At 70.6% G+C, this 440,886-nt stretch carries 411 protein-coding genes, 7 tRNA genes, 3 pseudogenes and 2 riboswitches (1 of these 423 running past the window's edge); of the genes and pseudogenes, 230 read left to right on the top strand and 191 right to left on the bottom strand.

Annotated elements, in window-relative coordinates:
- The 4 genes from HRF36_RS09540 to HRF36_RS09555 all read right to left on the bottom strand — a co-directional run.
- A protein-coding gene (locus HRF36_RS09540) for a hypothetical protein (RefSeq protein ID WP_123355311.1) crosses the window boundary here: on the bottom strand, nucleotides 1-116 show its 5' portion. The gene continues 103 nt to the left of window position 1, outside the view; 116 of the gene's 219 nt are visible here — the first part of the coding sequence; it begins with the start codon at nucleotides 114-116; its stop codon lies off the left edge, out of view.
- A gap of 142 nt (nucleotides 117-258) precedes the next feature.
- Nucleotides 259-1,662 (bottom strand): hypothetical protein, encoded by a 1,404-nt coding sequence (locus tag HRF36_RS09545; RefSeq protein ID WP_173209216.1) that lies wholly within the window; start codon nucleotides 1,660-1,662, stop codon nucleotides 259-261.
- A 97-nt stretch (nucleotides 1,663-1,759) separates the two neighbouring features.
- Nucleotides 1,760-2,590 (bottom strand): mycothiol synthase, encoded by an 831-nt coding sequence (gene mshD, locus HRF36_RS09550; RefSeq protein WP_173209218.1) that lies wholly within the window; start codon nucleotides 2,588-2,590, stop codon nucleotides 1,760-1,762.
- 13 nt (nucleotides 2,591-2,603) lie between these two features.
- Nucleotides 2,604-3,284 (bottom strand): winged helix-turn-helix domain-containing protein, encoded by a 681-nt coding sequence (locus HRF36_RS09555; protein ID WP_043597237.1) that lies wholly within the window; start codon nucleotides 3,282-3,284, stop codon nucleotides 2,604-2,606.
- A gap of 113 nt (nucleotides 3,285-3,397) precedes the next feature.
- On the opposite strand from HRF36_RS09555, the gene HRF36_RS09560 reads away from it, so the two are divergent.
- The 4 genes from HRF36_RS09560 (at nucleotide 3,398) to HRF36_RS09575 (ending at nucleotide 6,861) form a co-directional block, all read left to right on the top strand.
- Nucleotides 3,398-3,688 (top strand): hypothetical protein, encoded by a 291-nt coding sequence (locus HRF36_RS09560; RefSeq protein ID WP_173209220.1) that lies wholly within the window; start codon nucleotides 3,398-3,400, stop codon nucleotides 3,686-3,688.
- A 178-nt stretch (nucleotides 3,689-3,866) separates the two neighbouring features.
- Complete coding sequence (locus HRF36_RS09565) at nucleotides 3,867-4,490, top strand: FABP family protein (protein WP_173209222.1); 624 nt, start codon at nucleotides 3,867-3,869, stop codon at nucleotides 4,488-4,490.
- Nucleotides 4,483-5,712, top strand: coding sequence for a folate-binding protein YgfZ (locus tag HRF36_RS09570; RefSeq protein ID WP_173209224.1), 1,230 nt, complete (start codon nucleotides 4,483-4,485; stop codon nucleotides 5,710-5,712). Before HRF36_RS09565 ends, HRF36_RS09570 begins: the two co-directional genes overlap by 8 nt.
- 33 nt (nucleotides 5,713-5,745) lie before the next feature.
- Nucleotides 5,746-6,861 carry an FUSC family protein gene (locus HRF36_RS09575; protein WP_173209226.1) on the top strand — a complete coding sequence of 372 codons (1,116 nt, stop codon included), beginning with the start codon at nucleotides 5,746-5,748 and terminating at the stop codon, nucleotides 6,859-6,861.
- A gap of 60 nt (nucleotides 6,862-6,921) precedes the next feature.
- Here HRF36_RS09575 and HRF36_RS09580 read toward each other — a convergent pair whose 3' ends face one another.
- The gene (locus tag HRF36_RS09580; RefSeq protein WP_173209228.1) at nucleotides 6,922-7,698 is read right to left on the bottom strand and encodes a class I SAM-dependent methyltransferase; all 777 of its coding nucleotides are present in this window, start codon (nucleotides 7,696-7,698) and stop codon (nucleotides 6,922-6,924) included.
- 41 nt (nucleotides 7,699-7,739) lie between these two features.
- On the opposite strand from HRF36_RS09580, the gene HRF36_RS09585 reads away from it, so the two are divergent.
- Nucleotides 7,740-8,492, top strand: coding sequence for a phosphoglyceromutase (locus HRF36_RS09585; RefSeq protein WP_173209229.1), 753 nt, complete (start codon nucleotides 7,740-7,742; stop codon nucleotides 8,490-8,492).
- A 96-nt stretch (nucleotides 8,493-8,588) separates the two neighbouring features.
- Here HRF36_RS09585 and HRF36_RS09590 read toward each other — a convergent pair whose 3' ends face one another.
- Both HRF36_RS09590 and phoU read right to left on the bottom strand, forming a co-directional pair.
- Nucleotides 8,589-9,122: an ATP-binding protein gene (locus HRF36_RS09590; RefSeq protein WP_173209231.1), complete on the bottom strand. Its 534-nt coding sequence runs from the start codon at nucleotides 9,120-9,122 to the stop codon at nucleotides 8,589-8,591.
- Between the two features lie 95 nt (nucleotides 9,123-9,217).
- A complete protein-coding gene (gene phoU / locus HRF36_RS09595; RefSeq protein ID WP_123519038.1) occupies nucleotides 9,218-9,871 on the bottom strand; it encodes a phosphate signaling complex protein PhoU in 654 nt (217 codons plus the stop codon).
- A 239-nt stretch (nucleotides 9,872-10,110) separates the two neighbouring features.
- On the opposite strand from phoU, the gene HRF36_RS09600 reads away from it, so the two are divergent.
- Together HRF36_RS09600 and HRF36_RS09605 are read left to right on the top strand one after the other, a co-directional pair.
- Entirely contained in the window at nucleotides 10,111-11,313 is a 1,203-nt protein-coding gene (locus HRF36_RS09600) for a cell wall metabolism sensor histidine kinase WalK (RefSeq protein WP_173209233.1), read from the top strand.
- Between the two features lie 13 nt (nucleotides 11,314-11,326).
- Nucleotides 11,327-12,007, top strand: coding sequence for a response regulator transcription factor (locus HRF36_RS09605; protein ID WP_173209235.1), 681 nt, complete (start codon nucleotides 11,327-11,329; stop codon nucleotides 12,005-12,007).
- A gap of 121 nt (nucleotides 12,008-12,128) precedes the next feature.
- Here the strand turns inward: HRF36_RS09605 and HRF36_RS09610 are convergent, their stop codons facing one another.
- A complete protein-coding gene (locus tag HRF36_RS09610; protein ID WP_173209237.1) occupies nucleotides 12,129-12,725 on the bottom strand; it encodes a DNA modification methylase in 597 nt (198 codons plus the stop codon).
- A 136-nt stretch (nucleotides 12,726-12,861) separates the two neighbouring features.
- Here HRF36_RS09610 and HRF36_RS09615 point away from each other — a divergent pair, with 136 nt between their 5' ends.
- Genes HRF36_RS09615 through rlmB form a run of 4 tightly spaced genes read left to right on the top strand, consistent with a single transcriptional unit; the run spans nucleotide 12,862 to nucleotide 17,096 of the window.
- Entirely contained in the window at nucleotides 12,862-13,344 is a 483-nt protein-coding gene (locus tag HRF36_RS09615) for a CarD family transcriptional regulator (RefSeq protein WP_043597211.1), read from the top strand.
- Entirely contained in the window at nucleotides 13,334-14,638 is a 1,305-nt protein-coding gene (ispD, locus tag HRF36_RS09620; RefSeq protein WP_173209239.1) for a 2-C-methyl-D-erythritol 4-phosphate cytidylyltransferase, read from the top strand. The genes HRF36_RS09615 and ispD overlap by 11 nt, the downstream gene beginning before the upstream one ends.
- Nucleotides 14,635-16,053, top strand: a complete 1,419-nt coding sequence (gene cysS / locus HRF36_RS09625) for a cysteine--tRNA ligase (protein ID WP_173209241.1) — start codon at nucleotides 14,635-14,637, stop codon at nucleotides 16,051-16,053. The genes ispD and cysS overlap by 4 nt, the downstream gene beginning before the upstream one ends.
- Nucleotides 16,050-17,096, top strand: a complete 1,047-nt coding sequence (rlmB, locus tag HRF36_RS09630; RefSeq protein ID WP_173209243.1) for a 23S rRNA (guanosine(2251)-2'-O)-methyltransferase RlmB — start codon at nucleotides 16,050-16,052, stop codon at nucleotides 17,094-17,096. The genes cysS and rlmB overlap by 4 nt, the downstream gene beginning before the upstream one ends.
- A gap of 304 nt (nucleotides 17,097-17,400) precedes the next feature.
- Here the strand turns inward: rlmB and HRF36_RS09635 are convergent, their stop codons facing one another.
- Together HRF36_RS09635 and HRF36_RS09640 are read right to left on the bottom strand one after the other, a co-directional pair.
- Nucleotides 17,401-18,702, bottom strand: coding sequence for a DUF4032 domain-containing protein (locus tag HRF36_RS09635; RefSeq protein WP_173209245.1), 1,302 nt, complete (start codon nucleotides 18,700-18,702; stop codon nucleotides 17,401-17,403).
- A 142-nt stretch (nucleotides 18,703-18,844) separates the two neighbouring features.
- A complete protein-coding gene (locus HRF36_RS09640; protein WP_173209247.1) occupies nucleotides 18,845-19,945 on the bottom strand; it encodes an ABC transporter ATP-binding protein in 1,101 nt (366 codons plus the stop codon).
- A 273-nt stretch (nucleotides 19,946-20,218) separates the two neighbouring features.
- Here HRF36_RS09640 and HRF36_RS09645 point away from each other — a divergent pair, with 273 nt between their 5' ends.
- Complete coding sequence (locus HRF36_RS09645) at nucleotides 20,219-21,181, top strand: thioredoxin domain-containing protein (protein WP_173209249.1); 963 nt, start codon at nucleotides 20,219-20,221, stop codon at nucleotides 21,179-21,181.
- On the opposite strand, the gene HRF36_RS09650 is transcribed toward HRF36_RS09645, so the two are convergent.
- Complete coding sequence (locus HRF36_RS09650) at nucleotides 21,178-21,729, bottom strand: metallophosphoesterase (RefSeq protein WP_173209251.1); 552 nt, start codon at nucleotides 21,727-21,729, stop codon at nucleotides 21,178-21,180. The genes HRF36_RS09645 and HRF36_RS09650 overlap by 4 nt on opposite strands.
- A gap of 194 nt (nucleotides 21,730-21,923) precedes the next feature.
- On the opposite strand from HRF36_RS09650, the gene HRF36_RS09655 reads away from it, so the two are divergent.
- The 3 genes from HRF36_RS09655 (at nucleotide 21,924) to HRF36_RS09665 (ending at nucleotide 25,777) form a co-directional block, all read left to right on the top strand.
- Complete coding sequence (locus HRF36_RS09655) at nucleotides 21,924-23,057, top strand: AI-2E family transporter (protein ID WP_173209253.1); 1,134 nt, start codon at nucleotides 21,924-21,926, stop codon at nucleotides 23,055-23,057.
- Nucleotides 23,058-23,352: 295 nt separating this feature from the next.
- A complete protein-coding gene (locus tag HRF36_RS09660; RefSeq protein ID WP_173209255.1) occupies nucleotides 23,353-25,248 on the top strand; it encodes an MDR family MFS transporter in 1,896 nt (631 codons plus the stop codon).
- Nucleotides 25,229-25,777 (top strand): MarR family winged helix-turn-helix transcriptional regulator, encoded by a 549-nt coding sequence (locus tag HRF36_RS09665; RefSeq protein ID WP_173209257.1) that lies wholly within the window; start codon nucleotides 25,229-25,231, stop codon nucleotides 25,775-25,777. The genes HRF36_RS09660 and HRF36_RS09665 overlap by 20 nt, the downstream gene beginning before the upstream one ends.
- A 99-nt stretch (nucleotides 25,778-25,876) precedes the next feature.
- On the opposite strand, the gene HRF36_RS09670 is transcribed toward HRF36_RS09665, so the two are convergent.
- Both HRF36_RS09670 and HRF36_RS09675 read right to left on the bottom strand, forming a co-directional pair.
- Nucleotides 25,877-26,920 (bottom strand): NAD(P)-dependent alcohol dehydrogenase, encoded by a 1,044-nt coding sequence (locus tag HRF36_RS09670; RefSeq protein WP_173209259.1) that lies wholly within the window; start codon nucleotides 26,918-26,920, stop codon nucleotides 25,877-25,879.
- Between the two features lie 157 nt (nucleotides 26,921-27,077).
- Nucleotides 27,078-28,019: an ROK family protein gene (locus HRF36_RS09675; protein ID WP_173209261.1), complete on the bottom strand. Its 942-nt coding sequence runs from the start codon at nucleotides 28,017-28,019 to the stop codon at nucleotides 27,078-27,080.
- Between the two features lie 81 nt (nucleotides 28,020-28,100).
- Here HRF36_RS09675 and HRF36_RS09680 point away from each other — a divergent pair, with 81 nt between their 5' ends.
- Nucleotides 28,101-29,009 (top strand): carbohydrate kinase family protein, encoded by a 909-nt coding sequence (locus HRF36_RS09680; RefSeq protein WP_173209263.1) that lies wholly within the window; start codon nucleotides 28,101-28,103, stop codon nucleotides 29,007-29,009.
- A 132-nt stretch (nucleotides 29,010-29,141) separates the two neighbouring features.
- Here HRF36_RS09680 and HRF36_RS09685 read toward each other — a convergent pair whose 3' ends face one another.
- From HRF36_RS09685 to HRF36_RS09695, 3 genes are all read right to left on the bottom strand, one after another.
- On the bottom strand, nucleotides 29,142-30,149 hold the full coding sequence (locus tag HRF36_RS09685; protein ID WP_173209265.1) for an NADP-dependent oxidoreductase: 1,008 nt from the start codon (nucleotides 30,147-30,149) through the stop codon (nucleotides 29,142-29,144).
- A 152-nt stretch (nucleotides 30,150-30,301) separates the two neighbouring features.
- The gene (locus HRF36_RS09690; RefSeq protein ID WP_173209267.1) at nucleotides 30,302-31,204 is read right to left on the bottom strand and encodes a neutral zinc metallopeptidase; all 903 of its coding nucleotides are present in this window, start codon (nucleotides 31,202-31,204) and stop codon (nucleotides 30,302-30,304) included.
- 27 nt (nucleotides 31,205-31,231) lie between these two features.
- Nucleotides 31,232-31,669 (bottom strand): DUF5997 family protein, encoded by a 438-nt coding sequence (locus HRF36_RS09695; RefSeq protein WP_043597192.1) that lies wholly within the window; start codon nucleotides 31,667-31,669, stop codon nucleotides 31,232-31,234.
- Nucleotides 31,670-31,702: 33 nt separating this feature from the next.
- Here HRF36_RS09695 and HRF36_RS09700 point away from each other — a divergent pair, with 33 nt between their 5' ends.
- The 5 genes from HRF36_RS09700 to HRF36_RS09720 all read left to right on the top strand — a co-directional run bounded on the left by HRF36_RS09700 (nucleotide 31,703) and on the right by HRF36_RS09720 (nucleotide 34,229).
- Nucleotides 31,703-32,428, top strand: coding sequence for a LysR substrate-binding domain-containing protein (locus HRF36_RS09700; RefSeq protein WP_173209269.1), 726 nt, complete (start codon nucleotides 31,703-31,705; stop codon nucleotides 32,426-32,428).
- Nucleotides 32,429-32,482: 54 nt separating this feature from the next.
- Nucleotides 32,483-33,247: an SDR family oxidoreductase gene (locus HRF36_RS09705; RefSeq protein ID WP_173209271.1), complete on the top strand. Its 765-nt coding sequence runs from the start codon at nucleotides 32,483-32,485 to the stop codon at nucleotides 33,245-33,247.
- Between the two features lie 52 nt (nucleotides 33,248-33,299).
- On the top strand, nucleotides 33,300-33,614 hold the full coding sequence (locus HRF36_RS09710; RefSeq protein WP_173209273.1) for a YdeI/OmpD-associated family protein: 315 nt from the start codon (nucleotides 33,300-33,302) through the stop codon (nucleotides 33,612-33,614).
- Between the two features lie 119 nt (nucleotides 33,615-33,733).
- Complete coding sequence (locus HRF36_RS09715; protein WP_173209274.1) at nucleotides 33,734-33,943, top strand: DUF2945 domain-containing protein; 210 nt, start codon at nucleotides 33,734-33,736, stop codon at nucleotides 33,941-33,943.
- Nucleotides 33,944-33,992: 49 nt separating this feature from the next.
- Nucleotides 33,993-34,229 (top strand): hypothetical protein, encoded by a 237-nt coding sequence (locus HRF36_RS09720; protein WP_173209276.1) that lies wholly within the window; start codon nucleotides 33,993-33,995, stop codon nucleotides 34,227-34,229.
- Here HRF36_RS09720 and HRF36_RS09725 read toward each other — a convergent pair.
- Nucleotides 34,222-35,469: an MFS transporter gene (locus tag HRF36_RS09725; RefSeq protein WP_173209278.1), complete on the bottom strand. Its 1,248-nt coding sequence runs from the start codon at nucleotides 35,467-35,469 to the stop codon at nucleotides 34,222-34,224. The genes HRF36_RS09720 and HRF36_RS09725 overlap by 8 nt on opposite strands.
- An 87-nt stretch (nucleotides 35,470-35,556) precedes the next feature.
- On the opposite strand from HRF36_RS09725, the gene HRF36_RS09730 reads away from it, so the two are divergent.
- Nucleotides 35,557-36,249 (top strand): TetR/AcrR family transcriptional regulator, encoded by a 693-nt coding sequence (locus tag HRF36_RS09730; protein WP_173209280.1) that lies wholly within the window; start codon nucleotides 35,557-35,559, stop codon nucleotides 36,247-36,249.
- Between the two features lie 36 nt (nucleotides 36,250-36,285).
- On the opposite strand, the gene HRF36_RS09735 is transcribed toward HRF36_RS09730, so the two are convergent.
- The 3 genes from HRF36_RS09735 to HRF36_RS09745 all read right to left on the bottom strand — a co-directional run bounded on the left by HRF36_RS09735 (nucleotide 36,286) and on the right by HRF36_RS09745 (nucleotide 39,688).
- Nucleotides 36,286-37,605 (bottom strand): MFS transporter, encoded by a 1,320-nt coding sequence (locus HRF36_RS09735; RefSeq protein ID WP_173209282.1) that lies wholly within the window; start codon nucleotides 37,603-37,605, stop codon nucleotides 36,286-36,288.
- A gap of 182 nt (nucleotides 37,606-37,787) precedes the next feature.
- Nucleotides 37,788-38,579, bottom strand: a complete 792-nt coding sequence (locus HRF36_RS09740) for an ABC transporter permease (protein WP_371740140.1) — start codon at nucleotides 38,577-38,579, stop codon at nucleotides 37,788-37,790.
- Between the two features lie 59 nt (nucleotides 38,580-38,638).
- Nucleotides 38,639-39,688, bottom strand: coding sequence for an ATP-binding cassette domain-containing protein (locus tag HRF36_RS09745; RefSeq protein WP_173209286.1), 1,050 nt, complete (start codon nucleotides 39,686-39,688; stop codon nucleotides 38,639-38,641).
- A 207-nt stretch (nucleotides 39,689-39,895) separates the two neighbouring features.
- Here HRF36_RS09745 and HRF36_RS09750 point away from each other — a divergent pair, with 207 nt between their 5' ends.
- Entirely contained in the window at nucleotides 39,896-43,396 is a 3,501-nt protein-coding gene (locus tag HRF36_RS09750; protein ID WP_173209288.1) for a bifunctional proline dehydrogenase/L-glutamate gamma-semialdehyde dehydrogenase, read from the top strand.
- 78 nt (nucleotides 43,397-43,474) lie between these two features.
- Here HRF36_RS09750 and HRF36_RS09755 read toward each other — a convergent pair whose 3' ends face one another.
- The 4 genes from HRF36_RS09755 to HRF36_RS09770 all read right to left on the bottom strand — a co-directional run bounded on the left by HRF36_RS09755 (nucleotide 43,475) and on the right by HRF36_RS09770 (nucleotide 48,677).
- A complete protein-coding gene (locus HRF36_RS09755; RefSeq protein ID WP_173209290.1) occupies nucleotides 43,475-44,458 on the bottom strand; it encodes an NAD-dependent epimerase/dehydratase family protein in 984 nt (327 codons plus the stop codon).
- Entirely contained in the window at nucleotides 44,455-47,193 is a 2,739-nt protein-coding gene (locus HRF36_RS09760; RefSeq protein ID WP_371740104.1) for an alpha/beta fold hydrolase, read from the bottom strand. The genes HRF36_RS09755 and HRF36_RS09760 overlap by 4 nt, the downstream gene beginning before the upstream one ends.
- Nucleotides 47,190-48,212, bottom strand: a complete 1,023-nt coding sequence (locus HRF36_RS09765; protein ID WP_254281171.1) for a 3-oxoacyl-ACP synthase III — start codon at nucleotides 48,210-48,212, stop codon at nucleotides 47,190-47,192. Before HRF36_RS09765 ends, HRF36_RS09760 begins: the two co-directional genes overlap by 4 nt.
- A gap of 183 nt (nucleotides 48,213-48,395) precedes the next feature.
- Nucleotides 48,396-48,677 (bottom strand): hypothetical protein, encoded by a 282-nt coding sequence (locus tag HRF36_RS09770; protein WP_173209293.1) that lies wholly within the window; start codon nucleotides 48,675-48,677, stop codon nucleotides 48,396-48,398.
- 64 nt (nucleotides 48,678-48,741) lie between these two features.
- On the opposite strand from HRF36_RS09770, the gene HRF36_RS09775 reads away from it, so the two are divergent.
- On the top strand, nucleotides 48,742-48,987 hold the full coding sequence (locus HRF36_RS09775) for a hypothetical protein (protein ID WP_173209295.1): 246 nt from the start codon (nucleotides 48,742-48,744) through the stop codon (nucleotides 48,985-48,987).
- A gap of 30 nt (nucleotides 48,988-49,017) precedes the next feature.
- Here the strand turns inward: HRF36_RS09775 and HRF36_RS16090 are convergent, their stop codons facing one another.
- The gene (locus HRF36_RS16090) at nucleotides 49,018-50,145 is read right to left on the bottom strand and encodes an FUSC family protein (protein WP_173209297.1); all 1,128 of its coding nucleotides are present in this window, start codon (nucleotides 50,143-50,145) and stop codon (nucleotides 49,018-49,020) included.
- Between the two features lie 54 nt (nucleotides 50,146-50,199).
- Here HRF36_RS16090 and HRF36_RS09785 point away from each other — a divergent pair, with 54 nt between their 5' ends.
- Complete coding sequence (locus HRF36_RS09785; RefSeq protein WP_173209299.1) at nucleotides 50,200-50,697, top strand: MarR family winged helix-turn-helix transcriptional regulator; 498 nt, start codon at nucleotides 50,200-50,202, stop codon at nucleotides 50,695-50,697.
- Between the two features lie 35 nt (nucleotides 50,698-50,732).
- Here HRF36_RS09785 and HRF36_RS09790 read toward each other — a convergent pair.
- Nucleotides 50,733-50,805, bottom strand: a tRNA-Thr gene (locus HRF36_RS09790).
- Nucleotides 50,806-50,952: 147 nt separating this feature from the next.
- On the opposite strand from HRF36_RS09790, the gene HRF36_RS09795 reads away from it, so the two are divergent.
- Nucleotides 50,953-51,135: a hypothetical protein gene (locus tag HRF36_RS09795; protein WP_173209301.1), complete on the top strand. Its 183-nt coding sequence runs from the start codon at nucleotides 50,953-50,955 to the stop codon at nucleotides 51,133-51,135.
- Nucleotides 51,136-51,169: 34 nt separating this feature from the next.
- On the opposite strand, the gene HRF36_RS09800 is transcribed toward HRF36_RS09795, so the two are convergent.
- Both HRF36_RS09800 and msrB read right to left on the bottom strand, forming a co-directional pair.
- Entirely contained in the window at nucleotides 51,170-51,721 is a 552-nt protein-coding gene (locus HRF36_RS09800; RefSeq protein WP_173209303.1) for a nitroreductase family protein, read from the bottom strand.
- Entirely contained in the window at nucleotides 51,721-52,122 is a 402-nt protein-coding gene (gene msrB, locus HRF36_RS09805) for a peptide-methionine (R)-S-oxide reductase MsrB (RefSeq protein WP_173209305.1), read from the bottom strand. Before msrB ends, HRF36_RS09800 begins: the two co-directional genes overlap by 1 nt.
- A gap of 92 nt (nucleotides 52,123-52,214) precedes the next feature.
- On the opposite strand from msrB, the gene HRF36_RS09810 reads away from it, so the two are divergent.
- From HRF36_RS09810 to groL, 5 genes are all read left to right on the top strand, one after another.
- A complete protein-coding gene (locus tag HRF36_RS09810; RefSeq protein ID WP_173209307.1) occupies nucleotides 52,215-53,195 on the top strand; it encodes a DUF2332 domain-containing protein in 981 nt (326 codons plus the stop codon).
- 137 nt (nucleotides 53,196-53,332) lie between these two features.
- Nucleotides 53,333-53,620, top strand: a complete 288-nt coding sequence (locus tag HRF36_RS09815) for a DUF3263 domain-containing protein (RefSeq protein WP_217271104.1) — start codon at nucleotides 53,333-53,335, stop codon at nucleotides 53,618-53,620.
- A 17-nt stretch (nucleotides 53,621-53,637) separates the two neighbouring features.
- Nucleotides 53,638-54,216, top strand: coding sequence for a LytR C-terminal domain-containing protein (locus HRF36_RS09820; protein WP_173209311.1), 579 nt, complete (start codon nucleotides 53,638-53,640; stop codon nucleotides 54,214-54,216).
- Between the two features lie 263 nt (nucleotides 54,217-54,479).
- Entirely contained in the window at nucleotides 54,480-54,683 is a 204-nt protein-coding gene (locus HRF36_RS09825) for a cold-shock protein (RefSeq protein WP_054146828.1), read from the top strand.
- A 199-nt stretch (nucleotides 54,684-54,882) separates the two neighbouring features.
- The gene (groL, locus tag HRF36_RS09830; RefSeq protein WP_043593524.1) at nucleotides 54,883-56,502 is read left to right on the top strand and encodes a chaperonin GroEL; all 1,620 of its coding nucleotides are present in this window, start codon (nucleotides 54,883-54,885) and stop codon (nucleotides 56,500-56,502) included.
- Nucleotides 56,503-56,739: 237 nt separating this feature from the next.
- On the opposite strand, the gene HRF36_RS09835 is transcribed toward groL, so the two are convergent.
- The 6 genes from HRF36_RS09835 to HRF36_RS09860 form a co-directional block, all read right to left on the bottom strand.
- On the bottom strand, nucleotides 56,740-58,500 hold the full coding sequence (locus HRF36_RS09835) for a cell wall metabolism sensor histidine kinase WalK (protein WP_173209313.1): 1,761 nt from the start codon (nucleotides 58,498-58,500) through the stop codon (nucleotides 56,740-56,742).
- 111 nt (nucleotides 58,501-58,611) lie between these two features.
- The gene (locus HRF36_RS09840) at nucleotides 58,612-59,304 is read right to left on the bottom strand and encodes a response regulator transcription factor (protein ID WP_054146826.1); all 693 of its coding nucleotides are present in this window, start codon (nucleotides 59,302-59,304) and stop codon (nucleotides 58,612-58,614) included.
- Between the two features lie 104 nt (nucleotides 59,305-59,408).
- The gene (locus tag HRF36_RS09845) at nucleotides 59,409-59,972 is read right to left on the bottom strand and encodes a hypothetical protein (RefSeq protein WP_173209315.1); all 564 of its coding nucleotides are present in this window, start codon (nucleotides 59,970-59,972) and stop codon (nucleotides 59,409-59,411) included.
- A complete protein-coding gene (locus tag HRF36_RS09850; RefSeq protein WP_173209317.1) occupies nucleotides 59,969-61,603 on the bottom strand; it encodes a DNA repair helicase XPB in 1,635 nt (544 codons plus the stop codon). Before HRF36_RS09850 ends, HRF36_RS09845 begins: the two co-directional genes overlap by 4 nt.
- A gap of 97 nt (nucleotides 61,604-61,700) precedes the next feature.
- Nucleotides 61,701-63,560, bottom strand: coding sequence for a helicase-associated domain-containing protein (locus tag HRF36_RS09855; RefSeq protein ID WP_173209319.1), 1,860 nt, complete (start codon nucleotides 63,558-63,560; stop codon nucleotides 61,701-61,703).
- A gap of 39 nt (nucleotides 63,561-63,599) precedes the next feature.
- A complete protein-coding gene (locus HRF36_RS09860; RefSeq protein ID WP_173209321.1) occupies nucleotides 63,600-63,878 on the bottom strand; it encodes a hypothetical protein in 279 nt (92 codons plus the stop codon).
- A 91-nt stretch (nucleotides 63,879-63,969) separates the two neighbouring features.
- Here HRF36_RS09860 and HRF36_RS09865 point away from each other — a divergent pair, with 91 nt between their 5' ends.
- A complete protein-coding gene (locus HRF36_RS09865; RefSeq protein WP_043593516.1) occupies nucleotides 63,970-64,347 on the top strand; it encodes a cold-shock protein in 378 nt (125 codons plus the stop codon).
- Entirely contained in the window at nucleotides 64,340-64,966 is a 627-nt protein-coding gene (locus tag HRF36_RS09870; RefSeq protein ID WP_173209322.1) for a DUF3027 domain-containing protein, read from the top strand. The genes HRF36_RS09865 and HRF36_RS09870 overlap by 8 nt, the downstream gene beginning before the upstream one ends.
- 97 nt (nucleotides 64,967-65,063) lie before the next feature.
- On the opposite strand, the gene serC is transcribed toward HRF36_RS09870, so the two are convergent.
- Nucleotides 65,064-66,176: a phosphoserine transaminase gene (serC, locus tag HRF36_RS09875; RefSeq protein WP_173209324.1), complete on the bottom strand. Its 1,113-nt coding sequence runs from the start codon at nucleotides 66,174-66,176 to the stop codon at nucleotides 65,064-65,066.
- A gap of 88 nt (nucleotides 66,177-66,264) precedes the next feature.
- Between serC and HRF36_RS09880 the strand changes: the two genes are divergently transcribed.
- The 6 genes from HRF36_RS09880 (at nucleotide 66,265) to HRF36_RS09905 (ending at nucleotide 70,071) form a co-directional block, all read left to right on the top strand.
- Nucleotides 66,265-66,957, top strand: a complete 693-nt coding sequence (locus tag HRF36_RS09880; RefSeq protein WP_173209326.1) for a metal-dependent transcriptional regulator — start codon at nucleotides 66,265-66,267, stop codon at nucleotides 66,955-66,957.
- Nucleotides 66,958-67,273: 316 nt separating this feature from the next.
- Nucleotides 67,274-68,116, top strand: coding sequence for a C40 family peptidase (locus HRF36_RS16095; RefSeq protein ID WP_173209327.1), 843 nt, complete (start codon nucleotides 67,274-67,276; stop codon nucleotides 68,114-68,116).
- A 304-nt stretch (nucleotides 68,117-68,420) separates the two neighbouring features.
- Nucleotides 68,421-68,915: an HNH endonuclease gene (locus HRF36_RS09890; RefSeq protein ID WP_173209329.1), complete on the top strand. Its 495-nt coding sequence runs from the start codon at nucleotides 68,421-68,423 to the stop codon at nucleotides 68,913-68,915.
- Nucleotides 68,916-69,049: 134 nt separating this feature from the next.
- Nucleotides 69,050-69,124 (top strand) — tRNA-Arg (locus tag HRF36_RS09895).
- 506 nt (nucleotides 69,125-69,630) lie between these two features.
- The gene (locus tag HRF36_RS09900) at nucleotides 69,631-69,882 is read left to right on the top strand and encodes a hypothetical protein (protein WP_173209331.1); all 252 of its coding nucleotides are present in this window, start codon (nucleotides 69,631-69,633) and stop codon (nucleotides 69,880-69,882) included.
- A gap of 9 nt (nucleotides 69,883-69,891) precedes the next feature.
- A complete protein-coding gene (locus HRF36_RS09905; protein ID WP_173209333.1) occupies nucleotides 69,892-70,071 on the top strand; it encodes a hypothetical protein in 180 nt (59 codons plus the stop codon).
- Nucleotides 70,072-70,601: 530 nt separating this feature from the next.
- Here HRF36_RS09905 and HRF36_RS09910 read toward each other — a convergent pair.
- Nucleotides 70,602-71,231 (bottom strand): TetR family transcriptional regulator, encoded by a 630-nt coding sequence (locus HRF36_RS09910; RefSeq protein WP_173209336.1) that lies wholly within the window; start codon nucleotides 71,229-71,231, stop codon nucleotides 70,602-70,604.
- A 79-nt stretch (nucleotides 71,232-71,310) separates the two neighbouring features.
- Here HRF36_RS09910 and HRF36_RS09915 point away from each other — a divergent pair, with 79 nt between their 5' ends.
- Nucleotides 71,311-72,072, top strand: a complete 762-nt coding sequence (locus HRF36_RS09915) for an SDR family NAD(P)-dependent oxidoreductase (protein WP_173209338.1) — start codon at nucleotides 71,311-71,313, stop codon at nucleotides 72,070-72,072.
- Between the two features lie 84 nt (nucleotides 72,073-72,156).
- Here the strand turns inward: HRF36_RS09915 and HRF36_RS09920 are convergent.
- Together HRF36_RS09920 and HRF36_RS09925 are read right to left on the bottom strand one after the other, a co-directional pair.
- A pseudogene (locus HRF36_RS09920) lies at nucleotides 72,157-72,632 on the bottom strand (ribose-5-phosphate isomerase).
- A 26-nt stretch (nucleotides 72,633-72,658) separates the two neighbouring features.
- Nucleotides 72,659-72,934: pseudogene (locus tag HRF36_RS09925) on the bottom strand (class II fructose-bisphosphate aldolase); the annotation flags it as partial.
- Between the two features lie 9 nt (nucleotides 72,935-72,943).
- Here HRF36_RS09925 and HRF36_RS09930 point away from each other — a divergent pair.
- A complete protein-coding gene (locus HRF36_RS09930; RefSeq protein WP_173209340.1) occupies nucleotides 72,944-73,120 on the top strand; it encodes a hypothetical protein in 177 nt (58 codons plus the stop codon).
- Nucleotides 73,121-73,249: 129 nt separating this feature from the next.
- On the opposite strand, the gene HRF36_RS09935 is transcribed toward HRF36_RS09930, so the two are convergent.
- From HRF36_RS09935 to HRF36_RS09960, 6 genes are all read right to left on the bottom strand, one after another.
- Nucleotides 73,250-73,762 carry a hypothetical protein gene (locus tag HRF36_RS09935; protein ID WP_173209342.1) on the bottom strand — a complete coding sequence of 171 codons (513 nt, stop codon included), beginning with the start codon at nucleotides 73,760-73,762 and terminating at the stop codon, nucleotides 73,250-73,252.
- 134 nt (nucleotides 73,763-73,896) lie between these two features.
- Nucleotides 73,897-74,166, bottom strand: coding sequence for a hypothetical protein (locus tag HRF36_RS09940; protein ID WP_173209344.1), 270 nt, complete (start codon nucleotides 74,164-74,166; stop codon nucleotides 73,897-73,899).
- 124 nt (nucleotides 74,167-74,290) lie between these two features.
- Entirely contained in the window at nucleotides 74,291-74,818 is a 528-nt protein-coding gene (locus HRF36_RS09945) for a hypothetical protein (protein ID WP_173209346.1), read from the bottom strand.
- A 49-nt stretch (nucleotides 74,819-74,867) separates the two neighbouring features.
- The gene (locus HRF36_RS09950) at nucleotides 74,868-75,023 is read right to left on the bottom strand and encodes a hypothetical protein (RefSeq protein ID WP_173209348.1); all 156 of its coding nucleotides are present in this window, start codon (nucleotides 75,021-75,023) and stop codon (nucleotides 74,868-74,870) included.
- A 47-nt stretch (nucleotides 75,024-75,070) separates the two neighbouring features.
- Complete coding sequence (locus HRF36_RS09955) at nucleotides 75,071-75,217, bottom strand: hypothetical protein (RefSeq protein WP_173209350.1); 147 nt, start codon at nucleotides 75,215-75,217, stop codon at nucleotides 75,071-75,073.
- A gap of 237 nt (nucleotides 75,218-75,454) precedes the next feature.
- Nucleotides 75,455-76,168, bottom strand: coding sequence for a hypothetical protein (locus tag HRF36_RS09960; RefSeq protein ID WP_217271105.1), 714 nt, complete (start codon nucleotides 76,166-76,168; stop codon nucleotides 75,455-75,457).
- A gap of 658 nt (nucleotides 76,169-76,826) precedes the next feature.
- Here HRF36_RS09960 and HRF36_RS09965 point away from each other — a divergent pair.
- The 7 genes from HRF36_RS09965 (at nucleotide 76,827) to HRF36_RS09995 (ending at nucleotide 83,477) form a co-directional block, all read left to right on the top strand.
- Nucleotides 76,827-77,183: a hypothetical protein gene (locus HRF36_RS09965; RefSeq protein WP_173209354.1), complete on the top strand. Its 357-nt coding sequence runs from the start codon at nucleotides 76,827-76,829 to the stop codon at nucleotides 77,181-77,183.
- 152 nt (nucleotides 77,184-77,335) lie between these two features.
- Complete coding sequence (locus tag HRF36_RS09970; protein WP_173209356.1) at nucleotides 77,336-77,833, top strand: helix-turn-helix transcriptional regulator; 498 nt, start codon at nucleotides 77,336-77,338, stop codon at nucleotides 77,831-77,833.
- 172 nt (nucleotides 77,834-78,005) lie between these two features.
- On the top strand, nucleotides 78,006-78,602 hold the full coding sequence (locus HRF36_RS09975) for a TetR/AcrR family transcriptional regulator (protein WP_173209358.1): 597 nt from the start codon (nucleotides 78,006-78,008) through the stop codon (nucleotides 78,600-78,602).
- 81 nt (nucleotides 78,603-78,683) lie between these two features.
- Complete coding sequence (locus tag HRF36_RS09980; RefSeq protein ID WP_173209360.1) at nucleotides 78,684-79,466, top strand: SDR family oxidoreductase; 783 nt, start codon at nucleotides 78,684-78,686, stop codon at nucleotides 79,464-79,466.
- A 28-nt stretch (nucleotides 79,467-79,494) separates the two neighbouring features.
- On the top strand, nucleotides 79,495-80,262 hold the full coding sequence (locus HRF36_RS09985) for an SDR family NAD(P)-dependent oxidoreductase (RefSeq protein WP_173209362.1): 768 nt from the start codon (nucleotides 79,495-79,497) through the stop codon (nucleotides 80,260-80,262).
- A 744-nt stretch (nucleotides 80,263-81,006) separates the two neighbouring features.
- Nucleotides 81,007-82,473: an Nramp family divalent metal transporter gene (locus tag HRF36_RS09990; protein ID WP_217271106.1), complete on the top strand. Its 1,467-nt coding sequence runs from the start codon at nucleotides 81,007-81,009 to the stop codon at nucleotides 82,471-82,473.
- Nucleotides 82,470-83,477: a phosphoglycerate dehydrogenase gene (locus HRF36_RS09995; RefSeq protein ID WP_217271107.1), complete on the top strand. Its 1,008-nt coding sequence runs from the start codon at nucleotides 82,470-82,472 to the stop codon at nucleotides 83,475-83,477. The genes HRF36_RS09990 and HRF36_RS09995 overlap by 4 nt, the downstream gene beginning before the upstream one ends.
- 12 nt (nucleotides 83,478-83,489) lie before the next feature.
- Here the strand turns inward: HRF36_RS09995 and HRF36_RS10000 are convergent, their stop codons facing one another.
- Nucleotides 83,490-84,512: a LacI family DNA-binding transcriptional regulator gene (locus tag HRF36_RS10000; protein WP_173209364.1), complete on the bottom strand. Its 1,023-nt coding sequence runs from the start codon at nucleotides 84,510-84,512 to the stop codon at nucleotides 83,490-83,492.
- A gap of 271 nt (nucleotides 84,513-84,783) precedes the next feature.
- On the opposite strand from HRF36_RS10000, the gene HRF36_RS10005 reads away from it, so the two are divergent.
- The 3 genes from HRF36_RS10005 (at nucleotide 84,784) to HRF36_RS10015 (ending at nucleotide 88,097) form a co-directional block, all read left to right on the top strand.
- The gene (locus tag HRF36_RS10005; RefSeq protein WP_173209366.1) at nucleotides 84,784-85,716 is read left to right on the top strand and encodes a carbohydrate ABC transporter permease; all 933 of its coding nucleotides are present in this window, start codon (nucleotides 84,784-84,786) and stop codon (nucleotides 85,714-85,716) included.
- Between the two features lie 89 nt (nucleotides 85,717-85,805).
- Nucleotides 85,806-86,639, top strand: coding sequence for a carbohydrate ABC transporter permease (locus HRF36_RS10010; protein WP_043596471.1), 834 nt, complete (start codon nucleotides 85,806-85,808; stop codon nucleotides 86,637-86,639).
- 129 nt (nucleotides 86,640-86,768) lie between these two features.
- Complete coding sequence (locus HRF36_RS10015) at nucleotides 86,769-88,097, top strand: ABC transporter substrate-binding protein (RefSeq protein WP_173209368.1); 1,329 nt, start codon at nucleotides 86,769-86,771, stop codon at nucleotides 88,095-88,097.
- Nucleotides 88,098-88,172: 75 nt separating this feature from the next.
- On the opposite strand, the gene HRF36_RS10020 is transcribed toward HRF36_RS10015, so the two are convergent.
- From HRF36_RS10020 to HRF36_RS10045, 6 genes are all read right to left on the bottom strand, one after another.
- Nucleotides 88,173-88,670, bottom strand: coding sequence for a GNAT family N-acetyltransferase (locus HRF36_RS10020; protein WP_217271108.1), 498 nt, complete (start codon nucleotides 88,668-88,670; stop codon nucleotides 88,173-88,175).
- A gap of 277 nt (nucleotides 88,671-88,947) precedes the next feature.
- A complete protein-coding gene (locus HRF36_RS10025; RefSeq protein WP_173209372.1) occupies nucleotides 88,948-90,021 on the bottom strand; it encodes a hypothetical protein in 1,074 nt (357 codons plus the stop codon).
- Entirely contained in the window at nucleotides 90,018-90,620 is a 603-nt protein-coding gene (locus tag HRF36_RS10030) for an ABC transporter ATP-binding protein (protein WP_173209374.1), read from the bottom strand. Before HRF36_RS10030 ends, HRF36_RS10025 begins: the two co-directional genes overlap by 4 nt.
- Nucleotides 90,611-91,666: a peptidoglycan-binding protein gene (locus HRF36_RS10035; RefSeq protein ID WP_173209376.1), complete on the bottom strand. Its 1,056-nt coding sequence runs from the start codon at nucleotides 91,664-91,666 to the stop codon at nucleotides 90,611-90,613. The genes HRF36_RS10030 and HRF36_RS10035 overlap by 10 nt, the downstream gene beginning before the upstream one ends.
- Nucleotides 91,663-92,271 (bottom strand): hypothetical protein, encoded by a 609-nt coding sequence (locus HRF36_RS10040; protein ID WP_217271109.1) that lies wholly within the window; start codon nucleotides 92,269-92,271, stop codon nucleotides 91,663-91,665. Before HRF36_RS10040 ends, HRF36_RS10035 begins: the two co-directional genes overlap by 4 nt.
- Nucleotides 92,268-92,546 (bottom strand): hypothetical protein, encoded by a 279-nt coding sequence (locus HRF36_RS10045; protein WP_173209380.1) that lies wholly within the window; start codon nucleotides 92,544-92,546, stop codon nucleotides 92,268-92,270. The genes HRF36_RS10040 and HRF36_RS10045 overlap by 4 nt, the downstream gene beginning before the upstream one ends.
- 268 nt (nucleotides 92,547-92,814) lie before the next feature.
- Here HRF36_RS10045 and HRF36_RS10050 point away from each other — a divergent pair, with 268 nt between their 5' ends.
- Nucleotides 92,815-95,025, top strand: coding sequence for an NADP-dependent isocitrate dehydrogenase (locus HRF36_RS10050; RefSeq protein WP_173209382.1), 2,211 nt, complete (start codon nucleotides 92,815-92,817; stop codon nucleotides 95,023-95,025).
- Between the two features lie 167 nt (nucleotides 95,026-95,192).
- Nucleotides 95,193-95,972, top strand: a complete 780-nt coding sequence (locus HRF36_RS10055; protein ID WP_173209384.1) for a CPBP family intramembrane glutamic endopeptidase — start codon at nucleotides 95,193-95,195, stop codon at nucleotides 95,970-95,972.
- A gap of 38 nt (nucleotides 95,973-96,010) precedes the next feature.
- On the opposite strand, the gene HRF36_RS10060 is transcribed toward HRF36_RS10055, so the two are convergent.
- A complete protein-coding gene (locus tag HRF36_RS10060; RefSeq protein WP_173209386.1) occupies nucleotides 96,011-96,964 on the bottom strand; it encodes a LysR family transcriptional regulator ArgP in 954 nt (317 codons plus the stop codon).
- A gap of 69 nt (nucleotides 96,965-97,033) precedes the next feature.
- Between HRF36_RS10060 and HRF36_RS10065 the strand changes: the two genes are divergently transcribed.
- Entirely contained in the window at nucleotides 97,034-97,678 is a 645-nt protein-coding gene (locus HRF36_RS10065) for a LysE/ArgO family amino acid transporter (RefSeq protein ID WP_173209388.1), read from the top strand.
- Between the two features lie 34 nt (nucleotides 97,679-97,712).
- Here the strand turns inward: HRF36_RS10065 and HRF36_RS10070 are convergent, their stop codons facing one another.
- The 5 genes from HRF36_RS10070 to HRF36_RS10090 form a co-directional block, all read right to left on the bottom strand.
- Nucleotides 97,713-99,170 carry a CDP-alcohol phosphatidyltransferase family protein gene (locus HRF36_RS10070; RefSeq protein WP_173209390.1) on the bottom strand — a complete coding sequence of 486 codons (1,458 nt, stop codon included), beginning with the start codon at nucleotides 99,168-99,170 and terminating at the stop codon, nucleotides 97,713-97,715.
- Nucleotides 99,171-99,280: 110 nt separating this feature from the next.
- The gene (locus HRF36_RS10075; RefSeq protein ID WP_173209392.1) at nucleotides 99,281-99,937 is read right to left on the bottom strand and encodes a Pr6Pr family membrane protein; all 657 of its coding nucleotides are present in this window, start codon (nucleotides 99,935-99,937) and stop codon (nucleotides 99,281-99,283) included.
- Between the two features lie 143 nt (nucleotides 99,938-100,080).
- Entirely contained in the window at nucleotides 100,081-100,527 is a 447-nt protein-coding gene (locus HRF36_RS16315) for a Rho termination factor N-terminal domain-containing protein (protein ID WP_173209394.1), read from the bottom strand.
- A gap of 70 nt (nucleotides 100,528-100,597) precedes the next feature.
- Nucleotides 100,598-101,227 carry a class F sortase gene (locus tag HRF36_RS10085; RefSeq protein ID WP_371740106.1) on the bottom strand — a complete coding sequence of 210 codons (630 nt, stop codon included), beginning with the start codon at nucleotides 101,225-101,227 and terminating at the stop codon, nucleotides 100,598-100,600.
- A gap of 1 nt (nucleotide 101,228) precedes the next feature.
- Nucleotides 101,229-101,948 carry a CHRD domain-containing protein gene (locus tag HRF36_RS10090; RefSeq protein ID WP_173209396.1) on the bottom strand — a complete coding sequence of 240 codons (720 nt, stop codon included), beginning with the start codon at nucleotides 101,946-101,948 and terminating at the stop codon, nucleotides 101,229-101,231.
- 292 nt (nucleotides 101,949-102,240) lie between these two features.
- Here HRF36_RS10090 and HRF36_RS10095 point away from each other — a divergent pair, with 292 nt between their 5' ends.
- Nucleotides 102,241-102,750: an RNA polymerase sigma factor gene (locus HRF36_RS10095; protein ID WP_173210035.1), complete on the top strand. Its 510-nt coding sequence runs from the start codon at nucleotides 102,241-102,243 to the stop codon at nucleotides 102,748-102,750.
- A complete protein-coding gene (locus tag HRF36_RS10100) occupies nucleotides 102,743-103,522 on the top strand; it encodes a hypothetical protein (RefSeq protein ID WP_173209398.1) in 780 nt (259 codons plus the stop codon). Before HRF36_RS10095 ends, HRF36_RS10100 begins: the two co-directional genes overlap by 8 nt.
- Before the next feature lie 31 nt (nucleotides 103,523-103,553).
- Here HRF36_RS10100 and HRF36_RS10105 read toward each other — a convergent pair whose 3' ends face one another.
- Entirely contained in the window at nucleotides 103,554-104,591 is a 1,038-nt protein-coding gene (locus HRF36_RS10105; protein ID WP_173209400.1) for a Gfo/Idh/MocA family protein, read from the bottom strand.
- Between the two features lie 136 nt (nucleotides 104,592-104,727).
- Between HRF36_RS10105 and HRF36_RS10110 the strand changes: the two genes are divergently transcribed.
- The gene (locus tag HRF36_RS10110; protein WP_173209402.1) at nucleotides 104,728-104,961 is read left to right on the top strand and encodes a PLDc N-terminal domain-containing protein; all 234 of its coding nucleotides are present in this window, start codon (nucleotides 104,728-104,730) and stop codon (nucleotides 104,959-104,961) included.
- 76 nt (nucleotides 104,962-105,037) lie between these two features.
- Nucleotides 105,038-105,637: a GIY-YIG nuclease family protein gene (locus HRF36_RS10115; protein ID WP_254281173.1), complete on the top strand. Its 600-nt coding sequence runs from the start codon at nucleotides 105,038-105,040 to the stop codon at nucleotides 105,635-105,637.
- Nucleotides 105,638-105,774: 137 nt separating this feature from the next.
- Here HRF36_RS10115 and HRF36_RS10120 read toward each other — a convergent pair whose 3' ends face one another.
- Complete coding sequence (locus tag HRF36_RS10120; protein ID WP_173209403.1) at nucleotides 105,775-106,911, bottom strand: hypothetical protein; 1,137 nt, start codon at nucleotides 106,909-106,911, stop codon at nucleotides 105,775-105,777.
- Nucleotides 106,912-107,006: 95 nt separating this feature from the next.
- Between HRF36_RS10120 and HRF36_RS10125 the strand changes: the two genes are divergently transcribed.
- Nucleotides 107,007-109,451: an excinuclease ABC subunit UvrA gene (locus tag HRF36_RS10125; protein ID WP_173209405.1), complete on the top strand. Its 2,445-nt coding sequence runs from the start codon at nucleotides 107,007-107,009 to the stop codon at nucleotides 109,449-109,451.
- A gap of 74 nt (nucleotides 109,452-109,525) precedes the next feature.
- Here the strand turns inward: HRF36_RS10125 and HRF36_RS10130 are convergent, their stop codons facing one another.
- The 6 genes from HRF36_RS10130 to HRF36_RS10155 all read right to left on the bottom strand — a co-directional run bounded on the left by HRF36_RS10130 (nucleotide 109,526) and on the right by HRF36_RS10155 (nucleotide 117,745).
- Nucleotides 109,526-110,425 (bottom strand): SDR family oxidoreductase, encoded by a 900-nt coding sequence (locus HRF36_RS10130; protein ID WP_173209407.1) that lies wholly within the window; start codon nucleotides 110,423-110,425, stop codon nucleotides 109,526-109,528.
- Nucleotides 110,426-110,633: 208 nt separating this feature from the next.
- Entirely contained in the window at nucleotides 110,634-110,927 is a 294-nt protein-coding gene (locus tag HRF36_RS10135; RefSeq protein WP_173209409.1) for a DUF4190 domain-containing protein, read from the bottom strand.
- 140 nt (nucleotides 110,928-111,067) lie between these two features.
- Nucleotides 111,068-111,454 (bottom strand): iron chaperone, encoded by a 387-nt coding sequence (locus tag HRF36_RS10140; RefSeq protein WP_173209411.1) that lies wholly within the window; start codon nucleotides 111,452-111,454, stop codon nucleotides 111,068-111,070.
- A gap of 85 nt (nucleotides 111,455-111,539) precedes the next feature.
- Complete coding sequence (locus HRF36_RS10145) at nucleotides 111,540-111,761, bottom strand: hypothetical protein (protein ID WP_173209413.1); 222 nt, start codon at nucleotides 111,759-111,761, stop codon at nucleotides 111,540-111,542.
- On the bottom strand, nucleotides 111,758-112,021 hold the full coding sequence (locus HRF36_RS10150) for a hypothetical protein (RefSeq protein ID WP_173209415.1): 264 nt from the start codon (nucleotides 112,019-112,021) through the stop codon (nucleotides 111,758-111,760). The genes HRF36_RS10145 and HRF36_RS10150 overlap by 4 nt, the downstream gene beginning before the upstream one ends.
- A gap of 285 nt (nucleotides 112,022-112,306) precedes the next feature.
- On the bottom strand, nucleotides 112,307-117,745 hold the full coding sequence (locus HRF36_RS10155) for an S-layer family protein (RefSeq protein ID WP_173209417.1): 5,439 nt from the start codon (nucleotides 117,743-117,745) through the stop codon (nucleotides 112,307-112,309).
- A gap of 240 nt (nucleotides 117,746-117,985) precedes the next feature.
- Here HRF36_RS10155 and HRF36_RS10160 point away from each other — a divergent pair, with 240 nt between their 5' ends.
- Nucleotides 117,986-119,455, top strand: a complete 1,470-nt coding sequence (locus HRF36_RS10160; RefSeq protein ID WP_173209419.1) for an amino acid permease — start codon at nucleotides 117,986-117,988, stop codon at nucleotides 119,453-119,455.
- A gap of 45 nt (nucleotides 119,456-119,500) precedes the next feature.
- Here the strand turns inward: HRF36_RS10160 and HRF36_RS10165 are convergent, their stop codons facing one another.
- The gene (locus HRF36_RS10165) at nucleotides 119,501-120,943 is read right to left on the bottom strand and encodes an MFS transporter (protein WP_173209421.1); all 1,443 of its coding nucleotides are present in this window, start codon (nucleotides 120,941-120,943) and stop codon (nucleotides 119,501-119,503) included.
- A 336-nt stretch (nucleotides 120,944-121,279) separates the two neighbouring features.
- On the opposite strand from HRF36_RS10165, the gene HRF36_RS10170 reads away from it, so the two are divergent.
- On the top strand, nucleotides 121,280-121,528 hold the full coding sequence (locus tag HRF36_RS10170; RefSeq protein ID WP_173209424.1) for a glutaredoxin domain-containing protein: 249 nt from the start codon (nucleotides 121,280-121,282) through the stop codon (nucleotides 121,526-121,528).
- Here HRF36_RS10170 and HRF36_RS10175 read toward each other — a convergent pair.
- The gene (locus tag HRF36_RS10175; RefSeq protein WP_173209426.1) at nucleotides 121,525-121,962 is read right to left on the bottom strand and encodes a DUF6314 family protein; all 438 of its coding nucleotides are present in this window, start codon (nucleotides 121,960-121,962) and stop codon (nucleotides 121,525-121,527) included. The two genes, HRF36_RS10170 and HRF36_RS10175, sit on opposite strands and share 4 nt — an antisense overlap.
- On the bottom strand, nucleotides 121,952-123,433 hold the full coding sequence (locus tag HRF36_RS10180; RefSeq protein ID WP_173209428.1) for a helix-turn-helix transcriptional regulator: 1,482 nt from the start codon (nucleotides 123,431-123,433) through the stop codon (nucleotides 121,952-121,954). Before HRF36_RS10180 ends, HRF36_RS10175 begins: the two co-directional genes overlap by 11 nt.
- A gap of 88 nt (nucleotides 123,434-123,521) precedes the next feature.
- Here HRF36_RS10180 and HRF36_RS10185 point away from each other — a divergent pair, with 88 nt between their 5' ends.
- Nucleotides 123,522-125,246 carry a glyceraldehyde-3-phosphate dehydrogenase gene (locus tag HRF36_RS10185; RefSeq protein WP_173209430.1) on the top strand — a complete coding sequence of 575 codons (1,725 nt, stop codon included), beginning with the start codon at nucleotides 123,522-123,524 and terminating at the stop codon, nucleotides 125,244-125,246.
- Nucleotides 125,243-127,180, top strand: a complete 1,938-nt coding sequence (locus HRF36_RS10190) for a phosphoenolpyruvate carboxykinase (GTP) (RefSeq protein ID WP_173209431.1) — start codon at nucleotides 125,243-125,245, stop codon at nucleotides 127,178-127,180. The genes HRF36_RS10185 and HRF36_RS10190 overlap by 4 nt, the downstream gene beginning before the upstream one ends.
- Before the next feature lie 86 nt (nucleotides 127,181-127,266).
- On the opposite strand, the gene HRF36_RS10195 is transcribed toward HRF36_RS10190, so the two are convergent.
- Nucleotides 127,267-128,307, bottom strand: coding sequence for a TerC family protein (locus HRF36_RS10195; protein WP_173209433.1), 1,041 nt, complete (start codon nucleotides 128,305-128,307; stop codon nucleotides 127,267-127,269).
- 223 nt (nucleotides 128,308-128,530) lie between these two features.
- Nucleotides 128,531-129,562, bottom strand: a complete 1,032-nt coding sequence (locus tag HRF36_RS10200; protein WP_173209435.1) for an ornithine cyclodeaminase — start codon at nucleotides 129,560-129,562, stop codon at nucleotides 128,531-128,533.
- Between the two features lie 149 nt (nucleotides 129,563-129,711).
- Here HRF36_RS10200 and HRF36_RS10205 point away from each other — a divergent pair, with 149 nt between their 5' ends.
- A complete protein-coding gene (locus HRF36_RS10205; RefSeq protein WP_173209437.1) occupies nucleotides 129,712-130,143 on the top strand; it encodes an Lrp/AsnC family transcriptional regulator in 432 nt (143 codons plus the stop codon).
- A 277-nt stretch (nucleotides 130,144-130,420) separates the two neighbouring features.
- Here the strand turns inward: HRF36_RS10205 and HRF36_RS10210 are convergent, their stop codons facing one another.
- Nucleotides 130,421-131,389 (bottom strand): epimerase, encoded by a 969-nt coding sequence (locus HRF36_RS10210; RefSeq protein WP_173209439.1) that lies wholly within the window; start codon nucleotides 131,387-131,389, stop codon nucleotides 130,421-130,423.
- 161 nt (nucleotides 131,390-131,550) lie between these two features.
- Between HRF36_RS10210 and HRF36_RS10215 the strand changes: the two genes are divergently transcribed.
- A complete protein-coding gene (locus HRF36_RS10215) occupies nucleotides 131,551-132,393 on the top strand; it encodes a sulfurtransferase (protein WP_173209441.1) in 843 nt (280 codons plus the stop codon).
- Nucleotides 132,394-132,412: 19 nt separating this feature from the next.
- Here the strand turns inward: HRF36_RS10215 and HRF36_RS10220 are convergent, their stop codons facing one another.
- Together HRF36_RS10220 and HRF36_RS10225 are read right to left on the bottom strand one after the other, a co-directional pair.
- Complete coding sequence (locus tag HRF36_RS10220; protein WP_173209443.1) at nucleotides 132,413-132,619, bottom strand: DUF1508 domain-containing protein; 207 nt, start codon at nucleotides 132,617-132,619, stop codon at nucleotides 132,413-132,415.
- 311 nt (nucleotides 132,620-132,930) lie between these two features.
- The gene (locus HRF36_RS10225; protein ID WP_173209445.1) at nucleotides 132,931-133,332 is read right to left on the bottom strand and encodes a hypothetical protein; all 402 of its coding nucleotides are present in this window, start codon (nucleotides 133,330-133,332) and stop codon (nucleotides 132,931-132,933) included.
- A 274-nt stretch (nucleotides 133,333-133,606) separates the two neighbouring features.
- On the opposite strand from HRF36_RS10225, the gene HRF36_RS10230 reads away from it, so the two are divergent.
- Both HRF36_RS10230 and HRF36_RS10235 read left to right on the top strand, forming a co-directional pair.
- Complete coding sequence (locus tag HRF36_RS10230; RefSeq protein ID WP_173209447.1) at nucleotides 133,607-137,374, top strand: ATP-binding protein; 3,768 nt, start codon at nucleotides 133,607-133,609, stop codon at nucleotides 137,372-137,374.
- A 14-nt stretch (nucleotides 137,375-137,388) separates the two neighbouring features.
- Nucleotides 137,389-137,586 carry a hypothetical protein gene (locus HRF36_RS10235; protein WP_173209449.1) on the top strand — a complete coding sequence of 66 codons (198 nt, stop codon included), beginning with the start codon at nucleotides 137,389-137,391 and terminating at the stop codon, nucleotides 137,584-137,586.
- 119 nt (nucleotides 137,587-137,705) lie between these two features.
- On the opposite strand, the gene mscL is transcribed toward HRF36_RS10235, so the two are convergent.
- The 3 genes from mscL to HRF36_RS10250 form a co-directional block, all read right to left on the bottom strand.
- Nucleotides 137,706-138,200, bottom strand: a complete 495-nt coding sequence (gene mscL, locus HRF36_RS10240) for a large conductance mechanosensitive channel protein MscL (RefSeq protein WP_173209451.1) — start codon at nucleotides 138,198-138,200, stop codon at nucleotides 137,706-137,708.
- A 94-nt stretch (nucleotides 138,201-138,294) separates the two neighbouring features.
- Nucleotides 138,295-138,714, bottom strand: a complete 420-nt coding sequence (locus HRF36_RS10245; RefSeq protein ID WP_173209453.1) for an FmdB family zinc ribbon protein — start codon at nucleotides 138,712-138,714, stop codon at nucleotides 138,295-138,297.
- Between the two features lie 26 nt (nucleotides 138,715-138,740).
- Nucleotides 138,741-139,319, bottom strand: coding sequence for a 5-formyltetrahydrofolate cyclo-ligase (locus tag HRF36_RS10250; RefSeq protein ID WP_173209455.1), 579 nt, complete (start codon nucleotides 139,317-139,319; stop codon nucleotides 138,741-138,743).
- A 66-nt stretch (nucleotides 139,320-139,385) separates the two neighbouring features.
- Between HRF36_RS10250 and galU the strand changes: the two genes are divergently transcribed.
- The 7 genes from galU (at nucleotide 139,386) to HRF36_RS10285 (ending at nucleotide 145,405) form a co-directional block, all read left to right on the top strand.
- Nucleotides 139,386-140,282: a UTP--glucose-1-phosphate uridylyltransferase GalU gene (gene galU / locus HRF36_RS10255; RefSeq protein ID WP_123519131.1), complete on the top strand. Its 897-nt coding sequence runs from the start codon at nucleotides 139,386-139,388 to the stop codon at nucleotides 140,280-140,282.
- A 16-nt stretch (nucleotides 140,283-140,298) separates the two neighbouring features.
- On the top strand, nucleotides 140,299-140,946 hold the full coding sequence (locus HRF36_RS10260) for a GNAT family N-acetyltransferase (RefSeq protein WP_173209456.1): 648 nt from the start codon (nucleotides 140,299-140,301) through the stop codon (nucleotides 140,944-140,946).
- 144 nt (nucleotides 140,947-141,090) lie between these two features.
- Nucleotides 141,091-142,137, top strand: a complete 1,047-nt coding sequence (locus HRF36_RS10265; RefSeq protein ID WP_173209459.1) for a hypothetical protein — start codon at nucleotides 141,091-141,093, stop codon at nucleotides 142,135-142,137.
- A gap of 66 nt (nucleotides 142,138-142,203) precedes the next feature.
- Nucleotides 142,204-142,279 (top strand) — tRNA-Ala (locus tag HRF36_RS10270).
- A gap of 122 nt (nucleotides 142,280-142,401) precedes the next feature.
- Nucleotides 142,402-142,605: a hypothetical protein gene (locus HRF36_RS10275; protein ID WP_173209461.1), complete on the top strand. Its 204-nt coding sequence runs from the start codon at nucleotides 142,402-142,404 to the stop codon at nucleotides 142,603-142,605.
- Between the two features lie 128 nt (nucleotides 142,606-142,733).
- Nucleotides 142,734-143,693, top strand: coding sequence for a DUF4190 domain-containing protein (locus HRF36_RS10280; RefSeq protein WP_173209463.1), 960 nt, complete (start codon nucleotides 142,734-142,736; stop codon nucleotides 143,691-143,693).
- A 113-nt stretch (nucleotides 143,694-143,806) separates the two neighbouring features.
- Nucleotides 143,807-145,405, top strand: coding sequence for a methyltransferase (locus tag HRF36_RS10285; RefSeq protein WP_173209465.1), 1,599 nt, complete (start codon nucleotides 143,807-143,809; stop codon nucleotides 145,403-145,405).
- Between the two features lie 11 nt (nucleotides 145,406-145,416).
- Here the strand turns inward: HRF36_RS10285 and HRF36_RS10290 are convergent, their stop codons facing one another.
- Nucleotides 145,417-146,007 carry a TetR/AcrR family transcriptional regulator gene (locus tag HRF36_RS10290; RefSeq protein WP_173209467.1) on the bottom strand — a complete coding sequence of 197 codons (591 nt, stop codon included), beginning with the start codon at nucleotides 146,005-146,007 and terminating at the stop codon, nucleotides 145,417-145,419.
- Between the two features lie 114 nt (nucleotides 146,008-146,121).
- Complete coding sequence (locus HRF36_RS10295) at nucleotides 146,122-147,024, bottom strand: NAD(P)-dependent oxidoreductase (RefSeq protein WP_123519136.1); 903 nt, start codon at nucleotides 147,022-147,024, stop codon at nucleotides 146,122-146,124.
- 238 nt (nucleotides 147,025-147,262) lie between these two features.
- Between HRF36_RS10295 and HRF36_RS10300 the strand changes: the two genes are divergently transcribed.
- Complete coding sequence (locus HRF36_RS10300) at nucleotides 147,263-147,445, top strand: hypothetical protein (protein ID WP_173209470.1); 183 nt, start codon at nucleotides 147,263-147,265, stop codon at nucleotides 147,443-147,445.
- A gap of 12 nt (nucleotides 147,446-147,457) precedes the next feature.
- On the opposite strand, the gene HRF36_RS10305 is transcribed toward HRF36_RS10300, so the two are convergent.
- Nucleotides 147,458-147,955: a flavin reductase family protein gene (locus HRF36_RS10305; RefSeq protein WP_173209472.1), complete on the bottom strand. Its 498-nt coding sequence runs from the start codon at nucleotides 147,953-147,955 to the stop codon at nucleotides 147,458-147,460.
- Between the two features lie 491 nt (nucleotides 147,956-148,446).
- Here HRF36_RS10305 and HRF36_RS10310 point away from each other — a divergent pair, with 491 nt between their 5' ends.
- Entirely contained in the window at nucleotides 148,447-151,017 is a 2,571-nt protein-coding gene (locus tag HRF36_RS10310) for an RNA helicase (RefSeq protein WP_173209474.1), read from the top strand.
- 69 nt (nucleotides 151,018-151,086) lie between these two features.
- Entirely contained in the window at nucleotides 151,087-151,848 is a 762-nt protein-coding gene (locus tag HRF36_RS10315) for an SDR family NAD(P)-dependent oxidoreductase (RefSeq protein ID WP_123519140.1), read from the top strand.
- A gap of 17 nt (nucleotides 151,849-151,865) precedes the next feature.
- Here the strand turns inward: HRF36_RS10315 and HRF36_RS10320 are convergent, their stop codons facing one another.
- From HRF36_RS10320 to HRF36_RS10330, 3 genes are all read right to left on the bottom strand, one after another.
- Nucleotides 151,866-152,399, bottom strand: a complete 534-nt coding sequence (locus HRF36_RS10320) for a ribonuclease H (RefSeq protein ID WP_173209476.1) — start codon at nucleotides 152,397-152,399, stop codon at nucleotides 151,866-151,868.
- Between the two features lie 135 nt (nucleotides 152,400-152,534).
- Entirely contained in the window at nucleotides 152,535-153,365 is an 831-nt protein-coding gene (locus HRF36_RS10325; RefSeq protein ID WP_173209478.1) for an aldo/keto reductase, read from the bottom strand.
- Nucleotides 153,366-153,471: 106 nt separating this feature from the next.
- Nucleotides 153,472-154,680, bottom strand: coding sequence for an MFS transporter (locus HRF36_RS10330; protein ID WP_173209480.1), 1,209 nt, complete (start codon nucleotides 154,678-154,680; stop codon nucleotides 153,472-153,474).
- A 316-nt stretch (nucleotides 154,681-154,996) separates the two neighbouring features.
- On the opposite strand from HRF36_RS10330, the gene nrdH reads away from it, so the two are divergent.
- The 4 genes from nrdH (at nucleotide 154,997) to nrdF (ending at nucleotide 158,970) form a co-directional block, all read left to right on the top strand.
- On the top strand, nucleotides 154,997-155,230 hold the full coding sequence (gene nrdH, locus HRF36_RS10335; RefSeq protein ID WP_043596549.1) for a glutaredoxin-like protein NrdH: 234 nt from the start codon (nucleotides 154,997-154,999) through the stop codon (nucleotides 155,228-155,230).
- Between the two features lie 81 nt (nucleotides 155,231-155,311).
- Complete coding sequence (gene nrdI, locus HRF36_RS10340; protein ID WP_173209482.1) at nucleotides 155,312-155,731, top strand: class Ib ribonucleoside-diphosphate reductase assembly flavoprotein NrdI; 420 nt, start codon at nucleotides 155,312-155,314, stop codon at nucleotides 155,729-155,731.
- Between the two features lie 32 nt (nucleotides 155,732-155,763).
- Nucleotides 155,764-157,869, top strand: a complete 2,106-nt coding sequence (gene nrdE / locus HRF36_RS10345; protein WP_173210039.1) for a class 1b ribonucleoside-diphosphate reductase subunit alpha — start codon at nucleotides 155,764-155,766, stop codon at nucleotides 157,867-157,869.
- A gap of 99 nt (nucleotides 157,870-157,968) precedes the next feature.
- A complete protein-coding gene (nrdF, locus tag HRF36_RS10350) occupies nucleotides 157,969-158,970 on the top strand; it encodes a class 1b ribonucleoside-diphosphate reductase subunit beta (RefSeq protein WP_254281174.1) in 1,002 nt (333 codons plus the stop codon).
- A gap of 127 nt (nucleotides 158,971-159,097) precedes the next feature.
- Here nrdF and HRF36_RS10355 read toward each other — a convergent pair whose 3' ends face one another.
- The 4 genes from HRF36_RS10355 to HRF36_RS10370 form a co-directional block, all read right to left on the bottom strand.
- Nucleotides 159,098-160,957 (bottom strand): beta-galactosidase family protein, encoded by a 1,860-nt coding sequence (locus tag HRF36_RS10355; RefSeq protein WP_173209484.1) that lies wholly within the window; start codon nucleotides 160,955-160,957, stop codon nucleotides 159,098-159,100.
- 55 nt (nucleotides 160,958-161,012) lie between these two features.
- Nucleotides 161,013-162,275 carry a kynureninase gene (locus tag HRF36_RS10360; protein WP_173209486.1) on the bottom strand — a complete coding sequence of 421 codons (1,263 nt, stop codon included), beginning with the start codon at nucleotides 162,273-162,275 and terminating at the stop codon, nucleotides 161,013-161,015.
- Nucleotides 162,272-163,378, bottom strand: coding sequence for an amidohydrolase (locus HRF36_RS10365; protein ID WP_173209488.1), 1,107 nt, complete (start codon nucleotides 163,376-163,378; stop codon nucleotides 162,272-162,274). The genes HRF36_RS10360 and HRF36_RS10365 overlap by 4 nt, the downstream gene beginning before the upstream one ends.
- A gap of 106 nt (nucleotides 163,379-163,484) precedes the next feature.
- On the bottom strand, nucleotides 163,485-164,279 hold the full coding sequence (locus tag HRF36_RS10370; protein ID WP_371740108.1) for a class I SAM-dependent methyltransferase: 795 nt from the start codon (nucleotides 164,277-164,279) through the stop codon (nucleotides 163,485-163,487).
- A gap of 72 nt (nucleotides 164,280-164,351) precedes the next feature.
- On the opposite strand from HRF36_RS10370, the gene msuE reads away from it, so the two are divergent.
- Together msuE and HRF36_RS10380 are read left to right on the top strand one after the other, a co-directional pair.
- A complete protein-coding gene (gene msuE, locus HRF36_RS10375; RefSeq protein WP_173209492.1) occupies nucleotides 164,352-165,068 on the top strand; it encodes an FMN reductase in 717 nt (238 codons plus the stop codon).
- A gap of 57 nt (nucleotides 165,069-165,125) precedes the next feature.
- Nucleotides 165,126-165,530: a hypothetical protein gene (locus HRF36_RS10380; RefSeq protein WP_173209494.1), complete on the top strand. Its 405-nt coding sequence runs from the start codon at nucleotides 165,126-165,128 to the stop codon at nucleotides 165,528-165,530.
- Between the two features lie 88 nt (nucleotides 165,531-165,618).
- On the opposite strand, the gene HRF36_RS10385 is transcribed toward HRF36_RS10380, so the two are convergent.
- From HRF36_RS10385 to hrpA, 6 genes are all read right to left on the bottom strand, one after another.
- Nucleotides 165,619-167,154, bottom strand: coding sequence for an alpha-N-arabinofuranosidase (locus HRF36_RS10385; RefSeq protein WP_173209496.1), 1,536 nt, complete (start codon nucleotides 167,152-167,154; stop codon nucleotides 165,619-165,621).
- 85 nt (nucleotides 167,155-167,239) lie between these two features.
- Nucleotides 167,240-168,151, bottom strand: a complete 912-nt coding sequence (locus tag HRF36_RS10390) for a carbohydrate ABC transporter permease (protein ID WP_173209499.1) — start codon at nucleotides 168,149-168,151, stop codon at nucleotides 167,240-167,242.
- Complete coding sequence (locus HRF36_RS10395) at nucleotides 168,148-169,122, bottom strand: carbohydrate ABC transporter permease (RefSeq protein WP_173209501.1); 975 nt, start codon at nucleotides 169,120-169,122, stop codon at nucleotides 168,148-168,150. Before HRF36_RS10395 ends, HRF36_RS10390 begins: the two co-directional genes overlap by 4 nt.
- Nucleotides 169,123-169,234: 112 nt before the next feature.
- Complete coding sequence (locus HRF36_RS10400) at nucleotides 169,235-170,620, bottom strand: extracellular solute-binding protein (RefSeq protein WP_173209503.1); 1,386 nt, start codon at nucleotides 170,618-170,620, stop codon at nucleotides 169,235-169,237.
- A gap of 88 nt (nucleotides 170,621-170,708) precedes the next feature.
- Nucleotides 170,709-171,743 (bottom strand): LacI family DNA-binding transcriptional regulator, encoded by a 1,035-nt coding sequence (locus HRF36_RS10405; RefSeq protein WP_173209505.1) that lies wholly within the window; start codon nucleotides 171,741-171,743, stop codon nucleotides 170,709-170,711.
- Nucleotides 171,744-171,769: 26 nt separating this feature from the next.
- Nucleotides 171,770-175,657 carry an ATP-dependent RNA helicase HrpA gene (hrpA, locus tag HRF36_RS10410; protein ID WP_173209507.1) on the bottom strand — a complete coding sequence of 1,296 codons (3,888 nt, stop codon included), beginning with the start codon at nucleotides 175,655-175,657 and terminating at the stop codon, nucleotides 171,770-171,772.
- Between the two features lie 544 nt (nucleotides 175,658-176,201).
- Here hrpA and HRF36_RS10415 point away from each other — a divergent pair.
- The 6 genes from HRF36_RS10415 (at nucleotide 176,202) to HRF36_RS10440 (ending at nucleotide 183,881) form a co-directional block, all read left to right on the top strand.
- Nucleotides 176,202-176,702, top strand: coding sequence for an ArsR family transcriptional regulator (locus HRF36_RS10415; protein ID WP_173209509.1), 501 nt, complete (start codon nucleotides 176,202-176,204; stop codon nucleotides 176,700-176,702).
- A 92-nt stretch (nucleotides 176,703-176,794) separates the two neighbouring features.
- Entirely contained in the window at nucleotides 176,795-178,402 is a 1,608-nt protein-coding gene (locus HRF36_RS10420; RefSeq protein ID WP_173209511.1) for a long-chain fatty acid--CoA ligase, read from the top strand.
- Between the two features lie 127 nt (nucleotides 178,403-178,529).
- A complete protein-coding gene (locus HRF36_RS10425; protein WP_173209513.1) occupies nucleotides 178,530-179,648 on the top strand; it encodes a cell wall-binding repeat-containing protein in 1,119 nt (372 codons plus the stop codon).
- Between the two features lie 25 nt (nucleotides 179,649-179,673).
- Entirely contained in the window at nucleotides 179,674-180,591 is a 918-nt protein-coding gene (locus tag HRF36_RS10430; protein WP_173209515.1) for a DMT family transporter, read from the top strand.
- An 84-nt stretch (nucleotides 180,592-180,675) separates the two neighbouring features.
- A complete protein-coding gene (locus HRF36_RS10435) occupies nucleotides 180,676-181,860 on the top strand; it encodes a bifunctional 2-methylcitrate synthase/citrate synthase (RefSeq protein ID WP_173209517.1) in 1,185 nt (394 codons plus the stop codon).
- Between the two features lie 17 nt (nucleotides 181,861-181,877).
- Nucleotides 181,878-183,881: a thioredoxin domain-containing protein gene (locus HRF36_RS10440; RefSeq protein ID WP_173209519.1), complete on the top strand. Its 2,004-nt coding sequence runs from the start codon at nucleotides 181,878-181,880 to the stop codon at nucleotides 183,879-183,881.
- A 66-nt stretch (nucleotides 183,882-183,947) separates the two neighbouring features.
- On the opposite strand, the gene HRF36_RS10445 is transcribed toward HRF36_RS10440, so the two are convergent.
- The 4 genes from HRF36_RS10445 to HRF36_RS10460 all read right to left on the bottom strand — a co-directional run bounded on the left by HRF36_RS10445 (nucleotide 183,948) and on the right by HRF36_RS10460 (nucleotide 188,571).
- On the bottom strand, nucleotides 183,948-184,850 hold the full coding sequence (locus tag HRF36_RS10445) for a sulfurtransferase (protein WP_173209521.1): 903 nt from the start codon (nucleotides 184,848-184,850) through the stop codon (nucleotides 183,948-183,950).
- Between the two features lie 106 nt (nucleotides 184,851-184,956).
- Nucleotides 184,957-185,523, bottom strand: a complete 567-nt coding sequence (locus HRF36_RS10450; RefSeq protein ID WP_173209523.1) for a CoA-binding protein — start codon at nucleotides 185,521-185,523, stop codon at nucleotides 184,957-184,959.
- A gap of 6 nt (nucleotides 185,524-185,529) precedes the next feature.
- Nucleotides 185,530-186,822: an O-acetylhomoserine aminocarboxypropyltransferase/cysteine synthase family protein gene (locus tag HRF36_RS10455; protein ID WP_173209525.1), complete on the bottom strand. Its 1,293-nt coding sequence runs from the start codon at nucleotides 186,820-186,822 to the stop codon at nucleotides 185,530-185,532.
- An 81-nt stretch (nucleotides 186,823-186,903) separates the two neighbouring features.
- Nucleotides 186,904-188,571: a dolichyl-phosphate-mannose--protein mannosyltransferase gene (locus tag HRF36_RS10460; protein ID WP_173209527.1), complete on the bottom strand. Its 1,668-nt coding sequence runs from the start codon at nucleotides 188,569-188,571 to the stop codon at nucleotides 186,904-186,906.
- A 46-nt stretch (nucleotides 188,572-188,617) separates the two neighbouring features.
- On the opposite strand from HRF36_RS10460, the gene rsmI reads away from it, so the two are divergent.
- The 7 genes from rsmI to HRF36_RS10495 all read left to right on the top strand — a co-directional run bounded on the left by rsmI (nucleotide 188,618) and on the right by HRF36_RS10495 (nucleotide 195,594).
- A complete protein-coding gene (rsmI, locus tag HRF36_RS10465) occupies nucleotides 188,618-189,445 on the top strand; it encodes a 16S rRNA (cytidine(1402)-2'-O)-methyltransferase (protein ID WP_173209530.1) in 828 nt (275 codons plus the stop codon).
- A gap of 93 nt (nucleotides 189,446-189,538) precedes the next feature.
- Nucleotides 189,539-190,531 carry an NADP-dependent oxidoreductase gene (locus HRF36_RS10470; RefSeq protein WP_173209532.1) on the top strand — a complete coding sequence of 331 codons (993 nt, stop codon included), beginning with the start codon at nucleotides 189,539-189,541 and terminating at the stop codon, nucleotides 190,529-190,531.
- A gap of 96 nt (nucleotides 190,532-190,627) precedes the next feature.
- Nucleotides 190,628-192,196, top strand: a complete 1,569-nt coding sequence (gene metG, locus HRF36_RS10475; RefSeq protein ID WP_173209534.1) for a methionine--tRNA ligase — start codon at nucleotides 190,628-190,630, stop codon at nucleotides 192,194-192,196.
- Nucleotides 192,193-193,140, top strand: coding sequence for a TatD family hydrolase (locus tag HRF36_RS10480; protein WP_173209536.1), 948 nt, complete (start codon nucleotides 192,193-192,195; stop codon nucleotides 193,138-193,140). Before metG ends, HRF36_RS10480 begins: the two co-directional genes overlap by 4 nt.
- On the top strand, nucleotides 193,140-194,042 hold the full coding sequence (gene rsmA, locus HRF36_RS10485) for a 16S rRNA (adenine(1518)-N(6)/adenine(1519)-N(6))-dimethyltransferase RsmA (protein WP_173209538.1): 903 nt from the start codon (nucleotides 193,140-193,142) through the stop codon (nucleotides 194,040-194,042). The genes HRF36_RS10480 and rsmA overlap by 1 nt, the downstream gene beginning before the upstream one ends.
- Nucleotides 194,043-194,045: 3 nt before the next feature.
- A complete protein-coding gene (locus tag HRF36_RS10490) occupies nucleotides 194,046-194,642 on the top strand; it encodes a hypothetical protein (RefSeq protein ID WP_173209540.1) in 597 nt (198 codons plus the stop codon).
- A 13-nt stretch (nucleotides 194,643-194,655) separates the two neighbouring features.
- Entirely contained in the window at nucleotides 194,656-195,594 is a 939-nt protein-coding gene (locus HRF36_RS10495) for a 4-(cytidine 5'-diphospho)-2-C-methyl-D-erythritol kinase (RefSeq protein WP_173209542.1), read from the top strand.
- A gap of 30 nt (nucleotides 195,595-195,624) precedes the next feature.
- On the opposite strand, the gene HRF36_RS10500 is transcribed toward HRF36_RS10495, so the two are convergent.
- A complete protein-coding gene (locus tag HRF36_RS10500; RefSeq protein ID WP_173209544.1) occupies nucleotides 195,625-197,292 on the bottom strand; it encodes a glycosyltransferase family 39 protein in 1,668 nt (555 codons plus the stop codon).
- On the opposite strand from HRF36_RS10500, the gene HRF36_RS10505 reads away from it, so the two are divergent.
- On the top strand, nucleotides 197,291-198,574 hold the full coding sequence (locus HRF36_RS10505; RefSeq protein ID WP_173209546.1) for a ThiF family adenylyltransferase: 1,284 nt from the start codon (nucleotides 197,291-197,293) through the stop codon (nucleotides 198,572-198,574). The two genes, HRF36_RS10500 and HRF36_RS10505, sit on opposite strands and share 2 nt — an antisense overlap.
- Nucleotides 198,575-198,585: 11 nt before the next feature.
- Here the strand turns inward: HRF36_RS10505 and HRF36_RS10510 are convergent, their stop codons facing one another.
- Nucleotides 198,586-198,903, bottom strand: coding sequence for a MoaD/ThiS family protein (locus tag HRF36_RS10510; RefSeq protein ID WP_173209548.1), 318 nt, complete (start codon nucleotides 198,901-198,903; stop codon nucleotides 198,586-198,588).
- Nucleotide 198,904: 1 nt separating this feature from the next.
- A complete protein-coding gene (moaA, locus tag HRF36_RS10515) occupies nucleotides 198,905-199,999 on the bottom strand; it encodes a GTP 3',8-cyclase MoaA (protein WP_173209550.1) in 1,095 nt (364 codons plus the stop codon).
- Nucleotides 200,000-200,157: 158 nt separating this feature from the next.
- Between moaA and HRF36_RS10520 the strand changes: the two genes are divergently transcribed.
- Genes HRF36_RS10520 through HRF36_RS10535 form a run of 4 tightly spaced genes read left to right on the top strand, consistent with a single transcriptional unit; the run spans nucleotide 200,158 to nucleotide 203,236 of the window.
- Complete coding sequence (locus tag HRF36_RS10520) at nucleotides 200,158-200,562, top strand: molybdopterin-binding protein (protein WP_173209552.1); 405 nt, start codon at nucleotides 200,158-200,160, stop codon at nucleotides 200,560-200,562.
- Between the two features lie 3 nt (nucleotides 200,563-200,565).
- Nucleotides 200,566-201,381, top strand: coding sequence for a molybdate ABC transporter substrate-binding protein (gene modA, locus HRF36_RS10525; RefSeq protein ID WP_173209553.1), 816 nt, complete (start codon nucleotides 200,566-200,568; stop codon nucleotides 201,379-201,381).
- Nucleotides 201,378-202,178, top strand: coding sequence for an ABC transporter permease (locus HRF36_RS10530; protein ID WP_371740109.1), 801 nt, complete (start codon nucleotides 201,378-201,380; stop codon nucleotides 202,176-202,178). Before modA ends, HRF36_RS10530 begins: the two co-directional genes overlap by 4 nt.
- Entirely contained in the window at nucleotides 202,175-203,236 is a 1,062-nt protein-coding gene (locus tag HRF36_RS10535) for an ABC transporter ATP-binding protein (protein ID WP_173209555.1), read from the top strand. The genes HRF36_RS10530 and HRF36_RS10535 overlap by 4 nt, the downstream gene beginning before the upstream one ends.
- Here HRF36_RS10535 and HRF36_RS16320 read toward each other — a convergent pair.
- Nucleotides 203,224-204,693, bottom strand: coding sequence for a glycosyltransferase 87 family protein (locus HRF36_RS16320; RefSeq protein ID WP_173209557.1), 1,470 nt, complete (start codon nucleotides 204,691-204,693; stop codon nucleotides 203,224-203,226). The genes HRF36_RS10535 and HRF36_RS16320 overlap by 13 nt on opposite strands.
- A gap of 85 nt (nucleotides 204,694-204,778) precedes the next feature.
- On the opposite strand from HRF36_RS16320, the gene HRF36_RS10545 reads away from it, so the two are divergent.
- Nucleotides 204,779-206,137, top strand: a complete 1,359-nt coding sequence (locus HRF36_RS10545) for a molybdopterin-dependent oxidoreductase (protein ID WP_173209559.1) — start codon at nucleotides 204,779-204,781, stop codon at nucleotides 206,135-206,137.
- Nucleotides 206,134-206,640: a hypothetical protein gene (locus HRF36_RS10550; RefSeq protein WP_173209561.1), complete on the top strand. Its 507-nt coding sequence runs from the start codon at nucleotides 206,134-206,136 to the stop codon at nucleotides 206,638-206,640. The genes HRF36_RS10545 and HRF36_RS10550 overlap by 4 nt, the downstream gene beginning before the upstream one ends.
- Here HRF36_RS10550 and HRF36_RS10555 read toward each other — a convergent pair.
- The 5 genes from HRF36_RS10555 to HRF36_RS10575 all read right to left on the bottom strand — a co-directional run bounded on the left by HRF36_RS10555 (nucleotide 206,589) and on the right by HRF36_RS10575 (nucleotide 210,775).
- Nucleotides 206,589-207,293: a methyltransferase domain-containing protein gene (locus HRF36_RS10555; protein ID WP_173209563.1), complete on the bottom strand. Its 705-nt coding sequence runs from the start codon at nucleotides 207,291-207,293 to the stop codon at nucleotides 206,589-206,591. The genes HRF36_RS10550 and HRF36_RS10555 overlap by 52 nt on opposite strands.
- A complete protein-coding gene (locus HRF36_RS10560; RefSeq protein WP_173209565.1) occupies nucleotides 207,290-207,970 on the bottom strand; it encodes a DUF2064 domain-containing protein in 681 nt (226 codons plus the stop codon). Before HRF36_RS10560 ends, HRF36_RS10555 begins: the two co-directional genes overlap by 4 nt.
- Complete coding sequence (locus HRF36_RS10565; protein WP_173209567.1) at nucleotides 207,967-208,635, bottom strand: glycosyltransferase family 2 protein; 669 nt, start codon at nucleotides 208,633-208,635, stop codon at nucleotides 207,967-207,969. The genes HRF36_RS10560 and HRF36_RS10565 overlap by 4 nt, the downstream gene beginning before the upstream one ends.
- A gap of 107 nt (nucleotides 208,636-208,742) precedes the next feature.
- Nucleotides 208,743-209,798: an NAD(P)-dependent oxidoreductase gene (locus HRF36_RS10570; protein WP_173210044.1), complete on the bottom strand. Its 1,056-nt coding sequence runs from the start codon at nucleotides 209,796-209,798 to the stop codon at nucleotides 208,743-208,745.
- A gap of 62 nt (nucleotides 209,799-209,860) precedes the next feature.
- Nucleotides 209,861-210,775, bottom strand: coding sequence for an MTAP family purine nucleoside phosphorylase (locus HRF36_RS10575; protein ID WP_173209569.1), 915 nt, complete (start codon nucleotides 210,773-210,775; stop codon nucleotides 209,861-209,863).
- A gap of 38 nt (nucleotides 210,776-210,813) precedes the next feature.
- Here HRF36_RS10575 and glp point away from each other — a divergent pair, with 38 nt between their 5' ends.
- The 6 genes and pseudogenes from glp to HRF36_RS10600 all read left to right on the top strand — a co-directional run bounded on the left by glp (nucleotide 210,814) and on the right by HRF36_RS10600 (nucleotide 215,480).
- The gene (gene glp, locus HRF36_RS10580) at nucleotides 210,814-212,091 is read left to right on the top strand and encodes a gephyrin-like molybdotransferase Glp (protein ID WP_173209571.1); all 1,278 of its coding nucleotides are present in this window, start codon (nucleotides 210,814-210,816) and stop codon (nucleotides 212,089-212,091) included.
- Complete coding sequence (moaC, locus tag HRF36_RS10585) at nucleotides 212,088-212,561, top strand: cyclic pyranopterin monophosphate synthase MoaC (RefSeq protein WP_173209573.1); 474 nt, start codon at nucleotides 212,088-212,090, stop codon at nucleotides 212,559-212,561. The genes glp and moaC overlap by 4 nt, the downstream gene beginning before the upstream one ends.
- Complete coding sequence (locus HRF36_RS10590; RefSeq protein ID WP_173209575.1) at nucleotides 212,558-213,091, top strand: molybdenum cofactor biosynthesis protein B; 534 nt, start codon at nucleotides 212,558-212,560, stop codon at nucleotides 213,089-213,091. The genes moaC and HRF36_RS10590 overlap by 4 nt, the downstream gene beginning before the upstream one ends.
- Nucleotides 213,088-213,609 carry a molybdenum cofactor biosynthesis protein MoaE gene (locus HRF36_RS10595; protein ID WP_173209577.1) on the top strand — a complete coding sequence of 174 codons (522 nt, stop codon included), beginning with the start codon at nucleotides 213,088-213,090 and terminating at the stop codon, nucleotides 213,607-213,609. Before HRF36_RS10590 ends, HRF36_RS10595 begins: the two co-directional genes overlap by 4 nt.
- Before the next feature lie 122 nt (nucleotides 213,610-213,731).
- Nucleotides 213,732-214,134 (top strand): annotated as a pseudogene (locus HRF36_RS16325) (ATP-binding cassette domain-containing protein); the annotation flags it as partial.
- 11 nt (nucleotides 214,135-214,145) lie between these two features.
- The gene (locus tag HRF36_RS10600) at nucleotides 214,146-215,480 is read left to right on the top strand and encodes an ABC-F family ATP-binding cassette domain-containing protein (protein ID WP_371740141.1); all 1,335 of its coding nucleotides are present in this window, start codon (nucleotides 214,146-214,148) and stop codon (nucleotides 215,478-215,480) included.
- 43 nt (nucleotides 215,481-215,523) lie between these two features.
- Here HRF36_RS10600 and HRF36_RS10605 read toward each other — a convergent pair whose 3' ends face one another.
- Nucleotides 215,524-216,018, bottom strand: a complete 495-nt coding sequence (locus HRF36_RS10605; RefSeq protein WP_173209581.1) for a MarR family winged helix-turn-helix transcriptional regulator — start codon at nucleotides 216,016-216,018, stop codon at nucleotides 215,524-215,526.
- Between the two features lie 127 nt (nucleotides 216,019-216,145).
- Here HRF36_RS10605 and HRF36_RS10610 point away from each other — a divergent pair.
- From HRF36_RS10610 to HRF36_RS10625, 4 genes are all read left to right on the top strand, one after another.
- A tRNA-Gln gene (locus tag HRF36_RS10610) sits at nucleotides 216,146-216,217 on the top strand.
- A gap of 92 nt (nucleotides 216,218-216,309) precedes the next feature.
- Nucleotides 216,310-216,798, top strand: a complete 489-nt coding sequence (locus HRF36_RS10615) for a DUF4126 family protein (RefSeq protein ID WP_173209583.1) — start codon at nucleotides 216,310-216,312, stop codon at nucleotides 216,796-216,798.
- A gap of 126 nt (nucleotides 216,799-216,924) precedes the next feature.
- Nucleotides 216,925-218,358: a bifunctional UDP-N-acetylglucosamine diphosphorylase/glucosamine-1-phosphate N-acetyltransferase GlmU gene (glmU, locus tag HRF36_RS10620; RefSeq protein ID WP_173209586.1), complete on the top strand. Its 1,434-nt coding sequence runs from the start codon at nucleotides 216,925-216,927 to the stop codon at nucleotides 218,356-218,358.
- Nucleotides 218,359-218,399: 41 nt separating this feature from the next.
- The gene (locus HRF36_RS10625) at nucleotides 218,400-219,377 is read left to right on the top strand and encodes a ribose-phosphate diphosphokinase (RefSeq protein ID WP_173209588.1); all 978 of its coding nucleotides are present in this window, start codon (nucleotides 218,400-218,402) and stop codon (nucleotides 219,375-219,377) included.
- A 409-nt stretch (nucleotides 219,378-219,786) separates the two neighbouring features.
- Here the strand turns inward: HRF36_RS10625 and gndA are convergent, their stop codons facing one another.
- Nucleotides 219,787-221,190: an NADP-dependent phosphogluconate dehydrogenase gene (gndA, locus tag HRF36_RS10630; protein ID WP_254281279.1), complete on the bottom strand. Its 1,404-nt coding sequence runs from the start codon at nucleotides 221,188-221,190 to the stop codon at nucleotides 219,787-219,789.
- A 199-nt stretch (nucleotides 221,191-221,389) separates the two neighbouring features.
- Here gndA and HRF36_RS10635 point away from each other — a divergent pair, with 199 nt between their 5' ends.
- The 13 genes from HRF36_RS10635 (at nucleotide 221,390) to HRF36_RS10695 (ending at nucleotide 236,037) form a co-directional block, all read left to right on the top strand.
- Nucleotides 221,390-221,923, top strand: coding sequence for a gluconokinase (locus HRF36_RS10635; RefSeq protein WP_371740110.1), 534 nt, complete (start codon nucleotides 221,390-221,392; stop codon nucleotides 221,921-221,923).
- Between the two features lie 275 nt (nucleotides 221,924-222,198).
- Nucleotides 222,199-222,834, top strand: a complete 636-nt coding sequence (locus HRF36_RS10640) for a 50S ribosomal protein L25/general stress protein Ctc (RefSeq protein ID WP_173209592.1) — start codon at nucleotides 222,199-222,201, stop codon at nucleotides 222,832-222,834.
- Nucleotides 222,835-222,893: 59 nt separating this feature from the next.
- Complete coding sequence (gene pth, locus HRF36_RS10645) at nucleotides 222,894-223,484, top strand: aminoacyl-tRNA hydrolase (protein ID WP_173209594.1); 591 nt, start codon at nucleotides 222,894-222,896, stop codon at nucleotides 223,482-223,484.
- A gap of 97 nt (nucleotides 223,485-223,581) precedes the next feature.
- On the top strand, nucleotides 223,582-227,193 hold the full coding sequence (mfd, locus tag HRF36_RS10650; RefSeq protein ID WP_173210048.1) for a transcription-repair coupling factor: 3,612 nt from the start codon (nucleotides 223,582-223,584) through the stop codon (nucleotides 227,191-227,193).
- A 2-nt stretch (nucleotides 227,194-227,195) separates the two neighbouring features.
- Nucleotides 227,196-227,999: a MazG family protein gene (locus tag HRF36_RS10655; RefSeq protein ID WP_173209596.1), complete on the top strand. Its 804-nt coding sequence runs from the start codon at nucleotides 227,196-227,198 to the stop codon at nucleotides 227,997-227,999.
- A 307-nt stretch (nucleotides 228,000-228,306) separates the two neighbouring features.
- Nucleotides 228,307-228,888 carry a TetR/AcrR family transcriptional regulator gene (locus HRF36_RS10660; RefSeq protein ID WP_173209598.1) on the top strand — a complete coding sequence of 194 codons (582 nt, stop codon included), beginning with the start codon at nucleotides 228,307-228,309 and terminating at the stop codon, nucleotides 228,886-228,888.
- A gap of 322 nt (nucleotides 228,889-229,210) precedes the next feature.
- A complete protein-coding gene (gene hisS, locus HRF36_RS10665; RefSeq protein WP_173209600.1) occupies nucleotides 229,211-230,452 on the top strand; it encodes a histidine--tRNA ligase in 1,242 nt (413 codons plus the stop codon).
- Between the two features lie 102 nt (nucleotides 230,453-230,554).
- Nucleotides 230,555-231,835, top strand: coding sequence for a phosphopyruvate hydratase (gene eno, locus HRF36_RS10670; RefSeq protein WP_173209602.1), 1,281 nt, complete (start codon nucleotides 230,555-230,557; stop codon nucleotides 231,833-231,835).
- Nucleotides 231,836-231,920: 85 nt separating this feature from the next.
- A complete protein-coding gene (locus tag HRF36_RS10675; RefSeq protein ID WP_173209603.1) occupies nucleotides 231,921-232,478 on the top strand; it encodes a septum formation initiator family protein in 558 nt (185 codons plus the stop codon).
- Nucleotides 232,475-233,032 carry a DUF501 domain-containing protein gene (locus tag HRF36_RS10680; protein ID WP_173209605.1) on the top strand — a complete coding sequence of 186 codons (558 nt, stop codon included), beginning with the start codon at nucleotides 232,475-232,477 and terminating at the stop codon, nucleotides 233,030-233,032. The genes HRF36_RS10675 and HRF36_RS10680 overlap by 4 nt, the downstream gene beginning before the upstream one ends.
- A 5-nt stretch (nucleotides 233,033-233,037) precedes the next feature.
- A complete protein-coding gene (locus HRF36_RS10685; protein ID WP_371740111.1) occupies nucleotides 233,038-234,285 on the top strand; it encodes a S8 family serine peptidase in 1,248 nt (415 codons plus the stop codon).
- A 39-nt stretch (nucleotides 234,286-234,324) separates the two neighbouring features.
- Nucleotides 234,325-235,884 carry an FAD-dependent oxidoreductase gene (locus HRF36_RS10690; protein WP_173209607.1) on the top strand — a complete coding sequence of 520 codons (1,560 nt, stop codon included), beginning with the start codon at nucleotides 234,325-234,327 and terminating at the stop codon, nucleotides 235,882-235,884.
- A 79-nt stretch (nucleotides 235,885-235,963) separates the two neighbouring features.
- A tRNA-Leu gene (locus HRF36_RS10695) sits at nucleotides 235,964-236,037 on the top strand.
- 456 nt (nucleotides 236,038-236,493) lie between these two features.
- Here HRF36_RS10695 and HRF36_RS10700 read toward each other — a convergent pair.
- The gene (locus HRF36_RS10700; RefSeq protein ID WP_173209610.1) at nucleotides 236,494-238,623 is read right to left on the bottom strand and encodes a hypothetical protein; all 2,130 of its coding nucleotides are present in this window, start codon (nucleotides 238,621-238,623) and stop codon (nucleotides 236,494-236,496) included.
- Between the two features lie 328 nt (nucleotides 238,624-238,951).
- On the opposite strand from HRF36_RS10700, the gene HRF36_RS10705 reads away from it, so the two are divergent.
- Nucleotides 238,952-239,533 (top strand): LemA family protein, encoded by a 582-nt coding sequence (locus tag HRF36_RS10705; protein ID WP_173209612.1) that lies wholly within the window; start codon nucleotides 238,952-238,954, stop codon nucleotides 239,531-239,533.
- 24 nt (nucleotides 239,534-239,557) lie between these two features.
- Nucleotides 239,558-240,466 (top strand): M48 family metalloprotease, encoded by a 909-nt coding sequence (locus HRF36_RS10710; protein ID WP_173209614.1) that lies wholly within the window; start codon nucleotides 239,558-239,560, stop codon nucleotides 240,464-240,466.
- Here HRF36_RS10710 and HRF36_RS10715 read toward each other — a convergent pair.
- The gene (locus HRF36_RS10715; RefSeq protein ID WP_173209616.1) at nucleotides 240,463-241,707 is read right to left on the bottom strand and encodes a DNA glycosylase AlkZ-like family protein; all 1,245 of its coding nucleotides are present in this window, start codon (nucleotides 241,705-241,707) and stop codon (nucleotides 240,463-240,465) included. The genes HRF36_RS10710 and HRF36_RS10715 overlap by 4 nt on opposite strands.
- A gap of 130 nt (nucleotides 241,708-241,837) precedes the next feature.
- On the opposite strand from HRF36_RS10715, the gene HRF36_RS10720 reads away from it, so the two are divergent.
- Complete coding sequence (locus HRF36_RS10720; RefSeq protein WP_173209618.1) at nucleotides 241,838-243,019, top strand: AI-2E family transporter; 1,182 nt, start codon at nucleotides 241,838-241,840, stop codon at nucleotides 243,017-243,019.
- Nucleotides 243,012-244,250 (top strand): threonine ammonia-lyase, encoded by a 1,239-nt coding sequence (gene ilvA / locus HRF36_RS10725; protein ID WP_173209620.1) that lies wholly within the window; start codon nucleotides 243,012-243,014, stop codon nucleotides 244,248-244,250. The genes HRF36_RS10720 and ilvA overlap by 8 nt, the downstream gene beginning before the upstream one ends.
- A 268-nt stretch (nucleotides 244,251-244,518) precedes the next feature.
- On the opposite strand, the gene greA is transcribed toward ilvA, so the two are convergent.
- On the bottom strand, nucleotides 244,519-245,010 hold the full coding sequence (greA, locus tag HRF36_RS10730) for a transcription elongation factor GreA (protein WP_056048805.1): 492 nt from the start codon (nucleotides 245,008-245,010) through the stop codon (nucleotides 244,519-244,521).
- 141 nt (nucleotides 245,011-245,151) lie between these two features.
- Nucleotides 245,152-245,574, bottom strand: a complete 423-nt coding sequence (locus HRF36_RS10735; RefSeq protein ID WP_173209622.1) for a DUF4307 domain-containing protein — start codon at nucleotides 245,572-245,574, stop codon at nucleotides 245,152-245,154.
- 69 nt (nucleotides 245,575-245,643) lie between these two features.
- On the opposite strand from HRF36_RS10735, the gene mca reads away from it, so the two are divergent.
- Nucleotides 245,644-246,534, top strand: coding sequence for a mycothiol conjugate amidase Mca (mca, locus tag HRF36_RS10740; RefSeq protein ID WP_173209624.1), 891 nt, complete (start codon nucleotides 245,644-245,646; stop codon nucleotides 246,532-246,534).
- On the top strand, nucleotides 246,531-246,923 hold the full coding sequence (locus tag HRF36_RS10745; protein WP_173209626.1) for a hypothetical protein: 393 nt from the start codon (nucleotides 246,531-246,533) through the stop codon (nucleotides 246,921-246,923). Before mca ends, HRF36_RS10745 begins: the two co-directional genes overlap by 4 nt.
- Nucleotides 246,924-246,981: 58 nt before the next feature.
- On the opposite strand, the gene HRF36_RS10750 is transcribed toward HRF36_RS10745, so the two are convergent.
- On the bottom strand, nucleotides 246,982-247,722 hold the full coding sequence (locus tag HRF36_RS10750; protein WP_173209628.1) for a hemolysin III family protein: 741 nt from the start codon (nucleotides 247,720-247,722) through the stop codon (nucleotides 246,982-246,984).
- An 85-nt stretch (nucleotides 247,723-247,807) separates the two neighbouring features.
- On the opposite strand from HRF36_RS10750, the gene HRF36_RS10755 reads away from it, so the two are divergent.
- From HRF36_RS10755 to HRF36_RS10775, 5 genes are all read left to right on the top strand, one after another.
- Nucleotides 247,808-248,596 (top strand): isoprenyl transferase, encoded by a 789-nt coding sequence (locus HRF36_RS10755; RefSeq protein ID WP_371740112.1) that lies wholly within the window; start codon nucleotides 247,808-247,810, stop codon nucleotides 248,594-248,596.
- Nucleotides 248,597-248,820: 224 nt separating this feature from the next.
- On the top strand, nucleotides 248,821-249,948 hold the full coding sequence (locus HRF36_RS10760; RefSeq protein WP_173209632.1) for an aminotransferase class V-fold PLP-dependent enzyme: 1,128 nt from the start codon (nucleotides 248,821-248,823) through the stop codon (nucleotides 249,946-249,948).
- Nucleotides 249,949-250,211: 263 nt separating this feature from the next.
- On the top strand, nucleotides 250,212-251,555 hold the full coding sequence (locus HRF36_RS10765) for a PhoH family protein (RefSeq protein WP_371740142.1): 1,344 nt from the start codon (nucleotides 250,212-250,214) through the stop codon (nucleotides 251,553-251,555).
- A 980-nt stretch (nucleotides 251,556-252,535) separates the two neighbouring features.
- Nucleotides 252,536-253,117, top strand: coding sequence for a hypothetical protein (locus HRF36_RS10770; protein ID WP_173209636.1), 582 nt, complete (start codon nucleotides 252,536-252,538; stop codon nucleotides 253,115-253,117).
- Nucleotides 253,118-253,251: 134 nt separating this feature from the next.
- Nucleotides 253,252-253,836, top strand: coding sequence for a prepilin peptidase (locus HRF36_RS10775; RefSeq protein ID WP_173209638.1), 585 nt, complete (start codon nucleotides 253,252-253,254; stop codon nucleotides 253,834-253,836).
- A 254-nt stretch (nucleotides 253,837-254,090) separates the two neighbouring features.
- On the opposite strand, the gene HRF36_RS10780 is transcribed toward HRF36_RS10775, so the two are convergent.
- The 5 genes from HRF36_RS10780 to xseA all read right to left on the bottom strand — a co-directional run bounded on the left by HRF36_RS10780 (nucleotide 254,091) and on the right by xseA (nucleotide 258,435).
- Nucleotides 254,091-255,491: a class II fumarate hydratase gene (locus HRF36_RS10780; RefSeq protein WP_371740113.1), complete on the bottom strand. Its 1,401-nt coding sequence runs from the start codon at nucleotides 255,489-255,491 to the stop codon at nucleotides 254,091-254,093.
- An 85-nt stretch (nucleotides 255,492-255,576) separates the two neighbouring features.
- Nucleotides 255,577-256,167 carry a carbonic anhydrase gene (locus HRF36_RS10785; protein WP_173210054.1) on the bottom strand — a complete coding sequence of 197 codons (591 nt, stop codon included), beginning with the start codon at nucleotides 256,165-256,167 and terminating at the stop codon, nucleotides 255,577-255,579.
- A 58-nt stretch (nucleotides 256,168-256,225) separates the two neighbouring features.
- The gene (locus HRF36_RS10790) at nucleotides 256,226-256,909 is read right to left on the bottom strand and encodes a DUF4245 domain-containing protein (RefSeq protein WP_173209640.1); all 684 of its coding nucleotides are present in this window, start codon (nucleotides 256,907-256,909) and stop codon (nucleotides 256,226-256,228) included.
- Nucleotides 256,906-257,136: an exodeoxyribonuclease VII small subunit gene (locus HRF36_RS10795; RefSeq protein ID WP_123519220.1), complete on the bottom strand. Its 231-nt coding sequence runs from the start codon at nucleotides 257,134-257,136 to the stop codon at nucleotides 256,906-256,908. The genes HRF36_RS10790 and HRF36_RS10795 overlap by 4 nt, the downstream gene beginning before the upstream one ends.
- 9 nt (nucleotides 257,137-257,145) lie before the next feature.
- A complete protein-coding gene (gene xseA / locus HRF36_RS10800; protein WP_173209642.1) occupies nucleotides 257,146-258,435 on the bottom strand; it encodes an exodeoxyribonuclease VII large subunit in 1,290 nt (429 codons plus the stop codon).
- A gap of 116 nt (nucleotides 258,436-258,551) precedes the next feature.
- Here xseA and HRF36_RS10805 point away from each other — a divergent pair, with 116 nt between their 5' ends.
- Nucleotides 258,552-259,625: a 4-hydroxy-3-methylbut-2-enyl diphosphate reductase gene (locus HRF36_RS10805; RefSeq protein ID WP_173209644.1), complete on the top strand. Its 1,074-nt coding sequence runs from the start codon at nucleotides 258,552-258,554 to the stop codon at nucleotides 259,623-259,625.
- Complete coding sequence (locus HRF36_RS10810; protein WP_173209646.1) at nucleotides 259,622-260,206, top strand: DUF6264 family protein; 585 nt, start codon at nucleotides 259,622-259,624, stop codon at nucleotides 260,204-260,206. Before HRF36_RS10805 ends, HRF36_RS10810 begins: the two co-directional genes overlap by 4 nt.
- A 76-nt stretch (nucleotides 260,207-260,282) precedes the next feature.
- Here HRF36_RS10810 and fbaA read toward each other — a convergent pair whose 3' ends face one another.
- On the bottom strand, nucleotides 260,283-261,311 hold the full coding sequence (gene fbaA / locus HRF36_RS10815) for a class II fructose-bisphosphate aldolase (protein ID WP_173209648.1): 1,029 nt from the start codon (nucleotides 261,309-261,311) through the stop codon (nucleotides 260,283-260,285).
- A gap of 111 nt (nucleotides 261,312-261,422) precedes the next feature.
- On the opposite strand from fbaA, the gene glpX reads away from it, so the two are divergent.
- Nucleotides 261,423-262,421, top strand: coding sequence for a class II fructose-bisphosphatase (gene glpX, locus HRF36_RS10820; RefSeq protein WP_173209650.1), 999 nt, complete (start codon nucleotides 261,423-261,425; stop codon nucleotides 262,419-262,421).
- A gap of 82 nt (nucleotides 262,422-262,503) precedes the next feature.
- On the opposite strand, the gene HRF36_RS10825 is transcribed toward glpX, so the two are convergent.
- Complete coding sequence (locus tag HRF36_RS10825) at nucleotides 262,504-263,772, bottom strand: DNA recombination protein RmuC (protein WP_173209652.1); 1,269 nt, start codon at nucleotides 263,770-263,772, stop codon at nucleotides 262,504-262,506.
- Between the two features lie 54 nt (nucleotides 263,773-263,826).
- Nucleotides 263,827-264,456 carry an exonuclease domain-containing protein gene (locus tag HRF36_RS10830; RefSeq protein ID WP_173209654.1) on the bottom strand — a complete coding sequence of 210 codons (630 nt, stop codon included), beginning with the start codon at nucleotides 264,454-264,456 and terminating at the stop codon, nucleotides 263,827-263,829.
- Between the two features lie 119 nt (nucleotides 264,457-264,575).
- Between HRF36_RS10830 and ychF the strand changes: the two genes are divergently transcribed.
- The gene (ychF, locus tag HRF36_RS10835) at nucleotides 264,576-265,649 is read left to right on the top strand and encodes a redox-regulated ATPase YchF (RefSeq protein WP_173209656.1); all 1,074 of its coding nucleotides are present in this window, start codon (nucleotides 264,576-264,578) and stop codon (nucleotides 265,647-265,649) included.
- 159 nt (nucleotides 265,650-265,808) lie between these two features.
- Entirely contained in the window at nucleotides 265,809-266,660 is an 852-nt protein-coding gene (locus HRF36_RS10840) for a murein hydrolase activator EnvC (RefSeq protein ID WP_173209659.1), read from the top strand.
- 429 nt (nucleotides 266,661-267,089) lie between these two features.
- Here the strand turns inward: HRF36_RS10840 and HRF36_RS15525 are convergent, their stop codons facing one another.
- The 5 genes from HRF36_RS15525 to HRF36_RS10860 form a co-directional block, all read right to left on the bottom strand.
- The gene (locus tag HRF36_RS15525; protein WP_217271113.1) at nucleotides 267,090-268,241 is read right to left on the bottom strand and encodes a M20 family metallopeptidase; all 1,152 of its coding nucleotides are present in this window, start codon (nucleotides 268,239-268,241) and stop codon (nucleotides 267,090-267,092) included.
- A complete protein-coding gene (locus HRF36_RS15530; RefSeq protein ID WP_217271114.1) occupies nucleotides 268,238-269,275 on the bottom strand; it encodes a ketopantoate reductase family protein in 1,038 nt (345 codons plus the stop codon). The genes HRF36_RS15525 and HRF36_RS15530 overlap by 4 nt, the downstream gene beginning before the upstream one ends.
- 15 nt (nucleotides 269,276-269,290) lie before the next feature.
- Complete coding sequence (locus tag HRF36_RS10850; RefSeq protein WP_173209661.1) at nucleotides 269,291-270,088, bottom strand: SDR family NAD(P)-dependent oxidoreductase; 798 nt, start codon at nucleotides 270,086-270,088, stop codon at nucleotides 269,291-269,293.
- Nucleotides 270,088-271,401 carry an MFS transporter gene (locus HRF36_RS10855; protein ID WP_173209663.1) on the bottom strand — a complete coding sequence of 438 codons (1,314 nt, stop codon included), beginning with the start codon at nucleotides 271,399-271,401 and terminating at the stop codon, nucleotides 270,088-270,090. The genes HRF36_RS10850 and HRF36_RS10855 overlap by 1 nt, the downstream gene beginning before the upstream one ends.
- Before the next feature lie 69 nt (nucleotides 271,402-271,470).
- A complete protein-coding gene (locus tag HRF36_RS10860) occupies nucleotides 271,471-272,370 on the bottom strand; it encodes a polysaccharide deacetylase (RefSeq protein WP_173209665.1) in 900 nt (299 codons plus the stop codon).
- Nucleotides 272,371-272,553: 183 nt separating this feature from the next.
- On the opposite strand from HRF36_RS10860, the gene HRF36_RS10865 reads away from it, so the two are divergent.
- Both HRF36_RS10865 and HRF36_RS10870 read left to right on the top strand, forming a co-directional pair.
- A complete protein-coding gene (locus HRF36_RS10865) occupies nucleotides 272,554-273,594 on the top strand; it encodes an Lrp/AsnC family transcriptional regulator (protein WP_173209667.1) in 1,041 nt (346 codons plus the stop codon).
- Between the two features lie 24 nt (nucleotides 273,595-273,618).
- Nucleotides 273,619-274,782: a N(5)-(carboxyethyl)ornithine synthase gene (locus HRF36_RS10870; protein ID WP_173209669.1), complete on the top strand. Its 1,164-nt coding sequence runs from the start codon at nucleotides 273,619-273,621 to the stop codon at nucleotides 274,780-274,782.
- Between the two features lie 103 nt (nucleotides 274,783-274,885).
- On the opposite strand, the gene HRF36_RS10875 is transcribed toward HRF36_RS10870, so the two are convergent.
- A complete protein-coding gene (locus tag HRF36_RS10875; RefSeq protein ID WP_173209671.1) occupies nucleotides 274,886-275,434 on the bottom strand; it encodes a TetR/AcrR family transcriptional regulator in 549 nt (182 codons plus the stop codon).
- A gap of 53 nt (nucleotides 275,435-275,487) precedes the next feature.
- Here HRF36_RS10875 and HRF36_RS15875 point away from each other — a divergent pair, with 53 nt between their 5' ends.
- The 4 genes from HRF36_RS15875 (at nucleotide 275,488) to HRF36_RS10890 (ending at nucleotide 279,504) form a co-directional block, all read left to right on the top strand.
- Complete coding sequence (locus HRF36_RS15875) at nucleotides 275,488-275,853, top strand: MBL fold metallo-hydrolase (protein WP_254281177.1); 366 nt, start codon at nucleotides 275,488-275,490, stop codon at nucleotides 275,851-275,853.
- Entirely contained in the window at nucleotides 275,850-276,200 is a 351-nt protein-coding gene (locus HRF36_RS15880) for an MBL fold metallo-hydrolase (protein ID WP_371740114.1), read from the top strand. The genes HRF36_RS15875 and HRF36_RS15880 overlap by 4 nt, the downstream gene beginning before the upstream one ends.
- Nucleotides 276,201-276,448: 248 nt before the next feature.
- Nucleotides 276,449-277,438, top strand: coding sequence for a hypothetical protein (locus HRF36_RS10885; protein WP_173209673.1), 990 nt, complete (start codon nucleotides 276,449-276,451; stop codon nucleotides 277,436-277,438).
- Entirely contained in the window at nucleotides 277,435-279,504 is a 2,070-nt protein-coding gene (locus HRF36_RS10890; RefSeq protein ID WP_173209675.1) for a hypothetical protein, read from the top strand. The genes HRF36_RS10885 and HRF36_RS10890 overlap by 4 nt, the downstream gene beginning before the upstream one ends.
- Nucleotides 279,505-279,605: 101 nt before the next feature.
- Here HRF36_RS10890 and HRF36_RS10895 read toward each other — a convergent pair whose 3' ends face one another.
- The 7 genes from HRF36_RS10895 to HRF36_RS10925 form a co-directional block, all read right to left on the bottom strand.
- A complete protein-coding gene (locus HRF36_RS10895) occupies nucleotides 279,606-281,918 on the bottom strand; it encodes an FdhF/YdeP family oxidoreductase (RefSeq protein WP_173209677.1) in 2,313 nt (770 codons plus the stop codon).
- Nucleotides 281,915-282,889 carry a formate dehydrogenase accessory sulfurtransferase FdhD gene (fdhD, locus tag HRF36_RS10900; protein ID WP_173209679.1) on the bottom strand — a complete coding sequence of 325 codons (975 nt, stop codon included), beginning with the start codon at nucleotides 282,887-282,889 and terminating at the stop codon, nucleotides 281,915-281,917. Before fdhD ends, HRF36_RS10895 begins: the two co-directional genes overlap by 4 nt.
- A gap of 53 nt (nucleotides 282,890-282,942) precedes the next feature.
- Nucleotides 282,943-284,115: a molybdopterin molybdotransferase MoeA gene (locus HRF36_RS10905; RefSeq protein ID WP_173209681.1), complete on the bottom strand. Its 1,173-nt coding sequence runs from the start codon at nucleotides 284,113-284,115 to the stop codon at nucleotides 282,943-282,945.
- Complete coding sequence (locus tag HRF36_RS10910; protein WP_043596044.1) at nucleotides 284,112-284,369, bottom strand: DUF6457 domain-containing protein; 258 nt, start codon at nucleotides 284,367-284,369, stop codon at nucleotides 284,112-284,114. Before HRF36_RS10910 ends, HRF36_RS10905 begins: the two co-directional genes overlap by 4 nt.
- A 9-nt stretch (nucleotides 284,370-284,378) precedes the next feature.
- A complete protein-coding gene (locus HRF36_RS10915; RefSeq protein ID WP_217271115.1) occupies nucleotides 284,379-284,981 on the bottom strand; it encodes an NTP transferase domain-containing protein in 603 nt (200 codons plus the stop codon).
- 11 nt (nucleotides 284,982-284,992) lie between these two features.
- Entirely contained in the window at nucleotides 284,993-285,367 is a 375-nt protein-coding gene (locus HRF36_RS10920; protein ID WP_173209686.1) for a DUF4180 domain-containing protein, read from the bottom strand.
- A gap of 72 nt (nucleotides 285,368-285,439) precedes the next feature.
- A complete protein-coding gene (locus tag HRF36_RS10925; RefSeq protein ID WP_371740115.1) occupies nucleotides 285,440-286,546 on the bottom strand; it encodes a bifunctional methionine sulfoxide reductase B/A protein in 1,107 nt (368 codons plus the stop codon).
- Between HRF36_RS10925 and HRF36_RS10930 the strand changes: the two genes are divergently transcribed.
- The gene (locus HRF36_RS10930; protein ID WP_173209690.1) at nucleotides 286,545-288,161 is read left to right on the top strand and encodes an ABC-F family ATP-binding cassette domain-containing protein; all 1,617 of its coding nucleotides are present in this window, start codon (nucleotides 286,545-286,547) and stop codon (nucleotides 288,159-288,161) included. The genes HRF36_RS10925 and HRF36_RS10930 overlap by 2 nt on opposite strands.
- Before the next feature lie 47 nt (nucleotides 288,162-288,208).
- Here HRF36_RS10930 and HRF36_RS10935 read toward each other — a convergent pair whose 3' ends face one another.
- The 3 genes from HRF36_RS10935 to HRF36_RS10945 form a co-directional block, all read right to left on the bottom strand.
- Nucleotides 288,209-289,135: a glycerophosphodiester phosphodiesterase family protein gene (locus tag HRF36_RS10935; RefSeq protein WP_173209692.1), complete on the bottom strand. Its 927-nt coding sequence runs from the start codon at nucleotides 289,133-289,135 to the stop codon at nucleotides 288,209-288,211.
- A gap of 71 nt (nucleotides 289,136-289,206) precedes the next feature.
- Nucleotides 289,207-290,868 (bottom strand): glycosyl hydrolase 53 family protein, encoded by a 1,662-nt coding sequence (locus HRF36_RS10940; RefSeq protein WP_173209695.1) that lies wholly within the window; start codon nucleotides 290,866-290,868, stop codon nucleotides 289,207-289,209.
- 59 nt (nucleotides 290,869-290,927) lie between these two features.
- Nucleotides 290,928-292,967: a beta-galactosidase gene (locus tag HRF36_RS10945; RefSeq protein ID WP_173209696.1), complete on the bottom strand. Its 2,040-nt coding sequence runs from the start codon at nucleotides 292,965-292,967 to the stop codon at nucleotides 290,928-290,930.
- A gap of 195 nt (nucleotides 292,968-293,162) precedes the next feature.
- Between HRF36_RS10945 and HRF36_RS10950 the strand changes: the two genes are divergently transcribed.
- From HRF36_RS10950 to HRF36_RS10970, 5 genes are all read left to right on the top strand, one after another.
- Nucleotides 293,163-294,470 (top strand): ABC transporter substrate-binding protein, encoded by a 1,308-nt coding sequence (locus HRF36_RS10950; protein WP_173209698.1) that lies wholly within the window; start codon nucleotides 293,163-293,165, stop codon nucleotides 294,468-294,470.
- An 81-nt stretch (nucleotides 294,471-294,551) separates the two neighbouring features.
- Nucleotides 294,552-295,562, top strand: coding sequence for a carbohydrate ABC transporter permease (locus tag HRF36_RS10955; protein ID WP_173209700.1), 1,011 nt, complete (start codon nucleotides 294,552-294,554; stop codon nucleotides 295,560-295,562).
- A gap of 2 nt (nucleotides 295,563-295,564) precedes the next feature.
- Nucleotides 295,565-296,521, top strand: coding sequence for a carbohydrate ABC transporter permease (locus tag HRF36_RS10960; protein ID WP_173209703.1), 957 nt, complete (start codon nucleotides 295,565-295,567; stop codon nucleotides 296,519-296,521).
- A 79-nt stretch (nucleotides 296,522-296,600) separates the two neighbouring features.
- Nucleotides 296,601-297,614 carry a LacI family DNA-binding transcriptional regulator gene (locus HRF36_RS10965; protein WP_173209705.1) on the top strand — a complete coding sequence of 338 codons (1,014 nt, stop codon included), beginning with the start codon at nucleotides 296,601-296,603 and terminating at the stop codon, nucleotides 297,612-297,614.
- Between the two features lie 69 nt (nucleotides 297,615-297,683).
- Complete coding sequence (locus tag HRF36_RS10970; RefSeq protein ID WP_173209707.1) at nucleotides 297,684-298,370, top strand: SDR family oxidoreductase; 687 nt, start codon at nucleotides 297,684-297,686, stop codon at nucleotides 298,368-298,370.
- A 20-nt stretch (nucleotides 298,371-298,390) separates the two neighbouring features.
- On the opposite strand, the gene HRF36_RS10975 is transcribed toward HRF36_RS10970, so the two are convergent.
- The 7 genes from HRF36_RS10975 to HRF36_RS11005 form a co-directional block, all read right to left on the bottom strand.
- Complete coding sequence (locus tag HRF36_RS10975; protein ID WP_217271116.1) at nucleotides 298,391-298,897, bottom strand: MarR family winged helix-turn-helix transcriptional regulator; 507 nt, start codon at nucleotides 298,895-298,897, stop codon at nucleotides 298,391-298,393.
- Nucleotides 298,898-298,978: 81 nt separating this feature from the next.
- Entirely contained in the window at nucleotides 298,979-300,559 is a 1,581-nt protein-coding gene (locus tag HRF36_RS10980; RefSeq protein ID WP_217271117.1) for a hypothetical protein, read from the bottom strand.
- 44 nt (nucleotides 300,560-300,603) lie between these two features.
- Nucleotides 300,604-301,473, bottom strand: a complete 870-nt coding sequence (locus tag HRF36_RS10985; RefSeq protein WP_173209709.1) for an ABC transporter permease — start codon at nucleotides 301,471-301,473, stop codon at nucleotides 300,604-300,606.
- Entirely contained in the window at nucleotides 301,460-302,482 is a 1,023-nt protein-coding gene (locus HRF36_RS10990) for an ATP-binding cassette domain-containing protein (protein ID WP_173209711.1), read from the bottom strand. Before HRF36_RS10990 ends, HRF36_RS10985 begins: the two co-directional genes overlap by 14 nt.
- A gap of 10 nt (nucleotides 302,483-302,492) precedes the next feature.
- Entirely contained in the window at nucleotides 302,493-303,587 is a 1,095-nt protein-coding gene (locus HRF36_RS10995) for a sigma-E factor regulatory protein RseB domain-containing protein (protein WP_173209713.1), read from the bottom strand.
- Nucleotides 303,588-303,709: 122 nt separating this feature from the next.
- Complete coding sequence (locus HRF36_RS11000) at nucleotides 303,710-304,021, bottom strand: antibiotic biosynthesis monooxygenase (RefSeq protein WP_173209715.1); 312 nt, start codon at nucleotides 304,019-304,021, stop codon at nucleotides 303,710-303,712.
- Nucleotides 304,022-304,089: 68 nt separating this feature from the next.
- The gene (locus HRF36_RS11005; RefSeq protein ID WP_123519248.1) at nucleotides 304,090-304,572 is read right to left on the bottom strand and encodes an FBP domain-containing protein; all 483 of its coding nucleotides are present in this window, start codon (nucleotides 304,570-304,572) and stop codon (nucleotides 304,090-304,092) included.
- Between the two features lie 62 nt (nucleotides 304,573-304,634).
- Here HRF36_RS11005 and HRF36_RS11010 point away from each other — a divergent pair, with 62 nt between their 5' ends.
- Nucleotides 304,635-305,441, top strand: coding sequence for a putative protein N(5)-glutamine methyltransferase (locus HRF36_RS11010; RefSeq protein WP_173210058.1), 807 nt, complete (start codon nucleotides 304,635-304,637; stop codon nucleotides 305,439-305,441).
- Between the two features lie 48 nt (nucleotides 305,442-305,489).
- Here HRF36_RS11010 and HRF36_RS11015 read toward each other — a convergent pair whose 3' ends face one another.
- Nucleotides 305,490-305,981 (bottom strand): hypothetical protein, encoded by a 492-nt coding sequence (locus tag HRF36_RS11015; RefSeq protein WP_173209717.1) that lies wholly within the window; start codon nucleotides 305,979-305,981, stop codon nucleotides 305,490-305,492.
- Nucleotides 305,982-306,097: 116 nt separating this feature from the next.
- Here HRF36_RS11015 and HRF36_RS11020 point away from each other — a divergent pair, with 116 nt between their 5' ends.
- The 4 genes from HRF36_RS11020 (at nucleotide 306,098) to gcvP (ending at nucleotide 311,620) form a co-directional block, all read left to right on the top strand.
- Nucleotides 306,098-306,550, top strand: coding sequence for an SseB family protein (locus HRF36_RS11020; RefSeq protein ID WP_173209719.1), 453 nt, complete (start codon nucleotides 306,098-306,100; stop codon nucleotides 306,548-306,550).
- A gap of 146 nt (nucleotides 306,551-306,696) precedes the next feature.
- Nucleotides 306,697-306,800, top strand: a riboswitch (glycine riboswitch).
- A 1-nt stretch (nucleotide 306,801) separates the two neighbouring features.
- A riboswitch (glycine riboswitch) is annotated at nucleotides 306,802-306,913 on the top strand.
- Nucleotides 306,914-307,169: 256 nt separating this feature from the next.
- Complete coding sequence (gene gcvT / locus HRF36_RS11025; protein WP_371740143.1) at nucleotides 307,170-308,291, top strand: glycine cleavage system aminomethyltransferase GcvT; 1,122 nt, start codon at nucleotides 307,170-307,172, stop codon at nucleotides 308,289-308,291.
- Nucleotides 308,292-308,318: 27 nt separating this feature from the next.
- Complete coding sequence (gcvH, locus tag HRF36_RS11030; RefSeq protein WP_043595477.1) at nucleotides 308,319-308,696, top strand: glycine cleavage system protein GcvH; 378 nt, start codon at nucleotides 308,319-308,321, stop codon at nucleotides 308,694-308,696.
- 104 nt (nucleotides 308,697-308,800) lie between these two features.
- Nucleotides 308,801-311,620 carry an aminomethyl-transferring glycine dehydrogenase gene (gene gcvP, locus HRF36_RS11035; RefSeq protein ID WP_254281289.1) on the top strand — a complete coding sequence of 940 codons (2,820 nt, stop codon included), beginning with the start codon at nucleotides 308,801-308,803 and terminating at the stop codon, nucleotides 311,618-311,620.
- A gap of 270 nt (nucleotides 311,621-311,890) precedes the next feature.
- Here gcvP and HRF36_RS11040 read toward each other — a convergent pair whose 3' ends face one another.
- Entirely contained in the window at nucleotides 311,891-312,718 is an 828-nt protein-coding gene (locus tag HRF36_RS11040; protein ID WP_371740116.1) for a CPBP family intramembrane glutamic endopeptidase, read from the bottom strand.
- Nucleotides 312,719-313,007: 289 nt separating this feature from the next.
- Here HRF36_RS11040 and HRF36_RS11045 point away from each other — a divergent pair, with 289 nt between their 5' ends.
- From HRF36_RS11045 to HRF36_RS11070, 6 genes are all read left to right on the top strand, one after another.
- The gene (locus HRF36_RS11045; protein ID WP_173209725.1) at nucleotides 313,008-314,630 is read left to right on the top strand and encodes an ABC transporter substrate-binding protein; all 1,623 of its coding nucleotides are present in this window, start codon (nucleotides 313,008-313,010) and stop codon (nucleotides 314,628-314,630) included.
- Nucleotides 314,631-314,779: 149 nt separating this feature from the next.
- Nucleotides 314,780-315,709: an ABC transporter permease gene (locus HRF36_RS11050; protein WP_173209727.1), complete on the top strand. Its 930-nt coding sequence runs from the start codon at nucleotides 314,780-314,782 to the stop codon at nucleotides 315,707-315,709.
- Complete coding sequence (locus HRF36_RS11055) at nucleotides 315,699-316,652, top strand: ABC transporter permease (RefSeq protein WP_173209729.1); 954 nt, start codon at nucleotides 315,699-315,701, stop codon at nucleotides 316,650-316,652. The genes HRF36_RS11050 and HRF36_RS11055 overlap by 11 nt, the downstream gene beginning before the upstream one ends.
- A complete protein-coding gene (locus HRF36_RS11060; RefSeq protein ID WP_173209731.1) occupies nucleotides 316,649-318,406 on the top strand; it encodes an ABC transporter ATP-binding protein in 1,758 nt (585 codons plus the stop codon). Before HRF36_RS11055 ends, HRF36_RS11060 begins: the two co-directional genes overlap by 4 nt.
- Before the next feature lie 146 nt (nucleotides 318,407-318,552).
- Nucleotides 318,553-320,463, top strand: coding sequence for a translational GTPase TypA (gene typA / locus HRF36_RS11065; RefSeq protein WP_173209733.1), 1,911 nt, complete (start codon nucleotides 318,553-318,555; stop codon nucleotides 320,461-320,463).
- 121 nt (nucleotides 320,464-320,584) lie between these two features.
- On the top strand, nucleotides 320,585-321,100 hold the full coding sequence (locus HRF36_RS11070; protein WP_173209735.1) for a hypothetical protein: 516 nt from the start codon (nucleotides 320,585-320,587) through the stop codon (nucleotides 321,098-321,100).
- Nucleotides 321,101-321,164: 64 nt separating this feature from the next.
- On the opposite strand, the gene efeB is transcribed toward HRF36_RS11070, so the two are convergent.
- Genes efeB through efeU form a run of 3 tightly spaced genes read right to left on the bottom strand, consistent with a single transcriptional unit; the run spans nucleotide 321,165 to nucleotide 324,543 of the window.
- On the bottom strand, nucleotides 321,165-322,454 hold the full coding sequence (efeB, locus tag HRF36_RS11075; RefSeq protein WP_173210062.1) for an iron uptake transporter deferrochelatase/peroxidase subunit: 1,290 nt from the start codon (nucleotides 322,452-322,454) through the stop codon (nucleotides 321,165-321,167).
- Nucleotides 322,451-323,647, bottom strand: a complete 1,197-nt coding sequence (efeO, locus tag HRF36_RS11080; RefSeq protein WP_173209737.1) for an iron uptake system protein EfeO — start codon at nucleotides 323,645-323,647, stop codon at nucleotides 322,451-322,453. Before efeO ends, efeB begins: the two co-directional genes overlap by 4 nt.
- A complete protein-coding gene (gene efeU, locus HRF36_RS11085; protein ID WP_173209739.1) occupies nucleotides 323,644-324,543 on the bottom strand; it encodes an iron uptake transporter permease EfeU in 900 nt (299 codons plus the stop codon). The genes efeO and efeU overlap by 4 nt, the downstream gene beginning before the upstream one ends.
- A gap of 180 nt (nucleotides 324,544-324,723) precedes the next feature.
- Between efeU and HRF36_RS11090 the strand changes: the two genes are divergently transcribed.
- The 4 genes from HRF36_RS11090 to HRF36_RS11105 are packed head-to-tail and all read left to right on the top strand — an operon-like array spanning nucleotide 324,724 to nucleotide 328,816.
- Complete coding sequence (locus HRF36_RS11090; RefSeq protein WP_173209741.1) at nucleotides 324,724-326,070, top strand: PIG-L family deacetylase; 1,347 nt, start codon at nucleotides 324,724-324,726, stop codon at nucleotides 326,068-326,070.
- Nucleotides 326,067-326,393, top strand: a complete 327-nt coding sequence (gene fdxA / locus HRF36_RS11095) for a ferredoxin (RefSeq protein WP_043595461.1) — start codon at nucleotides 326,067-326,069, stop codon at nucleotides 326,391-326,393. Before HRF36_RS11090 ends, fdxA begins: the two co-directional genes overlap by 4 nt.
- Before the next feature lie 10 nt (nucleotides 326,394-326,403).
- Complete coding sequence (gene dapC, locus HRF36_RS11100; RefSeq protein ID WP_173209743.1) at nucleotides 326,404-327,504, top strand: succinyldiaminopimelate transaminase; 1,101 nt, start codon at nucleotides 326,404-326,406, stop codon at nucleotides 327,502-327,504.
- Between the two features lie 16 nt (nucleotides 327,505-327,520).
- Nucleotides 327,521-328,816, top strand: coding sequence for a citrate synthase (locus tag HRF36_RS11105; protein ID WP_173209745.1), 1,296 nt, complete (start codon nucleotides 327,521-327,523; stop codon nucleotides 328,814-328,816).
- A 106-nt stretch (nucleotides 328,817-328,922) separates the two neighbouring features.
- On the opposite strand, the gene HRF36_RS11110 is transcribed toward HRF36_RS11105, so the two are convergent.
- Together HRF36_RS11110 and dapD are read right to left on the bottom strand one after the other, a co-directional pair.
- Nucleotides 328,923-330,308 (bottom strand): hypothetical protein, encoded by a 1,386-nt coding sequence (locus HRF36_RS11110; protein WP_173209747.1) that lies wholly within the window; start codon nucleotides 330,306-330,308, stop codon nucleotides 328,923-328,925.
- Nucleotides 330,309-330,317: 9 nt separating this feature from the next.
- Nucleotides 330,318-331,292, bottom strand: coding sequence for a 2,3,4,5-tetrahydropyridine-2,6-dicarboxylate N-succinyltransferase (dapD, locus tag HRF36_RS11115; RefSeq protein WP_173209749.1), 975 nt, complete (start codon nucleotides 331,290-331,292; stop codon nucleotides 330,318-330,320).
- Nucleotides 331,293-331,368: 76 nt separating this feature from the next.
- Between dapD and dapE the strand changes: the two genes are divergently transcribed.
- From dapE to HRF36_RS11130, 3 genes are all read left to right on the top strand, one after another.
- Complete coding sequence (gene dapE / locus HRF36_RS11120) at nucleotides 331,369-332,442, top strand: succinyl-diaminopimelate desuccinylase (protein WP_173209751.1); 1,074 nt, start codon at nucleotides 331,369-331,371, stop codon at nucleotides 332,440-332,442.
- A complete protein-coding gene (locus HRF36_RS11125; protein ID WP_371740117.1) occupies nucleotides 332,427-333,698 on the top strand; it encodes a hypothetical protein in 1,272 nt (423 codons plus the stop codon). The genes dapE and HRF36_RS11125 overlap by 16 nt, the downstream gene beginning before the upstream one ends.
- A gap of 83 nt (nucleotides 333,699-333,781) precedes the next feature.
- A complete protein-coding gene (locus HRF36_RS11130; RefSeq protein WP_071256769.1) occupies nucleotides 333,782-333,952 on the top strand; it encodes a DUF3117 domain-containing protein in 171 nt (56 codons plus the stop codon).
- Nucleotides 333,953-334,048: 96 nt separating this feature from the next.
- On the opposite strand, the gene HRF36_RS11135 is transcribed toward HRF36_RS11130, so the two are convergent.
- Nucleotides 334,049-334,675 (bottom strand): class I SAM-dependent methyltransferase, encoded by a 627-nt coding sequence (locus HRF36_RS11135; protein WP_173209754.1) that lies wholly within the window; start codon nucleotides 334,673-334,675, stop codon nucleotides 334,049-334,051.
- 69 nt (nucleotides 334,676-334,744) lie between these two features.
- On the opposite strand from HRF36_RS11135, the gene HRF36_RS11140 reads away from it, so the two are divergent.
- The gene (locus HRF36_RS11140; protein WP_173210066.1) at nucleotides 334,745-335,152 is read left to right on the top strand and encodes a Sec-independent protein translocase TatB; all 408 of its coding nucleotides are present in this window, start codon (nucleotides 334,745-334,747) and stop codon (nucleotides 335,150-335,152) included.
- A 67-nt stretch (nucleotides 335,153-335,219) separates the two neighbouring features.
- On the opposite strand, the gene HRF36_RS11145 is transcribed toward HRF36_RS11140, so the two are convergent.
- The gene (locus tag HRF36_RS11145; RefSeq protein ID WP_173209756.1) at nucleotides 335,220-336,134 is read right to left on the bottom strand and encodes a LysR family transcriptional regulator; all 915 of its coding nucleotides are present in this window, start codon (nucleotides 336,132-336,134) and stop codon (nucleotides 335,220-335,222) included.
- A 188-nt stretch (nucleotides 336,135-336,322) separates the two neighbouring features.
- On the opposite strand from HRF36_RS11145, the gene HRF36_RS16110 reads away from it, so the two are divergent.
- A complete protein-coding gene (locus HRF36_RS16110) occupies nucleotides 336,323-336,445 on the top strand; it encodes a hypothetical protein (RefSeq protein WP_255350805.1) in 123 nt (40 codons plus the stop codon).
- Between the two features lie 173 nt (nucleotides 336,446-336,618).
- On the opposite strand, the gene HRF36_RS11150 is transcribed toward HRF36_RS16110, so the two are convergent.
- Genes HRF36_RS11150 through HRF36_RS11160 form a run of 3 tightly spaced genes read right to left on the bottom strand, consistent with a single transcriptional unit; the run spans nucleotide 336,619 to nucleotide 339,674 of the window.
- Nucleotides 336,619-337,791, bottom strand: a complete 1,173-nt coding sequence (locus tag HRF36_RS11150; protein WP_371740118.1) for an Mrp/NBP35 family ATP-binding protein — start codon at nucleotides 337,789-337,791, stop codon at nucleotides 336,619-336,621.
- Nucleotides 337,784-338,365, bottom strand: a complete 582-nt coding sequence (locus HRF36_RS11155; protein ID WP_173209758.1) for a DUF1003 domain-containing protein — start codon at nucleotides 338,363-338,365, stop codon at nucleotides 337,784-337,786. Before HRF36_RS11155 ends, HRF36_RS11150 begins: the two co-directional genes overlap by 8 nt.
- Nucleotides 338,352-339,674: a magnesium transporter MgtE N-terminal domain-containing protein gene (locus HRF36_RS11160; protein WP_173209760.1), complete on the bottom strand. Its 1,323-nt coding sequence runs from the start codon at nucleotides 339,672-339,674 to the stop codon at nucleotides 338,352-338,354. The genes HRF36_RS11155 and HRF36_RS11160 overlap by 14 nt, the downstream gene beginning before the upstream one ends.
- A gap of 71 nt (nucleotides 339,675-339,745) precedes the next feature.
- Here HRF36_RS11160 and HRF36_RS11165 point away from each other — a divergent pair, with 71 nt between their 5' ends.
- From HRF36_RS11165 to HRF36_RS11180, 4 genes are all read left to right on the top strand, one after another.
- A complete protein-coding gene (locus HRF36_RS11165; RefSeq protein ID WP_173209762.1) occupies nucleotides 339,746-340,246 on the top strand; it encodes a general stress protein in 501 nt (166 codons plus the stop codon).
- A 17-nt stretch (nucleotides 340,247-340,263) separates the two neighbouring features.
- Entirely contained in the window at nucleotides 340,264-340,902 is a 639-nt protein-coding gene (locus tag HRF36_RS11170) for a hypothetical protein (protein WP_173209764.1), read from the top strand.
- A gap of 118 nt (nucleotides 340,903-341,020) precedes the next feature.
- On the top strand, nucleotides 341,021-341,848 hold the full coding sequence (locus HRF36_RS11175) for a YcnI family protein (protein ID WP_173209766.1): 828 nt from the start codon (nucleotides 341,021-341,023) through the stop codon (nucleotides 341,846-341,848).
- Nucleotides 341,845-342,624, top strand: a complete 780-nt coding sequence (locus HRF36_RS11180) for a copper resistance protein CopC (RefSeq protein ID WP_371740119.1) — start codon at nucleotides 341,845-341,847, stop codon at nucleotides 342,622-342,624. The genes HRF36_RS11175 and HRF36_RS11180 overlap by 4 nt, the downstream gene beginning before the upstream one ends.
- A 77-nt stretch (nucleotides 342,625-342,701) precedes the next feature.
- Here HRF36_RS11180 and HRF36_RS11185 read toward each other — a convergent pair whose 3' ends face one another.
- Complete coding sequence (locus tag HRF36_RS11185) at nucleotides 342,702-344,207, bottom strand: aminopeptidase P family protein (RefSeq protein WP_173209768.1); 1,506 nt, start codon at nucleotides 344,205-344,207, stop codon at nucleotides 342,702-342,704.
- Nucleotides 344,208-344,254: 47 nt separating this feature from the next.
- Nucleotides 344,255-345,286 carry an endonuclease/exonuclease/phosphatase family protein gene (locus tag HRF36_RS11190; RefSeq protein WP_173209770.1) on the bottom strand — a complete coding sequence of 344 codons (1,032 nt, stop codon included), beginning with the start codon at nucleotides 345,284-345,286 and terminating at the stop codon, nucleotides 344,255-344,257.
- A gap of 82 nt (nucleotides 345,287-345,368) precedes the next feature.
- Here HRF36_RS11190 and HRF36_RS11195 point away from each other — a divergent pair, with 82 nt between their 5' ends.
- On the top strand, nucleotides 345,369-346,223 hold the full coding sequence (locus HRF36_RS11195; protein ID WP_173209772.1) for a PHP domain-containing protein: 855 nt from the start codon (nucleotides 345,369-345,371) through the stop codon (nucleotides 346,221-346,223).
- Between the two features lie 98 nt (nucleotides 346,224-346,321).
- Here the strand turns inward: HRF36_RS11195 and HRF36_RS11200 are convergent, their stop codons facing one another.
- On the bottom strand, nucleotides 346,322-347,767 hold the full coding sequence (locus HRF36_RS11200; RefSeq protein ID WP_173209774.1) for a DEAD/DEAH box helicase: 1,446 nt from the start codon (nucleotides 347,765-347,767) through the stop codon (nucleotides 346,322-346,324).
- 84 nt (nucleotides 347,768-347,851) lie between these two features.
- Here HRF36_RS11200 and HRF36_RS11205 point away from each other — a divergent pair, with 84 nt between their 5' ends.
- A complete protein-coding gene (locus HRF36_RS11205; protein WP_371740120.1) occupies nucleotides 347,852-348,571 on the top strand; it encodes a ferritin-like fold-containing protein in 720 nt (239 codons plus the stop codon).
- 58 nt (nucleotides 348,572-348,629) lie between these two features.
- On the opposite strand, the gene HRF36_RS11210 is transcribed toward HRF36_RS11205, so the two are convergent.
- Both HRF36_RS11210 and HRF36_RS11215 read right to left on the bottom strand, forming a co-directional pair.
- Nucleotides 348,630-348,926 (bottom strand): hypothetical protein, encoded by a 297-nt coding sequence (locus HRF36_RS11210; RefSeq protein WP_173209777.1) that lies wholly within the window; start codon nucleotides 348,924-348,926, stop codon nucleotides 348,630-348,632.
- Between the two features lie 2 nt (nucleotides 348,927-348,928).
- Complete coding sequence (locus HRF36_RS11215; protein ID WP_043595511.1) at nucleotides 348,929-349,153, bottom strand: DUF3107 domain-containing protein; 225 nt, start codon at nucleotides 349,151-349,153, stop codon at nucleotides 348,929-348,931.
- A 141-nt stretch (nucleotides 349,154-349,294) separates the two neighbouring features.
- On the opposite strand from HRF36_RS11215, the gene HRF36_RS11220 reads away from it, so the two are divergent.
- Nucleotides 349,295-352,501, top strand: coding sequence for a UrvD/REP family ATP-dependent DNA helicase (locus tag HRF36_RS11220; protein ID WP_173209779.1), 3,207 nt, complete (start codon nucleotides 349,295-349,297; stop codon nucleotides 352,499-352,501).
- Nucleotides 352,498-355,821, top strand: coding sequence for a UvrD-helicase domain-containing protein (locus tag HRF36_RS11225; protein ID WP_371740121.1), 3,324 nt, complete (start codon nucleotides 352,498-352,500; stop codon nucleotides 355,819-355,821). Before HRF36_RS11220 ends, HRF36_RS11225 begins: the two co-directional genes overlap by 4 nt.
- Here the strand turns inward: HRF36_RS11225 and HRF36_RS11230 are convergent.
- Entirely contained in the window at nucleotides 355,812-356,813 is a 1,002-nt protein-coding gene (locus HRF36_RS11230) for a phosphotransferase (RefSeq protein ID WP_173209780.1), read from the bottom strand. The genes HRF36_RS11225 and HRF36_RS11230 overlap by 10 nt on opposite strands.
- A 74-nt stretch (nucleotides 356,814-356,887) precedes the next feature.
- On the opposite strand from HRF36_RS11230, the gene nudC reads away from it, so the two are divergent.
- Both nudC and HRF36_RS11240 read left to right on the top strand, forming a co-directional pair.
- On the top strand, nucleotides 356,888-357,820 hold the full coding sequence (gene nudC, locus HRF36_RS11235) for an NAD(+) diphosphatase (RefSeq protein ID WP_173209782.1): 933 nt from the start codon (nucleotides 356,888-356,890) through the stop codon (nucleotides 357,818-357,820).
- On the top strand, nucleotides 357,817-359,529 hold the full coding sequence (locus HRF36_RS11240; RefSeq protein ID WP_173209784.1) for an ATP-dependent helicase: 1,713 nt from the start codon (nucleotides 357,817-357,819) through the stop codon (nucleotides 359,527-359,529). The genes nudC and HRF36_RS11240 overlap by 4 nt, the downstream gene beginning before the upstream one ends.
- A gap of 815 nt (nucleotides 359,530-360,344) precedes the next feature.
- Here the strand turns inward: HRF36_RS11240 and HRF36_RS11245 are convergent.
- Nucleotides 360,345-361,739 (bottom strand): zinc-dependent metalloprotease, encoded by a 1,395-nt coding sequence (locus HRF36_RS11245; protein ID WP_173209786.1) that lies wholly within the window; start codon nucleotides 361,737-361,739, stop codon nucleotides 360,345-360,347.
- Here HRF36_RS11245 and HRF36_RS11250 point away from each other — a divergent pair.
- The 5 genes from HRF36_RS11250 to HRF36_RS11270 all read left to right on the top strand — a co-directional run bounded on the left by HRF36_RS11250 (nucleotide 361,738) and on the right by HRF36_RS11270 (nucleotide 368,329).
- A complete protein-coding gene (locus HRF36_RS11250) occupies nucleotides 361,738-362,973 on the top strand; it encodes a PDZ domain-containing protein (protein WP_173209788.1) in 1,236 nt (411 codons plus the stop codon). The two genes, HRF36_RS11245 and HRF36_RS11250, sit on opposite strands and share 2 nt — an antisense overlap.
- 100 nt (nucleotides 362,974-363,073) lie before the next feature.
- Entirely contained in the window at nucleotides 363,074-366,019 is a 2,946-nt protein-coding gene (locus HRF36_RS11255; protein ID WP_173209790.1) for a UPF0182 family protein, read from the top strand.
- Between the two features lie 139 nt (nucleotides 366,020-366,158).
- Nucleotides 366,159-366,232 (top strand) — tRNA-Met (locus HRF36_RS11260).
- A gap of 139 nt (nucleotides 366,233-366,371) precedes the next feature.
- The gene (locus tag HRF36_RS11265; RefSeq protein WP_173209792.1) at nucleotides 366,372-367,466 is read left to right on the top strand and encodes a glycerate kinase; all 1,095 of its coding nucleotides are present in this window, start codon (nucleotides 366,372-366,374) and stop codon (nucleotides 367,464-367,466) included.
- Nucleotides 367,463-368,329 (top strand): carbon-nitrogen hydrolase family protein, encoded by an 867-nt coding sequence (locus HRF36_RS11270; RefSeq protein ID WP_173209794.1) that lies wholly within the window; start codon nucleotides 367,463-367,465, stop codon nucleotides 368,327-368,329. Before HRF36_RS11265 ends, HRF36_RS11270 begins: the two co-directional genes overlap by 4 nt.
- Here HRF36_RS11270 and HRF36_RS11275 read toward each other — a convergent pair.
- Nucleotides 368,315-369,514, bottom strand: coding sequence for an aminotransferase class I/II-fold pyridoxal phosphate-dependent enzyme (locus HRF36_RS11275; protein WP_173209796.1), 1,200 nt, complete (start codon nucleotides 369,512-369,514; stop codon nucleotides 368,315-368,317). The genes HRF36_RS11270 and HRF36_RS11275 overlap by 15 nt on opposite strands.
- Nucleotides 369,515-369,658: 144 nt before the next feature.
- Between HRF36_RS11275 and HRF36_RS15535 the strand changes: the two genes are divergently transcribed.
- The 6 genes from HRF36_RS15535 to HRF36_RS11305 all read left to right on the top strand — a co-directional run bounded on the left by HRF36_RS15535 (nucleotide 369,659) and on the right by HRF36_RS11305 (nucleotide 376,071).
- Nucleotides 369,659-371,428 (top strand): S1C family serine protease, encoded by a 1,770-nt coding sequence (locus HRF36_RS15535; protein WP_217271119.1) that lies wholly within the window; start codon nucleotides 369,659-369,661, stop codon nucleotides 371,426-371,428.
- Between the two features lie 149 nt (nucleotides 371,429-371,577).
- Complete coding sequence (locus HRF36_RS11285; protein WP_173209798.1) at nucleotides 371,578-372,621, top strand: glycosyltransferase family 2 protein; 1,044 nt, start codon at nucleotides 371,578-371,580, stop codon at nucleotides 372,619-372,621.
- A gap of 6 nt (nucleotides 372,622-372,627) precedes the next feature.
- Nucleotides 372,628-373,434 (top strand): CDP-alcohol phosphatidyltransferase family protein, encoded by an 807-nt coding sequence (locus HRF36_RS11290; RefSeq protein ID WP_173209800.1) that lies wholly within the window; start codon nucleotides 372,628-372,630, stop codon nucleotides 373,432-373,434.
- Between the two features lie 8 nt (nucleotides 373,435-373,442).
- Nucleotides 373,443-374,318, top strand: a complete 876-nt coding sequence (locus HRF36_RS11295) for a glycosyltransferase family 2 protein (protein ID WP_371740123.1) — start codon at nucleotides 373,443-373,445, stop codon at nucleotides 374,316-374,318.
- A 54-nt stretch (nucleotides 374,319-374,372) separates the two neighbouring features.
- The gene (locus HRF36_RS11300) at nucleotides 374,373-375,668 is read left to right on the top strand and encodes a CDP-glycerol glycerophosphotransferase family protein (RefSeq protein WP_173209802.1); all 1,296 of its coding nucleotides are present in this window, start codon (nucleotides 374,373-374,375) and stop codon (nucleotides 375,666-375,668) included.
- 97 nt (nucleotides 375,669-375,765) lie between these two features.
- On the top strand, nucleotides 375,766-376,071 hold the full coding sequence (locus HRF36_RS11305) for a helix-turn-helix domain-containing protein (protein WP_173209804.1): 306 nt from the start codon (nucleotides 375,766-375,768) through the stop codon (nucleotides 376,069-376,071).
- A 38-nt stretch (nucleotides 376,072-376,109) separates the two neighbouring features.
- On the opposite strand, the gene HRF36_RS11310 is transcribed toward HRF36_RS11305, so the two are convergent.
- From HRF36_RS11310 to HRF36_RS11330, 5 genes are all read right to left on the bottom strand, one after another.
- On the bottom strand, nucleotides 376,110-376,391 hold the full coding sequence (locus HRF36_RS11310) for a hypothetical protein (protein WP_173209806.1): 282 nt from the start codon (nucleotides 376,389-376,391) through the stop codon (nucleotides 376,110-376,112).
- Nucleotides 376,392-376,528: 137 nt separating this feature from the next.
- Entirely contained in the window at nucleotides 376,529-377,332 is an 804-nt protein-coding gene (locus HRF36_RS11315; RefSeq protein ID WP_371740124.1) for a hypothetical protein, read from the bottom strand.
- 9 nt (nucleotides 377,333-377,341) lie between these two features.
- A complete protein-coding gene (locus tag HRF36_RS11320) occupies nucleotides 377,342-378,103 on the bottom strand; it encodes an ABC transporter ATP-binding protein (protein ID WP_173209807.1) in 762 nt (253 codons plus the stop codon).
- Nucleotides 378,103-378,900 carry an ABC transporter permease gene (locus HRF36_RS11325; RefSeq protein WP_173209809.1) on the bottom strand — a complete coding sequence of 266 codons (798 nt, stop codon included), beginning with the start codon at nucleotides 378,898-378,900 and terminating at the stop codon, nucleotides 378,103-378,105. The genes HRF36_RS11320 and HRF36_RS11325 overlap by 1 nt, the downstream gene beginning before the upstream one ends.
- Before the next feature lie 61 nt (nucleotides 378,901-378,961).
- On the bottom strand, nucleotides 378,962-379,675 hold the full coding sequence (locus HRF36_RS11330; RefSeq protein WP_173209811.1) for a phosphocholine cytidylyltransferase family protein: 714 nt from the start codon (nucleotides 379,673-379,675) through the stop codon (nucleotides 378,962-378,964).
- A gap of 264 nt (nucleotides 379,676-379,939) precedes the next feature.
- Between HRF36_RS11330 and HRF36_RS15885 the strand changes: the two genes are divergently transcribed.
- The 3 genes from HRF36_RS15885 to HRF36_RS11345 are packed head-to-tail and all read left to right on the top strand — an operon-like array spanning nucleotide 379,940 to nucleotide 383,188.
- Nucleotides 379,940-381,361, top strand: coding sequence for an ABC transporter ATP-binding protein (locus tag HRF36_RS15885; protein WP_254281178.1), 1,422 nt, complete (start codon nucleotides 379,940-379,942; stop codon nucleotides 381,359-381,361).
- Nucleotides 381,337-382,902, top strand: coding sequence for an ABC transporter permease (locus HRF36_RS11340; protein WP_173209813.1), 1,566 nt, complete (start codon nucleotides 381,337-381,339; stop codon nucleotides 382,900-382,902). The genes HRF36_RS15885 and HRF36_RS11340 overlap by 25 nt, the downstream gene beginning before the upstream one ends.
- Nucleotides 382,903-382,927: 25 nt before the next feature.
- Nucleotides 382,928-383,188, top strand: a complete 261-nt coding sequence (locus tag HRF36_RS11345; RefSeq protein WP_123519293.1) for a DUF3039 domain-containing protein — start codon at nucleotides 382,928-382,930, stop codon at nucleotides 383,186-383,188.
- Nucleotides 383,189-383,201: 13 nt separating this feature from the next.
- Here the strand turns inward: HRF36_RS11345 and HRF36_RS11350 are convergent, their stop codons facing one another.
- Nucleotides 383,202-384,452, bottom strand: a complete 1,251-nt coding sequence (locus tag HRF36_RS11350; protein WP_217271252.1) for a nicotinate phosphoribosyltransferase — start codon at nucleotides 384,450-384,452, stop codon at nucleotides 383,202-383,204.
- Between the two features lie 105 nt (nucleotides 384,453-384,557).
- On the opposite strand from HRF36_RS11350, the gene murI reads away from it, so the two are divergent.
- The 3 genes from murI to HRF36_RS11365 all read left to right on the top strand — a co-directional run bounded on the left by murI (nucleotide 384,558) and on the right by HRF36_RS11365 (nucleotide 386,854).
- The gene (gene murI / locus HRF36_RS11355; protein WP_173209817.1) at nucleotides 384,558-385,412 is read left to right on the top strand and encodes a glutamate racemase; all 855 of its coding nucleotides are present in this window, start codon (nucleotides 384,558-384,560) and stop codon (nucleotides 385,410-385,412) included.
- A 72-nt stretch (nucleotides 385,413-385,484) separates the two neighbouring features.
- Nucleotides 385,485-386,231 (top strand): ribonuclease PH, encoded by a 747-nt coding sequence (rph, locus tag HRF36_RS11360; RefSeq protein ID WP_173209819.1) that lies wholly within the window; start codon nucleotides 385,485-385,487, stop codon nucleotides 386,229-386,231.
- Nucleotides 386,228-386,854 carry a non-canonical purine NTP pyrophosphatase gene (locus tag HRF36_RS11365; RefSeq protein ID WP_173209821.1) on the top strand — a complete coding sequence of 209 codons (627 nt, stop codon included), beginning with the start codon at nucleotides 386,228-386,230 and terminating at the stop codon, nucleotides 386,852-386,854. Before rph ends, HRF36_RS11365 begins: the two co-directional genes overlap by 4 nt.
- 46 nt (nucleotides 386,855-386,900) lie before the next feature.
- Here HRF36_RS11365 and HRF36_RS11370 read toward each other — a convergent pair whose 3' ends face one another.
- The 3 genes from HRF36_RS11370 to HRF36_RS11380 form a co-directional block, all read right to left on the bottom strand.
- The gene (locus tag HRF36_RS11370) at nucleotides 386,901-387,608 is read right to left on the bottom strand and encodes a DedA family protein (protein WP_173209823.1); all 708 of its coding nucleotides are present in this window, start codon (nucleotides 387,606-387,608) and stop codon (nucleotides 386,901-386,903) included.
- Nucleotides 387,609-387,698: 90 nt separating this feature from the next.
- Nucleotides 387,699-387,780, bottom strand: a tRNA-Leu gene (locus tag HRF36_RS11375).
- Between the two features lie 56 nt (nucleotides 387,781-387,836).
- A complete protein-coding gene (locus tag HRF36_RS11380; protein WP_173209825.1) occupies nucleotides 387,837-389,087 on the bottom strand; it encodes an MFS transporter in 1,251 nt (416 codons plus the stop codon).
- Between the two features lie 39 nt (nucleotides 389,088-389,126).
- Between HRF36_RS11380 and mnmA the strand changes: the two genes are divergently transcribed.
- The 10 genes from mnmA to HRF36_RS11430 all read left to right on the top strand — a co-directional run bounded on the left by mnmA (nucleotide 389,127) and on the right by HRF36_RS11430 (nucleotide 400,720).
- A complete protein-coding gene (mnmA, locus tag HRF36_RS11385; RefSeq protein ID WP_173209827.1) occupies nucleotides 389,127-390,257 on the top strand; it encodes a tRNA 2-thiouridine(34) synthase MnmA in 1,131 nt (376 codons plus the stop codon).
- Between the two features lie 11 nt (nucleotides 390,258-390,268).
- Entirely contained in the window at nucleotides 390,269-392,611 is a 2,343-nt protein-coding gene (gene ligA, locus HRF36_RS11390) for an NAD-dependent DNA ligase LigA (protein WP_173209829.1), read from the top strand.
- A 105-nt stretch (nucleotides 392,612-392,716) separates the two neighbouring features.
- On the top strand, nucleotides 392,717-394,174 hold the full coding sequence (locus HRF36_RS11395) for an alpha/beta hydrolase (RefSeq protein WP_173209831.1): 1,458 nt from the start codon (nucleotides 392,717-392,719) through the stop codon (nucleotides 394,172-394,174).
- 105 nt (nucleotides 394,175-394,279) lie between these two features.
- Nucleotides 394,280-394,579: an Asp-tRNA(Asn)/Glu-tRNA(Gln) amidotransferase subunit GatC gene (gene gatC, locus HRF36_RS11400; protein ID WP_043594160.1), complete on the top strand. Its 300-nt coding sequence runs from the start codon at nucleotides 394,280-394,282 to the stop codon at nucleotides 394,577-394,579.
- Nucleotides 394,580-394,581: 2 nt separating this feature from the next.
- Nucleotides 394,582-396,132 carry an Asp-tRNA(Asn)/Glu-tRNA(Gln) amidotransferase subunit GatA gene (gene gatA, locus HRF36_RS11405; RefSeq protein ID WP_173209833.1) on the top strand — a complete coding sequence of 517 codons (1,551 nt, stop codon included), beginning with the start codon at nucleotides 394,582-394,584 and terminating at the stop codon, nucleotides 396,130-396,132.
- Entirely contained in the window at nucleotides 396,132-397,631 is a 1,500-nt protein-coding gene (gene gatB / locus HRF36_RS11410) for an Asp-tRNA(Asn)/Glu-tRNA(Gln) amidotransferase subunit GatB (RefSeq protein ID WP_173209835.1), read from the top strand. Before gatA ends, gatB begins: the two co-directional genes overlap by 1 nt.
- 37 nt (nucleotides 397,632-397,668) lie before the next feature.
- Nucleotides 397,669-398,466, top strand: a complete 798-nt coding sequence (locus HRF36_RS11415; protein ID WP_173209837.1) for a hypothetical protein — start codon at nucleotides 397,669-397,671, stop codon at nucleotides 398,464-398,466.
- Nucleotides 398,459-399,295, top strand: coding sequence for a DUF3097 domain-containing protein (locus tag HRF36_RS11420; RefSeq protein WP_371740125.1), 837 nt, complete (start codon nucleotides 398,459-398,461; stop codon nucleotides 399,293-399,295). Before HRF36_RS11415 ends, HRF36_RS11420 begins: the two co-directional genes overlap by 8 nt.
- Before the next feature lie 101 nt (nucleotides 399,296-399,396).
- The gene (locus HRF36_RS11425) at nucleotides 399,397-400,251 is read left to right on the top strand and encodes a spermidine/putrescine ABC transporter substrate-binding protein (protein WP_173209838.1); all 855 of its coding nucleotides are present in this window, start codon (nucleotides 399,397-399,399) and stop codon (nucleotides 400,249-400,251) included.
- Between the two features lie 52 nt (nucleotides 400,252-400,303).
- Complete coding sequence (locus tag HRF36_RS11430; RefSeq protein ID WP_173209840.1) at nucleotides 400,304-400,720, top strand: DUF3054 domain-containing protein; 417 nt, start codon at nucleotides 400,304-400,306, stop codon at nucleotides 400,718-400,720.
- A 25-nt stretch (nucleotides 400,721-400,745) separates the two neighbouring features.
- Here HRF36_RS11430 and HRF36_RS11435 read toward each other — a convergent pair whose 3' ends face one another.
- On the bottom strand, nucleotides 400,746-401,072 hold the full coding sequence (locus tag HRF36_RS11435; protein ID WP_173209842.1) for an ATP-dependent DNA ligase: 327 nt from the start codon (nucleotides 401,070-401,072) through the stop codon (nucleotides 400,746-400,748).
- Between the two features lie 189 nt (nucleotides 401,073-401,261).
- Between HRF36_RS11435 and HRF36_RS11440 the strand changes: the two genes are divergently transcribed.
- The 5 genes from HRF36_RS11440 (at nucleotide 401,262) to HRF36_RS11460 (ending at nucleotide 405,964) form a co-directional block, all read left to right on the top strand.
- Nucleotides 401,262-401,978 (top strand): DedA family protein, encoded by a 717-nt coding sequence (locus tag HRF36_RS11440; protein ID WP_173209844.1) that lies wholly within the window; start codon nucleotides 401,262-401,264, stop codon nucleotides 401,976-401,978.
- Between the two features lie 88 nt (nucleotides 401,979-402,066).
- A complete protein-coding gene (locus HRF36_RS11445) occupies nucleotides 402,067-402,897 on the top strand; it encodes a hypothetical protein (RefSeq protein WP_371740126.1) in 831 nt (276 codons plus the stop codon).
- Nucleotides 402,898-402,985: 88 nt separating this feature from the next.
- Nucleotides 402,986-403,996 carry an SDR family oxidoreductase gene (locus HRF36_RS11450; RefSeq protein WP_173209846.1) on the top strand — a complete coding sequence of 337 codons (1,011 nt, stop codon included), beginning with the start codon at nucleotides 402,986-402,988 and terminating at the stop codon, nucleotides 403,994-403,996.
- Nucleotides 403,993-405,456, top strand: coding sequence for an NAD(P)/FAD-dependent oxidoreductase (locus HRF36_RS11455; protein ID WP_173209848.1), 1,464 nt, complete (start codon nucleotides 403,993-403,995; stop codon nucleotides 405,454-405,456). Before HRF36_RS11450 ends, HRF36_RS11455 begins: the two co-directional genes overlap by 4 nt.
- A gap of 52 nt (nucleotides 405,457-405,508) precedes the next feature.
- Nucleotides 405,509-405,964, top strand: a complete 456-nt coding sequence (locus tag HRF36_RS11460) for an SRPBCC family protein (RefSeq protein WP_173209850.1) — start codon at nucleotides 405,509-405,511, stop codon at nucleotides 405,962-405,964.
- A gap of 91 nt (nucleotides 405,965-406,055) precedes the next feature.
- On the opposite strand, the gene HRF36_RS11465 is transcribed toward HRF36_RS11460, so the two are convergent.
- On the bottom strand, nucleotides 406,056-407,738 hold the full coding sequence (locus HRF36_RS11465; RefSeq protein WP_173209852.1) for a long-chain-fatty-acid--CoA ligase: 1,683 nt from the start codon (nucleotides 407,736-407,738) through the stop codon (nucleotides 406,056-406,058).
- Nucleotides 407,739-407,861: 123 nt separating this feature from the next.
- Here HRF36_RS11465 and HRF36_RS11470 point away from each other — a divergent pair, with 123 nt between their 5' ends.
- Nucleotides 407,862-408,680: an SDR family oxidoreductase gene (locus tag HRF36_RS11470; RefSeq protein WP_371740127.1), complete on the top strand. Its 819-nt coding sequence runs from the start codon at nucleotides 407,862-407,864 to the stop codon at nucleotides 408,678-408,680.
- Nucleotides 408,681-408,780: 100 nt separating this feature from the next.
- Here HRF36_RS11470 and HRF36_RS11475 read toward each other — a convergent pair whose 3' ends face one another.
- The 6 genes from HRF36_RS11475 to HRF36_RS11500 form a co-directional block, all read right to left on the bottom strand.
- A complete protein-coding gene (locus HRF36_RS11475) occupies nucleotides 408,781-409,842 on the bottom strand; it encodes a hypothetical protein (protein WP_173209854.1) in 1,062 nt (353 codons plus the stop codon).
- Nucleotides 409,839-410,546: an ABC transporter ATP-binding protein gene (locus tag HRF36_RS11480; RefSeq protein ID WP_371740128.1), complete on the bottom strand. Its 708-nt coding sequence runs from the start codon at nucleotides 410,544-410,546 to the stop codon at nucleotides 409,839-409,841. Before HRF36_RS11480 ends, HRF36_RS11475 begins: the two co-directional genes overlap by 4 nt.
- Nucleotides 410,515-411,558, bottom strand: coding sequence for a peptidoglycan-binding protein (locus HRF36_RS11485; RefSeq protein WP_173209856.1), 1,044 nt, complete (start codon nucleotides 411,556-411,558; stop codon nucleotides 410,515-410,517). Before HRF36_RS11485 ends, HRF36_RS11480 begins: the two co-directional genes overlap by 32 nt.
- A complete protein-coding gene (locus HRF36_RS11490; RefSeq protein ID WP_173209858.1) occupies nucleotides 411,555-412,178 on the bottom strand; it encodes a hypothetical protein in 624 nt (207 codons plus the stop codon). The genes HRF36_RS11485 and HRF36_RS11490 overlap by 4 nt, the downstream gene beginning before the upstream one ends.
- 230 nt (nucleotides 412,179-412,408) lie before the next feature.
- Complete coding sequence (locus HRF36_RS11495; RefSeq protein ID WP_173209860.1) at nucleotides 412,409-413,038, bottom strand: hypothetical protein; 630 nt, start codon at nucleotides 413,036-413,038, stop codon at nucleotides 412,409-412,411.
- Between the two features lie 71 nt (nucleotides 413,039-413,109).
- Complete coding sequence (locus HRF36_RS11500) at nucleotides 413,110-413,397, bottom strand: hypothetical protein (protein WP_173209861.1); 288 nt, start codon at nucleotides 413,395-413,397, stop codon at nucleotides 413,110-413,112.
- A 169-nt stretch (nucleotides 413,398-413,566) separates the two neighbouring features.
- On the opposite strand from HRF36_RS11500, the gene HRF36_RS11505 reads away from it, so the two are divergent.
- Both HRF36_RS11505 and lepB read left to right on the top strand, forming a co-directional pair.
- Nucleotides 413,567-414,484, top strand: a complete 918-nt coding sequence (locus HRF36_RS11505; protein ID WP_173209862.1) for an oxygenase MpaB family protein — start codon at nucleotides 413,567-413,569, stop codon at nucleotides 414,482-414,484.
- A gap of 86 nt (nucleotides 414,485-414,570) precedes the next feature.
- Complete coding sequence (gene lepB, locus HRF36_RS11510; protein ID WP_371740129.1) at nucleotides 414,571-415,212, top strand: signal peptidase I; 642 nt, start codon at nucleotides 414,571-414,573, stop codon at nucleotides 415,210-415,212.
- A gap of 27 nt (nucleotides 415,213-415,239) precedes the next feature.
- On the opposite strand, the gene HRF36_RS11515 is transcribed toward lepB, so the two are convergent.
- Both HRF36_RS11515 and HRF36_RS11520 read right to left on the bottom strand, forming a co-directional pair.
- Nucleotides 415,240-416,934 (bottom strand): long-chain-fatty-acid--CoA ligase, encoded by a 1,695-nt coding sequence (locus HRF36_RS11515; RefSeq protein ID WP_173209864.1) that lies wholly within the window; start codon nucleotides 416,932-416,934, stop codon nucleotides 415,240-415,242.
- Between the two features lie 106 nt (nucleotides 416,935-417,040).
- Nucleotides 417,041-417,598: a TIGR03086 family metal-binding protein gene (locus HRF36_RS11520; protein WP_173209866.1), complete on the bottom strand. Its 558-nt coding sequence runs from the start codon at nucleotides 417,596-417,598 to the stop codon at nucleotides 417,041-417,043.
- Between the two features lie 111 nt (nucleotides 417,599-417,709).
- On the opposite strand from HRF36_RS11520, the gene HRF36_RS11525 reads away from it, so the two are divergent.
- Together HRF36_RS11525 and yidC are read left to right on the top strand one after the other, a co-directional pair.
- Nucleotides 417,710-418,006, top strand: coding sequence for a DUF6412 domain-containing protein (locus HRF36_RS11525; protein ID WP_173209868.1), 297 nt, complete (start codon nucleotides 417,710-417,712; stop codon nucleotides 418,004-418,006).
- A gap of 76 nt (nucleotides 418,007-418,082) precedes the next feature.
- Nucleotides 418,083-418,838, top strand: coding sequence for a membrane protein insertase YidC (yidC, locus tag HRF36_RS11530; RefSeq protein WP_173209870.1), 756 nt, complete (start codon nucleotides 418,083-418,085; stop codon nucleotides 418,836-418,838).
- A gap of 54 nt (nucleotides 418,839-418,892) precedes the next feature.
- Here yidC and HRF36_RS11535 read toward each other — a convergent pair whose 3' ends face one another.
- Together HRF36_RS11535 and HRF36_RS11540 are read right to left on the bottom strand one after the other, a co-directional pair.
- Complete coding sequence (locus HRF36_RS11535; RefSeq protein WP_054144994.1) at nucleotides 418,893-419,444, bottom strand: YceI family protein; 552 nt, start codon at nucleotides 419,442-419,444, stop codon at nucleotides 418,893-418,895.
- 162 nt (nucleotides 419,445-419,606) lie between these two features.
- Entirely contained in the window at nucleotides 419,607-420,611 is a 1,005-nt protein-coding gene (locus tag HRF36_RS11540; RefSeq protein ID WP_173209872.1) for an aldo/keto reductase family protein, read from the bottom strand.
- A gap of 182 nt (nucleotides 420,612-420,793) precedes the next feature.
- Between HRF36_RS11540 and HRF36_RS11545 the strand changes: the two genes are divergently transcribed.
- The 8 genes from HRF36_RS11545 (at nucleotide 420,794) to HRF36_RS11580 (ending at nucleotide 430,277) form a co-directional block, all read left to right on the top strand.
- On the top strand, nucleotides 420,794-422,236 hold the full coding sequence (locus tag HRF36_RS11545) for a glycosyltransferase (RefSeq protein ID WP_173209874.1): 1,443 nt from the start codon (nucleotides 420,794-420,796) through the stop codon (nucleotides 422,234-422,236).
- An 85-nt stretch (nucleotides 422,237-422,321) separates the two neighbouring features.
- On the top strand, nucleotides 422,322-422,933 hold the full coding sequence (locus HRF36_RS11550) for a GtrA family protein (protein WP_173209876.1): 612 nt from the start codon (nucleotides 422,322-422,324) through the stop codon (nucleotides 422,931-422,933).
- 15 nt (nucleotides 422,934-422,948) lie between these two features.
- Nucleotides 422,949-424,439 (top strand): glycosyltransferase, encoded by a 1,491-nt coding sequence (locus HRF36_RS11555; RefSeq protein ID WP_371740130.1) that lies wholly within the window; start codon nucleotides 422,949-422,951, stop codon nucleotides 424,437-424,439.
- Nucleotides 424,436-426,442, top strand: coding sequence for a glycosyltransferase family 39 protein (locus HRF36_RS11560; RefSeq protein WP_173209878.1), 2,007 nt, complete (start codon nucleotides 424,436-424,438; stop codon nucleotides 426,440-426,442). The genes HRF36_RS11555 and HRF36_RS11560 overlap by 4 nt, the downstream gene beginning before the upstream one ends.
- Before the next feature lie 97 nt (nucleotides 426,443-426,539).
- Entirely contained in the window at nucleotides 426,540-427,409 is an 870-nt protein-coding gene (locus tag HRF36_RS11565) for a DUF4397 domain-containing protein (RefSeq protein ID WP_173209880.1), read from the top strand.
- Between the two features lie 124 nt (nucleotides 427,410-427,533).
- On the top strand, nucleotides 427,534-428,709 hold the full coding sequence (locus HRF36_RS11570; protein WP_173209882.1) for a glycosyl hydrolase family 8: 1,176 nt from the start codon (nucleotides 427,534-427,536) through the stop codon (nucleotides 428,707-428,709).
- Nucleotides 428,706-429,383, top strand: a complete 678-nt coding sequence (locus HRF36_RS11575; RefSeq protein ID WP_173209884.1) for a class F sortase — start codon at nucleotides 428,706-428,708, stop codon at nucleotides 429,381-429,383. Before HRF36_RS11570 ends, HRF36_RS11575 begins: the two co-directional genes overlap by 4 nt.
- 87 nt (nucleotides 429,384-429,470) lie before the next feature.
- The gene (locus HRF36_RS11580; RefSeq protein WP_371740131.1) at nucleotides 429,471-430,277 is read left to right on the top strand and encodes a polyprenol monophosphomannose synthase; all 807 of its coding nucleotides are present in this window, start codon (nucleotides 429,471-429,473) and stop codon (nucleotides 430,275-430,277) included.
- Nucleotides 430,278-430,356: 79 nt separating this feature from the next.
- On the opposite strand, the gene treZ is transcribed toward HRF36_RS11580, so the two are convergent.
- The 4 genes from treZ to HRF36_RS11600 form a co-directional block, all read right to left on the bottom strand.
- Complete coding sequence (gene treZ, locus HRF36_RS11585; RefSeq protein WP_173209886.1) at nucleotides 430,357-432,129, bottom strand: malto-oligosyltrehalose trehalohydrolase; 1,773 nt, start codon at nucleotides 432,127-432,129, stop codon at nucleotides 430,357-430,359.
- 124 nt (nucleotides 432,130-432,253) lie between these two features.
- A complete protein-coding gene (treY, locus tag HRF36_RS11590; RefSeq protein ID WP_173210096.1) occupies nucleotides 432,254-434,629 on the bottom strand; it encodes a malto-oligosyltrehalose synthase in 2,376 nt (791 codons plus the stop codon).
- Nucleotides 434,630-434,646: 17 nt separating this feature from the next.
- The gene (gene glgX / locus HRF36_RS11595) at nucleotides 434,647-436,845 is read right to left on the bottom strand and encodes a glycogen debranching protein GlgX (protein WP_173209888.1); all 2,199 of its coding nucleotides are present in this window, start codon (nucleotides 436,843-436,845) and stop codon (nucleotides 434,647-434,649) included.
- 144 nt (nucleotides 436,846-436,989) lie between these two features.
- Complete coding sequence (locus HRF36_RS11600; RefSeq protein ID WP_173209890.1) at nucleotides 436,990-438,603, bottom strand: S8 family serine peptidase; 1,614 nt, start codon at nucleotides 438,601-438,603, stop codon at nucleotides 436,990-436,992.
- Nucleotides 438,604-438,895: 292 nt separating this feature from the next.
- On the opposite strand from HRF36_RS11600, the gene HRF36_RS11605 reads away from it, so the two are divergent.
- A complete protein-coding gene (locus HRF36_RS11605; protein WP_173209892.1) occupies nucleotides 438,896-439,855 on the top strand; it encodes an NAD-dependent epimerase/dehydratase family protein in 960 nt (319 codons plus the stop codon).
- A 7-nt stretch (nucleotides 439,856-439,862) separates the two neighbouring features.
- Here the strand turns inward: HRF36_RS11605 and HRF36_RS15890 are convergent, their stop codons facing one another.
- The 3 genes from HRF36_RS15890 to HRF36_RS11615 all read right to left on the bottom strand — a co-directional run bounded on the left by HRF36_RS15890 (nucleotide 439,863) and on the right by HRF36_RS11615 (nucleotide 440,658).
- Nucleotides 439,863-440,102 (bottom strand): hypothetical protein, encoded by a 240-nt coding sequence (locus HRF36_RS15890; RefSeq protein WP_254281180.1) that lies wholly within the window; start codon nucleotides 440,100-440,102, stop codon nucleotides 439,863-439,865.
- A complete protein-coding gene (locus tag HRF36_RS15895; protein WP_254281181.1) occupies nucleotides 440,102-440,248 on the bottom strand; it encodes a MerR family DNA-binding transcriptional regulator in 147 nt (48 codons plus the stop codon). Before HRF36_RS15895 ends, HRF36_RS15890 begins: the two co-directional genes overlap by 1 nt.
- Before the next feature lie 149 nt (nucleotides 440,249-440,397).
- Entirely contained in the window at nucleotides 440,398-440,658 is a 261-nt protein-coding gene (locus HRF36_RS11615; protein ID WP_173209894.1) for a hypothetical protein, read from the bottom strand.
- Nucleotides 440,659-440,886: the final 228 nt, after the last annotated feature.

Here is a 440,886-nt window from a genome sequence, read left to right on the forward strand (position 1 = left end):
TCCTTGCCCTGTGAGGCGAGCCAGGCCACGAGGGCGATGACGATCGAGGCGAAACCGCCCCAGTAGGCGTGCTTGCTCTGGAGGCCGAGATCGGAAAGGAACTTGACGGGGTTCATGATGTTCTCCTGACGATGGTGTGCGTGCCGTACGCGGTGCCTCAATCCACTCCCTGGTGCTGTGAGCCCGGTGGCAGGCGGACGGGTCCTGCAGGAGTAAGCCCTGACAGGCCATTCCTGTACCCCGGCTGTACCCCTCGCGTCACGTGAGGGGTGTGGCGACGCTGGACGTGAAGGTGGCGCCGTCACCGGTCACGTCGCTGATCAGGCCCCCCACCCGTACGGGCACCGGCGCGAGGGAACCGTAGGTGCCGCGGTTGCCGGCCGCGTCGACTCCCTCGGCGGTGAACGAGGCCGAGCCGGGAGTCGTCGTGCTGACCGTCCAACCGCCGTCCTGCCAGTCGCCGACGGTGAACTGAGGCGCGGACTCGAGGGTCCACTTCTGCCCGGTCAACGTGTACCGGCCCGACTCCGTGTCGTACAGCCCGAAGCTGCAGCCCACGGGACGCAGATCGGTCGAGGCGACGCAGCCCGCGACCCAGGCGTCGACGGCCGCGTTCGCCGCCGTGACGCCCGACGGTGTGAGCGTGGTGGTGACCAGGGTCGGTGGGGCGGCCGTCTCGACGCCTTCGACGACCGCCGTGGCGGACGTGGCCGTGTACGAGTCGTTCTCGGTGGCGAGGGCCACCTCGTAGCTGCCGGGGAAGGCCTTGAGCTCCACCGAGCCGTCGGATCCCCGCGTCACGGGCGTGCCGTCGACGGCGACCTCGGCCGATGCCGGGCCGGCGACCTGCACCGCGACGGTGCCGAGGTCGACGGGCTGCAGCGCCCATCGGTCGAAGAACAACAGGTCTCGGCCGTCCCGCACGAGGGTGAACTTCTGCGCGTGGGTCGAGCCGTCGGACCGGTGCACGACGGCTTCGACCTGCGCGTCGTCGTCGTCGGTCGCGACGGAACCGACCCGGAAGCCGTCGACCCGGTCGTCGGCCGCGGCGTAGGCCTCGTCGGTCAACAACACGTCGCCGTCGCTCGCCTCGGTGCCGTCGAGGGCCATCGCACGTTCCACCTCGCCGGCTCGGACGGCGCCGAGGTAGTCCTGGACGGTCGCCTCGGGCCGGTGGGAAGCGCTCATCGTGGCGAAGGTCACAGCGCCCGCCACGACCAGCACGAGCAGCAGGGCCGATCCGCCGATGACACCGACCAGCAGCCGTCGCCGTCGCGCGGCCTGCTCGGGCGTCCTCGGTGCCGGGGGTGTCGGAGCCTGGGCGTAGGCGAACTGTTCGGTCGGCCCTCCGTAGGTCGGCTGCCCGTGGGCTGCCTGCCCGTACCCGGCGTGACCGTAGGCCTCCTGCCCGTGTCCGGCCGGCGGCTGACCGTAGGCGCCCTGCCCCTGTTCGGCCGGCGGCTGACCGTAGGTGCCCGCGGACTGCTCGGCGTACCCCGCGGGGTGGTGCCCGTACGGCAGCCCGGGGTAGGGGAATGCCCCAGGGGCCACCGGCGGCTCGTACTGCTGCCCGTCGTGCCGCTGCCCCTCGTGCCGCTGCCCCTCGTCCCCTGGCCCGTCGTGCCCCTGGTCGTCGCCGTCCGGTCTGGTCTGATCGGTCATGTCGCCCCCTCGATCGCTGTCATCCTATCGGCAGGATATCAGTGGACCGGATCAGCGAGCGCCCCCCGATCGAGAAAGGATCGTGGGTGGGTGGGACTCAGCGCGAGAGCGTGTACTGCACGTCGACCGCGTGGTCCGTGAACCCCCGGGCGGCGTAGAGCCGCAGGGCGGCCGTGTTGTCGCCTTCGACGTAGAGCGCCGCGGTGCGGGCCCCCCGCTCGGCGAGGCGGGCGAACCCGGCGTCGACCACCGCGCCTCCGAGGCCCTCGCCCTGGTGGTCGGGCGAGACGCCGACCGCATAGAACTCGCCGGGCTGGCCCTCGTCGAGCTTCAACCAGCAGAACGCCAGCAGTTCGTCGTCGCGCCAGAGCAGGACGAAGTCGTCGGCGTCGAACCACGGCTCGGCCCGCCGGGCGTCGAGGTCGGACTGGGCGAGGGAGCCCTGCTCGGGGTGGTCGGCGAACGCCCGGGAGTTGAGATCGAGCCAGGCCCGGTCGTCGACTCCCGGTCGGAAGGAGGCGACCCGGTCGCCGTCACGGAGGCGGGGCGCGCGGGGCTCGGTTGCCACGGGCGCGCGCTGTTGCAGCAGGCGCCGCGTCTCGACGAGGCCGAAGCGCGCGGCGAGCACACGAGAGCCCGGGTGGTCGCCGTGGGCCCAGAGCAGCAGCGGCCCCCGGGTCTCGTCGACGAGACGTTGCACCAGCTCGGCACCGCGACCCTGGCGGCGGTCGTCGGGGTGCACGACCAGTTCGGCCTCACCGTCGCGCAGCACCGCCGCGGCGTGCGGGTCGCCGACGACGGTCGCCACGCCCGACCGGACGTCGACCAGGGACTGGTCGGAGAACGGCGGGCTGCCGTCCGCCTCGGTCGCCGCGCGCGCGAGCACCGGAACGAAGGAGGCGCCGGTCGAGTCGGTCGAGCCCGTCACCGCGGCACCGTGCTCACGAGACCACGGCCTGGGCGTCGTCGTCGTACACGTTGAAGCGGTAACCCACGTTGCGCACCGTGCCGATCAACGACTCGAGGTCGCCGAGCTTGGCCCGGAGGCGCCTGACGTGCACGTCGACCGTGCGGGTCCCGCCGAAGTAGTCGTAGCCCCAGACCTCGCTGAGCAGCTGCTCGCGGGTGAAGACGCGGGACGGGTGCGTGGCGAAGAAGCGGAGCAACTCGAACTCTTTGAAGGTGAGGTCGAGGGGACGGCCGTGCACCTTGGCCGAGTAGCTGGCCTCGTCGATGACGACACCCGAGGCGTGGATCTTCGAGCCGTTCTGCGACTGGGCGAGACGCCCGGTCACCAGGCGGATGCGGGCGTCGATCTCGGCGGGACCGGCGGTCTCGAGGATGACGTCGTCCACGCCCCACTCGCTGTTGACGGCGGTCAGTCCGCCCTCGGTGAGCACGAGGACGAGGGGCACCGTGACGCCGGTGGTGCGCAGGATCTTGCAGAGCGACTTGGCGCTGGCGAGGTCGGCGCGGGCGTCGACGAAGATCAGGTCGCTCGACGGAGCGTTCACCAGTTGCGCTGGTTCGGCCGGGATCTGCCGGGTACGGTGGCTGAGCAGAGCGAGCGACGGCAGGACGTCGGGGCCGCCCGCGGAGGTCAGTACCAAGAGCTGCGCCACACGACCTCCAGTGAATGTACTGTCGAGCAGTCTAAAACATGAGACCCCGCCACTCCGACCATCCGATGCTAGGGCAGGTCGGTAGAACGGCGGACACGAACGAGGGACGAACGGTGCAGACAGGCGAACGAGACGTCGACGCGACGACGGCACGGCTCAAGCCGATCACCGTCGTCCCCGTCTGGGTGGCCACGCTCGTGGTCGCGGTGCTGATCGGTCTGCGCTCGCCCGCCTCCGAGTACTGGGACCACGTCGTCCTGGCGCTCGGCGGAGCGATCGTGCTGACCTTCGTGTTGCAGCTGGCCACCAGCCAGAAGGACGGCCTCGTCTCACGCACCATGCTGAGCACCTGCGGCAGCCTGGTCATCCTCGCCGTGGTGACGGGCGTCGTCGCGCTCGTCTGAACGGTCGCCCAGAGGTGCTGGGCACGCCGGTGGTCGCCGGGTAGGCTCGACACCATGGATTCCCTGCTCGCACTCGAGGTGTTCTACATCGGGCTCCTCGGCCTCGCCACCCTCGCCATCGGCTTCGTCTCGGTCGTCGTCCTGCTCAAGTTGTTCAAGGGTCAGCGCTGACCGCTCCATGATCGACATCCCCACCGACCTGCCGTCCGAGCTCGTCCCCCTCTCGTGGCTGATCGGCGTCTGGCAGGGCACCGGCGTCGTCGACTACAAGATCGGCGAGGGCGATCCCGACGCCGAACCCGGCGTCGAGCGGCGCACCCACGAGTTCGGGCAGCGCATCAGCTTCAGCCACGACGGTCTGCCCTTCTTGAACTACAGCTCGTTCACGTGGCTGCTCGACGACGAGCACACGCCCTTGACGAGCGAGACCGGCTACTGGCGCCTCGATCGACCGGCCGAGCCGGGCGACCGCGGTCCGGGCATGCTTCCGGGCGTCGGCGTCCAGCCCTTCACCTCGGCCCGTGCGGTCGAGATCTTGCGCACTCCCGACGACGGCTTCGGCCTCGAGGTGCAGATCGCCCACCCGACCGGCGTCAACGAGCTCTATCTGGGTCGGGTCAAGGGTCCGCGCATCGACCTCGCCACCGACGCCGTCGTCCGGTCCAGCAACGCGAAAGAGTATTCGGCGGCCACCCGCATGTACGGCCTCGTCGAGGGCAAGTTGTTCTGGGCGTGGGACATCGCCGCGCTCGGCCAAGAGCTGCGCTCGCACGCGTCGGGACAGCTGGCACGCGTTGACTGACGCCGGCGATCCGCCCCTCGAGACCACGAGCCCCGTCGTCTCGCCGCTCTCGTCGCGCGATGGCTTCGTCGACGACGGTTCAGGAGTCGCCGCCCACTACGGCAATCCACTCGGCGAGCAGCGCCTCCTCGCCCGGGGGGCGGCGATCGTCGACCTCTCCGACCGCGGGGTGCTGACCGTCACGGGGCCCGACCGGCTGAGCTGGCTGAACTCGTTGACGAGCCAGGCGCTCGGCGGGCTCGCGCCGGGTGTCTCGACCGAGACCCTGCTGCTCGACGCCAACGGCCGTCTCGAGCACGCCGCCCGCGTCCTCGACGACGGCGAGACGACCTGGCTGCTGGTCGACCGCCACGAGGTCGAACCGCTCGGCACCTGGCTCGACCGGATGCGCTTCATGCTCCGCGTCGAGGTCGCCGATCGCACGAGCGAGGTGGCGACGATCGGTTCGATGCACGACCTGCTCGGCGGTGCCGAGGACGTCGCCGCGACCGTCCCGGTCCTGACCTCGAACGAGACCGCACTGGTCTGGGTCGACCCCTGGCACGAGGTGACCGCGGGCGGCTACAGCTACGCCGACTCCGATGGTCATCCGGGCCACGACTGGACGTACCGCGAGAGTCTCGTCCGGCGCTCCGACCTCGACGCGCTCGCGGCCCTGCCGACCGATCGGCTCGCCGTGGCAGGCACCCTCGCCCTCGAGGCCCTGCGCATCGAGGCCTGGCGTCCCCGCCTCTCGACCGAGGTCGACGACCGCACCATCCCGCACGAGCTCGACTGGATGCGCAGCGCGGTGCACCTCACCAAGGGCTGCTACCGCGGTCAAGAGACGGTCGCCAAGGTCCACAACATCGGTCACCCCCCTCGCCGGCTGGTCATGCTGCACCTCGACGGCAGCGAGGGCGTGCTGCCCGAGCGTGGTGCCGAGGTCGTCCTGGCCCCCGCCCCCACCGACTCCGACTCCGACACGGCAGGAGGCGCGGTGCCCGACTCCGGCGCCACCGCGCCCAAGTCGGTCGGTCACGTCACGAGCGTGGCCCTTCATCACGAGCTCGGCCCGGTCGCCCTCGCGGTGGTCAAGCGCAGCACCGACGAGGCCGCTCCGCTCGCGGTCCTCGCCGACGGCCTGACGATCGCCGCCGCTCAAGAGATCGTCGTGCCCGCCTCGGCCGGTGCCGCCGCGGGCGTTCCCCGGCTGCCGCGCCTCGGCGCCGTCCGCCGCTGACGGCCCGGTGAGGCAGCGCACGCGGGCCCGGTCGTGACCGGGCCGACGCGCGAAGGCGGGCTGCGGCGTGGCTGGCACCGCGCCTCCTCGGCGTTCGACCTGCGCGACGCGACGGCGCGGACCATCGCCTCCGGCCCGGCCGTCGTCCAGATCGTGCTCGCCGTCGTGGGCGCGTACGCGATCACGCATTACGGTCTCGGGCACGCGATCCCCCTGCTGGCCGTGACCATCACGATCTCGTCGCTCGGCCTGGCACGCGACGCCCGCCCGCGACGCGTGCTCGAGAACGCGGTGGGCGTCCTGATCGGCATCGCGCTCAGCGAGGTGTTGCTGATGGTGGTCGGCAAGGGGTTGTGGCAGATCGCCCTCGTCCTCTTCGTCACGCTGTCGGTCGCCCGGTTCTTCTCGCCGAGCAGCGCCTTCGCCGCCGCGGCCGCGACCCAGTCCATGCTCGTCATGTTGCTGCCGGACCCCGACGGCGGGGCGTTCGTCCGCAGCATCGACGGCGCCGTCGGGGGAGCCGTGGCGTTGCTCGTCACCGCGATCGTGCCCCGAGATCCGGTCGGGCTGGCCCGGCACGACGCCCGACGCTTGTTCGACGAGGTCGACCGGGCCTTCGCGTCACTCGTCAGCGCCCTCCGAACCGACGACGCCCCGCGGGCCGATGACGCGCTCGAGCGCCTGCGGTCGACCCAACCGGTGCTCGACGACTGGTCGTCCACCCTCGAATCGGCCCAGTCGATCGCCCGCCTGTCGCCGTTCCTGCGGTCCCGGTTGCCCGATCTCGTGCAGCAGGCGGCGGTGCGGCGGTACGTCGACCTCGCCGTGCGCAACCTGCGCGTCGTCGCGAGGCGGCTCGACACCCAGCTCGGGGACGGTGTCGACCGGTCGGCACTGGCCGACCTGCTCGACTCGACCGCGCGGGCCGTGGCCGTGCTCGGCAGGTCGGTGCACGACGTCGAGCAGAGGCCGGTCGCGCGCGAGGCGCTCTCGGCCGTCGCCCGTCGCCTCGACCCGACGGTGGTGCTCCCCGGTGCGCCCGTGACCGAGGCGATGGTCGTGCTGATGATGCGCCCGCTGCTCGTCGACCTGCTGATGGCCACCGGCCTGGACCACGACGACGCCAGGGCCCGACTCGCCCGCGTCTGACTTCCGGCACGCCGGCGGCCCGCAGCTCGACAGGTCGTCGCCCCGATGCGACGGCGCGGCTCAGTCGCGCGGCGCGACGGCGGCCCAGGGCAGCGAGAGCTCGCCGAGCCGCCAGCGCGTCCGACCGCCCTGCACGGGCCAGCCGGCCTCGCGCAGTCCCCGCACCGTCGCGAGCCAGCGCTGCACGGGCCCGTAGACCGACAGCGGTGCGGCGACCGCCCAATGGCGATCGAGGTCGACGATCAGATCGTGCACGCGCTCACCCGGCACGTTGCGGTGGATGAGGGCCTTGGGCAGCCGCTCGGCCACGACCGACGGCAGCTCGAGACCGGCGAGTCGCAGCGAGATCGTGAACGTCGTGGGCCCCTCGGGCGTCACGTCGACCCAGCTCGCGACGCGTCCCACCTCGTTGCAGGTGCCCTCGACGAGGACGCCGCCGGGCTGCAGGCGCGCCGTCATCAGTGCCCAGGCCTCGGCGACCCGGGACTCGTCGTACTGTCGCAGCACGTTGAACGCCCGGATCACCGCCGGTCGCCGGTCGCCGTCGAGCGGCACCTCGAAGCCGCCCCGCCGGAAGCTCACGCCGGGACGTGCCGAGAGGCTCGCCAGCCGGACGCGCTCGGGCTCGATCTCGATGCCCACGACCTCGACGTCGTCGCGCACCTTCAGGAGGCGCTGGTGAAGTTCGAGGGGAGTCGTCGCGCTCGCCCCGTACCCCAGGTCGACGACCAGCGGATCGTCCGCGCGCCGGAACGACGGGTGGGCGGCGATCCAGCGATCGACGCGCCGCAGACGGTTGGTTCCGGTCGTGCCGCGCGTGACGGAACCGATGGGCATGCGCCAAGTCTGCCATCGGGCCGTCGCGATACGCTGGCGGCATGACTTCGACCCTGATCCTCCTGCGTCACGGCAACAGCGAATGGAACGCGAAGAACCTCTTCACCGGATGGGTCGACGTGCGGCTCACCGAGCAGGGGCGCCGAGAGGCCAAGCGTGCCGGCGAGCTGCTGCGCGAGGCCGACCTGCTGCCCGACATCCTCTACACGTCGCGCCTCACCCGGGCCATCCAGACCGCCGACATCGCCCTCGAAGAGGCCGACCGCCTCTGGGTCGACGTCAAGCGCTCGTGGCGTCTGAACGAGCGGCACTACGGCGCGCTGCAGGGCAAGGACAAGGCCCAGACGCTCGAGCAGTACGGCCCCGAGCAATTCCAGACCTGGCGTCGCTCGTTCGACGTGCCGCCGCCCCCGCTCGACGACGACAGCGAGTTCTCGCAGGCGCACGACAAGCGCTACGCCGAGCTGGGCGTCGACGCGCCCCGCACCGAGTCGCTCGCCCTCGTGATCGAGCGCATGCTGCCGTACTGGCACAGCGACATCACCGAGAGCCTGGCCGCCGGCGACGTCACCCTCGTGGTCGCCCACGGCAACTCGCTGCGTGCGCTGGTCAAGCACCTCGACGGCATCAGCGACGACGAGATCGCCGAGCTGAACATCCCCACGGGTATCCCGCTCGTCTACGAACTCGACGACGATTTCGCGCCGACCGGTCCGGCCCGCTACCTCGACCCCGAGGCCGCCGCCGCCGGCGCCGCGGCCGTCGCGAACCAGGGCAAGCGCGCCGGAGCCTAGGCGACGCGAAGCGTTGCGCGACGCCCGACTCGGGCGTCGCCGTGAGGAGTACGAAACCCACACCCGGCGCCGAGCGGGGTGTGGGTTTCGTCGTCCTCAGACGAACTTCGCGCTGATCTGCATGACGAGGTCGTCCATGTCGACGGGCGCGCTCGTGTCGACGCGGATCACGGGCCAGTCACCGAGCGGCTCGGCTGCTCCGGCCCACGTCGGCCAGGCGGCTCGGGCCGATTCGACGGTGCCGTGCGCCGGGTGCCGGCCGCCGGCCGCGAGCCGGTCGACCACGCGCTGCAGGGCCACCTCGGGGTCCACGTCGCACCACACCTCGACCGTGCGCGGTGATCCCGCGCGCTCGACGCCGGCTCGGGCGAACTCGAGGTCGCGCTCCCGGTGCCAGAACGCGTCGACGACCACGCCCGCCTCGACCTCGCCCGCCATCGCCCAGACGGAGTCCATCGCGATGCCCCCGAGGGCCTGCGGATCGATCATCGGCCCGGCCAGGTCGACCAGCGCCTCCTTGACGGGGTCCTTCGCGAGCAGCGGGCATCCGAGCACCCCCGCGAGCGTGGCCGAGAGGGTGGTCTTGCCCGATCCGGGCAGACCGTTGACGAGGATCGCGACTGAAGCCATGCCACCATCCTCGCGGACGGCGGAGGGCCCGACCGAACGCAGGAGGCGCGGTGCCCGTCGAACGGACACCGCGCCTCCTGCAGGACCTCGGGCGATCAGACCTCGGGTGCCACCCAGTCGCCGGTGGCGAGGTACTGGACCTTCTTCGCGATCGAGACCGCGTGGTCGGCGAAGCGCTCGTGGTAGCGCGACGCGAGGGTGGAGTCGACCGTGTCGACGGCCGCGCCCTTCCAGGTCTCGCCGAGCACCTTGTCGAAGACGCTGAGGTGCAGTTCGTCGATGCGGTCGTCGTCGTTGCGGATCTCTTCGGCCAGGCGGACGTCTTCGGTGGTCAGCAGCTCGGTGAGTTTCTTGGCGATGGCGACGTCGAGCTCGCCGAGCTCCTTGAAGGTCGGCCGAAGCGACTTCGGCACGACCTTCTCGGGGAACCGGTAGCGGGCCAGCTGGGCGATGTGCTCGGCCATGTCGCCCATGCGCTCGAGCGAGGCGCTGATGCGCAGCGCGCTGACCACGATGCGCAGGTCGCGGGCGACCGGGTTCTGGCGGGCCAGGATGTCGATGGCCAGCTCGTCGAGCGCGATGGCGCGCTCGTCGATCTTGTCGTCGTCGGCGATGACCTGCTCGGCCAACGAGACGTTCGACTCGTTGAAGGCCGTGGTCGCGTTCGCGATCGAGACGGCGACGAGGCCGGCGATCTCGACGAGACGCTCCTGCACCTCCAGGAGTTCCTGCTGGAATACCTCGCGCATGTCGTGTTCGACCCTCTCGTCGTGGGGGCTCGGTGGCCCTGGGAGCACGGTGGCTGTGAGCGACGTGCGGGACGCACGTTCGGCTCGTGACGTGGGGGCAGAGTCGCCCGCACAGTCCCGACGATGCTCTCCGGTGAAGGTTAACGACCGGTGATCGCCGCCTGAACTCTGACCAAAGTACAGCGGATGCGGCGGCCTCCCGTTCATCGACCTGCTGGGGTGTCACTACTCTGAGCAGCATGGAATCCGCCTGGCTGGTGCCGTTGTCGCTGGCCTTCGGGGTCGTCGTCGGCGCCGCGATCGTGGTGGTCGTCGTCTCGGCCCATCGACGAGCCGTGCGTGCCGCGGCGCTCGTCGACATCGCCCTGCCCGACGGCATCGACGCCGTGCTCGACGCGCTCGAGTCCGCCGGCCTCGTGGTCGACCCGTCGGGCAACGTGCTCAAGGCCTCGGTCGCCGCGCGCCAGCTCGGCCTGGTCTCGGCGCAGCAGCACCTCGTGCACCCCGAACTCGAGACGATCGTCAACGACGTGCGTCGACACGGCGACCCCGTCGTCGAGGAGCTCACGCTGCCGCGGCTCCCCGGCAGCGAGGCCACCATCGCGGTGCACGTGAGGGCCGCGGCGCTCGGCGGCCGGTTCGTGCTGCTGCTGGCCGAGGACCGCACCGAGGGGCGCCGGCTCGACGACATGCGTCGCGACTTCGTCGCCAACATCAGCCACGAGCTCAAGACGCCGATCGGTGCCGTCGGCCTGCTCGCCGAGGCCCTCGAGTCCGCGTCGGCCGACCCCGAGCAGGTGCGGCACTTCGCCGCCCGCCTCACCCGTGAGGCCGGCCGGCTCGGTCGCCTCACCCAGGACATCATCGAGCTGTCCCGCCTGCAGGCGACCGACGCACTCGAGACGAGCGACTCGGTCGACGTCCGCGACGTGGTCGACACGGCGGTGGACCGCAACCGCGTGGGCGCCGAGGCGCGGGGCATCGACCTCGTCGTCCGGGGCGGCAAGCACGCGCACGTGATCGGCGACCAGACCATGCTGGTCACGGCCGTGGACAACCTCGTCGCGAACGCGATCAACTATTCGCCCGACGGGTCACGCGTGGGCATCGGTGCCACGGTCGATCAGTCCGGCGTCGTCGAGATCGCCGTGACCGACCAGGGCTACGGCATCCCCGACGACGAACTCGACCGTGTCTTCGAGCGGTTCTACCGCGTCGACCCCGCGCGGTCGCGTCGCACGGGTGGCACGGGTCTCGGGCTCGCGATCGTCAAGCACGTGGTGCAGAACCACGGTGGCGACGTCCGTGTCTGGTCGCAGGTCGGCAAGGGCTCGACCTTCACCCTGCGCCTGCCGGCGGCGGACGTCGAACCCTCCACCCGATCCATCCCGACCACGGCCGCCTCGGCGCCGGAGCACCAAGAGCACCAGGAGACACGATGACCAAGGAGACCCGATGACCCACATCTTGATCGTCGAGGACGAAGAGTCCCTCAGCGAACCGCTCGCCTTCATCCTCCAGCGTGAGGGCTACCAGGTGACGGTGGCCGAGGACGGCCCCGGCGCCGTCGCCGCCTTCGACAAGACCGGCGCCGACCTCGTGCTGCTCGACCTCATGCTGCCGGGCATCCCGGGCACCGAGGTCTGCCGGGTGATCCGGACCAAGTCGCAGGTGCCGATCGTCATGCTCACCGCGAAGGACAGCGAGGTCGACATCGTGGTCGGTCTCGAGCTGGGCGCCGACGACTACGTCACCAAGCCCTACTCGACCCGCGAGCTGCTCGCCCGCATCCGTGCCGTGATGCGCCGCCGCGTCGACCCCGACGACCTGTCCGACTCGATGCTCGAGGCGGGCGAGATCCGCATGGACGTCGAGCGTCACGTCGTCTCGGTCCGCGGCACCGACGTCGCCATGCCCCTGAAAGAGTTCGAGTTGCTCGAGCTGCTCATGCGGAACGCCGGCCGGGTGCTCACGCGCGGCCAGCTGATCGACCGGGTCTGGGGCTCGGACTACTTCGGAGACACCAAGACTCTCGACGTCCACATCAAGCGCATCCGCTCGAAGATCGAGGCCGTCCCGTCCGAGCCGAAGGCGCTCGTCACGGTGCGTGGTCTGGGGTACCGCATCGAGGCCTGAGCGCCTGCGGCACGCCGCGCCCGACCGTCTCGAGAGTCGAGGAGGCGCGGCGCGCGTCGGACACGAGAGGCCCGGCACCGCACACGGCGGGCCGGGCCTCTCGGCTGATGCAGGAGGCGCGCTAGGGCGTCGGCGACGAGGACGGTGCCTGCTGAGTCGCCTCGGGCAGCGGCGTCGACGAGGGCGTCGCCTCGGAGGGCGCGGTGGGGGAGGGCAGCAGGGTGGCGTACTCGGCCAGAGCACCCGTGAGGACGGGCACGACGAAGGACTTGCCGGTCTCGGTGCCGTACTGGACAAAGATCGTGACGAGGGCGCCCGGATCGGAGTCGAGCGACTCCATGAGGAACTGGTCCTGACCGGGCTCGGTGCCCAGCGAGACCTGCGACGAGCCGTCGACCTCGACGGTCTGGGTCTCTTTGCCCGAGGTGGTGGGGTACTCGAACGAGACCTCGGCGGCCTCGTCGCTCGTGTTGAGCACGACCATGCTGAGGCTGGCGGTGCCGCCGTCGCCCTCGGTGGCGGTCAGGGCGATCGCGTTGCGGACCTGGATGTCGCCCACGTTCACGCTCGTGCCGTCGCTCGCGTCGTACTGTTTGGTCGTGGCCTGCGGGCTGATGAAATTGCACCCGGCGGCGGTCAGGACGACCGCGGCACCGACGGCTGCGGCCGAGACGAGTCGCGTCGTCAATCCACGCGACTTCAGGGTTGGGGCTCGCACAGGTGTCCTCCAGGATCAGCGTCACGACAAACGTACGTGGACCAGCTTATCCGCGCCCGCTGGGGTCGGTTCCTTAGGGCAGCCTTACCAACGACTGCTTATGGTATCCTGGGTGTCGCAGAATGGAGCCTGATTCATGCAGTTCGAGGTCGGCGAGACCGTCGTATACCCGCATCACGGGGCAGCGACAATTTCAGAAGTCAAGAAGCGGATCATCAAGGGCGAAGAGAAGCTGTACCTCAAGCTTCGCGTCACCCAGGGTGATCTGACCATCGAAGTACCCGCAGACAACGTCGACCTGGTCGGCGTGCGAGACGTCATCGGCAAAGAGGGGCTGGACCGCGTCTTCGACGTGCTCCGTGCCCCCTTCACCGAAGAGCCGACCAACTGGTCGCGCCGCTACAAGGCGAACCTCGAGAAGCTCGCCAGCGGTGACGTCATCAAGGTGTCCGAGGTCGTCCGCGACCTCTGGCGCCGCGACCAAGACCGTGGCCTCTCGGCCGGCGAGAAGCGAATGCTCGCCAAGGCTCGTCAGATCCTGATCAGCGAGCTCGCGCTCGCCGAGAAGACCGACGAAGAGAAGGCGTCGAGCGTCCTCGACGAGGTCCTTGCGTCCTAGCACTCCCGACGACCGTTCGGTCGACGACGGTGGGGTCCACACCCCGTCCGGCGCCGGTCGGGCGGTCGTCGTCGTTGCGGCAGGCAGCGGCACGCGCCTCGCGCTCGGCAGGCCCAAGGCCTTCGTCGAGGTCGCCGGGCGCAGCATCCTCGAGCGGTCCCTCGACGCCGTTTTCGCCTCGGTCGTGCCGACACAGGTCGTCGTCGTCGTGCCCGAAGCTCTCGTCGACGAGTCCCGCGTCCTCGTCGACGCCGTCGCCGGGCCGGCTCGGGGTTACGCCTCCGTCCTCGCGGGCGGTGCCACGCGTCAACAATCCGTCGCGGTCGGTCTGACCGCCCTCGGCCCGGAGGTCGAGACCGTGCTGGTCCACGACTGCGCCCGACCGTTCACCCCCACCGCCCAGTTCGACCTGGTCGCGGGCGAGGTCGAGGCGACCGGCGACGGTGTCGTCCCGGGGCTGCCGGTGACCGACACGATCAAGCGCGTGGACGCCGGCGTCGTCGTCGACACGGTCGACCGCAGCGAACTCGTGGCCATGCAGACGCCGCAGGGGTTCCCCCGGGCGGCCCTCGACCTCGCCTACGCGGACGCCTCCGTCGAGCACACCGACGATGCCGCGTTGTTCGCCGCGGCCGGCCACCGCGTCCGCGTCGTGGCGGGTGATCCCGTGGCCTTCAAGATCACGACGCCGTGGGACTTGCGACGGGCCGAGACGATCGTCGCCGAGAGCGAGGCGACCGGGCCGGGTCGCGACCGCGCCCGCCGGCCGCGCCCGAGCCTCCTGACCGGGGTCGGCACCGACGTCCACGCGGTCGACGAGACCCAGCCCATGCACCTCGGGCTGCTGCACTTCCCCGGCGAGGCGGGCCTCGCGGGGCACAGCGACGGCGACGCGGTCGCGCACGCCATCGTCGATGCGTTGCTCTCGGCCGCAGGCCTCGGCGACATCGGCTCGAGCTTCGGCACCGACGACCCCCGTTTCGCCGGGGCGTCCGGCGACGTCTTCCTCACGGCGACCCTCGAGCTGCTCGCGGCGACGGGCGCCACGCCCGTCAACGTCGCCGTCCAGGTGGTCGGCAACCGGCCCCGGCTGTCGTCCCGTCGCGTCGAGATGCAAGACGGGTTGACCCGCGTGGTCGGGGCCCCGGTCAGCGTCTCGGCCACGACGACCGACGGGCTGGGGTTCACCGGCCGGGGCGAGGGCGTGGCCGTGATCGCGACGGCGCTCGTCACGCGCGACGACCCCTCCGCCGGCGGCACCTCGGAAGCCACGTCAAATAGGCTGACCACGTGACCATCAGGCTCTACGACTCCCGTCAGCAGGCGCTCGTCGACTTCGTCCCGCTCGTTCCCGGCCAGGTCGGGCTGTACCTCTGCGGGCCCACCGTGCAGTCCTCGCCCCACATCGGGCACCTGCGCTCGGCCCTCGTCTACGACCTCTGGCGCCGGTGGTTCACCTACCGTGGACTCGAGGTCACGCTCGTCCGCAACGTCACCGACATCGACGACAAGATCCTCGCGCTGGCGGCCGACACGACCGAAGAATGGTGGGCGCGGGCCTACCGCTACGAGCTCGAGTTCACCGCCGGCTACCACGCCCTCGGCATCCTGCCGCCGACCTACGAGCCCCGGGCGACCGCGAGCGTCAGCGAGATGCAGCAGATCATCACGACGCTGATCGAGAAGGGGCACGCCTACGTCGCCCCCGACGCGTCGGGTGACGTCTACTTCGACACCGCCGGCTGGCCGACCTACGGTGCCCTGACCAACCAGTCGACCGACGACATGGCGCCCGCCACCGACGCCGACCCCCGGGGCAAGCGCGACCCCCGCGACTTCGCCCTGTGGAAGGGCCACAAGGCCGATGAGCCCGAGTCCGCCTCGTGGGCCTCGCCCTGGGGCGAAGGGCGTCCGGGCTGGCACATCGAATGCTCGGCGATGTCGGCGCGATACCTCGGCGAGGCGTTCGACATCCACGGCGGCGGGCTCGACCTGCGGTTCCCGCACCACGAGAACGAGCTGGCGCAGTCGACCGCGGCCGGCATGGGGTTCGCGTCGTACTGGATGCACAACGGTCTCGTCGCCGTCGAGGGCCAGAAGATGTCGAAGTCCCTCGGCAACTCGATCTTCGCCGCCGACTTCCTGGCGCAGGCCCGACCCGTCGTCGTGCGCTACTTCTTCAGCGCCGCCCACTACCGCTCGACCATCGACTACCACGAGGGCGCCCTGCTCGAGGCCGAGGCCGCTCTGGACCGCATCGAGACGTTCCTCGAGCGGGCACGGCGACGCCTCGCCGACACCCGCTTCGCCGGGGTCGGTGCGCGGGTCGTGCCCGACGACTTCGCCGAGGCGATGGACGACGACCTCAACGTCCCGCAGGCCGTCGCCGTCCTGCACGACACCGTGCGCGCCGGCAACGTCGCCCTCGACGACGGTGACCTCGACACCGCCGCCCACGCCTGGCAGCACGTCGCGGCCATGGTGGCCGTGCTCGGCATCGACCCGTCGGCGCCCGAGTGGCGCACCGGCGACGAAGGCGACGCGCACCGCGCGCTCGGCACGTTGGTCGACGTACTCTTGGCCGAACGCCAGCAAGCCCGGGCCGATCGCGACTTCTCGCGGGCCGACGAGATCAGAGGCGTCCTGACGGGCGCCGGCATCACCATCGAAGACACCCCCAGCGGGTCGCATTGGAGCCTCGAACAGTGAAGAACACCAGCGGAGCACGCAAGGGCCGTCCCGGCAGCAGTGCCGTGCGTCAGGGCAGCAAGGGCAAACAGGTCGGCAGCGGCGGGCAGGGTCGCCAGGCGCTCGAGGGCAAGAAGCCCACTCCCGCCGCAGAAGACCGCCCGTACCACCCCGCGGGCAAGGCCAAGGCGGCCCGTGAGCGGCTCGAGGCGGCGCGTGGTCGTGGCGGGTCCGGCCCCCGGGCCGGGTCGCCGATCGCCGGCCGCGGTGGGCCGGACGCACCCCGCCGCCGCCCGAAGTCGGCCGACGACCACGAGATGGTCACCGGTCGCAACTCGGTGGTCGAGGCCCTGCGGACGCGCATCCCGGCGACGACCCTCTACATCGCCGCGCGCATCGAGATGGACGAGCGCACCAAAGAGATCCTGCAGCTCGCCACCCGTCGGGGCCTGCCGATCCTCGAGGTCATGCGTCCCGAGCTCGACCGCATCACCGGCCACGACTCGGTGCACCAGGGCGTCGCGCTCAAGGTGCCGCCGTACGAGTACGCGCACCCCGTCGACATGCTCGAGGCCGCGATCAAACGCCAGCAGAAGCCGCTCTTCGTGGCCCTCGACGGCATCACCGACCCGCGCAACCTCGGGGCGATCATCCGGTCCGTCGCCGCGTTCGGCGGGCAGGGCGTCATCGTCCCGCAGCGTCGGTCGGTGGGCCTGACGGCATCGGCCTGGAAGACCTCGGCCGGTGCCGCGGCGCGCATCCCGGTCGCCATGGCTTCGAACCTGACGCAGACCCTCAAGTCGTTCAAAGAGCAGGGCGTGTTCGTCGTGGGCCTCGACGGTGACGGCGACGTCATGCTGCCCGGTCTCGAACTCGCCGACCGCCCGATCGTCGTCGTCGTCGGCAGCGAGGGCAAGGGACTGTCGCGCATCGTCGCCGAGACCTGCGACGCCATCGTGTCGGTGCCGATCACCGGTGCCGTCGAGTCGCTCAACGCCGGCATCGCCGCATCGGTCACGCTCTACGAGATCTCGAAGCTGCGCGCCGAGCGCAAGAAGAAGTAGGTCACGGCCCCTCGCGAGGGCGGACGTCGAGGAGGCGCGGGTCGGCTAATTGCCGACCCGCGCCTCCTGTGCGTCCTGCGTCGTGCGTCGTGCGCGGCTCGCGGCGCGCGAGGCAGGGCGGCCTCGCCCAGGGCGTGATCCGATACGTACCGGATCACCGATGAACCCGGGTTCGAACCACGAACCCAGAACGAACGGGGTTCATGGTTCGAAACCGGGTTCTCGGGTGGTGAGGGGGCGGAGCCGGGCCCGCGGAGGGTGGCGCGGCGATCGGCGGCGGGGCGGCGCGGTGCCGGACCTGCGGTCAGACCTTGCTGCGCCAATCCTCGTCGGCGTCGGCCTCGTCGGCCTCGAGCAGGGCGGCCTCGGGCAGCGTGATCGACTCCGTCGCCGGCTCGATCACCATCTGCTCGTCGCGGCGGTGGCGCAGCACGTCGTTGATGTACGAGGTCAGCGCCTCGGCGATGGGCACGTCGCGGTTCTCGGCCTGCGACTGGTACCAGCGGTGTTCGAGCAGCTGGTGGAACACCTCGGCCGGTTCGAGCCGGCCCCGCAGGTCGCGGGGGATCGAGCGCACGACCGGCTCGAAGACCCGCGAGGCCCACTCGTGGGCGATCATCTCTTCGTCGACGTCGGATTGATCGGTGCGCATGCGGTAGGCATCGAGGTCGTTGAGCAGGCGTCGGGCCTGGTTCTCCTCGACGTCGAGTCCGGTCAGGCGCAGCAGGCGGCGTGAGTGGTGGCCCGCGTCGACGACCTTGGGCTGGATCTTGACCTGGCTGCCGCCTTCGGCCGTCTTGATCGCGAGCTCTTCGATGTCGAAGCCGAGGTCGTTGAGACGTTCGACACGGTCGGTGATGCGCCAGCGCTCCGAGCTGTCGAAGGTCTCGGCACCGGTCAGCTCCGTCCAGAGGCTGCGGTACTTCGCGACGATGCCGTTGCTGACGTCGACGGCGTCCAGGTTGTCGTCGAGGCGGCCGCCGGCCTCGAGGTCGAGCAGTTCTCCGGCGATGTTGACGCGGGCGACCTCGAGGTCGTTCTCGCGTTGCCCGTTCGAGAGGCCGCCGGGGTAGAGCTTGCCCGTCTCGGCGTCGACCAGGTACGCGGCGAAAGCACCGGCGTCTCGCCGGAAGAGCGTGTTCGAGAGCGAGACGTCGCCCCAGTAGAACCCGATGATGTGCAGACGGACGAGCAACAGGGCCAGGGCGTCGACCAGGCGTCGGGCGGTGTCGGGGCGCAGCGTCTGCGAGTAGAGAGCACGGTAGGGAAGCGAGAACTTGAGGTGCCGGGTGACGAGCACCGGGTTGAGCGGTGACCCGTCGGCGTCGAGGCGGTTCGTGATGACGGCCAGGGGGTCCACGCACGGGATGTCCATGCGTTGCAGCGTCCGGAGCATCTCGTACTCGCCCCGGGCCATCTCGCCCGACGTCTCTTTGATGGCGATGACGAAGCCACTGAGGTGTGCGAAGCGGACGAGGTGCCGCGAGATGCCCTTCGGCAGCGTCGCGATCGCCTCGTCGGGCCACTCGTCGAGCGGCAGCGACCAGGGCAGGTCGAGCAGGGCGGGGTCGGCGGTGGCCGAGGTGATGTTCAGGGAGTCGGGCATGACGGCCTCTCGTGCGGTGGTGCGCCGCCTGAGGCGAGGCGGCGGGGGAGGTCAGGAGGCGCGGGGCCGGAACGCGGGACGGCCCGCCGGGTCGATCGGAGGAGTGCTCCGAGCGGACTCGACGGGCCGACCCGAGGGGGTGCTACGCGCTGACGACGGCCTTGTCGCCGAGGCGCTCGCCGCTCTCGGTGTCGAAGACGTGCACGTGGTGCGCCTGCGGGGTGACGTAGATCGTCTCGCCCAGCTTGGGGTGGTTGCGGCCGTCGACGCGGACGACGACGTCGACACGGTTGCCGTCGACCTCGGTGTGACCGTAGAGGTAGCCGTCGGCGCCGAGCTCTTCGACGACGTCGACGGTGACCGCGAGGCCCTCGCCGGTCGTGTTGACCACGACGTCCTCGGGGCGCACACCCACGGTGACGCTCTTGCCGTTGGCCTGGCCGACGGTGTCGCGGTCGACCGCGGTCACGGCGGTGCCGAACTGGATGCCGCCGTCGACGACGTCGGCGGGCAGCAGGTTCATGGCGGGCGAGCCGATGAAGCCGGCGACGAAGACGTTCTGCGGCTTCTCGTACAGGTCACGCGGCGTGCCGACCTGCTGCAGGACGCCGTCCTTCAGCACGGCGATGCGGTCACCCATGGTGAGGGCCTCGGTCTGGTCGTGCGTGACGTAGACCGTGGTGACGCCGAGGCGACGCTGCAGCGAGGCGATCTGCGTACGGGTCTGCACGCGCAGCTTGGCGTCGAGGTTGGACAGCGGCTCGTCCATGAGGAACACCTGGGGCTGACGCACGATGGCGCGGCCCATGGCGACGCGCTGACGCTGACCACCGGAGAGGGCCTTGGGCTTACGCGAGAGGTAGGGCTCGAGGTCGAGCAGCTTGGCTGCTTCGAGCACGCGGGTGGCGCGTTCTTCTTTGCCGATGCCGGCGATCTTCAGGGCGAAGCCCATGTTCTCGGCGACCGTCATGTGCGGGTAGAGCGCGTAGTTCTGGAACACCATCGCGATGTCGCGGTCCTTCGGCGGGACGTCGGTGACGTTGCGGTCGCCGATGTAGATGTCACCCGAGTTGACCTCTTCGAGACCCGCGAGCATGCGCAGGGTGGTCGACTTGCCGCAACCCGAGGGACCGACGAGCACGAGGAACTCGCCGTCGGCGACCTCGAGGTCGATGCCGTCGACCGCGGCGCGCGTGGAGCCGGGGTAGAGACGAGTTGCCTTGCTGAACGTGACTGACGCCATGATCTTCTCCTTCACCGGCAGGTACGTGCCGGACGATCCGTTGTGAATGGACGGTGATCAACCTGAGAGGTCCGCGGTGACCACCATCGCTCAGCATGCCATGAAAATCCCTCGGATCGCCACGGGCACCCCCCTTCTCCACCCCCTCACCGCCCGCGCCTGCGGACTTCTGCCAGGCTCGGCTCGTACCATGTTCGATGGCCACGACTCGTGGCGACCGTCCCCCCCACCCGCTCGACGCGACCATGCGAGGCCGTCGCGCACCGGAGCCCCATGACTGACCTGAACCCCGACGACCCGTCGTTGACCAAGAACCAGCGGCGTGCGGCGGCCCGCCAGAAGGCGCAGCTCGCCCGCCAGAAGCAGAAGCGGCGCCAGCGCGCCGGCAAGTGGGCGCTGCAGGGCGGCCTCGCCCTCGTGGTGATCGCCATCGTCGTCGGCGTCGTCCTGGTCATCACGAACAGCATCCGTCCGGCCGGTCCCGGTCCCGCCAACATGGCCAGCGACGGCATCAAGATCGGCCAGGGGTTCGAGGCCGTGCCGACCGGGGCCCTCGGTCCCGACGACGAGCCGACGGCGGCCGCCACCACGGCGTCGAGCGACACGGTCGACATCGTCGTCTACCTCGACTACCTCTGCCCGCTCTGCGGCGAGTTCGAGCAGGCCAACAACGACTACATCAGTGGGCTCGTCGAGTCGGGGGCGGCGACGGTCGAGTACCACCCGGTGGCCATCCTGACGAACCAGTCCCTCGGCACCAAGTACAGCAACCGGGCGGCCAACGCGGCGGCCTGCGTGGCGAACTACTCGCCGAACTCGTTCTTCGACTTCAACACCGCGATGTTCGAGCAACAACCCGAAGAGGGCACGCGCGGACTGGACGACTCGCAGCTCGCCGACATCGCGACCGGTGTCGACGGGGTGACCGGCGCGAGCGAGATCACGAAGTGCATCGAGGACGACGAGTTCGGTTCGTGGGTGACGGCGTCCACGCAGCGGGCCATCGACGGTCCCCTGCCCAACAGTGGCCTCGACGCGCTCACGGGCACCCCGACGGTGCTCGTCAACGGGCAGCAGTACGACGGCAGCCGCCCGTTCACCGTGCAAGAGTTCCGGAGCTTCGTCGTCACGGCAGCCGGCAACAGCTACACCGAGTCGGGTACGGCCAGCCCGTCGCCGACCCCGACCGAGTCAGCTCCGGCCGAGTCGGCTCCGGCCGAGACACCCGCCGGCTAGGTCGTCCGGCGGGGGTGGGGCAGCACCCCCGTACGGTCACGGGCGGCCACGGGCAACTCGTGGAGCACGACGTCGCGCACCTCGCCCGCGTCGAGCGTCAGCGTGAGGTAGGTGGCGTGCGGCTGGCGCCGCCGGTCCGTGGGCGATCCCGGGTTGAGGAGTCGTAGGCCCGCAGGCGTCGTCGTGTCCCACGGGATGTGGCTGTGCCCGAAGAGCAGCAGGTCCGTCTCGGGGAAGAGGCGGTCCATGCGTCGCTCGCGCGCCTCCTTGGCCCCGGTCTCGTGGACGACCGCGAGACGTACCCCCTCGACGGTTGTGCGGGCCACCTCGGGCAGCCGGGCGCGCAGCCCGTCCCCGTCGTTGTTGCCCCAGACCCCGACGAGGAGGCGCGCGCGGGCCTCGAACTCGTCGAGCAGGGGTTCGCCGGTCCAGTCGCCCGCGTGGACGACCAGGTCGGCGCGCTCGACCGCGCCCCACACGACCCCCGGTACGGCCTTGGCCTTCTGCGGGACGTGGGTGTCGGACACGACGAGGACGGAGGTCGGCATGCCTCCCACGGTAGGCGCGCGCCGCGCGACCGGGGCACCGATCCGGCCCGATATTCTCGTGACGGGGTTGGCTGTCCCTGTCGGGTCGATCACCCCCGACGAGCCAGCGCGGCCCGACGGCATCCGGCCGCGCTCGGCCGCGCCCCGCCAGGCCCCCCTTCGACCCCCGCACCACCAGAAACGAGGACGACACCGTGGGACTCTTCCGTAGCCAAGAATCCGAGGTGGCCCGCGAGGACGCCGCCGTCCGGCACTCCCTCTGGGCCGATGCTTTCGGCACACTCGCGACGCGTGCCGTGCAGATCATCGCCGTGCTGATCGTCGCCATCGGCGTCATCTACGTGTTCCTCAGCCTGAGCCTCGTCACCCTGCCGGTGCTGCTCGCGCTGATCTTCGCGTCGGCCATGCTGCCGGTCGTGGCGTTCCTTCGCCGCCACAAGGTGCCCTCGGTGCTCGCGACCCTGATCTGCCTCTTCGCGGTCCTGATCATCCTGGGCCTCGTCGCCTGGCTGATCGTCTGGGCCGTCGAGAACCAGGCCAGCTCGTTGGTCGACTCGGCCACCTCGGGCTTCAACAAGCTGCAGGACTGGATCACGACGCTGCCGTTCTCGATCAGCGACCAGCAGATCGAGGACGTCCGCAACGCCGCGGTCGACTTCGTCACGAGCTCGCAGTTCGGCTCGGGTGCCCTCGCCGGGGCCTCGGCCGTCGGCAGCTTCGCCACCGGACTCGTCCTGATGATCGTCGTGCTGTTCTTCTTCCTGAAGGACGGCCCGGCCATCTGGGAGTTCCTGCTGCGCCCCTTCAAGGGCGAGAACTACGCCCGAGCCCGCCGCATCGGCGACAAGACGGTCACCACGCTCGGTGGCTACGTCCGCGGCACCGCGACGGTCGCCGCCGTCGACGCCATCGGCATCGGCGTCGGCCTCTGGATCGTCGGGGTCCCGCTCGCGCTCCCGCTCGCCGTCATCGTCTTCCTGACCGCGTTCATCCCGCTCGTGGGTGCGACCGCGGCGGGAATCCTGGCCGCCCTCGTCGCCCTCGTCGCGCTCGGCCCGGTCCAGGCGCTGATCGTCATCGGAATCGTGGTTCTCGTCAACCAGCTCGAGGGCAACTTCCTGCAGCCGGTGCTGATGGGTCGCACGTTGCAGTTGCACGGTCTCGTGATCCTCGTCGCCCTGACCGCCGGCACGATCCTCGGCGGTGTCGTCGGCGCGGTCATCGCGGTGCCGCTCATGGCCGTGGCGTGGGGCATCACCCAGGTCTGGAACGGCGACCACGAGCCGGCCGAGATGTTCCGGCAGAAGCGACCCGAAGAGGTCCGCTAGCGCCCACGGGCGAGACGAAGGGCCTTCAGGAGGCGCGGTGCGAGGACCTCTCGCACCGCGCCTCCTGCATGTCCGCGGCCCGAGAGCGCGGAGCCGAAAAAACATGCAGTACGTGCAGAGAAATGGTTGCTTTTCGTCAACGAAAGCGTATGGTTGACGTTCGGCAACCAACGGACACGGCCAACGGCGTTCGGTCCCTCACCATCTCGAACCACCGGAGCGCACCTTGTCGCAGACCACGACCGCCGCGGGCACGAAGCCTGCGGCACCCCACGAACCGGGCGAGGCGCCCGGCATGAGCCACCGCGAAGTCCTCACGGCCCTGTCGGGTCTGCTGATGGGCATGCTCGTGGCGATCCTCTCGTCGACCGTCGTGTCGACCTCGCTGCCGCGCATCGTGAGCGACCTCAACGGCAGCCAGACCTCGTACACCTGGGTCATCACCGCGACCCTGCTGGCCACGACGGTCAGCACCCCGCTCTGGGGCAAGTTCAGCGACCTGACGAACCGCAAGGTGCTGCTGCAGGTGGCGCTCGTGCTGTTCGTGCTCGCCTCGGTCGCCGCCGGTTTCTCGCAGAACACCGCCACGCTGATCACCTTCCGCGTCTTCCAGGGCCTCGGTGCCGGTGGCCTCACCGCCCTCGTGCAGGTCGTCATGAGCGACATCATCAGCCCGCGTGAGCGCGGCCGGTACATGGGCTACCTCGGCGCTGTGATGAGCGTCGGCACCATCGGCGGCCCGCTGCTCGGCGGCGTCCTCACCGACTCGATCGGCTGGCGCTGGAACTTCTTCGTCGGCGTGCCCGTCGGCGTCGCGGCGCTCATCGTCATCCAGCGCACGCTGCACCTGCCCCCCAAGCCCAAGAAGGCCGTCGTCGTCGACTACTGGGGCGCCGGGCTGATCGCCGGTGGCGTCTCGCTGCTGCTCGTCTGGGTGTCGCTCGGCGGAAAGCAGTTCGAGTGGGCCTCGACCACCAGCTGGCTGATGGGCGTCGGCGCGGCCGTGCTGCTCGCGCTGGCCGTCGTCGTGGAGTTCCGCTCGAAGGAGCCGATCATCCCCCTCACGTTGTTCAAGAACCGCACCTTCACCTTCGCGGTGATCGCCTCGCTCAGCGTCGGCGTCGCGATGTTCGGCACCAGCGTGTTCCTCGGTCAGTACATGCAGCTGGCCCGCGGCCAGTCGCCGACCATGGCGGGCATCCTGACCCTGCCGATGGTGCTCGGGCTGCTCATCTCGTCGATGGTGGCCGGCGCGCTCATCTCGAAGTACGGCAAGTGGAAGCCCTACATGATCGTCGGGTCGATCCTGCTCGCCGCGGGGCTCTTCCTCATGTCGACCATCGAGTACGACACGAACTTCGCCATCGTCTCGGTCTTCATGGCCATGATGGGTCTCGGCATCGGCATGGTGATGCAGAACCTCGTACTCGTCGTGCAGAACTCGGTCGACGTCAGCGTCGTGGGTGCGGCCTCGTCGAGCGTCGCGTTCTTCCGCAGCCTCGGCGGCACCATCGGCGTCTCGGTCATGGGCGCCGTGCTCGGCACCAAGGTCTCCGGCTACATCACCGACGGCCTGACCGACGCGGGTGTCGACCCCAGCGCTCTCGGCAGCGGCGGCTCGACGAGCATCCCCGACCTCAGCACCGTGCCCGGCCCGATCCGGACCATCATCGAGTCGGCCTACGGGCAGGGCGTCGCCGACGTGTTCCTCATCGCGGCCCCGCTCGCGCTGATCACCATCGTGTTCGTCTGCCTGCTGCCGAACGTCGAGCTCGGCACCAAGACCGGCATCCAGCGGGCAGCGGCGACGACGGACGGTCCTGCGGCCGGTTCGGCGGCGGCGACGACCTCCGAGGACAGCGAAGGAGGCGCGGCTCCCGTCGACGCGAACGCCTCGTCCCCGGCCGCCAAGGGAGCCGCCGCGACCGCCGGCCTGGCACCTGCGGTGTCCAGCGCTCCGGCGACGCGGTCCACGCCGGCCCCGGTCTCGCCCATCGACGAGGGTGGGGACGTCGCCGACCTGCAGCACCGTCACCACAGCCACACGACGACTCCCACCGGTACCATCGACACGATCATCGCGACGGGCGCCGCCGAGGTGGCGGGTCACCCGGTGCCCGCCGACGAACTGGCCGAGAGCCCGGTGTTCTCGTCCCTGGTCGAGGAGAAAGATGTCGCAGCCGACCGTTGACGGCCAGCCCGAGGGTGCGGTGCTCGACGTGCCGCGCCCCGCGGGGGGCGACGCTTCCGACCAGGCCGCACCGCGCCTCCCGGGCGCCGACGACGACGGTCGCGAGGGGCTGATGGCCGGGGTCGTCGACGAGATCGGCTCGATGATGGTCGAGGCGAAACGGACGATCGCCGCGGCGGCGTCGCGCTTCGACCCGGACGTCCCCCCGACGGCGTTCTACGTGCTGCGGTACGTGATGAAGCACCAGCCGTGCAGCGCCGGCGACATCGTGAAGGCGATGGCGATGGACAAGAGCGCGGTCAGCCGGCAGGTCACCCTGCTGCGCGAGGCCGGTTTCGTCGACATGGTGCCCGATGCCGCCGACGGACGCGTCATGACGCTCCACAGCACCGAACGTGCCGAGAGCCGCATGCTCGAGGTCCGGCACGAGAACCGCGCCGTGTTCCGGACGCACGTCGAGGGCTGGACCGACGACGAGCTCGCCGAGTTCGCGGGCTGGCTGCGCCGGTTCAACACCCCCACCGGGTAGACCCGGAGCCCTCTTGCGTCCGGCTCGTCCGGTCCACCGCGAACGGACGAAGGCCCCCACCCGGGACGGGAGGGGGCCTTCGCGCGTTCGGGGCAGGTGCTAGATCGTCGCGGTGTCGATCACGAAGCGGTAGCGGACCTTGCTGGCGACGACGCGCTCGTAGGCCTCGTCGACCTCGTCGGCGCCGATCGTCTCGATCTCGGCACCGATGTGGTGCTCGGCGCAGAAGTCCAGCATCTCTTGCGTCTCGGGGATACCGCCGATGTTCGAGCCGGCCAGGCTGCGACGGCCGCCGATCAGCGACCCGGCGCTGAACGACTGCGGGTTCTCGGGCAGGCCGACGAACACCATGGTGCCGTTGAGGCGCAGCGTGCGGGCGTACGCGTCGATGTCCATGTCGGCCGAGATCGTGTTGATGATCAGGTCGAACGAGTTCTTGAGCTTTCCGAAGGTCTCGGGGTCGCTCGAGGCGTAGTAGTGGTCGGCACCGAGCTTCAGGCCGTCCTCTTGCTTGGAGAGGGTCTGGCTGATGACCGTGACCTCGGCACCCAGGGCGTGGGCGATCTTGACGGCCATGTGGCCGAGCCCACCCATGCCGACGACGGCGACCTTCTTGCCGGGACCGGCGCCCCAGTGCTTCAGGGGCGAGTAGGTGGTGATGCCGGCGCAGAGCAGCGGGGCGGCCTCGTCGAGCGCGATGCCCTCGGGGATCGACAGCACGTAATTCTCGTCGGCGACGATCTGCTTGGCGTAGCCGCCGTAGGTGGGCTCACCCGAGTACTGGCGGCCGTTGTAGGTCGCGACGTTTCCCTTGACGCAGAACTGCTGCTCGCCCGCGAGGCAGTTCTCGCACTCGCGGCAGCTGTCGACGAAGCAGCCGATGCCGACGCGGTCGCCGACCTTGTGCTTGGTGACGTCGGAGCCGACCTCGGTGACGATGCCGGCGATCTCGTGGCCGGGAACCATCGGGAAGATGGCCTTGCCCCACTCTTCGCGGGCCTGGTGGATGTCGCTGTGGCAGATGCCGGCGAACGCGATGTCGATCTGGACGTCGTTCAGACCGACGTCACGCAGCTCGACGGTGGAGTGCTCGAAGGGAGCGCCGGCGGACGGCGTGAGCAGGACGGGGACGGTGGTGGGCATGAGATGACCTCTCTGCGGATGGTGGTGCGCGCCTCGAGGGCGCGCCGAATACCGACGACGTTGTGGGATGCAACCCAGCCTAGGCCGGGTCGCTGGCATCCGTTCCCAGCGAAGCGGCAGGCGCCCGAGGGGCGGCGTCGACCGCAGGAGGCGCGGCTCAGCCGAGCAGCTCGGCGCGCCAGACGAGGGCGGCGGCACCGACCAGGGGGCTCTCGTCGCTCAAGCCGGAGCGGACGACGCGGACGCGCCGGGCGTAGTCGTTGACCGGTGCCTCGGCGACCGTCGCCCGGACCAGGTCGAGGTAGTCGTCGCTGACGCGCGAGAACCCGCCGCCGATCGCGACGACGTCGAGGTCGAGGAGGGTGGTGACCGACGAGACGGCCTCGCCGACGGCGTTGGCCGAGCGGCGGACGGCCGCGACGGCGATCTCGTCGCCCGCGACGTAGCCGGCGGCGAGGTCTTCACCGCGCTCGCCCGGCCAGCCCTGGGCGCGCGCCCAGGCGACGACGTTCGGGCCCGAGGCGATGACCTCGAGGGTGGCGGCCCAGGCGCTCTCGCCCGCGGGGCGGTCGGCGATCTGGATCTGGCCGATGTGGCCGGCGTTGCCGGTGCCGCCCGAGAGCAGCCGGCCGTTGACGATCAGGCCACCGCCGACGCCGGTCGAGACGGTGATCGCCAGGGCGTTCTCGGCGCCCCGGGTCGCACCCACCCAGTGCTCGGCGAGGGCGAGGCTGACGCCGTCGAGCCGCAGGGTGACGGGAGCGGCGTCGGGCAGGGTCGAGGCCGCGAGGGCCGCGACCTGCTCGCGCAGCGGATAGCCGCGCCAGGCCTGCAGGTTGATCGGCGACACCGTGCCGTGCACGAGGTCGACCGGCCCGGCGCTGCCGATGCCCGCCCCGACGAGTGCGTCACCGTCCGGCAGGGCGTCGAGGGCGTGCGCGACCACCGCGCGGACCGCCTCGGCGAGTTCGTCGGACGTCGACCCGGCGCCGGTCGGGCGTCGGTCGCGACTGCCCTCGAGCAATGATCCGTCGGAGGCGACCAGCGCCGCCTCGACCTTCGTTCCGCCCACGTCGACGGCCAATGCGTAATCGGTCACGTCGGCCAGCGTAGCGGGGGAGCGCGACCCGACCGTGTGCCGGAATAGGGTGGCTGCGGCACGCTGACGAAAGGCACCCCCATGGACACCACCGACGGTAGGGTCGCCGTTCTCGGCGACGCCCTCATCGACGAGATCCGCACGGACGAGGGCTCGACCGACCACGTCGGCGGGGCCGGCCTCAACGTCGCCGTCGGGCTCAGTCGCCTCGGCGTGCCCACCACCCTGCTCGCGTCGATCGGTGACGACGCCGACGGGGAGTCGATCCGGGCCTTCCTCACCGAGCACGACGTCGAGCTCGTCGCGACGATCAACCCGCTCGGCACGGGTCGCGCGGTCTCGCTGCGGGTCGCCGGCGAGCCGACCTACGTCTTCACCGACGCCGCCGTCGCCCGCGGTCTCGACTTCTCGCCCGAGCAGCTCGCGGTGCTCGAGTCCGCGCCCCTGGTCGCCGTCAGCTCGTACCCGTTCGACGACGCCGCCCTCACCGACCGCCTGCTGCGGGTCATCGGCAGCGACCCCGTGCGACTCGTCGTCGACCCGAATCCCCGGCCCGGGTTCCTGCCCGGCGGGGCCGCGCAGATCGCCGACTTCGCGGCCGGCTTCGAGCGGGCGGCGGCCTCGACCCTGCTCGTCAAGGTCGGCGACGACGACGCCGAACTCGTCGCCGGACGATCGCTCGCCGACTGGCAGGAGGCGCTGCTCGCGGCGGGCACCGGGGGAGTCCTCGCCACGCGCGGCTCGGCCGGGGCGAGCCTGGTGCTGGCGACGTCGGACGTGGCACTGCAGCGCGGCATCTCGTCGGCCGAGGGCGAGGTCGTCGACACGATGGGCGCCGGCGACGCGACCTTCGCGTCGATCGTCGCCTCGCTGCTCTCCGAGCGGCGCGAGCCCGGCCCGGTCGACTGGTCGGCGGCACTCGACCGGGCGATGGACGTCGCGGCGGCGACGGTCAGGGCTCCGGGGGCGCTGCTGCGGCTGCCCCGCTGACGCCGGCGGGGTTCACCGGCCCGCGCCTCCTGCGTCCTGCCCTGCCGAGAACGCCGCCGAATGGACAGGACACCGCGGAGTGCGGCGGCGTCCTGTCCACTCGGCGGTGTGTCCGCGAGCCGTCGGCGGGGCTCAGCCGAGCGACTCGGCGACCGCCCGCGCCTTGGCCGAGAGGTACCAGTGCGACCGCGCGCCGGTCTCGACCGGCTGCATGCCCACGACGACCTTGCCGCGCGAGTGCTGCTCGGCGAGGTCCTCGAACGCCTGGGCGATGTAGTCGAACGGGTAGAAGCCCGAGACGAGCACGCGGAGCTTGTTCTCGGCGATGAGCTTCGCGAGGGCCGACAGGATCATCGCGGGTTCGGTGTCGTCGCGTTCGGCGCCGATGAAGCGGATCTCGCGTTCGAGGCGGTCCTCGCTCGAGCTGAACCGCGCGGGCAGCACACCGAGGTCGGCGCTGAGCGCCGGGTTGTCACCGCCGAAGTTGTCGATGAACGCCGTCACGTGGCGATCGGTTCCGGCGGCCTTGTCGATGCGCTCGCGCAGGCCGTCGCCGTAGTCCACGGGCACGACACCGATCGAGCGCAGGTAGTCGTGGTTGCCCGGGCTGCAGGTGCCGATCACCTTGGCGCCGAGCTGCAGGGCGAGCTGGCACTCGATGTGTCCCACGCCGCCCGCGGCGGCCGTGATGACCACGACGTCGTCGGGCCCGAGGTGCAGGCCGCGGACCGTGTCGTACGCCGTGGCCCCGGCGAGGTACAACCCCCCGGCGACCTCCCACGGGACGTGCTGCGGCTTCGGCACCACGGCGCTCGCCGGGACCGCGATGTAGGTGGCGTGCGCGCCACCACCGACCGCGTGGCCGATCACTTCGGCGCCGACCGAGAAGTTGCGCACGGCGGCGCCCCGCTTCTTGACGATGCCCGCGAAGCAGGACCCCTCGCGGGCCGGGAAGTCGAGCGGCAGCCGGTCGACGAAGTCGCCCTGCCGGATGAAGTTCTCGATGTGGTTGAGACCGGCACAGATCACCTCGACGACGATCTCGTCGTCCGCGGGTGTCGGCAGCGGCTGCTCGACGAAGTGCAGTTGGGCGACGTCCCCGTACCCGTCGAACTCGATGGCCTTGCCCGGTCGTGCCATGACGTACCTCCACTGCGGTCGTCGCGACGACGCCGATGCCGTCGCGAGGGTGACTGCATCTTGCGCCCCCCACGTCACGACCGACCGCAGGGCTCGCTTCGAGTTGCCTGGACGTGCGGGACCGGGTCAGGAGGCGCGGGTCGGCCTCGCGGTCAGAGCTGGTCGGTGGGCACCGAGAACGTGTCGCAGGCCGTCGCGCCCTGGCTGCGTCCGGTCTCGAACCACTTCTGACGCTGCTCGGCCGAGCCGTGCGTCCAGGTGTCGGGGTCGACCTGGCCACCGCCCGCGGACTGGATGCGGTCGTCGCCCACGGCGGCCGCCGCGTCGAGCGCGTCGGCGACCTGCTGCTCGGTGACCGGTTCGAGGAACGTGGTGCCGTCGGCGTCGGCGATCGTCGACGCCGAACCGATCCACGCGCCGGCGTAGCAGTCGGCCTGCACCTCGAGCCGGATCGTGTCGGATCCCGGCCCGGTGTCGCTGCGGTCGGCGCGGTCGAAGGCGCCGGTCAGCTGCTGGACGTGGTGACCCCACTCGTGGCCCACGACGTACATCTGGGCGAGGGGGCCGCCGCTGGCCCCGAACTGAGACCGCAACTGCTCGAAGAAGTCGGTGTCGACGAAGAGGGCCTCGTCGGGCGGGCAGTAGAACGGCCCGGTGGCGCTCGTCGCCCCACCGCACCCGGTGTCTGTCGACCCGCTGAAGAGGAAGAAGTCAGGGGTGCGGTAGTCGGTGACGCCCAGGGCCGGGGCCTCGGTGCCCCAGTACGTGTCGAGCGACGTCGCGGCGCCCACCATGCGGCAGTCGATGCTCTCGTTGGCCTGGGCACCCGTCGTGCACTCGGACGAGAGGTCGCTGCCGTCGAGGGGCTGCGCGGCCCCCGAGCCCGTTCCTCCGCCGAGCAGCCCCGACACGTCGACCCCGGTGGCCTGGCTGATGAGGAAGACGGCGATCAGGCCGACGATGCCGATGCCGCCGCCGGCGACACCCACCGTGCGGCCGCGGCCGCGTCGCTTGACCCTGCTGCCGTCGAGGCGCGCGTCGTCGTTGAAGGACATGTCGCCGACGGTAGCGCAGGGCGGGCGTCAGTGCCCTTCGGCGGCTTCTTTCGCCTCGCGCTCTTTGCGGAGGACCTCGCGGCCGGCGTTGCGCTCTTTCACACGGAGCTCTTCTTCGCGGACGTCGGCGTGGATGCCACGCTCGGTGCGCAGCCAGTCGGGCATCTCGTCGAGCAGGGCGTGGATCTCGTCGGTGGTCATGACGTCGTCGACGCCGGCACGGGCGAGGCCGGAGGTCGAGATGCCGAGCTTCTGGGCGACGACGGGCCGCGGGTGCGGGCCGGTGCGACGCAGCTCCGACAGCCACTCGGGCGGGTTCGTGCTGAGCTCGGCGAAGGCCTCGCGCGTGACGGGGGCGGCCTGGAACTCGGCGGGTGTGGCCGGCAGGTACACGCCGAGCTTCTTGGCGGCCGTGAAGGGCTTGAGGGTCTGCGGCTGCTTGCCGGACGGCGCGTCGGAGGTCATCTGCCCAGGGTACCGGCCCGATACCCTCGAGCCATGACGACCGAGCCGACCCGCGCCCCCTTCCGTATCGGGGTCGTGCCCGGCGTGACCCTGTCGAAGTGGTCGAGGCTCTGGGAGGAACGACGCCCCGAGACCCCGCTGGCCTTCGTGCCGCTCGCCGACGCCGACGCGGTGCCCGCTCTCGACGACGACCGGGGCGACGGCCGGGTCGACATGGTCCTGGCCCGCCTGCCGATCGAGGTCAGGGGTTTGTCGGTCATCCGGCTCTACGACGAGCGGGCCGTCGTCGTCGTGCCGAAGGACCACGCCGTCGCCTCTGCCGGCGCCGAGGACGAGGTGGACGCGGTCGTGTTCGCCGACGAACACCGGAACGACCTCGACCCGTCGCTCTCGACGGCCGACGCCGTCGCGGTCGTCGCGACCGGTGCGGGCGTCGCGGTCATGCCGCAGTCCCTCGCCCGCTTGCACGCCCGGAAAGAAGTCACCTACCGCTACGTCGCCGACCTGCCACCGACCACGATCGCGCTCGTCTGGCCCGAGGGCGAGCTCACCGACGACCTCGACGACTTCATCGGCGTCGTCCGGGGCCGCACGGCCCACAGCTCACGATCGAGGAGGCGCGACGAACCCGAGCAGGCGGCCACCGGCCGCAAGGGGGCGGCCCCCGACCCGCGCGGCGCCAAGCCCCAGCGCACGCCCCCGAAGGGCCGGGGACCGCAGCGCGGCACGGGCCGCAGCCGACCGCGCCGCGGGCGCTGATCCCTCTCGCGCCGACCGGTCTGACAAGCTGAGCGGGTGACGAAGGAGACCCGCATGTCGAAGAAGATCTGTCTGCTCACCGGCGCCGGCCGCGTGAACTCGATCGCGAACGGAATCGCCCACGAGCTCGCCGCCGACGGGTGGGACCTCGCCCTCACCACCTGGGACGGTTACGACGCCTCGATGCCCTGGGGTCTGAAGGCCGTCGACGTGGGGTCGCTCGTCGCCGACCTCGAGGCCGCGGGCGCGCGCGTGGTCGTGTACCCGGCGGATCTGGCGGACCCGGGGACTCCCGCGCGCCTCCTCGGAGCGGTAAACGACGACCTCGGACCGGCGACGGCGCTCGTGCTCTCGCACTCCCACAGCGTCGACTCGTCGATCCTCGACACCACGCTCGAGAGCTGGGACGCTCACTACGCCGTCAACGTGCGGGCGGCGTGGCTCGCGATCAAGGCGTTCGCCGAGCAGCTCCCCCCGGTCGACCGGCTCGACGACGGGGCCCGCGTCGTCGCCCTCACCAGCGACCACGTCGTGCACAACCTGCCGTACGGGTCGAGCAAGGGCGCCCTGGACCGGCTCGTCATCGCGGCGGCGCGCGAGCTCGGGCACCTGGGTGTCTCGTCGAACGCCCTGAACCCCGGCCCGATCGACACGGGGTGGATGGACGACGAGATCCGGGCCAGCGGCACCGAGCGGCAACCGACCGGCCGGCTCGGCGAGCCGATCGACATCGCCCGCGTCGTGCGGTTCCTGCTGTCGCGTGAGGGGCGCTGGATCTCGGGGCAGCTGATCAAGGCCGACGGCGGCTTCTCGGTCTGAGCACGACCGCCGTGCGGTGGTGCCGCGGGCGTCGACTGGCTAACCTCCGGTCATGACCGAACCCGTGACCTTCCGCACCGTGATCGCCGAGGCACGGACGAACGCGACGGGCATCGTCGTCCCGCCCGAGGTCGTGGACGCCTTGGCATCGGGCAAGAAGCCTGCGGTTCTCGTCACGGTCGAGGGGTACACGTACCGCGGCACGGTCGCGAGCATGGGTGGGCGGTACCTCGTCCCGGCCCGCGCTTCCTACGAGGCCCTGTCGTACAGCCGGCAACGCGCGCTGGTCGAGCCGATCGGGGCGGCGAAGACGCCCGAGACACGTGCCCGACGGCTCGCCGCCGTGCTCGCCTCCCTCACCGGCTGAGCGAGCGGGCCCTGTACCCCTCGACGCTGGGTGAGGCGTCGGCGCGGGCGGCGTAGCGTCCACGCCACCACCGCGCGGCACGGACGCCGACGGACGGATCGACACACCAAGGAGGCGCGATGTCGTTCAGCAAGGGAGACCACGTCACCTGGAACACCCCCCAGGGCGAGACCCACGGCACGGTTGTGGAGAAACGCGTGAAGGAGTTCCAGCTCGACGGGCAGAAGTTCAAGGCCTCGGAGGACGAGCCCTACTTCGTCGTCGAGAGCGACAAGAGCGGGGCGAAAGCCGCCCACAAGGGGTCGTCACTGAGCCCGAAGAAGAAGTAGCAGCAGCCGCACCCCACCCACCACCGCCCCACCCCACGAGGAGAAGACCATGGCCGACCTGAACGACGTGCGCTGGAACGACGAGGCCCGCGACAAGATCTTGACCGACGCCGACAAGGTGCTGCGCGACGCCGTCCGTGACGCCGCTGCCGCCCACTCGGGAGAGTCGTGGGAGGAGTCTTTCAAGGCGATCAACGACGCCGTCAAGGACCGCTTCATCGACTACGAGCCCGGTCCGGACGTCCGCAAGTACGCCGAAGCGATCGAGCGCGGCGACTTCAGCTGAGACGTGCCCCCTGGCCGGCGTCGACCCGTCGCACCCGTGAGCTGAGCGCCACGGCCACCGCGACGGCGACCACGAGGCCGGCCAGGGCGGCGAGGGTCGCCGGGGTGCCGATCAGTTCGGTGAGCGGCCCGACGACGACCTCGCCGACCGGCACGCCGGCCAGCGAGGCCAGAGTCAGACACGAGAAGACGCGACCCAGGTAGACCCCCGGCACCTGCCGCTGCACGACGACGTCCAGCGGCACCGTGAAGACCTCGAGTCCGACGCTCGCCGCGAAGAGGCCGAGGCTGATCCAGAAGAACCAGTGCAGCGGGTCGAACACCACCGGGTCGGTGCCGTAGGCGAACGACAACAGCACGAGCGGCAGGGCGAGCGCGGTCGCTCCGAGGCAGGCGGCCCAGAGGCGGAGTCGTCCTCGGAGCGCGCCGGCCCAGAAGGCGCCGACGATCAGACCGAGGGTCTGCACGGCACCCGCGAAGCCCCAGAGCAGACGACCGAACGACTGGTCCGCCACGAGCGGTCCGACCACCTGCACCCCGCCGGCGAAGGCGAACTGGAACGTGAACGCCAGGGCGGCGGTCGCGACGAGCCACCGGGTGCGCCAGACGAAGCCGAGCCCGCTGCCGAGGTCGCTGAGCACCGACGTCCCTCCCGAGGCACGGGCCCCGTCGCGGGGCAATCCGACGAACACCACGGCAGCGATCGCGAAGACGGCCGCCCCGACGGCCAGGGCCGGCCCGGAACCCGCAGTCGCCACCACGGCACCGCCCACGGCCGTGCCGATCACCAGCCCGACGTTCATGCCGACCCGGCTGAGCACCGTCGCGTCCCGCAGCAGGTCGTCGGGCACGGTCTCGCGCAGCAGGGCGCTCGTCGCGGGTCCGAAGAAGGCGGCTGCGGCACCGTTCACGACACCGACCGCCGCGAGGGTGGGCAAGGTCTCGGTCTGCGTCAGCATCAGAGCAGCCGCCACGACGAGCGACGCCGCCGACAGCCACGACGAGGCGATCGCGACCGTGCGCTTCGAGAAGCGGTCCGCCAGGGCCCCGCCCACGAGGACCAGGGCGATGTTGGGCACCGACCGGGCGACGACGACGAGCCCGAGGTCGACGGCGTCGGCACCCAGGTCGATGGCCGCGAAGACGATGGCCAGAGGCGCGAAGCCGTTGCCCACCCACGAGAACAGGCGCCCGACCCAGAGGGCCCGGAAGGCAGGCGTTCTCAGCAGCGACCACGGCACCGCTGAACTCTATGCCGACGCACCGGGTCCGGACCCCTCGTCCTGAGTCGTCGTCATCCCGGTCGGCGACGACCTAGGCTGACCCCGATGGACGCCCCCGAGCCCGACACGACCCGCGCCGACGTCACCGACGTCACGCCGGTCGGCACGGTGCGCGAGCCCGGACGGTACCGCAAGGGCATCGCCAAGCGCGAGGCGATCCTCGACGCGGCCCTGCCGGTGTTCGGCACGGTCGGGTTCCACGGTGCCACCCTGCGCGAGATCGCCCGGCGATGCGGTGTCTCGCACCAGTCGCTCATGCACTACTTCCCGACGAAGGACGAGCTGCTGATGGCCGTGCTGCGCCGCCGCGACGAGCGGCTGCGACGGCACTTCGACGACGACGGAGGCATGCGGGTCGACGAGCTGGTCGCGCTCGCCGAGTACAACGTCGACGTGCCGGTGGTCATCTCGCTGTTCATCACGGCCTCGGCCGAGGCCACCTCACCCGACCACCCGGCGCATGACTACTACGCCGACTACTACGAGCGCATCGTCTCGTCGACCTCCGCCTACCTCGGACTCGCCCAGGCTCGCGGGTGGTTGCGCGACGGGTACACCGCCGAATCGGCCGCCCGTGTCGTGCTCGCCGTGCAGGACGGCCTCCAGCTGCAGTGGTTGTACGAACGCGACGCCGTCGACGTCCCGGCCCTGATGCGCCTCGTGATCGAAAGCGTCCTCACGGTGCCGACGGGCGAACTCGACGCCGCCGTGCGCGAGGCGGCCGGGCACGCGGGCTGACCGCGCCTCCTGTCGTGCCTCGGGTGCCGGGCCGTGTCATCGGACCGATCTGATGAATTGGTTGATCACGGCACCGACGATGCTGACGATCGCGCCGCCGATGAACAGTGCCGAATAGTTGTCGCCGCTCGCGCCGATCGCGAGGAGGAGCGGCGCGACGGCGGGGACCAGGGTCTGGGGCAGCACGTTCGCCAGGTGCAGCAGGCCCATGTCTTTGCCGACCGTCGCTCGGGACGGCAGGACCTCGGCGATGACGGCCTGGTCGACGGCCAGGTAGACCCCGTTGGCGAGGCCGGCGATCGCGATCGCGACGACGAACATGGCGAAGTCGTCCGCCAGGGCCGCGAGGACATGCGACAGGGCGACGATGGTGGCGCTGATCAGGACGAAGATCTTTCGCCGCTGGAGGTGGTCGGAGATCCGCCCGACGACGATGCTGGTCGCGACGGTGCAGACGGTGAGCGTCAGGGTCACCTGGAGGACGGCGGTCCCGATGTCCGCTCGCGTGTACCCGAACCGGTCGATGAGGAAGAACACCTGGTAGCTGGCCAGCGTGACGTTGCCGAAGGTGACCATGAAGCGGGACACCCACGCGAGGGTGAAGTCAGGCGCCTGTCGTGGGTTCCTCCAGAACCCCTTGACGAAGGTCAACAGGTGGAACGGCGGCACCTCGACGCGCGTCTGCGTCCGGTCGCCGAGGACGAAGAGCAGGATCACGATGCTGACCACGACGAACGCGCCGGGCACCAGGATCGCCATCGTCACGTCCGGCAGGAACACGTGCACGAGGTAGGCCCCACTCACGGTGGCCAGGCTCTGGGTGATGCCGACCCAGCCCGAGACGCGACCGAGCTGGCGCCGAGGTACCTGGTCCGGGATCACCGGGTTCAGTCCGGCCAGGAGCACGTTGAACGTCAGTTGCGTCAGGCTCCATGCCAGCACGAGGAGCGGCACGGTGTCGGCGCCCGACAGCAGGAACAAGCTCAGGACGCCGGTGACCATCCCGCCGAGGAGCCACGGGCGACGCATGCCGAAACGGCCGACGGTGCGGTCGCTGAGCGCCCCGAAGACGTACTGCGCGATCAACGCGATGAAGGAGCCCACGCCGAGAACGAGCGACAGGGTGGCGGCCTTACCGTCCGGGTCGATCTGATCGACCTTGAGAGCGAGCGTGATCTGCGTCGCCGGCAGGAGGGCGAACCACGTGCCGAAGAACGCGAAGACGAGCGAGGCCTGTAACCGGAACCCGGTCGGAGGGAGCGTGTCCAGGCTGCCTGCGACCGGCCTCCCGCTCGAGACGACGGGGGCGGCCTGCCGCTCGGACGGCTGCGATGTCGCGCGATCGGCGGGTGCCATCTCTTCGGTGACCTCTCTCGTCGGTGCACGACGGAACGTGTGGAGCCGACGGCGTCCTGCTCCCTGCCACGCCGCCGGAACCGCCCGGCCCGGTCCTCGTCTCGAAGACAGAGCGCGCCGGGAGTCAGTGGACCAAGCCTGGCACGGGTGGACCCGTCTGTGCGCACCGACGCCGGTGCCCGCTACTTCGCGCTGATGCGCTGGAACTTTCGGATGCAGAGCGGCACGAAGACCACGAGCATCACGGCGATGCCGAGCAGGACGGTGGCGTAGGGGTGCTGCATCGTCCAGATGTCGGGCACCGGGGTGGCGCCCAGGTTGCCGAACGAGGTGCGGGCCGCCTGGACGAGGGACGACACCGGGTTCCACTCGGCGAAGACCCGCAGCACGGTCGGCAGGGTGTCGCTCGGCACGAAGGCGTTCGAGACGAACGTCAACGGGAACAGGATCATGAACGAGGCGTTGTTGATGGTCTCGGGCGTCTTGACGCTCATGCCGAGCAGCGCCATCACCCAGCTGAACGAGTAGCTGAACAGCAGCAGCAGGGCGACCCCACCGACGAACGAGGCCGCCGAGGCGTTGACGCGCCAGCCGACGGCGAGGCCGGTGAGCATCATGATGACCATCGAGATCGTGTTCAGCGCCAGGTCGCTGTTCGTCCGACCGATCAGCACGGCCGACGGGCTCATCGGCAGAGTGCGGAACCGGTCGATGATCCCCTCTTTCAGGTCTTGGGCCATCGCGGCGCCCGAGAACGTCGAGCCGAAGACCACGGTCTGCGCGAAGATGCCCGCCATGAGGAACTGCGTGTAGTCGGTGCCCTGGACGGCGATGGCGCCGCCGTAGACCTGGCTGAACAGCAGCACGAACATGATCGGCTGCAGCACGGCGAAGATCAGCATGTCGGGTGAGCGCTTCACCTTGATCAGGTTGCGCTTGGTCACGGTCCAACCGTCCGAGGCCCAGGTGCCGATGCCCGTGTCGGTCGACGGGACGAGCGTCTGCGCAAGGGCGGAGGTGGTTCCGGTGGTGGTCACGCCCGTGCCTCTCTCTTCTTGGCACCGCGCCGACCACGACCCCGACCGCCGGCCGGGTCGTCCTCGGGGGAGTCGGGGTCGTCTCCCGCCTCGTCGTCCGCCGCACGGTGGCCGGTGAGCTGCAGGAACACGTCGTCGAGGGTGGGGCGTCGCATGCCGGCGTCGTGCAGCTCGATGCCGGCCGCGCCGAGGTCGGCGAGCGTCCGCTGCAGAGCGGTCGGGCCGTCGGTGACCGCGACTTCGAGCTGACGGCCGTCGGCCCCGACGGCCGGCTCGGAGTCGCCGTGCCGCCGGAGCACCTCGACCGCCTGGCCGGCCCGCGCCTCGTCGACGAGGGCGACGACGAGGCGGTGACCGCCGACCTGCGCCTTGAGCTGGTCGGCCGTGCCCTCGGCGATGACGGCCCCGCCGTCGATGACCGAGATGTCGTCGGCCAGCCGGTCCGCCTCTTCGAGGTACTGCGTGGTCAGCAGCACGGTCGTGCCGCCGTCGACGAGCCCGGTGATGATGTCCCACAGGGCGATGCGGCTGCGCGGGTCGAGGCCCGTCGTCGGTTCGTCGAGGAACAGCACGCGCGGGTTCGTCACGAGGGCCCCGGCGAGGTCGATCCGTCGTCGCATGCCGCCCGAGAAGCCCTTGACCGGGCGGTCGCCCGCGGCGGCCAGGTCGAAGACGTCGATCAGCTCTCGGGCGCGGTCCCGGCTGACGCGGCTGCCCAGGTGGTACAGCCGCCCGATCATGTCGAGGTTCTCGAAGCCGGTGAGGTTCTCGTCGACGGCGGCGTACTGCCCCGAGACCCCGATCGAGCGGCGCACCGCCTGGGCGTCCGCGACGACGTCGAGCCCGGCGATCGTGGCCACGCCGGCGTCGGGCCGTTCGAGCGTGGTGAGCATCTTCACCCCGGTCGTCTTGCCGGCGCCGTTCGGGCCCAGCAGGGCCTTGACCGTGCCCTCGGGCACCGTGAGGTCGAGACCGGTCAACGCACGGACCGGCCCCGACTTCGACCGGTAGGTCTTGGTCAGGCCACGTGCTTCGATCATCGCCATGCGTGCTCCCGTGGTGTGGGTGGCCCGCCAACGCGCAGACGGGTCGGTCTCAGCGGGCGCTCCGCGCCGCCTGGACGCGCCCAAGGTAGCGCTGTCCGGCCCCGGCCGCCAGTGCCGATCGACACCCTGTCGACGAGGAGGCGCGGCGCACGTTACGGTCTCGTGTCAAACCTTGCCAGGTGGCAAGTTCCGCCCTACATTCATCCCATGACCACCATCGACGAGACGGCGGGGCCGTCCACCGCTGAACAGCTCCTGCCCGTCGGCATCGGCGACGACGCCGTCGCCCTGGCCCGCCGCTGGGCGCACGAGGCGTCCGGCGCACCGAGCACGGGGTCGGCCCACCTGCTCGCCCAGGTGCTGAAGGACGAGTCGGGCCTCGCCTTCACGATCGGCTTCGTCGACCGGGTCGTCCGACCGGAAGACCTCGGGGTGGCCGCCCGCAACCTGTCGGTCCTGGCGAAGCAGGCCCCGGCCTTCCTGCCGTGGCACATGCGCAGCGCGGTCCGCCTCGGCGGCGTGCTGGCGCCCGTGCTGCCCGGCGTCGTCGTGCCGATCGCCCGTCGGGTGCTGCGCGGCATGGTCGGCCACCTCGTCGCCGACGCCCGCCCGGCGAAGCTCGGCGCCGCCATCGCGAAGATCAAGAAGGCCGAGACGCGGCTCAACCTCAACCTGCTCGGTGAGGCCGTGCTGGGCGACGCCGAGGCCGAGCACCGTCTCGCCGGCACCCGGGCGCTGCTCTCTCGCGACGACGTCGACTACGTGTCGATCAAGGTCTCGTCCATCGTCAGCCAGCTCTCCATGTGGGCGTTCGACGAGACCGTCGAGCGCGTCGTCGAGAAGCTCACGCCGTTGTACGAGCTCGCCGAACGCTCGCCGAAGCCGAAGTTCATCAACCTCGACATGGAGGAGTACCGCGACCTCGACCTCACGATCGCGGTCTTCACGCGCCTCCTCGACCAGCCGCAGCTGAAGGGCCTCGAGGCCGGCATCGTGCTGCAGACCTACCTGCCCGACGCCCTCGGCGCCCTGCAGCACCTCACCACCTGGGCGACCGAGCGGGTCGACGCCGGCGGGGCCGCGATCAAGGTGCGCATCGTCAAGGGCGCCAACCTCGCGATGGAGACCGTCGACGCCACCGTGCACGAGTGGCCCCTCGCCACCTACGGCACCAAGCAGGACAGCGACACGAACTACAAGCGCGTGCTCACCTGGGCGTTCACGCCTGAGCGCACTCGTGCCGTACGGATCGGCGTCGCCGGTCACAACCTCTTCGACATCGCCTTCGCCCACCTGCTGGCCGAGGCCCGGGGCGTGAGCGACCGGGTCGAATTCGAGATGCTGCTCGGCATGGCCGAGGGGCAGGCCGAGCTGGTCAAGGCCGATGTCGGCGGGCTGCTGCTCTACACGCCCGTCGTGCACCCCCGCGAGTTCGACGTCGCCATCAGCTACCTGATCCGCCGCCTCGAAGAGAACGCGTCGAGCGAGAACTTCATGTCCGCCGTCTTCGAACTCGCCTCGAACGAGGCCATGTTCGAACGCGAGAAGGGACGATTCCTCGCCTCGCTCGCCGAGGTCGACGGCGAGACCCCGGCACCGCACCGCGTGCAGAGCCGCCTCGACGCCGCCCAGGCGTTGCAGCCCCGCGCGGCCGGCAGCGGTTTCGACAACGAGCCCGACACCGACCCCGCCCTGGCCGACAACCGTGCCTGGGGCCGCGAGATCGCCGCCCGCTCGGCCGACTCGCGCCTCGGCGTCGAGCTGATCGAGTCCGCCCGGGTGACCGACGAGGCCACGCTCGACGCGATCGTGGCCGAGGCCGTGGCGGCATCCGCCGGCTGGGCGGCCCGCGGAGGCGCGGGTCGGGCCGCGGTCCTGCGCGAAGCCGCGGCCACGCTGTCGGCCCGCCGCGCCGACCTGATGGAGGTCGCGGCGAGCGAGACCGGCAAGACCGTCGCCGAGGGCGACGTCGAGGTCAGCGAGGCGATCGACTTCGCCAACTGGTACGCCCACCTCGCCGAAGAACTCGACCGGGTCGACGGGGCCACCTTCGTGCCCGAGCGGCTGACCCTCGTCACGCCGCCCTGGAACTTCCCCCTGGCGATCCCGGCCGGCTCGACCCTCGCGGCGCTCGCCGCGGGCAGCAGCGTCGTGATCAAGCCGGCGGGCCAGGCCAAGCGCAGCGGTGCTGTCATGGTGCAGGCCCTCTGGGACGCCGGCGTGCCCCGCGAGGTGCTCAAGCTGGTCGACGTCGACGAGGGCGACCTGGGTCGTCACCTGGTGTCGCACCCCTCGGTCGACCGCGTCATCCTCACCGGCGCCTTCGAGACGGCCGCGTTGTTCACCAGCTGGCGCACCGACCTGCCCCTGCTCGCGGAGACCAGCGGCAAGAACGCCATCATCGTCACCCCCAGTGCCGACCTCGACCTGGCCGCGTCCGACGTCATCAAGTCGGCGTTCGGCCACGCGGGCCAGAAGTGCTCGGCGGCGAGCCTGGTGATCCTGGTCGGCTCGGTCGCCACCTCCGAGCGCTTCCGCCGGCAGATCGTCGACGCCGCGTCCACCCTGCGCGTCGGCCTGCCCTCCGACCCCACGACGCAGATGGGCCCGATCGTCGAGCCGGCCCACGGCAAGCTGGAGCGCGCGCTCACCACCCTGGGCGCGGGCGAGACCTGGTTGGTCGAGCCGAAGCAGCTCGACGACACCGGGCGCCTCTGGTCGCCCGGGGTGCGTGCCGGCGTCGCCGCGGGCAGCGAGTTCCACCTCACCGAGTACTTCGGCCCGGTGCTCGGCATCATGACCGCCACGACGCTCGACGAGGCCATCGAGCTGCAGAACGCGACCGACTACGGCTTGACCGCGGGCCTGCACACCCTCGACCCCGCCGAGTTGTCGACCTGGCTCGACCGTGTCGAGGCGGGCAACCTCTACGTCAACCGCGGCATCACCGGGGCGATCGTGCGGCGCCAACCGTTCGGCGGCTGGAAGAAGTCCTCGGTCGGTGCCGGCGCCAAGGCCGGCGGGCCGAACTACCTCGTGCACCTCGGCTCGTGGCAGCCGACGACGATGACCGCACCGCAGGAGGCACGCCCGGGTCGCGAGGCCCTGGCCGCCCTCGACGCCGCGTCGCCGCTGCTCGGGGCGTCGGGTGCGTCGGCTCGCGACGACCTCCGGGCCGCCGCCGCGAGCGACGAGCACTTCTGGGCCACCGAGTTCGGTGTAGCCCGCGACGTCAGCGCGCTCGGTCTCGAACGCGACCTGCTGCGCTACCGTCCCTTGCCCGTCACGGTCCGCGCCGCCGACGGTGCGGCTCCGGCGGACGTGGTCCGCGTGCTGCTCGCCGCCCTGCGCTCGGGCGCGCCGCTCACGGTGTCGTCGTCCCTCGAGTTGCCCGACGCCCTCGTCCGGGTGCTCGGCCTCGCGGTGTCCGACCTCGTGCACGAGGACGACGCCGCCTGGCACGCCCGGGTGCGGGCAGGCCGCTTGACGACCGAGCGCGTGCGCTTGGTGACGGACGCGGGCGACGTGACCGGCGCCTCCTCGGCTCTGTCGGACGCCCTCGGCGGCGACCCGGCGGTGGCCGTGTTCGCGGCTCCCGTCACGCCGACCGGGCGCCTCGAGCTGCTGCCGTTCCTGCGAGAGCAGGCCATCGCCATCACGGCCCACCGGTTCGGCAACCCCGACGCCTGGAGTGCCGCCGTCATCTGACGTGGCGCGAGACGTCACGACATGCCACTCACCTTCGAACGTGAGCGGCACGTCGTGACAGCTCGCGCCCGGCGGGGCTCAGACCGCGGGCTGCCCGGCGGCGTACCAGGCGGTGAGGCGACGCAGGCCCTCGTCGACGCTCACCGCGGGCGTCCAGCGGAGGTCGTGCTGCGTGCGCCGCTGGTCGAACCAGTGCGCGGTGGACAGCTGCTCGGCGAGGAACCTCGTCATGGGGGGCTCGTCGGTGCCCGGTCGCACCGACCAGACCCGCTCGACCAGCGACCCCGCGAGGCGGGCGACCGCGGCCGGCACCCGTGATCGAGGCGCGGGCACCCCGGCGGCAGCACAGATCCCGGCCATCAGGTCGGCGACGGTGCGCGGTTCGCCGTTCGTGATCACGTACGACCGGCCGCTGACCTCGTCCACGCGTTCGAGGGCGGCGGCGATGCCCGACGCCGCGTTGTCCACGTAGGTGGAGTCGATCAGGGCGGCGCCGTGGTCGAGCAGCGGCAGACGCCCGGCGCGGGCACGGTCGACGATGCGTTCGACGAGTTGCGTGTCACCCGGGCCCCAGACGAGGTGCGGGCGGACGGCCACGACCCCCAGCTCGGCCCCGGCCGCCCCGAGGGCGACGCGCTCGGCCGCGGCCTTGGTCCGGGCGTAGTCGCCGCGGGCGTGCCCGGGCGAGGCCGGCAGCGCGTCGTCGCCGACGATCGACGCTCCGGAGTGAGCGACGGAGGGCGACGACACGAAGACCAGCCGCGACACCGAGGAGGCGCGCATCGCCTCGACGAGGGAGCGCGTGCCCCCGACGTTGACGGCCTCGAACTCGGCTGCGTCACCCGTGAGCGACACCTTCGCGGCGAGGTGGACGACGGCGTCCTGGTCGCGGACGGCGGCGGCGACGGCCCGTGGGTTCGTCATCGACCCGAGCACGTCGCGGGCGCCCGGGACGCCCGAGGGGCGGCGTTGGAACGTCGTGACCTCGTGCCCGGACTCGGCGACGGCCCGGGCGACGGAGCCGCCGAGCAACCCGCTCGCGCCGGTGACCAGCACCCTCACGGGCGGCGCATCCGGCCGCCGGACAACACCGACGTCGCCCACGCGGCGAGGCCGGTGCGGTCGATCTTGCTGTTGTGTCGTACGTCGGTCGGCAGCTGCGGCACCACGAGCACGGCGGCCACCGGTCGGCCCGACGCCGTGGCCACGGCCGAGCGGACCGAGGCCGCCAGGGCCGCGGACGCCAGCCCCGGGCGACGAGCCGGGGGGACGGTCTCGGCGACGACGACGACCTGCTGCGTGCCGGCCGGGCCGACGCCGACGACGGCGGCCCGGGCGATGCCGGCCCGCGCCTCCACGGCTTGTTCGGACGCCACGGGCGTCAGCACACCCGTCGCGGTCGTGATCACGTGGGGCAGGCGGCCCTCGACCCAGAGGCGGCCCTGCGCGTCGAGGTGACCGACGTCGCCGGTGCGATGCCAGCGCGTCTCGTTCGTCGAGCCGAGGCGGCTGGCGCGGTGCGTCAGCCAGAGACGGTCGTAGTGGTCCTCGACGTGCGACGCCGAGACGACGATCTCGCCGGTCACCCCCGCGTCGTCGGTGAACGCCGAGGAGGCGCGGCCCGCGTCGTCCAGAGGAGCGATCCGCACCGTCGTGGTCGCGCCGGGCAGCCCCACGCAGACGCCGCCCGCGTCGGGCGCACCCGCGGCGACGGCGGCGTCGCGGTCGGCCGTCGCGGCGCGGACGCCGTCGAGCGTGACGTCGGTCATCAGCAGGCCCTCGGTCATGCCGTAGGGCGTGTGGGGCGTGGCGTTCGGCATCAGGTCGCCGGCCGCGGCCAGCAACGACTCGGAGACCGGCGCGCCCGCCGACAGGAAGGTCTCGACGCCCGACAGCGCGCGGTGGTCGGCGTCGCCGAGTTCGTCGGACGTGGCGACGACGTTGGTCAGCGCAGCGGGGGAGAGGAACACCACGGTGGCGTCGACCGCGGCCGTGGCCGCCGCGACGGCGCGGGCGGTCAGGGTGCGGGGCTTCGTGACGTCCATGTCGGGAGTGACGCTCGTCGCACCGAGGGCCGGCCCGAGCAGGGCGAACGGCGCGAAGCCGGCGACCAGGCCGGTCCCGGGACCGACGCCGTACTGCGTGGCCAGGGCGTCACGCAGGGCGGTCAGCTGGCCGTGGCGGTAGACGACACCCTTGGCGGGGCCCGTCGAGCCCGAGGTGAAGAGGATCGTGGCCTCGGCGTCCGCCGTGGGGGCGTCGGGCAGTTCGGCGAGGGCCTCGTGCGCGCGGCGGCCCAGGGCGGCGATCTCGGGCAGCGACGCCTCGACGCCGAGGGCTCGGGCGGTGATCGGCGACAACGTCGTGGTCGAGATCTTGCGGCCGGGCCATCCGAGGGCGGTCGCGGCCGTGAGCCCGGGCAGCTGGCCGATCACGTGGTCGGGCCAGGCTCCCCGGACGGCGCGGGTCAGGCCGCGCACCCCGAGACCGGCGTCGGCCACGACCACGATCGCACCGATGCGGACGCAGGCGTAGAGCACGGCGGTCAGGTCGGCGCCGGGCTGCACGAGCAGGGACACGCGGTCTCCGGGGTGCACGCCGTGCTTGCGCAGGCCGAGGGCGATCTCGCGCACGCGGCGGGCCAGCAGACTCCAGCTGACCGAACGGGGGCCGTCGGCACCCGCGGGGGCCATCTCGACCAGTGCCGTGGCCGGGCTGTCAGCCAGGGACTCGAGGTACGACCAGAGCGGGCGGTCCTGCCCGGAGGCGTCTCGCGCCTCCTCGGTGCCGGGCGCGTCGGTGGCGACCGCGCCCTCCGGGAGTCGGTCGCCCAGCCAGCTGAGCACGGCCCCGGCGTAGTCGACGTCCTCGGCGACGAGGTGGCCCGCGCCCTCGAAGCGGTGCACGTCGGCATGCGGCAGGCGGTCGACCAGGTCGTCGAGGTACCGGTCGGAGAAGATCGGGTCGCGGGGCCCCCAGAGCATCAGGGCCGGCACGGTGAGTTCGCGCAACCCCGCGGCGATCCGGTCGAGTTCGGGGCTGCTGACGTGCTCGGCGTCGACCGGGATGTCGGCCACGAAGCCGCCGATGCCGCCGCGACGGTCGGCCTGGCGGTACGGGGCACGGAACCCGGCTTTCACCTCGGGCGAGAGTGCGGGGTGGGCGAGGCCCAGGGTCACGTCGAGGAAGCCGGTCGTGCCGACGGTCGCCCGGCCCAGCACACCGCGGGCGAGGGTGAGGCGGAGGGGTGCCGGGATCGTCTCGCCTTCGGGCTGATGGATCGCGGTGTTGAGGAGCACGAGACCGGCGAGCTGGTCGGGGTGGTCGACCGCCCAGCCCATCGAGACGACGCCGCCCCAGTCGTGGCCGAGGGTGACGACGGGTCCGGTGATCTCGAGGGAGGAGGTCAGATCGCCCAGGTCGGCGACGCGGCGGGCCAGCGTCTGCGGGGACCCGGTGCGTTCGGAGAAGCCCATGTCGAGCTGGTCGACGGCGACGACGCGCCAGGCGGGGCCTCCGGCGGCGGCCGCCTCGATCGTGCGGGCGACGAGGCGGCGCCAGAGGTACGACCAGGTCGGGTTGCCGTGCACGCACAGGATGGTGCCCACGGGTTCGGCGCCTAGGGCCGTCAGGGCGTCGCCGTTGTCGAGGACGTGCCAGGTGCGGGAGGCGCGGTGCACGCCGAGACCGTACGGCACGTCGACGAGACGAGACCACGACGGGTCGAGCCCGTCGAGACCCGCGGGGGGACGTGACGCCGGCGCCGTGGCGGAGGCGGACCGCGGGAGCCGACTCACCAGGCGAGTTCCATCATCGCGGTGTTGATGCCCGAGCCCACGCCCATCAGCAGCACGCGGTCGCCCTTGCTGAGGGTCTTGCTCTCTTCGACCAGGGTGATGGGGATCGAGGCCGGGCCCACGTTGCCGAGGGTCGGGTAGGTCAGCGGGACCAGCTTCTTGTCGATGCCGGCGGCCTTGACGAAGGCGCCGGTGTGCACGTCGCTGACCTGGTGCATGATGTATCGGTCCATGCGCTGCCAGTTCCAGTCGCGTTTGGCTTCTTTCCAGGCCGAGACGACGAGTTCCATGCCGCGCTTGAGCAGCGCCTTGGCGTCGGTGAACATGCCGTCGACGCTGCCGACGCACAGGTCGTAGTTCTCGGTGGCGGCCCGGGTGACCCCGCCGACGATGCGGTGGCCCTCGGGGTGCAGGTCGGCCCGGCCGATGACGGCGGCGGCGGCACCCGAGCCCAGGGTCAGGCTGGCGAACTCGCTCATGAAGTCGTCGCGGCCGTAGCCCTTGGTCAGCAGGCGGTCGATGGTGTTGACCTGGACGTCGTCGGCGTCCTCACCGTCGATGATGACGGCGTAGTCGATCTGGCCGGCGTCGATCAGCTGGGCGGCGAGGGTCATGCCGTTGACGAAGCCGAGGCAGGCGTTGGCGATGTCGAAGTTCGTCGCCGACGAGGGCAGGCCGAGGCCGTGGTGCAGCCGGACGGCGACCGAGGGCTCGAGGTGGGGGCGTGTGACGGACGTGTTGATCAGCAGGCCCACCTGGTCGGGGCGGATGCCGGCCTCGGCCAGGGCACGCTTGCCCGCGTCGATGGCCGCCGAGTCGAAGCTCTGCTCGGTGCTCCAGTTGCGGCGCTCGTAGACGCCCGCGACACGCTGCAGCAAGCCCGTGGGCAGCCTCAGGCGCTTGAGCACGGGGCGGAGCTTCTCGTCGATGCTCTCGGAGGTGGTGACCCGGTCGGCCATGGTGCTGGTGACCGACAGCAACGCGACGTTGCTGTGCCGGGTCGTAGCGTTTCCGTTCAACGGAACTCCCTGTCGAGTTGTGGCGGGGCGGGGCTGCACGCGCGCGCGGGGTCGCGAGCGGAGCCGAACGTCGTGGGCACCGGTTCGGTGCATCCGTCAGTTTACGGCGACGGACGCTGGGCGGTTGCCAGGTTGACGGGGCACGTCCATGCCGCGAACGGCATGTGGCCGGGGATTCCGCCGTCAGGCCTCGGGGTCGCGGGGCAGCCGGACGATGCGGCGCCGGTCGTCGCGTGTCCACCAGACGAGGTCGGCCACGGCCCAGGTCACGGCGCCGAGACCGGCGGCCACGACGATCACGGTGACGGCGGTGACGCTGCCCCCGCCGACGGTGAGGGCGGCGACGATGCTGGCGATCACGACGAGCGCGCAGAAGGTCGTGACGAGGGGCAGGGCGATGCCGCCGCGCTTCGTGAGCAGCCAGTTCGGCACGTCGGGATCGACGTGGACGTCTCGTCGTCGCACGGTGCCTCCTCGGCGGATCGGGGTCCCGGCGATCGTAGCCCGCGCACCTTGTACCCTCGGGTGCATGAGCGACCTGCGGCGACCCTGGTTCACCCTGACGAAGACGGGCGCCGTGGTGCCCGCGGTGTTCGAGGTGCTGATCGGTCTGTTCGGCTTCGTCGTGCAGGTGCTCAACATCGCGTCGGGGGTGCCGGTCGAGGCGCTGACCGTGATCATCCTGATCGTGGCGGTGTTGCTGATCGCCCAGGGCGTCGCCGACCTGGTCTGGTGGGGCAAGGACGACCGCCGGGCGAAAGCGCGTCAGGCCTGACCTCGGCCTGAGGGCTGCACGGGTCGGGCCTCACGCGGCCGCCTCGGGACGGGGCCGCCGTAGTCGGTGCGTGGCGAGCAGCACGACGACCACCACGCCCACGCCGATCGCGGTGTCGGCCGTTCGCGCCGCGACGAGGGCGCCGACGTCGACGGGAGCGCCTCCGAGTGCCCGCATGCCGAGCGCCATGGGCGTGATGAAGACCAGGGCCAGCCCGTAGTTGCGCACGATCAGCAGCTCGGTCGCGAACTGCAGCACGCCGAAGGCGAGGATCAGGGCCGCGACCCCCGGGTGCCAGGCCAGCAGGAGGGCCGCGAGGGCGACTCCGACGAGAGTGCCGAGGAGGCGGTGGCCGGCCCGCACGAGTTGGCCCGCCGTCGCGCTCCCCACCACGGGCACCACGGCCGACACCATCGCCCAGTACGGGCTCTCGACGCTGAGAGCCAGGCTGAGCAGCCCGGCCGCGATCGAGGCCACCAGGCACACGGCGGCGTGGACGACCGTCCGTCGGCCGTCCACGGGACGGGGCCCGCGCCTCCAGCGGCGTCCCTCGGCGGTGGCCAGTGCGCGGCGACCTGCGGGCAGCAGCGCGCCCGCCACCGAGGCGAGCAGGGCGAGCCCGAGACTGGCCGGGGCGACGACCCCCGCCACGGCCACGGTCGACGCGGTCGCGGGCACGAACGCCGAGACCCCGAGGCCGAAGACGAAGAAGAGCGGGCCGGGGGGGCTCCATCGCCGTAGGTCGGAGACGGCCGAGGTGAGGCCGGCGACGAGGCCGATCGTCACGACGAGCAGCCAGACCGGGGCCGACGAGGCGGCCAGCACGGTGCCCAGCACCACGCAGGCGACGAGGACGAGCCCTGCCTCGAGCTGCATCTCGAGCCGCTGGAACCGGGGGAGGCCGCGACCGAACGCCGAGGCGAAGGCCCCGAACACCGCGTAGGGAGCCCACTCGACGTGGCCGATCGTGGCCAGGACGACGAGCGGAACGAGCACCGAGACGGCCACACGGGCGGCCGGGCGGTGGGCTCCGTCGTGGGGCCCGAAGCGGACCAGGTCTCGCGGGTGCGGCAGCAGGCGGTGGGTGGGTGTCGTGGTCGTGATGGGGCGGTCCTCTCGCTCGGCGCGGCCTGGGCGCTCGACGTCGAACTGCTTCACAGGTGAATGATCTGAGGTTCACTTTACTCGTGAACCATCGGTAGGCTCGACGGCATGACCGATGCCGGGCCCCGAGACGTGATGGACGGCGTCCACGACCGGTGGCGTGACTTGCGGCCCGACCTCGACGTCTCGGCCCTACCCGTCATCGGCCGAGTCAACCGGCTCGCTCGAATCGTGCAGCGTCGCAGCGACGACCTGCTGGCCGAATTCGGTCTCGGGCGCGCCGACTTCGACCTGCTCGCCGCGCTCACCCGGCGGGACGCCCCGACGAGCCCCACGCAGCTGGCCGACGAGACGCTGCTGTCGCCGCCGGCCGTCACGAAGCGCGTCAAGGGCCTGCTCGCGGCAGGCCTCGTCGATCGCTCGGCCAACCCTGCCGACCACCGCGGCTACTTCGTCGCGCCGACCACGGCCGGGCGACGTCTGATCGACCGGGTCCTCGAGGTTCAGCTCGCCGACGAACGGGCGATTCTCGCCGACCTGCCCGAGGAGGCGCACGCGACCGTCGCGGACGGCCTCCGCCAGGTGCTCATCACCCTCGAGGGCTGAGTCGCAGAACGCCGACGGGTGCGTCGACGGAAGAGAGCCGGCCACGGGACTTGAACCCGTAACCTTCCGATTACAAGTCGGATGCGCTACCAATTGCGCCAGGCCGGCGAGGCACGCCCATCTTACCCAGCCCGCGCCTCCCGACCCGGCGTGAAGGCTGCGGTCGGTGCAGGATTGGCGTTCCGAGGCCGAGAAGTGGTGAAGTAGACCGAGCGCACCGCGCCCGCCAGACGCACCGACCAAGAGGAGCCCCCCTTGTCCACGATCTTGACCGCGATCGGTTCGCTCGCCCTGCTCTTCGTCAGCTTCGCCCTCTTCGCCTACTCGTTCGGCAGCGGCGAGCCCAACGCCTTCATCTTCTTCGCCGGCATCGTCCTGATGACGGGGTCGTTCTGGCTGCCCATCACCGTGATCGGCAACAGCCACAAGACCTGGTGACCGCGTCGGCGCCCCTGCCCGAGGCGCCGTCGAACTAGAGGGTGCTGACGAATCGTTCGGGATCGAGCAGCTTGCGCGTCTTGCCCTCGTCCGGCTGCCCCTCACGGCCGCCCACGTAGAGCCAGCCCAGCAGCTGTTCTCCTTCGCGCAGGCCATGAGCAGCGGCCACCTCGGGTGCCCGGGTCAGGACTCCGGTGCGCCAGAAGACGCCCCAGCCCTCGTCGTCGAGTACGAGCGACAGCAGGTGCGCGACCCCCGAGGCGACGGACTCCTGCTCCCAGTAGGGCACCTTGCGGCTCTCTCGGGGTGAGACGACCACCGCGACGATCAACGGCGCCCGCAACGCCTTCTGCGTGAGCTTGTCTCGCGCGTGCCCCTCGGCCCCGCCGGCGTCGGCCAGCGAGCGACCGACGACCAGCCGGTCGTCCCCGCGGAACTCGATCAGCCGCCACGGGCGCAACTCGGAGTGGTCGGCCACCGTCGCCGCGGAGCGCACCGCGTCGAGCAACTGCTCGTGCGTGGGCGCGACGTCGGTGACCTTCGACCGTGACCGACGACGGCGGGCGGCGTCGGCGACGGCGCTCACTACTCGGCGGCCTTGAAGTCGAGCGAGATGCTGTTCATGCAGTACCGGTCGCCGGTCGGCGTGCCGAAGCCGTCGGGGAACACGTGGCCCAGGTGGGAACCACAGTTCGCGCAGCGGACCTCGGTGCGCGTCATGCCGAGAGAGTTGTCCTCGATCAGCTGCACCGCGTCCGGGTCCACCGACTCGTAGAAGCTCGGCCACCCGCATCCGCTGTCGAACTTCGTGCCGCTCTTGAACAGTTCGGCACCACAGGCCGCACAGGCGTAGATGCCGGCACGGCTCTCGTCGAGCAGTTCGCCGGTCCACGGGCGCTCGGTGGCGGCCTCACGCAGGACGGAGTACTGATCGGCGTCGAGCTCCTCGCGCCACTGCTCGTCGGTCTTCTCGATCTTGTACGCCACGATTGATCTCCTCGCTTGTCGGGACTCCTCATTCAACACGGTCGGCCGGTGCACGATTCCCCGACCCCCACCGGGCTGTCAGACTCCTGGTCGTGAGCACCTCCGACCGGTTCCTGGCCGCGGCCCTCGCCTTCGATCGTGAGGAGTCGCCCTCGCAGGCCGAGCTCGCGCGGGGCATCGCCCTCGATCCGACGGCGCTCGCCGTCCTCGATCGGGCCGAGGAGGCGCGGCGCCAGCCCGTCCTCGTCCTCGCGGTCTGTCGGTGGCTGGGTGCGCCGCTCGGGCCCTGGTCGGCGCTGCGGCCCTGGCTGCTCGCCCGCTCCGACGACGTCGTGGCCGAACTCGCCCGCCGACTCACCCAGACCAACGACGTGAGACGGTGCGCCCCGCTCTCGGTCGCCCTGGCCCGGGTGCCGGGCCCGGTGGCCCTGCTCGAGGTCGGGGCCTCTGCCGGCCTCTGCCTCATGGTGGACCGGTACGGCTACCGCTCGGGCGACCGGAGGTGGGGCGACCCGTCGAGCCCGGTGCAGCTCGCGCTCGACGTCCACTCCCCGAGCGGGGGCCGAGCTCCGAAGACACCAGAGCTGCCGACGGGGCCGTTGCCCGAGGTCGTCTGGCGTGCAGGGATCGATCTCGACCCGGTCGACGTCCGCGACCGCGACCAGGTGGCGTGGCTCGAGACGCTGCTGCCGCCGGAGCGTGGTGACCGGCTCGAGCTGCTGGGTCGAGCCGTCGCGCTCGCCCGCACCGCGCCTCCTCGGCTGGTCGGAGCGGACGCCGTCGACGGTCTCGCCGCCCTCGCGGCGGAGGCTCCGGCGGACGCGACCCTGGTCGTCGTCTCGACCGGCACGCTCGTCTACCTGCCGGGTCGGCGCCGCCAGGCGTTCGTCGACGAGGTCGGCCGACTCGGGGCGCGGTGGATCTCGTACGAACGTCGTGACCTGCTGACGGACGTGGTCGCCGAGGTGCCGCCGGGAGCGCGTCCCGACGACGCGTTCGCCGCCCTCGCCCTCGACGGGCAGGCGCTCGGCGTGGGGGACGCACACGGGACGCGTCTGCATCTCACGGCGTGAACGAGAGCCGATCCGCGGCCCCGGTGGTCGCCGGTGTCCGGGGCGGGCCGACCCGATGTCGGACCACGCCCGTGGCCTCAGCGATCGCTCCGAGCCCCGCCCGTAGGATGACCCGGAACCCAGGAGGGGCCGCGACGATGGACGACAAGGCGACAGGTGACGACGTGCGTGCGAGCGCGTTGTCCGAACGCGACCGTGCCGTCCTCGACTTCGAGCAGCGTGCCCCCGCCGCCCCCGGTGCCCGGGAGGCCGCGGTGCGTCGCGAGTTCGGCATCGGGGTCATCCGTTACCAGCAGTTGCTCAACTCGCTCATAGACCGACCCGCTGCACTGGCGTACGCACCCATGCTCGTCGGCCGCCTCCAGCGCCTTCGAGCCGCCCGCCGAGACGCCCGAGCGACCCGTTCGTTCGGTCCGACCCGCTGATCCACGAGAGACCACGCATGCCGAAATTCGACCGAGACCGGTTCGACGACGTTCCCGCCGACCTCGACCGCGTCGGGGCCCACCGGGCCGAGAAGCGCCCCGGCAGCGGCTGGATTGCCTTCGCCTGGGCGGCGCTCGCCGTCGGCGTCCTGGTCGGTGCCGGCGTCATCTACCTGGGAGTCGCCAACAACAGCTTCCAGTTCGTCAACCCGTCCTCGTCCAGCACCGCTGAGGCCGAGGCTCCCGAGACCGAGACCGAGACGACGGCTCCGGCTCCGACGCCGTCCGTCACCCCGCTGACCGACCCGTCGCAGGTCGACCCCTCGGTCACGACCATCACGGTGCTGAACGGCACGGCCACCGCCGGGCTCGCCGGTTCGGCCTCCGACCGGCTCGAGACCGCCGGCTGGGTCATCGGGACCCAAGGCAACGCCAGCGAGCGTGTCGAGACGTCGACCGTCTACTACTCGGCGGCCGAGGACGAGGCCGCGGCGCGAGGGCTCGCGCAGCAACTCGGCATCACCGACGTCGAGTCGAGCGACGCCTTCCCGGGGGCTGCCGTCACGATCGTGCTCGGGGCCGACTACAGCGCCTGACCCCCCGTCGGCGCCGCCCGTGTTACGCCCAGGTTTAATTACCGGTTAAATCCTCGTCTTCAGCGGGTGTTTCTCGGACGAGGTCTCGTCTCGGGCATGTCCCCTGGTTACGATCTGGAATTGGTCGCCCCTCACGGCTCGCGGACCTGGTGTTCTGCACGGGTGACGCTGCCCCGTCCGGGCGCGCAGGTCACTGCGTCGACGACCCGGCTCGGCACCATCGCCCGCGCCGTACCACCACAGCGACAAAGGGGAGCGACACCATGGCAAACGGGACCGTCAAGTGGTTCAACGCGGAGAAGGGCTACGGCTTCATCACCGTCGAAGGAGACGGCCAGGACGTCTTCGTGCACTATTCGGCCATCGACATGAGCGGGTACAAGGTCCTGGAAGAAGGCCAGGCCGTCGTCTTCGAGGTCGGCACGGGCGACAAGGGGCCCCAAGCGGAGTCCGTCCGACTCGCCTGACGCCCGTCGGCGCGTCGCCACGCGCCGACGCCCACGCCGCACGCCGTCGCGGTCCGCCGCGGCGGCGTGCCCGTGCGTCCGGGCCCCGTCACGTCACTTGCACTCTCATCGGGCGAGTGCCAGAATCGTTGCTGGCACTCGCGACACGTGAGTGCCAATGCTTCTGCTTCATGACGTCCGGGAGGGACGAAAAACACACATGGCTAAGATCATTGCTTTTGACGAAGAGGCCCGTCGTGGCCTCGAGCGTGGCCTGAACATCCTGGCCGACGCGGTGAAGGTCACGCTCGGCCCGCGTGGTCGCAACGTCGTGCTCGAGAAGAAGTGGGGCGCACCCACCATCACGAACGACGGCGTCTCCATCGCCAAAGAGATCGAGCTCGACGACCCCTTCGAGAAGATCGGTGCCGAGCTCGTCAAAGAGGTCGCGAAGAAGACCGACGACGTCGCCGGTGACGGCACGACCACCGCGACGGTGCTGGCTCAGGCCCTCGTCCGCGAAGGTCTGCGCAACGTCGCGGCCGGTGCCGACCCCATTTCGCTGAAGCGCGGCATCGAGAAGGCCGCCCAGGCCGTCTCCGACCAGCTGCTCGCCGACGCGAAGGACATCGAGACCAAAGAGCAGATCGCTGCCACGGCCTCGATCTCGGCCGCCGACCCCACCATCGGTGCGCTCATCGCCGAAGCGATCGACAAGGTCGGCAAAGAGGGCGTCGTCACCGTCGAAGAGAGCAACACCTTCGGCACCGAGCTCGAGCTCACCGAGGGCATGCGCTTCGACAAGGGCTACCTGTCGCAGTACTTCGTGACCGACCCCGAGCGCCAGGAAGCCGTCTTCGAAGACGCCTACGTGCTCATCGTCAACTCGAAGATCTCGAACATCAAAGACCTGCTGCCGATCGTCGACAAGGTCATCCAGTCGGGCAAGCAGCTGCTCATCATCGCCGAGGACGTCGACGGCGAGGCCCTGGCCACGCTCGTCGTGAACAAGATCCGCGGCATCTTCAAGTCGGTGGCCGTCAAGGCCCCCGGCTTCGGCGACCGTCGCAAGGCCCAGCTGCAGGACATCGCGATCCTCACCGGTGGTCAGGTCATCGCCGAAGAGGTCGGTCTCAAGCTCGAGAACGCCACGCTCGACCTGCTCGGTCGTGCCCGCAAGGTCATCATCACCAAGGACGAGACGACCATCGTCGAGGGTGCCGGTGACGACGAGCAGATCGCCGGCCGCGTCCGTCAGATCCGCAGCGAGATCGAGGCGACCGACAGCGACTACGACCGCGAGAAGCTCCAGGAGCGCCTCGCGAAGCTCGCCGGTGGCGTCGCCGTCATCAAGGCGGGTGCCGCGACCGAGGTCGAGCTGAAAGAGCGCAAGCACCGCATCGAGGACGCCGTCCGCAACGCTAAGGCCGCCGTCGAAGAGGGCATCGTCGCCGGTGGTGGCGTCGCCCTCATCCAGGCCGGCAAGACCGCTCTGGCGAACCTGCAGCTCGAGGGTGACGAGGCGACGGGCGCGAACATCGTCCGTGTCGCCATCGACGCTCCGCTGAAGCAGATCGCCTTCAACGCCGGCATGGAGCCCGGCGTCGTGGCCGACAAGGTCCGCGGGCTCGACATCGGTTGGGGCCTCAACGCCGCGACCGGCGAGTACGTCGACATGCTGGCCGCCGGCATCATCGACCCCGCCAAGGTCACGCGTTCGGCTCTGCAGAACGCCGCGTCGATCGCCGGTCTGTTCCTCACGACCGAGGCCGTCGTCGCCGACAAGCCCGAGAAGAACCCGGCCCCGGCCGGCGACCCCTCGGGTGGCATGGACTTCTAGTCCTCAGCCGCGCGGCCCACACCGCGCACGCGCTCAAGGGCGGTTCCCCTGCGGGGGAGCCGCCCTTCGGCGTTGCATGGTGCAGGCAGGTGCGCCGCGGCTCGGCCGGCTCCGGCTCCTACTGCCGGAAGACGCCAGGAGGTGGACACGACGCCACGAGGAGACGTGGTGCGGTGTCCACCTCCTGGCGTCGTGGGACGGGAGCGCGGGGTGCGGGGTGCGGGGTGCGGGGTGCAGCTAGGCGGTGGTGGCGGCGGGTTCGGCGGGCAGGGCCGCGTCGGCGGGCATCAGGGGCAGGGCCACCCGGAAGGTCGCGCCGCCGCCGGGGGTGTCGTCCACGTCGACCCAGCCGCCGTGGGCCGCCACGATGCCCGAGACGATCGCCAGACCCAGACCGCTGCCGCCCGTGTCGCGGGTTCGCGAGGAGTCGGCACGCCAGAAGCGCTGGAAGATCTTCTCGCGGATCTGCGGGGGGATGCCCTCGCCGTGGTCGACGATGGCGACGGTGGCGACGCCACGCCCGGGGTCGGACTGCACCACCAGCTCGATGGGGCTGTCGGGCTCGGTGAACCTCATCGCGTTGCCCATCAGGTTGGTGATCACCTGGCGGATCTTGTTCTCTTCGCCGTGCACGATGGCCGGGGCCTCGAACTTCTGCACCTCGTCCTGCAGCTGCGCGGCGGTGTCCGTGTCGCCGTTGCGCACCGCCCGTGCCCTGAGGCTGCGGAGGCGCGCGAGGGTCGCGCCCGCGAACGAGATCGGCCCCGTCGAGCCGGGGGCGGCACCGGCGAACACGGTGCCCGCGGCGGAGGCGCCCGCTGGTGGCGGTGTGACCTCGAGGGAGTGCCCGTCGACGGACGTCTCGTCACCGACGGTCGGAGCCGCGGCGGAGCCGACGACCGGCTCGAGGACGATCACGTCGATGTCGCGGTCGGGGTTCGAGGCCATGGTGTCGAGTGCGGAGTCATGGGCGAGCTGCACGAGGTCGACCGGGCCGAGCTCGAGCGGCTTGGACTCGTCGAGACGGGCGAGCGCGAGCAGGTCCTGGACCAGCACGCCCATGCGGATGGCCTCTTTCTCGATGCGGTCCATCGCTTGGGCGACGTCCTCGGGTTTGGTCAGGGCGCCCATGCGGTAGAGCTCGGCGTAGCCGCGGAGGGAGACGAGGGGGGTCCGGAGTTCATGGCTCGCGTCGCCGACGAAGCGCCGCATCTGGTCGATGGTCTTGGCACGGTCGTCGAACGCGCTGTCGATGCGGTTGAGCATCGTGTTGAGCGACCGGTTGAGGCGTCCCACCTCGGTGTTCGGCGTCGTCGAGTCGAGTCGTTGGGTAAAGTCGCCGTCGGCGAATCGGGCCGCGGTGGCCTCGACGTCGCGCAGGGGCGCGAAGGTCGACGTGACCAGCAGGCGCGTGAGAGCGGCCCCCAGCACGACGACCGAGAGGCCGAAGCCCAAGAAGATGCCGCCGAAGCGCCCGATCGTCGCGTTCGTCCCCGCCAGGTTGGTGCCGGCCACGATGACGGCCGGGACGGTCGTCACGCTGCCCTGGGCGTCCGTGGAGCGCAGGTTCGCCGCGTGCGCGAAGAGTCGCCACTCGTTGTCGCGGGTCGAGTTGTACCGGTTGAAGGCCTCGTCGAGGGGGGCCCCGGCGATGCCGACGCCCGAGAGGTCGGGGGCATCGCTCGCACTCGACAGCTGGGAGCGGGTGTCGCAGATGAGGTCGCCCTCGTCGTCGAGGATCGCCACGTAGCTGCTGGTCAGCCCGGCGAAGTTGACGGTGCACGATCGTGAGTCAGCCTGGTCGAACGACGCGCTGGTGAAGTTCGTCGCCGAGTTCTTGAGCGAGGTGTCGACCTGGCCCATCAGGTAGGTGCTGAGGACCGTCATCGTGCCCAGGCCGGCCACGACGAGTCCGAGGGTGACCAGAGTCACCGTGATGCCGGTGATCTTGGTGCGGATGGAGATCTCGTTCCACCACTGCGAGAGGCGAGCGTGCATGAGGTCAGACGTTATCGGAGCCGGCTGGGCGCACCCCGCCGGTCGTCGGACGCATGACGACGCCCGACCCCGCCAGGGGGTCGGGCGTCGTCATGGCCTCCGGTCGACGTGTCAGGCCTTCGAGGCCTTGAGCATGTAGCCGAAGCCGCGCTTGGTCTGGATGATCGGCTCGGTCGAGAACTGGTCGAGCTTGCGACGCAGGTACGAGATGTAGCTCTCGACGATGCCGGCGTCGCCGTTGAAGTCGTACTCCCACACGTGGTCGAGGATCTGCGCCTTCGACAGCACCCGGTTCGGGTTCAACATGAGGTAGCGCAACAGCTTGAACTCGGTGGGGCTGAGCTCGATGGCGGTCTCGCCGATGGTGACCTCGTGGGTGTCCTGGTCCATCGTCAGCTCACCCGCACGGATGATCGCGTCTTCGTCTTCGTTCATGGTGCGACGGAGGATCGCCTTGATGCGCGCGACGATCTCGTCGAGGCTGAACGGCTTGGTGACGTAGTCGTCGCCGCCGACCGTGAGGCCCGTGATCTTGTCCTCGGTGTCGTCCTTCGCCGTGAGGAAGAGGATGGGAGACGTGTAACCGGACGAGCGGAGCCGCTTCGTGACCCCGAACCCGTTCATGTCGGGGAGCATCACGTCGAGGATGATCAGGTCGGGTTCTTCTTCGAGGACTGCCGAGATCGCTTGCGCACCGTTGCCGACCGCACGGACGGCGAAGCCCGCGAAACGCAGGCTGGTGGTCAACAGGTCGCGGATGTTCGGTTCGTCGTCGACGATCAGGATCTTGGGGCCGTCACTCATGCGCCCAAGTATCTGCGCGCCTCCTCGGTGTTTCCTGTGAGTGGGGGGCGAGCCACCCGCACGTCGGCGGAGCGGCAGCCCTCAGGAGGCCGGACGGGCCGCCCTCAGGCCGTCGGGTCGGACCACTCCACGTTCGGCACGAGTGCGACGCGTGTCGTGAGCTCGAGCAGCTCGTCGGGCACCGCCAGGGTGAAGTCGACGCCCTCGCGGCGCTCGAGCACCGCGGTGTAGCCCGAGGCGCGGGTGATCTGCCACCCCGGGAACTCCTCGACCGACGCGGCGACCACCCGGGCCTCGGAGGCGTCGTCGGTGGCACCGATGGCGGTGAGACCGGCGAAGAGGTGGTCCTTGACGGGCGACCCGGCGAGCAGGTCGCTGCGTTCGATGACCTCGGGGTCAGGGCTCCACGTGACGATGCTGAGGGTCGCCCCCGCGTGCAGGCCGCCCTGCACCTCGTAGGTACGGGCGACCGACACGACCACCGAGGGGTCCCACTCGGCGAACCGGGCGCTCTGGCCGCGGAACTCCATGGCGTCGTGGTCGAGCGAGGCGACGAGTGGTCCGAAGGTCGCGAACGGGGCCTGGTCGGCGGCGAACACCCGACGCAGGCTGTCGCGCCAGAGCTCGTCGTCGCCCAGCGGCAGGTCGGCGCCTTGCTCGTCGCTCACGCGGCGACCACCGGGGAGTCGAGGATCGTGTAGCTGTAGCCCTGTTCGGCCAGAAAACGCTGGCGATTCTGGGCGAAGTCCTGGTCGACCGTGTCGCGGCTGACGAGCGTGTAGAACGAGGCCGGGAGGCCGGACTTCTTCGGCCGCAGCAGGCGCCCGAGCCGTTGTGCCTCTTCTTGGCGCGACCCGTACGAACCACTGACCTGGATCGCGACCGTCGCCTCGGGCAGGTCGACCGAGAAGTTGGCCACCTTCGAGACGACGAGCACCTTCAGGTCGCCGTCGCGGAACCGTTGGTAGAGCCGTTCACGTTCGTCGACGGGCGTGCTGCCGGTGAGCGTCGGGGCATCGAGCACCGCGGCGAGCTCGTCGAGCTGGTCGAGGTACTGGCCGATGACGAGGATCTGCTCGCCGTCGTGCCGGGCCACGAGGTGCTTGACGACGTCGAGCTTCGCCGGAGCCGTCGCGGCCATCCGGTACCGCTCGTCGTCGGGGGATGCCGCGTACTCGAGCCGCGCCTCCTGGGGCAGGTCGACCCGCACCTCGTAGCAGTTGGCCGGAGAGATGAACCCCTGGGCCTCGATCTCCTTCCACGGGGCGTCGAAGCGCTTCGGGCCGATGAGGCTGAAGACGTCGCTCTCGCGACCGTCCTCGCGCACGAGCGTCGCGGTGAGGCCGAGGCGGCGGCGGGCCTGCAACTCGGCGGTCAGCTTGAAGACCGGTGCGGGCAGGAGGTGCACCTCGTCGTAGACCACCAGGCCCCAGTCGAGCGCGTCCAGCAGCGAGAGGTGGGTGTACTTGCCCCCGCGGCGGGCCGTGAGGATCTGGTAGGTCGCGATGGTGACCGGCTTGACCTCTTTGACGGAGCCCGAGTACTCGCCGATCTCGTCCTCGGTGAGCGACGTGCGCTTGAGCAGCTCGTCACGCCATTGCCGCGCCGAGACCGTGTTGGTGACGAGGATGAGCGTGGTGGTGCCGGCAGCCGCCATGGCCCCGGCGCCGACCAGCGTCTTGCCGGCACCGCAGGGGAGGACGACCACGCCGGAGCCGCCTTCGAAGAAGTTGTCGATCGCCTTCTGCTGGTAGTCGCGCAGGTGCCAGTCGCTCTCGTCGAGGTCGATGGCGTGCGGGGTGCCGGGCGTGTAACCGGCGTGGTCCTCGGCGGGCCAGCCGAGCTTGACGAGCTGCTGCTTGACCTCTCCGCGAGCCCAGGGCAGGAGCTCCCACAGGTCGTCCGCCCGCTTGACGCCGAGCAGCTCGCCGACCTTCTTGGCACGGGTCACCTCGCTCAGCACCGAGCTGTCGGTGCCGCGCAGCAACAACTGGTCGCCGTCGCGCTCGATGACGATGCGGCCGTAGCGCGCGACCGTCTCGGCGATGTCGACGCTGACGCTCTGCGGCACCGGGAACTTGCTGTACTTCTCGAGGGTGCCGAGCATGTCGTCGGCGGTGTGCCCGGCCGCCCGGGCGTTCCACAACCCGAGGCGGGTGATGCGGTAGGTGTGCACGTGCTCGGGGGCGCGCTCGAGCTCGGCGAAGACGCTGAGGTCGTGTCGTGCGTCCTCGGCCTGCTCGTGGGCTACCTCGAGCAGGACGGTGCGATCGCTCTGCACGATCAGGGGTCCGGTCATGAGGGACGAGTCTAGGCGCGCCTCCTGCTGCCTCTCACAGCCGCGCACCGGCCGTCGCGGACGGGGAGGCGCGGGTCGGCGGTGCGGGCCGCCCGCCTCAGTCGCGGCTCGCGACCGCCACCACGTTCTTCAGCGGCAACGTGCGTTCGACGTCCGACTTCTTGTCGCGCCCGCGGACGCGTCCGCCGCCGATGCCCGTGGGCTCCATGTCGAGGGTGGTCGTGCTGCCGTCGGGCATCGCGACGGTCACCGTGACCGTCAACCTGCCCTTCACGGCGGCGTCCAATTGGCGCGCGATCCAGGCGCGGTCGGTCGACTCGTCACCGGAACCGTCGGAGCTGTGCAGCCGCCGGACGAGTTCGCGCAGCGGGTCGCGCGTCTCGACCGGGGCCGGCCGCCGCGGTCGGCGACGGGACGGTGGGACGACCTCGGTGCCGTCCCCGTCGACGACGACGACGGGGTACCGCTCGTCGGTGAGCGACCAGAAGACGGTGTCGCGTTCGAACCGGCTCGCGACGGTCGTCGCGTCGACCCGGGTCAGGGCGAGCGGTGAGAGCGACTGGTCGACCTCGAGGGTGTCCAGGCTCGAGGGGTCGTCGGCGACGACGATCGACAACGCGTCGCCCGGGACGCCGGCCGGGGCGAGGCCCGGCACCACGGCGCTCACGCGGTAGCGGCCGTGCCGCTCGGCGCTCTGCTGGATCAGGTAGTCGAGCGGCTGGGGGATGCCCGTCGACGAGATGCCGCCGAGGAACTCGCGCAGCGTCTCGGCGGTCTCGCCCTCGCTCAGGGCACGTTGCAATCCGCCCTCGGTGATGCGGTAGGTGGCCGCCAGGCCCGCGCTCTCGACCACCGCGATGACACGGAGTCGGGCGTCGATGGCCGGCGAGAGGGGGCCCGGCGACACGACGCTGAGGTCGTGCTGCAGGTAGACCTGCTCGACGGCCTCCGGCAGCAGGGCGGCGACGCGGGTGCGGGCGGCCGCGGGCCCCTCGCGGAACAGGGCGACGGCGGCCGAGGTGGGCGTGTCGTCCGAGGTCAGCCCCAGCACCTCGGCGCTGCGCGAGAACGCGGCGATGCGCTCGGTGATCCAGCTGCCCCCGGCCGGGTACGACCAGTCGGAGAACTCGCGCAGCGGCAGCCCCCACGACGTGTCGACGCGTTGCTCGAGCACCGTGAGGATCTCGGTCGGCAACGAGCCCAGCCAGGCCCGTGTCAGCGTCTGCCACCGGTCGGGCCAGGAGGCGCGGAGCCAGTCGGTCGCGTCGGTGGCCACCACCCAACCGTCGGGGCTCGGGGTGGCCAACCCGGCCCGAACGGCGATGGCGAGCACCGTCGGCACGTCGTCGACGTCGATGCGGGCGGCCTCGGCGAGTCGCCTCGTCTCGGGCAGGGCCAGGCCGCCCTTCGCGAGTTCGCGGGCCGGCGACTGCTCGAGGGCCCGGAGGATCTCGGCCACCTCGATGACCACGGCGTACAGCCGTTCGGCCGAGCGGGCGTCGGCGTCGTCGCGGGCCTGGTCCAGGACGGTCTCGAGAACGACCGGCGGACGTTCGGAGGTCAGCACCTCGAGGGCCAGGGCGGGATCGTCGTCGAGCCGCTCGCCCACGGCGTCGAGGGTCGCGACGGAGTCGCCGCGACGAACGACGAGGAACGCCTCGTCGACGCGATCGAGCGCGGCCGCCACCGTCTCGCGGTCGACCTCGAAGGCGGCCTGGATGCGCTCGTGCACGGCCTCGACGTCGCCCGGCACCCGGACGACCTGGAGGACGATCAGCGCGATGCGGTCGAGGTGGGCGAGGGCGTCGCGCACGCTGGCGGGCTCGAGCAGGACGTCCGCGAGGTCGAACGCGTCGTGGACGCTCGCCGCCCGGACCTGCCGTCGCGCGAGGCGCCGCAGGAGGTCGTCGTCGCCGATGGCCCGCAGGACGCCCGCGAGGTCGAGTGCACTAGCCATGATGGAGGCCTCCAGCCGTCGTGCAGCCCGGGTCTGCGGTTACCGTCTGGTGCCCCGTGAGTCGCGGCTGCGACGCACGGCGCTCGCCACCACGAATGCGAGGAGCATCGCGAAGGCGATCGGGAGCCCGATGAGGGGCAGGATCGTGAGAGCGGGCCAGACGCCCGCGGTGAAGTCGGTGACACCCGCCGCCGTGCCGACGAGCCTCGTGAAGAACGCGAGGACGGAGACCACGACGATGGCGAGGATCATGAAGAGGAGGACGCGCTCTGTACGATTGACGGCAGGGGGCGCACTCGGTTCGATCTTCTTGGCCACGGGTCAACGATAGTGCGGTGCGGCCCTACCCGGCGATCTAAGCTGGGGCGACCCACCCCCAGGGTCACCCGTCTTCACGAGAGGTCCAGTCATGCCCACCGGCAAGGTCAAGTTCTACGACGACGAGAAGGGCTTCGGCTTCATCAGCAGCGATGACGGCCAAGAGGTCTTCCTCCACGCGTCGGCCCTGCCCGCCGGCACCGTGGGTGTCAAGGCGGGAACCCGCCTCGAGTACGGCATCGCCGACGGCAAGCGCGGCGCGCAGGCCCTGTCTGTCCGCGTGCTCGAGGCCGCTCCGAGCCTCGCGAAGATGAACCGTCGCTCCGCCGACGACATGGCCGTCATCGTCGAGGACCTCGTCAAGGTGCTCGACAAGGCCGGCGGCGACCTGCGTCACGGTCGCTACCCGCAGAACGGAGCCCGCATCGCCGTGCTGCTCCGCACCGTCGCGGACTCGTTCGATGCCTGAGGCCGCCACGCGCACGCCCTGGTCCGGACTCGCCCGCCGGGCCCTCGTCGAGATCACCCCCGACGAGACCATCGGTGCCGAGGCCGAGCCGATCGACGACGAGGCCGGCGTCACCTCGGTGCGCTTCGCCACGCTGCTGCCCGGCTACCCCGGCTGGCACTGGACCGTCAGCGTCGCCCATCTCGAGGGCGAGGAGCCCTCGGTGCTCGAGGCCGAGCTCTTGCCGGGTGACAGTGCCCTGCTGGCCCCGGACTGGGTGCCGTGGGCCGACCGCCTCGCCGAGATGAAGGCCCAGGAGGCGCACGACGGTGACGAATCCGACGAACCGGACGACGACGACGACTCGGACGACGACTCGGACGACGACGACTCGGACGACGACGACGAGGCGGAGGACGACTCCGACGACGACGTCCACGGGTCGATCGTGCACGGCGGCGACGTCGACGGCGTCGACATCGACGACCTCGTCGACGACGGGGACGACTCCGACGGGGCCGACGAGGGGGGCTCGCCCGTCGTGCCGGGCGCGCACCCCGAGGCCGACCTCGACGACGACTCGCACGACGACGACTGGGACGGCGAGGACGAGGACCCCTTGAGCAGGCGACGCAAGTAGTCGACAGAGCCTGATCTGCGCCTCCGGCGTCCCGAGCGGGACACGACGAAGGCCCCGACACGATCGTGTCGGGGCCTTCGTCGTGCGGGTGGGACGTTCAGAGGGCGTCGACCACGTACTCGATCGACCGGATCACCTGGCGGACGTCGTCGGGCTCGATGGCCGTGAACGTCGCGATGCGCAGTTGGTTGCGGCCGAGCTTGCGGTAGGGCTCGGTGTCGACGATGCCGTTGGCACGGAGCACCTTCGCGATGGCGGACGCGTCGACCGACTCGGCGAAGTCGATGGTCGCGACGACCTGCGAACGGTGCGACGGGTCGACGACGAACGGGGTCGCGTACTCAGAGGCGGTGGCCCAGTCGTACAGTGCGGACGACGACTCGCGCGTGCGGGCGTCGGCCCAGGCGAGGCCGCCGGCGTCGAGCATCCAGCGGGTCTGGTCCTCGAGCAGCAGCAGGGTCGTCAGGGCCGGCGTGTTGAGCGTCTGGTCGAGTCGCGAGTTGTCGACGGCGTTCTTCAAGCTGAGGAACTCGGGCACGTAGCGACCGCTCGCGGCGATGCGCTCGACGCGCTCGAGGGCGGCGGGCGAGAAGAGCGCGAACCAGAGGCCGCCGTCGCTCGCGAAGTTCTTCTGCGGGGCGAAGTAGTAGACGTCGGCCTGCGAGGCGTCGAAGTCGATGCCGCCTGCGGCGCTCGTCGCGTCGACGACGGTCAGGGCGCCGGGGTCGCCGGCGACCCGCGTGACCGGGGCCATGACACCGGTCGAGGTCTCGTTGTGCGGCCAGGCGTAGACGTCGACGCCCTCGAGCACCTCGACCTGGGCCAGCGACCCGCCCTCGGCGGTGACGACGTGCGGGGCCTCGAGCCAGGGGGCGGCGTTCGCCTTGGCGAACTTCGAGCCGAACTCGCCGAAGGAGAGGTTCTCGGCTCGCTTCTCGACGAGGCCGAACGCCGCAGCGTCCCAGAAGGCCGTGGAGCCGCCGTTGCCGAGCACGACCTCGTAGCCCTCTGGCAGCCGGAAGAGCTCACCCAGTTCGGCGCGGACGCGCCCGACGAGATCTTTCACCGGGGCCTGGCGGTGCGAGGTGCCGAGGATCGTGGCCCCGGCCGTGACGAGGTGCTCGAGCTGGGCGGCCCGCACCTTCGAAGGGCCGCAGCCGAAGCGGCCGTCGGTGGGCAAGAGGTCAGTGGGAATCCGGATGTCCGCCATGCGCTCGATCCTAGTGACGCGGCGCGGGGCCCATCATGCAGCCGGTAGGCTGACGGGGTAGTCCACGTGTTCCACCGGGAGGCCCCTGTTGACCGATCTCGTCGACACCACAGAGATGTACCTGCGCACGATCCTCGACCTCGAAGAAGAGAACATCGTGCCGTTGCGTGCGCGCATCTCCGAGCGTCTCGGCCACTCCGGTCCGACCGTGTCCCAGACCATCGCCCGCATGGAACGCGACGGTCTCGTCGTCGTCTCCGGCGACCGGCACCTCGAGCTGACGCACGACGGGCGCACGAAGGCGACACACGTCATGCGCAAACACCGCCTGGCCGAGCGCCTGCTGGCCGACGTCATCGGCCTCGACTGGGCCTACGTCCACGACGAGGCCTGTCGGTGGGAGCACGTCATGAGCGAACAGGTCGAGCGTCGCCTGCTCGACATGCTCGACCACCCGACCGAGTCCCCCTACGGCAACCCCATCCCCGGGCTCGACGAACTCGGCGACTCGCCCGCGGGGCGATTCCTCGACGGAGTCGTCAACCTCGTGGCCGTGCTCGCCGAGAACCCCGAGGGCGTCACGCGTCCGATCCGCCGCCTCGCGGAGCCTGTCCAGTTCGAGCCCGAACTGCTGCAACAGCTCCAGGGCGCGGGAGTGCTGCCCGGTGGCATCGCGACCGTCCGTTCGGCGGGCTCGTACGTCTTCGTCGAGGTCGAGGGGCACGACGAGGGTCTCGAACTGCCCACCGAGGTCGCGCAGCACATCTACGTGGGGCTCTGACCGCACCGTCGGGCACGCGGGTTTCTTGCGTCCAGACGCTGCGCCTCCTCCGTTCTTCGCCGCATCACGCAGTCCTTTACCGATTCGTTACAAATATCCTCCTGGCGGATGATTTCACAGGGCCGCCTGGGCTACAGTCGCTGAGTCCCCAGGCCGCTGAACCGGCCGCCGGACCCGTGGCAGGACGTCTCTCACGCCCGTCTCCTGCCGTGTGTCGTTGCGATCGGAACGAACGGACGGGTCAGCTTCCCGAAAGCTGTCGAGACGCAGGAGACCCAACCCCTTGACGCTTCCCGGCTCAGATCACACCCCCGACGTGCGCCCGAACCGCACCGTCACCACCCGGACCCCCGCCGACCTGCCGACCCGTTCGTCCCTGCGCCGCGCGCAGGCCGCCGCGGCTGCCGCCCCCGCCACCCGCTCGGGCCGCCCGTCGGTCAAGCGCAGCGTGGTCTCGGTCACCGTGATGACGCTCACCGCCGGCCTGATCGGCACGATGGCCTTGCCGGCCTTCGCGTCGAACCCTGGCGCGGTGAACGACCCCAGCGTCGGTGCGGCCTCGACGACCGCCTCGACCAGCCACGCGCAGAGTGTCGCGGTCGGCGAGGACGTCGCCCTCGCCGACGCCACCCGCGACGGCTACACGGCGACGTCGCAGGCAGACCTCAACGCGGCGGCCCTGGCCACCCAGCGCGAGGCCCAGCGTGCCGCACTGGCCGCGAGCTACGCCAGCTACACGGGCCCGACGGCCGCCGAGAACGTGGCCGCGGCCTCGTCCGCTGCGGCGACCGGTACCGTGGCGACGCCGGGTGCGTTCAGCCTCAGCGCCGTGTACAACACCGCTCTGCAGTACGTCGGCACGCCCTATGTCTTCGGCGGAGCGACCCCGGCAGGGTTCGACTGCTCGGGCTTCGTGATGTACGTCTACTCGCAGTACGGCATCTCGTTGCCGCACTCGGTCACTCGCCAGGGCGCGATGGGCACGCCGATCTCGGCGGCCGAGGCGCAGCCCGGCGACGTCGTGATCTTCAACGACGGGTCGCACGACGGCTTCTACGCCGGCAACGGCATGATCCTCGACGCGCCCAAGCCCGGCGGCTCGGTCAGCGTCCGCCCGCTGTGGACCTCCGCCGTGCACTACGTGCGATACGGGGCGTAGGCGACCCGCGCCTCCTGCGCCTGAACACCCTGTGAAGAGCCGCCCTGCCCCTTGGCAGAGCGGCTCTTCGGGGCTTAGCCTGGCGCTCTCGGAGTTCCGCTGAGACCAGGAGCGTCAGATGACTCGTACGACCGCCACCCGCACCATGGGTGTGCTGTCGCACGAGCACATACGACACCCCGCCATGTGACAGAGCACCGTCCCCGTGACGGTGCTTTTTTCGTATCGGTGGGCCCGTCGGTCCTGCGCAGCCCCGAGAGATCGAATCCCTGGAAGCCGTCCAGGGTGCTTCGAAAGGGAAAGCATGCGCACTCTCGTCCTGAACGCCGGTTACGAGCCCCTCGCCGTGGTGTCCGACCGGCGGGCCCTCGTCCTCGTCATGAGCCAGAAGGCGACCGTCGTGGCCGCCGATGCGGAACACCCCGTGCTCGGGGCGGTGACGTCATGGGATCGGCCGTCGGTGATCGTGCTGACACGGTACGTGCGCATCCCGCACACCCGGCAGATCCCCGTCTCGAGGCGGGGTGTGATGCGGCGCGACTCGCATCGCTGCGCCTACTGCGGGCGGTCGGCGACGACGATCGACCACGTGCAGCCCCGGTCGCGGGGTGGCGCGGACAGCTGGGAGAACCTCGTCGCGTGCTGCCTCAAGTGCAACAACCTGAAGAGCGACCGCACCCCCCACGAGATGGGGTGGACGTTGCTCTTCACGCCGAAGCCGCCGCACGGGGTGGGCTGGGTCGTGCGCGGCATGGAGCGCACGCAGGCGGACTGGGACGAGTACCTCGCCGCTGCGTGAGGCTTGAGGCCGCTCGTCTGCCATGAACCACATCGGGGACGATGCACCCCGTTGTCTCGGGGTTCATCGTCCCCAATAGGGTTCATGGCGGGGCGGACGGCAGGAGGCGCGGCTTCGGTAGACTCGGACGGTCAGCCTCTGTAGCTCAATGGAAGAGCAGTTCCGTCCTAAGGAAAGGGTTGGGGGTTCGAGTCCCTCCAGGGGCACCAGAACGTGGGGGTTTGCCCTAGCGAGGACACGGGCAAGATCGGGCTGTGTCGTTGAGTGCGACGAGCGCGCGCTGCCACCCCCTCGGCCCAGTCCACCATCGTGTCGACGAGGACGTTGAGTGCGACCTCTGAATCATCGACGAGCGGAGCCACATCAGGCGTGTAGGGGTTCAGGGGGTTGCCGTTGTCCCTCTGGCAACCGGCTTCGTGCTCGTCAGTCCCTTCTCTGTACTGCACCGACGGGTTGACCTGCGGTACCCAACCGTCGATGGTCTGGGGTCGCATGCGGTGGAACTCGGTGTTCCTGCGGTCTAGGACTGCACGCCAAGTCTCGTTCTTCATGCCTGTCCATGCGCGGCACGCTGCCGATAACTCGGAAACTGCAATACAGACCTGTCAGTAACAATTCAGTTTCGATGACAGGTGTTGCCTAGGACGTGTATGGGATCGCTTCTAACGTGGCTCGGACCTTGGCAACACGGCTGAGGCGAACGAAGGAGAGCACTGTGAAGTTCAAGAAGATGACCTTTGCGTTGACCACCGTCGGGATCGCTCTTGGGGGCATGTTCATCGCGGCACCGGCATCGGCTGCCACGCCGGGGCTAGTAACCATTCAGAAGGAGTGCGCCTACCTCAACGGCGCGCACTGCACTGGTTGGTACCCCAACAACGACACGTGCAAGGACATCGCCCACCACGGCACGGACCACCAGGTCGCGACCTGCCTGGCGTGGTCTGGCTATGGGTCACGCGGGTAGGGTCGAACGATGTTCTGGTGGATACTGATTGCGGCAATCATTATCGGCATGGCGCTGCTCTGGTTGTTCCTCCACAAATACACCGACTTCGGGTCGCGCTCACGGCAGTACGAGGGCAGCGATCCTGAGACGGCTCAGGCCCTCCGGCAGGCAGAAATGGATGCAGCGAAGGGGCGTATGTACTTCTGACTCCGGCCTCTGCGAACGTCCCTGGCTGCTCTGCGCAGCTGGGGCGTTTGTCTGTCCGGGCCCCCTGCCGGCGCTAGCTGGTGGGCGACCTGCGGGGGCCGTGGCGGACGGCGAGGGTGTCGGCGGCGGCGAATCGGCCGTCGCCGTCGTCGTCCTCTGCGATGTGGGGGACCGCCGGCGAGGCGGTGATGGTCCGCTGGGCCCGGAGTTCGGGGGAGCAGCGAGCTTCGTGGCAATGCTTGAAACGGAGTCAACTTGAAGAAAGGGTTGGAGGTTCGAGTCCCTCCAGGAGCACCTGAACATGGGCGATCGCTTTCTTCACGATGTCCGCGCTGCAACCGTCCCGCGTTTATCCCGCGAAAACTCACGACGGTTGATGGGGGCGATCCCCTGCTCGAAGGCCTGACCGTCGGTCGGGCGGGGTGCCGCGTCACAGGAAGGCACCGGCCGTCTCGCCGCAGTGCTGGTCTCGCCTCGCTTCGGCTGAGACCGCAACCTTGACCGACTGTGACGAACGCCTCGTCCCGGACTCAGTGTCCCAATGGATTCGCCCGGACCGGAGGGGCCAGCTGCGACGATGTGGGAGCGCGGTGCGCTGTCTGCGACCGGAACAGGCGGAGCCCGGACTCCAGGGCCTCGTTCGGGGACGAATCCGATCGAGCCGACCACCACGCCAGGGTCGCCGTGACTGCGGCCGTGTACGTGTGTGCCCTGATCGTCACCCCGAGTGCGTCCGCATCGAGCCCTTCCTTCTCTGCGATGAACCGGGCCACGAAGGCCGTGACGGCCGCGATGCGGGTCGCTCCTTCTCCGGCGAGGGCGGGGTTGGCGGTGATGACGTGCAACCTTCTCCGGGTGACCTCGAGGGATTCCTCGATGAAGCTCACCGCGGCCCGGTACCCCGCCTCCAGGGTCTCGTCGACGGTGAGGTCCGCGTCGGAGCTCGAGAGGCTCGCCCGCAGTCTGTCCGTGAACTCGTCGAGGCCCCCCCAGACGAGCGAGGCCTTGGTGGGGAACAGGCGGAACAGCGATCGACGACTGATGCCGGCGGCCGTGGCGATGTCGTCCATGGAGACCGCGTCGAACCCCTGCGTGTCGAAGAGCCGGAGGGCGACGAGGGCGACCGCTTCGGGATCGATGGATCTAGGTCGTCCGGTCATTGCGGTCGCCTCCTATAAAGCACTGAGTGCTAGAACTGTAGGTGCGCTGATCGCGCACATCTCACTGAGGAGAAGTCTCATGGCTGGTTCATCGACTGCCGACCGTTTCGTCGGCAAGACCATCATCGTCACGGGCGCAGGCTCGGGCATCGGCCGCGCCACGGCCACCCGGATAGCCGCCGAGGGAGGTCGGGTCATCGCGACCGACGTCGTCGTCGACCGACTGGCCGCCTTGTCAGACGAACTCGCGGGCTTCGACGTGACGACCGTCGTCGGAGACGTCGCGACCGCGGACACGATCGACGCGATCCTCGCCGCGGCGGGGGGCACCGTCGACGGCCTGGCGAACGTGGCCGGCATCATGGACGCCTTCCTGCCGCCCAGCGAGGTCGACGACGCGACCTGGGAGCGCGTCTTCAGCGTGAACGTCACCGGGCCCATGCGGCTGACCCGCGGCGTCCTGCCCCTGATGATCGAGGCGGGACGAGGGGCCATCGTGAACGTCGCGTCGGAGGCCGCCCTCCGCGCCTCGGCCTCGGGTGCCGCGTACACGGCGTCCAAGCACGCGATCGCCGGCTACACGAAGAGCGTGGCGTTCTTCCACGGACCGCAGGGGATCCGCGCCAACGCCGTCGCCCCCGGGGCCGTCGCGACCAACATCGAGGCGCCCATGAAGAGCGAGTACGCGGCGGGTCGGGTGGGTCCGATCATGCAGGCCGTCCTGCCGCCCACGGCTGAACCGGAACGGCTGGCCGCTGCCATCACGTGGCTGCTCAGCGACGACTCCGACAACGTCAACGGGGTCGTGCTGCCGAGTGACGGAGGCTGGTCCACGGTCTGAGGGCTCTGGTCTCATCGGATGCGGATCGTCTGGGGGTCGTCCGTCGTAGGACGAGCCCCCAGGCACGAGCTGCTCCCAGGCTGTTTAGCCTCGATCGGAGAGGTACTGGTCTTCGTAGGCCGAGATCTGGGCGATGCGACGGCGGTGGCGCTCGTCACCGCTGAAGTCTTCGTCGAGGAACGCGCGGACCAAGATGAGGCACTCCGTCTTCGAGTGCTGGCGTGCACCGATCGCGATGACGTTCGCGTCGTTGTGCTGTCGGGCCAGTCGTGCAGTGCTCTCGTTCCAGACGAGGGCGGCTCGGACCGCAGTCACCTTGTTGGCCGCGATCTGTTCTCCGTTGCCCGATCCACCGATGACCACGCCGAAGGACGCCGCGCCGGACACCGCGTCCCGGGCCACGCCCTGAGCGGCCGCGATGCAGAAGCCGGGTAGTCGTCTTCTGGGTCGAAGCTTTCGGGCCCGTGGTCGATCACGTCGTAGCCTGCACTCGCGAGGGAGGCCGTGAGATAGGCGCTGAGTTCCAGGCCGGCATGATCCGTGCCGATGTGGACACGCACGGATGGGACCGCTCGGTTCGTCATCGTCACACCACCGACTTGCCGTAGGAGCCGAGCTGCCGCGCCGCCTCGACCACTCGAGCGGCCATGGCCGTCTCGGCGATCTTGCCCCACGAGCGAGGGTCGTAGGTCTTCTTGTCGCCGACCTCACCGTCGACCTTGACGAACCTGTCGTAGTTCTTGAGCACAGTGTCGGCGACCGAGCGGCTGAAGGCGTACTGGGTGTCGGTGTCGATGTTCATCTTGATGACGCCGTTGGCGATGGCGGCTGATATCTCTGCCGTCGTGGACCCGGACCCGCCAGGCGGTCAGTGGCGCTGTTCTTGTTGATTGTCGCGTCGCTCGTGGCCATCGCGGCGGTGACGCTCCTCGTTCTGGACCCGTCACGAACGGGCATGTACTTCACCTTGGCCGGCGCATTCATCACGGTCTATCTCAACGCCCGGAACTTTGAAACGAGGCCAGGCCGCTCGATAGAGGATCCCTGACGGGGAACCCGAGCAAGCTCAGGAACCCCGCCATCGGCAGCGGGGTCTGGGCTGCCCTCGCAAGATACCCGTATGGCGGGCCTGCTCCTGGTGCCCGGTGAAGGATACTGAACCGCGCGCTGGCTGCCCTTAGCGGTGCGCCCGCGTCAGGGCCTTTTCGATGTCTTCGGCAACTGCTCGCGGCTCTCCGGTCAGAAGGGTCACCGGATCACCGGTGTCCGTCTCGACGACAACCCATCGGCCGGACGCAAAGGCTCGGCCGTTGCCTGGCGTCACGGTCACGCTGTGGAGAGACTCTGTGGCCCATTCTTCGGCTGGCGCTCCTCGAAGGCGAGCGACCAGGCTCGGCCGGTATCGGAAACGCTGCGTCGACATGGAGAACTGGCCCGATAATCCCACTCCGCCCTTGGGCCGGATACGGCTGGCGACAGTTCCCCACAGCATTTCTTCTCCCGGGTGGACGGGGAGAGTTCGCCAGGAGCCCAGCGCCCGGAACTGCGCGACGTACGTTGTGCCGGCTGCTAGCCATACGACGAAGAGAACCACGCAGGCGATTCGGAACCCGCCGCGGTCCTCATTGAGTAGAAGAGACGAGAACACGAGCACCCCGATCGATCCCTGCAGGATCAACTGCGTCAGCATCGACTTGCGGAGGGTGCTTTCAGACCGGCCCCTAGGTGGTTCGACGCGACGTTGAGTCATGGCCACACCTTGTCACCTCGAGCCCGACGAGTTGCACGTCCAAGTGGCCTCGTGGAGTGTCCCATCGGCAATCCCTAGGAAGACTGGGGAGGTGTCGCCTCGACCCTCGATGGCTGGCGTACAGCACGGCGGTGCCTACCTGCCCACTTGGAGAAGAGGACGGCACCGACAAAGAGCGCGACAATGACGGCGACCAGCAGCGTCCAGCGCCAGGCGGCCGATCGATCGTCCTGGACGAAGTTGTAGAGCAGAATGCTCCCGCTGACCGCGACGAGCGCGTAACCCACCCCTGCGAGGCCTTCCCACCACAAGGGCTTAAGACGCGTTGGGATTGGGTCGTACATCGCTCGACCATAGGCGCATTCCTGGTGCCTCGATCCCTCAGCGCGAGCCCGATAGGGGCTTCCCTTGCGGGCCGCAGCTCGCAGGGCGTTTGGGGTAATGCGGGGCATCGGGCGTGCCGGTTTTTTAGCGGTTGGTGCGCGTCCAGACCGCAACGACGTTCTGGCCGCCGACCTGTCCCTGGCCGTACTGGAGGTAGCCCCGCCTCTCCGAAGAGACGACGATCGACTCGGCCCCGAGGTCCAGGAGCTCCTGCTCGACCTCCGTGGAGTACCCGGGGCTGTCCGGCAATTGCTCGATGACCCAGCCGTCGGGCACCTCGACGGCGCCCTCGACGTACTCGATACCCATGCCCAGCATCGAATGCTCCACGGCCCCTGAGGCGATGACCTTGGCCCCCTCGGGGAAATCCACCCTTGTCACGGCGCTGATGGTCTCGAGCGGCACGTCGTGGCAGCGCGTGGAGAAGGGGTTGCAGACGCCGTACTCGCCCGGCTCGTTTAGCTTCGTGTTCACCGCGATGATCGGCGCTGCCACGACACCCGCGACGATGAGCCCGATGACCAAGCACAGGCCGACGAGCAGAAGCAGCTGCCGGCCGAGGCGGGGCGGGGCGTACTCGTCCATCTGCTCATCCTCGATGACTGCGACCACGGACGCGTCCGTCTGGCGCCCGAGAGGGGTGCGCCCTGCGGATGACTCGTCAGACGGAAGTGTCCCAGGTGAGGAAGACCACCCCGACGAGGATCGGCACCAGGGAGAGCAGCGCGATGATCACGCCACCGACGACGCTCGCTGCGCGCTTGTCCATCGCCAGCCAGATGCCGCCGACTACGCCGAGAGCGCCGACGATGATCAAGGTCGGGAGAACGCCACAGGGGTCCTTTCGAGAGCGTCGATGACCAGCTAAGAGATGGAGATGCCCGGCTCGACCGTCACCAGCAGCACCACAGCACCGAGCAGAAGCGGTACCAGCGATCCGATGACGATCACTACGCTGGCGGCGACGCTGATCTTCGTACTGACGACCGCGCGATTCCGAATGAGGAACACGCCGGCACAGAGGCCGATGAGGCCTGCGGTAAGGCACACGAGCGCGAGGGGTGCGGTGCAGATCCTGTCATGAGATGGCTCGTCGATCGCTTCAGAGGCTGTCCCAGATGGAGATCCCTGACGCGGAACCTGAGCGACCCCAGGAACCCCGCCATTCACAGCGAGGTCTGGGCTGCGTCCGCAACCTAGCCGTACATCGGCTTCGCGCCTAGTGCGCGTTGGAGGATCGATGACCGGTCAGCGGTCGTGATCTCGTCGTAGAGCGTCGATCACGGTTGTCGCGTCGTCGGTTGCGAAGCGCAGCTCCGTCACGCGATGGGCCTTCGAGCGGGGTGAGGCGTTCAGGCGAAGCGAAACCGGTGCGCTGAGGGTGACCGCGATGTTGCATCCCGCGAGGGTTGCGATGCGCGCTCTCGTTCCCTCAACTGCCGGGGACGTCGTCGTCCCGTCGTGATGCACGCGGGCCGACGCGATGTCCTTTCGGGGCACCGTAGCGACGACATGGTGGCCCGTGCGGATGACGAGGTCGGTCTCGGTCAGATAATGCGGGTGCTGCCACCTGACAGCAATGAAACCGAGCAACAAGACGACACCGTAGACACTCAGTGCCGTCAGCGCTGTGGCGAGAGCCGGGTACGGGAGAACGAGGTGGAGCACCGCGATCTCGACGCCGCTTGCCGCGATGAAGGCCGCCGGGAGAACCAACGTCCCGTTCTTCGCAGGCACAGGCAGCGCGCCGATCGGAACCGTCGGAGGTCGTCGCCGCGCCACCCACGCTAGGGCTCGAAGGGCCGCGACCTCGTGCCCGATGGCACGCGCGATGGGAGCAGGTGGGAGCGCTCGGGCGATGCGCTGCCAGCCAGCCCGGAGGGGCTCACCCCGGCGGCGGAGGATGACCCCGGTGACGAGCAACGTCATCCACAGGAGATCGAGCTCGAGCAGGAGCAGCACGAAACTGGCCTCGCTGTGCCCCGTCGACCTCGTTGCGATCATGGACGCCGCCGTCAGGGCCATCAGGATGAGTCCGCACCTGGCGGCTCGGCTACCCGTGACAACTGCCCCTTGCATGTCATCAGAGTAAGAAGCGCGGCACCGGGGCGCATCCCCAGAATGGGCTAGATCTCCTCGAGAGGCGCCCGGTAGCTCAGGCCGTAGGCAAGGCCAAACCTGCGAGAACAAGCGTGGCCACGGACTGGCTGAGCTGAGCCCACCAGGGGCGTTGTTCCGTCGATCAAGCGGGTCGCGATCGGGGTCGGTGTCGTTGCCCTCCGGGTCAACTTTCTTCGTAGCTCCGCCCCCAAGGGATGACTGCGGCCGAGGTCACGGCAGAGATCGAGGGCGCAAACATAGGCCCCATCCTGGGTTCCTTCTCCGACCCCCGATTCGTCTATGCCAACGCCACACTGAACGGGCTGACCGTGCACGTCGTCGGCAGCTACTGGTGAGCCTGCGCCGAAGACCATGAGTCGGCCGCCGTCTCCGTGTGCGGCAAGGTCCACGACGATCTCAGGCCCGGACTGTGATGTCCGGTGTGTGTGAGGGCGGGGAGCATGTGGGTGACAGCCCTCGGGCTAGTCATTAGCGTGGGACGTCAGAGGGGGATTTTTTCATGACCGTTTGGACTGTGATCGCATTTGCCGCTGTCGCGGCCGCCGCACTCGCGCTGTTGGCGCCGCACGCCCGCACGAGTCCTATCGAGGCGCTGCGCCTGTTCAGGTTGCAGGCCGTCGACACTGATGCATCACGTCGTGCCGCCACCTGGGCCCTGACCCCCCTTGCGGCACTGTCGATCTGCGTGAGCCTCATTGGTCTCGCCGTGAACCGTGGTGGGCCAGGCTCCGGAGTGACGTCCTTCGTTGCGCTGCTCCTCGCCGGCGCTGCACTGGCCGCCGGCCATGTCGCTGCGCTTCGCGCCAGAAAGGTTGAGACGTCCCGTTCTCACCGGCGGAGTGATCTCGCCCGATAGAGGATCGCTGATCGGACCCACTCTGTGACCGCTGGCTGCGGCTGCGGTGGCGATCGGGACCAGCGTCTCGAGGTGATCTGTCGTGAAGGTGTCAGGTGCGTGTCGGGTCGATGTCGTGGACCCTGGGGCTGCGCGTTCTTAGTGTGAGGTGCATGAACGAGACACGCATCGTCGATCTTCGAACCCAGATGGGTTGGACCCAGGAGCGCCTCGCAGACGAGAGCGGCGTGACGGTCCGCACCGTCCAGAGGCTCGAGGCGGGCAACGACGGGAGCCTCGACACGCTGTCGCGAGTGGCGAAGGCGTTCGGTGTCCCGGTTCGTGATCTCTTCGTCACTGTCGCCGAGGACGACTACGGCCGCTCGGTCGCCGCCCTCGACGAGCGGACGACTCGCCAGCAGGAACGGCGGGGCCGTGTCGAGGAGGGCTTCCGGGCTCTGTACTACGGGGTGGGCGTTCTCTTCACCATCGCCGTCGTCGTCGCAGTCGCCACCGACGTCGTGCCGAACGTCGCGATCTTCTCGATTCCCGCCTACTGGGTCGCCGGGTGGCTGCTGTCGATGTTCTTGTTCCTCGTCGTCCTCAGCCCTCGCCTGGACCGCGCCTTTCCTCTCTCCCGTGCCGCCACGGACGAGGTGTCGAGCAGGTAGACACAGCGTCTGATAGGGAATCGCTGAGCGAACGCCTTGGCCAGCCGGCCCCGCCCAGCCAGCCCGGTCCGTCTCGCGTTCGCCTCTTCGTCTTCGATCCCCTCACGCATGCCCCGTCCAGTCCAAGCAGCGACTTTTCCGACAGTTGCATGAAAAGTCGTAGGATGGAGCCGTGCAGAACAGCCCACCGGAACGAGCGACGGACCCCCGACCCGCGCGGACGCGTGCTGCGATCGTCGGTGCCGTCGAGAAGCTCGTCGCCGACCCGCAGGGTGAGATCACGGTCAACGCCGTCGCGAGGGCGGCTGGGGTGAGCCGCAGCTCGTTCTATGCCCAGTTCGCTGACCTCGACGACCTTGCCGTGGCGATGCTGGTCGACACGTTCCGCGACATCGGGCTCGACGACCTCGAGGGGCGCAAAGCTCCGGATGCAGACCTCTGGACGTTGGCGCGCGCGTCGAACCGTCGGCTTGTCGCTCACATCGGCCAGCGCTCTGCCTTCTACCGGGCATCGCTCGAGTGGCGCCTCTCGGGTCGCGTCCACGAGAGCGTCGTCTCCGCCTATGCGCAACAGGTGCTCGCCACCATGGCCGCCCTCGGCGAACGCGTCCCGGCGCACGTCGTCCACGAAGATGCCGCGCGGTTCGTTGCCGGGGGCGCCATCGCCCTGCTCACCGGCTGGCTGCGCGACGACGCCCCGGCCGGACAGGACGCGATGGCCGAACGCCTGGTGGCCGTCATGCCGGACTGGCTGGTCGGAACCGCCTAACCCACCGCTTCTCCGCCGGCCTCGGCGGAGCTCGCGCGCCTCCCCGGTGCGCTGACGTCAACGACGACGAAAGGGAACACCATGAGCAGGACCTACGTGATCACCGGAACCGCATCCGGCATCGGCAAGGCCACCGCCGAACGACTCCGGGCCGACGGCCACACCGTGATCGGGGTCGACATCAAGGACGCCGACATCACCGTCGACCTCAGCACCGACGACGGCCGTACGGCGCTCGTCCGAGAGGTCGAGCAGCGCGCCGGCACCATCGACGGCGTCATCGCCGTGGCCGGCCTCGTCGCGGCGAGCCCCGTCACCGTCGGGGTCAACTACTTCGGCGCCGTCGCCACGCTCGAGGGACTCCGCCCACTGCTCGCCAGCTCAGACGCCCCGCGCGCCGTGGTCGTGGCATCGCTCGCGGCCCTCGAGGAGGTCGACGACGCCCTCTACGAGCGCCTCATCGCCGATGACGAGCCCGGTGCGCGGGCCGAGGCGGAGCGGATCGGCACGACGACGAACGCCGCCGGGTCGAGCGACATCTACTCCACCACCAAGAAGGCCATCGCCCAGTGGGTCCGCACCCATGCCGCGGACGGGGACTGGGCCGGTGCTGGCATCGCCCTGAACGCCGTTGCCCCCGGCGTCATCGAGACGCCCATGACCGCCGCTGCGCTGCAGACCGCAGAAGGGCGGGCGGCCCTCGACGCCGGCGCGCCGTCGCCCCTCAACGGCCCCGCCGCCCCTCCCGCGGCACCCGCGGCCCTCCTCGCCTGGCTCACCAGCGCGGAGAACACGCACGTCACCGGTCAGATCGTCTTCATCGACGGAGGCGCGGAGAGCATCCGCCGCCCGAACCTCATCTGACCCCCTCGCGACAGGAAGAAGGAACGACATGGCACGACTCAGCGACAAGGTCGCCATCATCACCGGCGCCGCCAGCGGCATGGGACTCGCCGGAGCCCAGCTATTCGCACAAGAGGGCGCCACGGTCGTCCTGACCGACGTCTCCGAGGAGGCGCTGCAGCGAGAGGCCGCCGCGATCCGTGACCGAGGCGGCCGGGCCACCGCGATCGTGCTCGACGTCACGTCGCCCGATTCGTGGGCGGCCGTCGTCGACCAGGTGGTCACGGAGCACGGGCGCGTCGACGTGCTCGTCAACAACGCCGGCATCCACATCGCCAAGGGCATCCTCGAGGCCGAGCTCGACGACTGGAACAAGGTCATGGCCGTGAACACCACCGGCGTCTGGCTCGGCATGAAGTCCGTCATCCCGCACATGCAGCGACAGGGCGCCGGGTCGATCGTGAACGTCTCCTCCATCGCCGCGATCGTCGGCGGTGTCGCGGACGCTGGAGGCGCGGCCTACTCCGCCTCGAAGGGCGCCGTCCGCTCCCTGACAAAGCACGCCGCCCAGTGGTTCGGCGGAGACGGCATCCGGGTCAACTCCATCCACCCCGGCTCGGTCTTCACTGGTCTAGCCGCTGCCGCGGGCATGACGATGGAGACCATGGCAGAGCAGCTCGGCGGTGAGGTGCCCTTGCCGCCTCACGTCGGCGAACCGAACGACATCGGCTACGGGATGCTCTACCTCGCCTCCGATGAGGCCAAGTACGTCACCGGTGAGGAACTCGTCATCGACGGCGGCTGGACGACACACTAGGCCACTCGGAAGCAACCCTCGGTTAGGTGGATGTCGTGGCCTGCTGACAAATTCAGAACGGCCGACCCTGGAGCGGGGCCGGCCGTTCTGTGTTCCGATAGGGGATTCCTGACGGGGAATCTGAGTGAACCCAGGAACCTCGCCATCAGCGGGGTCTGAGCTGCGTCCGCAACCCAGCTGTACATCGGCTTCGCGACTAGTGCCCGTTCAAGGCTCGTCTCTCGGGCCTGGAACGTCATGGGCGGCCGGTGACAGCGTTGACTAACGCTGCGCGTAGCTCGTCGGGTGTGGACAGGTCGATCGATTCGTCATTGAGGACAATCGTGGGTGTCGCCTCGACGCCGGTCGGGCGCTAGGCCGGGCCCGGGAGTGCCAGGAGTGCGACCGCGAGCAGAGTCGCCACCGCTCCCAGCGCGATGATCGCCACGCCGGGCACGGCGCTGCCGTCGTCTCGCCGACGGACGATCAGGACGCCGCCGACGATACCGACGAGCCCGAGGGCGAGAAGGGTGATCGAGAACGCAATGAAGGACCTTCCGGGTGGTGGTGGCCGGGGAGCCGAGCGATGCGCGGCGGATGTCGCCGCTCGAGCCTAGGTGACGCGAGAGGGGGTGTGACGACGCACGGCCGGGGCCGGCGCTGCACGTTCAACTTGACGTTATCGCGCAGATCACGCATGGGTATTTGCGCGTACCGCGCAGGTCATGACATGCTCGATCGATTCCGACTGTCAAGGGAGACACCGTGAACACGAGCCAGAACGGCCCGCCGACGACCGACCTGCCCCCCACCGTCGCGGCCGACGCGACGTCACGGCCCGTCCCGTCCGGCGACGTGCGTGACCCGTACGCACTGCGTCCCGAGGACGTGGCGGCGTCTCCCGGCACGTTCCTCCAGCGGTTCCGCTACCTGGGGCCGGGCCTGATCCTCTCGGCGGCCGTCGTCGGCTCGGGCGAGCTGATCACGACGACGGCGCTGGGCTCGAAGGCCGGCTTCGTCCTGCTCTGGCTCGTCATCGTCAGCACGGGCGTGAAGGTCTGGGTGCAGATGGAACTCGCGCAGTGGGCGATCCTCCACGGCAAGACCGCGCTGCAGGGCTTCAGCGAGGTCGGACCCCGGACGGGTCGCGGCGGGTGGATCAACTTCTTGTGGATCCTGATGGACTTCGCCAAGGTGCTCCAACGCGGCGGCATCATCGGTGGTGCCGTGGCGTGTCTCTCGATCATGGTGCCGGTGGCGGGCGAGCCTCTCAGCACCCCGTCCCTCTGGTTCTGGACGGTCGTGGTGCTCGTGGCCGCGGTGACGCTGATGCTCTCCGGCCGCTACGGCATGGTCGAGCGGATCTCGCTGGTGTCGGTCGTGCTCTTCACGCTCATCACGGTGGCTCTCGCGGTCGGCTTGCCCCTCACCCCGTTCGGCTACGACGGGGGTGACCTCGCGACCGGCCTCACGTTCGCACTCCCGGCCGGTGCGATCGGCTTCGCCATCGCCATGTTCGGCATCACCGGCGTCGGTGCCGACGAGATGACGACCTACACCTACTGGTGCCTCGAGAAGGGATACGCCCGCTGGACCGGGCCCGACGACGGCACCGAGGAGCGCGCCCGCCGAGCCGAGGGCTGGATCAAGGTCATGCGGCTCGACGTGCTCGTCTCCTGGGTGATCTGCACGCTCTGCACCCTGTCGTTCTACGTGATCGGCGCCGCCGTGCTGAACCCTCAGGGTCTGGTCCCCGAGGGCAACCAGATGATCGTGACCCTGTCGCGGATGTACTCCGACACCCTCGGCACGGCCGGCTACTGGGTGTTCCTGGTCGGGGTGTTCTTCGTCCTGTTCTCGACGCTCGTCGCCTCGACGGCGTCCGTGCCCCGGCTGTGGTCCAACACGCTCGCGATCCTGGGCTTCTACCGCTGGGAGGACGTCACGACGCGACTCCGGATCATCCGGGTGCTCACCGTCGTCATGCCGGTCATCTGGGCCGCGAGCTTCCTCGTGATCAAGTCGCCCGTGCTGATGGTCCAGATCGGCGGGGTCGCCGGGGGCGTGTTCCTGCTCGCGGTGGTGATCGCCGTCTGGAAGCTGCGCCGCTCGGTGCCGCGGCGGTTCCGCCGCTCGGCCTTCTGGACGATCGCCCTCACCTTCAGCAGCATCGCGGTCGCCGCGGTCGGCGTCTACACGGTGCTCACCGTCGTCGGCGTGGAGTTCTCGTGAGCGGGGTCGAGACCACGCGTCCCGAGCGGGCGGGGTCGACGGGTGCGCCCCGCGTGCTCGTGACCACGCCGAGCTTCGGTCAGCAGTCGCCGAGACCGTGGGAGGCGCTGGTCGCCGCCGACCTGGAGGTCTGCCTTCCCGAGGGGACGCACCCGCTCTCGGCCCCCGACCTCGCGGCGGAACTGGCCCGCACCGGTGCCCAGGCGGTCGTCGTCGGGCTCGACGCCGTCGACGCGTCGGTCTTCGCCGCCGCGCCGGCCCTGCGTGTCGTCGCCAAGCACGGCGTCGGCGTCGACAACATCGACCTGGATGCCGCACGCGCGGCCGGGGTCGTCGTCGTGAACGCCCCCGGCAGCAACTCGGGGGCGGTCGCCGACCTCGCCCTCGGGGCGATGCTCGCGCTCGCCCGGCACCTGGTGCCCGCCCACGCGTCGATGATCGCCGGTCGGTGGGATCGCTTCCCCGGCGTGGAGCTGACGGGCCGGACGCTCGGCCTCGTGGGTTTCGGACGCATCGGGCAGGCGGTCGCCCGCCGCGCCTCCGGATTCGACATGGACGTCGTGGCCTTCGACCCGTTCGTGCCGACCGAGGTGTCGGACGCCGCCGGGGTGCGCCGCGCCTCCCTCGACGAGGTCGTCACGGGCTCGGACTTCGTCAGCTTGCACCTGCCGGGCACCCCCGGTGCGGCACCACTCGTCGGCGCCCGTCTGATCGAGGGCATGCGCCCCGGCGCGTACTTCGTCAACGCGGCCCGCGGTGGACTCGTCGACGAGGAGGCGCTGGTCGCCGCCCTGCGCGACGGTCGTCTCGCGGGCGCCGCCCTCGACGCCTTCGCCCAGGAGCCGCCCGGGGCCGACGACCCGCTCGTCACCGCACCCAACGTGCTGCTCACCCCGCACATCGGCGCGTTCACGGACGTCGCCAACGCCGCCATGGGCGTCTCCGTGGCCGAGGACGTCGCCCGGGTGCTCGCCGGGCAGCCCGCTCGGAACGTGGTCGCCTGAGCAGGGACCGGATCAGGCGCTCTCGCGCCACATGATCTCGGTCGGCAGCAGCAGCCCGGTGCGTGTCTCGTCGGTGCCGCCGAGCTGGTCGAGGACCTGGCGGGCAGCCCGCCGGCCCAGTTCTTCGGCGGGCTGACGCACGGTCGACAGCGGAGGCATGCAGCGCAGCGCCCACGAGCTGTCGTCGAAGCCGACGATGCCGAGGTCGCCGGGCACCGAGATGCCCCGGCGGTGGAGCACGTCGAGGGCCCCCGCGGCGACGGCGTCCGACGCGGCGAAGACCCCGTCGACCCGGGCGTCCCGCTCGAGCAGCTCGGTCATGCCGTCGACGCCGGCCGCGTAGCTGTAGAACGGGTGACGCACCACGAGGTCCGGGTCGTAGCCGTCGCCGAGCGCTGCCCGGAAGCCTGCGAGGCGGTCCTCGCCCGAGTCGCGGTCGAGCCCCGAGGCGAGCATGCCGATCCGGGTGCGCCCCGTCGACACGAGTCGGCGCACGATCGCCTCGGCGGCGGCCTGGTTGTCGATTCCGATGAACGGGATGTCGGGGGCGTCGCTCGGGTGGCCCACGAACGAGGCGGCCAGCCCGAGTTCGGCTACGGCCTGCGAGATGGGGTCGCCGGTCCGTGCGGACAAGATGATCGCCCCGTCGACGAAGCCACCGCGCAGGTACTCGACCACGCGGTCGCTGTCGCGCTGGGAGTCGATCATCAGCGTGACGAGCTGATGGTCGGCCTGCGACAGGACGGCGTTGGTGCCGATCAAGATGTTGCCGATGTTCGGGTCGTCGAGTACGACCGAATGCGGTTCGTGGACGATCAGGGCGATGGCCCGTGATCGTTGGGTCACGAGGTTGCGCGCGGCCGCGTTGCGGACGTAGCCCACCTTGGCGACGGCGGCCTCGACGGCCTCGCGTGCCTGGTGCGACACGTACGGCTCGTTGTTCAGCACGCGCGACACGGTGCCCCGGGAGATGCCGGCCTCGGCGGCCACGTCGTGGATCGTGGCACGCCGACGCGGAGATCTCGGACCGGGCATGTCGGTCACCCTAGCGGAGGCGGAGACGCTCGGGACCGTCGCCTCGCGGCGAAGGGACGACGACCGGTTGGGTAACCGAACGATCACGGAAGGCCTCTCCGCTTTGACAAACCAGCGGCCGTGGGCTTAGCTCTGTGAACGTTCCCAGAAAGTGCTCGTCGATTCGTCGGGTCGCCGTCTGGGAACGATCACAGAAACTCTGTGAACCTTCGCCGTCGAGGGGCCTCCGGCCGTTCGTGAAGGACACCCGCCGAAGAAGCCGAGGCCTCGTGTGACCCAGACTCCTGCCGAGACCGCCGTCGTCGCGCGGCGATCCACACGCTCGACGAGAGCGCGGAAGCCGTTCCGGTACCGCAAGGCGATCGCACTCTTCATCGTCCCCTTCGCGGCCCTCTTCACGGCGTTCTACCTGACGCCGATCCTCTACGCCGTCTTCCAGTCGCTGCAGAAGGTCGAACGCGAGGGCACGTTCGGCGCGCCGACCCAGGTCTTCGGCGGCCTCTCGCAGTACGCGTTGGTCTTCCAGAACGCCGAGTTCTGGTCATCGATCGGCCGGGTGTTGCTCTTCGGCGTCGTCCAGGTCCCGGTGATGCTGCTGCTCGCCCTGCTCTTCGCGCTGCTGCTCGACTCGCCACTGCTCCGCGGCAAGCGCTTCTTCCGCCTCGCGTTCTTCGCCCCGTACGCCGTGCCCGGCGTCATCGCGGCGATCATGTGGGGCTACCTCTACTCACCGAGCCTCTCGCCGTTCTCGGCCGTCACGTCGCGGGCCGGTCTGCTCGACGGCGGCACGGTGCTCTGGGCCGTGGCCAACGTCGTCACCTGGGTGTTCGTCGGGTACAACATGCTCATCATCTACTCGTCGCTGCTCGCGATCCCCACGGAGATCTACGAGGCGGCTCGGCTCGACGGGGCCTCGCAGTGGCGCATCGCCGTCTCGATCAAGATCCCCTTGGTCGTCCCGGCGATCGTGTTGACCGCCGTCTTCTCGGTCATCGGCACCCTGCAACTGCTGACCGAACCGCTCGTCTTCCGCCAGTTCACGTCGACCATCTCGTCGACCTTCACGCCGAACATGCTCGTCTACTCGACGTCGTCGGTGCCCAACTTCAACCTCGCGGCGGCATTCAGTGTCGTCCTCGCGGTCGCCACGTTCATCCTCTCGATCGGATTCCTCCGGTTGACCCAGCGGAAGGCCGACCAGTGACCGTCGACGCTCCCATCCGTCCCGCCCAGTCGTTCGACGACGCGACGCCCCCTTCTCGCCGACGTGGCGGAGGGCCCCGCGAGAGCGTGATGTCGCGCACGGCCGCCATGGTGATCATGGGCGCCTTCACGCTGTACTTCCTCGTGCCGATCTTCTGGCTGCTGGTGTCGTCGACGAAAACGCTCGACAACTTCAACTCGAGCGCCGCCCTGTGGTTCTCGCCGACCTCTGCTCAGGACTTCGTCGGGAACGTCGGCCGGCTGTTCACCTACAACGACGGCATCTTCCCGCGGTGGATGCTCAACAGCATCGTCTACGCGACGGTCGCCGGCGCGCTCGGCACGATCTTGTCGGCGATGTGCGGTTACGCCTTGGCCAAGTACCGCTTCTGGGGTCGAGAGGCCCTGTTCAACATCTTCCTGGGTGGTGTGCTCGTGCCGGCTACGGCTCTGGCGCTCCCTCTCTTCCTGATCTTCAGCAAGGTCGAACTGACCGACACCTTCTGGGCGGTCTTCCTGCCCAGCATCGTGAGCCCGTTCGGTGTGTACCTCAGTCGCATCTACGCGGCGTCGAGCGTGCCCGACGAGATCGTCGAGGCCGCCCGCATCGACGGCTCGAGCGAGCTGCGCACCTTCTTCACGGTGGCGATCCGGTTGATGTCGCCGGCGCTCGTGACGGTGTTCCTGTTCCAGTTCGTCGCGATCTGGAACAACTTCTTCCTGCCCCTGGTGATGCTGCGCTCGCAGGAGCTCTTCCCCGTGACCCTCGGCCTCTACACCTGGAACTCCAACGTGAGCCAGTACCCCGAACTGCGCACCCTGGTGCTCGTCGGCGCCTTGGTCTCGATCGTCCCCCTGCTCGTCGCCTTCCTCAGCCTGCAGCGCTTCTGGCGCAGCGGCCTGGGGTCCGGCGGCCTCAAGTAGCCGTCCCCTTCCCGCTCGTCCCGTCCTGATCCACCGACCCGCACCTCCTCGACCTCCACTCCGCAAGGCAACGACGTCGTTCCCTCCCGTGGCCGGCCCCTCCGGCTCCGCACTCCGATTGGAAACCAGATGAAGAAATCCCGAGTCCTCACGATCGCGGCAGCAGCCGTGGTCTCGACCATCGCCCTAGCCGGATGCAGCTCCGGCAGTGGGGCCGACGGCGCCTCCGGCGACTCCGCCTCGTGCGAGGCGTCCTCCGGCAAGGTCACCCTGAACTTCACGACCTGGGTGCCGAACATGGACAAGGTCGTCGCCCTCTGGAACGAGGAGAACCCCGACATCCAGGTCAAGGTCTCGATCGTGCCGAACGGCAACAGCGGCACCTACCAGAACTTCTTCAACCAGCTGCAGGCCGGCAACGCCCCCGACATCGGCCAGGTCGAGTACGACACCCTGCCCGCCTTCCGCGTGCAGGACGGCCTCGCGAACATCGCCTCGTGCGAGGGCGTCTCCGCCGCGAAGGCCGACTACTCCGACGGCCTCTGGAACCAGGTCACCTTCGGCGAGGACGACTCCGTCTACGCCATCCCGCAGGACTCCGGTCCCATGGCGCTGTACTACCGCAAGGACCTCTTCGAGCAGGCCGGCCTCGACGTCCCCACCACGTGGGAGCAGTACGCCGAGGACGCCGTGAACATCAAGGAGCTGGGCGGCAGCATCACCAACTTCGCCAAGGGCGACGTGAACCAGTTCGCCGGTCTGGTCTCTCAGGCCGGTGGCCAGTGGTTCGACACCGCCAACGGCACCTGGAAGGTCGACATGGGCGACGAGGCCTCGACCAAGGTCGCCGACTACTGGCAGGACCTCATCTCGAAGGACCTCGTCACGACCCTGCCGAGCTTCACCGACGAGTGGAACAACGCGTACAACACCGACCAGGACTGGACCTGGGTCTCGGCCGTCTGGGGTGCCAACACCATCTCGAGCGGCGCCCCCGACACGTCGGGCAAGTGGGCCGTCGCACCCATGCCGCAGTGGAAGGACGGCGAGTCCGCGTCGGCCGCCTGGGGCGGATCGTCGAACGTCGTCTTCAAGGGCAGCGAGCACCCCGCCGAGGCGTCGAAGTTCCTCGTGTGGCTGAACACCTCGACCGAGTCGCTCGAGGCGCTGAACAAGGAGGCCAACCTCTACCCGGCCTCCACGACCGGTGCCGACCTGCCGGCCCTGACCTCGGGCGTCGAGTTCTACGGCGACCAGGCCATCTACGAGGACTTCGCGAAGGCTGCCGAGAACATCCAGCCCTTCACCTGGGGCCCGACGATGACGCAGACCTACAGCGACATCTCGGATGGTTTCGGGGCGGCCGCCTCGGGTGACGGCACCCTGCTCGACGCTCTGACGTCGGGCCAGGAGAAGACCGTGGCCGCGATGAAGGCCCAGTCGATCACCGTCGAGTAGTAGCGACCACCCGAGGAGGTGCGGTGTCGGTTCTGCCGGCACCGCACCTCCTTCTCGTCCGGGCGGGGGCGTCGGTCACGCGGCGTCCGGTGCGGTGTCGCCGACCAGCGTGCGCCCGAGCGACACCGTGCCGGCGTCGTCGGCGTAGTGGCCGTACGCGGCGATCGGCCGGTACCCCGCCGATTCGTAGAGGCGGATCGCGGTGTCGTGGGCCACGTTGGTCTCGATCACCATCGCGGTGACGCCGGCGGCCGCGGCCGACCGTTCGAGCCAGTGCAACACGAGCCGGGACAGCCCTCGCCCGCGCCGGTCGGGACGGACGTACATGCGCTTCAGCTCGGCCCGACCGTCGGGCAGCAGGCGCCAGGCTCCCAGGGCCACGGGCTCGCCGGTCGCGTAGGCCACGGCGAACGTGCCTCTCGGCAGCTCGAACTCGGAGCGGTCGATGGGGCTGTCGTCGCGCCCGCCGTAGATCTCGACGTACAGCTCTTGCAGCCCCTCGACGAGCAGCTGCACGTCGGGATGGTCGTAGGGGCGGGGTTCGATGCTCGTCGCGGGCGCCGGAGTGGTCACCGGACCATCTTCGCCCATCGTCGGAGGTCGGGCTCGGTCTGGTGGGGGCGGCCCGGTGCGGGGCGAGGCGGCGTATCTCGAGTCGTCCACCGAGCGGAACCGGGCGCTCTACCGGCGGCTGGGGTTCGTCGAGCTGGCGGAGATCCGCGGGCTGCCGGGCGGCACGCCCGCCGCGATGTGGCGCCCGGCCCGGACCGTGTCCGGCTGAGGCCCGACAGTCTCGGGTCGCCCTGCCGAGGCGCCCGTCGACGTGGGGCCCGGAGCCACGTCCGGTTCGTCACCTGTCTCTCACGTAGCGGAGCAGGGACGCCTCTCGGATGGATGCGACGCCGAGGACGAGACCGATGATCACACCCACCACGCCGAGGGCGACGGTCCGGGCCGCGTCGAGATCGATGGGAACCGCGTCGCCCGGTCGGAGGCCTGCCGTGACCGTCAGCACCAGGGCGGCCGTCCAGAGCGTCGCCGCCGTCGTCCAGACGGCCGCCTGGACGAGCTGGGAGCCGGCCTGGGCGAGGACCGAGACCCCGATGTGCCGGTCGGACGCGAGCGAGCTCCGTCGCCGCCAGGTCGAGGCCGCCCCCAACGCGAGGCCGAGTCCGCTCGCCACCGCGGGGCCCCATCCGCCCAGAGCGACGGGCCCGGGGCGGAAGGTCGACCCGAGCGTGCTGTTCAGCTGCCCAAGGGTGGGGTGTGCCGAGGTCTCGGCACCGGAGTCGGGCAGGAGCGTCCGCCCGAGCGCGGCCACGGCCTCGTCGTCAGCGGGCCACGACGTCGCCCAGCAGGCGTCGAACGGCCCGTCGTCGACCTGGGTCACGGAGAGCGCGCTGTAGGCGAGCGAGGGATCACGCCCGTCGTCGGGGTACCGGAACACCCCCTGCACGGGCACGGTCCCGCCCGGTGTCGCGAGCAGGCCGGGACCGGTGAGGCCCACGGCCCGCGCGGCCTCGTCGCTGACGACCGGGCCGAGCCCGTCGGCCGTGCCGTCGAGAGAGAGCAGTGCGGCGAAGCCAGGCGTCGTGACGTGGGTCGGGACGCCGGCTCTCGGCAGCGCGGCGGCCACCAGGTCGGTCGGCGAGGACCGGATGGCGCCGGCGGCCCGGACGGTGGGCAGGGCGACGAGGGAGTCGCAGGCGTGACCGTCGATGCGGCCCTCGGCGGATTCGACCAGGGTGGCTGCTCCGCTGGACGTCCACCGGTCGGCCTCGTCCACCGCGGAGCGAAGGCTCACCGCCTGGGAGGCGGCGACGCCGCCGACCGCGAGGACGAACAGTGCGACCCAGAGCAGTGTCATCGTGGTGCCCGAGACGACGTCGCGAACGGCCTCGCGAGCGATCTCACGGGCCTTCACCGTGTCGCTCCGAGGTCGAGCACGTCGTCACAGGCGTCCCGTGTCGCGGCGTCGTGCGTGGCGACGAGCACCGCGGTGCCGTGATCGGCGAGCGAACCGAGGACGCGGTTGACCTCGGCGGCCGTCCGACGGTCCAACTGCGCGGTGGGTTCGTCGACCAGCAGGACGTCGGGCCCGGCGGCGATCCCCCGAGCGAGCATCAAGCGTTGCGCTTCGCCGCCGGACAACTCGGAGAACCGGGCCCCACCGCGAGGGGACAGCTCGAACCGTGCCAGCAAGGCCTCCGCCCGGCGATCGGCGTCGCGTCGGGACGCTCCGGTCGCCAGGAACGCCAAGGAGACGTGGTCGAGGGCGCTTCGGCGGGGGACGCCGTGCGGGTTCTGGAACACCCAGCCGACCCGGGTGCCCTCGGGGCGTGTGACCTGGCCGAAGCGTGGTGTCAGCATGCCGGCGACGATCGCCATGAGCGTGGACTTGCCCGACCCGCTCGGCCCCACGACGGCGCAGACCGTGCCGCCCTCGAGGGTGCGGTCGATACCGGTGAACAGCGCAGGCCCGTCACCGAACGCGTGGCCGACCCCGTTCAGCGTCACCGGCACGAGATGCCACCGTCGGGGTGAGGCGTGACCGACGACACCGAGACGCCGTCGGGCGGGACGACGAAGGATTGCCCCAACTGCGACCCGACCACCTCGACGAGGACGGGCGACAGGGCGGTGCCGGAGGTGTCGACGGGCTGTAGGCACGCCGTCCCGTCACGCAGGCCGACGAGGGCGCCGGGTGGCACGACCGAGACCCGGACGGGTTCGGCGAGGGACCAGCGCGCCGAGATGGTCGGGGTCTCTTGTCCCCTCGATGCGGCGTATTCGCGCGTGGCGGCGAGACGCGAAAGGTCCGCAGGATCGGTGACCATCCCCTCGGGCGTGATGCCGACCGTCACGTCGGCCACGCTCACCACGCGATCGCCGGGAGAGGCGTCGAGGGGCGGCTCGTCGAGTCGGATGGATTGCAACTCGACGGGGAGGCGGACGAGCTCGTCGCCGCTGTCGACCCGCGACCCCACCACGCCCGGGCAGCCCTCTGTCTGGACCCTGGGGGCCGGAATCCATGCGACGGCGTCGACCGGGACCGGATCGGTGGCCGCCATCGGCACGCCTCGGGCGGTCAAGTACGCGCGGACGGCCCGTTGCGTGCCGGCGCCGAAAATGCCGTCCACGCTGATGGACGCGCCCGACCGGGTCAACTCACTCTGCAACCCACGGACGTCGTCGCCCCGGTCACCGGCCTCGAGCGCACGCCAGAGGGGCACCGCGGTCGCGAGGGCGACCACGGGGGCGCCGTCGACGGTGGCGACGACGTCACCGCTCGAGATCTCACCCCCCGCCGAGCAGGACAGCCCGGTGAGGACGCCCGGTCGGGGCGAGACGATCATGCGTGCCGACCCGGTCCGCGGTACGAGCTGGACTTGACGTTCGTCGACGTCGTCGCGTGACTCGACCGGAACCGCCGCGGTGACGGCGGGTGAGCTCAGGGCGGTCGGTCGGTCGTGCGGGAGGAGCAGCACGGTCGCCCCGGCACCGATCGCGAGCGCCGTCGCGGCCACGAGTCCGACCAGCGACGCGGTCGGTCGCCGGATCGGCGTCATCGCTCGTACCAGAGGCCGAGAGGGTCCCTGTCGCAGGCCTGGGCCGCTTCGGACATTGGGTCGAACGGGAAGTCGCCTGTCTCGTTGTCGGCCTCCCAGTCTTTCCGGCCGTAGCTCGGCTCGACCACCCCGGCCGTGACGAGGCATTCGACCTCGATCGTCGCCTCGTCGAGCCGAGCGGGGTTTCGTCGCGTCTGCTCGAACAGGAAGGTCACCTGTGCGTCGAATCTCGTTTCGCAGGCTTCGAGTGCGGCGTTGGACTGTTCGAAGGGCATGCCGGGACTCCCGCCGTCTCGGCCGCCGACGTCGAAACCGCCCTCGCGACGGTAAGTGATCGAGAGACCGGAATCGGCGAGACAGCGGCGGACCCCGTCGTGGGCCTGCTCGAGTTCGGTCGGCGTGACGACCCCGTCGGCCAGGATCTCTCGTTCGCTGTCGCTCTCGCTTTTCTCGAGCGCCATGGCGAATTCGTCTGCCCACGGGCCGGCGTGCTCCTGTGCCTCGGCGTCGAGCCGTGCGGAGTCGGTCGGCTGGGGGCCGGCACACCCGACCACGGTGCCGAGCACGGCGACGGCCACAGCCGTCGCCACAGCCGTCGATCTCACCGCGCCGTCATCCCGTAGGACACCACGTTCACCCAGCAGGCCGCCTGTTTCGACCACTTGCCACGGGTCACCCACGGGCCGTACCGGGTGTTCGACTGACGAATCGCGTTCCAGTGTCGTGCCCTGGTGCACGAATTGTTCTTGCCCATCGACCGGGTGACGCTGCCGTAGCAGGCGGCCTGTGCCTCGGGTGCCGTCGCGACGTCCGCCGCGATCGTGCCCCCGGCCAGGACGATGGTGACCGCGGCCGCGATCGCGAATCTCTTGATGAGCACGTGCTTCCTCCCTCTGACGAAACCGTTCCGTCAGGCGTGAAGCTAACGTTAAAAAGATGACCTATCAAGGGTGAAATGTCGATCACCGAGGCTGCCCACCGATGGCCGGGGCAGGCCGCGCCTCCTGCGTTCGCGGCCTGCGCCTCCGGGCTTCGGTGGGGTCGCCCAGACGCGCCATGTATCTTCATGTCGAGAGATCTCTGCGCGGTAGCGTAGGGAGAGCACCACCGAGCACACGCATGCCCGACAACGAGGGAGCACCTGCCGCATGGCGAAGATCATCTACACGCTGACCGACGAGGCGCCCATGCTGGCGACCTACTCGTTCCTGCCCATCATCCAGGCCTACGCCAAGACCGCGGGGGTCGACGTCGAGACCCGCGACATCTCGCTGGCGGGTCGCATCATCAGCCAGTTCCCCGAGCGCCTCACCGACGAGCAGCGCCAGGGCGACGCCCTGGCCGAGCTGGGGGCCCTGGCGAAGACGCCTGAGGCCAACATCATCAAGCTGCCGAACATCTCGGCGTCGATGCCGCAGCTCAAGGCCGCGGTGAAAGAACTGCAGTCGCAGGGCTACGACCTGCCCGAGTACCCCGACTCGCCCTCGACCGACGCCGAGCGCGACGTCAAGGCCCGGTACGACAAGGTCAAGGGCAGTGCGGTCAACCCCGTGCTGCGCGAGGGCAACAGCGACCGCCGCGCCCCGCTCTCGGTCAAGAGCTACGCCCGCAAGCACCCGCACCGCATGGGTGCCTGGACGGCGGACTCGAAGACGAACGTCGCGACCATGGGCGTCGACGACTTCCGGTCGAACGAGAAGACCGTGGTCATCCCGGCCGACGACACGCTGCGCATCGAGTTCGTGGGCGCCGACGGTCGGACGCAGGTGCTGCGCGAGTCGATCCCCGTGCTCGCCGGCGAGGTCGTCGACGGCACCGTTCTGCACGTGGCCGCGCTCCACGAGTTCCTCGCCGCGCAGATCGCCCGGGCCGAGGCCGAGGGCGTCCTGTTCTCGGTGCACCTCAAGGCCACGATGATGAAGATCAGCGACCCCATCCTGTTCGGTCACGTGATCCGCGCGTTCTTCCCGCGGGTGTTCGAGCGGTACGGCACCGACCTCGAGGCCGCCGGGCTCGACCCGGCCAACGGTCTGAACGGCATCCTGCAGGGCCTCGCGGCACTGCCGAACGGCGACGAGATCCGGGCCGCCTTCGACCAGGGGATCGCCGACGGGCCCGACCTCGCCATGGTCGACTCCGACAAGGGCGTCACCAACCTGCACGTACCGAGTGACGTCATCGTCGACGCCTCGATGCCGGCGATGATCCGCACCTCGGGTCACATGTGGGGCCCCGACGGCGACGAGCACGACACCCTCGCGGTCATCCCCGACTCGAGCTACGCCGGCATCTACCAGGCCGTTCTCGACGACTGCCGCGCGAACGGCGCCTTCGACCCGGCGACCATGGGCTCGGTGCCGAACGTCGGCCTGATGGCCCAGGCCGCCGAAGAGTACGGCTCGCACGACAAGACCTTCGAGGTGCCCGGCGACGGAACCGTCCGCGTCGTGAACCAGGCGGGCGAGACGCTCATCGAGCACGAGGTCGCCACGGGCGACATCTGGCGCGCCTGCCAGACGAAGGACGTGCCGATCCGCGACTGGGTCAAGCTCGCCGTCACGCGGGCGCGCGCCAGCCGGACGCCCGCCGTGTTCTGGCTCGACGAGACCCGCGCCCACGACGCCACCCTGATCGGGCTCGTACGCAGCTACCTCGCCGAGCACGACACCGAGGGCCTGCAGATCGAGATCCTCTCGCCCGTGGACGCGATGGCGTTCTCGCTCGAGCGCATCCGTCGTGGCGAGGACACCATCTCGGTCACCGGCAACGTGCTGCGCGACTACCTGACCGACCTGTTCCCCATCATGGAGCTCGGCACCTCGGCCAAGATGCTCTCGGTCGTGCCGCTGATCAACGGCGGCGGCCTGTTCGAGACCGGCGCCGGCGGTTCGGCCCCGAAGCACGTGTCGCAGCTCGTCGAGCAGGACTACCTGCGCTGGGACAGCCTGGGCGAATTCCTCGCCCTCGCCGTCAGCTTCGAGCACCTGGCGACGTCGACCGACAACGCGCGGGCTCAGATCCTCGCCGACACGCTCGACCGCGCCACGGGCACGTTCCTCGACGAGAACAAGTCGCCGGGTCGCAAGCTCGGCTCGATCGACAACCGCGGCAGCCACTTCTACCTGGCGAAGTACTGGGCCGACGAGCTCGCCGCCCAGACCGACGACGCCGAGCTGGCCGCCGCCTTCGCCGGCCTGGCGGCCACCCTCGGCGGGTCGGAAGAGACCATCGTCGCCGAGCTGATCGAGCCCCAGGGCACCGCGGTCGACATCGGGGGCTACTACCACCCCGACGCCGCCAAGACCGAGGCCGTGATGCGCCCGTCGCAGACGCTGAACGAGGCGCTCGCGACGCTGTAGGGCGCGAAGCCCTCGACGGCAGGAGGCGCGGTGCCGGTCGGCACCGCGCCTCCTGCCGTCCGCCGGGTCATGCCGGGGCCCCGGTCAGGCCTGGGCCCCGTCACGACGGGACGAGGATCACTCTCTAGTATGACGATCACATACCAGTATTGTGAAATACTACTGCTATGACCAATCAGGCGACAGGACACCAGACAGCATCCGCCGGGCGCCCCGCAGGCTTCCTCGATCGGGTCCGGGCGGAGCAACTACCGACCCGCTTCCGGTGGCAGGCCAGAGACTGGGTGGCGCTGCTCGCGGTGCCGTCGATCTTCGTCTCGGGGTGGCTCACCACGATGATCACGAACGACGTCGCCGTCGGTACGGTCGTGGACACCGTCCTCCGGATCGCACTCTTCGTCGTGCTCGTCGTCGCCAACCGTGCGTTGCTCGCGCGGCACTGGCGCGCCTTCTGGGCCGCGCCGTGGCTCAGTGTCGGCCTCGTCGTCGTGGGCATGGTCGCGCTCCAGATCGCGATCAGTTCGTCGGGTAGTGCGCTGCGGTCCCTCGGCGGCCTCGATCCCGGTGACGACCAGGGGCCCGTCCCGTCGATGGCGTTCGGTGTCCTCTTGTTCACGTCGCTCAACCCGATGGTCACCGCCCTGATCGAGGACTTCACCTTCCGTCACACCCTGCTACTGAAGTTTCCCGTGTGGAACCGATTCGTGTTCGCCGCCGTCCTGACCGTCGCGAACGCCGTCCTCTTCGGTGCGGTCCACATCGACAACTTCGGTGGCGAGTGGCTGCTGACGCTGTCCTTCGCCGCCGCGGGGCTGGTGATGAACCTGACCTACCTGTGGACCCGCAACATCTGGCACGTGCTCCTCATGCACGGTGTCAACAACTTCATCCTCGCCGGCCCCGTCGGCGTGGTCATCCTGCACGTGTTGCAGGCTGCCGTGGTGTGACGATGACACGGCGTGGATGCCGTCGTACGCGCGCGGCCTCAGGGGTGCAGGGCTCTTCGGGCGGTGGTGCGGACGGCCACGGTGACGGCGTCGAGCAGGGGTGAGGCGAGGGTCCAGCGTTGCCAGAAGAGTGGCACGTCGACCGGGTCGTCGGGGGCCAGTTCGACCAAGCGGCCGGCGTCGAGTTCGGGGGTGGCCTGGGCCTCGGGCAGCATGCCCCAACCGAGCCCCAAGACGACGGCCCGGGCGAAGTCGGCCGACGCGGGCACGTGGTGCCGGGGCGAGAGCGGTTCGCGACCGGTGAGGCGCCGGACGAAGTCGTGCTGCAGGGCGTCGGTCCGGTCGAAGACGACCATCGGGGCGCGGTCGAGGGGGGCGAGGTCGAGCCTTCCGAGGCGGGGCGTCTCGGGGTCGTGCGGAACACCGGCCAGCCACCTGTCGACGAAACCGGGGCTCGCGACGGCTCGGTACCGCATGACCCCGAGCGGTTCTGAGCTGCAGCCCTGCACGGGCTCCCGGGTCGCGGTGACGGCGGCGAGCACGTCCCCCGACCGCAGCAGCTCGGCCGTGTGCTGCTGGTCGGCCCGACGCAGGTCGAAGACGACCCGGACCGCCGGCGGGACGGCGGCCAGTGCGTCGAGGAACCAGGTCGCGGTCGAGTCGGCGTTGACCGCGATCGGCAGGGTCGTGGGCGCGGGGTCGTTCGACGCGGTGTCGTCCTCGTCGCGTGGGCCGGTGCCGAGCCGGGCGAGGGCGTCCGAGGTGAGCAGGTCGATCTGCCGGGCATGACGCAACAACACGTCGCCGGCCTCCGTGGTCTCGACCGGGGTGGAGCGGCGCAGCAACACCTGTCCGGCCGCCCGTTCGAGCTGCTTGATGCGTTGCGACACCGCGGACTGCGTCACGTGCAGGCGTCGCGCGGCCGCCTCGAAGGTGCCCTCGTCGACGATCGTGCGCAAGGTGTCGAGCTGATCAAGTGCGAACCTGGTCATGAGCAGAGCTTATGCAGCATCACGAACATGAGTTGGTGCGATGCCCCCGGGCGGTCCTAGCGTGGCCACATGACCTTCGCGACCGTGCTGCCCGCCGTCCTCTTCGGCTTCGGCACGAGCCTCGCCCTGATCGTCGCGATCGGCGCGCAGAACGCCTACGTGCTGCGCGTCGGGCTGCAGGCGGCGACCCGTGCCGTCGTGCCGGTCGTCGTGGTCTGCGCCGTGAGCGACGCCGTGCTGATCAGCGCCGGGGTGGCCGGAATCGGGGCTCTCGTCGAGGCGGCCCCGCGGGCGGTGCTCGTGGTGCAACTCGTCGGCGCGGGATTCTTGCTGGTCTACGGCGCCTTCGCCGCCACACGGGCGATCCGGCCGACGGGCGCCTTGACGGTCGACGTCGACGGCGCGTCCCCGACGGCACCCGCCCGGATCGTCCCGGCCGTGCTCGGCGCCCTCGCGTTCACCTGGCTGAACCCGCACACCTACCTCGACACCGTCGTCTTCCTCGGTTCGGTCGCGAACCACCAGCCGCCCGAGCTGCGCTGGTGGTTCGCCGCCGGGGCGATCACGGGCAGCCTCGTATGGTTCTCGGCGCTGGGGTTCGGCGCGCGCCTCCTGCGTCCGCTGTTCGCGAAGCCGGGCGCCTGGCGGGTGCTCGACGGGGTCATCGCCGTCGTGATGGTCGCCCTCGGGGTGCGGCTGCTGACGGGCATCTGAGGCCCGTGGTCGGCCGCGGTCGGCGCCTCCGGCCTCAGGCCGGGCGCTCGGCGATCGCGCGCTGCCAGCGGACGAGCATCACGCGCGCGTAGTGCACGGCCGAGACGTAGTGGAAGACGAGGCCGACCAGGAAGACCAGGTACCCCACGCCGATCACGCCGGTCCACTCGGGCCCGTCGAGCGCCACGCCGAGCAGCAGCACCGCGAGACCGACGAAGCAGAGGCCCGTGCGGAGGCGGCCCGCCCACCACACCGGCACGGCGGGATCGCCGCGGAACGCCAGGACGGCGCCGATCGCGAGCAGCACGTCGGGCACGAGCAGCAGCACGGCCTCCTGCCAGCCGAAGACGTCGGCCGTCGCGAACGCCACGGCGACCACGACGACGGTCAGCCGGTCGGCCACGGGATCGAGCCACGACCCGAGCACCGAGACCGAGTCGGTGCGCCGGGCCACGAACCCGTCGAGCCAGTCGGTCGCGAACACGACCCCGATCACGACGAGGGCCGGCCACCAGAGCTCGGCGATCAGCAGCCCGGCGAAGACCGGCAACAGCAGGAGGCGCGCGGCCGTGATCGCGTTCGGCACGGTCCGCCAGTCGTCCACCTCGAAGAGGCGGTGGCGCAGGGCGCCGAGCCGGCGGGACGACAGGTGCTCGGCGACGAACTCGCCCGAGGCCGAGGCCCCGGCGACGACGGGATCGGCCAGGGCGTGCCCGGCCGCGTGGACCACGGACGAGACCGGCCCGCGGGCGTCGGCCCGCGCCTCCTCGTCCGAGGTGTCGGCGCGCGCTGCGTCGGCGCCGGCCGTCCGGTCGTCGGCCGCGACGGTCTCGTCGACGGCGCCGGTGGATGCGCCCGAGGCGGCATCGGCCGCGGCGGCGCGACGGCGACGCACGAGTCGCACGACGAAGACGATCGCCACGATCACGGCGGCCCCGATCAATGCCCAGGACGAGAACTGCCCGAGGTACTCCTGCGCGGCCTCGAGGGACGACCGCAGCAGGAACCCGATGCCGACGTAGACGGCTGCCCAGGTCAGCGCCCCGCCGAACGACGCGGGCAGGAACGACCGGTAGGGCACCTTCGCGACCCCGGCCGCCGCCGGGGTGAGGGTGCGGACCACGGGCACGAGGCGCGTGAGGAAGACGGCAGCGGCCCCTCGTCGCTCGAGGACGGCGACGGCACGGTCCCAGCTGTCCACGCCGATCTTGCGGATGATGCGGGTGTCACGGAACCCCGTGCCGAAGCGGCGGCCCAGCAGGTAGCCGACGTGGTCACCGAGCGAGCCGCCGATCGCCACGGAGACGAAGAAGGCGACCGCCGGCCACGGGCTGTCGAAGGTCGCGGCGAGCAGCAGCACGATCGTCTCGCCCGGCACGAAGACACCCAGGCCCAACCCCGACTCGGTGAACGAGAAGAGCGCGCCCAACGCCCAGACGAGCGGGGTCGGCAGCGACGAGCCGACGTCGGTGATCCACCCGATGAGGTCCATCCCGCCAGGCTAGGGGAGCGCTGCTGAGGGGGCGTCGCCCGGGGGACGGAGGCGGGTCGGTCCGGGGGACGGGGTCGCCTCCGCCGCGAGTCGTCGGGGTCGCCGGACGGTCAGCGTGGCCGACGAGCCCGTGCTCGAGGTGACGGTCGTTGTTTCCAGAAGCGGCCGGCCAGGCGTGCGAGGCCGACCAGGGCGATCGAGAGCACGACGAGGGCCACGAGCAGCACCACCATGTAGACCGCCACGGGACCGTAGCCGCCCAGCGCCTCCGGGTCGAAGAAGGGGTACGGGTAGAACGCGGTGATCGCGCCCCGGACGAGCGTGTACACGCTGTACACCACGGGCACGACGAGCCCGACGGCAGCGGCCGACCAGGGCAGGCGGCGCCCGACCGGCAGCACGATCCAGTCGACCAGCACGGCGACGGGCATCACCATGTGCACGACGACGTTGACCCAAGGGAGGACGCCTCCGGCCACCTCGGTCAGCAGCAGGTTGAAGACGAGGCCGACGAAGATCATGTCGACGACCGAGATCAGCCGCACGGTGTCCCAGGCGCGGCTGCCGGGGCGTCGCCGGAGCGTCCGGACACCACCCACGACGAACACGACGACGGCGAACAGGTTGCCGAGGTTCGTGAAGTACGAGAAGAAGTTGACGACGTCGAAGTGGTTCTCGAGGTGGACGGCGAACTGCGTACCGACCGCGATCAGCGCGAGCGCCGCGAAGACGAACCGGTACGGGACCATCAGCTGAGCGCGCGTCATGTCCTCACCCTAGTGACGCCCCGTCTGGCTGCCGGCATCGTGTCGCACCGCCGAATCTGGCGGTGCGACGTTCAGCTGGTGGTGCGACGCGAGCGCCCCGTCCGGCGAGCAGGGTCAGGGGCGAGCAGGGTCAGGTGTCGGACTCAGGCCTGCTCGATCTTCTCGATCAGGGCGGCCTTGGTGTACCGCGAGACGTTCGTGACCCCCTTGGTGCGGGCGAGGGCGCGCAGGGCGACGAGGGTCTGCGCGTGCAGATCGACGTGGGCGTCGTGCCCGTCGGGCCGCGGCACGGTGGTCTCGTCGACCTCGGGCAGCGGCGGGGTGTAGATCGAGCGAGGCTCGGCGGGCGTGGGCGAGGCGCCCGTCGCGGCCTCGCCGGCGCCCTTGGCCGTCTTCTTCGCGTCCTTCAGCCCGGCCGCGGCGTCGTCGAGGGCGTTCTCGAGCGGTTTCACCGAGGGGCGCGACTTCTTGGCGAGCTTCTTCGCCCGGCGCTTGGCCTCGGCGACGGCCGCCCGGGCGTCGGTGACGGCGTCCTCGGCCTTGTCGTAGGCCTTGGCGGCGGATTTCTTGAGCTTCTTCTGGTCGGCCACGGGATCGGCCCCTCTCTCGAACGTGCGGAAATCGTGCGTCCGAGAGTGGCCTGAGGACCTGGGACGACTGTCAGGCGACGGGCTCGGCGAACACGACCCGGTTCTGGTCGTAGTGGCCGGAAGCGCGGTCGAAGACGCCACCGCAGGTGATCAACCGCAGCTGGTCGGTCGGCTGGGCGCCGAAGACGCGCGTGGTCGGGAACTCGGCCTTGGGCACGTCCACCACCTCGGTGACGACGTAGCCGACGACACCGCCGTCGACCGTGGTCACGTCGACCCGGTCGCCGAGGACGAGTTCGTCGAGACGCGCGAACACGGCCGGCCCCGAGGCCGAGTCGACGTGTGCCGCGATGACGGTCGGTCCGCGCCCACCGGGTGTGCCGCCGCCGGTGAACCAGCCGACGTCGTCCGCGTCGGAGGGCACCTCCATGGCGCCGTCCTCGGCGATGCCGAGGTCGATCAACGGGGCGTCGAGTCCGATCGCGGGCACCGAGACGGCGGCCGGGGCCACCCCCTCGCCGACGCCCTTAGCTGCGCCTTCACCCACCGCAGGAGGCGCGGTGCCGGTCGCCGTCGGAGCCCCGGTCGCCCCCGCCCCCGGGGTCGTCGTCGGCGTCGGCGCGACCGGCCCGGGCGACGCGCACCCGGTCAGGGCAAGCACGACGGCGACGACGACCAGCGGGGGCAGGGAGCGCCGCACGTCAGGCCTGCGTCGTGCGGTGACGGCGGGTCAGGACGTACGCTCCCGCACCGAGCAGGGCCAGGGCCCCGACACCGCCGGCCGCGAGGCCGAGACCGGAGGCCGTCCCGGTGTCCGCCGCCGCGCCTCCCAGTCCGGTGTCGACCCCGCCGACGGGTACCTGGGTCAGCTGGCCGCGGACGACACCGGCCGCGAACGAGGCCGTGTGCGAGTCGCCCGTGAAGCCGGCGGGGTTCGCCTCGAGCTGCTTCAGGCTGAAGCCGGTGCCCGTGTCGGCACCCGCCGCGCTCATGACACCCGTGGTGAACGGGCCCTGCAGGCAGCCGCTGCTCGTGCGCGTCCCGTCACCGCGGTCGACCGGGTTCGGGAACGCGATGCGCGGCGGGCCGGCCTGGCCCTGGGCCGCCTCGTGGATGTGCGTCGCCGTCTTGGCCGGGCTCTGGTAGTCGCCGGTGACGCCGCGCAGGGTGATGTCGTAGCAGATGACCTCGGTGTCGCTGTTGACCCGGAAGTCGAACGTACCGGTCGCACCGGTCTCGCCCGCGGTGGCGACACCGTCGTTGTTGATCACCTGGTCGGGCGTCGCCATGACCGTGTAGGCGCTCGTGAAGGTGGAGGGCTCGGGCACCTCGGTCTCGGCGAACGCGGGCGTCGCGATCAACGTGAACGCGGCGGTGGCGGCACCACCGATGGTGAGGTTGCGGACTGCTCTCTTCGACATGGTCGTGATGCCTCTCGTCGGGGCGGCCTCCGGTCGGACGCCGCTCGAAGGGGCCTACGCCGAGCGGGGCCCGTGCGTTCATCACGGGGCGAACTTTCTCGTCCGGTTCGTCGATGAACGTCCTGGGGGCGGCCGACGTATGCCCTTCCGGAGTCCGTGCCGCACACGGCAGGACCCGTGCGGGGCACGGATAAGCTGACGGGAGGTCGAGCAGATGGTGGTCGTCCTGACGTCCGACGCACCGGTGGTGTCACCGGTGGCACCCGACTCGAGCCCGTGGAGGCCCGTCCCGATGAGCGAGCGGCCGCCCGGCCTCGACGTCCCGTCCGCGTTCGTCCAGCACGGCTCCGCCCTGCTCGGCTTCGCCGTCAACGCCCTGCACGATCGCGCCCTCGCCGAGGACTGCGTGCAAGAGACGTTCGTCCGTGCCTGGCGGGCCCGGGACTCGTTCGACCCCGACCGCGGCAGCGTCCGCACCTGGTTGTTCGCGATCGAGCGCCGCGTCGTGCTCGACGTGCACCGGGCCCGGTCGCGCACTCCGTCGGTCGTACCGTACGACCACGCACCCGAACCCGTGGCGAGCGTGGCCGACCCGCTCGAGCGCCTGGGCGTGGCCGAGGGCCTCGCCCGCCTCAGCGAGGACCACCGGGCGGCCGTGGTGGCCGTCCACCTCGAGGGGCTCAGCTACCGCGAGGTGTCCGATCGCACGGGCGTCCCCGTGGCGACCCTGCGCACCCGCGTCTTCCACGCGCTGCGCGCCCTGCGCACCCACCTCGACGACCAGGAGACGACCGATGACTGACCTCACGCCCGAGGGGGGTGCCGACGCCCGTCGCGACGAACTGATGGCCGCGGCGCTCGCGGACGACCTCTCGCCGAGCGAACGCGTCGAGTTCGACGCGCTGCGTGCCGCCGACCCGTCGATCGATGCCGAACTGGCATCGCTCGGGGTGGTCACGAGGGGGCTCTCGGGCTTCGGGAGCTGGGACGAGGTCGTCCCGAGCGACGGGCTGCGCGAGCGCGTCGAGAGCGTCGGACGCGACGGCGCCAGCGACGCCGCCGGCGACACGTCCGCCACCGTCCCGGGCCCGGTGCCGGTCGCGCACGTCGGCCCGCGTGTCGCGGCGGCCCGCTCGGGCCGCGGACGCCGTCCGCTGCTCGTCGCGGTCGGGGCCGCCGCGTGCCTGGCGATCGGGGCCGGAGGCGGAGCCCTGCTCGCGACGCCCCGCGACACGGTCGTGGCCGGTCCGGCCGGAACCCTCGGGGCCGTCGAGCACGTCGACTTCGTGGGTCAACCCGCCGGAGTCGACCTCGTCGGTGATCTCGTGGCGCACACCTGGGGGACCGAGACCGTGCTCAGCGTCGACGGCCTGCCCACCGGCTCGGCGTTCACCGTCGTCGTGGTGGGCGAGGACGGACGCGAGTACGAATCCGGGGCTTTCCTCGGGTCGGACGTGCCCGTCGACTGCCGGCTCAATGCCGCCGTGCTCCGGCCCGACGTGGCGTCGGTCGAGATCCGCGCGGCCGACGGCGACGACATCGCCGTGGCCTCGGTGCCTCCGGTCGCGAGCTGACCCGCGCCTCCCGGACCCGCCCGACCGCACCTCAGACCACGGTCAAGGAGGCGCGGGTCGCCTCGATGGTCGCGAGCAGCGACCTCGAGTCGGCCAGGGAGTGCAGGGGCGAGTCGCGGAGCCCGGCGTCGACGTAGGACGCGAGGGCCGTCGCCTGATAGGCCAGGCCCCGGCGGCCGGTCGGGACGGACGGATCGCTCCAGACGGCTGACCCGGCACCGGTGGTCAGCTCGAACGTCGCGGGGAAGACGAGGTTCTGCACGGTGCGGATCGACCCGGTCGTGCCGGCGATCGTGCCGAGTCCGGGGGAGGTCGTGAGCAGGCTCGTCGCCGCGGTGGCGAGCACCCCGTCGGCCGTGCGGGTGACGACGGCCGCGTCGAGGTCGACGCCGTCGGCCCGGGTCGAGCCGGTGGCGTGCCACTCGACGGGGTGGCCGGTCGCGAACTGGGTGAACCAGAAGGCGTAGACGCCGATGTCGAGCAGCGCGCCGCCGCCGAGCGCCGGGTCGCTCATGCGTCCGCCGGCCGAGAGGTCGTTGGCCCACGCGACGTCCGCGGTCGCGAGCCGCACGTCGCCGATCGCGCCCGTGGCGACCAGCTCGGCGATGACCGTGGTGTGCGGCAGGTAGCGCGTCCAGAGGGCCTCCATCGCGAGGACCCCGGCCGCGCTCGCCGCGGCGGCGATCTCGTCGGCCTCGGCCGTGCTGGTCGCCATGGGCTTCTCGATCAGGACGTGCTTGCCGGCCCGGATCGCGGTCAGGGCATCCGGCAGGTGGCGGGTGTGGGGCGTGGCCACGTAGACGACGTCGACGTCCGGGGAGGCGACCAGCGCCTCCTTCTCGCCGTGAGCCGTGTCGACGCCGTGGGCGCGGGCGAACGCCTCGGCCCGGCCGAGGCTGCGCGAGGCCACGGCGACCACTCGTTGATCGGTGTGCGCGTGCAGGGCGTCGGTGAAGTCCCCGGCGATCTCGCCCGGACCGATCACACCCCAGCGCAGGGCCGGCCCGCCGCGGAGCGGGACCGCCGTCGAGGCGGGGAAGGTCGGGGTGCTAGGCGTCTGCGTGGTCATGCGGTCTCCTCGGGTCACGTCGTCGTGCGTGCGTCCATCTTCGCGGGTGCGGGTGCGGGTGCGGGTGCGGGTGCGGGTGCTCGCCCGGCTCGGCGGCCCTTGACGGGGGCACGGTGCGGCACCCTAGGCTGGGCTCATGAGCGCGTGGGGTGACTGGGGTCCGGCCGTGGCGGCGATCGTCGTGGCCGTCCTGTACCTCGTGATCGTGGTCGCCATCGTGCGTGCCGTCCGGCGGCGATCCGACACGACGCAACTCGAGCGCACGGTCTGGACGGTCGCCGCCGTCCTCTTCCCCGTCGGCGCCGGCGCGGTCTGGCTGCTTCTCGGCCCGCACCCGCTGGGTCTTCGCATCGACCGCGAGCAGGGCTGAGCAGGCCGGGCACTGCTCCCGTCGTGACATCTCGGCAGGCCGACCGGGTGTCGGTGGCCGCACCTAGCCTGCGGGGATGACCCGACCGACACCCCGACCCGACGGCTGCCGAGGAGGCGCGGGTCGGCTGGCAGACGACTCCTGCGGTCGACCGGTGGACCCGTCCTCGCCGGTGCCGCTCTGCGACCGACACCTCGCGCTCGCCGCCGACTGGGTGGCCTCGCTCGAGGGCTCGGGCGAGGGCGTGACCGACCTGCTGCCGTCACCGTGTCTCGCGTGCGGGTCTCGGCTCGGCGCGCACTGGCCGTCGGGGTGGCTCTGCGCCGTCTGCGAGTGGCGTCACGGCGACGTGCCCGACGGCGACCTGGGGGTCGTGCGAGTGGACGTCGTCTACTACATCCGGTTCGACGACCGCATCAAGATCGGCACGTCGTCGAATCCCCGGCAGCGCCTGGGCACGCTCTGGCACGACGAGCTGCTCGCCTTCGAGCGGGGCGACCGCCTGGTCGAACGGCGGCGGCACGGGCAGTTCACGGCCTCCCGATTCGGACGCACCGAGTGGTTCGCACGCAGCACCGAGCTCGACGCCCATGTGGCGGCGCTCGCCGAGGGCGTCGACGACCCGTGGCAGCGCTACGCTCGCTGGCGCAGCGAGGCGCTCGCCCTGCGCGGCTGACCCGCCCGGGGCCCGCCCGGGGCCCGCCCGGGGCCTGCAGCCCGGGCCTGCCGCATCGCACCACGTCCTGAACGTCGCACCGCCGATCTTCATGGTGCGACGTTCAGGACGTGGTGCGACACCGGCCCGGGCGGGGTTCAGGGGCGGAGATACGCGTCGACGAGCAGGGGGCCGCGGATGGCGCGCAGCTCGTCGAGCAGCAGGGGCACCGTCTGCCGGGTCAGCCCGGAGAGCTGCAGGTCGTGAGGCCCGAGCGGGGGCAGCTTGCCGGTGCGCAGCCGCACGACCTGCCATCCGGCGGCACGGAGGGCTGCGTCCTTGCGACGGTCGGCGGTCTCGCGGTGCCCCACGTGTTCGAGCCCGTGCCGCCCCGTGGAGTCGTACTCGATCGCGACCCGCAGTTCGGCGAGCACGATGTCGGGCCACACCTCGACGTGGTCGAAGAACGGACGCCCCACGCGGACGGCGTTCAGACCGGGCTCGAACTCGAGCCGGGCGGTCAGCTCGGCCCGCAGCTCGGCCTCGACCGCCGACGCCGGCTTCGGCGCACACGCGCTGACGAAGGGGGTGCCGGACGGCAGTGTCGGCGTCTTGTCGCACACCGGCCGGGAGGCGCGGGTCGGCCGGGACGCGCGGGTCGGCCGGGCGACGCGGTCAGGCAGGGAGGCGCCGGTCGGCTGGGAGGCGCCGGTCGGCTGGGAGGCGCCGGTCGGCCGGGAGGCGCGGGTGGGCCGTTCCGCGCCGCCGGGCTCGGGCGCAGGGGGCGCGTCCACCCGCGGCGTCGTCGACGGGAGGCCCGTGCTCGCGGCGCGACGACGCCGGGGCGGGGGTGTCGTGGCTGCGGGCCCCGCACCTCCGGTGCTGGGGCCGGCGGCGACGTCGGACCAGGCGGCCGGCCCCGGAACGGCTGCGGCCCGCGCGCGGACCACCGCCGCCGGCGCCATCGGTGGACGCATCGGCAGCGCACGCGGCTTCGCGAGCTCGCTGCACTCGGGGCACCACGACGACCGTCGTCGCTCGCGACCCGGCCGGTGCCGTTGTTCGTCGGGGGTGGCGACGAACACGTGGCCCGCGTCGCAGAGCCAGCACAGCCACACGTCGGCCGCGGGCGGGATCTGGCTGAGCACGATGCCGCCGTTGTGTTCGGGACGGTACTGCCGCACGAGCACCGGGTACGACGCCCAGGCCTCGCGGTAGCTGCCCACGGGGTAGGGCACGGCGAGGCCGCGCGACGTCCGGCGTCGCGCCCACCAGGCGGCGATCGGCTCGGGCACGCGCACACGATACGACGGGCCACCGACACTCGCCGCACCCCGTCGGGACGAGGGGGCGCGGGCCGACGTCGCCGCGCACCCGTAGCATCGACCGGATGCCCGACACCGCACCTCCTGACGTGCCCACGCCCGCGACCGACGTCCACTCCCGCGGGTTCGTCCGCGTGCGCGGCGCCCGCGAGAACAACCTGCGCGCCGTCGACGTCGACGTCCCGCGGGACAGCATCGTCGCCTTCACCGGCGTCTCGGGCTCGGGCAAGTCCTCGCTGGCCTTCGGCACGATCTTCGCCGAGGCGCAGCGCCGCTTCTTCGAGTCGGTCGCGCCCTACGCGCGCCGTCTGATCGCCCAGGGTGGCGCCCCGCACGTCGACGAGATCACGGGTCTGCCCCCGGCCGTCGCCCTGCAGCAGCGTCGCGGCGCCCCGAGCTCGCGGTCGACGGTCGGCACCCTGACCACCCTGTCGAACTCGATGCGGATGCTCTATTCGCGGGCCGGCAGCTACCCCGCCGGGGCCGACCGCCTCGAGTCCGACTCGTTCTCGCCGAACACCGTCGCCGGAGCCTGCCCGCGCTGCCACGGGCTCGGCATCGCCCACGAGGTGACCGAGTCGTCGGCCGTCCACGACCCCTCGCTGAGCATCCGCGACGGGGCGATCACCGCCTGGCCCGGAGCCTGGCAGGGCAAGAACCTCCGCGACGTCACGAGCGTCCTCGGCTACGACATCGACCGCCCCTGGCGCGAGCTACCGCAGGCCGACCGTGACTGGCTGCTGTACACCGACGAGCAGCCCGTCGTCGAGGTGAACCCGCAGCGCGACCGGGTCGCGAAGCCGTACAAGGGTCGCTTCTGGAGCGCCCGCGCCTTCGTGATGCACACCCTCGCCGACTCGCAGAGCGAGACCCAGCGCACCAAGGTGCTGCAGTACGTCGAGAGCGGACCGTGCTCGCTCTGCGGCGGCAGCGGCCTGACCCGGGCGGCGCTCGCGGTGACCTTCGCGGGGCGCACGATCGCCGAGCTGAACGCTCTGCCGATCGCCGATCTGGGCGACGTCCTGCGGCCGACGGCGACCCTGACGAGCGCGTCGGCCGCGGTGTCGAACGCGTCATCGGGCGAGGTCACCGAGGTCGCCGTCCGCATCGCCGCCGACCTGTTGGCCCGCACGACCGTGCTCGACGACCTCGGGCTCGGCTACCTCAGCCTCGGTCGCGCGACCCCGACCCTGTCACCGGGCGAGATGCAGCGGCTGCGCATCGCGACGCAGCTGCGCTCGGGCCTGTTCGGCGTCGTCTACGTGCTCGACGAGCCGAGTGCCGGCCTGCACCCCGCCGACGCCGAATCCCTCGTCGAGGTGCTCGAACGGTTGCGGGCGAGCGGCAACTCGGTCTTCGTCGTCGAGCACGACATGAGCATCGTGCGGCGCGCCGACTGGATCGTCGACGTCGGCCCGGGGGCCGGCAGCCACGGAGGCGCGGTGCTCTACAGCGGGCCCGTCGCCGGGCTCGCCGGGGTCGCCGACTCCGTCACGAGGCGCTTCCTCGACCCCTCCGTCACCGGTCCTGCCCAGGGCGGGCCGGCCCTCCGCCGTGAACCGGCGGCCACCCTCGAGTTGCGCGGCGTCACCCGGAACAACCTCGACGGAGTCGACGTCGACCTGCCGCTCGGGGTGCTGACCGCGGTCACGGGGGTGTCGGGCTCGGGCAAGTCCACGCTCGTCGGCGGTGTGCTGGCCGAGACGGCGACCGGGCACGAGCGGGTCGACCGCGTGGTGCAGGTCGACCAGAAGCCGATCGGTCGGACCCCGCGCTCCAACCTCGCGACCTACACGGGTCTGTTCGACGCGGTGCGCCAGACCTTCGCCGCCACCGACGAGGCTCGGGCCCGGGGATACGGCGCCGGACGTTTCTCGTTCAACGTCACCGGAGGCCGCTGCGAGGTCTGCCAGGGCGAGGGGTTCGTCTCGGTCGAGTTGCTCTTCCTGCCGGGCAGCTACTCGCCCTGCCCCGAGTGCCACGGGGCCCGCTACAACGACGAGACGCTCGAGGTCACCTGGCACGGCGCGACCGTGGCGGACGTGCTCGCGATGACCGTCGACGAGGCGGCGACGTTCCTCGGGGAGGTGGCCAGCGCCTCCCGGGCGCTCGAGACGCTGCGGCAGGTCGGGCTCGGGTACCTGCGACTGGGCCAGCCGGCCACCGAGCTCTCGGGCGGTGAGGCGCAGCGCATCAAGTTGGCGACCGAGTTGCAGCGGGCGCGCACGGGTCACACCCTCTACCTGCTCGACGAACCGACCACGGGGTTGCACCCGGCCGACGTCGAACTGCTCGTGGCGCAACTGCAGCTCTTGGTCGACGCGGGCAACACGGTCGTCGTGGTCGAGCACCACATGGGCGTGGTGGCGGCTGCCGACCACGTGATCGATCTCGGCCCCGGGGGAGGGGACGCCGGCGGGCGCGTGCTCGCCGCAGGCACGCCCGAGCAGGTGGCCGGGGCCGCGGGCAGTCGCACCGCGCCGTACCTCGCGGCGGCGTTGCCCGCCTGACCCGTCGGGAGCCGAGGAGGCTCGGTGCAGCCGACCCGCGCCTCCTCGTCACCTCTCGATCGGGCGGAGCGGCGCTACGGCGAGACCATGCCACCGTTCACGTTGAGCGTCTCGCCGGCGACGAAGCTCGACTCGGCCGACGCGAGGAACACGTAGGCGGGCGCCTGCTCGGCGGGCTGACCGGCGCGGCCGAGCGGAGCCTCGCTCGAGCCGAACTCGGGCAGCGACTCGGGGTCGACGCCGTCGGTCACCTGCAGCACGGTCCAGGTCGGGCCGGGCGCGACGACGTTGACGCGGATGCCCTTCGAGATGAGCTGCTGCGCCATGCCCTTCGACAGGTTGTTGACCGCCCCCTTGGTGGCCGCGTAGTCGAGACGGTCGGGGGCAGGCGTGTGGGCCTCGGCCGAGGCGGTGTTGATGATCGTCGATCCGGGGGCCAGGTGCGGCACGGCGGCCTTGACGATCCAGAACGGGGCGTAGACGTTGGTGCGGAAGGTCAGGTCGAACTGTTCGTCGGTGATGTCGGCGATGTCCTCGTGCCAGACCTGCTTGCCGGCGACGTTGACGACGGCGTCGAGGCCGCCGAGTCCGTCGACCGCCTTCTCGACGAGTTCACGACAGAAGGAGGCGCTGGTCAGGTCGCCGGGGATCGCCACGGCCTTCTGGCCCGCGGCCTCGATCAGCGCGATCACGTGGTCGGCGTCGGACTGCTCGCTCGGCAGGTAGTTCAGGGCGATGTCGGCGCCTTCACGGGCGTAGGCGATCGCGACGGCGGCACCGATGCCCGAGTCCGCTCCGGTGATCAGGGCCTTGCGGCCGGTCAGGCGTCCGGTGCCGCGGTACGTCTCTTCGCCGAGGTCGGGTACGGGCGTCATCTGCGACTGCAGGCCGGGCTCGTCCTGGTGCTGCACCTCGGGGCTGATCGTCGGGTAGAGCGAGCGCGGGTCGGCGAAGGTGTACTGGTCGCGGGTCATGCGGAGTCCTCTCAGGTTCGCCGTGCCGGTGGCGGAGGGTGTCACGGCGGCACGATGCGGTGCACGGTACGCCGGGTGGACTCCGTGCCGTACCCCGCCGCCTCCGCGCCCGACCGCGCACCTCTCGACGAACGAGTGGCCCCGAATGGTCGTCCGCTCGGTAGCGGAGGACCGTTCGGGACCACTCGACGGCGTACGCGGCGTGCGGCTAGAAGTTCTGCGTCATGATCAGCGCGCCGGCGATCATCGAACCGATGTTGGCCAGGATGCCGATGAAGCCGAGCACGATGCCGACGGTCGCGAGGGTGCGGGCGGCGGGCTCGCGCTTGCGCGACAGGAAGCCGAGCACCACGGCGGCGATGGCGAAGAGGATCCACAGCACGGGCAGGAACAGGCAGAAGACGATGCTGATGATGCCGAAGACGAGCGACAGGATGCCCATCGTCTTCTTGCTCGTCGTGGCGGGGCCGCTGGCTCCGGGGTAGGGGGTGGCGTCACTCATGTCGGGTCTCCTCGGGATCGGGATGAGGTTTTCTCGTCGAATCTAGTGACGTTCGGGTGGCGAGGGCCGCCTGATCGTTCGCGTCACGGAAGACCCGGTGACCGTCGGCGCGGATCGGTCGCCGTCTGGGCGCGCGGCCGTCAGCGGCTGACGGCGAACGTCGGGGGAGGCGCGTCCACCGTCGTCGCGGTGCCGCACGCGATCGCGCGGCTGATCCGCTCGACCAGTTGGTCCGGCACGGGACGGCCCCAGCCGAAGGCGACCGTGTCCTTCGCGCGTCGGTGCGGGGAGACGTCGCCTTCGAGGGTTTCGTCGAACCGGGGCACGGGATAGATGCCGAGGTGCCGGGTCCAGGCCGCGAAGTACAGCGTCCGCCCGTCGTCGAACCGGATCGAGGGCATCCCGTACCGCAGGCTCTCCACGCCGCCGGCACACCCCGCGTGGATGGCTCGTCTCACCCGTTCGAGGGCTTCCCGCTTCTCGGGCGGGAATCCTGCGATGTACTGATCGACCACGCTGTCGTTCATGACGAGTCCTCTCGTTCGCTGGGCACCAGTGTGCGACGGAACGGCCCGGACCGCCAGCCCCCGGGCCGCTCGACGGGGAGGCGGTCTACTCCCCGTTCGCGACGGTCTCGATCCAATCGGTGGCTTCGTCCGACAGGTGGAAACCGTCCGCATCGTGCCGACCGACCCACCACGCATCCGATGCGATGTCACCGCCGGCGGCCACGATGCTCTCGAGGATGTCAGGAGCCACCGCGTCACCATTGCGGGCGATGAGCGATGCCCGGGCCCGATCGTCCAACGTCGCCCACCATTCCAAGGTCTTCATGTCGACAGTGTCGCCCTCGACGGCGCACGCGAGGGGGTTTCGGTGCTGTCGAGTTCGGCGATGTCCGACTGGATGTCGCCGAATCGTGTCCATGCTTCGGCCGTGGTGATCTCCGCTCGGGCGAGCGACGCGATGATGCGCTCCAGTCGGGTCGTCAGCTGGTTGACGACGTCGACGTCGCGACCCGACCGGGTCTCCAGGTCGTGGATGATCTGGGCCCTGGTCGAGACCAAGGCGGACTGCATGACGTCGGCTCGCATGCGACGACTCCCGGATGCTCGCTGGTGCCGGTGTTCGGGGGGAGTAGATGAACGAGGCGGCCGGTGGGGTCCGGCCGTGCTGGATCAGCGAGGTCTGGGCTGACTGCAACAGAAGTTACGCCCGGATCGCGGTATGCACCAGCACGCACCCGCCCGTCGTCGCCGACCTCGGCGTCGGGAGACCCCCGCGCCTCCCCGGCACCGCGCCTCCTGGACGACGGGCGTCCCCGCCCGCACGGCTCCTCGTGAGAGGGCGCGCGGACGGGGACGTCGTGGCGCCGGGCGTCACTCGGCGCGGCGACCCCGGATCGGGCCGGTGACGCGACGACCGCGACGCGAGAGCGCCAGGCCGAGGGCGACCCCGAGCAGGGCCATGGCCGCGATGCCGAGCACGGAGGCGCTGCCGGTGAAGGCGAGCTGCGTCGCCGTCAGGATCATCGGGAACGTCACGGTGACGACGGCCTGGACCGTCACCCCGGCCGTGTCGGTCACGCGGTACTGCACCGAGGCCTTCGAGTCGAAGCCGGCCTCGGGGGTGAACACGACGCTGCCGTCGACGACCGTCCAGGTGCCCGTACCGGGCACGGCCAGCGTGCTGACCCCGTCACCGGTCGCCGGGTCGACGATCACGACGGTGCCGCGGTCGAAGGTCGCACCCTGGGTGGGGCTGTCGTTCGCCGTGACGTCGACCGTGACGGCGTGGTCGGTCGTGCCGCGCTGCTCGTCGTCGACCGCGACGGCCGCACCGAGCACGGTGATGGTCACCGTCGCACGGGACGTCTGCCCCGAGGCGTCGGTCGCCGTGTAGTCGAACGGGTCGACCCCGACGAAGCCGACGTCCGGCAGGTACTCGTACGAGCCGTCGCGCTGCATCGTCACGGTGCCGTGTGCGGGCTCCGAGGCCAGGGTGACCCAGAGAACCGACCCGTCGTCGTTGCCCAGCACGCCGCCGACCTTGCCCGACACCAGGCGTTGCCCGGCGATCGTCGTGCCCTGGTCGTCCACGGCCTTGACGCCCACGGTGATGCGGACCGCGGCGGTGACGCTGCCGCTGTCGCGGTCGGTGACCGTGTAGGTGACGGCGTCCGGGCCGGAGTAGCCGGCCGTCGGCGCGTAGACCAGGCGACCACCGGCGTCGATGGTGACCGTGCCGTGGGTGGCGGTGCCCGTCGTGGTGACGTGCAGGCCCGTGCCCAGGTCGTTGCCCAGCACGCCGGGGGCGGACACGGTCAGTGTCGTGTCGGCCGGGGTCGAGGCCTCGTCGTCGACCGCCGTCGGCAGCACCGTGATGGTGACGGTGCCCGTGCGGGTCTGCCCCTCGGTGTCGGTCGCCGTGTAGGTGAAGGCGTCCACACCCGAGAAGCCGGCCGTCGGCGTGTAGACGTACGAACCGTCCTTCGCCAGGGCGACCGTGCCGTGGGCGGGGCGCCCGTCGAGCGTCGCGGTCAGCGAGCTGCCCGAGTCGTTCGAGAGCACGCCGTGTGCGGCGTCGACGGTGAGCGGTGTGCCGGCGTGGGTCGTTCCGGCGTCGTCCACGGCGAGGGCGCCGACGACGATCGTGGCGGTGGCCTTCGTGGCGTGGCCCGACGCGTCGGCCGCGGTGTACTCGACCCGGTCGGTTCCCGAGAAGCCCGCGTCCGGCGTGTAGACGAACGTCCCGTCCGCGCGGGTGGCGATCGTGCCGTGCGCCGGGGTGCCGACGCTCGTCACGGTCAGGCCGGTGCCGAGGTCGTTCACGAGCAGGCCGGGGGCCGGCACGGTGAGCGTGGTCGCGGCGGGCGTCGTGTAGCGGTCGTCGATCGCCCGGGGCGCCACGGTGACGGTGACCGTCGCGGTGTCGGTGCCGCCGTCACGGTCGGTGACCGTGTAGACCACGATGTCGTCGCCCGAGAACCCGGGTGCCGGCGTGTAGTCGAACGTGCCGTCCGGAGCGATCGTCACGGTGCCGTGCGGCGCCGGGGTGACCCCGGAGACGGTCAGGCCGGTGCCGACGTCGTTGCCGACCACGCCCGGGGTGACGACCGTCACGTGACCGCCGGCCACGACGGTGGCGACGTCGTCGACGGCCTTCGGGGCGACCACGATCGTCACGGTGCCCGTGCCCTTCTGACCGGCGCCGTCGGTGACCTCGTAGCCGAAGGTGTCCTTGCCCGAGGTGCCGGGCGTCGGCGTGTAGGTGTACGAGCCGTCGGGGCCCATGGTCACGGAGCCGGTCTTCGGCCGGTCGGTGACCTTCGCCGTGAGGTCGGTGCCCGTGTCGTTCGTCAGCACGCCGTGCGCGGCGTCCACGACGAGGGGCTGGTCGGCGACCGTGCCGCCGACGGGTGAGTCGTCGACCACGATCGGACCGACGTGGATCGTCACGGTCGCTACGTCCGAGCCGCTGGACGGGTCGGTGGCGCGGTAGCTCAGCTGGTCGGTGCCCGAGAAGCCGTCGGCGGGCGCGTAGGTGATGGTGCCACCGGCCGCGATCGTCACGGTGCCGTGGGCCGGGGCGTCGACGAGCTCGGCGCGCAGGTCGGTGCCCAGGTCGTTGCCGAGTACGCCGGGCGCCGCGACCGTGACCGCGGTGTCGGCCTTCGTCGACGTCACGTCGTCGACGGCGTCGGGCACGACGACGACGGTCACGATACCCGTGCTCTTCTGCCCCTCGGCGTCCGTCGCCGTGTAGGTGAAGCCGTCGGTGCCCGAGAAGCCCGTCGCGGGGGTGTAGACGTACGAGCCGTCCTTCGCGACGGTCACGTCACCGTGGCGGGGGGTGCCGTCGAGCGCAGCCGAGAGGCCGGTGCCGCGGTCGTTCGCGAGCACGCCCGTCGCGGCGTCGACCGACAGGGGCCGGCCCGCGGTGGCGGTGCCCTGGTCGGCCACGGCCAGGTCGCCGACGATCACCCAGGCGCGGGCCGTCGCGGTCCGACCCGAGGCGTCGGTCATCTGGTACTCGAACGAGTCGGTGCCCGAGGTGCCGGAGTCCGGCGTGTAGCTCCAGGTGCCGTCGGCGTCCACCGTCACGGAGCCGTGCGAGGGGCTGCCGTGGTCGGTGACGCGGAGGCCGATGCCGAGGTCGTTGCCGAGCAGGCCGGGCGCCGCGATCGACACGATCGTGCCGTTCGGGGTCTCGGCCTGGTCGTCCACGGCCAGCGGCTTCACGGTGATCGTCACCGTCGCGGTCGAGGTGCGGCCCGCGGCGTCGGCGACCTGGTAGGTCACCGTGTCGGTGCCCGAGAAGCCGGGTGCCGGCGTGTAGTCGAACTCGCCGGTCGGGGCGATCGTCGCGGTGCCGTGCTGCGGCTCGGCCACGACGGCGGCCGTCAGGCCCGTGCCGAGGTCGTTGCCGAGCACGCCGGGCCCGTCGACGTGGGCGTTACCGCCCGCCGTGACCTGCACGGCGTCGTCGACGGCCTTCGGGGCGACCGCCACGGTGGCCGTCGCGGTGCTCGTGACCCCGTTGCCGTCGGTCAGGGTGTACGTGAACGAGTCCGTGCCCGAGAAGCCCTTCTCGGGCGTGTGGACGAACGAGCCGTCCGGCGACACCACGACGGTGCCGTGCGAGGGGGCGGTGGCGACCGCGGCGGTCAGGGGACCGGTGCCGCCGTCGTTCGCCAGCAGGCCGCGGCCGGCCGGGACGTCGAGGGGCGCATCCGCGACGGCGTCGACCGAGTCGTCGGAGGCGCGGGGGGCGACCGTCACGGTGACCGTGGCGGTGGCGGTGTCGGTGCCGCCCTGACCGTCGGTGACGGTGTAGTCGACGGTGTCGGTGCCCGAGAAGTCGTCCGCCGGTGAGTAGAGCACGTCGCCCGCAGGGGTGACCGACGCGGTGCCGTGGCCCGGCGTCGAGACGGCGGTGACCTTCGTGTCGGTGCCGTCGTCGTTCGCGGTGAGGGCGCTGCCGGTGATGGTCGTCGGGGTGCCCGCCACCGCGGTGGCCGTGTCGTCGACGGCGGTGGGCAGCACGGTGATGGTCACCGTGCTCGTGGTGCTCTCGCCTGCGGCGTCGGTCGCCGTGTAGGTGAACGAGTCGGTGCCCGAGAAACCGTCGGCCGGGACGTACCGGAAAGAACCGTCGCGCCCGAGCACGAGGGAGCCGTGCGAGGGGCGGGTGGTGACGGCGGCGGTCAGCCCGCTGCCCGAGTCGTTCGACAGAACGCCCGCGGCGGCGTCGACCACGAGGGCCTGCCCGGCACGCGAGGTCGCGACGTCGTCGCTGCCGGCCGGGGTGACGGTGATCGTGACCGTCGAGGTCGACGTGCCACCGCCTCCGTCGGTCGTCGTGTACCGGAAGGTGTCGGTGCCCGAGAAGCCCACGGCCGGCGTGTAGACGTACGAGCCGTCGGCCGCGACCGAGGCCTCGCCGTGCGCCGGCCGGGTGTTCGAGGTGACGGTGAGGTCCGTGCCGGCGTCGTTGGAGAGGACGCCCGGCACGGCGACCGTCAGAGTGCTTCCGGAGGCGGTGGTCCCGGTGTCGTCGGAGGCCGCGGCCGAGAGCGCCACCACGGTGTTGGAGAAGGTGCAGACCACGTCGGTGCCGTCGGCGGTGGTCGCCGACGGGAAGGTGAACCGGGCGACGTCGCCGACGCCGTCGGCGACGAGCGCGCTCGTGTCGGTGGCCGGGTCCTTGTTCACGTTGAGGCAGGACCATGTCGTGCGGTAGTCCGCGAGGCGTGTGGTGCCCGCCGCGGACTGCGTCACGGTGTACTGGCGCTGGGGGATCGTCAGGGCGGCACCCGCGACCTGGTCCTGGACGCCCGTCTTCTTGCCGGCCGTGGTCGTCCGGTTGCCGGGGTTGCTCTCGTCGACGCCGCCGCCCGAGACGGCGAGGGCGAACTGGTCGCCGCTCTTCCAGCGGGACGTCACGTCGGCCGCGCCGGTGAGTGTGTTGGCGTAGTTGCAGCTCGCGAGGTCGGTCAGGTCGAACCCGGCGGACGTCGGGATCGCCTGGCCCACCTGCTGACCCGAGGCCGGGTCGAGCTTGATGATCGACCTGGCACTCGAGACGTAGAGGTAGCCGTCCGAGGTGAAGGCGATGCCGGGGCTGTTCGTCCGGGTGGGCAGGGTCGCCACGAGCGAGGTCTCGAGGGCGGGAGCGCCGGCGGCCTCTTTCTCGGTGGGGATCGTGGTCTCGTCGACCCGTCGCACCTGGTTGCCGGTCACGACGAAGAGCAGGCCGCGGGTGCTGAAGGCGAAGTCGCCGTTCCGGTCGCCGATCAGCCCGCCGATGGTGCCGACGCGCCCGATCTTCGTGCCGGTGCCGGCGGGGTCGTACGCGCCGAGGGCCGCGCTGGCCCCGTTGCTGCCGTAGTAGTAGATGCCCGTGGCGGGGTTGACCGCGCCTCGGATCAGGGTCTGCGCCGAGTCGATGTCCGCCACCGTGGTGACCTTGCCCGAGGTGGTCGAGTAGCGGGCGAGCGTGCTGCCACCGTTCTGCATCGCGTAGGCGTCGATGCCGTTTCGGCTGATTCCGAGCGCGTTGTTGGCGGGCGCGAGCGGGTTGGTGCCCGCGAGGACCGGGGTCGCCGCGCCGGTCGTCGCGTCGATGGACACGAACTGGCCGTCGTTCCCCGTGGCGTAGAGGGTGTTCTGATCGCAGGACAGCGAGTCGGCGGCCCGCGCCGGCGTCGGCGAGACGGCCTGCGTGACGGCGACGGCCGCGAGCAGGGAGGCGGTGGCGAAGGCGGCGAACGAGAGGGCGCGACGGCGGGGGCGCGCAGGGGCGCGGAGAAGCGACATGGGGTTGTGTCCTCGGGTGGGGGCGTCCGGCCGGGTCGGATCCGGTCGGACGTCGGTCCTGCTCGACATGCGGGGGTTCAGGCGCCCGCATGTCGCCCCCACGGGTACGGGGGCTCCACGGAAGTGGATGTTTCGACAATAAAGCTTCTTGTTTGTCGAGCGGAGTCCCCAGAGCGGGGGGCATCGATGTCCGCCTTGTGGGGGACGTGTGGGTACTCGGCCGAGGTCTACCCTCGTCGCATGGCATCCAATGACGGATCGCGCTCCGTGTTGCGCAAGAAGCCCATCGTCGAGATCGAGGACGAAGTCGGGGGCAGCGGGCTGTTCAAGAGTCTCGGCCTGTGGCAGCTCACGGCGATCGGTGTCGGCGGCATCATCGGCGTCGGCATCTTCTCGTTGGCGGGTCTCGTCGCGCACGGCGACGACGCCAACCCGGGCGTCGGCCCGGCCGTCCTCTTCTCGTTCCTGATCGCGGGGCTGGCCTCGGCCGCCGCCGCTCTCTCGTACGCCGAGTTCGCCGGCATGGTGCCCCGGGCCGGCTCGGCCTACACCTATGGGTACGTCGCGCTGGGTGAGATCGTCGGCTGGTTCATCGGCTGGGATCTCTTGCTCGAGTACGTCGCGATCGTCGCCGTCGTGGCGATCGGGATCTCGGGGTACTTCGACGCCTTCCTCTCGGGCCTCGGCGTGCATCTGCCGACCTGGATGACCTCGACGCCCGACGAGGGGCAGGGCGGAATCGTCAACGTGCCGGCCATCGTGGTCTGCCTGCTCGTGACGTTCATCCTCAGCCGGGGGTCGAAGGCCTTCGGCCGGTTCGAGATCGTCGCCGTCGGTCTCAAGGTGCTGCTGGTCCTCTTCATCATCGGGCTCGGACTGTTCCACATCGACACGCAGAACTGGTCACCGTTCGTGCCGAACGGCTTCGGACCGGTGTTCACCGGGGCGGCGACCGTGTTCTTCGCCGTCTTCGGCTACGACGCGATGAGCACGGCGGCGGAGGAGAGCGTCGACGGCAAGAAGCACATGCCGAAGGCGATCATCCTGTCGTTGATCATCGCCATGGTGCTCTACGTCCTCGCCACGCTCGTCCTGACCGGGATGCAGGACTACCGCGAGATCGACCCGGCGGCCGGATTCGCCTCGGCGTTCCAGAGCGTCGGGCTGCCGATGGTCGCCACGATCATCTCGGTCTTCGCCGTGATCTCGATCCTCACGGTGATGCTGACCTTCTTGCTGGGGGTCACGCGCGTCTGGTTCTCGATGAGTCGCGACGGCCTGCTGCCCGGCTGGTTCGCGCGGACCGACCGACGCGGCGTCCCGCAGCGGGTGACCTGGATCGCCGGTGTCGCCTCGGCCCTACTCGCCGGGGTCTTCCCGATCCGCGAGGTCGCCGACCTCACGAACATCGGCATCCTCGCGGCGTTCGTCGTGGTCTGCGTCGCCGTCATCGTGTTCCGGTACAAGAAGCCCGAGGCACCCCGTACCTTCCGGTTGCCGTTCATGCCCTTCGTGCCTGCCTTCGGCGTGATCGCGAGTGGGTTCCTGATCTCTCAGCTGCACTGGGAGACCTGGCTGCGCTTCGTGATCTGGCTCGCCGTGGGACTCGCCCTCTACTTCGGTTACGGACGACGGCACTCGCTCATGAATCCCAACAGTCCGCGTCTGAAGGGCGCGGGCCGGGGCGGCGACGGGACCCGCCCCTCCTGAGCGGGGTCACCGAGCCGGCCGACGCGACCGGCACCTCGCGCGGGGTCAGCGACGCGGTCGGCGCCCGCGAGGTCCGCGACGGCCGGCGGCGACCGTCGGGATCGACGTCGTGACGACCGCCACGGACGTGGTGATCACCGCGAGGGACGACGTCGACAGGGTGGCCTGGGCGTGGCCGGTCGACGGGAACCCACGGCGGCCGGCGACGATCACGACGAGGCTGATCGCGACGATGGCCGCCGCCGCGAACGGCACCGTGGCGAGGCCCGACATCCCGTAGACCTGGCCGCCGATCGCGGCACCGGCCGCGATGCCGACGTTCGACCCCGCGTTGATCAACGCGCCCGCGATGTCGGGGCTGACCCCGCCGGTGCGGATCGCCGCTGCCATGAAGAGCGTGCCGGTCGTGCCGTTGGCCGCCATCCACAGACCGGCGACGACGAAGGTGCCGACGAGCGACCCGTGGACGAACGGCAAAGCGGCGAGGGCACCGATCATCACCGCGACCGCGACGATCAGGGTCTGCCGGGGCGCCCGGTCGACGAAGGCGCCGGCCGCGAGCAGGCCGACCACGCCCGTGCCGCCCAGGACCAGCAGGGCGCCGCCCACGAGGTCCTCGCCGAGCCCGGCCCCCGTCAGGTACGGGCCGATGAAGGTGTAGACCACGTAGTGACCGGCGAACAGCATGAGGTCGGCCACGACCACGGCCAGCAGCCCCGAGCGGGCCCACGACCGGACCGAGCCGACGTGCGGCGACGATTCGCCCTGGACGTGCGGCAGGAAGACGGCGGCGACCACGGCGAGCACGGCCGTGGCGACAGCGACCGCGCCGACGGCGGGGCGCCAGCCGAGCTGGTCGCCGACCGTCGTCGCGAGCGGAACGCCGACGACGAAGCCCAACGAGCTGCCCGAGTACACGAACGCGATCGCCCGCCCGGCCAGGCGGGGCGGCACGATCCGCGTCGCGTAGGCCGACGCCACCGAGAAGAAGAGGGCGTGGGCGATGCCGCCGACCACTCGGCCGGTCAGCAGGACCCCGAAGCTCGGGGCGAGCGCCACCATCAGGTTCGACGCCGTGTAGCCGACCAGGGTCGTGACCAGCACGGCCTTGCGCGGGAAGCGTGCCGTGGCCCAGGTGAGCGGCAGGGCGAGTGCGGCGACCGCGACGGCGTAGACCGTCACGACGACACCCATGCGGGCTTCGCTCACGCCGAGGTCGGTGCTCATGGTCGAGAGCAGTCCGACCGGGCTCAGCTCGGTGGTGATCGCGAAGAAGGTCGCCAGGCCGAGCACGGCGATGCCGACGATGCCGGAGGCCGTCAGCCGGTGCGGCTGAGGCGTCGGACGGTCGTGGTGCGGGGGCGTCGTCGACGGGCGGGCGGGGGCCGCGGCGGGCGTGCTCGCTGCGGACGGGCTCGTGGTGTGGGACGGGCTCGTGGTGTGGGACGGGCTCGTGGTGTGGGACGGGCGCTGAAGGGTGTCGGTCACGGGAGTACCTCCGGGCCCGTGGCGCGTGCGCATGACGAAGAAGTCGTCGGGGGCATCGTGGGGGCCGGCGGCCGACTCGTGGTCGGCCCCGGATCTGCACGATGCAGCACACTCGTCGCGGGCCATGCTGCTGGCGGGTGGTTTGGGGGGATTGCCACTCCACGACGAGGGCGCTCCTCCAGTGTGACATACCACCCCGTGGCCTCCGCAAGACCCCCGGTCGAAAAAACCGAACGTCGTTCGCTCGTGGTCGGTGGAGGGGTCACGTGGACCGTGGGCGACGAGGAGGCGCGGCCGGCGTGCCCGAGGGTCGTCAGCGCGCGTAGCCTGGTCGCCATGAGCACCGACACCGCCCCCGACCGCATCCTGATGTTCGGCGCCGAGTGGTGCCGCGACTGTCGTCGCTCGAAGGCGCTGCTCGACCGGGAAGGCGTGGCCTACGACTACGTCGACCTCGAGGCCGTCGCCGACGGTGCCGACCGCGCCTACGCGATCAGCGGCCGGACGCAGATCCCCGTCGTGGTCTTCCCCGACGGCAGCCACCTGGTCGAGCCCACGGACGCCGAACTCACCGCCAAGATCTAGCTCGGCAGGCGCTCGTAGCTCGTCAGGGCGTCGTACGACTTCGCCGGGCCGCGCACCGTCCAGCGTTCGTCGAACGACGTGGGCGAGAGCAGCCGGGTCTCGACCCGATAGCTGTCCGGCGCGCAGGGGTGGTGCGCCTCCCAAGCACCCGTCCCCAGGTCGAGGTCGACGAAGTGCCGCCCGTCGGCGAAACGCACCTCGAGCGAGCCGTCCCCCCGGGCCGCGTAACCGAGCCGCCGGGTGGCGGGCGTCCGCCGGTCGCCCACGACGAGCTCGCCGGTCTCGTCGTAGGTCGCCACGAGGTCGGAGGCCGTTCGCGCCTCCTCGATCGTCGCGGTGCCGTCGAAGCGGGCGCGCTCGCCCGTGCGGTGGTCGTCGATGGTGCGGGTGACGGCCCACCGGCCGAGCAGGAGCGGGAGCGTCTCAGCCGGCATGTCGGTCGAGGAACTCGTAGACCTCGGTGTCCTCGACCCCGGGGAAGGTGCCGGACGGCAACGGTGCCAACACGTGCGCGTGCAGGCGGGCGCTTGGCCAGGCCGCGTCGCGCCACCTCGCCGTGAGTGCGGCCGGGGGGCGACGGCAGCAGGACTCCTCGGGGCAGGTCGAGGTCTCCCGGCGTTCGGTGTCGCGTCCGCGGAACCATTTCGCGTCGGCGAACGGGACGCCCACCGTGATCGAGAACTCGTCGTGCTCCGTCGTGCCGGTCTGCGAGGCCGACCAGAACGTACCGGCCGGGGTGTCGTCGTACTGGTAGTGCTCGGTGGTGCGGTTCGTCCGGGCGAAGGCCGTGCGCGCGGCCCAGTGCCGACAGACCAGCTGTCCCTCGACGGCGCCGGTGACGTCGGTCGGCAGGGGCAGTCCGTCGTTCTCGGCCGCCTTGGCGATCGCGCCGTCGCCCGTGACCCGCAAGAAGTGCATCCGGATGCCGAGATGCGACGTCAGCAGGTTGCTCATGCGCATCGCCGCCGCCTCGTGGGTGACGCCGAAGCCGTCACGGAAGTCCTCGACCGAGAGATCGCGCTGCGCCTTGGCCTTCTGCAACGAGTCCACCGCCGCGTCGAGCGGCATGAGACAGGCGGACGAGAAGTAGTTGATCTCGAGCCGCTGCTTGAGGAACTCGGCGTAGGTGGACGGCCGTTCGTGGCCGAGCAGGCGGTGTGCCATCGCCTGGAGGGCCAGCGCCCGCAGGCCGTGGCCACCCGGGATCGAGGCGGGCGGCAGGTAGATGCGCCCGTTGGCCAGGTCGATCACCGACCGGGCCGAGTGCGGTAGGTCGGCGACGTGCATGATCTCGAGCCCCAGGCTGCGAGCCATGCGACTCACCCCGCTGTGCGACAGGGCGCCCGAGGTGTGTCCCACGGTGCGCAACAGCTCGGCGGCCGCCTCCTCGACGTAGGGCAGATGGGAGTCGCGTCCCCGCATCCAGAGCCGGAGCTCGGTGTTCGCCCGCCGCGCCTCCTCGGGGGTGGCGCTGGCCTCGCTGTGCCGCCGGGCGAGCTCGCGGTGCAGCCCGAGGATCGTCTGCAGCACCGGCGTGCTCATGCCCTTGTTCGCCTTCACCTCGGGCAGACCGAGCGAGCGGTACAACGACCCGCGCTGCGCCTGGGCGAGTTCGATCTCGAGCGCCGCTCGCTCGCTGGGCGGTTCGGCCGCGAGCAGCGTCGCGAGCGGCACGTCGAGGGCGGCGGCCAGGGCTCGGACCAGTCCCACCTTGGGCTCGCGGCGCCCGGTCTCGACCAGCGAGAGCTGACTGGCACTGATCTCGACCCGGGCGGCGAGCTGGTCGAGGGTCAGGCCGCGGGCGGTGCGGGCGTGCCGGACGGCCTGGCCGAGCAGCAGGGGGTCGGCATCGACCACGGGGGCACCCCTCTCGGGTGGTCCTCTTTGACAAGAACGAAAGAACATTTGATCTTTACGCATCGGTCCCCTGTGGATCAAGCATTCAGGCCGCCATCGTGGAGAACGACCGCTTTCGACGACGAGAGAAGAGACCATGCCATCGACCTCCATCGCCCCCACGGAATCGCTCGACGACGGTGCGGCCCGGTACGACGCCCGCCAGGCCGCGTGGGCCGAGCGCATCGCCCTGGCCGAGTCGATGATCCCGGTGATCGGTCGGCTCTGGCGCCGTGACGGCGTGGTCGTGTCGATCCACGGGCGCAGCCTGCTCGACCGGTCGCCCGTCGGCGTGCTCAAGCTGCACCGCTTCGCCCGCCAGCTCGACGAGCACGAACTCGACCCTGCGGAGACCCTCGGGGTGCTCCAGGTGCTCGACGGTCTCGAGCTCGGGCCCGCGTCGATCGACCTCGCCCGGCTGAGCTCCCGACACCGGGCCGTCTCGGGTGGGCAGCCCGCCCGGTCGCTCGCCGAGGTCGTGCGCACGGAGCTCGCCGAGGTGGTCGGAGGCCGCGGTGAGGGTGGCCCGGCACCCCGGGACGTCGTGCTCTACGGCTTCGGCCGCATCGGTCGGCTCGTCGCGCGGCTGCTGATCGAGCACGCCGGCGAGCGGGGAGGTGCTCGGCTGCGTGCGGTCGTCGTGCGTCGGGGCTCGGCCGACGATCTCGTCAAGCGGGCCAGCCTGCTGCGTCGCGACTCGATCCACGGCCCGTTCGCCGGCACCATCGTCGTCGACGAGGGTGCCGACACGATCGTGGCGAACGGCACGACCATCCAGGTGATCTACTCGGACGACCCCGCGACCGTCGACTACGAGCGGTACGGCATCCGTGACGCGATCGTGGTCGACAACACGGGGCGGTGGCGCGACGAGCCGTCGCTCCGGCGACATCTGGAGGCGCGGGGCGCGTCGCGCGTGCTGCTCACGGCCCCCGGCAAGGGCGCGATGCCGAACGTCGTGTTCGGCGTCAACCACGAGACGGTGGGCGACGCCGTCGTGGTCGCCGCGGCGTCCTGCACGACGAACGCGATCACGCCGGTGCTGGCCGCGCTGGACGATCGCTGGGGTGTCGAGTCGGGACACATCGAGACCGTCCACGCGGTGACGAACGACCAGAACCTGACCGACAACTTCCACCCCGGCGACCGACGCGGTCGATCGGCCTCGCTCAACATGGTGCTGACCGAGACGGGGGCGGCGAAGGCCGTGGCCAAGGCGTTGCCGCAGCTCGCCGGGCGCCTGACGGGCAGTGCGATCAGGGTACCCACGGCCGACGTCTCGGTCGCCGTGCTGAACCTGCGGCTGAGGACGCCCGTCGCGCGCGACGAGCTCAACGCGCATCTGCGTCGGGCCTCGCTGGATTCGCCCCTGCGTCGGCAGATCGACTACGTCGAGTCGCCCGAGGTCGCGTCGACGGACTTCGTCGGCTCGCGCCACGCGGGCGTCGTCGACGGACTCGCCACGGTGGTCTCCCGAGATGGGGACGACGACGGGTCCGGCGGCGACGGCTCGGGCCGCCGGGTCGTGCTCTACGTCTGGTACGACAACGAGTTCGGCTACAGCTGCCAGGTCGTCCGCCTGCTCGAGCACCTCGCCGGAGGCACGCCCCCGTCCCTGCCCCGCCCCGCCCGCACCAGGTCCGGTTCGACCGACGAGGCCGCACCCGCGGTGCTCGCCGCGTCCCGGACGGCATCCCCCTCCCCGGCTGATCCGGTACGTACCGGATCAGGGAAAGAAAGATCTGCATCCCCTTCGGCGGCGGCCCCGCTGACCGGACCGACCGGCGACCTGCTCGACTCGACCCTGGAGGCAACGCGATGATCACTTCCCGACCCCTCGACCCCGGAGTCCTCGGCGACGCGACCCGCGCCTCCTCGGCTCCGCCCTCGGTGCCGAGCACCGACTGGGCGCGCGCCGCGCGCCGCCGTCACGCGCCCGCCCCGTCGGGGGCTCCACGCGGCCTCGTCGCGTGGGTCGCCGAACAGGTCGACCTGCTCGAACCCGACGGCGTCCACTGGATCGACGGCTCGGACGCCGAGGCCGAGCGGCTGACCTCCGAGCTCGTCGCCAGCGGTGCGTTGATCGCGCTGGACTCCGAACTGCGCCCGGGCAGCTTCCTGGCCCGGACCGACCCGGGTGACGTCGCCCGCGTCGAGGACCGCACCTTCATCTGCACCACCGACCCGAGGGGCGCCGGACCGACCAACAACTGGCGGGAGGCCGGGGCCATGAAGCGCGAACTCCGGCCGTTCTTCGCCGGCTCGATGCGGGGTCGCACGCTCTTCGTCGTGCCGTTCAGCATGGGCCCGGTGGGCGGGCCGCTGTCGCAGCTCGGCGTCCAGCTCACCGACTCGGCCTACGCCGTGCTCAACCTGCGCATCATGGCGCGCGTCGGCTCCGAGCCGCTGGCCGCGTTCGGCGGCGCGGACGGCGACGCACCGTTCGTCCGCGGTGTGCACAGCGTCGGTTTCCCCCTGCGCGACGTCGACGGCAGCACTCGCGACGACGTGGCCTGGCCCTGCAACGACACGAAGTACATCACCCAGTTCCCCGAGACACGCGAGATCTGGTCGTTCGGGTCGGGTTACGGCGGCAACGCCCTGCTGGCGAAGAAGTGCTTCGCCCTGCGCATCGCATCGACGATGGGGCACGACGAGGGCTGGCTCGCCGAGCACATGCTGTTGATCAAGGTCACCGACCCCGACGGCCGGGACTTCCACGTCGCCGCCGCGTTCCCGTCGGCCTGCGGCAAGACGAATCTCGCGATGATGCGGCCCACCCTGCCCGGCTGGCGGGTCGAAACCCTCGGCGACGACATCACCTGGATGAAACCCGGCCCCGACGGCCGACTCTGGGCGATGAACCCCGAGACCGGCTTCTTCGGGGTCGCCCCCGGCACGGGCGAGGCGTCGAACCCGATCGCCGTCCGCACCCTGCACGCGAACACGATCTTCACGAACGTGGCGCTGACCGACGACGGCGACGTCTGGTGGGAGGGGCTGACCGACGAGGCCCCGGATCACCTCACGGACTGGCAGGGGAACGACTGGACCCGCGCCTCCTCGACCCCTGCCGCCCACCCGAACTCGCGCTTCACCGCGCCGGCCGAGCAGTGCCCGTCGCTCAGCCCCGACTGGGACGCGTTCGACGGCGTGCCGCTCGACGCGATCGTGTTCGGCGGGCGTCGCGCGACCAACGTGCCGCTCGTCACCCAGGCGCGGTCGTGGCGACACGGCGTGTTCGTCGGCGCGACGGTGGCTTCCGAGCAGACCGCCGCGGCCGAGGGCGTCGTCGGTGAGCTGCGACGCGACCCGTTCGCGATGCTGCCGTTCTGCGGCTACGACATGGGCGACTACTTCGCGCACTGGCTGCGGCTCGGGGCGGGGCTCGGCGACCGGGCGCCGCAGGTGTTCCAGGTCAACTGGTTCCGGAAAGGCGCCGACGGGGCGTTCCTCTGGCCCGGCTTCGGCGAGAACTCGCGCGTGATCGCCTGGATCGCCGGCCGCCTGGCGGGCACGGCCAGCGCCGTCGAGACGCCGCTGGGGCTGGCGCCCGCACCCGGAGCCCTCGACGTCGACGGACTCGACCTCACCGAGGAGGCGCTGGCCGAGTCGTTCGCGGTGCCCACGGAGGCCTGGCTCGCCGAGTGCGACCTCACCGACGAGTTCTTCGACCGGTTCGGGTCGACCCTGCCGGACGCCCTGCGCCACGAGCTGGCCGACCTGCGCGCCCGGCTCGGGGCCGCCCGCACCTGACCGGGCCCGAGACGTCACGACGCGCCGCTCAGACCCCCACCTGAGCGGCGCGTCGTGTCATCTCGCCGGCAGCCGCGTGCCGAGGCCTAGTGGCGCGTCGGGTCGTCGGAGTCCTTGGCGACCGTGACCTTCTCGCCGTCGATCTCGTCTCGCTTGGCCTTCTCGGCGTCGCCTCGGGTCTTGGCGAGGCTGGCGACCGTGGCCACCGTGATGGTCGCGCCGATGAAGAGCAGCGAGAACCAGATCGGAATCTCGGGCACCCACAGCAGCGGCTCGCCGCCGTTGATGAAGGGCACCTCGTTGACGTGCAGGGCGTGGAAGACCAGCTTGACGCCGATGAAGGCGAGGATGATCGCGAGGCCCTGCGACAGGTACACGAGACGCTCGAGCAGACCACCGATCAGGAAGTACAGCTGGCGCAGGCCCATCAGGGCGAAGGCGTTGGCGGTGAACACGATGTACGCCTCGTTGGTCAGGCCGTAGATCGCGGGGATCGAGTCGAGGGCGAACACCAGGTCGACGAATCCGATCGCGATGACGCAGAGCAGCAGCGGCGTGACGAAGCGCTTGCCGCCCTTCTTGATCGTGAACTTGTCCTCGTTGAACTCGTCGTGCACGGGCAGCACGCGGCGGGCGATCTTGACGAAGGCGTTGTCGGCCGCGTTGCCGCCGTGGTCGCCCTTGATCTGTTGGTAGGCCAGCACGAAGAGCAGGGCGCCGAAGAGGTAGAAGACCCACGAGAAGTTCTCGATCAGCGCGGCACCGGCGGCGATGAAGCCGGCTCGCATGACGAGCGCGATCACGATGCCGATCATCAGCACCTTCTGCTGGTACATGCGTGGCACGGCGAAGCCGGTCATGATCAGCAAGAACACGAACAGGTTGTCGATCGAGAGCGCCTTCTCGGTGAGGTAGCCGGCGAAGTACTCGCCACCGAAGCCCCAGCCGCTCGTGAAACCGATGCCGACGCCGAACAGCAGCGCGAGCCCGATGTAGAACGCCGACCAGCGGGCGGACTCGCCGATCGTGGGCTCGTGCGGCTTGCGCACGTGGGTGAAGAACTCGAACACGAAGAACGCGACGGTGACGGCGATCGTGATGAGCCAGGTGGTCAGTGTGACGTCCACGGGGGTGCTCCGGGTGGGTCGGGCTGATGAGGCGGGTCGAGCTGAACGGCGCGAGCGGCCGAACAGCGGAGAAGGCTCCTGAGAAGACGGTACGTGGGGGTCCGCTGGGGGCGTGCCCTCAAGCGACCGTGACACTGCTGAGAAGCTGCAGTGCGTGCAAGCGCCGCGACCTCGTCAGCGAGGCGGCGTCGGTGGTGGTCGACGGTCCGGGGCGGTCGACGACTCAGACGCCGACGGGGCGACGGGCGGCGACCAGTCCGAACAGGTCCTTGGGGTCGTCGGGCTCGGCGACCAGGTCGATCTCGACCGAGTAGTCCGTGCCGACCACGTCGTCGCGCAGGTACTTCAGGGCGCAGACGTCTTCGATGGCGAAGCCGACCGAGTCGAAGATCGTGATCTGCTCGTCGCTCGTGCGCCCGGGCAGCTGCCCGGCGACGACCTGCCACAGCTCGGTCACGGCGAAGTCGGCCGGCTGGTGCTGGATCTCTCCCTCGATGCGGGTCTGCTCGGGGTACTCGACGAAGACGTCGGCCCGCCGCAGTGTCGCGGGGTCGAGCTCGGTCTTGCCGGGGCAGTCGCCGCCGATCGCGTTGACGTGCACCCCGGGGCGGACGGCCTCGTCGGGCAGCACGATCGCGTTCTGCTTGTCGGCCGTGCAGGTCGTGATCACGTCGGCGCCGTCGGCCGCCTCGCCCGGGCTCGCGCACACCGTGATGTCGAAGCCCAGTGGCTCGAGGTTGCGGACGAACTTCGTGGTGGCGCGGGGGTCGACGTCGAACACGCGGACCGTCTCGAGCCCGAGGGTGGCGCGCATCGCCAGGGCCTGGAACTCGGCCTGCGAACCCGCACCGATCAGGGCGAGCACTCGCGAGTCGGCGCGGGCGAGTCGCTTGGCGGCCATGGCGCTCGTCGCGGCGGTGCGCAAGGCGGTGAGGATCGTCATCTCGGCGAGGAAGGTCGGGTAGCCCGTGTCGACGTCGGCGAGCACGCCGAACGCGGTGACGGTCTGGTAGCCGCGGCCGGGGTTCGAGGGGTGGCCGTTGACGTACTTGAAGCCGTAGGTCTCGCTGTCGCTGGCGGGCATCAGTTCGATGACGCCGATCGGGCTGTGCGAGGCGACGCGGGGTGACTTGTCGAAGGCTGGCCAGCGGGAGAAATCGTGCTCGAGGGCGGTCACCATGCCACCGGTGATCGGGCCGACCCCGCGGTCGGTCACCCATCGGATCATGTTCTGCACGTCCACGAAGCGCACCACGGCGACCTCCTCCTGTTCGGCCCGGCTCGGTCGTCGCGTCCGGGTGCCACCACGCTAGGACTGGGCGATGTGCAGCCACAATCACCATCGAGCGCCTTTTCGCACGCTCGATCCACCGTTCTGCGCAGTCGTGCTGTACGTTTCGAGTCATGGCCGATCTCGACGAACTGGACCGGCGCCTCCTGGCCGCCCTGCGGGTCGACGCGCGGGAGTCGGCGGCGAGCCTCGCCCGGCGGCTGGGCGTGACCCGGGCGACGATCACCTCACGCCTCGACCGGCTCGAGGCGTCGGGAACGGTGCTCGGTTACACCGTGAGGGTCCGTGAGGCCGACGATCCCGCCCTGGTCCGCGCCATCGGCTTCATCGAGATCGAGGGGCGATCGACCGACCACGTCATCCGACAGCTGCGGGGCTTCCCCGAGGTGGCGTCCCTGCACACGACCAACGGCGGCTGGGACCTCGTCGCCGAGCTGCGCACCTCGTCGCTCGGCGAGTTCGACCGCGTGCTGGCCCGCATCCGCAGTGTCGAGGGCGTGGTCAACAGCGAGACGAGCCTGCTGCTCAGCTCCGTCCTTCGCTGACCCGCTGCACCGGGCGGCCGCCGCGTCGCTCGAGCGAGCGAGGCGCGACGGCCCCGCCGAGTGGTTGCTCCGCCGTCTCAGCCACGGCCGCTTGCCTTCGCCCCTGCCGGTCCGGCTCTCGGGCTGATCCGGTCCGTACCGGATCGACGACATCGCTACGCCTGCCGCCGGTGCGGTGCCGCGCGATCGAGGTCGGGCGAGCGGAGGAGGCGCGGGCCGACTCCCCGAGGCGCCCGAGACCTGGCGCCCGAGACCAGGCGCCCGAGACCAGGCACCCTCAGACCGTGCCGCGCCTCGCGGAGACGATGCTCTTCAGGGCCTCGTCGAGGTGCGGGTGGACGAACTCGTACCCGCCGTCCACGAGGCGCTCGGGCAGCACCCACCGGCTCTTGAGCACGAGCTCGGTCTCGGTGCGCAGGACGGCGGTGCCGAGCTCGAGCATCCAGCGCCAGGCGGGCAGGCCGAACGGCACGCCGAGCACGCGGCGCAGCGTGCGCATCATGGTGCGGTTGTCGCTCGGGTTCGGCGACGACAGGTTGAGCGCGCCCTCGATCGAGTCGTCGTCGCGGGCGAAGCGGATCGCCCCGAGCACGTCGTCGACGTGGATCCAGCTGAACTTCTGCCGTCCGCCGCCGCGGCCCTCGCGGTGGTACGTCCCCGCCGCGAGCCGGGCCCGGGTGGCGGGCCACGGGCCGTCGAGCTGCGGCCCGCCGAGACCTGCTCGCACGAGGTTCATCAGGGGCACGAGAGCGCTGCCGTCGCCCAGCACGATGGCCATGCGCAGGGCGACGCGGCGGGTGGCCGGCAGGTCGTCCGAGAAGAACTCGGCCTCCCACGCCGTCGCGACGTCGACCGAGAACCCCGAGCCGATCTCACCGCCCGACTCGGTCATCGGCCGGTCCTCGGCGTGCCGGTAGACGGTCGCCGTCGACGAGTTCATCCAGACCCGAGGAGGCGCGGTGCACGCGAGCACCGCCTCCTTCAGTTCGCGCGTGGTCTCGACGCGTGAGCGCACGATCTCGGCGCGGTTCTCGGGGCCGTAGCGGCAGTTCACGCTCTTGCCGGCGAGGTTGACGAGCAGGTCGGCCCCGTCGAGCAGCGCGGTGATGCCGGCGGTGTCGCCCCACGAGGCGTCGGGTCCGTGCCGGCCGATCAGGCTGACGCGGGCGCCCTCGGCGCGGAACGCGGCCGCGAGGTGCTGCCCGATGAAGCCGCTGGCCCCGGCGAGGACGATGTGGTCGGTCATGCGCGGGGTCCTCGTCGGGTCGGGGTCGGTGCGGGTGTCGGGCCGGAGCCCGCGCCGCGGTCACGACCTCACGCTAGGGGACCGGCCCGTCCCCACGCACACGATCCCTCGACATCGAGAAGTCCTCACCTCTAGGTCATGTGCCCGTTAGCCTCGTCGGCATGAGTCATCCCCTCGTGACCGCAGCCGAGCTCGACGCGACCCTGACCGGCGGGGGCGTGGTGCGCCTGCTCGACGTGCGATGGCGACTCGACCGGCCGGACGGCCACCCGGCGTACCGCGAAGGACACCTGCCGGGTGCGGTGTACGTCGACCTCGACTCCGAGCTCGCCCGGCACGGCGCGCCCGTCGAGGGGCGGCATCCGCTGCCCGACCGGGCCGACCTGCAGGCCGCCGCCCGGCGGTGGGGGCTCCGCGACGGGGACGCCGTCGTCGTCTACGACGACCTCGGCGGACAGTCGGCGGCTCGCGCGTGGTGGCTGCTGCGGGCCTCGGGCATCGCCGACGTGCGTCTGCTCGACGGGGGACTCCCGGCGTGGGTGGAGGCGGGCCTGCCGCTCGAGCAGGGCGACGCGGCCGTCGTGCCCGGCGACGTCACCCTCGGCGGCGACCCGTGGCCCGTGATCGACGCCGACGCGGCCGCCTCCTGGTCGCGCACCGGAGTGCTGGTCGACAGTCGGGCCGCCGAGCGCTATCGCGGCGACGTCGAGCCGGTCGACCCCCGGGCCGGCCACGTCCCGGGTGCCGTGAATCTGCCCACGGCGGGCAATCTCGACTCCACGGGCCGGTTCGTCGACGCCACCGCGCTGCGCGCCCGGTTCGAGGAGGCGGGGGTCACCGCCGCCACGCCCCTGGCCGTCTACTGCGGGTCGGGGATCACCGCGGCCCACAACGCCCTGGCTGCGACCATCGCCGGGTTCGACCCCGTGCTCTTCGCCGGTTCGTGGAGCGCCTGGTCGAACGACCGTGCTCGACCCGTCGCGACCGGCGGCCGCCCCGGGTGACCCAGGGGCGGGGCCGTGGTCAGTCGGCGTGGCCCGGAACGGGGACGTCCGTCCGGTCGTCGACCACGGCGTCGACGGCGGTGAGGCGCACGGCGTCGATGCCGTTCATCGCCGAGCCCTTCTGCTTGTAACCCTCGGACGAGGCGATGACCTCGCCGGTGCCGGCGGTCAGCGCGAAGCGGTACTCGCCCGAGGCGTCCTGGGTGACGACGAACTTGCCTGCCATGTGGGTCCCCTTGCACGAAGTGGTGCGCGCGCTCTGCGTGGCGACAGCATAGGGCCGCACCCCGATCCCCGGGCTTGCGGCTCCGACCCGTTCGATCAACTTGACATGTAACATTTCGACTGCGAGACTCTGGGGGTCGCCGGCCGTCCACGAGTCTCGTCCCCCCCCTCACGAGACCGGGGTGGCCGCGTCGGCGCATCTCGGATGCGAGCCCGTACCGAGAACACGAGAACGCCCGGCCCCGGATGGCAGTCGCGGGGTCGGGCGCTCTCGTCGTCCGGGGGCGTGCCCCAGGGTGCCGGCTGTCGGCGTCAGTCGGCCAGAAGGACGGCCATGGCGCCCTTCAGGGCCTCGCGGTCCCGGCGCAGCTTGGCTACCTCGGCCTCGAGTTCGGCGACGCGTTCGGCCGTGGCGGCCGAACCCGAACCCGGGGGGCGTCCCCGACGCGGCGTGGCCGTCGCCGTGGGCGCGGCCACGTCGTCGTCCGAGGTGGCGTCGAGTTCTTTTTCGACCTCGTCGTCGGGCGCCGGTGTGGGGGCGATCGATCGCTCGTGTGCCCGGATCCACCCGCGCAGGGACTGTTCGCCGACCTCGAACTCGGACGCCGTCTCACGGATGATGGCCCGGTTGCCGGGCTCGGCCTCGCGACGTTCGAGCACCCGGGCGAGCGACTTCTCGCGCGTCTCGTCGCTGTACTTCTGTTCGAAAGGCATGTGTGCTCCTGATGTCGAGACACGGTGTCGTGTCGGCTCATTGAATAGCCCCCGTGATGACCGTACTGTACGTTGACGTGCTAGCGCACGACCATGACGACAGCTCACATAGACGATCGTGTCGCGCATGATGACGAACCGTGTAACACGTCGAACGCTGGGCATCACGTGTCGCCGAATCGTGGGTCGGTGTACACGTGGTCGGCCGCGACGACTCGCGGCACGACCGCCCGTCCTCCGGCAGTTGTCGGGGCGGACCGCTTAAGGTGTCAGGGTGTGGCGAGCCGACAGACAGCATGGCAACGATGACGACGAGAACGATTCCGTCGCCGTCCCGACCGGCGCGCCCTCGGGCGTGATCTCACCGCATGCCGTCAGCCTCGGCCGCCCGGGGCAGTCCCTGGGCAACGTGGCCGAACCCGTGTGGAACACCTGGCGCGAGTCCCTCCGACGGGTCGGCGGTCCCTCCACGCTGCTGCACTTCGGTGACTCGCAGCGCTCGCGCATCGAGCTGAGCACGACCCACCCGGGTGGCCTCGCGCAGTTCATCACGGGCAAGACGACGCTGCTCTCGAGCCTGATCCGCGACGACCTGGCCCTGCGCACGGCTCGCGCCGCAGCCGGCGAGATCGCCGCGAAGGGGCTCGAACTGAGCACGGTCCGCGGCATCGACGCCGTGCACCTGGCCATCGGCGTCGCCGCCTGGTCCTTCGCCGGAGAAGACTTCCGGGCTCCCGTCCTGCTGCGCCCGTTGGCGATCCGTCGGCACGGGCGTGACTTCGAGGTGAAGCTGCTCGGCGAGCCCTTCCTCAACCCGGCGCTGGTCGACGCGCTGCACGACCAGTTCGACATCACCCTCGACGCGGAGTCCTTCGTCTCGCTCGCCAGCCGCGAGGGCTCGTTCACGCCCAACCCGGTCATCGACCGACTGCGCGGCCTGACCGCCCACCTCGAATGGTTCACGGTCCAACCGCGACTCGTCGTCTCGACCTTCGCCGAGGTCTCGACCGAGATGGCCCTCGACGCCCGCGAACTGGGCCACCCGGTGCTCGACGCGCTCGCAGGCAACCCCATGGCCATCCGCCAGGTCGAAGAGGCTCATCGACCGGCCACCGCCACCCCCCAGGACGAACGCAGTCCCGAGACCGACACCCTCCTCCTCGACGCCGACCCCGAGCAAGAGAACGTCGTGGCGCAGATCGCGGCCGGCAACTCGGTCGTCGTCAAGACCCTGCCCGGCACCGGTGGCACGCAGACCATCGTCAACGCGGTGGGTCGTCTCGTGTCGCAGAACAAGCGCGTCCTCGTCGTCAGCGCTCGCCGGGCCACCCTGCGCGGCATCACGAGCCGTCTCGCCGACATCGGTCTGCCCGGCGTGGCCGTCAGCCCGACCACGCTGCGCCGGGACGTGATCCGGTCCATCTCCCGCAACGAGAAGGCCACCCACCCGCACATGGGCGAGGTCGACGACGCCCTCGTGCGTCTTCGCAAGGTGCTCGTCGACTACCGCGGCGCCCTCAGCCGCCGAGACCCCGAGCTCGGCGTCTCGGTGCTCGACTGCCTCACCGAGCTCTCGCGGCTCGCGCTGTTGCCCGCCGCCCCGGCGACCACCGCCCGCCTCAGCCGTCGCAGCATCGCCGCCATGGTCGACGGCCGCGGCCGGGTGGCCGAGACGATGGTCGGTGCCGCCAACCTGGGCGAGTTCAAGTACGGCCCGGGGGACTCGCCCTGGTACGGCGCCCGCTTCACCGAGAGCGTCGGGGCCGGCGACGCGCACCAGCTCGCCAAGAACCTGCACCACCGCGACCTCCCCCGCCTCCTCGAGCGGGCCGAGGACGTCATCGGCAGCACGCGGATGCGCCCGTTCGAGACCGTCTCCGAGCTCGGGGTCTACCTGCGTCTGCTCACCGAGATCCGCGACACCCTCGACAAGTTCATGCCCGTGGTCTTCGATCGCTCGGTCGCCGAACTGGTCGCCGCGACGGCGCCCAAGCGTGAGGCGCCCGACATGTCGAGCGCCAACCGTCGGCGTCTCAAGAAGCTCGCTCGCGAGTACGTGCGGCCCGGTGTGCACATCGCCGACCTGCACGGTGCCCTGCAGCGCATCCAGCAGCAGCGTGTCGTCTGGCAGCGCTACGTGTCGGCCGGCACCCCGCCCGAGGTCCCGACGGGCATCGCCGATACGCACGTGCTGCACCAGCAGGTGTCCCAAGACCTCGAACGACTCGACGGCCCCCTCGGCCTCGGGGGCGACGACGGGCTGACCGAGATCGGCATCGTCGAGCTGCAGCAGCGGCTCGAGGCCCTCGCCGCCGAGAGCGACGTGCTGCAGAACCTGCAGGAGCGCACCGAGCTCATGACGACCCTGCGCGACCTCGAACTCACTCCGCTCATCACCGACCTGGCCAACCGCCACGTGCCCGAGCACCAGGTCGCCGCCGAACTCGAGCTCGCCTGGTGGCGCTCGGCACTCGAGTCGCTGCTCGAGGCCGACCGTGCCCTGCTCGGTGCCAACACCGCGATGCTCGACCGGCTCGAAGCCGACTTCCGTCTCGTCGACGAGGCGCACGCCGCGGGCAGCGCACAATTGCTCGCCTGGCTGCTGGCCGAGAACTGGAAGATCGGGTTGGTCGACTGGCCGGACGAGTCCTCCGCCCTCAAGGGGCTGCTGCGACAGGGGCACCTGACCGCCCGTCTGCTGCACGACGCGGCCCCGCACCTGTCCCGGGCCATCGCCCCCGTCTGGGTCGCGTCGCCGTACGAGGTCCACACCATCGCCGACACGGTGCCCTTCGACACGGTCGTGCTCGTCGACGCCGGGGCCACGACCCTGGCCGAGAACGTCGGGGCGATCCGCCGCGGAAAACAGACGGTCGCGTTCGGCGACCCCGTGACCCAGACGCCCTCCGAGTTCGACATCGGGGTCGTGCCGGGCAAGCCGCCGGTCGATGCCGACGAAGAGGCCCTCGCCACATCCCATTCCGAGAGCGCGCTCGCGCGGCTGGCCACCCTGCTGCCCACCCTCTCGCTCACGCGGAGCTACCGAGCCGGTGGAGAAGACCTCGCCGAGCTGGTCAACCGCCGCTTCTACGGCGGGCGCATCGAGTCCCTGCCCTGGGCGGGCAGCTTCCTCGGCCACGGCAGCATCGCGCTCGACTACGTCTCGGGAGGCACGGCGGTTCCCGATCCCGAGTCCGGTGCCGTCGAGAGCGTCGACGCCGAGGTCGACCGCGTCGTGTCGCTGGTCCTCGAACACGCCCGCACGCGCCCCAGCGAGTCGCTCATGGTACTGACGGCCTCGGCCAAGCACGCCATCCGCGTCCAGCAGGCCGTCCTCACCGCGGTCTCGGGCCACAAGGACCTGACCGAGTTCGTGGTGGGTGACCGCAGCGAACCGTTCATGGTCGCCACCCTCGAGCAGAGCGTCGCGCAGAGCCGTGACCACGTCGTGTTCTCGATCGGCTATGGCCGGACCCCGCACGGCCGGGTGCTCAGCGACTTTGGTCCGCTCGGGCAGCCGGGTGGCGAGCGCCTGCTGGCGGTCGCCATGACCCGTGCGCGGCGGTCGATGGTCATCGTCACCTGCTTCCAACCGGGCGACATCGACTCGAGTCGCATGGGCCACGGAACGGTCGCCCTCAGCGAGATCCTGACCGAGGTCCAGGCCCGTACCTCGGCCGAACACGTGCCCGACGACAGCGAGCCGATGCTCGTCGACCTGGCCCGCCGGCTCGAGGTCAAGGGCATCCCGGTCGCCCTCGGCCACCGGGGCAAGCTCGGCCTCGTCGCCGCGCACGACGGTGTCTGCGTGACGATCGAGACCGACACGACGCTCTCGCGTACGAGCCTGCGCGAGTCGTTGCGCTCGCGCCCCGAAGTGTTGCGACGGCTGGGCTGGCACTACATCCGCGTGCACGCGTTCCAGCTGTTCACCGATCCCGACGCCGTCGCCGAACGCGTCGCCGAGGTGCTCGGGATCGGCGATTCGCACACGCACGAGGTGCCGGCCCTGTCGGCGAGTCAGCACGTCAACCGTCGATGACGTCAGGAGGCGCGGTGTCCGACGCCGACGCCGGCGACGCCCTCGAGGCGGTCGAGCAGCGCCCTCTCGTGGTGCGGCGGAGGGCGGGGCGTCGGGTGAGCACCGACCCGGTGCCGGGCAGCGATCCGACGCCCGCGCCCGAACCCGATCGGCAGGGATCGAGCGAGAACGACCGACGCCTGCGAGCCGACGTCCCCCCGCACTGGGGCTGAACGGACCGCTCGCCGTGGCGATCGTCCGACACGACGACGAACCCCGGATGTGACGCTGAGCCCTGTTCCGTCGGGGTCCCGCGTCGCATCCGGGGTGTGGGGCAGTGGCTGCCCGGGCGTCAGCGGCTGCCGAGCGGACCGTTCTCGCTGTGCGGGTCGCGCGACTCGGCCACCGGTGCCGCGTGCGAGCCGGACCCCGGGGCGGGCGCGGCCTGGGCGCGCAGCAGGTCCCGGATCTCGCTGAGCAGTTCGACGTCGGTCGGCGGCACGTCGGCCGGGGTCTCTTCGGCCTTCTGCTTGGCGAAGGTGCGCTTGAGCAGGTTGTTCACCGGCAGCACGAGGACGAAGTACACGACCGCGGCGATGATCAAGAACTGGATGGCGGACCCGATCACGGCGCCGAACATCAGCTTCGCGCTCCCGCCGCTGATCGTCGGGATCGTCACGACCAGAGCCTCGTCCAGCATGCTCGCGTTGAACGCGGCACCGATCAGCGGGTTGAACACATTGGTCACGAGCGACGTCACGATGGCCGTGAAGGCGGCTCCGATGACGACGGCGACGGCGAGGTCTATGACGTTGCCGCGCAGGATGAACTCTTTGAAACCCTTCATGGGCGACTCCTTCTGATCCGACGAGATGGGGTTCTCGACGCCCAGCCAACCACGGAGGCGCGCTCGGGTGAACCCGTCGGTCGCCTCGGACGGGTCAGGAGGAGCTGGACGACGAGCCCGACGAGCCCGAGCCCTTGCCCGAGGAGCCGCTGCCGGACGAGCCGGAGCCGGACGAGCCGGAGCCGGAGGAGCCGCTGCCGGACGAGGACGAACCCGACCCACTGCCCGAGGCGCCCGACGCAGACGAGCCGCTCGTGCCTCCTGAGCTTGTGTCGGACGAGCCGGACGAGGACCCCTTGTCGCCCGAGCCGGACGCCCCCGAGCCCGAGGTGCTCTTCGAGCGTGAGTCGGTGCGGTAGAAGCCGGACCCGTTGAAGGTCACGCCGACGGGGCTGAAGACCTTGCGAAGCTTGCCTTCGCAGACGGGGCAGACCGTGAGGGTGTCGTCGGTGAACGACTGCACGATGTCGAAGGCGTTGTCGCACTCGGTGCAGCGATACGAGTAGGTGGGCACGGAGGCGCTCCTGAGGGAAGGCGAGTCTAGAACTCGTGGATGCCGGAGGGGGTGACGACGCCGTCGACGGGCTGGTCGTGCCGCTCTCGGGGCACCGACTCCACGTACTCGGGGTCGAACACCACAGCATAGACGGGCGGGCGGCGCTCCATCGAGCCCAGGGTCTTGTCGAAGTAGCCCCGGCCCCAGCCCATGCGCATGCCGCCGTGGTCGATCGAGGCCGCGGGCACGACGATGAGGTCGACGTCGTTGACCGCCATCGGGCTGAGCACCTCGCCGACGGGCTCCGGCAGGTCGAAGAGACCACGGGTCTCTCTCTCGCCGTCGCCCACCGCCCAGTCGAGCAGGCCGTCGGCTCGGGTGATCGGGAACAGCACGCGGATGCCGTTCGCGAAAGCCCAGTCGAGGAACGGACGCGTGTTCGGCTCGACGTCGGTGGACAGGTAGGCCGCGATCGAGCGCACCGACAGGCTGGTGGCGAGGTCGGTGAGGTGCCGGGTGATGCCTTCGGTGGTCTGGTCCCTCTCGTGCGCACCCAGGGTGCGACGCTTCTGGCGGATCTCGGCTCGCAGGGCGCGTTTGGCGTTGCCGACGTCGTCAGTCATGGGGACGAGCTTAACCGTCCGACTATTAACCTCCGCGAAACGTCGGGGATGGATACGCTGACCCGCATGGGCTTCACGATTTCTAAAGCAGTCATTCCCGCCGCGGGCCTGGGGACACGGTTCCTGCCCGCCACGAAAGCAATGCCGAAGGAGATGCTGCCGGTCGTCGACAAGCCGGCGATCCAGTACGTCGTCGAAGAGGCCGTCAACGCCGGGCTGACCGACGTGCTGATGATCACGGGCCGCAACAAGAACGCGCTCGAGAACCATTTCGACCACGTCAGCGAGCTCGAGGAGACCCTGAAGAAGAAGGGCGACCACGACAAGCTCGCCAAGGTCAACCAGTCGACCGACCTGGCCGACATGCACTACGTGCGTCAGGGGGACCCGCTCGGTCTCGGTCACGCGGTGCTCCGCGCCAAGATGCACGTCGGACGTGAGCCCTTCGCCGTCCTGCTCGGTGACGACATCATCGACGCCCGCGACCCGCTGCTGACGCGCATGGTCGAGGTGCAGGGGCAGAAGAACGCGACCGTGATCGCCCTGCTCGAGGTCGACCCCTCGCAGACGCACCTCTACGGCATCGCCACGGTCGAGAAGACCGACGAGGAGGACGTGGTCAAGGTCACCGGCCTCGTCGAGAAGCCGGCGCAGGGCGAGTCCCCTTCGAACCTGGCCATCATCGGTCGTTACGTGATCCGCCCCGAGGTCTTCGACGTCCTCGAGAAGCAGGAGCCGGGCAAGGGCGGCGAGATCCAGCTGACCGACGCGCTGATGAAGATGGCCGGCGCCGAAGAGTGGACCGGCGGCGTGTACGGCGTCGTGTTCCGTGGTCGTCGGTACGACACCGGTGACAAGCTCGACTACATCAAGGCCATCGTGCAGCTCGCCTCGGACCGGGACGACATCGGTGGCGAACTGCGCCCGTGGCTGAAAGAGTTCACCGCCGGGCTCGAGAAGTAAGCAGGCGACACGTTCCGTGACGAACATCCCCACGCTGACGGAGGGGGCGGTGACCATCCGCCCCCTCCGTCTTCGTGACACCCGCGACCTCGACCAGGCCCTGATGGAGAACAGATCGTGGCTGCGGCAGTGGGAGGCCACGAACCCGAACGGCTTCACCAGCCATGACGTGCGTGGCAGCATCCGCTCGCTGCAGACCAACGCCCGGGCGGGTCTCGGCCTGCCGTTCGCCATCGAGCTCGACGGCCGGTTCGTCGGCCAGCTGAACGTCTCGGGCATCACCTTCGGCTCGCTCGGTTCGGCCACCATCGGCTACTGGGTGACCCAGGGCGCGGCGGGCCACAACGCGACGCCCATCGCGGTGGCGCTCGCGACCGACCACTGTTTCCGCACCCTGGGCCTGCATCGCATGGAGATCTGCATCCGGCCCGAGAACGCCCCCAGCCTGCGCGTCGTCGAGAAGCTGGGCTTCCGCTACGAGGGTCTGCGACGTCGGTACATCCACATCAACGGGTCCTGGCGCGACCACTTCTGCTTCGCCCTGGTCGCCGAAGAGGTGCCCGAGGGGGTCCTGCGACGCTGGACCACGGGCTCCGTGCCGGCAGGGCAGGGCAGCGTGCCCGCCGAGGCTCTGGCCGAAGCCGGGCGCACGCTGCCGCTCTGACGCCTCGGCCCGCGCGGCTCGGCCCGGGCGGCTCGGCCCGCACGGAGGCGACCGTCCGTCCTCCGCACGGAATCGTCCCACGACACGCGGACACACCTGTCGATCAGCGGCCTTCGGGGCCCGCCCGCTCATACCTTGGTCACCATGAACATCGAGTCGTGGGGTGGAGGCGTCGTCCTCGCTCTCGTCGCCGCGCTCTGGCTCGTCTATCTCGTGCCCACCTGGCAGCGTCGACGCGAGTACCTCGCGACCGAGCGCAACGCCGTCCGGCTGCAGCAGACCCTGCGCATCCTCGCCCAGACCGCCGAGGTGCCCGCCGAGGTGCGCGTCGAGGCCAATGCCCGCTCGGTCGCCGACGCGCAGAAGATCCTGCGACACGAGGAGGCGCGGCGCGAGGCCATCCGGAGGGCTCACGAGGCGGCGCGCCAGCGTGCCGTGACCCGTGAGCTCGCCGCGGCCGCCCCCGTGCTGCGGGCCGCCGACCGCGACCCCGCCCTCGCCGCGCGGCGGCTGCGACGCTCCCGCCTGGTCTCGACCGTGGTCCTCGCGCTGAGCGTGGTCGCCGTGGTCGGAGGTGTCGCCGCGGGCCTGACGTCGTCCTGGGTGCTCGTCGTCGCCGGCCTCGTCTTCGGTGCCGGGGCGATCGCGATGCTCACGCAGCTGGCCGCCGTGTCGAGGGCGCGGGCCCGCCGAGCGGTCGTCGCTCCCGTGGCCCAACCCCTCAAAGACTTCTCCGGGGTCATGGGCGCGGGCGTCGTCCTCCGCGACGACGAGGCCTCGGCGGAGTCACGGCTGTGGACGCCCGTGCCCGTCCCGAAGCCCCTTTACCTGCGACGCGGACGTCAGCGTCCCGCTCCCGTGGCGTCGACCGACGCCGCAGCCGCCGAGTTGCAGCGGGACTCCCGTCGCTCGGTCGAGTCCCTGCGCTCGGCCCAGCACGACGCCCTGCGCGAGGCCGCCCGGGCCGAGGGCGCGCTGCAGTCGACGCGACGCGCGTCGGTGACCGCGGCCGCGCCTCCTGCCCCGGCCGCCGTCGCCGCGGCCTCCGCCCTCCCCGCCGAGGAGGCGCGGGTCGAGTCGGTCGCCCCGCCCCGCCCCCCGAGCCGCTTCGCCCGGATGGGCATCATCGACGACCTGCCGCAGTCGGACTTCTCGCTCGACGAGGCCCTGCAGCGCCGTCGCGCGGTCTGATCACCGCACCCCGGCGCCCAGTTCATCCGGGTGTCGACGAGGTGCTATCGTGGCAGAGCAGTTTCTGGGGCTATGGCGCAGTTGGTAGCGCGTCTCGTTCGCAATGAGAAGGTCAGGGGTTCGAATCCCCTTAGCTCCACCAGAGAGGGCCCGGGTCGACCACGACCCGGGCCTTTCGTGTGTCGGCTCGGCGGTGGCGCGGGCGAGCTGATGGATCCGCTGTGAGCGGGTGCGGCCGGGGTGCACCGGTCGTAGCATCCGGACATGTCACTCGCAGTCAGCATCGTGCAGCACGTCGAGCACGATCACCCCGTCTGGTACCTGCACTACTCGTACGCGCGCAGCCTGCCCGGAGCACCGGCCCGCGGCCCGTACCACTCGCGCGTCGACGCCGAGGAGGCGTTGCACCACCTGCGTGACGCCGCCCACATGTACGGCGAGTTCGAGATCTCGGTGGTGCCCGCCTGATCGTCCCGACACCTCGCGCGCCCCGAGAAGTTGCGCAGGGTGAATGAATGACGACAGATCGGTAACGAAAACGGGTCGCACAGCCGGTTCGGCCCGACAGCAGGTCGAAAGCACGACATGCTTGCCCGATGAGCACTCCGCAGCCGCCCTACGGTTCGTCCGACGAGCCCCGTGACCCCCGCGACGAGAACGGACGAGGCGACCAGACGACTCCGTCGTCGGCGCCCCAGCCCCCGCAGCCCGTGTACGGCACGACGCCCCCGCCGAGCGCCCCCCAGCCCGGTCAGCCCCAGCCCGGCTACGGCCAGTCGCAGCAGCAGCAGCCCTACGGTGGGCAGCAGGCACCCTACGGCGGCCCGACCGGGGCTCCGGCCTACGGGCAGGCCCCGCAGTCGCCGCAGGGTGGCAACGGACTCGGCATCGCCTCGATCGTCGTCGGAGGCGTCGGGTTGCTGCTGTCGTTCATCGGCTTCGGCGTGATCCTGGCGATCGTCGGCCTCGTGCTCGGCATCATCGCGCTCGTCAAGAAGAAGGGCGCGCGCATGCTCGCCCTGATCGGCACGATCGTCTCGAGCCTCGGCGTGCTCATCGGCATCGCCGTCGTGATCGTCGGCATCGTCGTCGGTGTCGCCTCCGTCCAGGCCATCAACGAGTCGATGCCCACCAGTGGTTCCCTCGACCCGGGCGACTCCTCGTCCTCGGACGTCGACGCGTCGGCCGAGAACAACGCCTTCGGCGACACCTTCGCCTACGACGACGGCCTCGCCGTGACGGTCTCGACCCCTGAGGCCTACACGCCCGGCGAGTACTCGAGCGGCGCCGACCAGGCGGCCTCCGTCGTCTTCACCGTGACCATCGAGAACGGCACCGACTCGAACTTCGAGCCGACCCCCTACGAGACGGCGACCTCGGGCGGCGTCGAGGCCAGCAAGGTCTACGACTCCGACATCGAGAGCTCGCCCACGACGGTCGTCCCGGCCGGTCAGTCGATCACCTACCGCGTCGTGTTCTCCGTGGCCGATGCCGACCAGATCGTCTTCCAGATGTCCCCGTCCTTCGACTACGACGACGCGGTCTACACCAGCTGACCTGTCCCTTTACCGGTCACCGGCCCGCGCCGGGCGGAGCCCTCGTCGTCTCGACGGGGGCTCCGTGGCGTCCTCGGTGACCGGCGCCGCGCCTCCTGCACCATGATGGACGGGTGCCTCAGACGACCCCGACCGACGCCTCGACGCCCCACCTCTCGACCGACCCCGAACTGCTCGCTCGACTGAGGGCCGACCTGGCGTCGTCCGGGTTCACGGTCGAGCGGCTGCAAGGTGCCGACGCGTGGGGATCGCATGCCGGGGCCGCCCTGTTCCGAGGTGAACGGGTCGCCGCCCGCCGAGCGCTGGCTCGCCGTGCCGACCGCGACTGGTCGATGCGTCCCACGGCCACGCTCGCGCTGGTGTTCCTGCTGGGCTGTCCTCAGGCCGTCGACGCGGTCGCCGAGGCGTTGCCGACCCTCGGGGTCGACGGCGCGGTCGCTCTCGGGCTCGTCGCGAGAGAAACCGACGGGGTCCGCGCGCTCGTCGACCTGCGCCCCTACGCGTTCGTCGACGCCTCGGGCGAGGCCAGCTGGTGGATCGCCTCCGACCTCGGTGAGCTCGTCGTCGAGGGTGCACTGCCTGAGGGCCACGTCCTCGGCGTCGGCGGGGCCTCGGCCACGCTCGCCGGCCTGATGATCTCGCGCCAGGTCGACCGGGCGCTCGATCTCGGCACGGGCTGTGGAATCCAGGCGCTGCACGCGGCCCGACACGCACGGCACGTGGTCGCCACCGACATCTCGCGACGGGCCCTCGACTTCGCCGCGTTCAACGCCGCCCTCAACCTCGTCGACGGCATCGAGCTGCGCCTGGGCAGCCTCTTCGAACCCGTCACCGGCGAGACCTTCGATCACATCGTCTCGAACCCGCCGTTCGTCATCACGCCCCGAGCCGAGGGCGTCCCCGAGTACGAGTACCGCGACGGCGGAATGGTGGGCGACGACCTCGTCGCCTCGGTCGTCGAGGGCCTCGGCCGCCATCTCGCTCCGGGTGGCGTGGCGCAGCTTCTGGGCAACTGGGAGTCCGGAGGCGCGGCCGCGGTCGCCGGCAAGCGGGGCGCCTATTCGGTCGCCGACTGGGCGGCCCGGGGCGACGTGCCCGTCGACGTCTGGGTCGTCGAGCGCGAGATCCAGGACCCCACCGCGTACGCCGAGACCTGGATCCGGGACGGCGGCACCCGGCCCGGCACCCCCGACTTCGAGCGTCTCTACGAGGCGTGGCTCGGCGACTTCGAGGCCCGAGACGTCGTCGAGGTCGGGTTCGGCTACCTGACCGTGCGCCGACCCGTGGGCGACGCGAGACCGCCCGTGGTGCGCACGGAGCGCCTCCTCGGTGGCCTCGGCCAGAACGACGTCGGACTCGGCGCCCATCTGCTCGGAACCCTCGACGCGATCGACCTGCTGCGCGGCCTCGACGACGAGCAGCTGGCCGCGCGCCGCTTGGTCGTGGCCGGTGACGTCACCGAAGAACGGCACTATTGGCCGGGCAACGACGACCCGACGGTCATCTCGCTGCGGCAGGGAGGCGGCTTCGCCCGGACCGTCGACTCGGGCACGGCCCTGTCGGCGCTGGTCGGTGCCTGCGACGGCGAGCTCAGCGTGGGCGCGATCATCGGTGCACTCGCCCAGCTTCTCGCGGCGGACGAGCACGAGCTGCGGGCCGAGCTGCTGCCGCAGGTGCGCGAGCTCGTGACGACGGGCATGCTGCGCCTCTGAACCGCGAGCGATCAGGAGGGGGTCGCCACCCCCGCGAGCGCGAGGCGCCAGACGAGCTCGACGTGTTCGGCCATGTCGGTCCCGGGGTCGAGCATCCACTGGATCTGCATGCCGTCGCTGACCGCGAGCAGCACCGTCGCGAGGCGGGTGGGGTCGACGCCGGCGGGCACCTCGCCCCGGTCCTGTCGGTCGGCGATCGCGCCGGCCACCTGGGCGCGGATCGACGCGTATCGCTCGGCGAAGTAGGCGTGGGCGGCATGGCTCGGGTCGCTCGTCGCGGCCGTCGACATGCTCGCGAAGAGCTGGACGAGTCCCGGGACGTCGGCATTGTGCCGGATGACCGCGATGAGCTGCTCGACGATGTCGACGTGTTCGTCGGCGAGGGCGTAGTCGACCTCGTCGCGTCGGCGGAGGATGGCCGTGAACAGCTCGTCCTTGCTGTCGAAGTAGTGCAGCAGTCCGGCCTGGCTGAGGCCGACCGAGTCGGCGAGTTCTCTGACCGAGGTACCGCGGAATCCGTTGCGGGCGACCACGTCGAGCGCGGTGTCGAGGATCTCGGTGCGCTTGGCGACACCCTTCGCGTACGAACCCCGTTGTGCCATGCGGCCAGGCTAGTGCCGGTGCTGCTCGAGGGGCGAGGCACCTCTCGTGACGCGACCCGCGCCTCCTGGTCCGTCGGACGAGGAGGCGCGGGTCGTCGATTCGATCGTCGAGCGTCAGCCGCGGTGGTTGCCGGTGCGCTCGCCCCACTCGCGCCACGAGTACTCGGGCACGAAGCCGAGCAGGTCGCGGGCCTTGTCGCTGCTGAGCAGGGGCTCGACGCCCTCGACGGCCCGGCGTTTCTCGACCTGGGGCCAGTACTGCTCGGCGAGGACGGCCGTCGGGGTGTTCATCACCGTGTCGGAGGCGGCGATGATGAACGCCTCGAACCCGACGAGGTCGCTCTCGAGCGCCCGGCGCACGGCCTGCGCGCCGTCGCGGGCATCGATGTACGAGAACAGGTTGAAGGTGCGCTTCTCGGGGGTCTCGTCGAAGGGGTACTCCGAGTAGTCGCCGTCGTCCATCACGTTCGAGAAGCGCAGGCCGATCAGCTTGAGCTGGCGGTCCCAGCGGGTGAAGTGCCGCGCCATCTCCTCCTCGACGGCCTTGCCGAGCGAGTACGACGACTCGGGTCGCACCGGGTACTCCTCGTCGAGGGGCAGGTAGGGCGGGTCGATGTCGAAGGGGATGCCCAGCAGGGTCTCGCTCGAGGCCCACACGACGTTGCGGATCTTGGCGGCGCGGGCTGCGGCGAACACGTTGTAGCTCGAGGTGACGTTGTTCGTGAACAGCGCGGCGTTCGGCACCAGGCCGGGTGCCGGGATCGCTCCGAGGTGCACGACGGCGTCGATGTGGTCGTACCGGTCGTCGACACTGGTCAGGGCCTGGGCGACCTGGCCGTAGTCGGTCAGGTCGACCTTGACGAACACGACGCCCTCGACGGGGTCGGGGCTGGGCACCCGGTCGAGCAGGACGACCTCGTAGCCGTGTTCGGCGAGGTCGCGGACGACGGCTCGGCCGAGCTTGCCGCTGCCGCCGGTGACGGCGACTCGGGTGGTGGGGGTGCGGGGAGACGACATCGTCGGCCCTTTCTGCCGGGAGCCCGGCGGGTCTGGGGATGCGCGGATCGGGCTGCGCACCTCCTTCGTTTCTACTAGTCGCCGGGCGTCCGTGGTCGGACACGCGTGGCCCGGGTGGACTTCGTCCCGACCTCTCGGGAGGCGCGGTGCCGGCCGCGATCCGCTGGGAGCCGTGTCGGAGGTGACGGGTAGCTTCGGGCTGACCGGGGTCGAGCGTCGACCCCCGAGAGAGGCCACCATGAGCACGCCCACGAACCCCGCGAACCACGACGCCGACGAGCGCACCGATCCGGCCGCCGTGCACGGCGACGGCGCCGAACCCGTCGAGCTCCACGGCGAGTCGCCGGCCGACGAGGCCGCCGTCGAAGGTGCCGTCGACCAGGTCGACGGTCTGCTGGGCGGCCCGGGACGCATCGCCTGAGCCCGGGGTGCGTCAGCCGATCGGCTGCAACGAGTGGAAGGCGGCGCCGTGATAGACGAGCGGTGCCGCCGTGTCGTCCACCTCGGCCCCGAGCACCTGCAAGATGACGACGACGTGGTCGCCCGCCGGGACCTCCCGGTGGACGACGCACTCGAGCCGCAGCGGAGCACCCGAGACCAGGACGGCGCCGTCGACGGTGACGACGTGGTCGACGTCGGTGAACCGGGCGGCGCGGTCGCGCGACGAGAGTCGACGGCAGAGCGGACCCTGGTCGGCGGAGAGCACCGAGACGCCGAGGCTCGATGCCGTGCGGAGGCGGGCCCACGTGGCCGAGTCGTGCCGTGCGGCGAACGTCACCATGGGCGGGTCGAACGACGCCCCCACCGTGAAGCTCGAGACGACCATGCCGTCGGGTCCGTCGTCGCCCGAGGCGGCGAGGGCGGCGACACCGCTCGGGAAGGCGGCGAACGCGGAGCGCTCCACCGGGGCGAGCGACGTGGTGCGGGTCATGGGGCTCCCGTCGAGACGTGTGAACCAGGTGGTTCACCGCGACGTTAGCCGTCGGGTGTTTCATCCGGATTACGCGCTCGTCCGACTCACCTGGAAGTCACCCGCCATGGCGGGGGCCCGGCGAGGTACGGTGTAGTGCGCTCACCGGCTGGTTACCGGGGCGCCCGTTCCCGACGAGCGGCTGTCGAACCCAGCGTGGTCTCCTGATCCGACTCCGTGAGGTCGTCGGCCGTGGGTCCGGTGGGCACGCCCTGGTCCGAGCTCTGCTCGTCGACCGGGGCGTGCCCTCTTCTCATTCCCCTCGTCGACCGCGCCTCCTTCGGGTCGCGGGTCGCGCCTCCTCGTGATTTACTTGAGATCCTCTCACCTCGTGGAGGTTCAGGGCACGAGGCGAGGGACCGGCCGCGGGGCCGTCCCGACGTCCCCGCGGTCGGACGACCCGTCCGTGGTCGTCGCCGGCGGCCCGGTCGATGGTGCAGGGTTGACTCATCATGTCGCCCGCTCCCACCGCCCCCCTCGCCGCCCTGCTCCCGTCGTCGCCGGGTGCGGACTCGTACGACGCCGACACGGCGTACACGGCCTTCGCCGAGTGGGCCGAGTCACGGGGTCTACCGCTCTACCCTGCCCAGGACGAGGCGATGATGGAGCTCGTCGGCGGCGCGTCGGTGATCCTCAGCACGCCGACCGGCACCGGCAAGTCGCTCGTCGCGGCCGGCGCCCACTTCGTCGCCCTGAGCCAGGGGGGACGTTCGTACTACACGGCCCCGATCAAGGCTCTCGTCAGTGAGAAGTTCTTCGCCCTGGTCGAGCTCTTCGGACCCGAGAACGTCGGCATGGTGACCGGTGACTCGTCGGTCAACGCCGACGCTCCCATCATCTGCTGCACCGCCGAGATCCTCGCGAACCTGGCCCTGCGGCACGGGTCCGACGCGGACGTGGACCAAGTCGTCATGGACGAGTTCCACTTCTACGGCGACCAGTCGCGCGGGTGGGCCTGGCAGGTGCCCCTGTTGCTGCTGCCACGCGCGCAGTTCCTGCTCATGTCGGCGACCCTCGGCGACGTCACCCGCATCACCGACGACCTCGCGCGGCGGACCGGTCGACCCGTCGCTCGGGTCACCGGCGTCGAGCGTCCCGTGCCGCTGCACTACTTCTACGCTCAGACGCCCGTGCAAGAGACGGTCGAAGAGCTGCTCTCGACGGGCGAGGCGCCCGTCTACGTCGTGCATTTCTCCCAGGCCGCGGCGCTCGAGCGGGCGCAGGCGCTCTCGAGCATCAAGGTAGCCAGTCGTGAGCAACGCGACGAGATCGCCGAGCTGATCGGCGGCTTCCGGTTCAGCACCGGTTTCGGCAAGACGCTCAACCGCCTTGTGCGCTCGGGCATCGGCGTGCACCACGCGGGCATGCTGCCCAAGTACCGACGCCTCGTCGAACAACTCGCGCAGCGAGGGTTGCTGCGGGTCATCTGCGGCACGGACACGCTCGGCGTGGGCATCAACGTCCCGATCCGTACCGTGCTGCTGACGGCGCTGACCAAGTTCGACGGCACCCGCATGCGTCAGTTGAGCGCGCGCGAGTTCCACCAGATCGCCGGCCGGGCCGGCCGCGCGGGCTACGACACCTCGGGCACGGTCACGCTGCAGGCCCCTGAGCACGAGATCGACAACCTCAAGCAGATCGAGCGGGCCGGTGACGACCCGAAGAAGAAACGCAAGATCGTCCGCAAGAAGGCGCCCGACGGGTTCGTGTCGTGGGGCGAGCCCAGCTTCACCAAGCTGATCGCGGCCGAGCCCGAAGCGCTGACCTCGCACATGCAGGTGACCCACGCCATGTTGCTCAACGTCATCGGGCGGGGCGGTGACGTCTTCGGCAACGTGCGCTCGCTGGTCTTCGACAACCACGAGCCACTCGTCAAGCAGTACGCCATGGCGCGGCAGGCCATCTCGATCTATCGGACGCTGCGCACCGCCGAGGTCGTCGTGCAAGAGGCCTCGGCCGACGGGGGCGCCCCGACGATCCGCCTGACGGTCGACCTGCAGGCGAACTTCGCCCTGAACCAGCCGCTGTCTCCCTTCGCTCTGGCCACCTTCGAGGTGCTCGACGTCGAATCGCCCACCTACGCGCTCGACATGGTCTCGGTGGTCGAGGCCACGCTCGACGACCCCCGGCCGATCCTCTCGCAGCAGCAGTTCAAGGCCCGGGGTGAAGCCGTCGCCGCGATGAAGTCCGAGGGCATCGAGTACGACCAGCGCATGGAGCTGCTCGAAGAGGTCACCTGGCCCAAGCCGCTCGACGAGCTGCTCACCGCCCTGTTCGAGACCTACGCGGCATCGCAACCCTGGATCGGTGACTTCGCGCTCAGCCCGAAGTCGGTCGTGCGCGACCTCTACGAACGAGCGATGACGTTCGGCGACTTCGTGAACTTCTACGGGTTGGCACGCTCCGAGGGCCTCGTGCTGCGCTACCTCTCGGACGCCTTCCGCGCTCTGCGGCAGACGGTGCCCGACGAGGCGAAGACCGACGAACTGGTCGACGTGATCGAGTGGCTCGGCGAGCTCGTCCGCCAGGTCGACTCGAGCCTGCTCGACGAGTGGGAAGAGATGGTCAATCCTCGCGAGGTCGAGACGCACGACGAGATCGTGCCGCCGACCCTGCGCAACCTGACCGCCAACGCGCGGGCCTTCCGCATCATGGTGCGCAACGAGCTGTTCCGTCGCGTCGAGCTGGCGGCCCGCGACGACGCCGACGCGCTCGGCGCCCTCGACGCGGGCTCGGGCTGGGACGCCGACCGATGGGGAGAGGCACTCGACCGGTACTACGACGAGTACGACTCGATCGGCACCGACGCCACGGCCCGGGGACCGCAGATGCTGCAGATCGAGCAGCTGCCCACGGTGTGGCGCGTGCGGCAGATCCTGGCCGACCCCGAGGGCGACCACGACTTCGGCATCTCGGCCGTCGTGGACCTCGCCTCGAGCGACGAGCGTGGCGAGGCCGTCGTGACCGTGACGGCCGTCGGTCCGGCCTCCGAGCGGAGCCGACCGTCACCCGTCGAGGGGTAACCTCGTAGGGTCGTGCCACACCCCGGCAGCAGACCAGCTCCGCCCGCGTTCCACCACGAAGAGGTCGCCATGTCTCGTCTGTCCGGCAAAGTCGCCATCGTCACCGGGGCCGCCTCGGGCATCGGCGAGGCGATCGTCCGCCGGTTCGCCGACGAGGGAGCCCGCGTCGTCGCGACCGACATCGTCGACGGGTCGGCCGTCGCGGCCGAGACGGGGGCCGAGTTCGTGCAGCACGACGTCGCCAACGGCGGCGACTGGAAACGCGTGATGGACCGCATCGCCGACCACTACGGGCGACTCGACGTACTCGTCAACAACGCCGGCATCGTCTCGGGCCAATCGATCGACGTCACCCAGCTCGAGAGCTGGAACCGCGTCTTCGCCGTCAACGTCACGGGCGTCATGCTCGGCACGCGCTTCGCCATCGAGCAGATGCGGGCGAATCCCGACGGCGAGGGCGGGTCCATCATCAACCTGGCCCCGGCGACGTCGTTCCTCGGCTTCGGCGACGACGCGGCCTACACCGCGAGCAAGCACGCCCTGGTCGGCCTGACGCGGTCGAGCGCCGCGCACGCCGCCCAAGAGGGGTGGAACATCCGCATCAACTCACTGCACCCCGGCCCGACCGACACGGCGCTCTTCCGCCGTCAGGTCGAGGCCCAGCCGCAGGTGCTCGAGGCGTTCCGGGCGATGAGCCCGCGGGGTCGCCTGGCCAAACCCGACGAGGTCGCCGGCCTCGCCCTGCACCTCGCGAGCGACGACTCGGCCTTCTCGACCGGCGCGCAGTTCGTCGTCGACGGCGGCCTGTCGAGCACGCACCCCTCGATGTAGCTTTCGGCGCGGCGCGATCAGAAGAGCGTCGCGGGAGGCGCGGGCGGGGTCGCCGGCGCCGTGATCGGGTCGGTCGTCGCGACCGGCGCACCGGGCCAGCCAGGGCCGGACGGCACCTCGGTGCGGTTCTGGAACGCCGTGGCCGCACCTCGGGCCCGTACGTCGGCCGCCTCGTTCATCTCGTGGCCGACGTGACCGCGGACCCACTCGAATCGCACCTTCCGACCGGCCAGCGCCGAGTCGAGCTCTTTCAGGATCTCGACGTTGAGCACGGGCTTGCCGTCGGCCTTCCGCCAGCCCTTGCGCTTCCAGCCGGGCATCCACTCGGTGCAGGCCTTGATCGTGTACTGGCTGTCGCACAGGATGTGCAGGTCGTCGTCGGTGCCGGCCGTGGCGCGCAGCAGCTCGAGCACGGCGGTCAACTCGCCCTGGTTGTTCGTGGCGCGCGGCCAGCCGCCGGCCGCCCATCGCTCGTCGTCGACGTACCAGGCCCAACCGGCGGGGCCGGGGTTGCCGAGGGCCGATCCGTCTGCTGCGGCGGTGATGGTCATGCGGGGTGCTCCTTGCGTCGACGGGGTGCCGGTCCACGGTAACGTGCCGGGCGCGACCGACCCGACCCGCGCCTCCTGCAGGGGCGTCGGAGCGGGGGCGTCGCCTCCGGTGCGTGGCGGACGGGACGGGCCGGCTCAGCCGTTGTGGTCGGGGTGCGAGCCCGTGCGCTCGCCGGTCTCGATGCCCGCGATGGCGGCGAGGTCGCCGGCGTCGAGCTCGAAGCCGAAGACGTCGAGGTTGGCCCGGATGCGCGACGGTGTGACCGACTTCGGGATCACGACGAGCCCCTGTTGCAGGTGCCAGCGGATGGTCACCTGGGCCGGGGTGACCCCGTGCTTGGCCCCGATGCGCATCAGGGCCGCGTTGTCCAGGATGCGCCCACGCGCCAGGGGCGACCACGCCTCGGTCACGATGCCGTGGGCGGCGTCGAAGTCGCGCAGCTCGCGCTGCTGCAACCACGGGTGCGCCTCGACCTGGTTGATCGCCGGGACGACGTCGGTCTCGGCCATCAGGCGCTCGAGGTGCGCCACCTGGAAATTGCTCACGCCGATCGAGAGCGCTCGGCCCTCGGCCCGGATCGTCTCGAGGGCTCGGTAGGTCTCGACGTACTTGTCCTGCTTCGGGGCGGGCCAGTGGATCAGATAGAGGTCGACGTGGTCGGTGCCGAGCTTCGTCAGGCTCTCGTCGAACGAGCGGAGCGTCTCGTCGTAGCCCTGCGCGGTGTTCCAGACCTTGGTCGTGAGGAACACCTCGTCGCGGGGCACGCCCGAGGCGCGCAGGGCCCGGCCGACGCCCCGTTCGTTGGCGTAGAACTCGGCCGTGTCGAGGTGACGGTAGCCCTCGGCGAGGGCGGTCTCGACGACGCGTTCGGCCTCGTCGTCGGCGACCTTGTAGACGCCGAGGCCGAGCTGCGGGATCGTGCGGCCGTCGTTGAGGGTGATCTGGGGCACGTCGATGGAGGGCATGTCTCAACTCTGCCAGCGACCGACCGACACATGTCGCACGATCCGGACGACGGTCGGGTGAACGGCACGTGCCGGGCCGGTCGTCCCTCGGACGAGGAGGCGCGCGTCAGCTGGTCTGGACCGGCACCGGCTCGGTGTCGGGCAGCGGGCTCGCGTCGCGACCGCGCAGATCGGGCAACCCCTTGTGGAAGACGGCGCCCACGATCATGCCGACGAAGGCGAAGCAGGCGGCCACCACGAGGCCGCCCTGGCCGCCGATGTGGTCGATCGCGAAGCCGGCGATCGCCGAGCCCAGGGCCGAGCCGATCAGCTGGCCCGTGCCCGCCCAGCCGTAGGCCTCGGCCGTGTCGCTGAACTTCACGCTCGACGAGACGACCGCGAACATGACCGCGAGGGCGGGCGCGATGCCGACCCCGGCGATCAGCAGTGTGATGCTGATGGGCCAGAGGCCCGTGGCGAAGACCGCGAGGGTCATGCCCACGAATACGATCGCGATGCGGCGGGCGAGGGCCCAGGGGCCGACGGGGACGTGACCGAGGGCGAGACCTCCGACCAGCGATCCCGCGGCGAAGATCGCCAGGGCGATGCCCGAGTCGGCGCTGCCCTCGCCGAAGAGGGCCACGACGCCCGCCTCGACCGCGGCGCAGGCGCCGATGAGCAGGAATCCGGCCACGGTCGCGAGCAGCACCGTCGGCCGTGCGAGCACCTTGCCGAAGGCCCGCTTGCTGCGGGGGATGCGGACGCGCCCGACCTCGGGCGAGGCGATGAACCAGATGCCGCCGCCGACGAGGAACACCGCGGCGAGCCAGATCGCCTCGCGAGTGCCGACCTGCGTGCCGACGAAGGTCGTGATGACCGGTCCGGCCACCCAGATGATCTCTTGGGCGGACGCGTCGAGGGAGAAGAGGGGCGTGAGCTGGTTCGAGGTCACCATCTTGGGATAGATGGTGCGCACGGCCGGCTGCACGGGGGGCACGCTGAGGCCCGTGACGAAGCCGAGGGCCATGAACACCGGCACCGAGAAGTCGTACAGGGTGAAGGTGACCATCGTGATCAGGCAGACGACCAGGGTCAAGGTGAGCACGGGGCGCATCGCCCAGCGGCCCATCCATCGGCTGGTGAGCGGGCCCGAGATGGCCTGGCCGATGCTCGTCGCGGCGAGCACCAGGCCGGCCGCGGCGTACGAGTGGTGGACGTGCTCGACGTGCAACAGGAACGCGAGCGACAGCATGCCGAACGGGAAGCGCGCGGTCAGCTGGGCCGCGATGATGCGCGAGACGCCGGGCGTCTTCAGCAGGGTCGAATAGGTGCTCACGAGGGGTCAAGTCTACGAGCGCGACCGGCCCGCGCGACACGCCGGGGGCCCGAATTGGGGACACGGCCTCCGAATGTCGGAGGTGGGGAGAAAGATGTGCACAACCCCGCCAGAAACGGGGGAGAACCGGCTCGGATCTGTTCACAACCTGTGCATGGGCCTGTGGATAATTACAGCCGTGTAACACCGCATCTAGTTGTGCCCCACGGTGTGGGCCACAAGATGTAGTATCGAAGAGTCGCCACGGGCACTACGCCCCGCAGGCTCACGAACCACCGATCCGGCCTCAGGGGCCGGCCAGAACACAGGGGATCCCATGGCCATCACCGTCTACACCAAGCCGTCCTGCGTCCAGTGCACGGCCACCTACCGAGCCCTCGACAACAAGGGCATCGAGTACGACGTCCTCGACGTCACCGCTGACGACGCCGCCCTCGAGAAGGTCCGCGCTCTCGGCTACATGCAGGCCCCCGTGGTCATCGCCGACGACGACCACTGGAGCGGCTTCCGCCCCGACAAGATCGCCGCGCTGGCCGCCAAGGTCGACTAGTCGACCGGGCGCCCTGCGCCCGACCAGGTGCACCGTGACCCAGGCCCCGGCCCCACACCACGTCGGAAGCGAGGACTCGTCGTGACGAACGGACTCGTCTACTTCTCGAGCGTCTCGGGCAACACCGACCGCTTCGTCATGAAGCTCGGTCTGCCGGCCCAGCGCATCCCGCTGTTCCCGTCCGAGCCACCGCTCCACGTCCGTGACCCCTACGTCCTCGTCCTGCCGACCTACGGCGGCGGTGAGGGCCGAGGCGCCGTCCCGAAGCAGGTCATCCGGTTCCTCAACGACGAGGGCAACCGGCGCCTCATCCGAGGCGTGATCGCAGCGGGCAACACCAACTTCGGAGAGGGCTACTGCCTGGCCGGCGACATCGTCTCGGCCAAGTGCGACGTTCCCCTTCTCTACCGTTTCGAAGTCTTCGGAACACCAGACGACGTACAAGCCGTACACACAGGATTGGAAGAATTTTGGACGCAGCAGTCGATGACCTCGAAGTGATCGCCGCACCGGGGCAGGGTCTCAGCTCGGGGATGGACTACCACTCCCTGAACGCGATGCTCAACCTCTACGGCCCGTCCGGCGAGATCCAGTTCGAGAAGGACCGCGAGGCGGCCAAGCAGTACTTCCTGCAGCACGTCAACCAGAACACGGTCTTCTTCCACAACCTGCGCGAGCGGCTCGACTACCTCGTCGAGAACGAGTACTACGAGGCCGCGACCATCGAGCGGTACGACTTCGCCTTCATCGAGAAGCTCAACGATCTCGCCTACTCGAAGAAGTTCCGTTTCCAGACCTTCCTCGGTGCGTTCAAGTACTACACCTCGTACACGCTCAAGACGTTCGACGGCAAGCGCTACCTCGAGCGCTTCGAGGACCGGGTCGTCATGACCGCCCTCGGTCTCGCCCAGGGCGACGAGAAGCTCGCCGTCGACCTGGTCGAAGAGATCATCGCGGGTCGCTTCCAGCCGGCCACGCCCACCTTCCTCAACACGGCGAAGGCCCAGCGCGGCGAGCTCGTCAGCTGCTTCCTGCTGCGCATCGAAGACAACATGGAGTCCATCTCGCGCGGCATCAACTCGTCGTTGCAGCTGTCGAAGCGCGGCGGCGGTGTCGCCCTGTCGCTCTCGAACATCCGTGAGGCCGGCGCACCGATCAAGCAGATCGAGAACCAGTCTTCGGGCATCATCCCCGTCATGAAGCTGCTCGAAGACAGCTTCAGCTACGCCAACCAGCTCGGTGCACGTCAGGGTGCGGGGGCGGTCTACCTCAGTGCGCACCACCCCGACATCATGCGGTTCCTCGACACCAAGCGCGAGAACGCCGACGAGAAGATCCGCATCAAGACGCTGTCCCTCGGCGTCGTCGTGCCCGACATCACCTTCGAGCTCGCCAAGAACAACGAAGACATGTACCTCTTCTCGCCGTACGACGTCGAGAAGGTCTACGGCGTCCCCTTCGGCGACGTCGCCATCAGCGAGAAGTACCGCGAGATGGTGGCCGACTCGCGCATCAAGAAGACCAAGATCAAGGCGCGCGACTTCTTCCAGACGATCGCCGAGATCCAGTTCGAGTCGGGCTACCCCTATATCGTGTTCGAAGACACGGTCAACAAGGCGAACCCGATCAAGGGCCGCATCAACATGTCGAACCTGTGCTCCGAGATCCTGCAGGTCAACACCCCCACCACGTTCAACGAAGACCTCTCGTACAACGAGATCGGCAAAGACATCTCGTGCAACCTCGGCTCGATGAACATCGCCCTGTCGATGGACGCCCCCGACCTCGGCAAGACCGTCGAGACCGCGATCCGCGGGCTCAGCGCGGTGAGCGACATGAGCCACATCACGTCGGTCCGGTCCATCGAGGTCGGTAACGACCAATCGCACGCCATCGGCCTCGGCCAGATGAACCTGCACGGCTACCTCGCCCGTGAGCGCGTGCACTACGGCACTCCCGAGGCGATCGACTTCACCAACATCTACTTCTACACGGTGCTGTTCCACGCCTTGCGCGCCTCGAACACCATCGCGATCGAGCGTGGCGTCACTTTCGGCGGCTTCGAAGACAGCACGTACGCGTCGGGCACCTTCTTCGACAAGTACACCGAGACCGAGTGGAAGCCCGAGACCGAGCGTGCCGCCGCACTGTTCGCCGATGCCGGCGTCTCGATCCCGACGCAGGACGACTGGCGTGCGCTCAAGGCCAGCATCATGCAGCACGGCATCTACAACCAGAACCTGCAGGCGGTGCCGCCCACGGGGTCGATCTCGTACATCAACCACTCGACGTCGTCGATCCACCCCATCGCGTCCAAGATCGAGATCCGCAAAGAGGGCAAGCTCGGTCGCGTGTACTACCCGGCGCCGTTCATGACGAACGACAACCTCGAGTACTACACCGACGCGTACGAGATCGGCCCCGAGAAGATCATCGACACCTACGCCGCGGCGACGCAGCACGTCGACCAGGGCCTGTCGCTCACGCTCTTCTTCAAAGACACGGCGAGCACGCGCGACATCAACAAGGCGCAGATCTACGCATGGCGCAAGGGCATCAAGACGATCTACTACATCCGTCTCCGTCAGCTCGCGCTCGAGGGCACCGAGGTCGACGGCTGCGTCAGCTGCATGCTCTAGGCCCTGTGCTTCCACGCGCTTGCGCCACCGGGCGCGGGCCGGCCTCGAGACCCGGCCCGCGCCTTCTGAACTCACACTCTTCCCTTTGAAAGGCACGTCATGACCCTCACCGATCCGGTCCACGCCACGGGCAAGTCGGTCCCGCTGCTCACGTCGGTCAGCGCGATCAACTGGAACCGCATCCACGACGACAAAGACGTCGAGGTCTGGAACCGCCTGGTCAACAACTTCTGGCTGCCCGAGAAGATCCCGCTGTCGAACGACGTCCAGTCGTGGAACACCCTCACGCCCGAAGAGCAGCAGATGACCATGCGGGTCTTCACCGGCCTGACGCTGCTCGACACGATCCAGGGCACGGTCGGCGCGATCAGCCTGATCCCCGACGCGATCACCCCGCACGAAGAAGCCGTCTACACGAACATCGCGTTCATGGAGTCGGTGCACGCGAAGAGCTACTCGTCGATCTTCTCGACCCTCGCGTCGACCCCCGAGATCGACGACGCCTTCCGCTGGTCGACCGAGAACGTCAACCTGCAGAAGAAGGCTCAGATCGTCCTCGACTACTACACGGGCGACGACCCGCTGAAGCGCAAGGTCGCCTCGACGCTGCTCGAGTCGTTCCTGTTCTACAGCGGCTTCTACCTGCCGATGTACTGGTCCTCGCGCGCCAAGTTGACCAACACGGCCGACCTGATCCGCCTCATCATCCGCGACGAGGCCGTGCACGGGTACTACATCGGCTACAAGTTCCAGAAGGGCCTCGAGGGCGCCTCGGACGAGCGCAAGCAAGAGATCAAGGACTACACGTTCAACCTGCTCTTCGAGCTGTACGAGAACGAGATCCAGTACACGCAAGACCTCTACGACGGCGTCGGCCTCAGCGAGGACGTCAAGAAGTTCTTGCACTACAACGCCAACAAGGCGCTGATGAACCTCGGCTACGAGCCGATGTTCCCCAAAGAGGCGACCGACGTGAACCCGGCGATCCTGTCCGCGCTCTCGCCGAACGCCGACGAGAACCACGACTTCTTCTCGGGGTCGGGCTCGTCGTACGTCATCGGCAAGGCCGTCAACACCGAAGACGAGGACTGGGACTTCTAGCCCACCCGCACGTCGACAAACACGTCGAAGAAGCCGGAACACCCCCGAACAAGCGCTACACCCCTAGTGCTGCGGGTGTGGCGTCGGTTTGGGGGAGTAGCTAGACAGCACGGGCCCGCGCGCGGGGCTACTGCTCGAGGTGCCCCAGGTCGGGTTCGGCCACGAACGACACCACGGGTGCACCGGCCGCACCCGTCTCGAACACCACGAGGTCGTTGTCGCCGGCCCGAAGCTGCTCGCCGGGCACGTAGAGCGTGTGCTGCGGCCCGCGCGTCCAGTAACGCCCGAGGGCGAACCCGTTGACGAAGGCCACGCCCTTGCCCCACGACCGCGTGTCGAGGTACAGGTCGGCCGGTTCGTCGAGCGTGACCGTCGCGTGGGCGAACACCGGCCCGACGAGGGATGAGACGGGTCGGGGCTCCGGCACCCCGCCGCGTCCCGACCCGGTGTCGGCGTCGGGGGTCGCGAGCGACGAGAGGTGACCCGCGAGCGACAGCAGTTCGTCGAGTCCGAGCACGCTCGACTGCCACCCGACCAGCTCGAGACCGTCGAGCACCGCCGGGCCGATCAGGCCCTTCGGCTCGCCGATGTGGCTGCCGTAGTTCACGCGACCCAGGTCTTCGACGAGCACCTCGAGCACGCGACCCGACGGCACCGCGATCGACCGCTCGTGCTGGTCGCGCTGCAGGACACCCACCCGGCGGCCGTCCACCGACACGATCGCCCGGTCACGGACGCCGCCGAACGACAGGACGCGACCGTCGTCACCCGAGGGCAACACGACCCGGTGCCGTGTGAACCCGCGGTAGGTGCCGAGCTCGTCCATGCTCGGGACCGCGTCCGTCCGGACCCACCCGGGGCCCGCCGGGCCGAGCAGCCGATCGTCCTCGTCCCCGAGCAGGCCCTCGAGCGGCACCGCCAGGTCGAAGGTCGTCGTCAGGACGGGGGCGGGCCGCCGTCGCTCGGGCACCTCGTCGGGCACCGGGGCGTGCCGGGCGATGACGTCGCGGAACGCGAAGAACTTGTCCGTCGGCCAGCCGGCCTCGTCGAGCGGGGCGTCGTAGTCGTACGACGTGACGTGCGAGTGGTACGTGCCCTTGTGGTTGGCGCCGTTCGTGAAGCCGAAGTTCGTTCCGCCGTGGAACATGTAGACGTTGACCGACGCCCCCGCCGCGAGCACGGCGTCGAGCTCGCGCGCGGCCTCGTCGACCGGCGTGGTGTGGTGGTGCTCGCCCCAGTGGTCGAACCAGCCGTCCCAGAACTCCGAGCACATCAGCGGCCCGGTCGGCTGGTGTCGGCGCAGGGTCGCCAGGCGCTCGGCGGCGCGTGAACCGAAGCTGCCCGTCCTGTGCAGCTCGGGCAGACTGCCCCGGGCGAGCATCTCGTCGGTCGGCTGGTCGACGGTGGTCAGCGGCACGATCACCCCGGAGGCGCGGGTCAGGTCGACGAGGTGTCTCAGGTACTCGGCGTCGTCACCGTACGCGCCGTACTCGTTCTCGATCTGCACGAGCACGACCGGCCCGCCGTGGTCGATCTGTCGGGGGACCACGATCTCGTAGACGTGGCGGAGGAACTCGTCGACCGCCGCGAGGTACAGCGGCTCGCTGCGTCGAACGCCCACGGACGGGTCGTCGAACAGCCACCCGGGCAGTCCGCCGCCGTCCCACTCGGCGCAGATGTAGGGGCCCGGTCGGACGATCGCGTGCATGTCCTCGGCGGCCACCAGGTCGAGGAAGCGACCGAGGTCGAGCCCGGCGTCCGTGTCGAAGGTGCCGCGACGGGGTGAATGGGCGTTCCAGGCGACGTAGGTCTCGATCGTGTTGAGACCCATCAGCCGGGCCTTGTGGATGCGGTCGGCCCACTGGTCGGGGTGCACCCGGAAGTAGTGCAGCGCGCCGGCGATCACGCGGTGCGGGCGTCCGTCGAGCTCGAAGTCCTGGAGGCCGACGACGAAACGGGCGCTGGAGGGATCGGTGTCGTGAAGCATGGGGTCTCTCGGGGTGGGGTGGCGCGGAGGCGTGGACGCAGGGGCGGAGGGGCCCTCAGTCGGCGAGCATGGCTGCCCGGATCGCGGCGATGCCGAGGCGCACCTCGGCGAACGAGGTGCTGAGCGGGGACAGCCCGATGCGCAGGGCGTCGGGGTTGCGGAAGTCGGGCACGACGCCGGAGTCCCAGAGACGAGCCACGATGTCGCGGAACGACTCGTGCGTGATGGTCACGTGGCTGCCGCGTTCGGCCGCCGCTCGGGGCGTGGCCACGGTGACCCCGAGGGGCACGAGCCACGCGTCGACGAGGTCGAAGGCGTAGTCGGTCAGGGCGAGCGACTTCGATCGGATGGCGTCGATGCCGGCCTCGTCGATCAGGTCGAGCATGTCCTGCAGGGCGAGCATGCCCATCACCGGGGGAGTCCCACTGACGAACCGTCGGATGCCGGCGGCCGACTCGTACCCGTCGGCCATGGCGAACACGTCGGCCGCCCCCATCCAGCCCTGGATCGGCTGCTCGAGTTCGGGCAGCAGCGAGGCACGGGCGTAGACGAAGGCGGGGGCACCCGGGCCGCCGTTGAGGTACTTGTACGTGCAGCCGACGGCGAGGTCGACACCCCACTCGTCGAGCTGCATCGGCACGACGCCGACGCTGTGGCAGAGGTCGGCGAGCACGAGCCCGCCGGCCTCGTGCACGAGCGCCGTGATCGCCGGCAGGTCGACCAGCCACCCCGAGCGGTACGACACGTGGTTCACCAGCAGCAGCGCCGTGTCGGGCCCGACGACGTCGCGCACCTGCGACACGGTCACGCCGGCCGCCTTGTCGACGGCGATCCAGCGGATCGTGGCCCCGTGCTCGCGCGCGATGCCCTCGACGACGAAGCGGTCGGTCGGGAACTGGTCGTCGTCGATGACGATCTCGTGACGATCGGGTCGGGCGCGCAACGCCGCCCGGATCGCCTTGTACAGCAGCACGGTGGTCGAGTCGGCCACGACCGTCTGGCCCGGGGCGGCCCCGAGGCAGGCCGCCGCGATGCGGTCGCCGAGCTCGGTCGGCAGGGTCATCCAGTGCTCGTCCCACGAGCGGATCAGGCGCGTGCCCCAGGCGCCCTCGACGAACTCGGACAGTCGAGACAGCGTGGTGCCCACGGGCCGCCCGAGCGAGTTGCCGTCGAGGTACGAGACGACGTCGACGGCCGGCACGAACCGATCGACGAACGACGCCAACGGGTCGGCGGCGTCGAGCGGGCCGGCGGGATGCGCCGAGGCCTGCTCGTCGGGATCGGTGGCGTCGACGGGGTAGGCGAGCGGGTCGGTCATCTGGTCTTCTCCTCGAGGGCGACGGCGAGCAGCTCGTCGGCGGTCAGTGCGGTCGCGCGGGCGAGCCAGGCGGCCCGTTCGTCGGAGGACGCGGAGGCGCGGGGTGCGTCGGCGATCCAGGTCACGCGGGTGAACGGCAGGCGCGCGCCGCCGGTCGTCTCGGCGACGTCGGGGGACAGGGCGTCGAGCAGTCCTGCCAGTCCGAAGCCTGCCCTACCCATGGCACGCAGCTCGCGCTCGTTGACGCCGAGCGGCAGGTCGCCGTTGCCGAGATCGGTGCCGTAGAGCACCCGGCCACCCGCGGCACGGAAGCGCGAGAGGTTGTCGACCGCGGTCTCGTGCTCGGTGCCACCCTCACCGCGCCCGTGGATGTCGAGCGTGGTCACCCAGGTCGTCGACGCGGCCAGCCGGGCGACCAGATCGTCGCCGAGTCGCTCGCTGAAGGGGGTGTGCGCGAACCGGTCGATGCCGGCGTCGACCGCGCGCGCAGCCTGCCCCACCCCCTGGACGTGCGCGACGACGGGCAGGTCGAGCCCGTGTGCCGCGTCGACCACGGCCCGCACCGTCGCGTCGTCGAGCGTGGGCCCGGCGTCGGTGTTCAGGGTGACCTTGACGACCGAGGCGCCGAGCGCGTGCTGATGCTCGACGAACCGGGCGGCGCGGCGCAGTCGGGTGGCGGTGCGCAGGCCGCCGACCGTCAGGGAGGCGCGGCGCGGCGCCCAGCCGGAACGACTCGGGTACCCGCCCGGCGCGGTGATCAGACCGCCGGCGATGGTCACCTCGGGCCAGCCGTCCCGACCGGACCGGCCGAGCCAACCGTGGGCGATCGTCGGGTCCCAGCCGAGGTCGACGACGCGTGAGATGCCGCCGACGGGCAGCTGCGCGGCGTCGATCAGCCCGAGGTGCACGTGCGAGTCGGTGAAGGGGGCGAGCACGGTGCCCCGGACGTGCGGAGGTGCGGCCCCGGCCAGGGTGTCGGCGTCGTGCTCATCGACCGACCCGGCGAACACGACGCCGTGGGCGTCGAGCCGCAACAGGCTGCGACCGGACCATCGTCCCGACCAGGCGTGGTCGACGGTGACGAGCCGAGCCTCCTGGTCCATGCCTCCGACCCTATTCGTGCGCGCTGCCGGAGGGCTGCAGGCCCGCCCGCGCCCGGGGAGGACGAGACGGGCCCACGGCCCGGGGGAGGAACCGAGGAGGCGCGACCTAGCCCGGCAGGACGACTCGCGAGCAGCGCGCGACGTAGGGCACACGGATCAGGTCGACCCCGCGGGTGTCCGGGTGCGTGTCGAGCAACCGCTCGACGTCGCGCAGCAGGGCCGCGCGGTCGTCGGACGAGAGCGTGATGACGTAGCTGCGCGACGCGATCATCGCGAGGAACTCGTCCCGCCCCAGCTCGTGCACCCACGCCACGTCGTGACGCTCCAGGGTGCCGAACGGCGCGCCGACGACCGGGGCGTCCGATCCCATGTCGCGCTCGCGCGGCTGGTGCATGACGCGGCTGAGCTCGGACACCCACGGCACCGACTCGTCGCGGATGTTCCAGATCAGGCCGAGCGTGCCGCCGGGACGCAGCACACGGGCGATCTCGGGCACGGCGCGGTCGGGGTCCACCCAGTGCCAGGCCTGCGCGACGAGGACGGCATCGGCCGTTCCGTCCGCGAGGGGGATGCTCTCGGCGGACCCCGCGACCGACCTCGCCCCGGGGACGACCTGCTCGAGGGTGGCGCGCATGCCGGGCGAGGGCTCGACGGCCGTCACCGACGGAGCGCGGTCGAGCAGCAGGCGGGTGAGCTTGCCGGTGCCGGCCCCCAGGTCGACCACGTGACAGGCGCCCTCGGGCAGCAGCCAGTCGACGGCCTCGAGGGGGTACGACGGGCGACCCCTCTCGTAGACGTCGGCGGCCAGCCCGAACGAGGCGGCGAGGTCGGAATCGGGTCGTGCGGGGTCGAAGCCGTGGGCGGCCGGGTCGAACCCCTCCTGGATTGGTTGATGTGTCACCGGAACACTGTCGCACGTCATGATCCGTCACACACCCTGTGTTACGACGGCCTCGGGCGCAGCATGGACGGGATGACTTCCGCGCTGCCTCCGACCCCCTCGACCGCGCCTTCGACCCGAGCGCTGCGGGTCGTCGCCGTGTCGGGCACCCTCAGCACGCCGTCCAAGACCGACGCCCTCGTCCACGAGATCGTCACGGCGCTCGGCGACGTCCTGCCGATCGAGGCGCACGTGATCCGCGTCAGCGAACTCGGTCCGCTCCTCGCCGGCGCACTCACCCGCGACCAGCTCGACGAGCGGGTCGAGCGCGAGCTGGTCGCCATCGAGACCGCCGACCTGCTGATCGCCGCCTCGCCCGTGTACCGCGCCTCCTTCACCGGGCTCTTCAAGCACCTGTTCGACTTCGTCGAGCAGTACGCGCTCGTCGACGTGCCCGTTCTGCTCGCCGCGACGGGCGGAAGCGAACGCCACGCGCTGATCATCGAGCACTCGCTGCGGCCGCTGTTCGGGTTCTTCCAGGCGCTGACGCTGCCGCTCGGCGTGTACGCGCACACGACCGACTTCACGGCGACCGGAGGCGCGGAGAAGTACGCGGTCACGGCGCCCCTGCTGCAGGAGCGCATCCGCCACGCGATCCAGCGCGGCCTGCCCCTGATCCGGTCGAGCATCGCCGAGAAGGGGCGCATCGAGCGGAGCCTCGACGGCGGCGGCACGGAGGACGGCCTGTCGGTCGACGACCTGCGAGCGAGCGAGTTCGACGCGTCGACCCCGACACGGCTGTTCAGCTGACCTCGCGACCCGAAGGCGGGGCAGCCGCCCAGGATGCTCGTGGGTATCGTGGGTGTCGTGAGCACCGACCCGACGCCCCGTGACCCGACCGTCGCCCGAGCCGGCATCCGCGACAGCGAGGCGCAACGCCTGCTGGGCCTGCTGCCCTCCGGGGTCCTGCCGGGACGAGCCACCCGGTGGGTGGCCGACGGCGTCGACGACCCGTCGGTGCTCGCGCTCGCCGAGGCGTCGACCACCACCGACGACGACCGCGAGGCGCTGCTCGCCCGGGCCGCCACCGACCTGGGCCTCGGCTTCGACTCGGTGCGTGAGGCACGGGCCCACCACGGCCAGAAGGTCGTCGAGTCGATGACCGCCTCGTCGGCTCCGAACGACGCGCTGGGCTTCTCCAACAGCTTCACCGACACCATCGAGGAGTCGGTGCGCGACAGCATCGCCCGCCTCTTCAAGCCCCGCGGCTGAGCTCGCACCCCGTCGTCGACGCGACCGCGTCGAGGAGGCGCGGTTCCGGTCGTCGCCGGCACCGCGCCTCCTGAGGGTCGCCCGTGGGTCAGGCCTTGCCGACCTCGAGTTCGACGACGGCCCACGAGAGGGCGGGCAGGCGCAGGCGCGCGGTGCCGCCGTCGACCGTGACGCCGGTGAGCGGGACGAGCCCCACCGTGTCCTGCGCGTTCTCGGTGTTCGACGAGAACCGATCGCCGCCCTCGGGCACGGCGAGCACCTCGGCCCGGGTGACGCGTGCGCCGCTGAAGCCGCGCAGGGCGACCTCGACGTCGGCGGCCTCGTCGAGGCCACGGTTGGCGAGGAAGAACGCGACCGTGCCGGCTTCTTCGTCGTACGTGGCGCTGACGTCGACCAGATCGGCGTCACCGTACTTGTCGGTGTCGACCTTGTCGCTCGTGACGAGCGTGCGCAGGATCTGCCCGGTCGCGAGGGCGGCCATGCGGGCGAACGGCCAGAAGATCGACTGACGCCAGGCGGGTCCGCCGGCCTCGCTGCGGATCGGCGCGATGACGTTGACGAGCTGCGCCTGGTTGGCGATCTTGACCCGGTCGCCGTGACGCAGCAGCGAGTTCAAGAACGTGCCGACCACGACCGCGTCGGTGACGTTGTACTGGTCCTCGATCAGGCGCGGGTGCTCGCGCCAGCCCTTCGACACGTTGTGCGGCTGGTCGTCGCTGTCGAGACCGGTCTGGTACCAGACGTTCCACTCGTCGAACGAGATGTCGACCTGCTTCGTGTGCTTCCCGGCGGCCTTGACCCCGTCGATCGTCGAGACGACCTCCTCGATGAAGGCGTCCATGTCGACGGCGGTCGCGAGGAAGCTCTTCGCGTCGCCGTCGTGCTCCTGGTAGTAGGCGTGCATCGACACGTAGTCGACCTCGTCGTAGGCGTGCGTGAGCACCTCGTGTTCCCAGGTGCCGAAGGTCGGCATGCCGCGGCCCGAGCTGCCGACCGCGACCAGCTCGATGGAGTCGTCGACGAACTTCATGGCCTTGGCGGCCTCCTGCGCGAGGCGACCGTACTCGGTGGCGGTCTTGTGTCCGATCTGCCACGGGCCGTCGAGCTCGTTGCCGAGGCACCAGAGCTTGATGTCGAAGGGGTCCTTCGCGCCGTTGGCGATGCGGCGGTCGCTCAATGCCGTCCCACCGGGGTGGTTGGCGTACTCGACCAGCTCACGGGCGGCATCGACGCCTCGGGTGCCGAGGTTGACGGCCTCCATCACCTCGGTGCCGGCGAGCTTCGACCAGGCGACGAACTCGTGCAGGCCGAAGGCGTTCGTCTCGACGGTGTGCCAGGCGCCGTCGAGGCGACGCGGGCGCTGGTCGACCGGCCCGACGCCGTCCTCCCAGTTGTACCCCGAGACGAAGTTGCCGCCGGGGTAGCGGATGACGGTGGCACCGAGCTCCTTGGTCAGGTCGAGGACGTCCTGGCGGAAGCCGTTCTCGTCGGCGGTGGGGTGGCCCGGCTCGTAGATGCCGGTGTAGACGCAGCGGCCCATGTGCTCGACGAACGAGCCGAACAGGCGGCGCGGGACCGGGCCGATGGTGAATTCGCGGTCGACGGTGATGCGGGCGGTGGACATGAGTCTCCTAGGTGAGGGGATCGGCGTGCGGGGGACGGGGACGAGGGGCGGGGACGAGGAGGCGCGGGCCGGCGGACCGGGCGGGTCACTGGCCCCCGAATCCGGTGGTCGAGATGCCCTTGATGATCTGCCGTTGGAAGAACAGGAACACGAGGATCAGCGGCAGGGCGGCGAGGACCGCGGCGGCCATGTTCTGCGCGTACTGGATGCCGTAGGCGCTCTCGATGGTCTGCAGGCCGACGGGCAGGGTGAGCAGCGACGCGTCGTTCGTGACGATGAACGGCCAGAGGAAGTTGTTCCATGCGCCGATGAACACGAAGATCGACACCGCGCCGAGGATGGGGCGCGACAGGGGCAGCAGGATCGTGAAGAACACCCGGATGCGTCCGGCGCCGTCGACGCGGGCGGCGTCCTCGAGCTCGATCGGCACCTGGTCGAAGAACTTCTTCAGCACGAACACCATGGCGGGCGCGATCGCCTGCGGCAGGATGATGCCCCAGTAGGTGTCGACCATGTCGAAGGCGAGCATCTGGTAGAACAACGGCACGATCAGCACCTGCGGGGGGATGATGATCGACGCGATCGTCGCCACATACAGCCACTTCTTGCCCCGGAAGTCGAGGCGAGAGAACGCGTAGGCGACGAGGGCCGAGGTGGCCACGACGATCAGCGTGATGACGACCGACGTGAACAGGCTGTTGAACAGCCACACCGGGATGTTGCCCTGTTCGAGCACCCCGCGGTAGGCGTCGAGCGTGAAACCGCCGGCGGGGATCCAGGTCTGCGGTGTCGCCGCCGCGTCGGTCTCGCTCTTGAACGAGGTGGCGAGCGACCACAGGAACGGCAACAGCCAGAGGACGGCGAGGACGGCCAGGATGATCACGCTCACCACGGCCATCGGGCCGAAGGGCTTCTGGCCGGGCTTGTGACCCTTCCGGCCGCGGTCGGCGGTGGGGGCGCGGAGCTCGGACGTGGGGGCGACGGCGGGGGCGGTCATTTCTGGGCTCCCTTGCGGTTGCGGGCCGTGATGCTGAACTGCGCGATCGAGATGACGACGATGACCGCGAAGAAGATGTACGAGATCGCCGACGAGTACCCGAAGCGGTAGCCGGTGAACCCGGTGTCGAAGATGTACTGCACGGCCGAGCGGGTGCTGCCCGCCGGGCCGCCGGTGGTCATCTGGTAGATCTGGTCGAACACCTTCAGCGACGCGAGCACCTGCAAGATGACGATCAGTCCCGTGGTCGGTCCCAGTTGCGGGATGGTGATCGACAGCAGTGACCGCCAGCGCCCGGCGCCGTCGAGGGACGCGGCCTCGTACTGCTGGTCGGGGATGTTCTGCAACGCCGCGAGGTACAACAAGAAGTTGAAACCGACCGTCCACCAGACCGTGGTCGCGACCACGGCGATCATGGCGGTGTCGGGGTCCTGCAACCAGGCGGGCTGCGGCAGTCCGAGCGTGCCGAGGACGTTGTTGATCGGGCCGAGGGTCGGACTGTAGAGCTGGATCCAGAACAGCGAGACCACCGTCGAGGCGAGCAGGTACGGCAGGAAGAAGCTCAGCCGCCAGAGCCACTGGCCGGGCAGCCCGGTGTTGACGAGGATCGCGAGCACGAGGGCGACGACGACGAGGGGGATCGTGCTGAGCACGGTGAACCAGAGCGTGTTGAGCATCGAGCGCCACATGTCGCCGTCGGCGAAGGCCTCGGCGTAGTTCGCCACGCCGATCAGCTCGCCGCCCTGGCCGGTCAGGCTCTGGCCGGTGAAGCTGAGGTAGAAGCCGTGCAGCAGCGGCCAGACCAGGAAGACCGCGAAGAGCACGGTGAACGGGGCGGCGAAACCCCACCCGATGCGGTTGTCGGACGGGCCCTTGCGCCTGCGGGAGGCGCGGCTCCGGTCCGTCGCGCGGGTGTCGGACCGCGCGCGGTCGGCGGTGGCCCGGGGGGCCTTGACCGTGGTGGAGGTCACAGATCGACTCCTTCGTCGTCGTGATGGTCGGGTCGTGCGGAAGGGGTGGCGGGTGCAGCCGGGCGTGTGGGCCAGCCGGGTCTCGCCGCGGTGACGGAGGGGCGCACGGTGGTCACACCGGTGCCGGGCGGGACAGCTGCGTGTTCACGCGCTCGACGAACCGACGCATGCCGTCGGCGGCGTCGTCCTTGGCGAGGATCACCGACTGGATCGAGTCGAGGAAGTACGTCTGGAAGTCCGACCCCGACCCGGTGAACCACGCGGGCGGGTCGTAGTTGAGGTAGTCGGCCGCCTCGGCGTAGTTCGCCTGCGGTCGCAGCTCGGCGTACTCGGGGCTCTCGATGATGGGCAGGTAGGCGGGGATGTGCCCGGCGGCCGCCCACGAGATGGAGTCCTTCAGGATGGTCGAGACCATCTTGTAGACGTCTTCGCGCTTGACGTCGTCGACCTCGCTCTGTCGCGGCAGCACGAACGCGTGCGAGTCGGCGTAGACCGCCGGCGTGCCGAAGAGCGTCGGGATGATGCTGCCGTCGAACGGGATGCCGGCGTTCTCGGCGCTGGGGACCTCCCACACGCCGGTGAAGAGCATGCCGCTCTCGCCGCTGACGAACTCGGCGATGCCCGACTGGATGTCGCTCGCCGTGGCCATCGCCGTGCCGTCGGTGAGCTGCTGCATGAACTCGAGTGCCGTGACGGCGGCCTGCTCGTCGTACTCGACCGTGCCGCCCTCGCGGAGGACCATGTCGGCCCCCTGCTGCTTGTAGAACGTGTAGAACATCCGCCACAGTTGGGCGCCGTCGTTCAGGTAGCCCCACGAGGCTCCGTGTTTGCCGGTCACCTGCTGCATGGCGTTCGCCACCTCGAGGAACTGCTCGGGGCTGGTGATCTCGACGAGCTTGCCGTCGGGACCGAGGGCGCCCGCCTGCGCGGCGACGTCGGTGTTGTACAACAAGATGAACGGGTGCGAGTCGAGCGCGACCGAGTAGAGGTCGTCCCCGCTGAAGCCCTTCTGCCAGACCGCCTCGGCGAAGTCCTGCTCGCGGACGCCGTAGGACGCGAGCTTGTCGACGTCCCACGGGTCGAGCAGGCCGCCGGGGGCGTACCCGGGCACGCGGGACGCGTGCATGATCGCGACATCGGGGGCGCGGCCGCCGGCCGAGGCCATCGCGAGCTTCGTGTAGTACGGCGTGCCCCAGGCGAGCACGGTCTGCGTCGCGTGGAATTCGGGGTTCTGCTCGTTGGCCTGATCGATGAGCGCCGACATCTTGATGCCGTCACCGCCACTCAGCAGGTGCCAGAACTTCAGCTGGGCGACGTCCGTGCCCGAGCCGGTCACGGCCCCGGGTGCACAGCCGGAGAGGCCCGTGGCGACGAACGCCCCGCCGACGAGGGCTGCCGAGCCGAGCAACATGCTGCGGCGACTGAGGCCTCGGGGGGTGGCGGTGTCGCGGGTGGTGCCCGGTCGCGGTGCCGGGGTCGTCCGATGGTTCTCGGTCATCTTCACTCCTTTGTGATGCGTGACGAGAGTGACTATTCCATCGTTGTAACGGATGCGCAAGGGGAACCGGCGCACCGCCAGGGTGACCTCAGGATCGGGTGCGGGTGCCGCTGCTGGCGCGCACCACGATCTCGTGCGGGATCAGCACGAGCTCGGCAGCGCCCTGACGGTCGGCGATGCGGGCCGCGAGCAGCTCGAGGGTGCGGTCGACGAAGAGGCGCTTGTCGAAGGTGACGGTCGTCAGAGGGGGTACGGAGAACCTCCCGTCGACGATGTCGTCGAAGCCGGCGACCGCGACGTCGTGGGGGACGCGGAGGCCCGCCGAGGTCAGCGCGCTGACGGCACCGATGGCGAGCGAGTCGGTGAAGCAGAAGATCGCGTCGGGCCGGTCGCCGCGATCGACGGCCGCTCGGACGACCGAGAAGGCGTCGGCCGAGGTCCATTCGGGGCAGGAGTACTGCAGCGATCGGTCGACGGGCAGGCCGGCCTCGGCCATGGCCTGCTCGAAGCCACGGGTGCGGGCCCGCGCCGTGGCGGTGTCGAACTCACCGGCCGAGTCGCCCAGGGTCGCGATGCGACGGTGCCCGGCGCCGATCAGGTGGGCGGTCATGTCGCGGGCGGCGGCGACGCTGTCGACCCGCACCTGGTCGACCAAGGTCTGCTCGACCTCGCCGATCACGACGACGGGCGGTAGCGAGTCGGCGGCCGCGCCGGTGCCGGCCGAGGACAGGGCGCTGGCGTCGAGCGTGATCGGGTTGAGCACCAGGCCGTCGACGAGGTGCTCCTTGCCCCGAGAGAGCAGCTCGCCCTCGCGCTCGGGACGTGAACCCGTCTGCTCGAGCTGGATCGACCAGCCCCGCTCGTGCGCCTGCTCGACGAACCAGTGGGTCATCTCGGCGCTGTAGGGAGTGCTGAGGTCGGGGAAGGCCAGTGCGATCGACCCGCTGCGCCCGGTGCGCAGACCGCGTGCGCTGAGGTTCGGCACGTAGTCGAGCTCGGCGAGCGCGCTCTCGACCCGGTGCCGGGTGTCGGGCCGGACGAACACGACGCCGTTGATGACGTTCGAGACGGTCTTCGGCGACACCCTGGCGAGTGCCGCCACGTCCTTCACCGTCGCGCGCATGCGTTCAGGTTAGTGGCGGCGGGCGCTCAGGCGGAGGCGAGGACCTTGACGATGCGCTGCAGCGAGACGCTCTCGCTCGGGCGCAGGTCTTGGGCGAACAGGCTGAGGCGGAACTCCTCGAGCATCCACCGGGCGCGGACCACCGCAGGAGGCGCGGTGTCGGCCGGCGGGAACGTCCCGCCCGCGGCCTCGTACCGCTCGGTCGCCTGCTGCACCTCGCTCAGCCAGACGCGGTCCCGCCCGGGGTTCTCGAGCAGTTTCGCCGTGCGATTCGTGATACCCACCAGGTACACCGGGACGCGGTGCAGCTGCTGGAGCCCCGTCTGCGACACGAAGCCCGGACGGATCAGCCGGTCACGTTGCTGCCGCATGTCGGTCAACGCGGCGAGCAGGGTCATCGACGTCGCGCCCTTGAGCGCCTTGTCGGCGTCGCGGGCCGCGGTCAGGGTGCGGGCGACGAGCGACACCGTCTGGAACATCTGGTCCATCACGGCCCCCGACACCCGGTCGCGGGTCGAGAGGAACTCCTTCTTGGTCATCACCATGCCGTCGGGCTTCACCCGGAACAACACGTCGTCGACGACCGCCACGAGGCAGTCCGCGAAGAGCGCCGACGTGTTCTGGTACGGGCTCGTCGCGAGGATCAGCTTCTCGGCGCTCGTCAGGTGCTGCTGCACGTAGGCCACGGGCGACGGGGTCGCCAGCATCAGCAGGCGCCGCACGCCCTTCGGTGTCGCGAGGGCCTGGTCGGCGGGCGTGGCCATCAAGGTGATCGAGACCGAGTCGCCGTGGTCGACCAGCGCCGGGTACGCGCGGATCACCGTGTCGCCGTGGCGGGTGTCGACGACGGCGGGGAGCTCGTCGAAGTCCCAGGACGTCAGCCCTTCTCGCTCGATCGAGCTGGTGGGGCGGGGCGCGACGGGCGAGCTGTCGCCACCCGCGCCTCCTCGTCCGCGACCCCGGCCGCGCTCGTCTCGCCCGCCGCGCTGCGTGACGCGCGCGACGCTGTCGCGCGTGGCGTCGCGCAGCCGGTGCTGCAGCGCGTCGAGGTCTTTGTCGGCCCCGACCGTGCGGCCCCGCTCGTCGACCACGGCGTACGTGACCCGCAGGTGCGCGGGAACACGGTGCAGGTCGAAGTCGTCGGTCGAGACGGGCGTGTAGGTGAGCTTCTTGATCGCCGCGGCCACGGTCGCCGTGAACGGCTCGCCGACGTCGGCCGGCGGGGCGTCGGGCAGCTCGTCGGTGATCTTCGACGCCCAGTCGGCCGCGGGCACGACGTTCTTGCGGATCTGCTTCGGCAACGACTTGATCAGCGACGTGACCAGTTCGTCGCGCAACCCCGGCACCTGCCAGTCGAACCCGACCGGACGGAGGCGCGGCAACAGCGGCAACGGGACGATGACGGTCACGCCGTCGTCGTCGGCTCCCGGCTCGAACTTGTAGCGCAGGGTGAGCGTCTGGTCGCCCTGTCGCCACGTGCTCGGGAAACCCTGTTCGTCGACGTCGGGTTCGTCGTCGCCCAGCAGGTCGGAGGCGGTCATGGTGAGCAGGTCGGGGGTGTCGACCTTCGCCCTGCGCCACCACCCCTCGAAGTCGCGCATGCTGGCGATGTCGGCCGGGATGCGCCGCTGGAAGAATTCGAACGCGGCGTCGCCGTCGACCAGGATGTCGCGGCGGCGCGTGCGCTCCTCGACCTCGGTCAGATCGCGGATCAGCTGCCGGTTCTTCTCTTCGAAGGCCTGGTGCCCCTCCCAGTCACCTTCGACGAGCGCGTGTCGGATGAACAGCTCGCGGGCGTAGGCGGGGTCGATGCGCGAGAACTGGATGCGCCGACGCTCGACGATCGGCACGCCGTAGAGCGTGACGCGTTCGTAGGCGACGACGGCCCCCTGCTTCTTCTCCCAGTGGGGCTCGCCGTAGCTGCGCTTCACCAGGTCGGGTGCGAGCGGTTCGGCCCAGGCCGGGTCGATCGATCCGGCGACCCGGGCGAACAGGCGGCTGGTCTCGACCAGCTCGGCGGTCATCACGGCCGCCGGCGGCTTCTTCGCGAGGCTGCTCCCCGGGAAGATCAGGAACCTCGTCTGGCGGGCGCCGACGAAGTCCTTCTTCTGCGGGTCGAAGAGACCGATCTGGCTGAGCAGACCGGCCAGCAGGCTGCGGTGCACGCCGTCGGGGTTCGCGCTGCGCTCACCGATGTGCAGGCCGAGGGGCCTGGCCGCACGGCTGAGCTGGCGGTAGACGTCCTGCCACTCGCGGATGCGCAGGTAGTTGAGGAACTCGTCGCGGCACAGGCGCTTGAAGGCGTTGCCGCTGAGCTCTCTCTGCTTGTCCTCGAGGTACTCGAACAGGTTGAGCAGCGTGAGGAAGTCACCCTTGGGGTCGCGGAAGCGCGAGTGCTTCTCGTCGGCCTGGGCACGTCGCTCGAGCGGGCGCTCGCGGGGGTCTTGAATGCTCAGTGCCGAGACGATGGCGAGCACCTCGCGCGTCGTGCCCTGCGTCTTCGACTCGACCACCATGCGGGCGAGGCGCGGATCGATCGGCAGTCGCGTGAGCTGCTTGCCGACGCGCGTGATCTGGCCGCCCTGGGTGACGGCTCCGAGCTCGCGCAGCAGGTCGAGACCGTCCTTGATGCCGCGGGAGTCGGGTGGTTGCAGGAACGGGAACGCGGCGATGTCGCCGAGGTTGAGCGAGATCATCTGCAGGATCACCGCGGCGAGGTTGGTCCGCAGGATCTCGGGCTCGGTGAACTCGGGACGCTTCTCGAAGTCGGTCTCGCTGTAGAGGCGGATCGCGATGCCGCTGCTCGTACGACCGGAGCGACCGGACCGCTGGTTCGCGCTGGCTTGCGAGATGGCCTCGATCGGCAGGCGTTGCACCTTGGCCCGGGTCGAGTACCGGCTGATGCGTGCGGTGCCGGCGTCGATCACGTACTTGATGCCGGGCACGGTCAGGCTGGTCTCGGCGACGTTGGTCGCGAGGACGATGCGCCTCCGGGTGCCGGCGGTCGTGCTGGGCTGGAAGACCCGGTGCTGGTCGGCGGCGCTCAACCGGCCGTAGAGCGGCAACACCTCGGTGTGCGGCAGGTTGCGGCCGCGGATGCTCTCTTCCGCGTCGCGGATCTCGTTCTCGCCGCTGAGGAAGACGAGGACGTCGCCGCTCGACTCGCGCGCGAGCTCGTCGAGGGCCTCGTTGATGCCCTGCAGGTAGTCCTTGTCGTCGGCGCGCTGCCTGCGGTCGCCGCCCCGCGCCTCCTGCCGGTCGCCCTGTCGACCCGCGGGGCGGTCGTCGTCGTCGAGGTCGCCGTCGTCGTCGCTCGTGGAGTCGTCGGCGACGAGCGGTCGGTAGCGGATCTCGACCGGGTAGGTGCGGCCGGAGACCTCGACGATGGGCGCGTCGCCGAAGTGCTTCGAGAACGACTCCGGGTCGATCGTCGCGCTGGTGATGATCAGCTTGAGATCGGGGCGTCGGGGCAGCAGCTGCTTGAGGTAGCCGAGCAGGAAGTCGATGGCGAGGCTGCGCTCGTGGGCCTCGTCGATGATGATCGTGTCGTAGCGCTCGAGCTCGCGGTCGAAGTGGATCTCGTTGAGCAGGATGCCGTCGGTCATCAGCTTGATCTGCGTGTCGGCACCGACCTTGTCGGTGAACCGCACCTGGTAGCCGACCACGCCGCCGACCTCGTCCCCGAGTTCTTCGGCGATGCGTTCGCTGATCGTGCGGGCGGCGATGCGACGGGGTTGGGTGTGCCCGATCTTGGTGCGTCCGAGTTCGAGGCAGATCTTCGGCAGCTGGGTGGTCTTGCCCGAGCCGGTGGCGCCCGCGACGATGACGACCTGGTTGTCACGGATCGCCGCGGCGATGTCGTCGCGCCTCTGGCTGACCGGCAGCTCGGCGGGATACGTGATGGTGGGGATCATGAGCCCTCCATCGTAAGCCGCCCGGGCCGGGCGGTGCGCGCACGTCGTGTCGCCCCCAGCGAGGTCCCTACGGCCGTGGTGCACAGGCTTGCCGGGGGACGAGAAGACACGGGTCGGTCAGGCGTCATCGTCGCCTCATGCCGACACGCCTCTCGCCTCGCACACGCGACCAGCTCTGCTGCCGCCTTCCTGAGCCGCACGCCCGGGCTCGCCCTCCGCGGTTCGCTTCTGCACATGATCCTCACGGCTGGACCGCCACCATGCGTCTCTCTTTCCCTGATCCGGTAGGTGACGGATCAAGAGGTGTCGATCCGGTAGGTGACGGATCAAGAGGTGTCGATCCGGTAGGTGACGGATCGAGAGGTGTCGATCCGGTAGGTGACGGATCGGGAGGTGTCGATCCGGTAGGTGACGGATCGGGAGGTGTCGATCCGGTAGGTGACGGATCAGCAGATGAGCGAACAGCGGTCCCGGCCGTGCCGGGGTACCGCGCGTGCGATCTGCGGCGGGAATTCTCGGTGACGTCGACGAGGGGCGTGCGACCGTGAGCAAACGCGCGATGGACCCTCTGGCCGTCCTGGCGAACCCAGCCCGGCAATACCTCGTGTACTTGCTCTGCACGGGCGAGACGACCTCGGGCGACCTCGCGACCATGGCCTACGACTCGTACGGCATCGGCTGGTCGTCGGTCTCCGAGCACCTGTCCGTCCTGCACGATTCGGGATTCGTCGACGTTCTGGTCGACGGCCCGAGGCGCTGGTACCGCCTGCGGGACGACTGGTGGAATCGGGTCGACGACTCGCTCTCCGAATTGCTCGCTGCCTGGCGCGATCACGCTGCCACCCGTGAGCTCGGCTTCGGTGCCGACGTCTTCGCGGCCCGGGCCCGGCGCGGCATGCTGCCGGCACCCGGTGACGCCTTCACCGGGCAGAGCCACGCACGGCGGTCGACCGCCCGGGGGCGACGGGGCAAGAACCAGAGCGAACTGGGCGTCGGACGCAGCCACTGGTCCGAGTACGCCGACGGCAGCTACGGCCTCGACTGACGAAGCACAGGAGGCGCGGGCTGGGCGGGTCACCGGGTGTCGCGTCGTAGGATCGCGACAGACTGCACGTCAACGGAGACGGAGAAGACACGATGTCATCAGCACCCAGCCCCCGAGGCCACGCCACCGCGTCGGTCGCGGCCATCCTCGCCGAGTCGGCCGGCCGGTACCCCGACGACGTCGCCGTGATCGTCGGGCCCACCTCGACCACCTACGCCGAGCTCTGGCAGCAGACCCTGGCCTACGCCGGGGCCCTCCGCGCCCGGGGCGTCGGTCCAGGGGACCGGGTCGCCATGCTCGTCCCGAACGTCGCGGACTTCCCCCGCGTCTACTACGCGACGCTCGCGCTCGGCGCGGTCGCCGTTCCCGTCCACGCCCTCCTCAAGCGACACGAGATCGAGTACGTGCTGCGCGACAGCGGCTCCCGCCTGCTCGTCTGCGCCGCACCGCTGCTCGGTGAAGGAGGCGCGGGAGCACAGCTCGCGGGGGTCGACGTCCTGACCGTGCTCGCGCCTCCTGCCGGTCAGGAGGACGAGGGGCCCGACCGCCTCGAGGACCTCGCCGCGGCCGCCGAACCTCTCGACACCTACGTGCCCCGCGACCCGTTCGACACCGCCACGATCCTCTACACGAGCGGCACCACGGGGCAGCCGAAGGGGGCCGAGGGGTCGCACCTCGCGCTCATCGAGCAGGTCAACACCAACCTGATGACGACGTTCGACATGCACCGCGGCGACGTGCTGCTCGGGGCCCTGCCGCTGTTCCACACCTTCGGGCAGACCTGCACGATGAACACCGGGTTCCGGGTCGGCGCGACCATCGTCATGCTGCCGAAGTTCGACGGCGACGCCGCTCTCGCCGCCATGGTCGAGCACGGCTGCGAGGTGTTCATGGGGGTGCCCACGATGTACATGGCCCTCATCGCCGCGGCCACCCGCAGCGAGGCGCGTCCGCCGCTGCGATACGCCGTCTCGGGCGGGGCGTCTCTGCCGCTCGCGGTGCTCGAGAAGTTCCAGCAGGTGTACGACGCTCCGATCCACGAGGGATACGGGCTGACCGAGACCTCGCCCGTCGCGACCTTCAACCACGTGGGGGTGCCACCCCGCCCCGGCACCATCGGGACGCCGATCTGGGGTGTCGACGTCGAGATCGCGGACCAGCACGTCGCGGACTCGATCGTGCTGCTGCCGCACGGCGAGATCGGCGAGCTCGTGATCCGGGGCCACAACCTGATGAACGGCTACCTCGACCGTCCCGACGACACGGCCAAGGCGATCGTCGACGGCTGGTTCCGCACCGGCGACCTCGGCACCAAGGACGACGACGGCTACCTGACCATCGTCGACCGCACCAAGGACATGATCATCCGCAACGGCTACAACGTGTACCCGCGGCAGGTCGAAGAGGTGCTCGCGCAACACCCCGACGTCACGATGGCCGCCGTCTTCGGCGTACCCCACGAGCTGCACGGCCAAGAGATCGAGGCGGCTGTCGTCCTCCGTGACGGGGCCACGGCGACGCCCGACGAGCTGGTCGCGTTCGTCGCCGACGAGATCGCCGCCTACAAGTTCCCTCGCGTCGTCCACGTCCTGGACGCCCTGCCGCTCGGCCCCAGCGGCAAAGTGCTGAAGCGCGAGCTCGTCGACCGTTTCTCGGTGGCCCCGTCCGCCGTCGAGGAGGGGGTCGCTACGTCCCGCTGACCGGGTTAGGGAGGTGGCCCCCGGACGGGGATCACCAGGACGGGGGCGGCCCCTACGGGGGCTGCCGGGCGCACGATCGGGCTTCTAGCCTCACAGCAGAACCTCAGCCCGATCGGACAGGACCCCCGTGAACTCTTACATCACCCGAGCCCTCGGCGTCACAGCCGCAATCGGCGGGATGATCGCCCTGAGCCTGGCCGGCGTGACGGCGGCGACCGCCGAACCCGCGACCGGATCGTTCACCGAGTCCGGTGCCGCCGTGGCGGCCCCGTCGCTCGACCGCTACCAGGGGTCCGACCGCTTCGCCACGGCAGCCGACATCGCGGGACGGGCCTACCCGAACGGTGCCGGCACGGTCATCATCGCGAACGGTGTGCAGTTCCCCGACGCGTTGAGTGCCGCTCCGGCCGCCGCGTCGATCAAGGCGCCCCTCCTCTTGACGGCTCCGACCGCTCTGCCGTCGACGGTGGCCGACCGTCTCGTCGCCCTCAAGCCGAAGAAGGTCGTGGTGGTCGGTGGCGTCAACGCCGTGTCGCCCGCCGTCGCCACGCAGATCGGCAAGATCACCGGCGCGACGGTCAAGCGCGTCTCGGGCGACGACCGCTACGCGACCTCCCGGGCCGTCGTCGAGGAGTTCTTCGGCGAGACCGGCGTCTACCGGGCCTTCGTCACCTCGGGCCTGAACTTCCCCGACGCGATCAGCGCCAGCGCCGCAGCCGGTGCGGGCAGCACCGACACGACCGGTGCCCCTGACGCGGTCGTACTCGTCCCGGGGACCGCCGCCGGGGTGGACCGGGCCACGTCGACACTGCTCGGATCGCTCGGGGTCGAGTCCGTCGCGGTCGTGGGCGGCCCCGCGGTCATCTCGGACGGCATCCTCTCCGACCTGGACGCGCAGTTCCCGGACAACGTGGCGCTGCTGGCCGGCGAGGACCGCTACGAGACCTCGGCCTTCGTGTCGTTCTTCGCCTTCAGCGACGCCACGGGTGAGACCCCTCGCGCCGACGACTCGGGCACCGTCTACCTGGCGTCCGGCCAGAACTTCCCGGACGCCCTCGCGATCGCCGCCGTCGCCGGCGCCGAGAAGTCACCCGTGCTCCTCACCTCGCCCGGCTGCACGAACTACTACGCCGAGGACCTCATCGCGGGCCTCGTATCCGAGAAGGTCGTCACGATCGGTGGTCCCGCAGCCGTCTCCGAGAACGCGGCGACGCTGAACTACTGCGCCGGACCGCCCCGCACCTGAGCTGCCGCATCGGTACCATCGCACGATGATCGCCATCGTGCTCGCCGCGCTCCTCTGGGGCACGACGGGCACGGTGGCGTCTTCTCTTCCCGCTGACGTCAGCCCGCTGGCCACCGGAGCCGCGACCATGTGCGTCGGCGGCCTGCTGCTGTCGCTCACGGCGCCGCGGCTCACCCGAGCCGTGCTGCGGGGCGGGGCGAGGGTGTGGTGCTGGCTGGTGCCCGGGGCCCTCGGCGTCGTCGTGTACCCGCTGGCGTTCTACTCGTCGATGTCGCTCGCGGGCGTCGCGGTGGGCAACGTCGTCTCGCTCGGCACGGCACCCGTCTTCGCGGCGCTGCTCGAGCGGTTGCTCGATCCGCCCGGACGGCGCCGTCCCCTCGAGGCCCGGTGGGTGGTGAGCGCGGCCCTCGCGGTGGTCGGTGTGGGCCTGCTCGCGGCGACCGGGCAGCACGTCCCCGCGGGGGCGGCGACGACCCCCGCGTCAGCTCCGCTCGGCATCGCGCTGGGCGTCCTCGCCGGTCTCGCCTACGCGACGTACACGTACACGGCGGGGCGTCTCATCGCCGAAGGGCACCCGTCGCGTGGAGCCATGTCGGCGCAGTTCGGCCTGGGCGCGGTGCTGCTGCTGCCGGTGCTGCTGGCTACCGGGGCTCCGTTGCTGCAGTCGGGCGCCTCCGTGGGGGCCGCGATCTATCTCGCCCTCGGGCCGATGTTCGTCGCCTACCTGCTGTTCGGCCGCGGACTGCGCACCGTGGCGAGCTCGCGGGCGACGACCGTGACCTTGCTCGAGCCCTTCGTGGCGACCCTGCTCGCGGTGCTCGTGGTGGGCGAGCGACTCGGGCCGCTCGGCTGGCTCGGCCTCGCGGTGGTCCTCGCCGGCGTCGTGTCGGTCGTGCTGACCCGACCCGCCCGCCCCTCCCGTCCGGGTGCGCTCGCCACCTAGAGTGGAGCCTCGACGATCGTGTCGGGCCCCGGCCCCGCACGATCGGCCCGCCCCGGCGGGCCCGCCTCATCACGAAGGAGTGACATGAGCGACACCATCACCGCACCCGCGGCGGCCGCCTCCGACGGCCCCGAGATCCACAAGGGCCTGGCCGGCGTCACGGTCGACCGGACGGCGGTCTCCCAGGTCGACGCGGCCAGCAACTCGCTGCTCTACCGCGGCTACCCGGTCCAGCAGCTCGCCGCCGAGCGGGACGTCGAGGACGTCGCCTGGCTGCTGTTGCACGGCGAGTTGCCCACCCCCGACGAGCGGCGTCACTTCGATGCCGAGCTCCGCGCGCACCGCACCCTCGCCCCCGGGCTGCAGCACCTGATCGAGCTGATCCCGACCTCGGCCCACCCGATGGACGTCGTCCGCACCGCGGTGAGCGCCATCGGTGCCGCCCGGCCCGAGCCGACCACGGGTGCGGGCGCCTACGACGTCGACGACACGCGTCGACTCGCCACGCACCTGTTCGCCGCGCTGCCCGCCGTGATCGCCTACGACCAGCGCCGTCGCCGAGACCTGCCGCCGGTGCCGCCACGCGACGACCTCGGCTACAGCGCCGATTTCCTGCACCAGGTGTTCGACCGCGAACCGGACGCGCTCGACGTCGACGCGTTCGACACCTCGATGACCCTCTACGCCGAGCACTCGTTCAACGCGTCGACCTTCACGGCCCGGGTCATCGCCTCGACGTTGTCCGACCTGCACTCGTCGATCGTCGGGGCGATCGGCGCCCTGAAGGGTCCCTTGCACGGCGGCGCGAACGAGGCCGCGCTCGAGCTGCTCGACCGCGTCGGCCCGGCCGAGGGGGCCGTGGCGTGGCTCGAGGACGCGTTCGCCCGCAAGGAGAAGATCATGGGCTTCGGGCACCGGGTCTACAAGAACGGTGACAGCCGGGTACCCACGATGGAGGACGCCCTCGGCCGCCTGGTGGACCGGGCGCGCCGGCGGGGCGACGACCGGGTCGACGGGCTGAAAGAGACCTACGACGTCGTCGCCGCGACGGTGTTCGAACGCAAGGGGCTGAAGCCCAACGTCGACTACCCGTCCGGACTGGCGTACCACCTGATGGGCTTCGAGACGCCGGTCTTCACACCGCTCTTCGTCGCCTCGCGGGTGCTCGGCTGGAGCGCCCACGTCATCGAGCAGCGCGAGGCGAACTCTCTCATCCGTCCCCTGAGCGCATACGACGGTGCACCCCTGAGGAACGTCCCCGGGTGCTGACGCCTAGCGTGGCGGGCATGCCGAACCAGCTGCGAGACGCCGTCAGCCCCTACCTCAGGTCGCACGCCGACAACCCCGTCGAGTGGCGTGCCTGGGGCCCGGGGCCGTTCGCCGAGGCCCTCGAGCGGGACGTGCCCGTGATGGTCTCGATCGGCTACTCGACCTGCCACTGGTGCCACGTCATGGCGCGTGAGAGCTTCTCCGACCCCGAGGTCGCGGCGCAGCTCTCGGCCGGGTTCGTCTCGGTCAAGGTCGACCGCGAGGAGCACCCCGACGTCGACTCGAGCTACCTGGCCGCCGCGTCGGCCTTCACCGAGGGGCTCGGGTGGCCGTTGACCGTCTTCGTCACGCCCGAGGGTCGGCCGTTCTACGCCGGGACGTACTTCCCGCCGGTGCCCGTGCAGGGCCGGCCGTCGTTCCGCCAGGTGCTCGACGCCGTCACCGACGCCTGGACCACCAGGCGGACCGAGGTCGACGCGACCGCGTCGGCGGTCCAGGAGGCGCTGGCCGCGGGGCCGGCGTCGGTCACCCGCACCGCGCCTCCTGCTGCCGATGCCGGGGTCGCCCTGCCGGGACGCCCCGAGCTCGCCCACGCCGTCGCCCGGCTCGCCGCCCACGAGGACCGCGAGCACGGAGGTTTCGGCGGGGCCCCGAAGTTCCCGACGGCGCCGGCACAGCTGGCGCTGCTCGCCCTCGGTGCCGGGGGAGACGACGGCGCCCTCGAGCTCGTCTCGCGGACGCTCACCCGCATGGCCGCCTCGCCGCTGCGCGATCCGGTCGAGGGCGGGTTCTTCCGGTACGCGGTGCGACGTGACTGGTCCGAGCCGCACTACGAGCGCATGCTCTACGACAACGCGCAATTGCTGCTGGCCTACTCGCGGCTCGCGGTGCTCGATCCGGACGCGGGCGCTGCTGCCGTCCCGGACGCCGGTGCCGCCGTGGGCCCCACCCCGACGTCGACGACTCAGGCGATCAGCTCGCATCCGGCCCGGGTCGCCGCCGGGGTCGCCGATTTCCTGAGTTCGCGACTGCGCACGGCCGACGGGGCCTTCGGCTCGGCGCAGGACAGCGAGAGCACGATCGACGGCGTCCGTGACGAGGGCGGCTACTACCGTAGGGACGCCGCGGGCCGGGCGGTCCTCGACCCGCCGCCCGTGGACGACAAGGTGCTCACCGGCTGGAACGGTCTCGCGATCTCGGCGCTCGCCGAGGCGGGGGCACGGCACGACCGACTCGACTGGGTCGAGATCGCGCGGGGTGCCGCCGACCTGCTGCTCGACCGCCACGTGACGGACGACGGTCGACTGCTGCGCGCCTCCGTGGGGTCGACCGTCTCGACCGCCGTGGCCACCCTCGAGGACCACGGCCTGTTCGCCTCCGGCTTGTTGGCCCTGTCGCTGGCGACGGGCGAGGCGCGGTACGCGATCGCCGCCCGCTCGTTCGTCGACGCGTGCGTGCCTGACGGCGCCGACCCGAGGATCGTCGTGGCTCCTTCGGGCGGAGACCCGGTGCTCGTCTCGCAGGGCGTCGCCTTGTCGAGCGACCCGAGCGAGGGCGCGTACCCCTCAGGCCGCAGTGCGGTCGCCGCGGCCGCACTCACCCTGCACCAGCTCACCGGGGAGGCGCGTTACCGGTCCCTCGCCGAGCGGCTCGTCTCGGAAGTCGCCGGTGCGGCGCTCGACAACCCCCTCGCGTACGGCGCCGGCTTCGGGCTGATGGTCGACCTCGAGGCGCCGTCGACCCAGCTCGTCGTGGTCGAACCGACGGAGGCCGACCCCGCCGACCCCGCCGGCCGCGACGACCGTCTGGTGCGGCGCGCCCGCGAGGTCGTCCGACCCGGCACCGTCGTCGCCGTGCTGGACGAGGAGGCGCTGGTCGCCTTCGTCGACGCGGGCTTCGAGCTGTTCGCCGGTCGATCGTCTCTCGGGCGCGTGCCCACCGCGTACCTGTGCCGTGACTTCGTCTGCCGACTGCCCGTCACGGCCGTCGACGAGCTCGACGGTCTGCTGCTCGAGGCCTGACGGTTCGGCCCGCCGGGACGAGCGCCACTCGGCACCGAGGCACAGAGGAGCCTCGACGCCCCCGGTTCAGGCGGCGGCCGGCAGGAGCGGGGCCGCAGGGTCGGCGGCCCACTCGGCGAGCGAGCCGTCGTAGACCGAGACGCCGGACCGACCGAGGACCGTGAGGGCGAGCGCGTCGACGCTGGCCGAGACGCCCGTGGCGCAATAGACCACCGTGCGCGGCTCGTCGGGCACGACGGCGAGGCGGTCGCGGAGAACGGGGTCGCGGGCGAGGGTGCCGTCGTCGGCCAGCAGGTCGTCGGCCGGGACGTTGACGCTGCCGGGGATGTGCCCTGCGCGGGCCAGCGGACTCGACGTGCCGTCGAACTCGTCGCGCGGCGAACCGGAGACGAGGGCCGCTCGTTCGTCGCCGGCGACGACGGACTCGACGAAGGCCTTGTCGACCCAGTGACCGGGACGCTCGGTCGCGGCGAACCGTGCCGGTACGGGGTCGGTGCGACCCAGGTCGTAGGGCTTGCCGCGGGCGACCCATTGCGACCAGCCACCGTCGAGCACCGCCACGGCGTCGTGGCCGTAGGCGCGGAACAACCACCACAACCGCGACGCCCAGCGACCGTCGACGGTGTCGTACACGACGACCGTGCTGTCGTTCGAGATGCCCAGGGCGGCGGCTGCGGCCTGGAACCGCTCGAGGCCGGGGCGGGTGAAGGGCAGGTCGGCGTCGGGGTCGCTGAACTCGCCGACGAGATCGGCGAGGACAGCCCCGGGAACGTGGCCGTCGTGTTCGAAGCCGTCACGGCCCGTGACGACGGTCGCCGGGCCGGCAGCGGGCGAACCGCTCGCGACCGCCCCGTCGCCGGATCCGAGGTCGACGTGCACCGTGGCATCGACGATCGTCAGGTCGTCGGCGCCGAGGTGGTCGGCCAACCATTGCGCCGAGACGACGGGCGAGGTGAGGACAGGTGCCATGCGGGCCACGCTAACCCCGACCGGCGACATCGACCAGGGCGTCGGCAAAGAACCGTCACAGAGCCGGGGGTCGCGAGCCCCCGCGCCCCGCTGCGTCGGGTCCGAGCTAGCGGCCGGCCCGAGTGGACGTGATGACCCCGGTGTCGAAGCCCATCAGGTTGAGACCACCGTTGAACCGGGCGTGCTCGACCTTCATGCAGCGGTCCATGACCACGGTCAGCCCGTGTTCTTCTGCGTAGCGGGCGGCCTCTTCGTCGTAGATCCCGAGCTGCACCCAGATCGTCTTCGCGCCGATCGCGAGCACGTCGTCCACCACCGACCGGATGTCGGAGGCCTTGCGGAACACGTCGACGACGTCGGGCACCTCGGGTAGCGACGCCAGGTCGGGGTAGGCCTTCTGGCCGAGGATCGTGTCGGCGCGCGGGTTGACGAAGTAGACGCGCAGGTCGGTCGACTGCTGCAGGTACGTGCCGACGAACGAGCTGGACCTACTCGGGTTCGGCGAGGCGCCCACGATGGCGACGCTCTTCGCCGACCGCAGGATGGCCTGGCGCTCGCGGGCCGACGGTCCGACCCACGTCCGCTGGGACTTCAGCAGCTTGGCGAGGGGTGACGAGGCGGGCAGCTCGCAGGTCAGCCCGTTGGTCAGCTGCGTGGTGACGGTATCGGTCACGTCGGGTCACTCGCCTTTCGTCGCCGCGGCCAGCGCCTGGTCGAGGTCGTGGATGATGTCGTCGGGGTCTTCGATGCCGACGCTGATCCGCACCGAACCGGGCAGCACGCCCGCGTCCACGAGCTGCTGCTCGCTCAGCTGGGCGTGGGTGGTCGAGCCCGGGTGGATGACGAGCGTCTTCGCGTCGCCGATGTTCGCGAGGTGGCTCGCGAGTTCGACCGACTCGATGAAGGTCTTGCCGGCCGGACGACCGCCCTTCAGCTCGAAGGTGAAGACCGAGCCCGGGCCCTTCGGCAGGTACTTCGCCGCACGATCGTGGTGCGGATGCCCGGGTAGTCCGGCCCACCGGACGCGTTCGATGCGGGGGTCGTCGTCGAGCCACTCGGCGACCTGACGGGCGTTGTCGACGTGCGCCTGCATGCGGAACGGCAGGGTCTCGACGCCCTGGGCGAGCAGGAAGGCCGAGTGGGGGGCGAGGGCCGGGCCGATGTCGCGCAGCTGCTCGGCACGCAGCCGGGTGAGGAAGGCGTACTCGCCGAAGTTGCCCGACCAGTTGAGCCCGCCGTAGCTCGGCACGGGTTGGTCGAAGAGCGGGAACCGCTCGCTGTCCCACTCGAACCGGCCGGACTCGACGACGACCCCGCCGAGCGTCGTGCCGTGCCCGCCGAGGAACTTCGTGGCCGAGTGAACGACGACGTCCGCACCCCATTCGATCGGTCGGTTGAGGTAGGGCGTGGCGATGGTCGAGTCGACGATCAGCGGCAGGCCGTGCGCGTGGGCGACATCGGCCAGCCCGGCGAGATCGGCGACCTCGCCGGACGGGTTGGCGACCGTCTCGACGAAGAGCAGCTTCGTCTCGGGGCGGATCGCCGCGGCGTAGTCGGCGGGCTCGGAGGACTGCACGAAGGTCGTCTCGACGCCGAAGCGACGCAGGGTGACGTCCAGCTGCGTGATCGATCCGCCGTAGAGGTTGGCGCTGGCGACGATGTGGTCGCCCGCGCCGGCGAGCGAGGCGAAGGTGACGAACTGCGCGCTGAGCCCGCTCGCGGTCGCGACGGCACCGAGGCCGCCCTCGAGACTGGCGACGCGCTCCTCGAAGGAGGCGGTGGTCGGGTTGGCGAGGCGGCTGTAGATGTTGCCGTACTTCTGCAGGGCGAACCGCGCCGCGGCGTCCTCGGTGTCGTCGAACACGAAGGCGCTCGACTGGTAGATGGGCAGTGCCCGGGCCCCCGTCGCCGCGTCGGGGATGTTGCCCGCGTGGATCGCCCGCGTGCGGAAGCCGTACTCACGATCTGCCATGGCTCCACGCTAGCCGCTGGGCGTCACGCGGGGACCCGGGACGTCACATGGCGGAACAGAGCCGACCCGCGCCTCCTGCGGTCACTTCCAGCTGGGGACCCAGTAGTGCAGCCGGATGAACTCCCAGTCCTCGAGCTGGGCCGTCCACAGGGGGTAGAAGAAGACCGACACCGCCACGGCGACCACGACCACGATCGTCGTGACGCCGATGCCGCTGAGTCGCCGGGACCGGTCGTCGGTGCGCCGGCCGAGGACGATGCCGAGCACCGCCGCCAGGCCGAGCACGAGGTAGGGCTCGAAGGCGATCGTGTAGAACTGGAACACCGTCCGGTCGGTGAACGCGAGCCAGGGCAGGTAGGCCGCCGCGACGCCGACGAGGATCGCCCCGTACCGCCATTCGCGGTACCTGACCACGCGGTAGACGAGGTACAGGCAGGCCGCGACCGCCGCGTACCAGATCAGCGGATTGGCGACCGAGGTGATCGCCTCGCCGCACCGGGCCACGTCGCAGCCGCCCTGGCCCTCGTCGAACCCCTGGTAGTACATGCTCGTCGGTCGCAGCATCAGCAGCCAGGTGAGCGGGTTCGCCTGGTACGCGTGGGGGGTGTGCAGGCCGACGTTGAAGCCGTACACGCCTGCTTGGTAGTGCCAGAAGTTCTGCACGACGTCGGGCACCCAGGCCAGGGCGCCCGTCCACCGGGTGCCGCCCTCCTCGACCCAGCTGCGGTAGTAGCCGCCCGACGTCACGAACCAGCCGGTCCAGCTCGCGAGGTAGGCCACCACGGCGATGGGCACGGTGAGCAGGAAGCTCACCGGCGCCTGCTTGAAGAGCGTGCCCGACAGCCAGAACTCCACCCCGGCCCGGCGGCGGGCCAGCATGTCGACCACGACCGTGTAGACCGCGAAGAACGCCAGGAAGTACAGGCCGTTCCACTTGACGGCCGTCGCCAGCCCGCACATCAGCCCGGCCGTCACCAGCCAGGGACGCGCCCAGAGCGCGGGACCCCAGGCGATGTCGCGACCGGCACCGCGCCTCCTCGCCCGCCAGGCCTCGAGCCGCCTCGCGCTCTGCCGGCGGTCGAGCAGCACCGCCGCGAAGGCCAGCAGGCCGAAGAACATGACGAAGTTGTCGAGCAGCGCCACCCGCGACAGGACGATCGCGTGCCCGTCGATCGCGAGGAAGAACCCCGCCAGCGTGCCGAGCAGCGTCGATCGCAGCAGAAGCGACCCGATGACCGCCACCAGGGCGACTGCGAGGACGCCCACGATCGCCGTGCTGATCCGCCAGCTCGCGGGGTTCTCGGGGCCGACCGCCGCCATGCCGAGGCCGATCAGCCACTTGCCGAGGGGCGGGTGCGCGACGAACGAGGGTGCGGCGAGGAACCCGTCGACCCCGCCGGCGGCGAAGGTCGGGTCGTAGTCGGCCGGCCACGACCCCTCGTAGCCCAGGTTGAACAAGGACCAGGCGTCCTTGACGTAGTACGTCTCGTCGAACACGAGCGTCGCGGGCGAGTTCAGGTGCCACAGCCGCAGCACCGCCGCGAGCACCGTGACCGCGAGGGGGCCCGCCCAGGCCCAGACGCGCCTCCGGGTCGGGGTGCGCAGCACGCGACCCCACCAGGCGTCGAGCCGGGTCGGCGGAGCCTCGCTCGCGGGGACGACGGTCGTGTCCACCGCCGGCGGACGGGCAGGAGGCGCGGTGCCGGTGTCGACGAGCGCGTCGAATTCGCGCTCGGGCCCGGTCGTCATCGGGCCATCGTAATTGTGCGGTCCGGGGCCGGGGGACAATGGGCGGGTGATCGTGCTCGCCGCCACCCCCATCGGTAACCTCGGCGACGCCAGCCGCCGCCTGATCGAGACGCTGTCGAACGCCGAGGTCGTCGCCGCCGAGGACACCCGCACGGCGATCCACCTCATGCGCGCCCTGGGCGTCGAGAACCGCCCCCGCCTGATCGCCCTGCACGAGCACAACGAGCGCGAGAAGGCGGGCGAGATCGTCGAGCTGGCCCGCGCCTCCGACGTGGTCGTGCTCACCGACGCCGGCATGCCCGCCATCAGCGACCCCGGGTTCCCTCTCGTCGAGGCCGCGGCCGCCGCGGGCGTCACCGTCACGTCGATCCCCGGCCCGTCCGCGGTGCTCACCGCGCTCGCCGTCTCCGGACTGCCCACCGACCGCTTCAGCTTCGAGGGCTTCTTGCCGCGGAAGCAGGGCGACCGGCTGCGCGTGCTGGGCGCGCTCGCCGACGAGCGCCGCACCATGGTGTTCTTCGAGTCGCCGCACCGCCTGGCCGATTCGCTGGGCGACCTCGTGACGGCCCTCGGGGCCTCGCGCCGGGTTGTGGTCTGCCGCGAGCTGACCAAGCTGCACGAAGAGGTGCGCCGTGGCAGCGCGGCCGAGCTCGCCGAGTGGGCGGCCGAGGGCGTCCGCGGCGAGATCTGCATCGTGGTCGAGGGCGCCCCCGAGCGCGTCGTCGACCTGGCCGCCGGACTCGCCCAGGTGCAGGCCCTCGTGGCCGACGGCACCCGGCTGAAAGAGGCGACCACCGACGTGGCCGCCGCCACCGGCCTGTCGAGGCGCGACCTCTACCAGGCCGCCCTCGCCGCCCGCCCGCCCCGCGCTTGAGGCGTCGCGTACCCCTCGCAGGGCGGCGGGTGCAAGCTCGACGGAGGTGCGTGTCCGGAGGAGGCGCGGCCCACCACGATCAGGAGGTACGACATGAAGGCGGTCCGTTTCGAGCAGTACGGCGACATCGACGAGCTCAGGGTCGAGCAGGTGGCGAAGCCCGAGGCGGCTGCCGGTCAGGTGGTCGTCGCCGTCAAGGCGGCGGGCCTCAACCCGGGTGAGGCCGCCATCCGGGCCGGACTGATGCACGACGCGTTCCCGGCGGCGTTCCCGTCGGGGCAGGGCACCGACTTCGCCGGCGTCGTGGACGAGGTCGGAGCCGGTGTGGACGAGTGGTCGGTCGGCGACGAGGTCGTCGGGTGGGCGAACCGCTCGTCACACGCCGAGTTCGTCGTCGTCGACCACGACGAGCTGGTCGCCAAGCCCGAGAACGTGCCGTGGGAGGTCGCGGGCAGCATCAGCGTGACCGGCCCCACCGCGTACGCCGCGCTCCGCGCGGTGCAGGCGACCGAGGGCGACACGCTCGTCGTCTCGGCCGCGGCCGGTGGCGTCGGCGTGATGGTCTCGCAGCTCGCCGTCCTCGGTGGCCTGACCGTGATCGGCACCGCGAGCGAGCGCAACCACGACTTCCTCCGCCAGTTGGGCGTGACGCCCGTCGAATACGGCGACGGCGTCGTCGACCGCATTCGTGAGGCCGCCCCGCAAGGTGTCGACGCCTACGTCGACTGCTTCGGCCACGGCAACGTCGGGTACGCGCTCGAACTCGGCGTCGCACCGCGGCGCATCGACACGATCATCGACTTCGCGGCGGCCGAGGAGCACGGCGTCAAGGCCGAGGGCAGTGCCCAGGCCACGAGCCAGGCCGTCCTGTCCGAGCTGCTCGGGCTCATCTCGACGAACAAGATCATGGTGCCGATCGACGGCATCTTCCCCCTCGACGACGTCAAGGACGCCTACCGCGACCTCGAGGACGGCCACGCCCGCGGCAAGTACGTGCTCGGCATGGACGTCGTCGAGTACCCGGGCGAGCACGCGGGCGAGCGGGCGGGCTCCGACGACCGCACCGAAGAGCACGACGCGACCTGACCGGTCGACGCGGCCCGCGCCTCCTCGTCCTCGACGACGGCTCCCGGAGGCGCGGGTCGCGTCACCACGTCGGTGCCCCCACCTAAGATGGTCCCCATGCCCGCCGGCGACTCCTTCTTCATCGCAACGCCCATCTTCTACGTCAACGACGTGCCGCACATCGGTCACGCCTACACCGAGGTCGCAGCCGACGTGCTCGCCCGGTGGCACCGTCAGCGGGGTGACGACGCCTGGCTGCTGACCGGCACCGACGAGCACGGTCAGAAGATCCTGCGCACCGCCACGAGCCACGGCGTCACGCCTCAGGAGTGGGCCGACAAGCTCGTCACCGAGGCCTGGAAGCCCCTGCTGCACACGGTCGACATCGCCAACGACGACTTCATCCGCACCACCGACGCCCGCCACGAGGCCGGCGTGCAGAAGTTCCTCCAGAAGCTCTACGACGACGGCTTCATCTATCAGGGCGAGTTCGAGGGCTTCTACTGCGTGGGTTGCGAAGAGTACAAGCAACCGAGCGACCTCGTGCCCGGCACCGGCGCCTACGAGGGTGAGCAGGTCTGTGCCATCCACAGCATCCCCGTCGAGGTGCTGCAAGAGAGCAACTACTTCTTCCGCATGAGCGACTTCGAGCAACGCCTGCTCGACCTCTACGAGTCGCAGCCCGACTTCGTCCAGCCCGACTCGGTGCGCAACGAGGTCGTGTCGTTCGTCAAACAGGGGCTGCGAGACCTCTCGATCTCGCGGCAGAGTTTCGACTGGGGCGTCACGGTGCCCTGGGACGAGAAGCACGTGGTCTACGTGTGGTTCGACGCCCTGCTGAACTACGTCACGGCGATCGGCTACGGCGTCGACGACGACGAGTTCCAGCGCCGGTGGCCGGCGGTGCAGCTGGTCGGAAAAGACATCGTGCGCTTCCACGCCGTCATCTGGCCCGCCATGCTCATGGCGGCCGGGCTGCCGGTTCCGAAGAACGTCTTCGGCCACGGCTGGCTGCTGGTCGGTGGCGAGAAGATGTCGAAGTCGAAGCTGACGGGCATCGCCCCGCAGCAGATCACCGACGTCTTCGGCGCGGACGCGTTCCGCTACTACTTCATGCGCGCCATCACCTTCGGCCAGGACGGCAACTTCAGCTGGGAAGACATCGCGGCGCGCTACCAGGCCGAGTTGGCCAACGGGTTCGGCAACCTCGCCTCGCGGGTCGTGGCCATGATCACCCGCTACTTCGACGGCACCGTGCCGATGGCAGGCGATCTGACCGAGGCCGACCTCGCCGTGCGCGAGACCGAGCTGCGCGTGACCGCCGAGGCCGACGCGGCGATCGACCGGTTCGCGATCAACGAGGCGTTGGCCTCCATCTGGCAGTTGGTCGACCAGCTGAACGGCTACATCACCGAGCAAGAGCCGTGGGCCATCGCGAAAGACCCCTCGCAGCGCGAGCGTCTCGCCACCGTCCTCGCCACGGCCCTGCGGGGCCTCGGCACCCTCACCGTGCTCCTGTCGCCGTTCATCCCGACGGCCACGCGCACCCTGTGGCAGTCGATCGGACAGGGCGAGCTGACCAGCCAACCCGTCGACCGGGCGGCCGAGTGGTCGAGCGCTCCCGAGGTCCGACCGCTCGCCGCAGGGCTCTTCCCGCGCATCGAGCAGCCCGAGCCCGCAGCATGAGCGACGACACGGTCGGCGGCGACCCGGCCACGCACGTCCGGCATCGCTCCTCGGGCGGGGACGGCCAGAAGCGCGACCTGACCTACCCCGCGCCTCCGCAGCCGCTCGTCGTGCCGGTCTACGACAACCACACGCACCTCGAGATCGCCGACGGTGTCGGGGACGACGGCGACGGCCCCCTGGACTACCGCGAGCACCTCGACCGCGCCTCGGCCGTCGGTGTGCGGGGTGTCGTGCAGGTCGGCACCGACCTCGAGACGTCCCGCTGGTCGGCCGAGATCGCCAGTCGCGAGCCCCGGGTGCTCGCCGCCGTCGCGGTCCACCCGAACGAAGCCCCCGCCCTGGCCGCCGCCGGCACCCTCGACGACGCCCTGGCCGAGCTCGACGAGCTCGCGGCCCGACCGCGGGTGCGAGCCGTCGGCGAGACCGGACTCGACTTCTTCCGCACCGGCGAGGACGGCCGGGCCGCCCAACTCGAGGCTTTCCGCGGGCACATCGAGATCGCCAAGCGTCACGGCCTCGCCCTGCAGATCCACGACCGCGACGCCCACGACGACGTCGTCGACCTGCTGCTCGAGGTGGGCGCGCCCGAGCGCACCGTCTTCCACTGCTTCAGCGGTGGCTCCGAGCTGGCGAGCATCCTGGCCGAGAACGGCTGGTACGCCTCCTTCGCCGGCACGGTGACGTTCAAGAACGCCCAACCCCTGCGGGACGCCCTCGTGCAGCTGCCGCGCAACCTCGTCATGGTCGAGACCGACGCGCCCTACCTGACGCCGGTGCCCTACCGGGGCCGCCCCAACGCGCCGTACCTGATCCCCTTCACGCTCCGGTCGATGGCCGAGACGATCGGCACCGACGTGTCGATGCTCGCCGCCCAGATCTCGTCCACGACCGAGCTGGTCTACGGCACCTGGGACAGCGAGCCCGTGACGGTCGAGGGCTGATGTCGCGCGCCACCCTGCTCGGCCCCGCCGAGATCCGCGACCTCGCCGACCTGCTCGGCGTGCAGCCGACCAAGAAGCTCGGGCAGAACTTCGTCCACGACGCCAACACGGTGCGTCGCATCGTCGCCGCGTCGGGCGTCTCCGCCGGCATGACCGTCGTCGAGATCGGCCCCGGACTCGGTTCGCTCACCCTGGGCCTGCTCGAGGCGGGTGCCAAGGTGGTGGCCGTCGAGATCGACAAACGCCTCGCCGAACAGCTGCCCAAGACCGTCGCGCAGCTGCAACCCGCGGCCGACCTCACCGTCGTCGTCGACGACGCCCTGCGGGTGACGACCCTGCCCCACGAGCCCACCCACCTCGTCGCGAACCTGCCCTACAACGTCAGCGTGCCGGTGCTGCTGCACTTCCTCGAGCACTTCGGCGGCCTCGAGCACGGGCTGGTCATGGTGCAGGCCGAGGTCGGTCTGCGGCTCGCCGCCGAGCCGGGCTCGAAGGTCTACGGCGGCCCGAGCATCAAGGCCGCCTGGTACGGCGAGTTCCGCGCCGCGGGTCAGGTCAGCCGCCAGGTGTTCTGGCCGGTTCCCAACGTCGACAGCATCCTCGTCGCCTTCGACCGGAAGACGGCCCGCGGCGACGAGCTCGAACGCCGGGCGACGTTCGCGCTCGTCGACGCCGCGTTCCAGCAGCGACGCAAGATGCTGCGCCAGTCGCTGTCCAGCCTCTACGGCTCGTCCGCCGCGGCGTCCGAGGCCCTCGAACGCGCCGGTCTCGCTCCGACACAGCGGGGCGAGCAGCTCACCGTCGACGACTTCCTCGCCGTGGCACGGGGCAGCGACCTCGAGGCCCTCGCCGGGGCGTCCGTCGCCTCGGTGCTGCACGTCGACGAGAGCGGAGCCGGCTGAGTCGTGCCTCGACGCACGCGTGGTTCCGGTGGGGTGCCCGTCGGTTCGAGCGCGGGTGACGGCGGAGCCGGCGAGCCACGGCTCAGCGACGCACGCCTCGGGTCGGGCACGGGGCGCAGTGCGGCCGAATGGTTCACGCTGCTCGACGCCGCGGGGGCGACACGACTGTCCCACGAACAGATCGCGCGCCTCCTGGTCGACGAGTTCGAGGTCGTGCCGTGGTGGGCCGAAGGCATCACGGTGCGCTACGAGCAAGAACGCGGCGTCGAGCCGCCGGGGCGTCAGCCCGACGGCAGCTACGCGGTCACCGTCGGCCGCAGCCTGCGGGGCGGAGCGCTCGAACTCTTCGACCTCGCCGTGGACCGCTTCGCCCGGTACGCCGGGGGCCGGCCCGAGACGGTCGTCCGGTCGGCGACGCGACCGACCGCGGACTGGACCCTCGCGCACGGGGAGACCCTGCGCCTCCGGGTGGTGTCGACGGACGGCCCGAAGTGCTCGGTCTCGCTGGTGCAGGGCGACCTCCGGCTGCCCGAACGCGTGCAGCCCGTGAAAGAGGGCTTGACGCGGGCGTTCGGCGTCATGACCGATCGCCAGAACTGACTAGGTTGGAACCATGACGTCCGTGGCCGCCCCGCTCGTGGTCCACACGCGTGCACCGGGCAAGATCAACGTCTTCCTCGCCGTCGGCGATCTGCAGGACGACGGCTACCACGATCTCGCCACCGCCTACCAGGCCGTGTCCCTCTACGAAGACGTGCGCGCCCGACACGCCGACGGTTTCACCATCGACGTCACGGCTGGCTCGTCGATCGACGTGTCGGGTGTGCCGACCGACGACTCCAACCTCGCGATCAGAGCCGCGCGCCTGTTGGCCGAGACGACCGGCTACACCGGGGGAGTCGCGCTGAGCGTCGACAAGGCCGTGCCGGTCGCCGGCGGCATGGGGGGCGGTTCGGCCGATGCGGCCGCCACGCTGCTCGCGTGCGACACCCTCTGGGGCACCGGGGTCGGTCGCGATGAACTGCTCAGGCTCTCGGCCCGCCTCGGCGCGGACGTCCCCTTCGCGTTCGCGGGTGGCACCGCGATCGGCACCGGTCGAGGCGACGAGCTCTCTCCGGCATTGGCCAAGGGGCAGTTCCAGTGGGTGCTCGCCGTGGCCGACGTCGGCCTCTCGACCCCCCGCGTCTACGACGAACTCGATGCCCACCGGCTACGACACCAGAGCGAGATTCGGTCCGTGCGGCACCCCGTGGTCGACGCCGGCGTCCTCCAGGCCCTTCGGGCCGGCGACGCGGGCATGCTGGCCGACACCATGCACAACGACCTCCAGGCGCCCGCGCTGCACCTGCAGCCGGGCCTGGCCGACGTCCTCGAGCTCGGTGAGGGCAACGGTGCCCTGGCGGGCATCGTGTCGGGTTCCGGTCCGACCGTGGCGTTCCTCGCGCCCGACCTCGACGGCGCGCTCGAGCTGCAGATCGCCCTGAGTGCCGCCCGCCTCACGGTCGTTCGGGCCACGGGCCCCGTGCACGGCGCCCGCGTCGTCACCGACTAGGCCCGCGGTCCCCGCGTCGCCTCGCGGCGCTCACCGCTCGTATCTGAGCACGTTCGTGCGGGTGAGGTGCCACTCGTCGGCGACGTGGAAGCCTTTCGCGGCGAGGTCGGCGGTGACGCGGGGGCGCCAGTCCTGCTTGTCGCTCGTGATCAGCCAGACCACGTCGAGGTCGTCCGTGCGGTCGATGACGTCCTCGAGCGGGTACTGGACCTCCCACAGGCCCCCCGTCTCGGCCGCGGGCGTCTCGAGCGTGAAGTCGGACATGCCCTCGAACGCCGCGGGGTAGGTGTGCTCGATGATGCGCGAGGTGGCCTTCGGATGCCGACGTACGGGGCCGAAGACGACGCCCTCGTCCGTGCCGGCGGGTTCGAGAGCCCGTTGCTCGCTGACGAGGTCGGCCACCTGGTTCCAGGCCGCCGAGTCCTTGGCCTCGGGCTGCCGCTGGCGCTCCCAGGTCGGGGCGGTGAGTGTCAGGGCGAGCAGCAGCACCAGCGCGATCACGCGCCGCCAGGGGACGGCGGCCACGGCGACGGCCATCATGATCGCGACGGCCGGGGTGCCGAAGGTCAGGTAACGCGGCGAGTAGAGCGGCTCGGTCACGAGCGAGACGCCGACGAGTCCGACGGTGGGGACGATCATCCACGGCAGGACGACCGCGACGAGGCCCCGGGCCCGGGGCACGAGACCGGCGGCCACGACGACCAGGCTGGCGACGACCAACATCCAGCCGAAGACGGCGAAGCGGTCGTTCTGGTAGAACCACTGCGTGGTCAGCACCTGGTCGATCGTGGCGAAGCTCGGTCGGTCGAGCCAGCCGACCTGGCCGCTCTGCTCGGAGGTGAAGTACACGACGGGCAGGCTCGCGAGCCCGGCGACGGCGGCACCGGCGAACCAGCCGACGAACGAACTACGGGCGCCGTGTGGACCGCCGACGGACGACACCGGAGCCGCCGCGTCCCGCGACGCGGCCACCGACCCGTAGGAGGCGCGGAGGCGTCGCTCGCGTCGCCACTGCAAAAGCATGGTGACGCCGTGCCCCACCACGACGAAGGCGACGTACAGGAAGAACAGCACCGCGACCACGGCGAGCACGGCGTAGGCGACCCACCAGCGCACCGCCGACGCTCGGGTGCGGGTCTCGCCCACCTGTGCGGTGCGGCGCGAGGCGGTGACGAGCACGAGGGTCAGGGCGACGGCGAACAGCGCCGAGAAGGCGTACGAGCGACCCTCGCCGCCCATCCAGGTCACGCGGGGGATCAGGCAGAACAGCAGGCCGGCGACGACGGCCGTCCTCCGATCGGCCAGGCTGCGGGCGAGAACGACCGTGAAGGCGGCGGCCAGTCCCGTGGCGATCGTGCTGGGCACCCGCAGCGTGACGGGCGAGTACGGGAACACGTCGAACCAGAGGTGCATGAACGCGTAGTAGGTGGCGTGCACCAGGTCGACGTTCTGGATCATCTGCCAGAGCTGGCCCCAGCTGCGCGTGGCCGAGATGACCGTGGCGGCCTCGTCGTACCAGACGGACGGCACCCAGAGGAAGGCGCCCGAGATCGCGGCGGCCAGCACGCCGATCAGCAGGGCGTCCAGGTGACGCCAGTGTCGGAGGCGCGCGAGGGTCGTGCCCCGACCGGACCCGGGAGTCGTGGATACAGTGGGCGCGGTCGATCGACCGTCGGCCGGATGCAGGAGGTTCGTCATGTCGTCTCTTCCCCCTCTCGGCGGATCTCGCGCGCGACACGGTGGTGACGCGCACGGGGCGGCCGTGCGCGACGGTGGTGCGCACGGTGCCGACGCGCGCGACGGTGGACGCGACGGCGACCCCGCCGAGGGCGAACGCTACTCGCGGAGCGTCCGTCTGCCGGGGTTCGGTCTGGGCTCCCAGGGGCGCCTGACGGCGTCGAGGGTGCTGGTGGTCGGTGCCGGCGGGCTGGGCGCGCCGGTCATCCAATATCTCGCAGCCTCGGGTGTGGGAACCCTGGGAATCGTCGACGACGATGCCGTCGACCTGTCGAACCTACAGCGCCAGGTGCTGTTCCGGCCCGACCAGGTGGGCTTCCCCAAGGCTCGCGCCGCCGCCGACTGGGTGCGCGCCGCCAACCCCGACGTGACCGTCGTCGCCCACCCGTTCCGGCTGACCGAGCGCACCGCCGACCTGCTGGACGACTACGACCTGGTGGTCGACGGCAGCGACTCCTTCGACACCTGCTACCTCGTGGCGGACGCGGCGGCCGCGCGGGGCCTGCCGGTCGTCTGGGGCAGCGTCAACCGGTGGGACGGTCAGTTCAGCGTCTTCTGGGACGACGCCCCCGACGGCCGTGCCGTCGACTACCGCGACCTGCACCCCGCCCCGCCCGCGTCGGGCTGGGACGAGTCCTGTGCCGACGTCGGCGTCCTCGGGCCACTGTGCGGAACGGTGGGCGCGGGCATGGCCGGCGAGGCCGTGAAGCTGCTCACCGGGCTGGGCGAGCCCCTGCTCGGACGAGTCGTGACCGTCGACGCCCTGGGTGGCACCTGGCGCGAGAGCCGGCTGGCGCGAGCGCCGCACCGGGTCGAGGCCCGGGCCACGGTGAACGCCGCGCGCCGCGCCTCCTCGTCCTCGGTCGCGGGGGCGCAGGCGACCACCGTCGACGCGCCGGCGCGCGGTCGCAGCGTCGGGCCCGACGTCGACGCCGACGAGCTGTCGGCCCTGCTGGAGGCGCGCACGGCCGGTGACACCACCTTCACCCTGCTCGACGTGCGAGAGGTCGACGAGCACGACTTCGCCCACATCGCCGGCGACGTGCAGGCGCCCGGATACGGCACGCGAACGCGTCAGCGGCCCGAACTCGACGCCGGTCACCGGGTGGTCGTCTACTGTGCCCGGGGCCCACGCGCCCGGGCCGCCGCCGACCTGCTGGCGGGCGACGGGTTCGACGTGTCGGTCCTGCACGGCGGCATGCTCGGTTGGCAGCTCGCCCAGGGGACGCCCACGCGACCCTAGTCGGGCAGCGCTCAGCCGCCCGCGAAGGGAGGCATGACGTCGATCACCGTGCCGTCGGGCACGAGCTGCTCGCGGTCACGTGTCGTGAGGCCGTCCACGAGGAACGAGCAGCGCAGCAGCACGTCGCGGAAGTCCGCGGCCGACACGCCTTCGACGGGGCGGACCTCGGTCAGGAGTCGCCCGATCGTGGGGCGTTCGCCGGCGGGGACGTCCACGCGCTGGTCGTCGCGGCCCACCGCGGTGCGGGCCGCCGCGAAGAAGCGCAGCGTGGCCGAGACGGCGGTCGGGGCGGTGCCCTCGACGGTGGTGTCGGGGTGGGTGGTGGTCACGTCAGCCTCCGATGGCGCTCATGGTGCGTTCGGGTTGCACGAAGTCGGGGTCGTCGATGCCGTGGCCCGAGGGCTTGGCCCACATGGCGCCACGCCACGCGTCCGCGAGCTCGTCGTCGCCGGCCCCGCTGCGCAACAGATCGCGCAGGCCGGTCTCGCCGCCGCTGAACAGGCAGCTGCGGATGCCGCCCTCGGCGGTCATGCGGGTTCGGCGGCAGTCGGCGCAGAACGGCTCGCTGACCGAGGCGATGATGCCGACCCGGCCGGTCAGACCGGCGTCGTCGCCCCGACCGACGGCGTCGAACAGCTCGGCGGGTGCGCCGTCGCGTTCGACGTCGGCGGGGCTCAGATCGAAGCGGGTGGCGATCAGCGAGTGGATGTCGCGCGAGGTGACGAAGGAGGCGCGGTCCCAGCTGCGGTCGGCGTCCAACGGCATCTGCTCGATGAACCGCAGCTCGTGGCCGCCGCGCAGCGCCCAGGCGAGCAGGTCGGGTGCTTCGTGGTCGTTGACGCCCGGCAGCAGCACGGCGTTGATCTTGACCGGGGTGAGGCCGGCGGCGGCGGCGGCGTCGACCCCGGCGAGCACCTTGTCGAGGAACGGCCGTCGGGAGACCTTCATGAACGTCTCGGCGTGCAGCGAGTCGAGTGACACGTTCACGCGGTCGAGCCCCGCGTCGGCGAGGGCCTGTGCCCGGTGCGCCAGGCCGATGGCGTTCGTGGTCAGCGAGACCTCGGGCCGCGGTTCGATGGCGGCGACCCGTCGAACGATGTCGATCAGGTCGGCGCGCAGCAGAGGCTCGCCCCCGGTGAAGCGCACCTGTCGGATGCCGAGGTCTCGGACGCCGATGCCGACCAAGCGCACGATCTCGTCGGCGTCCAGAGCCTGCTCGCGGGGGAGGGCCGGCAGGCCTTCGGCCGGCATGCAGTAGGTGCAGCGCAGGTTGCACTTGTCCGTCAACGAGACGCGCAGGTCGGTGGCGGTGCGGCCGAAGCGGTCGAGCAGCCCCGGTGCGGCATCGCTCGACGGCCGGGGCGGCAGCAGGGCGTCGGCGGAGGCCCTCCCGGGCATGGTGGGCAGTCCGAGCGAGACGGTCATCCGTCGAGGTTAAGCCCGCGGGGCCGAACGCGCGGTGTCCATCTTTCGTGACCTGCGCCTCCGTTCGTCCTCTGGCGCGCGCCACGAGGGGGCCATGAGGTGTCCGGAGACCTCCACCCGACGAGCGTCTCCGCGCATTCGGAACTATGGTGGCTCTCATGACGCAGATACGGATCAAAGACGCCGCGGCGTTTCTCGGCGTCAGTGACGACACCGTCCGGCGCTGGGTCGACCTCGGTCTGCTCACGAGTGAGAAGGACGCGGCCGGTCGCGGTGTCGTCGACGGTCTGTCCCTGGCGCGCCTCGCGCGCGAGAACGCCGTGCTGCCGGCCGATCCGTCCGAGGTCGGGCGCTCGGCCCGCAACCGGCTGGTGGGCGTCGTCACCGAGATCACGGCCGATCGGGTCATGGCCCAGGTCGAACTGCAGTGCGGACCGCACCGCATCGTCTCGCTGATGAGCAGCGAAGCCGTCCGCGAGCTGGGCCTCGAGCCCGGCTCGGTGGCCATCGCCGTCGTGAAGGCCACGACGGTCATCATCGAGACCCCCGGCGGGAAGGCCTGACCCGTGAGGCGAACCCCGAAGACCCTCGCCGTCCTGGCCGGTGCGACGACGATCGCCGCGGCTCTCGCCCTGACCGGCTGCTCCGGTTCGGTCGGTGACAGCACCACGAGGGCGTCCCCGTCCGCGTCGGCCGACGCCCTCGAGGGTTCGATCACGGTCTACGCCGCCGCCTCGCTCACGACGACGTTCACCGAGCTGGCTCACGAGTTCGACGAGGCCCACCCCGGTACGACGGTCGAGCTGACCTTCGCGGGCTCGTCCGACCTCGTCACCCAGATCACCGAGGGCGCGCCCGCCGACGTCTTCGCCTCGGCGGACGAGAAGAACATGGCCAAGCTGACCGAGGCCGGCCTCGTCGAGTCCTCGGCCCCCGAGGACTTCGCGACCAACGTGCTCACCATCGCCGTGCCTCCGTCGAACCCGGCAGGGGTGGCCGACCTCGCCGACCTGGCGCGATCCGACGTGAAGACCGTGGTCTGCGCCCCGCAGGTGCCCTGCGGGGCCGCGACCGTGACGGTCGAGCAGGCAGCCGGCGTCACGATCTCGCCGGTCAGCGAAGAGTCCTCGGTCACCGACGTGCTCGGCAAGGTCACCTCGGGCGAGGCCGACGCCGGACTGGTCTACGTGACCGACGTCGAGGCGGCGGGCGACAGCGTCGTGGGCGTCGACTTCGCCGAGTCGGACCAGGCGGTCAACACGTATCCGATCGCCCCCGTGGCCGACACGTCGAACCCCGAGGTGGCCCGGGCGTTCGTCGCCTTCGTCACGGGCGAGGTCGGGCGGGGCGTCCTCCAGGACGCAGGCTTCGGAACACCGTGAGGTCGGTCCCGGCCTGGATCGCGGTCGCCGCCGCACTCGGCGCCGCCTTCGTCCTGCTGCCCCTGGTCGCCATGGTGTCGAGGGTCGACTGGGCCGAGTTCGGGCCCCTGGTCACGTCCCGGTCGTCGGTCGCGGCGTTGTGGCTCAGCCTGCGTACCTCGGTCGCCGCGACCTTGATCTGCGTCGTGCTCGGAGTGCCGATGGCGGTGGTGCTGGCTCGCACCGAGTTCTGGGGCCAGAAGGTGCTCCGATCGCTCGTGCTGCTGCCCCTCGTGCTGCCGCCCGTCGTCGGGGGCATCGCCTTGCTGTACACCTTCGGGCGCCGCGGACTGCTCGGTCAGACCCTGGACGCGTTCGGCGTGACCATCGCCTTCTCGACCACGGCGGTCGTGCTGGCCCAGACGTTCGTCGCCCTGCCCTTCCTGGTGCTGAGCCTCGAGGGTGCCCTGCGCACGGTGGGCACGCGGTACGAAGCCGTCGCCGCGACCCTCGGCGCCCGGCCCACGACCGTGCTGCGGCGCGTCACCCTGCCCATCGTGCTGCCCGCCCTCGTCTCGGGCGCCGTGCTGTCGTTCGCCCGGGCACTCGGCGAGTTCGGGGCCACGCTGACCTTCGCGGGGTCGTTGCAGGGCGTCACGCGCACCCTGCCGCTCGAGATCTACCTGCAACGCGAGACCGACCCCGACGCCGCCGTGGCGCTGTCGCTCGTGCTCGTCGTCCTGGCGGTCGTCGTCGTCGCCCTCGCGCACCAGGCCGGCCAGTCGTCCGGTCCGGCCACGAGGAGGCGCGGGCCGTGACGCTCGAATTCGCCGCGGTGGTCGAGTCCCGCGGCTTCGACGTCGAGCTCACCGTCGCCGAGGGCGAGACGGTGGCGGTCCTCGGCCCCAACGGCGCGGGCAAGTCGACGCTGCTGGAGCTGATGGCGGGCCTGCTGCGACCCGACCACGGCACGGCCCGTCTGCGCGACCGGGTGCTGTTCGACCTCGACGGTCGCGGGCGCGGGTCCGTGCTGCGCCCACACGAGCGTGGAGTCTCGCTGCTCGCCCAGGACGCCCTGCTCTTCCCTCACCTCAGCGTCCTCGACAACGTCGCCTTCGGCCCGCGCAGCACCGGCGTGCCACGCCGCGAGGCCGGCCGCCGTGCCGCCGACTGGCTCGCCCGGGTCGATGCCACGGCGCTCGCCGACCGCCGGCCCGCCCAGCTGTCCGGCGGCCAGGCGCAGCGCATCGCCGTCGCGCGCGCCCTGGCGACGGACCCCGACCTGCTGCTGCTCGACGAGCCGATGGCCGCCCTGGACGTCTCGGTCGCGCCCGCCCTGAGACGGACGCTGCGCGACGTGCTGGCCGATCGCACCGTGATCGTCGTCACGCACGACGTCCTCGACGCCTTCACCCTGGCCGACCGGGTGGTCGTGCTCGAGGGTGGCCGCGTCGTCGACTCCGGCCCCACGCGCACCGTGCTCGAACGGCCCACCACCTCGTTCGCCGCCGGGCTCGCGGCGCTGAACCTGCTGACCGGCACGGCGACGGCCGACGGCGGTGTGCGACTCGACGACGGCACCGTGCTGGGCGCGCGCTCCGCCGACGGGCTGACGTCGGGCACGGCGGCGGCCGTGGCGGTCCGGCCGAGCGCCGTGCGCGTGACGACCGGGGCGCCGTCGGGCGCGACACCGCACGAGAACGTCCTCGACGTCGTCGTGACCGACCTCGAACCCCGTGGCGACGTCGTCCGGGTCCGGGCCGGGGACGTGTCGGCCGACGTCCTGCCGGGCGTCGTCGCCACCCTCGACCTCGTGCCGGGCACGGCGGTCCGGTTCTCGTTCGACGCCGGGGACGCCGTCGCCTATCTCGTCTGAGCAGGCCCCGGGCCCGACCTGGAGCCGCCCGGCCGGCGTCCGACGACTTGGCGCACCCGCGCGACGTCGCGCCCGACCCCGTCGAGCAGGCGGTCGGTGAACCCGGGTCCGGCCCGCCAGAGGGTCACGAGCAGGATCAAGAGAACGGCCGAGGCGAGCGACGCCCGCTGCAGGGCCATGCCCGGCTCGAGTTGGCGTACGAGCAGAGCGAGCGGGATCGCCAACCACTCGACCCGCCCGGTCAGCGCGACGAACGGGACGAGCAGCAGGGCGTACCAGGGGTAGCGAGGGCTGACGGTGACGAGCGTCACGCCGATCATCACGAGCTGCCCCAGCCACGGGTCGTGCGCCGGGGTCTTCACCCACACGATCACGGCCGTGACGCCGACGATCAGCACGGCGACCGGCGTCGTCCAGGCATCGGGCATGAAGGCCGACAGGAACACGAACCGCGAGCCGTCCTCGTAGCCCTCTTCGGTCAGGTAACCCGGCAGGTATCCGAGCACGCCCCACCCGGTCATCGCGACGTAGGGCACGTACAGCACGGCGAAGGTGACGACGGAGGCGCTGATCACCTTCCAGGGCTGCCCGCGCAGTAGGGCGGGTGCCGCGATCACCGGGATGAGCTTGGTGGCGATCGCGGCTCCGAGCGCGATGCCGCCGCGGAAGCGCCGACCGGTCGCGACGAGCAACGACGCGGCGACCACGAGCACGGCGCCGAGCAGGTCGACGTGGGAGTTGGTGATGCCCTCGCCGACCACGAGCGGGCACCAACCCCAGAGCGCCGCCCAGCGGGGGTCGAGACCTCGACGACGCAGGGTGGTCAGCAGGGCGAGGGTGGTCCCCAGCACGAGCACGAAGCCCATCGCCTGGAGCGGGAAGAACCCGGCGTCGGGTCCGACCACGGCCGACACCGCCCAGAAGTACAGCTCGGCCATCGGCGGGTAGATCGTCGGGACGTCGGGTCGGTTGATCAGCGTGCAGACGACGTCGCCGGTCTGGCTGTCGTAGGCGCGGTGCACCTGGCGGTCGGGCTCGCCGCAGCGTTCACCGATCGTGCCGTCGGTGCGGGTGAACGGCGTCGACTCGGGGAAGATCCACGCCGGTCGCAGGTCGCGCAGCTCGCCCGCGTCGGGCGTGTACTCGTAGGGCGAGACGCCGGCGGTCTGCACGATGCCGTCCCAGGCGTACCGGGCCGGGTCGGTGCTCGTGTTGGGCACGCCGGTGAGGCCCGCACCACCGACCAGTGCCGTGCCCGCGATCACGAGGGCCGTGACGTGTCGCACGGGCACCCGGCGCAGCAGCACGACCGCCAGCGCGAACAGCGCCCAGCAGACGGCGGTCCAGACCACGAAGTCGGTGCGCAGCTCTTTCATCAGGAACCCGACGTTCACCACGCCCCAGGCGATCGCCCCGGCCAATCCGAGGACGGCAACGGCCGCGAACACAGTACGCACGCCCCCAGTCTGGCCGAATCGGCCCTGGGAGTCCGTCCAACCCGTGCGCATCGGAGATGATGAGCCACATGAGACGATCGACACCATGAGGCGCCTGCTGTACGAGGCGCGCCGCGCCGCCTCGTCGCCGAACCGCAACGCCCGGTCGGCGACCGTCTTCGGTCGTCTCCTCGGCGCCGCGTTCGTCGTCTGCCTGCTGACCGGCCTGTACAGCCATTTCCTGCAGGAGCCGCTCGACGGGATGCGGTTCCCGACGAGCCCCGTCTGGCTCTACCAGGTGAGCCAGGGCATCCACATCACCGCCGGCATCGCCTGCATCCCGCTGCTGCTGGCCAAGCTCCACTCGGTGTTCCCCCAGCTCTTCCAGTACCCGCCGATCAAGCACCCCGTCGACGTGCTCGAACGCGCCTCCATCGCCCTGTTCGTCGCGACGACGATCCTCCAGCTGGTCACCGGACTGCTCAACACGTACCAGTACTACCCGTGGCCGTTCCCGTTCAAGCAGGTGCACTTCGCGCTGTCGTTCGTGATCATCGGCTCGCTCGCGATCCACATCGCGGTGAAGTTGCCGCTGATCACCCGCTACTGGCGGGCCCGGGACAGCTACGACGCCGACGGACGCGTCGTCGAGCCGTCGGCCGAACTCGACGAGGCCCGCGCCGCGTTCGTCGGCGAGTCCGAGGCGACCGCCGAGCTCGCCCGCTTCCGGGCGGTGCGTGACGCCGACGTGACGCGACGTGACCGGGACCAGCACGCCGCGCCTCCGGCTCCCGTCCGCGGACTCACGGGCCGCGTCATCCGCTGGATCGACTCCGCGCACGAGGTCGACCGCGAACCGGGCCGGGCCCGCGTGTCTCGGCGTGGTTTCTTCACCGCGGCCGGTGTCGCCACCGGGGGAGTCGTCGCCCTCACCGCCGGTCAGTCGTTCGCTCCGCTCTCGCCTCTGAACGCCTTCGCCCCGAGGCAGCGCGGACTCGGTCCGAACGACCTGCCGATCAACCGCACGGCCGCCGCGGCCCAGGTGCTCGAGACGGCCATGGACCCCGACTGGCGCCTCGACGTCGTGGTCCGCGGCGTCGCGACCTCGTTCACGCTCGACGTGCTCCGCGGATTCGACCGTGCCGACGAGCGCCTGCCGATCGCCTGTGTCGAGGGCTGGAGCCAGACCGGTGCCTGGCGCGGGGTCCGCCTCGTCGACCTGTTGGCCGCCGCCGGAGCCCCGACCGACCGTCGTCTCAGATTGACCAGCCTCGAGAAGAAGGGCGGTTACCGCGTGACCGAGATGGGCCCCGAGTACGCCTCCGACCCGCGCACCCTCGTCGCCCTCGAGTTGAACGGCGAGCCGCTCAGCATCGACCACGGCTACCCGGCGCGCATGATCGCCCCGGGCCGGCCCGGCGTGTTGCAGACCAAGTGGCTCAGCTCGATCGAGGTGCTCTCGTGACCGCGCGGGTGCCTTCGGCCGTGTCGAACCCAGGAGGCGCGGGCACCTCGAGCACCGTCCGCGTCGTCCGCGGGGTGCTGATCGCCCTCGGCGTCGCCCTGATCGGCCTCGGCGGCTGGGTGCTCACCGACACGGTGAACCCGAACCGGTACGGCGGGCTGCTGCTCTGGCTGGTCGGCTCGGTCGTCGTGCACGACGCCGTGCTGGCTCCCGTGGTGGCCGTGGTCTCGCTGGTCGTCCGGCGGACCGGGCGTCGTGTCCGTCCGGCCATCCTGTGGATCGTGCAGGGCGCCGTCGTCGTCGGGGCGATCTTCTCGCTGGTCGTCGTGCCCGAGATCGTCGCGAAGGCGAAGGGACCGAAGAACGAGACGGTGCTGCCGTTCGACTACGGCCTGCGCCTCGCCGTCCTCTGGCTCGTGATCGCGGCCCTGACCGCCGGCCTGGTCGCGCTCTACCTGGCGCGCAGGCGGCAGAAGGTGCGACCGTCGACCGACCAGGTCTGAGCGACCCGGAGACCGGCGCGTCGGGCGTGCCGGTGCAGGGCTTCCCGGCCGACCTCGGCCCAGGGGAAGGTCGCGCTCTCGTGACCCTGGTCGTCGACCACGTGGGCCTCGTAGCTGTCGTCGAGCGAGGCCTGGGGGGCGGTCTCGACGACGATCGAGCCGGTCGACGTGAGGATCTCGGCGCAGCGGGTCAGCAGCGCGGTCGGGTCGCCGCCGATGCCGACGTTGCCGTCCAGCAGCAGGGCGAGGTTCCATTCGCCTTCACGGGGCAGGGGGTCGAACACCGAGCCCCCGGCAACGGGCAGGCCGGCCTCGAGGGCCATCGCGACGGCGGTCGGTGAGACGTCGAGCCCGAGCACGGTGAGCCCGCGGTCGACCGCGGCGCGCACCATGCGCGCGGGGCCGCAACCGATGTCGAGCACCGGACCGGTCTCGTGGTCGAGGGTCGTGAGGTCGGCGGCGTCGGCGTCGGCGCTCCAGCGCGCCACGTCGAAGGGTTCGTCACCGTCGCCGGACGAGGGGGGCGACGCGGGCCGGCCGGCGGCACCGGCCATGCGGACGAGCTGCAGCTGGCCTTCGTGACGCAGGGCGCGGGCGTAGGGCTCCGCGCCTCCTGATCCGAAGGTGGCGGGTTGTTCGGGGGCGATGGTCACGGGGTGACCCCTTCTGTGGCGGGATCGGTCGTGCGGGCGACGCCGTTCGTGGTGGTGTTGGTGGCTTCGGCGTGCCGCAGGGCGGCGGCGAACCGGCTCTCGGGTGCGGTGGCCGCGACGAGGCGGGCGTCGTCGATGGTGTCGACGTCGACGAGTTCGGGCAGCATGCGCACGGTGAGGCCGGCGTCGGCGAGTCGGCGGAGCTGGTGGGCGCCCGTGTCGTCCTGGGACATCGGCACGCCGCGCAGCAGGTCGCCGGTGGGGCGGGCGAGGCCCAGAGCCCAGAACCCGCCGTCGTTCGCGGGGCCGAACCACGCGTCGACGTCGTCGGTCCAGTCGTCGAAGACCGGGGCGAGTGCCTCGACCGTCACCTGGGGCGTGTCCATGCCGATCAGCACGGTCTTCCCGTCGACCTCGTCGAAGAGGGCGCCGAGGCGTGCGTCGAGGTCGCCACCGATCTGAGGGATCACATCGAAGTCTTCGGAGCCGACGGGCCTGCGGTTGCCGTCGAACAGCAACACGCGCCGCGTGGCCAGGAGGCGGCGGGCGACCTCGAGGGTGTCCTGGATCGCGGCGGCCGCGACGTCGGCGGCCTGCTCGAGGCTGAGCGGGGGGTGCAGTCGGGTCTTGACCTTGCCCGGGATCGTCTCTTTCGCGATCACCACGAGGGTCGTCATCGGCCGACCTCCCTCAGGAGTCGGGACATGTCCTTGATCGCGACGGACGTCCCGCGGATGGTGCCGGTCACCTTGCTGCGGCCGACCCGGGGCGAGTACGGGGCGTCCTGTTCGACGATCCGCCAGCCGGCTTCGCTGGCGCGCAGCACCATCTCGAGCGGGTAACCGCTGCGGCGGTCCTTCAGGTCGAGGTCGAGCAGCGCCTGGCGGCGGGCGACGCGCATCGGCCCGAGGTCGTGCAGTGCCACGCCGCTGGCCCGTCGCATGAGGTGCGAGAGGGCGAGATTGGCGAGGCGCGCGTGCACCGGCCAGGCCCCTCGGGTGGTCGGGCGCCGGCGACCGAGGACGAGGTCGGCCTCACCGGCCATCACGGGGGCCGCGAGGGCCACGAGGTCGGAGGGGTCCATCGAGGCGTCGGCGTCGCAGAAGGCGACGTAGTCGGCGGTGGCGGCTTCGAGACCGGCGTGGGCCGCGCTGCCGAAGCCGCGCCGCGCCTCCTGCACCACCGTCGCGCCGTGGTCGGCGGCGACGCGGGCGGAGTCGTCGGTCGAGCCGTTGTCGACGACGATCGCGTGCCAGCCCTCGGGCAGTCGACCGAGCACCCAGGGCAACGCCCCTTCTTCGTCGAGGCAGGGAAGCACGACGTCTACTCGGGGGCTGCTCATCCTGTCGACTGTACGGATGCGATCCCATGAAGGTGATGGGAGCGGACGGTGCACGCCCCGAACGGGGGGCGTGCCGTCGTTCCGGTCCGTTCCCGGGGTGTCTCCGTCTAGCGGACGACCGCGGCGCGCAGCGGGGCGGTCGCGAACTCGTGCATGCCCTGCTCGAAGGTCACGCTCGGCCGCCAGCCCAGCTCGTCGCGGAGCCGTGCCGACGACGCCGTGACGTGCCGCACGTCGCCCGCGCGGTACTCGCCGGTGACGACGGGGGCCGGTCCGGCGGCCTCGCGGGCCAGGGCCTCGGCCATCTCGCCGATGGTGTGCACGGTGCCACTGCCGACGTTGAACGCGCGGAAGGTGTCGGCCGGTTGCGTGGCCGTCCACTCGAGGGCCGCGAGGTTCGCCGAGGCGATGTCGCGGACGTGCACGAAGTCGCGACGCTGGGCGCCGTCCTCGAAGACACGCGGCGCCTCGCCGCGCTCGAGCGCCGAACGGAAGAGCGAGGCCACACCGGCGTAGGGCGTGTTCTGGGGCATGCCCGGGCCGTAGACGTTGTGGTACCTCAGCGCGGCGGCCCGCCCGCCGGTGCTGCGCGCCCACGAGGTCGACAGATGCTCTTGCGTCAGCTTGGTGATGGCGTAGACGTTGCGCGGATCGAGCGGGGCCTCCTCGCTGATCAGCTGCGGCTCGAGCAGCTCGCCCGCCTCGTCGCGGGGGTCGAAGACGCCGGCGTCGAGATCGGCGATGCGGCGGGGCGCCGGGCGTTCGGTCGCGCCGGACGAGGTGCGGTAGCTGCCCTCGCCGTAGACGACCATCGACGACGCCACGACGAGACGGTCGACGCCGGCGCGGTCCATCGCCGCGAGCACGACGGCCGTACCGAGCTCGTTCGACGACACGTAGTCGGGCGCGTCCTGGAAGTCCACGCCGAGCCCGACCTTGGCCGCCTGGTGGCAGACCGCGTCGACACCCACGAGTGCCCGGTCGACGGTGTCGGTGTCGCGCACGTCGCCGTGCACGAAGTCGACCCGCGGGTCGATCGTCGGCTCGCCGCCGTGCACGTCCGGTCGCAACGAGTCGAGCACCCGCACCCGCCAGCCGCGCTCGAGCGCGAGGTCGACGACGGTCGACCCGATGAAGCCCGCCCCGCCGGTGACGAGCAGCAACCCCGGTCCGTCGGAGGTGGAGGCCGCGGTGGTCTCGTCGGACGAGGAGGCGCGGGGCGCGGTCACAGCGCGGCCTTCCGTCCCGAGACGGGCCGCGCGAGAACCTCGGCCACCGCCCCGGGCGGCATCAGCTCGCGCGGCGAGTAGTCGTCCGGCATCGCGGCGACGACGGACTCGATGGCCGCGACGATGCGCGGTTGGGCGGCCGCGAGTCGTTCGAAGACGAGCGAGGCGCTGACGGCGTCGGCATCCGGGGCGTCGCCCTCGGCCGGTGCCAGGCCGGCGTCGCTGTCGGTGACGTACGAGATGTTGACGGCTCCCATGCCGAGCTCGAGGGTGAGCGGGATCTCGGGGTACATCGTCATGTTGACCGTGTGCGCCCCCGCGGCGCGGAACCAGAGCGACTCGGCGCGGGTCGAGAAGCGCGGCCCCTGGATCACCACGCAGGTGCCGGTCGCGGCGAAGGGCTCGCCCTGCGCCTCGAGGGCCTCGATCGCGGCCGCCCGCAGCACGGGGTCGAACGGGTCGGCGGCGATGAGGTGCTGCACCTGGCCCTCGACGTCGAAGAACGTGTCGCGTCGTCCCCAGGTGCGGTCGATGAACTGGTCCGTCACCACCATGGTGCCGGGGGCGACGTCGGGGCTGACCCCGCCGACCGCCGAGGACGACACGATCGCCTTGGCACCCAGCGACGCGAGCGCCCACACGTTCGCCCGGTAGTCGATCAGGTGCGGGGCGACCGCGTGCCCCGCGCCGTGCCGGGTGAGGAACGCCACGCGCTTGCCGCCCAGCTCGCCGATCGTCACCTCGCTCGAGGTGGGGCCGTAGGGCGTCTCGACCACGTGTCGCGTCGCCTCACCGTCGGCGAAGAGCGAGTACAGCCCCGATCCGCCGATGACGGCGACGTCGACGGGCGGCGGCCCCGAGGAGGGGCGGGTGGGCTGGGGGACGTCGGTCTCGGTCGCGGGGTCGGTCACCCCCGATACGCTACTGACGATCGCCCGAGAGGAACCGCGTGCGCACCATCGAGACCCACCTCGCCGAGGTCACGGCCGTCGTCGAGGCCGCCGTGCGGGCCCGGCCGGTCGACGCGCTCGTGGTCAGCCCCGAGGCACTCGCCGCTCGCCCCGACCGGTACCGCGACCGGGTGCTCGCCGCCGACGTCGTCGCCCCGATCGACCTGCCACCCTTCGCGAACTCCCAGATGGACGGCTACGCCGTCCACACCTCGGGGCTCGACCCGGCCGGCCCCACCGTCCTCCGGGTCGCGCCGCGCATCCCCGCCGGACGGGCCGCCCCCGACCTGGTCGTCGGCACCGCGGCCCCGATCATGACCGGCGCGGCCGTCCCCGCCGGCGCGGACGCGATCGTGCCCATCGAGAAGGTCTCGCCCGACACGTTCCCTCCCGTCGGGGTCGACGCCGTCGTCGAGGTGCCCGCCGGCGTGTCCTCCGGGGCCTTCGTCCGAGCCGCGGGCAGCGACGTCGCCGCAGGCTCCGTGCTCTTCGCGGCCGGGACGCGACTGACACCCGCCCGGTGGGGCGTGCTCGCCGCCTCCGGCATCGACGCGGTCGAGGTACGCAGCCGCCCGCGCCTCCTCCTGGTCTCCACCGGCGAAGAGCTCGCGGCACCCGGTGCTCCCCTCGGGCCCGGCCAGATCCACGACGCGAACGGTGTCGCACTGGCCTCGGCGCTCGCCGAGATCGGCGTGGTCGTCACGACCGCCCGGGTCACCGACGACGCGGCCGCCTTGCTCGCCGTCGTCGCCCGGCACGCCGACGAGGTCGACCTCGTGCTGACGAGCGGCGGGGTCAGCGCGGGGGCGTACGAGGTCGTGCGCGACGCGTTCGAGGGCTCGGGCGTCACGTTCGGGCCGGTCGCCATGCAGCCCGGTGGTCCGCAGGGGTGGGGCACCGTGCGCGTGCACGACCGTGAGCTGCCCGTCGTCTGCTTCCCCGGCAACCCGGTCAGCTCGCTCGTGTCGTTCGAGGCCTTCCTGCGTCCCGCCCTGCACGGTGTCACGGCGGTCGGCCGACCCCGGCGGCGGTGGTCGGTGCCCATGGCGCACCCGGTGGACTCGCCGGTCGGCAAGCACCAGCTGCGTCGCGGGCGGGTCGACGTCGACGGTCGGGCCCACCTCGTCGGCGGGCCGAGCTCGCACCTGCTCGCCGCCCACGCCGAGGCCACCGTGCTGGTCTCGATCCCCGTCGGCGTGGACCGCCTCGACGAGGGCGACCGGGTCGAGGTCTGGGCGCTCGACGACCCCGCACCCCACGAGAAGGCCGACCGATGACCGACACCCCGCTCTCCCACGTCCGCGACGACGGCACCGCCCACATGGTCGACGTGACTGGCAAATCCGAGACGAAGCGCATCGCCACCGCGCAGGCCGTCCTGACCACCCGGCCCGACGTCGTCGCGAGGTTGGTCGACGGCTCGCTGCCCAAGGGCGAGGCCCTCGGTACCGCCCGCATCGCCGGCATCCTGGCCGCCAAGCAGACGCCAACGCTCATCCCGCTCTGCCACCCGCTGCCGCTCGGCGCGATCACCGTCGACTTCCAGACGGCCGAGGCGCAGGTCACCGTGATCGCTCGCGTCTCGACCCGGGGTGTCACCGGGGTCGAGATGGAGGCCCTGACCGCCGCCTCGGTCGCCGCCCTGACCCTCTTCGACATGATCAAGGCGGTCGACGCGCTCGCCGTCATCGGCGAGATCAAGGTGCTCGACAAGCAGGGCGGCAAGTCGGGGGACTGGTCACGATGAGCGGCGACGCACCCGAGGTCGAGACCCGTCGTGCCGTCGTCGTGGTCGCCTCGACGCGCGCCGCCGCCGGCACCGCCGACGACACGACCGGCCCCGTCATCCGCGACTGGTTCGTCGCACGGGGGTGGCTGGTCGAGGGGCCCGTCGTCGTGGCCGACGGCGAACCGGTCGGGGCGGTGCTCGAGGCCGCGCTCGAGTGGGGTGTCGACGCCGTCGTCACCACCGGGGGGACGGGCGTGTCGCCGACCGATGCGACCCCCGAGATGACCCTGCCGCTGCTCGATCGCGAACTGCCCGGCATCGCCGAAGAACTCCGCCGACGTGGTGCGATCTCGACGCCCCTGGCCGTCCTCTCCCGCGGGCTGGCCGGCGTGGCCGGCGGCACCTTCGTCGTCAACCTGCCCGGCTCCCGCGGCGGGGTGCGCGACGGGCTCGCCGTGCTCGACGACGTCCTCGACCACGTGGTCGACCAGCTGCACGGGGTCGACCACGCCCAGAACCGCCACCCGAGTCCCGAGGGGGCCGCATGACCGACGACGATCCGACCGTCCTGCCCGGCGGAGGCCACTCACCCGGCACCGCCGCACCCGGTTCCGCCGCACCCGGTCATTCCGCACCCGCCGCGGGCCGCGTGCTGCTCGCTCGCGTCGTCGACGTGACCGTGTCGGTGGCCGAGTGCTCCGCGCTCGTGACGAGCCGCGCCTCCGGGGCGGTCGTGACGTTCGAGGGCGTCGTCCGCGACCACGACGAGGGCCGAGGGGTCGAGGCCCTGCACTACGAGGCGCATCCGACCGCCACAGAGGTCATCCGCGAGGTCGCGCTGGCCGTGGCCGAGGCCCACCCCGAAGTCGCGATCGCGGTCGAGCACCGGTACGGCGACCTCGTCGTGGGCGACGTCGCCCTGGCCTGCGCCGTGGCGTCGGCCCACCGCGCCGAAGCGTTCGCGGCCTGCGCCGCGCTGGTCGACGAGGTCAAGGCCCGCACCCCGATCTGGAAACGCCAGGAGTTCACCGACGGCTCGGACGAGTGGGTGGCGTCGCTGGGCTGACCCCGGCTCCGCTCCGTCGAGTCGGGCGTGCAGCCCGGGCCGTCTACGCTTCTCTGGTGGCTCATCTACTCGGCGCAGAAAACCTCCGTCTCGAATTCCCGACCAAGGTCGTCCTCGACGGGGTGACCCTCGGCATCGACGAGGGCTCCCGCATCGGCGTCGTCGGCCGCAACGGTGACGGCAAGTCGACGCTCATGTCGGTGCTCGCCGGTCGACTCGAACCCGACGACGGCCGCGTGACGACCCGCCGCGGCCTGACCATCGGCATGCTCGACCAGCGCGACGTGCTGCCCGAGGGCGCCACGGTCGGCAGCCTGATCGTCGGCGACCGTGACGAGCACGAGTGGGCGGGCGACGCGCGCATCCGCGACGTCATCTCGGGGCTCGCCACCGACATCCCGTGGGAGGCCCGGGTCGAGGACCTCTCCGGTGGCCAGCGTCGACGCGTGGCCCTCGCGACCCTCCTCGTCGGTGACTGGGACGTCCTGTTCCTCGACGAGCCCACCAACCACCTCGACGTCGAGGGCGTCGCCTGGCTGGCGCAGCACCTCTCGCGCCGGTGGTCGACGAACTCGGGCGCGCTCGTCGTCGTGACCCACGACCGGTGGTTCCTCGACGAGGTCTCGACCGACACGTGGGAGGTCCACGACGGCATCGTCGAACCCTTCGAGGGCGGCTACGCGGCCTACGTGCTGCAGCGCGTCGAGCGGGACCGCATGGCCTCGGCGTCCGAGGCGAAGCGTCAGAACCTCATGCGCAAAGAGCTCGCCTGGCTCCGTCGTGGCGCCCCGGCGCGGTCGACCAAGCCCAAGTTCCGCATCGACGCCGCCAACGAGCTGATCGCCGACGAGCCGCCTGTCCGCGATGCGGTGCAACTGTCGCAGATGGCGACCGCGCGACTCGGCAAGGACGTCGTCGACCTCGTCGAGGTCGGTGTCTCGTTCGGAGACAAGCGCGTGCTGCAGGGCGTCGAGTGGCGCATCGCCCCGGGGGAGCGCACCGGTGTGCTCGGCGTCAACGGTGCCGGCAAGTCGACGCTGCTCAAGGTGGTCACCGGCGCCATCGAGCCCACCGAGGGGCGCGTGAAGCAGGGCAAGACGGTCAAGTTCGCGATCCTCGACCAGCAGCTCGCCGACCTGCACGAGGTCGCGCACGAGCGGGTCAACGACGTCATCGGCCGACAGCGCACCTCGTACGTCACGGGCGGCAAAGAGATGACGCCGGGGCAGCTGCTCGAGCGCCTCGGCTTCACCAGCGCCCAGCTGCAGACCCCGATCAAGGACTTGTCGGGCGGGCAGAAGCGTCGCCTGCAGTTCTTGCTCATCCTGCTCAACGAGCCGAACGTGCTGATCCTCGACGAGCCCACCAACGACCTCGACACCGACATGCTCGCCGCGATGGAGGACCTCCTCGACGGCTGGCCCGGCACCCTGCTCGTCGTGTCGCACGACCGGTACCTGCTCGAGCGCGTCACCGACCAGCAGTACGCGGTGCTCGAAGGCCGCTTCCGGCACCTGCCCGGTGGTGTCGACCAGTACCTCCAGCTGCGTCGCGAGGCGACCCAGAACCAAGGAGGCGCGACCGACCGCCCGACGGCCGTCCAGGGGGCGTCGGCCTCGGTCGCGGCCTCGGCCGCCGCCTCGGGCCTGTCGGGGGCCGAGAAGCGCAACGCCGAGAAGGAGCTCGGGTCGATCGACCGCAAGCTGGCCAAGGCGTCGGGCGAGCGCGAGGTGCTGCTGGCCCAGTTCGCCTCGTTCGACCAGTCCGACTTCGACGGCCTGGCCGCGTTGCAGGCGAAGCTGACGGCGCTCGACCACAAGACGGGCGAGCTCGAGGTGCGTTGGCTCGAGCTGAGCGAGCTGCTGGCCTAGGGCCGGGCGGGCCGAGCGGGCGGGCCGGTCGCGGCCGGTCGGCTCAGCCGCCGAGCGTGAGGCTCAGTGTGCGCAGCAGGTCGGTCAATCGGCGGCGGTCGTCGTCGCTGAGGTCGCTGAGCAGCGTGCCCTCGGCCGTGACGAGTCGTTCGATCGCCGCGTCGACCGCTCGGCGTCCCTCGCGCGTCATCGTGACGAGGATGCCTCGGCCGTCGTTGGGGTCGGTGCGCCGCTCGACCAGCCCGCGGGCCACGAGCCGGTCGATGCGGTTGGTCATCGCGCCGCTCGACACGAGGGTCTGCTGCAACAACGTCTTCGGGCTGAGCTGGTACGGCTCGCCCGCGCGGCGCAACGCCGACAGCACGTCGAACTCCCACGACTCGAGGTCGCTGGCCTGGAACGCCTCACGTCGGGCCCGATCGAGGTGCTTCGAGAGCCGGCCCACACGGGAGAGCACGTGCAGCGGTGCGAAGTCGAGGTCGGGACGCTCGTGGCGCCACGCCTCGACGATCCGGTCGACCTCGTCCTGCTCGGGCATCCGCCCATCATGCCCGAGGCCGTCGCCGGACGCGGGAGGCGCGGGTACGGGCCGGCGGGCGCCTCGCCTCCCGAGGGCGCTTCGGTCGGGCCGAGGTCTGGCAGAATGGTCCGGCGCGCACGCGCGGTCCGCCATGGTGTAACGGCAGCACGACAGCCTTTGGAGCTGTTAGGTCTAGGTTCGAATCCTGGTGGCGGAGCCCTCGAGACTGCAGATCGTGGTCGCCTCGACGGTCCGCCCCGCCCCGACCGTGGACGCCCCGGCGTCCGCCCGACGACGAGGACCACCGCCATGTCGAAGACCGGCTCCGTGCCGCCCCTCCTCCGTGCCGCCCTGCTCGGTGCCCTCAGCGGGTCGCGCTCGGCGACGCCGCTCGCCGTCCTCGCCCTGAACCACGACACCCGGGAGGCGCGGGGTGGCTGGCAGCGCTGGCGCCTGTTCCGCTCATCCCTCGGTCGCGGTGCCCTCGTGGCCGCCGGCCTCGGCGAACTCGTCGGCGACAAGCTGCCCGCCACGCCGAGCCGGGTCGGTGCCGGGCCGCTGTTCGGACGGGCTGTCTCCGGCGCCGTCGGGGGTGTCGCGATGGCCGGTACTGGCCGTCGCGGCACCCCCGTCGCCGGCGCGATCGCCGGTGCCCTGGGTGCCCTCCTCGTCAGCTGGTTCTTCTACCGGGCGCGGAAGGCCGTGGTCGAGAAGACCGGACTGCCCGACACCGTCGTGGCGCTCGCCGAGGACGCGGTCGCGATCTCGGGCTCGGTCGCCGTGGTCCGGTCGAGCTGACTCGACTCGTCCCCACCGGGTCACCGTCGGGCCGCCGTCCCCACACCGGGCGGGCGTCCCGGGGCCGGGGCGACTGTCGTGCGAGGATCGACGGAGATCACGCGCCACACCCCACCTAGGAGCACCATGCCCGAACGCCAGCTCGCCGTCGTCGTCCTCGCTGCAGGGCAGGGCACCCGCATGAAGTCGTCGACCCCGAAAGTGCTGCACCGTCTCGCCGGGCTGCCTCTGATCCAGCACGTCCTCGAGAGCGCCGGCGCCCTGCAGCCCGACCACCTCGTCGCCGTCGTTCGACACGAGCGAGACCTCGTCGTCGCGAGCGTGCTCGACACCGCCCCCCACGCGCTCGTCGTCGACCAGGACGACGTGCCCGGCACCGGTCGTGCGGTCGAGCAAGCGGTGGAGGCGCTGCCCGCCGAGTTCACCGGCGACGTCGTGGTCGTCAGCGCCGACGTGCCCTTCCTCGACCACGCGACGCTCAGCGCCCTGCTCGACCAGCACCGCGCCGCCTCCGCCTCGGCCACGCTGCTGAGCGCCGTCCTGCCCGACGCCACCGGTTACGGGAGGGTCGTCCGTCGTGGGTCGGGCGACGTCGACCGCATCGTCGAGCACAAGGACGCCACCGACGACGAGCGTGCCGTCCGCGAGATCAACTCGGGCACCTACGTCTTCACGGTCGCCGCCTTGCGCACCCACCTGCCCCGCATCGGCTCGGCCAACGCGCAGAACGAGAAGTACGTCACCGACATGGTCGGCCTGCTCACCGGCGCCGGCGAGGTCGTCGCCGCCCGGGCGATCGACGAGACCTGGCGTCTCGAGGGCATCAACGACCGCGTGCAGCTCGCCGCCGCGGCTCGTCGCCTGAACGACCGCATCGTCGAGCACTGGCAGCGCGAAGGCGTCTCGATCCTCGATCCGCAGACCACCTGGATCGACCGCGACGTCTCCCTCAGCCCCGATGTCGAACTGCTGCCGGGCACCCAGCTGCGCGGTGCGACGTACATCGCCGCGGGCGCGGTCGTCGGCCCCGACACCACCCTCGTCGACACCGAGGTGGGCGAGGGGGCCACGGTGAAGCGCACCGACGCGACCCTCGCGGTGATCGGTGCCCGCGCCTCCGTGGGTCCGTTCGCGTACCTGCGGCCCAACACCCTGCTGTCGGCCGACGGCAAGATCGGCACGTTCGTCGAGACGAAGAACGTGCAGATCGGCGCCGGGTCGAAGGTGCCGCACCTCAGCTACGTGGGCGACACCGAGGTGGGCGAGGGGTCGAACATCGGCGCCGGGACCATCACGGCCAACTACGACGGCGTGAACAAGCACCGCACCGAGGTCGGGTCACACGTCCGCACCGGGTCGCACAACGTCTTCGTCGCCCCCGTTAGGATTGGCGACGGAGCGTACACAGGCGCCGGAACGATCGTCCGCAAAGACGTGCCGGCCGGTGCCCTGGCGTTGAGCATCGCTCCACAGCGCAATGCGAGCGGATGGGTCGAGGCGAACCGCCCCGGCTCGGCGGCTGCCGAGGCCGCCGCTCGTGCCGAACGAACGACCGACTGAACCCGGTCGGGTTGGCCCCTCGGGGCCGGAGAGCGAGTGACGTGTCCGGAATCAAGATCACCGGCGAGAATCGACTCGTCCTGATCTCGGGGCGTGCGCACCCCGAACTGGCCAACCAGATCGCCGCCGAGCTCGGCAGCGAGCTGATCCCGACCGACGCCCGCACCTTCGCCAACGGCGAGCTCTACGCCCGCTTCGACGAGAGCGTCCGTGGCTCGGACGCCTTCGTCATCCAGTCGCACTCGGCTCCCATCAACGAATGGCTGATGGAACAGCTGATCATGGTCGATGCGCTGAAGCGCGCCTCGGCCAAGCGCATCACGGTCGTGGCGCCGTTCTACCCCTATGCCCGCCAAGACAAGAAGGGCCGTGGGCGCGAGCCGATCTCGGCCCGACTCGTCGCCGACCTCTTCAAGGCGGCCGGTGCGCACCGCATCATGAGCGTCGATCTGCACGCCCCGCAGATCCAGGGCTTCTTCGACGGTCCGGTCGACCACCTCTTCGCCATGCCGGTCCTGCTCGAGCACTTCCGCGCCAAGCTCGACAACACGACCCTGACCGTGGTGTCGCCCGACATGGGCCGCGTGCGCGTCGCCGACATCTGGAGCGAGAAGCTCGACGCCCCCCTCGCGATCATCCACAAACGTCGTGACCCGTTGGTACCGAACCAGGTCACGGTCCACGAGATCGTCGGCGACGTCTCGGGCCGCGTCTGCCTGTTGGTCGACGACCTGATCGACACCGGGCGCACCATCGTCAAGGCGGCAGAGGCCCTCAAGGCCGCCGGCGCCATCGGTGTCGTCGTCGCCGCGACCCACGCGGTGTTCAGCGACCCTGCACCCGAGATCCTCAACAGCGACTTCATCGACTCGGTCGTCGTGACCGACACCCTGCCGCTGACCGAGCACCAGAAGTTCGACAAGCTCGAGATCCTGCCGATCGCCCCGCTGATCGCCCGCGCGATCCACGAGGTCTTCGACAACGGTTCGGTCACCTCGATGTTCGACGGCGCCGCCTGACCCACCGGCGAACCCGGCCCGCCGTGGCCCGCCCCTCGTGGTCGGCAATTCAGGAGTTCGGCTGCACCGCGCCTCCTACGGGCTGCGCGGTCGGCCGCTCTCCTGAGTCCTCGACGTGGGGTGGGTGGGCGTGTGCAGGTCGTGTCCGGATCGTGCGGGCCGGGGGTTGAACGCGCCGGGCTCGCCTGTCGCGTCGGCAACTCAGGAGTTCGGCTGCGCCGCGCCTCCTGCGCCCGGTCCGGTGGGGCGTTCTCCTGAGTCGTCGACGCAGGACCGCCGCGCCGACACGACGGGCCGCGCCCGGACACGAGACGGGCCTGCCCGCCGACACACGCCGCCGCAGCGGCATCGCATCGACGGGCAGGCCCGTCAGAACCCGGGAGGCGCGGTGGGCGTCCCCGGGGATCTCTCAGTGGGTCGACGGCTCCGTCTCGATCTCGGACCGGTCGCCTGACCAGAGGGTGTGGAACGTGCCCTCCTCGTCGACGCGCTGGTAGGTGTGGGCCCCGAAGAAGTCGCGCTGCCCCTGGATGAGCGAGGCGGGCAGGCGTTCGGACGCGAGCGAGTCGTAGTACGACAGTGCCGACGCGAATCCGGGTACGGGAATGCCCGACAGCGCGGCCTTGGCGACGATGCGGCGCCACGCCTCCTCGCCGTCGCGGACGGCTGCGGCGAAGTAGTCGTCCTCGAGCAGGGTCGCGATCGACGCGTCCTTCTCGTAGGCGTCGACGATGCGGTTGAGGAACTGCGCGCGGATGATGCACCCTCCGCGCCAGATCTTGGCGATGGCGCCCTTGTCGATGTCCCAGTCGTACTCGTCGGCTCCGGCGATGATCGCGTCGAAGCCTTGCGCGTAGGCGACGATCTTCGAGGCGTAGAGCGCCTTCTGCACGTCGTCTTCGAAACCGTCGCCGGCCTCCTGGATCTCGGGCCGCCCCTGCAGGGTCTGCTGCACGGCCGAGCGTTGGGCGGGCTTCGACGACACGGCGCGGGCGAAGACGGCCTCGGCGATGCCACCGACCGGCACGCCCAACCCGACGCTGTTCTGCACCGTCCAGACGCCCGTGCCCTTCGAACCGGCCTGGTCGACGATGGAGTCGACGAGCGGGCCGTCGGTCTTGGCGTCCGTCTGGCGGAGGACCTCGGCCGTGATCTCGATCAGGTACGACTCGAGCTCGCCCTTGTTCCACTCCTCGAAGACCGCGGCGATGGCGGCGGGATCGTGGCCACCGACGCGTCGCAGCAGGTCGTAGGACTCGGCGATGAGCTGCATGTCGGCGTACTCGATGCCGTTGTGGATCATCTTGACGAAGTGGCCCGCGCCGTCGGCGCCCACGTGGGTGACGCAGGGTTCGCCCTCGGCCACGGCCGCGATCGACGCCAGGATCGGACCGAGCGTCTCGTAGGCCTCCTTCGAGCCGCCGGGCATGATCGACGGTCCCTTCAGGGCGCCTTCCTCGCCACCCGAGATGCCGGCGCCGACGAAGTTGAGTCCGCGCTCCTTCAAGGCGGCCTCGCGACGTCGCGTGTCCTGGAAGTTCGCGTTGCCGCCGTCGACGATGATGTCGCCCTCGTCGAAGGCGTCGGCGAGCTGGTCGATGACGGCGTCGGTGCCGCGACCGGCCTGCACCATGATGATGGCGGTGCGCGGCTTCTGCAGGGAGGCCGCGAAGTCCTCGATCGACTTCGACGGGATGAACCCCGCGTCGCCGTGCTCGTCCATCAGGGTGTCGGTGCGCTCCGGGGAGCGGTTGTAGACCGCCACCGTGTTGCCCTCGCGGCTGGCGAGGTTGCGCGCCAGGTTCGAGCCCATGACGGCCAGGCCGACGACTCCGATGTTTGCCTGTGGTCCTCCGTGTTCAGCCACGGTGCCTCCTTGTCGGTAGGGAACGGACCGACCATATGCCGCCCGGCCGGGCTGCCGTCCAGGTGCCGCGCCGCAGGTCGTGGGTAGGCTCTCCGGGCACGTGCCGCGACCCGGCGCCCGCCGCCGAGAAGACCCCGAGGACACCGTGACCCAAGCAGCTTCCTTCCCGCCCGTCGTCGTGATGGGGGTCTCCGGATCGGGCAAGTCGACGGTGGGCGAGCTGCTGGCCGAGACACTGGAGATCCCGTTCGTCGACGCCGACGACCTGCACCCCGAGGCCAACCGGCTCAAGATGGCCGAGGGGCACCCTCTCGACGACGCCGACCGCTGGCCGTGGTTGCGCATCGTCGCCGATCGCATCGCTGCGGCAGGCGACGAGTCGGTCGTGGTGGCCTGCTCATCGTTGAAGAGGGCGTATCGCGACGTCCTGCGCGAAGGCGATCCGCGCCTCCGGTTCGTCCACCTGACGGGCGTGCGCGACCTGGTCGCGCGTCGGCAGCGAGAGCGCAAGGGGCACTTCATGCCGGCCGGCCTGATGGAGTCGCAGTTCGCGACCCTCGAGCCGTTGACCGAGGACGAGGCCGGCTTCGAGGTCGACGTGCGCCCCGGCCCCGACGAGGTCGTGGCGGCCGTCGTCGCCCACCTCCGAGCGGTGCGCGGCGGCGAGCTCGAGCACTGACCCGGCGTCCTCGGGGGCGCCCGAGCCGAGGAGGCGCGGGTTGGCGACACGCCCGGCCGACGTGTAACCTGGGCAGCTGAACCTCGGCGAGGGGTGCTCCGGCACCCGTGATCGACGCGGTAGGCAGGCGCTCGGTGCTCAGGCACCACTCGTGCAGCGGTGATCGTCCCTCGGGCGGCGCCCCTCGGGTTGCGGGTCCTTCCTCACGCGATGCGCGTTCGAGTTGACACCGACCACACACCCCCGGGCCCTCGCGGCCCCTGCAAGGAGACGACATGTCCGACCAGAACACCCTCAGCGCTCTCGTGCGCACCAGCTTCGGCAAGGGCGCGGCCCGCAAGATCCGCGCGAAGGACCAGATCCCCGCGGTCATCTACGGCCACGGCACCGACCCCCAGCACGTCACGCTGCCCGGCCACGAGACGATGCTCATCACGCGTCGCGCCAACGCCGTCATCACGCTCGACATCGAGGGCACGAACCAGCTCGCCCTGGTGAAGGACATCCAGCGCGACCCGGTCAAGCAGACCATCGAGCACATCGACCTCATCGTCGTCCGCCAGGGCGAGAAGGTCACCGTCGAGGTGCCCGTGCACGTCGAGGGCGAGTCGGCTCCCGGCACGATCCACGTCCTCGAGCTCAACGCCGTCGAGCTCGAGGTCGAGGCCACGCACATCCCGCAGAACGTCGTCGTCTCGATCGAGGGCCTCGAAGAGGGCGCCCAGGTCACGGCCGCCGACCTCGTGCTGCCTAAGGGCGCCACCCTGGTCAGCGAGCCCGAGACCCTCGTGCTCGCCATCTCGGTGCCCCAGCTTGACCTCACGACCGACGCCGTGTCGGACGAGGACGGCGAGGCCGCCGAAGCCGAGGGCGACGTCGAGTCCATCGAAGACGAAGAGCGCTCCGAGTAACACGGGACACCCGAACACCCTGCCGGCGCAGACCCACTGAGAGAACGACGACCAAGACGATGGCACTCGACGACCAGTGGCTCGTGGTCGGGCTCGGCAACCCCGGGCCCGGCTACGCCGGCAACAGGCACAACGTCGGGCAGATGGTGCTGGCCGAACTGGCCGACCGTCTGTCCGCCGGCTTCAAGAACCACCGCACGAACGCGACGGTCGCCGAGGGGCGCACAGCTCCCGGCGGCCCTCGGCTCGTGCTGGCCAAGCCCGCCACCTTCATGAATGTCTCGGGCGGTCCGACGCAGGCGTTGCTGCGGTACTACGACCTCGACGTGTCGCGACTGATCGTCGTCCACGACGAGCTCGACATCGACTTCGACGTCGTCCGGCTCAAGCACGGCGGTGGCCACGGTGGGCACAACGGCTTGCGCGACATCATCGCGGCGACGGGCTCGAACGAGTTCACCCGCGTGCGTGTCGGCATCGGCCGTCCGCCCGGGCGTCAACCGGCCGCCGACTTCGTCCTCAAGGACTTCTCGTCCACCGAGCGCAAAGAGCTGCCGTTCCTGCTCGGCGACGCCGCTGATGCCGTCGAGATGATCACGACCGACGGGCTGACGGCGGCGCAGCTGAAGTTCCACACCGCGAAGAGCTGAACCGCCACACCCCGGCCTGACCAGCCGGGCTCGCCGCGGGTGTCGCCCAGAGCGAACCCCGGCCGAGGTGTCGGTGGTGCCGCGTAACATCGTGCGGGTGATACTCGCGGGCTTGATCAAGGCGCTCTCGCGCGCCTCCACGTTTTCTGCTGCCCTCGACAGGGCCGCACGCAGCACGGATTTCTCGGTCGTGGACGGCCTCCGCGTTCCGCTGCTGGCGGGCCTGCTCGATCGGCGTGAGGGCCCGCAGGCGATGCTGGTCGTCACGGCGACGGGCCGTGAGTCCGAGGCGGTCCGCGGGTCGCTCGCCAGCTACCTGCCCGAGGCCGAGATCATCGAGTTCCCCGCGTGGGAGACCCTGCCGCACGAACGACTGAGTCCCAGCGCCGAGACGGTCGGCAAGCGCATCCACGCCCTGCGGCGCCTCGCCACCTGGCGGCGCGAGGCGGCCGAGGCGCCGGGCACCGTGCGGCCGATCGTCGTGGTGGCCGGCGTGCGCGCGGCTCTCCAGCCGCTCAGCGACAACCTCGTCGACCTCGACCCCGTGCGGCTCACCGTCGGTGAGCGAGGCCACGACCTCTCCGGCATCGCCGTGCATCTCGTCGACCTGGCCTACGCCCGGGTCGACATGGTCACCCGACGGGGCGAGTTCGCCGTCCGCGGCGGCATCCTCGACGTGTTCCCGCCCACGGCCGAACACCCCGTCCGAGTCGACTTCTTCGGTGACGAGGTCGACCAGATCCGTCGCTTCTCGGTCGCCGATCAACGCAGCCTCGACGGCGAGGTGACCTCGGTCGAGCTCCCGCCGAGCCGCGAGATGCTGCTCACCGAAGCCGTCCGTCAACGCGCCCGCGAGATGCAGCACGAGTTCCCCAGCCTCTCCCAGATGCTGGCCAAGATCGCCGAGGGCATCCCGGTCGAGGGCATGGAGAGCCTGGCTCCCGCGCTCGTGCACCGGCTGGTGCCGGTGACGCACTACCTGCCGGCCGGCGCCTCCATCGCCGTGCTCTCGCCCGAACGGGTCGTGTCGCGCGCGCAGAGCCTGGCCGAGACGAACCGCGAGTTCCTGTCCGCGGCCTGGAACGCCGCCACGGCCGGGGCCGAGGCCCCGATCGACCTCGACTCGGGTGACTTCCTCAGCTTGCGTGACCTGCGCGAGGCGGCCGGCGACCGGTCGTGGTTCACGATGAGCGGCTTCGACTCGGGCGAGGTCCTGTCCGACGACGAGGCCGTCGCCTCGGCCGGCGACTACGTGCGGGTCGACGCCGCCGTCGTGCCGAGCTTCAGCGGCCACGCCGAGGGGGCGCTCGAGCACGTCGTCGAGCGAGTGCGCGACGGCTGGGCCGTCGTCGTCACGGCCCGCGGCACCGGCCTGGTCGAGCGGGCTCGCGACGTGCTCGCCGAGCGCGAGGTGGCGGCGCGCCTCGAGGACGCCCTGCCCGAGACCCTCGAACCCGGCGTCGTGCACCTCGTGGCCGGTGGGGTCGAGGCCGGCTTCGAACTGATCGAGTCCAAGATCGCCGTCCTCGGCGAGTCCGACTTCTACGGCCGGTCGGCCAACTACGACTCGCGTCAGGTCAAGAAGCTCGCCACCCGGCGCAAGAACGTCGTCGACCCCCTGCAGCTCAAGCCGGGCGACGTGGTCGTGCACTCCACCCACGGCATCGGCAAGTTCCTCGAACTCACCAGTCGCGAGGTGTCGAGCGGTGGCAAGAACGCCGTCAAGCATTCCCGCGAGTACCTCGTGCTCGAGTACGCGCCCTCGAAACGCGGTTATCCCGGCGACAAGCTCTACGTGCCGACCGACCAGCTCGATCTGCTCAGCCGGTACGTGGGCGGCGAGGCCCCCTCGCTCAGCAAGATGGGCGGCGGCGACTGGGCGGCCGCCAAGGGCAAGGCGCGCCGGGCCGTCCGCGACATCGCCGTCGAGCTCGTCAAGTTGTACTCGGCCCGCATGGCGAGCAAGGGCCATGCGTTCCCGCCCGACACCCCGTGGCAGCGCGAGCTCGAAGAGGCCTTCCCGTTCGCCGAGACCCCGGACCAGCTCACGACCATCGACGAGATCAAGGCCGACATGGAGCGCCCGATCCCCATGGACCGCCTCCTCTCGGGCGACGTGGGCTACGGCAAGACCGAGGTCGCCGTCCGGGCCGCGTTCAAGGCGATCCAAGACGGCAAGCAGGTCGTCATGCTCGTCCCGACGACGCTGCTCGTGAAGCAGCACTTCGACACCTTCAGCGATCGCTTCGCCGGCTTCCCCGTGCACCTCCGCAGCCTCAGTCGATTCCAGACCGCGAAAGAGTCGAAAGAGACGATCGCTGGGCTCGGCGACGGCACCGTCGACATGGTCATCGGCACGCACCGACTGCTCAGCGAGGGCATCTCGTACAAGGACGTCGGCCTCGTGATCATCGACGAAGAGCAGCGTTTCGGCGTCGAGCACAAGGACGCCCTCAAGAAGCTCAAGACGAACGTCGACATCCTGGCGATGTCGGCGACGCCGATCCCGCGGTCCCTCGAGATGGCCGTGACCGGCATCCGCGAGATGTCGACCCTGGCCACCCCACCGGAAGACCGCCACCCGATCCTCACCTTCGTCGGCCCCGAGAGCGACCGGCAGAAGGCGGCCGCGATCCGGCGCGAACTGCTGCGCGAGGGGCAGGTGTTCTACGTGCACAACCGCGTGGCGAGCATCAACCGCGTGGCGGCGCAGATCGCCGAACTCGTGCCCGAGGCCCGCGTCGCCGTCGCCCACGGTCAGATGGCCGAGTCGACCCTCGAGCAGGTCATGGTCGACTTCTGGGAGCGCAAGTTCGACGTCCTCGTCTCGACCACGATCATCGAGACCGGCCTCGACATCGCCAACGCCAACACCCTGATCATCGACCGGGCCGACAAGTACGGTCTCAGCCAGCTGCACCAGTTGCGCGGTCGCGTGGGCCGCGGCCGCGAACGTGGTTACGCGTACTTCCTCTACGACGCCGACAAACCGCTCAGCGAGACCGCACAAGACCGGCTCGAGACGATCGCCGCCAACAACGAGCTCGGTGCAGGCATGCAGGTCGCCCTCAAAGACCTCGAGATCCGCGGGGCGGGCAACCTCCTGGGCGGCGAACAGTCCGGGCACATCGCCGGTGTCGGCTTCGACCTCTACCTGCGCATGATCGGTGAGGCCGTCAGTTCGTTCCGCGGAGACGTCGCCGAGGGCCAGACCGAGCTGCGGCTCGAACTGCCGGTCGACGCCCACGTGCCCGAAGAGTACGTCGAGAGCGAGCGCCTGCGACTCGAGGCGTACCAGAAGCTCTCGACGGCCAGCTCGCCCACGTCGACCGAAGATCAGATCGACTCGGTTCTCGACGAACTCACGGACCGCTACGGTGAGCCGCCGGCACCCGTGCTGGCCTTGATAGAGGTCTCCCGCCTGCGTCGCGCGGCCCAGAAGGCGGGTCTCAGCGAGGTGGTCGTCATGGGCAGCAACCTGAGGGTCGCGGGCATCGACCTCCCCGACAGCATGCAGGTCCGCCTGCAGCGCATGTACCCGGGTGCCCGCTGGTTCGCACAGGCCAACGCCGTCAGCGTCCCGCTGCCCCGGGCCCACGGCCAGGCACCGACCGACGACGAGCTCATCGTCTGGGTCGAGCAGCTGCTGTCGGCGATCTACTCCGCTCCGGTCGCCCGTCCGGCGGCCGACACGGCCGCGGCGAGCTGACCGTGCCGACCGGTCAGGCGAAGGGCCCACGAGACGAGGAGGCGCGAGGCGGCCTCGAGCCCGGGGCCGGTGCCCGGCTCGGTGAACTCGTGGGCGTGGTGGACGCCCTCCTCGCTGACGAGGGCGGGTGCGACTGGAACCGCACGCAGACTCATCGTTCCCTCGTGACCTACCTCGTCGAAGAGACCTACGAGCTCGTCGAGGCCATCGAGGACGGCACCTCGGACGACCTGCGCGAAGAGCTCGGGGACGTGCTGTACCAGGTGGTCTTGCACAGCGCTCTCGCCGCCCGCGCCTCCTCGGGGGCGTTCGACCTCGCCGACGTCGTCCACGATGTGACCGAGAAGACCGTCCGGAGGCACCCGCACGTGTTCGGGGCCGAGCACGCCGACGGCCTCGACGACATCGTCCGGCTCTGGTCGGCGGCGAAAGCCGACGAGAAGTCGCGTCGGACGAGCGTCTATGACGGTGTCCCGGTCGGGCAACCAGCGCTCGCCAGGGCTCAGAAGCTCGACTCTCGCCGGACCACGGCGGGCGCCTCTCGGCCTCACCTGCATGCGCCGACGGCCGTATCCGCGGGTCAGGGTGGTACGGGTGCCTCCCCAGAGGCGAGCGAGCTCGCGTGGGGCAGGGATCTGCTCGCCCGGGTCGACGAGGCCACCGACCGGGGCATCGACGCCGAGCGGGCCCTCCGGGCCGCCGTGCGCGAGCGCGAGATGCTGCTCCGCCGCGAAGAGACCGGTGCGTCGACGAGCGCCAGGTCGCCGAATGGCCCCGTCGGGCAGGTGCCCCCTCAACCCGAATGAGGGGGCACCTCGGCGTCACCTGCTCAACCCGAATGAGCAGGGAGGCCCGTCGCTCGGCCGCCAGGAGACCGGCCCGAAGGCATCGGCCAGACGGCAACCAAGTGGTGTCATCAATGTAGGGGGCACGTGTTGACATGTCAAAAGCCGACATGTCGGTCGTGCCGCTCACGAGGGTGTCACGTGCTCCGCCGAAGCATCGATCGTGAGGCCGGTCGACGACGACAGACGTCTGTTATGGTCCACTACTACGACGACGACGATGGCCGCGCAGGGCGAGTACGACTCGTCGGCACGAAGGAGCGGCAGCATGCCTCGCAAGCCTGACCCCACCCGTAAACCCGAGCTGCTGGGGCAGATTCTCGAGCACCTCCGTGGTCGTTCGCTCGCCACGGTGTCGTTCCGCACCCTGGCCGAGGCGCTCGGGGTCAGCACCTACGTCTTCGTGTACCACTTCGGCAACCGGGCCGAGCTCATCGCCGAGATCGTCCGCGCCGTCGTGGCCCGCAATGACGGGCTTCTGGCCGTCACGGTCGCCGAGCTCGACCGTAAGGCGTTCGAGAAGCACCTCGCGAAGGTCTGGCAGGACGTCTCCACCGAGCGCGGCCGAGACCTGCACCGGCTCGAACTCGAGGCGGCCCTGCTCGAGACCGTCGCGGGCGATGCGGGCGGTGCCGCCCGCGCGACCGTCGGCCGATGGGTCGACCACGTCGCCTCGTGGGTCGCGGCGAACGGCGTCGCGCCGGCGGAGGCCGAGGTCGCCGCTCGGGTCTTCGTCGACGCGCTCTTCGGTCTGCAGTACGACGCCATCGTCTCGGGTGACGAGAGTCGGGCTTCGGAGGCGTACGGGCAGGCGGTCGAGACTCTCGTCGCGAGCTCTCCGCAGCGCTGATCTTTCGGCAGCGCTGATCTTTTGGCAGCGCTGACCCTTTCGTAGCGCCGACCCTGGCGTGGGCGAGCGCCGCGACAAAGGGCGTGCTCCGATCTCTTCTGCCGAGGGCAGAGGGCGGAGTCGGGCCGAGGGCGGAGCCGGGCCGAGCGCAGAACGCCCGACCCGGCCCGGGGCCCTCACCGCAGGGAAGGGAGGGCCTCGAGGTGGGATCGGCACGCAACCCGATTTGCGCCGATCACCTGTGATGAGCATAACCTAGAATGTGACATGTCTGCAAGTCGCTGCCGCAGTCCGTGTCCGGCGTCTCTGGGATGATGTCATCATGCCGACCCCCGTCAACCCGCCGCGCGGCATGCGCGACCACCTGCCCGCCGACAAGAGGCGCCGCGAGGGCGTCCTCTCGGTCATCCGAGGCGTCTACCGCTCCTACGGCTTCGACGAGATCGAGACGCCCGTGGTCGAAGAGAGCTCGCGCCTCCATTCGGGTCTCGGGGGTGACAACGAGAAGCAGGTCTTCGCCGTCCTCCGGCGGGGCCTCGACCTGGGCGACCTGCGGTCCGCCGAGAGCGTCCTCGGGCTGGCCGACCTGGGGCTCCGCTTCGACCTGACGGTGCCGCTCGCCCGCTTCTACGCGTCGCACCGGGCCGAGCTGCCGGCGGTCTTCCGCTCCGTCCAGATCGCCCCGGTGTGGCGGGCCGAGCGGCCGCAGAAGGGGCGCTACCGACAGTTCGTCCAGTGCGACATCGACGTCCTGGGCGAGGCCGGGCCCCTGGCCGAGATCGAACTGATCCAGGCCACCACCGCCGTGCTCGACGCCCTGGGGCTCACCGGGACGACGATCCGGGTGAACGACCGACGCATCCTGCTGGCGATGCTCGCTCACTGGTCCGTGCCCGAGACTCTCACCGACCAGGCCCTGATCGTCATCGACAAGCTCGACAAGGTCGGCGTCGACGGCGTCGTGGCCGAGCTGGTCGACCTCGGCGTCACGACTCCCGGCCTCGACCACGCGCTCGCGCAACTGGCCGAGGCCTCGTGGGCCACCGGCGAGGGCGACGACGCTCCGTGGCTCGACCGGGCCGCGTTCGCCGATCTGGTCGCCCTCCGCGACGCGTTGCCGGGGGCGACCCTCCGGTTCGACCCGACGCTGGTCCGCGGCATGGGCTACTACACGGGGACGATCTTCGAGATCGCCCACCCCGACGTGCCCTACTCGCTCGGTGGCGGCGGTCGCTACGACGGCATGATCGGCCGTTTCCTCGGCACCGAGGTGCCCGCGGCCGGTTTCTCCCTCGGGTTCGAACGGCTCGTCGAGCTCGTGACGCTCGAGACCGACGACGACGCGGGGTTGGCGCTGGTCTACGACAAGAGGGTCGAACCGGTCGAGGTGCTCGCCCTGCAGCGCGAGCTGTTGGCGGGCGGTGAGCGACGTGTGCGCCTCGAGAAGAAAGCCAAGAACTTCACCAATCAGCTCGACGGCCTGGCGGCGGCGGGGTTCACCCGGTTCGTCACGGTGCGCGGCGGCGAGTCGGCCGCCGACCTCGAGATCCGCACGATCGGTTGACCCCCGCCGTCGACTCCTCGCCACGAACCAGGGCAGGAGGCGCGGCTAAGCTGGGCCGCGGACCTCGCGTCCCCAGACGAACGACTACTAAGGAGCTCTCCAGTGGCAGCAATCGACGCCGTAGGCGCCCGCGAAATCCTCGACTCGCGGGGCAACCCCACCGTCGAGGTCGAGGTCTTGCTCGAGGACGGGACGGTGTCGCGCGCGGCCGTTCCCTCGGGTGCATCGACCGGGGCCTTCGAGGCCTACGAGCTGCGTGACGGCGACCAGAGCCGCTACCTGGGCAAGGGTGTGCTCAAGGCGGTCGCCGCCGTCATCGACGAGATCGGCCCCGAGGTCGAGGGGCTCGACGCCACCGATCAGCGCCTCGTCGACCAGGCCATGATCGAGCTCGACGGCACCGACAACAAGAAGCGCCTGGGCGCGAACGCCATCCTCGGCGTCTCTCTGGCCGTGGCCCGTGCGGCGGCCGACTCGGCCGACCTGCCCCTGTTCCGTTACCTGGGCGGCCCGAACGCGCACACGCTGCCCGTCCCCATGCTCAACGTGATCAACGGCGGTTCGCACGCCGACAGCAACGTCGACATCCAAGAGTTCATGATCCTGCCGATCGGGGCCTCCTCGTTCGCCGAGGCGCTGCAGTGGGGTGCCGAGACGTACCACGCCCTCAAGAGCGAGCTCAAGGCCAAGGGCCTCTCGACCGGGCTCGGCGACGAGGGCGGCTTCGCACCGAACCTCGACAGCAACCGTGCCGCGCTCGACCTGCTCGTCGAGGCCATCACCAAGGCGGGCTTCACCCCCGGCAAAGACCTGGCCCTGGGCCTCGACGTGGCCTCGAGCGAGTTCTACTCCGACGGCAGCTACACCTTCGAGGGCGAGAAGCGCGACTCGGGCTACCTCGCGAACTACTACGCCGACCTCGTCGCGTCGTACCCCCTCGTCACCATCGAGGACCCCCTCGACGAAGACGACTGGGAGGGCTGGGCGCACCTCACGAGCGAGATCGGCTCGAAGACGCAGATCGTCGGCGACGACCTGTTCGTCACGAACCCCGAACGCCTCGCGAAGGGCATCACGGCAGGCGCCGCCAACTCGATCCTCGTCAAGGTCAACCAGATCGGCACGCTGACCGAGTCGCTCGACGCCGTCTCGCTCGCCCAGCGCAGCGGCTACACGACCGTCCTGTCGCACCGCTCCGGCGAGACCGAGGACACCACGATCGCCGACCTCGCCGTCGCGACCGACGCGGGTCAGATCAAGACCGGCGCACCTGCCCGCAGTGAGCGCGTCGCGAAATACAACCAGCTCCTCCGCATCGAAGAAGAACTCGGCGACGCCGCGGTCTACGCCGGGTACGGCGCGTTCCCGCGCTTCTCCGCCTGACGCGACCCGCGCCTCCTCGGGGCCCGTCCTGCTCGTGCGGGGCGGGCCTCCGTCGTTCCCCAGAGACGTCGTTTAGGCTCGTCGCATGCCCCGTGAGACCTCGAACCGCCGTGTGCCGGTGACCCTGCCGGCCGGCGAGACGCCGACGGGCCACTGGCTGCGCACGATCCGGTTCTCGGGGTTCAGCGTGCTCATGCTGGTGATCCTCGTCATGTTCGTCGTCATCCTCGCGCCCTCGCTGCGCACGCTGATCCAGCAGCAGCAGCAGATCGCTGCCCTCCAGGACGACGTCCGGCAACAAGAGGATTCCGTCGACGAGTTGAAAGAAGACGTGGCTCGGTGGAGCGATCCGGCGTACATCGAGGCACAGGCCCGAGACCGCTTGCTCTACGTCTACCCCGGCGAGTACAGCTACCTCGTGATGGGTGACGACGCGGCCCGGACTCCCGGCACGGCTCCGGGCACCGGCACGACGATCAGCGACTCGTTGCAGACGCCCCAGGTCGACTGGGTGGCGGCCATGACGGCCTCGGTGCTCGACGCCGGCCTGAGCGACGATCCCGCGACCGAACTCGTCGCCCCCGACATCAGCGGCAGCCAGGTGCCCGCCCCGACATCCGAGCAGACAGGTGGCACTCAGTGACCACGCCCCCCTTCGATCCCGTGACCGACGACGACGTCCGCGTCGTGACGGCCCAGCTCGGGCGTCCGGCACGCGACGTGATCGGCATCGCCGCCCGCTGCGTCTGCGGCGCGCCCACCGTCGTGGCGACGAAGCCGCGCCTGACCGACGGAACACCGTTCCCGACGCTCTACTACCTGTGCCACCCCGGCGCCACGGCCGCCGTCTCGACCCTCGAAGCCACCGGGGTGATGGCCGAGTTCACCGATTTGCTCGAGTCCGATCCCGACCTGCGCGCTGGCTACCGGGCCGCGCACGAGGCCTATCTCGCCGACCGCGAGGGCATCGAGCACGTCGACGAGATCGACCACGTCACGGCGGGTGGCATGCCCGAGCGGGTCAAGTGCCTGCATGCTCTGGTCGGCCACGCGCTGGCCGCCGGACCGGGCGTCAATCCCTTCGGCGACCTCGCCCTGGAGCGCGCCGCGTGGAGCCCCGACGTGTGTCGGTGCCCCGACTACCTCGCCGACGACCGACCCTCCGTCGAGGCTCCCGTGGTCGGCAGGGGAGCCTGACGCACGTGCGCCGCTCCGGGGGGTTCGTGGTGGCGGTCGTGCTGGGGGCCCTCGTCGCGGCCGTCGTGCCGGCCTCGGCCGCGACGGCCGACCAGGTCCGCGACGCCGAGTACTGGCTCGCCGACTACGGCATCCAACGGGCGTGGCAGACCACGCGGGGCGCCGGGACGACCGTCGCCGTGATCGACACGGGAGTCGACTCGTCCGTCCGCGAACTGCAGGGTGCCGTCGTCGGCGGCACCGACGTCTCGGGGCTCGGCTCGGCCGACGGGCAGACTCCGGTCGGCGACGACCCGAACCATGGCACGTTGGTGGGGTCGATGGTCGCGGGCCGCGGGACCGGAACGGGCGACGGCGTGATCGGCGTGGCGCCCGAGGCCGACCTGCTCTCGGTGTCGGTGGGCTTCGGCTCGTCGGCGGTGGACTCCGACGACCAGATCGCCCGGGCGGTGCGGTGGTCGGTCGACGCGGGGGCAGACGTCATCAACATGTCGTTGACCCGCAACACCTTGGACTGGCCGACCAGCTGGGACGACGCCTTCCTCTACGCCATGGAGCACGACGTCGTCGTCGTCGCTGCGGCCGGCAACCGCGGCAGCGGCACGACCGAGGTGGGCGCCCCGGCGACGATGCCGGGCGTCCTCACGGTCGCCGGGGTCGACCGGCAGGGCACGGCGAGCTTCGACGCGTCGAGTCAGGGCATCACGATCGGCGTGGCCGCCCCGAGCGAGGACCTCGTCGGCGTCGGCCCGGGCGACGTCCACTACAGCTGGAGCGGCACGAGCGGAGCGACCCCCCTCGTCGCGGGCATCGTCGCGCTCGTGCGCAGCGCCCACCCCGAGCTCGACGCCGCCGACGTCATCAACCGCGTCGTGGCGACGGCCACCCCGAAGGGCACCGCGACGCCCGACCCTCTGTACGGCTACGGGCTCGTCGACGCCGCGGCGGCCGTGACCGCCTCGGTGCCCGCGGTCGCCGCCAACCCGATGGGCGACCTGGCCGAGTGGATCCGACTGCACCGACGTGCCGACGTACCGGCGCCATCGGCCCCGGCGACGAATCCGACGGAGGAAGCCCCCGTGCCGACCCCGGTGGCCGATCCGGGGCAGCCGTTGGCGGTCCTCTTGCCCACCGTCGAGACCATGAGGTCCACGGGCATCCCCCTGATCGTCTTCACGGTCTTCGGGGGAGCCGCCGTCCTGGTCGCGGTCGGAGCCGTCCGCCAGTTCAGGCGCGCACGGCGCTCGGGGTAAGGTCGTCTGCGACACCCCCATCTCAAGGAGACATTCGCCGTGCCCAAAATCCTCATCGTCGGCGGCGGCTACGCCGGTTTCTACACTGCCTGGAAGCTCGAGAAGTGGCTGCGCGCGGGTGAGGCCGACGTCACGATCGTCGACCCTTTGCCGTACATGACGTACCAGCCGTTCCTGCCCGAGGTGGCCGCCGGCTCGATCGAGCCGCGTCACGCGGTCGTCGCCCTGCGACGTCACCTGAAGAAGACGAACGTCGTCACGGCCAAGGTCACCGGTGTCGACCACGCCTCGAAGACCGCCACCATCACGCCCGAGGTGGGTGACGCCTGGACGATGCAGTACGACCAGATCGTCATGACGGCCGGTGCCGTGTCGCGCACCTTCCCGATCCCGGGCGTCGCCGACGAAGCCATCGGCCTCAAGACCATCGAAGAAGCCGCCGCGATCCGCGACAAGGTGCTGACGAACTTCCAGAAGGCGGCCAACCTGCCGGCCGGTCCCGAGCGCGACCGACTCCTCACGGTGGTCGTGATCGGCGGTGGCTTCGCCGGCATCGAGGTCTTCGCCGAACTGCGAAGCTTCGCCAGCGACCTGCTGAAGAACTACCCCGACCTCACCATCGACGACACCCACTTCCACCTCGTCGAGGCGATGGGCCGAATCATGCCCGAGGTCTCGCTCGAGACGAGCCACTGGGTGCTGAAGAACCTCGCGGAACGCGCCGCCACCGTCCACCTCGACACCCAGCTGCAGTCGGCGGTCGGCGGCAAGATCGAGCTCTCGACCGGTGAGTCGTTCGAGTCCGACCTCATCGTCTGGACGGCCGGCGTCATGGCCAACCCGATGGTCCGCGGGACGGACTTCCCGCTCGAGCAGCGCGGTCGTATCACCGTCAAGGCCGACCTGCGCATCGTCGACGGCGACACCGTCGTCCCCGACGCCTGGGCCTGCGGCGACGTCGCCGCGACGCCCGACCTGACCGGCAAGGGCGTGGGGGGATTCTGCGTGCCGAACGCCCAGCACGCGGTCCGCATGGGCAAGCGCCTCGCGAAGAACATCGTCGCGTCGCTCCGTGGCGAGGGGCTCGTCGACTACAAGCACGAGAACCTGGGCGCCGTCGCCGGCCTCGGTCTCAACGTCGGGGTGTTCCAGAGTGGCAAGTTCGCCATGAAGGGCTTCCCGGCCTGGGCCGCCCACCGTGGTTACCACGGCATGGCGATGCCCTCCTTCGAGCGCAAGTTCCGCGTCGTCGGCGGCTGGTGGAACAACTTCTGGCTGGGTCGCGACATCGTCTCTCTCGACAACCGCGAGCGTCCCCGCGCGGCCTTCGAGGAGTTCGCCTCGCGTCCGAAGCCCGCTGTCGAGGCGCCGGCCGAGGCGACCTCTCCCGCATCCGTGGGGGCGGGCCAGCCCGCCGGCGAGGCAGGGCCCGCGTACGCGAACCCGGTCGAAGACGACGGAACGGCGAAGAAGGGCACGGCCGAGGGCGGCGAGGCGGCCGCCAAGGCTGCGCGCAAGGCTCCTGCTCGCAAGCCCGCCGCGAAGAAGACGGCCACCGGCCAGTCCGCAGAGACCGACACGGTGTCCGCTTCCGAGTGATCCGCGAGAACACGTCCGGGGTGCCCGTCCGCTGCCTGCAGCGTGGCGGGCATCTCTGTCTCGTAGGCTGGTCGCCCGGGCCCCCGTAGCCCAATCGGCAGAGGCAGGCGACTTAAAATCGCTTCAGTCAGGGTTCGAGTCCCTGCGGGGGCACTTGCCCGCGGCGAGGGTGCGGCGACGTCCACCTCGAGGCGGCGCCGCCCCGACGCGGTTCTCCACGTCCCTGAGCACCGGGTCTCTCGTCGCTGACCGCAGCCGCGCCTCCTGACCCGACCGGCCCCTCCGAAGTCCCCGCGCGTCCGGCCGCGCACCGGCCCCCGTGCCGGGTCGGCAACTCAGGAGATCGGCGTGGGGCGGGGGTGATTCGGCGCGGAACCCAGCTGTTCTCCTGAGTTGCCGCCTGCGCCGGCGCCCGGCCGTCCGCCGGCACCGCGGGCCACGCCGTGTCGGCAACTCAGGTGATCGACACGGCCGGCCCTCTGAGGGGCGCCTTCGTCGGTGGTTCTCCTGAGTTGCCGGAGGGGGGCACGGTGCCCGGCTGGGGTGTCTCGAGAGAGGCGACGCCGCGTGAGGGGCGGTCGCGTCCAGCCGGGGTGGTGTCGAGCCGGGTCAGGCCTCGTCCGTGTCCCCCTCGACGAAGGACGTCCAGAGCCACACCGCGACGCATAGGCCCGCGGTCAAGGTGGCCGCCAGGAAGACCCCGCCGACCGGGAACGACGAAGGGCCGCCCGTGAGCACCGCCGCGGCCGCCGCCACGCCGACCACGGTGAGTGCCACGTGCAGCGGCCGCGACCAGTCCCAGATGATGCGACCCGGCAGTGTGCCCACCGGTACGAGAGCGAGCACGAGGGAACCCAGGCCGGTCAGGCAGATCGTGGCGGTGGTCTCGAGGGCGAGTTCGGTGACGAAGCCCCCGGTGGCAGGCAGGGCCCCGTGGACGGCCCAGGCCCCGGCAGCCACGACCGCCAGGACGGCGACCTGGGCGAGCGCCAGGATGCCCGCCTCGCGAGGATCGTCCGATTCGTTGCGCCGGCCTCGGGGCGCCGTCGACGCGGGAGCCGCGACGATGCCGCCGACGAGCACGACCCCGAGCACGAGAGGCGGATCGAGACCGAGCAGCCGCGTGACCGCGCAGGCGACCACGGCGACGAGAAGGAGGCGCGGTGACATGCGAACGCGTGCCTCGCGTCCGCGGGAACGCGCCACCAGCAGGGTGGGGACCACGACGGTGAGCAGGTTGACGAGGGCGACGCCGATCACGATCCCGGCGAAGAGACGCGCAGAGCGGACCTCGTCGTCGAGGCCTGCCGCCAGCCCGACCACGGCGGCACCGGCGGCGACGGTCAACGCGGCGGCGACGCGGGGGTCGAGAGTGGCGGTCGAGAACGAGGTCGGGAGTTCCCGACGGCGGTTCCGCCCCGTGAGCCGCGGACCACGAGGCGTCGGCCGACCGCTCAACGCCGTGGCCAGCAGGCGCGACGGCGCGACCACGAGCAGCACGAACGCGGCGGCGAGGCCGAGGGCGAGGAGCAATCCCGTCCCGGTCATGGCCTGGCCGAGGGTGGGCAGGTCGCGACCGAAGGTCGTCGCCGCCGCCCAGTTGCCGGTCACCGGTGTGGTCGAGTCCGTCTGGCCGCCGCCTTCGTCGCCCGACGTACCGCCCGAGCCGTCACCGGGCACGGGCGCTGCGGACCCCTCGGCGGGCGGTTCGGCCGGAACGGCCGGGTCACCGGTAGCCCCGGGCCCCGGGATGGGTGCCGCCGAAGCGGAAGGAGGCGCGGGTCCAGCCGCCAGCGATGCCACGGTGACCGAGATGCCCGCGCTGGGCGGCCCGACGTTCGCCGATGCGTCGATCTGCGCGGCTTGGACGACGTGAACCCCGGCGGAGAGCGCCGCGTCCGACGACGTGCAACGCCATGCACCACCGGAGACGGTGGCCTGGCAGACCGGAGCGCTGTCCACGTACGCGGTGACGGTCGCGCCGTCTTCTCCCGAGCCCGAGAAGGTGAGCGGCTGCGTGGTGACGCGTTCACCGGCCCGGGGTGCGGTGACGACGGGTGCGGCGGGAGCGTCCCGGTCGATGGTGACGACGACGCCGGTCGAGGTCGCCGACCGGGGCACGGCGGGAACCGAGTCCGAGGACTGCGACGCCGTCACGGTGTACCTGCCGGTCGGCCACGTGGTCGACGGCAGCACGACCGACCACGCGCCGGTGCCGTCGGCCGTCGCGGAGACCGGTGCCGCGCCTCCGTCGACGGCGACCCGGGCACCGGGGAAGGCGGTGCCCGTGATCTTGCCGCCGACGGCGGGGCCGCCCTCGACAGCAGGAGGCCCGAGCAAGGAGAACGGAGCACTGACCGCGTCCTCGACCACGGCCGAGTTCGTGACGTCGCGGACCGTGAGGGTCTGGTCGGCACCGTTCTCGAGCACCACCGGGCACGACCAGGAGGCGCTGGTCGCATCGCCGGGGGGCACGGTCACCTCACAGAGGGCACGGCTGGGTACCCGAGGGTCGAGCACCCGGACGGTCGCCCCGGCAGAGCCCGTGCCGCCGACCACGACGGTGTTGGTGTCGCGGTCACCGACGTCACGGATGGTGGGTGCGACCGGGTCGGGGCCGGGTCGGCCGAGCGACGGCGCGGGGGTGGGCGTGCGCGCGGGGTCGCCCGCGGCGCGGGCGGCCACACCGACCGAGAGGGCGAGCGAGAGACCGAGGGCGACGGCGGCGAGGGTCGACACGGCACGCCGTACACGTCGCGGCGCGACCACGCGGCGTCCGACGACAGGGGTCGGCGGGCGCGTGGGATGCAGGGTCGGCGACTCGAACACTGTCACCCATTCAGCCCGTTCTCGGGGTACAAGTCAATCCGTGGCGCGGGGGAGTCGCCCCGAGATCCGCTCGTCGGGAGTCTGCTCCGAGATCACCCGGCGGGCAGGGAGCCCACATGCAGCGCATTTATAGTGTGCATCGGACTCCCGACGATCCGACCCAGGTCACGGGCGACCACCCGGCGCCCGCCGTCATCGGTCCACCAACAAGGGGTCCACCGACAAGGAGTGACACGTCATGCAACCGGCCACGATCGGCATCCTGGTAGCGGCAGGCATCATCGTCCTGCTCGCAGTCATCACCGGCATCTACCTCTGGGCCACCTACAACTCGTTGGTGACGTTGAAGGTGCGCGTCGACGAGGCGTGGAGCGACATCACGATCCAGCTCAAACGGCGAGCCGATCTGATCCCGAACATCATCGAGGCGGTCAAGGGATACGCCTCGCACGAGTCGTCGGTGTTCCAGAACGTGACGGCTGCCCGCGCCGAGACGATCGGGGCCGGCACGCCGGCCGAGGCGTCGGCGGCCGAGGGGCACATGCAGACCGCGCTCAAGAGCATCTTCGCCGTGGCCGAGGCTTATCCGCAGCTGCAGGCCAGCCAGAACTTCTTGCAATTGCAGTCCGAATTGGTCGACACCGAGGACAAGATCCAGGCCGCGCGTCGCTTCTACAACGGTGGCGTGCGCGAGTTCAACACCAAGAACCGCGTCTTCCCCAACTCGCTCTTCGCCAAGCGTCTCGGCTTCACCGAACGGGACTTCTTCGAGGTCTCCGAACCGTCGGCCATCGCCGAGCCGCCCCGCGTCCAGTTCTGACCCTGCCCTAGTTCCCTCGCGACCATGTACTCCGCGATCTCGCGCAACAAGCGCAACACCGTCTTCATCGTCCTGATCTTTCTCGTGATCGTCGGGGCGTTGGGCTTCGCCGCGAGTGCCGTCTGGAACAACGGCTCGATCGGGTTCCTCGTGCTCGGTGGGGCTGCGGTCTACGCCCTGATCCAGTACTTCGCCGCCAGTGGGCAGGCGCTCTCGATGAGCAACGCCCAGCAGGTCGACGGCACGACCGCTCCGCGCCTCTACCGCACGGTCGAGAATCTCAGCATCACCATGGGCATGCCGATGCCCAAGGTCTACGTGGTCGTCGATCCTGCTCCGAACGCCTTCGCCACGGGGCGTGACCCCGACCACGCCGTCGTCGCCGCCACCACGGGGTTGCTCGAGATCATGGATGACGCCGAGTTGCAGGGTGTGATGGCCCACGAGCTCGGTCACGTCAAGAACTACGACATCCGGGTGTCGACCATGGTGTTCGGCCTCGTCGTGGCCGTGGGGTTCCTCGCGGACATCCTGTTGCGCATGTCGTTCTTCAGCGCACTGACCGGGGGCAACCGCAACTCCAACGGCAACAACGGCGGCGGCGGGGGAAACCCCGTCTTCCTGGTTCTCGGTCTGGCGGCCATGATCATCGCCCCTCTGGCCGCCGCCGGCGTCCAGGCCGCGGTGTCGCGCCAGCGCGAGTACCTCGCCGACGCCACCGGTGCCCTGACGACGCGATACCCCGAAGGGCTGGCCCGGGCCCTCGAGAAGCTCGGTACGTCCGGACGGCCCATGCGCCAGCAGAACACGTCGATGTCGCACCTGTGGATCAGTGACCCCATGAAGCCCGGCGTCATGGACCGACTCTTCAGCACGCACCCTCCGCTCGCCGACCGCGTGCGACGCCTGAGGGAGAACGCGGGCACCTTCTAGTCGACGAGGTCGGTCACGAGGTCCGCGCGGCCGACCACGGCCGCTCGCAGGGCGCTCGCCAGGTCACCACGGTCGGAGACCTCGACCGAGTCCAGCCCTTGCCACGCCGCGGCGCGACGGAGTGTCGTCGCCAGTCGTCCGACATCGATCGGAAGGTCGCGCTCGCGCCAGGCCGACTGCACTCGCAAGACCCCCGCTTGGCGGTCGCTCTTGAGGTCGACCCGTCCGACGAGTTGGTCGTCCTGCAGGACGGGCAGCACGTAGTACCCGTGCACCCGCTTCTCTCGCGGGGTGTAGATCTCGATGCGGTAGCGGAACCCGAAGAGTCGTTCCGCCCGGGGACGGTGCCACACCACGGGGTCGAACGGCGACAGCACCGCGTCCGCGGCGAGCCGACGGGGAACGTGAGCGTCTCGATGCAGCCACGCCGTCGCCCCCCAGCCCGGCACGACGACGGGCTCGACCACACCCTCGTCGTGCAGTTCGCGCAAAGCGGGTGCGACGTCCGCGACCTTGAGGCGGAAGTAGTCGGCGAGGTCGGAGGCCGTAGCCACGCCGGAGGCGCGGGCTGCGTGGGCGACGAGGCGGCGGTGGGCCTCGTGGCGGTCGACGTCGACGGCGAGCACCTCGGCCGGGAGCACCTGGTCGGGGAGCGCGTAGACCCGCTCGAACCGTCGCCGACCCGCGCTGACCAGGGCGCCGGTGCGGAAGAGCGACTCAAGGCCGCGCTTGACGTCGCCCCAGCCCCACCACGGGCCGGTTCGGTCGGGCTGCGGGAAGACGGCGGCATCGCCCTCGACCAAGCTGGCCGGTAGTGGTCCCTTGTCGCGGATCTCGTCGAGCAACCAGCGTTCCATCCGCGGGCTCGTCGACAACCACGACGACTCGTCCCCTCGCCATTTCGCGTCGTAGTCGCGCATGCGCCAGCGCAGCAGTGGCCACGTCGACACCGGGATGAGGGCGGCCTCGTGGGCCCAGTACTCGACGTAGCGGCCGCGGCGGGCGAAGGTGAGGCGATCGAGGGTCGCGCGGTCGTACGAGCCGAGGCGGGCGAACGCGGGCAGGTAGTGGCTGCGCTCGAACACGTTCACCGAGTCGATCTGCAGCAGACCGAGCCGGTCGACGAGGCCGTTCAGCTGCCGCGTGCCCGGGCGGAGGGGACCGTCGACCGGGCCGCCGAAGCCCTGGGCCGCGAGAGCGACACGACGGGCCTGGGCGGGGGAGAGCTGCTGACGGGGCACGCGGACGACTGTAGCGACGGCCACCGACACGGGCCGCGCCTCCTGACGTCGACTCGTCCCCGTCGACACATGCGCGCGGTGGCATGTGGACGGGTAGGTGACTGGCTCCGCGGGGCCATAAACTGACGCGATGATCTGGCGGAACCGCCCCACGCGCGGCGACGAGACGCAGGGCTACGCGGTGAGCAGGCGCACGGCCGGCCCCGTCGCCGACCCGTCGGTGCCCAGGGGCATGGTCATCGCCGGGGCGTGGTCATGGCGCATCCTGCTGCTCGTCGCGGTGGCGGGTGTGCTGGTCTGGCTGATCACGCAGCTGCGGGTCATCGTCATCCCCTTCCTGGTGGCGCTGCTGATCTCCGCCCTGCTCGTTCCGCTCTCGGGCTGGTTGCAGCGACATGGCTGGCCCAAGTGGCTGGCCGTCGTCTCGGTCCTCGTGGGGTTCCTCGTGGCGGTCTCCGGCCTCGTCGTGCTCGTCGTCCTGCAGATCGTCGACGGCTGGCCGTCGTTGCGCGATCGCTCCATCGCCTCCTACGGCGACTTCAAGGACTTCCTGCTGACCTCGCCGTTGCACCTCACCGAGGCCCAGATCAACGGCTACGTGTCCGATGCGGTCGCGGCCGTCCAGCAAGACAGTCAGCCGCTCGTGCGTGGTGCGCTCTCGGTCGGGTCGACCGCGGGTCACGTGGGGGCCGGACTCGTGCTCGGTCTCTTCGCGACGATCTTCGTGCTCGTGGGCGGGTCCGAGATCTGGCGGTGGGTCGTCAGGCTCTTCCCCCGGGCCTCGCGTCGGGCGGTCGACGGTGCGGGCCGCGCGGGGTGGCTCACCCTGACGAACTTCGTCAAGGTGCAGATCTTCGTCGCGTTCGTCGACGCCGTCGGCATCGGCCTCGGCGCGCTCTTGCTCGGTCTGCCGCTCGTGGCCCCGATCGCGATCGCGGTGTTCCTCGGATCGTTCGTGCCCGTCGTCGGCGCGGTGGCGACCGGGGCCATCGCCGTCGTCATCGCGCTCGTCTACAACGGCTGGGTCGTCGCCCTGCTGATGCTCGCCGTCGTCATCCTCGTGCAACAGATCGAGGGGCACCTCCTGCAGCCGTTCGTCATGGGCAGCGCCGTCAAGGTGCACCCGTTGGCCGTCGTCTTCGCCGTCGCGGGTGGCACCCTGGTCGCGGGCATCCCCGGAGCCCTCTTCGCGGTGCCGTTCGTGGCCGTGCTCAACGTCATGATCACCTACGTCGCGAGGGGCACGTGGCGTGACGAGCCTCGGCCCCTCGAACACGACGTCACTCAAGCCGGAGGTCTCACCGATGTCTGAACGCACCCTGGCCGGTCCCACCCTCGTCGAGATCGAGGAGGCGCGAGAGCGGGTCTCGCAGGTCGTCCGGGTCACCCCGATGGAGACCTCGCAGTACCTCGCGGACGTCCTGGGGTCCCGGGTGCACCTCAAGTGCGAGAACTTGCAGCGCACGGGGTCGTACAAGATCCGTGGCGCCTACAACCGGTTGACGCAGCTGACCGACGACGAGAAGGCGCGCGGGGTCGTCGCCGCCTCGGCCGGCAACCACGCGCAGGGCGTGGCCCTGGCCGCTCGCGAGCTCGGGATCGCCGCCACCATCTTCATGCCCGTGGGCGTCGCTCTGCCCAAGTTGCAGGCGACCCGGCACTACGGGGCCGACGTGGTCCTCCGAGGCCACACGGTCGAGCAATCGCTCCGAGCCGCTCAAGAGTTCGCCGACACGACCGGTGCCGTGTTCATCCCGCCCTTCGACCACGCAGACGTCGTCGCCGGTCAAGGCACCCTGGGGCTCGAGATCCTCGAGCAGGTGCCCGATGTCGACACGGTCATCGTGCCCGTCGGCGGGGGCGGCCTGGCGGCCGGCGTGGCCAGCGCGCTCAAGCAGAGCGCGGCACTCACCGGGCGTGACGTCCGGATCATCGGAGTCCAGGCGGCCAACGCCGCGCCTTACGCCGTCTCGATGAAACTCGGCGTCCGGACCGACATCGACGCGCAGCCCACGATCGCCGACGGCATCGCCGTGGCCAAACCCGGCGTGCTCAACTTCGAGATCATCCGCGACACGGTCGACGAGATCGTCACGGTCAGCGACGACGACACGGCCCGGGCGATGCTCGTCCTGCTCGAGCGCGCGAAACTCGTCGTCGAGGCGGCAGGAGCCGTGGGCATCGCGGCGATCCTCACCGAGCAGGTCCGCGACCTCGGCACGACCGTGGTGATCCTCAGCGGCGGCAACATCGACCCGCTGATGATGGAGCGCGTCATCGGTCGCGGCCTGGCGGCCGCCGCCCGCTACGTCAAACTGCGGATCGGCATGCCCGACCGTCCCGGCCAGCTCACCCGCGTCAGCGAGGTGCTGTCCGATGCCAACGCCAACGTCGTCGAGGTGCTGCACACCCGCCACGGGCGTGGCCTGCAGATCAGCGAGGTCGAACTCGAGCTGAGCGTCGAGACGCGAGGGCCCGACCACGTCGAAGAGGTCCTGCAGCGGCTGCGCGACGCCGGCTACCAGCCCAACGTCGACTTCTGAGCCGGCCCCGCGAGTCGCGACCCAGGCCCGCGTGACCTGACCCGCGCCTCCTGACCTGACCCGCGCCTCCTGACCTGACCCGCGCCTCCTGGTCGGTGCTCTTCTGTGTCGGCAACTCAGCAGAACGACGCTCCGAGCGTGCCGGACGGCTCCTCCTGGCGTCGTCCTCCTGAGTTGCCGACAGCGGCGCCGTCCCCCGGAGGGGCGGGCCCGAGGACGACGAAGGCCCCCGCTCTGGTCGAGCGGGGGCCTTCGTCGACGGGCCGACCTACGGCTGGTAGGTCTCGACGTTCGTGATCGACACCGAGATGTCCTTGCCGTTCGGCGCGGTGTAGCTGGTGGTCGTGCCGACCTTCAGGCCGTTGATGGCCTGACCGAGCGGGCTGGTCTCGCTGTAGACCGAGAGGTCGCTGCCGGCCGCGATGATCTCGCGGTTGCCGAGCAGGAAGGTGCTCTCGTCGCCGGCGATGGTCGCCGTGACGACGGTGCCGGGCCCGACGATGCCGTCGGCCGCCGTCGAGTCGCCGACCGTGGCGTGCTTCAGCAGGTTGATCAGCGTGCGGATGCGCGCCTCCATCTTGCCCTGCTCGTCCTTCGCGGCGTGGTAGCCGCCGTTCTCCTTCAGGTCGCCTTCTTCGCGGGCGGCCTCGATGCGCGATGCGATCTCTCGACGCCCCTCGCCGCTGAGGGTGTCGAGCTCGGCCTGCAGGCGGTCGCGGGCGTCCGTCGTGAGCCAGGTGGTCTCGTTGTCAGTGCTCATGGTGTCTCCGTTTCGTGCGGCGGCCGAACCCGGACGGGCCGACGAGCCGAGGAGGCGCGCTGCCGAGAACCGGGGCGAGGTCGCCCACCGAAAAAAGGAGACCGGCCGAGTGGCCGGTCTCGTCGTGCGATTTGGTGCAGTCTAGGGAAGCCAGCACCGGTAGATCAAGCCCGTGACCGCTCGCTCGGACGTCGCGAGCGAGGTCGTGTAGGTCACCGATCGCCGCTCGGACGCGGGCAGGTGGACGATCTTCCAGCCGACGACCGCGAAGCCGCTGTTCTGTGCCTCGACCGCGCAGTCGACCGCCCTGCCCGTGTCGGCCGTCACGGTGTACTGCACGTCGACGGCCCGATCGGAGGTCACCTGGTAGCCCACGTCGGCGGACTCGAGCTGGGACGAGGTGCCGTCGAACGCGGCGAAGACCACCCAGGCGGCGAAGACGAGGACGAAGGCGACGGCCACCGACAGCCCCACGACCAGGCGCCGACGCCGACCCTGCGGGGAACGGCCGTAGCGGGCGTCGAGGCGCGACGAGGGGGGTGTGACACGGGGCGTGGACGTCACGCGGATCTCCGTCCGATTAAGCTGTCCCCAGGGTAGCAACGTCTGCCCGACACACATTGTGAGGAAGAATTGACCCTGCGCCTGCTGGCGGTCCACGCCCACCCCGACGACGAGTCCAGCAAGGGCTCGGCGACTTACGCCTACTACCGCAGTCTCGGCGTCGACGTCCTCGTCGTGAGCTGCACCGGCGGCGAGCAGGGCTCGATCCTCAACGAGCAGCTCGAGGCCCGGAGCCACGCCGAACGCGACATCGCAGGCCTCCGCGTGCACGAGATGGCTGCGGCTCAGGCGGCCATGGGCATCGACCACCTCTGGTTGGGTTACGCCGACTCGGGGCTGCCTGCCGAGGGCGAGTCGGTCGCCGTGAACTCGTTCGCGACCATCCCGCTCGAGATCAGCGCCGAGCCGCTGGTCGCCGTGATCCGTCGGTTCAAGCCGCAGGTGCTGGTGACCTACGACGAGAACGGCGGGTACCCGCATCCCGACCACATCCGGACGCACGAGATCTCGATGGCCGCCTACCGTGCCGCCTCCGACCCCGAGCGTTACCCGACCGCCGGCGACGCCTGGCAGATCGACAAGGTGTACTACGACCGCATGTTCAGTGCCGGTCGCATCGGCGCGATGATCGCGCACCTGCGCGAGAGCGATCCCGAGTCGCCCCTCATCGACTCGCTGACCGAGATGCTCGCCCGCTTCAGCGACCGTCCCGACCTCGCCACGACGCGTGTGCCGGTCTCCGACTTCTTCCCCGTCCGCGATGCCGCCCTGAGATCCCACGCCAGCCAGGTGCCGCTCGACAGCGCGTTCTTCTTCTGGCCGCACGACCTGCAGGTCGCCGCCTGGCCCACCGAGGACTTCCAGCTGGTCGAGTCGAAGGTCCCGTCCGACCTGCCCGAGGACGACTTGTTCGCCGGGGTCGTCGACCCTGACACGGGCCTCGTGGGGGTGCACCGATGAGCCCCCTCGCCGACTCGGTGTTCACCGTCACGACCCGTCTGCTGGCCCAGCCGCAGACGCCCGACCCGACCCTGCCGCCGTCGACCATCCCCGACGAGGCGGTCACGCCCGGTGTCTGGGGCTTCGTGGCGATCGCGTTCGTCGCGATCGCGACGGTGCTGATCGTCGTCGACATGACCCGTCGGGTCCGCCGCACCCGCTACCGCGGCGAGGTGCGCGAACGCATCCAGGCCGAGCGCGACGAGGCGACCCTGGCCGCCGCGGCACTCGACGACGAAGAGCTGCCCGGCGACGCCGACCGACGTGCCCGTCGCGGCGAGGGCGACCGCGACCGCGACGGCGACGTGGACGACGACGGCGACCGCAGGAGGCGCGAGCGCGACTCGTGACCGGCGCGACCGGCCTCGAGGTGGCGGCCCGCGCCTCCTCGGCCGGGGTGCTCTCGCCCTAGAAGGTGGGCGGGTCCAGGGCCACGAGCAGGATGCCCGTCCAGTGGCAGAGGTACGCCAGCACCGTCATCGTGTGGAAGAGCTCGTGGAACCCGAAGTGCCCCGGCACGGGGTTCGGCTTCTTGATGCCGTAGAACACGGCGCCCGCGATGTAGAGGGCGCCACCGACGAGCACGAGCACCATCATGGCGACGTTCGCCTCGAGTAGGTCGACGACGAAACCCAGGGCGCCGACGCCCAGCAGGACGTAGAGCGGCACGTACAGCCAGCGCGGCGCGTTCAGGAAGAACACCCGGAAGAGGATGCCCAGCACGGCGCCCGTCCAGACGAGGACGAGCAGGGTCACGCCCTTCGAGGGCGGGAGGGCGATCACGGCGATCGGAGTGTAGGTGCCGGCGATCAGCAGGAAAATGTTGGCGTGGTCGAGCCGCTTGAGGAAGCGTTTGGCGTTCGGGCTCCACGGGAAGCGGTGGTAGGTCGCCGAGATGCCGAAGAGCAGCATCGACGTGGTCATGAAGACGGCGCAGGCCCAGGTGGCCGCCACGCCCTGGGCGAGGACCACCAACACGATGCCCGTCGCGATCGCGACCGGGAACGTGCCCGCGTGGATCCACCCACGCCAGGTCGGCTTGCGCTCGATCGAGGAGTAGTCGAGGACGTCGTCGAGCAACGGCAGGTTCGGGATGTCGGGTTCGTCGGCCCGGAGGGTCGCTCGGTCACCGTCGGTGGGGCTGCTCATGGGGCCGAGCCTAAGGGAGCGGCCGAGAAGGGTGGCTGAGAATCGATGGCTCGGTGCAGAGCCGACCGTGGGCTACCGTAGCCCTGTGAAAAAGCGCCGTCCCTCCCCTCTCGCCAGGGGAGTCGTGTACGGCCTCTACCAGAACCGCATCCGTCGCAGCCTCGAAGGCCAAGAGCTGCCGCACCACGTCGCCATGATCGTCGACGGCAACCGCAGGTGGGCCAAGCAGCGCATGCTCGAGACGGCCGCGCACGGTCACCGCGCCGGTGCGGCGAAGATCAGCGAATTCCTCGGCTGGTGCGACGACCTGGGCATCAAGGTCGTCACTCTCTACCTGCTCTCGGCCGACAACCTGGGCAACCGTCAGTCCGACGAGTTGACCGAGCTCTTCGGCATCATCGGCGACGTCGCCGACGAACTCTCGCACCAGCGCGACTGGCGCGTGCAGCACGTCGGTGCGACCGACGACCTGCCGCCGACGCTCTGCTCGGCCCTGCGCGAGGCCCAGGCCCGGACGGCCGACAAGACCGGGCTGCACGTCAACCTCGCCGTCGGGTACGGCGGGCGCCGCGAGATCGCCGACGCAATGCGCAGCATCGTGCGGGCCCACGACGCCGCCGGGGGCACGCTCGACGCCCTGGCCGAGGTGCTCACCCCCGAACTCATCGCCGACCACCTCTACACCGGCGGTCAACCCGACCCCGACCTGGTGATCCGCACGTCGGGCGAGCAGCGGCTGAGCGACTTCATGCTCTGGCAGAGCGCCCACAGCGAGTTCTACTTCGTCGAAGCCTTCTATCCCGACCTGCGCGAGGTCGACTTTCTCCGCGCGGTGCGCGACTTCGCGCTCCGGCACCGCCGTTACGGCAGCTGACGCGGGGGCGACTGCCGTGGCGGCGACCGCCCTGCTGTCGGCAACTCCGGAATTCGGCTGCGCCGCGCCTCCTGACGGGACTCCGGTGAGCCGTTCTGCTGAGTTGCCGACGGGTCGCGCGGTGCCGCGCGCACGCCCGCGTCGATGACGGGACGAGGAGGCGCGGGTCGGCGAACCCCGGACCGCACTACGGTGGACCAGTCACCGCCGCCTAGGAGAACACCGTGAAGACCATCGACGACCTCGCCTCGGGGTTCACCGACGAGCCCGGATACTTCGACTTCGCGAAGTGGGGCCCGATCTCGAGCTCCGTCGCCGACGAGCAGCGCTCGCTGGTCGAGGTGCAGGCGCGGGCTCGTTTCGGGTCCGAGATCGCCTTGACCGAGCAGGCGGGTCGTGTCGGCCGGGCGATCTCGTCGCTCGTCGGCTTCGCGCCGGACCACGTCGTCTTCCAGCCGAACGCGAGCGAGGGGCTCACGCACGCCATGTTCGGTCTGACCGGACAGGTGCTGATGTCGCCGCGGGACTACCCGAGCATGCCGATCGCGGCGGCCCGCTCGGCTGAGGCGCTCCGCGTGCTCGAGCCGGTCTGGATGGATCTCGACCACGACGTCGTGACGCCGGCCGTCGTGCAGCGCCACCTGACCGACGAGGTCACGGCGGTCGCCGTCAGTCTCGTGGACTACCGCACGGGGTACCTCGTGGATCTCGAGGGGATCCGCCAGGTGATCGGTGACCGGTTGCTGATCGTCGATGCGATCCAGGGCTTCGGTGTGGTCGACGCGCCCTACGCCGTGGCCGACGTGGTCGCCTCCGGTGGCCAGAAGTGGGTCCGCGCGGGCTGGGGCACGGGTTTCCTGGCGCTCAGCGACCGCGCCTTGTCCGCTCTGACCCCGGTGTTCAGTGGCGTCGCAGGCAGCGCCGTCACCCTCGGCGGCTGGTACCACGAGCCGCAGCCGACCCTTCCGGGCGCGGCCGCCTTCCAGGTGACCAACCCCGATCCCATCGCCCAGGCCCGCTTCGCGACGGCGCTCGAGGATCTCGCCGACGTGGGGGCGGCCGCCGTCTCGCGCGCCGTCGCCGAGCGGGCCACCCACGTGATCGACCTGGCCGACGAGTTCGCCGTGCGGGTGGTGTCGCCCCGCGACGAGGCGGAGCGCGCCGGCATCGTCGTGCTCGAGCCCTCCCTCGACCAGATGACGACGCTGACAGCGGCACTCATCAACCACGGGGTCACGGCGACGGTGCGCGACACGACCGTCAGGTTGAGCGTGCACGTGTCGACGGGTGACGACTCGTTCGAGATGCTGCGCGGCGCGTTCACCTCGTTCGGCACGAGCGTCTTCTACTAGGGGGCGCGGGCCGTGCCTGGTGCCTCGAGCGGTGACCCGCGATCCTCGACCGGTACCTGAGGGTCGTTCACCTGATCGTGACACGACACGGTCACGTCGATGAGGCAGATGTCGGAGGCGCGTCGTAGGTTCGTCACATCGGGCAAGGCGCCCGATCGAGACGGCCACGAAAGTTCGCCTCGCAACTGCTCCGCGGCCGTCTCTGCCGAAGGTACCCGGGTGCCCAGCCACCCGAGGACGGAGTGGTCGTGACCGCGTCGAACATCACCTCAACCGAACGCAACACCGCAGCAGTCACGAGGGGTGAGCAGACGGTCGCCCAGCGCACCTACGTGCTCGACACCTCGGTGCTGCTGTCCGATCCCCAGGCGCTCTTCCGCTTCGCGGAACACGACGTCGTGCTGCCCGTCGTCGTGGTCAGCGAGCTCGAGGGCAAACGGCACGACCCCGAGCTGGGCTATTTCGCCCGGCAGGCGCTCCGTCTGCTCGACGACCTGCGAGTCAAACACGACCGTCTCGATTTCCCGGTGGCCGTCGGTGACGGGGGGTCGCTGCGTGTCGAGTTGAACCACTCGAACATGTCGGTGCTGCCCTCCGGCCTGCAACTCAACGACGCCGACTCACGCATCCTCGCCGTCGCGTCGAACCTGGCCGCGGACGGGCTGGCCGTCACCGTGGTCTCGAAAGACCTGCCCCTCCGGGTCAAGGCCGCGTCCATCGGTCTGGCCGCCGAAGAGTACCGGGCCGAGCAGGTCGTCGACAGCGGTTACACCGGGCAGACCTCGATCGACGTCTCGAGCGAGCAGATGGCGTCGTTCTACGAGTCCGAGAAGATCTCGAGCCGTGCGCTCGGCGACGTCCCGGTCAACACCGGCGTGGTCGTCCACTCCGATCGGGGTTCGGCGTTGGGGCGGGTGGTCTCCCGTGGCGAGGCACGCCTGGTCCGTGGCGACCGCGACGTCTTCGGGTTGCACGGTCGTTCGGCCGAGCAACGTCTGGCCATCGACCTGCTCCTCGATCCCGAGGTGGGCATCGTGTCGTTGGGCGGAAGCGCCGGTACGGGCAAGTCGGCGCTGGCTCTCTGCGCCGGGCTCGAGGCCGTGCTCGAGAAACAGCAGCACAAGAAGATCATGGTGTTCCGGCCGCTCTATGCCGTCGGCGGTCAAGACCTCGGCTTCTTGCCCGGCGACGCCGGAGAGAAGATGAACCCCTGGGCGCAGGCCGTCTTCGACACCCTGGGGGCGATCGTGTCGCAGAACGTCCTCGACGAGGTGGTCGAGCGCGGCATCCTCGAGGTGCTGCCGCTGACGCACATCCGCGGTCGCTCGCTGCACGACGCGTTCGTGATCGTCGACGAGGCCCAGTCGCTCGAGCGCAACGTGCTGTTGACCGTGCTCAGTCGCATCGGCCAGAACTCGCGCGTGGTTCTGACGCACGACGTGGCGCAGCGGGACAACCTGCGCGTCGGCCGTCACGACGGTGTCGCCTCGGTCATCGAGACGCTCAAGGGCCATCCGCTGTTCGGCCACGTCACGTTGACCCGCTCCGAGCGGTCGGCCATCGCGGCCCTCGTCACCGAGATGCTCGAGTCGAACGACCTGATGTAGCAGGGTCGCAGGAGGCGCGGGTCACCTGGCCCGCGCCTCCTACCCGTCAGCTGTGGCCACGGTCGTCGGTCTCGCGTCTCGTCGGCAACTCCGTCGTTCGGCACGGCCCGAGCGCTTCGAGTCGCCCGTGGTCGCCGTTCTCCGGAGTTGCCGTCACCTCCGGGGGCGCGTCGTGAGCAGCAGCCGCTCGTCACCTGGCCACGGCACGGCACGGCACGGCGCGGCACGGCCCGGACGACGCACCTTCGGACACCATCCGTCGGTCGGCAACTCCGTCGTTCGGCACGGCCCACGGGTGCACGAGGCTGCGGGGGTGGCGTTCTCCGGACTTGCCGGCGGTCCGGGGCCCGCGTGTCACACGACACGCAGTCAGTCGTGCCAGGCACGGGCCGAGCCGGATGCGTCGCCGGTGACTGCGTTCTGCAACGGCCCGTCCCCAACCTGCTGCGGGCGGCCGCCCTCCACCGTGCGGCGTCCGGGCACCACCGAGGAGGCGCGGGCCGCGTCAACCTGTCGTCATGCAGCAGATCGCGACGCACGTCAGGCAAGCCGGCGGGGTTCTCCACAAACAGGACCTCGTCGCTCTCGGGGCATCCGATCGGATGCTCACTGCCGCCGTGAGGTCCGGGCACGTCCATCGGGCCCGTCGTGGCTGGTACACGACCTTCTCACCGGGCGACGCGAGATTCGAGGCGGTGCGGATAGGCGGCAGGTTGACCGGAGCGTCGCTCCTGAACCTGCTCGGGGCGTGGATGTGGACGGCAGCTCCCACGGTCACCGTCGTCGTGCCACCAGGAGCCTCACGCCTGCGCCCGAGGCGTGGTGCGACGGTTCGCTGGCGGGCCGACGGCCGAGTGCCCCCTCGTCCGCTCCACCCATCGGTCCGGCGCCAGCCCGACGACGACGACGAGCACGCCGTCGAGGACGCAGGCCGGGCGGCCTGGGCCGTACCTCTTCGCACAGCTCTCGTGGACGCCGTGGTGGCAGCACCGCTCGACGAGGCGGTGGCCCTGTTGGACTGGGCACTGGTCAGCGGGAACTTCTCGCTCTCGGGTCTGCATGCGGCATTCGCGGCGGCTCCGTCAGATGCCAAGGGTGTCGTCGACTGGGCCGATCCGCTGAGCGAGAGCTTCATCGAGAGCGTCATCAGGGCGACGTTCGTCGGCCTGGGGCACCGTGTCGAGTCCCAGGTGAGGGTCGGCCCGGGTGATCGTCGCCGCATCGACGTCGTCGTGGACGACGTCGTCGCGCTCGAACTCGACGGGCGCCTCGCGCACGCCTACACCTTCGATGCGGATCGATTGAAGGACCTGGCGATCACGATCCAAGGGCGGACCGCCCTTCGAGCGAGCTACGGGATGGTGCGTGATCATCGACCGCTCGTCGTCGAGGCGGTCCACGCGGTGCTCGAAGAAGCCCGTCGACCTCGGCGTCCTCAGCTCGTGCCGCGCGGACGCACCCAGCGTCCCGGTGTCCGACACACACGAGGCCGACGCCCGTGGCATCTGGCTCGACCGGCCCGTCGACACGCGCTCCTCGTGGTTCCACGGGCGGTGTCGTGATCGAGCCGGGCTGGTCGGATGGGGCGGCAGGTCAGGCCCACCTCGGGCACCCGTCCGAGCGCTCCCAGGCTCGTGAAGCCGTCGGAGTGGGCGCATTGACGGCGGTGACGATCGCGGCTGGGGCTGTGGATTCCATGCCGCATGCCAGCCTGCTCGCTGGTGCGGGCACGGGGGTGACCACGCTCCTCGGGTGTCTCGGCGTGGCGGTCGTGACACCGGCCCTGGTCCGTATCGACATCGCCGAACGCCGCCTGCCGAACGTTCTCGTGGCAGTCGCGGCCGGTGCATGGGGTGTGTCGACGGCTCTCCTGGCCGTCGGGGGTGACCCGGCCGCGGCAGCGACGAGCCTGCTCAGCGGGGTGTCCGTCGCCGTGGTCGGGCTCGTGGCTGCCCTGGCAGGCGACCTCGGCATGGGCGACGTCAAACTCGGTGCTGTGCTGAGTGGAGTCGTGTCGCCGATCGGTCCGATGGCTTTTCTCGTGTTCTGGGGTCTCGCAGGGGCTCTGGCGGTCGGGGTGGCCGGTGCCGGGTCGATCCGGTCGAGACGGGGGCAGTCACCGCCGCCGTCGGACCCTCCACCGACAGGTCCGCCACGGTCGGATCGGCGACCGATCGTCCGAGACGTGCCGTTCGGGCCGTGCCTCCTCGCGGCGTTCTGGTGGGTCGTGGCCAGCCACCTGGTCGATGCCGGATTCGAGGCCGTCCTGATGGCGCCGTGACGTCTGCGCTGTGGCCCCTTCGACGCGGGACGAGGCGTCGAGATGCCCGGACGTCGAGATGACGAGACCACGAGACCCCGAGACCCCGAGACCCCGAGACCACGAGACGTCGCGACCTCGGGGTGTGGAGACGCCGAGGAGGCGCGCTCCCGTCGATGACGGACGCGCGCCTCCTCGGGGTTCGCCACCAGGGCGATGCCCTCGTCGCGACAGGCCGGCGGGGGGCTCAGCCCGGGGGGCTCAGCCCGGGTGGCTCAGCCCGGGTGGGTCATGCTGAGGACGTCGAGCGCGGTGTCGAGCTGCTGCTCGGTGACCTCGCCCCGTTCGACGAAGCCGAGGTCGACGACGGCCTCGCGGACGGTGAGCTTCTGCGCGACCGCGTGCTTGGCTACCTTGGCCGCCGCTTCGTAGCCGATGACCCGGTTGAGCGGCGTCACGATCGAGGGGGACGACTCGGCCAGGGCGCGGGCGTGCTCGACGTTGGCCTCGAGCCCGTCGATCGTCTTGTCGGCGAGGGCCCGGGTGGCGTTCGAGAGCAGTCGGATCGACTCGAGCAACGCCGTGCCCATCACGGGGATCGCGACGTTGAGCTCGAATGCACCGGACGCACCGGCCCAGGCGATCGTGGCGTCGTTGCCGATCACCCGTGCCGAGACCATGAGCACGGCCTCGGGGATGACCGGGTTGACCTTGCCGGGCATGATCGACGAGCCGGGCTGAAGGTCGGGGATGTGCAGTTCGCCGAGACCGGCGTTGGGCCCCGAGCCCATCCACCGGATGTCGTTGTTGATCTTGGTGAGGCTCACGGCGAGCACCCGGAGGGCACCGGAGGCCTCGACCAGGGCGTCGCGGGCCCCCTGCGCCTCGAAGTGGTCGAGAGCCTCGGTGACGGGCAGGCCGCTGTCGTCCGCGAGAGCGGAGATGACCCGCTGGGGGAAGCCCAGGGGTGTGTTGATGCCGGTGCCCGTGGCCGTTCCGCCCAGGGGGACCTCGGCCACGCGGGGCAGGGCACCCTGGACGCGCTCGATCGCCAGGCGGATCTGCCGTGCATAGCCGCCGAACTCTTGACCGAGCGTGACCGGGGTGGCATCCATGAGGTGTGTACGGCCCGCCTTCACGACCTCAGACCAGGCGGAGGCCTTCGTCTCGAGGGCGAGAGCCAGGTGCTCGAGCGCGGGTACCAGGTCGTGCAGGAGCGCACCCGTCACGGCGACGTGGACCGACGTCGGGAAGACGTCGTTGGACGACTGGGAGGCGTTGACGTGGTCGTTGGGGTGGACCGCGACGCCGTCGACGGTCCCGGCGAGGGTGGCGAGCACCTCGTTCATGTTCATGTTCGACGAGGTGCCGCTGCCGGTCTGGTAGACGTCGACGGGGAACTGGTCGTGGTGGCTGCCGCCGATGATCTGGTCGGCGGCCGAGACGATCGCGTCGGCGACGGGTTGCCCGATGATGCCCATCTCGCCGTTCACCAGGGCGGCGGCCCGCTTGATGCGCGCCAGTGCGACGATCTGCGCGGGCTCGAGCCCGGCACCGCTGATGGGGAAGTTCTCGACGGCACGTTGCGTCTGGGCGCGGTAGAGCGCCGACGCGGGCACGCGCACCTCACCCATGGTGTCGTGCTCGATGCGGTAGTCGGTCTCGGATGTGGTCACGACGTCGTGGTCCTTTCCTCGGGCCCTGCCGGGCTGCTGCGCCCGTCGAGGGCGCGGGGCGTCGGAGCGTGCGCCCCGACTCGGTTCAGAGTCGGCCGACGACGACCGAAGGATCGACCCGCCCGTTGGCGAGGTCGTAGTTCGCGCCGACCACGGCCAACCTACCGTCCGCGACGGCGGACGAGATGAGGGCGGACCGGTCGACGAGCGTGCGCACGGAGGCCTCGATGTGCAACTGCCCGACCGCACGGGGGTCGAGGTCGGCGCCCTTCTCGAGATCGAGCTGGGCGCGCTCGACGGACGGCATGATCATGTCGATCAGACCGCCGAGGAACGCCGACCCGGGAGCCGAGTCGGAACCGATCGAGTCGATGGCCGTGGCGACGGCCCCACAGCTGTCGTGGCCGAGGACCACGATCAGGGGGACGTGCAGCACCGACACGGCGTACTCGAGGGAGGCGATGACCGTGTCGCCGACCACCTGGCCGGCGTTGCGCACGACGAAGAGGTCGCCGAGGCCGACGTCGAAGATGATCTCGGCGGCGAGCCGCGAGTCGGCGCAGCCGAAGAGCGCTGCGACGGGCTCTTGACCGGCGGCGAGCGAGGACCGGCGATCGCTGTCTTGGTGCGGGTGCCGTGGCGCCCCGTCGACGAAACGGTGGTTGCCCTCGACCATGCGGGACCATGCGGTGCCGGGAGCCGAGCCGTCGGCGGCCGAGTCGAGTCGGGTCACGTCATTCGCTTTCTTGGCTGGTGATCTGTTCGGCCAGGGAGCCGGCCAGGACGTCGAACTCGGCGTCGTCGGCGGTGCCGTAGAGCACGTACGAGCTGCGGTCGACGGTGGTGGTCAGGGCGTAGGCGTAGTTGCCCGGGTCGTCGGCGTCGCGTCGGTCGTAGACGTCCCAGGTGAGACCGCCGATCGACCGGGTCGACGTCGCCGCCGCGTTCTGCACCTGCAGGCTCACCCAGGTCGGATTGGCGTCGATGCCCTGTTCGAGCCCGATGAACTGCTGAGCGGGGGTGATGAGCCCGACGTACCAGGTCGGAACGTCGTCCCGGGTGGAGGACCGGACCTCGGCCGCGTTCGAGGACCACCCGTCGGGCAGGGGAGGCGCGGCGAGGGGAGCGTCGACGCTCGCCTGGGCCTGTGCCGCGACCTGGACGTAGTCGATCTCTTGGCGGTTCACGGTGCCACTCGGGCGGACGACGACGAGTACGAGGAAGAGCACGATGCCGAGCGAGGCGACGATGGACAGCGTCAGGTTGATCGCCGTCTGGTTCGCGTAGTGCTTTCGGGTGTTCTCGGCCTTGCGGGCCGCGGTCTCGTCGGGGGTCTCGGGTCGGCCGAGTTCGGCGACGATGCGAGGTTCGCGTGGACGTCGTGCGCCCCGCGGGCCGCCGTCGGAGGGGGAGGTCATTCGGCGGACACCTGACGGCGGGCCGCCTCGAGGCGCTCGCGGGCCCCCATCAGCCATTCTTCGCAGCGCCGTGCGAGGGCCTCGCCGCGTTCCCAGAGGGCGAGCGAGCGTTCGAGGGTCGAGGCGCCCTGCTCGAGCTCGGACACGACGGACACGAGCTCGTCGCGGGCCTGCTCGTAGCTGAGCGAGGCGACGTCGGGCGGGGTGCTGGTCGGGGTGGTGTCCACGAGACGATCCTAACGAGGGGCGGTGACGGGCGTCGCGGCGGTGGCCACGGCTGAGGAGGAGTCGGACGCGTCGGAGCCCGGGGAGGAGGCGCCGGTGCTGACGGCGCCCACCGCGCCTCCGTCGGTGGTCACGAGGAGGCGCGTCTCGGCGGGGGCCTCGTCGGGGTCGCGGAGCACGGTGCCCGACGGGAGTTGGACGATCGCGTAGCCACGGCGCAGAGTGCCCTGCGGCGACAGTGCCCGCAACTGCGCCGTGAGCTCGGACACCCGGGTGGTCGCCTTCTCGACGGCACGGGCCACGAGTTCTTCGCCCCGTGCGACCGCGCGGACGACCTCGTCGGCCCGGACGTCGACGAGGGTCTGGGGTGAGGCGAGCACCGGACGGCTGCGGATCTGCTCGAGCCGGTCGATCTCGGTGGCGACCAGCGAGGTCAGGCGCACGCCGATGCGGGTGCGTGCCTGTTGGACGCGGGACAGTTCTTCGGTCACGTCGGGGACGACCCGCTTGGCGGCGTCGGTCGGCGTGGACGCGCGCAGGTCGGCGACGTCGTCGAGCAGTGGCCGGTCGGCTTCGTGCCCGATCGCGCTGACGACGGGAGTGGTGCAGGCCGCGACGGCCCGGACGAGACCTTCGTCGCTGAAGCCGAGGAGGTTCTGGAAGTCGCCACCACCACGGGCGACGATGATGACGTCGACCTCGTCGTCGGCGTCGAGTCGCTGGATCGCCGCCGTGACCTCGCCGACCATGCGGTCGCCCTGCACCGCGGCGTGGACCACGCGGAACGACACGGAGGGCCACCGCAGTTGGGCGTTGCGCAGCACGTCTTTCTCGGCGTCGCTGTCTCGTCCGGTCACGAGGCCGATGCACCCGGGAAGGAACGGCAGGGCCCGCTTGCGCTCGGGGGAGAAGAGCCCCTCGGAGGTCAGCTGGCGGCGGAGGCGCTCGAGGCGCTCGAGCAGGTCGCCGAGCCCGACGTGGCGCATGTCGAACACCTGCATCGTGAGGCTGCCGCCCTTGACCCAGTAGTTCGGCTTGACGGCGGCGATGACGCGGTCGCCCTGCTTGAGGTCGGCCGGGACGCGCGACTTGACGCTCGACCAGATGGAGAACGACACGGTGGCGTCTTGTTCGAGGTCGCGGAGCTTGCCGTAGACGTTGCCCCCGGAGACGTTCCACTGCGTGATCTCGCCCTCGACCCAGGCCGTGCCGAGGCGGTCGATCCAGTCGCGCACCTTGCTGGCCAGCAGCCCGACCGGCCAGGGGGACTCGGCGGTGGGGGGAGGGGGAACGATCGTCATGGAGCTCCGTTCGAGGGGTGGTCGGCACCGACAGGACGGGCGGCGGTTCGGGGCGATCGATCGATCGCGCGGCCGCTCCCAGTACGCGACCAGTCGGTCGCACCTAGACTCGTCGGGTGAGCCACATCTCCAACGGCGCCCTCGCCATCGACCTGCCGACACCGCGTGTTCCTGCGGTGCGGAACAGGCTAAAGGATACCCCCGTCAACGGACGCAAGCGGGTGCTGCTGGCAGCGCCCCGCGGGTACTGCGCCGGCGTCGACCGTGCCGTGATCGCCGTCGAGAAGGCGCTCGAGCACTACGGTGCGCCGGTCTACGTCCGCAAGCAGATCGTCCACAACGTGCACGTCGTGGCGACCCTCGAGAGCCAGGGGGCGATCTTCGTCGACGAGGTCGACGAGGTGCCCCAGGGATCGCACATCGTCTTCAGCGCGCACGGCGTCTCGCCGGCCGTCGTCAAGGGTGCCGCCGACCGCGAGCTGCAGGCCATCGACGCGACCTGCCCCCTCGTCACGAAGGTGCACCGCGAGGCCGTGCGCTTCGGCAACCAGGGGCGTCACATCATCTTGATCGGCCACGCCGGGCACGAAGAGGTCGAGGGCACGATGGGCCACGCGGCCGACCGCACCACGCTCGTGCAGAACCCGGGCGAGGTCGACGACCTCGTCGTGGCCGACCCCGAGAACCTCGTCTGGTTGTCGCAGACCACCCTCAGCGTCGACGAGACGATGGAGACCGTGCGTCGCCTGCGCGAACGCTTCCCGAGCATCCAGAACCCCCCGAGCGACGACATCTGCTACGCAACGCAGAACCGCCAGGTCGCGATCAAGAAGGTCGCGCAGGGTGCCGATCTCGTCATCGTGGTCGGTTCGGCGAACAGCTCGAACAGCGTGCGTCTGGTCGAGGTCGCCCTCGAGCACGGTGCCAAGGCCGCCTACCGCGTCGACTACACCAACGAGATCAAGCAGGAGTGGCTCGACGGCGTCGAGACCGTCGGCGTAACCTCCGGTGCGTCGGTGCCCGAGGTCCTCGTCGACGAGGTGCTGGCCGACCTGTCCGACGCCGGCTACGTCGACGTCCAAGAGGTCGTCACGGCCGAAGAAGACCTCATGTTCTCCCTCCCGAAAGAGCTGCGCAAGGACGCGACGGGCCAGGTCGACGCGCGCGGCCTCGGCGGTCGCACGCGATGACCGACGATCGTCCCAAGCCCCGCTACGGCGAGTATGCGCCCGAGGGCTGGGTCAACCCCGTCACGGCCGCCGACGACACCGCCGAGGAGGCGCGGGTCGCCGAACAGGACGCGCGGCGGACACCCTCGACCGACCTCCGCGCCGGTGACGAGACCCGCACCGCGCCTCCTGCGCTCACGACCGGGCGACGTGTCGACCGCGTGGCGACGTTCGCCCTGATCGGGTTGGGAGCCTTCGGGGCGATCCAGGCGATCGCCCGCGTGCCCGGCTACGCGACCACGCAACTCGCCCAGTTCGAGACGTTCGGTCTCGACCTGTCGGACTTCGGCTCGTCGGCCGCGCTGCAGACCTTCGGAACCGTGATGGCCGTCGTGGCCGTCACGCTGTTCGCCGTCTCGACCTGGTGGACCCTGCGTCGGTTGCGGGCCGGGCGGCTCGGCTTCGTCGTGCCGCTGGTCGCCGGTGTGGTCTTCGGTCTGGTCCAGGGTTTCGGTGCGGCGGCCATCTTGATGGGCGATCCGGCCTTCGCCGAGGCGATGCAGAGCTTCACGAACGACTACTTCTCGTCGGGTTCGAACTGAGTCCTGACACACAGCACGACGACGAAGCCCCCGAGCACTCGCTCGGGGGCTTCGTCGTGACACCAGGAGGCGCGGGTCAGCTCGCCGACTGACCGAACGACCCGAGCTGCTTCGTCGCCTCGACGACGCGGGCGGCCATCGCGGACTCGGCGACCTTGCCCCAGGCACGCGGGTCGTACTGCTTCTTGTTGCCGACCTCGCCGTCGATCTTGAGGAAGCCGTCGTAGTTCTTCAGCACCGTGTCGGCGATGGAGCGGCTGAAGGCGTACTGCGTGTCGGTGTCGAGGTTCATCTTGACCACGCCGTTCGAGACGGCTTCGGCGATCTCGGCGTCGGACGACCCCGAACCACCGTGGAAGACGAGCTCGAGGGGCTTGTCGGCGGTGCCGAACTTCTCTTGGATGCCCTGCTGGATCTCGCCCAGCAGCTCGGGACGCAGCTTGACGTTGCCCGGCTTGTAGACGCCGTGCACGTTGCCGAAGGTGAGCGCCGCGATGTAGCGGCCGTGCTCGCCGAGGCCGAGCGCCTCGACCACGCGGGTCACGTCCCCCACGGTGGTGTAGAGCGCGTCGTTGGTGCCTTCGTGCTGGACTCCGTCTTCTTCGCCGCCGACGACGCCGATCTCGACCTCGAGGATGGCGTTGATGGCCTTGGTGCGCTTCAGCATGTCCTGGGCGATCGAGATGTTCTCGTCGAGCGGGACGGCCGAACCGTCCCACATGTGTGACTGGAAGAGCGGGTTGCGGCCGGCCCTGACCTCTTCTTCGGAGGCGGCGATCAACGGCAACACGAAGCCGTCGAGGGCGTCCTTCGGGCAGTGGTCGGTGTGCAGAGCCACGGTGACCGGGTAGTTCTTCGCGACCTCGGTCGCGAACTTCGCGAAGGCGATGGCACCCGCGGCACGGTTCTTGACCGTGTGGCCGGCGAAGTAGTCGGCGCCGCCGGTGGTCACCTGGATGATGCCGTCGCTGCCCGCCTCGGTGAGGCCCTGCAGCACCGAGTTGATGGTCTGCGACGACGAGACGTTGATGGCGGGGTAGGCGAAGCCCTTGTTCTTCGCCTTGTCGAGCATCTCGGCGTACTGCTCGGGGGTTGCGACGGGCATGGAATCTCCTTCGATCACGACTGATGGCTCGTCCAGCCTAGTCAGCGCACGTCTGTTCGTCCTGGCCGCCGAGGCCCGGTCGGGAGGCGCGGCGCGGGTAAGCTCCGGAGCATGGCTGACACGGATTCCGGAACCCTCTACTCGCACCCCGACCGCAACCTCGGCATGGAACTGGTCCGGGCCACCGAGGCGGCCGCGATCCGTTCGGCGCCGTTCATCGGCAAGGGCGACAAGAACGCCGCCGACAAGGCCGCGGTCGACGCCATGCGCAAGTTCCTCGGCACCGTCGCCTTCGACGGCGTCGTCGTGATCGGCGAGGGCGAGAAGGACGAAGCCCCGATGCTGTTCAACGGCGAGCACGTCGGCAACGGCTTCGGCCCCGCCTGCGACATCGCGGTCGACCCCATCGACGGCACCAGCCTCACCGCCGCCGGCCGCATGAACGCCCTGTCGGTCATCGCGGTCAGCGACCGGGGCAGCATGTACGACCCCAGCGCCGTGTTCTACATGGACAAGATCGTGACCGGGCCCGAGGGCAAGGGCATCATCGACCTCGACCGTCCGATCGGTGAGAACATCACCGCCCTCGCCGCGGCCAAGGGCATCGCCGTCGAGGACATGCAGATCGCGGTCCTCGACCGCCCTCGTCACGCGGACCTGATCGCCGAGATCCGGGCCGTGGGCGCCTCGACCCGGCTGCTGCTCGACGGTGACGTCGCCGGCGGCATCAACGCGGCCCGCCCCGATTCGCGCATCGACATGTGTGTCGGTGTCGGCGGTACCCCCGAGGGCATCATCACGGCCTGCGCGGTGAAGGCCCTCGACGGCCTGATCCTGGCCCGCCTGGCGCCCAAGGACGACGCGGAGCGTCAGAAGGCGATCGACGCCGGCCACGACCTCGACCGCGTGCTCGACCAGGACGACCTCGTGACGGGTGACAACGCCTACTTCGTGGCCACGGGCGTCACCGACGGCGCGCTGGTCGCGGGCGTCACGCGCAAGCAGGGCATGATCCGCACGTCGAGCATCGTGTTGCGTTCGCACTCGGGCACCATCCGCCGGGTCGAGGCCGACCACCTCGTCTCGAAGTGGTACGGCGAGAAGGCCTGACCCTTTCGACGCTCGCACGTCACGACGAACGCCCGACCTCGGTCGGGCGTTCGTCGTGACGGGCCTTGTTCGTGGCGATGAATCAGCGGCGGTCGTCGCCGTTCTCGCCGAGAGCCGCGGCCAGTTCGGGGGCGGTGAGTTCGCGGGGTGACTCCTCGACGGTCGTCGGGGTCGCGAGGACCTTGGACTCGTCGAGCATGTTGAGCCGGCGCGCCGAGGGGAGCACCGTCCGCTCGAGCGACCCGACGAACCGGTTGTAGTCGGTCACTCCGGCGCGCAACGACCGGCCGAGCTTGTCGACATGGCCCGCCATGGTCGAGAGACGGCCGTAGAGCTCGCGGCTGAGATCGAACAGTTCTTTCGCCTCGGCGGTGACGACGTCCTGCTGCCAACTGAAGGCGACGGTCTTGAGCACCGACCAGAGGGTGACGGGTGAGGCGAGGGCGACGCGTTTCTGGAACGCGTAGTCCATCAGGGCCGGGTCGGCCTCGAGGGCGGACGACACGAGCGACTCGCTCGGGATGAAGGCGATGACGAGTTCGGGCGAGGAGTCGAGCCCGGCCCAGTAGGTCTTGCCGGCCAGGGCGTCGACGTGGGCTCGCAGCGCCTTGACGTGCTGCCGGACCAGTTGGTCGCGTCGCGCGCCCTCGTCGCCTGTCGCGGACGCGGGGATGGCGCTGGCTTCGAGGTAGGCCGAGAACGGCACCTTGGCGTCGACCGCGATGTTCTTGCCCCCGGGGAGGTGCACGACCATGTCGGGTCGGCCGGCGCCCGCGTCCGACGAGATCGACGTCTGGACGTCGAAGTCGACGCGTTCAACGAGACCTGCGGCCTGGACGACGTTGCGCAGCTGGGCCTCGCCCCACACACCGCGTGTGCTGTTCGACTTCAGTGCCGAGGCGAGCGATTCGGCCGTGCCCCGCAAGCGCTCGCCCGACTCGGCGGCGGTGCGGAGCTGCTCGCTGAGGGCGCCGAACTGGAGGGTGCGTTCTGCTTCGAGTTCGGCCACCTTCTGCTGGACTGCCTGCAGGCTCTCGGCCACCGGGCTGAGCGCGACGAGCACCTGACCGTCGGTGCGCGCCCTCTCGGCCTCGGCGATGCGGACGTCGCGGAGGCGGTCCTGGAACTCGCGGAGGCGGTCTTCTTGCTGGGCGATCTGGCGTCGGTACTGGTCGTCCTGGCCGTCGAGGCGCTCACGAGTGGCCTCGGCCACTGCGCGGGCGGCGGCCAGGTCGGAGGACAGGCGTGCCGTGGCCTCGGCTGCACGGGTGCGAGTGACGAGCGCACCCACGGCGATGCCGAGCACGAGGCCGAGCAGCAGGGCGAGGAACAGGGCGAGCGGGAGGGGCATGACGGCAGTGTGGCAGCGGCCACCGACACCGCCCGCCGGTGGGCGCGGAGGGGCTCAGCCGAAGGCCATGGGGCGCCGGTCGGCGCGAGGGACGGAGGGTGCCGTCGGTGCCCCGGCCGGCTGCAGCACCTTCACCTTGACCGACGCGATGGCGGCGAGCTCGCCCAGGTCGGCGGCACCGTGGAACAGGGCGGCGTGGGCGACGATGGCCGCGCAGGCCTCGGCGTCGGCGAGGGCGTCGTGGTGTGAGAAGGCGTCGAACCCGGCGGCCGTCGCGGCGACCGGCAGGCGGTACGAGTCGAGGGAGTACGTCTTGCGGGCGACCTGCAGGCTGCAGAGGTACGACCACGGGGGAGGGGTGAGACCGGTGGCCGCGCAGGCGGCCTTGATGACACCCATGTCGAAGCCGGCGTTGTGGGCGACGAAGACGTCGTCGCCCGCGAAGTCGGCGAGCAGTTCGAACTGCTCGGCCCAGCCGAAGGCCCCGACCACGTCGCGCGCGACGATGCCGTGGATGCGGGTGTTCCACTCGGAGAACTCGTCGTGCCCGGCGGGCGGCTGGATCAACCAGCCCACCTTGTCGACGACGACCCCGTCGCGGACCTTGACGAGGCCGACGGAGCAGGCACTGGCGCTGCTCGAGTTCGCGGTCTCGAAGTCGATCGCGGTGAAGTCGATGGGCATTGACTCATGCTCTCACGCGCCTCCGACACCGCCTCCACAGGCATGGTCGGATGCTGTTCCGTCCCCAGCCGGCTCGACACCGACGGGACGGCTCGACAGGCCCGGTACGCTTGACCCTCGTGGCTCTTACTATCGCGATCGTCGGACTGCCCAACGTCGGCAAGTCCACCCTGTTCAACGCCCTGACCAAGAACCAGGTGCTGGCGGCGAACTATCCGTTCGCGACCATCGAACCCAACGTGGGCATCGTCAACCTGCCCGACCCGCGCCTCCAGGTGTTGGCGGATCTCTTCGGCAGCGAGAAGATCCTGCCCGCGCCGGTGTCGTTCGTCGACATCGCCGGCATCGTCAAGGGTGCGAGCGAAGGCGAGGGGCTCGGCAACAAGTTCCTGGCGAACATCCGCGAGGCCGACGCCATCGCCGAGGTCGTGCGCGGCTTCGACGACCCCGACGTCGTGCACGTCGACGGCAAGGTCGACCCCGAGAGCGACATGGGCACGATCAACACCGAGCTGATCCTCGCCGACCTCGAGACCGTCGAGAAGGCGCTCGTCCGGTACGAGAAAGAGCTGCGACTGAAGCGCGTCGAGCCGATCGTGCACGAGACGGCCGTCGCCGCCCGCGACGCCCTGCAGCGCGGCGAGGCGCTCTCGGCCACGAGCATCGACCTCGAGCCGATCCGCGAGCTGGGTCTGCTCACCGCGAAGCCCTTCATCTACGTCTTCAACGTCGACGAGGCCGTCCTCACCGACGAGGCGCGCAAGGCCGAGCTGCAGGCGCTGGTCTCACCGGCCGAGGCGATCTTCCTCGACGCGCAGGTCGAGTCCGAGCTGATCGGCCTCGACGACGAGGACGCCGCCGAGCTACTCGCATCGCTCGGGCAAGACGAATCGGGTCTCGACCAGTTGGCCCGCATCGGATTCGAGACGCTGGGCCTGCAGACCTACCTGACGGCCGGCCCGAAAGAGACCCGCGCCTGGACGATCGGCAAGGGCTGGAAGGCCCCGCAGGCCGCCGGAGTCATCCACACCGACTTCGAGAAGGGCTTCATCAAGGCCGAGGTCATCTCGTTCGACGACCTGGTCGAGACCGGCTCCATCGCGGAGGCGCGCTCGGCCGGCAAGGCCCGCATCGAGGGCAAGGAGTACGTCATGCAAGACGGCGACGTGGTGGAGTTCCGCTTCAACAACTGACGTCCCTGCGCCTGTGGGGAAGGGCTCTTCGACGCTTGTCTCGGTCGGGGTCTTGTTTCACGGGACGTGATACGTCGATACACGAACACATGAGGGACGGACCGAGTCCCCGCAAATGCTGACTCGTAGAACAACCGGTCTACCTGTCATGGTTTGCTCATGGACGACACACGGAAAGATGGGTCTGTCTGGGGGAACGGCCTCGGCCGTAGAACGCTCATCACGGGGGCAGCAGCCGCCGCGTTTGGCCTGACCCTGGGCGACATGATGGGGCTCAGTAACGGCTCCCTAGCCTTTGCGGCCGGGAAGTATGGCACTGTCGTCTGGCCTGTCAATCCTCACCCCACGCCCACTGGGCAGCAAGTCTATGGAAGCCCCCGTAATTACCCCGGTGGACACCGGGGATCGGACTACGGAGTCGGGAGGGGAACCGCCGTCGTAGCCATTGCCGCAGGACGCGTCACGGGGCGGGACGTCGACCGGAAGGGCAGCGAGATCGGCAACTGGGTCGAGATCGAACATGCAGGCTTCACCAGTCGCTACATCCACTTCAACGAGGCACCGCACGTCGGCTACGGAGCCCAGGTATCCGCAGGCCAACGGATCGGCAGCGCCGGGGACAGTGGGACTGCAGCCATAGGTGTTCACCTCCACATCGAGATCTACGACCAACTCGTCCGACAAGACCCGCACGCGTGGCTCACCGCCAACGTCGGCGCAGGCTCAGCAACGCCAACAAAGGAGATCGAAGTGCCCGATTACTCACTCGTCCGCGGTCAGAACGACGGTCGCGTTTATCTGTCCGTGAACAGGCTGCAACGTCGCTGGATCGAATCCGAGGCCGCCCTTGCCGACGTCAGGTACGTTCTCCGCGGAGTCAACGCCCCCGCGGCTGACCGCCCCGTCGAGGTAGTCGCCAACCCCGACGCCTATGGCGTGATCATCACTGCGACCCCCACTCTTGACCAGATCCGCCAGGTCATTCGTGAGGAAGTTGCCGCGGGCAAATAGGAAACCGTGTCGCTAGAGGCCAGCCCTGGGTTGTCACTCGGGGCTGGTCTCTTGCGGTGAAAAGGACCTGGACGTACGTTGCCTGACCCGGAGGGACCGGGCAGGCCTGAGAGGGGAACCCTAGAGGGGGAACGCTACCTTGGGTGGCTCCCGGTCGGACCGGCTGAGGAGGTCGCTGATCTCGGGTTCGTGCTGCAGCTTCCCAGCGATGGCGCTGTCGAGATTGTCGAAGTCACACAGCCATGGCCGACGCCCTGACACATCCCGCCAGTAGGCGTTGAAGTGGTATCGCGGACCCTCACCGGCCGACGCGCCTGAGAACGGGACGGACCCGGTAGTGGGGAGGGAATCCGGCCGCCATCACCAGAGTCGTTCTCCTTCTCGCCTGCTCGGCGTCGAGCGAGGTGGCCCGCGGCCCGGCGGCAACCGTCAGGCGCCGCCGCCGAGCCTGGTCAGCAGGCCTGCCGCGAGGGCGGTCCGCTCGACCATGCCGTCGATCGAGATCCACTCGTGGCGGGCGTGGGCCCCGTCGCCGACGGCGCCCAGCCCGTCGAGGACGGCCAGTCCCAGGGCGGCCGCGAAGTTGCCGTCGCTGGCGCCGCCGACCGAGGTCTCCTCGACGACGAGACCCTGCTCGAGGGCGACCTCTCGCGCGGCGGCGAACAGGGACGCCGTTCCGGTACTGCGCTCCATGACGGGACGGTTCCAGCCGCCGTCGACCGCGATCCCGGCGGCCTCACGGCGAGGCACCAGGCCCGCGAAGGCCGCGTCCATCCGACGCATCTCGCCGACGTCCGTCACCCGCACGTCGACGAGCGCCTCCGCGCTCCCGGCCGTGACGTTCGCCCGTGAGCCACCGGTCATCGTCCCGACGTTGACGCTCGTGCCGGCTGCCAGGTCGGCCGAGTCGTGCAACGCGACGATCACCCGGGCCATCTCGTCGATGGCGCTCACACCGTTCTCGGGGTCGAGCCCGGCGTGGCCCTCGACGCCCTGCGTGGTGACCGTGAAGAGACCGACGCCCTTCCTCGCGGTCTTGAGCGCGCCTCCTGCGCTCGCCTCGAACACGAGGACGGCGTCCCGGCCGGCGACCGCCGCCTCGATGACGGGGCGCGACGCGGGCGAACCGATCTCCTCGTCGCCGTTCAGGACGAAGCGCACGGCCGGCAGGGGCAGGCCGCGCTCCCTCGCGATGGCGAGGGCGTGCACGACCTGCACGAGGCCCGCCTTCATGTCGAAGGCGCCCGGGCCGGTCAACTGGTCGCCATCGATCGTGACCGGCCAGTCGGCGAGGGTACCGAGCGGCCAGACCGTGTCGTAGTGGCAGAGGATCGCGACGCTGCCCGTGCCTGCGTTGACGGCGTCCCAGTCGAGCACGGCGACGTCACCGTGCGGGGCGCCGTCTACCGTGGACTCGGCGTCGGGAGCCCCGAGGTGTTCGCCGAGGTACGAGCGCACCCAGGCCAGACCCGCAGCCAGGGCCGCGCGGTCGTCGGACGGCGTCTCGAGCTGCACGTAGGCGGTGAGGTCGGCGACGAGCGAGGACCGCCGGGCCTCGGCGGCCTCGACGAGCGCGTTCACGCGGCGGCCCGTCGGTCGAGCTCGACGAGATGGTCCTCGCTCATGACGATCTGCCCCGTCTCGAGTCGGACGATCGACTCGACCAACCAGCGCGTCAACGGCACCGCCACGTCGTACCGCTCGGCGGCGGCCAGCACCGGCGCGTACTGCGTCGGCACCTCCGTGCGGCGCCCCCGGACGGCGATGTCACGCCAGATGCCCGAGCGCTTCTTCGTCTGACGTCCGAGCCAAGCGACGAGCTCGTCGGTGGCCACGTCCGGGCCGCCGGTGCCGCCGGTGTCGCCGGTGTCACCGGCCGTCACGGTCACGTAGGCGTCCGGCGTGAAGGCGTCGAAGCCCTCGAGCGCGACGCCCTCGGCCCGGGCGACGGTCAACACCTCGCGGACCAGGGCGTGCATGCCCACCCGGTGCCGGTCGATCAGGTCGCCCATGTCGTCGTCGGCCAGGGCGGACGCGACGAGCATCGCACCGAAGCCGAGCTTCGACCAGAGGAAGCCCTGCACGTTGTCCGACACGACCGGGCGACCCCAGTGCCGCAGGTCGTCGGCGAGGGTGCGGACGCGGTCGCTCGTGCCGCCCGCGAACTCGCCGAGGGCGATGTCGCCGATGCCCCCGTCCTTGACCACGCCGGGTGCGACGACGTCGGCGAAGAGGTCGACGAAGGCCGCGACCGTGCGGTCGGCACCGACGTGGTGTGCGATGGTCGGCTCGTTCAGGCCGTTCTGCATCGAGACCACCCAGCCGTCGGCGGCGAGGCGGGGCGCGATCCACGCGGCGACGCCGTCGGTCGCCTGCGCCTTGACCGCGAGGAGCACCGCGCCGAGCTGCCCGGGTGCCTCGTCAGGAGTCGAGATGGGCAGGCGGGCCGTGAGCTCGCCACCCGGGTGTTCGATCCGCAGGCCGTTCTCGCGGATGGCGGCGACGTGCTCGGGGTCGGTGTCGACCAGGTGCACGTCGAGCCCGGCGAGATGCAGGTGCGCGGCGAGCGTTCCGCCGATCGCGCCGGCGCCCACGACGGTGTAGGTCGGGATCATGTGGTTCTCCATTCGTCAGGCGGTGGGGCCGTCGATGTCGGCCGTCGTCGTGGCGGTCCAGTGCGCCGGGAAGTTCCAGGCGCCCGTCGACGAGCCGCCGTCCACGCGCAGCACCTCGCCGGTGATCCACTCGGCCTCGGCGCCGGCGAGCCAGGCGACGGCGCGAGCGATGTCGGCCGGACTGCCGCGACGACCCAGCGGGTTGTCGCCCACGGCCTCCGCGTACTCGTCGGTGACCGGGTTGACGGCCGAGTCGACCGTGACGAAGCCCGGTGCCACGGCGTTGACGCGGATGCCGTGGCGACCGAGTTCGAGAGCGGAGGCGCGGGTCGCGGCTTCGAGGGCGGCTTTCGACGTCGAGTAGGGCGCCGCACCAGGTCGAGCCCTCAAGGCCGCCCCCGACGAGATGTTGACGACGCTCGCGCCCCGACCGGCGGCGATGGCGCGACGGGCCAGGGCGACCGTGAGCAGGACGGGAGCCCGCGTGTTGACGTCGAGCACGAAGTCCCAGGTCGTCGCGTCGAGATCGAGGAACGGTGTCGCCGGGTAGACCCCGGCACTCGACACCAGCACGTCGACGGGCGCCGATCCCCACGCCGTGTCCAGGAGGATCTCGTGGGCATCGTCCTGTCGCAGGTCGCAGGTCGCCGTCGCGCACGAGGAGGCGCCGGCCGCGAGAGCGAGCTCGGCCGTCTGCGCGAGCGGCTCGGCGTTGAGGTCGGCGACGGTGAGGGCGTCGCCCGCGCGGGCGAAGGTGAGGGCGACCTCCCGGCCGATGCCGGAGCCGGCCCCGGTCACGAGCACGTGCCGCATCAGTCGAGCACCTTGCCTTTGGTCTCGGGCATCGTGAGGTAGACCACGAGTCCGATCGCGGCGGCACCCGCGGCGTAGGCCCAGACCCAGCCGCCGTGCCCGCTCGTGTTCATCCACGTGGTGATGTACGGCGCGGTGCCGCCGAAGATGGCGACCGCGAGGGCGTAGGACAGGCCGATGCCGGTGGCCCGCACCTCGGGCGGGAACTGCTCGGCCATGATGACGGCGCAGTTCGCCGAGTAACCGACGAGCAGGACGATGCCGACGAGTTCGATGGCGAGCAGTGACCAGAAATTGCCGTTCAGCAGCGTGAAGGCGGGCCAGGCGAAGAGCAGGAACCCTCCGGCGAAGGCCGCCATGGTCGGCTTGCGACCGATGGTGTCCGAGAGGATGCCGCCGAACGGCAGCAGGCAGATGAACACGACCATCGCGATGACGTTGGCGAGCAGGGCCTGGTTGAGCGGGATGCCCGTCGTCACGGCCGCGTAGGTCGGCATGAAGTTGACCCACAGGTAGTAGAGCAGCGTGCCGGCGATGGTGATCCCGAAGACCCGCAGCGTCGCCTTCGGGTGGTCCTTGACCATCCGGACGAACGCGTTGCGCCGGGTTGCGAGGCCGGAGCCGTCGAGACGGTCCTTGCCGGTGGCGAAGGAGGCCGTCTCCTCGACCGAGCGCCGGAGCCACAATCCGATGAAGCCGAGCGAGGCCGCGAAGACGAAGGCCGCGCGCCATCCCCAGCTGTCGACCGCGTCCTCGGGCAGGGCCGTCGTGATGACGAACCCGAGGGCCGAGGCGATCAGCACGCCCGCGGCGACCGAGACCTGCTGCCACGAACCCGCGAAGGCACGGCGTCGAGGGGCGGCGGACTCCACGAGGAAGGCGGAGGCGGATCCGAACTCGCCACCGGCCGCGAACCCCTGGACCAGACGCGCGAGCACCAGGATCACCGGCGCGAGGTACCCGACCTGCTGGAAGGTCGGCGAGATACCGATCACGAGGGTGGCCACCGCCATCAGGGTGATGGTGAGCAGCAGGCCCTTCTTGCGTCCGTGCCGGTCGGCGTAGCTGCCCATCACGGCGGCACCCACGGGTCGCATGACGAAGCCGACGGCGAAGATCGCGAGGGTCGACAAGAGGGCGGCGACGTCGTCGCCCGGCGGGAAGAAGTGGTGGGCGAAGATCGACGAGAACGTCGAGTACAACGCCCAGTCGACGAACTCGACGGCGTTGCCGATGCTGCCGGCGACGATGGCCTTGCGGCCCTTGCTGCTGAGTTTCGTGTCGTGGACGGTCTCAGGGGCGGTTGTGCTCATGTGCTGGCTCTCTCGAGGTGGACGTGAGTGGTGCGAGGGGAGGAGGGGCGGCGCGGGTCGGGAGGCGCGTCACAGGAGGCGACGGACGTGCGCCGCGAGATCGGCGTGCGTGCCGAACCACACGTCGTCGACCGAGCGGATGTGGGCGAGCAGCTCGTCGAGCACGCGCAGCCGCGACCGGTGGCCGATGATGTGCGGGTGCAGCGTGAGCTGGAACAGTCCGCCCTCGGCGTGGGCGGCATCGAACTCGTCGATCCAGATCTGCAGCAGGTCGCGCGGCGGCATGTGGGGTCGGAGACCGCCGAAGCGATCCATCATCAGATAGGGGGCGTCGTCGCGGATCCACTCGACGGGGATCTCGACGACTCCCGTGCGCTCGCCGCGTTCGAGCAGCTCGTAGGGCTCGGTGTCGGCCATCAGGGACGAGTCGTAGACGAACCCGAGCTCCCGGATGACGGCGAGCGTCGACCCCGAGAAGTCCCACGAGGGTGTGCGGATGCCGACCGGACGTCGGCCCAGCTGCTGCTGGAAGACCTCGAGGGCTCGCGACGTGAGCTCGAGCTCGTCGTCGTGACCGAGAGCGGTGTTGCGTTCGTGGATCCAGCCGTGCACGGCGACCTCGTGTCCGGCTGCCGCGTAGCCGGGGGCCTCGTCCGGGCGGAGCAGGGCGCAGACGGCCGGCATGAAGAAGGAGGCCGGCACCTCGTGCCGGGCCAGCAGGTCGAGGATGCGGGGCACGGCGTGACGGGCGCCGAACTCGCCCTGGGCCATGCGACCGGGCGAGGTCTCGCCGTCGCGTAGTGCCGGGGTCTCGTGGTCGGAGTCGAACGAGATCGCGACGGCGACGCGAGCGCCACCGGGCCACCGTGCCGTGGGTTCGTCGTCCACGAGCCTCCGACCGGCCCGCACGAACTCGACGTGCCCTCGCCATTCGGTCTCGGTCCACTGCCACGGCTGCTGGTCGTCCATGCGATTCCTCCCGGCGTCGTCGGTGACCCCGATGTCATCGACATGGGTCACTGTAGAAAGAAATACAAGCAGACTCAAGACAAATGGTTGTTTCGATCGCATTTCAACCTCGAAACGGTTGGATGAATCACCCCCTCGACCCGAATCCAACCGGTGCGGACCGGTGCGCCGTATTCTGTTGCCGTGCCACGTCTCGTGCCTCCCGCCGGTCAGCCCCTCCTCGACGAGACCGACCTCGACATCGTCGCCGCCATGCACGTCGCGCCTCGGGTCCCCACCGCCGCCCTCGCCGAGATCCTCGGGTTGCCCGTGAGCACGCTGAGTCGCCGACTCGTCCGCCTGCAAGAGGAGCGCCTCCTGCGGGTGGTCGGCCGCTACGCCTGGGAGCTCATCACCTCGAGCAATCCCTACGAACTCTGGATCACCTCGGCCCCCGGGCGGTCGAGGGCCGTGCTGGCCGAACTCCTGCGCATCCCCGACGTCCAGTTCGTCCTGCAGACCAGTGGCCCGGCCGACCTGTACGCCAACCTCTTCCCGCTGCGGGGCTCCGACCAAGAGGAGCTGCTCGGCAGCGTCATCCCGTCGATCCCGGGTGTCCGCGCCGTCGACAGTCGGATGATCCTCGAACCGGCCAAGGTCGGTCAGGCCTGGCGCTACCACCGGCTGGACGACGAGCGCGTGGCGCGCCTGGAGCAGCACGCGGCCGTGGCCGCGCAGCCTCCGCTCCACGATCTCGGCCAGTTGAGCGACCTCGAGTTCGAGACGATGCGCTTGCTCGGCGCGAACGCGCGTGTCACGGCGGCCGAGGTCGGGCGGACCCTCGGCGTGTCGTCCTCGACGGCCGCTCGGGCCATCCGGCTCCTGCTGCAGACCGGCGCCGTCTCGCCCCGGGTCGAGATGCAGTCCGACCTGCTGGGCTATCCGTTGCACGCGATCGTGACGATCGACGTGCAGCCCCGTGACGTCTCGCGCACCCTCGAGCGGGTCGCCACGCATCCGAGCGTCCGGTTGCTGTCGACGGTGACCGGCTCGGCGCCGATCAGTCTCTCCGGGGTGTTCCGGGGCCCGACGGATCTCGCGACGTTCATCCGAGACGACCTGGGTGCGCTGCAGTGGGTGCGGTCGATCCAGAGCGTCGCCGGCCTGCGGCTGCAGCGACGCTACTGGATCGACCGTGACGGTCCCCGCCTGGGTGCCCAGGTGCCCGACGTGTTGCGGCGCTGAGCGACGAGACGTCTAAGGTCAGGCATGACCCGAATCACGCCCGCCCCCGCACTGCTGCGCCTCGGCGTGCTGGCCACCTCGCGCAAGCCCGACGAGCGTCGCCTGCCGATCCACCCCGCCCACCTCGACCGCATCGATGCCGATCTGCGCGAGAACATGACCCTCGAGCGTGGCTACGGCCTGCGTTTCGGCATCCCCGACGCCGACCTCGAGCCCCTCGTGGCGATGGCCGACCGTGAGCAGATCGTCGCCGACAGCGACGTCGTCCTGCTGCCCAAGCCCCAGGCCGCCGACCTCGAGGGCCTCCGCGACGGCCAGACCCTCTGGGGCTGGCCGCACTGCGTGCAGGACCGCGAGATCACCCAGCTCGCCATCGACAAGCGCCTGACCCTCATCGCGTGGGAGGCCATGAACCACTGGCAGTCCGACGGCGGCTACGCCCTGCACGTCTTCCACAAGAACAACGAGCTCGCCGGCTACTGCTCGGTGCTGCACGCCCTGCAGCTCTGCGGCTCCACCGGCGACTACGGCCGCCGCCTCAGCGCCGTCGTCATCGGCTTCGGCGCCACCGCCCGCGGCGCGGTCACGGCGCTCAACGCCCACGGCATCCACGACGTCCGCGTCCTGACGAACCGCAACATCGCGGCCGTCGGCTCGCCGATCCCGTCGGTCGACATCTTCCAGTTCGAGCACGACCCCGAGACGCCCGGCGCCAGCACCGTGAACACCCCCGACGGGCCGGTCGCCCTCGCGCCGTTCCTCGCGGCGGCCGACATCGTCGTCAACTGCACCCTGCAAGATCCGAACGCGCCGCTCACCTACCTGCGCGAGACCGATCTCGACGCCTTCCGCCCCGGCAGTCTCATCGTCGACGTCTCGGTGGACGAGGGCATGGGCTTCGACTGGGCCCGCGCCACGACCTTCGCCGAACCCCTCGTCACCGTCGGTGCGACCACGAACTACTACGCGGTCGACCACAGCCCCTCGTTGCTCTGGAACTCCACGACGTGGGAGATCAGCGAGGCCCTCCTGCCCTTCCTCCGCACCGTCATGGAGGGGCCGACCTCGTGGGCGGCGTCCGACACGGTCCGTCGCGCCATCGAGATCGCGGAGGGGCGGGTCAAGAACGAGGCGATCCTCGCCTTCCAGCACCGCGCCTCCTCGTACCCGCACGCACCGCTCGGCTAGCCGGCCGCCCGGCCGACGGCACCGCCGAGTGGACTGAGCGCCGCCGTATGCCGCGGTGTCGTGTCCATCCGGCGGTGTGCGCGAGGGCGCAGGGAGCCGGAGGTCAGAGCGCAGGAGGCGCGGCGAGGGCCGCCAGCACGCGCTCGGCACCGAAGTCCCACGCCCCCTCGACGTCGCCGCCGAGCTGGAAACCGCCGTTGAGCTCCATGATGACGAAGCCCGCGACCCAGGCCGTCAGCGTGCGGGCGGCGTCGAGGGCGAGCGCCGGGCCGACGAGTTGCTCGCCCACCCGGAGGGCGGCGGCGCTCGCCGCGGCGCCGTACTCGCGCCGGGCCGTGGGGACACCGGGCCCGGGGGTCATGACCAGTTGGAACGCCGCCGGGCGTTCGTGCCCGAAGGCCCGGAAGGTGTCGAGCACCTCGCGGGCCGACCCCGCCCCGTCGAGCCGCGCGGCCAGGTCGGTGAGGGTGGCCTCAGCGACCGACCGCAGCAGCGCCTCCCGGTTCTCGACCCGTTTGTAGAGCGAGGGGGCGCGCACGCCGACCCGTGCCGCGACGGCGGCCATCGTGAGGCCCGCCGGGCCGTCGGTCTCGAGCAGCTCGCGGGCGGCGAGCAGGATGGCGTCGAGCGAGGTGCGGTCGGGTGTGGGCATCCGTCGAGTATAGCTATTGACAATAGCCATGATGGCTAAGTACCGTAGCCATCATGGAACTCGCCCCCTCCCTCCGCCGCATCGGCAACGACATCGTCGCCGCCTACCTCGTCGTCACGCCCGAGGGCGTGACCCTGATCGACGCCGGCCTGCCCGGTCTCTGGTCAGAACTCGTCGCCGAACTCGCCTCCGTCGGACGCACGCTCGACGACGTCCGGGGCGTCGTCCTCACCCACGGCGACTCCGACCACGTCGGCTTCGCCGAACGGCTGCGTCGCGACCACGGAGTGCCCGTGTACGTGCACGCCGCCGACGCCTCCCGGGCGAAGGGCGGGCCCAAGCCGAAGAACCCCATGCCGCCGATGAAGCTCGGCCCCTGCTGGGCTTCGCCGGCTACAGCCTGCGCAAGGGCGGGGTGAAGACCACCTGGCTCACCGAGGTCGTCGAGGTGCAGGGCGGCGAGACGCTCGACCTGCCGGGCTCGCCTCGGGTCATCTCGATGCCCGGACACTCGGAAGGCAGCATCGCGGTCTTCGTCCCGAGCGTCGACGCCGTCTTCGTGGGTGACGCCCTGACCACGCGCCACGTGACGACCGGGCACGTCGGGCCCGCCCCGGCGCCGTTCACCGACGACCCCGAGCGGGCTCTGGCGTCGCTCGATGCCCTGGTCGCGACCGGCGCGACCTGGGTGCTGCCCGGCCACGGCGCCCCCTGGGACGATGGCGTCGAAGCGGCGGTGGCAGCCGTGCGCCTAGCAGCGAACTGATGCACATCCTTGTGCGAGACAGGAATCGACGAAGTGTGTCGACTGCATCGCGCCTCGTGCCCTGGCTGACGGGAGACTGCCTTCACAAGTCGTGAAAAATCTCACCGGTGGACGGGCGACTTCCTACTCATGTCGAGATCTGACAGGGTGCGGCGATAGCCGCATAATGCTCCATTTAGGCTCTGTCGCAAATTAAATAGTGTCGGTCTTGGTCGAGGGCTACAAGATTCAGAGATAGTCTCACTATTGTGACCACCTCCAACGTCTACTTTGTGCTGCAGGGCGACGTCGTGAGGCCCAAGCTTGACATCGCTGACGCAGCCGAAATGCTGCAGTCCAAGGCGACGAGTCGGCTCTTAGCACTTGTGGATTCGAATACGGTCTCCGAGACAGGTGCCCGTGAGCTACTTCACTTCATCGAGCTCCGCGCCGGACTTCGCTCTCCAAACACCCAGGCCGTTTCTGTCGAAACATTTCTGAGTCCGATCTTGCAATCCGACGAGGCTGGAGCTCTTTATGCACTAGAGGTAGCTGCCTCGGAACGGGTCATAGTTTTCGTTCGAGTGAGAGTTGGCATGGTTGCCCAGCTATTCTCCGAGGTGCAGGGAGTGAGCTGGGATGCCTTAGCATCACTCGCTATCAGTACTGTGCGGGACGAATCCGCAACACTTGCGGCGGCAGCGGTGCAACTAAAACGCGAACTCGAAGATCACCTCGAGAGTGGTGTCATGGAGCACGTCGAACTCTTGCTTGGAAGCTCGTCTCGAGCCACAACCGGGGAACTAAACCGAGAGTTGCTAACAGAGGTCAGCTACAGGGCGTCGACTCTGCAGCTAGCACTTGTTGGCCTCGAGAATGCTTACTTGCGTTTTGATAGAGGCAATACTAGAGACAGCCATTTGCTTCATTCTGCAGGTGGAAGTATCTCAAGTATTGCTGCAACGCTCGCGCACGCCATGGCGTTGGAACACCAGCAGAGGGCGCAAACAGAAATGGAAACGAGGGAGCGAGAGAAGATTGCCTCCGATCGGAGGACTGCCAGTCTTTCGAGACTGGCTGCCGTCTTTGTTTTCCCAAGCCTATGGTTTGCGTTCTTGGGGGCTAACGTCTTTCCCTCAACTCTTAGGGGCGTGCCTGTAAACGGCGGTGCCGCGATGGTTGGGGCATTGCTCGGCGCTGGTCTCAGCGCTCTAATAGGCCTGTGGATCGTTGGACAAAAATTAGGGGATAAAAAATGATCACATACCAGCAATTGGCGCATGCTCTGCCTAAGGGAGATCACCTTCCACAAATGAGTAAGGAAGAACCAGCAGGTCGGGCTGTTGATGGGGAGTTCTTCGTTGAACCAAACTTCGACTTAGTTGGCGACCTAGCAGCCCGAGTCTGGCTTGTTAGCGCTCCGGCTGCAGTTGGTAAGACATTCATCGCTCAGCATCTTGCCCGAGACTCGTCTAGCCCGTTGTGGGACCTGAGCCTCTTCAGTCTTGGCTCGCATTTCTTCTCAGGAACTATGACCGAGGAGCACGGTGTCGAGGGTTACCTGTCGTTCGTCAATGCCTTTAAAGCCACGGACGGATGCCTAATCCTGGACGCGATGGACGAGGCGCTCGTGCGGTCCGGAGCTGAGAGCATGGAGGCGGCCGTAGACAACCTGGTCACCATCCTCGGTTCAGCCCAATCGGGTCCGTCCGTTGTTATCTTTGGGCGAGACGACACCATTGCAGATGTTGCGCGTGTGTTGGGGAAGTCGAATGTATCTACAGCGCGGATGTCAGTTCGCTTCTTCACCGAGCAACAGTCTCGCGTCTATGTACATGAAAAAAGTGAAGACAAGGTAGCGGCCCTTAAAGCAAAACTCGATGAGTTCCTGACGAAATTCTTTGAGCGGGTCAAATCTGAACTTGGTAGCTACGAGTGGGGTGACGTGCACTCGTTCCTGGGCTACGCGCCTGTTCTAGAGGCCCTGTCCACTGCCTACGACAAGAAGAGTAATCCACTAAAAGACCTTAATGAAGCTCTCGAGGATGAGACCGATCGTCAAGTGTGGGAGTTGCTTGGACGCATTGTGCGTAGCATTCTCCTGAGAGAGACTCGGAAATTCTCAACTAGTTTTGGTTCTGGAGATGATAACAAGACGCGTTTTGCGGCACTGACTTATAGTCCAGAAACACAGCTTGAAATGTTGATGCAACCTGATTTGACGGCTTATGTTTTGGATTTCCCGGACGAAGGTGACGAGGATTGGCTGACCGACTTGGATCAGCAGATACGTGATCAATTCCGCGAGCACCCTTTCCTCAAGAGTTCCCGGTCGGCATCTCCAAACATGTTGACTTCGTTCTCTAACCCGATCTTCCGTGACTTCGTTTGTGCATGGGCCATTCTTGAGCGTCGGGTTGATGAGTTTGATCTCCTACCGCTTTGGGGTGCTCCATCTATTAGCCCCGCCCCGTTGCTTACAAGGTTTGTCTTCGCGGATAGCAAGCGGACGCACTTGATAGAGGCATCCGCCCTTCCAATTCTCGCCGATTCTCACTCATCAAACTTCGTACCCGGAAAAAGCATCTTGCTGATTCGCGAGGATGCGCCCGAATTGCACGTCGATGATTCCAGCGCCGTCATGGGAGTGTCGTTGAATGAGGGAGGAGTTACTAGCAGTGTGTTAGAGGTCGTTCCGCCGGTTGGTGACCTGGAATTCCTGCGCGCTTTGTCCTCTGTCGAGATAGAAGCACCACATGCAAATCTGAGACTTGGGATGGGGCAACGCGACTTCCTGCTTGGCCCAGACGTTCGCCTCAATGTTCTGAGCGTTGAATCGCTTGTTCCTGATGTTCGTATCCTACACAGCCAAGCAACGACCGTTAAAATTCACGCGGAATCAGTCACTGGTATAACAAAACGAGTTATCGTCCACGACCTTTCTTCTTTCGTCCTTGTCTCGGACTCTGCATATCATCCGTGGCGGCAGTATTCATCGGAGGCTTCCCTGGTCGGGTTGGAGGCCGAGCGTCGAATGGACGTAGCGGGCATGGAGCTCAGGCGGCTCGTTGCATGGTTCAGTCGGCCGAGCATGCTTGGGGGCGGCCTCCGATATCCGGCTACCGCCCTGGAGCAAATATTTAATAAGGGCCGCGCATCGCGAGACATGTTCGACTACCTGGCTATGAAAAAAATGGCCTGGCTAGACGGCCCAGAATTCGTCATCAAACTCGATGTTCCTGTTGAAGTGGTCCGGCTAAACGATCTCTCGAACGAGCTATACGCTGAACTGATACAGGGATACGTTTTGGCCCACGAACGATAAAGCGCGGGGATTATTTAGGTGCCGTTGGGCAACCTCATCCCGCGGTACCTCGGCGGCGCCGCCCAGACGGCGCCGCCGCCCACTGACGCCCTGACCCGGGCTCAGACGCCGACCGGCACCGTCGCCGGCGTCACCCGCACCAGCACCGCCTTCGACACCGGGGTGTTGCTGCCGATGGACGCACTGTCGAGCGGTACGAGCACGTTCGCCTCGGGGAAGTACGCCGCGGCGCACCCCCGGGCCGTCGGGTAGGCCACCACGCGGTAGTCGCGCAGCACTCGCTCGACGTCGTCGGTCCACACCGTGGACACGTCGACCTTCTGGCCGTCGGCCAACCCGAGGTCGTCGAGGTCGAGCGGGTTGACGAACACCACGTGGCGGCCCTTCTTGATGCCGCGGTAGCGGTCGTTGAGGCTGTAGATCGTGGTGTTGTACTGGTCGTGCGAGCGCAGGGTCTGCAAGAGCAGCGTGCCCTCGGGGCGTTCGACGTGCTCGAGATCGTTGACCGTGATCATCGCCTTGCCGACCGCCGTCGGGAAGGTCCGCGAGTCACGCGGCCCGTTCGGCAGGACGAACCCGTCACGACTGCGCACCCGCTCGCCGTACCGCTCGAAGCCGGGCACGACGCGGCTGATGTGGTCGCGCAGCGTGTCGTAGTCGTCCTCGAAGGACTTCCAGTCGATGTCGAGGTCGGTCCGGTCGCCGAGGGTGGCCCGGGCCAGGCGGCTGACGATCGCGACCTCGCTGAGCAGGTCGGGTGCGACGGGCGGCACCTGGCCGTGGCTGCCGTGCACCGAGCACACGGTGTCCTCGACCGAGACGAACTGCGGCCCCGCCTCTTGTACGTCGATCTCGGTGCGGCCGAGCGTGGGCAGGATGAGCGCCTCGGCGCCGACGACGGCGTGCGAGCGGTTGAGCTTCGTCGAGACCTGCACGGTCATGTCGGTGCCGCGCATGGCGGCCTCGGCGAGCTGGGTGTCCGAGATCGCGGCCACGAGGTTGCCGCCCATGCCCATCCAGAACTTGATCCGCCCCTCCTGCATGGCTTTGATGCCCTTGAGGGCGTCGACTCCGTGCTCGCGGGGCGGGTCGAAGCGGAACTCCTTCTGCAGCGCGTCGAGGAACTCGTCCGAGACCTGCTCCCAGATGCCCATGGTGCGGTCGCCCTGCACGTTGCTGTGCCCGCGGATCGGCGAGGCGCCGGCGCCGGGCTTGCCGATGTTGCCGCGGAGCAGCAGCAGGTTGATGATCTCCTTGATGGTGTCGACGGCCTTGCGGTGCTGCGTGATGCCCATCGCCCAGGTGATGATCACGCGGTCCGAGGCCAGGTAGCGGTCGGCCAGCTCGTCGATCTCGGCCCGGTCGAGCCCGGTCGCCAGCAGCACCTCGTCGTCGTCGACCTGCGCGATGTGCTCACGGAAGGCCTCGAGGCCCACGGTGTGCTCCGCGAGGAACTCGTGGTCGAGCACCGTGCCCGGCGCGGCGTCCTCGGCCTGGAGCACGCGCTTGGCGACGGCCTGCAGCAGGGCCATGTCGCCGCCGAGTCGGATCTGCAAGAACTGGTCGGCGATCTCGGTGCCACGGCCCGCGACGCCACGCGGCAGCTGGGGGTTCTTGTACCGACGCAGGCCGGCCTCGGGCAGCGGGTTGACCGCGACGATCTTCGCGCCCTTGAGCTTGGCGTCCTCGAGGGCCGTCAGCATGCGCGGGTGGTTGGTGCCCGGGTTCTGCCCCAGGATGACGATCAGGTCGGCCTGCTCGAAGTCGTCGTACGCGATCGTCGACTTGCCGATGCCGACCACCTCGGCCATGGCGAGGCTCGTCGACTCGTGGCACATGTTCGAACAGTCCGGCAGGTTGTTCGTGCCGAAAGCGCGGACGAAGAGCTGGTAGGCGAAGGCGGCCTCGTTCGAGGTGCGGCCCGAGGTGTAGAACGACGCCTCGTCCGGGCTGTCGAGCGACCTCAGCTTGTCACCGACGATGCGGAACGCCTCGGCCCACGACACCTCGCGGTAGTGGTCGCTGCCGGCCGGCTTGTGCACGGGCTTGGTCAGGCGGCCCTGCATGCCCAGCCAGTACTCGGTCTTGTCGAGCAGGTCCGTCACCGAGTGCTCGGCCCAGAACGTGTCGGGCACGAGCACCGGGTTCGCCTCCCAGGTGACCGCCTTGGCGCCGTTCTCGCAGAACTCGGCCACCTTGCGATGGTTCGGGTCGGGCCAGGCGCAGCTCATGCAGTCGAAGCCGTCCTTCTGGTTGAGCGACGTCATGAGCTTGACGGTGCGGGCCAGCCCGAGCTGCTTGATCGCGGGGTCCATCGAGTGCAGCACGCCGGGTACGCCGGCGGCCCACTCCCGCGGGGGGCCGACCTCGATGTCGGCGTCGGTCACGTCGGAGACGGGCGGTTTCTCGGTCACGGTCTTGGTCCGATCGTCAGGGGGACGGGCGAGGAGGCGCGCGTCGCGCCCCCGGGGGAGTCGGGGGGCGAGGAGGCGCGGGCCGCGTCGCCGAGGACGCTCGCGTGGGCGGAGGGCTCGGTCCCGTCCGGCTCGCCGAGGCGGTCGGGCCGCGAGTACACGACCATCGACCGTCCGCGCAGGAACCCGACGATCGTGACGCCGAGCTCGCCTGCGAGATCGACGGCCAGCGACGACGGCGCCGACACCGCGGCGAGCACCGGGATGCCGGCCATCGAGGCCTTCTGGGTGAGCTCGAACGACGCGCGACCCGAGACCATCAGGACGGTCCCCGTCAACGGCAGCCGCGCCTCCTTGACCGCCCAGCCGACGACCTTGTCGACGGCGTTGTGCCGACCGACGTCCTCGCGCAGCACGAGCAGCTCGCCGGTGCGACCGTCGAAGAGGGCGGCGGCGTGCAGCCCGCCGGTCTTCTCGAAGACGTCCTGGCCCTCGCGCAGGCGGTCGGGGAACGTGGCCAGCAGCGCGGGGTCGACGACGAGGGGGTCGTGCAGCACGTCGTGTTGCGACGTCGTGCGCACGGCGTCGATCGAGGCCTTGCCGCAGAGTCCGCACGAGCTCGTCGTGTAGAACGCCCGCTCGAGGCTGGGGTCGGGCGCGGGCACCCCGGGTGCGAGCGTGACGTCGAGGACGTTGTAGGTGTTGAGCCCCTCGGCCGTGGCGCCGGCGCAGTAGCGGGCCGCGAAGAACTCGTCGCCGGTCGAGATGACGGCCTCCGACACGAGGAACCCCGCGGCGAGGTCGAAGTCGTGTCCGGGCGTGCGCATGGTGATGGCGAGAGACGTGCCGCCGACGCGGATCTCGAGGGGCTCCTCGACGGCGAGGGTGTCCATCGTCTTGCGGACGCCCGCCGAGCCGTCGTCGCCGACCGTGATGCGGGTCACCGGCTTGCGGGACGTGATGCGTGCCATGGGTCAGGTCTACCCCTCGAACCCGGGATCCGAAAGCCGGCGGGGCGCGCGTCTCACCAGGGCAGCCCGAGTGCCGGGACGACCTCGCCCGCCCGTGCCCCGCCCTCGGGCACGATCAGCAGTCCGTCGGCGTCGGCCAGGCCGCGCAGCATCGCGGACGACTGGCGCTCGGTCGGCACGGCGCCGTCCGGCGTCACCCGGTACGCCTGCACGAGCGATCCGGGTCGCGGGTGGGACACGTCGACCGCGAGCGTCACGGCCCCGGGAGGCGCGGGTCGCCTGCCGAGGAGGCCGTCCACCACCGCGGTCCCCACGACGACGAGCCCGACGTAGGCGGCCATCGGGTTGCCCGGCAGGCACAGGTACAGCGTCTCGCCCCGCCGAGCGACCACCAGGGGCTGCCCCGGACGCATGGCGAGGCCGTCGACCACCAGCTCGGCGCCCAACCGCTCGAGGGCCGCGCGGACGTGGTCGGTCGGGCCGTGCGCGGTGCCTCCGGTCGTCACCACGAGGCGACTGTCCGGGCGGTCGAGCGCGGCGACGGTGGAGTCGAGGTCGTCGGCCACGCGCGTCGTCGTCGCGGGCGCCGTCCCGAGGGACTCGAGGAGGCGCGGCACCGGCACCGAGAACACGTCGCGGACCGCGCCACGCGCGGGCACGCCCTCGGCCACGACCTCGTCGCCGAGCACGGCCAGGGCCACCGACGGGCGCAGGACGACGGACACGGCGTCGTGCCCGCCGAGGGCCAGCACGGCGACGCGCGGCGGGGTGAGGAGCGTGCCCGCGGCGACCAGGGCGTCGCCTCGGTCGATCTCTTCCCCGGCCCGGCGGATGTGCGACGGGCGGAGCGGGTCGTCGTCGGCCGTGAGGACGTCGTCGGCCACGTGTCCGGACTCCGAACGCAGCACGCGGTCGGTCCCGTCCGGGACGACGGCCCCTGTGGTCACGGGTCGAGCCACCCCGGGCGACAGCGCCTCGGCCCCGTTGGCGACCCGGCCCGCGACGATCGACGGGCCGAGTCGCCACGGTCCCTCGCCGGCGACCGCCCAGCCGTCCATCGCCGAGACGTCGGAGCCGGGCACGCGCGCGAGGCTCGTGACGTCGGCCGCCAGTGTGCGACCGACCGCGTCGCCGAGCACGACGGTCTCGACGGTGCGGGGCAAGGCCCCGGCGGCGTCGGCCGCCTCGGCGCGGGCGACCCGCCAGTCGGCCCGCCGGACCGTCACGCCGGGTCGGCCGTGGCGAGCGCGGTGGCGGTCGCGACCGCGCGGTCGAGTTCGGCCCGCGAACCGCCGGCGAGTCCTGCGGCGTAACCGACGAGGAACGTCGTCAGCGGTGCGGCCGGGCGGGCGACGCCGTGCGCCGCGTCGCGGGCGAGGTCGAGCACCTCGGGGATGTCGACCACGAAGTCGTCGGGCAGGCCGAGGGCCCGGACGAGTCGTGCGGCCCAGGCGTCGAGTTCGGCAGGTGTGTCGGTCATGGTCGACACTCAACCAGTCGCGTCGGACTCGCGCCGGACGACACCCAGGCGGTCGGCGTCGTCCGCGGTGTCGACGTCGGCGCACAGCTCGTCGGGCACGGGCATCTCGAGCAGGTCGAGCCCGTCGAGCAGACGGCGCAGCGAGAGGTCGGCGAGGGGGCCGTCGGCTCGCAGCGCCGCGAGTCGGGTCTCGAGAGCGCCGGTCCGGTAGAGCCCGAGCAGCGGCTGACGTCGCCCGCCCGAGTCGACCGCCAGCAGGCCGTCCCGGCGCTCGCCGTCGTCGTCGCCGGCGAGCAGGGCCTGCACGGCCTCGGGTGCCCGCGGCACGTCGCAGGCCAGCACGAGGGTCCACGGCGCCGCGTCCTCGACGACGTCGAGACCGGCCGCGAGGGCTGCGACCGGCCCGGACCAGGCGGGCTCCTCGCGGGTCAGCAGTGCCCCGGCGGGCGGCACCCGGCCGGCGCGCAGGCCGACCACGACGAGGGTGCGGGCCCCGACCGAGGCCTCGACGGCCCGGTCGAGCAGCGTGGAGTCACCGGTGGTGAACCCTGTCTTGTCGGCGCCCTGGACGCGGGAGGCGCGACCCCCCGCGAGCAGGACGGCGTCGAACACGAGGCTCACGATCACCCGCGTGGTCCGGTCGCGGCGAGCCGGGCGGCCAGCGTGCCCTCGTCGGGGACGAACCAGACGTGCCGGCCGCGGTTGGACTCGCGCACCCAGTCACGGAACGCGGCGCTCGCCGTCTCATAGCGCCCGATGTCGCCCAACACCACCAACTGCAGGCGGTAGTTCACGAGCTTCTGCGCGAACTCGCCCGCCCGGCGGGTGCTCAGGTCGAAGAAGGCCGGGTCGAGACGGCCGACCGGCACGACGACGGCCGACGCGTCCGCTTCGTAGGCCTCACCGACGAGGTCGACGGCATCCGCCTCGGTCGACAGCCGCGGCTTGACCGGGTCGACGTGCAGGACGCGATGGGGGCCGTGGTCGTCGATGCGCATGTCCACAGGCTAGACGCCGGAGGCGCGGTGCCGGATCGACCGGCACCGCGCCTCCTGGAGGCCCGACGGGCGTCAGCCCGCGGCGACCTGCTGGTCGCGTTTCGGCAGCACCCAGCCGGGGCGGACGAAGTGGCAGGTGTACCCGAAGGGGTCCTTCTCCAAGTAGTCCTGGTGCTCTTCTTCGGCCTGCCAGAAGTCGCCGGCGGCGGTGACCTCGGTGACGACCTTGCCCGGCCAGATGCCCGAGGCGTCGACGTCGGCGATGGTGTCGAGGGCCGTCGCACGCTGCTCGTCGTTCGTGTAGAAGATCGCCGAACGGTAGCTGTCACCGACGTCGTTGCCCTGGCGGTCCTTCGTCGACGGGTCGTGGATCTGGAAGAAGAACTCGAGGATCTCGCGGTACGAGGTGAGACCCGGGTCGAACACGATCTCGACGGCCTCGGCGTGGCCGCGGTGGTTGCGGTAGGTCGCGTTCGGCACGCTGCCGCCCGAGTAGCCGACACGGGTCGAGACGATGCCCGGTCGACGGCGCAGCAGCTGCTGGGCACCCCAGAAGCAGCCGCCGGCGAGGATCGCGGTCTCGGTCGTGCCGCTGGGGGCGGGGGTGGATTCGGGGGAGAAGAGCGTCATGTAGGCACCGTATCCTTCGGTTTCGAGTGAGGCGTAGGGGACGAAGCGGAGAGCCGCCGAGTTGATGCAGTAGCGCAGCCCGCCGGTGGCGGTGGGGCCGTCGCGGAAGACGTGGCCGAGGTGGCTGTCGCCGGCGGTGGAGCGCACCTCGGTGCGCTTGAAGAACAAGCCCTCGCGCTTCTCGACGACGTGTTCGGCGTCGATCGGGCGCGTGAAGCTCGGCCAGCCGGTGCGGCTGTCGAACTTGTCGACCGAGGCGAACAAGGGCTCGCCCGAGACCAGGTCGACGTAGATGCCCGCGTCCTTCGAGTCCCAGAACTCGTTGCGGAACGCCGGTTCGGTGCCGCCGCCCTGGGTCACGCGGCGCTGGGTCGAGGTGAGACGGGCGACCGCCTCGGGGTCTTTCCGGTACTGGTTCGACATGGTGCCTCCTGTTCGTCGGCGTCGGGGCGATCGGATGGGGTCGGGGGCCCGCGGTCGCGTCGTTACCTCTGACGACAACAACCGGGCGGCGCCGGGTGTTCCGTCGGCCTGCGAGGATCGACGCATGAGCCTGATCCGACTGAACGACGTGACCGTCCGCTTCGACGGCACCCCGGTGGTGCGCGAGGCGTTCTTCCGCCTCGACGAGAAGGAGCGCGTGGGGATCGTCGGTCGCAACGGCAGCGGCAAGTCCACGCTGCTCAAGCTGATGCTCGACCAGGTGCGACCCGACGAGGGCACGGTCACGCTCGAGCAGGGAGTGCGGGTGGGGTACTTCTCGCAGTTCTCCGAGCTGGACGGCACGCAGACGATCGTCGAGGTGCTGACCGGGCTCTTCGCCCACGAGCGGGCGATCGAGGCCGACCTGGCGCAGATCGACGCCGACATCGCCGTGGTCGCGATGGACCCCGACGGTGGGGACGCCCTCGATCTGCTCGTCCACCGGCAGTCCGAGTTGTTCGCCGAGATGGACCGCGTCGACGGCTGGGAGTATCCGCGCCGCATCGACACCGCTCTGAGCGTGCTCGGCTTCAGCGAGGCCCACCGCACCAGCCCGATCGACGACCTCAGCGGCGGCTGGCGCAACCGGGCGGCCCTCGCGAAGATCGTCCTCGAGGACCCCGACGTGCTGCTGCTCGACGAGCCGACGAACTTCCTCGACGTGGCCGGTGTCGAGTGGCTCGAGTCCTGGTTCCGCGACTTCCATGGCGCGGCCGTCGTCGTGTCGCACGACCGCAGCTTCCTCGACGCGGTGGTCACCCGCATCGTCGAGGTCGAGAACTTCCACCTTCACGACTACCCGGGCGACTTCGCCGAGTACGTCGTCCAGAAGCAGTTCCGGTTGAAGAGCCTCGAGCAGCAGTTCGTGCACGAGTCCGAGCTGCTCGCCTTCGAGGCCGAGGGCATCTCGGATCGCCGTGACGCCGCGAAGGCCGCCAAGCGGCAGGACGGCGGCGACCTGCTCAAGCAGTTGGCCAAGGTGAAGAAGTCGCGTGCCCCGCGGCCGGTGGACCAGATCATCACCGAGATCTACTCGGGGCTGCACGTCAAGGACGTCCTCTGCCGGGTCGACGGCCTCGGCAAGGCGCGCGACGACCGCACGCTCTTCGACGATCTCACGTTCGAGCTGCGCCGCGGCGACCGCCTGGTGATCACGGGCGCGAACGGCAGCGGCAAGAGCACCCTGTTGCGCGTGCTCACCGGCGAAGAACGCGCCGACGCCGGTCGGGCCGCCTGGGCCGGCGGGGTCAAGGTGGTCTCGTACGACCAGGTGCTCGCCGAGCTCGACGACGACGACACCGTCACGCACTCGGTGAACGCGATGCCGGACAGCCTCGCCCTGACCGCGACGCGGAAGTCGGTCGGTCGGTTCCTCGCGATGTTCCAGTTCAGCGAAGCCGATCTCAAGAAGCGGATCGGGGCGCTCTCGGGTGGCCAACGAGCCCGCGTCGCGATGGCCCAGTGCTTGCTCTCGGGGGCCTCGGTGCTGCTGCTCGACGAGCCCACCAACCACCTCGACGTGCCGAGCGCCCAGGTCATGGAGCGGGCGCTCCAGCACTTCCCCGGGGCGGTCGTCGTGGTCAGCCACGACCGGTTCTTCGCCGACAAGGTCGCCACCCGCCGGTTGGTGTTCGGGGCGGATGCCGAGCGTCCCGAGCGCGTGGCGGTCACCGCCGCCTGAGCCGTGGGGCCGGGCCGGCGTGCGACCGGGCCGACGCGTGACCGCGCTCAGCCCTCGGTGGTGAGCGGCCCGACGACCTCGGCCACGCCCGAGACGACCAGCCCCACCGCGCCCTGGTCGAGTGCCGTGTGCGCATCGGCCAGGTCGGGCACGATGTGGCCGTAGACGGGTTTGCCGGTCGCCGCCATCGTGGCCCAGGTCGCGGCCGGGGCCGACCAGTCGAGGCCGAGCAGGGTCCAGGAGCCGGAGGTGCGGGTCAGCAACTCGGGATCGTCCGCCAGCTCGTCGGCGTAGTAGTACCCCCAGGTCTGGCATCCCTCGGCCCTGACGAGATCGCCCCACTCGGTCTGCGTGCAGTAGCCCTTGCCGACGAGCGTCTGCGTCAGGTCGGCCGTGCCGAGCTGCGTCCTGGCGATCTCGAACAGTTCGGGGTAGAAGCGGGCCGCGACGTACTTCGGGTCCACGAAGAGGGCGTGCTCGCGGCCGAACTCGCGCACGATCTCGTCGAAGCGCGCGTACGGCTGGTCGGACTGGGTGGGGTCGCTCGTCTCGGCGGCCGAGATGCGCTGCCGTTCGACCTCGGCCCAGGTGTGCTCCGAGGCGACGAAGCCGGTCGTGCCCGAGGTGCGGTCGAGTGTCTCGTCGTGCAGACCGAACCACACGCCGTCCGAGGTGCGGGCGAGCGACATCTCGAGCCCGTCGACCCCGGCCTCGACCGACCGTCGGTAGGCGAACATCGACATCTCGGGCCAGTCGAGCGACCCGCCGCGGTGCGCGACGGTGGCGGGACGCGCGGCCCGCAGGGCGTCGACGGGCCGGGCGGGCGGGGTCGACGTGACCTGCGCCTCCTCGGTCAGGCGCGCGCTCCGGAGGGCGACGCCCGTGCCGATCGTCCCGAGGACGGCGAGGCCGCCCGCGCCGAGCAACACGGTGCGGCGGGACACGCGGGATCGCGGACGCGGGGAGGAGGGCATGGGCCCATCCTGGGGGGCGCCGGGCGCGGGCTGCGACACCGCGAGCCACGATCACCCGGCGTTCGCCCGGGTCAGTCGGCCGCGTACTCGTCCAGGGCGGGCAGGGGACGACCGTCGAAGTCCCACATCGCCTGGTTCTCCCACGCGTTGCCCGAGGTCGGGTCGTCGGGGTCCCAGCCGGCCCCGTCGACCGCGGTCCACGCGGGCTCCCACGCCACGACGCCGATGCCGCGGCCGCCAGGGGCCGAGGCCACGACGTCCTGGATCGCGCGGAAGTTCGCGGCCTGCCCCTCGGGCGTCGCGGGGTAGCCCGCGACGAGCTGCGACGGGTCGACGATCACGTTCTCCCAGGTGTGGTCGGGATCGTCCTCGAGGGTCCAGGGGTACGACGTCTCGACGATCAGCACGTCGCGGTCGTAGCGCTCGGACAGTGTCGTGACCGCCTGCTGCATGCCCGACAGCCCGCCGTGCCAGTAGCCGTAGTACGACAGGCCGATCAGGTCGAAGGGCACCCCGCGCGAGGTCGCCTCGTCGAACCACCAGGTGAGCCCGTCGACGCCGGCGTTGATGTTCGTCAGGTGCAGCACGACCTTCGTCGACGGCGACACCTCTTTCACCGCCGTCGCACCGGCCGTCAGGAACATCGCCAGGTTGTCCCACTGCGCCCCGCCGACCCCGTCGCTCGGGTCGACGTCCCAGGTCTGCCCGAGCGGCCAGACCATGCCGGGGTTGATCTCGTTGCCGACCTGCACGGCGTCGGCCGTGATGCCCTCGGCGGCGAGCGCGTCGAGCACGCTGCGGGTGTGGTCGTGGATCCTCGTGGCGACCTCGGGGGCGCTCAGCCCGAGCCAGGCCTTCGGCATGGTCTGCGCCCCGGGGTCGGTCCAGCGGTCGCTGTAATGGAAGTCCACCAGCAGCTGCATGCCCGCCGCCTTCACCCGCGCGGCCATCGCGACGACGTCGTCCTTATCGTTGTAGCCGTCGGTCGGGTCGACCCAGACCTTGAGTCTCACCATGTCGGCGCCGTGGTCGGCGAGCTGCTCCACGGCATCCGTCGGACGACCGGCGGAGTCGAGGTAGACGGCACCGCGGTCCTCGTTGCGGGGCAGGCCCGAGAGATCGGCCCCGCGGATGTCACGGGTGACGCGGCCGGGGGCGAAGGTCACGTCGTCGATGCTCGCCCAGGCCCCGGCGGCACCGGTCGTGGTCAGGGTGGGGGTGCACTGGCTGTGCGTCACCTCGGCCGAGACCGAGAGGTGGAGCCAGCCGTCGTCGGACTCGGTCGAGGGGAGGACCGTCGTGCCCGCGGCGTCCTTGCTCGAGCCGGTGCCGCACCCGGTCAGTGAGAGCGTGCTCGTGGCGAGGCCACCACCGCTCTTCACCCAGGCCGAGAAGGTCCACCAGCCGGGCGTCACCTTCTTGAGCTTCTGGCTGGTCGTGGCCGTACCGGCCGTCGGCAGCACGTGCGACAGCCGGGTGGCCGAGTCGTGCCCGCCCGCCTCGAGCGTCGCCGTGCCCTTCCCCTTCGAGACCCAGCCCGTCGCGCCGTGCTCGAAGCCGGGGTCCTGCACGACGACCGGGCGGGCCGCCGGGCCGCCGGGAGCCGCGATGGCAGGGCCGCCCGACAGCAGGCCGGCTCCCAGGGCCGCGGTGGCGAGAGCGGCGCCGACGGCGAGACCGCGCCGGCCCCTCCGGTCGATGCGGGTGGGCGGTGTGGTGGTGGGTCGTGTCATCGTGTCGTCCTCCTTGACGATCGGTGGGGTGGGGTGCGGTGCTGCCGTCGCCTCGAGGCTCAGCCGCGGGACCGGCTCACGACGCGGACCGCCCCGGCGGGGACGACGATGCGGCCGTCGACGGTGTCGCCGGTGATCAACTCGACGCCCTGGCCGACCACGACGTCGGTCTCGGTCTCGGCGTGGTTCACGAAGAAGGTGAAGTCGATGTCGTCCCCGTGGCGCACGACGATCTCGAGCCCCTGGGGGTGTTCCACCGGCAGTGCCACGCCGGCGTCGTCGAGCACCGACCGGACGAGGCCTTCGAGGTCGGCGCCCGTCGTGCGCGTCGAGACGTACCAGGCCGAACCGTCGCCGTGCGCGTGACGGGTGACCGCCGGCCCGCCGGCAGCCGGGCCGTCGACGTAGCTCGCGACCGCCACGGCCCCTTCGAGCACGATGTCGTCGGACCAGCCGGTGCCGGTGGTCCCGTCGTCGAGGGTGACGACCTGGTCGGCGTACAGGGGCAGGAACTCGGGCACCGAGAGACCGAGCACCTCGCGCAGGGCACCGGGTGCCCCACCGGCGTGCACGGTGTCGTTCTCGTCGACGACGCCCGAGAAGTACGAGGCCACGAACGTTCCGCCCTCGCGGACGAACGCGCCGAGCGCGTCGCTGGTGTGCCGGTCGGCCAGGTACAGCGAGGGCGCGAGCACGAGGTCGTAGCCCGACAGGTCGTCGTGCGGGTGACGGAAGTCCACCGTCACGCCGAGGTGCCACAGGGCCGAGTACCAGGCGACGACGCGCTCGCGGTGTTCGAGCTCGACCGAGGGGCGCCACTCGAGGTCGTGGGCCCAGAACGACTCGACGTCCCAGAGGATCGCGACCCGCGCCTCCACCCGGCTGCCGCGGACCGCCGCGAGGCGACCGAGGTCGGCGCCGAACTCGACGACCTCGCGCCAGGTCCGGGTCGTGGTGCCGGCGTGCGGCAGCATCGCGGAGTGGAACTTCTCGGCGCCGTACCGTGACGCCCGGAACTGGAAGAATAGGATCGCGTCGGCGCCCCGGGCCAGGTGGCTCGCGGCGTTGCGGGCGAGTTCGCCCGGGCGCTTGGCGATGTTGCGGGGCTGCCAGTTGACGGCCGAGGTCGAGTGCTCCATGAGCATCCACGGCGCACCGCCCGCGAGCGACCGGGTGAGGTCGGCGTCCATGGCGAGCAGCACGTGGTTGTCGCGGCGCTCGGCCACGAGGTAGTGGTCGTTCGCGACGACGTCGACCTCGCGGGCCCATTTCCAGTAGTCGATCGACGGGCAGTTGGTGGCCATGAAGTTCGTGGTGACCGGGAGGTGCGGTGCGTGTCGCCTGATCGCGTCGCGTTCGGCGGTGAAGCAGGCCAGCAGGGCGTCCGAGGTGAATCGGGCGAAGTCGAGGCGCGAGGTCTGGTTGACGACCGTGGCCGAGGTGCGCGGGGCGTCGATCTCGTCCCACTCGCCGTAGGTCTGACCCCAGAACCGGGTGCCCCAGGCCTCGTTGAGCGCGTCGAGGGTCACGTACTTCTCCTCGAGCCAGGTGCGGAAGGCGAGCACCGAGTGGGGGCCGTAGTCCTCGCTGATCGGGGCGCCGTACTCGTTGTGGACGTGCCAGAGCACCACCGCGGGGTGGTTCGCGTAGCGCTCGGCCAGCCGCTCGGTGATCGCGAGGGCCGCGCGACGGTAGTCGGGGCTGCTCGGGCTGACCATGCCGCGGGAGCCGCGTCCGAGGGTGACGCCGTCACGCGTGACCGGGTGGGAGTCGGGATAGGCCTTCCAGAACCAGGCCGGGGGGACGGTCGTCGGGGTGGCCAGGTCGACGTCGATGTCGGCGTCGTGCAGCAGACCGAGGATGTCGTCGAGGAACCCGAAGTCGTACTCGCCTTCACGGGGTTCGAGCAGGGCCCACGAGAAGATGCCGACGCTGACCAGGTTGACGCCCGCCTGCTTCATCAGGGCGATGTCCTCGAGCCAGACCTCGCGCGGCCACTGTTCGGGGTTGTAGTCCCCGCCGTAACGCAGGTCGGCGCGGCCGGGCAGCCAGGTCGTGGTGGCCTGGGGCGTGGGCCGGGCGTCGAGCTCGAGTGACATGCGGTGATCTCCTTTGACTGTGTGCGCTCCCAGTTGTAACACACCGGTATCGAGCGGCGAAAGGGCCCGTAATGGTGTTGACAAGCGAAAACTGCTGTGCGTAACTGTAACCGCTCACAGGCACAGCGACGTGGTTCTCCGAAGCACGTGCTGTCCCGCCCCCACCACAGCTCTTGCTTTCCTCAAGGAGGACGAATGCGCAGCTCATTCCGCCGTCTCGGTGTCGCCACGGTCGCGACCGCCGCCCTACTGCTCACCGCCGGATGCACCGGCGCCGGGGGAGGCGCGGCCGACGACGGTCCCGTCGAGCTCAGCTACTGGGCCTGGGCCCCGAACCTCGACAAGGTCGTCGATCTCTGGAACGAGGACAACCCCGACATCCAGGTCACCGTCAACAAACAGGACGGCGGCGACCCGGCGATCACCAAGCTGCTGACCGCGATCAAGGCCGGTAGCGGCGCACCGGATCTGATCCAGGCCGAGTACCAGAAGATCCCGACGCTCGTGTCCTCGGACGCGCTCGCGGACATCTCCGACCAGGGGGCCGCCGATCTCGAAGGCGACTTCTCGGAGGGCACCTGGTCGTCGGTGACGCTCGGCGGTGACGGCGTCTACGCCATCCCGCAGGACTCCGGCCCGATGATGGCGTACTACCGCACCGACGTCCTCGACCAGTACGGCCTGAGCGTCCCCACCACGTGGGACGAGTACGCCGACGTCGCCACGAAGCTCCACGCCGCGGACCCGACGAAGTACCTCGGCACCTTCTCGGCCAACGACGCCGGCTGGTTCGCCGGCCTCACGCAGCAGGCCGGTGCCTCGTGGTGGTCGATCGACGGCGACAGCTGGGGCGTCGACATCGAGGGCGGCCCGACGGAGAAGGTCGCCTCGTACTGGGGCGGGCTCGTCGAGAGCGGAGCGATCGACAACAAGCCGATGTACACGCCCGAGTGGAACGCCGGTCTGAACGACGGCAGCCAGGTCGGCTGGATCAGCTCGGTCTGGGCCCCCGGCGTGCTGGGCGGCAACGCCCCCGACACCGCCGGCAAGTGGACCGCGGCCCCGATGCCGCAGTGGGACGCCTCGAAGCCGGCGGACGGCAACTGGGGTGGCTCGACCACGGCCGTCACGACCCAGTCCGAGCACAAGGAGGCGGCGGTCGAGTTCGCGACGTGGCTCAACACCGACCCCACGGCCGTGGCGGCGCTCGCCGACATCGCCGGCGTCTACCCGGCGGCCACCGACGCGGCGTCGGAGGCGCTGACCACCAGCCCGGAGTTCTTCAGCCAGCAGGACGACTTCTACGACATCGCCGCCGAGGCCTCCGAGTCGGTGCAGCCGTTCACCTACGGCCCGAACGTCAACGTGGCCTTCAGCGCCTACAACGACGAGTTCGCCAAGGCTGCCGACGCCAAGACGCAGACGGCCTTCGAGGACGCGGTCGGGGCCATGCAGAAGATCACCGTCGACGACCTGACCAAGAGCGGCTTCTCGGTCAAGTAGCGACGTCGGGCGGGGCGGCCGGGGTCGCCCCGCCCGCCCCGTCACCCCTCCGTCACACCCGTCTCGACCCAAGGACACGGCATGGCCGACACCCTCACCCCTCTCAGCCCGCGAACCGACGGGGCCGGCCCGCCGCCGTCGTCGGCCGGTCGCGAAGCGCCCCGGCCGGCGACTCGCAAGCGCAACGGCAGCTTCCGCACGCGGGTGCTGACCCCCTACGCCATGCTGGCCCCCGGCATCGTGCTCTTCGTGCTGTTCATGGCGGCGCCGATCATCTACACGCTGTTCCTCAGCTTCCAGAAGAAGCAGGTCGTCGGCCTCGGCCTCGGCTCGGGCGGGGAGAGCCAGGTCTTCGCCGGTCTCGAGAACTACGTCGGCTCGCTCACCGACCCCGAGTTCGCCGCGAGCGTCGGCCGGGTGCTGCTCTACGGCCTCGTGCTCATCCCGTGCATGCTCGGCCTCGCGTTGCTGTTCGCCCTGTTGCTCGACTCGAAGCGCACCCGGGCCGCCTCGTTCTCGCGCGTGTCGATCTTCATGCCCTATGCGGTGCCGGCCGTGATCAGCTCGCTGCTCTGGGGGTTCCTCTACCTGCCGGCGGTGAGCCCCTTCTACTACGTGTTCGACCGGCTCGGATGGGACGTCGACGGCGTGCTCGGCTCGGGCACGGTCCTCTTCGCGATCGCCAACATCGCCCTCTGGGGCGGCGTCGGCTTCAACATGATCGTCATCTACACCTCGCTGAAGGCCGTGCCGAGCGACGTCTACGAGGCAGCCAGACTCGACGGCGCCAGCGAGGTGCAGATCGCCCTGCGCATCAAGATCCCCATGGTCGCCCCGGCCCTGGTCATGACCGCGCTGTTCTCGATGGTGGCCACGCTTCAGGTCTTCGCCGAGCCCACCACGCTGCGGCCGCTGACCAACAGCCTCTCGACCAGCTGGTCTCCGCTCATGCTCGTCTACCGCGACGCGTTCACCCGCGACGACATCTACTCGGCGGCGGCGACCTCGGTCGTCATCGCGCTCGCCACCTTCATCGTCAGCTTCTTCTTCCTCCGGGTCGTCCAGAAGCGCGCATTCGGCCAGGAGGACTGACCATGACCACGATCGACCTCGACGACTCCCGCGACGTGCCGACCCCGGTGCCCCACGCGGGCCGCGCCTCCTCGACTCGCCGATCGCCGTCCGGGAAGGTGCCCCGCGATCCGGCGGCGCCCCGCCTGCACGCCGAGCGACCGAGCGTCGTCTCGACGGTGCTGCTGCTGATCGGTGCCGCCTACTGCCTGTTCCCGGTGCTCTGGGTGGTCATGGCTGCGACCAAGGACGGCGGCGAGCTGTTCTCGACCTTCACGCTGGCTCCCAGCGGCCACTTGATCGACAACGTGGTCGCCTTGACCCAGTACCGCGACGGGCTGTTCTGGCGGTGGATGCTGAACACCGCCGCCTACGCGGGTCTCGGGGCGATCGCGTCGACCTTCGTGTCGGCCCTCTCGGGCTACGTGCTGGCGAAGTTCGACTTCCCTGGCAAGAAGGTCGTCTTCAACGTGCTGTTGATGGGGGTGCTCGTGCCCGGCGTCATCCTGGCGATCCCGCAGTACTTCCTGCTGGCCAACGTCGGGCTGACCAACACGTTCTGGGGCGTGCTGCTGCCGCAGATCATCAGCCCCTACGGCATCTATCTCGCCCGGATCTACGCCGCAGCCGCCGTGCCGACCGACGTGATCGAGGCCGCGCGCACCGAGGGAGCCCGCGAGATGGGCATCTTCGGTCGCATCGCGATCCCGATGCTGCTGCCGGGGCTCGTGACGATCTTCCTGTTCCAGTTCGTCGCCATCTGGAACAACTTCATGCTGCCGTACATCATGCTCGGCGACGACTCGCTGTTCCCCCTGACGGTCGGGCTCAACGGCCTGCTGAACCAGGGCGCCTCGGCGCCGGCGCTCTACACGCTCGTCATCACGGGCGCCCTGCTCTCGGTCATCCCGCTGATCGCGATCTTCCTCGTGCTGCAACGCTTCTGGAAGGTCGACCTCGCGGCCGGTGCGGTGAAGTAGTGCCGCCTCGACGGGTCGACGGCCCGGCGGCTCGGACCGCGCCGACGGTCCGCTGGCTGCCGCACCCTATGCTGGCCGCGTGAGCAGCACGACCGGCCGCGGCCGACCGACCATCGACGACGTCGCGACCGCCGCCGGCGTCTCGCGGGGCACGGTGTCCCGCGCCCTGAACGGCGGCCGATGGGTCAGCCCCGAGGCCAAGACCGCGGTCGAGGCCGCCATCAAGGCGACCGGTTACCGGGTCAATCCTCACGCCCGCAGCCTCGCGACGAACCGCACCGGCTCGGTCGCCTTCTTGCTGACCGAGGACCACGAGCAGCTCTTCGAAGACCCGAACTTCTCGATCCTGCTTCGGGGGGCGGCGTCGGCGCTCGCCGAACGCGACGTGTCACTCGTGCTGATCATGGCCGGTTCGCCCGCCGAACAGCAGCGGGCCCTCGCCTACATCGGGGCCGGGCACGTCGACGGCGTCCTGCTCGTCTCGGCGCACAGCGGCGGCAGGCTGCTCGCCGACGTGGTCGAGTCGGGCGTGCCCGCGATCGCCTGCGGCATCCCGATCGGGCACGAGAAGAAGATGGGGTGGGTGGCCGCCGACGACCGCGAGGGCGCGCGCGAGATGGTCGCGTACCTGAGTGGCCGGGGGCGCCGGCGCATCGCCACGATCGCCGGCCCCGCCGACACCCCGGGCGGCATCACGCGACTCGAGGGCTACCGGGCCGAGCTGGGCGACGCCGCCGACGACTCGCTCGTGCGTCACGGCGACTACGGGCGTGAGAGCGGCCGCCTCGCGATGGAGTCCCTGCTCGCCGAGCGGCCTGACCTCGACGCCGTCTTCGCCGCCAACGACCGCATGGCGGCCGGGGCGATCGACGCCTTGACGGCCGCCGGGCGACTCGTGCCCGACGACGTGGCGGTGGCGGGCTTCGACGACTCGAGCGTCGCGACCGCGACCTCGCCCGCCCTGACGACCATGCGTCAGCCGTTCGACCGCATCAGCAACGAGATGGTGCGCCTGCTGCTTCAGGTCATCGACGGCGAGAAGCCCGCGGCCATGACCCTGCCGACCGAGCTGGTGGTGCGCGCGTCCGCGTGACGTGACCCGCGCCTCCTGCGGTGCCCGGCCCTCGGCATCGGACCCGGGCGCTCGCGTAGGGTCGGCGGCATGACTGATCTCGACGGAGCCGTGGTGCTCGTGGCCGGTGCGTCCGGCGGACTGGGGCAGCGTCTAGCGGCCATGCTCGAAGACGAGGGGGCCGTCGTCGTGCGCGCGGCCCGACGCCCCGAGTCGTTGTCGGGTCCGGGCGCCTACCTCGCCGACCTGCGGGAGCGATCGGGAGGCGCGGCGTTGGTCCGGTCGGCCCTCGACGAGCACGGACGCCTCGACGGCGTCGTGGTCGCCGCGGGCGTCGTCGCCTTCGGCGCGGCGAAGGACCTCGACGACGACGCGCTCGACGAGCTCGTCGGGACGAACGCGCTCGGGCCGATCCGTCTGCTGCGCGACGCCCACACCGCCCTCGCGGAGTCGGCGGCCGCCGGTCGCGAGCCCTTCGTCGTGACCCTGAGCGGCGTGGTGTCGGAGTCTCCCACGACCGGGATGGCCGCCTACTCGGCGTCGAAGGCCGCGCTCGCCGCCTTCGTCACCGCAGCGGGGCGTGAGTACCGACGGGACGGCATCCGGGTGCTCGACGCCCGCCCCGGCCACACCGACACAGGTCTCGCCACCCGAGCGGTGGCGGGTGAGGCCCCGACCTTCGGCGCGGCGCTCGACCCCGATTCGGTGGCCGAACGCATCGTGCGGGCCATCGTCGACGGCGAGAAGGACCTGCCGAGTTCGGCCTTCGCCGGCTGAACGCGAGCGCTGGGACGCGCCTAGCTGAACTCGTCGCCGACGAGGCGGAGCAGGTCGGCCAGCTGGGCCTGCTGGGCGGGTGAGAGCGAGTGCAGCCGGGCGCTCTCGGCGTCCACGAGGCTCAGCATGGCGGCGTCGACCCGGGCGATGCCGTCCTCGGTCACCCGCACCAGGACGCCGCGGCCGTCGCTCGGGTCGCCTCGGCGTTCGACGAGGCCGCGCTCGACCAGACGGTCGAGCCGGTTCGTCATGGTGCCGCTCGTGACCATGGTGGCCGTGACGAGGTGCTTCGGGCTGAGCTGGAAGGGGTCACCGGCTCGGCGGAGTGCCGAGAGGACGTCGAACTCCCAGATCTCGAGGCCCGCGTGAGCGAACGCCTCGCTGCGGATGCGGTCGAGGCGACGCGACAGGCGGCGCAGTCGCGAGAAGACGTCGAGTGGTGCGAAGTCGATGTCGGGGCGCTCGCGGGCCCAGGCGTCGATGATCAGGTCGACTTCGTCGTTCGTGGCCACGGTGGTGCGTTCCAATCGGTCGGTATGTCTGGTTCATCTTCGTCCTCCTGCCGGGGAATCGTCCGCACGCCTGGTCGTGGTCGCCACGACGGCCGGCTACTGGTACGTCACCAGATCGGGTGTCGGCGACACGTCGGCCATCGTCTGCTCGGGGCCGAGCATCGGGACGTCCTCGTCGTAGAAGTTCTTCCACCCCCAGGCGACCCCGGCCGGCGCACCGTCGTGCAGAGTGCGCCAGGTGGCCTGTTTGTCGGGTTGCGAGCCCTGACCGTCGGCGTGGATCAGCGTGGCCAGCTCGGGTCGGGACGTGTCGATCGACGATCGGTCGCGCAGCATGTCGAGTCGGAACTGGTGCAGGACGAACATCTTCGGCGGCAGACCCTTCGACGCCACGAGGTCGGCCAACCAGGTCGACACGGCGTTCACCTCGCTCGCCTCGACCCCGCCGATCTGACGCAGCGGCACCTGGTCGGCCTCGAGGCGCCACTCGGGGTCGAGCGCCAACCCGACGTTCGGCTTCGACAGCAGTGACTCGTAGCGCTTCGCCTGGCTCAGGAAGTCGGCGCGTCCGGGCTGCAGGTCGATCACCACGTACTGACCCGCGGCTGCGGCCGCGTCGACGTAGGGTTCGATGCTCTCGACCGAGAGCTCGTTCGAATAGTCGCCGTCGTCGCCTGCGGCCCCGGCGGCGACGGTCGCGATGACCTCGAGCATCGGCACGACGGGACGGTCGCTCGCCGTGTCGTAGCTCGCTGCGACGTCGGCGGCCCGCTGCACGGTCGCGGCGACGTCCTGCTCGCCGAGCACCCCGAGGGCACCGGTGCCGGGTGCCCCGTAGAGCGCCACGAACCGGCGGTCGGGGAAGAACCTCTGCCCCCCGCCGGGCAGCTGGGCACCGGACCGAGCCGCCGCGACGGACCACCCGGGGTCTCGCACGGCCGAGAACGACGAGCCGATCAGCACCGTGTCGGTCGTCGGCGAGGCGTGCAGGGCGTCGATCGCTTCGGCGGAGGCCTGGAGGTCGACGACCCCCTCGGGCAGGGACTGCACCTCGGCCCCGGCGGCCCGTGCCGTGGCCGCCGCCGCCCTGTCGTCCTCGCCCGCCACGACGGCGAGGACGTCGTCGCGGGGCGTCGCGGCCTCGGGGACCTCGACCGAGGAGGCACTGGTCACCACCTCGGGACCCGTCGCCTCGAGCGCCCCCACCTCGCCGATCGCCAGCACTCTCTCGACGCCGAGCCGATCGAGCTCGCCCGCGAGGGCCGAGGCGGACGAGTCGGACGAGCCGGACGGTTCTGGGGAGGACACGCCGGACGGGTCGGTGGGCCCCGACCCCGGCGAGGGATCTGCCGGGGCGAGCAGCAACGGCACACCCAGTCGTTCGGCCTGCTCCGTCGCGTCCCCCTGGGCCACCGCGTCGCCGTCCGGCGCGACGACCGCGACCGGGCTCGACTCGAAGAATGCCCGGCTGGCCTCGACGGCCCTCTCGGGGGCGGTGGCGGCGCCGACCACGGTGACCCGCGCCTCCTGCTCGTGGGTGACGAGGGCTGTACGGCCGTCGTCGGAGGTCGAGGTGCAGCCGGCGGTGACGAGCAGGGTCACGGCGGCGAGCGAGGCCGTGAGGGTCGAGCGGAGTCGAGGGGCGGGGACGAGGGGTCGCCGGATGGAGGAAAGCACCGATCCACGGTAACCGTGACCGCCGACACCGGCTCGCCGACGGGTCAGCTCAAGATGTCCTTGGTGGTGAACCGGCCGAGGGCCAGCGCGCCGAAGACGACGACGTAGCCGGCCTGCAGCAGGGCGTTGGCGCCGAACGAGTCCCACACGACCGGGTCGCGCATCAGGTCGGCGAACCCGAGCCAGTGGTGCGTGAACAGCCACGGGTCCACGAAGTCCAACTGGGGCAGGGCGTCGACGATCTGGGCCACGGTGGACAGCACGATCGTCGCCGCCATGGCTCCGACCGGCACGCTCGTGAGCGTCGAGGCGAAGAGGCCGATGGCGCTCAGTCCGAGCAGCGACATCGTCACGTAGACGGCCATCAGCAGCAGTCTCAGCGCGTAGTCACCCACGCCGATCGTCTGACCGGACAACAGCGTCACGGGTCCGACCGGGAACAGCGCGGCACCCGCGATCGCACCGAAGACGACGACCACGAGGGTGGCGGCCAGACAGAACGCCGCGGCGGCGGCGTACTTGACGAGCAGGAGGCGCATCCGGCCCACCGGGGTCACCAGCAGGTACCGCAGGGTGCCGAGGCTCGCCTCGCCCGCGATCGTGTCACCCGCGACGACCCCGACGGTCAGGGGCAGGAACAGCGGGATGGCGACGGTCAGGGCGGTGAGTGAGACGAAGAGTCCGTTCTGCGTGATGTCGCCGAGGAAGGCCGGCCCGCGACCTCCGCCGCCGTCGGACGTCGTGACGCGGACGGCGACGGCGAGCAGGACGGGGATCAGGGCCAGTGCGGCCAGCAGCGCGATGGTCCGCACGCGCCGGAAGAGCACCGCGAGCTCGCTGCCCAGCAGGGCGAGGCCGAGCCCGTTGCGGCGGGGAGCGTCGGGCCGGGCCTCCAGGGAGTCAGCCGGCGACATCGAAGCCCTCCCCGGTCAGGTCCACGAAGCGGTCCTCGAGGCTGGCGCCGGCCACCTCGAAGCCGCGAACGCGCACGTCCGCGGCGACGAGGGCGACCACGATCGACTCGGGCGAGAGACCCTCGACGGCGAGCTCGGCCTCGACGCGGACCGATCCGCCCGCGGTCGCGGGCGTCGCATCGGGCCGTGCCCGCGCCTCCGGGGTGAGTCCCAGTCGCACGAGCACGTCGCGGGCGACGTCCGGATCGGGCGTGAACAGGCGGACGCGGTGCGTGCCGAGCGCACGCAGGTCGTCGAGGGTGCCCTGGGTCAGCAGCCGGCCGGCGCTCATCACGCCGATGTGCGTGCACATCTGCTCGACCTCGCCGAGCAGGTGGCTCGAGACGAAGACGGTCGTGCCCTCGTCGGCGAGGGATCGGATCAGGGTGCGCACCTCGCGTGTGCCCTGGGGATCGAGACCGTTGCTGGGTTCGTCGAGCACCAACAGGTCTCGCGGCATGAGCAGGGCGTTCGCGATGCCGAGTCGCTGCTTCATGCCGAGCGAGTACGCGTGGGCCTTCTTCGAGGCGGCGTGACCGAGGCCGACACGGTCGAGGGCGGCGTCGACCCGGGCGCGCCGCGTCGAGGCCGGGGCCGAGCGGTCGCCCGAGTCGAGGCGGTGGAGGTTCGCCCGGCCCGACAGGAACGGGTAGAACGCCGGGCCCTCGACCAGGGCGCCGACGCGCGGCAGCACGCGACGCAGGTCGTCGGGCATCGTCCCGCCGAGCACGCGGATGTCGCCGCTCGACGCCGAGGTGAGGCCGAGCACCATGCGGATCGTGCTGGTCTTGCCCGAGCCGTTCGGGCCGAGGAACCCGTAGACGCTGCCGTGTGGCACCGCGAGGTCGACCCCGTCGACGGCGCGCTGACGTCCGAACTGCTTCGTCAGACCGGACGTCTCGACGGCGAACGCCCCTCGGGGCGTGTCGCCGTCGGTGGGCGCCCGGACCTCGGCGGTGTGGTGGCTCACCGGCCGGAGGTCACTGCCCGGCCACGGCCGCCTGGAGCGTCGACGCGTCGACGGCCCCGGCGAACAGGCGTCCGTCGTCGGTCAGCAGGACGGAGACGAGCGAGGTCTCGAGCACCCGGCCCCCGTCGACTTCCGTCGTCAGCTGGTCGAGCAGCCCCTGGGTGGCGGCATCGCTCGACGAGGCGCCGTCGGTCGATCCGGCCGTCGGGGCGACCCCGACGATCGTGCTCCAGCCGGAGCCGATGACCGTCTTCTCGGCGTGCGTCGCGTCACCTTCGGACCGTCCGGAGGCGCCGGTCGGAACGCTCACGTCGGTGACGGTCGCGTCCGACGGGGGAGTGAACGCGAAGACGGACGCCGCAGGCGCACCGAAGTCGACCGAGGTGAATCCGGCGGAGAGGGCCGGGGCGCTCTGCCCCTTCGCGGCGACCACGACCTTGAGCGGGACGCCGGTCTCAGCGTCGACGGTCAGGGTGGCGCTCGCGACGAGCGTCGAGGAGTCCTTCGGGGTCAGGACGACCTGGTACCCGTCGCGTCCGGCCACCCTGACGTCGGAGTCGGCCGTGACGGTCGTCGTGGGCTCGACCGACGACAGGACGAGGTCGGCCAGTTCGGCCGGGGTCTGCGGCACGGCGGTGCCGTCGGGCAGGGCGCTCGGCTTCTCGTCGGCGGTGCGGTCGGGCAGGGTCGCGTGCGTCGCTTCCTTCGTCTTCGAGTCGTAGGCCCACACGCTCGACCCGTCGCGGATGACGTTGCGCTCGGCGAGGTCGTCGATCACCTGGACCCTCTGCTTGGTGGCGCCGTCGGCGTACACCTTGGCGGTGTGGCTGCCGGTCAGTAGTTCGAGGGCGCCGGCGGCCTCGGACGACGACCCGCCACCCGTGGCCTGGCCCGACACGTCGGGCAGCCCGAGATCGGAGGTCTGCTCGACCGTGCCCGAGTACGACGCATCCGAGCTCGAGGCGGCCAGGACCAACACCTGCTGCGGGGTCTTGTCGGGCAGGTCGACGTCGGCCGTGGCCGAGACGGCCGGGACCACGATGCTCGCGGCGATGACGACCACGGGGACGGCGGCGGCGGTGGTCCAGCGGGTGGACTTCTTCATGACGATCGCGACCTCTCACGCCAGGCCCCGAGCGGGTCGGCGATTGGACGGGAGACTACGCGTGAAGCCTGGAGATCGCTGTCATGTCGACCGAGGTCCCTCGACGTCGAGGGACCCGGGGATCAGAGCTCGACGACCTCGAACTCGAGCAGGTCGGCACCGGTCGCGACGGGACCGCGCGGGGCGTCGCCCGACCCGGCGGGGCGGGCGTGGGCGGCCTTCGCGCCCTCGGCCGACCAGGCCGCGAAGTCCTCTTCGCTGCGCCAGGTCGTCATGACGAAGTAGCGGTCGTCGCCCTTCACGGGACGCAGCAGCTGGAAGCCCTCGAATCCTTCGGCCCCGTCGACCGAGTGCTTGCGGGCGGCGAAGCGCTTCTCGAGCTCGGTGCCCGAGCCCTCGGGGACGTGGATGGCGTTGATCTTGACGACGGACACGGCGTGGCCTTTCGGTGGTGGGACGGAGGACGAGGAGGTGCGGTGACGGTACGAGGGACGGCCGCGCGTCAGGCGGTCTTCATGACGTTCGCCGTGAACCCCTGCACCCGCTCGGCGAGGCCGGCCGAGCGGCGGGCTATCTGCTCGGGCGGGTTGAGGTGCGGTGGAGCGACCCGGATCAGCAGCGAGCAGGCGAGGTCCTCGCAGATGTAGGTGCCGAGCGTGTTGCCGTTGAGGCCGGCCTCGCCCGCCTTGGGGGCGGTGAAGAGGCGCACCTGCGTGGCCGGCTGGGGGGAGTGGCAGAGCGAGCACATGGCGGCGATGCCGGGGCGCAACGAGCTGCTCGACGAGCGGACGACGAGACCGACGGGCCGGTCGTCCATCCAGTGCACGATGTAACCCCGGTGGTGGGCCTGCGGATCACGCCAGCCCAAGAACTCGCGCTCCTCCCACAGCATCTCGTGCAGTCCGGGGATCGGCAGGCGGTCGAGGTCGCCCGGCAGGGCGTTGACGAACGACTCGCGGATGTCGTTCTCGGTCAGCGGCTTCATGTTCTCCCTCGTGCCATCGGGTCTCGCCAGCCTACGCGCCGGTCTAGCGTGGACGCGTGAGGATGCCCGACCACGAGCGCGAGCGGACCGTCACCCGCCGGCTGCGGGCCGCGGGCTGCGTCTTCGCCGAGGACGAGGCCCGGCTGCTGCTCGCCGAGGCTGCCGACGGCGCCGCCCTCGAGTCGATGGTGGTCGACCGGGTCGCGGGTCGGCCGCTCGAACAGGTGCTCGGCTGGGCGGAGTTCGCCGGACTCCGGATCGTCGTCGAGCCGGGCGTCTTCGTCCCGAGACGCCGCACCGAACTGGTCTTCCGTCAGGCCTCCGCCGCGCTCGCGGCAGCGGAACCGATCGGCGATGCGACCACACGTCGCGGCCCCGTGCTGGAACTCTGCTGCGGGGCCGCCGCGGTGGCCACGGCGCTCGCCGCCGAGCATCCAGGTCTCGACCTCTGGGCCACCGACCTCGACCCGGTGGCCGTCCACTGCGCCCGCCGCAACCTCGGCGACCGGGGGACGGTCGTCCGGGGTGACCTGTTCGGCGGCCTCCCTGCCTCGCTCCGTGGTCGGGTCGGGGTGATCGCGGCGAACGCGCCGTACGTCCCGACCGACGCGATCGCGTCCATGCCCCCCGAGGCGCGCCTCCACGAGTCGCCGCTCGCCCTCGACGGCGGTGCCGACGGGCTCGACCTGCACCGGCGGATCGCCGCCGAGGTGGGCGCGTGGCTGGCGCCGGGAGGCACGCTCGTCGTCGAGACGAGCGTCGGTCAGGCGGACGACACCCGGGAGGCGTTGGTCACCGCGGGTCTCAGGGCCCGGGTCGTCCGCGACGACGAGGTGGACGGCACGGTCGTCGTCGCCGTCGCGCCGTAGCCGTCCTCGTCGGCCGTCGGGCCCGGCCGGACGACGAAGGCCGTCGGGTCAGACGTCGGCGGGGGTGACCGAGTCGACCACGGGGGACTCGGGGGTGCCCGAGATGCGGCAGGTCCACTCGGTGGCGGGGCGGCCGTCCGCGAGGTGGCCCATGGTGACGGTGGCGACCGCTCCCGTGTCGCTGTCTTGGACGTCGTCGGCCTCGTAGGCCCAGACGTCGCCGAGGAATGGCAGGTCGGGGTTCTGCTCGCCGATCGCCGTGACGCACGCGTGCCACGCGGGGGGCGCCTCCTGGGCCTCGGCCGTGGCGGGGGCGGGCGGTTCGGTCTCGGGCAGGGCGGTGGCGTCGGGCAGGGCCGTCGCGATGTCGGAGGCCGTGGGCGAGGGCTCCGCCTGACGGGTGGTCGACGGGCCGGGGCTCGAGCTCGCGGCGGGGGTCCCGCCCGAGCAACCCGAGAGGAGCAGGGCGACGGCGAGGCCGGCGACGGTCAGGGCCGAGGGCGCGACCACGTGGCGGGTCGGGCGGTGTGTGCGGGGCACGGGGCTCCTCGGGACGGTGCAGCGCGGCGGTGTGACGCACAGCGTAGCGAGGGTCGTGGGCGCGCACCACGCGCGACGCGGAGCCGACACGGAGGTTCGCCCGGCACTCTGGTCGGATGACCGAAACGGACAACCGCGAAAAGACCGCACTCGAGCAGGCCATCAGCAAGGGTCAGGCGGGTGAGGGCGACATGAACAGCGTGCTCGCCGAATTCGTCAACGCCCAGGTCGTCGTCGCCACGGCCACCGACGCGCAGGAGTCCTTGAACGACCTGCAGCCCGTGCTCTTCGACCGTGAGGGCGTGCCCATGCTCGCGGCCTTCACGCACGCCGACATGATCGGCGAGCAGGTGAAGGACGTCGCGCAGTTCTCGGCCACGCTCCCGGCGGCCGAACTCGTGCAGGCCATCCCGGCAGAGACCGGTCTCGTCGTCAACCCGGGCAACCGCGAGGGCTTCGAGATGCTGCCCGAGGGGGTGGCCCAGCTGGCGAACGACGTCCGTCAGCTCGTCGCCGATCACGAGGCCGCGGGTTCGCCCGAGCCCGGGCAGCCCTCGCGCGCCGTCTGAGCTCACCCCGACACGACCTCCCGACGCCCCGACCGCCCTGGTCGGGGCGTCGGTCGTCGTCCGGGCCGCCGGGATCGCGCGCGATCCCGAAACCTGCGTGTCACACGACGGCGCTAGGCTGGCGCCACAATCGAACATCGGGCCACGAACACGTCGCGGGAGAGCTCCGGTGCGCAGAGACTGCGCCGACCGGGCACCGAAGGAGCAAGCTCCCCGCCAATCTCTCAGGTACGCGTACCGCGACGGACTGGCCACTCTGAAAAGCAGGAGGCGCGAGGCGGTCGACAGACCCCTCGCCGGTCCTCGCCCACGGTGAAAACCGGCCCCGGCCGGTGAAGCTCTCAGGCCCATGACAGAGGGGGAGCCCCAGCCGGCGACGCGCCGTGCGGGGCTGCCCCGCCGTGCACCATCCGCACGGCACCGTTTCCGGCCGAGACACCTGGCGGCCGGTCCGTCCCTCTCAGGAGCATCGATGTCCGACGCAACCTCGAACCTTCCCACCGCCCCCGGGCCCGACGACGACGATCTCGGCGCCGCCGCCGACGGTGTGAGCGGCGACGTCGTCATCGGTGCCGACGGCACCGAGGGCATCGCCACCGGCCCCGGCACGGGCGACGACCTGGTCGGTGCCGACGAACCCGACGAGCGCCACAGCCCGCTGCACGAGGTCCACGTCGCCGCCGGCGCCGTCTTCACCGACTTCGCGGGCTGGCAGATGCCGGTCCGCTACGATTCCGACCTCGCCGAGCACCACGCCGTGCGCACCGCCGCCGGGCTCTTCGACCTCTCGCACATGGCCGAGATCGCCGTCGTGGGGCCGGACGCCGGGGTCTTCCTCGACCACGCCCTGGCCGGCACCCTCTCGACCATCGCCGTCGGGCGGGCCAAGTACTCCCTCCTCCTCGCCGCCGAGGGCGGGATCGTCGACGACCTGGTCGTCTACCGCCTCGACGAACACGACTTCCTGGTCGTGGCCAACGCGGGAAACCGCGAGGCGGCGTTCGCGGCCTTGGCGACCCGCGCCTCCGGGTTCGACGTGACGGTCGACGACGAGAGCGACGACACCGCGCTGATCGCGGTGCAGGGGCCCGAGAGTGAAGGCGTGCTCGACGAACTCGTCACGGCCGACCGCCTCCAGCCCGACGCCCCGCTGTCGACGTTGCGGTACTACCGCGTGCTGCAGGCCACCTTCGACGACGCCCCCGTGCTGATCGCGCGCACCGGGTACACCGGCGAGGACGGCTTCGAGCTCTACGTCGACCCCGAGACCGCCCCCGTGCTCTGGGCCGCGATCGCCGAGGCCGGCGCACCCCGGGGGCTCGTGCCGGCCGGGCTGGCCAGCCGCGACACGCTTCGTCTCGAAGCCGGCATGCCGCTCTACGGCCATGAGCTCGGCCTCGACGTGCGCCCCGACCAGGCCGGGCTCGGCCGGGTCGTCGACACCTCGAAGGGCTTCGTCGGGCGCTCGAACGTCGAGCCCGCCGCCGGCGCCCGCGTCCTCGTCGGACTGACGCTCACCGGGCGCCGGGCCGCCCGGGCGGGCTACCCGGTCGTCACCGACGACGGCACCGTCGTCGGCGAGGTCACGAGCGGTGCGCTGTCGCCGACCCTCGGCCACCCCGTGGCCATGGCCTACGTCGACCCCGACGTCGTCGACCGAGGCCCGGCACTGGCCGTCGACGTCCGTGGCACCGCCGTCGCCGCGACCGTCGTCCCGCTGCCCTTCTACAAGCGCTCCTAGGCACCCCCTCCCTCGAAAGGACCGGCCATGACCGATCTCACCGCCCTGAAGTACACCGCCGAGCACGAGTGGCTCCTGATCGACGGCGACACCGCCACCGTGGGCATCACCGACTACGCCGCCGACAAGCTGGGCGACGTCGTCTACGTCGACCTGCCCGCCGAGGGCACCGAGGTCGAGACCGGCACGGTCGTCGGCGAGATCGAGTCGACCAAGTCGGTCGGCGAGTTGTTCGCCCCCGCGCTCGGCACGGTGCTCGAGGCCAACCAGGCCGTCGTCGACAGCCCCGACCTCGTCAACAGCGACCCGTTCGGCGAGGGCTGGCTCATCAAGATCACCCTGTCGTCGACCGACGGCCAGGGCCTCCTCTCGCGCGACGAGTACGTCGCGCTGACCGCCGAATGAGCGCCGAGCAGACGGGCGGGTCGGTCTTCGGCGGCTGGTCCGACCAGGTCGCCACCGGCTTCGTCGACCGCCACGTCGGCACCACCCCGGACGACCAGGCGGCCATGCTGGCCGCCGTGGGGCACGACAGCGTCGAATCGCTCGTCGCGGCCGCCGTGCCCGACTCGATCCATGCCACCGCGCTCGAGCACAGCGTGTTGCCCGAACCGATCGGCGAAGAAGAAGCCCTCGCCGAGCTGCGAGCTCTCGCCGGTCGCAACCGCGTCTCGCGAAGCCTGCTCGGCCTCGGCTACTACGACACCGTCACCCCCGCCGTCATCCAGCGCAACGTGCTCGAGAACCCCAGCTGGTACACCGCCTACACGCCGTACCAGCCCGAGATCTCGCAGGGTCGACTCGAGGCCCTCATCAACTTCCAGACGATGGTGGCCGAGCTGACCGGGCTCTCGACCGCCAACGCCTCGATGCTCGACGAGGGCACGGCCGTCGTCGAGGGCATGCTGCTCGCCCGCCGTGCGTCCAAGGCGAAGACCGACGTCTTCGTCGTCGACAGCGACACCTTCCCGCAGACCAAGGCCCTGCTCGCCGGCCGCGCCGAGGCCGTCGGCATCGAACTCATCGAGCTCGACCTCTCGGTGCTCGACCCCGCCGACCTGCCCGAGTCGTTCGGCGTCTTCGTCCAGTACCCCTCGGCGTCCGGCTCGGTCTGGAACCCCCGCGCCGTCGTCGAGGCCGCCCACTCCCACGGCGGCCTGGCCGTCGTCGCCGCCGACCTGCTGGCGCTGACCCTGATCGAGGCGCCCGGCGAGTTCGGCGCCGACGTCGCCGTGGGCACCAGCCAGCGCTTCGGCGTGCCGATGGGGTTCGGTGGCCCGCACGCGGGCTACATGGCCGTCCGCACCGGGCTCGAGCGTCAGCTGCCCGGGCGCCTGGTCGGGGTCTCGCAGGACGCCGTCGGGCAGCCCGCCTACCGCCTCAGCCTGCAGACCCGCGAGCAGCACATCCGTCGCGAGAAGGCCACGTCGAACATCTGCACCGCACAGGTGCTGCTGGCCGTGATGGCGTCGATGTACGCGGTCTACCACGGCCCCTGGGGGCTGCGGCACATCGCGACACGCGTGCACGGCCACGCCTCCGACCTGGCGGCCGCGATCGGCGCGAGCGAGCTCGAGCTCGAGAGGGACTCCTTCTTCGACACGCTGCAGGTGTTCGTTCCCGGCCGGGCCGCCGAGATCGTCGCCTCGGCACACGCTCGGGGCTACCTGCTGCACGCCGTCGACGACGACTGCGTCCGTCTCTCGTTCGACGAGACCACGACGCATGACGACGTCCGCGTCGTCGCCGAGGTGCTCGGCGTCGACCTGCTCGACGACGCCGCACCCTCGGGCCTGCAGGAGGCGCTGCTGCGGACGAGCGACTACCTCACGCACCCGGTCTTCCGCACCCACCGCAGCGAGACCAGCATGATGCGCTACCTCAAGCGCCTGGCCGACAAGGACTACGCGCTCGACCGCGGCATGATCCCGCTCGGCAGCTGCACGATGAAGCTCAACGCGGCGACCGAGATGGCCGCCGTCACCTGGCCCGAGTTCGCCGGTGTGCACCCGTTCGCCCCCGCCGAGGACGTGGCGGGGTACCTCGAGCTGATCGGCCAGCTCGAGGGCTGGCTGGCCGAGGTGACGGGGTACGACACCGTGTCGCTGCAGCCCAACGCCGGCAGCCAGGGCGAGCTGGCCGGCCTGCTCGCGATCCGCGGTTACCACCTGTCGAACGGCGACGTCGAGCGCACGGTCTGTCTGATCCCGCAGAGCGCTCACGGAACGAACGCGGCCAGTGCGGTGCTCGCGGGCATGCGCGTCGTCGTGGTCGCCTGCGACGACGGAGGCAACGTCGACCTCGACGACCTGCGGGCCAAGGTCGAGGAGCACGCGGCCCGGCTCGCGGCGCTGATGATCACCTACCCGTCGACGCACGGCGTCTACGAGCACGACATCGTCGCCCTCACCGATGCGGTGCACGCGGCCGGCGGACAGGTCTACGTCGACGGGGCGAACCTCAACGCCCTGCTCGGGGTCGCACGCTTCGGCGACTTCGGCGGTGACGTCTCCCACCTCAACCTGCACAAGACCTTCTGCATCCCTCACGGCGGCGGTGGGCCCGGTGTCGGTCCCGTCGCGGCCAAGGCGCACCTCGCGCCCTTCCTGCCCGGCCATCCGATGGCGCAGCAGGCCGATCGTCGCACGGGTGTCGACGCCGCGGCCGACGGCGATCGCCTGGCCCACGCCGGAGTGCCGGTGTCGAGCGCGCCGTACGGGTCGCCGAGCATCCTGCCGATCAGCTGGGCCTACGTGCGCATGATGGGCACCGAGGGCCTGACACGCGCGACGGGTGCGGCCGTCCTCGCGGCCAACTACGTCGCCGCCCGCCTGCGCGAGCACTTCCCCGTGCTCTACGCGGGTGAGAACGGCCTCGTGGCGCACGAGTGCATCCTCGACCTGCGTCCGCTGCGTGACGCGACCGGGGTCACCGTCGACGACGTGGCCAAGCGCCTCATCGACTACGGCTTCCACGCCCCGACCATGTCGTTCCCGGTCGTGGGCACGCTCATGGTCGAGCCGACCGAGAGCGAAGACCTGGCCGAGATCGACCGTTTCGTCGACGCGATGATCGCCATCAAGGGCGAGGCGGACGAGGTGGCGGCCGGCCGGTTCACCACCGAGTCGAGCCCGTTGCGCGGTGCGCCGCACACGGCGGAGTCGGTCGTCGTCGGCGAGTGGAACGCCGAGTACGGCCGCGAGGAGGCCGTGTACCCGGTCCGCTCTCTCGTACGAGGCAAGTACTGGCCGCCGGTGCGCCGCATCGACCAGGCCTACGGTGACCGTAACCTGTTCTGCAACTGCCCGCCGGCCGAGGCGTTCGCCTAGGTCCAGGCCTGCTCCGCGGACGAGAAACCGTCACCGCCCGATCCCGTCGGGCGGTGACGGTTTCCCTTGGGTCCCTCGGACGTCGGCCGCCGAGTGTCGCGGAGGGCGTTCACGTAGCGGCGACCGTCCCGATCGACGTCCGGGGGACAGCTCACGCTGTTCGGCTCGCGCGGGTCGGTCCGACCCGTGGGTCCATCAGACTCGCCCCCCGAACGGGTGTCAAGACCCAGTTCCGGCCACCCGGCGCGAGGCGAGACCGAGGGTGCCGTGTCAGGCAGGCAGGCCGAAGAGGCCGGGGAACGCCGTCGCGGCCCACGGGTAGCCGACGAAGACGGCCGCGTCCATCAAGAAGTGCGCGATGACGAGGGGCAGCACCCGGCCGAACCGCTTATAGAGCCAGCCGAAGGCGACCCCCATCACGACGTTGCCGACGAAGGCCCCGAACCCCTGGTAGAGGTGGTAGCTGCCGCGCAGCAGGGCCGCGGTGACGATGATCGACCAGGTCCGCCAGCCGAGATCGCGGAGGCGCGCGAAGAGGTACGCGACGACGATCACCTCCTCGGTCACCCCGGCCCGCATCGCCGAGAGCAACAGCACCGGCACGGTCCACCAGTGCTCGCCGAGGTTCGTCGGCACGACCGTGACCGTCAGGTCGAGCGCTTTGCCCGCCAGGTAGAGACCGATACCCGGGATGCCGATCGCGAGGGCCAGGCCGACGCCGCCGAGGGTGTCCCGTCCGGCACGGGAGAAGTCGACGCCGAGACGGCCCAGGTGGGGCCGCTCGGGTCGCCACAGCAGGAAGGCCACGAGCAGCACCGGCACGAGGTCCGTCGCCACGCCGAGCACCTGGTAGGCGAGGTCGAACAGTTCGCGACTGCTCAGCGGGGAGTTGAGCGTGGCGGTCTGTCGCGACAGCGCGGTCTGCTGCGTGAGTCGGTTCACGATCGACAGCACGGAGTACACGGCCGAAGCGCCCAGCGACAGACCCAGCACGATCGCCACCTCGAGCCGGAGGCGCCCTCGGGTCATCGGGGCCGAGGGCGGTACGAGGACCACGGGCGGTGTCGCGTCGGGGGCAGGGGCGTCGGGGCGGCTCACGGGGGTGATCGTACGGGACCGGCGTGAGCGAGCCGACCCGCACCCCGAGGAGGTGGTGGCGAACAATACCTGCCAGGTGGCGGATTTCTCGCAGCCGATTCATGCGAACTTCAGGCCCCTTGCGCAACGAACTGCATGCTGACGCAACGATCCGGCGAGTTGGTTTCCGTCGTGTAACCGTTGCCGTGGTGGTTTGGTGATGCCCGAACCCGATGCTTAGGCTCACTGCATCCAACGCGGCACGGCCCCTGGGCACAGTGCTGCGTCCTTTCCCGCATCAGGAGGAACATTGAAGAAGACGCGCATGGGCCTGTCGGCCGTCGCCGTCGTGGGGACGGCAGCACTCGTCCTCACCGGTTGCGCCAGCGGCAGCGGGGACGACAACTCGTCGTCCGGTGACGCTTCCGCCATCATCAAGACGAACGGAACCGAGCCCGAGAACCCGCTCGTCCCGTCGAACACCACCGAGACCGGCGGTGGCCGCATCGTCACCTCGATCTTCGCCGGTCTGGTCAGCTACAACGCCGACGGCACCACCAAGAACGAGGTCGCGGACAGCATCGAGAGCGACGACGCGACCGTGTGGACCGTCACGCTGAAGGACGGCTGGAAGTTCACCGACGGCACCGACGTCACGAGCGAGTCGTTCACCAAGGCCTGGAACTGGGCGGCCAGCTTCGACAACGTCGCGAACTCGTCCGGCAGCTCGTTCTTCGAGAACTTCAAGGGCTACAGCGACACCGAGCAGAGCGACCTCGACCTGACCGTCGAGAGCCCGACCGAGTTCACGGTCACGCTGAACACCCCCGAGGCCGACTTCCCCCTGCGCCTCGGCTACTCGGCCTACTCGCCGCTGCCCGAGTCGTTCTACGCCGATCCCGCCGCGTTCGGCGAGAACCCGGTCGGCAACGGCCCGTACATGCTCGACGGTGAAGGCGCCTGGACCCACAACCAGGGCATCAAGCTCGTCACGAACCCCGACTACGACGGCAACCGCAAGCCGCAGAACGGCGGGCTCGACATCAGCTTCTACACCTCGCTCGACTCGGCCTACGCCGACGTGCAGGGTGGCAACCTCGACGTGCTCGACCAGATCGGCCCGGCGGCGTTCCAGACGTACCAGAGCGACTTCCCGGACACGAACGTCAACCAGCCCGCCGCGGTCTTCCAGGGCATGACGATCCCGCAGTACCTCGCGCACTTCGGTGACGACGAAGAGGGCCAGCTGCGTCGCCAGGCGATCTCGATGTCGATCAACCGCGACGACGTGACCAAGGTCATCTTCCAGGGCACGCGCACGCCGGCCAAGGACTTCACCTCGCCCGTCATCCCCGGCTACACCGACGAGCTCGAGGGTGAGAGCGTCCTGTCGTTCGACGCCGACAAGGCCAAGGACCTCTGGGACCAGGCCGACGCGATCTCGCCCTACGGCGACACGACGTTCACCATCGGCTACAACTCCGACGGTGGACACCAGGAGTGGGTGGACGCGGTCTCCGCGAACATCTCGTCGACGCTGGGCATCAAGGCCGAGGGCAAGCCCTACCCGACCTTCGCCGAGTTCCGCACCGACGCCTCCGGTGGTGCCATGACCGGTGCCTTCCGCTCCGGCTGGCAGGCCGACTACCCGTCGCTGTACAACTTCCTGTACCCGACGATGGCCACCAACGGCAGCTCGAACGACGGCAAGTACTCGAACCCCGAGTTCGACGACCTGCTCGCCGAGGGCAGCGCCGCGAGCGACGTGGACGACGCCAACGCCTCGTACCAGAAGGCACAGGAGGTCCTGCTGAAGGACCTGCCCATCGTGCCGCTGTGGTACGCGAACGTCAACGGTGTCTGGGCCGACACGGTGAGCAACGTCGAGTACGGCTGGGACTCCGTGCCGATCTACGAGAACATCACCAAGTAACCAAGTAAGGTCGGCGCTCACGCGCTCGACCGACGCTCGACGGGGTTCGGGCAGTGTTCGCACTGCTCGGACCCCTTCGGCGGGCCCACCCACCCCTCCCTCCACACGATTGCGATAACGATGCACGCGCAGACGTCCGAGGAAGCCTGATGCTCTGGTACACCGGACGCCGGCTCCTCCAACTGATCCCCGTCTTCTTCGGGGCGACGTTCCTCATCTACTTCATGGTCTTCGCGCTTCCCGGTGACCCCGTGGCGGCGCTCTTCGGCGACAAGACCCCGTCGCCGGCCGTCATCGAGGCCATCCGCGCCGAGTACAACCTCGACCAGCCGTTCATCGTGCAGTACTTGCTGTACATCGGTGGTCTGTTCACCGGAGACCTCGGCACCACCTTCTCGGGTCGACCCGTCGTCGACGAGTTGATCCGTGCGTTCCCCATCACGTTCCGACTGGCGATGCTCGCCCTGCTCTTCGAGGCCGTCGCCGGTATCGTGGTCGGCCTCATCGCCGGCCTGCGCAAGGGCAAGCTCTTCGACACGAGCGCCCTCGTCGTCAGCCTCCTGCTCATCTCGGTGCCGACGTTCGTCATCGGCTTCCTGCTGCAGTACGTCTTCGGCATCCAGCTGGGCCTGTTCCGCACGACGGTCAGCTCGCAGGCACCGTGGGACGAGCTGGTCCTGCCGGCCATCGTCCTCGCCTCGGTGTCGTTCGCGTACATCGTCAGGCTGACCCGCGCCTCCGTGTCCGAGAACTCGAGCGCGGACTTCGTGCGCACCGCGTCGGCGAAGGGCCTCACCCGCAACCGCGTCGTCACGGTGCACATCTTGCGCAACTCGCTCGTCCCCGTCGTCACCTACCTCGGTGTCGACATCGGTTCGCTGATGGTCGGTGCCATCGTGACCGAAGGCATCTTCAACATCCAGGGCGTCGGCGGCACCGTCTACCGGGCGATCACGCTCGGCGAGGGCCCCACCGTCGTCTCGTTCGTCGCCGTGATGGTGATCATCTTCATGATCGCCAACCTCCTCGTCGACCTGCTGTACGCCCTTCTCGACCCGAGGATCCGCTATGCCAAGTAACGACTCGTCGGCGTTGTCCGCCGACCACTTCGTCGCCGATCTCGACGAGACGCCCATCAAGGCCGTCGACGCGATCGACGAATCCGAGAAACCCCGGAGCAGTTGGAGCGACGCCTGGGACGCCATGAGACGACGACCGACCTTCTGGATCGCGGCGTTCCTAATCGTGGTCGTCGTCGTGGTCGCGGTCTTCCCTGGTCTGTTCACCAGCGTCGAACCGCGGGCCGCAGACCTCCCTCGAAGCAACGAGGGGCCGTCCGCCGGCCACCTCCTCGGCTTCACGTTCCAAGGGACGGACGTCTTCGCGCGGATCATCTGGGGCACCAGGGCGTCACTCACGGTCGGCCTGCTGGCCACGATCATCGTGACCATCGTCGGCATCGTGATCGGCTCGCTGGCGGGGTTCTACGGCGGCTGGCTCGACGCGATCGTCTCCCGAGTGGGTGACATCTTCTTCGCGATCCCCACCGTCCTCGGTGCCATCGTGCTGATGTCCATCCTCCCCACCCGCACGCCCTTGACCGTCGCGCTCGTCCTGTCGGTGTTCGCCTGGCCTCAGATCGCTCGCGTCATGCGCGGCTCCGTCCTGAGCGCACGGGCAGCCGACTACGTCACCGCGTCCGCCGCTCTGGGAGTCTCGCGTTTCCGCATCTTGGTTCGCCATGTCATCCCGAACGCCATCACGCCGGTGATCGTCGTGGCGACCGTCTCCTTGGGCACGTTCATCGTCGCCGAAGCGACCCTGTCGTTCCTCGGCATCGGTCTGCCCACGAGCACCATGTCCTGGGGCAACGACATCAACGCCGCACGCAATTCGCTGCGCGTCGCCCCCATGCCCCTCTTCTGGCCCGCTGCGGCGCTGTCCGTGACGGTGCTGTCGTTCCTCCTCATGGGCGACGTCGTGCGCGACGCCCTCGACCCGAAGGCGAGGGCACGTCGATGACCGACACCTCCACCCGACCCGAGACGGCCGGTACCGCGTCGTCGTCGACCCCCTTGCTCGAGATCAAGGGCCTGAAGATCGGCTTCAAGACCCAGGCCGGCTACGTGGACGCCGTGCGCGGGGTCGACCTGACGATTCGACAGGGCGAGAGCCTCGCGATCGTGGGCGAGTCCGGCTCGGGCAAGTCGACGACCGCCACCTCGATCATCGACCTGCTGCCGGGCACCGGTGAGGTGACCGGTGGCCAGATCCTCTTCGAGGGAAAGGACCTGACCAAGGTCAGTGCCTCCGAGATGCAGGCCATCCGGGGTCGAGACATCGGCTACGTCCCGCAGGACCCCATGTCCAATCTCAACCCGGTCTGGAGCATCGGATTCCAGGTCGAGGAGGCGATCCGGGCCAACGGCGTCGCGACCGGCAAGAAGGCGATCCGTCAGCGGGCGATCGACGTCCTGAAAGAGGCGGGGCTCAACGACGCGGGAGACCGTCTCAAGCAGTTCCCGCATCAGTTCTCGGGCGGCATGCGTCAGCGGGTCCTGATCGGTATCGGCCTCTCGTCGAGGCCCAAGTTGCTGATCGCCGACGAGCCGACGTCGGCCCTCGACGTGACCGTGCAGCGGCGCATCCTCGACCACCTCGAGACGTTGACCCGCGACTACGGCACGTCGGTGCTCTTCATCACGCACGACCTCGGCCTCGCCGCGGAGCGTGCCGAGAAACTCGTGGTCATGTACAAGGGCCGCGTCGTCGAGTCCGGGCCGTCGAAAGAGATCCTCGCCAACCCTCAGCACCCGTACACGCAGCGTCTGGTCGCCGCGGCCCCCAGCCTCGCGAGCCAGCGCATCCAGTCGAGCATCGCGCCCTCGCATTCTCACGGACGCGTGATCTCCGACGAAGGGGCCGGCGACGTCGAGTTCATCGCTCGCGCCCGTCAGCGTGAAGAGGCCGGAAAGCAGGACGCCGAGTACATCTCGGTGACCAACCTGTCGAAGGTCTACAAGATTCGTCAGGGCGGGTTCAAGACCAGCGAGCTCCGCGCCGTCGACGACGTGTCGTTCTCGATCCCGCGGGGCAAGACGATGGCTCTCGTGGGCGAGTCCGGTTCGGGCAAGTCGACCGTGGCCAAGCTGGTGCTGCAGCTCGAGTCGATCACGTCGGGCACCGTGTCGGTCGGCGGCCAGAGCGTCGGGGCGTTGAAGGGCCGTGAGCTCTTCGACTTCCGTCGCCGGGTGCAGCCGGTCTTCCAGGACCCCTACGGTTCGCTCGACCCGATGTACAGCGTGGGCAACACGATCGCCGAACCGCTCGTGACCCACGGCATCGGTGATCGCACCAGTCGCCAGGCCCGGGTGCGCGAATTGCTCGACCAGGTGTCGCTGCCCGCGTCGACGGTGAACCGGTACCCGAACGAGCTCTCGGGCGGTCAGCGTCAGCGCATCGCCGTCGCGCGAGCCCTGGCGCTCAAGCCCGACGTGATCGTGCTCGACGAGGCCGTCTCGGCGCTCGACGTGCTCGTCCAGGGCCAGGTGCTCGACCTGCTGACCGACCTGCAGACCGAGCTCGGCCTGACCTACCTCTTCATCACGCACGACCTCGCGGTCGTCCGCCTCATCGCGGACAACGTCAGCGTCATGCAGAAGGGGCGTGTCGTCGAGGCGGGCACGACCGACGACATCTTCGCGAACCCGGCGCAGCAGTACACGCGCGAGTTGCTCGAGGCGATCCCCGGCGCGCACTTCGAGTTCGGCCGGTAATCGACCCGCGCCTCCTGGTGTCGAAGGGGCCTCTGCGCCGTGCCGCGAGCACGGCGGAGGGGCCCCTTTACCACGTGCCGTAGACTGTCTTCGCCGGGCTCTGACCCGACCACTTCCCCCTCTCTCTTCTCGTAAGGAATTCATCCATGGCGACTGCCATCCGCAGCGACCTGCGCAACGTGGCGATCGTGGCCCACGTCGACCACGGCAAGACGACCCTCGTCGACGCCATGCTCAAGCAGACCAACTCGTTCGACGCACACTTCGACACCGAAGACCGCATGATGGACGGCAACGAGCTCGAGCGCGAGAAGGGCATCACGATCCTCGCGAAGAACACCTCGGTGCTCTACAACGGTGCCCACGCGACCGACGGCCCGATCACCATCAACGTGATCGACACCCCCGGCCACGCCGACTTCGGCGGCGAGGTCGAGCGCGGCCTGTCCATGGTCGACGGCGTCGTGCTGCTCGTCGATGCGTCCGAGGGCCCCCTGCCCCAGACCCGCTTCGTGCTGCGCAAGGCCCTCGCGGCCAAGCTGCCCGTCATCCTCCTGGTCAACAAGACCGACCGCCCCGACGCGCGCATCGACGAGGTCGTGGCCGAGAGCCAGGACCTCCTCCTCGGCCTCGCCAGCGACTTGAGCGAAGAAGTCGACGACCTCGACCTCGACGCCATCCTCAACGTGCCCGTGGTCTACGCCTCGGGCCGCAACGGTGCCGCGTCGACGAACAAGCCCGCCGACGGCTCGCTGCCGGACAACCCCGACCTCGAGCCCCTCTTCGACGCGATCCTCACCCACGTGCCGGCGCCGCGCTACGACGACGAGCACCCGCTGCAGGCGCACGTCACCAACCTCGACGCCTCGCCGTTCCTGGGCCGCCTCGCGCTGCTCCGTGTCTTCCACGGCACGCTGCAGAAGGGCCAGACCGTCGCCTGGGTCAAGTCCGACGGCACGGTCCAGAACGCCCGCATCACCGAGCTGCTGATCACGAAGGCCCTGAGCCGTTACCCGGCCGAGAGCGCGGGCCCCGGTGACATCGTCGCCGTCGCCGGCTTCGACAGCATCACCATCGGCGAGACGCTCTCCGACCCTGAAGACGTCCGCCCGTTGCCGACCATCACGGTCGACGACCCGGCCATCTCGATGACCATCGGCACCAACACCTCGCCGATCATCGGCAAGGTCAAGGGCCACAAGCTGACCGCCCGCATGGTGAAGGACCGCCTCGACCGCGAACTGGTCGGCAACGTCTCGCTCAAGGTCCTCGACATCGGGCGCCCCGACGCGTGGGAGGTCCAGGGCCGCGGCGAGCTCGCGCTGGCCATCCTCGTCGAGCAGATGCGCCGCGAGGGCTTCGAACTCACCGTCGGCAAGCCCCAGGTCGTCACGCGTCGTGACGAGAACGGCAAGCTGCAAGAGCCGTTCGAGCACATGACCATCGACGTGCCGGACGAGTACCTCGGTGCCGTGACGCAGTTGATGGCCGCTCGCAAGGGCCGCATGGAGAACATGGCGAACCACGGCTCGGGCTGGGTGCGCATGGAGTTCATCGTCCCCTCGCGCGGTCTGATCGGATTCCGCACGCAGTTCCTCACCGACACGCGCGGAACGGGCATCGCCAACGGCATCAGCCACGGCTACGGCCCCTGGGCCGGCGAGATCTCGACCCGTACCAACGGCTCGATCATCGCCGACCGCTCGGGTGTCGTCACGCCCTTCGCGATCATCAACCTCCAAGAGCGGATGTCGTTCTTCGTTCAGCCGACCGAAGAGGTCTACGAGGGCATGGTCGTGGGCGAGAACTCGCGCGCCGACGACATGGACGTCAACATCACCAAAGAGAAGAAGCTGACCAACATGCGTCAGTCGACGGCCGACAACTTCGAGTCGATGACGCCCTCGAAGGTGCTCTCGCTCGAAGAAGCGCTCGAGTTCGCGGGCGACGACGAGTGCGTCGAGGTCACCCCCGACGCCATCCGCATCCGCAAGGTCGAGCTCGACGCGTCGGCCCGCCAGCGCAGCACGGCTCGCCTGAAGAAGCAGAACGCCTAAGCGACACCGCACCACCGCACCACACGCCGAGGAGGCGGTCCGCATCATTGTGGGCCGCCTCCTTCGTGCATCGTCGGCAGGTTCTGCGCGCACCCCCAGCGATGGCGGTTAACCTCGCGGGGTGCTGAACGAGAAGAAGACCTTCACCCGCTCCGCGGCCGCTGTGGCGCTGGCCCTCGGCCTCGTGACCGGTCTCACCGCCTGCGGCGAGGGCTCGCCCGTCGACAACATCGTGGGCGGTGCCGTCGACAGTGGCATCGAAAGTCTGAAGGGCACGGCTTTGAAGGCCGTCGAGGACGCCGCCGGCGAGGCCCTGAACGGTGCCGGCATCACGACGGACGGCACCTTGCCCTCGAGCTTCCCGGCCGAGGTGCCGCTCGTCACCGGGACGACCCGTGGTGGGGGAGCAGGCCCCGACGGCACCGGATGGGTCGCCCAGGTCGCCGTCTCGGGCGCTGACCAGTTCGCCGTGGCCCAACAGCAACTCGAAGCCGCCGGCTTCACGGCCTCGGGGGTCGACACCGACGCCGACAGCGGCTTCGGCACCTTCACGGGGGCCACGTACCGCGTCGTCCTGACGGTCTCGACCGACAGCGCGGGTCAGTCGATCGCCACCTACGTCGTCACGCCCGTCTGATCCGGCCATGGCGGGTCCGCCGTGCTCCGGCGGGCCTCCAGGTGGTGCCCCGACGCGCGTCCGGTCAGCCGAAGAGCGTCTCGCCGACCCAGCCGTCCTGCGACGCTCCCGGCGGCACGGCGAAGATCGCCGATCCGACGTGCTTGACGTACTCGTTCATCCGATCGTTCCGCGAGAGCGCCTGCTGGATCGGCACGTACTGCTTGCGCGGGTCGCGGTTGAACGCGATGAAGAACAGCCCGGCGTTCAGACGGCCGAGGTCGTCGTTGCCGTCGACGAAGTTGTACCCGCGGCGCAGCAGCGTGGCCCCGTCGTTGTTCTGCGGATGAGCGAGGGCCACGTGCGAGTCGGGGGCGATGGCCGGGCCACCGCCGGTCGAGGCCACGGCGGCGAAGTCGGGCGCGGTGAACTCGGTGCCGCCCGAGAGTGGGGCCCCCTCGCCCTTGTCGCGGCCGACGACGGTCTGCTGTTCGCCGAGCGAGGCGTGGTCCCACGTCTCGACCGTCATGCGGATCTTGCGCGCGACGAGGTACGACCCACCGCTCATCCAGCCCGCACCGTCCGACGCCGCCGCCCAGACCCCGTCGTCGACCGCGGCGACGTCCTCGGCCCGCACGTTGGCCGTGCCGTCCTTGAATCCGAACAAGTTGCGCGGTGTCGTCTGACCTCGGGTCGTCGACGAGGTGCGGCCGAAGCCCAATTGGGACCACCGCAAGGAGGCGCGACCGAAGGCGATCCGCGAGAGGTTACGGATCGCGTGCACCGCGACCTGCGGGTCGTCGCTGCAGGCCTGCACGCAGAGGTCGCCGCCGCTCGCGGCCGCCACGAGCTGGTCGCCCGAGAAGTGCGGTAGGTCCACGAGGGCCGGAGGTCGCGTCGAGGCGAGTCCGAAGCGGTCGGTGCCGTCGCTCGCGGTGAAGAGGGTCGGCCCGAAGCCGATCGTGACGGTGAGCCCGGCCGCGGGCAGGCCGGTGGCCTCACCGGTGTCGTCGGGTGGGGCCAGCAGCTCGCCGCCCGTGGCACCGGTGGGACTCACGTCGAGCCCGGCGGTCAGGCGTGAGGCCGCGTAGCTCCAGTCCTTCAGCAGGTCGACGAGCTCGGCGCGAGTGACCGCGTCCGCGACGTCGAACGACGCGAAGTGCAGACGGTCCTGGGCCGCGGTGACGATGCCCGACTGGTGGCGAGCGAAGAACGGGTAGGCCGCGGCGGCCCCGGACGACCCGGAGGCGCGTGCCTGCGACGCGCGGTCGGTACCGATCCCGACGCCGACCCCCAGCACCCCTGCACCGACACCCGTGCCGACCAGGCCCAGAAGGCCGCGACGCGAGAGGCCGCCTCCGTCGGCCACCGTCAGGCGACCAGAGCCGCGGTCAGCTCGCTGAGCGGCTCGCTGAGGGCGTTCACGGCATCCGACAGCTTCTTCTTGTCGGCGTCGGTCAGCTCGGTGTACGAGGGGTAGCCCGCGTCGAGGCTGCCGTGGCCGGCGAGCAGGGTCTCGACCTTCGTCAGCTGGGTGTCGATCGAGGTGGCCAGCTCGGGGTCCTTCTGGTCGACGACGTCGCGCACGCCGTCGAAGGCGACGCGGGCACCCTCGAGGTTGCCCTGGAAGTCGTAGAGGTCCGTGTGCGACCAGATCTCCTCTTCACCGGTGATCTTGCCGGTGGCGACCTCGTCCATCAGGCCCACCGCGCCGTTGGCGATCGTGTCGATGCCGACGGTGAAGTCGCTCGCGGTGACCTCGTCGTAGAGGTCTTTCGTGTCGCTCGTCAGCAGGTCGGCGTAGTGCCTGCGTTCGTCGGTGGTCAGGGGGACGTAGACCGCGCCTCCGTTCTGGGCCGCCTCGGGCTGCCAGAGGTCCTTCTCGATGCGGTGCCAGCCGGTCCACTCGGTGCCGGGTTCGACGTCGGCCTCGCGGAAATCGATCTTCGGGTCGAGATCACCGAACGACTCGGCCACCGGCTCGATGCGCTCGTAGTGCGCTCGGGCCGCCGGGTAGAGCGCTCGCGCCTTCTCGTCGTCGCCGGCCGTGTAGGCGGCGAGGAACTCGTCGGTGGCCGTCACGAGCTGCCCGGTCTGATCCTTGACGTAGGCCACGTAGGCGGTGGCCGCGGCGTCGATCTGCTCCTTCTCGCTGCCCGTCGCCTCGACGGCGGTGCCCGAGTCGGTCACCGTGAAGGAGGCGCGCACGCCCTCGCCGACGAGCCCGGGCACGCAGGCGGTGTAGTAGTCGCCGGCCGGCACCGAGACGGTCATCGAGCCCGACGTGCCGGGGCCGATGTTCTCCTTCTCGCTGACGATGCGCAGGCCGTCCTCGGCGAGCAGCTCGAACTCGCTGTTGTCGCTGCCGGTGTTCGTCATGGTGAACGTGATCGGACCGCTGGGCACCGAGGTCGTCGACACCGTGCACGAATCGTCCGAGCCGTCCACGGTCACCGTGGTGGCCGCGGACCCACCGGCGGGGGCGTTGGCGACGCACCCGGTGAGGGCGAGGGCGAGGACGGCGACGCCCGAGGCGACGGCGAGGGGGTGGACGGTGCGGACGATCATCTTGGTGCTCCTACGGTGCGGGGGGACGACGTGGTCGAGGGGGCGGACGTGCCGGGGGTCGCGGACGCGTCGGTCCCGTCAGGGGTGCCGGGGCGACGGCGGCGAGTCGCCCGGACGAAGAGCGGGACGACGACGGCGAGGTACGCGACCCACACGACGACCTGCAGCCAGCTCGGCGTCGGTGTGAAGTTGACGAGTCCCTGCAGCAGGGTGCCGTACCAGCTGGTCGGCGGCACGGCCGCACTCACGTCGAAGGCCAGGGAGGCGCGGCCCGGCAGGACGGACGCCTCCTGCAGGTCACCCACCCCGTAGGCGAGGACGCCTGCCGCCACGACGACGAGGAAATACCCGGTCACCCGGAAGAACCGGGCGATGTCGAGGCGGACGACGCCCCGGAAGATCGCGATCTGGATCACGACCGCCGTCACGATGCCGAGGACGGCACCGATCAGAGGCGTGGCTCCGCCGCCGGTCGACTGCACGGTGGCCCAGACGAAGAGGGCGGTCTCGATTCCCTCTCGTCCGACCGAGAGGAAGGCCAGGGCGACGACCGCCCAGGCCCCACCGGCGAGGGCGCGTTCGAGGCCCGACTCGAGCTCGCCCCGCAGACCGCGGGCGGTGCGGGCCATCCAGAAGACCATCCAGGTGACGAATGCCACCGCGACGATCGACAAGCCGCCACCGATGATCTCTTGTGCCTGGAAGGACAGGCCGTAGGCGCCGAACGTCAGGACGGCACCGATGCCGAGCGAGAGCACGACGGCCACCCCCACGCCCGACCAGAGTCGGGGGAGGACGTCGCGTCGTCCGACCTTGACCACGTAGGCGACGAGGATGCCGACCACGAGAGCGGCCTCGAGGCCTTCTCGGAGTCCTATGAGGTAGTTCGCGAGCACGGTGACGGCTTTCTCGGAAGGGGGGAGCGGAGCTCGTCATCGAGCAGGGAGGAGCACAGGTGCGGGAGTGTGGCCGGTGCGGAGGGGAGTACCGAACGGCCCGGTATGGTTAGGCTAACCTCACTTAGGGCACCCTGAGTCAGACCGACAGTAGTGCGACGCGGCATATCCTGTCCAGTGATGAACTTCTCCGCCTCGCCGACGTCCGCGTCGCCCTCGACCGTCGGCGACCCGCGGCTCGAGCGCGTGCTCTTCGTCCACGCCCACCCCGACGACGAGACCATCACGACGGGTGGCACGATCGCCGCTCTGGTCGAGATGGGCGCCGCCGTCACCGTCGTGACCTGCACCCGCGGGGAACTGGGCGAGGTGATCCCGGACGACCTCGCGCCCCTCCGAGACGATCAGACCGCCCTGGCCGTGCACCGCGAGGGCGAGATCGCCTCGGCCATGGACGACCTCGGCGTCGGTGACCACCGGTTCCTCGGGTCGTCCGGTGCCCGGACCCCGGGCCTCCCCGAGCGGGCCTACCGTGACAGCGGCATGGTCTGGCGTTCCGACGGGGTGGCCGGGCCGACACCCGACCTGCACCCCGCGGCGTTCTGCGCCGCCGAGTTCGGCGAGGTCGTCAGCGATCTGTCGGCCGTCGTCCAGTCCGTGCGACCCACCGCGATCGTCAGCTACGACGAGGACGGCGGCTACCACCACCCCGACCACGTCCGGGCCAACCGGGTCGCCGTGCGCGCCGCGCGACTCGTCGGCGTGCCGTTCTTCGCGATCGTGGCCGGTGCCGAATCGGCCGAGGGTCCGGAAGCCGAGGCCCTCGCCGCCGACGAGACGGTCCTCACGATGGACACGCGACACGTCGCACCGCGGAAGATCGCCGCGCTCCGCGACCACCGCAGCCAGGTAGAGGTCGTCGACCTCCCGGGCGGCCGGGCCGGCATCCGCTTCCCCCACGGGGTCGTCGAACCCGTGACGGTCCGCGAGTCCTTCCGCTTCGTCCCCGATCCGGCGGCCGACGAGGGTGGGTCCGAGATGGCCCAGCTGACGACGGGCGGTCGCGTCGCCGCGCTCGTGCTGGCGCTCGCGGCCGGGGCCGTCTTCGGCACCATCGGTACCGTGATGCACCAGTCGACGGTCACCGTCGCCGACTCGCCCGTCTGGTCCGGGCTCGTGCTCGCCCTGCTGATGTGCCTCGCCCTCCTGGCGGGCCTGCGCTCGGTCTTCGGCTCGCGGGCCATGGCCGGAGCCGCCTCCCTCGGGCTGGTCGGGGCGCTCGTCGTCCTGTGGCAGGCGAGTCCCGGGGGATCGGTCCTGTTGCCCGCCAACACGCCCGCCTACGTCTGGCTCGTGGGGGTGGCCGTGATCGTCACCCTGGTACTCGGGTGGCCGCGGCTGCGGGGCCTTCCGGGCAGGGACGCGACGCCGCCCGGCGACGCGACCCGTGCCTCCTCGGTCGGGGCGCAGCCGGCAGGCGATAAGCTGGACGCCCTGCCCGACGCGAAGGGAACCCCCCAGACGTGACGTACGTGATCGCACTTCCCTGTGTCGATGTCAAAGACCGTGCCTGCATCGACGAGTGCCCCGTCGACTGCATCTACGAGGGCGAACGCTCGCTCTACATCCACCCCGACGAATGCGTCGACTGCGGTGCGTGCGAGCCCGTCTGCCCGGTCGAGGCCATCTACTACGAGGACGACCTGCCCGACAAGTGGGCCGAGTACTACAAGGCGAACGTCGAGTTCTTCGACGAGATCGGCTCGCCCGGCGGTGCGGCGAAGGTCGGAGTCATCGCCAAGGACCACCCCGTGATCTCGGCGCTGCCCCCTCAGGGCGCCGGCGCCTAGGCCGAGCCCCGTGGCACTCGACCTGCCCGAGTTCCCCTGGGACGCGCTCGTACCGTACGCGGTCACCGCGCGCCGTCATCCGGGCGGCATCGTCGATCTCAGCGTCGGCTCGCCGGTCGACCCGACGCCCGACGTCGTGCGAGAGGCGCTGGCCGTCGCGACCGACGCCCACTCGTACCCCCAGGTGGCTGGCACCCCGGCCCTGAGGTCGGCGATCGCCGAGTGGTACGCGCGGCGACGGGGCGTCACCGGGCTCGGCGACGACAACGTGCTGCCGACCATCGGGTCGAAAGAGCTCATCGCCGGAATGGCGCTGTGGCTCGGCGTCGGTCCGGGCGACACGGTCGTGTACCCGACGAACGCCTACCCGACCTACGCGCTCGGTGCCGCCCTCGTGGGCGCGACGGCCCTGGCCTCCGACGATCCCGCCGAGTGGCCCGCGTCGACCAAACTCGTCTGGCTGAACAGCCCGGGCAACCCCGACGGTGCGGTCCTCGGCCTCGAGGCCCTGCGTGCCGCCGTCGCCCGCGCACGCGAACTCGGCGCCGTGATCGCCGGCGACGAGTGCTATGCCGAGCTCGGCTGGACGGGCGAGTGGGCCGACAGACCGACGCCGTGCATCCTCGACCCGCGAGTCGTCGGCGACGACCTCCGCGACGTCGTCTCGGTCTACTCGCTCAGCAAACAGTCGAACCTCGCCGGCTACCGCGCGGGATTCGTGGCGGGCTGCGACCACGTCCTCGGGCAGCTGCTCGCCGTCCGCAAGCACGCGGGTCTCATGCCTCCGGCCCCGGTGCAGCAGGCCATGGTGGTCACGTTGGCCGACGAGGCACACGTCATCGAGCAGAAGGCGCGCTACGCGGCTCGCCGGGCGCGCCTCCTTCCGGCCCTCGAAGCGGCCGGCTTCCGCATCGACCGGAGCGAGGCCGGGCTGTATCTCTGGGCCACGCGCGACGAAGACGCGTGGGCCACCGTGGGCTGGCTCGCGGAGCGCGGCGTCCTGGTCGCCCCCGGGTCGTTCTACGGCCCGACCGGCGGCCGTCACGTGCGTGTCGCGCTCACGACGACGGACGAGCGTATCGAGGCGGCCGTGGGGCGACTCGGCGGCTGACCGCTAGGCTGATCGGGTGACTGACACTGCCAACGACGCCCAGAAGGCCACGCTGCAGTTCCCGGGGGGAACAGCCGAGTTCCCGATCGTCGCGAGCACCGAGGGTGCCTCGTCGATCGACATCTCGACGTTCACCAAGCAGACCGGTTACACGACGCTCGACACGGGATTCGTGAACACCTCCAACGCCCGAAGCACGATCACCTACATCGACGGTGATCAGGGCATCCTGCGCTACCGGGGCTACCCGATCGAACAAGTCGCCGAGAACTCGACCTACCTCGAGACGGCCTGGCTGTTGATCTACGGCGAACTGCCCACCCCCGACCAGCTCGCCGACTTCGACGCGCGCATCCGGCGGCACACGCTGCTGCACGAAGACCTGCGCCGCTTCTTCGACGCCCTGCCGCACAACGCGCACCCGATGTCGGTGCTGTCGAGTGCGGTCGGCGCCCTGTCGACGTTCTACGAAGACAGCATGAGCGTGCACGACCCCGAGCAGGTCGAGCTGCAGACCGTGCGACTGCTGGCGAAGCTGCCGGTCATCGCGGCCTACGCGCACAAGAAGAGCCTGGGCCAGGCCTTCCTCTACCCCGACAACTCGCTCAGCTTCGTCGACAACTTCCTCAAGCTGAACTTCGGCACGATGGCCGAGCCGTACGAGGTGAACCCCGTCCTCTCGAAGGCCCTCGAGCGTCTGCTCATCCTGCACGAGGACCACGAACAGAACGCGTCCACGTCGACCGTCCGCCTCGTCGGCTCGACCCAGGCCAACATGTTCTCGTCGATCTCGGCCGGCATCAGCGCCCTCTACGGGCCGCTGCACGGTGGCGCCAACGAGGCCGTGTTGAAGATGCTCGCCGAGATCCGCGACAGCGGCCAGGGGGTGGAGCGTTTCGTCGAGCGCGTCAAGAACAAAGAAGCCGGCGTCAAGCTGATGGGCTTCGGCCACCGCGTGTACAAGAACTACGACCCGCGCGCCAAGCTGGTCAAAGAGAGCGCCACCGAAGTCCTCGAGTCCCTCGGCGTGAAAGACGACCTCCTCGACATCGCGATGGAACTCGAGGGCATAGCCCTCGCCGACGACTACTTCGTCGAGCGCAAGCTCTACCCGAACGTCGACTTCTACACCGGCGTCATCTACAAGGCGATGGGGTTCCCGCCCCGCATGTTCACCGTGCTCTTCGCGATCGGGCGCCTGCCCGGCTGGATCGCCCACTGGCGTGAGATGAACACCGATCCGACCACCAAGATCGGTCGCCCGCAGCAGTTGTACCTGGGCGCGTCCGAACGCGACTGGCCGCAGCGCTAGACCGTCGGGGTAGTTGGCACGACGCCAGAAGATGGGCACGACGCCAGGTTTCGACCTGGCGTCGTGCCCATCTTCTGGTGTGGTGACTCGACGAGTCCCTCGGTGTTCAGCCGGCGGGCGTGAAGAAGAGCGCCTCGGCTTTTATGCCGACGATGACAGCGGCGACCGTGATCGTCAGCGCGAGGACGACAGCCACGACGGCGCAGGTCCGTTTGGCGCCCCTTTGCTCGGAAGCGATCACCCGGCCTGCCACGATCAGGCCTAAGGGTGGGACCAATGCGCTGAGAATCACACCGATCCCCGAAACGATCGATGTCAGGAGCGGAGAGCGGGCACGGCTCGGGTCTCTGGGCGTCGACGTCATCCAGGATTCGAGTTTTCTCACGTATGCCTTCTCGCTCAGGCGCCGGCAGACCCCAGGAGCTGACCACCGGGGTGGTGGGCCGCTCGTCAAGGCCGCGCTGAGGGTCAGCAGCAGACAATCGAGTAGGAGAAGGACTAGGACCTGTACGGCTCCCGCGTTGGTCCGGACGTGATTCAGAGCGATCTGCCCCGTCACAAGGATGGTCACGATGCCGAAGACCAGACCGACCAAGATGTAGAAGGCCGTGGCCCATCGCTCACGCAGCCGCGCGTGATGTCCGGCAAGACCGGCCGCCGCAGCCGTGGACACCACCCCGAAACCCAACGTCAAGAACGTTCCGAGCGCAAGGCGCCACCAGGGCCTGCCGTCGTCGAACGCGAGGGCTGGAGCGACGCTGAGCGCGGCGACACAGACGGCGATGGCCACCCCCTGGCCCAGCTCTCCGAATGCGGGACGCGTGGCGACAGTCGCGCGGTAGGACAGCTCGGTGCGCGCGGTCTCGTACCGCGCATACGTCTGTCGCAAGTACTCCGCCGACACGACCGGGCCGTATCTGCTCTGGCTGGCCGTGGACGCGTCGGTCGCCACGGCGCACAGGAGTGACCCCACGGCGACGGGCCCGAAGAGATGCAAAGGGTGCGTCCATGCTGAGTCGAGCCCTACACGCAGTGCCCCGAACACTCCGGTCGCGACAGCCGCGAGGCCGGCCAGGAGCGCGAGACTCTCGAGAGCGCGAATGCGAGCGACTTGCTCTGCGAGGATGCCGTCCACGAACGACGTGCCCGGACGGACTGCCACTTGCAGGGCCACGATCACGGTCGCGAGGACGGCCAACGTTGACAAGCAGGTCGTCGACGAGAGCGACAGATCGACGTCCCACAAGTCCGGTGGCTGCATTGACGGAGGCGTGGTCGGACCGGGGCTGATGCGACTGATGAGCCCCGCGTACCACAAGCCGGCGATGGACAGGAGGGACAAAACCACTGCTCCCGCGGCGACACGCACGAATCGACGACGGATGCGCTGTTCCAAGCGGATGACGTCGCGGGCGACGACACCATCGTCGCGAAACGGATCGTTCGCCTCGGACGCCGCCAGCAAGGCAGCCAGGTCCGCTTCCGCCGACATGGGCCGTGCCTAGGCGTGCAGCTGCGAGTTCAGCGTGATTCCGTGGCCCTTGCGGGGCAGCACCTCGACGGCGCCGGTCAACGAGTTGCGTCGGAAGAGCAAACCGGGTTGACCCGAGAGCTCGACGGCCTTCACGGTCTGCGGCGACCCGTCGTTGGTCGGGGTGCCGCCCACGACGACGACCTTCGTGCCGGCCGTCACGTAAAGTCCGGCCTCGACGACGGTGTCGTCGCCGATCGCGATGCCGATGCCGGCATTGGCGCCGAGCAGGGCACGCGCACCGATGGTGACCCGCTGGGTGCCGCCGCCCGACAGCGTGCCCATGATGGAGGCACCGCCGCCGATATCGGACCCGTCGCCGACCACGACACCCTGCGAGATGCGCCCCTCGACCATGGACGAACCGAGCGTGCCCGCGTTGAAGTTGACGAAGCCCTCGTGCATGACCGTGGTGCCCGGTGCCAGGTGCGCGCCGAGGCGCACCCGCGACGCGTCGGCGATGCGGACGCGGTCGGGCGAGACGTAGTCGAGCATGCGCGGGAACTTGTCGATGCCGGTCGCGACGATGCCCGCGCGTCGAAGCGTCGGACGCAGGCGCGCGAAGTCGTCGGGGTGGACGGGCCCGGCGTTGGTCCAGGTGACGATCGGCAGGTGCGCGAAGAGGCCCTCGAGGTTGATCGTGTTCGGCTTCACCAGCAGGTGGCTGAGCAGGTGCAGGCGCAGGTACGCGTCCGGGGTGGACGCAGGAGGCGCGCTCAGGTCGATCTCGACGGTCACCGGGACGAGGTCCACCGCGCGACGCTCGTCGGGGCCGGCCGCGTCGGCCAGCTCGGCCGGGACGATCTCGGGGTCACGGTCGGCCGGCAGGGCGCCGAGTCGGGGGGAGGGGAACCAGGTGTCGAGCGTGGTGCCGTCGTGCGAGACGGTCGCGAGCCCGTACCCGTAGGCGTGGGTCGGGGCGGTGGCGGTGGCGTCGGAAGTCATGGACCAAAGAGTATCGGCAGCCGCCGACGACCCGGCTCGGAGGCGACCCGTGCCCGGGGCCCGTAAACTCGCCCGCATGGCACCGATCGACCTCTCCGTCTCTCCCGTCGACGTCACGAGGCAGCTCTGCGACATCCGTTCCGAGTCGGGCGACGAACGCCTGGTCGCCGACGAGATCTGGGCCACGCTCGAGGGGCGCGATCACCTCGAGTTGTTCCGTGACGGCGATGCGATCGTCGCCCGAACGCAGCTGGGCCGGGCGTCGAGGGTGGTCATCGCAGGGCACATCGACACCGTGCCGATCAACGACAACGTGCCCACGCGGTTCGAGACCGAGGGCGGTATCGACTACCTCTGGGGCCGCGGCACCGTCGACATGAAGGCCGGCTGCGCCGTGCACCTCCGGCTCGCGGTCGAGCTGACCGCCCCGACCGTCGACGTCACGTGGGTCTGGTACGACCACGAAGAGGTGTCCGACGCGCTGAACGGCCTGGGTCGCCTGGCGCGTGTCCGGCCCGATCTGCTCGCCGGCGACTTCGCCGTGCTGGGCGAACCGAGCAACAGCGGGGTCGAGGGCGGCTGCAACGGCAACCTCCGGGCCGAGATCCGCACCTTCGGTGCCCGCTCGCACAGCGCCCGCTCCTGGGTCGGCGACAACGCCATCCACAAGGCGGCGCCGATCCTCGACGTGCTCGCGGCGTACGAGGCGCGAGAGGTCGAAGTCGACGGTCTCGTCTACCGCGAGGGCCTGAACGCCGTCGGCATCACGGGGGGCGTGGCCGGCAACGTGATCCCGGACGAGTGCATGGTGCACGTCAACTACCGCTTCGCTCCGAGCCGCAGTGCCGACGAGGCCGTGGCGCACGTGCGTGAGCTCTTCCAGGACTTCGACGTCACGATCGTGGACCTCGCGCCGGGGGCCCGGCCCGGTCTGGACGCGCCGCTGGCGCAGCACTTCCTGCGCGCGGTCGGCGGCGAGGCCAAGCCGAAGTACGGCTGGACGGACGTGGCGCGCTTCTCGGCGCTCGGGGTCCCCGCCGTCAACTACGGTCCCGGCGACCCGATGCTGGCCCATCACGACGACGAGCGGGTGCCCGTGCAGCAGATCCTCGACAACGAGCGCGGACTGCGGGCGTGGCTGACGGCCTGACCGTCGACGAGGCGGGGCGCGCCTCCTCGTCCCTGCTCTCGCACCGTGACCTCCGACGCCCGATCCCGCCGTCGAGGTGGTTCCTGCTGCGCTATCGGATGACGCCGTGGTGGGTCAGGGTGCTCGGCGTCTTCGTGCTGTCGCGTGTCGCGAGCACGATCGCGTTGCTGACCTTCGCGGGCGCCCAACAGGCCAACGCGTGGACCCTCGCGAGCCCCGACTACGGCAGCTTCGCCACCATCTGGGACGGCCACTGGTACTACATCATCTCCGTGGTGGGGTATCCGAGCGAGCTACCGGTCACGGGAGACGGTCACGTGGGCGAGAACGCCTGGGCGTTCATGCCCGCCTATCCGTTCGTCGTCCGGGGGCTGATGACCCTCACAGGGCTTCCGTTCGCGACTCTGGCCGTGGCCGTGTCGGTCGTCTGCGCGGCGGGGACGGCCTTGGTGTTCTACCGACTCATGCGACACTCGCTGCCCGAATCGACCTCGTTGTTCGCGGTCGTGTTGTTCTGCGTCGCGCCCCTGTCGCCGCTGCTGCAGGTGGCGTACGCCGAGTCGATGTTCCTGTTGCTGCTCGGCGCGAGCCTCTTGATGCTGGTCCGTCGGCAGTACCTGGCGATGCTGCCGGTCGTGCTCGTTCTGTCGTTCACGCGGCCCGGTGCCCTTCCGCTCGCCCTGGCCATCGGTCTCCACGGGCTGCTGCGGTGGTGGCACCGGCGGGACGACCCCTTTCCGGTGCGCGAACGGGTCCGCGTGGTGGTGTCGGCGGCGGCCACGGCCGTCTTCGGCGTCGCGTGGCTCGTCGTCGCCGGTGCGGTGACGGGTGTGCCGGGCGCCTACACCGAGACCGAACTCGCCTGGCGCGCCCCGTACATCGGCTACGGGCCGCTCGTGCCCTTCACCCCATGGGTCGACGGGGCGAACTGGTGGTTTCCGGGTGGTTCGGGCGTCGCCCTGCTCGTCGTCGTCCTGCTCGCCTTCACCGCCCTGATGCTGTCGCCCTGGGCTCGGCGGACCCACGTCGACCTGAGGCTCTGGGTCGTCGCCTACACGCTGTATCTGCTGGCCGTGTTCTTCCCGCAGTCCAGCACCTGGCGGCTCCTGATGCCGCTCTTCCCCGTGCTGGGCGTGCTCGCGGTGCCGCGCTCGACGATCTACCGGGCGGTGCTCGTCGCCGTGTTCCTGGCGGCGCAATGGGTGTGGCTCTACTACTGCTGGTGGGTTAACGGGTATGACTGGACGCCGCCGTGATCGTCGACCGGACGGCGTCGTTTAGGTCGGGGGGAAGAAATCACGGATAATAGGACCAGCATCTTGCGAAAGGGGACTATCTGATGGCAGCCATGAAGCCGAGGACCGGCGACGGGCCTATGGAAGCTGTTAAGGAGGGCCGTCTCATCATCGTGCGTGTTCCGCTCGAAGGTGGGGGACGCCTCGTGGTGTCGGTCAACGACGACGAAGCCAAAGAGTTGCACGACGCCCTCGCCGGCGTCGTGAGCGCCTAGTCGGCCACCTCCTCAACAACCACGAACGCCCGCCCGTCGCACCTGCGACGGGCGGGCGTTCGTGCACGCCACCCCGCTGCGGCCACGCGGGGTCGCTCAGCGTTTGACGAGCGAGAGCAGGCCGTCGCCCGCGGTCGAGAGCGAGCTGATCACGGCCGGTGAGGTCGAGACCTCGGTGAGCAGGGTGCGGAACCCTGTGGTGGTGCTGTCGCGGACCGCCGGGTTCGCCACCCGCCCGTGCCAGAGCGCGTGCGCGACGAGCACGAGCCCGCCGGGACGCGCGAGTCTCAGGCCGTGCTCGACGTACTCGATGACCGAGCCGGGGTCGGCGTCCACGAAGACGATGTCGTACGAGTTCTCGTTCATGCGGGGCAGCACGTCGATGGCGCGGCCGGCGATCAGGCGGAAGCGACCGGCCGGGATACCCGCCCGGAGGTACGCGTCACGGGCGGCCTGCTGGTGCTCGATCTCGCGGTCGATGGTCGTCAGGACGGCACCGGGGGCGCCCGAGAGCAGCCACAGCCCACTGACCCCCAGGCCCGTGCCGACCTCGATGATCGACGACGCGTTCGAGGCGGCGGCCACGACGGCGAGCTGAGCGCCGACCGCAGGCGACACGGCTTCGACACCCACCTCGAGCGAGTGCTGTCGAGCTTCGGCGATGACGTCGCTCTCGGCGGCGAGTTCTTCCGCGAACTTCCAACTTGACTCTATCTGCGACACACCCACTCCTCGAAAGGCCAACTCTAGGGGGTTCCCCGAGTCGTCACCGGTTAGTCTGCATGCGTGTCCATGTTCGGTCTGACGTTCGACAAGCTGCTCATCATCGGTGTGCTCGCGGTCTTCCTGCTCGGTCCCGAACGTCTTCCCGGCTACGCCTCCAAGCTGGCGCAACTGGTCAGGACCGTCCGCGACATGGCCAACGGGGCGAAGACCCGCATGCGGGACGAGATGGGCCCCGAGTTCGACGACGTCGAGTGGCAGAAGCTCGACCCTCGGCAGTACGACCCGCGGCGCATCATCCGCGACGCGTTGCTCGACGGCCCGGACGCGGCTCCCAAGCCGTCGGCGCCGAGCATGGCGACGGCGGGTGCCGCCGCCGCTGCCGTGTCCGCGGGATTGCCCGGCGGCCGCTCGACGACCGAGGTCGTGCCGCTCGCGGCGGGCGAGGTGCCGCCCTACGACTCCGAGGCGACCTGACGCGACTGGTGCGCCGCGCCTCCTGGGCCCTCGTGCCCCGAGGGGTGCCGATCGACGAATCGACGGGTCAGACGCCGCCGTGCAGAGCCGCGACACGCGAGGCCTCGGCCCGGAGGGCGTCGACGACCCGTCGAACCGAGGGGCGCTCGGCCCGGTCGCGGCGCAGCAGGGCGGACACCCACCGCACGGCCCGGATGCTCTCGAGGGGCACGAGCACCATGTCGTCGCGGGCGTCCTTGGCGGTGAAGCGTGGCAGGACGGCGATGCCGAGACCGGCTCCGACGAGGGACTCCGTCACCTTGGTGTCGCTGAAGCGCTGGGCCACGCGCACGGGGCTGCCGGTCACGCGCTCGATCTCGCGGTAGACCCATTCGAACGGGAAGTCGTGGGGGACGCCGATCCAGTTCTCGCCCTCGAGGTCGCCGGGCGCGAGCGAGGCGCGGCCGGCCAGACGGTGGTCGGCGGGAAGGGCGATGTCGAGGGGTTCGGTCAACAGCGGGACGGTGACGAGTCCGCGGCCGGGCCAGGGCTTGTCGTCGGACGAGTGTGCGACGACGACGTCGTGATCGGCAGCCAGTTCGGGGAACTCCCGGATCGACGGGTCGTGGTCGCTGGCGACGACCACCAGGCCCGGGGTCTCGGCCACCGTGCGCAGCAGCCCCGGCAGCAGCATCTGCCCGCCCGTGGGGAAGGTGGCCAGCGTGACCTCACCCTGAGGAGTCGCGACGAAGTCGTCCCAGACCGCCTGGGCGCGTTCGAGGGCCACGGCGACGTCGGTGGCCGTCTGGGCCAGCACGCGCCCGGAGCCGGTGAGCACGATGCCGCGTCCCACCCGCTCGGTCAGCGCGACGCCGGCCTCGCGCTCGAGCACCTTGAGTTGCTGCGAGACGGCGCTCGGGGTGCGGTGGGTGGCCCGCGCGACGGCGGCCACGCTGCCCCGTTCGGCGAGTTCGCGAAGCAGTTCGAGACGCTTGACATCCATGTAGCAAAACTACCCTGTTTCGGTAGGAACGTGAGATTGATCTACCGCTTCCCACGGCGCATGATTGAGAAGTCCCCGGAGCGCGCCGTAGCGCTCCCGAGCTCCGGTCGACCTGGTCCCGGGCTCGGTGGCGAATCCATCCCACCACGCAGAACCGCGCGTCCAATCGCGCCAGAAAAGAGTCCCCCATGCTCACCGGAATCATCGTCCTCGCCATCGCCGCAGTCGTCGGAATCGCCGGCTCGCTCGTCTCGGTCGCCCGTGACGGCTTCCGCGCCATCCCGACCAAGACCTACAACCGCTGGTCGTAGTCGTCTTCGCGGTGGTCGGTCCGTCTCCCTCCTGAGCGCACCGACACCGCGTGTGCCGCCCCTGTGCTGGGGTGCGGCACGAGCGCGTCGCCGCCCTCGGGCGAGACGCCGTGACGAAAGGGCACCTCGCCACGCGAGGTGCCCTTTCTGCACGTCCGGAGGTCTCGACCCCGTCAGGTGACGCTGAGGCCGAGTTTCCGGCCGGCGAGACCCCGGGCACGCACCGCCAGTCGGCCTGCCAGTTCGTCGATGGCCGTGGCCGCGGGATCGTCGGGAGCAGCGAGCACGACCGGGACGCCGTCATCGCCGCCCTGTCGCAGGCCCAGGCTGAGCGGCACGCTGGCGAGCAGCGGGACCTCGGCCTCTTGGCCGGCCGACAAGCGACGCGCCGTCTCGGAGCCACCGCCCGAGCCGAACAGCTCGAGCACGCTGCCGTCGGCTTGGGGAAGGCCCGCCATGTTCTCGACCACGCCGAGGAGGCGCTGACCCGTCTGACGCGCGACGAGCCCACTGCGCTCGGCGACGTCGGCGGCGGCCGGCTGGGGCGTCGTGACGACGAGCACCTCGGCGTGGGGCAGCAACTGTCCCACCGAGATGGCGACGTCTCCCGTGCCGGGGGGTAGGTCGAGCAGCAACACGTCGAGGTCGCCGAAGTACACGTCGGTGAGGAACTGCTGGATCGTCCTGTGCAGCATGGGTCCGCGCCAGGCCACGGCCGTCGAGGCGTCGTCGACGAACATGCCGATCGAGATGACCTTCACGCCGTGTGCGACGGGCGGCAGGATCATGTCGTCGACGCGGGTCGGTTTGACGGACGCTCCGTCGGGGCCGACCAGGCCGAGCAACCCGGGGATGCTGAAGCCGTAGACATCGGCGTCGACGATGCCGACCGCCAGGCCCCGGGCAGCGAGGGCGACGGCGAGATTGGCGGTCACGGTGGATTTGCCGACTCCACCCTTGCCACTCGTGACGGCGTAGACCCGGGTCAGGGTCTCGGGCCCGAACTGCATGCCCCGCGCGGCCCGACCGGCCCGGAGCTTCTCGGTGAGGGCGTGCCGCTCGTCCTTCGTCATGACGGTCACCTCGACGGTCACCTCGGTGATGCCGGCCACCGAGGCCGTGGCCTCGCGGACGTCGCGTTCGATCGTGTCGGCGGCGGGGCAGCCCACGATGGTGAGCTTGACGGCCACGGTCGCCGCGCCTCCCGGGCCGACGACGACGTCGCCGATCATGTCGAGCTCGGTGACGGGTTTGCGGATCTCGGGGTCGAGCACCCGGCCGAGCGCACGGCGCACGTCGTCCGGCGTCGGCACCGGTGGTCGGGTCGGGGCGGACGGCTCAGCCACGGTGGCCGTCGTGCCGGGCTTCACGCCGTGACGGAGACGAGGAGGCGCGGGTCGTCTCGACCCCGGAGGCCTCGTCGTCGTCGCGCCGGTCGAGTTCGTCGAGCAGCGAGCGCAGCTCGGCCCGGATGAAGTCCTTGCTGGCCATGTCACGGATCGCGATGCGGAGGGCGACGACCTCGCGGGCCAGGTACTCGGTGTCGGCCAGGTTGCGCTCGGCGCGCTGACGATCTTGTTCGAACTGCACGCGATCGCGGTCGTCCTGTCGGTTCTGCGCGAGCAGGATCAAGGGCGCGGCGTACGAGGCCTGAAGCGACAGGATCAGTGTCAGTGCCGTGAAGCCGATGGCGGCGCTGTCGAAGCGGATGGCCTCGGGCGCGGCCGTGTTGTAGATCATCCAGACGACGCAGAACAGGGTCAAAGCGATCAGGAAGTACGGCGTGCCCATGCCCCGCGCGATGGACTCGGTGGCCCGCCCGAAGCGGTCACTGCTGACCCGTTTGCGACCGGGCAGCACCCTGGTGCGCAGGCCCTTCGGGGCGTCGAGGCGGACGTCGTTGCGGTTATCGCGTGCCATCGTCGCTCCTCGTGCTCTGGCCGATCGACGGGCGACGGGTGCGGCCACGTGGTCGGGTGGGGGTCAGGGGCTGATCGGGGTCTTGACTGCGCCAGTCGTCGGGCAAAACGTGGTCGAGCACGTCGTCGATGGTGACGACTCCGACCAGGCGGTGTGCCGAATCGACGACGGGCACCGAGACGAGGTTGTACGTCGCCATGACACGCGTGACCTCGAGGGCCGTGGCGTCGACGCGCACCGGCTCGGTGGTCTGGTCGAGGATGGTTCCCAGGCGCTCGTTCGGCGGGTATCGGAGCATGCGCTGGAAGTGCACCATCCCCAGGAACCGCCCGGTGGGCGGCTCGTAGGGCGGGAGGACGACGCAGACGGCGGCACCGAGCGCCGGGGCCAACTCGTGGCGCCGGATCAGCGCGAGACCCTCGGCGACGGTCGCGTCGGCCGAGACGATGACGGGTTCGGTGGTCATGAGGCCACCGGCGGTGTCGGAGTCGTAGCTGAGCAGCATGCGCACGTCGTCGGCCTCGTCGGGCTCCATCAGCGTGAGCAGTTGCTCGGTGCGCTCGTCGGGCAGCTGCGCGATGAGGTCGGCCGCGTCGTCGGGCTGCATCTGGTCGAGGACGCTCGCCGCGCGGTGGTCGTCGAGACCGGTGAAGATCTCGACCTGCTCGGCCTCGGGCAGCTCTTCGAGCACGTCGGCGAGGCGGTCGTCGGACAGTTCGCCGGCGACCTCGAGCCGTCGCTCGGGCGTCAGGTCGAGGAGGGTGTTCGCGAGGTCGGCGGGTACGAGGTCGGAGTACGCGGCGATCAGGTGCTCGGCGCTCTGCGCCTCGCCCGGCCCGGCTTCTTCGACGACGTCGTCCCACGCCGCGAACGCGGTGGGCGCCTTGACGAAGGGGGACGGCGACGTCTTGGGCTTGCGAAGGAAGAGCTGGCCGACCTCCCAGTCGCCCTCGCGCACCTCGTCGATCGCGACGTCCTCGATGGTGGCCTGCCCGCCGGCGTGCCGGAACGACACCCGTCGACCGAGCAGATCGGCGATGACCCGGGTCTCGCCTCCCCGCTGCTCGAAACGACGGAGCGTGATGACCCCGTTCGTGATGATCTGGCCCGAACCGATGCTCGTGACGCGGCCGATGCCCACGAAGACCCGGCGCTTGCCGGGGACCTCGACCACGAGTCCCACGACACGGGGGGCGCCCGTCCGCCGGTAGACGACGAGGACGTCACGCACCTTGCCGACCTTGTCCCCTGCGGGGTCGAAGACGGAGCAACCGGCCAGCCGGGCGACGAAGACTCTGGTTGCACTCACGCGTCCAATTTAGTCGCTCGCACCGTCCCCGCCGTCGGGGGCTCGGCAGGCACACCGTGTTTAATGCAGGGATGACGAACCCGGGCCCCGTGGGGCGACGCTCGCCGATGGTGCCCACCCTGCCGCGGGGCGACGTCCTCGGCACCTACGACACGTATCCCGAGGCCCAGCGCGTGGTGGACCGGCTGTCGCAGGCCGAGTTCCCGATCAAGAGGGTGGCCATCATCGGCAACGACCTCAAGACGGTCGAACGCGTCACCGGTCGGCTGAGCTACGGGCGTGCCGCGCTGGCGGGGGCCGTGACCGGACTCTGGCTCGGAGTCTTCTTCGGGCTCGTCATGGTGGTCTTCGCGACCGAGACCGCCACCGCGGCCACCGTGGGAGCAGCCGCCCTGCTCGGTGCGGGATTCGGCATGCTCTACGGGATCGTCAGTTTCGCGATCACGCGTCGCCGCCGCGACTTCACCTCGACCCACCAGGTGCTCGCGTCGAACTACCAGATCGTGGTCGATCCCGAGGTCTCCGGCCGGGCGCACGAGATCCTCGCCCGTCCCGAGGGCCCACGCCGCTGACGTACCCTGGTGTCGACATGGCACCCCGCGACCCCTCCACGACGGCCACCCGCGCCGAGCGTTTCGCGCGGGGGTGGGTGATCGCCGTGGCATCGACCCTGGTCGCTGCCTCCTCGCACGTGGCCGGTGGCGGAATGCAGCCGGGCGTGCTGGGCGTGGTGCTCGCACTCGCCGTGGCGGTGCCCGTCTCGATCGCCCTGGCCGGGGTCCATCTCTCGACGGTGCGGCTGGCCATCGCGGTCACGGTCAGCCAGGTGGCGTTCCACCTGCTCTTCTTCCTCGGCGCCTCGGACGGTGGCGGCGCCTCCGCCTCGGGTGGGCACCACTCCGCGCTCGTGATCTCGACGATCGCCGACGGGGCGGCGTCCGGTGGTGTCGGCCCGGTCATGGTCATGGGCGGCCCCGCCATGTGGCTGGCGCACGCCCTCGCAGCCCTCGTCACGGTCGTCGCCCTGCGGAGGGGTGAGGGCGTCGCGTGGGCACTCCTCCGACTGGCCGTCCGCGGTCTGAGCGTCGCGCGCCTCCTGACGGCCGGGTACCGACCCGAGGCGCCCGTCCTCCGTCGCCCGCCGATGTCGGTCGGGGTCCGTCCGCTTCCGCCCGGTCGACGACATCTCACGGCCCGGCCCCGTCGCGGCCCTCCCTGCCCTGCCTGACCCCACACGCCGGCGACCCTCGTCGTCGACGTACCCGACGTGCACGTCCACCGTGCCCTCGGGGCCCATCGTCATGCACCGCAGACCGATCGCCTTCGCGATCGAGAGGACCAGATCCATGAACCGCAGCACCACCCCCGCATCCGTCGCGACCCGCCGAGGACGGCCGTCCGCCGTCGTCGCCCGTTCGGCCGCCGCCCTCGGCGCCGCCGCCCTGCTCGCGGTGGCCGCGCCCCTCGCGGCCTCGGCCCACGTGCACGTCGAGCCCGGTCAGGCCGAGGCCGGCTCGTACGCCACCCTGACCTTCAAGGTGCCGAACGAGTCGGCGACGGCGGGCACCGTCGGGCTCGTCGTCGACCTGCCCACCGACACGCCCTTCACCTCGGTCTCGTACCAGCCCCTTCCGGGGTGGACGACCGAGGTGACCACCAGCACGTTGCCCGAGCCCGTCGAGCTCGACGGCACGACGATCACCGAGGCGCCGACCCAGGTGACCTGGACGGCCGAGGGCGACTCGCAGATCGCACCGGGCCAGTTCCAGCAGTTCGTCATCTCGGCCGGTGCCGTCCCCGACACCGGGTCCATCGCCCTGCCGACCCACCAGCGTTATTCGGATGGATCGGTCGTCGACTGGGCCGACGCCACGCCGGCCTCGGGAGAAGAGCCGGAGCACCCCGCACCGACCCTCTACGTCAACGACGCCCCTCCGGCCGACGAGCACGCCGGTCACACGACGGGCGAGGACGCCACGACCGCGGGCGTCAGCGCCTCCGGCGACTCGGCGTCGGGCTCGGGTGACGGCGCGGTCGGGCCGCTCTCCGTCGGCCTCGGCATCGGGGGCCTCGCCCTGGGTGCCCTGGCACTCGTGGTCTCGGTCGTGGCGCTGACCCGTCGGCCCCGTGCCACGGCGTCCGGTGCCTCGGGCCGCGATGGGGTGGACGCGTGACCGCCGCCCTGCTGCGGACACCGCGCCTCCTCGGGGTCCTCGCGATCGCGGGCCTCGGCGCCGCGACCGGGGCCCTCGCCCTCGCCCCGGCAGGACCAGCGTCGGCGCACGACTACGTCGTGAGCAGCACGCCGGCCGCCGGCTCGACCGTCGACTCGCCTCCGACGGCGGCGTCGATCACCTTCAACGACGTCATCCTCGATCTCTCGGGCACCGGCAGTTCGAACGTGCTCGAGGTGACGGACGCCGCCGGCCTGCACTACGAGGACGGTTGCTCGACCACCTCGGGGCCGACCCTCACGGCGGGCGTCGCACTCGGCGCACCCGGTGACTACACGATGACCTACCAGGCGGTGTCCGCCGACGGCCACACCGTGTCGGACGCCGTCCCGTTCACCTACGCCCCCGCGGCCGGCGCCGCCGAGGGGGTCGGCTCGCCGACCCGTCCGAGCTGCGACAGCGCAGGAGGCGCGGGTGGCGACTCCGGCGCCACCACCGGCGACGAGACCGACGCGGCCTCGGCCTCGTCCGAACCCCAGGTGACGACCATGGCGACCCCGAGTGACGACGTCGCGGCACCGACGGCCACGGAGCCCGGGTCGGGTTCGGTGAACACGGGCCTCGTCATCGGGATCGCCGTCGCGATCGTCGTCCTCGCCGTGGCCGGGGTCGCCGTGGCGATCGTCACGGGCCGGCGACGCGACGCGACGGCCGCCGAGCCCGAGGGCGAGGGACGGTCGGCCCCGCACGAGGACGAGCCGTCCGACGGGCGGTGACCGCGCCCCGCTGAGCGGGACGTGGACCGACGAAGGGCCCCGGGTGCATCGCGCCCGGGGCCCTTCGCCGACGGACCTCAGTCGCGCGAGATCCAGGTCTCGACGTCGGCGACCGTGCGGGGGATGCCCACCGAGAGGTTCTCGGCACCGTCGGCGGTCACGAGGATGTCGTCCTCGATGCGGACGCCGATGCCGCGGAACTCCTCGGGCACGGTGAGGTCGTCGGGCTGGAAGTACAGGCCGGGCTCGATGGTGAACACCATGCCGGGCTCGAGCACCCCGTCGAGGTAGAGGTCACGACGCGCGGCGGCGCAGTCGTGCACGTCGATGCCGAGGTGATGGCTCGTGCCGTGCACCATGTAGCGACGGTGGTACTGGTGGTCGGGCTTCAGCGACTCGTCGGCCGAGACCGGCAGGAAGCCCCACTCGGCCGTGCGTTCGGCGATGACCCTCATGGCCGTCGCGTGGATCTCGCGGAACGCGATGCCCGGGCGCACGATCGCGAACGCCGCGTCGGCCGCGTCGAGCACGGCCTCGTAGACGAGGCGCTGCACATCGGTGAACCGGCCCGAGACGGGCAGCGTGCGGGTGATGTCGGCCGTGTAGAGGCTGTCGAGCTCGATTCCGGCGTCGATCAGGATCAGGTCGCCGTCGCGCACGACACCGTCGTTGCGCGTCCAGTGAAGGACGCAGGCGTGGTCGCCCGACGCGGCGATCGTGTCGTAGCCGACCGTGTTCCCGTCGGCGCGGGCGCGACGGTTGAAGGTGCCCTCGACGAGCCGCTCGCCGCGGGGGTGGGCGACGATGTCGTCGAAGTCGGCGATCACGTCGGTGAAGCCCCGGCCGGTGACCGTGACGGCCTGTCGCATCTGGGCGACCTCGTAGGCGTCCTTCACGAGCCGCAGCTCGCTCAGATCACGAGCGAGGTCGGCGGAGGTCGCCCGGGCAGGGGAGGTGTCGTCTGCGTCCGTGGCGGCCGAGGCGGGGCTCTGTTCGGCCGCGGCCTCGACCACGGCGTCGAGACGGCGGGTGAGGTCGGGGTCGGCTTCACGGACGACGAGGGTCTCGGCGTCGACCGTGCTGACCACGGCCTCGAAGTCGGCCAGGTCCCGCGTCGGGAGCCCCAGGTCGGCGGCGACCTGCGTCAACGACGGACGGGGCCCGATCCAGAACTCGCCGATCTCGGGGTTGGCATAGAACTCGTCCGAATCGCGTCCGGCGCTCGCGCGCAGGTAGAGGGTGGCGTCGTGACCGTCGGTCGTGGGCTCGAGCACGAGCACCGATCCGGGAACGGTGTCGGAACCCCAGCCCGTCAGGTGGGAGAACGCCGAATGGGCGCGGAAGGGATAGTCGCAGTCGTTCGACCGGACCTTGGCGGAGCCGGCCGGCACGACCAGACGAGTGCCCGGGTGCAGCGCGGACAGCCGCGCGCGGCGGTCGGCGGCGAACGGGGCCTGCTCGCGCGGCTCGGGCAGGACGTCGGGGCGGTCGGCCCATTGCGACGAGATGTAGTCCTTGAACGTGTCCGACCCCGGGGTGGTGGAGCGGTTGGTGGTCGCGCGCGGCGCCTTCTGATCTGCCATGCCCACCATTGTCCCGCCAAACGGGCCGCAGGCCCAGTCGGCGGGGGTCAGGCCCCCGTGCGACTGAGTTGGGCGACGACGGGACGGTGGTCGCTGCCGGCGTCGTCGAGTTCGGTCACGACCCGGAATCCGGTCGGCAACCACTGTTCGGTGGCCATGACGTGGTCGATCGGGGCGCCCAGCAGGGGCGGGACGTCGGTCGGCCAGGTGCCGACCCCGGCATTGGCGGTCGCCTCCGCGGCGTCGCGGCAGGCGCCGAGGGCTCCACCGTCCGAGCCGAGCCCGGCCATGTGGTCGAGCGTGGCGTTGAAGTCGCCCGCCATGATCACGTCGCCCGACCGGCAGATGTCCGCGAGGTAGCCGAGACCGGCCCGCCACTGCCCCATGTGGTCGGGGGTCGGTGAGACGGGGTGGGCGGCGACGATCGTGGGGCCCTCGCCCGAGACGGGCGTCGCGACGACCGTGGGGAGCACGGGCGTCGTCCGGGCGTCGGTCGTGCCGTCGTCGCCGATCGCGACCTGGTAGTCGCCGAGGGCAGCGCTGATCAGGAGGGTCGTCGAGCGGCCACTCGCGATCTGGTCGTAGGCCACCGTGTGCACCCACATGGGCTTGCCGGCGGCACCCATGGCCTCGGCGACGGCGACGCCGACCTCTCGTCGGGTCTCGGGCAGGGCGATGACGTCGGCACCGACTTCGGTCGCGAGAGCGACGACGGCCTCGGCCCCCGTCGCCGCGCCGAGCGTGTTCCACGACAGGACGGTGACGTCGGTGGGGGTCTTCTCGACGAAGTCGGTGCGGCCCAGGCCGCGAGCCGTGACGACGCCGGCCGACAGGACGGCGAACACGAGCAGTAGCACGGCCGCACTGGCCGTCAACGACCGGATCGGTCGTGCGACCAGTCCGAGGACGAGCAGCAGGACCACGAGCACGCCCGCCACGGCGGCGGCGACGAGCCGGAACGACACCACCTGGCCGACCGGGAAGACGCGCTGCAGCCCGATGGCCTGGGGCCAGAGCGCCAGCAGCAGGAGGCCGGCGACGGCGAGGACGAAGACGAGGGCGACGAGACGACGGATCATGGCCCTTGGAGCCTAGGGGAACCCGACCGCACGCCGTGCGACCGCACGGACGGCTCGGATGCCCGCCGCCTACGATGGGGGGATGCCCCAGCGTCTGGTCGATCTGCACACTCACTCGAGCGTGTCCGACGGCACCGAGGCACCCGCCGCCCTCATCGCGTCGGCCGTGCGGGCGGGGCTCGACACGGTCGCCTTGACCGATCACGACAGCACCGCCGGGTGGTCCGAGGCCTCGGCCGCCGTCGCCGGGACGGGGCTCACCCTCGTGCCCGGCATGGAGCTCAGCACCCGACTGGGCTTGAACAGCGTCCACATGCTCGGTTATCTCTTCGACCCCGCGCACCCGGGTCTCGTCGCCGAGACGGCCCGCCTCCGCGAGAGTCGCCTCCACCGGGCCGAGCGCATCGTCGAGCGCATCGCCGCGGACTACGACCTCACCTGGGGCGACGTCCTCGCGCAGGCCAGTTCGGGGGCGACCCTCGGCAGACCCCACATCGCCGACGCCCTCGTCGCGAAGGGGTACGCCCCCGACCGCAGCGCCGCCTTCGCGGGCATCCTGCACTGGCGGTCCGGGTACTACGAGCCACACGAGGCACCGAGCCCCCTCATCGGCGTGAGACTCATCCGCGAGGCGGGGGGAGTCCCCGTCATCGCCCACCCGGCGACGCGGGGCCGTGAGCCCAACGTCTCGAGCGAAGGTTTCGAGGCCCTCGTCGACGCCGGTCTGCTCGGCGTCGAGATCCACCACCGTGAGAACACCACCGCGGGCAAGGCCCGACTGCTCGAGCTCGCCCGGCGACACGACCTGATCGTGACCGGGTCGAGCGACTACCACGGCGACGGCAAACCCAACCGCCTGGGGGAGAACGGCACCGCCCCCGAGCAACTCGACCGGATCGTCGACGCGGCGACCGGGTGGGTGCCCATCCGCGGCTGAGCCGCCCTGCGCCTCTTCGTCCCCGTCGACGGCGGGCCGCACGCGCACGAGACCCCCTCGCCGCGGACGGTCGAGGGGGTCTCGGTGACGATCGGGTGTCAGCCCTGAGGCTGCGACGACGAGTCGCCCGCGGGGCGGCGGCGTCGGTTACGGCTGCGCTTGCGCGGGACTTCACCCGTGCCGTCGGTGGACGGCGTCGTCGCATCGGACGCCTGAGCGGCGCCACGACCCGTGGCCGACGGCTCGCCCGAGGTGCGGACGGGCGCGTCGCCACGACCACGCCCGCGGCCTCGGTCGCCCTGGGGGCCGCCGGTCCGCTCGCGCGAGCCGGCCGATCCCGCCTTGACCGCCGACAGCGAGGTCGCACGCAGGCGCCCCTTGGTGCCCGCCGGGATGTCGAGGTCGGCGAAGAGGTGGGGGCTCGACGAGTACGTCTCGACCGGTTCGGGCTGGCCCATGTCGAGGGCCCGGTTGATCAGGGCCCACTTGTGCAGGTCGTCCCAGTCGACGAACGTCACGGCGATGCCGGTCTTGCCCGCGCGGCCGGTGCGGCCGGCTCGGTGCAGGTAGGTGTCGTGGTCGTCGGGCACGGTGTGGTTGATCACGTGCGTCACGTCGTTCACGTCGATGCCCCGGGCCGCGACGTCCGTCGCGATCAGGATGTCTTTCTTGCCGGCCTTGAAGGCGGCCATGGCGCGCTCGCGCTGCTCTTGGTTGAGGTCGCCGTGGACGGCCGCCGCGTTGAAGCCGCGGTCGTTCAACTCTTCGACCAGCTTGGCGGCGGCGCGCTTCGTGCGAGTGAAGACGACGGTCTTGCCGCGGCCCTCGGCCTGCAGGATGCGGGCGATCACCTCGTCTTTGTCGAGCGAGTGGGCCCGGTACACGACGTGCTTGATGTTCGCCTGCGTCAGGCCCTCGTCGGGGTCGGTCGCGCGGATGTGGATCGGCTTCGACATGAAGCGGCGGGCCAGTGCCACGATCGGCCCGGGCATGGTCGCCGAGAAGAGCATGGTGTGACGTGTGGCCGGCACCTGCTGGAAGATCTTCTCGATGTCGCTGAGGAAGCCCAGGTCGAGCATCTTGTCGGCCTCGTCGAGCACGACCTCTTGCACCTCTTTGAGGTTCAGGAGGCGCTGGCCGGCCAGGTCGAGGAGGCGCCCGGGAGTGCCCACGACGATCTGCGCGCCGGCCTTGAGCTGCTCGACCTGGCCCTCGTAGGCCTTGCCGCCGTAGATGCTGACGATCTTCGTGGCTCGGTTCGAGGTCGCGATCTCGAGGTCGTCGGCCACCTGGACGCAGAGTTCACGGGTGGGGACGACGACGAGGACCTTGACGCCGGGCGCGGGGTCGAGGCCGATCCGCTGGATGATCGGGAGGCCGAAGCCGAAGGTCTTGCCGGTACCCGTCTTGGCCTGGCCGATGATGTCTTGGCCGGCGAGGGCGAGGGGAATGGTCTGGGTCTGGATGGGGAAAGGTTCGAGGATCCCCTTCGACGCCAGAGCGTCGACCATGTCGGGGTCGATCGCGAGGTCAGTGAATGTCAAAGTGTTGCCCTGTCTCATATAGGGGGATGCCAGGAGTTTAGCCCGTCGCGACGGGCACCCTCTCGGACCCCGTAAGATGTGGGCGTGGTGTCCTGGCCCGGTCGAGGTGCGAAACGCGGCGTCCCGTCCCTGCAGTGGCCGCGGCCCGCCGCGAAGGCGACCCCCGCGGCGCGGGTCGAGCTCGATCAGTTCACCCCCGACCTGCTGGTCTTCCTGGGGCACGCGGCCTACCTCGAGTTGGCCCTCTTCGAGACGTTGGGTCGTTCGTCGGCCTTCGCCCCGGACGTCCGCGCGAAAGAGACCACCGGGCGGATCGCGGAGACGACGCTCGCACGGCACCGTGGTCTCGTGGCCGAGATCGAACGCTCGGGCCACGACGCCACCGAGTCGATGGAGCCCCACATCGCCGCGATCGACGAGTTCCGGGCTCGCACCGAGGGCACCGACTGGTTCGAGGCGATCCTCGCCGACTACGTCGCGGCCGGACTGCTCAACGACGTGTTCGTGCGATTGGCGGCGGGGTTGCCCGCCGACCACCACAAGCGCATCGTCTCGGTCATCAAGGCCCACGACGACGCGCCGCTCGTCGTCCGAGAACTCTCGGCCGCCATCGAGGCCGACCCGCGGCTCGCCTCTCGCCTGGCTCTCTGGGGACGCAGGCTCGTGGGCGACACTCTGCTCGTGGCCCGGGCTGCCGTCGCCGCGTCGCACGTCTCGGCCGACGACGAACGCCTCGAGCCGGTCTTCACCGAGTTGATCGCCGCTCATACCCGACGCATGGATGCGCTCGGACTGACCGCCTGACCCACGCCACCCGACGACCTCGTCCTTTGTGGGGACGAGCGCGGTTTCGGGTCTCGTGTCAGGACGTGGAGCGCACCAGGCGGGCGAACTGCTCGCTGTCGCTCGCCCGACGGCGAACGGCCGCGACACGGCAGACGACGATCGCGACGACGGCCGGCAGCACGAGTGCGACCACCCAGATCCAGCCACCGTCGGCGGGCCAACCCGCCCAGGTGAGAGCCTCCCAGACGATCGCGGCCACGGTCGCACCGGAGGCCGGCGCGAGCAGCACGCCGCGCGTGTCGGCCTCGGGCAGCGCGTAGTGGAAGACGAATCCGAGGATGGCGCCGCCCAGGACGACGAAGAGGAGTTCCACGGCTAGCTGACGAACCCGACCTTGCGGCTCTCTTCGCTGCCGACCTCGACGTAGGCGAGCGACGCGGTGGGGACGAGGTAGGTCTTGCCCTTGGAGTCGGCGAGGGTGACGTACGACTTGCCGCCGTCGAGCGCGTCGCCGACGACCTTCTCGACCTCGTCGGCGGTCTGCGCCGTCTCGAAGCTGATCTCACGGGGGCTGTTGGTGATGCCGATGCGAATGTCCACGTGGTCACGATAACCGACCGTGCGGCCCTCGGGTCGTCGCGTTCACTGTCGGCGCACACGAGGTGATCGGGTCCGCCCTCCACGACTCCCCGCCCCGTCCGTCCGACCTCGATGTCGGTGCGAGCCGATAGCGTCGGGGGCATGGCCCCGACCGTCTCCCCGCCCTCGTCGGGCCCGACGCGACCCGTGGTCCGGCCGGCCCTCGACGACTCGCAACGGGCCGTGCTCGATCTGCCCGACGGTCGGTCGGCGGCGGTCCTGGGTGCCCCCGGCTCCGGCAAGACCCGCACGCTCGTCGAGTTCGTGGTGGACCGTGTCGAGATGCGGGGGTGGGGTCCGGCCGCCGTCATGGCGCTCGCGCCGACCCGGTCGACGGCCACGACCCTCCGAGACGTCATCGCGTCGAGGCTCACCGTGCCGACCCCGGGCCCCCTGGCCCGCACCGTCTCGTCCCTCGCGTTCGACGTCGTCGGACACGCGGCGCGACTCGTGGGCCTCCCGGCGCCGACCCTGCTGACCGGCGGCGACCAGGACAGCATCGTCCGATCCTTGCTCGAGGGGCACGAGCTCGACGGCACGGGCCCGTCCTGGCCCGACGGGCTGGGCCCCACGGTGCGGCGGCTCCGCGGGTTCCGCACCGAGCTGCGCGAGGTGCTCATGCGATCGACCGAGCATCGCATCGGGTCGGACGGGCTGAGACGGGCCGCGGACCGTGCCGACCGACCCGAGTGGGCGGCGGTCGCGGACTTCCGGGACGAGTACCTGAGCGTCCTCGACGCGGCACGGGGGCGGCACCTCGACTCGGCCGACCTCGTCGACCACGCCGTGGCCGCGCTCGACCGCGGCGAGACATCCCCGGTCGTCGACGGACTGCGCGTCGTGCTCGTCGACGACGCGCAAGAAGCGACCGAGTCGACCCTGGCGCTGCTGAGGGCCCTGACGCGACGCGGCGTCGCCGTGATCGCGTTCGGAGACCCCGACCTGTCGACCAGCGCCTTCCGGGGCGGCACCCCCGACGTGCTCGGCCGACTCGGTCCCCGGCTCGGCCTGTCGGACGTCGAGACCCTGTACCTCTCGACTGCCCACCGCCACCACCCACCGTTGCGTGACCTCGTGCAGCGGGTCACCTCGAAGATCGGTACGGCCGGCGCCGGTCGCCAACACGCCGCGACGGCGGCCCCGGTCGCCGAGATCCTGCAGGCGGGGGGCGCGTCCGACTCCACGGTGCCCCCGATCGTCACCGTCCGGGCCGACAGTCCGACCCACGAAGTGGCGGCGGTCGCCCGGCTGCTGCGCGAGCACCACCTGGTGCGCCGGGTGCCGTGGTCGCGCATGATGGTCGTCGTCCGCAGCGGTGGGCAGGTGGCCGGCGTCGCCCGAGGGCTGCAACTGGCCGAGGTGCCGACCCGCACCTCCGTCGCCGGACGCGCCGTACGGGACGAGCACGCGGCGCGCCATCTGCTGCTCGCCGCCTCGGTGGCGGTGGGGCGCGACGAGCTCACCGTCGATCTCGCGACCGAGTTGCTGCTCGGGCCCCTGGCCGGGTTCGACGCCCTCTCGTTGAGACGGCTGAGGCTCGCCTTGCGTGCCGACGAGCTCGGGGCGGGCGGGGCCCGCTCGGCGGACGACCTGCTGGTCGAGGCCCTCGAGGGTGCCGGTCGGTTCGTCACGATCGACTCGCGGTTCGCGGCCCGTGCCGGGCGCTTCTCGACCAGCCTCGACGCCGCCCGTCGCGCCGCCGCCACGGGCGCCAGCATCGAAGAGGTGCTCTGGGGTCTGTGGGAGCGCAGCGGTCTTGCGGCCGAGTGGTCCGCCCAGAGCGACGGTCGCGGCATCGTGGCCGCCGAGGCCGACCGCCACCTCGACGGCGTCGTCGCCCTGTTCACCGCCGCCAAGCGGTTCGTCGAGCGCACCCCCGAGGCGCCGGCCGGTGCCTTCCTCGATTCGCTGCTCGGGGCCGAGGTCCCCGAAGACACGCTCTCACCGCAGGCGACGGCCGAGACAGTGCTGGTGTGCTCGCCGTCCAACGCCGTGGGCGTCGAGGTCGACGTCGTCGTCGCCGCTCGCCTGCAGGACGGCGTCTGGCCCAACCTCCGCGTCCGTGGCGGGCTCCTCGCTCCCGACGAGCTCGTGGCCCTGGCCGAACGCGGCCTGCTCGAGGACCGATCCGATCGGCACGGTGGGGGCGACGGCCGTGACGACGAACCGGCCGCCCCCTCCGATGCCCGGGCCGCCGTGCTGTCCGACGAGCTGCGCATGTTCGCGCTCACGGTGTCACGGGCCACGCGCCAGGTCGTGCTCTCGTGCACGTCCAACGACGACGAAGGCCCTTCACCGTTCTTCCGGCTGCTGCCCGCCGACTGCCCCGAGGCCCCCGCCGGGCATCCCCTGTCGCTCAGGGGGCTCGTCGGGCACCTTCGACACGTGCTCGTCTCGTCGCCCCACGGTCCGCGGGCGGACGACGCGGTCGACGCGTTGGCCAGGCTCGCCGGCGAGGGAGTGGCCGGAGCATCGCCCGACGATTGGTACGGACTGCTCGACCCGACCACCACCGAACCGCTCATCGACCTCGACGACCCCGAGGCCCGCGTCCCGGTCTCGCCGTCGCAGCTCGGGTCGTTCGAAGAGTGTCCGTTGCACTGGTTCGTCGATCGGTTCGGCGGGTCCCCTCCCAACGCGGCCATGGGCCTGGGCACGGTGTTGCACGACGTCATGGAGCACGCCGAGGGCACCGACGTCGACTCGCTCTGGCAAGCAGTCGAGGCACGCTGGCCCGAGCTCCAGTTCGAGTCGGCCTGGATCGCCGAGTCCGAGAGACGCCGGGCGCTCGCCATGACCGAGAGCCTCTCCGCCTACCTCCGGGACTTCGATGCGTCGGGCGGCAGCCTGCTCGGCGCCGAGTCGACCTTCACGCTCGACGTCGGGCCGGCGCGCCTGCGAGGCTCGATCGACCGGGTGGAGCGCACCCGCGACGGCGCCGCCGTCATCGTCGACCTCAAGACGGGACGGTCGGCCCCGACCTCGCCGCAGGCCGTCGCCGAGCACCCCCAGCTGGGCACCTATCAGGTCGCCCTCGCCGACGGCGCGGTCGACGCCGTGCCCGAAGGCACGCCGCCCGGCGGGGCGAAGCTCGTCATCGTGTCGTCGGGGGTGCGGGGCAAGCTCTACCGCGAACCCGCGCAAGGCGCCTTCGACGACGCGCAACTCGCCGCCTTTCGCGCTCGGGTCGTGGACGCCGCCGAGCACATGGCGGGCCGGGTCTTCGTCGGCCGCCTCGACGACCACTGCGAAGGGCGGCACGGCGGGTCGTGCCGCATCCACGTGGTGGGCGAGGTGAGCGGCTCGTGACCGCGGTGGAGCGCGCGCGGGACGCGAGTGACCCCGGCGACCCGACCCGCGCCTCCTCGTCGCTCCTCGGCGCTGCCGAGATCGCCGACGCGCTGGGGCTGCCCACGCCGACCCCCGAGCAGCAGGCCGTCATCGAGGCGCCACTCGAGCCCGCCCTCGTGGTGGCGGGCGCAGGCAGCGGTAAGACCGAGACGATGGCGAACCGCGTGGTCTGGCTGCTCGCCAACCGTCTCGTCGGCGTCTCGCAGGTCTTGGGGCTCACCTTCACCCGCAAGGCCGCCGGCGAGCTCGGTGAGCGCATCGAACGGCGGATCGCCCAGCTAGCGGCCGTCGGGCTGCTCGGCGACGAGGTCGATCCGTTCGACGTGCCCACCGTCTCGACCTACAACGCGTTCGCCAACGGCATCTTCCGTGACAACGCCTTGCGCGTAGGGCGCGAGAGCGAGTCGCAGGTGCTCGGCGACGCGTCCGCCTGGCAGCTGGCGCGCTCACTCGTCGTGGCCAGCCATGACGCACGCCTCGCCGGGCTCGGTCGGAGCGTCGACGGCATCACCGAGGCAGTCCTCCGTCTGAGCCACGCCCTGAGCGAGAACGTCACCGGGCCCGAGCCCGTGGCGCGGCTGGCCGACCGGTTCGTCGATCTCGCGAGCCTGCCGTCGACCAAGGGCAGCGCCTACAAGTCGGTCGTCGACGCCGTCGGTGCGGTGTCGGCTCTGCCTCCGCTGCTCGAACTCGCCGCGGCCTTCGCCGACGAGAAGGCTCGCCGCGGCCTCGTCGAGTACTCGGACCAGGTGGCCCTCGCGCTCGAGGTCTGCGACACCGCACCGGGCGTCGTGGCCGATCTGCGCGACCGGTACCGTGTCGTGCTGCTGGACGAGTACCAGGACACCAGCGTCGTGCAGACCACCTTGCTGTCCCGTCTCTTCGAGGGCACCGGGGTCATGGCGGTCGGCGACCCCCACCAGTCGATCTACGGATTCCGTGGCGCGAGTGCTGCGAACCTCGGCCGGTTCCCGGCGGACTTCGGTGCTCGGCCCGACGCCGTGTTCAGCCTCTCGACGAGCTGGCGCAACGCGTCGCGCGTGCTCGACGCCGCGAACACCGTCGTGGCCGAGCTCGCCCGCACCTCCGGTGCGGTCGTGGGTGAGCTGCGCCCTCGGCCCGGCGCTCCCGAGGGCCGCGTCGACCTGCTCTTCGACCAGACACTGCCGGGCGAGGCCGATCAGGTGGCGGCCTGGCTGCAGGACGAGTTGGCCGTCCCCACGGTCGTCGACGGCGAGCCCGCCCGCCGCACGGCCGCCTTGCTCTTCCGGTCGAAGAAGACCATGCCCGTGTTCGTCGAGGCACTCGAGGCACGTGGCGTGAAGTACCACGTCCTCGGCGTCGGCGGGCTGCTCCGACGACCCGAGGTCGTCGACCTCGTGTCCTGCCTCCGGGTGTTGCACGACCCCTCGGCCGGTTCCGAGGCCATCCGGCTGATGGCCGGGGCCCGTTGGCGCATCGGTGTGCGCGACATCGCGCGGCTGCGCGACGTCGCGTCGTGGCTCTTCTCGCACGACCACGCTCAACAGCGTCTCGACGACCAGGTGGCCGCCGGATTCCGGGCGTCGGTGGCGGTCGGAGAGCACGGGTCCATCGTCGACGCCCTCGACTTCGTGGCCACCGCGCCCGTGACCCACCGCCAGCTCGCCGAGTTCAGCGCCGAGGGACTCACCCGCCTGCGGACGTTGGGCTCGCAGCTGGCTTTCCTCCGAGGCCGCACGGGGCTCGACCTCGTCGATCTGGTCACCCTGGTCGAGCACGAGATGCTGCTCGACGTCGAGGTCGCAGCGGCCACCGGGGCGCCCTCGGGCGGTGCGTGGCTGCAGGCCTTCGAAGACGAACTGGCCGGGTACGTCGCCACCGACGAGAACGCGGGGCTCGGAGGCTTCCTGTCATGGCTGGAGGCGGCCGAGCGTCGCGACGACATGGGGCCGCGGTCCGAGCAGGCCGAGCGGGGCACCGTGCAGCTGCTGACCATCCACGGCTCCAAGGGGCTCGAGTGGGACGTCGTGGCAGTGCCGCGGATGGTCGAGGGCGAGCTGCCGGGCACGTCTCGCGAGGGTGTGGGGTGGCTCGGTTTCGGCGAGCTGCCCTACGAGTTCCGCGGCGACGCGGCCGAGCTGCCCGTGCTCGGCTGGCGGGGCGTGGCCGACCAGAAGGAGTTCGACCAGGCGCTGAAAGCGTTCAAGGACGAGCTGGTCGTCCGCCATCAGGCCGAGGAGCGACGGCTGGCCTACGTCGCCCTGACCCGTTCTCGTGACGCCCTGCTCGTCAGCGGTTCCTTCTGGACGAGCGCCGTCCGCCCACGTCCGGCGAGCCGGTTCGTCGTCGAACTGGCCCAGGGCGGGCTCGTCCCGCCCGGTGACCTGCCCGAGCGACCGGACGACGACGAGAACCCCCTCGCCTCCGCGTCACGCGAGCTCAGCTGGCCCCTCGACCCGCTGGGTCAGCGCCGCGCGGTCGTCGAGGACGCGGCGGCCCGGGTCGCCGCAGCGATCGACCGACCCTCAGCAGAGGAGTCCGTGGGAGCGAGGCGACCGGGGCCCCGGTCGAGATGGTCGACCGACATCGACCTGCTGCTGCTCGAACGCGACGCCGCACGGTCGGCAACGGCGCTGGCGCCCTTGCCGCAGCGCATCCCCGCCTCCCGTTTCAAGGACTACGTCGACGACCCGGCAGCGGTCGCTGCAGCACTCCGTCGTCCGCTCCCCGAACGGCCCTACCGGGCCACCCGCCTCGGCACGTTGTTCCACGAGTGGGTCGAAGAGCGTTTCCGGCCGACGGGGCGCGCCGAGACCCTCGACGCCTGGACGGACGAGAGCGACCTGGACGACGAACGCATCGGCTCGCCCGGGTCGGGCCCGGTCGATCCCGACGACGCCAGGCGGTTCGAGCACCTGGTCGCGACCTTCGAGCGATCGGCCTGGGCGTCGCTCGAGCCGACGGACGTCGAACTCGAGATCCACCTCCCGCTCGGCAGCCGGACCGTCATCTGCAAGATCGATGCGGTGTTCGCACGCGACGGCCGGTTCGAGGTCGTCGACTGGAAGACCGGCAAGGCACCCACGGACGACGCCGATCTCGAGCTCAAACAGCTCCAGCTGGCCCTCTACCGCGAGGCCTACGCACGCTTCAAGGGCATCCCCGCCGAGAGCATCGACGCCGCGTTCTACTTCGTCGCGGACGACGTGGTCCTGCGCCCACGTCACGTGGCCGACCGCGACGAGCTCGTCGACCTCTGGCAACGGGTCGAGGCGGGGGCCTCACCTCAGACGTGACGGCGTTCGGTCGCCTCGAGCAGGTCTTCGACGCCGTCGACGTCGAGGGCGGCGGTCGAGCCCGAGCCGATACCGGCGCGGCGATCACCGGGCAACGAGTCGACGAGCTTCGTCATCATCTCGACGGCGTCGTCGACGACCGAGGTGTTCTTCGTGCCGGTGCCGTGCAACAGCCACTTCGCCAGGTCGAGTTCGCGGTACAGGGTGGCCCGGTGCCGCAACTGGTGGTCGCTCGTGCCTCGAGCGGTGTTGTAGGCCTCGAAAGCCGTGTCGATCGCCTCGGGGCTCGGAGCGCCGAGCAACCAGGCGAGGTCACGGGCGGGATCGCCGACCTGCAGATCGTGCCAGCCGAGCACTCCGCTGACCGTGTCACCGAGGACGAGCACCGAACCGGCGTCGAGGGAGCCGTTGACGACCGTGGGCTGGAACTGCCACAGCACCGAGTCCTGGATCGCCGCCTCCCAGCGCTCGAGCAGCGCCGCCGGCAGCAGGCGCGTCGAGGCGGCGCGGTCGACCAGCGCCGCCGAGGACCGCATGGCCTCGAACGGGGTGTGGCTGGTCAGGCCTGCGTCGGTCACGAAGCTCGTCGGCAGCGAGTGGATCGCCGCCACGGCGCGACCGAGGGCCGTCGGCAGATCGCTGGTGGCGGTGAGCCGTGCGACCGAGAGGTGCTCGCCGGGGACGACGTCGTAGACGATTCCGCGCGTGCGACCGATGGGGGCCTGGCCCCGGTAGGTGGGTACGTCGAAGGACAGCCGCCCGCGGACGCCGGCGCTCAGGGCGCGCAGGGCGACGAGGTCGGCCGACTGCTCGGCCTCGGCTCGTTGCGAGCGGGGGACGCGGATGATGCAGTGCTCGCCGGCGCGCCCGTCGACGAGCGCGGAGTCGAAGTCGCCACCCGTCTCGCTGCCGTGGCGTGACGCGCGCGTGACGTCCAGGTCCGCGACGGCGGCCGTGGCCAGCGCGGCTAGAGTGAGATGAGATCTGGCCATGCCCTCAGGGTAGGCCGCCGCACGCGATGCCCTGCCGTGCGCCACGCTGTCAACTCGCGATGAATGGTCGTCCGATGTCCACGCCTCTCACGTCCCGCCTCCCGCTGTCGCGCCACCAGGTCGACCGGGACTACCTCACCCGTGAGCGTGACGGAGTCGTCGGCGAGCTCCTCGCGTCGGCCGCGACCCGCGTGCTGCCGGTGTGGCGGGGACGCACGCTCATGGCGTCGGCCGGTTCCCTGGCCCTCTTGCCCGCTGCCTCGGTTCCGACCGCCGACGAATACGTCTACCTCGGCGTCTCGAAGGACCCCTCGGCTGCCGAGCCGGTGGGCACCCCCGTCCTCGCGGCGCTGCTCGACGACGAGCGCGCCCGTTCGCTGGCCGCCGACGACTCGGCCTGGGGCAGCCCGCGGGTGTCGGGCCCGGCACTGAGCGCTCGCGACGTGGGCCTGGCCGTCGAGGCCGTGGCCGTGGCGAACTGGCACGACTCGCACCGGTTCTCGCCCCGCACCGGGCGCCGCCTGGTGACCGAGAAGGCGGGCTGGGTCCGTCGCGACCCGGACGACGGCCACGAGATCTTCCCGCGGACCGACCCCGCGATCATCGTCGGCGTGACGGATGCCGACGACCGCCTCCTTCTCGGCTCGAACGCTCTGTGGGAGCAGAACCGCTACTCGTTGCTCGCCGGTTTCGTCGAACCCGGCGAGTCCCTCGAGCACGCCGTCCAGCGCGAGATCTTCGAGGAGTCCGGCATCAACGTCGTGTCGCCTCGCTACCTGGGCTCGCAGCCGTGGCCGTTCCCGGCGAGCCTGATGGTCGGCTTCCGGGCCGAGGTCGACGCCGACGATCCCGGCACGCTCACCCCCGACGGGGCCGAGATCCTCGACCTGCGCTGGTTCAGCCGTGACGACCTCGTCGCCGGCCTGGGCGAGATCGTCCTGCCCGGTCGGACGTCGATCGCCCGCGCGATCATCGAGGACTGGTTCGGCGGCGAGATCGACCAGTGACCGAGGCCGCCGACCTGATCGCGGGGCTCGACGAGCAGCAGCGCCGGGCGGCGTCGAAGCTGCTCGGCCCCGTGTGCTTGCTCGCCGGGGCCGGTACGGGCAAGACCCGTGCCATCACCCATCGGATCGCGTACGGGGTGGCCACGGGCGTCTACGCCCCGAACCGCGTCATGGCGCTCACCTTCACCTCGCGAGCGGCCGCCGAACTGCGGGGCCGGCTGCGCCACCTGGGCGCCGGGGGAGTCTCGGCGCGCACTTTTCACGCCTCGGCGCTGTCCCAGCTGTCGTACTTCTGGCCGCAGACGATGGGCGGTCAGATGCCCCGCCTCCTCGACAGCAAGGCCAAGGCGCTCGCCCACGCGGCCGAATCGTTGAGGCTCAAGATCGACACGGCGGCCCTCAGAGACCTGGCGGGCGAGATCGAGTGGCGCAAGGTCTCCCGCCTGACGCTCGAGGAGTACGCGAAGGCCTTGCCGGGCAGATCGCTGCCGCCCTCGATCAGCGTCGAGAAGGCCGTCGACCTGCATCGTGCCTACGAGGCCGTGAAGGACGAACGACGTCAACTCGACTTCGAGGACGTGTTGCTGGCCACGGTCGGCATGCTCGAACTCGAGCCGCGGGTGGCTCAGCAGGTGCACGAGCAGTACCGCTTCTTCGTCGTGGACGAGTACCAGGACGTCTCGCCTCTCCAACAGGATCTGCTCGACCTGTGGCTGGGCGGCCGGAACGACCTCTGCGTCGTCGGTGACGCCAGCCAGACCATCTACTCGTTCGCAGGTGCGTCGTCGGACTACCTGCTCGGGTTCGGCGCTCGGTACGACGACGCCACGGTCGTCCGTCTCGAGCAGAACTACCGCTCGTCGCGGCAGATCGTCGACACCGCGAACCAGCTCATGCGTGGTCGGCCGGGTGCGTTGCACCTCCACCCGGCCGTCGAGACGACGGGCCCCGTGCCGCCGGTGACCGAGTACGTCAGCGACTCGGCCGAGGCCAGGGGCATCGCCGAGACGATCGCCGACGAGATCCGGTCGGGCGTGGCCCCCGAGGAGATCGCGGTCCTCTACCGGGTCAACGTGCAGGCCGCCGCCATCGAGCGTGCGCTCGCCGACGTCGGCGTGTCGACCCGCATCCACGGCGCGACACGGTTCTTCGAACTGCGCGAGGTGAAGGAGGCCCTGATGATGATGAAGGGAGCCGCGGTCAGCATCGTGGGCGAGCCGCTCTTCAAGACCGTCAGCGACGTGCTGCGATCGCTCGGCTGGACGCAGGACGCTCCTGACCAGAGAGGCGCGATCCGCGACCGCTGGGAGTCCTTGAACACGATCATGGGCCTGGCCGAGGCGTCGGCCCCCGAGACGACCCTGCGTCAGTTCGTCGACGAACTCTTCGCGCGGCAGGCCGGGCAGCACGAGCCGACCATGGCGGCGGTCACCCTGGCGACCCTCCACTCCGCCAAGGGTCTCGAGTGGCGCAGTGTCTACCTGATCGGCCTCAGCGAGGGGCTCGTCCCGATCAGCTACGCCAAGGACGATGCGGCGATCGACGAAGAACGCCGCCTCCTCTACGTCGGCGTCACCAGGGCGCGTGAGCGGCTCCGTCTGTCGTGGAGCCGGTCGGGGCAGGGCCGCGGCGGCGAACGACGGGTGAGTCGCTTCGTGGAAGAGCTGCGCACCCGCACTCCGGGTGGGGCGTCACGCTCGCGCGAGTGACGAGGCCGTCGCCGATCGAGACCGACTCGACCTCGGCGTCCTCGGGCGTCGCGGCCGCATCGACCAAGCGTGACCACACGCGACGGGCGGCTCTCGTGGCGATCTCGTGGATCGACAGCAGAGGAGGCGCGCTGAGGGGCCGAGTGCTCAGCTGACCGGCGATCGCGGGCCAGGCCGCGTCGGCCTCGCCGGCGTGGAGGTCGAGGCAGCGGGCACAGGCCGTCGTCCCGGGCACCGTCACGGGACCGATCCGCGCCTGACGATCGCCCACGCGCACCACGAGGTGTGTGAGGTCGGATCGCACCCACTCGCGCACCACCGTGGGATCGAGGACGTGCCCGCCCACGAGGACACCCGTGGCGTGCCTCGGTGGGGGCAGGTCGCGGCTGGCCCGGCGGACGTCGGCACCGCAGGAGCTCAGGAGGCGCGCGACGGCATCGGTCACGGGGCCCGGCCCGGCGACGACGACGACGGGTGGCGGTCCACTCTCGGGGTGCTCACGGACCAGGGCCGGCCGCAAGCGTTCCACGCAGGTCTCGACCGCCGTGTGATCGACTCCGAGATGGGCGACCAGCGTGGGTAGCCCACCGGCGCCGTGCCCGGCGGCGACGGCGGCGACCACCCGTTCGTCGAGCCTGCTGACCGGACTCAGGACGAGGGCCGGACGGTCGACGCCGACCTGGAGGGTCGCCGGATCACGCCAGACGACGGGTGCGCGGGGATCGAGGACGAGGTGCATCGTCCGATCATGTCGGGGGGTCCGGCGGGATCGGAGGTTGTCCACAGGCGACCGCCCGCGGACGAGACGCGATCGGTCAGGCCCGGGGTGCGTCCGAGTCGGGCCCCGACTCGCCGGGCTCGGTGGCCGAACCGTCCTCGCCCTCGCGCGGGCGGTCGTCGGTCGTGTCGTCCAGCAGGTCTCGGATCGCCTGGTCGACGTCGTCGAACGCGGGCTCGTCGGACGTCAGTCGAGCCACCAAGGCCTCGGGGGCGTCGATGTCTGCGCTGGTCGGCACGATGTCCGGGTGCGACCAGAGGTCGTCTCGACGTTCGGCCCCGACGGCGTCGGACACGGTCTGCCAGAGGGCGGCCGCCTCGCGAAGGCGACGCGGGCGGAGTTCGAGGCCGACCAGTGTCGAGAAGGCCGACTCGGCGGGCCCACCGGCAGCTCGGCGACGACGCACCGTCTCGGCGATCGCCGCGGACTTCGGGAGGCGCGCCGTGGCCTGGGCGGTCACGACGTCGACCCAGCCCTCGATCAGCGCCAGGGTCGTCTCGAGCCGGGCGAGCGCGGCGAGCTGCTCGTCGGTCTTCGGAGGAATGAGCGCGCCGCTCTTCATCGCTTCTTGCAGCTCGCCCGGGTTCGAGGGATCGAAGTCCACAGCGAGCTCTTCGAGTCGGGACGTGTCGATGCGGATTCCTTGGGCGAACTCGCGGATGGACGAGATCAGGTGCAGGCGCAGCCAGCGGGCGTGGCGGAACAGGCGGGCATGCGCGAGTTCTCGCACCGCCAGATAGATCTGCACCTGGTCGATCTCGATGTCGAGACCCTCGCCGAAGGCGGCGACGTTCTGGGGGAGCAGGGCGGCCTGTTGCTCGTCGAGCAACGGGATGCCGACGTCTCCGCCGGACACCACCTCGGTCGAGAGCTGACCGACCACCTGGCCGAGCTGCATGGCGAACAAGGTGCCGCCGACGCTCCGCATGACCTGGCTGGCCCCCGCGAGCATCGAGCGCATCTCTTCGGGGGCTTGGTCGCTGAGCACCCCGGTGAGGGAGTCGGCGATCGAGGTGGCCACCGGCTCGGCGAGCTGGCTCCACACGGGCATCGTGAGGCGGGCCCACTCGGCCCGTGTCACCAGGCGGGGGGTGGCGGTGAGTTCGGCGACGAACGTGACGTCGTCGAGCCACAGCGCAGCGACGTGGAAGGCCTGTTCGAGGGCTGCGGTCTCGGTCGCCGACGGGGCCACGGCCGTCTGTGCCCCGACGGCCGAGGCCTGCTCGGTCGCGATCGACCAGTCGATCCCGTCGCCGCTGCTGTTGACGGCGTTCTGCAACTGGCTCATGAGACGTGCCACGAAGGCGGGATCGTTCGGCAACCCTGCGGCCCCGGCCAACTGGGACGGATCGATCTCGGAACCGCCGGACAGGAACTGCCGCAGCATGTCACGGAACTCGTCCTCAGGCCCGCGCGGCGAATCATCGGTCATGCTGACTACGCTAGCTGCTGGCCGCACGAAGATCCTGGGATTCGGCCACCGCTCAGGGGCCTCCGCTCCGCTCGTGGCGAACGCCACCCGCGCCTCCCCGGCCGATCCCGAAAGGACCCCCGTGGCCTTCTTCACGCCCCCGCGCACCGCACCGTCCTCCGCCCGTCGTGCGAGTCGGGTCGGCTGGCCCCTGCTGGGCGTGGCCGTCGTGTCGGCCGTCGCCCTGAGCCTGTTGCCGGGGCCCTACCTGATCGAACAGCCCGGCCCCGTCTTCGACACCCTCGGGAGTGCCGATTACGAGGGGTCGTCTCAGCCACTCATCACGGTGTCCGGTCACGAGACCTACCCCACCGCCGGCTCGCTCGACCTTCTGACGGTCAGCGTGCAGGGCAACCAGGACGTCCGCCCGGGGTGGGTCGACGTCGTCCGAGCCTGGGCGGATCGCAGTCGTTCGGTGATACCGGTCGAGGCCGTGTACCCGTCGGGGGTGTCGAACGACCAGGTCGACGAGCAGAACGCCGTCGACATGCAGAACTCGCAGAAGTCGGCGATCGCGGCGGCACTCATCCACGAGGGCTACGCCATCCCGAGTGCCGTCACCGTCAGCCAGGTGTCCGAGGGCAGCCCTGCCGAGGGTGTCCTGCGCGAAGGCGACGTCCTGGTCAGCGTCAACGGCACGAGCCTCGCCACGGACGCCGACGTGGACGTCCTCCGCGCCCTCGTCGCGGCGAACGGAGCCTCCACGCCGGCCGAGGTCGTCGTGGACCGCGCGGGCACGACAACGACCGAGCAGGTCACCCCGCAGGAGGTCGGCGGAACGCCGCTTCTCGGGGTCGGGGTCAGCGTGGACTACACCTACCCCTTCGACGTCACGCTCAAGCTCGACCAGGTCGGAGGGCCGAGCGCGGGCATGATGTTCGCGCTCGGGATCATCGACAAGACGACGCCGGGCGAGCTCAACGGCGGAGAGAAGGTCGCCGGCACGGGGACCATCACGGCCTCGGGTGAGGTCGGCGCCATCGGAGGCATCCGCCAGAAGCTCTACGGCGCTCGCGACGCCGGGGCGACCGTCTTCCTGGCGCCGGCGTCCAATTGCTCGGACGTCGTCGGGAACGTCCCGTCGGGCCTGGACGTCTATTCCGTCGCCACGCTGGACGACGCGGTCACGGCTCTCGAGACCGTCGCGGACGACGGCGACACGTCGTCCCTGCCCACCTGCACGGCCGGTCGATAGGGTTCGTGCAGCTCGCGCAAAGCTGAGAAGGGGACGCTCGGACGACCAGGCTCGACACGTAGGATGGCCGTCCACGTCCCCGTCAGCCAGGAGCACACCCTTGACGTCACCCGCATCGTCGCGAACCGCACGACGCTCGCCCCGATTGCCCGTCCTGGTCACGGTGGCCGTCCTCGCCGCCCTGGTCATCGCCTTCTTCATCTTCTCGTCGCTGCTCACGGACTACCTCTGGTACGAGCAGCTCGGGTTCACGGGTGTCTTGACGACGCAGTGGATCTCGCGCCTCGTGATGTTCGCCGTCGGGTTCGTCGCCATGGCCGTGCCCGTCTACGTCAGCATCGAGGTGGCCTTCCGGTTCCGCCCGGTCTACGCGAAGCTCAACTCGCAGCTCGATCGCTATCAGCAGGTCATCGAGCCGCTGCGTCGTGCCGTCGTGATCGGCGTCCCTGCCGTGCTCGGTCTCTTCGCCGGCATCGCCACGTCGACCCAGTGGCAGACCGTCCTCGAGTGGTTCAACCGGACCCCCTTCGGTCAGACCGACGCGCAGTTCGGGCTCGACATCGGTTTCTACGTCTTCGAACTGCCCCTGTACCAGGCCGCGGTCGGCTTCGCGTCGGCCGTCGTGCTCATCGCCGGCATCGCCGCCGTCGCCACGAGCTATCTCTACGGGGCCCTGCGCTTCACGGGTCGTGAGGTCCGCATCTCGAAGGTCGCCCGCATCCAGCTCGCGATCACCGCTGCGATCTACCTGCTCCTCCAGGGCGTCAGCCTCTGGCTCGACCAGTACGCGACCCTGTCCGACGGCACCAACAAGCTCCTCACGGGTGCCACGTACACCGACGTCAACGCCGGCATCCCCGGCAAGCAGATCCTCGCGGGCATCGCCGTCGTCGTGGCCGTCCTCTTCATCGTGACCGCGATCGTGGGCCGCTGGCGCCTCCCGGTCATCGGTACGGCCGCACTCATCATCATCAGCATCATCGTGGGCGGCATCTACCCCTGGATCGTCCAGCGCTTCACGGTCGAGCCCAGCGAGCGGACGGTCGAATCGACCTACATCGAGCGCAACATCCAGGCGACCCGCGATGCGTACGGCGTGGCCGACGTCGAAGAGCAGACCTACGACGCCCAGTCCAACACCCAGGCGGGTGCCCTGGCCGGAGACGCCGTCACCACGGCGAACATCCGCATCATCGACCCCGCGCTCGTGACCGATGCCTTCGCTCAGCTGCAGCAGTACCGCCAGTACTACAGCTTCCCCGAACAGCTCGCGGTCGACCGGTACACGATCGACGGCAACGTCCAGGACACCGTCATCGCCGTGCGCGAGCTGAACACCTCCCAGCTCGGCAACTCGGCAACCCCCTACAACACGACGTTCGTCTACACGCACGGTTACGGCGTGGTCGCGGCCTACGGCAACCAGCGCTCGGCCGACGGTCAGCCCGTCTTCCTCGAGTCCGGCATCCCGGTGACGGGCGCCCTCGGCGACGCCGGGGACTACGAGCCGCGGATCTACTTCGGCCAGGAGTCGCCGACCTACTCCATCGTCGGTGGCGACGGTCAGAACAACATCGAGCTCGACTACCCGTCGGGCAGCAACGACAACGGCACCAACGAGACGACCACCTTCGAGGGCAACGGCGGGCCCAAGCTCGACAACGTCTTCAAGAAGCTCATCTACGCCATCAAGTTCCAGTCCGAGCAGATCTTCTTGTCCGATGCGGTGAACGACCGGTCGCAGATCCTCTACGACCGCGACCCGACCGAGCGCGTCCAGAAGGTGGCCCCCTACCTCACCATCGACAGCGCGCCCTACCCGTCGGTGGTCGATGGCAAGGTCGTCTGGATCGTCGACGGCTACACCACGACGAACGAGTACCCGTACGCCAAGCCGCAGGCCCTGTCGGACGCGATCGCCGACACCTACAACGACCGCCCGGTGTACTCGTCGAACAACATCAACTACATCCGCAACTCGGTCAAGGCCACGGTCGACGCCTACGACGGTTCGGTCAAGCTCTACGCGTGGGACACCAGCGACCCGATCCTGCAGACCTACGACAAGATCTTCCCGTCCACCCTGTCGCCGCTCAGTGACATGTCCGCCGAGCTCCTCCAGCACGTGCGTTACCCACAAGACATGTTCAAGGTGCAGCGAGCCATCCTCGGCACCTATCACGTGACCGACTCCGACTCGTTCTACTCGAGCGACGACGCGTGGGTCACCCCTAACGAGCCGACGAGCAACGCCCAGAACCCCCCGCTTCAGCCGCCGTACTACTTGACTCTGCAGCTGCCCGATCAAGACCCGGCGTTCTCGATCTATTCGACGTACATTCCGCAGCAGTCGGGTGAGAACGCGCGGAACGTCCTCACGGGGTATCTGGCCGCCAACGCCGATGCCGGGTCGACGCCCGGTGAGATCTCGTCGGACTACGGCAAGCTCACCCTGCTGGCCCTACCTCGCACCGAGACGTTGCCCGGCCCCGGGCAGGTGCAGAACAACTTCAACACCGACACCGCGGTGGCGAACCAGCTCGCCCTGCTCACGCGCGGTGACACGAGTGTCGTGCGCGGCAACCTTCTGACCTTGCCGGTCGGTGGTGGTCTGCTCTACGTCCAGCCGATCTACGTCAAGTCGACCTCCGAGACCTCGTACCCGGTGCTGCAGCGAATCCTCGTGTCGTTCGGTGACAAGATCGCTTTCGAGGACACCCTCGACGGCGCGCTCAACTCGCTGTTCGACGGGAACTCGGGAGCGACCGCCGGTGACAACGGGGTGCCGACGACCGGCGACGGCACCGACACGGGCGACGGCACCGACACCGGTGACGAGGCGACCGACGGGGGCACGACGGCCCCTGACGCCGGCACGGGCACGGGCACCGACAACGCTGCTCTCGACCAGGCTCTCGCCGATGCTCAGCAAGCTTTGAATGATCGAGCTGCGGCCTACGCCGAGAACGACCTGGTGCAGGCGGCCGAGGCCGATGCACGCCTGCAGACCGCCCTCGAGGACGCGGTCGCGGCCAGCGGCCAGTAGCCGGTCTGCCACGAGCACGACGAACCCCCCTCTCGATCGGTCGAGAGGGGGGTTCGTCGTCCGACCGATGGATCGGCGGCAGCGTCTGCGGGCTCGATTGGACGGCGACCGAATGGCGTGCTAGATTTACTTCTTGTGCCGCGGGGTGGAGCAGTTCGGTAGCTCGCTGGGCTCATAACCCAGAGGTCGTAGGTTCAAATCCTGCCCCCGCAACAAGAAAGACGAAAGCCCCGGTCGAGAGACCGGGGCTTTCGTCTTGTCACGGTGCGGGCGACCCGACCGACTCGATCCGTCGGTGTCTCTTCGCAGACGGGCCCGTGCCCTCACCTCCCGGGCATGCCAAGGTTGAGACATGTCGAGACTCCGGGTGGTCCTCGCGCCCGATTCGTTCAAGGGAAGCCTCGGCGCATCACACGTGACGGCCGCCCTCGCCGCGGGGTGGTCGCGGTCGCGGCCCGACGACCAGATCGTCGCGCTGCCGCTCGCCGACGGCGGAGAGGGCACCCTCGACGCGTTCGAGCGGGTCGTTCCCGGCAGCATGCGCCACGAGGTCGTCGTGGAGGGCCCCGACGGGCGACCGGTCACGGCTCCGTGGCTCGAGCTGCCCGACGGCACGGCCGTGGTCGAACTGGCCTCGTCCTGCGGCCTCGGCCTCATGGGCGCGCCCGCGCCGCACGACGCGAACACCCGGGGCCTGGGCGGGGTCATCCGTGCGGCAGTCGACGCAGGTGCCGAACGGCTGCTCGTCGGCCTCGGTGGCAGCGCATCGACGGACGGGGGAGCGGGTGCCCTGGCGGCCCTCGGAGCTCGTGTCGTCGACTCGCTCGGCGAGCCCGTGGTCCCCGGCAATCGCGGGCTCAGCACGGCTGCCCGGGTCGATCTCTCGGGCCTGATGGCCCTGCCGGCCGATGGGGTGACCCTGTTGGTCGACGTGGACAGTCCGCTGCTCGGATACACGGGGGCCGCTGTCGTCTTCGGGCCGCAGAAGGGCGCATCGGCCGACGACGTCCTCGCGCTGGAACGAGGTCTCGAGCGCTTCGCGAGCCTCCTGGACGTCGATCCCGCGACGCCGGGGGCGGGGGCCGCGGGTGGGGCGGGGTTCGGCCTGCTCGCCTGGGGTGCCCGTCTCGAGCCCGGGGCCGTCGCCGTCGCGGACGCCGTCCGTCTGTCGGACGCCCTGACGGGTGCCGACGTCGTCGTCACCGGGGAGGGGCGTTTCGACGGTCAGACCGCGGCGGGCAAGACCGTGTCGGTCGTGCGCCGCTGGGCCGACGGGCAGGGAGTCCCGGTCGTCCTCGTCGCCGGTGTCGTCGAGGCGCCCACGGACGGCTTCGCCGACGTCGTGTCGACGACGCAGCTGGCGGGGGACGTCCTCGAATCGACGACCCGCGCCTCCTTCTGGCTGGAAGAGGCTGCCGCGCTGGTGGCCGGGCGGTGGGCGCGATGAGCGGCGGCACGGCCACCGACGTCGTCGTGGCGGTCGTCCAGACCGCCCCCGGTGGCGACCCGGCCCGCAACCGGCTGACGATCACGGAGCTCGCCGAGGAGGCCGCGCGCCGAGGCGCGCGGGTGGCCGTCTTCCCCGAGTACTCGTCGTTCTTCGCGGCTGAGCTGGGGCCCGCGTACCTCGACGCCGCAGAATCGACGGACGGTCCCTTCGTGCGGCACCTCGGAGCACTGGCCGATCGTCTCGATCTCGTGATCGTCGCGGGCCTGGTCGCCGTCTCGCCCGATCCGGCACGGTTCGAGAACCTGCTCGTGGCCGTGGCACCCGGTCGTGGCGTCGTCGCCACCTACTCGAAGCAGCACCTCTACGACGCGTTCGGCGGGCAAGAGTCGCGGTGGATCGTGCCGGGCCCGGTGGCCGTCGCCGCGACCTTCGAGCTCGACGGGCTCGTCTTCGGCCTGCAGACCTGTTACGATCTGAGGTTCCCCGAGGTCACACGGACTCTCGTCGACGCCGGCACCGACGTGGTCCTCATGCCGGCCGAGTGGGTGCGGGGTCCGCTCAAGCAGCACCACTGGACCACCTTGCTGACTGCCCGCGCCCTCGAGAACACCGTGTACGTCGCGGCGGCGGACCACGCACCCCCCGTGGGAGTCGGCTGCAGCACCATCATCGACCCGACGGGTGTGGCTCTCGCCTCGGTCGGCGACGAGGTCGACGTGATGGCGCTGGCCAGGGTCTCCTCCGCCCGGATCGAGGCCGTCCGTCGTACGAATCCGTCACTGGCCCTCCGCCGGTACGACGTGGTCCCGCGCCGCCCTCGACGTGGTCCGTCCGAGGTGGCGGGCTCAGACCGAGAGTGACGCGAGCTGCGCCGAGGCGCGTTCGAGCACCTCGATGCGCTTGCAGAAGGCGAAGCGGACGAGCGACGACTGCTCGGCGGCGAACCCGGGGTGGCAGAAGGCACTGATCGGCACCCCGACGACACCGGCGAGCTCCGGGAGGCGTCGGCACAGGTCAGCAGCGTCGTCGAAGCCCAGGGGGGCGGCGTCGGCGACCACGAAGTACGAGCCGTGGCTCGGGCGCACCGCGAACCCGGCGCGACGAAGCCCCTCGGACAGCACGTCACGCTTGTGGGCGAGCGAACGGGCCAAGCCGTCGAAGTACGAGTCGGGCAACCCCAGGCCGACGGCCATCGCAGGCTGGAAGACCGAGCCGTTCACGAACGTCAGGTACTGCTTCACGGCGACGATGCGGTCGACGAGATCCGCCGGACCGCTCAACCAGCCGATCTTCCACCCCGTCGTGTTGAAGGTCTTGCCGCCGGACGAGATGCTGATCGTGCGACCGGCCGCACCCGGCAGGGTCGCGAACGGCACGTGGCTCGCACCGTCGAAGAGCAGGTGCTCGTAGACCTCGTCGGTGACGACGAGCGCATCGTGCTCGACGGCGAGTTCGAGCAGGAGGCGCTTGGTGGCGTCGTCGAGGATGCTTCCCGTCGGATTGTGCGGGTCGTTGAGCACGACGAGGCGGGTGCGGGGTCCGAAAGCGCGGCGCAGCTCGTCCGGGTCGACCGTCGCATCGGGACCCCGCAGCGGGACGGTGACGTGGACGCCGCCCGCGAGGCCGATCACGGCACCGTAGGCGTCGTAGAACGGTTCGAGGGTGACGACCTCGTCGCCCCGGTCGACGAAGGCCAGGATGGTCGCCGCGAGTGCCTCGGTCGCGCCCGCGGTCACCAGCACCTCGCGTCGTGGGTCGAGGTCGATGCCGTAGAACCGCCGTTGGTGCGCGGCGACGGCCTCGAGCAGGACGGGCATGCCGCGACCCGGCGGGTACTGGTTCAGGCCGGAGCGCATCGCCTCGTGCGCGGCGTCCAGGACCTCGGCCGGGCCGTCCTCGTCAGGGAAGCCCTGACCGAGGTTGATGCTGTCGGTCGCCGTGGCGAGTGCCGACATCTCGGCGAAGATCGTCGGGGCGAGTCGGCCCTCGGCGTCGAGGAGCATGGCGCCGCTCGCCGCGCGCTGCCAGGGTGCTGGAGGAGTCATGGTCCCGACACCGTATCGCCGCCGCACCGGGGCCGGGGTGCGCGTGTCCAGGCGGCGCATAAGGTGAGTGCAGTCCGCTCACAGGCTCGCCGTATGTTCCGCCCAGCTTGGGCGACCAGGCTGTCAGGGCTTGGAAGGAGCACCATGACCGACACCCCCCGCCACGACGGCACCGACGACGGCACCGACGAGGGCGCGCAGCGCACGCCCGACGGCACGGCCGACGGTTCCCAGGGCGCCACGGGCGACGACCGGGGCGCACACCCCGGCGTCTCGCCCACGACGCCGTACCCGGCCGATCAGGGCGTCACCTACGGTGCACCGCCACTGCCCGGCAGCACCCCGCAGGCCGGGGCGTTCGGGGCGGGCTCCGAGCACCAGGGTCCCGACCAGACGCAGCCGTACCCCGGCTCGTACCAGCAGCCCTCGACGTACCAGCAGCCAGGTGTCCATCCGCAGCCCGGGTCGTACCAGCAGCCGTCGTCCCACCACGATGCCGGCTCGTACCCACAGACCGGCTCGTACCAGAACCCCGCTTCGTACCAACAGCCCGGCTCGTACCAGCAGCCCGGCTCGTACCAGCAGCCGCCCGCCTACCAGCAGCCCGGTTCGTACGACCACGCAGGCACCGATCCCTACCGTCAGTCGACCTCCGACCCGTCGGCGTTCGCGTACGACACCACGGCCTCGTACGGGGCAGCCGGATGGCAGGCGCCGCCGCAGAAGCCCAAGAAGAATCGCCGGGGTGTCGGTTCGGTCGCCGCGGCCCTCCTGGTGGGGGTGCTCGTGGGCGGTGCGGCGGGCGGTGGTGTGGCCGCCGTGCTCTCGCGCGATTCCGGGTCAGGGGTCTCGGCGACGGGGCAGTCCCGCGACCTCACGGTGAACGACTACGACGACGCGACGGTCGTCACCGCGGTGGCGGCGAAGGCGACGAAGTCGGTCGTCACGATCAACGTGACGGCGGGCGAGTCCGGCGGAACCGGTTCGGGAGTCATCCTCAGCGACGACGGCTTCATCGTGACGAACACACACGTGGTCACGCTGGACGGCGCGAGCGCGTCGGGCACCATCACGGTCACCCTCAGCGACGGCAGCATCCTGCCCGCCGAGGTCGTGGGCCTCGACCCGACCGTCGACCTCGCCGTTCTGAAGGTCGACGCGACCGGGCTCACCCCCATCGAGTTCGCCGACTCGTCGGCGTTGAACGTCGGCGACACGGCCGTCGCGATCGGGGCGCCGCTCGGGCTCTCGAACACGGTGACCGACGGAATCGTCTCGACCCTGAACCGCAGCATCACGGTGCAGTCCTCGGCGGCGCCGAGCGACGGCAGTGACCAGGGGCAGCAGAACGACAACAACGGCCAGGGCCCTTTCTCGTTCAACAACGGTGACGGCAGCACGCAGAACCAGGCCAGTTCGGTCATCTCGCTGCCGGTCATCCAGACCGACGCGTCGATCAACCCGGGAAACTCCGGTGGGGCGCTGCTCAACTCGCAGGGCGAGCTGATCGGCCTCAACGTCGCGATCGCGAGCTCGGGTGAGTCCTCCGGCAGCATCGGTGTCGGGTTCTCGGTGCCGTCCAACCTGGTGCAGCGGGTCGCGAAAGAGATCATGGCGAACGGCAAGGCCAGTCACGGCCTGCTCGGGGCCAGCGTCAACGATGCGACGAGCGATGCGTCCGCCACCCGCGTCGGTGCCCTCATCGTGCAGCTCAGCCCCGGTGGTGCGGCCCAGAACGCCGGCCTGCGTCAAGGCGACGTCGTGACCGAGTTCAACGGCGTGCCGATCAGCGACCGGACGGACCTCACCGCTCAGGTCAGATTCCTCGCCGGAGGGGCGACGGCCGAGCTGACCTACGTCCGCGACGGGAAGACCGACAAGGCGAACGTCACCCTCGACACCCTGACCAGCTGAGGGCCGACCTCGGCCGGTGCGGCGGGGGTCGGGTCGCGAAGGCGTCCCGGCCCCCGTTCGCGTGTTGCTAAGCTCGCCACGATCCCTGCGGACGTCCGCAGTCCCGACCCGCGCCTCCCCGGCGCTCACGAGCCCGAGGAACGCGATCCATGCAAGCAGGCGACGCCACCCGGCCCGGGGTCTCGTACGTCATGCCCGTCCTCAATGAAGAGCGTGAGATCCGGGCGGCGGTCGAGAGTCTGCTCGCCCAGGACTACGAAGGCCCGTTCGAGGTGATCCTGGCCCTCGGGCCGAGCGTCGACCGCACGAACGAGGTCGTCGCCGAGATGTCGGCCGTCGATCCCCGGGTCCGCAGCATCCCCAACCCGGTGGGTTCGACCCCCGCCGGGCTCAACGTGGCCATCCGGGCCTCGATCCACCCGATCACGGTGCGTGTCGACGCCCATTCGGTGCTCCCGAGCGACTACACGCGCATCGCCGTCGAGACGCTCGAGCGCAGCGGGGCCGACAACGTGGGCGGCATCATGGCGGCCGTGGGTCGCACCCCGTTCGAGAAGGCCGTGGCGCGGGCCTACGGCAGCCGGGTGGGCCTCGGCGGTACCCCCCATCACGTCGGCGGCGCCGAGGGGCCGACCGACACGGCCTACCTGGGTGTGTTCCTTCGGCACCGACTGGTCGAGGTCGGGCTCTTCGACGAGGACGTCAAGCGTGGCCAGGACTGGGAGCTGAACCGTCGGCTCCGGGCCACGGGCGGGACGGTCTGGTTCACTCCGCGGCTCGTGGTCACCTACCGGCCCCGCCCGAGCCTGCCCAAGCTGGCGCGTCAGTTCGTGGCCACCGGGTTGTGGCGCGGAGAGTTGGCCCGGCGGTTCCCCAAGGCGAACACGCTGAGGTACCTGGTGCCACCGGCCATGGTGCTCGGCGTGGCCCTCGGCCTGGTGGTCGGCCTGGTCGGCGTCGTCGGACTCGTGCTCGGCAGCCCGCTCGGGTGGGCGACGTGGGCCCTCGTCGTGCCCGGCGTGTACGTCGCGTTCGTCCTCGCGGCCGCACTGCTCGCCGCCCGGGGTGACGACCTCCCCACCCGCCTCTGGTTTCTCGTAGTCTTGCCTTCCATCCACTTCGGGTGGGGCGTCGGCTTCGTGCTCGGCTTCCTCGACCTCACGAAGAACATCACCGCCCAGACCGGAAGGTAGCCGCCGATGACCGCGCTGCCCACCAGACCGAGCTCGATCGCCGAGTTGCGACGTGTCGCCCAGCCGCCCGAGGTGCGCAGCCGGGCGAACGCCGAGCATTGGACGGCGTCGCTGTACCTGCGCGACGTCTCGCCCTACCTGACCTGGTGGCTGCTCAAGACGAGCGTCTCGGCGAACGGCGTGACGGGCCTGATGATCCTCGTCGGCTGGTGCACGGCCCTGTCGTTGCTCGTGCCGGGCATCACCGGGGCTCTGTTGGCCCTGGTGCTCGGTCAGCTGCAGATGCTCGTCGACTGCTGCGACGGCGAGGTCGCCCGCTGGCGCGGCACGAGTTCACCGGCCGGGGTCTTCCTCGACAAGGTCGGCCACTACTCGACCGAGGCCCTCATCCCGATCGTGCTCGGCATCCGCGCGGCGGGCTTCCCTTTCGAGACTCCGGCCGACTTCGCGTGGACGACCGCGGGCTTCGCCCTGGCCCTCGTGATCGTCCTGAACAAGGCCCTCAACGACATGGTCCACGTGGCCCGCGCGAACGCGGGCCTCGACCGACTCGAAGACAAACGAGGAGGCGCCACGCAGCCGAGCGGGCGTCTTCTGTCGCGACTCCGCAGCGCCGCGCGGTTCGTGCCGTTCCATCGGCTCTACCACTCGGTCGAGTTGACCATGCTCGTCTTCGCCGCCGCGATCGTGGGTCTCGTCGTCGGCGGGGTCACCGCCGACCGGGTCCTGCTCGTCGCCCTGCTGCCTCTCTCGGTGCTGGCGTTGGTGGGCCACTTCGTGGCGATCATGGCCTCGAAGCGGGTGCGCTCCTGAACGAGGCCGTGCCCCGGATCGGAGTCGTCAGCCTGACCCAGGGGCGGCGTCCCGCCGACCTGCGTCGAGGGTTGGACTCGCTGCTGGCCCAGCGCGACGTCGAACTGGACGTCGTGTGCGTCGTCAACGGTCGCGACGCGGAGGCCGCGGCCGTCGAGGTGCCGACCGCGGTCCGGATTCTCGAACTCCCCGAGAACGTGGGCATCCCCGCCGGCCGCAACCGGGGGGCCGAGACGGTCTCGGGCGAGTGGATCTTCTTCCTCGACGACGACGCCAGCCTGCCCTCCGAGCGATTCCTCGCCGACGCCGTCGCCGTGATGCGCGCCGATCCCGAGATCGGACTCCTCCAGCCGCGCGTGGTGGACCCGGACGGCGCCGTCAACCCACGTCGGTGGACGCCGCGCCTTCGCAAGGGCGACCCCCGTCGGTCGAGCGACGTCTTCTCCGTCTGGGAGGGCGCGACCTTGCTGCCCCGCGACGTCTTCGACGGCTGCGCCGGCTGGGGTGAACCGTACTTCTATGCGCACGAGGGCATCGAGCTGGCCTGGCGTGTCTGGGCCCAGGGCAGACGGACGTGGTACGAGGGCTCGCTCGTGGCGAACCACCCGGCGATCGATCCCGCTCGGCATGCCGAGTACTACCGCCTCAACGCCCGCAATCGGGTCTGGTTGGCCAAGCGCAACCTGCCCTGGCCGCTCGTCCCCGTCTACGTCGCGTCCTGGACGGCGGTGCAACTGCTGCGCTGGGCTCGCACCCCGCAGCGGCTGCGGCCGTGGTTCGCGGGCTGGGTCGAGGGCTGGCGCGAGGCGCCGGGCGGTCGTCGGTCCATCGGTTGGGTAACGGTCCTGCGGATGTCCAGGGCGGGCCGTCCTCCGGTCCTCTAGGCTTTCGGGGGTCCGGCGTCGATCGGGGCGACGGACTCCATCCGAGGAGGGCATGTGCCGCTGACCCGAGACCTGGGGCTCGCCTGGAGCCTCGCCCGCCGGGCCATCCGTTCGCGCAGCAGCCGACGTCGGCTCGAGCGAGACCCGCGGGCCACGGCGACGCCCGCCCCGGGTACGGTGCGTGTCGCCGTCTACTTCGCCGACACGACCGTGAACATGTACCAGATCCGTCAGTGGTACGCCCCCCTCGCCCGCCTGGCCGAGACCTTCCCGGTCGCCGTCGTCGTCCGGTCGCCGGGCACGATGGTCACCATGCTCGACGAGTGCCCCGTCCCTCTCGTCTATGCCCGCAAGGTCGCCGATCTCGAGGATTTCGTCGCCGCCCAGCCCCTCGCTCTGACGTTGTACGTCAACCAGAACGCCAAGAACTTCCAGATGATGCGTTACGGACGCATGTGGCACGTCTTCGTCAACCACGGCGAGAGCGACAAGATGTACATGACCACGAACCAGTTCAAGGCCTACGACTACGCCTTCGTCGCGGGCGACGCCGCGCGCGACCGACTCGCCGCCAAGCTCTGGGACTACGACCTCGACAAGCGAGCCGTGCCCATCGGGCGGCCACAGGCCGACCACTTCTCGGGCGACGTGCCCTACCCCGTCGACGATCGACTGGTGGTGCTGTACGCCCCCACCTGGGAGGGCGACCGTCCCGCGGCCGCTTACGGGTCGATCGCGACGCACGGCCTCGCCCTGGTCAAGGCCTTGGTGGCGTCGGGGCGACATCGGGTCGTCTATCGGGCCCACCCCCGCAGCGGGGTGCTCGACCCCGAGTACCGGCGAGCCCACGAGTCGATCATCCGGACCCTCGCCGACGCCAACACGCGTGACCCTGCCGCGCACCATGTCCACGACCAGGGGCCCGAGCTGGGCTGGCAGCTGTCGTCGGCGGACGTCGCCGTGACCGACATCTCGGCGATGGTCTACGACCGACTCGCGACCGGGCGGCCGATCATCGTGACACGCCCGGTGGCCGCCGAGGCGGACGTCGACGAGTCGGGGTACCTCGGCGACGCCGAATGGTTGACCGCCGAAAGGTCGGACGACATCGTCGCCCTGGTCGAGCGTGTCGTCGACGACCCGGAGGCGCAGAGCCGTCTCGAGCACTGGGTCCGTCGATACTTCGGTGACACGTCGCCCGGTGCTGCCACGCGTCGGTTCGAGACCGCGGTGGCGGATCTCGTCCGACTGCGCGACGACTACGCCGCACGCCGTCCTGCCCTCGACGAACCGCGCTCCGCGGGTGTGACCGGTGACGCCGACAACGAGGACGCCGAGGCAGACCTCTGACCCCCGTCACCCACAGGAAGGCATCAGGTATCGAGGCACGAATGTCTCAGCGCTGAGAACTCTGGATCTTGGTCGCCGAGTCGCGTATCCATGAGGCATGCCTGATCCGACGTCCGCCGCCGCCCACCTCTTCGGAGAACGCATCCGGGACGAGCGGCTGCGGCTCGGACTGAGCCAGGACGAGGTCGCGCACCTCGCGGGCATGAACGTGTCGAACTACGGCAAGATCGAGCGCGGCATCGGCAATCCCGTCCTGCACACGATCGTCCGCCTCGCCGTGGTGCTGGGGGTCGACCCGGCCGTCCTGGTCACAGGACTCGGGGCAGACCACCTGCCGCCCGTCCTCGAGGCCTTCACGGCCGCGGATTACGTCGCCGAGAGACGCGCCCGCCTCAGCAGCTGACGTCCTCGGCCACCGTGGGGGCCGACGACGTCGAGCGGTCAGAAGCTGAAACGCCAGAGGTACTCGTCGCCGCCCGGCCGGAACCAGCGCACGACGGCGATCCCGCTGCGGGTCAACTCGACACCCAGCACGCAGAGGTCGACGGAGCCACCCGGGTCGAGCCGGGTCGTCGCGACGGGAACGAGCAACCCCGACCCCACGAGGGTCACACGGACACCGGTCACGACCTCGGGGGAGTCGTTGACGAGCCGGTACACGCGGGGCGCGCGGGATCGATCGAGGGTGAAGGGGACGGTGTAGGCAAGGGTCGTCGACGTCATGTCGTGAACCCTAGGGTCGACCGCCGTGGGTCGTCGGGCGCCCCTGTGGACGAGGTGATGCTGGGGAGGAACCGTCGGGGCCACGGGGCCCCGGGGCCCCGGGGCCACCGAGCGCCGTCGGTCGCGACGGCGGGGGCCTAGAGGGTCAGGTCGGCGGGGAACTGCGCAGGGGCCGCGCCGAACGCCGTGCGGGCGGTCGTGACGACCTTGCGTCCGAGCAGGTGATTGCCCGTTCCGCCGACGACCGCACCGACCCCGAACGGGATGGCCCGGCCGAGGATGGTGGCACCCTGCGAGGCAGCGAAACGTCGGATGAACTGCTTCCGGATCGTGTCGGTCAAACCGCTCATCGCCGCCTTCGGCAACTTCGAGGTGACGAGCTCGCCCCAGAACGCGGTGCGGGCCGGAGCCGTACCCATCGCCTCGCCGGCGAACTGGCGGACGAGGCTCGCGCCAGGACCCCCGAGCAGCATCGCCATGACCAGAGCCCGGGCACGGTCGGGGTCCGAGACGGCGATTCCGTGGACCTCGGTCACGGATTGCGCGAAGAGAGCACTCGCCTCGAGGAAGCCGGCGGTCTCGACGCCCGAGAGGGCCAACGACACCCCCCAGCCGACGCCGGGAATCACGGCACTGGCCCCCACGGCCGCGCCGCCGGTCGTGACGGCGGCGAGGTACTCGCGCTCGAGGATGGCGATCAGTTTCTGCGGAGTCGCCTTCTTGTGACGGCGGCGCAACGAGGCGACGTGCTTGACCACGACCGGACGCTGGACGGCCAGCAGCTTGTCGAGCCGTCGTACCCAGGCGGCATCGTCGGACCGTTCGGGCGACGACGTCTCGTAGTGGTATTCGGCTGAGCCCGTCGCGTCACGGGCGACCATGTGCCCGTCGGTCGTCGAGGCGTCGGGGTCTGGGTTGTGGGGCTGACTGCGTTCGGGCACTTCTCGACACTACGCCGAGGGGCGGGGAGGATGATCGGAGGCGTAGCGCGCCAGGGCGTCGTCGAGCGGCCCGTCGAAGACCAGGGCCCCCTTGTCGAGATAGAGGCCCCGGCGGCAGAACCGCTTGAGGTCGCGTTCGTTGTGCGAGACCAAAAAGAGCGTGCGGCCGTCGGCCAGCATCTCGCCGATCCGGGCGTAGCACTTCTCACGGAAGGCCTTGTCTCCCACCGCGAGCACCTCGTCGACGAGCACGACGGGCTCCTCGAGCCGCGAGATCACGGCGAAGGCGATGCGGACCTTCATGCCGCTCGAGAGGTGCTTGTAGGGGGTGTCGACGAAGTCACCGATCTCGGCGAAGTCGATGATCTCGTCGAAGCGTTCGTCGATCTCGGTGCGGCGCATGCCGTGCAGACCCGCGGTCAGGTAGACGTTCTCGCGCACGGTGAGGTCGGGCACGAATCCACCGGTGATCTCGATGAGGGGAGCGACGCCGCCCGCCACGTCGACGCTGCCCGTGTCGGGCAGGATCACCCCGGCCACCAGCTTCAGCAACGTCGACTTGCCCTGGCCGTTGCGTCCCACGACGCCGATGGCCTCGCCCGCCTGAACGTCGAAGCTGACGTCGCGGAGAGCCCAGAACTCGCCGGGTCGTGACCGCCGGCTGCTGTCGGCGAAGAGGTCTTTGAAGGACCGGCGCCCGCGACGGTTGCGACGGAAGCGGATGCCGACACCCTCGACACGGATCACGGGGCCCTGACCGGTGGGGGACATCAGATCTCCTTCAGGACGGCACGCTCGCTGGCCCGGAAGACGAGCAGCCCGACCGCCAGCACGACGAGGGACACGGCCCCGCCGACGAGCACTTCGGTCAGGTCGAACTGCTCGGGGAAGAACGCCGAGCGGTACAGGCCGAAGATGCCGCTGAGCGGGTTGAACGCGGCCAGCAGGTGAAGGCTCTCGGGAAGGTCGTGGGTGCCGTAGATGATGGGCGAGGCGTAGAAGGTGAAACGCAGGGCGAGCTTCGTGGCGCGTTCGAGGTCACGGAAGAACACGACGAGTGGAGCGACGATCAGCCCCACCCCGGCGACGAGGACCGTCTGCAGGACCATCGCCAGGGGGAAGAACACGACCTGCCAATGGAGGTGGGCACCGCCCACGATGGCGAACAGCGCCAGGACGGGCAGGCTGAGGGCGAATTCGATCCCCTTCGAGCCCACCAGCCGGAACACCCAGATGGTGCGGGGGATCTTGGTCGATCGAACGAGCTTCGCTTCGCGGATGAAGGCTCGGGTGCTGTCGGAGACCGCGCCGTTGAACCACATCCACGGCAGGAGCCCCGAGAGGAGGAAGACGATGTACGGTTCGTCGCCGACCGAGCGCTTGAACACGACCGAGAAGACGAAGAAGTAGATGCCCGACATGACGAGCGGGTCGAGGATCGACCAGACGTAGCCGAGTTTCGACGTCGAATACCGCACCTTGAGGTCTCGACTGGTCAACAGCCACAGGGTCTGGCGGTATTGCGCGAAGCCGCTGCGACGGGGCCGGTCGGCCAGGTCAGTGCTCACGGATGTCCTTCTCGCTCAGGACATCGACCACAGGTGCGCGTCCGTTGGGAGACGGCCGGGTTCAGACGAACAGGTTCGCGCGCTCGAGGTCTTCGGCGAAGTCGACCTCGACGGCGTAGAGGTCGGAGATGTCCACGGGCTCAAAGCGTAGCCCGTCCTGGCCGATGGCCAGTTCGATGCCTCGCTCGAAGTAGTCCTGGTTGTCGACCTTCGACAGCTGGTGCATCAGCGTGGCCTTGTCTGCCTTCGAGACGAAGTTGATGCCCACGGCCTCGCCGAGACCGCCCTTGACCTGCTTGCTCAGCTCGGCGATGTAGCCCTCGGCGTCGGTCGTGTACTTGACCTCTTCGTCGGACACCTTCGAGGTGTTGACGGTAACGAACGACTGGTCGTCCCGGACGAGCCGAGCCGCACGCGTGAGGGCAGTGGGGTCGAAGACGACGTCGCCGTTCATCCACAGGACACCACCGGAGGAGCTGGCCCGGAGGGCACGGAGCAGGCTCTTCGAGGTGTTGGTCTGGTCGTACATCTCGTTGTAGACGAACGAGGCCGACGGGAACGCCTCGACGATGTGCTCGAACTTGTAGCCGACGACGACGGTCACCCGGGCCTCGGGGCCGAAGGCGTCACGGATGTTGTCGAACTGCTGCTGCATGATGGTGCGGCCGTCGTTGAGCTCGGTCAGTGCCTTGGGCAGCGAACGGCCGAGTCGGCTGCCGAGCCCGGCGGCCAGGATGACGACCTGCTGACGGTGGTTCGTGTCGCTCTTGCTCACGCTGGTCTCCTCACAAGGGGCGAGCCCGTGCGGGACGGGCTCTGCGGTGGCCCCGGCGGTGCGGACCGGACCCGTCTCTGGGTGCGATTCGCCTGGTGTTCTTGCGGCGTTCACCGCGGAGCATCGATCTGGACACGTCGTCGTGTGGTTGCAGACTACCCGATGCGGCCCGGGGCGACCAGGGACGATGCCGGAAGCGTATCCGTTTCGTGATATGCGCCTCCGGCCGTCCGGTGGGTGTCGCGGCCTTGGTACGGTGGGGCGATGGCTGGACGGCGCGAGGACGAAGAGGGTGACATCGCCCCCGACTCGACGCCGGGTGACGACACGGTCGGAGCGGTGGGCGCATCCGACCAGGGGGAGAACGCAGTGGACGACGACGCGACGACCACGGGGGACGTGGTCGACGACGCGACCGCGACGACGGCCGACGAGCCTCGGACGGCTGCGGCAGGGGCATCGGGTGGCGCGCCGTCGACGAGCCGCGGTCCCGCAGCGGCCCGCAAGCCTGCGACGCCTCGGAAGCCCGCGTCGCCCCGCAAGCCCTCGCAGCGGACGGCGGCCGATCGGTCGGCAGCCGCCAAGAAGGCGGCGGCGACGCGTGCGGCCAACGCACGCGCCCGGGCCGAGGCCGCGGCGAAGGCCGCAGAAGAAGAACTCGTCGTCGAGCTGGCCGATGCCGGAGTCACGACCGACGGCACCGTGGTCGTACCCGTCTCTGCTGACGATTACTTCGGCGACGCCCTGGCCGCCGAGGACGAGTCGGCGGCGGCCCTCGACGAGGCCCTGGCCGGCGACGCGCCGGTGACCCCTCCGGGCGAGCAGGTCAGCGCGGTCGTCGACGAGACGCCCGTCGAAGCCTCGGCGTCCGACGAGGCCGTCGACCCGGGCGAGGCGCGTCCTGGCCGTGAGATCGACACCGAGGCCCCTGTGGTGCTCGCGATCTCGGGACTCATGAAACGCTACGGCGGCACGGTGGCCGTCGAGAACGTCGACCTCGAGGTCCGGGCCGGGTCGTTCTACGGCATCGTCGGTCCGAACGGTGCCGGCAAGACGACCACGCTGTCGATCGTGACCGGTCTGCTGCGGCCCGACGCGGGGACGGTGACCGTCCTCGGCGCCGACGTCTGGCGCGACCCGGCCGCGGCGAAACGGTCGCTGGGCGTCCTCCCCGACCGTTTGCGTCTCTTCGACCGGCTGACCGGTGCGCAGCTCCTGTATTACTCGGCGACCCTGCGCGGGCTCGACGGGGTCACGGCCCGGAAGCGATCCTCGGACCTCGCCACGGCCTTCGGCTTGCAGGACGCGCTCGGCCGTCTCGTCAGTGACTACTCCGTGGGCATGACGAAGAAGATCGCCCTGGCCGCCGCGATCATCCATTCCCCGCGCGTCCTGGTGCTGGACGAGCCGTTCGAGTCGGTCGACCCCGTGTCTGCCGCGACGGTGACCGACGTCCTCCAGCGCTACGTGGCCGGGGGTGGAACGGTTCTGCTCTCGAGCCACAGCATGGACCTGGTCGAGCGCATCTGCGACAGCGTCGCGGTCATCGTCGACGGTCACGTCCTCGCCAGCGGCACGGTCGACGAGGTCCGAGCCGGGCGCTCTCTCGAGCAGCGGTTCGTCGAGCTCGCCGGCGGGCGCGCGGTCACGGAGGGCATGGAATGGTTGCAGAACTTCTCCGACTGAGACTGCAGACGATCGGCAACACCGTCCGCTTCGGGCCCCGTCGCCTGACCGTCGCCGTGGCCTCCGTGCTCGCCGTCCTGATCGTCACGATCGCGGTCGCGAGCCTCGTCAGCGGCTTGCGCGACGCGCCCCTCGACGACGTCCGGGCCCTCGCGGTCGGCGGGGGAGCCCTGCTGCTCGTGGGCTTCGCCGTCGTCCCCTTCGCGACCGTCCGCCCCGCCTGGAGCGACCCGCGCCGCCTGGCGGTCCTCGGGGTGCCCGAGGGGCGCGCGGCGGTCGGCCTGGCACTCGGAGCAGTGATCGGTCTGCCCACCCTCGCGCTGCTCGTTCTGTCCACCGGCTACGTCCGGGCGTGGGGCGAGGGCACGGGCGTGGCGGCCGTGGCCGTCGTGGCCGCCGTCGTCGCCGGGGCGACCGCCCTGTTGCTCGCCCTCGTGGCCTCGACGCTCAACAGCGTCGTCCTGACGTCCCGGCGCGGGCGAGAGCTGGCACTCGTCGGTGGCGTGCTCGTCGTCCTGCTGGCCGTTCCCGTGATCGTCGACCTGGTCCGCCTCTCGTTGCCCGGCCGATCGGGCACCGGGGTCATCGCCGACACCCTCGCCTGGACGCCATTCGGCGCGGCTCTCGCGCTGCCGGGTCACGTCGCGGCCGGCCAGACCGGGCGGGTCGTGGCCGACGTCCTCATCGCCGCGGTCACGCTCGCCCTGCTCTGGCTCGCCTGGCGGGCCCTGGTCGCCCGCGCGTTCGTCGACCGGCCCGAGCCCGAAGAGGTCGGCGACCGCGACGGGCTCGGCTGGTTCGAGTACGTCCGCGCCTCGCCGACGGGTGCCGTCGCGGGCCGCAGCCTCACCTACTGGATGCGCGACGCCCGCTACCGCATGTCGCTCGTCATCATCCCCTTCCTGCCCCTCCTCGTCGTGCCGCTCGGCATCGCCGGCGTCAGCTGGAACTGGCTGGCACTCGTTCCCGTGCCGATCATGTGCCTCATCCTCGGGTTCCTGCCGCACAACGACGTGGCCTACGACAGCACCGCGCTCTGGATGCACGTGGCGTCCGACACGCGGGGTCTGGCCGACCGTGTGGGGCGACTCGCGCCTCCTCTGCTGATCGGTGTCCCGCTCGTGGTCCTCGGCTCGGTCGTGGCGACCTGGCTGTTCGGCGACTGGCAGGCTCTGCCGTCCGAGTTGGGGGTGAGCGCCGGCTTCCTGCTCAGCGGCCTGGGCCTCTCGAGCCTGGTCTCGGTCCTCATGCCCTACGCGACGGTCCGTCCGCACGACGACCCGTTCCAGCAGCCGCAGTCGAACGGGGCCACGGCCGCGTGGGCGCAGACCGTCATGATCGGTGGTGCCGTTCTGGCGACCGCGCCCGCGCTGTGGTTCGCCGGTCGTGGGCTCATCACGGGGTACCCGACGGGTGGCACGTGGGCGCTGGCCCTCGGCGTCGGCGTCGGCCTCGTCGTGCTGGTCGCCGGTGTGGTCCTCGGGGCCCGGGTCTTCTCCCGACGCGCCCCCGAGCTCCTGGCCTTCGCCCTCCGCAGCTGAGCCGGGGTCGACGTACGATGTCTGCATGACTGACACGCAGACGGGCGGCGGCCTCGACGTCATGGACCGCGAGCTCGAGAAGCTCCTGAACGACGAAGCGATCGACCCGGGCGACCACGAACGCTTCTCGCACTACGTCAAGAAGGACAAGATCATGGAGTCCGCTCTGAGCGGCAAGCCCGTCAAGGCGCTCTGTGGCAAGAAATGGACCCCTGGTCGCGACCCCGAGAAGTTCCCGGTGTGCCCGACCTGCAAAGAGATCTACGAGAAGATGACGCGCGAGTGACCTCGGGCCGGGGTCAGGCGTAGACGGTCGGCACGACCGGTTCGCCGCGGCCGAGGCGCAAGGCCTGGTCGGGCAACTCCGCCACGGCTACGGCACGGTGGAGGCGCGCGCGGGCCACGCCTTCGGCTCCCGTGTGGCGGGTGTCGATCTCGCCCGCCGTGACGAGCGGCACGTGCAACGGGCGCTCTCCCTCGGCGACTTCCGACGATCCGACGCGGATCAGCTCACGGGTGGCGACCCCGTCGACGATCACGCGCACCGGTGACTTGCGTCCCCCGACGGTGGCTTTGTCGGCCGACTTCTTCGCCACCGAGACCCAGGCCCCGTCGTCGCCACGGCGTGCCACCAGTTTGAAGACCATGCCGGCGGCCGGGTGACCCGAACCCGAGACGACGGAGGTGCCGACGCCGAAGGAATCGACCGGGGCCGCGCGCAACGCGGCGATCGTGTACTCGTCGAGGTCGTTCGTCACGGTGATCTTCGCGGCCGAGGCGCCCAGGTCGTCCAGCTGGGCACGGACCTGCCCCACCAGCGACGGCAGGTCGCCGCTGTCGATCCGCACCGCCCCGAGCCCCGGGCCCGCCACCCGGACGGCGGTGGCCACGGCCTCGGGGATGTCGTAGGTGTCCACGAGCAGGGTCGTTGCCGGGCCGAGGGTGTCCACCTGGGCTCGGAAGGCGTCTTCTTCGGTGTCGTGCAGCAACGTGAACGCGTGGGCCGCGGTGCCCATCGTCGGCACCCCCCACGACCGGCCGGCCTCGAGGTTGCTCGTGGCCCCGAAACCCGCGATGTAGGCGGCGCGGGCCGCGGCCACGGCGCTGCGTTCCCCCGTGCGTCGCGAGCCCATCTCGGCAAGGGGGCGACCGTCGGCGGCCGACACCATGCGCGCTGCCGCGCTGGCGACGGCCGAATCGTAGTTGAAGACGCTCAGGGCGAGGGTCTCGAGCAACACGGCTTCGGCGAACGTCGACTCGATGACGAGCAACGGCGATCCGGGCAGGTAGACCTCGCCCTCGGCGTAGCCCCAGATGTCGCCCGAGAACCGGTAGTCGGCCAGCCAGTCGGCCGTCGTCCCGTCGACCACGCCCGCCTCGCGCAGCCAGCGCAGCTCGTCGTCGCCGAAGCGGAAGTCCGCCAACAACTCGAGGAAGCGGCCGGTACCCGCGACGATGCCGTAACGCCTTCCCTCGGGGAGGCGCCGAGCGAACACCTCGAACACGCTGTCGCGGTGGGCCGTGCCCGCCTTGAGGGCGGCCTCCACCATGGTGAGCTCGTACCGGTCGGTCAACAGTGCGCTGGTCACCCCTGCAGCCTAGGCTCGCGCGGTCGTCCCGGGGGCGGCGGCTCGCGACGGGTAGGCTTCGTGGTCGTGACGGACGCACCCATCGGAGTCTTCGACAGCGGCGTCGGCGGCCTGACCGTGTCGCGGGCCATCATCGACCAGTTGCCCCACGAGTCCATCCGGTACGTGGGCGACACGGCCCACTCGCCGTACGGGCCCAGACCCATCGCGCAGGTGCGCGAGTACGCCCTCGCCGTCATGGACGACCTCGTGGCCCAGGGTGTCAAACTGCTGGTCATCGCCTGCAACACGGCGTCGTCCGCGGTGCTGCGCGACGCCCGTGAGCGGTACACGATCGGCGCGGGCATCCCTGTCGTCGAGGTGATCCAGCCGGCCGTGCGCGCAGCCGTGCAGCAGACCCGTAACGGCCGCATCGGCGTGATCGGCACCGAAGGCACGATCAACTCGCGCGCCTACGAGGACGCCTTCGCAGCGGCCGCGGGCCTCGAGCTGTTCACCCAGGCGTGCCCCCGCTTCGTCGAGTTCGTCGAGGCGGGCGACACCTCCAGCCCCGAGCTGCGGGCCGTCGCCGAGGGATACCTCGCCCCCCTGCGCGCCGCAGGCATCGACACGCTCGTCCTCGGCTGCACCCACTACCCGCTCATGTCGGCCGCCGTGCAGTACGTGGTCGGCCCCGACGTCCGGCTCGTGTCCAGCGCCGAAGAGACGGCGGCCGACGTCTACCGCACCCTCGTTCAGCACGGGCTCGAGCGCACCGACCGCGGCGAGCCGCACCACGAGTTCGAAGCCACGGGGCCCGACGGCACGGCGTTCCTGCGTCTCGCCCGGCGGTTCCTGGGGCCAGAGGTCTCGCGCGTCGGCCACCTCGAGACGGGAGCGATCGAGCTACCCACCGGCCTCCGCCCCGTCGAACGGACCTGACCCGCGCCTCTGCGCTCCCGAGGGGTCGACGACCCCGCCCGCCCCCGTCCACCACCGCCGAGAGAAGGCACCATGACCGACATCACGAGCACGACCGTCCGCGCCGACGGGCGCAGCACCACCGACCTGCGACCCGTCACCATCGAGACCGGCTGGAGCGCCCACGCCGAGGGCAGCGCACTCATCACGTTCGGTGGGACGAAGGTGCTCTGCACGGCGTCCTTCACGAACGGTGTGCCCCGCTGGCTGACCGGCAAGGGCAAGGGGTGGGTGACCGCCGAGTACGCGATGCTGCCCCGGGCCACCAACTCACGCAACGACCGCGAGAGCGTCAAGGGGAAGATCGGCGGTCGGACGCACGAGATCTCGCGCCTGATCGGCCGCAGCCTGCGGGCCGTGGTCGACACGAAGGCGCTCGGCGAGAACACCATCGTGCTCGACTGCGACGTCCTGCAGGCCGATGGCGGCACCCGCACCGCCGCGATCACCGGCGCCTACGTCGCTCTGGCCCAGGCGATCGAGTGGGGCCGCGAGAAGAAGTTCGTCGGGCAGAAGGCCACGCCCCTCACCGACAGCGTCTCGGCCGTCTCGGTCGGCATCATCGACGGCGAGCCCATGCTCGACCTCGCGTACGTCGAGGACGTCCGCGCCGAGACCGACATGAACGTCGTCGTGACGGGCAGCGGGTCGTTCGTCGAGGTGCAGGGCACGGCCGAGGGGGCGCCGTTCGACCGTCGCGAGCTCGACTCGCTGCTCGACCTCGCCGTCGCCGGGGCCGTCGACCTGAGCCGCTTCCAGCGCGAGGCCCTCGACCGATGACCCGTGTCGTCATCGCCACCCACAACCAGGGCAAGGTGGCCGAGCTGCGGCTGTTGCTGGCCGAGACGGTCTCCGGCGTCGAGCTGGTCGCCTACGACGGCCCCGAGCCGGTCGAGGACGGTGACACCTTCGCGGCCAACGCCCTGATCAAGGCCCGGGCGGCGGCACGCCACACCGGGCTGCCCGCGCTCGCCGACGACAGCGGCATCTCGGCTGCGGCCCTCGGCGGGGCACCCGGCATCCACTCGGCCCGCTACGCCGGAACACGCGACGCCGACGACAACATCGACAAGCTGCTGGCCGAGCTCGACGGTGCCGATGACCGTTCGGCCTGGTTCTCGTGCGCGGCCGCGCTCGTCGTGCCACCGCCCACCGGGGCCGAGGGGCCCGACGGCCCGCCCGAGGTGAGCGAATGGGCCGAGCACGTCGAGTACGGCGAATGGCACGGAGAGGTGCTGGAGGCGCGGGTCGGCTCGAACGGCCATGGTTACGACCCCGTGTTCCGGCCCGAGGGAGAGAGCCGCAGCGCGGCCGAACTCACCGCGGACGAGAAGAACGCGGTGAGCCACCGCTCCCGCGCGTTCCGGGCGATCGCACCCCTGGTCGCCGCGCTCGCCGACTGACCCGGGCGCGCCTCCTCGGGGGCGTCGCCCCATTCGTCGCCGGTGGTCAGGCGTCGTGGGGAGCCGACGACAGGTCGGGCGCCTCGACCTCGCCGGACTGCTCGGCCTTCTTCGCCTGGTGCACTCCGTGGAAGTAGTGGATCGCGATGGGGATCACCGTCGCGAGCACGGCCCCGAGCAGGATCAGGTCGATGTACGAGCTGACGAAGTTCGCGACGGGCGGGATGTGCCCGATGCCGAAGCCGGCCAGCGTGATGCCCATGCCCCAGACGACGGCGCCGATCGCGTTGAAGAGCGAATAGCGGCGGTAGCTCATGTGGCCCACCCCGGCCATGATCGGGGCGAAGGTCCGGATGACCGGGACGAACCGGGCGATGATGACGGCCATGGGGCCGAAGCGCTCGAAGAAGGCGTTCGTGCGGTTGACGTTGGCCACGCTGAACAGGCCGCTCTCTTTCCGCTCGAAGATGCGCGGGCCGACCTTGTGGCCGATGAGGTAGCCGAGCTCGCCACCGGCGAACGCGGCGATGCTGATGAAGATCGCGATCAGCCAGATCGGCAGACCGAGCGCACCGGGGTTCGTCGCGGCGAGGATGCCCGTGATGATCAGCAACGTGTCGCCCGGGAACAGGAAGCCGACGAGAAGGCCCGTCTCGGCGAAGACGAGCAGGCAGACGCCCAGCACGGCCCACGGGCCGAAGGCCGTCAGCAGGTACTCGGGGTTCAGCCAGGGGATGGAGACGAGGGGCAGCATCGGGTGTTCTCCGGTCGGTTCGCCGGCGTGCCGGATGCGCCCAGATTACCGGTGCGGGAGAGGGGAAGGGCGCATCGGGCTCGCGGCGAGTGCGGGAGAAGGGACTTGAACCCTCACGCTCGAAAGCACAGGAACCTAAATCCTGCGTGTCTGCCAATTCCACCACTCCCGCGGCAGCACCGAGTGTACCGAGTGCGGCCCCGTACCGGAACGGCGGACGGGGAGGCGCTAGCGCCGGGAGCGCGGCACGTGCGGTGAGTACCGGGGCACGTAGCGCACGAGGATCGCCGCACCCACGAGCCCGAGGACGCCCATCACCCCGCTGGCGAGCGAGATCGACACGAGCGCGGTCACCCCGGAGATGAGGAGCGGCGCCGCGGCGCTGCCGGCATCGCCCGTGAAGCGCCACGCGCCCAGGAAAGGTGCCGGGTCGCCCTTGTCGGCCAGGTCGGCGCCGAGCGTCATGAGGATGCCGCTGCCGATGCCGTTGGCCAGCGACATGAGGACGGCGACCGCGACGAACCACCCGATGTTCGCGTCGAGGTCGTGCGTGACCGACAGAGCGAGGTACGAGAGCCCGAGTCCGACCATGCAGGGGACGGCGCTCCACAGCCGTCCGAAACGGTCCATGATCTGGCCGCTCGTGTAGAACAGCGCGAAGTCCACGGCCCCGGCGATACCGATGATGATCGCGGTCTCGGACGCCCCGAGGCCGATGCTGACGGCCCAGAGCGGCAGCATCACCTGACGACCGGAGCGCATCGCGCCGATCAGGGCCGCGCCGCTGCCGAGCTTCAGCAGGACGCCGCGATGACGCCAGAGGGTGCCGAAGAGCCCGTGGGCCTCTTTCGCCACCAGCTCGGCACCGTCCTCCGTGCTGCGGCCCGGCCGGACCCCGAAGGCCGCCGACGGGTCGCGCAGGACGAGCAACGCGATCGCCGCACCGAGGCAGCCGACGATGTGCACGACGAACGCCGACTGGACCGAGCCGGTCAGCTCGATGACGCCGGCCGACAGGAACGGGCCGACGAAGTAGCCGAGTCGGAAGACGCCGCCGAGGCTCGACAGCGCCCGAGCGCGAATCTCGACGGGCACGAAGCTCGTCATGAATGCGTGCCGCGCGAGGGCGAACACCGCGGTCGCGAGACCGATGACGAGCACGCCGACGGCGAGGACGATCTCGTTCGGAGCCAGCAGACAGGTGACGAGACCACCGATGCTGACGAGCGAGGCCCCGATCATCGAGGTGCGCTCGCCGATGCGGCTGACCAGCCAGCCGCTGGGGATGTCGCCGATCAGCTCGCCCACCAGGATGAGCGCGGCGACGAACCCCGCGAAGGGGAGCGAGGCACCGAGTTCGCTCGCCACGACGGGGATGATCGGGATGATGGCACCCTCGCCGATGGCGAAGAGCGCCGCGGGCAGGAACGCCGCGAGGGCCACCGACCGCATGCTGAAGGCGGGGGAGGAAGAAGACATGTCGCTCGCCACCCTAGGCCCGCTGCGTACACTTGTCGGATGAAGGTCTTGGCAGCGATGAGTGGTGGAGTCGATTCGGCGGTCGCCGCGGCGAGGGCGGTCGAGGCCGGCCACGACGTGGTGGGAGTGCACCTGGCGCTGAGCCGGATGCCGGGCACGCTCCGTACCGGCAGCCGAGGTTGTTGCACCATCGAGGACTCCATGGACGCGCAGCGCGCGGCCAACAAGATCGGCATCCCGTACTACGTGTGGGACTTCTCCGAGCGATTCAAGCTCGACGTCGTCGACGACTTCGTCGCCGAGTACACGGCAGGCCGTACGCCCAACCCCTGCATGCGCTGCAACGAGCGCATCAAGTTCGCCGCCCTGCTCGAGAAGGCGCTCGCGCTCGGCTTCGACGCGGTCTGCACGGGGCACTACGCGACCATCGTCACCGACGACGAGGGCAACCGTGAGCTGCACCGCGCCTCCGCGTGGGCGAAGGACCAGTCGTACGTGTTGGGCGTGCTCACCGCCGAGCAGCTCGCGCACTCGATGTTCCCGCTCGGAGCGACGCCGTCCAAGGCCGAGGTCCGGGCCGAAGCGGCCGAGCGCGGGTTCAGCGTGGCGTCCAAGCCCGACAGCCACGACATCTGCTTCATCCCCGACGGCGACACCCGGGGGTGGCTCGCCGAGCGGGTCGGCGCCGAGACGGGCGAGATCCTCGACCGCAGCGGTGCCGTGGTCGGGTCGCACGAGGGCGCCCACGCCTTCACGGTCGGCCAACGCAAGGGTCTGAACATCGGGTTCCCCTCCGACGACGGCAAGCCGCGCTTCGTGCTCGAGGTGCGACCGGTCGACAACACCGTGGTCGTCGGGCCGAAAGAAGCACTCGACATCGCGGAGATCGCCGGTGGTTCGTACACGTGGGCCGGGCTCGCCCCGGTCGACCCGACGGTCGCGTTCGACTGCGACGTGCAGATCCGTGCCCACGCCGACCCGGTGCCCGCCGTCGCGCGGGTGTCGGTGGTCGAGGGTAAGAAGGAACTCGTGATCACACCTCGCGAACCCCTCAACGGCGTCGCCCCCGGGCAGACCGCCGTCGTCTACGTCGGCACCCGCGTCCTCGGGCAGTGCACGATCGACCGCACGGTCAGCGCCGTGCCGGTCCCCGCCGTCGCGACAGCCTGACGCGACCGACGATGAGCGACACCGGCACGGCATCCGGTTCCGCGGCGGACGGCGAGGGCGTCCCCCACGACCTCGCCCAGGCGCGCGACCTGGCCGAGCAGCTGACGACCCGCATCCTCGAACTGCGTGACCAGTACTACGAGGGCAACGGCTCGACCGTGGCCGACGTCGACTACGACGCGCTCGTGAGGCGCCTCGACGCCATCGAACGGACCCACCCCGAACTGCAGAAGCCCGACAGTCCGACGCAGACCGTCGGCGGCCGGGCCGAGACCACCCAGTTCGCCCCGGTCGAGCACGCCGAGCGCATGCTCAGCCTCGACAACGTCTTCAGCGACGACGAGTTGGCCGAATGGGCCGGCAAGGTGCAGCGGGACGCCGGGGCCGAGCGTGTGCGATTCCTCACCGAGCTGAAGATCGACGGCCTGGCGATCAACCTGCGCTACGAGGGCGGGGTCCTCGTCACGGCCGCGACGCGCGGCGACGGCGTCGTCGGTGAAGACGTGACCGGCAACGTGCTCGCCATGGGCACGATCCCCGAGCGCCTCGAGGGGACAGGCCACCCGCCACTCGTCGAGGTGCGGGGCGAGATCTTCTTCCCGGTCAGCGAATTCGACGAGCTCAACGCCGCCCAGCGCGCGGCAGGCGAACGTGTCTTCGCGAACCCCCGCAACGCGGCCGCCGGCTCGCTCCGGCAGAAAGAAGAGGGCAAGAGCCCGGAGAAACGCGAGTTGATGCACGCTCGCCTCCGTCGCCTGCGCATGCTCGTGCACGGCATCGGTGCCTGGCCGGTCCGCGAACTAGAGCGCGCGACCGCGGTGCGGTCCCAGTCCGAGGTCTACGACCTGCTGGGGGGGTGGGGCCTGCCCATCTCGACCCACCACCGCGTCTTCGACACGGTCGACGAGGTCGAGGCGTTCATCCACGACTACGGGGTGCGGCGATCGTCCGTCGAGCACCAGATCGACGGCATCGTCGTGAAGGTCGACGACCTCGCCCTGCACGAAGAACTCGGCGCCACGAGCCGGGCCCCGCGGTGGGCGACGGCCTTCAAGTACCCACCAGAAGAGGTCAACACGACTCTGCTCGACATCGTCGTCAGTGTCGGCCGCACGGGCCGCGCCACGCCGTTCGCGGTCATGGAGAAGGTCGAGGTCGCCGGAAGCGAGGTCCGTCAGGCGACCCTTCACAACCAGCAGGTCGTCAAGGCCAAGGGCGTACTGATCGGAGACACCGTCGTGCTGCGCAAGGCGGGCGACGTCATCCCCGAGGTGCTCGGTCCGGTCATCGAGCTGCGCGACGGTACCGAACGCGAGTTCGTCATGCCCGTCGACTGCCCCGAGTGCGGCACCCCGCTTAAGCCTGCCAAAGAAGGTGACATCGACCTTCGCTGCCCCAACGCCGAGAGCTGCCCGGCGCAAGTTCGCGGTCGCGTCGAGCACATCGCGTCCCGCGGCTCGCTCGACGTCGAGGGTCTAGGAGAAGTAGCCGCCGCGGCGCTGACGCAGCCCGTCGAACCGGCCACTCCGCCGCTCCGCACCGAGGCCGGCCTCTTCAGCCTCACCATGGCCGACATCTTCCCCGTGCGGGTCGTCGTGCGCGACGCCGAGACCGGCATGCAGAAGCTCGAGGCGGACGGGCAGCCGAAACTCGTCACCCCGTTCCGCCGCAAGCGGGCCAAGCGCGACGGCGGCTTCGCCCCGACGGTCGCCGAGTTCTCGGGCGACGAGACCTCGGTGCCGTCCAAGACGGCGATCGAGATGCTCGCCAACCTCGAGAAGGCGAAGACCAGCCCGTTGTGGCGGATCCTCGTCGGTCTCAGCATCCGGCACGTCGGACCCGTCGCGGCCCGCGCCCTCGCGAACCACTTCGGCTCGCTCGACGCCATCCGGGCCGCGACACGCGACGAACTCGCCGCGGTCGACGGCGTGGGCGGCATCATCGCCGACGCGCTGCTCGCGTGGTTCGAGGTCGACTGGCACGTCGAGATCATCGATCACTGGACGGCCGCCGGCGTGCAGTTCACGACGCCAGGCCACCCCGGCCCGGGCGCTGCCGAGGCGGCCGGTGGCGTGCTCAGCGGGGTGACCGTCGTGGCCACCGGCAGCCTCGAGGGCTTCACCCGCGAAGGCGCCCTCGAAGCCATCGTCGAGGCGGGTGGCAAGGCCGCCGGCAGCGTGAGCAAGAAGACCGACTTCGTCGCGGCCGGACCAGGTGCCGGGTCGAAGCTGGCAAAAGCCGAGCAACTCGGGGTACGAATCATCGATGCCGAGCAATTCGCTGTCCTCCTTAAGGAGGGCCCAGAGGCTCTCGCTGTCCCCCAGACGGGGGGCAACGAGGCGTCGGATTCGTGATTCCCCTGGTCAGGTGGCACTTTCACTTCATAAGATGTGAGGACGTGTCGTTCTCCAGCAGTAGGGAGCCGGGGTACAGGCACGTGACGAGGGGGAAGACCCGACGTGCTGTTCCTCGCTGCGGCGATCATCTCTGCCTCGGTGCACCTCGCCGGGGTAGGAGGTGCCCCGGTCGCGACCGCCGTGCCGGACACCGCGGGTGAGCTCGACCCGGTCCCGACCGCCGTCGAATCATCCCCACACGGTGTCGCGGTGCGGGTGCCGACACGGGACGGGCAGGCCGAGCCCGAACTCGACGGCTGCCGTGAGGCCGAGGCGCCCACGTTCTCGGCCGAGGCCTGCCTCGACCAGCTGACCCGCGCCTCCTCGTCCGGGGTCACGCGGTTCGCCGCGACCCTGGACGCCGACGGTGACGACACGGCGTCACTCGTGACGGGGATCGGCGCGCAGGTGTCGCCCGAGGTGACGGCGGCCTGGTGGTCCGACCTGCGAGAGGATCGGCGCCGAACCCTCGCGCTTGCCGTGCCGGGCGTCGTCGGCAACCTCGAGGGCATCCCGTATTCGGTGCGGGACAGCGCCAACCGCCTGTTCTTGCGGGACGCGACCACGGCCATCGCGGGCCGCGTCGGGTCCGACGACGAGCGGCCGGACGACTCCCGACGTCTCGGCATGCTCCAGCAGGTGCGGGCGACCCTCGACGGCGCGACGCACGACGTGCCCTTCGCCGGGACGGCGGACCGGCACCTCGTCGCCCTCGACACGGTGCTGCCCGGCCGTGCGGCCGTCACCGTCGGCGACCTCGACACGGCCGACGACGTCAGCGTGCTCGTGCCCGGCATGCTGTTCACCGTGTCGGACCAGCTCGTCGACTGGACGAACACCGCCGGGTCCCTCCACGACGAGCAGGCCACCTGGGCGGCGTTGCTGGGTCGCGGCGGGGCGAACCCCGCACCGACGGTCGCCGTCGTGGCCTGGATGGGCTACCAGACGCCCGATCTGACGAACTTCTACGACCTCGGTCTGGCGCATCGGGGTGCCGGCCACCTCGAGGCCGCCCTCGCCGGGCTCGACGCGGCCCGACCCGCCGACGAGCCGCGCGTGTCGGTCATGGCGCATTCGTACGGGTCGACGACGGCCACGATCGCCCTCTCGTCGGGACATGTCGCCGTCGACTCGCTCGTCCTGCTGGGGTCGCCCGGAAGCGTCGTCTCCGGCGCGGGCGACCTCGCCGTGCGGGGCGACGACGTCTACGCGGCGGCCGGAAGCCTCGACCCCGTGGCGGGCAGCGGGTTCTTCGGGGCGGACCCCGCCACGGCCGCCTTCGGTGCGGTCGTGCTGCACATGGGCGGCGGCTCCGACACCGTGACGGGTCACGCCCTGGCCGCGGCGCTGGGGCACAACGACTACTTCCGCGCCGGCACCGAGTCGATGCGCAGCCTGGCGCTCATCGGACTGGGACACGGCGACCTCGTGGACGGTCGCGCCGGCGACCCCGGGCGGGAGGGCCCCGAAGCACCCGTGCTCACGCTGGTGCGCCCGCAGGACGTGTACTTCCGCGACTGAGGGGCCGAGGTCGTCACCCGGGCGAGCCCCGGGCGTCGGTGCCGCCCCGTAGAATCGTGCGGTAGCCCGCCGCGGTACCCCCGCACGACCACGTGAGAGAGAAGCATGTCCGAAATCACGCGCGAGCAGGTGCAGCACCTCGCCGGTCTCGCCCGCATCGCCCTCACCGAGGCCGAGATCGACACGATGACCGCCGAGCTCGGCCACATCGTCGACAGCGTCGCCAAGGTCCGAGAGGTCGCGACCGACGACGTCCCCGCGACCAGCCACCCCATCCCGCTCGAGAACGTGTTCCGGCCCGACGTCGTGGGCGAGACGCTCACGGCCGAGCAGGCGCTGTCCGGCGCCCCCGACCACGACGGCTCGCGCTTCCGGGTGAGCGCGATCCTGGGAGAAGAGCAGTAGCCATGACCGACACCTCCTCGCTCGTCCACCTGTCCGCAGCCGAGTTGTCGACCCGGCTGGCCGCCGGCGACGTCTCGTCGGTCGACGTCACACGTGCGCACCTCGACCGCATCGAGTCGGTCGACGGCGACGTCCACGCCTTCCTCCACGTCAGCTCCGCCGCGCTCGACACGGCCGCCGACGTCGACCGGCGTCGAGCCGCGGGCGAGGCACTCGGTCCGCTCGCCGGCGTCCCGATCGCCATCAAAGACGTCCTGTGCACGATCGACATGCCGTCGACCTCGGGCAGCAAGATCCTCGAGGGCTGGGTGCCGCCGTACGACGCGACCGTCGTCGCCAAGCTCCGTGCGGCCGACCTCGTGCCGCTCGGCAAGACCAACATGGACGAGTTCGCGATGGGCTCGTCGACCGAGTTCTCGGCCTACGGTCCCACGCACAATCCCTGGTCCCTCGACCGCATCCCCGGCGGGTCGGGCGGTGGCTCCGCGGCGGCCGTCGCCGCCTTCGAGGCACCGCTGGCCCTCGGCAGCGACACGGGCGGGTCGATCCGTCAGCCCGGCGCCGTCACCGGCACCGTCGGTGTCAAGCCGACCTACGGCTCGGTCAGCCGCTACGGGGCCATCGCCCTGGCCAGCTCGCTCGACCAGGTCGGTCCGGTCAGCCGGACGGTGCTCGACAGCGCGATGCTGCACGACGTCATCACGGGGCACGACCCCCGCGACTCCACCTCGCTCCGAGACGCCTGGCCGTCGTTCACCGCGGCAGCCCGCACCGGTCTCGCCGGCGGCGCCCTCGAGGGTGTCCGCATCGGTGTCGTCCGCGAGCTGAACGGCGACGGCTTCCAGGCCGGCGTCAAGGCACGCTTCGCCGAGGCGCTCGAGCTGATGAGCGCGGCAGGCGCCGAGATCGTCGAGATCTCCGCCCCGAGCTTCGAGCACGCGATCAGCGCCTACTACCTGATCCTGCCGGCCGAGGCGTCGAGCAACCTCGCCAAGTTCGACTCGGTGCGTTTCGGCCTGCGGGTCGTCCCCGAGGGCGGCGGCACGGTCGAAGACGTCATGGCCGCCACACGCGAGGCGGGCTTCGGCCCCGAGGTGAAGCGACGCATCATCCTGGGCACCTACGCCCTGAGTGCCGGCTACTACGACGCCTACTACGGCAGCGCGCAGAAAGTGCGCACCCTCGTGCAGCGCGACTTCGCCGCGGCGTTCGACCAGGTCGACGTGCTCGTGTCGCCGTCGGCACCCACGACGGCCTTCCGGCTCGGCGAGAAGATCGACGACCCCCTGGCGATGTACCTGAACGACATCACGACGATCCCGGCCAACCTGGCGGGTATCCCGGGCATCACGGTGCCGATGGGTCTGGCCGAAGAGGACGGCCTGCCGACGGGACTGCAGTTCATGGCCCCCGCGCGCGGCGACGCGCGCCTCTACACCTACGGCGCCGCCCTCGAGCAGTTGCTCGAGCAGGGCTGGGGCCACACGCTCATCTCGCGCGCGCCCGACCTGAGCGCGACCGAGCAGACCGCCGCCACCGAGGGAGTCATCTGATGGCCAAGGCAGACCTGATGGACTACGAGAAGGCTCTCGAGCAGTTCGAGGTCGTCCTCGGCTTCGAGGTGCACGTCGAACTGGCCACGAAGACCAAGATGTTCTCGGACGCCCCGAACTTCTTCGGCGGCGAACCCAACACCAACGTCACCCCGGTCGACCTCGGCCTGCCCGGCTCGTTGCCGGTGGTCAACGAGCAGGCCGTGCGCTACTCGATCAGCCTCGGTCTCGCCCTGGGCTGTTCGATCGCCGAGAGCTCGCGCTTCGCCCGCAAGAACTACTTCTACCCCGACAACCCCAAGAACTACCAGGTCAGCCAGTTCGACGAACCGATCGCGTTCGAGGGCGAGGTCGAGGTCGAACTGCCCGACGGGACGGTCTTCGCCATCCCGATCGAGCGGGCCCACATGGAAGAGGACGCGGGCAAACTGACCCACGTCGGCGGGTCGACCGGACGCATCCAGGGCGCCGAGTACTCGCTCGTCGATTACAACCGTGCGGGCATCCCGCTCGTCGAGATCGTCACCAAACCGATCATCGGTGCGGGCGCCAAGGGGCCGGAGCTGGGCGCCGCCTACGTCTCGACCATCCGCGACATCGTCCGTGCCCTGGGTGTCAGCGAAGCCCGCATGGAGCGCGGCAACCTGCGTTGCGACGCCAACGTGTCGCTGCGTCCGCACGGACAAGAGAAGCTGGGCACCCGCACCGAGACCAAGAACGTCAACTCGTTCCGGTCGGTCGAGCGCGCGGTCCGCCACGAGATCCAGCGTCAGGCCGCGATTCTCGCCGCGGGCGGCACCATCACGCAAGAGACGCGCCACTGGCACGAAGACACCGGCCGCACCTCGGCGGGTCGTCCGAAGAGCGACGCCGACGACTATCGGTACTTCCCCGAGCCCGACCTGCTACCCGTCGTGCCTCCGCGTGAGCTCGTCGAAGAATTGCGCCTCGCCCTGCCCGAGGCGCCGGTCGCTCAGCGTCGCCGGCTCAAGTCCGAGTGGGGGTTCGCCGACCTCGAATTCCAGGACGTCGTCAACTCCGGTCTGCTCACCGAGCTGGTCGAGACCGTCGCCGCCGGTGCGTCGCCGCAGGCCGCCCGCAAGTGGTGGACCGGCGAGATCGCCCGCCTGGCCAACGCCCAGGGCGTCGAGGCGTCGAGCCTCGTGTCGCCGCTCCAGGTCAGCGAACTCATCGCGCTCGTCGAGAGCGGCGAGCTGACCGACCGTCTGGCCCGTCAGGTCCTCGAGGGTGTCGTCGCCGGTGAGGGCAGCCCGTCCGAGGTCGTCGAGGCCCGCGGGCTCAAGGTCGTCTCCGACGACGGCGCGCTGATCGCCGCCATCGACGAGGCCCTGGCGAGCCAGCCCGACGTGCTCGCGAAGATCCGCGACGGCAAGGTGCAGGCCGCCGGCGCCGTCATCGGCGCCGTCATGAAGGCCATGAAGGGCCAGGCGGACGCCGCCCGCGTCCGCGAGCTGGTGCTCGAGCGGGCACAGGCCTGATCGACGTGACCACGGGCACGGCAGGGTGCGGCGCACGATGACCCTCGTCGCGCGTCTCCGCCCCGCCGTGCCCGTGGCGGTCGCCCTCGCCGGTGTTCTCGTCACGCTGGCGGTCGCCTCGCGTGTTCTGCCCGGTCGGGTCGTCATGGTCCACCTCAGCGAGACCGGAGGCTCGGCCTTCGCGGCCAGCCGAGGTGACCTCGTCCTGGTCGGGGCCGTCCTCGTGGTCGGCATCGTCGTGACCTGGCTGATCTCGGCCCTGTTCCTCGCGGTCACGCCCGTGCGCCACGTGCTCGTCCCGAATGCCGCCTTCTGGAAGCAGCCGGCGAACCGGGCCGAGATGAGGCGCCGGTACGCACGGTACCTCGCCGTGGCGACCGGTGCCTCCCTGTGGTTCGTCTCGGCGCTCTTCGTGCTGGCCATGGTCTCGCAGAGCGGACCCCTCGTCGTCTGGTGGCTGCCGGCGGCCCTGTCGGCCGCGTTCGTGCTCTTCGTCCTGGGTGGCCTGGTCTGGGTGTTCACGGCCGGGTTCGTTCCCACGTCGACCGGGGTCACGGCCAGAACGTCCCTGCCCGGTCGGGAGGCGCGGGCCGTGTCGAGACCGTCCGCCTCCGTGGTCGAGACCCCACGGCCCGGCCCCCCGGTGGTGCGACCGTCGCGTGCGAGCCCGCGTGCGACGGCGGTGACCCCGCGGACGAGCGCCGCGCCTCCTGCTCCCTCGCCCCGGCCGGGCCGTGCGCCCGGACGGGCGGCGACACCGAGCGGGGACGGTCCGCGCCAGGGCCCGCCTCGCCCCTACCAACCCCGACCCCGTTCTGGAGGCCCCCGTGGATGACGACCGGTACGGTGCCGACGTGCTCGCCGGCGACTGGAAGCGCTCGTCGAAGCCTGCTCCGACGCCGACCGACGCCGTGCGCGACCTCGTGGTCGAAGAGGTCCGGTCGGGTTTCACCGGCGCGATCGTGCGTGTCGAGGCCGGGACGGTCGAGCTCGAGGACTGGAAGGGCCGGGTGCGAGCCTTCCCGCTGACGGGTTCGTTCCTCATCGATGGCGCCCCGGTCGCCCTGAGGGTGCCACGGGCGGCGCCCCAGGGTCGGGCACGCACGGCCTCCGGCTCGTTCGCCGTCGAGAACGCCGGGGCCCGGGTCGCCCGACAGAGCCGCATCTTCGTCGAGGGGCGTCATGACGCCGAGCTGGTCGAGAAGGTCTGGGGCTCCGATCTGCGGGTGGAGGGCGTCGTCGTCGAGTACCTGGAGGGCGTCGACCACCTGGCCGACGTGCTGCGCGATTTCCGGCCGGGGCCGGAGCGACGCGTCGGCGTGCTCGTCGATCACCTCGTGCCGGGCTCGAAAGAGAGCCGCGTGGCCGAGGGCATCGCGCGGAGTCCCCTCGGTCGCCACGTGCTCGTGGTCGGGCACCCGTTCGTCGACGTCTGGCAGGCCGTCAAGCCCGGCCGGCTCGGCGTGGACGCCTGGCCCGTCGTGCCCCGTTCGGTCGAGTGGAAGCACGGCGTCTGCGAGGCCATGGGCTGGCCGCACGAAGACCAGGCCGACATCGCGCGGGCCTGGCAGCACATCTTGTCCCGCGTGCGCAGCTACGCCGACCTCGAGCCCTCGGTTCTCGGCCGGGTCGAAGAGCTGATCGACTTCGTCACGTCGGGCTGAACGCCGGCGTCGACCTCGAGAGGACGCTTCGGCACCCCGATCCCCGAGAATCGCCCGGGCGTGTCGGCCTCCGGGCCGCTTTTCGCCCTAGATTCGACGGCATGGCCGAGCAGATCGAGGGACGCGTCAGCTCTGCCGTCGACGCCTGGCTGCGGTGGCTGCCCCGATGGCACATCGGTACCGCAAGGGGGCGGACGCGACCCTGTCGGGTGTGCCTCGGTTCGCCCGTCGCCACCGCGGCCGGTTTCGACCACGACGTGCCGCACGCCGTGCAGCACGCGCTGCTGAACCGCATGCGGCAGATCGTCGACGACGACGTCGACGAGTACACGGCGCGCAACCTCCCGCTCGTCACGCGAGAGCTGCGACTCGCCGAGGCCCAGGAGGCGCGGGGTTACCGACCCGACCAGGGCCTCGACCCCGAGTTCCAGGGTCTCGACCTCGACCCCGAGCCCGAGCCGGGTCAGCCGTTCCTCTTCACGCTCGCCGGTCTCGCGGGAATGCCCGCGGACGACGGCATCGTTCCGCCCGACCCGACCGTCACGGGTGGGGAGCCGGCGGGGCCGACCGCCGAGGCCGACGTCGAAACGGCCTCGCAGGACGTCGACGAGCTCGACGGCTGGTTGTTGCCGCCTGATTGGACGACACCGACCGAGGCGGTCCCGCCCGGCGTGGCCCACCCGGCCGAACGACCGGAACACCCACCCGGACCGGCCCCACGATCCGAATCCCACCCCACGCCCGAGTCCGAGTACTCGGACGAGGCCAAGGCCGCCCTGCGACACGAGATCACGCTGGCCGGCGACCACGCGGAGGCCGTCGGCACGAGCCTGTGCCTGGCCCTCGTGCAGCATCGTTCTCGCATCGCCGAGGCGATCGACCGGCTGGTGGCCCCGCAGGTCGACGAACTGCTGGCAGAGTTGTCGCGCGCACTCGAGCAACCGCGGTCCCGCTGAGCCGGGAGCGCACGAGCCACGGCGGGTGCGGACGCCACGAGAGGAACCCGAGATGACCCGCCCCACCCCGACCTCGACCACGACGACCCGGCGAGGGGACGCGGGCCCGACCTGGTTGCCGATCGTCGTCGACCTCGTCGCCGTCCTGGCCTTCGTCGCGATCGGGCGTCGGAGTCACGCCGAGGGGCTCGACCTGCCCGGGCTGCTCGGCACCTCGTGGCCGTTCGTCGTCGGCGCGGTGGTCGGCTGGGTGAGTGTGGCAGGGGTCCGCTGGCCGCTGTCGGTCGTCCGGTCGGGCGCGGTGGTCTGGGTCTCGACCGCCGTGATCGGGGTGCTGCTGCGAGTGGTCGCCGGGCAGGGCGTGCAGCTCAGCTTCGTGATCGTGACGATCGTGGTGCTCGGCGTCTTCTTGGTGGGCTGGCGGGCCGTGGTCGCTCTCGTCCGCCGGGTGCGCGGCAGCCGGAGCTGAGCCAGCGGCGGCCTCCGCCCCGGGGTCAGCTGCGGCGTTTGGCGCTGTTGTCGAGGCTGGGCTCGTCGGTGAGCACGAGGCCGGACGAGCTGTTCGACGAGGTCGTCAGCTCGCTGAGCCAGTCGCGGTTGATCGACGGCACCCGGCCGCCGGAGTACTTGAAGTAGAGCGGGATGCCGGCGTCCAACCAGATGCTGCTGCGGCCGTCGCCGACCTTCTGTGTGTCGCGCCACGAGAAGAAGAACGACTCGCGTCGACGCAGCTTGGTCGCGATGACGATCTGCAGGTGTTCGAGCACGCGGTCCTCGAACTCGACCTCGATGCCCGAGGTGCCATAGATGAGAGATCCCATGGGGGTCCTGTTTCGTGAGTGGGGCCGGTGTCGGCAACGAGTCCGACATCTGTCAATGTACCTTGCGAACCGTCGTTCCCCGACAGCCGACCACGGGGTGACGTTGTGGGCGGATGCGCAGGCTGCGCCGCCATACTCGGGTCTGCCGATCCGTTGCGCCCCGAGCGCCCGACCGACCACCTGGGACCCATGACCTCGACAGCCCCCGTCCTCCGCGCCTCCTCGTCCTCGAGCCAGGAGGCCGTCGCCGACCTCGACGGCCTCGTCGGGTTCGCCGCCCGCATCATCGACGCCCTCGGCGAATGGGGGGTCGCCCTGCTGACCTTCGTCGAGACGGTCTTCCCGCCGATCCCGAGCGAGATCATCCTGCCGCTGGCCGGATTCCTGGCCGGCGCCGGATCGATGAACATCGTGCTGCTGATCGCGTTGAGCACCCTCGGCGCCTATCTCGGCGCCCTCGTCCTCTACGGCCTCGGGGCGGGTCTCGGACTCGACCGCAGCATCCGCTGGCTCGCCAAGCTGCCGTTGGTCGACCGCCACGACTTCGAGAAGGCGGCCGGCTGGTTCGAACGCCACGGCCGGTCTGCCGTGTTCTTCGGCCGGTTCATCCCGGGAGTGCGCAGCCTCATCTCGCTGCCCGCCGGGGCCGAACGCATGCCCCTCCTGGTCTTCTCCCTCTTCACGATCGTGGGCAGCGGCCTCTGGAACGGCGTGCTGATCGGCCTGGGCGCAGCCCTCGGCACCCAGTACGAGCTGATCGACCAGTACGCGAAGTACCTCGACTACGTCGTCTACGCGGCCATCGCAGGCGTCGTGGTGTTCCTCGTCGTCCGGTCCGTGCGCCGTCGCCGGGCCGGCGTCGACGACGCGTCGCGAGACGCCGTCGATCAGGACGTTCGCGGCTGACGTTCCGGCGCCGTCCAGGTGGGGGACCGGACCGGTCCGTAGCGTGGTGGGCAGACCGACGTCGCGCCCCGCGCGCGACACCGAGCACATGACCCGACAGGACACCACCATGGGATTCCTCGACCGCCTCCTCGGCCGTGAGCCGCAGCAGGGCCAGCCTCAGCAGCCCTCCGCCCCACAGGGCTACCGGTACGGGCAGCAGAGCTACGAGCAGCCCGCCGCGCCGCAGCAGGGGTTCGGCCAGCAGGGGTACGGCCAGCAGGCACCGGTCCAGACCTCGTCCGCCACCCCTGCCGGTGGTCCGGCCCGCAGCGAGGACGAGATCGCGGTCGAGCGCTATCGCTACCTGCTCAAGACCGCCCCGCCCGAGACGATCGAGCAGGTGCACGCCGAGGCGTTCGCGAAGCTCAGCCCGGAGCAACGCCGTCTCGTCTTCGACCAGCTGACGGCCGAGTCGAGCCCCGGCGAGGCACCCCGCGGCGACGACGCCGGCTCGCTCGCCCAGGCGGCGACCCGCTCCGAACTGCGTCGGCCGGGCACCCTCGAGCGCACGCTCGGCGGCGGTGCGACCGGCCAGCAGCAGGTCGGGCCGACCGGCCAGCCCGTCCGTCAGGGCCCCGGCATGGGCTCGATCATCGGCGGGTCGATCCTCGGCACGGTCGCCGGTTACGTCATCGGGTCGACCCTGATGAGTGCGTTCCTGCCTGACGCGGGGGCGACCGCCGACGGAGGCGCGGGCGAGGACGCCGGCGCCGACCAGGGCACCGAAGGCGACGGGGGAGCAGACGGTGGTGCGGACGCCGGCACCGAGACGGCCAGCGACGGCGGTGGAGACTTCGGGGCCGACGGGGGTGGCGACTTCGGCGGAGGCTTCGGCGATTTCGGTGGAGGCGACTTCGGCGGGGGCTTCGACATCTGACACCTGGGTGCGACCCGGGACGGCCCCCTCGACGCGGACTACCGTCGAGGGTCCGCCCACCACCCGCCGTCAGGCCCGAGGGAGCACCATGACCAGCACCAGAGTCGCCGTCGTCACCGGAGGATCAGCCGGCCTCGGTCGAGCCACCGTCCGAGAGCTCGCCGCACGGGGGTGGGACGTCGCGGTGCTAGCACGTGGCCAGGACGGCCTGGACGGTGCCGTCCGCGACGTCGAGGCCGCCGGGCGTCGAGCGGTGGGCATCCCCACCGACGTGGCCGATCGGAGCCAGGTCGAGTCGGCCGCCGACCGGGTCGAGGCCGAGCTCGGTCCCATCGACCTGTGGGTCAACGACGCCATGGTCGGCGTGTTCGGCGAGTTCCTCGAGACCGATCCGGACGACTTCGAGCGGGCGACGGCCGTCAACTACTTCGGCTTCGTCAACGGCACCCGGGCGGCGCTGTCCCGCATGGTGCCTCGCGACCGCGGTCACGTGATCCAGGTCGGGTCGGCCCTCGCGCACCGTGGCATCCCGCTGCAGGCCTCGTACTGCGGCGCGAAACACGCCGTCCAGGGCTTCACCGAGTCGGTCACCACCGAGCTGATCCACAACAAGAGCTCGGTGCGCATCAGCACGGTCGACATGCCGGCGCTCAACACGATCCAGTTCAACTGGGTGAGGTCCACCCTGCCCGACCACCCCCAACCGGTACCGCCCATCTTCGAGCCCGAGGTCGGGGCGCACGCCATCGCCGACGTCGCCGACAGGCCACGTCGTCGCACCTGGCTCGGGGAACCCACCGTCATGACGGTGCTCGGCAACCGGTTCGTCGCGAACTTCCTCGACGTCTACCTCGCCAAGAGCGGGTACTCGGGTCAGCAGGCGCCCGACAAGAGCGAGCCCATGCTGCCCGACAACCTCTACGAGCCCACGGCCGGCGACCAGGGCGCGCGCGGCATCTTCAGCGACCGAGCCCGCAGCACGAGCCCCCAGGTCTGGTACACCCGTCACCGTGGTCTGACCGTGGGTGCCGTGCTCGGGGCCTCAGCGGCCACCGCCGCCGCCGTCGTGGGCCGGGTGAGCCGGGGGCGTCGCGCATGAGCGCCTCCCCCGAGGTCGACGCCGTCGTCATCGGTGCGGGCCCGAACGGGCTCGCGGCGGCCGTCGTGCTCGCCCGGGCGGGCCTGCGCGTCGAGGTCCTCGAACGCGCCGACACCATCGGTGGCGGCGCGAGGACGCAAGAGGCGACCCTGCCGGGATTCCGCCACGACATCTGCTCTGCCGTGCACCCCATGGCCCTCGCCTCGGGTTTCTTCCAACGCTTCCAGCTCGACCGCCGCATCGAGCTGACGGTGCCCGAGGTCTCGTACGCGCACCCGCTCGACGGCGGACGGGCGGGCATCGCCTATCGTGACCTCGACCGGACGGCCGAGGGGCTCGGCAGCGACGGAGCCGCATGGACGCGACTCCTGAGAGGTCTCGTCGAGCGTGAACCCCGCATGTCGAGGTTCACGATGCGCGAGCTCGTCCGCATGCCGGACGATCCGGTGACCCTCGCCCGGTTCGGACTGTCCGCTCTCTCGCAGAGCGGCCCCTGGTGGAACGCCGGGTTCTCGGGTGACGAGGCCCCCGCCATGCTCGCCGGGGTGATGGCACACGCCATCCGGCCGATGCCCAGCCTGTCCACGTCGGCCGCGGGGCTCGTCCTGGCCGTCCACGCACACGCTCGGGGCTGGCCGGTGCCGACCGGGGGGAGCCAGTCGATCGTCGACGCCATGGCCGACGACGTCCGGGCCCACGGAGGCACGATCACGACGGGTGTGGACGTCACCTCGATCGACGAGCTGCCCACGGCTAGGGCCACGATCTTCGACACCAGCGCGCGGGCCCTGGCCGACATCGCGGGCAGCCGTCTGCCCGACCGGTACGAGCGTGCCCTCCGCCGCTTCCGGTACGGCAACGCGGCCGCCAAGGTCGATTTCGCGTTGTCGGGGCCGGTGCCCTGGGCGAACGAGGAGGCGCGGCGCAGCCCGACCCTGCACCTCGGGGGGACGCGCGCCGAGATCGCCTCGGGCGAGCACGACGTCGCGTCCGGCCGACACGCCCGCACACCCTACGTGCTGGTCGCGCAGGCCGGTGTCGTCGACGGCACGCGGGCGCCCGAGGGGCAGCAGTCGCTGTGGGCCTACACGCACGTGCCCCGCGGCTCGACGGTCGACCAGACCGAGACGGTCATCGCGGGCATCGAGCGTTTCGCCCCGGGGTTCCGCGACACGATCCTGGCGACGCACAGTCGTTCGGCCGTCGAGCTCGAGCGGCACGACCCGAACTACATCGGGGGCGACATCGCGTCGGGGGCGCCGAGCGTCTGGCAGCTCGCGGCGCGACCGGTCCTGTCGCGAGAGCCCTGGCGCACACCGACGCCCGGCCTCTACCTCTGTTCGTCCTCGACCCCGCCCGGCCCCTCGGTCCACGGTCTCGGAGGGGCCTACGCCGCCCGCAGTGCCCTCAGGCACGAGTTCGGCATCGACCGGCTGCCCTACCTCGGTCTCGACGCCTGACCGCCGTCACGACCGACGCACATCCCGTCCCCATCACTGCGAGGATCTCTCCATGAGTACCACTCACCGCTTCATCGAGGCCTCTCCCCACGACGTCTTCGACGTGCTGGGCGACGGCTGGCTCTTTCCGAGCTGGGTCGTCGGCTCGGCACGCATCCGCGAGGTCGACCTCACCTGGCCGAGCGTCGAGGCCACCATCCACCACTCGTTCGGCGTCTGGCCCCTCGTCATCGACGACGTGACGACGATCCTCGAGTGGGACCCTCCCGTCCGCGCCGTGTTCCACGCCAAGGGGTGGCCGATGGGCGAGGCCCGGGTCGAGATCGACGTCCGCAATCGCATGGGCGGTTGCTTCGTCACGATGACCGAGTACGCCGTGGCCGGCCCCGGCCGCCTCGTGCCGAGACCGCTGATGGACCCGCCGTTGCACTGGCGCAACAAAGAGGCGCTGCAGCGTCTGGCCTGGCTGGCCGAGGGACGTGTGATCGATCGCGTCTCGCCCAGTTGACCCGCGCCTCCTGACCGGGCCTTCAGGGCCCGACCGCGTCGCGACGACCGATCTCCGACCGCCTCATGGCCGAGGAGGTGCGGGTGCCGTCTCAGCGCTCGGCGAGTGAGTCGCGCACCTTGCGTCGCAACACCTTGCCGATGAGCGACCGGGGCAGGTCGTCGACGACGACGATGCGCCGCGGCACCTTGTAGGGCGTGAGGTGCTTGCGGGCGAACGAGCGCAGGGCTGCGACGTCCACGTGGACACCCGGCTTCGTGACGATCGCGGCGGCGACCTGCTCGCCGCCGGGCGTCGGCAACCCGACGACCGCTGCCTCGGCCACGCCCTCGAAACGGGTCAGCACCTCTTCGACCTCGGACGGCGAGACGTTGAACCCGCCGGTGATGATCAGCTCTTTGATGCGATCGACGACGCGCACGAAGCCGTCGTCGTCGATCGTGACGATGTCGCCGGTGCGGAACCAGTCGCCGTCGACGAAGACCTCGCCCGACTCCTTCGGCTTGCGGTAGTACCCGCTGAACACCTGTGGGCCCCGGACGATCAGCTCGCCGCGTTCGCCGGCCGGCACGTCGACCGTGGGGTTCTCGGGGTCGACGACCCGCACCTCGGTGCCCGGCAGGGGCAGTCCGACCGTGCCGGCCCGGCGCGTCGGCCCGACCGGGTTGGCCATGAGCACCGGTGAGCACTCGGACAGGCCGTAGCCTTCGACCAACCAGCCGCCGGACTCGGCCTCCCACGGTTCGACCACGTCGGCCGAGAGGGGCATGGCGCCCGAGATGGCGACGTCCACGCCCTTCAACGACACACCGGCGTCGAGCGCTGCCTTCTGCAGGCGGGCGTAGATCGGGGGCACCGCGGGCAAGAAGGTCGGCGGGTGCTTCTTCATCACCTTGAGCACCAGTGCCGGGTCGAAAGCCGGGAAGAGCACGAGGCGGGCCCCCATGCTCATGGCGAAGGTGAGGCAGAGCGTCAGGCCGTAGGCGTGGAACATCGGCAGCACGGCGTAGACGACGCAGGTGCCCCGCTCGATGGTCGGTACCCAGGCCTGCGCCTGGGCGGCGTTCGAGAGCAGGTTGTGGTGCGTCAGCTGGGCACCCTTGGGTGCTCCCGTCGTGCCGCTCGTGTATTGGATGACCGCGAGGTCGCCTGTGGCCGGCCGGGGGTGCTTCGCCTTGATGCGGGACGAGCCGACGATCTTCTCCCAGGGGGTGGTGCCCGACACGGTGGTCGTCAGGCGTTCGCGTGACTGGCGGGCTTTCTTGATCGGCAGGGCCAGGGCGGCACGGGTGGCGAACGGCATGGCCCGGGTGACGTCGACCGAGACGAGGTGCTCGACGGCGACGTCATCGGGGAAGGCCTGGATGGTGTCGACGACCTTGTTCCACGCGATGGCGACCTTGGCACCGTGGTCCTCGAACTGGTGCCGCAGCTCGCGCGGCGTGTAGAGCGGGTTGTGCTCGACGACGATCGCCCCGAGACGCAGCACCGCGTAGAACGCGACGACGTGCTGCGGGCCGTTCGGCAGCACGATCGCGACCGTGTCGCCGTGCCCCACGCCGAGCCTGCGCAGTCCCTCGGCGGCCCGCGAGATCTGGTCGACGAGCTCGGAGTAGGTCGTCTTAGCCCCGAAGAACTCGAGCGCCACCGCCCTCGGGTAGCGCGCCGCGGAGGCCTCGACCAGGTCGAGCAGCGAGCCGTCGACCGGTTCGAGGTCGTGCGGCACGCCGGGTGCGTAGGAGTCGAGCCAGGGACGAGCGCTGTCGGTGGTCACCGGGCCACTCTATCGACCGCCGGGCGTACCCCGTCGGCTCGGTGCCGGCTGGCAACCTGACCGCGGACGAGGAGGCGCGGCGCAGCATGGTGCTCGACATCACGAGGAGAGGAACGACACATCGTGAGCAAGGTCTGGTTCATCACCGGTGCATCCAAGGGCTTCGGCCGCGAGTGGGCCGAGGCGGCCCTCGAACGCGGAGACAAGGTCGCGGGCACCGCACGGAAGATCGACGACGTCACGCCCCTCGTGGACGCGTACGGCGACTCCTTCTTGCCCATCCAGCTCGACGTGAACGACCGTGCGGCCGACGTCGCCGCGGTGCACCAGGCGGCGGAGCACTTCGGCCGCCTGGACGTCGTCGTGAACAACGCCGGCTTCGGCCACTTCGGCATGATCGAGGAGATCACCGAGGACGAGGCCCGCGCCCAGCTCGAGACGAACCTGTTCGGCGCCCTCTGGGTGTCGCAGGCCGCGCTGCCGATCATGCGCGAGCAAGGCTCGGGCCACATCGTCCAGGTCTCGAGCATCGGCGGGATCAGTGCCTTCCCGACCGTCGGCATCTACCACGCCTCGAAGTGGGCCCTCGAGGGGTTCAGCCAGTCGCTGGCGCAGGAGGTCGCGGGGTTCGGCATCAAGGTGACGCTCGTCGAGCCCGGCGGCTTCTCGACCGACTGGTCGGGCCCCTCCGCCTCGCGCAGCGACGAGCTCGAGGCCTACGCCGAGGTGCGAGAAGCCGCGTCGAAGCGCCCCTCGGCCGCCGACCCGGGAGACCCGACGGCCACCCGCTCGGCCATTCTGAAGGTCGTCGACGCCGACGAGCCGCCGCTGCGCATCTTCTTCGGCAAGGCGCCGCTCGAGATCGCCACGAAGGACTACGAGTCGCGCCTCGAGACGTGGAACGAATGGCAGCCCGTCTCGGTCGAGGCCCACGGGAACTGACACTCGCCCTGTCACGCACGCCGCGCCTCCTGCCCCCTTGCCGGGACGCAGGAGGCGCGGCGTGCGTCCGCTGGGACACCTCCGCGGGCCGTCTCGCGGCTCACCGGTCCTTGAACCATCGGACGAGATCGCGGCGGCGGATCGTGGCCGTGGTCAGGGCGGCGGCGAGGACCGCTCCGGCAGCGGCGGCCAGTGGTGCCGCCGTGAGGAGGTGCGCGGGGGAGTCGACGAGGGAGCCCGCATCGAGCAGCAGGGTGAGTGCCGTCAGTCCCGAGGCGACGACGGCCCCGCAGACGGCCCAGGCCGCGGTCTCGACGACCACCACGGCGAGCTGCGCCGTCCGGCTCTGACCGGCCTGACGGGCCCCGCTGAATTCGAGCCGTCGGCGACGGACGGACACGATGCCGAGCACGGCGGCCGTCACGGCGGCGACGGCGGGGGCCCAGCGGGTGAGGCGCTCGCCGACGGCGTCGGTGTCGAAGATCGACCCGAGCGACGCATTGAGCTGGCCGAGCGACAGGGGTGCCGTCGGACCGGCCGACGACGATGTCGTGGACCTCAGGAGGTCGTCGGTGCTGCCGCCCTGCGGCCAGGCACGGGCCCAGCACTCGTCGAACGGGCGTGACGCGTCGCCGGGCAGCAGCACGGCGGACGAGAGGCGGCTGTCGCGGCCGTCCTCCGGGTGCACGAAGACCCCCGCGACGGGCAGCGGGCCCTGCGGTGTGCCGAGCTCGTCACCTGCGGCGGCTCCGAGGCGATCGGCGAGCGTGGGGGAGAGCCAGGCGCCGGCGCGCCCGTCGGAGTCGGCGATCAGGGCCGCCAGACCAGGGGTGACCTCGAAGGTCGACAGCGTGGCTCCGGGCAGGGCGGTGAGCGCGAGGCCGGGTCCCGGGCGGAGGGCCCCGGCGGCGAGGACGTCGCCGTGCCCGGCGAGGGCGTCGCAGGCGGCGCCGTCGATGCCGCCTTCCAGAGCGGCGGTGCGGGTCGCGGCGCCCGAGGCGACGTAGGCGGAGGCGTCGCGGGTCAGGGACGCTACGGTGCCGACGTCCGCGGCGCCGGCGATGCCGGTGGTGGCGGCGAGCAGCACGGCGAAGGTCGCGAAGCGGGTGGTGCCGGAGCGGATGTCGCGGCCGGCCTCGCTCAGCACGCTCGAGAGTCTCACGGGGTCGTCTCGACGGCGTGCGGTGCCGGCTCGGTGTCGGGATCGATTCCGGTGGCACGGTCCGTGGGACCGAGCTCGATCACCCGGGTGCAGGACTCACGGGTCTGAGGGTCGTGGGTGGCGACGACGACCGTCGCTCCGTCGTGGGCCGCGGCGCGCAGGCGGGCGTTGACCGTCGCGGCGGATCGTCGGTCGAGCTGTGCGGTGGGCTCGTCGACGAGCAACAGGTCGGGTCGGGTGGCGACGGCCCGGGCGAGCATCAACCGTTGTGCCTCGCCGCCGGACAGGTGGGCGAACGGTCGGTCCGCGAGCGGCAGCAGGCCGAATCGGTCGAGGGTGTGGCGGGCGACGGGTTCGACGTCGCGTCGTCGCGAGCCGTCGGTCAGCAACGGGAAGACGACGTGGTCGAGGGTGCTGCGCCCGGGGACGCCCCAGGGGTTCTGGAACACCCAGCCGGTGCGGGCGACGCGGGTCAGGTCGATGGTGCCGGCGGTGGGAGCGAGAGTGCCCGCCAGCACGGACAGCAGCGACGACTTGCCGCAACCCGAGGGGCCGCAGACGGCGACGACCTCGCCGGGGTCGAGGTGGAAGCTGAGGTCGCGGAACAACTCGGGGCCCTGCCCGTGTCGCAGGGCGATCCCGTGGGCGGTGACCGCCGGTCGCGGGGTGGCATCACCCGCAGGAGGCGCGGCGGTCGTCGACACGGAGGCTCACCTCCGTCGGTGGCTCGGTGCCCTCGGGCAGCCGGACGAGCGAGGCGCCGAGGGTCGAGCCGACGACGTCGACCGGGACGGTGCTGCCCGGCAGGGCGAGGCAGCCGGTGCCGGGGTCGTCGCCGGTGCGGACGGCCGCGGCGGGGACCTGGAGCACCGGGATCGGGTCGTGCAGCACCAGGGTGGCGGGGACGGCGTCGTCCTCGGCGGCCACGAGTTCGGTGAAGCCCTCGGCGCCGGCGAGGGTCGCCAGGAAGGCGGGTTCGGTGCTGGAGGACCCGTCGGTCATGGCTCCCGTCACCCCGAGCACGGTCAGGTCCCTCGCCCCCGGGGCGAGGTCTCTCGGAATCGACGACAGCCGCACGGCGGTGACGGCGGCGGGTGCCGAGGCGAGCTCGTCGCCTGGTTCGAGGGTCGAGCCGAGGTCTGCGCACTTCATGACGGGGGTCGAGACGCGGGGGAGGCGGACGATCTCGTCGAGGGGGAGGACGAGGGACCCGTCAGGGCGGGTGATGCCGACTTCTTTCAGCAATGCCGCCACGGCGCGGGCCGTGCCGGGGCCGAGACGGCCGTCGCTGCCGACGGAGCGTCCGAGTCTCGTCAATTCGTCTTGAAGGGCGCGGACGTCGGCGCCGCGGTCGCCGAGCTGGAGATCGCGGTAGAGCGGCACGTTCGTGTTCAGGCCGAGCAGCGGGCGTTCGTCGACGTGGGCCACGACCGTGCCCGAGTCGAGGCTGCCCCCGGGGGTGCAGGGCCGTCGCGTGAGGACTCCGCCGACCGGGCTCGTGACGGTGGCGGGGTCGCCGCTGACGAACGAGACCTGCACCTTCCGGCTGTCGTCGAACGTGCTGGGCGTCGCCGGCGCCGTGTCGCCCGGCGTCGCGGTGGCGAGCACCGAGGGAGGTTCGACGGATGCCAGTCCGACCGCGAGGCAGACCCCGGCTGCGAGGAGCGCGACGGCGCACACCGCTGCGACGGCGAGGACGGCCCGGGATCGTCTCACGGTTCGACCTGGATGCCGAGACCTGCGTTCTCGAAGCATTCCTGCGCCTCGGGTGAGTTCACGTCGAAGGGGAAGGGGGATTCTGCGAGTTCGTCGAGGTCGGATCGAAAGGCGTCCTCGTCGTAGGAGTCGGGTGTGAGTCCCCTGTCGGCGAGACACCTCACGACCTGTGTCTCCGGGTCGGCCAGGAGCTCGGGATTGCCGTTCTGAATGGTGAAGAGGCTCTCGATGGGGGCGAGCTGTCCGGCGCAACCTTCCGCATCGTCGCTGAAGGCGTCCAGCTCGTCTTGGGAGTCGGGGAACGGACCTGTCTCGGCCAGGGTCCCGTTCTTGCGCCGCTCGTAGTTCAACTCGTGGCCGAGGTCCGACATGCAGCGGTCATACATCGCGTGTGCGGCGTCGTAATCGCTCTGCGTGATCGATCCGGACTCGATCGCTCGTTCGAGGACGTCGATGACGAAGGGGTCGGATTCGTGCTCGAGCTGTTGCTCGAAGAGCTCGGTGAGGCTTCCGGCGACCTTCTCGAGATCGGTGTCCGTCGAGGGGGTGGGTTCGGCCGTGCAGGCTGTCGTCGTGACGAGGAGGCCGATGATGATGAGGGAAGGGGCAAGGCTGCGCATTGTCGACTGTCGATTCGTGAGGGCCGGGGGATGTGAGGATGCGGCGAGCCCCATCGGCTCGCCGCACCGGCTCAGCGGAAGAGCGCGCGAGCCGAGCCGTGATGCGACCCGCAGCTGGCGTAGGCCAACGTGCTCGTTCGTCGTCCAGGCCGGATGACCCGACCGATACTTCTCGTTTCGCACGTTGACCGTCGCGGTGGACCGTCGGTCGAGCGAGGGCGGCGTGTGCCTCACCTCTGCCCGGACCCGACGGCGAAGCCGACCCGGGTGAAGCAGTCCTGGGCCTCGGGTGAGTCCGCGTCGAACGGGAACGGCTCGTCGCTCTCGAGGTCGGACTTCAGTGCTGCCTCGTCATAGCCCTCTTCCGTGACACCGAGCTCGGCCAGACAGCGCGTGGCCACGGTGAGGGGATCGGCGATGAGGTCCGGGTTGCTCTGCTGGACGGAGAACAGCGACTCGATGGGTGCCAGCTGCGCTGAGCACTCCTTGCCCGCCTCCATGTACTTTTCGACCTCGTCTCGAGTCGAGAGGCCGTTGGGTGGGGTGATCCTCATCGTGCCGTTCTTGTTGCGGGCATACTCTTCGTCGGCATAGCCGACGTCCTTCATGCACCGTGTGTAGAGGTCGAAGGCGGCGTCGTAGTCAGCTTGAGGGATGCTGCCCGTCGTGACGGCACGTTTCAGGGCCTCGATGACGAACGGGTCCTGTTCTTGCTGCAGCTGGCGTTCGAACATCTCGATCAGACTTCCCGCCATTTTCTCGTCGGACTTTCCGTCGTCGTAGGTACTCGACGTCGTCGAACAACCGGTGAGGAGCAGGGTGGCGATGAAGATGGCGCTGAGCGCTCGTGTGCGCGACATGAGACCTCTCGATCCGGATGGCAGGTGGGTGAGGGGAGGGCGGGCGTCCGGGCCCGCCCTCCCGGAGCCGATCAGCGGAACTGGTACCAGGCCTGACCGGAACTCAGGCCGCAGCTCGCTTTCGCCCACGTGCTCGCCGAGGCCCAGCCCGACAAGGACGACGCGCATCCGTGCTGCGCGTACGAACGACCCTGAGTTCCGCCGGATGTCGTCGTGGAGGCTCTGGCCTGGACGGGGGATACGGACGCTGTGCCGGACCCGGCGGCCTGGGCCGGGACGCTCGCGGCGAGGGCGCCGCCGAAGGCGAGAGCGCCGGCGAGGACGATGGTGCCGAGAGATCGGCGTCGTGTGATCTCCATGGAGTCTCCTTTGACTCGTTCGTCATCCAGGCCGGGTGACTCAACCAATACTTCATGTTGCTCACACGAATGTCAAGCATCGTACGTGACGACCTCGCGACGCGACGACCTCGCGGGGTGTCCGTGGGGCTGGTGGGAGCACCCAGCTTCGGCGGCGCATGATCGAGGCATGCCCGCTCTGACCGAACCGCTCCGCGCCCGTCTGCAGTACACCTTCAACGGGCAGTACACGGGCACGCCCGAGTGGGTCACCGATCTCGAGAAGGGCGACGACGAGGGGTTCTTCCTGCCGGGTTCGGCGGTGTGGGCCGTGCACGGCGCCATGTCGACGATCCCGGCGGGGGTGCGCGCCTTGCTCGTCCAGGCGTTGCATCCCGGGGCCCTCGCCGGTGTGCACGACCACTCGCGTTTCCGCGAGGACCCGCTCGGCCGTCTGGCCGGCACGATCCGCTGGATCTACACGGTCTCGTACGGCAGTCGCGAGGCCGCGACCCACGCGTCGAACTGGGTGTCGCGCCTCCACACGAAGGTGGTCGGCAGCTACGACGACCGCAACGGCGTGAGCCACGACTACGCCGCCAACGACCCCGACCTGCTCAGCTGGGTGCACATGGCGTTCGCGGATTCGTTCCTGGCCGCCTACCTCGAATGGGGTCGCGAGCCCGTCCCCGGCGGGCCCGACGCGTACGTCCGCGAATGGGCGACCGCAGGCGAGCTGATGGGCGTGCCGAACCCACCTCGATCCGTCGCCGAGATGCAGGAGCAGTTGATGGACTTCGACCGACGCGGCGTGCTCGAACGCACGGCCCGCACCGACGACGTCGTCAAGTTCATCAAGCGTCCGCCCCTCTTCCCCGCGCTCAAGGTCGGCTACCCGGTCCTCTTCAACGGCGCGGTCGGCACGCTCCAACCGCGCTTCCGCGAGCTGCTCGGGCTGCGCGCACCGCACGTCGGGCCGATCGCCCTGCCGACCCGGGCACCGGCCCAGGCCATGCTCGCCGGCGTCGGGGGAGTCCTCGGCAAGCGACCCGTAGCCGAGGGACACGCCCTGGCGCGCCTCGAGCGCATCGGCTGGACGGCCGGCTGAGCCGTCGCCCGGCACCGCTCCGGCTCGACCGCACGGCCCCCTGACCGGGGAGGGCGGGGCCGGGTGCCCCCTGGCAGGATGAGCCGGTGACCGACACGAACCCCCTCGCCGACGCGAGCGACGCGGGCGAGGCGACCCGCGCCTCCTCGGCTGGGCGGCACTCGACGAGACGGTGGCTGGTCGAGTTGCTGGTGATCGTGCTGGTCGGGCTGGTGTTGTCGTGGGGCGTGCGCACATTCCTCGTGCGGAGCTTCTCGATCCCGTCGGGGTCGATGGAGCAGACGCTCATGATCGGGGACAGGATCATCGTCAACGAGCTCTCGCCCGGCGTGATGCCGTTGCACCGGGGTGACATCGTGGTCTTCGAGGACCCGGGCGGGTGGCTCGGCTACGGAGACGACGCCGGACAAGACCTGGTGAAGCGCGTCATCGGTCTGCCGAGCGACCGGGTCAGCTGCTGTGACGCGGACGGGCACGTCCTCGTCAACGGTGAGCCGCTCGACGAGCCGTACCTGACCCTGACCGACGGCGGCCCCCGGGCCTCGGCGACGGACTTCGACGTCACCGTGCCCGAGGGCGCGCTCTGGGTGCTCGGCGACAACCGTGACCACTCGGCCGACTCGCGTGCGCACCGGACCGGACCCTACGAAGGCTTCGTGCCCCTGGACGACGTGATCGGACGCGCCTTCGTGATCAGCTGGCCGATCGACCGGTGGCAGCGGCTCTGAGCGATCCCGCCCGGCCCGCGCCGGCCGTCAGCCCGCGGCGATGAGGCGGTCGCGGACCTCGCGGCGCAGCACCTTGCCGATCAGCGACTTGGGCAACTCGTCGAGCTGCACGACCCGGCGGGGCACCTTGTACGCGGCCAATTGGCCGCGCGAGGCGTCGCGGATGGCCTCGGCGTCGAACGAGGCGCCCGGCTCGAGCACGACGGCCGCCACGACGTCCTCGCCGCCGCCCGAGCGGGGCAGACCGACCACGGCCACCTCGGCCACGCCGGGGGCGTTGCGCACGGCCTCCTCGACCTCGGAGGGGGCGACGTTGAAGCCGCCCGTGACGATGAGCTCTTTGATGCGGTCGACGATCGTGACGTAGCCGTCGGCGCTCATCGTGACGATGTCGCCCGTGCGGAACCAGCCTCCCTCGAGAAAGGCCTCGGCGGTCTCGTCCGGGCGGTTCCAGTAGCCGCGGAACACCTGCGGCCCGCGCAGCAGCAACTCGCCCGCGGCACCCGGCACGACCGGGCGGCTCGGATCGGGGTCGTCACGGTCGACGACCATCGCCTCGGTCGAAGGGAAAGGCACGCCCACGGTGCCGACGCGGCGGGTCGGGCCGATCGGGTTGCCCAGGGCGACCGGCGAGGTCTCGGTCAGGCCGAAGCCCTCGACGAGCATGCCGCCCGTGACGCCCTCCCACGCCCGGACGACCGTGCTCGGCAGGTTCATCGCCCCCGAGATGGCGAAGCGGGCCGACGACAGGTCGACGTCGCGCTCGCGGGCGGCGTCGGCCAGCCGCTGGTAGATCGGGGGCACCGCCGGCAAGAAGGTCGGCGGGTGCTTCTTCGCGGCCTTGAGCACGAGGTCGACGTCGAACTTCGGGAACAGGACGAGTCGCGCACCGATGCTCATGGCGAAGGTGAGACAGAGCGTCAGGCCGTAGGCGTGGAAGAACGGCAGGACGCCGTAGACCGTCTCGTCGCCGTCGACCAGGCCGGGAACCCAGGCGCGACCCTGCGCGGCGTTGCTGCGGAGGTTGCGGTGGGTGAGGATGGCGCCCTTCGGCGACCCGGTGGTGCCGCTGGTGTACTGCAGCAGGGCGATGTCGTCGACGTCGGGGCGCGGGTGCTTCTTGCGCAGCGGACGGTTCGCCAGCAGGCCTTGCCAGGTGAGGTCGCCCTCGGCCCCGTCGGTCAGGGCCGCCCGGCTCTTCTTGGCGGCGGGCACCGGCAGCTTGAGGGCGAGGCGCGTGCCGAGCGGCATGCCCTTCGTCACATCGACCGAGACCACCGTCGAGAAGCCGATGTCGGCGGGTAGGGCCCTCAGCCGGTCGACCAGCTTGTCCCACGCGATGGCGATCGTGGCGCCGTGGTCCTCGAAGAGGTGCCGCAGCTCGCGGTCGGTGTAGAGCGGGTTGTGTTCGACCACGACGGCGCCCAGGCGCAGCACGGCGTAGAACGCCACCACGTGCTGCGGGCTGTTGGGAAGGATCAAGGCGACCCGGTCGCCACGACCCACGCCGAGCCTCCTGAGGCCCTCGGCCGCGCGCGCGACCTGGTCGCCCAGGTCGCGGTAGCTGGTCTCACGGCCGAAGAACTCGAGGGCCGGCTTCTGCCGGTACGTCGACACGGCGTCGTCGATGAGGTCGACGAGGCTGCCCGTGACGGGCTCGATGTCGGCGGGGACGTCGGGGGCGTAGCTGTGCAGCCACGGGCGGTCGATCGGGGCGGTCATGCCACCACTTTGGCAGGGCCGGGTGATGATCCTCCGGGAGGCGCGGGTCACGTCGCCGAGGACGCCCCCGGTCGGGCCCGCGCAGGGACGGTGGGCCCGCGCCGCCTCAGCGCGCGTCGCGCCCGGTCAGGGCGAGCAGGCGGATGCGCAACGGGGCGTCGTCGTCGACGGGCACGGGCGAGGCGAAGAGCCCCGACGCCTCGAGGGCGTCCTTCTGCGGCGCGAAGACGCCCCAGACGGCCTCGACCAACGTGTCGTCGAGCTCTTCGTCGGTGCCCACGGCGCGGGCGAGATCCCAGGTGTGGATCGTGACGTCGGCGACCTGCTCGGCGAGGTACTCGTGCACGGGCACCACGTCGGCGCTCAACCGCACCTCGGCATGGGGATCGGCTGCGCTCCAGGCGGCGGTGGCCGCGCTCGACCACCGGTGCCAGGCCTCGACGAGGTCGTCGCCGAGGGGCTCGATCGCGTTCTCGGCCTCGGCGGGGTCGCCGCCCTCGAGCAGCAGCGGAACCCACTGCTGCTCACGGGTGACGTGCCGCACGAGGTCGCGCACCTTCCACTCGGTGTCGGGTGTCGGGGCGTCCCAGTCGGCCACGGCCTCGACACGGCGGGCGAACTCGTCGTGGGCGGTCTTCTGCAGGGTGATCCAGTCGACGGTCATCGGGAGTCCTCTCGGGGTGGGGCAGTGGCTCTCGGCGTCAACCGCGCGGGACGGCACGGTGTTCCCGAGAGCACTGCCCCGATGGTAGGACCGTCGGCTAGGGTCGTCGGCATGACCCTCGGCCTCTCGGTGCTGGCGCCCTTCGTGGCGTTCGTCGAGGCCGTGCTCTCGGCCGGTGGTGCACCGCTGTCGGCGGTCGTGCTCGTCGGTCTGCTCGGCGCCGCCACCGCGGTGGTCGCGCTCGGCGTCGCCCGTGTCGTGCTCACGCTCTGTGGACTGGCCGGGGCGGTGCCCGAGGTGACCCTCCGCGAAGAAGCGGGCACGCGCCTCCTCGTCTGGCGACGTGACCCCGACGCCCGAGGGCACGTGCGGTCGCGGGCGCCCGGGCGGGCCGTCCCGGCCGCCTGAGCGCACCCACGCCCGCGTCGATCCGACGCCCCGGCGGCCAGAAGACACCCACCGTCTCTCTGACCGAGGAGTCCTCATGGACCTGTCCACCTTTCCCCCGATCGCCGTCGTCCTCGGCGGTCTGCAGTCGCTCGTCACCACCCTCGGCGTTCTCGTCGAACCCGTCGCGGGGGCGTCCGCCGCCGCGTTCGGCGTCGTGTTGCTCACTCTGCTCGTCCGGCTCGTGCTCGTGCCCGTCGGCGTCTCGCAGGTACGCGCCGAGATCGCCCGGCGCCGACTGGCTCCGGCGATCGCCGACCTCACCCGCCGCATCTCCGACCCTCAGGCCCGCAGCAAGGCGCTGATGGCGCTGTACGCCTCCGAGAAGGTCTCGCCGGCGGCCGGCTGCCTGCCGACGCTCGCGCAGGCGCCCGTGCTCACGGCGGTCTACTCGCTCTTCGCGCACTCCGAGATCGCCGGTCACGCCAACACCCTGTTGACCCACACGCTCGGCGGAGCCGCCCTCGGCGCCAACCTGTTCGTCACGCTCGGGACGGGCCTCGCGGCCATCTGGCCGTATCTCGTGCTGCTGGTGGTGCTCGGGATCGTCGTCGAGTTGGGGCGCCGCGCGAACCTGCGGTTCACCGGGGCCACGGCCGGTGTCGTCGGACCGGCGGGCGGGGCTCCAGGTCAGGAGGCGCTGGCCGGCCTGGGCGGGATGCTTCGGTGGTTGCCGTACGTCAGCGTCGTGTTCGCGGCGTTCGCCCCGCTCGCCGCTGCTCTCTACCTCGTGACCAGTGCGACCTGGACCCTGGGGGAGCGCGCCGTGCTGCGGCGTGTGCTCGCGCGGTGACGCAGAAGGGCCCGCCCTCGCCGTGCGAGAGCGGGCCCTTCTCGGTGTCGCCGACTACGCAGCGAGCGTGAACTGGATCTCGAGCGTGACGGTGACGTCGTTGCCGAGCGTGAAGCCGCCGGCCTCGAGCGCGGCGTTCCAGGTGACACCGAACTCGGTGCGGTCGATCTTGGTGGTCGCCGAGAAGCCCAGCTTGGTCTGGCCGTAGCCGTCGACGACGAGGCCGCCGAACTCGCTCTTCAGGGTGACGGGCTTGGTGACACCGCGAAGGGTCAGGTCGCCGTGCACGAGGAACGCGTCGTCGCCCTTCTCCTCGATGCTGGTCGACACGAAGGTCATCTTGGGGTGCTCTTCGGCGAGGAAGAAGTCGCCCGTCTGCAGGTGACCGTCGCGGTCCTTCTGGTTCGTGTTGACCGAGGCCACGTCGATCGAGGCCGTGACCTTCGAGGCGGTGTGGTCCTCGGCCGTGACGAGCGAGGCGTCGAAGGACTCGAACGAGCCCTTGACCTTGCTGATGGCCAGGTGGCGGACGCTGAACGAGACCTCGCTGTGGGTCGGGTCGAGGTTCCAGGTGCCGGCGGGGATCTTCTCTGCGGTGATGGTCATGGTGTTCTCCTGTACGTGTGAGGTCGAGATCAAGGTCGATGACGTGTCATCGAAGCTGGTACGAGTATATGCAAGCGCATCCAGCCGGACAACATTCCCGGGATGTCCGGACGGTGTCGAGGTGGTGTCGGTCAGCCGGACCGGAGTCGGTCAGGCCGCGGCTCACGCCGGTCGGCGCTCGGGCGAGACCGTCTTGGCAGGGTCCTTCTCGGCGAGGTCGCCCAGGGCCTCGTCGATGCGCGACATGACGTCGGCGGGCAGGGTGACCCCCGCCGCCTTCACGTTGTCGGCCACCTGCTCGGGACGCGAGGCCCCGATGATCGCAGAAGCCACGTTGTCGTTCTGCAGCACCCAGGCGATGGCGAGCTGCGCCATCGAGAGGCCGAGATCGGCCGCGATCGGCTCGAGCTTCGCGACGCCGGTCAGCACCTCGTCGGTGAGGAAGCGCTTGATCGTGTCCGCCCCTCCCTTGTCGTCGGTCGCGCGGCTGCCTGCGGGCAGCTCGGCGCCCGGCTTGTACTTGCCCGTCAGGACGCCCTGGGCCACAGGTGACCAGACGATCTGGCCGAGGCCGTGCTGCTTGCTGGCCGGCACGACGTCGGACTCGATGACGCGCCAGAGCATCGAGTACTGCGGCTGGTTCGAGATGAGCTGCACGCCGTGCTTCACCGCGAGTTCGTGACCGGCGCGGATCTGCTCGGCCGTCCACTCGCTGACGCCGATGTAGAGCGCCTTGCCGGCCCGGACCACGTCGGCGAAGGCCTGCATGGTCTCTTCGAGCGGAGTCTCGTGGTCGTAGCGGTGCGCCTGGTAGAGGTCGACGTAGTCCGTGCCGAGGCGTCGCAACGACCCGTCGATGGACTCGAGGACGTGCTTGCGGCTGAGGCCCACGTCGTTGTGGCCGCGCGGGCCGGTGGGCCAGTAGACCTTCGTGAAGATCTCGAGGCTCTCGCGACGCTCGCCCTTGAGGGCGTCACCGAGTACCTGCTCGGCCGCCGTGTTCGCGTAGGCGTCGGCGGTGTCGAAGGTCGAGATGCCCGCGTCGAGGGCCGCGCGGACGCACTGCGTCGCCACGTCGTTCTCGACCTGGGACGCGTGCGTCAACCAGTTGCCGTAGGTGATCTCCGAGATCTTGAGTCCGCTGTCGCCGAGGTGTCTGAATTCCATGCCCCCACGCTACGCGTGACGGCGGACGCGGCAAGGGGTGTGCGGTGGACTCGTGAGGCGTACAGTGACGATTGATCAGATCGTGTCCCCCGCCTGGGGGACACAATCCGTCGGACGTCGCCGTCCCCATCGGGGCGGGGGGTCCGAGGCTCCTGCTGACCCGACCCGACTGGAGCACCGCCGTGACCTTCGACCCGCTCCTCGCCGCCCCCGGCCCCGTCCTCACCCCGACGCTTCCCGCCACACCCGTGACGCCCGTGCCGAATCGCGGCGGCCTGCCCGTCGTCCCGGTCGAGCAGGCGTCGGCAGCCCTGCCCTGGGTCGACTGGTCCAGCGTGCAGTGGGCCGGCTTCGTGCTGCTCGCCGTGCTCGTCGCCCTGACACTCGTGGTCTCGATCCGGCGTCTCGCGCGGAGGCTGTACCTCGTCCGTGAACAGGAAGAACTCGGCCGTCGCGACCTCGACGGCCCGGTGCTGCCCTCGGCTCACGCCTTCACCGCGCTCGTGCCGGCGTCCGGACCGGCCGGGCTCGCCGTGACCCTCGACCTCCTGGCGAGGCAGCAACACCCAGACGTCCACGTCCTCGTGGTCGTCGACCCGGAGGACCCGCTGACGCTCGACGTCGCGACCTCCGCCGTGCGGCGTCACCCCGGACGCGTGCAGGTCGTCGAGACCCGGTCCCTCGGCGGGCGGCCCGCTACGGCGGCCTCGTCGCTCGCCGACGGACTCGCGGAGGTACGTGACGGCGTGGTCGGTGTCTTCTCGGCGGGCGACCGCCCGCACCCCCGGCTCTTCGCCCTCGTCGACTCGGTCCTGACCCGCACGGACGCGGACGCGGTCCAGCACGCCAGCCGACCGGCGCTCGAGTCCACGCGCTGGTGGGCACCCCGGTCGGCCGTCGACCGGTGGTGGTGGTCCCGGTCGGTCGTCCGCTCCCACGGCCGGGCCGGCTTCGTGCCGTTGTCGGACAGCACGCTCTTCGTCCGTCACGCGTGGCTGGCCTGGTCGGGTGGCTGGGACGCCACCGGCGTCGAGGCGGGCCTCGACCTCGGCGTCCGCATGACGGTGGCCGGGGCCCGGGTCGTCATCGCGACCTCGGCCGAGACGACCACGGTCGAACGCTCACCGGGTGGGCTCCGCGACCTGGTGCACGTCCGCGCGACGTGGGTCCGCGGGTGCCTGCAGGTGCTCGGCAAGGGGGACTGGCGTCGACTCCGGCCGAAGGCGCGGCGTCGTGCCTTCGGCGTGCTCGTCGAGCCCCTGGTCGACGCGGCCGTGACCGTCGTCACGACCGTGGCGTTGCTGTCGACCGTCCTGGTCGGTGCTCCCGCCCTCGTGATCGCGCTCGCGCTCGTGCCGGTACTGCCCTGGGTCCTCGCGCAGCTCCTGGACGTCGGGGCGACGACGGAGGCGGCCGCGGAACAGGGGCGGAGGGCGACGGGCCGGGAGCGCCTCCTGGTCGTCGTCGGCTCGGTGCCCGACCGCCTGATCGGCCTCGCCGCCGTCGTGGCGGCGGTCGGGGCCGAGCTCGCGACCGCTCGGCCGGTAGTCGTCGACCCGCCGTCGTCGAGCATCCTGCTGCCCGGCCGACACCCCGTGGGGTTCGACGAATCCGCCGCGAGATGAACGGCAGGTTTCGCCTGCCTGGCAGTTGGCCCGGATGACCGTACCCCGACCAAACCGATTCGCCGACGCCCCCCGAACCGGTGTCATGCCCGAATCCGAGGCCCCCGTTCAGGGGGCGCGTCCCGACCGCGCCGCCTCGACGAACCCGAGGCCGCCCCTCCGCCTCGTCGCCCGAGTGAGAGAACTCGCGACGTTCGGTCTGGTGGGCGGCATCGCCTTCGTCGTCGACGTCGGCGTGTACAACCTGCTGCGCGCCACCCTGCTCGACGACAAGCCGATCGGTGCCAAGGTCATCTCGGTCCTCGTCGCCACGGCCGTCGCCTGGCTCGGCAACCGGTACCTGACCTTCCGTGAGGGTCGCAACCAGGCCGTCGTCCGCGAGGCCGTCACCTTCGGCCTCGTCAACGTCGGCGGCCTCCTGATCGCGTCGGCGTGTCTGTTCGTCTCGCACTACCTGCTGGGCTTCACGAGCCAGCTCGCCGACAACGTGGCAGCCAACGGCATAGGTCTCGTGCTCGGCACGGCCTTCCGCTACGTGGCCTATCGCCACCTCGTCTTCCGCGGCTCGCCCGCGGTCACCACCCCGGCCGACACCCCCGACGAGTCGGCCGAGCTCGCCACCGTCACCGCCCCCGCGCGGACCGACGACCCCACCCGACAGAACACCCCGCAGACCCACCTGCACCCGACCCACTGACTGGAGAGTGATCCTGTGTCGACTGACCCGACCCAGATCCCGACATCACATCTCGCAGCGGGCGAACCCGCCCCGTTGCTCACCCCGCAAGCGCCTGCCGACCCGTCGCAGTTCGTGCCGAACCGTGGCTCGACCGGCGCCGCCGAGTCGATGATCGGCTTCCAACTGCCCGACTGGTCGCCACTCGAGTGGATCGGCTACTCGTCGCTGATCCTCGTGACGATCCTGCTGACCGCGGTCGCCGTGTCGACCCTCTGGTGGATGCTGCACGCCTGGCGGTCGAAGGACAACCTCGACGACAGCCAGTTCAGCGAGAACCCGCTCGACGCCGCCCACTCGTTCACCCTGCTCGTCCCCGGTCGGCACGAGGAAGAGGTCATGGGCCAGACCCTCGACCGTCTCGCCCTGCAGGACCACCCGGACTTCGAGATCATCGCCATCGTCGGCCACGACGACCCGGGCACCGAGCGGGTCGCCCGCGAGGCCGCCGCCCGGCACCCCGAGCTGATCCGCGTGATCGTCGACTCGAGCGTGCCGAAGAACAAGCCGAAGGCGCTCAACCTGGCGCTGCAGTCCTCGCGCGGCGAGATCGTCGGCGTGTTCGACGCCGAGGACGAGGTGCACCCGCGGCTGCTGACCCTCGTCGACTCGCGGTTCACCGAGACCGACGCCGACGTGGTGCAGGGCGGCGTGCAGCTGATGAACTTCCAGAGCAGCTGGTGGAGCCTCCGCAACGTGCTCGAGTACTACTTCTGGTTCCGGTCACGCCTGCACTTCCACGCCAAGGAGAAGTTCATCCCGCTCGGCGGCAACACCGTCTTCGTCCGCAAGGACTGGCTCGACTGGTCCGAGGGCTGGGACGCCGAGTGCCTCGCGGAGGACTGCGAGCTCGGTGTCCGCCTCTCGAGCGCCGGTGCGAAGGTCGTCGTGGCCTACAGCCCCGAGGTCGTCACCCGTGAGGAGACACCCGGAACCTTCGTCTCGCTGCTCAAGCAGCGCACCCGCTGGAACCAAGGCTTCATGCAGGTCTACGGCAAGGGCGAGTGGAAGAAGCTGCCCCGTCTGCGCCAGCGCCTCATGGCCCGCTACCTGCTGACGATGCCGTTCATCCAGGCCGCCACCGGTCTGCTCATCCCCGTCTCGATCATCCTGATCCTGACCACCAAGGTGCCGACCGCCATCGCCCTCGTCTCGTTCGTGCCCCTGGCGCCGACGCTCGTGCTGCTGGCCGTCGAGTTCACCGGTCTGCGCGAATTCGGCCGCGTCTACGGGCAGAAGGTCCGCGCCCGCGACTACTTCCGTCTCGTCTGGGGTCTGCTGCCCTACCAGATCTTCCTCGCGCTCGCCGCGGTCCGGGCGGTCTTCCGTCAGCTGCGCGGCCTCAACGCGTGGGAGAAGACCGAGCACACCGGTGCTCACCGCGACGAGGTCGCGACCGAACCGCAGGAGGCGCCCAGCGCCTCCCAGCAGGAACCCGCCATGGCCATGACCGGAGGTGAGCGATGACCAGCACGCTGAACCGCCCCCGCGCGGCCGACACCACCGTGTCGAACGGCCCCGGCACCCCCGTGGTGCCCACCAAGGACCCGCGTGGTGCGAAGTCCACGTCGTGGCTGCGTCGTCACGGCGCGAGCCTCGCGTGGCTGCTGCCCGTGCTCGCGATCGCGGCCGTCGTCATGGCGTTCAACATGGACGGTTCGCCTCAACGCATCGACGACGAAGGCACCTACGCCGCCCAGGCCTGGGCGATCCAGAACCTCGGTGAGATCACCCACTACACCTACTGGTACGACCACCCGCCCGTGGGGTGGCTGCAGATCTCCGCCTACACGGCCCTGACCGGTGCCTTCTCGCGCTACGACGTCGCCGTGCTCGCGGCCCGCGAGGCGATGCTGTTCTTCACGGTCGTGTCGGTGGCGCTCGTCTGGCTGCTCGGCCGCAAGCTCGGCCTCGGTCGACCCGCAGCCGCCGTGGCGGGTCTCGTGTTCGCCGTGTCACCGCTGGCCCTGCAGTTCCACCGCACGGTCTACCTCGACAACGTCGCCACCCCCTGGCTGCTCGCCGCGTTCGTCTTCGCCCTGAGCAAGCGGTACCAGCTCGCCGGCTTCGCGGCCGCGTCCCTCTCGTTCGGCATCGCCGTGCTCTCGAAGGAGACGTACCTGCTGGCGCTGCCGTTCCTGGCGTGGATGATGTGGCGGGGTTCCGACAAGTCGACCCGCCGCTACACCCTGTCGATCGCGGGCAGCCTGCTCGTGCTCGTCGGCCTCGGCTACGTCGCGCTCGCCGCCGTCAAGGGCGAGTTGCTGCCGGGCGCCGGCCGGGTGAGCCTCCTCGAGGGCATCCAGTTCCAGCTGGCGACCCGTGAGGCCAGCGGCTCGGTGTTCGACACGGGCAGTCTGTTCTTCGCCACGGTGTCGCAGTGGTGGCAGCTCGACCAGGTGCTCATCGTGCTCGGCACACTCGCGTCGATCGTGGCGGTCTTCATCAAGAAGCTGCGTCCGCTCGGCGTCATGATGGTGTTCCTGATCGCTTTCATGTTCCGCCCGGGCGGCTACCTGCCGGTGCCCTACGTGATCATGCTGCTGCCGTTCGCGGCGCTGCTCGTGGCAGCCGTCACGGACCACGCGGTCACGGCCTTCCGTGCCCGCCGGGCCGGCGCCCTCTCGACCGCTGCCACCCGCACCGGTTCGATCGCCTGGCTCGCCCTGACCCTCGCGGCCGTCGTGGCGATCGTCCCGCTGTGGGCCGTGCAGTTGCGTGGATTCCTGGACAGCGACCTCGACGCGCCCATGCGCAACGCCGAGACCTGGGTCGAGAGCAACGTGCCGAAGGACAGCCGTCTGTTGGTGGACGACGCCGTGTGGGTCGACCTGGTCAAGGCCGGCTTCGCCCGTGAGAACGTCATCTGGTTCTACAAGATCGACACCGACGGTGCCGTCCAGGCGCAGTCGCCGAACGGCTGGCGCGACTCGGACTACCTGTTCGAGACCGAGTCCGTCCGCACCTCGGGGCCCACCTCGCCAGAGATCCGCGAGGCCCTCGCGAACTCGACCGTCATCGCCTCGTTCGGCGACGGCGACCAGCAGGTCAACGTCCGGCAAATCGACAGCCAGGGTGCCGCTCAGGCGCAGACCGAGGCGGAGGACGCCGCCTCGGCCCGCTCGCAGGCCGGTGCCGAACTCGCCCAGAACCCGAACCTGCAGATCTCGTCGACCCTGTCGACGGCGCTCTCGGACGGCCGCGTCGACCCACGCGCGATCATCGTGCTCGGTCAGCTCGCCGCCCTGGGGCCGATCTCGGTGGCCGATCCCGAGGCTCTTCCGGGCGAGCAGGAGGCCCTGTTCCGGCAGTTCGACGTCACCCCGCAGGGTGGTCAGTCCGTCGACGAGCTGCGGACGACGCTCGAAGGCCTGGGCAGCGTCTACGTCCCCGAGTCGGCCGTCCCGTCGGGCGACGGACTGCGCGTGACCTTCTCGGCCGTCGCCCCGACCGGAGTGCTCACCGACTGATCGCCACGCCGGTGCCCGCCCCCGGGCGGGCACCGGCACCTCCTCACCGCGTCCCACCCCCTCGGGGTGGGGCACCCGACCGGAAAGGACCAGCCTCATGGCTTCCCTCTCACGCACCACCGGTACCACCGCCGCCATCGCCTCCGCACCTCCCGCCCGGCGCCGTCGTCTCGCGACGGTCCTCGCCCTCACCGCAGCCGCGGGCGTCGCCCTGGCCGGCTCGCTCGTCGGCGTCTCGCCCGCCCACGCCGCCGACGGCGACGGTTGGGTGCGCGTCGGGCACCTCTCGCCCGACACGAAAGCGGTCGACGTCACGCTGACCTCGTTGAAGGGCGGCCAGGTCGTCATGGACCTCGACGACGTCACCTACGGCCAGGTCAGCCCGTACCAGGCGCTGGCAGCCGGCACCTACGTGGTCTCGATGACCGCGGCGGACGCGCCCACCAACGCGAAGCCGGTCATCACGTCGAACATCACGGTCGACAGCGGACAACCCATCACGGCCGTCGCGTACGGACCGAACGACGACCTGAAGACCCAAGTCTTCACGGACGACCTGACGGCCCCGGCCGACGGCCAGGCGAAGGTCCGCCTGGTGCAGGCCGCGAACGTCAGCAAGACCGTGACGGTCGCGACGAGCACGGGCACCACCATCGCCGAGGATGCGCCCTTCGGCAGCGCCAGCGGCTACGCGCAGGTCGCCGCCGGCCCGTGGACCCTGGACCTGACCGGTCAGAAGGTCACGGGCACCAGCGACGTCGACCTCACCGCGGGCAGCATCAACACGCTGTTCGTGCTCGACAACTCCACGGGCGGCATCACCATCGTCCCGGTGGTCGACAGCGCGGCGACCGCCCAGGCGCCGGTCGGCGGCGTGCAGACCGGTGGTGGCTACCTCGCCGAGCACCCGCAGAAGGACGAGGCCAAGGGCCTCTGGGCGACCGTGCTCGGCTGGTTCGGGGCCTGACGCCCCGTTCCCTCGCGGTAGGACGAGGAGGCGCGGTGGGCGACCGACCGCACCGCGCCTCCTCGGCTCCCCGCCGGGCCGCTCGACCGATCACCCGCACCATCGACCGGAAGAAGAGAACGACATGACGAAGAAGACGAAGGCGCTGCTCGCAGCGGCCGTCGTGGTGGCCCTCGCCATCACGGCCGGCGTCGCCTCTCTCGTCGTCGGAGGGTCCGCGGGCCCGTCGACGGACCGGGCAGGCGGAGGCGCGGACGCGACCGGCACCCCCGGCGCAGGCACCGCCACCCCCCGGTCCCGAACCGCATCCGAGATCGGCGAGGACTTCCTCGCCGACTACGTCGACGACGACGGACGCGTCGTCCGACGCGACCAGGGCGACGACACCGTCAGCGAGGGGCAGGCCTACGGCATGCTCGTCGCGGTCGCCGTGGGCGACGAGAAACGGTTCGACGCCATCTGGACCTGGACGAAGGACGAACTCGTCCGCCCCGACGGTCTGCTCGCCTGGCAGTGGAAGGACGGCGCGGTCGTGGACGACATGCCGGCCAGCGACGCCGACGTCGACGCCGCACGGGCCCTGGTGCTCGCCGGCTCGACGTTCGACCGCCCCGGCCTCACGACCGAGGGTGTCGACCTCGGCGCCGACGTGCTCGACGAGATGACCGTCTCGACCGACGTCGGCCGCATCCTGCTGCCCGGCCCGTGGGCCAGGGGCCCCGGCCCGTGGTCGTACAACCCCTCGTACGCGTCGCCCGCCACCTTCGCGCAGCTCGGCACGGCCAGCGGCGACCCACGCTGGGCCGAGCTCGAGGTCGGTTCACGCGCCGTGACCACGAACATCCTCGCCTCGACGGCCCTGCCGAGCGATTGGGCCCAGGTGCGACAGGACGGCACGACCGTCCCGCTGCCCAGCGCCGACGGCTCGTCGGGGAGTGTGCAGTACAGCTACGACGCCGGCCGGCTAGCGGTGCGCTACGCCGAGTCCTGCGAGCCGGAGGACGTGGCCCTCGCCGCGAGGATGGCCACGGTGCTGCAGCGGTACGACGAGCTGCCGATGCAGCTCGACCTCGGCGGCCAGTCCGTCGGTTCGGATCGGAGCCCGCTCGCCTACGCCGCACGCGCGGCGGCCGAGGCCAGCGACGGCCAGCACGACCGGGCCGCCGACGACCTGCGGACCGCCGACGCCCTGTCGCAGTCGACCCCGACCTATTACGGTGCCGCCTGGGCGGCCCTGGCCGCCCTGCAGCTCGAGGGTACGCAGCTCGGTGCCTGCTCGCCCCTGGCGGTGGCCGGATGAGCCTCGCGACCTTCGTGGCCGGCCACCGAGCCGCCACCCTCGCCGCCGGAGCCGCCCTGGTTCTGGTCGTGGGCGGGGTGACCGCCGCCGCCGTGGCCGCCCGGTCCGAGGATCCGGTCACCCCGGCGGTGGCCACAGCCGCGGCCCCCTCGACACCGGACCCCGGCAGCGGGGCCGCGGGAGGCTTCCAGGACCCGGCGGCGCCGTCGTACACGGCGCCCCCGGCGGATGCCACGCCCGTCCGGGTGCAGATCCCCTCGATCGGTGTCGACTCCGGTCTCGAAGACCTCGGTCTCGGTTCGCAGGGAGAGCTCGACCCGCCGAAGGAGTGGCAGTCGGCCGGGTGGTACGGCGACGGCGTCGTACCCGGCGCCGTGGGCCCGGCCGTCATCGCCGGCCACGTCGACTCGGGCAGCGGTCCCGCCGTCTTCGTCGACCTGGCGAAGCTCGTGCCCGGCGACGAGGTGCAGGTCACGCTGTCGACGGGATCGGTCGAGACCTTCCGCGTCACCGGCAGCGAGCGCACCCCGAAGGCGACGTTCCCGACGAGCGACGTCTACGGCGCGAGCCCGACCCCCGGCCTGCGGTTGATCACCTGCGACGGCACCTTCGACCGGTCCACCGGGCACTACGTCGACAACCTGATCGTGTTCGCCGACCTGGTGACCTCGTGACGCGTGGCCGCCCCGATGGCCCGCACCGCGCCTCCTGACCTCCCCGCACCGACACCTCCGACTCCCACCCGACGGGAAAGGACCCCCGTGAACGACGCCCTCGTCATCATCCCGACCTTCAACGAGCGCGAGAACCTCGACTGGATCGTGGGCCGCACCCTGGCCTCCGGCGCCTCGGTCGACGTCCTCGTCGTCGACGACGGCTCGCCCGACGGCACCGGTGAACTCGCCGACGCCTACGCCGATCGCGACCCCCGCGTGCACGTGATGCACCGCACCGAGAAAGCCGGCCTCGGCGCGGCCTACCTGGCGGGCTTCGCCTGGGGTCTCGATCGGGGCTACGACGCCCTGGTCGAGATGGACGCCGACGGCTCGCACCACCCCGAGTACTTGCCCGGCATGCTCGAGCTGCTGCGCGAGAACGACCTGGTGCTCGGATCGCGCTGGGTGCCGGGCGGTGCCGTCGAGAACTGGCCACTGCGCCGGAAGCTGCTCAGCCGAGGCGGCAGCTGGTACACGCGCGGCGCCCTGGGCATCCGCGTGGCCGACACGACCGGCGGGTTCCGGGTGTTCCGGTCGTCGGCGTTGCGCCGCATCGACCTCGACCGGGTCGAGTCGCGCGGCTACTGCTTCCAGGTCGATCTGCTCTGGCGTGCACTCCAAGCGGGCCTGCGGGTGGTCGAGACCCCGATCACGTTCACCGAGCGCATCCATGGCGCCTCGAAGATGAGTGGCTCGATCGTCAGGGAGTCGTTGACCAAGGTGACCCTGTGGGGTCTGCGCCGACGGTCCCGTGCCCTCGTCGAGCTGGTCGTGCGACACCGTCGCCTGCCGAGTGTTCGCGCCACCTCGCACCGGGTCGGGCCCGTGCGCGGCGACGTGTCGACGCACTAGCAGGCAGGCGGTACGCGCGTGCCCGGAGTGGTCAGCCCCGGGCACGCGTCACCGGCGGGAACACCGCCGGGTGCTCGGGTCAGCGGACGATCGCGACCGAGTGCGCCGGGAGCAGCAGGCTCGCACCCGGGACGATCGACTCGTCGCTGGCGAACAGGACGGTCGAGGCGCTCACCGCGACCCGCGCCTCCTGGTCGGCGAGGTTGATCGCGATCTTCAGGTCGCCGCGGGTCAGGACGAGCCAGCGGGCGTCGCCGTCGTACTCGACTCCGGTCTCGCCGAAGCCCGGATCGGTCAGCGCGGGCTCGCTGCGCCTCAGGGCGCCGAGGCGACGGTAGGCGTCGAGCAGCACCGCGTGACGGCCGGTCTCGAGCTCGGACCAGTCGAGCTTGCTGTTCTCGAAGGTCGAGGGCTCCTGCGGGTCGGGCACGGACGACTCGTCCCAGCCCATCTTCGCGAACTCCGCGATGCGGCCCTTCGCCGTCGCCTCGCCGAGGTCGTGCTCGGGGTGCGAGGTGAAGAACTGCCACGGGGTCGAGGCGGCCCACTCCTCACCCATGAAGAGCATCGGGGTGAACGGGCCGGCCAGGGTCAGCGTCGCGGCGATGATCAGCTGCCCGTCGTCGAGCGTCGCGGCCAGACGGTCGCCGATCGCACGGTTGCCGATCTGGTCGTGGTTCTGGTTGGCCACGACCAGGCGCCAGGTCGGCATGTGCTCGGTGTCGACCGGGTACCCGTGCGTCGCCTCGCGGAACGACGACCAGGTGCCGTCGTGGAAGAAGCCCTTGGTCAGCACCTTGGCGAGGGCGCCGAGCGGCTCGAAGTCGGCGTAGTAGCCGGTCGTCTCGCCGGTCAGGGCGACGTGCACGGCGTGGTGGAAGTCGTCGCTCCACTGCGCGTCCAGGCCGTAGCCCTGGCGGTGGTCGGGGCCGAAGCCGCCGCCGTCGCGCGGCGTGATCAGTCGCGGGTCGTTGAGGTCGCTCTCGGCGATCAACGAGAGCGGGCGGCGCAGGTGGCTGCTGAGGGCCGCGGTGCGCTCGGCGAGCTCCTGCAACAGGTGGACCTCGCTGTCGTCCTTGAGCGCGTGGACGGCGTCGAGGCGCAGGCCGTCGACGTGATAGTCGTCGAGCCACATCGCCGTGTTGTCGAGGATGAACTCGCGGACCTCGTGGGCTCCGTCGTCGTCGAGGTTGACGTTGTCACCCCAGGTGTTGGCGTGCTTGCTCGACAGGTAGGGGCCGAAGAGCGGCAGGTAGTTGCCCGAGGGGCCGAGGTGGTTGTAGACCACGTCCTGCACGACACCGAGCCCGGCGGCGTGCGCGGCGTCGACGAAGCGCTGGTAGGCCTCGGGGCCGCCGTAGTTGTCGGTCACCGTGAACCAGTCGACGCCGTCGTAGCCCCAGTTCCAGCGACCGTTGACGCCGTTGACCGGCAGCAGCTCGACCAGGTCGACGCCGAGGTCGACGAGGTACGGCAGCTTCTCGATCGCCGAATCGAGCGTGCCCTCGGGCGTGAAGGTGCCGATGTGCAGCTCGTAGACGACCGAGCCCGCCAGCTGGCGACCGGTCCACGCGTCGTCCGTCCACGCGAAGGCGCCCGGGTCGTAGGTCTCGCTGAGTCCGTGCACACCCTCGGGCTGACGACGCGAGCGGGGGTCGGGCAGGGGCGTCTCGCCCTCGGGCGAGTCGCCGCCGTCGAGCACGAAGCCGTAGCGGTGGCCGGGGCCGCGGTCGAGGTCGGCGGGGGCGCGCCACCAGCCGGTGTCGGGCTCGGCCGCCAGCGGCAGCAGCTCGCCGTCGAGGTGCAGGTGCACGGTGGTCGCGTTCGGGGCCCAGACGTCGTAGACGCTCATCGGTCTCCTCGGGTTTCGTGGTCGGGTGGCCTGGACGTCAGGACATGCCGCTCACCTCTGGAGGTGAGCGGCATGTCGTGACGGCTCGCTGGGGGCGACGGTAGTCGGCCGCGACCCGACGGGGTCAGTCCTCTGCGGGGATCAGCAGGGCGACGGGGTACGTGTCGAGCACCTCGGCCAGGCGGAGGCGACCGCCCTCGTGCCGACGGCCGGTGAGCACGTCGCGGTACGCGCCTCCTGCGGTCAGGACGACGGTGTCGTCCCAGCCGCCGGCCTGCTCGAGCGCGACCGGAAGGCGGGTCGCGATCGCGAGCGCCCCACCCCGGTCGACGGCGACGGCCGACGCGGCCTGCTCACCGAAGACCGGCAGCGCGGCGTAGCGCGTGAACAGGTCGGGGCGGTCGCGGCGCAGCGTCAGGGCGTGATGCGTGACGACGAGCTTGGCGGCACCGGTGTCGTCGATCGCGGGCGTCGCGCCGCCGCGGACCTCGTCGAGGAGACGCCGGCGCAGCGCGAAGTCGACCTCGCGTCGGTTGTCGGGGTCGACGAGCGAGAAGTCCCACAGCTCGCCGCCCTGGTAGACGTCGGGGCTGCCGGGGCCGGTCAGCTGCATCAGGGCGACGCCGAGGGAGTTGCTGTAGCCCGGCGCGCGCAGGACGTCGACGATGCGCTCGACCTCGTGACGCACCTCGTCGTCGTCGAAGGCGGCGTCCACCGCGGCGTGCATGCGCGCCTCGAAGGCCTCGGCCTCGTCGGTGCGGTCGGTCCAGGTGGTCGACGTGCTCGCCTCGCGGGACGCCTTCTCGGCGTAGGCGTGCAGGCGCTCGCGCGACGCGGGCCACGAGCCCACGATCGTCTGCCAGAGGATGTTCTCGAACGGGCCGTCGCCGACCGGGGCGAGCTCGCGCAGTCGTTCGAGGGTCGCCGCCCACTCGGTGGCGACCTCGGCGAGCACCGAGACGCGGGCGCGGACGTCGGCGCTGCGCTTCGTGTCGTGCGTCGACAGGGTCGTCATGCCGAACGGGCGCTCGGCGAGGCGGACCTGCTGGCGCGCGTGGAACTCGTCGGGCGTCAGCGAGAACTCGCTCGGGTCGGCACCGACCTCGGTCAGCGTCGCCAGGCGGCTGTAGCGGTAGAAGGCGGTGTCCTCGACGCCCTTGGCCATGACCATGCCGCTCGTCTGCTGGAACCGCACCGAGGCGGGGTGCGATTCGTCGCGCAGCACGGCGACCACCCGCTCGACGGCGCTCGCGAGGTCGGGGCGGTGGGTCGTGGCGACCTCGGCGGCCTCGGTCAGCCACTCGGCACCCTGCGGGAGGTAGCTGCGGTACACCGGGAACGCCGCCGTGAGCTCGGCCAGCGCGTCGACCACGGATGCGTCGACCGCGTCGCCTTCGGCGATCAGCCGGGCCAGGCGGTTGATCTCGCTGCCCAGGATGCCGTCGGCGATGCCGCGCTTCGTGCCGAGGATCATCTCGTGCCAGTCGACGGGCTCGTCGCCGGTGGTCTCGTCGGCCCCGGCGGCCCGCTCGTCGGAGTCGACCCCGCGAGCCCGGCGCAGGCGCGCGTCGAGGGCGTCGAGGGCGGGTGCGCCGCTCGGGTCGACGAAGAGGCGGTCGAGGTCGGCCAGGGCGTCGTAACCCGTCGTGCCGGCCGTCGCCCAGTCCTCGGGCAGGCGTTCGTCGCCTTCGAGGATCTTCTCGACGAGGACGTGCGCGTCACCGGTCAAGGCGGCGAGCAGGTCGAGGTAGCCCTTGGGGTCGGCCAGGCCGTCCGGGTGGTCCACGCGGAGGCCGTCGACGAGGCCCTCGGAGAACCAGCGGCCGATCTCGGCATGGGACTCGGCGAAGACCCCTTCGTCTTCCACGCGGATGCCCGCGAGGGTGTTGACCGCGAAGAAGCGACGATAGTTGAGGTCGGTGTCGGCCTTCTTCCAGTGCACGAGCTCGTAGTGCTGCCGCGAGTGCACGGCAGCGGCGTCGTCGCCGGGCGAGCTGGTGCCGGGGGCGATCGGGTAGACGTTGTCGTAGTAGTGCAGTTCGTCGCCGTCGACCGTGAGGCCCTCGATCGATCCGTCCGCCGCGGCGGGCTCGCCGAGCACCGGCAGCAGCACCTTGTCGCCGCCCGCAGCCCAGTCGACGTCGAACGCGTCGGCGTAGCGGGAGGCGCGTCCGTGGGTCAAGAGGTCCCACCACCAGACGCTCGCCTTCGGGGTCGCGACCCCGACGTGGTTCGGCACGATGTCGACCAGGACGCCGAGACCCTCGGCGTGGGCGCGCGTCGAGAGCTCGTCGAGCCCCTCGGCGCCGCCGCGCTCGGGGTCGACCTGGCTGTGGTCGACGACGTCGTAGCCGTGGTCGCTGCCCGGCTCCGCGGCGAGGATCGGCGACAGGTAGACCCAGTCGGCGCCGAGGTCGCGCAGGTACGGCACGAGGTCGGCGGCCGCGTCCAGATCGAAGGAGGCGCGGACCTGCAGTCGGTACGTCGAGCGCGGGTGCATGGTCGGTTCGTGTCGGGTCACAGTTCTTCCTCGGCCGTGGCACGCAGGACGACGAGCGAGCGACCCACCACGGGGAGTCGGTCGCCGGCCCGCAGGGCGGAAGGCGCCTGCGGGGTCGAGGGTGGTTGGGGGGTGGTGGCGGCCCGGGTGGCCGTCGGGGTGCGGGGGGCGGCGTTCGCCGGAGGCGGGGGAGCGGTCACGGTGCTGTCGACGACGACCTCCCAGCCCTGGGCGTACTCGTCGGGCGGCAGGACGAAGGTGACGGTGTCGGCGCTCGCGTTGAAGTACAGGACGAAGTTGACGTCGGTGATGCGACCGCCGCGGGCGTCACGCCCGCGGATGCCGTTGCCGTTCAAGAACATGCCGATGGCCTTGGCGTAGGACTCGTTCCACTCGCCCTCTTGCATGGCATCGCCTTCGGTCGTCAACCAGACGATGTCGGGCAGTGGCTCGCCCTCGCCGCGTGTCACGGGCCGGCCGTTGAAGTACCGCTGGCGACGGAAGGTCGGGTGGTCGTGGCGCAGCTTGATGACCTCGGCCACGAACTCGATCAACTCGCGGTCGGCGTTCGGCCAGTCGACCCAGCTGATGGCGTTGTCCTGCGCGTAGGTGTTGTTGTTGCCACCCTGGGTGCGGCCCAACTCGTCGCCGTGCAGCAGCATCGGCACGCCCTGGCTGAGCAGCAGGGTCGCGAGGAAGCTGCGCTGTCGCTGTTCGCGCAGGGCGCGGATCTCACCGTCCTCGGTCTCGCCCTCGATGCCGGAGTTCCACGAGCGGTTGTGGCTCTCGCCGTCGTTGCCGTCCTCGCCGTTGGCGTCGTTGCGCTTCTCGTTGTAGCTCACCAGGTCGCGCATCGTGAAGCCGTCGTGCGCGGTGACGAAGTTGATGCTCGCGACCGGGCGCCGGCCGTCGCGCTCGTACAGGTCGGCCGAACCGGTGATGCGGCTGGCGAACTCGCCCAGGGTCGAGGGCTCGCCGCGCCAGAAGTCGCGCACGGTGTCGCGGTACTTGCCGTTCCACTCGGTCCATTGCGGGGGGAAGTTGCCGACCTGGTAGCCACCGGGACCGACGTCCCACGGCTCGGCGATCAGCTTGACCTGGGAGACGATGGGATCTTGCTGGACGAGCTCGAAGAAGGTCGACAGGCGGTCGACCTCGTAGAACTCCCGGGCGAGCGAGGCGGCGAGGTCGAAGCGGAAACCGTCGACGTGCATCTCGGTGACCCAGTACCGCAGGCTGTCCATGATCAGCTGCAGCGAGTGCGGGTGGCGCACGTTGAGGCTGTTGCCGGTGCCCGTGTAGTCCATGTAGTGCTGTTGGTCGCCGTCCATCAGCCGGTAGTACGCCGCGTTGTCGATGCCCTTGAACGACAGGGTCGGGCCCAGGTGGTTGCCCTCGGCGGTGTGGTTGTAGACGACGTCGATGATGACTTCGATGCCGGCCTCGTGCAGCACCCGCACCATCGTCTTGAACTCCTGCACCTGCTGACCGATGTCGCCGGTGGCCGAGTAGGCGGCGTGCGGGGCGAAGAAGCCGATGGTGTTGTAGCCCCAGTAGTTGCTGAGGCCCTTCTCGAGCAGTGTGTTGTCCTGCACGAACTGATGCACCGGCATCAGTTCGAGGGTCGTGATGCCGAGCTTCTTCAGGTGGTCGATGATCGCCGGGTTGGCGACGCCCGCGTAGGTGCCGCGTTCTTCCTCGGGGATGTCGGGGTGCGTCTCGGTGAGGCCCTTGACGTGTGCCTCGTAGATGACGGTCTCGTCGTAGCTGTACTTGGGGGCGCGGTCGCCCTGCCAGTCGAAGAACGGGTTGATGACGACGCCCAGCATCATGTGCGGGCCGCTGTCCTTGTCGTTGCGTGAGTCGGGGTCGCCGAAGGTGTAGGCGAAGAGGGCCTCGTCCCAGTCGATCTCGCCGCAGGTGGCCTTGGCGTAGGGGTCGAGCAGCAGCTTGTTCGGGTTGGCGCGCACGCCTTTCGCGGGGTCGTACTCGCCGTGCACGCGGTAGCCGTAGCGCTGACCGGGCTGCACGGTGGGCAGGTAGGCGTGCCAGACGTAGGCGTCGACCTCGGTGAACTCGACCCTCGTCTCGGTGCCGTCGTCGTCGAAGAGACACAACTCGACCTTGCTGGCGGCCTCGCTGAAGATCGCGAAGTTGGTGCCGCTGCCGTCGTAGGTCGCGCCGAGGGGGTAGGGGTTGCCGGGCCAGGTGTGCATCGAACCTCCGATTGGGACTCGCTCAGCCTAGGGGCGAACGGGCGCCCCGTCCGCGCGAGGACGGGGCGCCCGCCGGGCCATCGGGCCCGGACGGACGCCCCGTCGGGGGCGGTGCGCGCTTGGCTGCTCGCTCTGCCGGGCCCGTTACTTCGTGACGGCCGCGAGGGCGTCGACGATGCCGTCGCCGAACCACCCGTTGTCCGCCGACGTCCCCGTGCAGGTCGTGGTGCCGGTGGGGCAGGGGGTGTCGGTCGCCTGCTGTTCGAGCAGTCCGGTGAGGGCCGCGCCCTTCAGGCGCGGGTGGGTCGACTTCAGCAGGGCCAGCACGCCTGCGACATGCGGTGAGGCCATGGAGGTGCCGGACTTGGTCCCGTAGCCGCCGCCGGTCACGGTCGACAGGATCGCCGAGCCGGGGGCCGCGACGTCGACGACGCCCTCGCCGAAGTTCGAGAAGCCCGACTTCGCCCCCGCCGAGGTGGTCGACGACACGGTCACGACACCGTCGAGTTCGGTGGGGATGTCCAGGCAGCGCGAGTCGATCGGCCGGGGGGCCGGCGTGGTGTCGTTCGGGCTGTCGGTGTCGACCGTCTTGTTCGCGAGGTCGATCGACGAGTTGCCGGCCGCCGCCACGTTGACGATGCCCTTCTTCTGGGTGAACTGCACCGCGCGGTCGACGGCGGTCAGGACGGCCGCCTGGTCGACGTCCGAGCCGCACCAGAACTGCCACGGGTCGACGTAGTAGCTGTTGTTCGTGATGTCGGCACCGGTCGCGGCGGCCTGCATGAAGCCGCAGATGGCGGCTTCGGGGTAGATGAAGCCGTCGTCGCTGACGACCTTGACGGCCGCCATCGTCACACCGGGGGCGACGCCCACGATGCCGACGCCGTTGCGGGCCGCGGCGATCGTGCCGGCCACGTGGGTGCCGTGGTCACTCGTCGTGGGCTGCCAGGAGGCGTAGCTCGAGTCGGGCGTCCCGGTCAGGCAGCTCGCCGAGGCGGCCACGTCGATGTTGGGCCGCAGGTCGGGGTGGTCGCCCTCGATGCCCGAGTCGAGCACGGCCACGAGCACGTCGCGGCTGCCGTCGGTGACCTGGTGCGCCTGGTCGGCCTTGATCGCTGTGAGGTCCCATTGCTGCGCCTCGAGGGGGTCGGCGACGACGGTCGTGGCCTCCTCGAGTCGCTGCTCGGGCGAGGTCGCGGCCCTCGGCCCGCCGGGGTGTCCGGGGCCACCGGGCTTGCCTGGACCACCGGGCTTGCCGGGACCACCCGGGTGACCGGGCTTCACGGGCTTGCCCGGGCCGGGGGCCGTCGTGCCGACGCCGTAGGTGGGATCGGTCTCGGCGACCGCGGCCGTGCGGGTGGCACCGGCCGACGCCACGGCCTTGTCCCCGCGCACCGAGGCCGCGAAGTTCGTGTTGCTCGACTGCGCCACGACGACGCCGAGGTCGGCGTACGCGGCGATGACGCTGCCGCCCGCCGCTGCGACCGCGCGCTCGACCTGCTTGGTCGCGCCCGGGTTGGCCTTCGCGGCGTTGACGACGTAGTTCATCACCGCGCCCTCGAGGACCGGCAGCGTCGGCGTGGGGCCCGGCTTGCCCGGCGCGCCGGGTGCGCCGGGTTGGGTCGGTGCGGACGCAGGAGGCGCGGCGACGGCGGCTCCGGAGCCCACCGCGACGAGTCCCAGGGTCAGGGACGCCGCGAGGCAGACGGTTCTCACGCGGTGGCGGGTGCCACGGGCGCGGGGGTCGGTGAAGGTCATGGTTCTCCTCGTCGGGTCGCGCGTGCCGGGGTGGGACGCGCGGAGCGGGTGGCTCGTCGCGGGCCGTGCCCGGTGATCCGACGAGCCGCCGTGCTCCTCATAGGAAGTCTGAAGAATCTTCGGTCAGGGCGCAGTGGGCACTTGGGGGGACGCCCCGTGACCCCCACACGGGGTACACGCCAGAGGGTGGCTCCGGGTAGCGTCGGATCATGTCCTTCGATGCCGTGCGCAGTGCTGCCACTCCTCGTCCCCGTCCGTTCCCTGCTCGCCCGGTCGTCTTCGGGATCACGTCGTGAAGATCGTCGTCATCGGGTCCACCGGCCACGTGGGTGGCTTCCTCGTCCCGCGACTGGTCGAGGCCGGCCACGAGGTGGTCGCCGTCAGTCGTGGGGCCTCCGAGCCCTACCGTCCGCACGCGGCGTGGTCCCGCGTGACGCGCCTCCTGCTCGATCGCGAGGCGGGCGATGCCGACGGCACTTTCGCGGGCGAGATCGCGGGCCTCGGCGCCGACGTCGTGATCGACATGATCTGCTTCACGGTCTCGTCGGCGCGCCAGATGCTCGACGCCCTGCAGGGCTCGGGCACCGTGTTGGTGCACTGTGGCACCGTCTGGGTGCACGGTCCGTCCCGCGAGGTGCCGATCACCGAAGAGGCCGAGCGCACCCCGTTCGGCGAGTACGGCACGCAGAAGGCCGCGATCGAAGAGCTGCTGCTCCGTGAGTCTCGGCGTCCGGGCGGGGTGCAGAGCGTCGTGTTGCACCCCGGCCACATCACCGGCCCGGGCTGGCCGATGATCAACGCGGTCGGCAACCTCGACCTCTCCGTCTGGGAGGCCCTCGCCGCCGGGCGCGAGATCGCGATGCCCGGCCTGGGTCTCGAGACGGTGCACCACGTGCACGCCGACGACGTCGCGCAGGCGTTCCAGCTCGCCGCCGAGCGTCACTCGCAGGTCGTCGGCGAAGCGTTCCACGTGGTCAGCGATCGGGCCGTCACGCTGCGCGGGCTCGCCGAGTCGATCGCGCGGCACTACGGGCAGGAGGCGCGGCTGCGGTTCGTCTCGTGGGCCGAGTTCCGTGACCAGACGTCTGACGAGCACGCCGACGCGTCGTGGCAGCACGCCTCACGCAGCCACTCGATGAGCATCGACAAGGTCCGACGCCTGCTCGGCTACGCTCCGCGCTACACCTCGGTGCAGGCCGTCGTCGAGGGTCTCGACTGGCTCGAGGCCAACGGGCAGCTGACGCTCGGCTGACCGTTCGTCAGGGCGACGGTGCCGCTCCTGCCCCGAGCTGCAGCGCCAGCTCCATGCACCGCAGCCGGGCCGGGGAGAAGTCGTAGGGCATGCTCCTGATGGTCTCCGCCGCGCTCCTGACGCGCGTGCCCGTCGCCGGATCGGGCCCGGACGTCGAGTCGGCGTCCTGGTGCGGATGCCGCTCGTCCCAGGCATCGAAGAGGGCGTCGTCTTCCTCCGGCTGACCGGACTCCTCGATGATGCGCATCAGCGGCGGCGACCGTCGCTGCCTCGCTCACGTTCCGGGAGCAAGCCGACCTGGTGGTAGTGGCGTATCGCCCGGGGAGTGATGCCGACGAACGCCGCGGCGTCGCCGATCAGGACCTGACGGGGCGGGGTCGGGAACGGGTGCATGGCGGACCTCTCGGAGCAGGACGGGACGGGACGTGCTTCGAGGAGACCACATGACGCTGCGGCAGGAGCAACCCGGTGCCACGCGTTGGGGAGTCCGGCCGCGCCCGACCGTCCGTCGCTGCGGCGCCCGCCGTCCGATGCCGGCGACGTCAGCCGCGGCGCAGGAAATGCGCGGAGACGGCGGCCTGCCACGAGTGGCCGTAGCGGGTCGTGCCGGCCGCGGTGCGGACGACGAACGCGCCGGCGCGGTAGGCGAGTCGTCCGTGACTGACGAGCTGCTCGCCGAAACGCTCGGCGATCGACCAGGTGTCCGCCGACTCGAAGCTGATCGCCACGGGGAACCGCGAGCGCGGCAGGCGCACCTCGACCGGCGCTGCCTCGGCATTCGTCGGGAGGCGCCCGAGGAGCATCGGGGGAGTCAGGGATGAGGCGGGAGGGACCATGGGGTTCCGTTCGTCGGTGGGCGGCTTCGCCCGGGCAGAGGAAACCCCCTCCCGCACGGATGCAGGAGGGGGACCACCGGGATGACCGGCCCTCGATCAGAGGCGGTGGCCGGTCAGGCGGGTGTTATTCCGTGGCGGCGGTGATCTTCGCGACGCCGACGAGCATCTCGTCCTGGACGGCGTCGGTGTTGAAGG

The organism is Frigoribacterium sp. VKM Ac-2836 (assembly GCF_013248995.1).
Taxonomy (GTDB): domain Bacteria; phylum Actinomycetota; class Actinomycetes; order Actinomycetales; family Microbacteriaceae; genus Frigoribacterium.

What these genes read in the sequence shown, in the direction of transcription:
- HRF36_RS09545 (WP_173209216.1), bottom strand. Translation starts at nt 1,662, where the DNA reads ATGACCGATCAGACCAGACCGGACGGCGACGACCAGGGGCACGACGGG.
- HRF36_RS09565 (WP_173209222.1), top strand. Translation starts at nt 3,867, where the DNA reads ATGATCGACATCCCCACCGACCTGCCGTCCGAGCTCGTCCCCCTCTCG.
- HRF36_RS09580 (WP_173209228.1), bottom strand. Translation starts at nt 7,698, where the DNA reads ATGCCCATCGGTTCCGTCACGCGCGGCACGACCGGAACCAACCGTCTG.
- HRF36_RS09585 (WP_173209229.1), top strand. Translation starts at nt 7,740, where the DNA reads ATGACTTCGACCCTGATCCTCCTGCGTCACGGCAACAGCGAATGGAAC.
- HRF36_RS09590 (WP_173209231.1), bottom strand. Translation starts at nt 9,122, where the DNA reads ATGGCTTCAGTCGCGATCCTCGTCAACGGTCTGCCCGGATCGGGCAAG.
- phoU (WP_123519038.1), bottom strand. Translation starts at nt 9,871, where the DNA reads ATGCGCGAGGTATTCCAGCAGGAACTCCTGGAGGTGCAGGAGCGTCTC.
- HRF36_RS09600 (WP_173209233.1), top strand. Translation starts at nt 10,111, where the DNA reads ATGGAATCCGCCTGGCTGGTGCCGTTGTCGCTGGCCTTCGGGGTCGTC.
- HRF36_RS09605 (WP_173209235.1), top strand. Translation starts at nt 11,327, where the DNA reads ATGACCCACATCTTGATCGTCGAGGACGAAGAGTCCCTCAGCGAACCG.
- HRF36_RS09615 (WP_043597211.1), top strand. Translation starts at nt 12,862, where the DNA reads ATGCAGTTCGAGGTCGGCGAGACCGTCGTATACCCGCATCACGGGGCA.
- HRF36_RS09635 (WP_173209245.1), bottom strand. Translation starts at nt 18,702, where the DNA reads ATGCCCGACTCCCTGAACATCACCTCGGCCACCGCCGACCCCGCCCTG.
- HRF36_RS09640 (WP_173209247.1), bottom strand. Translation starts at nt 19,945, where the DNA reads ATGGCGTCAGTCACGTTCAGCAAGGCAACTCGTCTCTACCCCGGCTCC.
- HRF36_RS09645 (WP_173209249.1), top strand. Translation starts at nt 20,219, where the DNA reads ATGACTGACCTGAACCCCGACGACCCGTCGTTGACCAAGAACCAGCGG.
- HRF36_RS09650 (WP_173209251.1), bottom strand. Translation starts at nt 21,729, where the DNA reads ATGCCGACCTCCGTCCTCGTCGTGTCCGACACCCACGTCCCGCAGAAG.
- HRF36_RS09660 (WP_173209255.1), top strand. Translation starts at nt 23,353, where the DNA reads ATGAGCCACCGCGAAGTCCTCACGGCCCTGTCGGGTCTGCTGATGGGC.
- HRF36_RS09665 (WP_173209257.1), top strand. Translation starts at nt 25,229, where the DNA reads ATGTCGCAGCCGACCGTTGACGGCCAGCCCGAGGGTGCGGTGCTCGAC.
- HRF36_RS09670 (WP_173209259.1), bottom strand. Translation starts at nt 26,920, where the DNA reads ATGCCCACCACCGTCCCCGTCCTGCTCACGCCGTCCGCCGGCGCTCCC.
- HRF36_RS09680 (WP_173209263.1), top strand. Translation starts at nt 28,101, where the DNA reads ATGGACACCACCGACGGTAGGGTCGCCGTTCTCGGCGACGCCCTCATC.
- HRF36_RS09685 (WP_173209265.1), bottom strand. Translation starts at nt 30,149, where the DNA reads ATGGCACGACCGGGCAAGGCCATCGAGTTCGACGGGTACGGGGACGTC.
- HRF36_RS09690 (WP_173209267.1), bottom strand. Translation starts at nt 31,204, where the DNA reads ATGTCCTTCAACGACGACGCGCGCCTCGACGGCAGCAGGGTCAAGCGA.
- HRF36_RS09695 (WP_043597192.1), bottom strand. Translation starts at nt 31,669, where the DNA reads ATGACCTCCGACGCGCCGTCCGGCAAGCAGCCGCAGACCCTCAAGCCC.
- HRF36_RS09700 (WP_173209269.1), top strand. Translation starts at nt 31,703, where the DNA reads ATGACGACCGAGCCGACCCGCGCCCCCTTCCGTATCGGGGTCGTGCCC.
- HRF36_RS09705 (WP_173209271.1), top strand. Translation starts at nt 32,483, where the DNA reads ATGTCGAAGAAGATCTGTCTGCTCACCGGCGCCGGCCGCGTGAACTCG.
- HRF36_RS09710 (WP_173209273.1), top strand. Translation starts at nt 33,300, where the DNA reads ATGACCGAACCCGTGACCTTCCGCACCGTGATCGCCGAGGCACGGACG.
- HRF36_RS09715 (WP_173209274.1), top strand. Translation starts at nt 33,734, where the DNA reads ATGTCGTTCAGCAAGGGAGACCACGTCACCTGGAACACCCCCCAGGGC.
- HRF36_RS09720 (WP_173209276.1), top strand. Translation starts at nt 33,993, where the DNA reads ATGGCCGACCTGAACGACGTGCGCTGGAACGACGAGGCCCGCGACAAG.
- HRF36_RS09730 (WP_173209280.1), top strand. Translation starts at nt 35,557, where the DNA reads ATGGACGCCCCCGAGCCCGACACGACCCGCGCCGACGTCACCGACGTC.
- HRF36_RS09735 (WP_173209282.1), bottom strand. Translation starts at nt 37,605, where the DNA reads ATGGCACCCGCCGATCGCGCGACATCGCAGCCGTCCGAGCGGCAGGCC.
- HRF36_RS09745 (WP_173209286.1), bottom strand. Translation starts at nt 39,688, where the DNA reads ATGGCGATGATCGAAGCACGTGGCCTGACCAAGACCTACCGGTCGAAG.
- HRF36_RS09750 (WP_173209288.1), top strand. Translation starts at nt 39,896, where the DNA reads ATGACCACCATCGACGAGACGGCGGGGCCGTCCACCGCTGAACAGCTC.
- HRF36_RS09775 (WP_173209295.1), top strand. Translation starts at nt 48,742, where the DNA reads ATGAGCGACCTGCGGCGACCCTGGTTCACCCTGACGAAGACGGGCGCC.
- HRF36_RS09785 (WP_173209299.1), top strand. Translation starts at nt 50,200, where the DNA reads ATGACCGATGCCGGGCCCCGAGACGTGATGGACGGCGTCCACGACCGG.
- HRF36_RS09815 (WP_217271104.1), top strand. Translation starts at nt 53,333, where the DNA reads ATGGACGACAAGGCGACAGGTGACGACGTGCGTGCGAGCGCGTTGTCC.
- HRF36_RS09820 (WP_173209311.1), top strand. Translation starts at nt 53,638, where the DNA reads ATGCCGAAATTCGACCGAGACCGGTTCGACGACGTTCCCGCCGACCTC.
- HRF36_RS09825 (WP_054146828.1), top strand. Translation starts at nt 54,480, where the DNA reads ATGGCAAACGGGACCGTCAAGTGGTTCAACGCGGAGAAGGGCTACGGC.
- groL (WP_043593524.1), top strand. Translation starts at nt 54,883, where the DNA reads ATGGCTAAGATCATTGCTTTTGACGAAGAGGCCCGTCGTGGCCTCGAG.
- HRF36_RS09835 (WP_173209313.1), bottom strand. Translation starts at nt 58,500, where the DNA reads ATGCACGCTCGCCTCTCGCAGTGGTGGAACGAGATCTCCATCCGCACC.
- HRF36_RS09840 (WP_054146826.1), bottom strand. Translation starts at nt 59,304, where the DNA reads ATGAGTGACGGCCCCAAGATCCTGATCGTCGACGACGAACCGAACATC.
- HRF36_RS09850 (WP_173209317.1), bottom strand. Translation starts at nt 61,603, where the DNA reads ATGACCGGACCCCTGATCGTGCAGAGCGATCGCACCGTCCTGCTCGAG.
- HRF36_RS09855 (WP_173209319.1), bottom strand. Translation starts at nt 63,560, where the DNA reads ATGGCTAGTGCACTCGACCTCGCGGGCGTCCTGCGGGCCATCGGCGAC.
- HRF36_RS09865 (WP_043593516.1), top strand. Translation starts at nt 63,970, where the DNA reads ATGCCCACCGGCAAGGTCAAGTTCTACGACGACGAGAAGGGCTTCGGC.
- HRF36_RS09870 (WP_173209322.1), top strand. Translation starts at nt 64,340, where the DNA reads ATGCCTGAGGCCGCCACGCGCACGCCCTGGTCCGGACTCGCCCGCCGG.
- serC (WP_173209324.1), bottom strand. Translation starts at nt 66,176, where the DNA reads ATGGCGGACATCCGGATTCCCACTGACCTCTTGCCCACCGACGGCCGC.
- HRF36_RS09890 (WP_173209329.1), top strand. Translation starts at nt 68,421, where the DNA reads ATGCGCACTCTCGTCCTGAACGCCGGTTACGAGCCCCTCGCCGTGGTG.
- HRF36_RS09905 (WP_173209333.1), top strand. Translation starts at nt 69,892, where the DNA reads ATGTTCTGGTGGATACTGATTGCGGCAATCATTATCGGCATGGCGCTG.
- HRF36_RS09910 (WP_173209336.1), bottom strand. Translation starts at nt 71,231, where the DNA reads ATGACCGGACGACCTAGATCCATCGATCCCGAAGCGGTCGCCCTCGTC.
- HRF36_RS09915 (WP_173209338.1), top strand. Translation starts at nt 71,311, where the DNA reads ATGGCTGGTTCATCGACTGCCGACCGTTTCGTCGGCAAGACCATCATC.
- HRF36_RS09935 (WP_173209342.1), bottom strand. Translation starts at nt 73,762, where the DNA reads ATGCTGACGCAGTTGATCCTGCAGGGATCGATCGGGGTGCTCGTGTTC.
- HRF36_RS09940 (WP_173209344.1), bottom strand. Translation starts at nt 74,166, where the DNA reads ATGTACGACCCAATCCCAACGCGTCTTAAGCCCTTGTGGTGGGAAGGC.
- HRF36_RS09965 (WP_173209354.1), top strand. Translation starts at nt 76,827, where the DNA reads ATGACCGTTTGGACTGTGATCGCATTTGCCGCTGTCGCGGCCGCCGCA.
- HRF36_RS09970 (WP_173209356.1), top strand. Translation starts at nt 77,336, where the DNA reads ATGAACGAGACACGCATCGTCGATCTTCGAACCCAGATGGGTTGGACC.
- HRF36_RS09980 (WP_173209360.1), top strand. Translation starts at nt 78,684, where the DNA reads ATGAGCAGGACCTACGTGATCACCGGAACCGCATCCGGCATCGGCAAG.
- HRF36_RS09985 (WP_173209362.1), top strand. Translation starts at nt 79,495, where the DNA reads ATGGCACGACTCAGCGACAAGGTCGCCATCATCACCGGCGCCGCCAGC.
- HRF36_RS10000 (WP_173209364.1), bottom strand. Translation starts at nt 84,512, where the DNA reads ATGCCCGGTCCGAGATCTCCGCGTCGGCGTGCCACGATCCACGACGTG.
- HRF36_RS10010 (WP_043596471.1), top strand. Translation starts at nt 85,806, where the DNA reads ATGTCGCGCACGGCCGCCATGGTGATCATGGGCGCCTTCACGCTGTAC.
- HRF36_RS10015 (WP_173209368.1), top strand. Translation starts at nt 86,769, where the DNA reads ATGAAGAAATCCCGAGTCCTCACGATCGCGGCAGCAGCCGTGGTCTCG.
- HRF36_RS10035 (WP_173209376.1), bottom strand. Translation starts at nt 91,666, where the DNA reads ATGACGCCGATCCGGCGACCGACCGCGTCGCTGGTCGGACTCGTGGCC.
- HRF36_RS10050 (WP_173209382.1), top strand. Translation starts at nt 92,815, where the DNA reads ATGGCGAAGATCATCTACACGCTGACCGACGAGGCGCCCATGCTGGCG.
- HRF36_RS10055 (WP_173209384.1), top strand. Translation starts at nt 95,193, where the DNA reads ATGACCAATCAGGCGACAGGACACCAGACAGCATCCGCCGGGCGCCCC.
- HRF36_RS10060 (WP_173209386.1), bottom strand. Translation starts at nt 96,964, where the DNA reads ATGACCAGGTTCGCACTTGATCAGCTCGACACCTTGCGCACGATCGTC.
- HRF36_RS10065 (WP_173209388.1), top strand. Translation starts at nt 97,034, where the DNA reads ATGACCTTCGCGACCGTGCTGCCCGCCGTCCTCTTCGGCTTCGGCACG.
- HRF36_RS10070 (WP_173209390.1), bottom strand. Translation starts at nt 99,170, where the DNA reads ATGGACCTCATCGGGTGGATCACCGACGTCGGCTCGTCGCTGCCGACC.
- HRF36_RS10075 (WP_173209392.1), bottom strand. Translation starts at nt 99,937, where the DNA reads ATGACGCGCGCTCAGCTGATGGTCCCGTACCGGTTCGTCTTCGCGGCG.
- HRF36_RS10090 (WP_173209396.1), bottom strand. Translation starts at nt 101,948, where the DNA reads ATGTCGAAGAGAGCAGTCCGCAACCTCACCATCGGTGGTGCCGCCACC.
- HRF36_RS10095 (WP_173210035.1), top strand. Translation starts at nt 102,241, where the DNA reads ATGAGCGAGCGGCCGCCCGGCCTCGACGTCCCGTCCGCGTTCGTCCAG.
- HRF36_RS10100 (WP_173209398.1), top strand. Translation starts at nt 102,743, where the DNA reads ATGACTGACCTCACGCCCGAGGGGGGTGCCGACGCCCGTCGCGACGAA.
- HRF36_RS10105 (WP_173209400.1), bottom strand. Translation starts at nt 104,591, where the DNA reads ATGACCACGCAGACGCCTAGCACCCCGACCTTCCCCGCCTCGACGGCG.
- HRF36_RS10110 (WP_173209402.1), top strand. Translation starts at nt 104,728, where the DNA reads ATGAGCGCGTGGGGTGACTGGGGTCCGGCCGTGGCGGCGATCGTCGTG.
- HRF36_RS10115 (WP_254281173.1), top strand. Translation starts at nt 105,038, where the DNA reads ATGACCCGACCGACACCCCGACCCGACGGCTGCCGAGGAGGCGCGGGT.
- HRF36_RS10125 (WP_173209405.1), top strand. Translation starts at nt 107,007, where the DNA reads ATGCCCGACACCGCACCTCCTGACGTGCCCACGCCCGCGACCGACGTC.
- HRF36_RS10130 (WP_173209407.1), bottom strand. Translation starts at nt 110,425, where the DNA reads ATGACCCGCGACCAGTACACCTTCGCCGACCCGCGCTCGCTCTACCCG.
- HRF36_RS10135 (WP_173209409.1), bottom strand. Translation starts at nt 110,927, where the DNA reads ATGAGTGACGCCACCCCCTACCCCGGAGCCAGCGGCCCCGCCACGACG.
- HRF36_RS10140 (WP_173209411.1), bottom strand. Translation starts at nt 111,454, where the DNA reads ATGAACGACAGCGTGGTCGATCAGTACATCGCAGGATTCCCGCCCGAG.
- HRF36_RS10145 (WP_173209413.1), bottom strand. Translation starts at nt 111,761, where the DNA reads ATGAAGACCTTGGAATGGTGGGCGACGTTGGACGATCGGGCCCGGGCA.
- HRF36_RS10150 (WP_173209415.1), bottom strand. Translation starts at nt 112,021, where the DNA reads ATGCGAGCCGACGTCATGCAGTCCGCCTTGGTCTCGACCAGGGCCCAG.
- HRF36_RS10155 (WP_173209417.1), bottom strand. Translation starts at nt 117,745, where the DNA reads ATGTCGCTTCTCCGCGCCCCTGCGCGCCCCCGCCGTCGCGCCCTCTCG.
- HRF36_RS10160 (WP_173209419.1), top strand. Translation starts at nt 117,986, where the DNA reads ATGGCATCCAATGACGGATCGCGCTCCGTGTTGCGCAAGAAGCCCATC.
- HRF36_RS10170 (WP_173209424.1), top strand. Translation starts at nt 121,280, where the DNA reads ATGAGCACCGACACCGCCCCCGACCGCATCCTGATGTTCGGCGCCGAG.
- HRF36_RS10175 (WP_173209426.1), bottom strand. Translation starts at nt 121,962, where the DNA reads ATGCCGGCTGAGACGCTCCCGCTCCTGCTCGGCCGGTGGGCCGTCACC.
- HRF36_RS10180 (WP_173209428.1), bottom strand. Translation starts at nt 123,433, where the DNA reads ATGTTCTTTCGTTCTTGTCAAAGAGGACCACCCGAGAGGGGTGCCCCC.
- HRF36_RS10185 (WP_173209430.1), top strand. Translation starts at nt 123,522, where the DNA reads ATGCCATCGACCTCCATCGCCCCCACGGAATCGCTCGACGACGGTGCG.
- HRF36_RS10190 (WP_173209431.1), top strand. Translation starts at nt 125,243, where the DNA reads ATGATCACTTCCCGACCCCTCGACCCCGGAGTCCTCGGCGACGCGACC.
- HRF36_RS10205 (WP_173209437.1), top strand. Translation starts at nt 129,712, where the DNA reads ATGGCCGATCTCGACGAACTGGACCGGCGCCTCCTGGCCGCCCTGCGG.
- HRF36_RS10210 (WP_173209439.1), bottom strand. Translation starts at nt 131,389, where the DNA reads ATGACCGACCACATCGTCCTCGCCGGGGCCAGCGGCTTCATCGGGCAG.
- HRF36_RS10215 (WP_173209441.1), top strand. Translation starts at nt 131,551, where the DNA reads ATGAGTCATCCCCTCGTGACCGCAGCCGAGCTCGACGCGACCCTGACC.
- HRF36_RS10220 (WP_173209443.1), bottom strand. Translation starts at nt 132,619, where the DNA reads ATGGCAGGCAAGTTCGTCGTCACCCAGGACGCCTCGGGCGAGTACCGC.
- HRF36_RS10225 (WP_173209445.1), bottom strand. Translation starts at nt 133,332, where the DNA reads ATGCCTTTCGAACAGAAGTACAGCGACGAGACGCGCGAGAAGTCGCTC.
- mscL (WP_173209451.1), bottom strand. Translation starts at nt 138,200, where the DNA reads ATGAAGGGTTTCAAAGAGTTCATCCTGCGCGGCAACGTCATAGACCTC.
- HRF36_RS10250 (WP_173209455.1), bottom strand. Translation starts at nt 139,319, where the DNA reads ATGACTGACGACGTCGGCAACGCCAAACGCGCCCTGCGAGCCGAGATC.
- galU (WP_123519131.1), top strand. Translation starts at nt 139,386, where the DNA reads ATGGGCTTCACGATTTCTAAAGCAGTCATTCCCGCCGCGGGCCTGGGG.
- HRF36_RS10265 (WP_173209459.1), top strand. Translation starts at nt 141,091, where the DNA reads ATGAACATCGAGTCGTGGGGTGGAGGCGTCGTCCTCGCTCTCGTCGCC.
- HRF36_RS10275 (WP_173209461.1), top strand. Translation starts at nt 142,402, where the DNA reads ATGTCACTCGCAGTCAGCATCGTGCAGCACGTCGAGCACGATCACCCC.
- HRF36_RS10280 (WP_173209463.1), top strand. Translation starts at nt 142,734, where the DNA reads ATGAGCACTCCGCAGCCGCCCTACGGTTCGTCCGACGAGCCCCGTGAC.
- HRF36_RS10290 (WP_173209467.1), bottom strand. Translation starts at nt 146,007, where the DNA reads ATGGCACAACGGGGTTCGTACGCGAAGGGTGTCGCCAAGCGCACCGAG.
- HRF36_RS10295 (WP_123519136.1), bottom strand. Translation starts at nt 147,024, where the DNA reads ATGTCGTCTCCCCGCACCCCCACCACCCGAGTCGCCGTCACCGGCGGC.
- HRF36_RS10300 (WP_173209470.1), top strand. Translation starts at nt 147,263, where the DNA reads ATGAGCACGCCCACGAACCCCGCGAACCACGACGCCGACGAGCGCACC.
- HRF36_RS10305 (WP_173209472.1), bottom strand. Translation starts at nt 147,955, where the DNA reads ATGACCCGCACCACGTCGCTCGCCCCGGTGGAGCGCTCCGCGTTCGCC.
- HRF36_RS10310 (WP_173209474.1), top strand. Translation starts at nt 148,447, where the DNA reads ATGTCGCCCGCTCCCACCGCCCCCCTCGCCGCCCTGCTCCCGTCGTCG.
- HRF36_RS10315 (WP_123519140.1), top strand. Translation starts at nt 151,087, where the DNA reads ATGTCTCGTCTGTCCGGCAAAGTCGCCATCGTCACCGGGGCCGCCTCG.
- HRF36_RS10320 (WP_173209476.1), bottom strand. Translation starts at nt 152,399, where the DNA reads ATGACCATCACCGCCGCAGCAGACGGATCGGCCCTCGGCAACCCCGGC.
- HRF36_RS10325 (WP_173209478.1), bottom strand. Translation starts at nt 153,365, where the DNA reads ATGCCCTCCATCGACGTGCCCCAGATCACCCTCAACGACGGCCGCACG.
- nrdH (WP_043596549.1), top strand. Translation starts at nt 154,997, where the DNA reads ATGGCCATCACCGTCTACACCAAGCCGTCCTGCGTCCAGTGCACGGCC.
- nrdE (WP_173210039.1), top strand. Translation starts at nt 155,764, where the DNA reads ATGGACTACCACTCCCTGAACGCGATGCTCAACCTCTACGGCCCGTCC.
- nrdF (WP_254281174.1), top strand. Translation starts at nt 157,969, where the DNA reads ATGACCCTCACCGATCCGGTCCACGCCACGGGCAAGTCGGTCCCGCTG.
- HRF36_RS10355 (WP_173209484.1), bottom strand. Translation starts at nt 160,957, where the DNA reads ATGCTTCACGACACCGATCCCTCCAGCGCCCGTTTCGTCGTCGGCCTC.
- HRF36_RS10360 (WP_173209486.1), bottom strand. Translation starts at nt 162,275, where the DNA reads ATGACCGACCCGCTCGCCTACCCCGTCGACGCCACCGATCCCGACGAG.
- HRF36_RS10365 (WP_173209488.1), bottom strand. Translation starts at nt 163,378, where the DNA reads ATGGACCAGGAGGCTCGGCTCGTCACCGTCGACCACGCCTGGTCGGGA.
- msuE (WP_173209492.1), top strand. Translation starts at nt 164,352, where the DNA reads ATGACTTCCGCGCTGCCTCCGACCCCCTCGACCGCGCCTTCGACCCGA.
- HRF36_RS10385 (WP_173209496.1), bottom strand. Translation starts at nt 167,154, where the DNA reads ATGTCCACCGCCCGCATCACCGTCGACCGCGAATTCACCATCGGCCCG.
- HRF36_RS10390 (WP_173209499.1), bottom strand. Translation starts at nt 168,151, where the DNA reads ATGACCGCCCCCGCCGTCGCCCCCACGTCCGAGCTCCGCGCCCCCACC.
- HRF36_RS10400 (WP_173209503.1), bottom strand. Translation starts at nt 170,620, where the DNA reads ATGACCGAGAACCATCGGACGACCCCGGCACCGCGACCGGGCACCACC.
- HRF36_RS10405 (WP_173209505.1), bottom strand. Translation starts at nt 171,743, where the DNA reads ATGCGCGCGACGGTGAAGGACGTGGCGGCACTCGCCAGGGTGTCGCCG.
- hrpA (WP_173209507.1), bottom strand. Translation starts at nt 175,657, where the DNA reads ATGATCCCCACCATCACGTATCCCGCCGAGCTGCCGGTCAGCCAGAGG.
- HRF36_RS10420 (WP_173209511.1), top strand. Translation starts at nt 176,795, where the DNA reads ATGTCATCAGCACCCAGCCCCCGAGGCCACGCCACCGCGTCGGTCGCG.
- HRF36_RS10430 (WP_173209515.1), top strand. Translation starts at nt 179,674, where the DNA reads ATGATCGCCATCGTGCTCGCCGCGCTCCTCTGGGGCACGACGGGCACG.
- HRF36_RS10435 (WP_173209517.1), top strand. Translation starts at nt 180,676, where the DNA reads ATGAGCGACACCATCACCGCACCCGCGGCGGCCGCCTCCGACGGCCCC.
- HRF36_RS10440 (WP_173209519.1), top strand. Translation starts at nt 181,878, where the DNA reads ATGCCGAACCAGCTGCGAGACGCCGTCAGCCCCTACCTCAGGTCGCAC.
- HRF36_RS10445 (WP_173209521.1), bottom strand. Translation starts at nt 184,850, where the DNA reads ATGGCACCTGTCCTCACCTCGCCCGTCGTCTCGGCGCAATGGTTGGCC.
- HRF36_RS10455 (WP_173209525.1), bottom strand. Translation starts at nt 186,822, where the DNA reads ATGGCAGATCGTGAGTACGGCTTCCGCACGCGGGCGATCCACGCGGGC.
- HRF36_RS10460 (WP_173209527.1), bottom strand. Translation starts at nt 188,571, where the DNA reads ATGACGACCGGGCCCGAGCGCGAATTCGACGCGCTCGTCGACACCGGC.
- HRF36_RS10470 (WP_173209532.1), top strand. Translation starts at nt 189,539, where the DNA reads ATGAAGGCGGTCCGTTTCGAGCAGTACGGCGACATCGACGAGCTCAGG.
- metG (WP_173209534.1), top strand. Translation starts at nt 190,628, where the DNA reads ATGCCCGCCGGCGACTCCTTCTTCATCGCAACGCCCATCTTCTACGTC.
- HRF36_RS10480 (WP_173209536.1), top strand. Translation starts at nt 192,193, where the DNA reads ATGAGCGACGACACGGTCGGCGGCGACCCGGCCACGCACGTCCGGCAT.
- rsmA (WP_173209538.1), top strand. Translation starts at nt 193,140, where the DNA reads ATGTCGCGCGCCACCCTGCTCGGCCCCGCCGAGATCCGCGACCTCGCC.
- HRF36_RS10495 (WP_173209542.1), top strand. Translation starts at nt 194,656, where the DNA reads ATGACGTCCGTGGCCGCCCCGCTCGTGGTCCACACGCGTGCACCGGGC.
- HRF36_RS10505 (WP_173209546.1), top strand. Translation starts at nt 197,291, where the DNA reads ATGTCGTCTCTTCCCCCTCTCGGCGGATCTCGCGCGCGACACGGTGGT.
- HRF36_RS10500 (WP_173209544.1), bottom strand. Translation starts at nt 197,292, where the DNA reads ATGACGAACCTCCTGCATCCGGCCGACGGTCGATCGACCGCGCCCACT.
- moaA (WP_173209550.1), bottom strand. Translation starts at nt 199,999, where the DNA reads ATGACCGTCTCGCTCGGACTGCCCACCATGCCCGGGAGGGCCTCCGCC.
- HRF36_RS10520 (WP_173209552.1), top strand. Translation starts at nt 200,158, where the DNA reads ATGACGCAGATACGGATCAAAGACGCCGCGGCGTTTCTCGGCGTCAGT.
- HRF36_RS10545 (WP_173209559.1), top strand. Translation starts at nt 204,779, where the DNA reads ATGAGGCGCCTGCTGTACGAGGCGCGCCGCGCCGCCTCGTCGCCGAAC.
- HRF36_RS10560 (WP_173209565.1), bottom strand. Translation starts at nt 207,970, where the DNA reads ATGACGACCCTCGTGGTGATCGCGAAAGAGACGATCCCGGGCAAGGTC.
- HRF36_RS10565 (WP_173209567.1), bottom strand. Translation starts at nt 208,635, where the DNA reads ATGAGCAGCCCCCGAGTAGACGTCGTGCTTCCCTGCCTCGACGAAGAA.
- moaC (WP_173209573.1), top strand. Translation starts at nt 212,088, where the DNA reads ATGACCGACACCCCGCTCTCCCACGTCCGCGACGACGGCACCGCCCAC.
- HRF36_RS10590 (WP_173209575.1), top strand. Translation starts at nt 212,558, where the DNA reads ATGAGCGGCGACGCACCCGAGGTCGAGACCCGTCGTGCCGTCGTCGTG.
- HRF36_RS10595 (WP_173209577.1), top strand. Translation starts at nt 213,088, where the DNA reads ATGACCGACGACGATCCGACCGTCCTGCCCGGCGGAGGCCACTCACCC.
- HRF36_RS10605 (WP_173209581.1), bottom strand. Translation starts at nt 216,018, where the DNA reads ATGCCCGAGCAGGACGAGGTCGACCGGATCGTCGAGGCGTGGCGCCAC.
- HRF36_RS10615 (WP_173209583.1), top strand. Translation starts at nt 216,310, where the DNA reads ATGTCGAAGACCGGCTCCGTGCCGCCCCTCCTCCGTGCCGCCCTGCTC.
- glmU (WP_173209586.1), top strand. Translation starts at nt 216,925, where the DNA reads ATGCCCGAACGCCAGCTCGCCGTCGTCGTCCTCGCTGCAGGGCAGGGC.
- gndA (WP_254281279.1), bottom strand. Translation starts at nt 221,190, where the DNA reads ATGGGCTCGAACCTGGCGCGCAACCTCGCCAGCCGCGAGGGCAACACG.
- HRF36_RS10640 (WP_173209592.1), top strand. Translation starts at nt 222,199, where the DNA reads ATGTCCGACCAGAACACCCTCAGCGCTCTCGTGCGCACCAGCTTCGGC.
- pth (WP_173209594.1), top strand. Translation starts at nt 222,894, where the DNA reads ATGGCACTCGACGACCAGTGGCTCGTGGTCGGGCTCGGCAACCCCGGG.
- HRF36_RS10660 (WP_173209598.1), top strand. Translation starts at nt 228,307, where the DNA reads ATGCCTCGCAAGCCTGACCCCACCCGTAAACCCGAGCTGCTGGGGCAG.
- hisS (WP_173209600.1), top strand. Translation starts at nt 229,211, where the DNA reads ATGCCGACCCCCGTCAACCCGCCGCGCGGCATGCGCGACCACCTGCCC.
- HRF36_RS10675 (WP_173209603.1), top strand. Translation starts at nt 231,921, where the DNA reads ATGCCCCGTGAGACCTCGAACCGCCGTGTGCCGGTGACCCTGCCGGCC.
- HRF36_RS10705 (WP_173209612.1), top strand. Translation starts at nt 238,952, where the DNA reads ATGCAACCGGCCACGATCGGCATCCTGGTAGCGGCAGGCATCATCGTC.
- HRF36_RS10710 (WP_173209614.1), top strand. Translation starts at nt 239,558, where the DNA reads ATGTACTCCGCGATCTCGCGCAACAAGCGCAACACCGTCTTCATCGTC.
- HRF36_RS10720 (WP_173209618.1), top strand. Translation starts at nt 241,838, where the DNA reads ATGATCTGGCGGAACCGCCCCACGCGCGGCGACGAGACGCAGGGCTAC.
- ilvA (WP_173209620.1), top strand. Translation starts at nt 243,012, where the DNA reads ATGTCTGAACGCACCCTGGCCGGTCCCACCCTCGTCGAGATCGAGGAG.
- greA (WP_056048805.1), bottom strand. Translation starts at nt 245,010, where the DNA reads ATGAGCACTGACAACGAGACCACCTGGCTCACGACGGACGCCCGCGAC.
- HRF36_RS10745 (WP_173209626.1), top strand. Translation starts at nt 246,531, where the DNA reads ATGAGCCCCCTCGCCGACTCGGTGTTCACCGTCACGACCCGTCTGCTG.
- HRF36_RS10750 (WP_173209628.1), bottom strand. Translation starts at nt 247,722, where the DNA reads ATGAGCAGCCCCACCGACGGTGACCGAGCGACCCTCCGGGCCGACGAA.
- HRF36_RS10775 (WP_173209638.1), top strand. Translation starts at nt 253,252, where the DNA reads ATGCCGCATGCCAGCCTGCTCGCTGGTGCGGGCACGGGGGTGACCACG.
- HRF36_RS10785 (WP_173210054.1), bottom strand. Translation starts at nt 256,167, where the DNA reads ATGGTCGAGGGCAACCACCGTTTCGTCGACGGGGCGCCACGGCACCCG.
- HRF36_RS10790 (WP_173209640.1), bottom strand. Translation starts at nt 256,909, where the DNA reads ATGACCTCCCCCTCCGACGGCGGCCCGCGGGGCGCACGACGTCCACGC.
- xseA (WP_173209642.1), bottom strand. Translation starts at nt 258,435, where the DNA reads ATGACGATCGTTCCCCCTCCCCCCACCGCCGAGTCCCCCTGGCCGGTC.
- HRF36_RS10810 (WP_173209646.1), top strand. Translation starts at nt 259,622, where the DNA reads ATGACCGACGATCGTCCCAAGCCCCGCTACGGCGAGTATGCGCCCGAG.
- fbaA (WP_173209648.1), bottom strand. Translation starts at nt 261,311, where the DNA reads ATGCCCGTCGCAACCCCCGAGCAGTACGCCGAGATGCTCGACAAGGCG.
- glpX (WP_173209650.1), top strand. Translation starts at nt 261,423, where the DNA reads ATGGCTGACACGGATTCCGGAACCCTCTACTCGCACCCCGACCGCAAC.
- HRF36_RS10825 (WP_173209652.1), bottom strand. Translation starts at nt 263,772, where the DNA reads ATGCCCCTCCCGCTCGCCCTGTTCCTCGCCCTGCTGCTCGGCCTCGTG.
- HRF36_RS10830 (WP_173209654.1), bottom strand. Translation starts at nt 264,456, where the DNA reads ATGCCCATCGACTTCACCGCGATCGACTTCGAGACCGCGAACTCGAGC.
- HRF36_RS10840 (WP_173209659.1), top strand. Translation starts at nt 265,809, where the DNA reads ATGGACGACACACGGAAAGATGGGTCTGTCTGGGGGAACGGCCTCGGC.
- HRF36_RS15530 (WP_217271114.1), bottom strand. Translation starts at nt 269,275, where the DNA reads ATGATCCCGACCTACACCGTCGTGGGCGCCGGCGCGATCGGCGGAACG.
- HRF36_RS10850 (WP_173209661.1), bottom strand. Translation starts at nt 270,088, where the DNA reads ATGCGGCACGTGCTCGTGACCGGGGCCGGCTCCGGCATCGGCCGGGAG.
- HRF36_RS10855 (WP_173209663.1), bottom strand. Translation starts at nt 271,401, where the DNA reads ATGAGCACAACCGCCCCTGAGACCGTCCACGACACGAAACTCAGCAGC.
- HRF36_RS10860 (WP_173209665.1), bottom strand. Translation starts at nt 272,370, where the DNA reads ATGGACGACCAGCAGCCGTGGCAGTGGACCGAGACCGAATGGCGAGGG.
- HRF36_RS10870 (WP_173209669.1), top strand. Translation starts at nt 273,619, where the DNA reads ATGACCCGAATCACGCCCGCCCCCGCACTGCTGCGCCTCGGCGTGCTG.
- HRF36_RS10875 (WP_173209671.1), bottom strand. Translation starts at nt 275,434, where the DNA reads ATGCCCACACCCGACCGCACCTCGCTCGACGCCATCCTGCTCGCCGCC.
- HRF36_RS15875 (WP_254281177.1), top strand. Translation starts at nt 275,488, where the DNA reads ATGGAACTCGCCCCCTCCCTCCGCCGCATCGGCAACGACATCGTCGCC.
- HRF36_RS10890 (WP_173209675.1), top strand. Translation starts at nt 277,435, where the DNA reads ATGATCACATACCAGCAATTGGCGCATGCTCTGCCTAAGGGAGATCAC.
- fdhD (WP_173209679.1), bottom strand. Translation starts at nt 282,889, where the DNA reads ATGGCACGCATCACGTCCCGCAAGCCGGTGACCCGCATCACGGTCGGC.
- HRF36_RS10910 (WP_043596044.1), bottom strand. Translation starts at nt 284,369, where the DNA reads ATGACCGACACACCTGCCGAACTCGACGCCTGGGCCGCACGACTCGTC.
- HRF36_RS10920 (WP_173209686.1), bottom strand. Translation starts at nt 285,367, where the DNA reads ATGCGCATCGACGACCACGGCCCCCATCGCGTCCTGCACGTCGACCCG.
- HRF36_RS10930 (WP_173209690.1), top strand. Translation starts at nt 286,545, where the DNA reads ATGAGCCTGATCCGACTGAACGACGTGACCGTCCGCTTCGACGGCACC.
- HRF36_RS10925 (WP_371740115.1), bottom strand. Translation starts at nt 286,546, where the DNA reads ATGCGTCGATCCTCGCAGGCCGACGGAACACCCGGCGCCGCCCGGTTG.
- HRF36_RS10935 (WP_173209692.1), bottom strand. Translation starts at nt 289,135, where the DNA reads ATGCCCTCCTCCCCGCGTCCGCGATCCCGCGTGTCCCGCCGCACCGTG.
- HRF36_RS10940 (WP_173209695.1), bottom strand. Translation starts at nt 290,868, where the DNA reads ATGACACGACCCACCACCACACCGCCCACCCGCATCGACCGGAGGGGC.
- HRF36_RS10945 (WP_173209696.1), bottom strand. Translation starts at nt 292,967, where the DNA reads ATGTCACTCGAGCTCGACGCCCGGCCCACGCCCCAGGCCACCACGACC.
- HRF36_RS10950 (WP_173209698.1), top strand. Translation starts at nt 293,163, where the DNA reads ATGCGCAGCTCATTCCGCCGTCTCGGTGTCGCCACGGTCGCGACCGCC.
- HRF36_RS10955 (WP_173209700.1), top strand. Translation starts at nt 294,552, where the DNA reads ATGGCCGACACCCTCACCCCTCTCAGCCCGCGAACCGACGGGGCCGGC.
- HRF36_RS10960 (WP_173209703.1), top strand. Translation starts at nt 295,565, where the DNA reads ATGACCACGATCGACCTCGACGACTCCCGCGACGTGCCGACCCCGGTG.
- HRF36_RS10970 (WP_173209707.1), top strand. Translation starts at nt 297,684, where the DNA reads ATGACTGATCTCGACGGAGCCGTGGTGCTCGTGGCCGGTGCGTCCGGC.
- HRF36_RS10985 (WP_173209709.1), bottom strand. Translation starts at nt 301,473, where the DNA reads ATGTCGCCGGCTGACTCCCTGGAGGCCCGGCCCGACGCTCCCCGCCGC.
- HRF36_RS10995 (WP_173209713.1), bottom strand. Translation starts at nt 303,587, where the DNA reads ATGAAGAAGTCCACCCGCTGGACCACCGCCGCCGCCGTCCCCGTGGTC.
- HRF36_RS11005 (WP_123519248.1), bottom strand. Translation starts at nt 304,572, where the DNA reads ATGAAGCCGCTGACCGAGAACGACATCCGCGAGTCGTTCGTCAACGCC.
- HRF36_RS11010 (WP_173210058.1), top strand. Translation starts at nt 304,635, where the DNA reads ATGCCCGACCACGAGCGCGAGCGGACCGTCACCCGCCGGCTGCGGGCC.
- HRF36_RS11020 (WP_173209719.1), top strand. Translation starts at nt 306,098, where the DNA reads ATGACCGAAACGGACAACCGCGAAAAGACCGCACTCGAGCAGGCCATC.
- gcvH (WP_043595477.1), top strand. Translation starts at nt 308,319, where the DNA reads ATGACCGATCTCACCGCCCTGAAGTACACCGCCGAGCACGAGTGGCTC.
- gcvP (WP_254281289.1), top strand. Translation starts at nt 308,801, where the DNA reads ATGCTGGCCGCCGTGGGGCACGACAGCGTCGAATCGCTCGTCGCGGCC.
- HRF36_RS11050 (WP_173209727.1), top strand. Translation starts at nt 314,780, where the DNA reads ATGCTCTGGTACACCGGACGCCGGCTCCTCCAACTGATCCCCGTCTTC.
- HRF36_RS11055 (WP_173209729.1), top strand. Translation starts at nt 315,699, where the DNA reads ATGCCAAGTAACGACTCGTCGGCGTTGTCCGCCGACCACTTCGTCGCC.
- HRF36_RS11060 (WP_173209731.1), top strand. Translation starts at nt 316,649, where the DNA reads ATGACCGACACCTCCACCCGACCCGAGACGGCCGGTACCGCGTCGTCG.
- typA (WP_173209733.1), top strand. Translation starts at nt 318,553, where the DNA reads ATGGCGACTGCCATCCGCAGCGACCTGCGCAACGTGGCGATCGTGGCC.
- efeO (WP_173209737.1), bottom strand. Translation starts at nt 323,647, where the DNA reads ATGATCGTCCGCACCGTCCACCCCCTCGCCGTCGCCTCGGGCGTCGCC.
- HRF36_RS11090 (WP_173209741.1), top strand. Translation starts at nt 324,724, where the DNA reads ATGAACTTCTCCGCCTCGCCGACGTCCGCGTCGCCCTCGACCGTCGGC.
- HRF36_RS11110 (WP_173209747.1), bottom strand. Translation starts at nt 330,308, where the DNA reads ATGTCGGCGGAAGCGGACCTGGCTGCCTTGCTGGCGGCGTCCGAGGCG.
- dapD (WP_173209749.1), bottom strand. Translation starts at nt 331,292, where the DNA reads ATGACTTCCGACGCCACCGCCACCGCCCCGACCCACGCCTACGGGTAC.
- dapE (WP_173209751.1), top strand. Translation starts at nt 331,369, where the DNA reads ATGGCACCGATCGACCTCTCCGTCTCTCCCGTCGACGTCACGAGGCAG.
- HRF36_RS11130 (WP_071256769.1), top strand. Translation starts at nt 333,782, where the DNA reads ATGGCAGCCATGAAGCCGAGGACCGGCGACGGGCCTATGGAAGCTGTT.
- HRF36_RS11140 (WP_173210066.1), top strand. Translation starts at nt 334,745, where the DNA reads ATGTTCGGTCTGACGTTCGACAAGCTGCTCATCATCGGTGTGCTCGCG.
- HRF36_RS11145 (WP_173209756.1), bottom strand. Translation starts at nt 336,134, where the DNA reads ATGGATGTCAAGCGTCTCGAACTGCTTCGCGAACTCGCCGAACGGGGC.
- HRF36_RS16110 (WP_255350805.1), top strand. Translation starts at nt 336,323, where the DNA reads ATGCTCACCGGAATCATCGTCCTCGCCATCGCCGCAGTCGTCGGAATC.
- HRF36_RS11155 (WP_173209758.1), bottom strand. Translation starts at nt 338,365, where the DNA reads ATGGCACGCGATAACCGCAACGACGTCCGCCTCGACGCCCCGAAGGGC.
- HRF36_RS11165 (WP_173209762.1), top strand. Translation starts at nt 339,746, where the DNA reads ATGACGAACCCGGGCCCCGTGGGGCGACGCTCGCCGATGGTGCCCACC.
- HRF36_RS11170 (WP_173209764.1), top strand. Translation starts at nt 340,264, where the DNA reads ATGGCACCCCGCGACCCCTCCACGACGGCCACCCGCGCCGAGCGTTTC.
- HRF36_RS11175 (WP_173209766.1), top strand. Translation starts at nt 341,021, where the DNA reads ATGAACCGCAGCACCACCCCCGCATCCGTCGCGACCCGCCGAGGACGG.
- HRF36_RS11185 (WP_173209768.1), bottom strand. Translation starts at nt 344,207, where the DNA reads ATGGCAGATCAGAAGGCGCCGCGCGCGACCACCAACCGCTCCACCACC.
- HRF36_RS11190 (WP_173209770.1), bottom strand. Translation starts at nt 345,286, where the DNA reads ATGATCCGTCGTCTCGTCGCCCTCGTCTTCGTCCTCGCCGTCGCCGGC.
- HRF36_RS11195 (WP_173209772.1), top strand. Translation starts at nt 345,369, where the DNA reads ATGCCCCAGCGTCTGGTCGATCTGCACACTCACTCGAGCGTGTCCGAC.
- HRF36_RS11220 (WP_173209779.1), top strand. Translation starts at nt 349,295, where the DNA reads ATGGCCCCGACCGTCTCCCCGCCCTCGTCGGGCCCGACGCGACCCGTG.
- HRF36_RS11230 (WP_173209780.1), bottom strand. Translation starts at nt 356,813, where the DNA reads ATGGCCAGATCTCATCTCACTCTAGCCGCGCTGGCCACGGCCGCCGTC.
- nudC (WP_173209782.1), top strand. Translation starts at nt 356,888, where the DNA reads ATGTCCACGCCTCTCACGTCCCGCCTCCCGCTGTCGCGCCACCAGGTC.
- HRF36_RS11250 (WP_173209788.1), top strand. Translation starts at nt 361,738, where the DNA reads ATGCTGACTACGCTAGCTGCTGGCCGCACGAAGATCCTGGGATTCGGC.
- HRF36_RS11245 (WP_173209786.1), bottom strand. Translation starts at nt 361,739, where the DNA reads ATGACCGATGATTCGCCGCGCGGGCCTGAGGACGAGTTCCGTGACATG.
- HRF36_RS11265 (WP_173209792.1), top strand. Translation starts at nt 366,372, where the DNA reads ATGTCGAGACTCCGGGTGGTCCTCGCGCCCGATTCGTTCAAGGGAAGC.
- HRF36_RS11270 (WP_173209794.1), top strand. Translation starts at nt 367,463, where the DNA reads ATGAGCGGCGGCACGGCCACCGACGTCGTCGTGGCGGTCGTCCAGACC.
- HRF36_RS11275 (WP_173209796.1), bottom strand. Translation starts at nt 369,514, where the DNA reads ATGACTCCTCCAGCACCCTGGCAGCGCGCGGCGAGCGGCGCCATGCTC.
- HRF36_RS15535 (WP_217271119.1), top strand. Translation starts at nt 369,659, where the DNA reads ATGACCGACACCCCCCGCCACGACGGCACCGACGACGGCACCGACGAG.
- HRF36_RS11285 (WP_173209798.1), top strand. Translation starts at nt 371,578, where the DNA reads ATGCAAGCAGGCGACGCCACCCGGCCCGGGGTCTCGTACGTCATGCCC.
- HRF36_RS11290 (WP_173209800.1), top strand. Translation starts at nt 372,628, where the DNA reads ATGACCGCGCTGCCCACCAGACCGAGCTCGATCGCCGAGTTGCGACGT.
- HRF36_RS11305 (WP_173209804.1), top strand. Translation starts at nt 375,766, where the DNA reads ATGCCTGATCCGACGTCCGCCGCCGCCCACCTCTTCGGAGAACGCATC.
- HRF36_RS11310 (WP_173209806.1), bottom strand. Translation starts at nt 376,391, where the DNA reads ATGACGTCGACGACCCTTGCCTACACCGTCCCCTTCACCCTCGATCGA.
- HRF36_RS11320 (WP_173209807.1), bottom strand. Translation starts at nt 378,103, where the DNA reads ATGTCCCCCACCGGTCAGGGCCCCGTGATCCGTGTCGAGGGTGTCGGC.
- HRF36_RS15885 (WP_254281178.1), top strand. Translation starts at nt 379,940, where the DNA reads ATGGCTGGACGGCGCGAGGACGAAGAGGGTGACATCGCCCCCGACTCG.
- HRF36_RS11340 (WP_173209813.1), top strand. Translation starts at nt 381,337, where the DNA reads ATGGTTGCAGAACTTCTCCGACTGAGACTGCAGACGATCGGCAACACC.
- HRF36_RS11345 (WP_123519293.1), top strand. Translation starts at nt 382,928, where the DNA reads ATGACTGACACGCAGACGGGCGGCGGCCTCGACGTCATGGACCGCGAG.
- HRF36_RS11350 (WP_217271252.1), bottom strand. Translation starts at nt 384,452, where the DNA reads ATGGTGGAGGCCGCCCTCAAGGCGGGCACGGCCCACCGCGACAGCGTG.
- rph (WP_173209819.1), top strand. Translation starts at nt 385,485, where the DNA reads ATGACCGACATCACGAGCACGACCGTCCGCGCCGACGGGCGCAGCACC.
- HRF36_RS11365 (WP_173209821.1), top strand. Translation starts at nt 386,228, where the DNA reads ATGACCCGTGTCGTCATCGCCACCCACAACCAGGGCAAGGTGGCCGAG.
- HRF36_RS11370 (WP_173209823.1), bottom strand. Translation starts at nt 387,608, where the DNA reads ATGCTGCCCCTCGTCTCCATCCCCTGGCTGAACCCCGAGTACCTGCTG.
- HRF36_RS11380 (WP_173209825.1), bottom strand. Translation starts at nt 389,087, where the DNA reads ATGTCTTCTTCCTCCCCCGCCTTCAGCATGCGGTCGGTGGCCCTCGCG.
- mnmA (WP_173209827.1), top strand. Translation starts at nt 389,127, where the DNA reads ATGAAGGTCTTGGCAGCGATGAGTGGTGGAGTCGATTCGGCGGTCGCC.
- ligA (WP_173209829.1), top strand. Translation starts at nt 390,269, where the DNA reads ATGAGCGACACCGGCACGGCATCCGGTTCCGCGGCGGACGGCGAGGGC.
- gatC (WP_043594160.1), top strand. Translation starts at nt 394,280, where the DNA reads ATGTCCGAAATCACGCGCGAGCAGGTGCAGCACCTCGCCGGTCTCGCC.
- gatA (WP_173209833.1), top strand. Translation starts at nt 394,582, where the DNA reads ATGACCGACACCTCCTCGCTCGTCCACCTGTCCGCAGCCGAGTTGTCG.
- gatB (WP_173209835.1), top strand. Translation starts at nt 396,132, where the DNA reads ATGGCCAAGGCAGACCTGATGGACTACGAGAAGGCTCTCGAGCAGTTC.
- HRF36_RS11415 (WP_173209837.1), top strand. Translation starts at nt 397,669, where the DNA reads ATGACCCTCGTCGCGCGTCTCCGCCCCGCCGTGCCCGTGGCGGTCGCC.
- HRF36_RS11425 (WP_173209838.1), top strand. Translation starts at nt 399,397, where the DNA reads ATGGCCGAGCAGATCGAGGGACGCGTCAGCTCTGCCGTCGACGCCTGG.
- HRF36_RS11430 (WP_173209840.1), top strand. Translation starts at nt 400,304, where the DNA reads ATGACCCGCCCCACCCCGACCTCGACCACGACGACCCGGCGAGGGGAC.
- HRF36_RS11435 (WP_173209842.1), bottom strand. Translation starts at nt 401,072, where the DNA reads ATGGGATCTCTCATCTATGGCACCTCGGGCATCGAGGTCGAGTTCGAG.
- HRF36_RS11440 (WP_173209844.1), top strand. Translation starts at nt 401,262, where the DNA reads ATGACCTCGACAGCCCCCGTCCTCCGCGCCTCCTCGTCCTCGAGCCAG.
- HRF36_RS11445 (WP_371740126.1), top strand. Translation starts at nt 402,067, where the DNA reads ATGACCCGACAGGACACCACCATGGGATTCCTCGACCGCCTCCTCGGC.
- HRF36_RS11450 (WP_173209846.1), top strand. Translation starts at nt 402,986, where the DNA reads ATGACCAGCACCAGAGTCGCCGTCGTCACCGGAGGATCAGCCGGCCTC.
- HRF36_RS11455 (WP_173209848.1), top strand. Translation starts at nt 403,993, where the DNA reads ATGAGCGCCTCCCCCGAGGTCGACGCCGTCGTCATCGGTGCGGGCCCG.
- HRF36_RS11460 (WP_173209850.1), top strand. Translation starts at nt 405,509, where the DNA reads ATGAGTACCACTCACCGCTTCATCGAGGCCTCTCCCCACGACGTCTTC.
- HRF36_RS11490 (WP_173209858.1), bottom strand. Translation starts at nt 412,178, where the DNA reads ATGCGCAGCCTTGCCCCTTCCCTCATCATCATCGGCCTCCTCGTCACG.
- HRF36_RS11495 (WP_173209860.1), bottom strand. Translation starts at nt 413,038, where the DNA reads ATGTCGCGCACACGAGCGCTCAGCGCCATCTTCATCGCCACCCTGCTC.
- HRF36_RS11500 (WP_173209861.1), bottom strand. Translation starts at nt 413,397, where the DNA reads ATGGAGATCACACGACGCCGATCTCTCGGCACCATCGTCCTCGCCGGC.
- HRF36_RS11505 (WP_173209862.1), top strand. Translation starts at nt 413,567, where the DNA reads ATGCCCGCTCTGACCGAACCGCTCCGCGCCCGTCTGCAGTACACCTTC.
- HRF36_RS11515 (WP_173209864.1), bottom strand. Translation starts at nt 416,934, where the DNA reads ATGACCGCCCCGATCGACCGCCCGTGGCTGCACAGCTACGCCCCCGAC.
- HRF36_RS11520 (WP_173209866.1), bottom strand. Translation starts at nt 417,598, where the DNA reads ATGACCGTCGACTGGATCACCCTGCAGAAGACCGCCCACGACGAGTTC.
- HRF36_RS11525 (WP_173209868.1), top strand. Translation starts at nt 417,710, where the DNA reads ATGACCCTCGGCCTCTCGGTGCTGGCGCCCTTCGTGGCGTTCGTCGAG.
- yidC (WP_173209870.1), top strand. Translation starts at nt 418,083, where the DNA reads ATGGACCTGTCCACCTTTCCCCCGATCGCCGTCGTCCTCGGCGGTCTG.
- HRF36_RS11535 (WP_054144994.1), bottom strand. Translation starts at nt 419,444, where the DNA reads ATGACCATCACCGCAGAGAAGATCCCCGCCGGCACCTGGAACCTCGAC.
- HRF36_RS11540 (WP_173209872.1), bottom strand. Translation starts at nt 420,611, where the DNA reads ATGGAATTCAGACACCTCGGCGACAGCGGACTCAAGATCTCGGAGATC.
- HRF36_RS11550 (WP_173209876.1), top strand. Translation starts at nt 422,322, where the DNA reads ATGCCCGAATCCGAGGCCCCCGTTCAGGGGGCGCGTCCCGACCGCGCC.
- HRF36_RS11560 (WP_173209878.1), top strand. Translation starts at nt 424,436, where the DNA reads ATGACCAGCACGCTGAACCGCCCCCGCGCGGCCGACACCACCGTGTCG.
- HRF36_RS11565 (WP_173209880.1), top strand. Translation starts at nt 426,540, where the DNA reads ATGGCTTCCCTCTCACGCACCACCGGTACCACCGCCGCCATCGCCTCC.
- HRF36_RS11570 (WP_173209882.1), top strand. Translation starts at nt 427,534, where the DNA reads ATGACGAAGAAGACGAAGGCGCTGCTCGCAGCGGCCGTCGTGGTGGCC.
- HRF36_RS11575 (WP_173209884.1), top strand. Translation starts at nt 428,706, where the DNA reads ATGAGCCTCGCGACCTTCGTGGCCGGCCACCGAGCCGCCACCCTCGCC.
- treZ (WP_173209886.1), bottom strand. Translation starts at nt 432,129, where the DNA reads ATGAGCGTCTACGACGTCTGGGCCCCGAACGCGACCACCGTGCACCTG.
- treY (WP_173210096.1), bottom strand. Translation starts at nt 434,629, where the DNA reads ATGCACCCGCGCTCGACGTACCGACTGCAGGTCCGCGCCTCCTTCGAT.
- glgX (WP_173209888.1), bottom strand. Translation starts at nt 436,845, where the DNA reads ATGCACACCTGGCCCGGCAACCCCTACCCCCTCGGCGCGACCTACGAC.
- HRF36_RS11600 (WP_173209890.1), bottom strand. Translation starts at nt 438,603, where the DNA reads ATGACCTTCACCGACCCCCGCGCCCGTGGCACCCGCCACCGCGTGAGA.
- HRF36_RS15890 (WP_254281180.1), bottom strand. Translation starts at nt 440,102, where the DNA reads ATGCGCATCATCGAGGAGTCCGGTCAGCCGGAGGAAGACGACGCCCTC.
- HRF36_RS15895 (WP_254281181.1), bottom strand. Translation starts at nt 440,248, where the DNA reads ATGCACCCGTTCCCGACCCCGCCCCGTCAGGTCCTGATCGGCGACGCC.
- HRF36_RS11615 (WP_173209894.1), bottom strand. Translation starts at nt 440,658, where the DNA reads ATGCTCCTCGGGCGCCTCCCGACGAATGCCGAGGCAGCGCCGGTCGAG.